Origin of the sequence: Bacillus sp. FSL P4-0248, from assembly GCF_038593305.1 — a bacterium.
Taxonomy (GTDB): Bacteria; Bacillota; Bacilli; order Bacillales; family Bacillaceae; genus Bacillus; species Bacillus safensis.
The window spans coordinates 1,899,648-2,358,210 of the sequence record NZ_CP151983.1 but is presented as its reverse complement, the minus strand read 5'-3'; the positions used below and the strand labels follow the sequence as shown (position 1 = coordinate 2,358,210).

Here is a 458,563-nt window from a genome sequence, read left to right as displayed (position 1 = left end):
AGTGGAATCAGCTCTTCGAAAAGGCATTGTGAAAAACCATACAGCGACACACCTTCTGCATCAGGCGCTGAAAGATGTATTAGGCAGCCACGTGAACCAAGCAGGGTCATTGGTGAATGAAAACAGACTTCGCTTTGATTTCTCTCACTTTGGACAAGTGACGAAAGAAGAATTGTCTCAGATTGAAAAAATCGTGAACGAAAAGATTTGGGAAGGTATCTCAGTTGCTATTGATCTGAAACCAATTGCTGAAGCAAAAGAAATGGGTGCAATGGCGCTCTTTGGCGAGAAGTATGGCGATATTGTCCGTGTTGTCCAAGTGGGCGATTACAGCATCGAGCTATGCGGCGGCTGTCACGTGCAGAACACTGCGGAAATCGGTTTGTTTAAAATCGCTTCTGAGTCGGGTATTGGTGCTGGAACACGTCGTATTGAAGCTGTGACTGGAAAAGGTGCTTATGAAGAATTAAATGACCAGCTGGCGATTTTAGAGCAGGCAGCAAGCGAGCTGAAGTCAAATACGAAGGATGTACCAAAACGGATTGCTTCATTACAGGCAGATTTAAAAGAGGTTCAAAGAGAAAACGAATCTCTCCTTGCGAAATTAAGCCAAGCAGAAGCAGGCTCTATTTTAGAGAAAGTGACAGAAGTTGGCGGAGTGAAAGTATTAACTGAAAAAGTAAATGCTAAAGACATGAACCATTTAAGAACAATGGTTGATGACTTAAAAGCTAAATTAGGATCAGCTGTCATCGTCCTGGGAGCCGTTCAAAACGGAAAAGTAAACATTTCAGCAGGAGTAACAAAAGACGTGATCGAAAAAGGTCTTCATGCAGGAAAGCTTGTGAAGCAGGCAGCTGAAATCTGCGGCGGAGGCGGAGGCGGACGTCCAGACATGGCACAAGCAGGCGGAAAACAACCAGAAAAGCTTGAAGAAGCACTGGCAACTGTCGAAGAATCTGTCAAATCCGTTTTATAATCAGGCGATGTAGTGTAGAATAATGGTATTAGATGAGCGGTTAGAAAAAAGCTTGCTAGTAGAATGTTGGAAGAGAGGTGCAAGAAGCAGTGAGTTCATTTGATAAGACAATGAAGTTTAACTTCTCTGATGATTCAGCTGAAACCAATGTGAATGAAGTGCTCATTACAGTTCATGACGCACTCCAAGAAAAAGGATACAACCCGATCAATCAAATTGTCGGATACTTGCTGTCAGGCGACCCTGCTTATATTCCAAGACATCAGGATGCACGCAACCTAATTCGTAAACTAGAACGAGACGAATTAATTGAGGAATTGGTTAAATCGTACTTAGAGACACATAAAGAGGCGTAAAACATGAGAATTCTGGGCTTAGATTTAGGCACGAAAACCCTTGGTGTTGCGATCAGTGATGAAATGGGATGGACAGCGCAAGGGATTGAAACAATTAAAATTGATGAAGCAGGCGGAGACTTTGGTCTCAGCCGCCTGTCTGAGATCGTTGCAGAATTTGGAGCGGATAAAATTGTACTTGGCTTTCCAAAAAATATGAACGGCACGGTCGGTCCTAGAGGCGAAGCCAGCCAATCATTTGCGAAAGTGCTAGAAAACACGTACAATGTTCCTGTTGTGCTTTGGGACGAGCGTCTGTCAACAATGGCAGCGGAAAAAATGCTCATCTCTGCAGATGTGAGCAGACAAAAGCGTAAAAAAGTCATTGATAAAATGGCGGCTGTTATGATCCTGCAAGGATATTTAGACAGCTTAAATTAAAATGAGGTGAATCAAATGGAACACGGAGAAAAGCAAATTACAATCGTTGATGATAATGGAAATGAACAGCTTTGCGAAGTACTATTTACTTTTGAAAGCGACCATTTTAACAAATCTTATGTCCTTTACTACCCAATTTCTGAGCAAGACAATGAGGAAATTGAAATTCATGCATCAAGCTTTACACCGAACGAAGACGGTGAAGATGGCGAGCTAGAGCCGATTGAAACGGATGAAGAATGGGACATGATTGAAGAAACGTTAAATACGTTCTTAGATCAAGAAGACGAAGAATAGAACAAATAAAAGGCCTGTGAACAGATCTTCTTGATCTTTCTTCACAGGTCTTTTTTTACGATCAATATGTTAACTTTATTTTATTTTATGTTGACATAATGAATTTTACCTTTTACTCTGTTTTTAACAATAAATTGAGTGAGGGGCATGGAGATTGAAAATACAAGATATGATGCAAATAGCGTTAATGACAGCGGTCATCGGGATGTTAGGCTTAATCCCGCCGATTTTACTTACATTTACACCTGTACCGATTACATTGCAAACCGCAGGTCTTTTGCTTGCTGGCGGGCTGTTAAAGCCTAAACAAGCACTAATCAGTTTATGTCTTTTTCTTTTGGTTGTGGCAGCAGGCGCACCTCTTTTGTCAGGCGGGAGAGGCGGGATAGGGGTCTTTTTTGGTCCAAGCGGTGGTTTTCTTCTTGCTTATCCTGTTGCTGCCTTCATGATCAGCTTATGGGTGAACCGGCTGAACAAAGTAACCGCACTGCGTCTTTTTGTGATCTATGCGGTTTGCAGTATTGTGATTTTGTATATGTGCGGCATCCCCTTTCAAGCCATGATGATGCATATGAAGGTCTCGCAGGCGACTTTCCTTAGTTTGATTTATCTTCCAGGTGATCTCATCAAAGCGGGAATGTGTGCTGTCTTTACGGTCAAAATCATACAGGCCATGTCATATCGAAAAAGGGATCTGCATAAAGGGAGGCGTGCAGTTTGAACAGAATAACGGAAAGCTATGCAGTACATGCAGAAATGAAACCAGATCAGATTGCCATCATAGATGAGCAAGAAAGCATTACATATCAAGATTGGTATGAACGTGTGCAGAGATCAGCACAGTGGTTACAAGGAACGGCTCATCAGCAAAAAAGAATCGCTTTTTTATTATCAAATGGTGCTTCTTTTTTGCAAATATTTGCGGGCGCTGCTTATGCAGGATGGACAGCCGTTCCGCTTGATCCGAGATGGAGTCATGAAGAATGTGTCGAAAAGCTCCTGTTAAGTGAGGCGGATCTCGCCATTATAGAGGATCGATTGATAAAGAGATTTGAACAGGGAAGCGTGGACATGCCGCTTCTTTCTTTATCTGAATGGAAGGAAAGAATGAGCCTTCTCACAGACAGTCCATATAACAGCTGCGATACCGAGAAGGATCCTGTCTTTTATATGGGATTTACGTCAGGATCAACGGGCTCACCGAAAGCCTTTATTAGGCGTCAGCAGTCTTGGATCGAGAGCTTTCAAATGACCGCCGCTTCATTTGGAATCACTCATCAAGATCATGCTCTTATATTAGGTACACTCTTATCCTCTCACTTTTTATATGGTGCCATCAGTACATTATACTTTGGCGGCACAGTGACGCTTTTAGAAAAATTTGTGCCAGTAAAAGCGAAGAAAGCCTTAGAGACAGGTGATATCACCGTGATGTATACTGTCCCGACAATGACAGAAACGTTACTGCAAATCGATGCTTTTAGAGAAGACAATCCGCTTCTTGTCATGTCATCGGGAGCAGATTGGAGCATCTCTTCAAAAGAACAGCTCGTGACCAACTATCCACATGTTACTTTTTTTGATTTTTATGGCACATCAGAGTTAAGTTTTGTCTCTTATTTGTCTTCAAATGACTTTATGCAAAAACCTTCTTCTGTTGGACGGCCTTTCTTCTCCATTCAAGTAGAAGTAAGGCGGCCCGATCAATCTGTCTGTCAGCCAAATGAAACAGGGAGAATTTATGTAAAGAGCCCAATGACGTTTTCAGGATACTTGCATGAGCAGAAACCGCCGGAGGAGTGGCTGACAGTTTACGATATGGGATGGCTGGATGAAGACGGTTATCTGTATATGAGCGGTCGTGAGAATGGCATGATTGTCTATGGAGGACTAAATATTTTCCCAGAGGAAATTGAGCGTGTGCTAAATGAACAGCCAGGGGTCAAACGGTCGATTGTGGTTGGCGTTCCTGACCCATATTGGGGTGAAATCCCTGTTGCCATATTGGAGCAAGTGCCGCAAATAAAGGCGGTTCGACAAGCTGTTAAAGAAAAGCTGGCGGCATACAAGGTACCAAAAAAATGGCTTGTGATTGATCAAATGATTGAAACATCCGGCGGAAAAATAGCCCGCGCGAGCATGAAAAAGTGGGCGGAGGAGCAATTGTCATGCAAGCAGTGATCGTAGAAGCAAAACGAACACCCTTCGGTGACAAAAATGGGATGCTGAAAAATTATCGCCCAGAGCAATTAGCCGTACCCCTTATTCGGCATTTGTCTCAGATGAGGACGCCGGATGACGTCATATTAGGCAATGTCGTCGGAGGCGGTGGAAATATGGCCCGTCTGTCCTCATTAGAAGCAGGTCTTCCTTTACACGTTCCCGGTATGACAATTGACAGGCAGTGTGCCTCGGGTCTTGAAGCGATCCGAACAGCTTGCGTCATGGTTCAATCGGGGGAGGGCACGATGTATATCGCTGGCGGGACTGAGAGCATTTCCAGATCACCAATGAAAGAGAGAGCCCGCTTTTCACCGGAGCGGATAGGAGATCCGCATATGGGAGAAGCAGCTGAGCTGACCGCGTCGGCATTTTCTGTCACGAGAAAAGAACAAGATGACTATGCCCTTTTAAGCTGGGAAAGAAGTTTAGCAGCATTCACACATGGTACATATTCAGAAGAAATCGTTTCGATTGACGGGATGAACATAGATGAAGCGACTGCTAAAATAAGACCGATGGCAAAGCTGATCAAGCGGGCAAAGCCTGTATTTTTACCGGGAAAAGGAACTGTGACCGCCGCCAATAGCTGTAAGGAAGCAGACGGAGCAGCCGCCGTCGCTGTGATGGAAAGATCGCTAGCGGAAGCAAGTGGATATAAGGTGATGCTACGGTATGCCGGAAGTGCTGTGACAGCGATACATCCTCATTTTCCAGCTGCTTCACCAATTGATGCGATCAAGAAGCTTTTACATCAAGAGAACATCAAGGCAGAGGAAGTGGCGCTATTTGAAATCAATGAAGCGTTTGCGCTGAAAGCTGCACTTATTGCCCGGACGCTGGGGATACCATATGACCGGATCAATAGAAGAGGCGGTGCACTTTGCCTTGGGCATCCTTACAGCGCGTCAGGAGCTGCTATGATGGTGAGATTATTTTATGAAGGGCGCACCTTACCGAATGGAAGCTATGTCATGGCTGCTATTGGAAGCGGTGGCGGCGTTGGTTTAGCCGTTTTGTGGCAAGTTCTGTCATGACATGCATAAGCAAGGAATTGCCGAACTCCGTCGAATCATGTACTATAAAAGCTAGATGTGAGGAGGGCCATGCATGTTTTCAGAACAAAAGAAACGACCATTCTTCAAAAGAAAAATGGGGATCGTCCTGTTATCTGTCCTTGCTGTCATCATCATTGCAGCATTATCAGGCTTTTTATATGTTAAATCAGCACTCGGACCGGTCGATCAAAAAAGTAAACAAACCATTAATATTCATATTCCAAATGGGACATCTGTCCGCGAAATTGCGGGCATTTTAAAAGAAAATGGGCTCATTTCGAATGACGCGATTTTTACTTATTATGCAAAATACAAAAAGGCGTCCGGCTTTAAAGCGGGATATTTTCATTTAAAACAAACAATGGACGCAGACACGCTGATCAAAAAGCTGACATCTGGCGGGACAGATTACGCCTTTCAGCTTGTGATTCCAGAGGGAAGACAGCTGTCTGATATTGCAGCCATTATTGCAAATCAGACGAATTTTTCAGCGAAGGAAGTTGAAGCGAAGCTGGATGATCCTGATTTTATTCAAACACTAATGAAAAAATATCCGAAAACCGTGACATCACAGGTGAATGGAAAACAGGTGAAACATCCGTTGGAGGGTTATTTATTCCCTGCTACGTATCCATTTTATCGTGAGGATGAATCGCTCGAAACGATCATTGAAACGATGATTAAACAAACAGATCAATACGTGAAAACGTATGAAAAAGACATGAAAAAGAGAAACATGTCCATACATGATGTGTTAACGATGGCATCACTGATTGAAATGGAAGCAACAGAAAAGACAGATCGGGCAAAAATCTCAAGTGTATTCTATAACCGGTTGAAAAAGGACATGCCGCTTCAAACTGATCCAACCGTTCTTTATGCACTTGGTGAGCATAAATCCCGCGTGTATTACAAAGACCTAAAAGTAAAATCGCCTTATAACACGTATAACAATAAAGGGCTGCCGCCTGGACCTATTGCAAATGCAGGTGAATCTTCTTGGAAAGCCGCACTGCATCCAGAGAAAACGGATTACGTTTACTTCCTTGCGAAGAAAAATGGAGAGGTCGTATTTACGAAAACGTTAAATGAGCATAATAAAGCAAAAGCGAAATACATCACAGGCAGCAATTAATGTACAAGTGAATCGAAAAAGACTGTAGACAATACGAGATTGCCTGCAGTTTTTTTCGTTGGAATCTCCATTTTATAGGTTCGCAATTGCCACTTCTTTGTGGTAAAATATATCGGGTTGTTTTTACTTAGATGAACGAAAGATTGACGAGAAAGAGAGCTGCAATAGGCAGGACTCTTCTTTTTCAGGTCATGAAGGAGCTAGACAGATAATGACTATCGAAGATGATCGAATAAATGATTATATTGAACATTTAATTCACCCAAGTCCTGATGCAATCGCTCAATTAGAGATCTATGCAAAAGAGCATCATGTGCCAATTATGGAAAAGGTGAGCATTGAGCTTTTACTGCAGCTGCTTTCGATGAAAAAGCCGAAAAAAATTCTTGAGGTTGGGACAGCAATTGGCTATTCCGCCATTCGAATGGCAACAGCTCTGCCAGATGCTGAGATTTATACGATTGAGCGCAATGCAAAGCGCTATGAAGAAGCAACACGGAATATTGAGGAATTAAAGTTAAAAGAAAGAATACACGTGTTTTTTGGTGATGCGATGGAATCGGCTAAAACGGTCCAAACGATGGCGCCCTATGATGTGATCTTTATTGATGCTGCAAAAGGGCAGTACAAGCGTTTCTTTGAATTGTTTGAACCGATGCTCGCTCATGACGGAATGATTATTACAGACAATGTCTTATTTAAAGGCTTAGTGGCAACGAATTATGAAGAAGAAATTGAAGATAAACGAAAAAAACAATTAATTGGAAAAATTGATCGATACAATCAATGGCTCATGTCAAACCCTGATTTCCAAACGTGCATTATTCCAGTTGGAGACGGGATCGCCATTAGTACAAAAAGAGGTGACCAATCATGAAGAAACCAGAATTGCTTGTGACGCCAAGCAGCGTGTCAGACGTACTGCCATTAATTGAGGCAGGAGCTGATGCATTCTTAATAGGCGAACAAACATACGGTATTCGTCTTGCAGGTGAGTTTTCAAGAGAAGATGTGAAACAAACGGTAGAGCTTGCACATGCCCATCACAAAAAAGTGTATGTGGCGATGAATGCGATTTTTCATAATGACCGCGTGCAGCTGCTTGGAGATTATTTAATCTTTCTCGATTCATTAAACGTGGACGGCGTCGTTTTTGGAGACCCGGCCGTGATCATGGCCGCAAAGGAAACAGGGGTGAACCTGAACCTTCACTGGAGTACAGAAACGACTGGAACCAACTATTACACTTGTAACTATTGGGGCAGAAAAGGCGCATCGCGTGCTGTTCTTGCTAAAGAGCTGAATATGGACAGTGTGATCGACATCAAAGAAAATGCTGAGGTGGAGATTGAAATTCAAGTTCATGGCATGACATGTATGTTTCAATCAAAACGTACGCTCATCGGCAACTACTTTGAATACCAGGGCAAACAAATGGACGTCGTAGGCAGAAATATGGAGGAAGGGCTATTCCTGCATGACCAAGAGCGTCAAAACAAATACCCTATTTTCGAGGATGCAAACGGGACACATATTATGAGTCCAAATGATGTGTGTATGATTGACGAATTAGAAGAGTTTGTTGACGCAGGCATTGACTCATTTAAAATTGACGGAATTTTAAAGTCACTTTCTTATATGACAGAGGTGACATCACTTTATAGAAAAGCAATTGATTTACTAACGACTGACAAAGACGCGTATGAAGATCAGAAAGAAGACTGGGTGAAGCGGATTGAAGAGATTCAACCAGTGAATCGTTCGATTGATACAGGGTTCTTCTTTAAAGAAACGGTTTATTAAGATAAGAGGAGGCAGAGGAAATGGCATTATTGAAAGATGGTATTTCTGAAATGATTGATGGGAAACGTGTCATTACAAAAAAACCAGAACTGCTTGCACCCGCAGGAAACTTGGAAAAGCTGAAAATTGCTGTACATTACGGAGCTGACGCTGTTTTTATTGGCGGGAAAGAATTTGGACTTCGCTCAAATGCAGATAACTTTTCAATTGAAGAAATGGCAGAAGGTGTCGCATTTGCAAACAAATATGGTGCACGCATTTATGTGACAACAAATATCTTCGCTCACAATGAAAACATGGACGGGCTGGAGGAATACCTTCAAGGGATCGAAAGCGCTGGAGTAGCAGGCATTATTGTAGCTGATCCACTAATCATTGAAACATGTAAACGTGTTGCACCGAAGCTTGAAGTCCATTTAAGCACACAGCAATCTCTTTCAAATTGGAAAGCTGTTCAGTTTTGGAAGGAAGAAGGGCTTGAGCGTGTGGTGCTCGCACGTGAAACTAGTGCGCTAGAAATTAGAGAAATGAAAGAAAAGGTCGATATTGAAATCGAAACATTCATTCACGGTGCGATGTGTATCGCATACTCTGGCCGCTGCGTGCTCAGTAACCATATGACGGCAAGAGATTCTAACCGCGGAGGCTGCTGCCAGTCCTGCCGCTGGGATTATGATCTTTATAAACTAGAAGGTTCTGAGGAAGCGCCTTTATTTGGTGAGGAAGATGCGCCATTTGCAATGAGTCCAAAAGATTTGAAGCTTGTTGAATCCATTCCTCAAATGATCGAAATGGGAATTGACAGCTTAAAAATCGAAGGACGGATGAAATCCATTCATTATGTTGCCACTGTTGTAAGTGTATATCGCAAAGTCATTGATGCGTATTGTGCTGATCCAGACAATTTTGTCATTCAGCAGGAATGGTTAGATGAATTAGATAAATGTGCAAACCGTGACACAGCACCAGCCTTTTTCGAAGGCGTACCAGGAACGGATGAACAAATGTTTGGCATCCATGGGAAGAAAACGACATTTGATTTCGCAGGTCTTGTGCTTCATTATGATGAAAATGAACAAATCGTGACATTGCAGCAGCGTAACTTCTTTAAGCAAGGCGACGAAGTCGAATTCTTCGGACCAGAAATTGAGAATTTCACATGCAAAATTGAAACGATTTGGGATGAAAAAGGAAATGAACTAGATGCTGCTCGTCATCCGCTGCAAATCGTCAAATTCAAGCTTGATCAAAAAGTATACCCTAGCAACATGATGAGAAAGGGGAAATAACAGCCACATGAGGAGTAAACCAGTTGTCATTGGTATTGCTGGCGGCTCGGGTTCAGGTAAAACGAGCGTCACCAATTCGATCTATGAAAAATTTAAAGGACATTCCATCCTCATGCTTCAGCAAGACTTATATTACAAAAATCAAAGTCATATGCCATTTGAAGAACGCCTGCTCACGAACTATGATCATCCGCTTGCATTCGACAATGACCTGATGTTTGAGCATTTGGAACAGCTCTTAAGGTATGAATCCATTGAAAAACCAATATATGATTTTAAACTAAACACACGTTCAGAAGAGACGGTTCATGTTGAGCCGAAGGATGTCATTATCGTTGAAGGTATCTTTGCGCTCGAAGACGAACGTTTGAGAGATTTAATGGATATTAAACTGTATGTTGATACAGATGCAGACCTTCGCATCATCCGCCGTATTTTACGCGATACGAAGGAAAGAGGCCGGTCGATCGATTCTGTGATTGAACAATATGTATCTGTTGTCAGACCGATGCATAATCAATTCATTGAACCAACGAAACGATACGCCGATATCATCATCCCAGAAGGCGGCCAAAACCATGTGGCGATAGACTTAATGGTGACAAAAATTCAAACGATTCTTCAAAACCGAGCAGAGTAAATGGTGGAGAAGAAAAAGACCTTTACAGTGTAAAGGTCTTTTCAGCATCATATTAATAAACAGTCACGAAAACTTGTCCTAAGACAGACGTCCCTTTATAAAGAGTGATAGTGGCTTTGCCAGGTGAATGAGCGGTCACTATTCCATTAGAGCTAACAGAAGCTACACTCTGTTTATCTGTCCAATAACGTGTAGCTGCAGAATTATAGACCGAGTATTGCTCACCAACTCTTAAAGATACACTGTAATCTTGAATCGAAATCACATCTAAAGTTTGAAATCCAGAAGAGCTGCTATTGACTGTGAAATCCGCTGTTTCTTTGGCGGAAGCCATGCCCATTAGTGAAAAAGATAAGGTAGAGATGGATAGAACAGAAACAATTGTTTTCTTCATGTTCATTTAAAACACTCCCTAGCATGTATTTGGTCTTGCATTGATAAAATTCAATAAAAACCAAATATTTCCTTGTTAATATTTGTTAATTATGTGTGAACATTTATTAAAGCAGCATTCTCGGAAAAAATCTTAAGGGTTTGATATGATAAGAAAACAATGAAGAAAAGAAGAGATGGAGAAATCACTACCACATAGCGAAAGAATGAAGTTGAAAAAGTATATTAAAAAAACGACAAACAAATCATCACAAATTTTCAAACAATTCTTGATCAAAATGCAATTTTGTAATAATATAGCATAGACATATCGTACACTGACCATATTATGTATTGGAAGATGGAGAATGGATAAGCTATTCTTCTACATATGATCGAAATGGCCGAACGAGGTACAGGAGCTTCCTGTGCCTTTCCACAGTTTGTGCGATTTTAGACCGCTGCGAGTGGTCCTGTCTAATAAAAGGCATAATAGTTGCATCTAAAAGGGACGCCATGTAAGATGGACTTTTACGAATATGGTACAGAAGGAATGAGGGCCTGAACATGTCCTCATTCTTGTATATTTCAGTCGTCACTCACGTGCAGAAAGTTTGTATGATGAGGATTAATAGAAGGAGTGAATGATTCATGGCACAAGAGAAAGTATTTCCAATGACAGAAGAAGGAAAACGTAAATTAGAAGAAGAGCTTGAATATTTGAAAACGGTTAAACGTAAAGAGGTTGTAGAGCGTATTAAAATCGCTAGAAGTTTTGGAGACCTCTCTGAAAACTCGGAATATGATTCTGCTAAAGAAGAGCAGGCGTTTGTAGAAGGCCGTATTACAACGCTTGATAATATGATTCGTAATGCTAAAATTATCGAAGATGAAGGAAACTCAAATGTGGTTTCACTTGGTAAAACGGTGACATTCGTTGAATTACCAGACGGGGAAGAAGAGTCTTACACAATTGTTGGAAGTGCAGAAGCTGATCCGTTCGAAGGCAAGATTTCAAACGATTCACCTATTGCAAAAAGCCTTTTAGGTAAACAAGTAGACGACAAAGTAACCGTTCAAACACCTGGCGGAGAAATGTTCGTCCAAATTGTAAAAATTTCTTAATCACGTTTATCAGGTAAACACCTCGTCCACAATAGGGACGAGGTGTTTTTATGCGCAAAAAAAGAAGAATTCAATGGACAGGTGCGATTATTTTTATACTATTGCTCGGTCTTCTGATGAGACTGGCAGAAATTCAGCTGTTCTTTACAGAATCGTTTTCAAAGCTTGATATCAATTTAATACAAGAAAGTGTCAAACAGCGAACAGAAGAAGTCGTTATTTCAGACGGGCGCGGTGAGTTTTTAGATCGAAACGGCCAAGCACTTCTTACAAAAGAACAGCCTGCGGTTATCTTATTTCCTTTCCTGCAATATGATCTTCCACGCTTACAGCAAACCGCCTCTATTCTTGAGATGGAAGAGGATGAACTCAAAAAACAGTTAACAGAAACGAAAAAACCTCTCATTTTAAAAGATGACATCACGAAAAAAAAGCTGAAAGACATCAATGATATGAAATATTCAGGTGTGTACGGCGTATATATGAAAGAGAAGGACAAAAAAAGACTTGCCCTCCACACACTAGGCTTCACAAGCGAAAATCCAGAACTATTGAGAAAGCGTTATCCTGACAAAAAAGAGCTTTCCATACGTACTGAAATCGGCACATTTGGGCTGGAAAGCACCTTTGACGAATTTCTATTACCCGAGCAAGACACAAAATTGTTATATCATGTGGATGGAAGGGGAAACCCTTTGTTCGGTATGGACGTCAAATATACAGCAGAAGCTCATTCCTTTTATCCACTTCAGGTACAGACAACGATAGATGAAGACATGCAGGCTGAAATGGAGAAGGTGCTCAAAGAACAAGGCGTTGAAAAAGGCGGTGCCGTTCTGCTCGACATTGAAAAAAGCAGTGTACTCGCGATGGCGAGTACCCCAAATGTCACAAGTAAAAACCGGCATGAGGCAAGAAATTACATGCTGACAGCGATTGCACCAGGCTCTGTCTTTAAAACGGCTGTACTTGCCGCAGCTATCGAAAAAAACCTTGACCAGCCACAAACCATGTATGACTGTCGAAAGAATTTATATGGAGAGCCTGAAGGAAAACAGGAAGTGCTGAATCTGACGGACAGTTTCTCTGAGAGCTGCAATTATACCTTTGCGACACTTGCTGAAAGGCTCATTCAAACAGATGATCAAATCATCGAAAAGACGGCTGCAAAGCTTGGACTCATAGATCGAGCTGGCTGGGAAGGGGATGTCTATCATAAGCAGCACTTCAAACAGTTTGATCGTGAAGAAACAGGCAGTGTGTGGGGAGATAAAAGAGACAAGCATGTCAAAAAAGCTATTGCACAAACCGCGATAGGACAAAAAAATGTCAAAACGACGCCTCTGCAAATCGCGAATATGATGGCTACGATCGCAAGAGGAGGAGAACGAAAAGAAGTGAAAATCGCAGAAAAAGTGCTGTATCAAAACGGAACAACCATGCTGTCCTTTCAAAACAAACGGCCTGAAGGGGGCAGCATAGACCGCTATACAGCTCAAAAGCTGCAAAAATTCTTAAGGCAGGTGGTGACCTCTGACAAGGGAACCGGAAGAAGGTTTCAAGATTTGCCATACGATGTAGCGGGAAAATCAGGTACTGCCCAAACCGGCAGTCAAGACAAAAAGGGGAATCCGCTTTATCATAAGTGGTTTGCTGGATACTTTCCGGTAGAAAAACCAAAATACGCCCTTGTCGTTGTTCACCTAGATGAGACAAGTGGCCGGGCTAAGACAAATGATGCGTTTTATGATATTGTAAAAAAGGTCAATGAAATTGAAAAGAAACAGACATAGAACATCCCTTCATGACATGTTAGAATAGTAACGACTTAGGGAACAGAGGCAAAGGAGTGCAGAGATTTTGAGTAGAAATTCTCGATTTGAACATCGTGATAAGCGCAGAAAGGCAAATATGGTGCTTAACATATTAATTGGTATCGTTGTGGTGCTTATTTTGGTTGTCGCATCGAGTTTGTTAATTTTTAATAAGCCGAAAGATCCTGATGTAGCGGATGCGCCATCAAAAACGGCACCTGCAACAAGTGAAAATAAACAAAACTCACAAGAAGATGTGAAAGATCCAAAGAAAGACACATCCGATGATTCAGATGCAAAAAAAGATGATTCATCTGATCAAGACGACGAAACGAAGAAGACAGATGATGAAGAAAAACCTAATAAAGATGCGTTAAAAGACGCCAAAGAAACAGATGGCGGCAAAACGAGTGATGTAGACAAAACATACGAAAATGATGACTGGGAGCCTGTAGGAACAGAGCAATCCGGTTCACATACAGCAACCTATGATTCCAGCTCAAAAGACTGGAAAGAAATGATCAAAGCCATGTCCTATGCGACAGGAATTTCAGAAGATCAAATGACCGTTCTTTGGTTAGGAAATAACGGAGGTCCTCAAGATGCAAAAGGAACTATCCGTGATAAATCAACAGGTGAACGCTACCGCGTGGAAATTACGTGGGTAGATGAAAAAGGCTGGAAACCTGTGAAGGTTGAAAAATTAAGATAAACACGAAAAAAGATAGCAGATTGTTGACAAAGGGCTAAAATGATGTTTATTTTAGCCCTTTGTCTTCTTTTCAGCGTGATAGAAAACCTTTGCAGTCTAGGAAGGACGAGTACTGGAGCGGAGCGAATTTGACATTCGTGAGCACCGGCACGCAGAACTGACAACGAATGCGAGGGTTTGTCTATACGCTGAGATAGCAGATATGCTATCTTTTTTGTTTAGACATTCGCTTTAAAATGAACAACTGCTGTATACAAAATCCGCTCATCGATCACAGTCGTTTGATGACTGACAGAATGAACAGTCAGCAGAATCGCCTGATTATGTTCAATTTGTTTTTGGATCTTTTGTTCAAGTTCTTTTAAAGATGTTGCTTCAAAAAATTCTATTTTATCCTTTAAAAAATCCAGCTGAAAATCCATTTGATTCACCTCTCTATACTCTTCATTCATCTTAATCTCTCTCCTTCAGAAGGGCAAATGTTTTTCTGTCTCTCCCAGTATTTTTTAGTAGGAAAGAAACAGAAGTTGTGGTAGGATAGGAACTGTTCGACGGAATAAAACATACTATACGCATAGGAATAAATAGATAAAGTGGAGGGAAAGAAAATGGGACGTGAATTTCTTTCTTTATTTGATCATTGGGCTGACTCTTATGACGACACGGTAAGTGGTCATGACGAGCAGTATAAAGAAGTGTTTCGCCGGTATCCGGCTATTTTAAAAGAGATTGTCCGCCTTTCAGGCCAAAATGTTCTTGAGTTTGGAAGCGGTACGGGGAATCTAACAGCGCTGCTCCTTGCAGCTGATAAAAACGTGTTTGGTGTTGAACCATCAGATGCCATGAAGAAAGCGGCTCTTCAAAAAGGACTGCCAGATCTATTTCATGATGGGGATTTTTTATCATTTCCAGCGCCGCCTTTTGAGCCAGATACGATCGTCAGTTCATATGCATTCCACCATTTAACGGATGAAGAAAAAAAACAAGCCATTCACACCTATAGCAACATCCTTCACTCAGATGGTAAAATAGTTTTTGCTGATACAATGTTTCAAAATCAAGCAGCACATCAAGCTCAGATCGACAAAGCGAGAGCCGCAGGGTTCGATCAGCTTGCAGAGGATTTAGAAACGGAATATTATCCATCCATTGATGTGTTAAAGCAAATCTTTGAAGAAGAAGGTTTTAGCACGTCCTTTCATCAAATGAATGATTTTGTTTGGATCGTAGAAGCGAAGAAAAGGGAATGAAAGGATGTTTTTGATTTGAAAATCGCAGTTATAGGTGCAATGGAAGAAGAAGTGACGATTTTAAGAGATCAACTAAAAAATGCTACACAAGAAAACATTGCTGGGTGTGAATTTACAACAGGTGTTTATGAAGATAAAGAAGTGATTTTATTAAAATCAGGGATTGGAAAAGTAAATGCAGCGGTCAGCACAACATTACTGCTTGACCGCTTTCAGCCAGATTATGTGATCAATACAGGATCTGCTGGCGGTTTTCACCACTCATTAAATGTAGGTGATATTGTCATCTCTACTGATGTGAGACATCATGATGTAGATGTGACCATCTTTGATTACGAATATGGACAAGTGCCGGGACTTCCAGCTGCTTTCATTGCAGATGAAAAGCTTGTGAAGCTGGCAGAAGAATCTGCTTTAGAAATTGATCATATTCAAGTGGCAAAAGGAACGATTGCAACAGGAGATTCGTTTATGAATGATCCGGATCGTGTAGCGTTTGTGAGAGAGAAGTTTCCAGAGCTATATGCGGTGGAAATGGAAGCCGCAGCCGTTGCACAGGTCTGCCAGCTCTTTGGTACGCCATTTGTTGTCGTTCGTGCGCTATCAGATATAGCAGGGAAAGAATCCAACATCTCCTTTGATCAATTCCTTGAGCAAGCAGCGATTCACTCAACCGACCTTGTCTTGCGTATGATAAAGCAAACACAATAAAAGAAGGGGTTTCCCCCTTCTTTTCCATGCAAAGGAAGGGAATCATATGGCTGTCATAAAGGATATTACTGAATTAATTGGCCGCACACCGCTTTTAAAGCTGTCAGGGATTGGCGTCCCAGAAGGCGTTGAGGTGTATGCAAAGCTTGAGATGATGAATCCAGGTGGAAGTATTAAGGATCGTTTAGGTGACATGCTCATCAGAGAAGCATTAGCATCTGGCAAACTGCGTCCAGGCGGAACTATTATTGAAGCAACTGCTGGAAACACAGGAATTGGGCTTGCCCTAAGTGCAAGAAAGCATCAATTGCAGACCATTTTTTGTGTACCAGAACATTTTAGTCAAGAAAAACAACAACTGATGAAGGCGCTCGGTGCAGAGATTATTCATACGCCGAGAAAAGAAGGCATGAAAGGTGCGATTGATCGAGCCCTTGAATTAGAGGCAAGCCTTGACAATGCCTATTGTGTTTTACAATTTAAAAACCAAGTAAATCCATTGACTTACTACAGAACGCTCGGTCCCGAATTATGGTCCGACTTAAAAGGGAATATCGATGTATTCGTGGCGGGAGCAGGATCTGGCGGAACTTTTCAAGGTTGTGCCGCCTATTTTAAAGAGCAGAATCAGTCGTTAAAAACAGTGGTTGTGGAGCCTGAAGGATCAATTTTAAATGGAGGGGACCCGGGTCCGCATAGAACGGAAGGAATTGGCCTTGAATTTATCCCAGATTATATGGAGCAGGCTTTATTTGATGAGATTTACACTGTCAGTGATGATGATGCGTTTCAAATGGTGAAAGAAGCAGCTGAAAAAGAAGGTATTCTCATCGGCAGCTCTTCTGGTTCCGCTTTATATGCCGCTTTAGAGGAAGCAAAGAAAGCAGCACCTGGGACAGTCATTGTCACCATTTTTCCTGACAGCAGTGAGCGATATTTAAGTAAAGGAATTTATGAGGGAGGAAAATAGCATGAAACCAAAAACAATGATGATTCACAGCGGAACAACGGGTGATGAAAGAACAGGCGCCGTGTCTGTGCCGATTTACCAAGTAAGTACTTATAAGCAGCCGAAAGCAGGCGAACATACGGGGTATGAATACTCCAGAACAGCAAATCCAACAAGAACTGCCCTGGAAACAGTCATTCGTGATCTTGAAGGAGGAGCAAGCGGCTACGCATTTGGTTCAGGGATGGCAGCCATTACGGCTGTGATGATGCTGTTTAACAGCGGAGATCATATTGTGCTGACAGATGACGTGTACGGCGGAACCTACCGCGTCATCACAAAGGTGCTAAACCGCATTGGCATTACTGCAACCTTTGTTGACACAAGTGATCCTGAAGCAGTGAAAAAAGCCATTTTACCTGAAACAAAAGCCGTTTACATTGAATCGCCAACCAATCCTTTACTCAAAATGACAGATCTAAAAGCCATCGGCGAATTGACAAAGGAAGCCAACATCTTGATGATTGTCGACAATACATTTTTCACACCGTATTTCCAAAAGCCGATTGAATATGGCGCAGACATTGTCTTGCACAGTGCGACTAAGTATTTAGGCGGCCATAGTGATGTTGTAGGCGGGCTTGTCGTCACAGCGACGAAAGAGCTTGGAGAAGAACTGCACTTTGTTCAAAACTCGACAGGCGGAATTCTTGGACCGCAGGATTCATGGCTTCTCATGAGAGGGATGAAAACGCTTGGACTACGAATGGAAGCACATCAACAAAATGCACAGAAAATCGCTGAGTTTTTAAAGCAACATGCAGCCGTCACACGTGTTTATTATCCAGGTCTTGATACTCACCCTGGACATGAACTTGCGAAAACACAAGCATCCGGCTTCGGCGGCATGATCTCTTTTGATATTGGAAAAGAAGAACATGTCGATGTATTTTTAAGCCAGCTTAAGCTGTTTACAATCGCAGAAAGCCTTGGAGCGGTTGAAAGCTTAATTTCTGTCCCTGCCCGGATGACCCATGCGTCCATTCCAAAAGACCGCCGGGAGGAGCTTGGCATCACAGATGGTTTAATTCGTATTTCCGTCGGAATTGAAGATGTGGATGATTTACTACATGATATCAAGCAAGGACTAAGCGCACTGGCGAATGGATAGATTTACATGCTCCTCGCTTTCTCTCACTATGTTAAGCTATGAATAGACATTGATAACTGGAAGGTGAAACAAGTGAAGAAAAAGTGGAGTGATTTAGTGACAGATTACAAGCAGTACGCTTTTATTTTGCTTGCTGTCAGCACCTTTTTATATATTGGTACGATCTTACCGAACCAGCACATCGAAGCATCTCCAAAAATGCTGATGATGGGAATAGATTGTGTTTTCTTATTAGCAGCTTTTGTTTGTGTTAAACGCGCGATTTTCTTTCAAAAGAAACTGCAAGAATTAGATGAAGATTAATTCGAAAGCCTCCTCATTTGCCTGAGGAGGCTTTTTTTATTGTATTGGATAATCAGACAAGAATAACTGTAGAAATTTAGTCAAAAACACAAAAATCACCTATATGACTAAAAACAGGTTTACAAAATGGTGCTTGCTGGATATACTTACAAAGTAATTAAAAAAAAACGTAAAGGAGGCTGAAGAATATGTTATTCGTATCTACTTGTGATCAATTCAACCAACAATTTCATCATGTCATCAGCCTGTGGAAGAGTTCGTGTCCTTCCTTTGCCTTATACGGTGCACGCTTCAAAACTGTTTAAGTAAACGAGGATTTCACACGTATCATCCATTGCAGGTTGGAAGACACTGTCTTTTGATCTGCATTTTTGTGTGCCCGCAGGTCAACTGATAAAGAAGATCTGCGGGCTATTTCGCGTGCTGCGAACTGAAGGGAGGTGAGCGTATATGACAATCCATTTATTTTTTATTACTTTGACGATTAAGCGGAAATACAAGGACATTGAGACCGTTCTTTACGAACAAGAAGTCGAAACAATTTATGAAGAAATGAAACAGAAACAACTAAAGTATATGAACTAAAACAGGAAATGAAAAATGTGAAAAGGAGGAGATTGACATGTTTATGATGCTAGCCATGCTTGATTGTTATACGATGGAGAAGGACCAGGTTTAGACACGCTCCACATTGATCACCTGCACATATGATACCGTAAAAGGTGATTGTGAGGTGATCAATGAATGTCGATGTCACCATATATGAGATTTCCGTCTGTGGGGCACGGGTATGCATCTATTCCGCATTCCTTAAAGCACGGATACGGCAATCCATACCGCATGCAAAGAGAGCAAGAGGAAATGCTCAGACGTTATATGTATCAGTACCGGACTTATTGGTATTAAAGAAAAGGAGCAGGAAACCATGACGTTTCCTGCTCCTTTTACGTTAGCAAATCCAGCTTGCACCAATGATGATCAACAAAATGAACAGTACAACAAGCAATGCGAATCCGCCTGCAAAACCGCCACCGTAGCCACCGCAGTAGCCTCCAGAATAACCGCCAAAGCCCATAATCTAGCACCACCTTTATCTAATCAAGATACATTTATAAATTATGCAGCTCATGCAGAAAACGAAATCAATCTGAGCACAAATAATGAAAACGCCTATTCAAGTTAAAAAATAATTTTCACTTTCTGCGAAACATTTTCTGAAAAGGAGCGTCTTATAAAAGACAAATAAATTAGGACTAGGTCTTAATTTTTGTTAGGTGAGAGCCGATATGAAAAGTAAGAAAATTTGTAAATAGTTTATTTACTGGTGAAAAGCAGGTGTTAACATTGATTCAAAGCTGGATTGGAAAACAAATGAGGGAACCAAAAGGCTTGTTCTCAAAATGGGTTGCCCGCTATATGGAAAAAAATCATCATAATATCAATGAATGGACGCTTCAACTCTTAAATATACAAGAAAATGACCGAATTTTAGAAATTGGGACTGGAAGAGGCATCACCTTATCAAAGGTAGCTGAAAAACTTGACCGCGGAAAAGTATATGGAGTGGATGCCTCTCGTCATATGATTAAATATGCAAAAAGAAAACATAAGAAGCTTGCGGAACAGGACAAAGCCGTTATTACGCTTGGTAAGGCTGAGCAATTACCTTTTGAAGACAGATCATTCAATAAATTATTTACGGTGCAGACGATCTATTACTTGAAGGATATTGAGCAAGTCATGAAGGAAGTGTACCGCGTCCTTCAAGTGGATGGAGAAGTATTTTTATCCTTCCAAAAGCAGGAGCTGATCAACGAACAAAAACGGTCAACATCTTTTTCATCGTACAGTGAAGAAGAGATCAGCCGTCTGTTTTCAGCATATCACTTTAGAGAAGTCTCGGTTTATCACTATGATACATACATTTGTATCAAAGCCTTAAAATGATGAAAATATTTCCCAGGTAATGAACAAGCACTCAAAAAAGAGGCTCTTTGTCAGAGGAGCCTCTTTGCCTGCAATCGAATGTAAAAATAAAAAAAGGCTCTTCTTATGAAGAGCCTTTTGTATGTGATATAGGCGCCAGCCAGGTGTGTAAGGAATGATAGTATATATAAGGAATTTGTTTGTCGATTAAGGATACCTGTCTGGCTTATTTCTTATATCGACACCGTTCTGCAAAAGTTTAGCTTTTTTTTCAATATTTTCTTTTTTATTTCGCTGGAAGACACATTTTTCTTTCTCACATAGACATGTGCCTCCTTCTTTTTCACATAATGTGCTGTTTGAAGAAGGAAATTGCTTAAGAAATAGAGAAAATTGTAGAGACTTCATTTTTAAACAAAAGGGAGGAATGAAATCATGTCGGGAAACAAAGGTGTCGTTTATAAAGGAGCAGGAAAAGTAGCAGTTGAGGATATTGGATACCCTGATTTGGTCTTAAAAGACGGCCCGGGTGTACCTAAAGCCAATGTGGGGCGCAAATGTGAGCATGGCGTCATTTTAAAAGTAGTGACGACGAATATTTGCGGAAGTGATCAGCACATGGTGAGAGGGCGTACGACTGCACCTGAAGGGCTTGTCCTTGGTCATGAAATTACAGGTGAAGTCGTGGAAGTTGGGCGAGATGTGGAGTTTATTCAAAAAGGGGACCTCGTGTCCGTTCCGTTTAATATTGCCTGCGGACGCTGCGTCATGTGTAAGGAACAAAAAACCCATGTGTGCTTAAATGTAAACCCGGACCGCCCAGGCTCTGCCTATGGATATGTAGATATGGGCGGATGGGTTGGCGGCCAATCCGAGTATGTCATGGTTCCATATGCAGATTTTCAGCTGCTCAAATTTCCAGACAAAGATCAAGCGATGGAAAAAATACTTGATCTCACGATGCTTTCCGATATTTTCCCGACAGGTTTTCATGGTGCTTATACGGCTGGAGTAAAGCCTGGTTCGACCGTATATATTGCAGGTGCTGGGCCGGTAGGTCTTGCAGCAGCACATTCGGCTCAGCTTCTTGGCGCATCTGCTGTGATTGTTGGAGATCTGAATGAGCAAAGACTGGAACAGGCAAGAAGCTTCGGCTGTGAGACGATCAATCTACGAAAACATGATCGAATCGGCGAACAAATCACGAATATTTTAGGGGAGCCAGAAGTTGATTGTGCCGTCGATTGTGTCGGCTTTGAAGCTTCAGGTCATGGAGACCAGGGAGAAGCACCAGCAACTGTTTTAAATACGATTATGGATATTACCAAAGTTGGCGGCAAGCTTGGAATTCCAGGGCTTTATGTCACAGAAGATCCAGGAGCAGTGGATGCCGATGCAAAAGTCGGTTCTCTGAAAGTGCGAATTGGACTTGGCTGGGCGAAAGCTCATACCTTTGTGACAGGTCAAACCCCTGTTATGCAATATCATCGCAGTCTAATGAAATCCATTTTAAGCGGCAGAGCACAGATCGCTAAAGCCGTCAATGCGACCGTCATTGACCTTGATCAAGCCCCTAAAGGATATAGTGACTTTGATTCGGGTGTGGCGAAGAAATTTGTCATTGACCCGCACGGGATGCTTTCTCGATAATTTTTAACATGAAAGGAGCCGCTCAATAAAATGGGACGGCTCTTTATTGTGGAAAATCACATAGACTATACAAATCCATTTCAAAGGGGAGGAATTAGATGAATTCAGATCAAGCCAAAAGAAGGGTTGTAGAACAATTTGGGAGAAATGCAGAAAAGTATGTGACGAGTCAAACTCATGCAAAGGGAGCAGACCTGGATCTAATCGTTGAATGGACAGCTCCAAAAGAAAGCTGGATCGTCCTCGATATAGCAACTGGTGGCGGGCATACCGCAAAAGCATTGGCTCCATATGTGAATCAAGTATTTGCGACGGATTTAACGAAAGAGATGCTTTCTCATACATCACTTCATTTAAAAGCGTATCCCCAAATTTTTTATGTAGTAGCGGATGCAGAAAGCCTTCCTTTTTTAGATGGCACATTTGATGTGGTCACATGCCGAATTGCAGCACACCATTTCCCGCACCCTCAACAGTTTGCCAAAGAGGCATCTCGCGTATTAAAGCCAAATGGTCTGTTTTTCTTTATTGATAATGTTTCGCCAAATGATGAAGAGCTTGCACTATTTATCAATGAGCTGGAAAGATTGAGAGACCCAAGTCATGTGTCCTGTCTATCTACAGAACAATGGCGGGAATTGTTTTATAAAGAGGGAATAAAAGAAGTAAGATCAATGGAACGAAAAAAACGTTACCCTTTTCAAGAATGGGTCAAGCGAACAACGAAAACTTTAAAGGAAGAAGAGATCGTTACAAAATACATGTTAGATGCTAACGAGAAAATAAAGCAATATTATAGATTGAACATGACAGAGGATCAGATAGAATCAATAGAGGTGGATGACTGGATTGTTCTTTTCAGGAAAGGGTAAAAGTAAATCATTCATACGAGTCATTGAAAGAAATTAATCATATGCTACATTTTAAAGGGAAAACCGTCATCATCACAGGCGCAGCCAATGGTATTGGTTTCTCGATAAATGTTTAACAATAAAGAGCCGCTCCATAAATGGGACGGCTCTTTATTGTGGAATTCACATTGAATATACAATACATATCAACGAAAGAGATACTTTCTAAGGTTTCTTCATAAGGTCCTTGATGATAAATAATCTCATAGAACCCAGCTGGTTTCATTCTTGCTGACGGTCATATAGGCGACAAATAGGCAACTCACATCTCCAGACTCCTCATTTAAGTCATCTCCTTTTGCATACACAATACCGTATTTTAATCCCAAGTTTTTTAAAAAAATGGCGTAGATTGCTCGTAAAGTTTCTCCGTTGGTACCGACCAACCTATTTTCTCGTCGCTTTACATAAGAGGTTTAGCTGATAATTATTTCTGCGAATATATTTTTTATTTCTTTCTTTACTCTAGAGTTACTCCATACCTTACACTATTTCTTGTGAACTTAACATGACCTAACATTCGACTACTACGAACTTGGCTTGGTAAATGGTTGGGTTTTTCAATGAAATGGAGTAATAAGGCGGAAGGTTGGATTCGAAAATACGGAGTCTAGGCCATTATAGTGAGCTATTTTTAACAGTTGGTCGAATATTTTAATCAGTTTAAAAGAAAGGGTTTTTTAGAAATGACAAAACTAAATCAACAAATGACGTTAGCACCTGTACCGCAGGACGAGCTAGCAGCATTTAAGGCAGAATTACTAGAGGCATTTACGAAAGGGTTACAAGATCGTTTTACAGATGCGGAAGATCCGGCAGAAATGGGACCAATCCCGTCTGAGGAAGATTTCAATCATTCACTTACTGCTAAAGAATCGGTTGTACGTCAACTTTTACTAAACGCCGAAAGAATTGGTGGTGTCGTATTGAAAATGAATAACGAAACCCAGCGAAACGAAGTGGACTTCCTGTATACAAGGGCAAATGCACATGGCAAAGGTCTTGGAACTAAAATGTGGGAAGCGATAGAAGCAGCGTTCCCAGAGACGAAGGTTTGGGAGCTGCACACACCATATTTTGAAAAGCGTAATATTCATTTTTACGTGAATAAATGCGGCTTTAAAATTGTTGAGTTTTATCACCAAGGCAACCCAGGACCTAATGTTGAAGGCAAAGAGCCGGAATCGGATGAAGAGTATGAGTTTTTCCGTTTTGAAAAGGTCATGACGAAAGTGAGCAGTGAATCATAATGCAAGGGAAAATCTCACAGCTTTGGATTTTGATGAAGCGCAGTCAAATGGCGAATAGTCAATTAGTTCTCTTATTTTTTATAAGTATCGTAGAGGTGGCAGCAGGACTTGCTGTGCCACTACTCACAATGAAGCTTATTAACCAAATTTCAGATACTGGTTTTGCATTAACGTCACTCTTACCAGTCATTGGTGTTTTAATTGTACAGGCGATGCTTAGTGCGGTTACATTTTATATGATGCGTCGTTTAGGTGAAGGAATTGTCGCGAATTTACGAACAGAAGTATGGGCGCATATGCTGCATTTACGATTAACATATTACGATGCACATGAATCTGGCGAAACGATGAGTCGAATTACGCAGGATACAAACGTCGTAAAGGAGTTTGTAACGGAAAAGCTCGTATCGTTTGTATCGGGGCTTTTCGCGATACTCGGTGCAATCGTTGTTTTACTATGGATTGACTGGAAAATGACGCTGCTGCTACTGATCGCCGTACCACTCACAATTTTTGTGACGTATCCGCTAGGGGAAAAAATGTACGCGATTTCGAAAGCCAATCAAGATGAGTTGGCAGGATTTGGCGGACGATTAGGGAGAATTTTAACAAACATTCGCCTTGTGAAAGCTTCGCAAACAGAGCAGCAAGAGCTAGCAGGCGGAGAAAAGCAAATTCAGCAGCTGTACAAGTACGGATTAAAAGAAGCAAAAATTGTTGCGATTCTTTCACCACTTATGACGCTGCTCATGATGGTTGTGATCATTGCGATTTTTGGGTATGGCGGTTCACAGGTTGCTTCAGGTGCCATTAGTTCTGGCGAGCTTGTGGCAATCATGATTTATTTAGTACAAATTATTATGCCATTTACACAAATGGCGACATTCTTTACTGATTTACAAAAAACACTTGGCGCAACAGAGCGTATTGTCGAGGCTCTAGATGAGAAGCGTGAAGTCCAAGACGGTAAACCGGTAACTGCTGCGTCACAGCCGATTCTTTTTGAAAATGTGTCGTTTAAGTACAACGAAAAGTACGTGTTAAAAGGTATGACGTTTACGTTAAAGCCAAATGAAACAACGGCCTTTGTCAGCCGAAGTGGTGGCGGGAAAACGACCATGTTCTCCCTTATTGAACGTTTTTATGACGTGTCATCAGGTGCGATATTGTATGGCAAAGAAAACATTGAGCAATTTAATTTAACAGAGTGGCGTGGGCTGTTTGGCTATGTAAGTCAAAATGCACCGTTATTAAACGGAACGATTCGTGACAACGTCATGTACGGGACGAATGGAGCAAGTGAACAAGAGGTACTTGCCGCATTAAAAGCAGCCTATGCCTATGATTTTGTCATGCAGCTGGATAAACGCCTCGATACAGAGGTTGGTGAAGGAGGTATTAAGCTTTCGGGTGGTCAAAAACAGCGTATTGCGATAGCTCGTGCGATTTTACGAAATCCGAGAATCCTATTACTTGATGAGGCGACATCGAACTTAGATAACGAATCAGAGCGTGAAGTGCAGCTTGCTCTTCAAGCGTTAACGAAAAACCGGATGACCATCATTATCGCCCATCGGTTATCCACGATTACAAGTGCAGACCAAATCCTTGTCTTTGAAGACGGACGCTTGTCAGGTCAAGGCACACATGAAGAATTACAAAAAACTCATCCGTATTATCAACAGCTTTGGCAAAATGGTCGTTTAACTGAAGATTAAACGAAAATGTTTCGAGTCAGTTGCTTTTGTTATTCTTTGAAAGTAAAGACGTTAAAAAAACGAATGAAATGGAAATGGGACAAGAACAACATCCTACTTCCTAAATCTTAATCATTTTATATATTCAATTAGACTCTAAATAACAACAAATCAAGAGATGGACGACCTTTGATTTCGCTATAATACGTTTTTACTTTATCTACGATAAATGAAAAATCAATTACTGCTCAATTTTACGAAGCAGGTGATCCTCTTTGATCAGTTGATCTAGTCATACAAATTCAGCTTTGTGCCGAGATTCCTCAAAATGATATGATAGACGACAACATCTCATGGAGAAAGGATTGGATGAATGATGAATTTTCAACATAAAACCGTCATCATCACAGGCGCAGCCAATGGTATTGGTGAAGCGGTCGCCTGCGGTTATGCAAAAGAAGGGGCGCGTGTGGTGCTTGCGGATATAGATGAAGAGAAGGGGAAGCGTTTGGAGGAGCAGCTGAGAAAAGAGTCCTTTGAAGTTTATTTCATTAAAACAGATGTGAAACAGGAGAAGGATATTCAGCGCTTAATGTCGTTTGCGGCGGAGCACTGCAAAACAATTGATATTCTCATTAATAATGCCGGCGTCATGTGCACTGCATCGCCTTATGAGTTAACGGTCGATGAGTGGGATCATGTGCTGCATACAAATGTAAGAGGGACTTTTTTATGCGCTAGAGAAGCAGCACGTTATATCAAAGAGAATCCAAACGGCGGTTCTATTGTGAACATTTCATCTACCCGTGCGACCATGTCAGAGCCTCATACAGAAGCATATGCTGCATCAAAAGGCGGCATTTCCGCACTTACTCATGCCTTGGCAGTTTCTTTTAGTCAGGATCACATTACGGTAAATAGCATTTCACCTGGATGGATTGAAACGAAAGATGAGAAAAGTCTTCGAGAAATTGACCATCAGCAGCATCCTTCCAATCGAGTCGGCACGCCAAAGGATATTGTGAAAGCCTGTTTTTATTTAACAGATGAAGACAATCAATTTGTGAACGGCACAGATTTGGTTGTTGATGGCGGCATGACTAGGAAAATGATTTATGCGGATTAACATGAAAAAAACATTGACGCTTTGATCGGGGCGCAGTACAATATGTAACAATTCAGCTGAAGATCGTGATGAAAAAAAGACACAGCGCAAATAGAGAAGAGTACATCATAGCTGCCCCACACAGAGAACTCCGTGAAGCTGAGAAGGAGCTGGGGAGCATGATGGAACCAAGCCTCTTAGCTCTGCACCGGATTCCTTCGGATGGTGGTGCAGCGAACTTCTCCCGTTACAGAGAAGGGTGAATAATCACCCGCTAAGGTTCATCTGGCAACAGATGAATGAACTGAGGTGGCAACGCGGAGTAAATCTCGTCCTCAAGACAGACATGTCTTGGAGGCGGGATTTTTTTTATGACAAATAGGGGGGACAATGATGAAAAAACATTGGCGGGATATGAGTATTTTACTTGGAGCCATCGGGATTGCGAACATAGGAGAATGGATTTATATGATTGCCCTCCATCTTCTTATTTTTCAAGAAACGGGCTCTGTACTTGCTGTAACAGCAGTTTATTTGCTAAGACCGGCTGCTGCTCTTTTGACCAATAGCTGGTCCGGCAGTTTGGTTGACAGGCTGAATCAGCGGAATGTGATGATCAGTTTAGATATTACCCGTGCTCTGCTCATTGCATGCATCCCTTTTGCCTTATTTTCAGGACATCTGCTCATTCTGTATGTCATGGTGTTTTTCATACAGATGGCACAAGCGATGTTTCATCCAGCGTCGATGGTGTATATGACAGGACTAATCCCGGCGGATAACCGAAAACGGTTTAATGCCATTCGCTCTTTATTACAATCCGGTGGATTTTTACTTGGGCCCGCAGCAGCAGGTCTGCTCTTTCTCATTGGGACTCCTGTTCTTTCAATTTATGTAAATGCCATCTGCCTGTTGATATCTGCTCTGTTAACGATGTGTTTACCGAATTTGCTCAAAACAGATGCTGCCCAAAAGCGGTTTTCCCTTTCAATGTTAAAAGAGGATGCAAAGCTTGTTCTGCGTTTTAGTCTGACGTCACGCCAAATCATGACGGTATATTTATTATTTAGTGCCGCAATATCGGTCCTTCCTACGGCCATAGACTCACTTGAAACAGCCTTTGCAAAAGAAGTATTGATGCTGACTGATACACAATATGGCCTTCTTGTCAGTATAGCTGGAGCGGGTATTATCGCAGGGGCAAGTCTTAATTCGGTCATTGTCGAAAGGCTGTCAGTTTCGCTGATGCTTGGAATCGGCAGTTTGTTTGTGGCGTTTGGCTATCTTATTTATGCATTTTCCAGCAGTCTAGTTGCAGCCGCCGGTGGATTTTTTATATTAGCCTTCTTTTTAGCATTTGCGAATACAGGTTTTATGACGTTCTATCAAACAAATATCCCCGTAGAGGTGATGGGGAGGGTAGCCAGCTTTTATGCTTTGGTTGAAGCCATTCTGACGATGACCATGACAGGAATATTCGGCGGACTCGCTCATATTCTATCGATCAGAATTTCCGTCATCATCGGGTGTCTATGTATGCTTCTTATCTGTCTATTGCTATGTTTTGTCATCTTTCGTCCATTGACTGCCAAAAAAATAGTGCATCCTACTTAGAAAATTAAAAAAATTATGTTATCATTATTTAAGTAAGTTAATTAAATTGATGAGAAAAGGAGTCTTACAAATGAAAGCACTACGCTGGCACGATCAAAAGGACATTCGACTAGAGGAAATTGATGAACCAACAGTTGCTCCAGGAAAAGTGAAACTGAAAGTAAAATGGTGCGGCATTTGCGGTAGTGATTTACATGAATATTTAGGCGGACCGATCTTCATTCCTGTGAATGAACCTCATCCACTTACAAAAGAAAAAGCACCCGTTACACTGGGACACGAGTTCTCTGGTGAAGTTGTTGAAGTAGGAGAAGGCGTGAGCAATTACAAAGTAGGCGACCGAGTGGTTGTTGAACCTATTTTTGCAACTCACGGACATCAAGGTGCTTATAACTTAGATGAAAACATGGGCTTTTTAGGGCTTGCCGGAGGCGGCGGTGGATTCTCTGAATATGTATCAGTCGATGAAGAATTACTTCATTTATTACCAGACGAAATCTCATATGAGCAAGGCGCGCTTGTCGAGCCTTCTGCAGTTGCTTTATATGCGGTTCGTTCTAGTAAAGTACAAGCTGGGGATACAGCGGCTGTGTTTGGCTGCGGACCAATCGGTTTACTTGTCATTGAAGCATTAAAAGCAGCTGGTGCTACTGATATTTATGCAGTTGAATTATCAAAAGAGCGCCAAGTGAAAGCAAAAGAGCTTGGAGCGATCATTGTTGATCCATCTCAGTATGAAGATGTTGTTCAAGAAATTGCTCGCCGTACAAACGGTGGCGTCGATGTTTCTTTTGAAGTGACAGGTGTACCTGTTGTATTGAAGCAAGCAATCCAATCAACTAGAATTTCAGGAGAAACAGTGATTGTAAGCATTTGGGAAAAAGGCGCGGAAATTATGCCGAATGACATTGTCATTAAAGAACGTACAGTAAAAGGAATTATCGGCTACAGAGACGTATTCCCATCTGTATTAAACTTAATGAGAAAAGGCTATTTCTCTGCAGACACACTCGTCACGAAAAAAATCAAGCTGGACGATGTGATCGAGGATGGCTTCCATGCATTAATCAATGAAAAAGATCAAGTGAAAATTTTAGTCAGTGCTGAATAAGTAAGATAAAAAAGAGGATGGCATAAGCCATTCTCTTTTTTATGTATTCATATCATTTTCATAAAGAGAGCTGCGGTTGAATAGTGATAATTGAAAAGATGTTTAATGATAAGGGAGATGACATCATGTTTTATCACATCAAAGAATTGCAATATGAAGCAAAGCCCTCAAAGCCTGATCCGGTGTATGCAAAGAAATTACAAGAAGTATTAGGCGGTCAATATGGTGAAATCAGCGTGATGATGCAATATTTATTTCAAGGCTTTAATTGCCGGGCAGATCAAAAATATAGGGATTTATTATTTGACGTGGGAACAGAGGAAATTGGTCATGTCGAAATGCTGGCAACGATGATTGCGCGTTTACTTGATAATGCACCAGTTAAGGAACAAGAAGAGGCGTACCAAAGTGATCCTGCACTTGCAGCTGTCATGGGCGGAATGAACCCGCAGCATGCGATTGTTGCAGGTTTAGGGGCAATGGCAGCGGATAGTCAAGGATACCCGTGGAATGCCAAATACATCATTTCAAGCGGAAATTTAATGGCGGATTTCAGAGCCAATTTAAATGCAGAGGCCCAGGGCCGCCTTCAGGTCACAAGACTTTACGAAATGACAGATGACCGCGGCGTCAAAGATATGCTCTCCTTCCTCATTGCTCGTGATACATACCATCAAAATATGTGGCTTGCCGCAATTAAAGAATTAGAAGAGCGAGAAGGGGATGTCGTCGTACCAACCACCTTCCCTCGTTCACTAGAAAAACAGCAAGTATCCTATGACTTGTTTAACTTCTCAAGAGGGGAAGAAAGTAAGCAAGGCAGATGGGCACATGGCCGCAGCATGGATGGAAAAGGAGAGTTCAGATATATTTCTGCACCTGTCGTATTCGGCTCTGCACCAAAGCTCAAACCCGCACCAAAAGAACTATTTAACACACCAAAAAAGGGTGAATAAAAAAGTCGATCAGGTTTTTGGGCCTGATCGACTTTTTAACGTCCGAGAGTTCTTCCGTATACACTGACACGTTTCTCTAATAATGCAAAGGCTAATTCAAAGACAATGCTCAGCAGCCAATAGATCAAAGCAGAGACGAGATAAGTTTCTAAAAACTGATAGCCGTCATTTGCAATGATCCGGGAAATACCCATGATTTCGAGTACCCCAATTGTAAACGCAAGAGATGTCGCTTTTAATAACTGAACGAGCTGATTGCCTAGGTTTGGTAAGGCCACAACAAATGCCTGCGGCAAAATAATGCGTATCATCGCCTGACGTGTGGTCATGCCTACAATTTTTGCCGCTTCAAGCTGCCCTTTGTCTACTGCCAGAAGTGCACTTCGGACCACCTCTGTTAAATGAGCGGCTGAATGCAGGCTGAAGGTAATAAGAGCCACAGCTAAAGGGGAGACCATATCTGGATGAAAGGTCAGTCCGAATGTGCCGCTCATACTGGTTAGAAGAAAAGGGAGCCCATAAAAGAAAGCGAACAGTTGAACAATAAGCGGCGTTCCTCTAAAAAAGGAGACGTATAGCGTAACGAGCTGTCTGAGTACAGGGATGCGAAAGAGGCGAATGAAAGCAAAAACAGATCCGATCACAAGACTCACAGCCATGGAAACAAGAGCAATTAATAATGTGAAAGGAACACCTTTTAGAATATGTGGTACTTGGTCAATCGCAAATGGAATATCAATGGTTTGCATCAAATCGCCTCCTTAACGTGACAGACTGGTACGGCCTTTTACAAATTTCTTTTCAAGCAGCATGGTGACTAGTTCAATGCTCATACAAATGAGCCAGTACACAATCGCTATGATCACATACACTTCAAACATGCCTATTCCATAGTTATTTCCTAAGATGATCTTCACCTGTCCCATAATATCGATGAGTCCGATCGTAAAGGCAATCGCCGTGTCTTTCACAAGATCAATGGTGTAATTTCCGAGGTTTGGCAGGGCAATGAGAAAGGCCTGCGGGATAATGATCCTGATCAAGGCCTGTGTATCTGTCATCCCCACAATGTAGGCGGCTTCCAGCTGATCCTTCCCAACAGACGAATACGCACTGCGAAAAACTTCAGATAAATAAGCCCCCGTATGTAAAGAGAACGTCATCATCACAAATAACACACGATCCCAATGATTGATTTGAATTCCTGCTACAAGTAAAAGCTGAGGAAGCCCAAAATAAATCAAGAATAACTGAACAATTAATGGCGTACTTCGTGTAAAAGATAAATAGATAACAGCCAATTGCTTCAGCACTGGGATTTGTTTTATACGAATGCATGCAAATAAGAGCCCTATTATGATGGCGAAAAACAATGACACCGCAATAATGAGAAAAGTGAGTGGCAGGCGTTCAAGCACCTGTAAAAAAATTCGCAGCCAATCTCCAGCTGTAAACGTCATGACGCTTCCTTCCTTTCTTCATATTGATAGCCTTGCTCTGAGATGTAGTCAATATCTTGAAAGAAATCAACCCCAAACCACTTTTTCGCAAGCTTAGGTAGTGTTCCATCATCAATCATCTCTTGTGTGACCCGGTCCAAATCTGCTGCAAGCTGCTTCTCACTCGGCTGTAAGACAAGATAAATCGGCTCCTTTGACACAATGCCGCCAACTTTGACCTTTAGGTTGAGATGCTTTTGTATGGTATCGAAGGTCGAAATATTCATAAAAGCCGCATCAGACCGTCCGCTTTCAACGCGCTTTAAGTTGAGTTCATTTGAAGGGCTTTCAATGGTTGTCAGCGGAATATCTGGATCATATACTTCATTATATTGATTTAATATGGAACGCAATCCGCCGCTGGGACTGACAGGAGCTAGCTTTTTTGATGTCATATCATCAAGCGATTGAATATCCCGGTTTGATTCATTCACAATTAATCCTGTCATCGAATAGCCGTATGGAACTTGAGGGTAAAGAAACCGTTTTTCGCGTTCAGGGTTACTGAAAAACCAATTAGCTGCCATTTCAAACTTCCCTGCGCCAACACCAATTAAATTGGATTCTTCCTCGCCAAAGATGTAATCAAAATGTATGTGTGGAAGTCTTTTTTCCACTTCATTTAAATAATCAATGTTATAGCCAATCGGTTCGTTTCGGTCATTTGTGGCTAAAAAGGGTGGATTGACCTCTGCACTCAGTGCGACTTTCACAATTTGTTTTCCATCATCTGTTGTTGTTTTCACACTGCTGCAGCCAATCAGGGAGAGGAGAATCAGAAGGACACCAGCTGTCATGAATGCTGTCTTTTGCTTCATATGTCTTCCTCCGATCCTTGCCACATTCCGCGATGAATCCTAGATAAAAATTGTTTCGTTCGTTCATGCTGAGGCTTCATGAGGACGTCTTCTGGGGAGCCTTTTTCAACGATTTCCCCATCTGCCATAAAGATCACGGTATCCGCTACGTCCTTTGCAAACGAAATTTCATGCGTCACAATGACCATCGTCATCCCTTGGCTCGCAATATCTTTGATCATTTCAAGGATTTCTCCGACCATCTCTGGGTCAAGTGCGGACGTTGGTTCATCAAACAAAAGCACCGCAGGATTCATCGCAAGAGCGCGGGCAATTCCAATCCGCTGCTGCTGACCGCCAGATAATTCACTCGGAAATGCATCCTTTTTATGAAGCAGTCCAATCCGCGCTAAAAATTGCTCTCCAACCTTTTCAGCTTCTTTTTTAGACATGTTTTGGGACACAATCAATCCCTCTGTAATATTTTCAAGTGCTCGTTTATTTTGAAACAAGTGATAATGCTGAAATACCATGGAAGATTGCTGCCTTAGTTTTAAAAGATCTTTTTTATGATATCGTTCAAATTGAATCGTGGCTTCTCCAACAGTCAGCTCTCCTTTGTCTGGAATGTCGAGGCTGTTTAAACTGCGGAGAAGTGTTGTTTTTCCTGATCCGCTCGGTCCAATAATTGCGACCACTTCACCTTCTTGTACGGTGAAATCAATGCCTTTTAACACATGGGTCTGCCCATAAGATTTATGTAGATTAGTAGCTGAGATCATAAAAGCATCACGTTCCTTTGACAGATGTACTTAATATTGATAAAATTTAACACATTAAATCCTATAAGTAAAGTGTGTTTTATTCATTCCGATTGGAAAAATGAGATATCATAGATTGTGAGAAACAGAGGAGTTGGATACGTTTTGTCTAAAGCATTATTTGTCGATACCGATTTTCAAAAAACATGGCTTAATCAGCTGGAATCTCTTCGTGAAACGATTGAACAAAACGCAAAAAAACATGATGAAGGCGCTTATTTTCCTAAACAGAATATCGAATCATTAGTAAACATGGGATATACAGCCCTGTCTCTTCCCGCTGAATATGGAGGCGGGGGTCAATCTGTAACAGATATGGTTCTATTTCAAGAAACGCTTGGCAGCATGGACGGAGCGACTGCCTTATCGATTGGCTGGCACCAAGGAGTTGTTGGTGAAATTTATGAAAAGAAACTATGGAATGAGAAGCAGCTGCAATTCTTTGCGGAAGAAGTGAAGAAGGGCGCCCTTGTCAACCGCGCTGTAAGTGAGGCGCAGACAGGCAGCCCAACAAGAGGCGGCAAGCCTGGGACAACAGCGATGAAATCAGGTGATCGCTGGGTGATCAATGGACGTAAAATTTTCACAACAATGTCACCAGCTCTCACATACTTTTTAGTCGGTGTATGGATCGAAGAAAAAGAGGCGATGGGATTCTTCTTAATTCACCGTGACACAGAAGGTGTTTCTATAGAAGAAACATGGGATGTTGTCGGCATGAGAGGAACAGAAAGCCATGATTTAATCTTAGATCAAGTTGTGGTATCAGATGATATGCTTGTTGAAGTGCAAAAAGGACCTCGGGGCGGTACGTTAAACCCTTGGATCGCCCATATTCCTTCCTGCTATTTAGGAATTGCACAAGCGGCAAGAGACTATGCTGTACAGTATGCCATCACACATTCACCGAACAGTATCAGCGGAACGATTAGTGACCTGCCGAATGTCCAAACACTGATTGGCGAAATTGATTTACTACTAAAGCAAGCACGCCACGTCATCTATTCAACGACAACATTGTATGAAAAGCCTGAGAAAAGAGAGCTGTTAATCAATGAATTCGGTGCTGTGAAGCATACAGTCGTTAATCATAGTCTGCAAGTGGTCGATAAATCCATGCGTTTAGTCGGTGCGAAAAGCTTGAGCCTTGGCTGTCCGCTTCAGCGTTACTATCGAGATATCCGGGCTGGGCTCCATAACCCGCCAATGGATGATATGACGATTTCAAAAATCGCGAAGCAGGCCATTGAAGAGAAAAAAAGAAAGCTAATATGATCAAAAAGCCGGATGAAACCGGCTTTTTTTATTTGGCAGAAAAGAGGACAAGCGTACCTTATGTCTCATCACTCAGGCATGCTACAATCGATACAAATCATAGGGAAAAGGAGCGGTTTTTTTGAAGAAAAAGCATATGAAATGGCTGTTTTGCACCATCATGCTGATGGCATTTTGTATCGGCCAGCCTTCATCAAGTGAGGGAACATCTCCAGCGTGGTCAGTAGATGAATTCATGAAAGACCGAGAAGGCACATTTGTCATCCAAGAAGTAAAAGAAAAATCGCCATGGGTGTATAACCAAAAAAGAGCGAACAAGCGCTTTGCCCCACAATCGACATTTAAAGTGGCAAATGCCCTCATCGGGCTCCAAACAGGCGCAGTGAGAGATGAATACGACATCAAATATTGGGACGGAGTAAAAAGAGAAATTGATAACTGGAATAAGGATCATACACTGGGCTCTGGTATGAGAGATTCAGTCGTCTGGTACTATCAAGCCATGGCACGTGACATCGGAGAAGAACGCATGAGTCATTGGGTGAAAGCCATTCATTATGGGAACGAAGACATATCAGGAGGAATCGATCAATTTTGGTTAAGCAGTTCGTTGAAAATTTCTCCAGTAGAACAAGTCCATTTCCTCAAACAGCTATATGAAGAAAGTCTTCCATTTGACCTGTCTGTCATGAGAACCGTCAAACGAATGATGATCCAAGAAGAAGAGAAACATGCCACCCTATACGGAAAAACAGGCTCCGGCTCAGGCATCGGCTGGTACGCAGGCTTCATCAAACATGAAAACAAAACCTACATCTTCGCCACAAATATCGAAGGCACCGGGCTAGAAGCAAAAGAAATCACCTATCGTATTTTGAAAAAATATCATTTGATGGAAGCATCCGTTTAGGGTGCTTTTTTATATATAAAAGGGGATATTTTGATAAGATGATGATATATGGGTTAGTTTTAGGAAAATGATAGTGATATCACATGAGAAGGAGGCTTTTTGCTTGAACCAGCCTGAGCACTTATTTGTTCGTTCAGAAAAAGAATTCAGGTTCTATCAGAATTTAGTGGATCATGTATTTGATCAAAATAAAGGGCTGCCACAGCAAGTCTTCCGTAAGAATTTTGATTGTTTTTTGTTTCAAGAGTTTGATTGGGCATTAAGTGATGATATTTTACCAACAATCAAGGAGTTATCAAATTCAACACGTGATAGAGAATTTTTGACCGCAATCCTTAAGCCAGATCCAGTTGATTACTATTTGAAGGAGTTTGGTTATTATCATTGGCTGAAAGCGAGTGTGAACATTTCAGGTGAGGATTATGTAAATGCACTATGGATGCACCCAAAAGGTTCTATAGCGGATAATATAATTACGAACTCAAACATAGTGGTTTGGTTATCCCGTTCTTTGCAGTGGGCGATTTGGGCAGATAGAGATATGGAAATTTGTATAATAGGTATGGTATCAAAAAAAGAGTGTCCCCAAAATATTTTATTAGAAGAAGGATGGAAACCACTGGATCATCCTGATTTAGCAAGTTGGTTAGAACTGTTATTGAAGGATCAAAAAACATTCAATGAATATTTCAGTCAATTGCTATCAAATTATCCGTAATGGTACTTGTGGTTTAAATTAGGAAGTATCAATTACTAATGATAGACAAAGAAATGATTATCAGTAATGTCTATATATAAAAGGAGCATAAGGCCATGAACATCAGCCAAGATAAAACAGCATTAATCAATGATTTGAAGCAGCGCTATCAATATTGTTTTCATTCCACTTATCCAGAAGATATCGTATTTTTTGAGGAGGAAACTGGTATGTGGTCCGATGATTTTTATGAATTTTTCACTCTTGTGACAGGCAGCTTAAGTTATGTGATCGATCATAAACGAATTCCAAAAAAACAGTTAAACGTGCTGCGTCAGTCATTTGAAGAGCAATACCCTCAAATCAAATCATTTCAACACGTCCTTGAATCGTATCCTTTATTACATTCCTATGTCCAGTACCATGAAGAAACAAGAAAACGAATCATTGCATTTATACAATAACCTCTTGGAGGATAAACTATGACATGGTTTTTAGATGAAAAATCCAGAATCTAATTCTTGATTTCGATGTCAACCCTCTAGAGCAAATCAATGAATTTCACCACTTTAAGGAGTATAATGAATCTTACGACTTGATCAATTGTATTGCTCTGCACATCCCATATGAATTTAGTTTCGTGCTAGTTTATCTACATATCTGCTGAAACTCGTGCTTCCCCATCCCAAACATAGAAAGGTGCAATGACATTGAATCGATTCATGAAATGGCTCTTATTTGCGGCGGTCATCGCTGGTTTATTGGTATGCGCATTCTTTGTGTTCCGTTTCAACCAGCCTAAGCCGACAACCAATATCCATTATGCAGACACACAAAACAAACAGCAAACACTCGATATGTATATGCCAAAGGGCAAAGATGAATACAAAAAGAAGAAGCATCCTGTGATAATCTATCTCCATGGCGGCGGCTGGACAGGCGGCGATAAGAATAGAGTCGCTTCAAAGGCTGATTATTTTACAGGTCAAGGGTATGTGTTTGTTTCAATGAATTACAGGCTTCACCCTGATGCCAACTATGAGCAGATGGCAGATGATACGGCAAACGCCATTAAATGGGTAAAGGATCATGCGGATGAATATCAAATTGATTCATCAAAAATCAATGTCATGGGTCACTCAGCGGGCGGTCATTTGACGGCGCTGGTTGCCACAGATTCGACCTACTTAAAACGTGTGGGGCTGTCGCCAAAAGCGATTAATTCCATCGTGATTTTAGATGGGCCGTTAAACCTCAATCAATTTATACAAGCCATCCCATCGTACAAAAAAGTCTTTGGCAAACAAGAGAAAAATTGGACAAAGGCATCACCTGTCACTTATATGAATCAAGCGAATGTACCTCCTGTCTATTTGGTCACGGGCTGGGAAAATCCTGAGGTGTACCGATTTGCAGAAAAACTAAATCATGATAAAGGCTCTCGGTTTGTTTTTCGGGTTCATACGTTAAGCCATAGTGATCTGAACAAATGGTTTGGATCAGACAGAGCGCCAAAAGAAGCACAAAAAATGACAGAGGCTGTGATGGCTTTTGTCAAAAAACAAAATCAATAACGAAGACCGTATGCTTGGGCAATTCATTTTGCCGCAGTATATGATAAAGCGTAAATGGTTTGAAATTAAAGGAGTGTATGTTGTTGTCATCACGAATGGAAAATAAAGTATTCAATTGCGAAAAAGAGCTGACGCTGAATATTATCGGCGGTAAGTGGAAAATGCTGATTTTATGGCACCTTGGCAGAGAAGGGACAAAACGTTTTGGTGAGTTAAAGTCGTTAATGCCTGGGATTACGCAAAGAATGCTTGTCAATCAGCTAAGAGAATTAGAGGAAGATCACATTGTGCACCGGGAGGTTTATCCTGTCGTCCCGCCAAAGGTTGAGTATTCTCTCACAGAACTAGGAGAAAGCTTAATGCCGATTTTAGAGGCGATGTATGATTGGGGAAAACAGTATCTCGACAGTAATTTTTTAAAAGATGATAAATAGAAAGATGACCGATTGTAGGCAAAGGGCTAAAATAACTTTATTTTAGCCCTTTGTCTTTACGCTGAGATACTGGCCAAAAGACAGTATCTTTTTTGTAACCATATGCGGAAAAGTATAGTATGTAAAAAAAAAGTGCGTACTTGGATTGCGTCCATCCTGTTGTTATACTCATTTCATCGTTCAAGATGCATCATCCGCGGAGCTCTTGAAGATGAGATGAAAAACGGGAGTGAAAGTTGATGAAATTACAATTAGCATTAGATTTAGTGAATATACCAGAGGCAATTGAGCTGATCAAAGAAGTAGAAGCATCCATTGATGTGGTCGAAATTGGGACACCTGTTGTGATTAACGAAGGGCTTCGTGCTGTAAAAGAAGTCAAGCAGGCTTTTCCGAATTTACGTGTACTCGCTGATCTGAAAATTATGGATGCTGCCGGCTATGAAGTGCAGCAGGCCTCCGAAGCAGGAGCAGATATCGTCACCATTCTTGCAGCGGCAGAAGATATGTCCATTCAAGGAGCGGTGAAAGAAGCAAAAGCAAGAGGAAAACAAATTTTAGTTGATATGATTGGCATCAAAGATATCGCAGGCCGTGCAAAAGAGCTGGATGCGCTTGGAGTCGATTATATTTGTGTGCATACAGGCTATGACCTGCAAGCGGTTGGTCAAAACTCATTTGCTGACCTTATGACAATTAAACAAGTCGTCAAGCAGGCAAAAACAGCGATTGCAGGCGGAATTAAGCTTGATACGTTACCTGAAGTCGTGAAATTAAACCCTGATTTAATCATTGTCGGCGGCGGTATCGCAAGCCAGGACAATAAAGCAGAAGTAGCGGCACAAATGAAGCAGCTGATCGCACAATCATGAAGACCAGCGACTATGTGAAGGCCATTTTAAATGAGCTTTCTGAGCATTCGCCAGCCATTCAAGACGAACAAGCAGAGCGCCTGGTCACAAGTATTTTATCTGCACAAAAAGTCTTTGTGGCAGGTGCAGGCAGGTCTGGTTTGATGGGAAAATCGTTTGCGATGAGACTTACGCATATTGGCGTCAAGGCTTATGTCATTGGAGAAACGAATACGCCTTCCTTTACAGAAGAGGATCTCTTGATTGTGGGGAGCGGCTCTGGTCGCACAGAGTCTTTGCTTGTCCTTGCAAAAAAGGCAAAAGCAATTGGCGGAAAAGTGGCAGCTTTCACGCTTTCAACTGAGTCACCAATAGCTGATCTAGCAGATGAAATCATCTTATTGTCAGGTGCACCAAAGGATCAACAGGAAGGAAGTCATCATACCATTCAGCCAATGGGTTCACTATTTGAGCAGCTGCTTCTTTTGACATACGATGCGGTCATTTTGCGGTTAATGGAAATGAAAGAGCTCGATACACATACAATGTACGGTCACCATGCAAATTTAGAATAGTCATTTTCAACGCCTTTCCTTTCTTAAAAGGAGAGGCTTTTTCATTTCAATCAAGCCCAGAATCTTGACATAACCGATTTGATGTAACTATAATAGTTACATCGTTAAAGAAAAAGTGCAAGCACGGAAGGAAGATGAAAATGAAAGTACAAATTTGGTCAGATATCGCCTGTCCTTTTTGTTATATAGGAAAAAAACAGCTGGAAACAGCGCTAGAACAATTCCCAGAGAAGGACCAGGTAGAGATCGAGTTTAAAAGCTTTGAGCTTGATCCCCACGCACCTGCTCAAGTCGATCATGACGTTCATGATATGCTCGTCAAAAAATATGGCATGAGCCGCAGCCAGGCCATGGCGATGAATGAGCAGGTGAAGCAGGCCGGCAAAGAGAAAGGAATCGATTTTCAATTTGATGCGCTCGTGTTGACCAACACCTTTGATGCTCATCGATTGGCACAATATGCTGGTCAAATGGGGAAAGGCGATTTCGTCATGGGAGAACTGTTTCAAGCGTATTTTACAAATGGAAAGCATGTTGGTGATCGTCAAACCCTTTTACAAATTGCAGAAAAAGCAGGTCTTGATGAGAAGGAAGTACAGCAAGTTTTGGGCAGCGAAGCATTTACCGATCATGTCCGAAAAGATGAACAAGAAGCGAGACAGCTTGGTATCAATGCTGTTCCGTTTTTCTTGATCAATGACAAGTATTCAGTTGCAGGTGCGCAGCCGGCCGATACGTTCCTGCGCGCACTTGAAACAGCTTGGACAGAGGAAGCAGCTCAAGCAGAGAAAGCGTCTGCCAATTCATTTGAAGCAGCATGTGCAGATGGCGTATGTGCGGTGCCTACCCCTAAAGAAGAAGCGTAATAGGCAAGTTCCCTATCTTTCTAAAAGATGGGGATTTTTTCTTGTTTTAATATAAAGGTTGCTTTATACTTAAGTTATCTTAATTATGAAGGTGATAAAAGTGACATCCAAAACAGCTATGATTCAAGAGCTAAACAATATCGAAGCCCGCATCCATCAAAAGCTCCGATTAGAGTTTGAAGAATTATTTGTAGATGAGTTAACCGATAAGCAGCATATTGTACTGAATTTTATTGAGCAGAAAGGGGGAAGTTCTCCTATTCAAATTGCCCAGCAATTAGGCATCACTCAAAGTGCAGTGAGTCAATTGTTAAACACGCTTGAAAAAAAAGAATGGATTCGCCGCAGCATTAACCCGAATAACCGGAGGGAATTGCATGTTGAACTTTCTGAGAAGGCAAAAACGTACCTTGAGAATATGCGTAAGGTAGAGCTTGCGATTATTGAAAAATATTATTCAGCATTATCCTTCGATGAGATCTCCACATTGACATCGATTTATGAAAAGCTTGATCAATTGATCCCACATCAAAACGAAGAGAAAGGATGAGAATGAATGACGCTCAAACAAGAAGTACAGAGAATCGCTTCCTCTTATACAGAGAAAAAGAAGGAGGCGCTGCTTGTGATCGGACTGATTCATCAAGGGGAAACGCATGTCTTTCATTTCGGGGATCACCCTATACAAAAGCGAGTGCAGCCAGAGGATGTCATTTTTGAGATTGGCTCGATTTCAAAAGTCTTTACGACAAGTATATTGGCAAGCATGATGCAAAAAGGGCAGATGAAACTCGATAATTCGATTTCTCTGTATTGTCCTCACATTCGAAAGAATCACCCCATTCAAATAGAGCAGCTGGCAACCCATACGTCTGGTCTTCCTCCGCATCGTCTTCTTAAAGATTTGCAGCTATGCTTCCTTCCTAAAGTGAGAAGAGATATGTTCTGTCAGTATTCACTCGATGAATTAATGAAACTGTTAAATTCGAAAAAGTGGAATCAGCCAAAAAGCTTTCCATCTCGTTATTCCAATGTGGGTATGGGTCTGCTTGGTTTAATCATGGGCTGGTCTCGTCACAAAACATATGAACAGCTATTGATGGAATATATCGTGGATGAGCTTCATCTATCAAGTACCTTTATTACGATTAAGGATAATGTAGAAGCAAAGATGATCTTAGGGCATCGGGAAAATGGAAAAGAGGTTCCGCCGCTTCATATGCTTGACTATCAAGGAGCTGGCGCTATTCGCTCGACCATCACAGATTTATTGTCATTTCTCTCTAGCCATCTACACGCAGATGCGGATTCTTTTTGGAAAATCACGCATGAACCAAGACGGGATATGGGCAGGAACATGTCAATGGGACTCGGCTGGGTCATCGATGACACAGGACTCATTTGCCATAATGGGGCGACGTCTGGATTCTCCAGTTTCATGGGCTTCCGCCCGCATTCAAAAACAGGCGTGGTCGTTTTATCCAACTACCGTAATCGAATCACGCAAGACTCTCCCGATCGTATAGCGTATGATCTGCTGGATATGCTGGAATCTAAAATAAAATGAGCCACTTGGAGTAGGGGCTCATTTTATTCGTTTGATCGTTTCACCTGGAACCAATTCAGGCTCGTAAAACGTTTGATCAGGGAGATTCTTTTTTCCTTGTACTTTTTTAATCATCCAGTCTGCTGCATCACGGCCCATTTGCTCCTGAGGATGGGTCAGTGTTGTCAGCTTCACATGGGCATTTTTCTGGGCGATATATGAATTATCCTGTCCAATAATCGAGAGATCATCTGGAATGGACAGCCCGATTTCGCTGCATACATTGGCTACTTCTAAACCCACCTCATCGTTATAGCAAACAAGGGCAGTCAGCTCATGCCTGTGCGCCATCAGGAATGTGGAAATTTGCTCCCCTAAATGCTGCTTCGATTCTGTATCGAAAAAAAGCACATGCTCAGGCAGGAAATTAAGCTTCGCTTCACCTAGCGCCTGAATATAGCCCTTCATCCGATATTTTCCCTGTAAATCATCTGTTTTTGAAATAAGCCCAATTTGCTGATGTCCAGAGGTGATCAGCTCTTTTGTGGCTAAATAGCTGGACTTCACATCATCCAAACAGAGAAAAGGAACCTCTAACTGCTCATAATAGGCATTGATCATAATGAGCGGTACATCCTGTTCTTTAAAGGATAAATAGTACGAGATGTTTGGGTTATATAAATTGCTTTTCGTCGGCTCGACGATAAGTCCGTCCACACCAAACGACAGCATCATTTCAAGCGCTTTTTTCTCCTGCTCAACATCGTTATTTGTACTTGCCAGTAACAAGGAATAGTTCTCTTCGTTTAAACGGCTTTCAATGCCTCGAATGATAGAAGGAAAAATGTAATCGGATATGTATGTTGTAATGACACCAATCGTTTTCATATGTGCATGTCCCGCAGGTTTTGTTTGATATTGATTGGTCACAAATGTGCCTGAACCTTTTTCGCTGCGCAAAAATCCTTCGCTGGACAATTCCAAAATGGCTTTTCGAACTGTATGTCTGCTCACTTGATACATGTCTTGCAGGCTTGATTCGGTTGGAATACGCTCCCCGATCCGATAATCCCCTGTGAGTATTTTGCTTTTTATATCATCAATAATGATCTGGTACTTCTTTTTCATCGTTTCACTTCTTTCTCAGTTGATCATCTACTCGGATTGAGAAGAAATTGTATGGACATATTTTAACATGGTTGTCGGATCAAAAACAGGCGCTTCCCTTTTCTGTTATGACCCCTTCAGAAAAAATGAAAGTTTTTGCCGCATTATGTATGTACAACTATATTTATTATTGACATATGTACGTACAAATATTATATTGTGATTGTACCAGAGAATCAATGAATCTAGAAAAAGAAAATTGAAACCGCTATCAAAAATGGGGGTGAACGTAGAGTGGATCACAAAGAGACGGCCAAAGCCTTGAAAGAAGGACGGACATCTTTAGGCATTGAATTTGGTTCAACACGAATTAAAGCGATTTTAATAGATGAGGAATTTCAGCCAATTGCACAAGGTGCATATGAATGGGAAAGTTTTCTCCAAGATGGAATATGGACGTACAACTTAATTGATATCATTACAGGTCTGCAAGTGGCGTATCGAGAGATGAAAGAACAGGCCGAGCAAAAGTATGGTGTGACCATTCAAACCATTGGCTCAATCGGGGTATCAGCGATGATGCATGGCTATGTGGCATGTGATCATACAGGAGAGGTTCTCGTTCCGTTCCGAACATGGCGGAACGGAACGACCATCGAGGCGAGTCAAAAGCTGACAGACGTATTTCAATTTCATATTCCAGAAAGATGGAGCATTGCCCATTTGTATCAAGCGGTATTAGAAGATGAAAAACATCTATCCCGATTAGAATATATGACCACTTTGTCAGGATATATTCACTGGCTGTTAACCGGAAAGCAGGCCATTGGTATTGGCGATGCGTCAGGGATGTTCCCAATTGACGAACAAACGAAGGACTACAATGAAGAAATGCTCCAGCAATTTGAAGCATTGATTGCAGAAAAAGGCTATCCGTGGAAGCTTCGTCATCTTCTGCCGCGTGTTTATTTAGCAGGTGAGGAGGCTGGCGTGTTAACGGCAGCAGGAGCAGCCATTTTGGATCAAGGAAAACATTTGCAGCCAGGCATTCCATTTTGCCCGCCGGAAGGTGACGCTGGAACGGGAATGGTGGCGACAAACAGTGTAGAAAGACGGACCGGGAATATTTCTGTTGGGACGTCGGTTTTTGCCATGATTGTGCTGGAGCAGGATCTAAAAGGTGTGTATCCAGAAGTGGATCTTGTCACGACGCCGGATGGACTGCCAGTTGCCATGGTTCATGCGAATAACTGTACAAGTGACCTAAACGCTTGGATGAATATATTCAGAGAGGCATTTGAAGCACTTGGCCTGCAAGTGGAGTCAGAAAGGTTATACGAATCCTTATTGCAGCAAGCTTTAAAAGCAGATCGAGATGGCGGCGGACTCTTAAGCTATGGCTATTACTCTGGTGAAAATATTACGAGACTGCCAGAAGGAAGACCTCTTTTTGTCAGGTCTCCTGAAAGCCGCTTTAACCTCGCTAATTTCATGCGAACCCATTTGTTCTCTGCTTTTGGTGCTATGAAAATAGGTATGGACCGGTTAAAGGAACAGGAACATGTAGTGATCGACCGCTTACTAGGGCATGGGGGATTATTTAAAACACCGCTCGTTGGACAAAAAATGGTTGCCGCAGCACTGAATACACCTGTATCAGTCGTTTCAACAGCCGGAGAAGGCGGTGCGTTTGGGATGGCTGTCCTTGCTTCGTATATGGTCCATCAGCAGCAGCAAACATTGGCTGAATTTCTCACCCATCGCGTATTTGCCCATACATCAGAAGAACTCATGGAGCCCGATCCACTCGATGTCAAAGGCTTTAACGAATTTTTAAAGCGCTATCAAAATGGTCTTGCGATTGAAGAAGCAGCGGTAGCGCATCTCATGCCAAAGAAAGGAGTGACGACGGTATGCTAGATCGCTTAAAAGAAGAAGTGTATCAAGCAAATTTAGATTTGCCAAAATACGGACTTGTGAAATTTACATGGGGCAATGTCAGTGCATGTGATCGTGACAGTGGTTTGTTTGTGATTAAGCCGAGCGGCATAGCGTATGACCAACTATCAGCAAAAGATATGGTCGTGGTGAACTTTGATGGTGAAGTGGTGGAAGGAGAATTGAGCCCTTCGTCAGATACAGCTACACATGCAGTTCTTTACAAACACTTTGAGGAAATTGGCGGCATTTCACATAGCCATTCCATGTGGGCAACCGTTTGGGCGCAGGCAGGACTTGATTTACCAGCAATGGGCACAACACATGCCGATACATTTTACGGCGCCGTTCCGTGCGCTCGTTTTCTAACAGAAGAAGAAATCAATCGGGGTTATGAGGTAGAAACGGGCAAGCTGATCATCGAAACGTTTGAGAAAAGAAACCTAGATGTGATGGCGGTGCCGGGTGTATTGCTTCAAGGGCATGGTCCATTTACATGGGGGAAGGATGCTAAAAGTGCGGTCACAAACAGTGTGATTTTAGATGAAGTCGCCAAGATGAATCTTTTTGCCAAGCAATTGAACGAATTTGCTGAGCCATTGCCGCAGCGAATTTTAGATAAACATTACTTAAGAAAACATGGAAAGCATGCGTATTACGGACAAAAACCTTCAAGATAAAGAAACGAGGGATATTTATGTTAACAAGCCTGAAAAAAGAGTTTTGGTTTATCGTTGGGTCACAGCATTTATATGGTGATGAAGCACTGAAAAAAGTAAAAGCAGATGCACAAAAGATGACGGATGCTTTAAATGAGAGCGGTTTACTTCCTTATCCAGTGATCTTGCAGGACCTGGCTGTCAGTGCCGATCAAATCACAAAGCTTATGAAAGAGGTCAATTATCGCGATGAAGTTGTCGGTGTGATGACGTGGATGCATACATTTTCTCCAGCAAAAATGTGGATACGCGGCACCAGCCTTTTGCAAAAGCCTCTTTTGCATCTTGCTACACAATATTATGAAAAGATTCCGTGGGACACGATCGACATGGACTATATGAATCTCCATCAATCCGCACATGGAGACAGAGAATATGGCTATATTAATGCACGTTTAAATAAACAAAACCAAATTGTGACCGGTCATTGGTCTAAGCCGGAAGTGCAGCAGCAAATTGCGGATTGGATGGACGTTGCAGCTGCCTATCATGAGAGCTTTCACATCAAAGTAGCCCGGTTTGGCGACAACATGCGGCATGTAGCCGTGACAGAAGGCGATAAAATCGAAGCGCAGATTCAATTAGGATGGACCGTTGACTACTTTGGAATAGGCGATCTCGTCGAATATGTAAATGCAGTAGAAGACGAAGAGGTAGATGCATTATTTGCTGAGTATTTAACGCAATATGATGTGAATTATGGAACGTATTCAGTTGAAGAGTGGGAAAAAAGTGTCAAGGTGCAGGCGCGATATGAGATCGCCATCAAACGTTTCTTAGATGAAGGCGGCTATAATGCCTTTACAACAAACTTTGAAGATTTACATGGGATGAAGCAGCTGCCTGGACTTGCGGTACAGCGGCTGATGGCAAAGGGATACGGCTTTGCTGGAGAAGGCGATTGGAAAACGGCCGCACTGGACCGCTTATTAAAGGTGATGAGCCATCATCAATCCACTGGTTTTATGGAGGACTACACATATGAAATGACGTCTGGAGAGGAAGCAGTGCTGCAATCTCATATGCTGGAAGTAGATCCAGCGCTCGCCCATACAAAACCTGTCATTGTCGTGTCTCCACTTGGGATCGGAAACCGGGAGGATCCAGCACGTCTTGTGTTTGATGGAAAAGCAGGCGAGGGTGTCGTTGTCTCTATAGCGGATTTTGGAACACATTTCAAATGGCTCATACAAGAAGTCGAAGCCTTTGAGCCAGAGGAAGCAGCACCTCATTTACCAGTTGCGCGTGTATTGTGGAAAATCAAACCGAATTTTCAGGATGGCGTCAAAGCATGGATTAAAGAAGGCGGGGGCCATCATACAGTCGTGTCTCTCAATTTAAAGGTTGATCAAATTGTTCACTTTGCAAAGCTAGTCAATGCAGAATATGTGGTTTTATAGAAGGGGGAAAGGTCTTCTACTGGTTACAGTAGAAGCACCGGGTGAAATGAAAGCGGTTAATTAAGTGAGGGGGTCATCCACTTGGAGAAAAAAGTGTCAAGCAAATTTATCTTCTTTTTCGGGTCCTTTGCAGGCATCTTATTTGGATATGATATTGGTATTATTGCAGGGGCGGAAGGACATATTCAGGAAGAATTTCAGCTCAGCCCATTATGGCTTGGAATCGTTGTCTCTTCATTAATGGGCGGGGCCATCATTGGCTCCATCTTAAGCGGTCTCTTAGGGGATAAATTTGGCCGCAGAAAACTCATTTTGGTCTCATCCGTGATCTTTTTTGTCGGGGCGATCGGATCAGCTGTCGCACCAGAAGAGATTTCACTCACCATCGCTCGAATCTTTTTAGGGACAGCTGTAGGAACAGCTTCATCTTTGGTTCCTGCTTACATGTCTGAAATCGCTCCTGCTAAAATCCGCGGGAAATTATCTGGGCTCAATCAGCTCATGATTGTAACTGGTCTATTGCTCAGCTATATTGTTGCATTTGTGTTTGAGCCCATCCCAGACAGCTGGCGCTGGATGCTGGGAAGTGCCGCTTTATTTGCGATCGTGCTTTATATTGGTATGCTGAAGCTTCCTGAATCTCCGAGATATTTGATTAAACACGGCATGGCTCATAAAGCACGGGAAGTATTAGGATCACTGCGTTCTTCTCGTGAAGAAATCGAATCAGAAATGCAGGAAATTTTAGAAGTCGCCAAAGAAGAACGCTCGGGGATTCGTGAATTGTTTCAAAAGAAATTCAGAATGGCTCTTTTCATTGGGGTTGGAATGGCAACCCTTCAGCAAATTCAAGGCGCGAACTCCATTGTCTATTATGCAACGAGTATCGCTCGGAATGTAGGGCTTGCACCTCAGGTTGCCGCAGGTTTTACAGTCATTGTCGGTGTCATTTTTGTCGTCACGACCGTGATCTTTTTACAATTTGTTGACCGCTTCGACCGCCGAACGATTCTCACCGTAGGAGGATCGGGCATGGCTCTTTCTTTCTTTGCTCCCGCCGCATTAGGGGCACTTGGCGTCAGTGAAGGAATTTTAAACTGGGTAACATTGATTTCACTTTGCTGCTTTATTTTGTGCTATGCCTTCTCGTGGGCACCGATCACTTGGATCATCATCGGCGAAATCTTCCCGCTTTCTGTCAGAGGCATTGGAGCAGGTATCTCTTCTGCCTTTAACTGGACCGGATCGTTAGCAGTTGGACTCGTTTTCCCTATTTTGGCTGATCAATTCAGCTTTGGGGTCATTTTCTCCTCATTCGGAGTCATCTGCTTAATCGGGCTGTTATTCACCCGATTTGTGCTAGTCGAGACAAAGGGAAGAAGCTTAGAGCAAATCGAAACCGATATGGCAGCTCGTGTATAAATAAAGAAAACCATCTATCCCATGTGGGTAGATGGTTTTTTACTCAAGTGTCTGTTTAAGCTCATCTGGCAGTAAATCAATCAATTGATCATAGGAAGACAAATCCAGCACTTCAAGCAGCGCGTAATATTTCGCATAGATTTCACTCAGCTGATCAGGATGGTTTGTTTGATATTGATTCAGATGTAATTGAGTTAGTTCAAGTGCAATGTCTAGCTTGTTTCGTTCGAATGGCTGTGTCGTGTTGATCATATCGTTCACCTCTTATTTGATAATGAGTGGAAAAAATGCATTGAATAAAAAGAGCTGATGTTTTGTTTTCATGGATGGCCTGTCTTCGTAAGATATCATTTGTATAATATGTTAAAATTGTCCTTTTGTAAAGAAAGAGAAAAATAGATAGAAAGTGGATTTTTTTAAAAATAGACATGCATCTAATCACGAAAGGTGCCTCTGACATACGATAGAGTGTAAGTGAAAGACAACTTGAAGGGGTGTTAAGATGAGCCGAAATCGATTAGATGATTTCTTCTTTGGACCTCGCAGAGGAAACCAAGGAGGAGAAGAAACGGTTGTTTTCCCCACACGTCAAATTGTCAACACAAGAACGAATGAACAAACGATCAGAAAAATCCATCCAACGCATATTAAAAACATCAATAAAAACATTAAAAGAATCGAAAACTACTATCCGGTCACTGAATCGACTCACAACGAGTACATTGTAGAAGAATACGATTGCGGCAGTGATATCAAAAACCCTTGCTGCCGTCCGGTGAAGCGCTGTAAGTGGTAATGAAGGGGGCATCCTTTTAAAGGATGCCTTTTGTATGTCTAATGCTCCATTTCATTTAATTGTCCTTGATCCAGCTGAAAGAAACGATTTCCTAATTCTGAATAAAGGTAGCGCTGATGGCTTGTAAATAAAACACATCGATGTGAGAATTCTTTTTTTAATAAAGAAATCGATTGTATTTGAGAGGCTTCATCAAGAGAGGTAAAAGGCTCATCAAGAATAATCAGCTCTGGAGATCTTGCCAGCATACAATTTAAAAAAAGTTTATATCTCATGCCCAAAGAATACTGTTTGACAGGCATCTTTAGGGCATGAGTTAAATCAAATGCATCACAAAGCGATAGAAAGGTCTCTTTGTATAAAACCTTTTCCGACTTTTTCATTTTCCATAAAGACTGGATAAGCTCCATATGCTCGAAACCAGTGAGCGCATCATAAACTAAAGGTTTATCTGGAATGTACGCTACTAGATTTTTATATTGAGCCATTCCAGGGTGATGCTGCTCGTTAAGTAAAATCGTTTCTGATGCTGAAGGAAGCAGACCTGCGATGATCTTTAAAAGTGTCGATTTACCGCTGCCGTTCTTTCCAATAATACAAGCTCGATCACTTTCTTTCAGATCAAATGACACATGATCGAGAAGGGGAGAAGTCTCTTCTGTTGTTTCATAGCGAAAAGATAGCTGAGACACTTGAAGTTTAGCCATTGATGAATCCTCCAATAACAAATGCAGTCGTCACAAGCATATACAAGATCACAGTTGCTAAGGCAGCTTTTTTTGATCCTTCAGCATAGTAAATAATTCCATCATAAAGGATGCGTAAAAGATATAAGTTGAATAAGAAGGAAACTATTTGAATCAAGAGAAAATAGTTATCTAATTGTAACACCATCACACAATAGATCGCTGCACTATTCACTAATAAAAGAAATGCATTATAAACCAAAATAACAAGATACATTTTGCGTAAAATAAAAGCTTTATGAAAAAAATACATATAAATAGAAGTTAGAACAGTACTGAGAAAATTTAAAATGAAATAAAGCGGGATTGTCAGCAAAAAGATAAAAATAATGCTGGCAAGTTGTTTCCCAGTGGATAAAGGTTTATCTACTAACAAATCAATAATAAAAAATGTTAAAAAGACAGTCGACACAAATAATGATAGTAAGACGAGGCCTACAATGGTTTTAATCGATTGATTTTGATTGAAAAATTGCTTAGGTCGTAGAAGTAGCTCCATGGAACCACATTCTCCTTTCTTCTATGGTAGATGTACATGGCTAACGTATTGCTCTAAAAGAGATGCTATGAATAAAAGAACGGCTGCTGCAAAAATCAATTGAAGCACAGTTAGGGTCAGTTTTTTTAATTCAATCGTTTCTCCTTTTATAAATCGATAAAGATAAATAAAAGGATAAGAGCTGACGATTGAGAACAGAATTAATCCAAGAACTTCTACAAAAGCATGAGGCAGTAATCCTGTAAATAGCTGCTGCGCTTCGTGATTGACAATCAAATACTGAACGAGTTTGCCGATAATGTAGCCGTTGTAAAAAAGAATGCCTGCAGACATGATGCCGCCTGTAAAAGCTCCAATGCCTAATATTGCCATTCCAACTTGTAAATTGTTTAAGAAAATAGATAGAAAAAACATCTCTTCATCCTTTTTAAGATAAGGAATCTGATCATAAGGAAGAAGGCTTCCGATTAGCACAGCTGCAATAAAGATAGCAGCGTAGAGGTAACCGAGGCGTAGAATCAGTCTATTCTCCGATATAAAACATCTTATTTTTTTCAACATATTCAATCCCTTTATAGATGGTCTTTCGGCATAACACCCAGCAAATTACTGAAACGATCACAAAATATAAAGCAAACAGAACGCTTATGAGACTTGTAGAATGCTGCAAAATAGGTAGAAAAGAGGTCAAGATCATATAGTACATGAAAGGCAACACGAGAAAATTCCTTGCAAAGGCCTGTCCTTTATCGATAACTTCTATTTCTTCATTGGTTGTCCCTATTTCATGCTCGTGAATAAAATTGAATTTCGTTGTGAATGGAAACAAATACAGCTGAATCAATGGGAAAATGAAAAAGCCAATTCCCAATGCTACCAATTGAATGAGCATCTGAACATCAAAAAGGTGATATACACTCATGATTGATAGATTAATGAACAGTAGAAAGAGTGACGGTATGGAAAATAAACAATAAAATAACTGGATTTTTGATAAGAAAAACTGCATAAGAGATGTTTGAGAAAGCTCATAGAGCCAAATATTCTTTTTTTCAGCACTCAAAGAAAATATAGAAGGGGTCAGCATTCTCATTTCATATGTTTGATTAGCTAAAATCATCACATTTAATGTGAATAATAGCTGAATTTGCAAGGCTTGATGATCAATAAGCGAGATCAAGCCGGTCATAATCCCGACATAGAAGAAGGCTTCATATGACATGAACATATAATTAAAAAACTCTTTAGACAGCAGCCATCTTTTTTCTTTTAACACCTTAAGGTCTTTTTGAATCAACATATTCTTTTGAAACAGCGAGCCCTGAATTTTATCAAGTGCTTGAAAGTACCAATAAAATAAATCTTTAAAATGTTTTGAGTTTTGATCATGCTCTTTTCCAGTCGGAATCCAGCGAACAGGGGTCTTCATGACGAGTGTTGCCGCTAATATCACCACGAAAAATGTGACGGGTGAAGTAAAAAGCTCTAGAAATTGTAGAAATACCGAATCCTGTGAAAATAAAGCATGATGGATTTGTTGAAGATTATTCTGATATAAAGACATCAAGTTGTTTGAAAGTGTAATCCAAAACGCATCTTCTGCAAGCGAAGAAATTGATTGAAAAAGTTGTCGGAAAGTGTAATAAAAAGGGAAAACAATGTTTGATATTAGAACTCTTCCACATAAGAAAAAAAGTAAAGAGATGCTTGTGAAAAAAAGAACACGGATGATCCCAATTTTTTTTACGACAATGTTATAGATGTAAGCACCAAATATCTTATTGCTGACGATAAAAAGTAAGAAGCCTGTCAATATAACATTGAGATGCTTCAACCAGAATATCCAGTCATGTGTTTGAGCAATGAAATATTGAAAGAGAAAATAGATCAAATAAGTACTCAAGCTCGTAAATAGAAGCCATACCAACTCAGAAAACAAAAGCGTTTGAAAAAGGTGTCTCGCGGATATAGGTGCAAGCTGTATCAACTCTTCAAAAGGAAGAATATGTGTTCTTCTATAAGATTCAATTCCTTTGACAATAGAGAAAAGGAACAAAAATATCACAAAAGCACTTTCCCATTCTATTTGATAGACCGGGGAGTAAAGATATGAAGAAATAACGAATACAATCAGGCATCCGAATAAAATATCAAGGATGCAAGAAAATAATATGTATTGTTTAGAAGTAAACGATTTGAAAAATGGAACCCTGCGTATTATAAACTGAGCTAGATTTGAATATTGTTGTTTCATTCTAATTGATAGAAGTAGTGATAATAATGGATATAACATCTTCTCACCTGCATAAAAATTTAAATAGAAGGAGAACAAAGTCTCCTTCTATTGGGTCATAAAATTGAATTACCAAGCAATAACAGCTTTACGGCCTTTTTTCTTAATTTCGTTTTTAAGGTACTGGCGAATTGTCTCTTTACCAGCCGCTGCAATGAGAGAAAGACCACCTGATCCTACAGCAGTTAAAATGGAGATAATTGTTGTAACAGCCCCGCCCGCTTCAACCACGTTCAGAACAACTGCTGCAACACTGCCTGGAATACCAAATTCTTTTGCTAGATCAGCAACGGGCAGTATTTGTAGCGAGAAGGAAAAAAGAGCTAGCATAAGGAATCCTACTGCTAAAGCACCAAAAAGAACATGTAGTTTGATTTCGTTTTTTGTTTCTGTCATATCAAATTCCTCCCTTTTTTGTATTTTTATTACTATTATATCTTAAGCTATCTTTTAGTTCATCGCAATCCTTTTTTTTCATTTTTTTCATGAATTAGTTATAGATTAATATAAATAAAGTGAAAAGATAAGTGAGAAAAGAATCGTTTTTGCTAGAATAAAACACGTAAACATGATCGGAAATACCTTGTTTTTACAGATGGGGAAGCGACTCTAATTTGCATATAGGTAAGAGATATGTGCAGAGGGGCCAATATCCTTTGATCAAAATCTCCTTTCAAGATAAAATTAGAAGTATCCATCATTTCTTTTGGAGGCGATTTTCTGAATATTCGATTGTTAACACCAGATGATGCTGAAGAATATGCAGCACTCAGATTAGAAGCACTGCAATTAAATCCAGAGGGTTTTGCGATGAGCTATGAGGAAGAGCCAATCAATATAGAGGATAAATATAAAGTGCGTTTTGCTTCGTCGAAATCTATGTGGACTTTTGGAGCTTTTCATCAAGGGCAGCTTGTGGGGGCAGTCACGCTCATCCAAGAAACCTTGCAGAAGTTAAAGCACCGAGCGAATCTGACTGCGATGTATGTAACACCTAGTGCACGCGGAAAAGGAGCAGGCCAGTCCTTGATGACAAAAGCTCTTTCCTTCGCGCGAGAACAGGAGGATATCGAGCAAATGTATTTATCAGTGGTGACAACTAATCACTCAGCCAAACGCCTCTATCGCTCCGTTGGATTTGAGTCGTACGCTGTCGAAGAAAAAGCGCTAAAATGGACTGATACATATGCAGATGAGGAAAAAATGGTTTTATTTTTATCATAGTCTGGAGGAGATAGAAGTGGATCAACAGGCCATGCGTATCATATTAGCAGCAGGACCCAATAGTGAGCTGGAATCTTTTGCCCTGCGTGCAGCACTTGAAAACTTCGGCGTGAAAGTCGATATGCATTGGATTGGAAGACCGAATGATCTGATTCATGTGTTATCTGGTAGAGTTAGAGGAGAAATAGATTACCTTCTTTTATCGTTTCACGGTGAAGAAGGAGCATTTATCATGCCTGAATTAGGGGAAGATGTTTACGAAGATGAGGAGCCTAGAGATACTGCCTTTGGAGCGGATGAAATCAAGCGGTATGCCTCCTTAGAAGGAGTTCATGTCATCTCTACAGGCTGCACACTAGGAGAGAAAAATTTAGCAGATGCTTTTTTAGAGGCAGGGGCTACATCTTATTCGGCGCCGGACGATTACATTGATGGGAATGCAGCATTTATCTTTGTGCTGACCATGCTGTACGAGCTTATTAACAATACAAAGACAGTCAGAGCGGCATTTGATCGAGCGCGTTCCATTGATGAAGAAACGAAATTATTTCAACTATATATGCAAAAGTAATCAAAGGACTGAGAAATCAAGTCCTTTTTTTATTCCTCTCTAAAAATGTGTCGTAAATGTGACAAATGTGTGATTTGCAAACTAAAAAGGGGGCATGCAAAGTCTATCCTACAAACACACGTCATTCAGGCATGACGGCATCACGAGAGGAGAATCATTGTGTCAATTAAATGGAAAGTCAGTCTCGTCCTATGCGGACTTGCGATGATCATCGGAATCGCTGCGTTTTATCATAATCAGCAGGCAAGCGGGACAGAGAAGAAGAAGGTAGAACCAGATGCGAGCTATAAAGAAGTTGAAATTGTGGCCCTCGTGAATGACGGGAGATACTTGAGATATGCTGTGAACTATCCTGTGTTTCATCAAAAAAAGCTAGATCAAGAGATGAAAAGATTTGCAGAAACAGCGCTCGATAAATTCAAAACATCGTTTAGTGAAGCAAGTGATGTCGATGAAGATCATCGATACGAATTAAACATAGATTATGAGATTACTCATTATGCCAAACAAACTGCTGCGATCAAATTCAATACATATGAATGGAAAGGCGGAGTAAAAGGCGCACATGAAACGAAGATATTCAATTTTGATTTCAAGAAACAGCAGTTTTTATCAATAGATGATCTATTTTTATCAAAGAAAAAAAGTCTGCAAAAACTGTCTCAAATGACATTTGAGGAGTTAAAAAAAGATCGCTCTCTTGCGGAAAATGAGCATTTGCTTAAACAAGGAACATCTCCTGAGGCAGAGCATTATCAGTATTTTGCTATCAAAGATCGTTTTATTGAATTCTACTTCCCAGCAGGGCAAATTGCACCAGACAAAAAAGGTCCTCAAGTGCTGGCGATTAAAAAAACACTGCTTAAAGGAATGTTAAAGCCAGAATACATCAATAAAGAAAAGAACAAAAACGAGAAAAAAGAACCGATCGCAAAAAGAAAGATCGTAAAACTGCCAAAACAGGGAGGATTCAACCCAAATCAAAAAGCCATTGCCCTTACATTTGATGATGGACCAAATCCATCAACGACATCAAAAATCTTAACAGCTTTAAAAGAAAACAAAGGACGCGCGACATTTTTTGTACTAGGAAGCAGGGTTCAATATTATCCCGATATGCTAGGTGAAATCAGAAAAGGTGGAAATGAAATCGGAAATCATTCCTATAACCACCCTTTACTCACAAGACTGCCATTAAAACAAGCCATCAAACAAGTAGAAGATACGCAGCAAATCATTGAAAAAGCAGGCGGGTTCACACCGACTCACTTTAGACCGCCATATGGTGGAACAAACGGGCAGATCAACGCGGCTGTCAACATGAAAGTCACACTTTGGGATGTAGATCCTGAAGACTGGAAATATCGAAACAGCCAATACGTCGCCAACTACATTCTTACCCATGCGTCTAGTGGAGAAACCGTCTTAATGCACGACATCTATGACACTTCTGCCAATGCGGCTGTCACGATCATCAAGGAATTGACCAAACAAGGATATCAATTACTAACAGTATCGGAGCTTGAGCAGTGGAAGGAAGCACGGGCGAAAAAGGTGAATTGAATACGTAAAAAAGATGCGAGTCTTAATGGATTCGCATCTTTTTTAAAGCCAATTATGAGAATGAAGGGAAAATATGTTAAAGTGATTGTAGAAAGGGAGGGCTTCGAATGGTGTTGATGAGGTTGATCAGCATATATATGCTGACAGCGTTTAGCTTGGGATTTGTTATAAACTATGTACCTGGTTTGATGCTGCCCATCTATATTCTTGCGATGATTGGGCTCATTTTATGTCTCGCTCATATTGCGTTTCATTATATTCGGCGAATCAGAAATATGTTATTTGATGAGTAACGGGAAGATTTCTCCTATGGCAAAAACCTCCTGCTAGATGCGAGAGGTTTTATTTTTTCGGTTTTTACTGTTCTAACAGTCGGATGATTTTCTCGTTGGACGCTTTGATTTGTCTCAAAAGAGAAACGATATTTCCTGTAAATCCCACAAGTCCAACAAGTAAAATGATGATCATCCACATGCTCTGTCCTCCAATCGCTGACTACTAATACAGTATAATAAGAATGTCTAAAATGAACAGTTCGTGTCATATATCCGGCAATTGATTTGAATGGAGAATGTTGAGGGGGATTTATTTGAATCGAGTAGACGTGGTTTCAGCTATTATTTATGATGAGGAAGAAAATCTATTAACAGTCAAGAATGTAAAGGGATATTGGGAACTTCCAGGCGGTGCTGTGGAAAAAGGTGAACACCTGCAGCAGGCTGTCATCCGTGAAGTAAAAGAAGAGACAGGGTATGTTGTCAAAGTAAATGAACTTCATTCGGTTCGAGAAGCGTTCTTTCAAGATAAAAAACATCATGCGCTTATCATTACGTTCTTTGCGGGAATCACCGGAGGAGAGATGAACATTCTAGATCCGGATCAGGATATTGAAGAAGTAAAATGGGTCAGTACTCAAACCTTTCAAAAGCTAAACCCAAAGCTATCTCACATGCTAAAATTAAACCAGCAAACACAAGCTTTTTATGATTTTGAGGGGAATAGAACAATTGGTTAAATCCAAATTGATATAGGCATGAAGGAGCGATATTGATGTTTTTATACTACGGGCCTACAGAAGCTCCAGTAGAAAATCCGGGAGAAGAATTCATGAAAAAGATCTTCTTTCAGGAGGGTGAAGAGTATTGGAAACAAGGTAACGGGGAATCTTCCATTGAGATAGAGGAAGATTGGGAATGCGAGACTCTAGTTTTCTTTTATACTGAGCCGTATGGATTCTTTATCATCAGATATCCAGATTGTTTAGTCCCTTTTCAAAAGGTAGAAAAGATCGAAACGATCGAGCATTTCATAGCAGGATCACCATTGCATGTGCCATCGTGCAGCTATGTCGACCGCAATCAGGCATATCAAATCATTCAACATTTTTTGATGACAAAAAAGGTACCTGACTCTGTTGAATGGGTCGAGTTGAGGAATATTGAGTTTCAGCATGAAGTGAAAAGTTAGGGGAGTAAGGTGAAAGTGTGTACAAATGAAAGAATACATAGTTTAGATGAGAGTATGCATTTACATGTAGGATATGATGAACAAGGTTGTGATTATGAAGGCGTGTTTTTTAAGAGTTTAGAAACAGGAAGATGGTTATTGTTTTTTTGATGAGAAAAGTTACGGGTTAACGTTTTCAACGGAATATGAGAAGTGGGATGATGTAGGTAATAATTTTTTGAACATTTTTCAAAAGAAACAATATAGTGGCATAAAGTTTAAACAGTACTTAGTTATTACTCGGGTATTATTTTTAATTTGTAGTGAAATTTATGTTTAATAGGCTCTTTTCTCTTAACAAGTATGAAAAAAGGTACTAATGTGGAAAAAAGTTCATAATACAAGTTAAAAACAGATCAAGCAAGGTCTGTTTTTAACTAGAAGTTCCTTTATTTTTCAAGTCCCATATTGAAATAGTTGTAAATCACATCTTTATTTTCTGATTTTAAGAAAAGGTTAGGTGTGTCACCTGTAATCTTTAGTTTTTTCTTCATTTCTTTTTCTGAGCTCTTCATCAAGTCGCAATGAGCGTTCAGTTGCTTTTATCCTGTCTTGATCGTTAAGAAATAAATTTAATCTGTTTATTGTTGTTTCAAATTTTTGTTTTTCGACAGCTTCTTGTTCAGTTAATTCATAGTATTTCTTAGCATCTCTTGAGAAGATAATATACATTATTAATAAAAATCGAAATGCACTAAGAAACATCATTAACAACAAATTTAAAAGAACCACAATCCCAATCCAATAAGATATTAACAATGAAGAAAATAATGTAACAAAAATATAAGTAAATGCAAGGAGAAAAGCATTTCTAATATATTTGATTAATTTTAAAAAGTTATCTTCAGTTAAAATTTTTATTGTTGAGTCTAATCTAAAGGCTCTAAGCAAGGTGAAAATTGTGAAATAAAGACCTATAAAGATAGCTGCGATTGATACAAGTGTCCCTTCTTTAGGGAATATGATATTTTTTAATATTTCAATTAATGATTCAAAATGATCATTAAAGAACATTTTCACAGTTGTTATAGATAAGTTTAAAATTATTATTGGAAGGAGGACAATAAATTTTTCAAAGAAACTTAATAGTGATTTATATGTCATTAATTGTTCTGCTCCTCTACAATAAATTAAAGCCTCTCTTTATTTTCATGCTATTTCACAATTACAGTTGTGTCTATAACTAGTGAAGGTAATTTTTCAACGACAATTAAACTATTTTGGAATCTAGTGTACCTACCTTCACCAGGCCTACCATGATCGTAAAACTCTTGTTGAATATTATCACCGATTATCTCCCATGAAGTCCCTTCAGGTTCTATACTTCTTTTAAGAACTCCTGCATTTTTCAAGTCTAATTCATATAGGGAGTTTAATTGATTACTAAAATATCTGACCTTTACTGATTCATAAAGGTCGCTATCTAAATCTAAAAGATTTATAAAATCAATAATACCTTGGGAATCTAATCTGTTTGATTTTTTTCTGCCGCTTCCAAAGGTGATTTTTGCAATATTACCTCCCACCTTTTCTTGTATTCTAAGAGTATCTCTGAACAAGTTACCTAAAACAGAATCGGGTACAGTATTTATAAAGAATCGATTCCTTTGGTGGGTAGATAAATTTAATTTAAATTCAACTTGTCTGATATCATTTGAATCTCTTACATCTTCTATACCAATATTCGGTTCAACTTCAACCAAGGTTACTCCCCATTCGTTATTTTCTTGTTTCGGAAGGAATGTAGATAAATAATTCTCAATATTTTTTGGTTTTGCACCGTAATGATTATATTCACATATAAATAATTTATTTGTATATTGAAATACAGCAGTGGTTTTTTCAATTACGTCATCTGCAATTTCATCCATCCTATCACTTCGTTTACTTCCTAAATACGGTTTTTGTCCATCTCTATAATGTGCGAAGCAGACAACGCGATCATTTACATCATTATAGTTTTGAGTTGGGATTTTCATTTGAATTAATGAGAAACCAGTATTTTTAATTTCTTTATATTTCTGTGGTGCATGTAATGTGAAAATCCCGTCTAAAATTTCGAAGAATGGAATTGTAGTTTTTTGGCCGTTGAAAGTAATGTATGCATTGTAAAATTGTAAATTCATCTCAATTAACCCCTTAATTTTTAGGTTAATTGTAACATTGTTAGTTAAATATGGGTACTACTGTTAATCAAATTGAAAGTTGTAGAGGTTATATTCAAAAGACCAGCTATTATGCGAACAATATTATAATGATCAATCTGAGAAAATTTGAGGTTTTCAACATAAGGGTTAAGAATACAATATTTCTAAAGAATAGCTTGAGTTTCCTTCAATTCTCCAATATTGAGACAAAAATAAGCGATTTGTTTCATATCTCAATCAATTTATCGGTATGAGATATTTAATAGATGGAGCACAGCAGGATGTGTAATGCTATTTAAATTTAAATGAGCTAATCCAACTCTCTAAGTGTGTTATATTTCTTTATGAAAAGCGTTTCAATTCGATAACTTTTAAATCTATTATAGAACTAATGTTCTCATTTTGGAAGGGTGAAAAAATCTTTAAGAAAGTTTATTTTATACAAGCGCGTGATTAGAGGGAATTCTAGATTCTCCATTTTGTCAGCCCCGCTTTAATTGAAAAATTATTATAGTTGATCACATAGATTGGTGTAATATAACTGCTTCAAAATGTATTTATCTTAAATTTTTACATTATGATGAATATCCTCATTTTTCAAAGGGTTATGAGAGAAGAGCAGTACAGTCCTGAAAAAAATCAAACATAGAGTTTTGGAGGTGGTAACGAGATAGGCTAAAGAAAGAGTTCGTATTACACGTTTAAATTTTTAAGAACTCTGAATCTCTGAGTGCTGTTTTTATATCTTTATTCCTATTTCATGACAAACCCTGTGTTGGTAAAATTGACCTTGTCAATGAATAGGAAGGAGTGAATTGGTAAGATACTTGATGCAAAAGCACTAACAAGTGCAATGGACACAAGGGCAAAACACTATCAGGAACTCCGTGAACAAATGTTAGATTTAAAAAAGGCATTACAAGGTGTTGCCAACCTAGGTGATGATTTTACTGGGAAAGGTGCCGATAACATTAAAAGCTTTTATAAAGAGCTCGCCGGAAATGTAGACATGTTTATCAGCTTCATAGATAAGCAAAAAGCCTTTCATGAAGGTGTTTCTGGGACACTTGATGATACGAGCTTTGGCGGCGATACCTTTGTAGAAGAACACTTTTTAGACAACGCAGTACATATGGGCATCAAGAATGCCAAAAGCATTGTAAAGGATCAAAAAAAGGCACTCAAAACGATTTTTCAAGACATTGATGACCTTATTTCCCTAGAGGTATTTGATAGTCAAACTTTTGATGAAAAAATAGAAGATGCGGAAGATGAACGAAAAAAGACGGTCAAAGATCTAAGCGAGCTTGATCAAAATTTAAAAGATGAATATGCTTTGTCAGAGACGGAGCAGCAAGCTACAATGGCATTGTATGCTGAAATGATGAATGCGACAAATGACGGAAAAGCGATTTCGCCTATGAATTTTGATAAGAAAGCGTATCAAAATAGCGACATTTACAAGGCAAAGAGCGATATTGAGAAGCAAACTTCTGAATATCTGAAAATCAAAAAAGAACAAGAAGAAGCCCGCAAGATCGCAAAGGAACAAGAAGCCCTCGCCAACCGTCCTTGGTATGAAAAAGCCCTCGATTATGGTGGAAACATCGTGAATGAACTGACCGGTGTGAACGATGCAAAACGTGCCGCAACAGGCATTGATCCAATCACAGGTGAGGAACTCACGGCAGGACAGAGAGTCGCGGCAGGCGGCATGGCAGCGGCTGGCTACATCCCTATCGTTGGCTGGGCAGGCCGCATTTTCAAAGGCGGGAAAGCAGTCTATAAAACCACCCAAGCCACATCAGCCGCAGTCAGAGCAGTCGACATTTACAAGACATCACAAAAATCCTTTGACGCCCTGAAAACATCTCAAAAAGGATTATATGGCCTCACCGCCACCAACGGCTTCAGCGAAGCAATCACAGGCCGCGATATGTTTGGAAACAAGATCTCAAAAGAACAGCAGGAAGCAAGTATGAACGCGGCGCTTGGAATGCTTTTGCCGTTTGGGGCGAAAGGGTTTAATGGCAGAATGGGAATTAATCAGAAAAGCACCCACCTTAATCAAGCAAGCGTAGGAAAGTCTGATTTAGATCGTTTACGGAAGAAGTGGAATGTTCCAGAAACTCAAACTGTTGCTGTAGGAAAAACAGATGTCAGAGGTTTGGAACGTAGCGTGTTCGAAGGTGGGTCACCAAAAGTTAGGAAAGAAGGAGGTCTTCCTTCATTAGATGAAGTTTATCCTGATCGGAAAATTAAGGCACCATATAAAAGATCAGTTAGAGGGCACGCTCAATTTATGGATCATGCAGAAGAAGGCGTAATAGCAGAATTTGAGGATGCAGTTAAAAAGGCAGGACTTAAACCAGAAGAGATAAAAGGTATACTAAATATCCATCAATCCAATCCAAATGGAGTTTGTAATAAATGTACAAAAGGTTTGTTTGATCGAGTTCCAAGTGAGGAAAGAGGAATATTCAAGCAACTGACAGATCACTATCCTGAATTGAAAATAAAAGTAACAACAGAACGAGATCCAAGTGTCCCACATCCAAGAGATACTTTATCTTTTGATGTTAAAAATGGTGTTACAGAAAATGTTGTTAAAATGAAAAAATAGGAAAGAGGCTATAGAATGGATTTTATAAATGACCTTAGTGAAGAAGCTAAAGTTGCTCTAGGATTAGCAATAGCTGAAAAAATGTATACATTCATAGATAAAGAAGATGATGGTTACCACATAGGAGAAAAAGCTTTAGATGATTGCTGGAAATGGCTTTCTGGGAAAGAGTTAAGTGCAGATGATTTATGTAATTATATAGATAGTGAAGATTATATGGATGTAGCCGAGTTCGCTAATAAAGAAAAAGATGAACAAAAACAATATGGCTGGTATTCAGTACTAGATGCAGTTTCTTACACAGCGTATCAAGCGTATAGACGAGAAAATAAAAAATTTGTTCCTCAAGTGCTAGAGGTAATAGACGATGAAACATTAATTGTAATGTGGGAAAATGCAATTGAGTCAAAAATGATTGATATGGCTGAATTAAATACCTTGAGAAAATATTTAGTTGATCATTATCCTAGCAAAGATCAAGATAATAACAAACTATATTTAATTAGCAAAGAGGACATCGCAGTCAAGAGACAGTAGCTTAGTGCCGAAAAAAACAGACCTCACGAGGTCTGTTTTTGTTAGAAGTTAGGGAAATTTATTTTCACTTCCCCTTCTCCCGTTTCCGTTTTTCCTTCTCCGCCCGGTAAAACTCATGAAACATCTTCATCAGCGCGCGCTTCTCAATACGGGATACATAGCTCCGCGATATCCCAAGCTCCTTGGCTATTTCCCGCTGCGTTTTTTCTTTCTTTAAATCAAGGCCGAACCTGCCGACGATGACTTCTTTTTCTCGGCCGTCGAGAATGTCGATATACTCTTTTACTTTTTCAAGCTCCATGTTGAGCTGAATGGTATCAATTACATCTTCATTTTCGGATTTTAAGACATCAATTAATGAAATTTCGTTGCCTTCTTTATCCTGACCGATGGGGTCATGCAAGGAGACGTCTTTTTTCGTTTTTTTGAGTGCGCGTAAGTGCATGAGAATTTCATTCTCAATACACCGCGCCGCATACGTTGCCAGCTTTGTTCCTTTTCCAGAAGAATAGCTTTCGATGGCTTTAATGAGTCCGATCGTCCCGATGGAGATGAGGTCTTCAGCGTCTTCCCCGGTATTTTCAAATTTCTTTACAATATGGGCGACGAGCCGAAGGTTATGTTCAATCAGCATGTTTCTTGCGTGTTCATCGCCCTGTGCCATGAGGGCTAAGTATTTTTTTTCATCATCTCCCGAAAGGGGCTGTGGAAAGGCATTGTTTTTGACATAGGACACTAAAAACACCAATTCTTTGACCATCAATCCCATCGCTGTAAATACTCCTGCCACGATTTTCACCTCCACCATGTTTAGGCCGCTGCCTATATCCTCAAATGTATGTGAAGGGGGGATTGTCTGTGTCTGTACGATGAAAAAATCATGTTTTTCGAAAAATGTTCGTCTCTTTTTACAGCTCCTCTCATATGTTTGCGGTTTCTTTGCGGTGCTTGGCGGTCAAGAAGCGTGCTAAAATATGTAATATTAGACCGAAAAGGAAGGGGTTTTTTCGGAACATGGGGAAGGTTCTATCTTCACATGTAGGTATGAAAATTAATGAATGGTATCGAATGATACGGCAGTTCAGTGTTCCAGATGCGGAAATCTTGAAAGCGGAAGTTGAAGCGGAAATTGAACAGATGGAAGAGGACCAGCATTTACTGATTTATTATCAGCTCATGTGTTTTCGGCACCAAATCATGCTTGACTATATACACCCTTCAAAATATCAACCTTTCTCAGTATCTAATCTAGTCGATAAAATCGAAAACTCCAATCATGAGTTATCTGATATGCTGCATTATTACCATGCATTTTTTCGTGGCATGCATGAATTTAGTCAAAAAGAATATTTAGAAGCCGTCAAATATTATCGAGTCGCAGAAAAGCAGCTGTCCATGGTATTTGATGATATTGAGCAGGCAGAGTTTCATTTTAAAGTGGCAGAAGCCTACTATATCATGAAACAAACACATGTCTCCATGCACCATATTTTAAAGGCGCTGGAAATATACGATCAGCATGATGCGTATACCATTCGCATCATTCAATGTCTCTTTGTCATCTCAGGAAATTATCAAGATTTAAAACGAAAAGACCGGGCACTGCCTCATTTAAAAAAGGCAAAACAGCTCGCATCTCAAATTGATCACCCGCGCATATACAGTTCAGCGCTCTATAATTTAGGAAAATGTTATGGTGAGCTTGGCTATAGAGAGGAAGCGGAACGATATTTAACGGAATCTGCTGATCTTGCCCGCAAAGAGCTGCTTCCAACGCTTCCGCATACGCTCTATACGCTGGCGAAGCTGCTTTTTAGACAGAATGAACAGGCGGATGCCCTGCGCATATTAGAAGATGGGAAATTGGCTGCAAAGAAGCATGAAGACCAGCTGTTCTGTCATATGTTTGAGTACCTGGATGCTCTATATGTTCAGGAAATCAATGAAGACCAACTGCAAAAAACCATTGATTATTTGGAAAAACTTAGCCTATACTCTTATATAGAGGATATCTCACTAGAAATTGCGACAGCCTTAGAAGCCTCTCAACAATACAAGAAGTCCAACCAGTATTATCAGAAATTATTATGGGCTCAAAATCAAATCCAAGAAGGAGAGTGTCTGTATGAATTCTAAGCAACGTTCGACAGTTGAAGAGAGAAACCAAACGTGAAACAAAGAGCGGGCCAATTATGGCCGGCTTTTTTTATTTGAAAAAAAAGCGGATATGAGCATGAATTGATGAGAAAGCGGGCAATTTATCGGTAATGATGTTCGGTGGAGGAGGCGGTCGAATGAGAGGGCTGCATATCTTGATGTGTATATGGCTGCTATGTGCTTTTATTCCTAATAAAATAGAGGCACGTACATTAAAACGAGTCGATCTTGAAAAAACGGGACGTGCCTTTTGGGACATGAGAGCGGAACGGAAAAAGATTGCGATCACCTTTGATGATGGTCCTCATCCAGTGTATACAAATCAAATATTGGATGTGCTGAAGGAGCATCAAGTGAATGCAAGCTTTTTTGTGATAGGGAGCCGAATTCATACATATCCAATGATCGCAGAACGGATTGTGGACGAGGGGAATGAACTCGGCAATCATACGATGAATCATACGTATTTTGACCTTTTGTCGTCAAAGGAGATCAAGCGGGAATTAAAAGAATCAGCGGCTCATATCGCTTCACTCCAGCCTGGCGGTCCCTTATTATTTCGCCCTCCTGGTGGACGCTTAACAATGAAATCATTCCGCATTCTATCAAAGCAAGGGTATGATGTGGTCATGTGGTCCTTTACGCAAGATCCGAAGGACTGGTCAAGACCAGGCGCACGTAAAATTGCAAGCCGAATCATTGATCATATTCAAGGCGGCGATATCATCCTTTTACATGATGGCGGAGGAAATCGCAAGCAAACGGTAGAAGCATTGAAACAAGTGATTCCTGAGTTGAAGAAGAGGGGCTATGAATTTGTAAAAGTAAGTGAACTGCTGCACCATGACAAAGCATATATGCCTGTTCAGCTGCAATAGGAAGCATTCGTCAAAAACATTCATTCATTGAAACCAAAAGTCTTGTCGTTTACTATATGAAGAGGGCTTTTGGAGGTGAATGTTGTGAAGAAATATGTTTTCCTTTTTATCCTACTATGTGTTGCTGCTGGGTGCGCAAAGCCAGTACAAGAAAGCGTCATTGCATTTGGTGACAGCAATACAAGAGGATCAAACTGGGACTTTCGAGATTATCCAACATCTGAAAAATGGGTGAATCTCATGAAAAACGTCGAGCGCGGCCAAATTCAAGTGAAGAATGCAGGCATTGGCGGGCAGACGACTGAAGACGCGAAACTTCGCTTTGAGCAGGATATTTTAAAACAGAAACCAACTTACGTCCTCATCATGTTCGGCACGAATGATGCGGCGATTTTAGACGGGAAACATCCCCGAGTGACGAAAAAACGGTTTAAAGAAAATTTAATCTACTTTGTTTCTGAAAGTAGAAAAGAAGGCATAACCCCGATTCTCATGACCTGTGTGCCTGTTGTAGAAGGCGGGAAAAAGGGCTTGTATTATTACTCTAGATATAAGTCATCTTATTTTGCCGGGAGAGGCGGGGCAAGAGCCTGGCAAAACTCTTATAATGATATCACCAGAGAAGTAGCGAAGGATGAGCAGGTGCCGCTTGTCGACAACTGGAAAGCTTTCATCCGAGAAGCTGGAGAAGATAGTGATCATGCCCTGATTCAGTCAGGTTTAATCGACCCTTCTGGCAATCATATGACACCAAAAGGGGCGAGAATTATTTATAACGAAATCAAAGAGCGTGATGTCATCAAACATTTTTAAATGATGGCCATCTGCCTAAACAAGACCATCCATCCAGCATAGTCTAACAGTATATCTTCCTAGAAGGAGGTAACTGATATGTGGGGATGTCCTTATCCTTACCCTGCGTGTTCGCCTTATCCAGCACAAGGAGCAGGAATCGGTTACGCTTTTCTTGTTGTGTTCCTTGTGGTCATTTTAGTCGTAGGCGGAGGGTTATGGTTTTGGAATGAACAGCCTTGCAATTAAGACACCTCTTCTTTCATCAGAAGGGGTGTTTTTTACGGAAAATAGTAGTAAGCCTATAGCGCAAGTGATATAATATCAGTCACCTGAGTTTAAAAAAGGAGAGTGCTCGGGAGGCATGGTTCCTGTGATATGGAATTAAGAGGAAACAGAGAGCATATGCCCGAGCGAACGTCTTTTCATTTCTGTCTCAATTAATTCAATGAAGTCGCGATTTAAGTTCATTTCATTTGCTTTATAATACGATTCTATAAGTAAATCATCTGACAGCTTTTTCATACTAGAAACCCATATGATGGGAAAAACACCTCCCCTGAAAAAGTTGGCATAAAATTTGAGGAAAAGACATATCATCATAGGTTGATCGACTGTCTTTGAAGTACCTTTAATCTACCATGAATGGGAAACAAGAACAATCGTTCTGTTATCCACATGGTTAAGTGGATAACTTGTGGGTAGAGTGTTTATAATTGAATGAAAGCGTGATGGAATATAGGTGGATAATGTGTGTAAAATTATCCACACCTGTTGAAGGTCCTCATCATATGTCGAAAACTTTTTCATTGTATTCGATAGACAGACAAATTGTGATTTGATTCGACACAATCGCTGAAAACCAATGGAAGAAAGGGTGCAAATTGTGCTAAAGAAGTATTTCTTACCGGATGAATTTGTGAAAAGTATTTTCCACATTTCACCGCAAAAATTAAAAGAACGAAATGTAAAAGGAATTATTACCGATCTAGATAACACACTAGTAGAATGGGACCGTCCAAGTGCGACACCGCGCTTAATTGAATGGTTTCAAGAAATGAAAGATCACGGGATACAAGTGACGATTGTATCGAACAATAATGAAAAAAGGGTCAAGCTTTTTTCTGAACCGGTTCATATTCCGTTTATTTATAAAGCGAGAAAGCCTATGGGAAGAGCCTTTAATAAGGCAGTCGCTGATATGCAGTTGAAAAAAGAAGATGTGGTTGTCATTGGAGATCAGCTCATGACAGATGTTCTTGGCGGGAATCGTCATGGCTTCCATACGATTTTGGTCGTTCCTGTTGCTGCCTCGGACGGATTTTTCACAAAGTTTAACAGGCAGATTGAACGCAGAATTTTAGGAGCCTTAAAGCGTAAGGGCCACATTCAGTGGGAGGAAGAGTAATAATGGAAAAGGTTGTTTGTATTGGCTGCGGTGTAGCCATTCAGACGGAAGATAAAGATCAATTAGGATATGCGCCGGCAGCATCTCTATTGAAAGAAGATGTGATCTGTCAGCGCTGTTTTAGGTTAAAGAACTACAATGAGATTCAAGATGTTTCTTTAACAGAGGACGACTTTTTAAATATATTGCACAGCATTGGAGAGACAGATTCTCTCATTGTGAAGGTCGTTGATATTTTTGACTTTAACGGAAGCTGGATCAATGGGCTGAACCGTATTGTCGGCGGTAATCCGATTTTACTTGTCGGCAACAAAGTGGATATTTTACCGAAATCCGTGAAAAAAGATCGTCTGATTCATTGGATGAAACGGGAAGCAAAGGAAAACGGATTAAACCCTATCGATGTTTTCTTGATCAGTGCAAGCAGAGGCCAGGGCGTACCTGAGGTGATGGAAGCGATCGATCATTACCGCGAGGGAAGAAATGTCTATGTTGTCGGCTGTACGAATGTTGGAAAATCAACATTTATCAATCGAATCATCAAAGAAGTATCTGGCGAAGAGAACGTTATTACTACATCCCAATATCCAGGTACTACACTTGATGCGATTGAAATTCCGCTTGATGACGGGTCTGCTTTATTTGATACGCCGGGCATCATCAACCGCCATCAAATGGCGCACTATGTCAGCAAAAATGACTTGAAGATTTTAACGCCGAAAAAAGAATTGAAACCGAGAACGTTCCAATTAAATGAAGCACAAACGCTTTATTTTGGCGGACTGGCTCGATTTGATTACGTAAAAGGCGGCAGAACATCATTTGTCTGCTATATGCCAAATGAGCTGAACATTCACCGTACAAAGCTGGAGAATGCAGATGATTTATATGAAAAACATGCAGGGGAACTCTTGTCACCGCCATCAAAAGAGGGAATGGAAGATTTCCCGCCGCTCGTTCCGCATACCTTTACCATTGATCAGCCAAAAATGGACATCGTCTTTTCAGGTTTAGGCTGGGTCACTGCAAATGATGCGGGCAAGCAAATCAAAGTTTATGCGCCAAAAGGCGTTCATGTGTTTATGAGACGTTCGTTAATTTAAATGTTCAAAGGGGGAGAGACCTTGAAACCTTTATACGGAGTAATCGGTAACCCTGTTGGCCACTCAATGTCTCCGGATATTCATAATGCAGCATTAAAGGATACTGGAATTGATGGACATTATCATGGCTTTCAAGTAGAAAGTGATGACCTGAAAGATGCGATTAGCGGCATGAAAGCGTTAGGAATCAGCGGCATTAACGTCACTGTTCCTCACAAGGTAGAAATCATGCAGTACCTCGACAAAATTGATGTGACAGCTGAACGCCTCGGTGCCGTCAATACGGTGAGGCTCGAAGGGGGTCAGCTCGTTGGGTACAATACAGATGGAGAAGGCTTTCTTCATTCATTGCTTGAAGCCTTGGATCAGCCGCTATCAGAGCTGTCATTTCTCTTGATTGGTGCTGGCGGAGCGGCAAGAGCGATTTATACGACAATTGCTCAGTATGCACCGAAGAGCTTTGATATTACGAACCGCACCATTGAAAAAGCTGAAGCTTTAATTGAAAGTGCAGAGGGGAAAATCACATCTCAAGCAATCACATTAAATGCAGCGGAAGAGCGGCTTGGGGAATATGATGTCATCATCCATACGACCTCGATCGGCATGTATCCGAATGTTGAAGAAACCCCGATTTCTTTAGCGAACGCAAAAAAAACAGCGGTCGTTTGTGATATTGTGTATAATCCAATAGAAACAAAACTGCTCAGTGAAGCAGCAGGTTTAGGCTTGAAAACAGTGGATGGGGTTGGCATGTTTGTTGGACAAGCAGTAAGAGCCTTTGAACTGTGGACAGGCATTACGCCTGACGCCGGAAAAATGAAGTCAATTGTCATAGAGAAATTAGGAGGAACACCATGTTAAAAGGTAAGCAAAAACGTTTTTTACGTGCACAAGCACATCATTTATCACCTATTTTTCAAGTTGGAAAAGGCGGGGTAAATGACAATATGGTCAAGCAAATTTCCGAGGCGCTTGAAGCAAGAGAACTGTTAAAGGTCAGCGTATTGCAAAATTGCGACGAGGACAAAACGGAAGTTGCGAAAGCACTTGTAAAAGGTGCAAAGGCTGAGCTCGTTCAAACGATCGGAAATGTGATTGTCCTTTACAAAGAATCTAAGGAAAATAAACAAATTAAGCTGCCGTAAAGGTGGATGCGATATGAAAAAAATAGGGTTGTTCGGCGGTACGTTTGATCCTCCCCATAACGGGCATTTGCTGATGGCAAGTGAGGTGCGGATTCAAGTGGGGCTTGATGAAATTTGGTTTATCCCAAACCATATGCCTCCTCATAAAACTGGACGGAAACGAGCAGATAGTTATCACCGGATAAAAATGGTGGAGGCGGCGATTCAGTCAAATCCATATTTTCGGCTCGAGCTCATTGAAATGGAGCGGGAGGGTCCGTCTTATACGGTAGATACAGTCGATCTGTTAAAGAAGCGTCATCCAGAAGATCAGTTCTTTTTTATGATAGGAGCGGACATGGTCGAGTATTTGCCAAAATGGCATCGGATCGATGATTTGCTTCAAATGATCACCTTTATTGGGATGAAAAGGCCGGGTTACGTTGGAAGTACGGGATATCCTGTTTTATTTGCAGATGTTCCAGCTTTTGATGTATCATCGACATTGATTAGGCAGCGAATAGAGCAGGGTAACCCTGTCGATTATTTGATTCCGAAAGCTGTTGAGCGTTATATAAAGGAGCATCATTTATATGAATCGTGAAGAAGCATTGAACTGTGTCAAAGAGCAGTTAACAGAGCATAGATATACACATACACTCGGAGTCATGGAGACAGCCATTTCATTAGCGGAACGGTTCGGTGCAGATGTGAAAAAAGCAGAGATCGCCGCTATTTTTCATGATTATGCGAAATTTAGACCAAAAGAAGAAATGAAGGGGATTATCCAAAAAGAACAGATGAACCCTTTATTGCTTGAATATTCGCCCGAGCTTTGGCACGCCCCGGTTGGTGCCTATTTGGTCAAAAAAGAAGCTGGAATTGATGATCAAGATGTGTTAACAGCTATTGAATTTCATACTTCCGGCAGACCAGACATGACCTTACTTGAAAAAGTCATTTATGTCGCAGATTATATTGAACCAGGACGTCATTTCCCTGGTGTCGAAGAAGTAAGGGAGTTAGCAGAACATGATCTAGATCGTGCACTGATCCAATCATTAAAAAACACCATCAGTTTTCTAATGAAAAAGAATCAGCCAGTCTTTCCAGATACGCTTGCTACTTACAACTCGCTTGTGCATAAGAAGAACTAAGGAGGAATTTTGGATGGATTCATCATCAATTTTAAACGTCGCAGCAGGAGCATGCGATGATAAACGGGCTGAGGATATTATTGCCCTTAATATGCAAGGAATCTCACTTGTTGCAGATTATTTTCTCATTTGTCACGGGAATTCTGATAAACAAGTGCAAGCCATTGCAAGAGAAGTAAAACATCTTGCAGAGGAAAGCGGAATCGAAGTGAAGAAGATGGAAGGCTTTGATGAAGCAAGATGGGTATTGATTGACCTAGGTGATGTCATTGCCCATGTGTTCCACAAAGAAGAAAGAGGATACTACAATCTAGAAAAGCTATGGGGAGATGCGCCGAGAGAAACCCTTTCACTTGGCATTAACTCATGATTTATCAAGGGTTTGCAGGTGTGTATGACGAGCTCATGACACATGCACCTTATGATGAATGGGTTCAGTGGATCCAGCAGTATATGAAGCCGAATGCTGCCATCATCGATGTAGGCTGTGGAACTGGAGAGATTTCTCTTCGGTTAGCTGAAAAGGGCCACAAGGTCACAGGAATTGACCTCAGTGAAGAAATGCTGGCCTTCGCGCAGCAAAAAGCGCAGGCGAAAAAGCAGTCGATTCAATTTTTACATCAAGATATGAGAGAGGTTACGGGCTTTGAACAAGCCTTCCAGGCAGCTGTTATTTGCTGTGATTCCTTGAATTACTTAAAAAACGAAAATGACGTCAAAAAAACCTTTAAAAACATGTTTCAGCTTTTAGAGGCAGATGGGGTTTTACTTTTTGATGTTCATACGCCTTATAAAATGGAAGAGGTATTCCCGGGTTCGACTTATGCAGATCAAGATGAAGAGATCAGCTATATTTGGCAGAGTGATAAAGGGGATGACATGTATTCGGTCATTCATGATTTAAGCTTTTTTGTAAAAGACGGAGACATGTATCAGCGTTATGATGAGACACATGAACAGCGCACATTTCCATTTGAAACATATGCAGCGTTCCTTGAGTCCGCTGGCTTTGAACAAATAGAAGTGACTGCTGATTTTACAAATGAAGCCCCCGGTGAATTCGCCGAAAGGTATTTCATCTCAGCTAAGAAACCAAAAACCATCGTTTAATAGAACGATGGTTTTTTAAAACCCTTTTTTCGCTTGTTGCAAAGATGATTAATTTCTGCGATCATCAGTGAACACGCTTGGCGGATATTGAAGCGCAACCGCCTCTAGATCTTCATCGAATTTTTCATGGGTGTTTTGAAAGAGACGGTGAAACATATCTTGCACACCTGCTTCAAGTGCTTTAATGCCTTCACCAGTGACGCCGCCTTTCACACATACTTTGTCTTGCAGTGTCGGAAGGGTATAGACTCTTTTTTCAATCAAACGGCCAAGACCAACAAGCATATCCTCTGATAAGGTGGTGGCTTCTTCTTTAGAAATATCCGTTTCTTCTACGGCTGCTTCAATCATTTTCTGAACGAGAAAACTGATAAAAGCAGGTCCGCAGCTGACAATATCGGAAGCCGCTCTTGTAATTGAATGATGGATCTCGATAGGTGTTGAAATGCACGAAGCTAACTGTCTTAACGCAGTTTTCGTCGCGGCATTGCATGATGAACCAAAAGTTAAAAGTGATGCGCCTGATAAAGCACGGTTTGTAATGCTTGGAATCAGCCTGGCTGTTTGACAAGGAACGATATCCTGAAGCTGTTCAGGATGAACCGGACTTGTAATGATGACAATGGTTTGCTGCTCCGTTAAAAGAGGGCTCAGCTCTTTTAAAAGTGGATAAATATCAAGTGGTTTGACACAAACAAAAATGAAATCTTTATTCGTGACAGCCCCTGAAAGCTGTTTCGTTACTTCAAGCTCTGGATGGTTCTTTTTTATATTGAACGCTTTTTCAATGGTTCGGTTTGTAATAGTAATCGATGAGGGATTGACTGTCTTTGATTCAATAAATGCCTCAGTAAGTATGGTACCCATGTTTCCTGTACCGATTAACCCTATATTCAAACGTTCTCCCTCCTTAGACGCATTGGATCTGTTATCTTCTAAACAGTATGTTGAGCAGTAGAAAAATATGATTGAAAGAAGCGTGAGTAAGTGAAACGACTCATTTCATTAAAAAAATACAGTCTTTATATCGCCGCTGGACTCATAGTCGTGATCATCTTCAGTTTCTTCTTTTTTACTGGAAAAGGAGAGGGCAACAGAGAGCCAAGTGTATCGAAGGAAAATAAAGACATACAAGTCACATTAGAAGACAAACAAGAAAAGACAGAAAAAGAGCCATCGACGATTTTTGTAGAGGTCAAAGGAGCTGTAAGGAAGCCAGGTGTTTATACGTTTCAATCTGATGCTCGGGTAGAGGAAGCGATTCAAAGGGCAGGAGGCTTTACCAGCAAAGCAGACTCGATTGAAATCAACCAAGCAGCTAAATTAGAGGATAGTATGATGATTTATGTTCGGAAGCAGGGGGAAGCGGAAAGAGAGACGCAAACAGCATCAGCTGACGCATCAACGGGCGTTGAAAAGAGTGAAGGTGTGAATGTCAATCAGGCCGATGCAGCCGAATTGCAAACCATTAACGGCATAGGACCAGCTAAAGCCGAAGCTATAATAATGTATAGAGAGGAACACGGAGAATTTCAACAAATTGAAGACTTGCGGAACATTTCAGGTTTTGGGGAAAAGACGATTGAACGGCTGAAAAGTCAATTGACCGTGAAGTAGAATTGACGTTAGAGAAGAAAGGCATGTACACTTAATATCAACCATCATTCTGGAGGGATCAGCTCGTGGAAAGAATTTCATGGAATCAATATTTTATGGCACAAAGCCATTTGCTTGCTTTACGAAGCACCTGTGAGCGGTTAGCTGTTGGGGCGACCATCGTAAGGGACAAGCGCATCATTGCAGGGGGGTATAATGGCTCCATTGCCGGTGATGTTCATTGTGCGGATGTAGGGTGCTATGTCATTGATCATCACTGTGTTCGCACCATCCATGCGGAAATGAATGCTATTTTACAATGTGCCAAATTTGGTGCACCTACAGCTGATGCTGAAATATATGTCACACATTTTCCTTGTTTACAGTGCTGTAAAGCCATCATTCAAGCGGGCATACGAACAGTGTACTATGCAAAGGATTATAAAAATCATCCATATGCGATTGATTTATTCGAGCAGGCGGGTGTTCAAACAGAGCAAGTTGAATTAGATGAAATGATCATCGACTTAAAAAATCAAGAAAAATTGGCCTTTGTTGCAGATTTAATTGGGAAGCTGAGTGAATCAGGACTTAGCGAAACAGAAATTCGCGATATGCATGAGAAGGCGAATCAATTATTTACTTCCTATGTTTAAATATTTGCCGTTTGGGGCAATTTCAGCAGCTGTTGGAATTGCTCTGGCTGCATATCATCTTCATATGTATTTCCTTCTCTTTCTTCTCATCATATTACTTCTCAGCCTACTGAAAAATATGCCTCAGCTCTTTTTAATGGTCAGCCTATGCGGTGCTGTCTATATACTCATTTTTATGATTCATGAGTCTCTTGAAACGGATCAACCCGTACTAGAAAAATTCCTATCTGGTTCCGTTGTGATTGAAAGTATTCCGAAAACAGATGGCAATCGTTTTTCAGCGACTGTTTCAACAGACCATGAACAACTAGCCACTTTTTATACAATTCAAACAGAGCGTGAAAAAGAGGCATTAAAAGAGGTAGAACCTGGTATGAGCTGTCACATGACAGGTGATGTTCGTCCAGCAAAGCAAGCAACCATTCCTAACGGGTTTCAATACGATCAATTTTTAAAATCAAAAGGCATTGACGCCATTTTTCTGCCACAGTCGATCAAAAACTGTACAAAAAAAGACGGGTCTTCCTATTTTCTTCAAGTGATAAGGCAAAAAGGTTTGAAATTTTTAGAAGATCATGTGCCTAAACACTCTGTTGGCATTGTACAGGCACTAATTTTTGGCGATCGTGAGTTGATAGAACCTGACACATTAAGAGATTATCAAATGCTCGGCATTATTCATTTACTAGCGATCTCAGGATTGCATGTGCAAACGCTTCTTGCATGTTTATTTTGGTGTCTCCTTCGTGCAGGCGTGACAAGAGAGACAGCACGTATTCTTCTCTTATGTTTTCTTCCAATTTATGCTTGTTTGACAGGTGCTGCACCATCTGTTTTAAGAGCTTGCCTCATGGCAGGAATCTATTTAGTGATGACTAGTCTGCCAAAAGAAATGAAACAGCCTTCTGCTGTGGTATTAAGTGCAACGTTTTTACTCTTATTAGCGGTTCATCCTCTTTATTTATTTGATATCGGATTTCAGCTTTCATTCGCGGTCACGTTTTTTATTTTGTTATCGACTAGGATTTTATCAAAAGCAAAAAGTTCAGTCATGCAATTATTCCTGATTTCCTTTATTGCACAGCTTGCTTCACTTCCTGTTCTTTTATATCATTTTCATCAATTCTCTTTACTGAGCGTACCTTTGAACATGATATTTGTTCCTTTATATACGACGGTCGTTATGCCGCTGTCCTTACTCTTTTTTATTCTCACTATCATTTATCTTCCGCTTGGACAAACATTGTTTCAGCTGCTTGATTCGGTGATTCAGCTTAGTCATCAATTGTCAGCCTATATGGCTGTTTTTGATGAATTCAACTTGATTTTTATGAAGTCTGCTTGGTGGCATATTCTGCTTGAGGTGAGCGCCTTAATTGTTCTGTTATTTGTGATGGAGAGCAAAACTTCTGTGAAATCCTATGCACTGCCGATCCTTTTTCTTATTGGTGTCTTGAGTGCACACTATTTCACCCCGAATTTTCTCGAAAAAGGGGAAGTGACAATGCTGGATGTAGGACAGGGGGATAGTTTGTTTATTCAGCTGCCCTATCGAAAGGGGCACCTGCTTGTGGATACAGGAGGCAGACTTTCTTTTGAAGAAGAACCGTGGAAAAAAAGACGTAAGGTGTCTACGATCGGTGATCAAACGCTGATCCCGTTTCTGCATTCTAAAGGGATAGCAAAACTTGATGTTCTTATTCTCACACATGCGGATCAAGACCATATGGGAGAAGCAGCTCGTTTAATCAAGCGAAATAAAGTAAAGCGGCTGGCTATTCCAAAAGGCTTTGCACGGAGTCCAGAGGATGCGGAGCTGTTAAAAGAAGCAGCTGATCAAGGGATCATGATTGATGAATTAGAGAGAGGAGATCAGCTTCAGATTGGAGAGCAAATATTTCAGGTCCTTCATCCATCGCGTGATCGGGTAACAACTAAGAATAATGATTCACTCGTTTTGACATTTACTCTAGGCGGGAAGCGGTTTATGCTCACTGGAGATCTTGAACAAGAAGGGGAGCGAGACATGATAGAAGCCTTTCCTCATCTGCGGGCAGATATCTTAAAGGTTGGACATCACGGGAGTAAAGGGTCAACAAGCGAAGAATGGCTTCAGCATCTCAAGCCCTCACATGCACTCATTTCAGCAGGTGAACGCAATCGTTATCAGCATCCACATCAGGAAGTATTGAAAAAATTAAAGGATCAACAAATGAAAGTGTATCGGACAGATATCGATGGGAGCGTGACGTATGAATTTCTCGATGAGCAAGGAACGTTTTACACTCATCCTCCATATGATATCTTACAAAATCAATAAAAAAACTGCCAAAACGGCAGTCATGTAACCTTCATGAAGTTAAGATCCAACGAGGTGTATAATGGTTGCCAAAATAAACATTGAGGCGAAAAATCCGAATGTGACGATAAAACCAACGGCTGAGTCGGTCACATCATTCCGCTTGCTTTGAACATTTTTTTCAAATTCATTCATTTTCATCCCTCCTGGCTAATTTTAGTATACTTGAACTCATTTGGAATTGCTAGAAGGTAAAGTAACCGTTTTCCATTTTATGATCATTTTATGAATATCGTCTGACAGCAGGCTGACCCGGGAGCTTGCGCCGGACGTTTACTATAAATGAGGAGGCGGCACTTTCAGCTTCCTCTTTACTAATGTCTTCACACACTTTAGGATAGAGGAGGAAGTGAAAGAGAGGGAGTCAATTGATGGTCTTTGATGTATGGAATAATTTAAAACGAGGGGATATCCATCCCGTTTATTGCTTATATGGGAAAGAAACATATTTACTGCAAGAAACCGCTGCTAAATTGAGACAAGCTGTAGTAGAGGAAGAAACGAAGGATTTTAATTACTCCGTCTTCGATATGGAAGAAGTGCCGCTTGAACAGGCTGTGACGGATGCAGAAACATTTCCGTTTATGGGAGAAAGACGTCTCGTCGTGATCAAGAATCCTTATTTTCTTACTGCTGAAAAGAAAAAGGAAAAGATTGAGCATGAGCTTTCTGTATTAGAAGCTTATTTAGAAAAGCCAGCGCCCTATACCATTCTCGTGTTATTGGCACCATATGAAAAGCTGGATGAGCGTAAGAAAATCACCAAATTGCTAAAAAAGAAAGCTGCTGTCGTTGAGGCGAAAGAGTTAAACCCAAAAGAAACAACTGATTTCACCATCACACTGGTGAAGACAGAAGGAAAGACGATTACATCCGAAGCGGCTGAGCAGCTTGTGATGCTATGCGGCGGAAGTCTCTCCTCTCTATTCCAAGAGGTTCGAAAGCTAAGTACATATATTGGAGAGCGGGAAGAAATTGAGTTAGCAGATGTCAATCAGCTCGTTGCAAGAAGCTTAGAGCAAAATATTTTCGAGCTGATTAATCAAATCGTAAACAGACGCCGCTCTGAGGCCATGCAGATGTTTTATGACCTGCTGAAGCAAAATGAGGAACCCATTAAAATATTAGCACTCATTTCAACTCAATTTCGATTGATTTTGCAGACGAAGTACTTCGCTCAGCAAGGCTATGGACAAAAACAAATTGCTTCAAATCTAAAAGTCCATCCGTTTCGGGTCAAACTTGCGATGGATCAGGCAAGACTGTTTTCAGAAGAAGAGCTCAAGCAGATCGTCAAAGAGCTTTCAACGATTGATTATGAAATGAAAACCGGTAAAAAGGACAAGCAGCTGCTGTTAGAATTGTTCCTGCTTCGTTTGTTAGGCGCTTGAACATAAAAAAACGACCTTCTAAAAAGAGGGTCGTTTTTGTTTAGATGTATAATTGCCAGTCTGTCCTTAAGGCTGTGCCGGTCAGGACGGACGTACAGTTAAACAGGTGCCTCATCACTGAGGCGTTGCAAGCATTATGCAGAAAGTCCGTTTACTTGTTTAGCAAGTCTTGATTTGTAACGCGCAGCTGCGTTTTTGTGTACAAGACCAGTTTTAACGGCTTTGTCAATGCGTTTTGCAGCAGAAGCAAGAGCAGCTTTTGCTTGCTCAGCATCGTTGTTAGCTACAGAAACTTCAACTTGTTTAATCGCAGTACGCATCGCAGACTTGATTGTTACGTTATGTGCACGGCGTTCGTTATTCGTTTTTGTACGTTTGATCGCTGATTTAATATTTGGCATGTGTTTCACCTCCTAAGATACAACCTAAACACAATTGTCTTAAGGTTAAATCTTCACAATAGAACAAATTGTATTCTATCAAACACACCTTTAGAATGCAATATAAATGTAAAGTATTTTTCATTGATGACGTACTCGAATGTTTCTTTCAAGAGATGGAAAGACTACTGTTAATTACTTGGTGGAAGGAGTCTTTTTATGGAGAAACAGAAACTTGATTTAAGCGTTTATCAAATCCGGACAGACCTCGCTGTTGAAACAAAAGAGATACTAGAACAAGAGAACAATCCGAATGTCGTCAAAAAGGACGGGATCCAAGGGATTGTCGAAAAGGAAAAAGATGAGCAGGGCATCCGCATACGCACTGTAGAAATCACGAAAGAAGGGGAGGCGCTGACCGGCAAAAAGGCAGGGACATACTTGACGTTTGAGGCGCAAGGTATTCGAGAGAAAGACTCTGAGATGCAAGAAAAAGTCGTCGAAGTCTTTGCACGTCATTTTGCTCAGTTTTTAAAAGACCGAGGCATTCAGGCTGATGCGAGCTGCCTTGTAGTAGGGCTGGGAAACTGGAATGTCACGCCAGATGCACTAGGGCCTCTCACAGTTGAAAACCTGCTTGTGACCCGCCATCTCTTTGAATTGCAGCCGGAAAATGTTCAGGAAGGCTATCGCCCGGTTTCTTCTTTGTCACCTGGTGTGATGGGACTGACCGGTATTGAAACAAGTGACATTATCCAAGGTGTGATTGAGCGGTCTAAGCCTGATTTTGTCATCGCGGTCGATGCCCTTGCTGCTCGTGCGGTGGAACGAGTGAATACAACCATTCAAATTTCTGATACAGGTATCCATCCCGGTTCTGGTGTAGGGAATAAGCGAAAAGAATTAAGCAAAGAAACATTGGGAATTCCAGTGATTGCGATTGGCGTTCCGACAGTGGTGGATGCAGTAACCATTGCAAGTGACACAATTGATTATGTCTTAAAGCATTTTGGTAGAGAACTAAAAGATGATAGACCATCCCGCTCTCTTGTGCCAGCTGGTTTGACATTCGGGAAGAAAAAAGTGCTTAAAGAAGAGGACTTGCCAGATGAAGAAACGCGTCAATCATTCTTAGGCATCGTAGGAACCCTTCCTGAAGAAGAGAAAAGGCAGCTGATCCACGAAGTGCTTGCGCCCCTGGGTCAAAATTTAATGGTCACGCCTAAGGAAGTCGATACATTCATTGATGATATGGCAAACGTACTTGCCAACGGATTAAACACAGCGCTTCATCAAAAAATCACTCAAGATAACATGGGTTCATATAATCATTAATCGGTTCTACTTTCTCTAGCTCGCTCATAGTGTAATTACTAGAAAGCGTGCTGGAGGGAGTAAATCATGAAAAAAAGACCCCGCCGTCCTCGACAGTTGGTCGTTGCGATTAATGGAACGAAAGTAGTAAAAAGCATCTTCTTATTTATTGCCTCTCTTGTTGTGGTGTTTGTGATATCAGGGGCTTTGACCTCTTTAAAACCCGAGCTGAGGCCGCAAGCCTCGTTATATGGTGTAGCAGATGAGCTCTCTGGCGCATTTTTTGCCACATTAATGGGCATGGAAAACCAATATTTCGCCTCAGCAGTTCCAGAAGCTCAAAAAGGATTTCATTTCTCTGGGCTGTCACTGAAGCTTGCAACCAGTATTAATTTAGAAGACCCGCGCAGTTTCCTAGGAAGAGAACTCCCAGGCTTTGAACATTTTGATACAAAAATCATCTTAGCGGGTGAAGGAACAGATTATACCAACATGCCAATGGAATCACCGCCGCCTAGTGAAGTAATCCAAGATGAAAAAGAAGCAAATCTGGCTGAGCTGGACAAGCTCGATGATGATACGCCGAAAAAGCCTGCCAAAGAACCTGACCGGTCAACAGGAAAACGAAAAGCTGTGTACATTTACCACACACATAATACGGAATCATATTTACCATTTTTAAAAGGAGAAACGAATCCAAATAATGCACGGCACTCAAAAGTGAATGTCACCCTTGTCGGCGACATGTTTGGAAAGGCGCTTGATCAGCAAGGAATCGGCAATACAGTCGACAAAACGGAAATTGAAAAAAGACTGTTAAAAAAAGGATTAAAGTATCCGCAGTCTTATAATGAATCAAGATTGGTCGTGAAAGAAGCCTTAGCGAAAAATGATGACCTCGATTATTTAATTGATATTCACCGGGACTCAAGAAGAAAGAAAGATACGACTGTCGAAATCAAAGGGAAAAAATATGCGAGAATTGCGTTTGTTGTTGGGAAGAAGAATCAAAGCTATGAGAAAAACTTAAAGCTTGCGACAGAGTTCCACCATTTGATGGAGAAAAAATATAAAGGTCTTAGTGTCGGTGTGTTTGCCAAAGGAGAAATTGGCGATAATGGAATCTATAATCAAGATTTATCCGACAAAGCCCTTCTTTTAGAATTTGGTGGAGTAGATAATAATATGGAAGAATTGAGAAATGCATCCAATGCAGCAGCTGATGTATTCAGCGACATTTTCTGGGACGCGGAAAAGGTTGACGGCAAAGCAAAGGATGAGAAAAAACGCTCTTAAGGTGGTGACGGATATGGGCTCATTTATTGGAAAAACCATTATTTTAGGATTGGTCTTGCTGTTTGGTGTCTTTTTAGGAATGCAGCAAGCGAATAATGGCATGCTGCAAATGAAGGGCTACCATGATCCGCAATTAAAAGGAGCTTTCTCCATTCAAATGAACGACAATGAAGAGAAGGAAGCTTCTATCTTAGGAACGGCTGTTACAGAAAAGGATCTTGCCGAAAAACAAAAACAGCTGGAGGAAATAGAGGGCTTTAATGCCTTTTCCAAGGCAGGAAAAGCCCTGTCTGATGGCATGACACATGCAGCCCGTTCTCTTTATGATTGGGTGAATGGGAAATAAACGAATTTCATGAGATATCACCCTTTTGATCAAAGCCGCTGACCAATAAGCGGCTTTTCTTGATTTCGATTGAATCTTTACAGCCCTATTGATATAATCTAACCTAGCGCAACCCGCGTTTTATAGTAGGAGTGATAGATTGTGACAGATAAAGAAAAACGATTAGAGCGGCAATCAAGAATTCGAAATTTCTCCATTATCGCCCATATTGACCATGGGAAATCCACATTGGCGGACCGTATTTTGGAAAAAACAGCGGCGATTACGCAGCGAGAAATGAAAGAACAATTGCTTGATTCCATGGATTTAGAGCGTGAACGCGGCATAACGATTAAATTAAACTCTGTCCAGCTGAAGTATAAGGCGAAGGATGGAGAAGAATATATCATGCACCTGATTGATACACCAGGGCATGTCGACTTCACCTATGAGGTATCTCGAAGCCTAGCTGCCTGTGAGGGTGCGATTCTCGTAGTAGATGCAGCACAAGGAATTGAAGCACAGACACTTGCGAACGTTTATTTAGCTCTTGATAACAACTTAGAAATTCTTCCGATTATCAACAAAATCGATCTGCCAAGTGCAGAGCCTGAGCGTGTAAGAGAAGAAATTGAAGATGTCATCGGGTTGGATGCGTCTGAAGCTGTTCTCACCTCTGCTAAGGCGGGTATTGGAATCGAGGATATTTTAGAACAAATCGTTGAAAAGGTGCCGGCTCCCGCTGGAGATCCAGAAGCACCACTTCAAGCCCTTATTTTTGATTCTCTTTACGATGCGTATCGCGGCGTTATTGCGTACATACGAATTGTCGAAGGAACCGTCAGACCTGGTCAGAAAATTAAAATGATGGCGACGGGGAAAGAATTTGAAGTACTTGAAGTTGGCGTTTTCACACCAAAAGCCATGCCAACAGACGAACTCACCGTTGGAGATGTTGGCTACTTAACCGCTGCGATTAAAAATGTCGGTGATACACGTGTAGGGGATACGATCACAAGCGCGGAAAACCCTGCGAAAGAAGCACTTCCAGGATACAGAAAGCTAAACCCAATGGTATACTGCGGACTTTATCCAATTGATACAGCGAAATACAATGACTTACGTGAAGCGTTAGAAAAGCTTGAATTAAATGATTCTTCACTTCAATATGAGGCAGAGACATCCCAAGCACTTGGCTTCGGTTTCCGCTGCGGCTTCCTTGGAATGCTTCATATGGAAATCATCCAAGAACGGATTGAACGTGAATTTAAAATTGATCTGATTACGACAGCGCCAAGTGTTATTTATGATGTATATATGACAGATGGAGAAAAAATCGTCGTAGATAACCCATCCAATCTGCCTGATCCGCAAAAGATTGAGCGAATTGAAGAACCGTATGTAAAAGCAACAATGATGGTGCCGAATGACTATGTAGGCTCTGTGATGGAGCTTTGCCAAGGAAAGCGCGGGAATTTCATTGATATGCAGTATCTTGATGCGAACCGCGTGAGCATTGTGTACGAAATTCCTTTGGCAGAGATCGTATACGAATTCTTTGATCAGCTAAAGTCCAACACAAAAGGCTATGCGTCCTTTGATTATGAGCTGATTGGCTATCGTCCTTCGACGCTGGTGAAGATGGATATCATGCTGAATGGCGAAAAAATCGATGCCCTTTCCTTTATTGTTCACCGCGATTATGCATATGAACGAGGCAAGATCATCGTAGAAAAGTTAAAAGAATTGATTCCACGCCAGCACTTTGAAGTACCGGTTCAAGCAGCAATCGGTCAAAAAATCGTTGCTCGTTCCACCATTAAAGCGATGCGTAAAAACGTACTTGCTAAATGTTATGGTGGAGACATTTCCCGGAAAAGAAAGCTTCTTGAGAAGCAAAAAGAAGGGAAAAAGCGCATGAAGCAAGTGGGCTCTGTTGAAGTCCCGCAAGAAGCATTTATGGCTGTGCTGAAGATGGACGACAGCATACCAAAAAAATAACATCCTCAAGGCTGCCTGCTTTACAATGTCTGCCTTGACGTTTATAGTCGATAACAAACAAAGACGCCGCAGCGATAAACTGCGGCTCTTTACCTGTAAAGAAGGTGTCATCAAATGAAAGCAGCATACATTCACATTCCATTTTGTGAGCATATTTGCCACTATTGTGATTTCAATAAATTTTTCATCAAAACGCAGCCAGTCGACGAATACTTAGCGGCTCTTGAGAAAGAGATGCAGCACACGATCGAGCAAAAAGGCGAGCAGGAACTAAAGACAATTTTTATTGGCGGGGGAACCCCGACATCACTGACTGTCAGTCAGCTAGACAAGCTCATGAACAGCATTCACAGCGTATTGAAGCCGACAAAAAATCTGATTGAATTTGCAGTAGAAGCAAACCCAGATGAATTATCGCTTGAGAAACTGCATGTGCTTAAAGCAGCCGGCGTGAATCGTCTGAGCTTTGGCGTTCAAACTTTTGAAGACGATTTGCTCAAGAAAATTGGACGAGTTCATCAAAAGAAGGATGTCCTTACATCCTTTGAGCGAGCTAGAGCGGTTGGATTTGACAATATTAGCCTCGATCTCATGTTTGGCTTGCCGCATCAAGAAAAGCATCATGTGATGAATTCACTTGAGACGGCTTTCTCGCTGGGGGCAGAGCATTATTCGGTTTACTCACTCATCGTCGAGCCGAAAACCGTTTTTTATAACTTAATGCAAAAAGGAAAACTTCATTTACCGCCACAAGAACGTGAGGCTGAAATGTATGAGCTTGTGATGGATGAAATGGAGCGCCATGGATTAAAGCAGTACGAAATTAGCAATTACGCCAAACCTGGCTTTGAAAGCCAGCATAACCTGACCTATTGGAGCAATGAAGATTACTTCGGTTTTGGTGCAGGCGCACACGGGTATGTAGATGGCATCCGAAATGTGAACGCAGGGCCGGTGAAACATTATTTGGAGCTGATTGACCAAACAGGGTTCCCGTATAAGGAAACACATCAGGTCACAAAAGCAGAGCAAATAGAAGAAGAAATGTTTTTAGGTCTTCGAAAAATCGAAGGGGTGAAAAGCGCTGATTTCCAAGCAAAATATGGTGCTGCACCAGAAGCACTTTTTTCCACTGTTCTTGAAGATTTAGAAGAAAAAGGCCTCATTGTAAAAGATGACAAGGGGATACGTTTAACAAGAAAAGGAAAATTGTTAGGCAATGAAGTATTTCAAGCGTTTCTCGGTGAGTTATAATTGACATTTTAATTTGAGTTTGGTAATTTTGTTTATACAATTAGCACTCGTTGAAAGAGAGTGCTAACAGGGGTGATGATGATGTTAACAAATCGTCAGCTTTTGATTCTGCAAGTCATCATTAATGACTTTATTCGTTCGGCGCAGCCAGTTGGATCAAGGACTCTTTCTAAAAAAGAAGACATTACATTCAGCTCTGCGACGATTAGAAACGAAATGGCTGATTTGGAGGAACTTGGTTTTATTGAAAAGACCCATTCTTCATCAGGAAGAATTCCTTCCGAAAAAGGATATCGTTATTATGTAGATCATTTGCTCTCTCCGCGAAAACTGTCGTCTAAAGAGCTTGTGCTCATCCAGTCGGCCTTTCAGGAGAAAATTTTTGAGCTGGAAAAGACAGTTCAAAAATCGGCGGAAATTTTATCAGATCTCACAAACTATACATCGATTGTGCTTGGTCCAAAGCTAAGTGAAAATCGATTAAAGCAAATTCAGCTTGTCCCTGTTCAGCCAAACAAAGCAGTGGCGATCATGATTACAGACAGCGGACATGTTGAAAACAAAACCATTACCTTCTCTGAGCATCTCGATGTCTCCGATATTGAGAAGCTGATGAATATTTTAAACAGCCGCCTAGCCGGAGTCCCGATGGATCAGCTGAAGGACAGAATGTATAAAGAAGTTGTGATGCTTCTTCGTACGCATTTAAAAGATTATGATCATATTTTAGATGCGCTCGGCAATACATTTACATCGACTCAAAATGAATCAAAACTTTTCTTTGGCGGGAAGATTAATATGTTGAATCAGCCGGAGTTTCATGACATTGACCGCATCCGCTCACTCATGATGCTTATTGAGCAAAAGAATGATGTCATGCAGCTGTTTCATCCAAATCAGCAAGGAATCACCATTAAAATCGGTTCAGAAAACAATTTGGAAGCGATGGAGAACTGTAGCCTAATCACAGCTACTTATTCGATTGATCAAAAATCACTCGGCTCCATTGCCGTCATTGGTCCAACCCGTATGGATTATGGGCGGGTTGTCAGTCTCTTGCATCATGTATCAAAAGACTTGTCAAACGCACTTTCCAATTTGTATGATGAGTAGGGTGATAAAAGATAGGGGCACAGCCCCTTCGTATTTTTGAATCTTTTGAGGGAGGTGAACACAATGTCAGAAGAAAAACAGACACCTGAGCAAGAAGCAGAGGTTGAAGCACAAGAAGAAGCAGTTCAAGCAGATACTGAGGAAGTAACAAATGATGAACAGTCTGCCTTCCAAGAAAAAATCGATGAATTGCAGCAGCTTCTAGATGAAAAAGAAAACAAAATTCTGCGTGTTCAAGCAGATTTTGAAAACTATAAACGCCGTGCTCGAACTGAAGTGGAGACCGTGCAAAAATATCGTTCTCAACATGTTGTCAGTGATCTTCTCCCAGCTCTTGATAACTTTGAAAGAGCGCTTGGAATTGATCCAGACAATGAGCAGACGAAAAGTTTGTTAGAAGGAATGCAAATGGTTTACCGCCAGCTGGTAGAAGCGTTGAAAAATGAAGGCGTAGAACCAATTGAAGCTGTCGGCAAAGAGTTCGATCCAAACCTTCATCAAGCCGTCATGCAAGTTGAAGATGAAAACTACGATTCAAATATCGTTGTAGAAGAATTGCAAAAGGGCTATAAACTCAAAGACCGAGTTATTCGTCCATCAATGGTAAAAGTAAATCAATAACTACATAATGGGAGGTCATCGAATATGAGTAAAATCATTGGGATTGACTTAGGAACAACAAACTCATGTGTTGCAGTACTTGAAGGCGGCGAGCCAAAAGTCATTGCTAACGCTGAAGGAGCACGTACAACACCATCTGTTGTCGCTTTTAAAAACGGAGAGCGCCAAGTGGGTGAAGTAGCAAAACGTCAATCAATTACAAACCCGAACACGATCATGTCTGTTAAAAGACATATGGGTACTGATTATAAAGTAGAAGTTGAAGGCAAGAACTACACGCCGCAGGAAATCTCTGCGATTATTCTTCAGCATCTTAAATCATACGCTGAAGGCTATCTTGGCGAAGAAGTAACAAAAGCTGTTATCACAGTTCCTGCTTACTTCAACGATGCAGAACGTCAAGCAACGAAAGATGCTGGTAAAATTGCTGGTCTTGAAGTAGAACGTATCATCAACGAACCAACAGCAGCTGCACTTGCATATGGTTTAGATAAAACAGAAGAAGATCAAACGATTCTTGTATACGACCTTGGCGGCGGTACATTTGACGTATCGATCCTTGAGCTTGGAGACGGCGTCTTTGAAGTGCGCTCAACTGCTGGGGACAACCGTCTAGGTGGAGACGATTTTGACCAAGTCATCATTGATCACCTAGTGGCTGAATTCAAAAAAGAAAATGGCATTGATCTTTCTAAAGATAAAATGGCGCTTCAGCGTTTAAAAGATGCTGCTGAAAAAGCGAAAAAAGATCTTTCTGGTGTATCTTCTACACAAATCTCACTGCCATTTATCACAGCTGGAGAAGCAGGTCCTCTTCACCTTGAATTAACGTTAACGCGTGCTAAATTTGAAGAGCTTTCTGCAGATCTTGTAGAGCGTACAATGACACCTGTACGTCAATCACTGAAAGATGCTGGTTTATCTGCTAGTGAGATTGATAAAGTCATCCTTGTTGGTGGATCAACTCGTATTCCTGCAGTACAAGAAGCAATCAAAAAAGAAACAGGCAAAGAGCCTCATAAAGGTGTAAACCCTGATGAAGTAGTTGCACTTGGTGCAGCCATCCAAGGTGGAGTGATCACAGGAGATGTCAAAGACGTTGTTCTTCTTGACGTAACACCACTTTCTTTAGGAATTGAAACAATGGGCGGCGTATTCACGAAGCTGATTGAACGCAATACAACAATTCCAACAAGTAAATCTCAAGTATTCTCAACAGCTGCTGACAACCAAACAGCTGTAGATATCCATGTCCTGCAAGGTGAGCGCCCAATGGCTGCAGATAACAAAACATTAGGCCGCTTCCAATTGACTGATATCCCGCCGGCACCACGCGGCGTACCGCAAATCGAAGTATCTTTTGATATCGATAAAAACGGTATTGTCAACGTACGTGCGAAAGATATGGGTACAGGCAAAGAGCAAAACATCACAATCAAATCTTCTTCAGGTCTTTCTGATGATGAGATCGAAAAAATGGTCAAAGAAGCAGAAGAAAATGCTGAAGCAGATGCGAAGAAAAAAGAAGAAATCGAAGTGCGCAACGAAGCAGATCAATTAGTGTTCACAACTGAAAAAACATTAAAAGATCTAGAAGGCAAAATCGATGAAGAGCAAGTGAAAAAAGCAAATGACGCGAAAGATGCGCTAAAAGCTGCGATCGAAAAAGGCGAGTTTGAAGACATCAAAGCGAAAAAAGATGAGCTGCAAACAATCGTTCAAGAATTAACGACAAAGCTCTATGAAGAAGCTGCAAAACAAGCACAAGCTCAGCAAGAAGGCGCTGAAGGTGCTCAAAAAGCAGATGACAATGTAGTGGATGCAGAATACGAAGAAGTAAACGACGATCAAGAGAAAAAATAATCACCTTTACTTTTGAAAAGGACTGCTGAAACGTACTCGTCAGAAAGTCAAAGTCAGGATCTCTTGGCTTTGACTTTTTTTCTTTTCAACGATGAAAGGAATTGAAAAAGGTTAAATCAAAATGATACAATCGTATTTATGTGAGAAAATCGGGAGTGTGAAGAGATGAGTAAGCGTGATTACTATGAAGTGCTTGGCGTAAGTAAGAGCGCCTCAAAGGACGAAATCAAAAAGGCATACCGCAAGCTTTCAAAAAAGTATCACCCTGATATTAATAAAGAAGCTGGCTCAGATGAGAAATTCAAAGAAGTAAAAGAAGCCTATGAAACCCTTTCTGATGATCAAAAACGTTCGCATTATGACCAGTTCGGTCATACCGATCCAAACCAAGGCTTTGGCGGCGGCGGTTTTGGCGGAGGAGGAGACTTTGGCGGCTTCGGCGGCTTTGATGACATCTTCTCTAGTATTTTTGGCGGCGGAGCCAGAAGAAGAGATCCAAATGCACCGCGCCAAGGAGCGGACCTGCAATATACAATGACGCTTTCGTTTGAAGAAGCGGCATTTGGAAAAGAAGCAACCATTGAAATCCCTCGTGAAGAATCTTGCGAGACATGTCATGGATCAGGTGCAAAGCCTGGTACGCAGGCAAAAACCTGTTCACATTGCGGCGGTTCTGGTCAATTAAATGTTGAGCAATCCACTCCGTTTGGTAAAGTGGTCAACCGCAGAGTATGTAACTACTGCAGCGGAACAGGGAAACAAATTGATCATAAATGTTCAACATGCGGCGGCTCTGGCAAAGTGCGTAAGCGTAAGAAAATTAACGTGACGATCCCTGCAGGTGTTGATGATGGCCAGCAGCTCAGAGTGTCTGGGCAAGGTGAACCAGGCGTAAATGGAGGACCTCCAGGCGATCTATTCGTTGTATTCCATGTGCGTGCGCATGAATTCTTCGAACGTGATGGAGATGACATTTACTGCGAGATGCCGCTTACCTTTGCGCAGGCTGCATTAGGTGACGAAATTGAAGTGCCGACATTACACGGAAAAGTAAAATTAAAAGTTCCTGCTGGCACTCAAACTGGCACGAAGTTTAGACTCAAAGGAAAAGGTGTGAAAAATGTACGCGGCTACGGCCAAGGCGATCAGCATATCGTTGTACGTGTCGTCACACCGACAAATTTAACAGACAATCAAAAAGATATCATTAGAAAATTTGCTGAAGTGAGCGGAAATAAACCAGACGAACAAGAAATGAGCTTTTTCGATAAGGTAAAACGCGCATTTAAAGGCGAGTAAGACGGATAAGGAGTTGGTAGTATTGAAGTGGTCAGAAATTAGCGTCCATACAACAAATGAAGCGGTGGAACCGATCACCAATATTTTGCATGAAGCAGGTGCAAGTGGTGTCGTGATTGAGGACCCGCTTGATTTAGTCAAGGAACGTGAAAATGTATACGGTGAGATCTACCAGCTCGATCCGAATGACTATCCAGATGAAGGTGTCATTGTGAAAGCCTATCTTCCAATGAACAGCTTTTTGATGGAAACGGTAGATGAGATCAAAGAAGCCATCAACAACCTTCTTCTATACGATATTGACCTTGGGCGCAATACACTGTCAATTTGTGAAGTAAATGAAGAAGAATGGGCAACCGCATGGAAGAAATACTATCATCCTGTGAAAATCTCTGAAAAATTCACCATCGTTCCAACGTGGGAAGAATATACACCAGTTCATTCTGATGAACTGATTATTGAAATGGACCCTGGAATGGCATTTGGAACAGGTACGCATCCAACAACCGTCCTTTGCATTCAGGCGCTTGAGCGCTACGTGAAGGAAAACGATACGGTGATTGATGTTGGAACAGGCTCTGGAATTCTAAGTGTGGCAGCAGCGATGCTTGGTGCAAAGGACATTCAAGCCTTTGATCTCGACACCGTTGCGGTAGAAAGTGCGAAGCAAAACATCGAATTAAATGGTGTAAGTAACCAAGTGACGGTCAAACAAAACAATTTGCTTGATGGAATTTCAGGTGAGCGTGATGTGATTGTCGCCAACATTCTGGCAGAAGTGATTTTGCGCTTTACAGATCAAGCCTATGACCTATTGAAGAAAGATGGCTATTTCATTACATCAGGCATCATTGGACAAAAGAAATTACAGGTCAAAACAGCATTAGAAGAGGCGGGTTTTGACATTGTTGAAGTGCTGTCAATGGAAGATTGGGTCAGCATTATAGCGAAAAAATAAAGCGAGTAGGTGTCAGGACACGTATGCAACGATATTTTATCGACCTCACGAAAGAAGAAGTGACGTTAAAGGGAGCCATCGTTATAAAAGGTGAAGATGTACATCATCTTTCCAATGTCATGCGGATGAAAGCAGGGCAGGAAATCCTTTGTTTAACAACAGACGGCTTTGAAGCGCTCAGTAAAATTGATACAATAACAAAGGAAGAAGTGATTTGTCACCTTGAAAGCTGGACAAATCAAGACAGAGAACTTCCGATTAGGGTGACGATTGCAAGCGGTCTTCCAAAAGGAGATAAGCTTGAGCTCATTATCCAAAAAGGCACAGAGCTTGGCGCAAGTGCTTTTATCCCGTTTCAAGCTGCTCGTTCTATTACAAAGCTTGACCAAAAAAAGTCCCATAAAAAACGAGAGCGCTGGGAGAAAATCGCGAAAGAAGCAGCCGAGCAGTCCTACCGGAATATCATTCCCCGTGTTTATTCAGTATCAACGTTTAAAGAGCTGACGCAATTAGCTGGTGAATTCGATAAATGTGTCGTTGCATACGAAGAATCATCGAAAGAAGGAGAGCAAAGCCGCTTTCAAACTGTGCTTCAACAGATGAAAGGCGGACAAACCTTGCTAGTGGTTTTTGGCCCTGAAGGCGGTTTGGCAGAAAAGGAGATTGAAGAGCTTGAAACGCTTGGTGCAGTCATTTGCGGGCTTGGACCACGCATTTTAAGAACAGAAACTGCTCCTTTATATGCGCTTTCTGCTATATCTTATCAAACAGAGTTATTAAGAGGTGAATCATGATGGGAACAGTAGCGTTCCATACACTTGGCTGTAAGGTCAATCACTATGAAACTGAAGCGATCTGGCAGCTGTTTAAAGAAGCTGGCTATGAAAGAAAAGAGTATGAATCAAAAGCAGACGTATATGTCATTAATACATGTACGGTTACGAATACAGGCGATAAGAAAAGCCGCCAAGTCATTAGAAGAGCCATTCGTCATAATCCGGATGGTGTCATTTGTGTAACAGGCTGCTATGCGCAAACGTCTCCAGCAGAAATCATGGCGATTCCTGGTGTTGATATTGTGGTTGGAACACAGGACAGACATAAATTACTAGGGTATATTGAAGAATACCGCAGAGAAAGACAGCCGATCAACGGGGTTGGCAATATCATGAAAGCACGTGTATTTGAAGAACTTGATGTTCCTGCCTTTACAGACAGAACGCGCGCTTCATTAAAAATCCAAGAAGGCTGTAACAATTTCTGTACCTTCTGCATTATTCCTTGGGCGCGCGGCCTTCTTCGTTCTCGTGATCCAGAAGAGGTCATCAATCAAGCGCAGCAGCTTGTTGATGCGGGCTATAAAGAAATTGTGCTGACAGGTATTCACACAGGCGGATACGGAGAAGACTTAAAGGATTATAACTTTGCAAAGCTTCTGAGAGAATTAGATGAACGTGTTATTGGCTTAAAACGAATCCGTATTTCATCTATTGAAGCAAGTCAAATTACAGATGAAGTGATTGAAGTGCTTGATCAGTCAGATAAAATTGTCAGACACTTACACATCCCGCTTCAATCTGGCTCAAATACTGTGCTGAAAAGAATGCGCCGTAAATATACGATGGAATTCTTTGCAGAGCGTTTAACAAAGCTGAAAAAAGCATTGCCGGGACTTGCTGTCACCTCTGACGTGATCGTTGGATTCCCTGGGGAAACAGAAGAAGAGTTCTTGGAAACGTACAATTTTGTCAAAGATCATCAATTCTCTGAGCTGCACGTATTCCCTTACAGCAAACGTACAGGTACCCCGGCTGCAAGAATGGAAGATCAAGTGGATGAGAATGTGAAAAACGAACGTGTCCACCGTTTGATCGCTCTTTCTGACCAGCTTGCGAAAGAGTATGCATCAGCATACGAAGGTGATGTGCTAGAGATTATTCCGGAAGAATCCTTCAAAGAACAAGAAGGAAACCACAATCTTTATGTTGGTTATACCGATAACTACATGAAAGCTGTTTTTGAAGGGACAGAGGACATGATCGGCCGTCTGGTCAAAGTGAAAATTACGAAAGCGGGCTATCCTTATAACGAAGGACAATTCGTTCGCATCAGCGATGATGTGCAGCCAGACAAAGTGAGAATGACCTCATAATAGATAAAAAAACCGGCAGCCAAAAGAGCAAGCCGGTTTTTTTATTTTGACTGATTCGGCATGAGACACAAGATCAATCCGTGAAAAGGGCGAATGAACGGAAAGAAGAGGAGAGAGCTTGCCACATTAAACAGCAGGCTGAAATGCGCAATCTGCTGGGCAGGAGAGCTTGCGAGAAGGGCAACAACCTCTGTGGTCAGAGCGAGAAACGGCAGGCATAAAAGAACCCCAAGCACATTAAACACGACGTGTGCATAAGCCGTTTGACGTGCTGCGTAGCCGCCGGATATCGCAGCCATCACAGCCGTAATACATGTCCCAATATTGGACCCCAACACAAAGCTGATGCCTTCCTGAAGTGCCACAGTTCCTTCATTCATAAATCCCATTAAAATACCGATACAGACTGAGCTCGAATGAACAATTGCTGTGAAAATGGTACCCGAAAGCAGCGCTGTCCAGTCTGAATGCTGCATCATTTCAAGAAAACGCAATGTCTCAGGCTGGCTTGTCATCATCCCTGCAATTTTTGAAAAGCCTTGTATGCAAAAAAAGATCATCCCGAGCCCAAATAAACTTTTTCCTGCATGTCTAAAAGATGTCCTGCCAAAAAGAATGCATACAAGACCGGCTATGATCAAAACCCACATGAATACGTCCATTTTAATGGCGATAAATTCTGTCGTAAACGTTGAGCCGATATTGGTTCCAAGAATCATTGGGATTGATTTTTTAAAAGAGAGAATGCCAGTACTGACAAAGCCGATGACGATGACCATAAAAGCAGAACTGCTTTGTAGAACCCCTGTAAACACAATGCTGACCAAGAATGCTTTGACCGGGTGATCTGTAAAGAGAAGAAGTGATTTCTCAATACGAGACGACGCAAGCGCCATTAATCCTTTTCTCAGCAAACCCATTGACCATAAAAAAATGAAAATAAGTGCACAAAAATAAATGATCGCCATCATAGAAAAGTCCTCCTCTTACCAATGAATATATGGACTTGTCTACCTGCTCATGACGAAAATATATTTCCAAATCACTTAGTTGACCTCACACTAGGCTTATATTATAATGTCTAGGTACATGTTTTGCATGTATATCTTTTTTTAATGCAGTCGATTGGTGTATTCGGAGGGAGGGAAAGAGAATGTCAAAAACGGTCGTTAGAAAAAACGAATCGCTTGAAGATGCTCTTCGTCGCTTTAAACGCAGTGTATCCAAAACTGGAACATTGCAAGAAGCAAGAAAGCGTGAATTTTATGAAAAGCCTAGCGTAAAGCGTAAGAAAAAGTCTGAAGCTGCTAGAAAACGTAAATTCTAAAGAGGGTGGATTTTATGAGTCTTCTTGAGCAATTAAATTCTGATATGAAGCTTATGATGAAAAACCGTGAGAAAGACAAGCTTGTTGTCATTCGTATGGTAAAGGCTTCGCTGCAAAATGAAGCAATTAAGCTTAAGAAAGACAGTTTGACCGGCGATGAGGAACTAACCGTCCTTTCCCGCGAGATTAAGCAACGTAAAGACTCCCTCCGTGAATTTTCGAAAGCTAATCGCTTAGATTTAGTAGATAAAGTTCAAAAAGAGATTGACATATTAGACGTTTATTTACCTGAACAGCTTTCTGAAGAAGAACTGCAAACGATCGTGAAAGAAACGGTCGCTGAAACAGGTGCTTCCTCGAAGGCTGACATGGGTAAAGTCATGAGCGCTATTATGCCAAAAGTAAAAGGTAAAGCTGATGGAGCTGTCATTAACAGACTTGTCAGCGAGCAGCTGTCTCAATAAAAAGTATCCTTCTATTGTTAGAAGGATACTTTTTTTATGCCCTCGTGATTCTGTCATATAAAAATGAAACCTATGATACATTTGTAACGTATGTAAAGGAACGGTAAAATGAAGAAAGAGAGGAGGGATCACCAAATAGATGAAAAAAATAAAAATTTCTATTGCTCTCTTCAGTTGTTTTATAATATGCTTGTTATTAGGGGTTCAATTGACCGCGAAATCAGCAGATCAGAAAGTTCATGTTATCCCAATTGAAGATACAGTAGAAAAAGGACTTTCTAAATTCATTGAACGATCGTTTGAGCAGGCAAAGTCGGAACGGGCGAAGCATATTATTCTCGACATCAATACACCAGGTGGTGCAGTTGATGCAGCGCTTGAGATCGCAGATACGATTCGTGCTTCCGATATCCCAGTGACAGCGTTTGTCAATCATAGAGCGCTTTCAGCCGGGGCCTTCATCGCGCTAAATGCCGATCAAATTTATATGACCCCGAATGGAAAAATGGGGGCTGCTGCGATCATTGATGGAGAAGGCAATGCTGCCGATCAAAAATCTGAATCTCTATGGCTTGCTGAAATGAGTGATGCTGCCGAAAAGCAGGGGCGTGATCCAAAGTATGCTCTTGCCATGGCAGATGTAGATATAGACGCAAAAGAAGCCGGTGCACCAAAAGGAGAATTGCTCACCTTCAATACAGACCGTGCGCTTCAATTCGGGTATGCAGAAGGGGAAGCAAAAAATATGGATGACTTGCTTCAGAAGCTGAAATTACAAGACGCTTCTGTTCAATACGATGAAGTGAGCTTTGCTGAAAAGGTTGCGCGTTTTCTTACGCACCCAATTGTCATTCCAATCCTTTTATCCATTGCAAGCTTAGGGTTAGTTGTTGAGCTCTATTCTCCTGGCTTTGGGGTCCCGGGCACCATGGGAGTGACAGCGCTTCTTCTATTCTTTTATGGTCATCTCGTGGCAGGTTTTGCAGGATATGAGACGTTGTTCCTGTTTTTAGCAGGGATTGCACTCATCATTCTGGAATTGTTTTTGCCAGGGGGAATCGTAGGTGTCATTGGACTGATCTGTGTCGTTGTCAGCTTATTTTTAGCAGCTGGAAGCTTTACAGAAATGGCGATTTCCATCTTGATTGCCACTGCTGTTTCAACTATAGCAGTTATTTTATTGACAAAGGTGTTGGGGAAACGTATGAAATTCTTTAAAAAGTTCATTTTAACCGATTCAACCAATAAGGAAAGCGGTTATGTCTCAAATGAAACAAGAGAGGATCTTGTTGGACAAATCGCAGTGACAGCCACTGCACTTCGTCCATCTGGTACGATCGTACTTGGAGATGAGCGCATTGATGTTGTGTCAGAAGGTGCATTTATCGATAAAGATGAACAAGTAAAAATTGTGAAAGCGGAAGGCTCACGCATTGTCGTGAGGAAAGTATAGATATACTGATTTTAGAGGAGGAATAAAATGGATCCATCTACTTTACTATTATTTGTGATTATCGCAGCAGGTTTGATTGTTCTATCGATCTTTTTCACCTTTGTACCGGTGATGCTGTGGATTTCTGCCCTAGCGGCTGGCGTAAAAGTGAGCATTTTTACACTTGTCGGAATGAGACTGCGCCGAGTGATTCCAAACCGAGTGGTCAACCCGCTCATCAAAGCACATAAAGCAGGTCTTGATGTGACGATTAACCAGCTGGAGAGCCACTATCTTGCAGGTGGTAACGTGGACAGAGTTGTGAACGCATTAATTGCAGCTCAACGCGCGAATATCGAATTGAACTTTGCCCGCTGTGCAGCCATCGACCTAGCAGGCCGTGATGTACTTGAAGCAGTTCAAATGAGTGTAAACCCTAAAGTCATTGAAACACCATTTATCTCTGGTGTTGCGATGGACGGGATTGAAGTCAAAGCAAAAGCACGTATTACAGTTCGTGCAAACATCGACCGACTTGTCGGTGGTGCAGGGGAAGAAACAATTATTGCCCGTGTAGGTGAAGGGATTGTCTCTACAATCGGTTCATCAGATAATCATAAAAAGGTTCTTGAGAACCCTGATATGATTTCTCAAACGGTTCTTGGTAAAGGATTAGATTCAGGTACTGCATTTGAAATTCTCTCAATTGATATCGCAGATGTTGATATCGGTAAGAACATCGGGGCGATCCTGCAAACAGACCAAGCAGAAGCAGACAAAAACATTGCACAGGCGAAAGCAGAAGAACGCCGCGCAATGGCTGTTGCACAAGAACAAGAGATGCGTGCGAAAGTTGAAGAAATGCGCGCGAAAGTCGTAGAAGCAGAGGCTGAAGTACCACTTGCAATGGCTGAAGCATTACGTGAAGGCAATATTGGTGTTATGGACTACATGAACATTAAGAATATCGATGCTGATACGGATATGAGAGATTCATTTGGCAAAATGACAAAAGGTCCATCTGATAATGAAAACAAATAAGCATCCTCTCACGCTTTAAGGAGGGAGCCCATTGGACATTCTATTTGAAAATCCGCTACTAATTGCGATTATCATCGGTATCATCTCTGCCGTCTTTGGGAAGATCGGCAAACAAGAGGAGAACGAAGAGCAGAATCAGCAAAAGAAGCCCGCTCCTCAGCGTAAGCAGGTGCCCCAAAAGCAAACAAAGCAAACAAGTCCAGATCCAGTCGTGACGGATCAGCTGGACGATTTCGGCGATGTACATGATCATGGCGGGATGAAGAAAAAAACTTCTCCGTCCTTACAAGATCGCTATACGGCTACACTTGCCGAAATGGAAGAAAGAAAAAACGAGCTGAACAAAGAGTTCCAATCGCTTGAAAGAGAGCTGACAAGGCCAAAGGCTGCATCTGCTGAAATGAGGCCAAAATTCATTGAGAAGCTGAACCAAGATACAATTGTTCAAGGAATGATCCTTGGAGAAGTATTTGGAGAGCCGCGCGCGAAAAAGCCGCACAGAACGATGAAACGGCCATATAAAAGATAAAGAAGAAAGCCCCCTTTATGAAAAAGGGGGCTTTTTTTGCCTGATGGCATTTTTTCTTAAAGAAAATGCTGAAACAGCTGTTTTACGGGATTCATTAGCATGATATGAACCCCTGAGGAATAGGATGATATAGAGGCTTTCTCATCAGTCTCACCATCTTTCAGTTTGATCTCATACACATGAGGTGGGAAGGGGTTCTTATTGAATGGGAAAAAGAAAAAATCGACTTAAAGCATGGCTGACAAGAACACTTGAAATCCCTCCAGACGTGATGATGGATCTTCCACGTATTACGATGGTTGGCAGACTCCACATTTACATAGAGAACCATAAAGGGCTTTTGCTTTTCAGTGATCAAGAGGTAAGGCTGATGCTCAAACAGGGACAATGCATTATTTCAGGGAAAGATTTTGTGATTAAAACGATTTTGCCAGAAGAGATTTTATTGGAAGGGAAAATCGATGAGGTCCGTTATATTGATTCTTAACTGACGGAGGGGAGAAGCGTGAAGAATAAATGGTTCGCCTATTTTATTGGCAGAGTGGAAGTGGAGATCAAAGGAAATGGCATTGAGCGGCTCATTAATGAGTGCACGAGGCAGGGGATCACAATGTTTCAAGTGAGCCGCCGTCAAGACAGCGTGCGCTTATTTATTCGCTTATCAGATGTACATGCCTTCAGAAAGGTACGCAGACATCATGACGTGACATGTTCATTTCATCAAAAAAAGGGCTTTCCATTTCTACTCCTATGGTCAAGGAAGAATATCGGATTTACCCTTGGGATTGTATGCTTTTTAGTGACGATATTGGCGCTTTCAAACATGGTATGGAAAATCGATATTAAAGGAGCCAATCCAGAAACTGAACATCAAATGAGAAAGCATTTAGACGACATTGGGGTGCAAAAAGGACGTTTTCAGTTTCTAATGGGAACACCTGAAAAAATTCAAAAATCCCTGACAACCAATATTCAAAGCATCACATGGGTCGGCGTAGAACTAAACGGAACAACCTTTCAAATGAAAGTTGTGGAAAAAAATGAACCTGAAAAAGAAAAATACACGAGTCCTCAGCATATCGTCGCCAAGAAAAAGGCTGTCATCACGAGAATGTATGTAGAAAAAGGGGAGCCGCTTGCCGCGGTTGATGAACATGTAAAGAAAGGACAGATGCTTGTCTCTGGACTCATTGGCAGCGAAGATCAGCAAAAAACGGTAGGAGCCAAAGCGAAAATCTATGGTGAAACGTGGTATCGTTCAGAAGTTTCTGTCCCTCTTCGAACATCTTTTGACGTTTTTACGGGTAAAATGAAGACAAAGCACAAACTCTCCGCATTTGGAGGCTCACTGCCATTTTGGGGCTTTTCTTTTAAAAAGGATGATTTTAAGCAGCCAAAAACAGAAACAGAAGTTCATCCGCTTCATTTCTTAAACATGCAGCTCCCATTCTCTTATGAAAAGGAAATTACACGCGAAAGTGAGAAAATAAATCGCGAATACACAAATAAAGAAGCGGTTCAAGCAGGGATTAAAATGGGTAAAAAAGAATTAGAAGAGAAGCTAGGTCAAACAGGAGAGGTGAAAAGTGAAAAAGTTTTGCACGAGACAACAGGGAATGGTAAAGTTAAGTTAATCATCCTTTACCAAGTAATAGAAGATATTGTTCAACCAACACCTATTGTTCAGGGAGACTAGAGAATGACAGAACATTTACTTGAGATTCAACAAAAATTGGATAGCCCAAACGAAGCGATTGCTTTATTTGGCAATCAAGATGCTTATCTGAAACTAATGGAAAACGAGCTGAACGTCTCCATTATTACACGTGGAGAAAAAGTGTATGTTTCTGGTGAGGAAGCATCGAGAGATACAGTAAGCCGTTTGATCACATCTCTTTTACATCTCATCCGTAAAGGAATTGAGATATCTGAACGGGATGTCGTCTATGCCATTAAAATGGCGCAAAAAAACAAGCTGAATTATTTTGAAAATATGTATGAAGATGAAATTACGAAAAATGCCAAAGGAAAGTCGATCAGGGTGAAAACAATCGGCCAGCGTGAATATGCTGCGGCGATGAAAAAAGATGACCTGGTCTTTGGAATTGGACCTGCTGGTACAGGGAAGACGTATTTGGCAGTCGTCAATGCGGTACATTCGCTGAAAAATGGACATGTGAAACGGATAATCCTGACAAGACCAGCTGTTGAAGCAGGAGAGAGTCTTGGCTTTTTACCAGGCGATCTAAAGGAAAAAGTAGATCCTTATTTAAGACCACTATATGATGCCCTGCATGATGTGCTTGGCAGTGATCATACGGAACGACTGATCGAGCGCGGCGTGATTGAAATAGCGCCCCTTGCCTATATGAGAGGCCGGACGCTTGATGATGCATTTGTGATTTTAGATGAAGCGCAGAATACAACACCCGCCCAAATGAAAATGTTTTTGACGAGACTTGGGTTTGGCTCTAAAATGGTCATTACAGGAGATATTACACAGATTGATCTGCCAAAGGGCATGCAGTCAGGTCTTGCAGCTGCAAAGGACATGCTTGCAGAGATCAGGGGCATCTCATTTATTGAATTAGACCAGACAGATGTGGTCAGACACCCGCTTGTGGCGAAGATCATTGGCGCATACGAAAAGCAAAAATGAACTGAGTGACCCGATCGTCTTCATCGGGTCATTTTGTTTCGATCGTGGTTTAAAGTAAAAAAGGAGGTACTTTCCTTGAGAAAGAATCAAAAAGGCAGTAAGCGCAAAAGACTGCTGTCTAAAAAAGAACCTCAGAAAATGGAGCGCTCACGTTATTTAAATGTTTTGCTGTACGCTGGTTTAGCAGCCATTTTATTCGTGGTGCTCTTCTTCCATGTAAAGCCTGAATCGCTCGACTTAGATTTATTTTCAGTGAGCGAACAGACCATCTATTCTCCGTCAACCGTTGATGATCAAGAAGCGACAGAAGAAAAGAAACAAGAAGCAACAGATCAGGTAGAAGATCAATATACGCTCAAAAAAGCGTATTCTGATAATCGCGTAGACCTCATCTCATCCCTCTTTGAAGCCATTAAAGAAGAGAAGAAAGCAGCTGATGATAAAGAGAACGCGCCATCAGATCAAGAAATGGTCAAGCGTGTCAAAGAAAAGCTCACAACAGATATGCAGGAAGCTGTTTCGGATCAATCCATCAAAGCACTGCTCCAAGCAAGTGATGAAAATCTCTCATTTACTAAGGATTCCATCATCACAGTGGTGAATTCACTGATGAGTAAAGAAATCACAGCAGCGAAATTACAAGATGAGAAAAAACAAGTCAAAACAGAGCTTAAAAACAATTCGATTCCATCAAAATACTTAAATGCGGCGAAAGAAATCGGTGAATTTGCGATCATTCCAAACTATGTATTTGACCCAGTGGCAACAGAGAAGAAAAGACAGGAAGCGGCTGACAATATTCAGCCTGTGCAAATTAAGCAGGGGCAAATCTTAGTTGAAGAAGGAGAGCTCATTGACCGGGAAGTTTATCGCAAATTAGAACTCACGGGTCTGTTAAACAGCTCAAATTTATTTAAGCCTGTAAGTGGTCTTCTCATATTAATTGGACTTTTCTTAGCAGCGATTGTTCATTCCCTTGAATCGAGGAAAAAATCGCTTGTCCATAAGAATAAGTCGTTACTGCTTTACTCGCTTATTTTCACGATTATATTAATTATCATGGAAGTGTTCAGCCTCTTCCAGGAAACGAAGTATACGACGATAGGCTATGTCGTGCCAGTGGCACTTGGCACGATGCTGATCAAGCTGCTTATTAATGAGCGGCTGGCGATCTTCTCCGGTCTTGTATTTGCTCTTTGCGGCAGTATGATGTTTAATCAAGGAGTAACCGGCGTCTTTAACTATGTGATCTGCGCTTATTATCTGATGAGCGGGATGGCGGGTATTTTATTTTTAAGAAAACATAATGCAAGATCAAAAATATTGCAGGCTGGGCTTTTGGTTGCTTTGGTGAATGTACTTGTGGTTTTATCCATTACACTCATCCAAAACTCTTCACCATCAGGGCTTGAAATCGGTGTGAACCTCATGATGGCGATTGTGTCAGGGTTTGCATCATCTATCTTGGTCATTGGGTTAATGCCTGTTTTTGAGAGCATGTTTGGTATTCTTTCCACAATGAAACTGATTGAATTATCCAATCCAAATCATCCGCTGCTCAAAAAGATTTTAACCGAGACACCAGGTACATATCATCATAGTGTTATGGTGGCGAATTTAGCGGATGCTGCATGTGAAGCAGTCGGCGCAAATGGTCTTTTAGCAAGGGTCGGTGCTTATTATCATGACATTGGGAAAACGAAAAGACCGCAGTACTTTATCGAAAACCAAATGAACATTGATAATCCGCATGACAAGCTTTCTCCTCAGCTGAGTAAAAATATTATTATTGCCCATACGACAGATGGCGCTGATATGCTGAGAGAAAAGAAGTTTCCTGAAGAACTTGTCGACATTGCCGAACAGCATCACGGGAAGTCTCTTTTAAAGTTCTTTTACTATAAGGCGAAAGAGCGTGATGATCAGGTGACAGAAGAAGAATTCCGTTACCCTGGTCCAAAGCCGCAATCAAAAGAAGCAGCGATTATTTCTGTGGCTGACAGCGTTGAAGCGGCGGTTCGTTCGATGCATAATCCAAATCCAGAGCGGATTGAAAAGCTTGTCAAAGGCATTATTTCAGATAAAATGCAGGACGGGCAATTTAGTGAATGTGACCTCACATTTAAAGAATTAAATATTATCAGCCAAACGATTTGTACAACATTAAAGGGGATTTTCCATTCTCGGATTGAATATCCAGATGCCCCGAAGCAGAAGGTGAAGTAAATGACATTGTTAATCGATTTAATAGATGAAACAGGACAAGTATCAAAAGAGCAGCTTGAAGAAGTGGAAAAGCTTCTTCAGTTTGCTGCAGACGAACTTGAGGTCAAGGATCAAGCGGAAGTATCAGTGACGATTGTTTCGAATGAAGAGATTCATCAAATCAATAAAGAATACCGCGGAAAAGACGCACCAACGGATGTGATCTCCTTTGCACTTGAGGAAGAAGGAGAAGGGGAGATTGAAATCATTGGAGCAGATGATATCCCGCCTGTACTTGGTGACATTATCATTAGTGTGGATCGAACGAAAGAGCAGGCAGAGGAATATGGACATTCCTTTATGAGAGAGCTTGGATTCTTAACGATTCATGGCTTCCTCCATTTGCTCGGGTACGATCATATGACAGAGGAAGATGAAAAAGAAATGTTCGCCAAACAGACAAAAATCTTGGATGATTATGGCCTTTCGAGATCATCGTAAGAAAAGAAGGCCGCTCGCCCGTTTTTTTCGGAGTTTTTACTATGCATTTAGAGGAATATGGCGAACTTTCTTGAATGAACGGAATTTTCGATTTCACACAGTCGCAGCCATCATCGTGGTGATCTGCGGCTTTTGGTTCCGCATTGACCCATTTGAATGGCTGATCGTTCTTCTTCTTTGCGGGGGGATGTTTGCGCTTGAACTTGTCAATACAGCCATTGAACATACAGTGGATCTGATGACAGAAGAAAGGCACCCGCTTGCAGAGAGAGCGAAGGACGCTGCGGCAGGCGCTGTTTGCGTTTACGCCGCGATTTCGGTTATGATTGGGTTGATCATCTTCTTACCGAAGATCATGCAATAGAACAATATTACTATTTATTAACATTTTTAGAAATGGGCGTGAAAATGTCACGTGAATTATGTAAAATATAAATGTGACAGTGGTACCATTTCTTCTGAAAGTGGGAACTAGGAATGAACAAACAAGAGTTGATTTCAGAAGCAATCAAAGCAAGAGATTTTGCATATGTACCCTATTCTAAATTCAAAGTCGGTGCAGCATTACTGTCGAATGATGGAAAAGTGTATGGCGGCTGCAACATTGAAAATGCAGCATATGGTATGTGTAATTGTGCGGAAAGAACAGCACTTTTTAAAGCCTATTCAGAAGGCATTACATCTTTTCAAATGTTAGCAGTGGTGGCTGATACAGACCGTCCTGTTTCGCCGTGCGGCGCATGCAGACAGGTCATTTCAGAGCTATGTGCACCTGATATGCCAGTGATTCTAACGAACTTAAAAGGACATATATACGAAACAACAGTAAACGAACTATTGCCAGGCGCATTTTCACCGGAGGATTTAAATGACTAACGAAAGCTTCAAATCAGGATTTGTATCAATTATTGGAAGACCCAATGTAGGGAAATCAACTTTTCTTAATCGTGTCATTGGACAAAAGATCGCCATCATGAGCGATAAGCCCCAAACGACGCGAAACAAAGTGCAAGGTGTTCTGACAACAAACACATCACAAACGATCTTTATCGATACACCGGGTATTCATAAACCTAAGCATAAGCTTGGTGATTTTATGATGAGGGTGGCTCAAAATACACTGAAGGAAGTCGACCTGATCTTGTTTATGATTAACGCACAGGAAGGCTATGGCAAAGGTGATGAATTCATCATTGAACGACTAAAGCAAACATCTACACCGGTGTTCCTAGTCGTTAATAAAATTGACCAAATTCATCCAGATGAACTGTTCCTTTTAATTGATGAATACCGCACACGTTACCCATTCAAGGAAATTGTGCCAATTTCAGCACTTGAAGGAAACAATATCGACACGCTTCTTCAGCAGATTGAAGGTTATCTTCCAGAGGGCCCTCAATTTTATCCGGCAGATCAAGTAACAGATCATCCAGAACGGTTTATTATTTCTGAATTAATTCGTGAAAAAGTGCTGCATTTAACGAGAGAAGAGATTCCGCACAGTATTGCGGTTGCGATTGAATCGATTAAGCCAGATGAAAATGGCAAGATCCATGTCGCGGCGACCATTGTCGTAGAACGTGATTCGCAAAAAGGGATCGTCATTGGTAAACGTGGCAGCTTGTTAAAAGAAGTGGGACAAAAAGCGCGCAGAGATATTGAAGCACTTCTAGGCTCAAAAGTGTATTTAGAGCTTTGGGTCAAAGTTCAGAAGGACTGGCGTAATAAATCCACTCACCTGCGTGATTTTGGATTTAGAGAAGACGAATATTAAAAAATCGCTGCATTTGTCAGCAAATCTGACAATGGTGCGGTTCGATTAGTAAAAATTGTTTATCATGAAATGGAGGTAGCCTGGTCAAGATAAAATTAATATGTTGGATGTAGCGTTGCTGCTTCTAATAAAGAAAGGTGGGGTTTTTATGTTGAATTTTACATGGAACGTATTTTCACAAACAGGAAGCGTTGACACGTATCTGCTTTTCAAAGAGTTAGAAAAGGAGAACCTGGAAAGACCCGATGTACTTGAAGAAGAGATAGCACGATTTGATTTTCCAATCTTATAATTCTTGACCCCCTCCAATGCTCGGAGTGTAGACAAATGCTCATTAAAAGTGAAGGAATCGTCCTTAGAACAACAGATTATGGCGAAACAAACAAAATTGTCACGCTGCTCACTAGAGAACATGGAAAAATTGGCGTGATGGCAAGAGGCGCTAAAAAATCAAACAGCCGCCTGTCAGCTATAAGCCAGCCGTTTTTATACGGCACCTTTCTCATCCAATCATCAACAGGACTTGGAACGCTCCAGCAAGGCGAAATGATTGAAAGTATGCGGGCCATTCGGGAAGACTTATTTCTGACCGCATATGCCGCATATATGACGGAATTGATGGATAAAGGGACAGAAGAAAAAAAGCCAAACCCTTATTTGTTTGAGCTTCTGCTTCAATCTCTGCGTCATCTCAACGAAGGTACAGATGCTGATATTATTTTATTTATCGTAGAGGTCAAAATGTTATCAGTGATGGGGATGAAGCCTGAACTTGATCAATGTGTGCACTGTGGTCAAAAAGAAGGGCAGTTCCATTTCTCAATAAGAGATAACGGCTTCATTTGCCAAAATTGTTTTTCGAAAGATCCATATAAACTGCCCTTATCCCCCGCAGCTGCAAGGCTGCTCCGTTTGTTTCATTATTTTGATTTATCAAGGCTTGGTCAGGTTGATGTGAAACAGCAGACGAAACAAGAAATTCGTCAAGTGCTTGATCACTACTATGACGAATATTCCGGCCTCTATTTAAAATCAAAAAAATTCATGAATCAGATGGAATCCATGAAAAAGCTAATGGGCGGGGAAAACAAAAGTTGACATCTCCCATGACTTTTTGTAAGATCATCTAAGATAAAATATGTTGCATTGACAGAAAGAAGTACTTACGTAAAATCCATAAAAGCGACCTTAGGGCGGTGTGAGCTAAGGATGGAGGCGTAACGAAAGGCATTCTTGAGCAACGTAAAACAAAGCGGCTGGGTGCTACTACACCAGCAAATAGGGTGGAACCGCGGGAAAAACTCTCGTCCCTATGTTTGCAAGAACCTTGCGAGCATAGAGACGGGAGTTTTTGTGTTCTCTTACAAGGTTCTCATCCCACCCGCCATACATAGCGGTTGGTCTAGAAAAGATGGAGGTGCGATCATTGAATATTCAAGACATGATTTTGACGCTGCAAAAGCATTGGTCAAATGAAGGCTGCGTATTAATGCAGGCGTATGACACAGAAAAAGGTGCCGGAACGATGAGTCCATACACGTTCCTCAGAAGCATCGGCCCAGAGCCGTGGAAAGTAGCTTATGTAGAGCCTTCAAGACGCCCGGCTGATGGCAGATATGGAGAAAACCCAAATAGATTGTATCAGCATCACCAATTTCAAGTGATCATTAAGCCATCACCTGACAATATTCAAGAGCTATATCTTGAATCATTGAAGGCACTTGGCATTGACCCGCTGAAACATGATATTCGTTTTGTGGAAGATAACTGGGAAAATCCATCTCTTGGTTGTGCAGGACTTGGCTGGGAAGTATGGCTTGATGGGATGGAAATTACGCAGTTCACGTATTTCCAACAAGTCGGCGGCTTAGAATGTAAGCCCGTTTCTGTTGAAATCACATACGGTATTGAACGTCTTGCTTCTTACATCCAGGACAAAGAAAATGTCTTCGATCTTGAATGGACAGACGGATTTACGGTCAGAGATTTATTCTTAATGGCTGAATATGAGCACTCTGTTTATACATTTGAAACATCTAATACTGACATGCTGTTCGAGCTATTTACAACCTATGAGAAAGAAGCACATAGCCAAATGGACAAAGGGCTTGTTCACCCGGCATACGATTATGTCCTCAAATGCTCTCATACGTTTAACCTGCTCGATGCAAAGGGTGCTATTTCTGTGACTGAGCGAACTGGTTATATCGGAAGAGTGCGTCAGTTAGCAAGAAAAGTAGCCAAAACCTATTATGAAGAACGCGAAAAACTGGGATTCCCTATGCTAAAAGAGGAGGCGGCTTCTCATGAATAAACAAGATGTATTACTTGAAATCGGCTTAGAAGAGATGCCGGCTCGTTTCATGCCAGAGAGCACAAAGCAGCTGGGTGAGAAAGTAAAAGCATGGTTTGAAACGCAAAATATTTCATTCGAAGAGACTGCTTTATTTAACTCACCTAGACGTCTTGCTGTACTTGTGAAAGGTGTCGCAGAAAAACAAGAAGACATCAAAGAAGAAGCAAAAGGCCCGGCTAAAAAGATTGCCCAAGATGCTGAAGGCAATTGGACAAAAGCAGCTGAAGGCTTTGCAAGAGGACAAGGTGCTTCAACAGATGATCTCTATTTCAAAGAGATCAAAGGAGTGGATTATGTCCATGTCCAAAAGTTTCAAGAAGGAAAGCAAGTCAAAGACCTTCTGCCAGCGTTAGGTGAAATCGCCGCTTCATTAAGTTTTCCAAAGAACATGAGATGGGGAAGCGAGGATTTACGCTATATCCGTCCGATTAAATGGATTGTTTGTTTATTTGGAGAAGAGATTGTACCTGTTGAAATTGCTGGGGTGAAAAGCGGCCGGGAGACTAGAGGACACCGTTTCCTTGGAACGACAGCCAGCATTGACACACCTGCTTCCTATGAACAAACATTGCGCGATCAATTTGTGATTGCAGACTCAGAGAAAAGAAAACAATTCATTACTGAACAGCTAGATGCGCTATCTTTAGAAAAAGGCTGGGTCATTCCTGTTGATCCTGAACTTCTAGAAGAAGTGAACGATCTTGTAGAATATCCAACTGTGCTGTCTGGTTCCTTTGAAGAAGAGTTTCTTGCATTGCCGGAAGAAGTATTGGTGACGACAATGAAAGAGCATCAGCGCTACTTCCCTGTGAAAAATGAGCAAGGGGAATTATTGCCGCACTTTATTACAGTCAGAAATGGAAACAGTGAGGCGCTCGAAAATGTCGCAAGAGGGAATGAAAAAGTACTTCGTGCGCGTTTATCAGATGCTGCATTCTTCTATAAAGAAGACGAAAAACTAGTGATTGAAGACAATATTAAAAAGCTTGATAAAGTGGTATTCCATGAGAAACTTGGAACAATCGGCGACAAGCTGAAGAGAGTGACAGACATTGCAACTCGTCTAGCGGCGCATGTCGGAGCAGATGACGAAACCACTAAACGTGTGGCGAGAGCAGCAAGTATTTCGAAGTTTGACCTTGTGACTCAAATGGTCTATGAATTCCCAGAATTACAAGGAATCATGGGTGAGAAATATGCAAGAGCTCTTGGTGAACATGAAGAAGTAGCAAGAAGCATCAACGAGCACTATATGCCGCGCTTTGCTGGTGACGAGGCGCCGTCCACTTTGATTGGTGCGATTGTGGCAGTAGCAGATAAGCTTGATTCTATTTGTTCATTCTTCTCAATTGATGTGATCCCAACGGGTTCTCAAGACCCTTATGGACTTAGAAGACAAGCGAGCGGTATCGTTCAAATCCTGCTTGACCGTCATTGGAATATTTCATTTAAAGAGCTGTTAGCCCTTGCTCAAGTAAAGGCAGAACATGAAGCTGCTCTGATTGAATTTTTAACGCATCGTTTAAAATATGTTCTTCAAGCAGAGCATATCCGCCATGATGTTGTTGATGCAGTGCTGGATGTTGAAAATATTGAGCCATATGCAGTCGTCAAAAAAGCAGCTGTTCTTGAAGAGAGTGTGAAACAAGAAAGCTTCAAAGAAACGGCTGAAGCATTGGGTCGCGTCATTTCAATCAGTAAAAAAGGGGAAGACGCAGAGATTCAGCCTGAACTGTTTGAAAATGAACATGAGCAAAAGCTGTTTGAGGCGTATCAGCAAGTAGAGAAAGCTGTAAAGGAACATGTAGCAGCAGGACAATACAGCTTGGCACTTGAGGCGCTGGATACGTTAAAAACACCGATTGTTCATTATTTCGATCATACAATGGTTCATGCGGATGATGAAAAACTGAAGCGAAATCGTTTGGCGCAAATGGTCAAACTAGCCAAAGTCATTCAATCATTTGCGAATATGAACAATTTAATTGTAAAATAAATACCTAAGAACGGTTGCCTTTTCCGAAGGGCAATCGTTTTTTACTCATTTAATTCAAGGTTTTTGAGTGGATTTTTGTTTCATTCGGACAAAGATGCGCTATAATATGATGAGTTATGAAAATGATATACATAAAATAAAGATTTCGCTCTCTCTATTTAAAGGTGGTGAGTACAATCGAGTTAAATAAACGGCAAGAGCAGATTTTACAGATTGTCAAAGAGAATGGTCCGATCACTGGAGAGCATATCGCCGATCGGCTGAACTTAACAAGGGCGACCCTCAGACCGGATTTAGCCATTTTAACAATGTCAGGCTTTTTAGAAGCAAGACCAAGGGTCGGCTACTTTTTCACAGGAAAAACAGGCACGCAGCTTCTCGCAGATAAGCTGAAAAAACTTCAAGTGAAAGACTTTCAATCCATTCCAGTGGTAATACATGAGAATGTTTCGGTTTATGATGCGATTTGTACGATGTTTTTAGAGGATGTGGGCACATTATTCGTTGTGGACGATCACTCTATTTTAACAGGCGTGTTATCCAGAAAAGACCTCCTTCGCGCAAGTATAGGGAAACAGGAGCTTCCATCTATCCCTGTCCATATTATTATGACAAGAATGCCGAACATCACCGTTTGCCGCAAGGAAGATTTCATTATGGATGTGGCGAAGCACTTGATTGAAAAGCAAATAGATGCACTTCCTGTGATAAAAGATACGGATAAAGGCTTTGAAGTGGTCGGAAGAATTACGAAAACAAATATGACGAAAATACTTGTCAGCTTATCGGAGAACGAAATAATCTAATGACAGAAGACTGCGAGGGGATGTTATGAGTAATCGCGTAATTTTTGTGGTATCAGATTCAGTTGGAGAAACGGCAGAGCTCGTGGTCAAAGCGGCACTTAGCCAATTTGATGGCGGCTCATCAGACCATTCAAATATTAGAAGAATCCCGTATGTAGAGGATGTTGGTACGATTAAAGAAGTCATTTCACTGGCGAAAGCAGATAATGGGATCGTCTGCTTTACTCTTGTTGTGCCAGAAATGCGCCAATTCTTAATCGAGGAAGCAGAAGCCAACGGTGTCGTTTATTATGACATCATCGGTCCGCTCATTGATAAAATGGAAACGGCATATGGAAATGAAGCGAAACATGAGCCGGGTCGTGTACGTCAATTAGATGAGGACTATTTTAAAAAGGTAGAAGCCATCGAGTTCGCTGTGAAATACGATGACGGCAGAGACCCTAGAGGTATTCTAAAGGCTGATATTGTGCTCATTGGTGTATCACGCACGTCCAAGACACCATTATCTCAATATTTGGCACATAAGCGGCTGAAGGTAGCGAACGTTCCAATTGTACCTGAAGTTGATCCGCCAGAAGAGTTATTTTCAGTTGATCCGAAGAAATGTATCGGTTTAAAAATTAGTCCAGACAAACTAAATCATATTCGCAAAGAGCGTTTAAAATCTCTTGGTTTAAATGATCGCGCTATTTATGCGAACATTGAGCGGATTAAAGAGGAACTAGAGTATTTTGAAAAAGTGGTTGACCGCATTAACTGTCAAGTCGTTGATGTATCGAATAAAGCAGTTGAGGAAACGGCAAATGTCATTCATCAAATGCTGACCAAAAGAGGTTCCGAATAAACTCAGGATGCTCCTCCTGGGTTTTTCCTATGGTGGGAAACGGGTAAACAAAAACAATGGCATATTTGCTGCATTTGTATTATAATAAAAAATTGTGATAAAATGATTGATTTTAGGTTTAAGTTAAGTCAAGAACGAATAAACTAATATTGGCAGAAGTCAAGTGATTCTGAACATAACTTTTCGACAAAATGAGTTTTACTGTTGATTGCTTTATGGGGGAAAAGTATGGTCTTTTTGCTTCTCTAAAGCAGGAATAAGGTGGAGGGATGGAGAATTAGTCACCTGAATGAACGTAAAAAAGAGAGGACGATTTATGTCGATGCAGATGCTTGTCCTGTAAAAGACGAAATCCTTTCTGTCGCATCTCAATTTCAAGTGCCAGTGACATTCATTGCTTCATATGAGCATTTTCAAACCAAAAGATCCCCACTTGAAGATTGGCGGTTTGTAGATACACATAAGGAAGCAGCGGATTTAGTCATTGCAAACTCAGCTGCCGCACATGATATTGTCGTCACCCAAGATATTGGTCTTGCCTCCTTACTGCTTCCGAGACAGGTCATTGTTCTGTCTGAAAGAGGACGAATGTACACAAACGAAACAATTGATTTTGATTTGGAACGCAGGCATGTTTCTAGCAAACAGCGAAGAAAAGGTGTATACGGAAAAGGTCCCAAAAAGCTTTTAGAAGAGGATAAGAAGCGATTTATGGCGCAACTACAAAAAATCCTGTCGAATCATGAAGGATTTTTAAATTAAAAGGCGAATAATGTACGACGGAGTGTTATTAGGATGAGCAAACGTATACCAGATGAACTTTTGGAGCAGATCCAAAAAAACGCAGACATTGTCGAAGTGATTGGAGAATACGTACAGCTTAGAAAGCAAGGTCGAAATTACTTCGGTCTTTGTCCATTCCATGGTGAAAATACTCCTTCATTCTCTGTTTCAGCAGATAAGCAAATCTTCCATTGTTTCGGCTGTGGTGCAGGAGGCAATGTGTTTTCTTTCCTCAGACAAATGGAAGGCTACTCATTTATTGAAGCCGTTTCACATGTGGCTGATAAGTACCATATTGATCTGCCTGATCAGGTAGCGAATGCTCAGATGAGTTCCTCTCAGCAAGAGGACACTGCAGATCATAAAATGATTGAGGCCCATGAGCTTCTTAAGAAATTTTACCACCATTTGCTGGTAAATACAAAGGAAGGTCAAAACGCACTCGATTATTTACGGTCCAGAGGCTTTACGGATGAAACAATTGCCAAGTTTGAGATCGGATATGCTCTTGATTCTTGGGATTTCGTGACCAAGTTTTTAGAAAAACGAGGATTTGATCCTGTGATGATGGAGAAGGCTGGTCTTTTGATTCAACGTGAAAACGGCACAGGCTTTTTTGACCGCTTTAGAGATCGTGTCATGTTTCCCATTCATGATCATCATGGAACGGTCATCGCTTTTTCCGGAAGATCGCTTGGTGATCAGCAGCCTAAATATATGAATAGTCCTGAAACGCCGCTTTTTCATAAAAGTAAGCTGCTTTATCACTTTCATGACGCACGTATGCATATTCGCAAACGCGAACGGGCGGTTCTTTTTGAAGGATTTGCAGACGTCATCTCAGCTGTTACATCAGGTGTCGGTGAAAGTGTTGCAACAATGGGTACGTCTCTTACAGAAGAGCACGTAAAGCTTCTCAGGCGGAACGTAGAAGAGATCATCCTTTGCTATGACTCTGATACGGCCGGATACGAAGCGACCATGAAAGCATCAGATTTGCTTGGAAAAAGAGGATGTAAAGTTCGCGTTGCCATGATACCAGATGGACTTGATCCAGATGATTACATTCGTAAATATGGCGGCGAGAAATTTAGGAATGACATCATAGATGCAAGTGTGACATTAATGACGTTTAAGATGAATTTTTTCCGAAGAGGAAAAAACTTATCAGATGAAGGAGACCGTCTTACTTATATGAAGCAGGTTCTCCGAGAAATCAGCCGGTTAAACGGCTCTTTGGAGCAAGAGATTTACATGAAACAGCTTGCTGGGGAGTTTTCGATCTCACTTGATTCATTAAAAGAACAACTGGAGCTGTTTGAAAAACAGCAGCGGCAAGAAACCAAAAGCACGCAGGAAGAAAACGGGCTTGAAAAACGGCGTGCACATCTGTCAACACAAGTGAGAAGAAAGCGTCTGCGGCCGGCATATGAAAATGCAGAGCGAATGCTGCTTGCTCATATGTTAAAAAGCGATGACGTGATCCGCAAAGTACTTGACAGAATCGGGATTGAATTTAATATAGATTCGCACAGGGCGCTGGCAACGTACATTTATGCCTTGTATGAAGAAGGCAAAGAACCAACGCCGCAGCACCTGATGAACCGGATAGAAGATGATGTCATGAATCAGTTGTTGACGGATATATTGATGATTCAAGTCGGAGACGAGCTAAGTGAAGCTGAATTAAGTGATTATGTAAAAAAAGTGTTGAATCATCGGAATTTGTCAATGATAAAGGAAAAAGAACTAGAACGTGCAGAAGCGGAGAGGCAAAAAGATTTCTTCAAAGCGGCAACACTTGCAAAAGAAATTATTCAGTTGAACCGTTCGCTGAAGTAATACGTCTATTATTAATGACAGGACTTACGGCTGGCAATGAATCCTTTACGGGAGGAGCATAAGACCGCAAGCATCTTGCCTTCATCATTATTTATTTTATTTCCTATTTGCTTCGTCATCTGTTTGATAGAGAGAGAAAAGCAGGGCGGAAGTAAATCGCAAGTTACTTTAGAATTCGTTGCAAGCTTTGGAAGGAGGGATCCATAATGGCTGATAAACAAGCCCACGAAACCGAAACTGAATTAACCTTTGAACAGGTGAGAGATAAGCTCACTGAAACGGGTAAAAAACGGGGCGTTTTAACATACGAAGAAATTGCAGAGCGTATGTCTAGCTTTGAAATTGAATCAGACCAAATGGATGAATACTATGAATACTTAGGCGAACAGGGTGTAGAGCTCATTAGTGAAAACGAAGAGACAGAAGACCCAAATGTTCAGCAGCTGGCTAAAGCAGAAGAAGAATTTGACCTGAATGATTTAAGCGTACCACCAGGTGTCAAAATCAATGATCCTGTTCGTATGTACTTAAAAGAAATCGGACGCGTCAATTTGTTATCTGCTAAAGAAGAAATTACGTATGCTCAAAAGATCGAAGAGGGCGATGAGGAATCAAAAAGAAGATTAGCGGAAGCGAACCTTCGTCTCGTTGTCAGCATTGCGAAACGCTATGTCGGTCGTGGTATGCTGTTCCTTGACTTGATTCAAGAAGGAAACATGGGTCTGATGAAGGCGGTTGAGAAGTTTGATTACCGCAAAGGATATAAATTCTCAACATATGCGACTTGGTGGATTAGACAGGCGATCACACGTGCGATTGCCGATCAGGCGAGAACAATCCGGATTCCGGTTCATATGGTGGAAACGATTAATAAATTGATCCGTGTTCAAAGACAGCTTCTGCAAGACCTAGGCAGAGAACCAACGCCTGAGGAAATTGCTGAAGACATGGATTTAACTCCAGAAAAGGTAAGAGAGATTCTTAAAATTGCGCAAGAGCCTGTATCTTTAGAAACACCTATTGGTGAAGAAGATGACTCGCATCTTGGTGATTTTATCGAAGACCAAGAGGCGACATCTCCATCTGACCACGCTGCGTATGAACTCTTAAAAGAGCAGCTTGAAGATGTATTAGACACGCTGACGGACCGTGAAGAAAATGTGCTAAGACTACGTTTCGGACTAGACGACGGAAGAACTCGCACGTTAGAAGAGGTTGGAAAGGTGTTCGGCGTAACAAGAGAGCGTATCAGACAAATTGAAGCGAAAGCTCTTCGTAAATTAAGACACCCAAGCAGAAGTAAACGATTAAAAGACTTCTTAGAGTAGAAACCGGACGGATCTTGAAAGAGATCCGTTCTTTCTTATCAAAAATGAAAACGCTTTTTTCAATCTGATTATATTTTACTGAATAACAAATGAATTTGCAACGTTCTTAGAGAAAAGATGTATAAAAAATACATCTAAATGTGCTGAAGGCTTCATTTCTCATCTTGAATCATTTTTGTCTAATCTGTGAACTTGACCAAAGTTTTGTATCATAATTCGTTTACTTTTTGTAAAATTAAAGTAGAATTAGAATTGTTTGCATAGTCTCAAAGGGGTTTTCACAAAGGGGAGGATGAAAGAAATGAAACGGAATCCACTTATACCATTTTTATTGATTGCCATTTTAGGTATTGGACTCACTTTTTTCTTATCAATGAAGGGGCTGAAAGATGAAGAAAAAATTGCCTCTGGGGGCAAAGAGCAAAAGCAAGAAGAGACAGCAAATGCAACGCCGGAAGAATTGTATAAGCAGAACTGTCTAAGCTGTCACGGGGAAAACTATGAAGGCGGCGCAGGTCCTGCATTAAAAGGTGTTGGAGACAAGCTTGAAGTAGCTGACATCAAGAAGAAAATCCAAGAAGGCGGCAACGGGATGCCAGGCGGGCTGATTCCAAATGAAAAGCTCGATGAAATGGCGGAATGGGTGTCTAAAATTAAATAATCTTACACAAAAAGCTCTTTTTCAAAAGAAGAGCTTTTTTCATTTGAAAACGACTTTTAAAAAGTCCATAATTTATATAAGATAGACAAGTATGAACATTAAAGAAAAGTAGTGATACGTATGAATGAAATGAATTTATCGAAACGATTAAAAAAAGTCGCAGACTTTTTACCAGATGAGGCAGTCTTCGCTGATATCGGCTCAGATCATGCCTATTTGCCATGCTATGCGATCCTGCATCAAAAAGCAGTGAAAGCCATTGCTGGTGAAATTACCGATGGACCGCTTCAATCGGCGCAGCAGCAAGTACATAGACTTGAATTAGATGAAGAAATTTCGGTCAGAAAAGGAAATGGCCTTGAAGTCATTGAAAAAGGCGAAGTGAATGCAGTGACGATTGCAGGTATGGGCGGGGCACTCATCGCAAGCATTCTAAATGAAGGAAGGCATAAGCTCGCAGGCCATGAGAGGCTCATTCTTCAGCCGAATATCCATGCCCATCATATTCGTTTATGGCTTTATCAAGAGGGGTATGAATTGATAGATGAAGTCATTTTAGAAGAGGACGGCAAAATATACGAAATCATCATTGCAGAAAAAGGCGATAAAGATAAAGCCTATGAAGGAATGTCACTTGAAGCAGGCATGCTGGTTGGACCGTTTCTTGCGAAAGAGCAAAATGACGTCTTCCGGCGCAAGTGGATGCAAGAGCTTCAGCATATGGAGAAGATAGAAAGTCAAATTCAGCAGGCGGCGCGGACAGAAGAAAATAAAGAACGCCTTGAAGAGCTGAATGCGAAAATAAAGATGCTAAAGGAGGTTTTGACTGTTGGCTAAAACAGTAAACGGGCATGAAATCATCCAATTGTTTGAACAATTTTCACCAAAGGCATACGCCATGGAAGGGGATAAAATTGGTCTTCAGATTGGGACTTTAAATAAAAAAGTAACCAATGTGATGATTACCTTGGATGTATTAGAGAATGTAGTAGATGAGGCGATCGAGCGAAAAGTGGATCTTATTATTGCCCACCATCCGCCGATTTTCCGTCCATTAAAACATGTAGCGACGGATCAGCCGGCTGGACGTATCATTGAAAAATGCATCAAACATGATATTGCGGTATATGTGGCACATACGAATTTAGACGTAGCTGATGGCGGAGTCAATGACCTGCTTGCTGAGGCCTTAGAGCTTGAAGAAACAAGAGTGTTAGTGCCGACATACGAAGATCCAATCAAACAGCTTGCTCTGTATGTCCCAGTGGAATTTGAAGAGGCCATCCGGACAGCTTTAGGAAATGCGGGCGCCGGCCATATCGGCAACTACAGCCATTGTGCGTTTTCAAATGAAGGGACAGGCAGCTTTCTGCCATCAGAAGAAGCTGAGCCGTTTATTGGTGAGTCGGGTCAATTAGAATTTGTGAAAGAAGTGCGGATTGAAACCATTTTCCCAGCAAGTATAGAAAAACAAGTGATTCGCGAAATGATCAAAGCACATCCTTATGAAGAAGTCGCCTATAGTGTACACACGACAGACCTTCCTCCTATTCAAAAAGGTCTTGGCCGTATTGGAGAGCTAAATGAGCCAATGACACTGAGAGATTTCACACAATTTGTGAAAACGAAGCTGGATGTGAATGGTGCTCGTTTTGTAGGAGACCAAAACGCTGTTGTGAAAAAAGTGGCGGTGCTTGGCGGAGACGGAAATAAATACATCCATCAAGCGAAAAGAATGGGTGCAGATGTGTATGTGACAGGAGACCTTTATTTCCATGTTGCGCACGATGCCATGATGCTAGGGCTGAACATTGTGGACCCGGGGCATTATGCTGAAAAAATTATGAAAGAGGGCGTAAAGGCGAAGCTTCAATCGCTGTGTGCGGATAAAAAATATAACGTACAGCTCTTTGTTTCTGAATCAAACACAAACCCATTTCAATTTATGTAAACAAAAAACGTCAGAGCGGATATGCTCTGACGTTTTCTTATTTCTTTGTTTTGACGCGAGGTAAAATTTTAGAAAGGGGAACAGTCCGTTCAATCTTCCAGGTCGTTTCATCATCTGGTTCATAGTTTTCTAAGAAACGAATGACTTCCTTTGTAATAGGTGTTGGTGTTGAAGCACCAGCAGTAACGGCAACGGTTTTGACGCCCTGCAGCCACTCCAGCTTGAGTTCACTTAAGTCGCCAATACGGTAAGCCTGCGTTCCGGCAATCTCCATTGACACTTGTGCGAGACGGTTAGAGTTATTACTTTTTGGATCGCCGACAACAATGGTTAAATCGGCTTGGCCAGCTTGCTGCGATACAGCTTCCTGACGCACCTGTGTCGCAAGGCAAATTTCTTGATGATACTCGACGTGAGGGTATTTCTCTTTAATCAGCTCCATCAGGTCGTGGACATCCCATTGCGACATCGTCGTTTGGTTCGTGATAAGCAGTTTTTCTGATGTTAAATCGAGTGCCTCAATGTCGGCTTCTGTTTCGACAAGGTGTACCTTGTCAGGGGCTACTCCGACAGCTCCTTCTGGCTCAGGATGACCCTTTTTCCCAATATAAATAATGTCATAGCCATCGGCTGTTTTCTCTGAAATGAGTTCGTGAGTTTTCGTTACATCTGGACAGGTCGCATCAATGGTGACAAGGCCTTTTTCTTCTGCGATTTGACGAACCTCAGGAGAAACGCCGTGAGCCGTGAAAATGACTGTTCCGCTTTCAACCTGCTTTAAAATGTCTAAGCGGTTTGGTCCGTCCAGTGTGTAAATACCATCTTCCTCGAAGGCATCAGTGACATGTTTGTTGTGCACAATCATACCTAATATATAAATTGGGCGTGGCAAGTTCTTATCAAGTGCGGCATTTTTAGCAATGACCATTGCATCCACAACGCCATAGCAATAGCCACGCGGCGATATTTTAATTACATTCATTTATTCGTCCTCCTGTAGGGAAGTGCTGCTAGAGAAGAACAATATAAAAAGCCGTAAAAAACGGCTTTTTATCATTCTCTTGCTTCCATTATAGCCAAAGTAAGCGTATATATCAAAGATTGTTATACGCAGTGAACACTTCGCCGTTAAAAGATCACTAGACATATAGTTTTGGAACAGAGCTGCCAGATCTTTTTTTCGGTTTTGCTTGAGGAGCAGGTGATGTGTGAGGTGCTGTTTTTTTGACGAGGATGTCTTCTGGTTCTTTATTTTTTTCTATTTCGTCAGTTTGTGCTTCTTCCTCGGGCACTTCTGTTTCTGCGCTGGTCTCCGCTGATTCTGCATCAGCATCATTTGCACTTTCTTCATCATCATCCGCACTGCCAAGCTGGCTGTACAGTTTAATCATCGCCGGCAAATTTCTCACTAAAGGACCGTATTGCTGAATCATTGGCGTAAATTGCTGCGCCATCCCGAGCACTTTTTGAACATTTCCTAACATGCTTGAGAGGGTTGCAGGATTTGTGAAGCTCTGGATTCCTTGTAATCCCGCACCACCTCCAGAGACTCCAGCTCCTCCTGCGCCAGGAAGAAATTTAGAGAGCATGCCTTTAATTCCTGCTCCGCCGCCTAGTGCACGGCTCTCACCTCCTGGAATACCGCCCATCCCGGGTAAACCGCCTCCCTGTACAGACGGGGAGCGAGGCATCATTTGCTGAAATGGATTGCCCTGCCCTTGAAAAGGCTGCTGGATAGGAGGCTGCTGCCCTCTTTGAAACATTCCGGGCTGTCCGCCATTTCCAAGGTGCCGGCGTGAGGGACGGCGCGGCTGAAAATCGCCCATAGGCCTTTGCCCTAACATACTTGTACCTCCCTTACTGCATTCTCTTTCTCTTCATAGGTTATGCAAGGAAGCACTAATTGGTTTCCTGTAGGAAAAGCGGACATGGTTTTTTTACTGAAAATCAGCTATAATGAGGAGATGAGCAAAAAGGCATTGCCTTAAGGAGTGAAAACATGAAAGAAACGAAATTTACGACATATGAATTAAAGCCTTTTATTATAGATGCTATTCATGAACTAGGCTTTTATGAGCCGACTGATATTCAAAAAAGAATCATCCCTGCTGTTTTAAAAGGAGAAAGCGTGATTGGCCAGTCACAAACCGGAACAGGAAAAACTCATGCCTACTTACTGCCGCTGATTCATTCAATTGATCCAAGCAAAGAACAGGTACAAGTAGTGATTACTGCACCTACAAGAGAATTAGCCAATCAAATTTTCAAAGAAGCTCAAACGATTTTAAAGAATGCTTCTCCAGAAGAAGAGATCAAAGCAAAGCTTTACATTGGCGGAACGGACAAGCAGAAATCAATTCAAAAGCTAAAAAACCAGCCGCATTTGGTTGTCGGTACACCTGGACGTATTGCTGACCTCATTCATGAGCAGGCGCTGAATGTTTATAAAGCGACCTCTCTTGTTATTGATGAAGCTGATTTAATGCTGGATATGGGATTTTTAGAAGATGTGGACCGTATTGGTGCACAAATGCCAGAACAGCTGCAAATGCTTGTGTTCTCTGCAACCATTCCAGAAAAACTAAAGCCTTTCTTGAAGAAATATATGGACAATCCAAAGTATGCGCATGTTGAACCAAGACGGATTACAGCTGAAAACATTCAGCATATTTTAGTTCCGTCTAAACAGCGTGATAAATTAAAATTGCTCCATGAAATGGTGACGAATGTACAGCCTTATTTAGGAATCATTTTTGCCAATACAAAAACAACTGTTGATGAAATCGCATCGTTCCTACAAGAAAAAGGAATGAAAATCGGTGTGCTCCATGGCGGATTAACGCCGCGCGAACGTAAAAAAGTCATGAAACAAATTGAAGATTTGGAGTTCACTTATATTGTGGCATCTGATCTTGCAGCTCGCGGGATTGACATCAAAGGCGTCAGCCACGTGATTAACTATGAACTTCCATCTGATCTTGATTTTTATGTGCACCGTGTTGGAAGAACAGCTCGTGCGGGTTCTTCTGGAATTGCCATGACCATTTATGAGCTGGCTGATGAGGATGCACTCATTCAAATTGAGAAAATGGGCGTTGTGTTTGAAAACAAAACCATTGTTCATGGCGAATGGCGAGATGCAGATGACCGTCTGAAGCGTCAAAGACGTAAAAAAGCCCCGAATGAAATTGAAGAAAAAGCAAAACGTCTTGTGAGAAAACCGAAAGCCGTCAAACCTGGATATAAAAAGAAAATGACACGTGAGATGGATAAAATCAAAAGACAGGAACGTAGAAAGTCAAAGCGTAATGGAAAGTAGGGGGAAACATTGTTAAAGATTGGTTCACATGTATCCATGAGCGGAAAACATATGCTTCTTGCAGCGAGTGAGGAAGCTGCCTCTTATGGTTCGAATACGTTTATGATTTATACAGGTGCACCGCAAAATACGCGCCGCAAAAAAATTGAAGACCTGAATATTGAAGCTGGACAAGCGCATATGAAAGAGCATGGCATGACGGATATCGTCGTGCATGCTCCGTATATTATCAATATTGGAAATACAGTGAATCCAGCGACATTTGAGCTTGGTGTAGACTTTCTTCGATCTGAGATTGAGCGTACAAAAGCGCTGGGAGCAAGACAAATTGTTCTCCACCCGGGTGCGCATGTCGGAGCAGGGGCAGAAGCAGGGATTCAAAAAATCATTGAAGGTTTAAACGAAGTCATTGTAAAAGGTCAAGAGGTTCAAATTGCACTTGAAACAATGGCAGGAAAAGGATCAGAGTGCGGAAGAAGCTTTGAAGAGCTTGCCCAAATTATCGACGGAGTGACACATAACGAAGCTCTTTCTGTCTGCTTTGATACGTGTCACACGCATGATGCTGGTTACCCGATTGTGAGTGACTTTGATGGTGTATTAGAAGAATTTGACCGAATCGTCGGTATTGACCGAATCAAAGTTCTTCATATTAATGACAGTAAAAACGTACAAGGCGCAAGAAAAGACCGACATGAAAATATCGGTTTTGGTGAAATTGGTTTCGATGCACTGAGCTATATTGTGCATCATCCGCAGCTTCAAGATGTGCCGAAAATTCTAGAAACGCCTTATGTAGGTGAAGATAAAAAGAACAAAAAACCACCTTACAAATTCGAAATTGCGATGCTGAAAGAAAAGCAATTTGATGAAGGCTTACTAGATAAAATTACGGGTCAGTAAAAAAGGATGCAACATGTTGAGGTGCCGCTAAATGCGGCCCTTTTTTGCTTAACTTGTAAACTGGTTAAACAAATCATTCACAGTCTGTGCTGTCTGTTTAGAAGTAATCGCTTCCACTTGCTTAAGAAGCCGGTTACGCTCTGAGTCATTAAAAATATTGATGTTTTTCCCGTTCATGAGTTTGGCAACCTCAGCAGCTTGATGAGACGTTAAACTGACGCCGTACTGTTTCGCATACCTTAACAGATCGTTTGCTGTGATCTGATTGAGCCGCTGCAGGACAATTTTTTGAATTAAAATCAATTCCATTCCTCCCCTCTGTAACAATGTATGGGCGAAAACGGAAAATGTGCAAAAAATTTTATTTTATTCTGTGAAATGATAAAATAGTAAAGTGAATAAAATGTTCATTGAAAATTTAACATGTGTAGAAGGGAGAACGTATGGCAAATAGTAAACAGCATAGAAAGGAATCAGTGCCTCATTTTATTTTGAGAATTTTTCTGATTCTAGTAGGAGCTGCATGTGCAGCAGTCAGCATTGAATTATTTTTAGTGCCAAACAATATTATTGATGGAGGCATCATCGGCATTTCGCTTATTTTGGATTATCTCTTTACAGATAACCCGTTTATAAATTTTGCGACGATTGTTGTCATTTTAAATATTCCATTTATGATATCAGGATACAAGCATATTGGGAAAACCTTTCTGATTTCCACTGTGATTGGGATTGTCAGCTTAGCCGTGATTGAATCTTCACTTCATCATGTGGAGGCATTTACAACACAGCCGATCTTAGCCACTGTATTTGGAGGGCTATTACTTGGATTTGGTGTTGGACTTGTCATCCGTAATGGAGGTTCAATGGATGGAACAGAGATCTTGGGAATTCTTCTGACGAAAAAAATTCCTTTCTCCGTCGGTGAGTTTGTCATGATCGTCAATGTGTTCATTTTCATTTGGGCAGGCTTTGTATTCGGACCAGAGCAGGCTATGTATTCTGTCATGACATATTATTTGGCAATGAAAACAATTGATGCTGTTATTCAAGGGCTTGATGAAACAAAAGCTGTGATTATCGTATCAGACTATTATGATGAAATTTCAGATGCGATTCTGCATCGACTCGGCAGGGGAACGACAAAGCTGAGAGGAAAAGGCGGCTATACAGATGAAGAAAAAGATGTCATCTACGCCGTTGTCACAAGGCTTGAAATTACAAAGCTGAAATCCATTGTATTTGAAATTGATGATCAAGCATTTATCACGATTATGGATACGCATGAAACAAAAGGCGGTAAGTTCAAAACAGCCATTCATTAGCTTTTATTTTACTTTTTTATCTTTCTTTTATATAATGAAATGTATGTATGGACAGAGAAAATGGCAAAAGCCATTTTCTTTTTGTTGTATAAATCGTAATCATTCTTTTTATATTGATTAAAGGTGGAAAGATTCATGGCAAAGCCAATTATTGAAATGAAGGACATTTCGTACTCGTATGGACAGCGAAATGTCATTGATCACATTCATTTAACAGTAGAGGAAGGAAACTTTCTAGCACTTGTTGGACCGAATGGTTCTGGTAAAACAACCTTATTAAAATGCCTGCTTGGGCTCATTAAACCGCAGCAAGGTGAATTAAAGCTATTTGGCACGCCTGTTTCAAAATTTAGAGACTGGGATCAAATTGGATTTGTTTCTCAAAAGGCGAATAGCTTTAATACGGGTTTCCCTGCTTCTGTATATGAGGTCGTCGCAAGCGGACTGACCGCGAAAATTGGTTTGTTTAAACGAATGAGCAAGCAGGATAAATGGCAAGTAGAAGATGCCATTCGCTCAGTTGGCATACAAGATTTAAAGCATCAAAACATCGGTGAGCTTTCTGGCGGACAGCAGCAGCGTGCATTTATTGCCCGTGCGCTTGTCAGCCAGCCGAAGCTGCTCATTTTGGATGAGCCCACGGTTGGAGTAGACCAGCGGACAGTAGAAGGCTTTTATCAGCTGCTCGAAACATTAAACAAAGAAAAAGGAATGTCTTTAATTCTCGTCACACACGACGTTGGCACCGTTTCTGATAAAGTCACCCATGTGGCTTGTTTAAATCAGACACTGCATTTCCACGGGGATGCAGAAGCGTTTGATTCAATGGATGATCAGGCGCTATCGCAATTTTACGGGCATGACATTCAAGTGATTCATCACGACCATCACCATCATGGGGGACATGAATAATGCTATTTCCATTTTTTCATTATGAATTTTTACAAAATGCGTTTATCGCAGGTATACTGATTGGTTTTATTGCGCCCTTACTTGGTGTATTTATTGTCGTAAGAAGGCTCTCGCTTATTGCAGATGCCCTCAGTCACGTATCACTTGCCGGTATTGCCGCAAGTCTATTTCTTGATAAAAAGTTTGGCCTTTTGACAGGGGTAAGCCCGCTCTACTTAGGGATGGCTTTTTCTGTTGCGGGTTCATTGTTTATTGAACGCCTGCGCTCAGTGTATAAGCATTATCAGGAGCTTGCCATTCCTATTATTTTATCAGGGGGTATTGGGATCTCCGTCATCTTCATTTCACTAGCGAATGGCTTTAATACAGATTTGTTTAGTTATTTATTCGGAAGTGTCAGTGCGGTTTCAAGACTTGATCTTTGGATTATTGTAGGGATCTCACTCGTTGTTGTGTTAGTTGTTGTGCTTTTATATAAAGAATTGTTTCTGCTTTCTTTTGATGAAGAGCATGCAAAGGCTTCTGGTATTTCAGCAAAATGGATTCATTTTATTTTTATCTTAGTCGTTGCACTTGTCATTGCGGCATCGATGCGTATCGTCGGTACACTGCTTGTGTCGGCGCTCATGACGCTTCCTGTTGCGGCAAGTATCCGCATTGCCAAAGGATTCAAACAGGCAATTTTCCTTTCGATCTTATTTGGTGAATTGTCTGTATTGGCCGGATTGATTTTAAGCTATTATCTTGATTTAGCGCCAGGCGGAACCATTGTGATGCTGTCTATCTTGATTTTAATCGGGTGTATTAGTATTGGGAAATTCAGAAGGGGGAATCAACATGAACGTACAAGAAGCGCTTGATTTATTAAAGGAAAAAGGCTACAAATATACAAGCAAACGTGAAGACATGCTTCAATTGTTTTCTGATTCTGATAAATACTTGACGGCTAAAAATGTGCTGACGGCACTAAGTGAAGACTACCCTGGTCTCAGCTTTGATACGATTTATCGAAACTTGTCACTATATGAAGACCTTGGAATATTAGAAACAACAGAATTGTCAGGGGAGAAACTATTCCGTTTTAAATGTTCATTTTCCCATCATCACCATCACTTTATTTGTCTTACATGCGGGAAAACAAAAGAGATCGATGCCTGCCCTATGGACAAGCTCGACGCCGATTTAGAGGATTATCATATTAGCGGACATAAATTTGAAATATATGGAACATGTCCTTCCTGCGAACCGAAGGAAGTTCACTCATGAGAAAGCCAGCCCTGGAGCTGGCTTTTTTGTTTTCTCTTTTGAAAACGTTTTACAAAGGGAGGCTGTTTCATTAAAATGAGATCAAGGTACTACATTTTGAAGTAAAGGGAGGGGTAAAAGTGGCCTATTATGTCGTGTTTGATGTAGGCGGGACCAGAACGAAACATGGATTAATGGACCAGGATGGAAAGCTGGTCTCTAGCGGTGACTATCAGACGAACTGCCGACAGCTTGAACCGTTTTTAGAAGCCATGGCAGATGTGGTCAAGGAATATCAAAGGATGACGAATGTCAGCGGTATCGCCATCAGTCTACCAGGCTTTGTGGACAGTGAATCAGGTTATACAGAATTTGCAGGCGCCATCATCGCCTTAAATGGTCAAAATGTAAAAGCACTTTTAGAAGAGAAAACGTCTCTTCGTGTAGAAGTGGAAAATGATGCGAACTGTGCAGCTCTCGCAGAAAAATACAGCGGTCATGCGAAAGATTGTGACAGCTTTATTTGTATGACAATTGGCACGGGTGTCGGCGGGGGTATTTTTGCTAATGGTCAGCTTGTCCGCGGTGCATCCTTCCGCGGTGGTGAATTTGGCATGATGCTGACAGAGACGGAAAATGGCCAGTTTACAACTCTTAACAGCAGCGCTTCAACGGCTGGATTAATTCGGAGCTATAAAGAAAAGCAAGGAATACCGCAAAGTACTCAAATAGACGGTCAAGAAATTTTTGAAAAGGCGAAGCATGATCCGGCCATTGAGAAGCTGTTGGATCAATGGTACAAGCGAATAGCCATAGGCGTTTACAATGTAGCGACTGTTCTTAACCCAGAGAAAATCCTCATTGGCGGAGGCGTAAGTGCAAGACCAGATTTATTACAAAACATTGAAAAACATTTACATACACTGCATGCATGGAAGAACATTCAGGTGAAGCTGGAAACTTGCTGCTACTTAAATCAGGCAGGCATGAAGGGGGCACTTTACCATTTCCTCATGAAAGAAGGGCAGCTTGCTCCATTAAAAAAGCCGATACATTAAATGTATCGGCTTCAGCGTGTAGACAAATCCTCGTGTTTGTTCCGCTTCGGTGCTCGCTCAGTTACATTAATAAGCAGTTTGCAGACGCTGCTCGTATTGTTTGATCCACTTAGATGCTTCCTGCCAGTTGTTTACGCGTATAATTCTATCGTCGATCGGCATCTGGTTATAAGGGGAGTTAAAAAGGATAACCGGGATGTCAGCCTCTTTTGCAATCATTGTGGCATTGCCATGATGGTCTTCAAAAAATACATCAATTTTGTGCTTTTGCACGGCTTCCAGCTTATGATGACCGCCAACCAGCTCAATAGCATCATAGTGTACGTCATGTTCTTGAAACCACTTGTAGGTGATATCCGAATGCTGCTGCCTTCTTGCGGTAATATAAATCAGTCTGTGCTGCAGCTTCATTTCGTCGAGGATCTCTTTTGCACCCTCAGCAGGCTCTGCCTGTTTATAAATAAGAGGCTCGTGCTGATCCATCCAGCCCCAAAATTCTTCTTGAGAAATCTTTAAAAGCTTCGTCAAATCATACTCTGTCATATCTTCTAGTGTCATGGCACATTGGAACGACTCATTTAAGTAGGGAACAAAGGTGTCCTGCGCCGTCACTGTACCATCAATATCAATTCCTAAACGTAACATGCCCACACTCCTCATTTTTATACTCTTAAAGTGTAACATAATCAATTCACAATTCCAGCAAGTTTTAGCAATCATGAAACAGACATTTTTGCTCATACTAAAAAAGCTCCTTTCTATTAACCAAAAGGGGGAATTGATCATGGAAAGAGACGAGGATTTCAGAAGAAATGATCGTGAAATCGACACACACTTTAGTAATGATGATGGCTATTTAGAGGAAACAGCTGCTGAAATTGCAGAGCCATATCAAGCTTCAAGAGATCGAGAAGATAGACGAGGACGTGACCAAGCAGGTGACGATTCAGGCAGTAAAGGGATAGGCTATACAGCACTCGCGATTGCGATTATCTCATTATTTGTCTTGCCGGTGCTATTAGGGGTAGCGGCAATCGTCGTTGGTTATATTGCACGAAGAAAAGGAGCACATGCGCTTGGCGCGTGGTCAATTGGGATCGGAATTGTTTCCGTCATCCTAGGCATATTTATCACCCCGTTCTTTTAACAAGAACAGAAAAACGCCTGACTATGACGTCAGGCGTTTTTTGTTAGGCATTCGCTTGTTTTTCTTTTTCAGCTTCCATTTTCGCATAATGTTCTTCAGCGATTTTATCAATTTCTTTTTTCAGTTCTTCGACCATTGTTTCTTCCGGTACTTTACGAACAATTTCACCTTTACGGAACAATAAGCCTTCGCCTCTAGCGCCTGCGATTCCGATGTCCGCTTCACGCGCTTCACCTGGACCGTTAACAGCGCAGCCGAGAACAGCTACTTTAATCGGTGCTTTAATTTTAGAAATATATTCTTCGACTTCATTTGCAATGCTGATGAGGTCAATTTCAATTCGTCCACAAGTTGGGCAGGAGATCAGTGTTGCTGCATTTGATGCAAGACCAAATGATTTCAACAATTCACGTGCTACTTTTACTTCTTCAACTGGGTCAGCACTTAATGAAATGCGGAGTGTGTTCCCAATTCCCATATTCAAAATAGCGCCAAGTCCAGCTGCACTTTTGACTGTACCTGCAAATAACGTACCTGATTCTGTAATCCCAAGGTGAAGAGGATAATCAAAGGCTTTAGCCGCTTTTTCGTATGCTTCAATTGCAAGGTTTACATCAGATGCTTTCATACTGACGATGATGTCATGAAAGTCTAGGTCTTCTAAAATTTTAATGTGATGCAGTGCACTTTCGACCATACCATCTGCTGTTGGGTAGCCGTATTTATCAAGAATTTTTTTCTCTAATGAACCAGCGTTTACGCCAATACGGATTGGAATGCCTTTTTCTTTTGCTGCTTTGACAACCGCTTCGACTTTTTCTCTTCTTCCGATGTTTCCTGGATTGATTCGGATTTTGTCTGCGCCTGCTTCAATCGCTTTCAGGGCAAGCTTATAGTCAAAATGAATATCCACAACAAGCGGGATGTTAATTTGCTTTTTAATGTCCGCAATTGCATTTGCTGCACGCTCATCTGGACATGCGACACGCACGATTTGACAGCCTGCCTCTTCTAAACGTTTAATTTCAGCGACTGTCGCTTCGACATCATGTGTTTTGGTTGTTGCCATACTTTGAATGACAACCTCATTATTTCCACCTATAGTTAAAGGTCCCACTTTGACGGGACGCGTTTTAGTACGATGTGTGACTTCACTCACTTGTCAATCGCTCCTTAGTGTACAAGCAATCCTTTGCCGTGTACGTCGTGTTTTACAGTTCATATTGTAACAGTCTCTTTGTATGAATGACAAGGAATTAACGTTTTATCTCTTGTAGACAGGAAACTTATATGTGCTGCCTGCTCTGATTTCGTTCGCTTTAACACCTTGATTCAGCTCCTCGAAATCTTTAATGACGTCATCAAGCGGCTTGCTTGTATGTACGATGGAGAGGACCGTTTCACCTTGTTTTACAGTGACGTTCTTATATGTCTTTTTCTCAGCTGTTTGAAGGGCACTTGCTGGGACAGCTGGGTTTTCCTCAACAGGAATGGTTCCATTTTTTAAATCAAAAAAGATAATAAAGAGGACAAACAAACTGATTAGTAAAAAAAGAATTCGCCGCATTTTACTCACCGCTTTTAAGAGTTTACTTCAGTCTATGCATGTCCTGAAATGATAGAACCAAAAAGAGGAGAAAAGCTGGAAAGGATGGTTCTAGTTAGTCCTAGTATGTCTTGTAATAAAAACTTCTTGGGTCGTTGGTGTAGTAAATAGGAGAGCAACCTCATATGGCCAGTATGATAAAATAATAATGGGGGGATTTTATGAAGAAGGTTAGTCAGCATATATATGTGAGAACACTAACAGAAAATGATGCAGAATCACTGTTAACATTAGAGCTTGAGAACCGCTCATATTTTCAGGAATTTACACCTTTGGTCAAAGATGATTTCTTCACGTTAACTCGCCAAATTGAGCGAATTCAGCGGAGTAGGCAAAAAAGTGCACAAGATGAATCTAACATGCACGGTATTTTCTTAAATGAAACCGATGCCTTAATTGGGACGATCTCATTAAGTTCTGTCGTAAGAGGTCCGATAGAAGGAGCTTGGCTCGGGTATGTACTCGATCAAAGGCAGGGCGGAAATGGATATATGACAGAAGCCATTCGTTTAATCATTGACTATGCCTTTTTTGAGTTGAATCTCCATCGTATTGAGGCTGGAGTAAAGCCGAGTAATAAGGGTTCCATTCGTGTACTTGAAAAGACAGGTTTTGAAAATGAGGGACTAAATCGTAAAAAAGTAAAGATTAATGGAGTGTGGGAGGATCACTATTTATTTGCGATCATCCATCCAGATGAGTCCTAGCATGAACATACATAAAAAGCTCCTCCGAGCCGGGGGAGCTTTCATTGTGTAGACAAATCCTTGTTGGATGGATCATTTACTTTTTTTTGCAGGTATTTCTTTCACAACAAGATATAAGAAGATAAAGTTAATGACCCAATTTAATAAAAATGAGTTTGCAACAGGCGTGTTTAATGCACTCATAATGGCGAAAAAGACCGTTGTTAAAGTGAGTGAATAAGCGGAGAGCTTCCAAAGCATTTGGAAAGACAGCTCTTTTTGCTGCATTCGTTTAATAAATGTACCAAGCATCGCAAGGAATGTTGCGCTGATAAACATGAGAGCCGCAGTTGATAAATATAGTAGTACACAGATGACAGGGATGATAATCGCTTGGTTCTGATTTGTGACCCGTGCGAGTTCATCTTTTGTCAGCGTTCCACCAAGGAGCTGATATGGAATATCTGTCATTTGCCCATCAATGGCAATCACTGCTTTTTCCTTTAATAAAGCGATGGCCGTTTGCTTTGATTCTAGCTCACTTGCTTTTATTTTTTCAGCAGGATCAAAGATGATCGTGATGCCGTTTTCTTCTTTTTCTATTGGTGCACTTTGATCCGCTTGAAGTTTTCCTTTTTCGATTGAAAAGTCGGGTAAATCTTTTTTGATCACATGCTGAAATCCTGACATCGCATTCGAGATCTCTTGGCTCATATGATACCCCTGAGGAACTGCTGCGATGATTGAAAGGATAAAAATGAATAAAATTGCTTTACCGATCCCTGTAAAGCGTGCTTTAGCAATATCTTTTGGTGAATAAATTCCTTTTAACAATAGATTAAATACGTTCAATACCCATTCACTTCCTACATTCTTTTCTATTTCTCATATTGTATCAATGTCTATCCATCAAGTACAAGTATGGCCTTCATCACTGGTTAAGATAGAAGGAATGAGGCATAATGTATACAGCATATAAAAGGAGGCGGCAGGGTCTTGGACATTTTGTATTGGATACTGATTGGCTGTGCATTTATCATTGCGTTTGTTGGACTGGTTTATCCAATTATCCCGAGTGTAGTCTTTATGGTTCTCGGATTTATTCTATATGGTTTCTTCTTTAGCTTCGAGCCGCTTACACTGACGTTCTGGCTTATTCAAGCCATGTTTACTGCCGTCTTATTTGCGGCAGATTATGTCTCAAACCTGATTGGGGTAAAGCGCTTTGGCGGCAGCAAGGCAGCTATTTGGGGAAGCACCATTGGGTTATTAGCTGGTCCTTTTGTGATACCAATTGCAGGAATTATTATTGGTCCATTTCTCGGGAGTGTCATTGCAGAGCTCCTTGTTCATCAAAAAGATCTGAAGACGAGTGTGAAAGTCGGATTAGGCTCATTAATTGGATTTGTATCAGGTGTTTTTGCAAAAGGATTGATTCAAGCGCTGATGCTTGGCATCTTTTTATTTTATGTCCTTCGCTAAGTTGAAAAAGGGTGTTTAAAACTTTTTCAAAAGGGCTAAATACAAAATAAACACTGAAATGTTTCAGAACATGAGCAATAACGTTGAAACAAGCTGTTTCTTTTGATACTCTTTGAGTAGGGTGAATTGCTGACTTACAAAGGAAGCATTTCAGTACATACATTTTAAGGAGGAATTTAACCATGGCTTTTAAACTTCCAGAATTACCATATGCTTACGATGCATTAGAACCACATATCGACAAGGAAACAATGACGATTCACCACACTAAACACCACAACACATATGTAACAAATTTAAACAAAGCAATCGAAGGTGTATCAGCTCTTGAAGATCAATCAATTGAAGAGCTAGTGGCTAACTTAAACTCAGTGCCTGAAAACATTCGTACTGCTGTACGTAACAATGGCGGAGGACATGCGAACCACTCATTATTCTGGACGCTTCTTTCACCAAACGGTGGCGGCGCACCAACTGGTGAACTTGCAGATGCGATCGAAAAAGAACTAGGTGGATTTGAAAAATTCAAATCTGATTTCGCTGCAGCAGCTGCAGGACGCTTTGGTTCTGGTTGGGCATGGCTTGTTGTGAACAATGGAAAACTTGAAATCACAAGCACGCCAAACCAAGATTCTCCTTTAACTGTAGGAAAAACGCCAATTCTAGGACTAGACGTTTGGGAGCATGCTTACTACCTAAACTACCAAAACCGTCGTCCTGATTACATTTCAGCATTCTGGAATGTTGTGAACTGGGATGAAGTAGCTCGCCTTTACAGCGAAGCTAAATAAATCATTTGATTTGAAAAGACCTGCTCTTTAGAGAAGCAGGTCTTTTTATATTTTCCCTCCTTTTTTTACATATCTGCCTTTTGATGAGACAGACTATTGTGTAGAAAAGGAGAATGAATGGTATGAGCAGATTAAAGAAAATGTTCGGGGACATGGATGTTACAAAAGATTTATTGCTCCTCCTCACGATTGGCGGGTTATACGCACTTGCCATTGCGCTTTCGAATACGTTTGTAAATGTGTACTTATGGAAACAGTCCGGGAAATTCACAGATCTTGCGATTTATAATTTGGCCATTGTTGTGCTTCAGCCCATTACATTTTTATTCGCTGGCCGGCTCGCAAAAAAAATAGACCGGGCGTTTGTCCTTCGTTTCGGTGTCATCTTTTTAGCCGCTTTTTATTTAATTGTCTTAATGGCAGGAGAACAAGCGGCCGCACGGCTAGTTTTATTGGGAAGTGTCCTTGGGATCGGCTATGGTTTTTACTGGCTTGCTTTTAACGTACTCACCTTTGAGATCACTGAGCCTGAAACAAGAGATTTCTTTAATGGATTTCTTGGGGTGCTTTCCTCAACTGCCGGCATGATTGGTCCGCTCATTGCGGGAATTGTCATTTCTCAGTTAACGGATGATACAGGCTACACCGTCATTTTCACATTATCGCTCTTTTTGTTTTCACTAGCGGTTGTGATGAGCTTTTTCCTCAAAAGAAGGCAGTCAAAAGGCAAATTTATGATCAAACAAATTTGGAAAGAACGTCATGCAGATGAGAATTGGCGTAGGATTACAACAGCTCACTTTTTTCAAGGGCTTCGTGAAGGGGTCTTTGTCTTCTTAATCAGTGTCTTTGTGTTTATTGCAACAAACAGTGAGCTTGCTCTCGGGACGTTTGGTTTAGTGAATTCAGGTGTTGCCTTTTTTACTTATTTCTTCGCTACACGTTTGATTAAGAAAAAGTGGCGAAAGAAGGCCATCATGCTTGGCGGGCTGATTTTATACGGCGCCTTGTTTTTAATCGTTTTCCACTTGTCCTATGTATCACTTCTGATGTATGCGGTAGCCATTGCAATAGGATATCCGCTCCTGCTTGTTCCTTATGTATCCTTAACATATGATGTCATCGGCCATGCAAGGTACGCCAGAAAGGCCCGAATTGAATATATTGTGGTCAGAGAGCTATTTTTAAATGCCGGCCGTATTTGTTCGATTGTTTTGTTCCTGCTGTCTGTCACCTTACTAGGTGATGAGCTCGGAATCCCTGCATCACTTGTTGTGCTCGGAGCGGGGCACACCCTCATTTATTACTTTGTAAAAGATATTCATTTGAAAGAAAAAACAGCTGATATGAAAGAGGCTGACGGTCAAAAGCCAGTTTCTCAAACGAACCTTATTAAGGGAGAAAGGTAAAATTTCTTACCAATGGAACATCAAATTTCTAGATAAATGATAGAAAAACCGCTAAAATGATGATGGCACCTTTTATACACAAAAAGGGGTGCCATTTCTTTCTTGATAGAAAAGGTGATGTGATGAGAAACAAGAAAAACAAAAAAGACGCGAAGGAAGGGCGCAAAACACTTCCGATCCGGCTGAATTTATTATTTTTAGCTGCCTTTATTATTTTTACCGGCGTTGTCGTTAGACTCGGGTTTGTGCAAATTGTCAATGGAGAAGATTATAAAAAGCAGGCAGAAAAACAAGAGGATGTGAATGTCAGCTCATCTGCTCCGCGCGGAAAAATTTATGATCGAAACTACAATACGATTGTCAGCAATAAAGCGCTGAATGCCATTACATATACGAGAACCTCGACGACTTCACAAGAAGAGCGGCTCAAAGTGGCATCAAAATTAGCGGATATGATTCATGTGAGTACGAAAAAAATCACAGATCGTGACAAAAAAGATTTCTGGATCTTAACGCATCCGAATGAAGCGAAAAAGCTTGTTCAAAAAGAATCAGAATTAAAGGGTGACGATAAGGTCTCTGATGATAAACTATATGAGCTTCAGCTAAAACGCATCACAGACAAGGAATTAAATCAACTGACGAAAAAAGATTTACAAGTGCTTGCCATTAAAAGGCAGATGGATGGAGGCTATGCACTTACGCCTCAATTTATTAAAAATGAAGATGTAAAGCCAAGCGAAATTGCTTACGTCTCTGAGCATTTGGACGAGCTGCCAGGTGTTGATGTGACGACAGACTGGTCACGCAGCTACCCGTATAAAGGACTGCTCCGCAGTATGCTCGGCAGTGTGTCTTCGAGTGATGAAGGTCTTCCGCAGTCACTTCTTGAGCATTATCTATCACTCGGCTACAGCCGAAATGACCGTGTAGGAAAAAGCTATCTCGAATATCAATATGAAGATGTCCTGCAGGGCCAAAAGGAAAAAGAACAGAGTACAACTGATAAACAGGGCAATGTCACAAGCTCTAAAGTGTTAACAGAAGGTAAGAGCGGGAAAGACCTTGTGCTTACAATTGATATTCAGCTGCAAAAAGCAGTTGAAAAAATTATTGAAAAGAACTTGAGAAGTGCGAAACAAAGAGGGGGAACTGAGCTTCTTGATCGCGCATTTGTTGTCATGATGGACCCGAGAAATGGAGAGGTTCTCTCTGTTGCGGGTAAGCAGATTTCTAACAAAAACGGAAAATACAAATTCGATGACTACTCATTAGGAACGATGACATCCTCATATGCGATGGGATCAGCCGTAAAAGGGGCAACTGTACTGACTGGATATAAAACAGGCGCTATTCATATTGGAAGTACCCAATACGATGAACCTCTCTATATCGCCCAGTCGCCGCCAAAGAAATCCTATCAAAATATGGGACTCATTAATGATTTAACTGCACTAGAGCGTTCATCAAACGTATATATGTTCAAAACCGCAATCGCCATTGGGAAAAGCGAATATCGTAAGAATCAGGCGCTCCCAATTGATCCGAAAGCATTTGATACGTTCCGCTACAATTTCAGTAAATTTGGTCTTGGCGTCAAAACAGGTATTGACCTGCCAAACGAAGCAACAGGCTACAGAGGAACGTCTACACAATCGGGGCTCTTACTTGACTATGCGATTGGACAGTATGATACGTTTACACCGCTGCAAATGGCGCAATACGTTTCAACCATTGCAAACGGCGGGTATCGTTTACGTCCGCAGCTTGTCAAAGAAGTGAGAGAGCCAGACCCGCAGCGCGGTATTGGAGCTGTGACGGAATCCGTCAAACCGGATGTATTGAATAAGCTAGACATGACAAGTGATGAAATTAAGCGTGTCCAGCAAGGCTTCAAGCTTGTGATGCAGAACCCAAGAGGGACAGCCTATTCAAACTTTGGCAACAAAAAGTATAATCCAGCTGGCAAAACAGGAACCGCTCAATCATTCTATGACGGTCCAATTAAAAGCAAGCGCGGTACACCGACGTATAACACAACTCTTGTTGCGTATGCGCCTGCTGATAATCCAGAAGTGGCTATTTCCGTTGTCGTGCCATGGGTGTATCAAGACTACAACCAGCGCTATCCAATTACAAATGATATTGGTGAACAAGTATTAGATAAGTACTTTGAACTGAAATCAAAACAGGAAAGCAATGATACACAGGCGAAAAACAAAAACAAAATTGAAAATGAAGCAGAAACAAATAACTAGACCTTTCATAGGTAAAAACGCTCACTTTTTGTGGGCGTTTTTTTACGTTTTCTTCAAAAATTCCGATATAAATTGACAAAATTCATAAAAAACGCCGCAATTTCTCTACAAAACTTCGACATTTACAAAACCTTAACATTCCATTTAAACGAAATTAATAAAGAACCTTTAATGTATTACTCGTAGGACAAATTATTCAGGGGGTATTCTTGAAATGAAAAAGAACAAATTATGGCTGCTTACTTTCCTTACTATCGCATTGTTAGCATTCGTCACAGCATGCGGAAACAGCAGCTCAAGCGGAGATTCAAAAGACAGTAAAGGAAATGCTTCAAACAAAGATGAGGCATCAGGTTCCATTACCATCTCAGGATCATCTGCGATGCAGCCTTTAGTTCTTGCGGCAGCAGAAAAATTCATGGATAAACATCCAAAAGCCGATATTCAAGTACAAGCCGGCGGTTCAGGAACAGGACTTTCTCAAGTTTCAGAAGGATCTGTACAGATTGGTAACTCAGATGTATTCGCTGAAGAGAAAGACGGAGTCGACGCAAAAGCTTTAAAAGACCACAAAGTAGCAGTTGTTGGAATGGCCGCAGCTGTAAACCCTGAAGTGGGTGTCAAAGACATCACAAAGGACGAATTGAAAAAAATCTTCACTGGTAAAATCAAAAACTGGAAAGAGCTTGGCGGGAAAGACCAAAAAATCACGCTTGTTAACAGACCTGATTCTTCAGGAACACGTGCAACATTTGTGAAATATGCACTTGATGGTGCAACACCTGCAGAAGGAATCACAGAAGATTCTTCAAACACAGTGAAAAAGCTGATTGCAGAAACACCAGGTGCGATTGGATACCTAGCATTCTCTTATTTAACAGATGACAAAATTACACCGCTTAGCATTGATGGTGTGAAACCAGAAGAAAGCAATGTAGAAAGCGGTAAATATACAATTTGGGCATACGAGCACTCTTATACAAAAGGTGAGCCGGAAGGTCTAGCAAAACAATTCTTAGATTACCTTATGAGTGACGAAGTACAAAAAGAAATCGTCAAAGACCAAGGCTACATCTCAGTCTCTAATATGAAAGTAGAAAGAGACGCAACAGGCAAACAATCGGATAAGTAAGAGGTCTTGAATTGCTGATGAAGGAAAAGTGGAGCATTTCACTTTTCCTTTTATGACATTCATAGGAGTGTAGAAAAAGATGAAGCAGATAGAACATACAGAAGCGAGCGATCGGCTGATCAGCTCGAAGAAAAATAGGCAAATGGATGAAGTAAGAGGAAGTATTTTGGTGAAATTCTGCGCATTCTTAATGATTGCAGTATCCATCGCCATCACAATATTCCTTGGCATTAAGGGTTTACAATCTTTCATCGTAAATGGTGTAAGCCCAATTGAGTTCTTAACCAGTATCAATTGGAACCCAACAGCAGAAAACCCGGAGTACGGCGCATTTCCTTTTATATTTGGATCGATCGCCGTCACGCTTCTATCGGCACTTATTGCAGCGCCGCTAGGCATCGCAGGAGCGATCTTTATGACAGAAATTGCACCTGCATGGGGCCGGAAAATTCTCCAGCCAGTCATTGAATTGCTTGTAGGGATTCCATCCGTTGTTTACGGATTCATAGGTCTTACAGTATTGGTGCCGTTTATCGGACATTTCAAGTCAAGCGGCTCAGGGCATAGCGTGTTAGCAGGAACGATTGTCCTGTCTATTATGATTCTGCCAACCGTTACATCTATTGCAACTGATGCAATGGCTTCACTTCCAAAAAGCTTACGTGAGGGATCCTATGCACTTGGCGCTACAAGATGGCAAACGATTAGACGTGTGCTTGTACCGGCAGCTCTTCCAACATTAATGACAGCAGTCGTTCTTGGAATGGCAAGAGCATTTGGTGAAGCCCTTGCTGTACAGATGGTCATTGGAAACACGCGTAATTTACCAGAGAGCATTATGGATACAGCTGGTACATTAACAACCATTATTACGTTAAACATGGGTCACACAACGTATGGAAGTGTTGAAAACAATACACTTTGGTCAATGGGTCTTGTCCTTCTAGTTGTATCGTTTATGTTCATACTCATTATCAGATACTTGTCGTCTAGGAGGAAGATTTAATGAATAGCAAAATGACCGATCGTTTTGCCACGTTTGTTTTTGGATTATGTGCCGCCATTATTACGGCGATCCTAGTTGGTTTGTTTTCTTATATCATCTTCAACGGTGCAAAAGAATTAAATTTTGACTTTTTGACAACCCGCTCAAGTGCAATTGGCTCTGGCGGCGGTATTAGGGATCAGCTGTTTAACTCGTTTTACATTTTGTTTATAACAATGCTGATCACAGTACCACTTGGTGTCGGCGGTGGAGTGTACATGGCTGAATATGCGCCTCAAAACAAAGTCACTGATTTTATTCGCACATGTATTGAAGTGTTGTCTTCACTTCCTTCTATTGTCATTGGTATGTTTGGTTTACTCATGTTTGTCAATTTAACAGGCTGGGGCTATACGATCATCGGAGGAGCTCTTGCGCTCACGGTGTTTAACTTGCCAGTGATGGTCAGGGTGACAGAAGACGCGCTTCGCTCTGTACCGAAGGATCAAAAGGAAGCATCACTTGCGCTCGGTGTGACGAAATGGCATACAGTGAAGACAGTCCTGATTCCAGGTGCGATTCCTTCTATTATTACCGGTGCGATTTTAGCATCAGGAAGAGTCTTTGGGGAGGCAGCAGCGCTTCTTTTCACAGCAGGTCTCACCACACCGCGTCTTGATTTTACAAACTGGAGTCCATTTTCTGATACGTCACCGCTGAATATTTTTAGACCGGCAGAAACATTAGCCGTTCATATATGGAACGTCAATACACAAGGAATCATTCCAGATGCAGAGGCCATTGCAAATGGTGCATCAGCCGTACTTGTGCTTTCAGTTTTAGTATTTAACTTAGCAGCTAGATGGCTTGGTTCATTTATTCATAAAAAGCTTACGTCAAAATAATGTGAGAGAGGTGTGAAGGGGATATGGTTCAAATGCTAGCAGAAAAAAAAGAGATTGCAGCAAAAAAGGCTCCACTTCAAGCGGAACAGATTTTACAGGTGCAGGATTTAAGCATTTATTATGGTGAAAAAAGAGCGGTCAATCACATTTCATTTGAAATTGAGAAGAACGCAATTACCGCATTAATCGGCCCATCGGGCTGCGGGAAATCAACCTTTTTACGCAGCATTAACCGCATGAACGACTTGATCCCAGGTGCGAGAAGTGAAGGTGCGATCATGTACGAAGGACTCAATATTTTGGATGACCGCATTAATGTGGTGAATTTAAGAAGAGAAATCGGCATGGTTTTCCAAAAACCAAACCCATTTCCTAAATCGATCTACAATAACATTACCCATGCGTTAAAGTATGCGGGTGAAAAAAGAAAATCAGTACTTGATGATGCAGTAGAGGAAAGCTTAACAAAAGCAGCGCTGTGGGATGAAGTCAAAGATCGTCTGCACCGCTCGGCTTTGTCATTATCCGGCGGTCAGCAGCAGCGCCTTTGTATTGCGCGTACACTTGCGATGAAGCCCAGCGTTCTTTTGTTAGATGAACCCGCTTCTGCCCTAGACCCAATCTCAAATGCAAAAATTGAAGAGCTATTATCAGAGTTGAAAAATGATTATTCGATCGTCATTGTGACACACAACATGCAGCAAGCGTTACGTGTATCTGATCATACGGCCTTTTTCCTGAACGGTGATCTAGTAGAATATGATGCCACTGAACGTATCTTTACACGTCCTGCGCAGCAAAAAACAGAAGACTATATCAATGGTCGATTTGGATAAGGCGGGTGGATTTTGATGAATGCAGTAGCAACTGAAACAGCAAAAAAAGAAGTGTTTCGTGTGAATGATATGAACCTTTGGTACGGACAACATCACGCACTGAAGCATATTGATTTAGACATTAAAGAGCATGAAGTCACAGCAATTATCGGTCCGTCAGGCTGCGGAAAGTCAACGTTTATCAAGACCTTAAATCTTATGGTCAAAACAGTGCCAGGTGTGAAAATCACCGGAGATATGATGTATAACGGCGACAATATTTTAAAAGGCCGCGTTGATCTAGTGGAACTGCGTAAAAACGTCGGGATGGTCTTTCAAAAAGGAAACCCATTCCCTCAGTCTATCTTTGATAATGTCGTCTACGGACCAAGAATTCATGGCGTGAAGAGCAAGCAGCAATTGAAAGAAATCGCTGAAAAAGCGCTTCGTGATGTTGCCCTTTGGGATGAAGTGAAAGATCGATTAAATGCACCAGCTTTAGGTCTTTCCGGCGGTCAGCAGCAGCGTCTTTGTATCGCAAGAGCTATTGCTACAAGCCCAAACATTTTACTAATGGATGAACCAACATCAGCGCTTGATCCTGTCTCAACATTAAAGATTGAAGAATTGATTATGAAATTAAAAGAGAAATACACGATTGCCATTGTGACGCATAACATGCAGCAAGCGGCGAGGGTATCAGATAGAACAGCCTTCTTTTTAATGGGAGAGCTTGTTGAGGTCAATGATACGAATGTGATGTTCTCAGAGCCAAATGATCAAAGAACAAATGATTATATATCTGGTCGATTTGGATAATAAAACCCCCTGGAGGTCAGCGCCGCCAGGGGGTATTGTTGTTATTTTGTTAAGGCTTTGACGATTTGTTTGAACGTCATCCCTGTTTTTAAATTGAACTTGCCTGCACGAATTTCTTTATGGTAGCCGGCGTCAATCACGTAATCATTGAAATCTTTAGACGAGTTGATGATTCCGTCCTTTTCAAGCATGTCTGAAACATCACTTGTGCTCATCCCGTTTTTAATAACAAATTTGACCGATTTGCCTTTAGGTTTGTCCGATGTTTCTTTATCATTTTTAGAATCGCCGTCTTCATTTGCTTTCAGTGCTTTTTCTTTATAATCAAGAAGCTGCTGATATGTTTCACGGCTGACAGAGACTTCTTTTTTAGAGTCTAAATAGTTTTTCACATCGGTGTCTGTTACTTTCGCTGCGAGCGTTTCTTTTGTGGTTGTATCAGCCGCCGCTTCATCTTTTCCAGTGAGGAAAAAAACGATCGCCAGAACACCAGTTGCAAGAATCATACCTGCCGCAAACGTTTGGATGCTTTTTTTCGTCATACAAGCACCTTCTCATTGTCTTTAATGATCATGTTGACCTCATCTACAGATACATGCTCAGCGCGCGCAATGGCCTCAGGAGACATGCCATTTTGATGCTTTGAAATGATTTGTCTTGCGATAGATGGATCAATTTCTGAATGTTTGCGGACGACAATGTTTGTTTCAAGCAATTCTTCTTCAAGAACCTTCATTTTCTTTTTCAGTTTATAGATTTCTTGCATTGCAGATAGTTGAAGTGTTTCAAGTTCCTGCTCGACTTCTTTAATCGGCTCTCTTTGAAAATATGAGAATGCGATCAGTACGATACTGACAACAAGCAATCCGATAATTGCAATTTCCATGTTTCATCACCTTTTATTCATATTTTAATGCTGAAAGCCATAAAAGGCTTTCATGATTGTTTCAGACAGTTTTCGACCCTTCTTTTTTATACCATAAAAAAGCTAGTTTCAAAAGGAATTGCTGAAAAAATCACCTTTTTTTCATCTTTTTTCTTTTTATATGAAAAACGAGTATGAAAATCTTGCTCGCTGTCAAAATAAAAGAGGGTTTCTCATGTATACAGTACGACAAAGATTGAGGTTTTATAGGGGAGCAGGCTATTTTTCATGAAATGACCGTACGATATGGATCAGAACGCGGATGGATTGCACTGAAAATCAAATTGGTGAAAAAACATTCTAGCATTCCTAAGCTAGAAGTGGTATTATAGTTAGGTCTGAATGTGAATTGATTTTAGTTTGGAGGGAAAAACATGCGCGTAAATATTACTCTAGCTTGCACTGAATGCGGTGAGCGTAACTATATTACTAAAAAGAATAAGCGAAACAATCCAGATCGCGTTGAATTCAAAAAGTATTGCTCACGTGATAAAAAACAAACTTTACATCGTGAAACAAAGTAAGCAGCAGGGAATTTTCCTGCTGTTTTTTTATGATGGGAGATGATCTTTGTGAAAAAGGAACTTCGCCTTCAAACATTAGCTAAGCTGGACCAGATGAGTGCCGAAGAATTCAAGCGAAGCACCGCTTTACTTCATGAGCGCTTGTTTCAACTGCCAGCATGGAAACAAGCGAATACGGTTGCACTTACCATGTCTAGAGGAAAAGAGGTACCGACAATGCCTCTCATTGAAAAAGCATGGCGGGAGGGGAAAACAGTATGTGTACCCACCTGTTTTCCAGAAACAAAAGAGATGACGTTTTATGAATATACACCAGAAACGAAAATGATCTCCCGCTACTTTGGGCTATTGGAGCCAGATCCTCTGACGTCGGCCGCTGCATCTAAAGAATCTATCGATTTGATCATTGTGCCTGGTGTGTGCTTCGATCGAAAAGGCTACCGTATCGGATATGGGGGCGGCTATTATGACCGCTACTTAGCTGACTATCACGGCGAAACGCTTGCCCTTTGTTTGACAGTACAGCAAACCGAGCATATTCCGGCTGAAACGCACGACATCCCGGTCTCAATCATGGTCAGTGAGAAAGGTACCATATTTCCAAAATAAAGTCCGCTGCTTATACAGATGAACGGGCTTTTTGTGTTGAGCGAAGGTGCTCGCTTATGATCAAAAGTCACATACACGATAGCGATCAACATTCTTCATTAAAAGGCATTTTAGCTGACGAGGGATATGTTTTGAAAAAATTTCGTGGAAAGAAAAGATACTTCCGTAATATGTGGGAGGAAGTGAATACTTGTGACTTAAAACTTGATCGTGATTCATGGTTTGATTTTTGGCATACGCACCTTGATTTTTTTGGAGTCGGGGAAAATAGCTTAAAAATAAGAAGAGAGCATATCAAAGCTCATATCGTTTTATATCATAGGCGGCTAAAACAGCTTGAAAGCTTTGAAAAGCCATACCAAACTTGGATTTGTATTCACGAACATGACCTTGGTTTAGACGCTGTATATGTTCATACACCAAATCCATACGGCAGTTACTTCCCGCACAAGGTGGAGGAGTTAGAGCGGGATTGTAGGCTGCCTCAATTTGACGTTTCTTATGATCAATCAGAGTGCGGAGAGGTCTATTATATTCAATCAAAAGAACAAGGGATTAGATTGTAAAGGCCTGCTTATGAAAGGAACCTTTTAAGCGATAAAAACGATGGTTCATGCATAAACAAATCCTATTTAAGCCACGATACGAACATAGGAGGGAATATGATGAATAAAATGATTTGGAGCATTGTGTTCACACTGTTTGCATTCGTTCTCGTGCAAAATCGTTATCGGCTCATGAATTTGGTTTTAGGCCAAAATCAAGTCCGGCACTTTTTGATTAAATGGCTGATGAAAATCCCATATTTTCGGACGAAATTTATTCGCCAAGCATTCTAATCCCGCAAAAGTCGGGATTTTTTTGTTTAGAAATGCGGATAAGAACGATTCTTGCTATAATAATGTAAAAAATGGAGCGCGAATGTATGAATGTCATAGATAGTTTATTTTGGCGAGTTGTTGATGAACTAAGACAAAAAGGATACGAGATGATTCAAAGTCCGTACCCAGAAGATGAAATATTTTTTGAAGCACCACGAAACTCAGGTTATGATCTCATCCGTCTATATAGAAAAGATGTGAATTTCAAGCAGGAGATCGTTCGAGATATCGAGGAGCAAACATATCGGATCAATCAGCTGAGAGAAGCTATGCGTAAACGATCTCTTCATCTCCTGCAGCTGCAATTTACAACTGATGTTCCAGTAGATGATTGGGAAGACCTAAACGGTCAGCCGCAAAAAGAGAATAAGGTGACAGTTACTCCTGTGTTACTCAATGCAGACACGCTTCAAAACGATGTAAACGAACTGCAAAAATGGCTGAATACATCGCTTGCAGTAAATGTAGAAGAAGCGAAGAGAGACACAGCTGAGGATGCCATGCAGCTGAAAAGGAACGTGCTTCAGGCATTTGATGATCAGGAAAAGCAGCGAGAACGAGAACGGGCCGTGTTTCAAAATGGCAGACCCATTTTTACCTACTTGCTGATCGCTGTCCAAGTGGTGATGTTTCTTTTACTTGAGCTGTCAGGCGGAAGTACCAATACCGCAACTTTAACAGCATTTGGTGCTAAAAATAATGTGCTGATCTTAGAGGGTGAATGGTGGCGCCTGATGACACCAATGTTTTTACATATTGGCTTGACGCACTTACTCTTTAATACTTTTGCTCTTTGGTCCGTTGGAGCGGCTGTTGAGAGAATTTATGGGTCGGGAAGATTTTTGCTCATCTATTTCATTTCCGGCATTTTTGGCTCCATAGCGAGCTTTGTGTTTAATACGGCAATTGCAGCCGGCGCATCTGGCGCGATCTTTGGCTGCTTAGGCGCACTGTTATATTTAGCCATCTCAAATCGAAAGCTTTTCTTTCGGACGATGGGGACAAATATTATTGTCATTATCCTCATTAACCTAGGAATAGGCTTCACTGTATCAGGTATTGATAACGCAGGGCATCTTGGCGGCCTGGTTGGCGGTTTTTTCACCGCATTAGCAGTCCGTCTGCCTAAACAGGTGCAGCCTGTCAAAATGCTTCTTGCGAGTGCTGCTTTGCTCTTTATTGGCGGTTTTGGATTGTATACAGGGTTTCATTCTGACGATCAAAAGGAAGCAGCGGCAGCAAGCGAAGCAGCGAGTTTATTTGATGAGAAAAAGTACAGCGAAGCAAGTGAACGACTAGAGGAATATGTGCACGATAAAGATGCATCAGCTGAGGCACTTCATATCTATGCACTATCGGAAGCGCAGCAGGGCCGACTTGATAAGGCTATTCAATTTTTACAAAAGTCGCTTGAAAAAGATCCAGATGATCCAAATAAACTGTATCATTTATCGCTTTTATACGTAGAAAAAGGAGAGACAGCGAAAGCAGAGGATCTATTAGCGAAAGCGTTAAAACAAGATCCTCAAAATGATCAATTTTTAAAGCTGAAACAATATATAGAAAATAGTCAAACACGTTGAATGACTTGACTGAAAGCGCATTTATGAATACGCTTATCCTAACTGTTAATGAGAAGAAATGGTGGAAACAATGAAAACGTTATATGATGTACAGCAGCTGCTCATGAGATTTGGAAATTATGTGTATTTCGGAGATCGTGAAGTAGAATTAGAATTTATGGCAGACGAATTGAAGGAAATGTATACATCAGGCATCATTGACCGGACCGAATGGTCAAACGCAATGACGATTCTTCAAATGGAGCTAGCCAAATTAAATCGAAAAACAATGTGAAGGTGGAGGGCATATGACAGGGGATTGGTTTGTAGGTATTGATCTTGGCGGTACGACAATTAAGCTTGCGTTCATTAATCTATATGGTGAAATTCAGCATAAGTGGGAGATTCCTACGGATAAATCCGGGCAGACGATCACAGTCGATATTGCCAAATCAATTGACCATAAACTGGTTGAGATCAGTATGCCGAAATCAGCACTTATTGGGATCGGAATGGGTGCACCTGGACCTGTAGATAAAGTATCTGGCATCGTCTATAAAACAACGAATCTGGGCTGGACAAACTACCCCTTGAAAGATCACCTAGAGGCAGAGACGGGACTTCCATCTGTCATTGAAAATGATGCGAATATTGCTGCACTCGGTGAAATGTGGAAGGGTGCAGGCGATGGCGCAAAAAATATCCTGATGGTCACACTTGGAACAGGGGTTGGCGGCGGCATCATCGTCAACGGTGAAGTCGTTCAAGGGGAAACAGGAGCTGGCGGAGAAATTGGCCATATTTGTGCCGTTCCATTTCAAGGTGCACCGTGTAACTGCGGAAGAACAGGCTGTATTGAAACGATCGCATCTGCAACTGGCATCGTCCGGATTGCAAAGGATAAATTAGAAACCGAGCAGCATACATCTTCACTTGGCAAGCTCGCTTCGCTATCGGCAAAGAATGTATTTGAAGCGGCAGAAAACGGAGATGATCTTGCAATGCGTGTCGTAGAAGAAGTGACGACACATCTTGGACTTGTCCTAGCGAATCTTGCTAGTGCTTTAAACCCAACAAAAATTGTGATTGGCGGCGGTGTTTCAAAAGCAGGTGAGCTTCTTCGCAGTAAAGTAGAGCGCATTGTGAAACAACATGCTTTCCCGCCTTGCGCTGACGATGTTGAAGTGGTAATTGCATCACTCGGAAACGATGCGGGTGTTATCGGCGGGGCATGGATGGCAAAAACCAAATGGCTGTCTTGAACAAAAAAGTCATAATGATGTCATTTTTATTAAAAAAAGCGATAGATAGGCATGAAATTGGATGTTTAGCATATTCATAAGTTTGTCATGAGGAAAAAGACATTGATTTTCCATCATATACAGGATAAGATATACTTTAGTTATTTTTCTAGAAGCACCAATAATTAGGGTATATCCAGAGCCTGGGTGCGCGCTTAGCATAAGGAGGTTACAATGCGAAAGAATAGATTAAAGGCGATTTCATTTTTACTGATTGCGACATTGCTGATGTGGGTCAAAACCTATGTTATCTATAAATCTAGCTTCAATATTAAAATTGAAAATTTCATGCAGGAGTTTATCCTGTTTATTAATCCGCTTAGCTTTCTCTTGTTTATCTTCGGTATCGGTTTATTTTTTAAAGAAAAAAACCGCAATCGATATATCATCGTGACAAGCTTTATCCTAACATTCGTTTTGTTAGCCAACATTGTGTTTTATCGATTCTATAGTGATTTTCTAACCATCCCCGTCCTATTTCAAACAAACAATATGGGTGACCTCGGGTCAAGTATTACCTCTTTAATTGAACCAGTCGATTTACTGATGTTTGTTGATATCATCATTTTAATTTGGCTCTATAAAAAACAGCCTTCCTTTAGAACAGATGTCACAATTTCACGAAAAGAACGAGCGGCCTATTACTTATTTGTGGCAGCTACATTCTTCTTTAACCTTGGTTTAGCTGAAACAGAACGACCAGAACTCCTTACTCGCTCATTTGACCGTGAGATGCTGGTGAAAAATATCAGCTTATATAACTTCCATATTTATGACGGGGTATTGCAATCGAAGCAGTCCGCCCAACGAGCTCTTGCTGACAGTAATAGCTTAACTGAAATTGAAAACTATGTAAGCGCAAATCAAACGGACCGTAATGAAAAGACATTTGGTCAAGCAAAAGGACGAAATGTCATTCTTGTATCACTTGAATCTACACAGAGTTTCGTGATCAATGAAAAATTAAACGGGAAAGAAATTACTCCGTTTTTAAACAAATTGATCAAGAAGAGCTATAACTTTACTAATTTTTATCACCAAACAGGTCAAGGGAAAACATCTGATTCAGAGTTTATTGTAGATAATTCTCTTTATCCACTTGGAAGAGGGGCTGTGTTCTTCACAAATCCAAGTAATGAGTTTACAGCGACACCTGAGCTGTTAAAGGATGAGGGCTACCACTCTTCTGTTATTCATGCGAATAACAAAAGCTTCTGGAACCGTGACCTTATCTACGATAGCTTTGGCTACGATAAGTTCTTTGATATTAAATCATTTGATGTGAATGAAGAAAACTCAGTTGGCTGGGGACTGAAAGATGGTCCGTTCTTTGAGCAGTCCGCTGAATTAATGAAATCGATCCCGCAGCCTTTCTATACGAGATTGATTACATTAACGAACCATTTCCCTTTTGATTTAGATGAAGAAGATAAGCTCATTGATGAATATGATTCAAAGAGCAAAACGCTGAACAAGTACTTCCCTACAGTGCGTTATCAAGATGAAGCCCTTAAGCTTTTCTTTAAAAAGATGAAGGAAGCTGGGTTATACGATAACTCCATTTTTGTTTTGTATGGGGATCACTACGGAATTTCTGAAAACCATAACGAAGCCATGGGACAATTTTTAAATAAAGAGATTACGCCATTTGAAGAAGTACAGCTTCAAAAAGTCCCGTTTGTTGTACACATTCCAGGGGTGACAGATCAACATCCAAAAGAAATTGATACGGTAGGCGGTCAGGTCGATATCCGCCCAACTGTACTCAATCTTCTAGGGATTGATACAAGTAAACAAATTCAATTTGGTCATGACCTTTTATCGAAAGATAAGAATGACTTTACAGTACTCCGTGATGGAAGCTTTATTACGAAAGACAGCATTTTTACAGATGGTGTTTGCTACAATAAAGAAACAGGCGAGCCAGCAGATGATAAAAACGTGTGTCAGTCTTATGAAGAGAAGGCGAAGCAGGAGCTTCAGTTCTCTGATCAAATCATCTACGGGGATCTCCTTAGATTTTATGATCGAAACAGCCCGGACCATTCACCATCCAAAAAAGAAGGTGAAACGGAGCTGAAAAAGGCGTCCTAATAGATGAAAAAACCTCTGCTATTTTTAGAAGCAGGGGTTTTCTTTTTTTGCCTTCCGGCTCATATAGTATGAGAGGAGGGATGTAAATGAAGACAACGTCGTTTGGAAAAATTGAATGGCAGCTGGATGAAGCAGGGAGGGATGCTGTGGCAAAGCAGCTTGGCATAGGAAAAGCGGCTTTTCATTTATCAAATCAAACAAGCACTGATGAGCTTCTTTTACCAGGATATAGACTTCCAGAAGGAGTCCATGTATTTGATTCGATAGGTGATGTGCAGAGATTTATTGCACCTTACAGACTGCAGCAATCCGATGATTGGATCAATGGAACATTTGAATATGATAGCGCTCGATTAGAAGAAGAGCTGAGCCGCTTGAAAGCTGTATTTCCTTTTCTTCATATCAGCGTCATTGGCCATTCAGTGCTTGATACACCTATTTATGAGATCCGAACAGAGCCTGTTCAGCATTTACATTCTATTCATCTCAATGCCTCATTTCATGCAAATGAATGGATCACGACGTCTGTTTTATTAAAATGGTTGAAATCGCTTTGCTTAGCAGCGTCTGACCCAGTGCAGGCAAGACATTATGAAGCGGTTCATATCCTGCAGACCACCGCTTTATCCATCGTGCCAATGGTCAATCCAGATGGAGTCGATTTGGTACGTAATGGACCGGAGTCACTAGGTCTTCATCGTGAAGAATTCACACTGCTAAACGAGGGATATTCCGATTACCGGGAATGGAAAGCAAATATTCGAGGGGTGGATTTAAACAATCAATTCCCAGCTTATTGGGAGATCGAGTACTATCGTCATCAGTCGAAGGCACCGTCCTACCGGGATTATCCTGGGCGTGAGCCATTAACAGAACCAGAAGCGAAAGCGATGGCCAATCTTGCGTTGCGAAAACGATTTGACCGGCTGATCGCCCTTCATACACAAGGAGAAGAGATCTATTGGGGGTTTCTTGGCCATGAGCCAGCCAGCTCAAAAGAAACGGTCAAACGATTCGAACTAGTGAGCGGCTACAAACCGATCCAATATCTCGACAGCTATGCAGGCTATCGCGATTGGTTTATTTATCAATTTCATAATGAGGGCTATACAGTCGAGCTTGGTCTAGGGAAAAATCCTCTTTCCATGGTTCAATTTGATTCGATCTATGAAAAAACAAAGCGGCTTTTGTGGGAAGCGTGTAAGTGTTAAAAGCACCTGTCTGGTGCTTTTTCATATTTTGAGAAAATCAATTGCTTATGGTCAATAAAAACAATGTTGAAGTAATTGACGAAGGCCTCCTTGTAAGCTATGGTGAAAGATATGGATGTAAAAAAAAGGATATGATTTAGGGAGATGTCGACTATTGAGTGCTCAAAGCCTGTGGAAAAGAAATTTTACTTATTTATTTGTTTCTAAAATGTGCAAAATTACGGCTGATAGTTTATCTTTCAACACCATCTTGTGGCTTTTAGTACTAGGAGGGAAAGGGGCCATAGGGACAGCTTTTTTTATTGCAGTCAGCTTTGTTCCTCAAGCGATTGTTGGGCCATTTATTACGCCTATGATGAAGCCGCATCAATTGAAGTTTTGGATGTGTTTTGCTGATTTAACACGAGGAGCGATTATCCTTGTGATCGTGGTTAGTTACTTTTATGGTTTCACCCCATTAGCACTCATCATTGGCTGTATGCTGCTGCATTCGGCGACAGGAGGCTCCTATGAACCGGCATCTGTATCGATTATTCCAAAGTTTGTCCATGAGGACCTCATACAAAAAGCGAATGCAACCATCCAATCAGCAAGTCATGTAGTAAGACTTGTGACGGTCACGATTTGTGGTGTCATGATTGCATTTGCAGGCGTAGGTTATACAATGCTTGTGATCATTCCTCTTTACCTTTTGTCCGCTTTATTGGTGTTCATGATTTCATATCAAACAGACGTCATCATCGATAAAGCCAAAAAAGGATTATCTTACGGCAAAAGATTAATTCGAGGTTTTTCACTTGTTAGAAGCCACCATATTTTGTTTCCATTAGCGATTTTTTGTGTCTGCTCAAACTTTGCTGCGGCACCATGGGAAGCATTGTCTGTTATTTATTTAACAGAAGACTTACATAGTGGACCGGTCGTCTATTCATTCATCAAAGTCACAACTGCACTAGGCGCATTTTTGATGGGGTTTGTTTTGACAAAGATAAAAGTGAATCGGTATGGATTGCTGTTTATAGGCGCTGGGATCGTTGATGGAATCGCCTTCTTCATCACAGGTATGAACGCATTGTTGCCTCTTGTGTTTATATCAGCTTTTGCTTTAGGAGCAGCAATTAGTGCAGTTAACGTACCCGAACATACGATGATTCAATTGTCAGTAAAGGCAGAGGATCAGCCGCAAGTGTATGCGATCATCAACATGATTTCCTACTTAATGATTCCGTTAGGCGCCCTCCTTGGCGGCTATATGGCAACAATATTTGGATCTGGGTATGTCATTGCGGCCGGCGGCATCATTGAAGCTGTTTCAGGTATATGCCTGCTTCTGTTTACAAAGATCGGGAAGGTAGAGAGAGCGGATTTGACGATAGAACGAGACAAACCTGCCGTAAACGCAACGTAAGCATGGCATGATTGAATGAGGATAGGTTACAATGAGGACGAGAAAACATGAGAATTTAATGGAAAGGGGAAAAATTATGGCTATAGCAGACGTCACCATCATTCCGATAGGCACTGAAACACCAAGTGTCAGTGCTTATGTAGCAGATGTACAAAGAATTTTAGAAGGCTTTCAACAAGAAGGGAAAATCAAATATCAATTAACACCGATGAATACGTTAATTGAAGGCGAATTATCCGTTTTATTTGAGGTCATTCAGCGCATTCATGAAGCCCCTTTTGAAAAGGGATTGCACCGAGTAGCGACCAATATTCGCATCGATGACAGACGGGATCAAACCACAACACTTACAAGCAAATTAGAAAGCGTGAATAAGCATTTAAATCAATAAAAAAGCCTGCTATAAGCAGGCTTTTAATGTGCAGTTGGATAACCGCTATAGATGATGGTCATGACAGTGAACCATCCAAAAACCAAAAATGTAGCGCCTGCAAAAGCGATGGCAAGTACGTTCACTTTTTTTAGTGAGCGATAGATGCCGAGCGCAGCTAAAATCGTGACTAGACCAAAAATAATGACGAGCATCATATGAAAGTCCCCCTTTGTCATCAATCCCCTTGATTTCCTTTCTTTTCATTTTAACCGTTTTCATAAAGCTTGTCGAGTAGATTCCAGTTGACGATTGTTTGAATTTTTATTGAATAGCCTTCATAATAAAAAAGAATGAATAAAGTAGGTGATGAAAATGAATTGGAGAAAAATGCCACTAGGCTATGTACAAGCGAACGCATATATTTGGAAAAATGAACAGGGAGAATGCTTAATTTTTGATCCAGGCGGTGAAGCGCAAAAACTGATTTCCTATGTAAAAGAAAAACAGCTTACACCGCTTGCTGTCTTATTGACACATGCTCATTTTGATCATATTGGCGCGGCAGATGAGGTGCGCGAAGAGTGGGGAGTGCCGCTGTATGTACACGAAAATGAAAAAGAATGGCTCACGAACGCTGAATTAAACGGTTCAGCTCGATTGATTGGGAATGGAATTACGGTCAAAGAAGCTGAAAAATTGATTACGTCAGAAGGAACGCTTCAAATTGGGTCGTTTACATTAGAAATGTTCCATACACCAGGGCATTCACCAGGCAGTGTGTCTTACTATTCGGCGGAAGAGGGCTTTGTTATTTCTGGTGACACGCTATTTGAAGGCGGCATCGGGAGAACAGATTTAGTAGGCGGCAGTCAGGAAGTGCTGCTACAATCAATCCATCAAAAATTATTGTCATTGCCAGAATCAACTCTTGTTTTAAGCGGACATGGCGGGGAAACGACTGTGCTGACGGAGCAGGAGCAAAATCCGTTTATTAATGGATTTTCTCTTTAAACGTATGAAAAAAAGCATCTCTTTTTATAGAGATGCTTTTTTCAATTAATGTCCGGTACCGGGAACCATGATGAAAATCGAATAATATGTAAATCCGGCAAAGAAAATCGTCAAGTACGCTCCGAAAATGTAAATATACATTCTTTCGGATAAATTCAAGTAGGATAAAAATACAAAAAGAACGGTTTGACCGAAGAATAGCAGCGATGCATCTTTCATATGTCCTAAATAGAACATGACAGCAAAAATACCCGTCCAAAAGCCAAGCACGCGGAACATGCGATTCATTTCTTTCCCTCCCCATAAAAACCCCTTTGATTCATATTATAGCTGATCATCACTTGTTATGTAAACATTTACATTTTTGACATCATGTGAACAATTTATTTTGAATGCAGAAAAAATTTTTTTGAAAAAATGATGAAAAAGTGTTTATGCCGAAAAACATGAGGGTACTTACTCCATAAGAGAAAAGGTTAACGACCTAAGGAGGAAGACTAATGAGTGACATTACTTTTTATTCATACCCGAGCTGCACGTCTTGCCGCAAAACAAAACATTGGTTAAAGGCGAATCAAATTGATTTTAAAGAGCGTCACCTTTTCAGAGAAACGCCAACACTAGATGAATTAAAAAAGATTCTTTCTTTAACAACAGAGGGAATGGATGAAATTTTAGCCACACGAAGTCAGGCTTTTAAAAGCTTAAATTTAAATATTAATGACTTAAAAGTAAACGAGGTCTTACAGCTTCTCATTGAAAAACCAAAGCTGCTCCGGAGACCAATCATCATTGATGGGAATAAATTAGTGGTCGGCTATAATCCCGGAGAACTTATGAAAATATCAAAGAAGAAAGCGATTCATCAATCGGTATCCTAATAAAAAACGAAGATCAGCTGAAACAAGCTTCAGCCGTCTTCGTTTTTGTGCTGAACTGGGCTAGCTGGGTTCGAACCAACGATCACGGAGTCAAAGTCCATTGCCTTACCACTTGGCTATAGCCCAATATCAAACGTGTAATGTTATTGTTCACCATCTGCGGTCATTTATACATAAAAGTTGTATGTCACGAGTTTTAGTGAAAAAGGAGCGAAAGAAATAAATGAAAAATGAAAAATCAAAGCAATTATACGAATTTATCCTAAAAGAAGCCCCTGTCATGACCGAAGAATGGCTAAAAACAAGAACAGAAGAAGGCTCATTATATTCTAAACATGCTTCAGAGGAAACGGAAAAGAAGCTGAAGGAACAGAACACAGCGTTTATTCAAACCATTGCAGCCACGCTTGTGACACTGTCTGACAAAGTAGAAAACCATTTGAAAAAGTGGTCTGTTGATATTGCACGTGATCGAGCAGTGCACGAGGTGCCGTTATATGAAATCATTGGACAGTTTAAGATTTTCCGCCACATTTTCTGTTCGAGAATTGAGACATTCACCCAAGAAACAGAGCTTGAAGTGACGCTGCAAGATGTGTGTCAGTGGAATCAGCACTTTCACGCCACATTTGATGACATGATTGAGCGTTTATCAGAAGAATATGACCGCGTGACACTTAGTCAGCTGAATGCACAAAGAGAGATGATTCAAGAGCTAAGTGCCCCAGTTATTCCAGTATCAAAGGAAATTGGGATTTTGCCGCTGATTGGGGAAATCGATACGTACCGGGCCAAAATCATTCTGGAGTCCGTACTAGAACAGGCTTCAAGACTGCGTCTAACACACTTATTTATTGATATTTCTGGTGTTCCCGTTGTTGATACGATGGTGGCTTATCAGCTGTTTAAAGTGGTCGATAGTGCGAAGCTGCTAGGAATTGAGACGATTATTTCAGGCATCCGCCCAGAGATCGCTCAAACTGTAGTGAAACTCGGCATTGATTTCTCAAAAGTAAATACTGAGCATAGCCTTGCAAAAGCGTTAGAAAAAAGAGGATTTCGTATCTTTGAAGAGCAGCCGCAAGAAGCCACATCATGACCAAAAAACCTGTACTTGTAAAAGTCAGGTTTTTTTATATGCTCTTTTCTAAAAAATGATGTAATGCATCGTGAGTTGAGGGTTTTCATCATTGTTTAGTCATTAAAATCATAAATTGCTCTTTTGTCATTCACGTTCCGCCATTCTACAATGTGATCAGAGAAAGGAGTGATCCACTTGTATGGGATTGAATATTTAAGGCAAGAGCTGCTAGAAGAAGCATGCCGCATGAGGGCTTCTGATGTGCATATTGTGCCAAAAGAAAAGGAAGCTTCGGTGTCATTTCGTGTTGATTCAGATTTAATCCAGCAGCGAACCATTGATAAAAAAAGCGGAGAGAGGCTTATTGCACATTTTAAGTTTTTATCTTCTATGGATATCGGGGAAAAAAGGAGGCCGCAAAATGGCTCACTAGCTGTGATGCTAAGAAACGGTCAAGTGTTTATTCGGATGTCTACCTTGCCGACAGTGAATGATGAGAGCTTAGTGATTAGAATTTTACCGCAGGATCATGTTCCGAAAATAAAACATCTATCATTATTTCCGAAAGCCTCAGCCAGATTATTATCCTTTTTAAACCACTCGCATGGACTCATTTTATTTACTGGGCCAACAAATTCAGGGAAAACAACAACACTATATTCATTGATTCAGTTTGCAAAAAAGAATTTTAACCGAAATATTATTACCCTTGAAGATCCTGTCGAAACAAGGAATGAAGAAGTGCTGCAGGTTCAAGTGAATGAAAAAGCCGGCATCACGTATGCCGCTGGATTACGCGCTATTTTAAGACATGATCCAGATGTGATTGTGCTAGGAGAAATAAGAGATGCTGAAACGGCCAGAACGGCGATTAGAGCAGCACTGACAGGCCATTTAGTATTGAGTACGCTCCATGCAAAAAATGCAAAAGGAGCCCTTTACCGCATGCTTGAATTTGGTGTGACGATGAATGAACTTGAACAAACAATGGTTGCGATTGCTGCCCAGCGATTAATCGAGCTCACCTGTCCTTTTTGCGGAGAAAGATGTCAGCTTTACTGTAAATTAAATCGACCGATCAGACGAACAAATGTATTTGAGCTGCTGTTCGGAAAAGAGCTTGGTGAGTGTATCAAGGAGGCTAAAGGAGAATATGCTCACTCGTCATATGAAACACTGCAAAGATTAATTCGTAAAGGAGTGGCACTCGGCTATTTATCAAAAAACACTTACCATCGCTGGGTTTATGAAGAAGCGAGCCTCTAAAGTATGGTCTAAAAAGGATCAAGCTGAATGCCTATCAAAACTGGCTCAATTAATTCAGGCTGGATATACATTGATTGAGGCATTAGTGATGGTGAATATCCAGTTATCAAAAGAACAGCGGCAGCAATTAAAACTAGGTATTCAGTGGCTGCACGAAGGCGAGCCTTTTTATGTAGTGCTGGAGAGACTCCATTTTCAGAGGGAAGTCATCGCTATACTATGTTTTTCTGAGAAGCATGGCAGTCTAGCCCGTGCTTTAGAACAAAGCGCCCGTTTTTTAGAGAAAAAAATCAAACAGTTAGACACGTTTAAACGTATGTTACGTTACCCGCTTTTCCTCATCTTCACGGTTTTGGTCGTGCTGGTACTCGTTCAGCAAATGATCATTCCTCAATTTTCTGTTTTGTACTCATCGATGGATACCCGCATGTCTTGGCTGATTCAAGGGATGTTCGGACTATTTCAATTCCTTCATGCTTTTCTGCTCATCACTAGTTGTCTGTGTATCTGTCTTATTGGATATTATGCTGTTTTTTTTAGGAAAAAGTCGACCCTTGAGAAATTGAGGGTGATGAGTAAGCTGCCTTATTTATATAAAGGGATGCAGCTGATGCATACGTACCTTTTTTCTCTTCAGCTCAGCGGACTGCTTCAGGCTGGGTTATCGATGTACGAAGGTTTGCAAGCTTTTAAACAGCAAAGCTACCTGCCTTTTCTTCAAGAAATAGGTGAACAAATGATGGAAGAGTTAAGAAAAGGAGAAAGCATGGCCCATCAAGTAAGCGTGTCTCCTTTTTTCGAAAAACATTTTGCAGCCATTATCAAACATGGTGAAGCCAGCGGAATGCTTGCGAGAGAAATGTACACGTACAGCCAATTTCTATTAGAGAATGCAGAGCTAAAAATTGAAAAATGGATTTCTTGGCTGCAGCCAGTTATTTATGGGATAACAGCACTTCTTATACTCATCGTGTATTTATCTATTCTTTTACCAATGTATCAACTAATGGAGCAAGTGTAAGAAGGAGGACAGAGACATGAATGATAAAGGATTTACCCTGTTAGAAATGTTAATAGTCATGCTTGTAATATCCATTCTTTTACTCATTACCATACCGAATATTACACGTCATCACCAAGCTATTCAGGCAAAGGGCTGTGAAGGGCTTAAATCAATGGTCAGCACACAAGTGATGGCATATGAATTGGAGCATGATGGGAAGACGCCATCTTTAGCTGAATTAGAAAAAGAAGGTTATGTCAAAAAAGGATTAACTTGTCCTAATGGAAAAGCGATTGTCATTCAAAACGGCAACGTGAAGCATGAATAAATTATTTTTACATGAGAAGGGTTTTACCCTGTTTGAACAGCTGATGATCTTACTTGTTTTATCGATTGTATTGTCGATCATGGGAGGGAAAATCCCTAATATAATAGAAAACGCTGAAGCAAAAAGGCAAGTAAACATCATGAAACAAGATCTTCAATTGGCATCATATACTGCATTTATCAAAAAAACACGTGTGCATGTTGAGATCCATCCGCCGCATGTATCTTATCAGGTAATAGATCAAAAGAGTAACGAAGTCATTGCTTCTTATCAGCATAAAAAGGGCAGCATCAAAACTTCTACATTCTCGCAAGGTATCTATTTTAATGCAAAGGGACATCCAAGCAGTGGTGGATCTCTCATTGTCGAATTTGGCAGTCAATCGTATAAACTGACGATTTATTTAGGAAGCGGGCGAATTCATGTTCAAAAACAATAGAGGATTTAGTACGTTTGAGACGCTGTTTGCCTGTCATCTCTTTCTATTTGCTGCCCTAGTGCTCATGCCAGCCTATGAAAAACTCATGATGGGGAAAAAGGAAGTGAGAGCCAAGCTTGAAGCTTATCAGGTTTTACATGAACAGATGAATGAAGCGTTCATAAATGGGACAACATCTTCCATCAAAAAGAAGAGAGGCGAGATCACATATGTTTTCAATTGGCGTAAACAGAAGGGATGTGTTTCATACAAAGTACAAAAAAAAGAGACCATATGCTTTCGGCATGTGGAGCGATGACAAAGCTTTTACCCTTTTACAAGCTTTGTGGCAGCTGCAGCTATTTCTATTTCTTTCTTTTGGCTGTGGGCTGATCTTTTCAGCAGCTGAGAAAGCTCGTCCATTTGAAGACATCAATCGATTTTCCCAAATGGAATGGAAACAGACTGTCCTGCAATTAGATGAGGAATTAAGTCGTGCAGAAGCTGTCAAATCAGTGAAAGGAGGAAAAGTGTTAGAGTATATTTCTGATCAAGGGCGAGTGGTAACAATTGAGCCATACCAAGAAATGCTTCGAAAACGAACGGATCAGGCTGGACATCTTCCTTTATTGCACAAGGTGAAACAATTTCACGTGAGAACGAGTCAGCATAGAGCGATTCTAAAAGTCACAGATGGATCTGGTAAAGTGTATGAAGCCGTTTTTTTCACATATAAAGGAGTGGTTCGTAAATCGTGAAAAGGGAGGAAGGGTTTATCTATCCGCATGTACTTGCGGCGATTTTATTTTTTCTCTTGATCCTAGGGGCGATAACGATGGGGTTTCAAAAAGAACTGAAAAGTGCAGAGCTTACGATTTCTTTTTATAAAAAACAGCAGCTTTTTAGGGTGGGTGTGAGTGAAGCTGCCAGCACAGTAGAACGTATTTGTGCGGAACAGAAAACCCATATTGATACTGAAGAAGGCCGTGTGACATTGAAGCGGATGAAATGCGATCTTAAGAAAAAACTTGTCCTTGTTTTGGTGAAGGTGAAAACAAAAGATGGTTTATCCGATGAGCGTGAACTGATGCTGGATTGGAAGACCGGTGAAATCATGAGATGGGCAAATCCTGATTAGCCAGTGTATAAAATCATCCTCTTCCTGGTAAGACTTGAAGGAAGAAGAGGTGAAAGTGCTTGAAAACAAATGACTATGTAAAATATATGACGCAGGAAATCATTAAATATATGAATACACCACGTGACGAACGGAAGGAACACAAACAAGAAAAAATAGAAACGAAACCGCCGTTTTCACAGCGTTTATTTGGGGTTCTGCCGTTTGGCTTATCCATGATGCTTAAAAAACGCCAGCGCCATCAACGAAAGTAAAAAGCCGCCCAGCAGGCGGTTTTTCTATGCCGTTTTAGCTGTATTCCTCCACAACAATCACTTTATTCACCTTGTTTGAGTAAGGATTATAGGAAATGGTGACAAACACCCCAAATTCCTTTGTATGGTCTTTTAAGGTAATATGATACTGCTTCACAGATTCCTTATCGCGGTGGCGGTCCCATACTTTTTGTTTAAATAATACTTGCGTTAGCGGGTATCTTTTTTTTGCTTCTTTGACTGCCCGCGTTTCCCATTGATCTGCGGCGGCAGTCAAACCTCTCGCATCAACGGGTTTGAACTCTAGCATCATAGGACTCAGCAGTAAACTGAGCATGATTATGATTTTTCCATATTGCACTTAACATCACCTCACCTCTTCATATCCTGACCAAATCCTACATTTTTATGTAAGTTTTAAGAAGTACAAATGTCACACAAAAAAATATTGAATATGGTGAAAAAATGAGAAAATGGGAGAATTTTCTCGTAATGGTTCTTGTTTAAGAACAAAATGGACTAATTTGACGTTTTGGGTTTTATAGGTATTTCCTTATACTGTATATAATCGTTCTTTTTAAAGAACATAAGTTCAAGGAGTTGAAGGAATGAATGAAACAGTCGCTCTTTGTACTCTTTTGTGCCATTTGTTTGATTTTGACGTCTTCCATCATGACACCAACAAATGCTTCTTTTAACGATGTCGAGCACAAAAACTTTGTCATGAAAACATGTGAAAATTTTGAACAGACAGATCAGCATTGTCAGCCTAAAAAATGGGATGAAAGTCAATTGGAGCTTATCGATCAAACGATGATCGAAGGAACAGTCTGCGCACCTCAAAAACTGAGCATGACACTAAAAAATAGTGGACAGCCTATTGCGTACTCTGAATGGAAGTGGGAATTACATAAAATAGGAAATGATCAGAAGCCATTACAAGATGGTCATATTCTTGAAAAGGGCTCCATAAAGTCCCTGTTGTCGCAAGAAACAGCGACTGTCACGTCAGATAAAGCAAAAACAAATGGAAGCTATGCATTTAAAATCTATTATCCTAAAGGGTTTGGCGCATCTGATCAGGCGTACTTTTGGTCTAAACCGATGGTGCTCTCAAAGTGTCAAGAAAAGGCGTCCTGAATGGAGCTGTCTTTTAAAGTGAAAAAATGATAGGCGAAGGGGAGAAGGGGTTATGAAAAAATGGATGAAGATGTCTGGGAGTATTCTTTATGTGATGGTGTTCACGGTAATGATAGCCTCTATTATTGTCGTGTTGTCATCAAGAACAACAGGAGGAGAACCTCAGATCTTCGGTTATCAATTGAAGCAAGTATTATCAGGTTCGATGGAACCAGAATTTTCAGCTGGGTCACTGATTGTCGTAAAACAGGTCGCCTCACCTGAGACGCTCAAAAAAGGAGATATTATTACGTTTCAAACAAAGCAGGATCAGTCCTTTGTGACCCACCGAATTGTTGGGGTGAAGGGAAAGGGTGCATATAAAGCGTTTGAGACGAAGGGTGACAACAATATGTATCAGGACGGCACGCTGGTAAAAGCGGATCAGGTAACTGCGCAGTATATGGGAGTGAACATTCCTTATGCGGGTAAGCTTCTTTCGTATGCAGGGACATCTGCTGGAACTGCTTTACTCCTTATCATACCAGGTGTCATGCTGCTCGTTTATTCAACCATTCATTTTGTGGGCGCAGCGAAACATCGTAGACACACGGCTGATGTACATATGAAAGAGGAACAAGCTTAAATTGTTTGTAACCTTATCAGGTTTCAATAAAACAATAAATTAGGGGGTTTATTATTCATGGCAATGAAGAAATCAATTCGTTTAGGTGTATTATCAGGGGCTTTAGGTCTTGCATTAATTGGCGGGGGAACATGGGCGGCGTTTAATGATATTGAAAAGGCAAACGCGGTCTACTCGACAGGAGAGCTGGATTTATCTGCTAAAGAGAACTCCGGCGCCATCAACCTTGCGAACTTAAAACCTGGTGATCGGATCAAGAAAGAATTTCATTTTGATAATAAGGGATCATTAGCGATAAACCAAGTGCTGATGAGTCTTGATTATAGCCAGTTTACAGATGGATCTTCCGCGAAGAATGGCGGTAAAAATACAGCTGAAGAATTTCTCAGCCAGTTTCAGGTGAGTGTTCTTACGGTTGGAGCCGAAGGTGGAAATGGTTATCCGAAAAATATTATTTTAGACCATGCAAACCTGCTTGACTTGCATCAATTAACGTCAAAACAGGATCAGACCGCATTTGAAAAGCTTCGTCATGCCGTCGATGAGAAGTTTTTACATGAAAGTGGGAAAATTAATGTAGCAACTGTTGATGGAACAGTGGCTCCAGAGTATGACGGCATTCCAAAGAATCCGTTTGATTACGATAAAGTGGAAATGATCATTGAATTTATCAATGACCAGACGAAGGATAAAGCTGGTCACTATATCCAAAATAAATACCAAGGCGATGCGATTCAAATTGATCTTTCCTTCGAAGCGACTCAGTGGAATGGTTTAACGATCAATCCAAAAAAGCATACGGATGAAAAAGGCTACGTGAAAGAAAACGAAAAAGCACACAGCGAAGATAAAAAATAAAGCCAGTCTTTAGGCTGATATCAAGGTCTGCATAGCAATTGGAGGAGTATGCGCTAAAACGTGCGCTTTACTCCTCTTCTTGCTTTTTTCTCCAGATTTGATAATCTAAAAATTCACGAAATTGCTTTTTCGAAACCCCTGATGTCATTGCATCTCGAACTAGTTTTTCCCATTCACTATCTAATTGACCATCGTATTCGGTTTCATCTTTTTCGTTTAAAAGTGTATGAACCGAGACGTCCAGAACAGCGGAGACTTTTTCAAGAAATTGAATGGAGGGGTTTGTTTGCAAGTTTCTTTCTATTGAGCTTAAATAAGACTTCGCTACCCCAGCCTTTTCGGCCAGTTCTGATAGTGAGTAGCCTTTTTCATTGCGGTATTGTTTAATACGCTGGCCAATCAATGTCATCACCTTCCTTTCGATATTATAGCACATTCAGAAAGGTTTGATAGAATGACTTCTTACCAGAGGGGGAGACTCAGAGGACTTTTCATTTGATTTGAGGAAATGACGGACTTCTTCAACTGTTAGTCCTGCCTTGCGAGCTTCGCGTAATAATTGAATCCATTCACTGTCTAATTTGTTCGTTTTCTTTTCCATACAAATACCCTCCTAAAATACTGAATCATGTATTTCAGGCACTTAACGCATGAAATGGAAAGACATAGGTGGTAAGACCTCATAGATTGCTTGCGTCATGTTTCCGCCCAATACAAACAGACAAACTTAGCTTTAGACTGATCGAAAATTGTATGTCACATAAAAGGGGAGGGGGACCATGAGTCAACCTCCTCTTTTTTGCTGTAAGTAAAAAAGTCCGCCATTTTCAATCGTAAGACTGATTTTTGGTTCATATAAAGTTTTAAGTGCTTGTCTTTCTATTTCATATTCTACAGATGTGTCTGAAGTCCCTTCATAAAATTGGTTTAAAAGTTCGGAGTCTTCCTTCCATTTTTGAACGGCTCGCACTGCCCAGTCATCTGGCTCTTCATGGGCATAACGCTCCATGAGGCTGTAGAGCCGTTTGATTCCGCTTTCTGGCTTAATCATTGTACTCATCGTAAAGCAATAATCGGGAATTTGAGATGACAGCTCACGAGCTTCCAGCTTCTCTTGAAATTGTTCAATGACTTCTCCGCGAATGAGATGAAGGCCTAATGATAAAAGCTTATCCTTCTTCCGGTCTGCCAGATAAGAGATTTTTACATTGAGACCAAGCCATGGCTCAAGGGCGATCTGGTTGTTCGTGAGCGGGCTGACTCGTTCATAAAGCCGGATAAAACGGCCCTGCTCTTTGACCGCCTCAAATATTTGAAATAACCGTGGGGAGCCGAAATGGATAAATTCACCACTGGTCGTATCACCCGCTTTTTTTTGATCTGTGATGAATGTCAATTGCCGCGGTTCAGGTACACCGCCAGTTTTTTCAAGCCAGTGCCAATAAAAAGGACGGTTCATAATTAATTTATCCATTTCGATTGTCAGCTGTACGGTCATATGTCCTGCACTTTCTTCTAATATGCTGCATTGATTCGCCTTGAAAAAACGGAGAAGAAAGGTGTGAATGTCATGCTGCTCCATTGATCAACTCTCCTTTATGAGCCCTGCTGTCTTTTTTCTAAAAGTGGTGTTTGTGCTTCAGTTAAATAAGAAGCAAACTGGGTTAATTTCTTTTTCATGTCTCCGCCTGATTCATGCTGGAAGAGGATTTGATGCAACTTTGTTTCGACATCTTCAATATCAATTCTCGTTAAAATATCATCTAAATCGCCTATGACGTTTTCAAACAGCTGAATTTTCTCATATAAAAGCTTTAAAATATGCTCTTCAACTGTTCCGTTTGTTGACATATTGTAAATGTGCACATCCCGCTCTTGGCCAAGGCGGTGGATACGTCCAATTCTCTGTTCTAAACGCATCGGGTTCCACGGGAGGTCGTAGTTGATGATTTGGTTACAAAACTGAAGGTTGATCCCTTCGCCGCCAGCTTCTGTCGCAATTAACACTTGCGCCCGTTCTCTGAATAAATCTTTCATCCAATCTTTTTTGCCCCGCTTAAAGCCGCCCCGAAATGGCACAGAGCTGATGCCATTTTGCTGTAAAAACCACTGTAAATAAATTTGTGTGGCGCGGTATTCGGTGAAAATAATGACCTTCTCATTTAACTGCTGAATGAGTTTGACCACTTCAAGCGCCTTTGAGTTTTGCTCCACTTGATTGATTTTCTCCATGATTTGCGTTATAGCAGAAGATCCGAGAATATGCTTTTCTTCTTCCTGCATTTTTTTAATCGTCATATAAACTGCTTCACGGCTTGAACAGCATTCTCGTTCCAAGGTCATAATGGAAAACATATGCTTTGTATAAGACGGATTCTCTTTCAGCTTGCAGATTTCATCATACAATGCTTGTTCTGTCGGAGAGAAATCAATGGAAATCGTTTTGACATGCCGTTTTGTCCACTCGATGCCTGTGTCTTGTCTTCGGTTTCGAATCATCACTTTATTGACGAGCTGTTTTAATCGGTCATGGTCTTCAAGCTGCAAGTCCTTTTTGGCAAAGAGATCTTTAAATTGATGTTCATTTCCTAGGTGGCCTGGCTTCAGAAGGGAAACGAGATTAAATATTTCTCCGATCCGGTTTTGAATAGGTGTCGCTGTCAGCAGCAGGCAGAACTTCTTATTCAGGTTTCTCACAAATTCATAGTTTTTCGTTTTATTGTTTTTCAGTTTGTGTGCTTCATCGATAATGACCATATCGTAGGCAATCGATAAAATTGTGTCTCGATGCGGCTGTCTTTTGGCTGTGTCAATGGAGGAAACGACAACGTCACACTGCTCCCACACATAGCTCTTTTTTTGTTCAACAGCATCAATATAAAATTTCGTCCGCAGCTCCTGTACCCACTGAGACACAAGGGAGGCGGGAACGAGAATGAGAATCTTTTTGGCAAGTCCACGAATCATGTATTCTTTGATAATGAGTCCTGCTTCTACGGTTTTTCCAAGTCCCACTTCATCTGCTAGAATGGCTTTCCCATTCATTTCTTCTACGACTCTTCTGGCTACTTCGAGCTGGTGCTTTAAAGGTGTGAATGCAGGCAGGTGCGCGGGAGCTTGCAGCCCCTCGAATGAATCAATGGCTGTGACTTTTTGAACCTGCGTCGCTAAACGATACATGTCCCAGTTCGCCCAGGGGCCGTCTGCTGAAAGCCGCTGCTGAAATTCATTTGCCCATTCCTGATCAAAAATCGTTTGAATATTCAATGTGGTCGCCTGCCTTTCTTTCTACTAGGGTCTGATAAAATTGTTCTGTTTTTAAACGCTTCATTTTTTAAGAGGTCTCTAAAAGACTAGATATATGAATAAAAGCGAACGATATCGAAAGGTTGTTTTAAAAATGTTAATGATTTTTCTGTTGCTCTTCATCCATTTCTAATGGTAGGATGTTGATAAGTGATCTAGAAAATAAGTCACCCATTTTGATAGTATGTCCAATAAATGTGAAAAATATGAGCGGATGATGGTATGGGGAGAGACTTGGCGGTTATTTTGCACTGGCAGGCGCCGAAGGAGCAAGCTGAATGATTCAGTGAATCTCTCAGGCAAAAGTACTCTTACCGGACGCAACTCTGGAGAGTGTTTGCTTAAGGGTTTTAGCAAACCACCAAAGGGGAAAACGCACAAGGATATTGTGCTGTAAACTTTCAGGTGCAAGGACAGAGACTTCTTTTTGATAAAAGGGAGCGCTCTGTCCTTTTTTGCTGTGATTTTTTTCTGAAAATTCAGCTTGCATTTGCACTGTAAGAAAAAAGGGGGAAACGATTGATGTTGAAACGAACACCGCTTTTTCATGCGTATGAAACGTTTGGCGCAAAAACCATTGACTTCGGGGGCTGGGAATTACCTGTCCAATTTTCTTCCATTAAAGAAGAACATGAAGCTGTTCGAACAAAAGCAGGGCTTTTTGATGTGTCTCACATGGGTGAGGTGGACGTCAAAGGTCAAGATGCCCTTCCATTTTTACAAAGGTTATTAACCAATGATGTGTCTAAGCTGACTGACGGTAAGGCACTATATACAGCGATGTGTTATGAAGATGGCGGAACGGTAGATGACCTGCTCGTCTACCAAAAAGAAAAGAATCACTATTTACTTGTCATCAATGCATCAAATATCGATAAAGACGTGGATTGGCTATTGAAGCATGAAGAGAAGGATGATGTATTGATCAAAAATATTTCTGATCAAACCGCCTTGCTAGCGCTTCAAGGACCTCTTGCAGCTGACATCATCAAAGAGGTGGCAGATGAAGAGGTGACATCGCTTAAGCCATTTACGTTTTTATCAAAAGCTGAGGTCGCAAATAAAGAAGTGCTCGTTTCCAGAACAGGCTACACAGGTGAAGACGGCTTTGAAATCTACTGCCAGTCAGAAGATGCGGTCCACCTTTGGTCAGCTTTATTAGAAGCGGGGCAGCCAAAAGGACTCATTCCATGCGGACTCGGTGCACGTGACACCTTGAGATTTGAAGCAAGACTTCCGCTTTACGGCCAGGAGCTGACAAAGGATATCTCTCCATTAGAAGGCGGCATTGGTTTTGCTGTCAAAACGGATAAAGAAGCTGATTTTATCGGAAAAGCTGCACTTAAAAAACAAAAAGAAGAGGGACTGAAACGAAAGCTTGTCGGCATTGAAATGATCGATAAAGGGATACCGCGTACAGATTATCCAGTCTTTTCAGGAGAAAAGCAGGTTGGGATTGTGACAACGGGCACTCAATCCCCAACATTAAAGAAAAATGTCGGGCTTGCTTTGATCGAAACCTCAGTGGCAGAGCTTGGGGCAGAGGTGGAAGTACAAGTTCGCAAAAAACGTCTAAAAGCCAAAATCGTCGCAACACCATTTTATAAAAGAGCCAAATAACGAGGGGGAATAGAGGATGAAGCACAGGTATTTGCCGCAAACAGAGCAAGATCAAAAAGAAATGCTGGATGTCATCGGCGTTCAGTCGATTGATGAGCTTTTTTCAGATATCCCAGAGAAAGTTAGATTCAAAGGAGCATACAACATCAAAGAAGCCGCATCTGAAACAGCGCTTGTCAGGGAATTATCCCGACTAGCTGCAAAGAATAAGGATACAGTTTCCTATGCATCGTTTCTTGGTGCAGGTGTATATGATCATTACCAGCCTGTCATTGTCGATCATGTGATCTCACGCTCTGAATTTTATACAGCGTATACACCGTATCAGCCGGAGATTTCGCAAGGTGAATTGCAAGCGATCTTTGAATTTCAAACAATGATTGCTGAGCTGACGGGTATGGATCTTGCCAACTCCTCGATGTATGATGGCGGGACGGCACTTGCTGAAGCGGCAATGCTCGCTGCGGGACATACAAAGAAGAAAAAAGTGGTTGTTTCTGAAACGGTTCACCCTGAATCAAGAGCGGTGCTGAAAACATACGCCAAAGGACAAAACATTGAAGTTGTTGAAGTGCCTGCGAAAAAAGGGCAGACAGATCTAGCTGCATTGGAAAAGACGGTCTGCGATGATACAGCAGCAGTTCTCGTGCAATATCCAAACTTTTTTGGTGTAGTCGAGCCGTTAAAAGACATTGAACCCATTGCACATAAAGGAAAAAGCCTGTTCATTGTCTCTAGCAATCCCCTCGCACTCGGACTATTGACGCCTCCTGGAAAACTCGGGGCAGATATTGTCGTTGGTGATGCGCAGCCGTTCGGCATCCCGGCTGCATTTGGCGGACCTCACTGCGGATATTTCGCCGTGACGAAAAAGTTGATGAGAAAAGTGCCAGGTCGTTTAGTCGGGCAGACAGAAGATGAAAATGGTGTTCGTGGATTTGTCCTGACCCTTCAAGCGCGTGAACAGCACATTCGAAGAGATAAAGCGACATCAAATATTTGCTCAAACCAAGCATTAAATGCATTAGCTGCTTCTGTTGCCATGACGGCACTAGGGAAAACAGGCATAAAAGATATCGCCTATCAAAACGTGCAAAAAGCCCATTATGCCAAGACGCAGGCAGAAAAATATGGACTGCAGGCGGATGTAGAAGGAGCTCATTTCAATGAATTTGTGATCAAGTTACAGGAGCCTGTGAAAGAAGCCAATAAACGATTGCTTGAAAAAGGAATCATCGGCGGCTACGACTTGGGGCTAGACTACCCAGAGCTTCAGCAGCACATGCTTGTAGCCGTGACAGAGCTAAGAACAAAAGAAGAAATTGATACGTTTATCAAGGAATTGGGGGATCGCCATGAATAAACAAGATCAGCCGCTTATTTTTGAATTATCTAAAGAAGGAAGAATTGGGTACAGCCTGCCTGATTTAGATGTACCTGAACAGGAGATCCCGTCTTTATTTGATGAGACGTACATCCGTGATGAGGATGCTGAGCTTCCTGAAGTATCTGAGCTTGATATTATGCGTCATTATACAGCATTATCAAGACGCAATCATGGGGTTGATTCCGGATTTTATCCTCTTGGCTCATGCACGATGAAATATAATCCAAAGATTAATGAAAAGGTTGCACGGCTTGCAGGGTTCTCACAGGTTCATCCGCTACAAGAGGCAGACACTGTGCAAGGTGCATTAGAATTACTATACGATTTAGGTGAACATCTTGAAGAAATTACGGGAATGGACGCTGTGACATTACAGCCTGCGGCAGGAGCACATGGCGAGTGGACGGGACTCATGATGATCCGTGCGTATCATGAAGCAAGGGGAGATCATCAGCGTACAAAAGTCATTGTGCCTGATTCTGCTCATGGAACGAACCCGGCATCTGCGACAGTCGCTGGATTTGAAACCATTACCGTCGCATCTGACGAAAACGGGCTTGTTGATTTAGAAGATTTACGCCGCGTTGTTAATGAAGAAACAGCTGCTTTAATGCTTACAAACCCGAATACACTAGGCCTCTTTGAAGAAAATATTTTAGAAATGGCTGAAATCGTTCACGGAGCGGGCGGTAAGCTTTATTATGACGGAGCCAACTTGAACGCTGTTTTAAGCAGAGCAAGACCAGGAGATATGGGATTTGATGTTGTCCACTTAAATCTTCATAAAACCTTTACAGGCCCGCACGGAGGCGGAGGTCCTGGCTCAGGTCCTGTTGGCGTTAAAAAGGAATTAATTCCTTATTTGCCAAAGCCAGTGCTTGTGAAGAAGGAAGGCCGTTTTTACTTTGATCATGACCGTCCAGAATCAATTGGGCGCGTGAAGCCATTCTATGGCAACTTTGGCATTAACGTCAGAGCTTATGCGTACATCCGCTCTATGGGGCCAGACGGTTTAAAGGCTGTAACCGATAATGCCGTGTTAAATGCGAACTATATGATGCGCCGCTTAAGTGCTCATTATGATTTGCCGTTTGATCGTCACTGTAAGCATGAATTTGTCCTTTCAGGTAAACGTCAGAAAAAATTAGGTGTGCGGACACTGGATATTGCCAAACGATTACTTGATTTCGGCTACCATCCGCCAACGATCTACTTCCCGCTCAATGTAGAGGAATGTATCATGATTGAACCGACTGAAACAGAATCAAAAGAAACACTTGATGCATTCATCGAAGCAATGATTCAGATAGCGAAAGAAGCAGAAGAGAATCCTGAAGTGGTGCAGGAAGCGCCTCATACAACGGTTGTCAAACGTATGGATGAAACAAAGGCCGCACGGAATCCAGTTCTCGTTTTTGAAAGAAAATAAAGAAAAAAGACTCAGGGGGAATCATGCTCCCAGAGTCTTTTTAGTTAGTTCTTCGTTTTAATGCGGCCGCCCCATTTTTTAAAACCGCCTTTTAAATTATAAATCTCACGGCAGCCGTTTTTACGTAAAGTTTGAGCTGCTTTTCCGCTTCTAAAATTATTTTGACAATAGAGATAAACAGGCTTGTCAGGACGTATTTCATTTTTGCGCTGCTTTAGCTGGGAAAGGGGGATATTTCTTGCCCCTAAAATATGTCCGCCTTCAAACTCATTTGGCTCTCTCACATCAATGAGCTGGGCTTTGCGGTAACCTTTAATAAATTCTTCTTCCGTCAGCGTTTTCATAATGCGCTGCTGATAAATGTAGCTGCCGATGGAATAAAGAACGAAAAGTCCACAAAGTGAGAGGACGATATAGTTGAATATTGACAATACAACTCGACTCCTTCTTGAGCATCAGCACAGTAGCCTGTCTGATGGTACGTTTTAGACAAATACTATTATAGTAAAGCATAAGAAACTTGTCATCATAAATGGTAAGAATTATTTTCAATTCCGTCCCTATTTGATAGACTGATGAAGAGAGAAAACCGGTGGTCACCACCATCATCTAACATTGACTACGTAAAAGAGAAGGGATTTTATATGCAAAAAGAGAAATGGTGTTTCATTGATTCAGGAAACCAAGACCCTGCCTTTAACATGGCAATGGACGAAGCCTTGCTTTATTGGCATAGCGAGAAGCTCATCCCGCCTGTTATCCGCTTTTATGGATGGGATCCGGCGACATTATCTGTTGGGTATTTTCAGAACGTTGAAAAAGAAATCAACCTAGAAGCCGTCAAGCGATATGGTCTTGGATTTGTCCGCAGACCAACCGGAGGACGGGGAGTACTTCATGACCAGGAGCTGACCTACAGCGTGATTGTGTCAGAGGAACATCCAGAAATGCCAGCGACGGTGACAGAGGCGTACCGCGTTATTTCAGAAGGCATTTTAGAGGGCTTTAAAGAGCTGGGACTCGATGCGTATTTTGCCATTCCTCGTACAGATAAAGAAAAGGAAAGCTTAAAGAACCCAAGATCATCTGTATGCTTTGATGCCCCTTCTTGGTACGAGCTTGTTGTAGAAGGCAGAAAGGTAGCGGGCAGTGCTCAGACGAGACAAAAAGGTGTCATTCTCCAGCATGGATCTATTTTAATTGACCTTGATGAGGACAAATTGTTCGATTTGTTCCTTTATCCAAACGACCGGGTGAGAGAGCGGATGCAGCGAAGCTTTAAAAACAAAGCGGTTGCCATCAATGAAATCTCAGACCGAACATGTACAATAGACGATGCGCGTGCTGCGTTTAAAAGAGGGTTTGAAAAAGGATTAAATATTGAGCTTGAACCTTATGAGCTGACAGATGAAGAATTAGCGTTTGTCCATCATCTCGCCAAAACGAAATATGCCTCAGATGATTGGAATTACAAGCGTTAAGCCGATGGACACTCCTTGTTTTTTAATGAACGATGGTGTAGAATTGGGTTGATTATTAAGTAAAGGTGCATTATGGAGGGGTTTTATGACTACACCTAGTATGGAAGATTACATTGAACAAATTTATATGCTGATAGAAGATAAAGGATATGCCAGAGTCTCTGATATTGCAGAAGCACTCGCTGTCCATCCCTCCTCTGTAACAAAAATGGTTCAGAAGCTAGATAAAGATGAATACCTCATTTATGAGAAGTATCGTGGTCTAATTTTAACCCCGAAAGGCAAAAAAATTGGAAAACGTCTCGTATACAGACATGAACTGCTAGAGCAATTTTTAAGAATCATTGGTGTAGATGAAGAGAAAATTTATGATGATGTAGAAGGCATTGAACATCATCTCAGCTGGAACAGCATTGACCGCATCGGCGATCTCGTTCAATTTTTTGAAGAAAACGATGAGCGATCTGTTCAGCTGAAAGCGATTCAAAAGAAAAACGAACAAACAAATCAAGAATCTTAATCAAAAAGGACACCCTCAGCATGGGTGTCCTTTTTGATTAAAGTTCTAATTGAAAGCAAAAGCTCCTACACTATTATTAGCGTGAAATCAAAGGGGGCTCCTTGATGAAGATAGATGGTGTGTTCTCAGGTGGAGGCATTAAGGGGGCAGCGCTTGCAGGTGCCTATGAAGCGCTTGAAGCGAGAGGATTTCAATTTGTCCGTCTTGCTGGTACAAGTGCTGGAGCAATCATTGCTTCACTCATCGCAGCAGGTTTTACAAGCCAGGAAATTCGAACGCTTTTAGATGAAATGGATGAGCATCAATTGCTTGATAGGAGATGTCAATTCATCCCGTTTAAAATGCTCAGGTGGGTATCCATTTACTGGCGTCTCGGTCTTTATAAAGGAGACCGGCTGGAAAAATGGCTGACCGATGTGCTAAAACGAAAAGGGGTCACCGTGTTTGGAGACCTCAAAAAAGATTCACTGAAAATCGTTGCGTCCGATTTAACGAATGGAAAAATCCTCGTGCTGCCAGACGACCTTCCTTCATATGGCTTAAATCCAGAGCGGTTTTCCGTGGCGAGGGCTATTCGAATGAGCTGCAGCCTGCCGTATTTTTTCGAACCTGTCAAACTGAAGTCTTCAAAAGGCATTTGTACCATTGTAGATGGAGGAGTGCTGAGCAATTTTCCAATTTGGCTGTTTGCTGAAGAGAAAAAAAGACCGTTCGTCGGTGTCACATTAACGCCAAACGAAAAAGAACGCCCTCAACACTCCATCCGCAATGCGTTTGAACTGTTTGGCGCTCTTTTTGAAACGATGCGTGGTGCTCATGACGAAAGACATATCGCCACAAAACACGAACGTCATATTATTTTTATTCCTGTAGAACACGTCATTGCCACTGATTTTCAACTCATGACAGAAAAGAAAAAGGCGCTCGTCGATCTAGGCAGACAGAAGGCCGAGCAATTTTTAAAAAGCTGGACATTTTAAAATAAGGCGCGATTCTTCTTTTTGTTTTTCTTGCCTTCAATCACAGTCAAATGTGTTTGGCTTTTCTTTTTGAGAAGGACGGGCTTAGACTTGTGGTCAGTCGGCACGCTTCGCAGATGAGTGACCCGATTTTTCATCTGGCTTTTCGTTTTTGGCTTAGGCTGCTGGTAGCGACGTTTTGATTGTTTGACTGCTTTACGATAAAGATTTCCCTCTGTTCCAGTTCTTCGATTCATCAGCCATCTAAATAGGAAAAATAGAGCCGCTCCAACGATCACAACAGACAGCAGCATGGTAAAAAGTCTGCCTGGGTTCGTTGTGAGTAAGTACACAAACCCCAAAACACCTAAAGCGAAAATAATGGTAAAAGCAGGATGTACTCGGCGATTCATAACTGTCCACCTCCGAAGGAATTTACCGGATTTATAAGTTAGATCACTTGATGAGCAGAATCTGACGCTTGTTTCAGTGACGCTTCCTCTAAACGAAGAAGTTCATTAAAACTTGCAATGGCTACCTCGACTTGATCGTCAGAAGGTTCTTTTGTTGTGAGCAATTGCAGCCAAAGGCCAGGATAGCCAAGCACTTTAAGCACAGGCACTTCTCGGAGTTTGTTCGTGAGCTGAAGCACTTCAAATGAAATGCCCAGAACAACCGGAATAAGTGCCAAGCGGTTCAGAACTCTCACCCATAAAGGATCTGTCGGTACGAGTAAATAGACGAACATCCCGACAATGACAGTGAATAAAATAAAGCTGCTGCCGCATCGATAATGCAGGCGGGATTGCTTTTGGACATTTTCCACTGTGATGTCAAGGTTCTGTTCATAGCAGTTTATGACTTTATGTTCTGCCCCATGATATTGAAATACTCTTTTAATTAAAGGGGTCATGGAAATAAAGTAAATATAGCCTAATAAAAGGATCAATTTGAAGAATGTTTCCACTGCGATTTGTGCGAAATTCCCTGAAAAAATGGGGCGCACAAGCTCTGCTAAAAAGACAGGTACCAGGGTAAAGACAAATTTACTAAAGAGTAGAGAGAGAACTCCGATCACAGCAATGCCGAAGATCATGGATAATTTCGAGCCTTTTTGTTCTTTTTCAAGAGTATGATCTTCAGAAGGATCTAAGTCATATCGCTCACTGGAGAAGTTTAAGTGCTTACTGCCGTTTGCGCTTGCTTCAACAAGTGCAGCAACACCCCTGACAAAGGGAATTTTCTTGAGAAAGGCGGTTCGTTTATTGGAGGTCCGGGGAAGCTTCAAAAACTCAATGGACTGGTCCTTTCGCCGAATCGCTGTCACATAGTTCTTCTTACCACCGAACATGACACCTTCGACAACTGCCTGCCCTCCATAAGCTGGAGGTTTTGTTTGATTGGACATATTTCATCAACCTGCCTGTTTCCTGTAATTTACATGCATTTCCTTATACCTTTATTGTACAGGAAATGAGGGGAAATCACTAGCTCACAGGTCGATTATCTACTAGAATTCTATCTACCTCTTTTTAGCCAGTATACCCTGTTTTAAAAATTTTACACTCACGCATGGAAATCCTTTTTTTTCATGACATTTTGGACATACTACTTGCTGGAGGTGTTCACAAATGAAACGTGATGAAAAGAAAAACCAAGAAGAAAAAAATCAGTCCGTGCAAACGACTTCACTTGTGGCAAGAGCGGCTGCTACAGGCTTTGTCGGCGGTGTTTTTTGGGGCTTTATCGGGTTTCTGACCCATGTGTTTCATTTTTCAGAGGTGAGTCCCAATATGCTGCTTCAGCCATTTGTGCTTGGAGAATGGAAAAAGGGAGGACTTGGTACTTTTATCAGTATTGTGCTGTTAGGAATTTTATCGATTGGAGCCGCCTTTATTTATTTTGGGCTTTTAAAAAGGATCAAAGGCTTTTGGATGGGTTTAGTATATGGCGGGCTTTTATGGCTGCTCGTTTTTTACGTATTTAATCCCATTTTCCCAGATGTAAAGCAAGTACAAGAGTTGCAGCAAAGCACCATTGTCACGACATTTTGCCTATATATTTTATACGGCATGTTTATCGGGTACAGCATTTCGTTTGAATATAATGAATTGACGAGTCAGAAGCTTGCGAGGGCACTCGGGAAAAAGACAGAATAAAGTGTAAATCACCTATTCATATGATAAAATATTTTTGGAAACGAAAGGTTTCTAAGGAAAAAGAAACAGATCTCGATATAGATTGAATTAGGGTGAAGGAGTGGTCATATGCCTCATTTTCTTGTACTAAATGGACCCAATTTAAATAGGCTTGGCAAAAGAGAGCCTGCTGTTTATGGAAGTAAGACGCTGACAGATTTAGAGACGGATTTGTTCCAGTTTGCAGAACGAGCAAACATCCAATTAACGTTCTTTCAATCAAATCACGAAGGGGATTTGATTGATGCGCTCCATGAAGCAGAAGATCAGTACGATGGTGTCGTGTTTAACCCGGGTGCATTTACCCACTACAGCTATGCGCTGAGAGATGCCATTGCAAGTATTTCTTTATCAGTCATTGAAGTACATATCTCAAATGTTCATAAGAGAGAGGAATTCCGTCATCATTCTGTACTTGCTCCAGTATGCCAAGGGCAAATCGTTGGGCTTGGCTTAGAAGGGTATAAATTGGCGATTCGTTATTTAGTCAGTGAAGGGGGAGCAGTATCATGAAACTTGAAAAACTAAGAACACTTTTAAGTGAATTAGAGATCGATGGCCTTGTCATTACAAGCAGTTTTAATTTACAGTATATGACCAGTTTTACCGGATCAGCCGGTCTTGCTGTCGTTTCAAAGGACCGGGCAGCTTTTATCACGGACTTCCGCTATACAGAGCAAGCGAAGGACCAAGTCAAAGGCTATGACATCATTGAACATAAAGGAAACATTGTGGAAACGGCTGCTCAAACGGCAAAGGAATTTGGAGTGAAACGCCTTGGGTTCGAACAAAACCATATGACATTTGCCACGTACCAGCAGTACGCAGCCAAAGCAGGCGGTATAGAGCTTGTTCCAGTCTCTGAATCAGTTGAAAAGTTGCGCTTGATTAAGTCTAGTGAAGAGATTAAGATATTAGAGGAAGCTGCGAAGATTGCAGATCACGCCTTTGATCATATTCTCACTTACATCAAGCCGGGCCTGACGGAAATTGCTGTCATGAACGAGCTTGAATTTTTCATGAGAAAAGAAGGTGCTGAAGGATCTTCATTCGATATGATAGTGGCCTCAGGTGTTCGTTCAAGCCTGCCTCACGGAAGAGCGAGTGAAAAGGTGATTGAATCTGGTGATTTAGTGACACTCGATTTCGGTGCTTACTATAAAGGCTATTGTTCTGATATGACAAGAACGATTGCTGTCGGAACACCAAGCGACAAGCTAAAGGAAATTTATCATATCGTATTAGAAGCAGAAAACGCTGGTGTGGATAGAATCAAGCCAGGCTTAACAGGAAAAGAAGCTGATCGCATCACACGAGACATCATTGAAAAGTATGGCTATGGTCAATACTTCGGGCATTCAACCGGACACGGGCTAGGTATGGAAGTACATGAAGCGCCAGGCCTTTCCTCACGATCAGAGGTCGTCTTAGAAGAGGGAATGGTCGTCACAGTTGAGCCGGGGATTTACTTGCCAGATGTCGGCGGCGTGAGAATTGAGGATGATATTGTCCTGACAGCTGAAGGCAATAAACGATTGACCCACTCACCGAAAGAACTTATCATATTATGATGGTGAAATGTAGGAGGATGACAAAATGATTTCAGTAAACGATTTTCGTACTGGCCTGACAATTGAAGTGGACGGCGGTATTTGGCGAGTAGTGGATTTTCAGCACGTAAAACCAGGGAAAGGCGCAGCGTTTGTTCGTTCGAAACTGCGTAACCTGCGTACAGGTGCCATTCAAGAAAAAACATTCCGCGCAGGCGAAAAAGTAGCGAAAGCTCAAATCGAAACAAAAACAATGCAATACTTGTATGCAAATGGCGATCAGCATGTCTTCATGGATACAAGTTCTTATGAGCAGCTTGAACTAAGTGAAGCACAAATTAAAGATGAGCTGAAATATTTGCTTGAAAATATGTCTGTTCAAATCGTGATGTACGGTGCTGAAACTCTTGGAGTAGAACTTCCAAACACAGTAGAACTAGAAGTAGTAGAAACAGAGCCTGGTATTAAAGGTGACACAACATCAGGTGGCTCAAAACCTGCAAAAACTGAAACTGGTTTAATCGTCAACGTTCCTTTCTTTGTGAACCAAGGAGATAAACTAGTGATTAATACATCTGACGGCTCATACGTTTCAAGAGCGTAATGAACGAAAAAAGACTGTAAACCTCGTGTTTACAGTCTTTTTTTATTGGAAGAATGATTCCTCAAGGCAGGCCTTCTCTCAATTCTCTCATTCATCTCTCTTCCTTCCTGAAAAACAAGACTACTTCCAGCTGGTCAAGCATATAGTGTAAAAAAAGCTGGAGGTTCTATATGAAACAATTTCTCCCAGGTCTACACCCGTCAGTCGCTGCAATGGCAGGCATGAGATTCTTATCCGCCGCCATTGAACTGACGGCAGCCATCCTTATTTTAATCACAAATGATGTACGGAAAGCGGTAGTCATCAATAGTATATTGGCAATCATCGGGCCGCTCATTTTTATTATCACGATGACGATTGGAATCTATCAAATTGCCGGGCAGCTATCCTATGCAAAGCTCGTGTTCATTTTCATTGGTGTCGTGTTTATTCTTGTTGGGATCTATAAGTGAAACGGCTTGGCATAATTAACGGCTCACATCATACATTTTAGAGAAGAAAAAAAGGAGGGGAATTCGTTGCGGAGTTTGTTGGATATTCTCCCGCACTCGATTGGACAAGAACTCAGGCTGCTGAAAGAGGCAGAATGGGCGCAAATAGAAGAAATCCGCATTCGCACGGATCGTCCTATTGAATTAATGCAGGGAGGAAAACCACGTTTCCTTTCTTATCACACCACCTGGGAAGATGCGTCTCAGCTATTAGGCAGGCTGAGCAATTACAGCATGTACACACTTGAGGAAGAGCTAAAACAGGGCTATATCACCATATCTGGCGGACACCGGGTGGGACTTGCAGGAAAGGTGATCGTTGAAAACGGATTTGTCAAAGGGTTAAGAGATATCTCTTCATTTAATATCCGCATTGCCAAAGAAAAAATCGGAATTGCGCTTCCTTTTCTTCCTTATTTATATGAAGAGCATTGGCACAATACACTCATCATTGGTCCCCCGCAAACGGGAAAAACCACATTGCTCCGGGATATAGCACGTCTTGCTAGTACAGGCACAAAAACCATTCCTCCTAGAAAAACAGGCATTATTGATGAGCGTTCTGAAATCGCTGGATGTATCAGAGGGGTGCCGCAGCACCATTTTGGCCACCGGATTGATGTACTCGATGCGTGTCCAAAGGCTGAAGGGTTGATGATGATGATTCGGTCTATGAGCCCAGAGGTCATGATTGTCGATGAAATCGGAAAAAGTGAGGATGTAGAGGCACTTTTAGAATCGATTCATGCCGGAGTCAGCATCATCGTCTCAGCTCATGGCTATTCACTTGAAGATGTATATAAACGACCTTCATTTAAACCGTTATGGGAGCTTCGTGTGTTTGAACGATATGTTGAATTAAATCGAAACAATGGGCCTGGCACGATCGGGCGGATGTACGGCGGGGACGGCCAAGAGATGAAATGGAGGCGGGGAGTGGACGTATGTTAAAGCTCATTGGCGCTATTTTCATTGTCGCGGCCACGACATGGGGAGGATTCGAGTTTGCCAAACGATATAGCGACAGACCTAAACAAATTCGGCAGCTGCGGTTTGCTCTCCAGTCTCTTGAAGCTGAAATTATGTATGGTCAAACCCCTTTAGCACGGGCGGCAGAGCAAATTGCAGCGCAGGTAGGTCCACCTGTGAATCAGCTGTTTGAACAATTTGCAGAAAAGCTGAAAGTGGGGACCTTTTCTGCACGTCATGCATGGAACGAAAGTCTTGAGGATGTTTGGAAAAAAACCGTATTGAAAAAAGGCGAATATGAGGCGCTGAAACACTTTGGAGAAACACTTGGCCAGCATGATGTCACTTCTCAGCAAAAGTATATCAGGCTTGCTTTAGGTCATTTGGAATCAGAGGAGAAAGAAGCTGAAATCGCCCAAGCGAAAAATGAAAAAATGGTCAGAAGCCTCGGATTTTTAAGCGGATTACTACTGATTCTTTTATTGATGTGAGAGGAAGGGAGTCGAGAGCATGGGCGTTGATGTAAACGTCATTTTTCAAATTGCCGGAGTAGGCATCGTCGTGGCCTTTCTCCATACGATTTTAGACCAAATGGGGAAGAAAGAGTACGCTCAATGGGTGACGCTGCTTGGGTTTATCTACATTTTGTTTATGGTGGCAACCATTGTAGACGATTTGTTTAAAAAGATTAAAGCCGTATTTCTATTTCAAGGATAGGGGAGGGCTTACAAATCGAAATCATACAAATTGTTGGACTTGGTTTAATCGCTACTTTTTTAGCATTAATCGTCAAAGAACAAAAGCCAACCTTCGCCTTTATGCTTGTTGTGTTTACCGGATGTGTCATTTTTCTTTATTTAATTGATCAAATCTATGCCATTATCTCGATGATTGAAAAAATTGCAGCAAGTGCCGGCGTCAATATGAAGTATGTTGAAACCATATTGAAGATCATTGGCATTGCCTATATTGCGGAATTTGGCGCTCAGCTGACGAAGGATGCTGGACAAGGCGCCATTGCATCCAAAATAGAGCTAGGCGGCAAGATTCTCATCTTGGTGATGGCAGTCCCAATTTTAACAGTCATCATTGAGACGATCTTAGGAATGATCCCGTCCATGACGTAAATGAAAAGAGGTGATGACAATGAAACAGGTGACCGCTGTAATGGGATTGATGCTTTTCTTTTGGCTGATTGCTCCGCATGCAGGGGCAGAAGAAAAAGAACCTTTATCTAATGAACAGCCAGCAGCACAGGAAGTGGCGAATGGACAGGCTGATGCACTTGAGCTTCATTCCATCAGTGACTTTTGGGAAACCATTTTGGACGAGTATGGCGGCTTTTTGCCAGAAAGCCAAAAGGGCACAGTGAAGGAAATGATTGACGGCGATAAAGAGCTGTCTCCCCAAACATGGCTGAAAGCCTTTGTACATTATCTGTTTCACGAGGTCATTGCAAACGGAAAGCTCCTAGGTACTCTGATTTTACTCACCATCTTTTGTTCGCTTTTGCAGCTTTTACAAAATGCATTTGAACAAAGCACCGTCAGCAAAGTCGCATATGCTCTTGTTTATATGGTGCTGATTATTATTGCACTCAACAGCTTTCATGTGGCGATTTCCTATGCCACAGAAGCCATTCAAACGATGACCAGTTTTATTCTTGCTCTTATTCCTCTTTTACTAGCGCTTATTGCTTCATCAGGCGGGCTTGTCTCAGCCGGATTCTTTCATCCCGTTATTTTATTTTTAATGAACACGAGCGGTGTTTTCATTCAGTATGTCGTTCTCCCGCTCATCTTTTTATCTGCAATATTGAGCATTATCAGTACGCTGACCGAACAATACAAGGTCACCCAGCTTGCCCAGCTGTTAAGAAATGTGGCAATTGGCGGGCTTGCCGTTTTTTTAACCGTTTTTCTCGGCGTCATTTCCGTTCAGGGTGCATCTGCGGCCGTTACGGATGGAATCGCTCTTCGTACAGCCAAATTCATTACCGGAAACTTCATCCCTGTCCTAGGCAGAATGTTTACAGATGCGACCGATACCGTGATCAGCGCCTCTGTTTTACTCAAAAATACAGTCGGACTAGTTGGGGTTGCCATTTTGATTTCAATTGCCGCTTTCCCGGCGATTAAAGTACTTTCGTTAGCCCTTATCTATAAGCTTGCTGCTGCCATCCTTCAGCCGTTAGGGGGCGGACCCATCATCAGCTGTCTTGATGTCATTTCAAAAAGTGTGCTGTATATATTTGCCGCACTTGCTGTTGTGTCGCTCATGTTCTTTTTAAGCATTACCGTCATCATCACTGCGGGTAACCTGACCATGATGATGAAGTAAGGAGGGGACACCTTTTGAGTTTTCTCACGGAATGGATCACAAGTATTATTCTCTTTATCTTATTTGCGATTGTTATTGATCTTCTGCTTCCCAATTCGAGCATGCAAAAGTATGCAAAAATGGTCGTCAGCCTGCTGCTCATCGTGGTCATGCTTAATCCGATTTTTGCTTTATTTCGAGCGGATCCTGACCAAATTTTTTCAGAATTGATGAAAGGGAAGGAAGAAGCGCAGTCAGAAGAAATAAAAAATCAGATGAATTTAGAAAAAAAAGAAATACAAGCCTCTCAGCGTGCATATATTTTAAAGCAAATGGCTGTCCAACTAGAAAAAAGCGCAAAGGAGCCACTGGAGAAGGAGAGCTATGAAATGAAACACGTAGAAGTGCTGGCTGATGAGGAGCATCTGGATCAGAATATGGAGGCGGATCAATTTCGCATCAAAGCAGTTCTTTCCCCGCTCACAGGTGATGCTGTAGAAACGGTGGCAAAGGTGGACATTGATCTCTCCAAGCAAAAGGAGGAAAGCGCTGGATCTTCTAGCAAAGAGATCACGAGGGTGAAAGAGACACTTGCTGATGTTTGGAATACGAGTCCTGAGCACATCGCGCTGAACATTGAGGGAGGTGACGCAGCAGATCATGAATAACAAGGACTGGAAACAAAAGCTGAAATCATTCTTCCAGCCGCCTGAAAAAGGTGAAGGGAAACCCAAATTAACGAAGCACCATTACTTGCTGCTTGTATTCATTATCGGCGTATCTTTCATGTTAGTCAGTCAGATCTTGTCACCGCCATCAAGCAAACAACAAGCTGCGGTTCCTGCTTCTAAAAAAACATCCTCAGAAGAGCAAGAGGTATTCAAACCGGCGTCCTCAGGTAAACCAAAGAATTCAATTGAGGACGTGGAGAGAGAATACGAAAATCAGCTGAAAGAAATTTTAGAGACCATCATCGGCGTTGAGGATGTATCAATCGTGGTCAATGTAGATGCAACGTCTTTAAAAGTGTTTGAAAAAAACAAATCCAATAAAAGTACAACGACCGAGGAAACAGATAAAGAAGGCGGCGTGCGAAGTGTCACCGATCAAACAAAGGAAGAAGAAGTCGTCATCATTAAAAATGGCAATGAAGAAACACCAGTCGTTGTTCAAACGAAAAAACCAGAAATCCGAGGTGTCCTCGTTGTTGCTCAAGGAGTAGACAACGTTCAAATAAAGAAAACCATCATTGAAGCGGTTACACGAGTGCTTGATGTACCGAGCCATAGAGTGGCTGTTGCCCCTAAAAAAATCAAGGAGGATTCGGAATGATGTTAAAAAAACAAACGGTTTGGCTATTAACGATGCTAAGTTTAGTTGTCGTATTAAGTGTGTACTATATCATGTCTCCACAGGGTGAAAATGCAGTGACAGTAGAAGATACGAAATCAAAAGGCACTGAAGAGAAAAAGGTTGAAACAGAAAAAGGGACGGATAAAGGAACGGAAAAAGGTGCTGATAAGAAATCCACTGACAAAGAAACAAACGGCAAACAAGAGGATATCGAAACAAGCGGTGAAGAAGGAAAGGCTGTGTCAGAGCAAACAGACGATGAGCTTTTTACAACATACAGACTAGAGCTTGAAGATAAACGAAGCAAGCAGCGCGAAGAATACAACGAAATTGTCTCCAGTGACGATGCAACAGCCCAAGAAAAAAGTGAAGCATACGATCAAATGACAGCGCTCAGTGAAGCAGAAGGAACTGAGCGTCAGCTTGAGACCTTGATCAAAACAAAAGGCTATAAAGACGCGCTCGTAAGTGCTGAAGGAGATAAAGTGAGTATCACGGTTCGTTCTGATAAAAAATCAAAATCTCAAGCGGCCGATATTATTGATATGGTCACAAAAGAAATGAGAGGTCTTGATAACGTAGCTGTCACTTTTGAGCCCACTAATCAATAAAAAAGAACTGGCGCCCTTTGCGGAAAAGGGCGTTTTTTGATGCGGCTTGACGCCCTCTCCAAGGTGCTTACGCGAGGCGCTTCGCCACAATAGTAGTTGAATTCATCGAAATCCTCCTGTAAGATGGTTATAGTATGTACTTTTAGTACTAGCCTATAATAAAAAGATAAATCCATACATAGGGGTGCAAATCCATGTTAAAAATCGAAGAAATTCATGAACTGATTAAATTAATTGACGACTCTACTATCGATGAGTTTACGTACGAAAACGAAGGTGCAAAAATCAAACTGAAGAAAAATAAAGAAGTCGTTCAGCAAGTTGCGGCACAAGCACCAGTGGCTCCTGTCCAAGCAGCTCCAGCTCAACAAGCTCCTACAGCACAAGCTCCAGCTCAGACCGAAGCCCCTGCACAAGAGGCAGCTGCGTCTGAAAATCTGCATAAAATCACATCCCCAATGGTTGGCACATTTTATGCTTCCTCTTCACCAGAAGCAGATCCATACGTGACAACAGGTTCCAAGGTGAAGGAAAACACTGTTGTATGTATCGTGGAAGCGATGAAACTGTTTAATGAAATCGAAGCAGAAGTAAAAGGTGAAATCGTCGAAGTATTAGCTGAAAACGGTCAGCTTGTAGAATTCGGACAACCCCTCTTTCTAGTGAAAGCAGAGTAAGGAGTACGATCATGATTAAAAAGCTATTAATTGCAAACAGAGGAGAAATCGCAGTTAGAATTATCCGCGCTTGTAAAGAGCTTGGAATTGAAACTGTTGCGGTATTTTCTGAAGCGGATCGTGATGCGCTGCATGTACAAATGGCTGATGAAGCATATTGCATCGGACCGACTGCTTCTAAAGATAGTTATTTAAATGTCACAAATATTGTCAGCGTAGCAAAATTAACAGGAACAGATGCCATCCATCCAGGATACGGCTTTTTAGCAGAAAATGCAGACTTTGCAGAGCTTTGCGAGGAATGTAATGTGATCTTTGTTGGACCAACTGCGTCAGCGATTTCCAAAATGGGAACGAAAGATGTCGCGCGAGAAACAATGAAGAATGCAGGCGTTCCGATCGTCCCTGGTTCTCAAGGAATTGTAAAAGATCTTGATGATGCTGTTTCAACAGCAGCTAGTATTGGGTATCCTGTGATTATTAAAGCAACTGCAGGCGGAGGCGGTAAAGGAATCCGCGTGGCTCGTACAGAAGAAGAGCTTATTAACGGAGTCACCATCACGCAGCAGGAAGCGGCGCAAAACTTTGGGAACCCTGGTGTCTATTTAGAAAAGTTCATTGAAGACTTTAGACATGTGGAAATTCAAGTGCTTGCAGATCAGCATGGCAACACGATTCATTTAGGAGAGCGTGATTGCTCGATCCAAAGAAGAATGCAAAAGCTTCTTGAAGAAACGCCATCACCAGCACTAAATGCAGACATCCGTGAGCAAATGGGTGAAGCAGCCGTAAAAGCAGCAGAAGCTGTTGAATATACAGGTGCTGGAACAGTCGAATTCATTTATGATTATAATGAAGAGAAGTTCTACTTCATGGAAATGAATACTCGTATTCAAGTAGAGCATCCTGTGACAGAAATGGTCACAGGTGTAGACTTGATCAAAGAACAGATCAAGGTTGCATCAGGTGAGAAGCTTTCACTTACACAAGAGGATGTCGTATATGAAGGCTGGGCGATCGAATGCCGCATCAATGCAGAGAACCCAGAGAAAAACTTCATGCCTTCAGCTGGTGAAATTAAAATGTATCTTCCGCCAGGCGGTTTAGGTGTACGAGTTGATTCTGCCGCTTATCCGGGCTATGTGATTCCGCCATATTATGACAGCATGATTGCCAAAGTGATCACATATGGTAAGACAAGAGAAGAAGCGATTGCAAAAATGAAACGTGCGCTTCAAGAATTCGTCATTGAAGGAGTCTACACAACGATTCCATTCCACCTTAGATTGCTCGAGCATGAAACATTTGTGAGCGGTAACTTTAATACGAAGTTTTTAGAAACATACCAAATCATGAAATAATCACAGCTTTCGGAGGTGAATGATCGTGTCAGAAAACAATTTGCTTGAAATGAACCTTGATGAAGATCAATTGGGAAAAGTGCAAATTGCACCAGAAGTGATTGAAGTCATTGCTGGGATCGCCGCTTCAGAAGTCGAAGGCATTGCCGAAATGCGCGGCAATTTCGCTGCTGATGTAGCAGAACGCTTTGGTAAGAAAAATCACCGTAAAGGTGTAAAAGTTGATGTCTCTGATGAAGGCATCACAATCGATGTGTATTGTGTGGTTGAATTTGGCCTATCCATTCCAAAGGTATCCACTGCTGTACAAGAAAATATCCGTCAAACCCTTTTGAACATGACTGCCTTAACAATTAATGAAATTAACATTCATGTCGTTGGCATTCAATTTGATACAAAAGCACCTGAGGCTGAAGTAGATCAAGAAATGTAAAAAAGGGTTCAAGTAAAACCAAGGAGGCATTGCCTCTTTGGTTTTTTAAAGCCCATTTTTGAGTAATTTCCGAATATTGATAACGTCACACGTTGATTGATTCGTTTTTCGTCACAGCTCGCATGGATCTTGGTGCGACCACGGTCAAAATATGTTATGATCTCTGTATGGCTTAACGACAAGCGGATAAAGTGGTTAAAGGAGTAAATAATGAAAAGAAGAACTGCAAGAGAAAAGGCGCTACAAACATTATTTCAAATTGATGTGAGCAATATTGATCCGAAAGAGGCCATTACACATGCGCTGGATGAACAAGAATCAGATCCTTTTTTCGAGGAACTGGTTTTCGGTGTGCTTGAACAAAAGGACAAGCTTGATGACATGATCTCACAGCATCTAGTGAATTGGAAACTCGACCGTATTGCAAACGTAGACAGAGCCATTTTAAGGCTGTCTGTGTACGAGATGGTGTATCAAGAAGACATCCCAGTTAGTGTCTCAATGAATGAAGCGATTGAACTCGCCAAATTATTCGGCGATGATAAAGCACCGAAATTTGTAAATGGTGTACTTTCGAACATTAAAAACGACCTAAAGCAGCAATAGGAGGATTCGACATGACAGCAACAATCATCGATGGGAAAGAAACAGCAAAAGAAAAACGTGAACAATTAGCAAAAGAAGTAGAAGAGCTAAAACAAAAAGGAGTCACACCTGGTCTTGCCGTTATTCTAATCGGTGATGATCCGGCCTCACTTTCTTACGTACGCGGGAAGAAAAAAGCAGCAGAAGCAATGGGCATGCACTTTCAGCTTGATCATTTAGATGCTTCTTTAACAGAAGAAGAATTGCTTCAACTGATTGATCAGTACAATGCGAACGATCAATTCCACGGGATTCTTGTTCAACTTCCACTGCCAAAACATATTTCTGAAAAAGCCGTCATTGAACGTATTTCACCTGAGAAAGATGTAGATGGTTTCCATCCATTAAATATCGGGAAAATGCTGCTTGGAGAAGATACATTCCTACCTTGTACACCAGCAGGCATTGTTGAATTACTGAACAAAACGGGTGTCAGTCTTTCTGGAAAAGAAGTGGTTGTTGTAGGGCGCAGCAATATTGTCGGCAAACCAGTTGGACAATTGCTGTTAAATGAAAATGCAACGGTTACTTACTGCCATTCAAGAACGGCGAATATTTCAGAACATACGTTAAAAGCGGACATTTTAGTTGTTGCCGTCGGTCGAGCAAACTTTATTAAAGCTGACCAAATCAAAGAAGGCGCAATTGTCATCGATGTAGGAGTCAATCGTTTAGATACTGGGAAGCTTGTTGGGGATGTTGATTTTGAAGAAGCGAAAGAAAAAGCTTCTTATATCACACCAGTCCCTGGCGGAGTCGGTCCAATGACGATTACCATGCTTGCACACAATACGGTTAAATCAGCAAAACGTACATTAGCATAAGCTTTATCCATTCATCCACCTGCATGCTGCCGGTGGATGAATGTGCGTTTTTGAAGAGGAGGAATACGTCATGAGTGAAAAAGCCTTTGTGACGGTCACAGCCCTTACAAAATACATAAAAAGAAAATTTGATGTTGATCCGCATTTAGAAGATATTTGGATCAAAGGTGAGTTATCCAATGTGAAGATTCATTCAAGAGGTCATGTGTACTTCACCTTAAAAGACGAAAACGCACGCATGCAAGCTGTCATGTTTCAGCGTTCCGCAGCAAAGCTGCCTTTTTCACCAAAGAGCGGAATGAAAGTATTTGTACGCGGCGGGATTCAAGTCTATGAACCAAGCGGCAACTATCAATTATATGCAAAAGAAATGCAGCCTGATGGTGTTGGTGCTCTTCATCTCGCTTATGAAGAGCTGAAGAAAAAGCTGGCAAGTGAAGGCTTATTTGATGCGCGCTATAAAAAATCAATTCCTGAATATCCAGAGGTTGTTGGTGTCATTACATCACCAACAGGAGCGGCTGTTCGAGATGTCATCACAACGATTAACCGGCGCTATCAGCAGGCGAAAATCATTGTGCTTCCGGCGCTTGTTCAAGGTGAAAATGCCATTCGTTCAATCGTAGAGCGGATCAAGGAAGCAAATGAAAAACAGCTCTGTGATGTCTTGATTGTCGGAAGAGGAGGCGGTTCGATCGAAGAACTTTGGGCCTTTAATGAAGAAGCTGTCGCAAGAGCGATCTTCGCATCAGACATTCCAATCATTTCTGCAGTAGGGCACGAAACGGACTTTACGATCAGTGATTTCACTGCAGACATGAGAGCACCCACACCAACAGGAGCAGCCGAGCTCGCTGTTCCAAGCACAGCCGATTTAATAGAACGAATCAAATCCATCGATATTCGGCTTACAAGGGCCGTAAAGAATCGAACTTCACAAGCGAAAGACCGTCTTGTGGCGCTGCAATCCTCTTATGCCTTCCGTTTTCCAAAACGTTTGCAGGAGCAAAAAGAGCAGCAATTCGATTTGGTATTTGACCGTTTTCAAAAACAGCTGACGAGACAAATTGAACAAAAACGCAGTCAACTAGACCGCCAGACATACAGGCTGAAGCCGCTTCATCCAAAAGAGCAGCTGCTTCAGGCGAAAAAACGCCACGCCAATGAAACAGAACAGCTCATCCGCAGCATGAATGTGCAAATGAAAACAATTCATTCGCAGTTCCAATCTGTTCTTGGTAAACTAAATGCATTAAATCCACTTCAAGTGATGGAAAGAGGCTATAGTTTAGCTTATAAAGACGATGAACTGATTAAAAGTGTAAACCAAGTCGATACGAAAGATCAGCTGGCTATCACCATGAAGGATGGACGTCTGATTTGTGAGGTTATTGAGAAGGAGGGGCAATCATCATGACAGAATCAAATAAACAAAAAGAAGAACAAATGACATTTGAAGAAGCGATGAAAGGTCTTGAGGAGATCGTTGGAAAGCTCGAAGAAGGAGATGTACCACTTGAGCAAGCCATTCATTATTTTCAAGAAGGCATGACACTTTCAAAGCTTTGTCATGAAAAATTACAGCACGTTGAAAAGCAGATGGATTTCATTTTAAAAGAGGACGGTGAGCTGGCTCCTTTCTCGGTGAAGGAGGCAGATGCTGGTGACAAGTAATTTGCAGGATTTTTTAACAACACGAAAACAGGCCATTGAAGAGTATTTATTTACATATGTTCAGGAATTGATGATTCCAGAAGAACTAAAATCTTCGATGCTTTACTCTCTTGAAGCTGGAGGGAAAAGACTTCGCCCTGTTCTCGTTCTTGCTTTATTACATGCCTACGGAAAAAACGAAGAAGATGGCATACCGGTTGGCTGTGCTGTAGAAATGATTCATACGTATTCATTGATACATGACGACCTGCCTTGCATGGACGATGATGACCTTCGCAGAGGAAAGCCGACCAACCATAAAGTATACGGGGAAGCAACCGCGGTTCTCGCTGGTGATGCACTTTTAACGGAAAGCTTCCGCCTGATTACATCGCAGCTATCTAGCAGCGTCTCTCCTGACCAAAAGCTCAGAATCGTAGATGAGCTTGTGCGGTCAGCAGGTGCACTAGGAATGGTAGGCGGTCAATTTGATGACATGGAAGCAGAGCAAAAACAAGTCCCGCTTGCTGAACTAGAATCCATTCATGCCCGGAAAACAGGAAAGCTTCTCACATTCAGCGTCACAGCAGGTGCAATGCTGGCAGGAGCATCAGATGACGATATCGAAAAACTAAGAGAGTTCAGCTATCATATTGGCATTGCTTTTCAAATCCGTGATGACATTTTAGACCTCGAAGGTAGCGAAGAAAAAATAGGAAAACGGGTCGGCTCTGATACAGCGAATGAAAAGTCGACATATCCTTCTTTATTAACGCTTTCAGGAGCAAAAGAAAAGCTGCACGAGCACATCACACGTGCAAAAGAAATTGTCTCAAATCTTGAATTAGAGCAGCAATTGCTGCATGAGTTATGTGATCTGATCGCCTCAAGAGATCATTAAAAACAGCCTAGATTTGAGGGTCTTCGAGCAATTGTGGTAAACTGTAAACAGTTTAACATGATGAGACAACTCTTATTCCCGCTTGGTTTTCATAGGAATAAGGCATTATATATGTAGATAGAAATTTTGTTGAAAGCGAGTTGATCCTGATTGGATCTTTTATCAATAAAAAATCCAACGTTTCTAAAAGGAATGTCAAATGCAGAATTAGAGGAGCTTAGTGCTGACATTCGCATGTTTTTAATTGAGTCCTTGGCTAACTCTGGCGGGCATATCGGTCCGAACCTGGGTGTCGTTGAACTCACGGTTGCCCTTCATAAAGTATTTGACAGCCCGAAAGACAAATTCCTTTGGGATGTTGGACATCAGTCTTATGTTCACAAGCTGTTAACTGGAAGAGGGGCGGAGTTTGATACACTTCGTCAATATAAAGGACTTTGCGGTTTTCCTAAACGAAATGAAAGTGAGCATGATGTTTGGGAAACAGGCCACAGCTCAACCTCATTATCTGGCGCGATGGGGATGGCGGCGGCGCGGGATATTAAAGGGACAGATGAATATATCCTGCCGATTATCGGAGACGGTGCATTAACCGGAGGTATGGCGCTTGAAGCTCTGAATCATATCGGTGATGAAAAGAAAGATATGATCGTCATCTTAAACGATAATGAAATGAGTATTGCACCAAACGTCGGTGCAATTCACACCATGCTTGGCAGACTGCGCACAGCAGGCAAGTACCAATGGGTAAAGGACGAGCTCGAGTATTTATTTAAGCGGATCCCAGCTGTAGGCGGAAAGCTTGCTGCCACAGCAGAGCGTATTAAAGACAGCCTCAAGTATTTACTAGTGTCTGGCATGTTTTTTGAGGAAATGGGATTCACTTACTTAGGTCCTGTTGATGGACATTCTTATGAAGATCTTTTTGAAAATCTTGAATATGCAAAGAAAACAAAAGGTCCTGTCCTGCTGCATGTCATCACGAAAAAAGGAAAAGGCTATCAGCCGGCAGAATCCGATAAAATTGGGACATGGCACGGCACAGGTCCATACAAAATTGATACAGGTGATTTTGTAAAACCAGCAGCAGCTGCACCGTCATGGAGTGGTCTTGTCAGTGAAACAGTCAGAAAGCTGGCGCGGAAAGATGAGCGAATTGTGGCCATCACGCCTGCGATGCCTGTTGGCTCAAAACTTGAAGGCTTTGCAAAGGAATTTCCTGAGCGAATGTTTGATGTAGGGATCGCTGAGCAGCATGCAGCCACAATGGCAGCTGGGCTTGCGACGCAGGATATGAAGCCATTTTTAGCGATTTATTCAACGTTCCTGCAAAGAGCTTATGATCAAGTGCTGCATGATATTTGCCGCCAAAACCTTAATGTTTTTATCGGAATTGACCGTGCGGGTCTTGTCGGTGCTGATGGAGAAACGCATCAAGGTGTGTTTGATATTGCCTTCATGCGTCATATGCCGAATATGGTGCTCATGATGCCGAAGGATGAAAATGAAGGCCAGCACATGGTCAATACAGCCATTCAGTATGATGACGGTCCTATTGCCATGCGTTTCCCGCGCGGAAATGGGCTTGGTGTGAAAATGGATGAACAGCTCAAAACCATTCCGATTGGATCTTGGGAGGTTCTTCGCCCAGGGAAGGATGCCGTCATCTTAACATTCGGTACGACGATTAAAATGGCGCTGCAAGCAGCTGAGGAACTTCAAAAAGAAGGGAAATCAATTCGTGTCGTCAACGCTCGGTTTATTAAGCCGCTTGATGAAGCGATGATAAACGACATTCTTTCTGAAGGGATTCCGATTTTAACGATTGAAGAAGCCGTGCTCCAAGGCGGGTTTGGCAGCAGCGTATTAGAATATCTACACGACAAGAAAGCATCACATATCAAAGTAGAACGCATGGGTATCCCAGATCAATTTATTGAGCATGGAAGTGTTGATGCCCTGCTTGAAGAAATTGGACTGACGAAAGCACATGTTGCTGAGACTTTACGTGACCTGCTTCCAGCAGCACCAAGAAAAGGAATTGGATCATGACATCAAAGAAAGAACGACTTGACGTTTTATTAGTCGAACAAGGACTAATGGAAACAAGAGAGAAAGCAAAGCGTGCCATCATGGCAGGGATCGTTTACTCAAATGAAAACCGTTTGGATAAACCAGGAGAGAAAATTGCTCGTGATACACCGCTCACAGTGAAAGGGAATCCTCTCAAATACGTAAGCCGCGGCGGGTTAAAGCTCGAAAAAGCGCTCAAAGAATTTGACCTGACAGTTAAAGGGAAATTGCTGATTGATATTGGCTCATCCACAGGCGGATTTACAGATTGTGCTCTTCAAAATGGAGCAGTCAAATCATATGCTGTAGACGTTGGCTACAATCAGCTTGCGTGGAAATTAAGGCAGGATGACAGGGTCATCGTCATGGAGCGCACCAATTTCCGCCATTCCGTCCCAGCTGATTTTACTGAAGGGTTGCCAGAAGTGGCATCGATTGATGTATCTTTTATCTCACTCAAACTCATTCTGCCGGCTTTAAAGCATATTCTTGTGCCGGGTGGTGACTGTATTGCGCTCGTCAAGCCTCAATTTGAAGCAGGCAGAGAGCTTGTTGGGAAAAAAGGCATCGTGCGTGAGCCCTCTGTCCACCTTGGTGTACTAGAAGAGATGAATCAATTTGCTGCAAAAGAAGGTTATGATGTAAAGGATGTATCATTTTCGCCTATCACTGGTGGAGATGGAAATATTGAATTTCTGCTTCATTTAGTGCTTCATCCTGATCAAGAAGAAAATGCGGCACTTCCTGCTTCACAACTTGAGAAGGTCGTGAAGGAAGCCCATTCTGTATTGAAAGAAAAGAAAAACAGCCCTGAGCCGGCTGACACATGAAATCATTGAAACAAAAGGAATAATAGCTCGCTATTATTCCTTTTTACATGGTCAAAAGACAAGAATTGGCCGTATCTCACGTAATGCTTGTTTTTTGAACTGTGCATCATATAACATAGAACGTAAAGACAAACTGAGAATAAAACGCCTAGGGGGGTCAAATATGAATAAAGGTCAAAGGCATATTAAAATTAGAGAAATCATTGCGAGCCAAGAAATCGAAACACAAGATGAATTGGTCGATATTTTGAAAGCCGATGGATATAACATCACACAAGCGACCGTTTCTAGAGATATTAAAGAATTACATTTAGTGAAAGTTCCGACGAACAATGGAACATATAAATACAGTCTTCCTGCGGATCAGCGGTTTAATCCGCTGTCAAAGCTGAAGCGGTCCCTAATGGATGCATTTATTAAAATGGATGCTGCCAGTCATTTAATTGTTCTTAAAACAATGCCGGGTAATGCTCAGGCGATTGGTGCTTTAATGGATAATTTAGATTGGGAAGAAATTATGGGAACGATTTGCGGGGATGATACCATTTTAATCATTTGCCGCACCCCAGATGATACAGAGACAGTTTCGAGCAAAATTTTAGAGCTTCTATAAAGAATCAGGTTTACTAAAAGAGGTGTCAAATGAGTGTTAGCAGAACTAACCATTAAAAACTTTGCAATCATTGAAGAGTTAACGGTTTCATTTGAAAAAGGACTAACGGTTCTAACGGGGGAAACAGGTGCCGGAAAATCCATCATGATTGACGCTGTCTCACTTCTCGTGGGAGGAAGAGGTTCCTCTGAATTTGTCCGCTACGGTGAAAAAAAAGCAGAGCTGGAAGGGCTTTTTCTTGTACCAGCCGATCATCCTGTATTTGCTCTATGCGAAGAGCAGGGAATTGACGCATCAGATGAAATGATGATCCTCCGCCGTGATATTAACAACAGCGGGAAAAGCATTTGCCGGATTAATGGAAAGCTTGTCACCATCTCACTTTTACGGGAAGTAGGACGGCTTTTGCTTGATATACATGGACAGCACGATAACCAGCTGCTCATGGAAGATGAAAATCATCTGCATTTGCTCGATCAATTTGGAGCAGAAGAAATTGCACCGGCTCTCTTGCAGTATCAAGAAGCATATGATCAATATATGAAGACGGCTCAAAAGCTCAGGCAGCTGTCTGAGAATGAGCAGGAAATGGTGCACCGCTTAGATTTACTGCAATTTCAGCTAGAGGAGATTGAGGCGGCACAATTAGAGCTGGGGGAAGATGAGAGGCTTCAGGAAGAGCGACATCAAATCAGCAACTACGAAAAAATCTATTCTTCACTCCAAAACGCGTACAACGCTTTGCGTAATGAGCAAGGAGGACTAGATTGGGTTGGTATGTCCTCAAGCGAGCTTGAGCAGGTGTCTGAAATCAACGATGATTTGAAAAAGTTATCTGAACAAGTGTCGAACTCCTACTACTTATTAGAGGATTCAACTTTCCAAATGCGAAGCATGCTGGATCAATTAGAATTTGATCCGGCTCGTCTTGATTTTATTGAGTCCAGGCTGAATGAAATGAAGCAGTTAAAACGAAAATACGGCACAACCGTTGAGGAAATTTTGGAGTATGCGGCGAAGATTGAAGAAGAAATAGATCAAATCCAAAATCGAGACAGCCATCTGCAGACGCTCAAAAATAAATTAGATGCGATGAGCCGTGATGCTCTGCTGGAAGCACTTAACGTTTCGGAGCTGCGTAAAAAATGGGCCAAAAAGCTAGCAAAGCAAATTCAAACAGAGCTCAAGGATTTGTATATGGAGAAGTCATCATTTGACACAGCTTTTTCTGTTCGATATGCGCCATTTGGCAGCACTGATTGTCCGCTATTAGACGGAAAACCTGTCCAGCTCAGGAAAAATGGAATCGACCAAGCACAATTTGTCATTTCTACAAATACAGGCGAACCGATGAAATCTTTATCGAAAGTAGCCTCAGGTGGAGAAATTTCACGTGTCATGCTCGCTGTGAAGAGTATTTTCTCAGCTAAACAAGACGTCACATCCATTATTTTCGATGAAGTTGATACAGGTGTCAGCGGCAGAGTGGCACAAGCCATTGCTGAGAAAATTTACAAAGTTGCGTCTGGATCACAAGTGCTCTGTATTACACACCTGCCTCAAGTAGCCGCAATGGCTGACACGCATCTCTTCATTTCTAAACGCTCGAAAGCGGGCAGAACACTGACGAGTGTCAAACCATTAAGTCATGAAGAAAAAGTGAGTGAAATTGGCCGGATGATTGCCGGTGTGGAAGTGACTGAGCTGACAAAACAGCACGCAAAAGAACTATTGCACCAAGCAAATGATGTCAAAACAACAGGGTAGCTGAATCATCAGCTGCCTTTTTTTATGTTGTGTAAAAGCCGGCGTATATACCCATAAAATCGTCTTTTTCTTTTATCAATTTATCCAATCATTTTCTAAAGCTGCCGGTTATAAATCCTCTCGAAGAAGGCAAAAGTAAAGATGTAGCCAAAACATGAGTGTTCTGGTGTGGGTAAGGAGCGAGGAGAGTGAAAAATGAATGCCCGAAAAGATGAGAAAAGCCATTGGTGTGATTCTCCTTGTTTCTTTAATAAGTACAGGGTTTATGAGCATAGTGAAGGAGTACATCAGCATTCCAACAAATGTTGCTGTATTTGAAAAACAAAAGCACTCAATTGACACATCGATTGAAGCGTCAGCCAATGCTTCTTCACCAGCCTTTAGCCTTTCAGAGAAAAAGAATCAGCTGGATATTACAGGACAAAAGGCGGGAAAAGCCGAAATTGTTTATGATTTTAAAGGATTTCCTATTAAGAAAACAAAAGTTGACGTTCTCCCTGAATTAAAAGTCATTCCTGGAGGACAATCCATTGGCGTCAAGCTCCACTCTGTAGGAGTTCTCGTTGTAGGTTTTCATCAAATCACAACAGCAGACGGCAAAAAATCACCAGGTGAAGCCGCAGGCATTCAATCAGGGGATATGATCATTGAAATCAATGGTCAAAAAATGGAGAAAATGAATGACCTCACCCCATTTATTCAGAAAGCAGGGAAAACGGGTGAAACGCTTCGTTTGCTCATAAAGAGAGATCATAAAACCTTTCAAACAACATTAACACCCGCAAAAGATGCTAGTGAAGGCATCTATCGAATTGGTCTTTACATTCGTGATTCTGCAGCAGGAATCGGCACGATGACCTTTTTTGAACCTTCATCTAAAAAATATGGTGCCCTTGGGCATGTGATTTCTGACATGGATACAAAAAAACCAATTGTTGTCGACAATGGTGAAATTGTTAGATCAACCGTGACATCGATTGAAAAAGGCACAGGAGGCAATCCTGGAGAAAAATTGGCGAGATTCTCTTCCGAAAGAAAAACAATAGGAGATATCTCCCGCAACAGCCCTTTTGGTATCTTTGGTACGTTAACCGAAAAGCTTGAAAATCATGTAGCAGATAAACCACTTCCAGTCGCTTTATCTAATGAAGTAAAAGAAGGCCCAGCAGAAATTTTAACCGTTGTGGATCATGATAAAGTGGAGAAGTTTAATATTAAAATTGTCAGCACAACACCGCAGAAATTCCCAGCAACTAAAGGAATGGTATTAAAGGTAACAGATGAGCGGCTCTTAAGCAAAACGGGCGGAATCGTCCAAGGAATGAGCGGAAGCCCCATCATCCAAAATGGCAAAGTCATTGGAGCTGTCACACACGTATTCGTCAATGATCCGACTAGCGGGTACGGCGTACACATTGAATGGATGCTGTCAGAAGCAGGAATCGACCTTTATCAAAAAAACAAAAAAGCAAGCTGATCATCAAACTGCCGCGAATTTTCCGGCAGTTTTTTTCTACCCTTTCTTTCTCTTCCATCATGTTATAAAATAAGGAAAAAGAGATTTTTCGACAAAATGGAAAAAAGCTTGTTGTCAAATTGCAATAATCGTCGATTCGTTAAGAAAAACGTAGAAAAAGCTAGATAATGCTCTATTATTCGGAAAATTAAAGTTTTTTAAAGGGGATAGCATGGTTTTGTCGAATTGAACACTCAGAAGAGAAATGCAAAAGACTAAAGGAATCGACATTGGGGAGGAAAGAACGTGGAGAAAATTAAAGTGTGTGTAGCTGATGACAATCGAGAGCTTGTTGGCCTTTTGACAGAGTACATTGAGGGACAGGAAGATATGGAAGTACTTGGCGTGGCGTATAATGGTCAGGAATGCCTGACATTATTTAAAGATAAAGAGCCCGACGTTCTCCTCTTAGACATTATTATGCCTCATTTAGACGGTCTTGCTGTACTAGAACGCCTCCGTGAAAACAATGAAATGACAAAACAGCCAAGTGTGATTATGCTAACGGCATTTGGACAAGAAGATGTCACGAAAAAAGCAGTTGATTTGGGCGCATCCTATTTCATTTTAAAGCCATTTGATATGGAAAACCTAGTAGGTCATATTCGTCAAGTCAGTGGAAACGGCACACAAGTTACCCATCGCTCTTCATCAATCCAAAACAGTGTTCTTCGTAACAAACCTGAACCGAAACGTAAAAACTTAGATGCGAGCATTACGACCATTATTCATGAGATTGGCGTGCCCGCTCATATTAAAGGCTATTTATACTTAAGAGAAGCGATTTCTATGGTGTACAATGACATTGAGCTTCTCGGAAGCATTACTAAAGTGTTGTACCCAGACATTGCAAAGAAATTTAACACGACTGCCAGCAGGGTAGAACGAGCGATTCGTCATGCCATTGAAGTCGCTTGGAGCAGAGGAAACATTGATTCCATTTCCTCACTCTTTGGTTATACTGTCAGCATGTCAAAAGCGAAACCAACCAATTCAGAATTTATTGCCATGGTAGCTGATCGTTTGCGATTAGAGCATAGAGCAAGCTAGTATCTTTTTCATGAAAAAACGTTTCTTCATTGAGACGTTTTTTTATTTTGAAAGATGTTGTCAAAAATTGGTTAGGTTGATAAAATCATCTTAATATTTAAATTGGACAAACGGGCTGCTTTATTTTCAGAATAAAATGAAAAATAAAGCATGAAAAAAATAAAAAAGACATAAAGTAGTGGTAATCAGCTGCGCCAATTGATCATGAAGTCTTCAAAATAGAAGAAGAAAACGCTCATTCGTAAGAAAAAGGATGAGAGGAAAAGGTCTCATGGATTTGGTAATTAAAGCAAACGAGATCGAAAGTTCTATTTCTATTGACCTGATTGGTTGGCGTTTTAAAGTCACTGGCTTCTTAGAGATTGTGCCATTTGAACTGAATATTCCCATTGTCGAATTTAATAATTTTCACATTCTTTTACTATGCTATAATAATGAAAAGAAGAGGGTGAGGTTATGGGAAAGCTGAAAATCCACTCTGCTGAGGTAGCGAACGAAATTAGCAAGTGGACGAGGGTCATTTCTCAGAATGACTTAGAAAAATCTGCTGTCTATAAAGAGAAAATTCAGAATTTGCTAAAAAATACAGATGAAGACCGTGAAGTTCTCCTTTATTATCAGCTTGTTGACGGCAGACATGAAATGTTACTTGGAAATATTGAAAAAGCCAATCAAATTATGAAAAGTGTCGGAACGCTCGATGAGAAGGCAGATGACATTATTAATTTTTATTTTTACTTTTACAAAGGCCAATATGCTGCATATGTGAAAAAGTATGATGAAGCCATTAGCTTTTACAAAATTGCAGAACAGCGGCTAAAACGTGTGAATGAAGACCTGGAAGTAGGAACTTTTCACCATAAGGTTGCTTCGATCTATTACGAACTGAAACAAAATTTCATATCCATTAATCATATTAAAAAAGCCATCGATACGTTCAAAGCGCATGAAGAATACACAGCGCAGGCGATTGACAGCTTAATTTTACATGCAAGTAATTGTATTGATTTGTTCCAATTCGATGAAGCAGAGAAAAAGTATAAAGAAGCACTTGAGAAAAGTAAGCGCATTAACAATGAAGTGCTCATTGGGAAATGCTATCACAATTTAGCGGTTCTTTATTATGCAAAGCATGATTATGAAAAAAGCGCACATTATGCCAAAAAAGGGATGGGCATTCAAATTCACCGTGACAATAGCCATTATTACATCCAATCTTTATATGTTCTGGCCAATGCCTTGGTTCATTTAGGAGATCAAGAGGCGAGGGAATATATTAAAGAGGGTATTTTGTATAGTTGTGATATCCAAAATAATGAATATATAGTAAAATTTGAAATTTTGGATTTGATGTGCGAGAATAGTGGGGCAGCAGACGTATTCTCAGAAAAATTAGACTACATAGAAAAAAATAGATTATATGTGGAGCTTGAGGATTTGTCTGAACAAATATCGAAATACTTCAAGGAACGAAATGATTATCAAAATGCCATTCGTTTTCTTGAAAAGAAATTCGATGCACAAATACTTCAAAAGAAAGTGGAGGTTATCTTATGAAAAAGTTGTTGTTAGGTGTAACCGTTGTTACAGCAGTCGCAGTTGTTTCTTCCCTTTTTGCTCTTGACGCAGAGACGACAGAGCAAGCCATCAGAGCGATTACGTGATCGAATTTATCTGTCAACCTCTTCGTATGAATCAGAAGAGGTTTTTTTATGCGCTCAAAACTGGAAAAACGAAAAAAGACACGTCATAATGAAAGGAAGTATCATATTTAGAGGTGACCTATGACGAAAATTTTTGCACACAGAGGCTTTAAAGGCATTTATCCTGAAAACACCATGATAGCTTTCGAGCATGCACTTCTTTCGGGAGCTGACGGAATTGAGCTGGATGTTCAGCTGACGAAAGACGGAAGACTTGCTGTCATTCACGATGAGAAACTGAACAGAACAACGAACATGAAAGGTTTAGTAAAAGACCATACATATGAAGAATTAAAAGCAGGAGATGCGAGTCATTCTTTCTACGAAGAAACCGGTGCTGTATCCATTCCTCTTTTAGAGGAAGTATTAGAGCTAGTGACGCAGCAATCATCACTCATCATCAATATTGAACTGAAAAACTCCATTTATCGATATCCGGGTATCGAAGAGAAAGTAAAAAAGCAAATCGAGCATTTTCAAATAGAAGATCGTGTACTTGTTTCATCGTTTCATCACGGCAGTTTAGCTCTTTTTCACAAACTGATGCCGCATGTTGAACTAGCTGTTCTGACAATGGATGTGATCCATCAGCCGGAGATGTATATAAAAACAGTACCAGCAAGAGGCTACCATCCTAATATAAAGGGTGCCGGCGTGACCAAAGAGGTGGTGTCAGCACTCCATGCCGCTCAGCAAGTGATCAGGCCGTTTACAGTAAATAGTGAAAAGCAAATGAAAAACATGTTTTCCTTAGGTGTCGATGGCATCTTCACTGATTTTCCTGATCGAGCCGTGAAAATAAGAGAAGAAATGAAATAAAGACCTGCTCTAAATCAGCGGGTCTTTTTTCACGTTTTATCTCTGCTTAAAGCGAGCAGTCACTTTATTTCGTTTACGGTCTCTATATAAAATAAAGCCAGCCACTACATAAAGACCACCCCCTAAAAATAACAACCCTGCAATTCCTTGCAGCCATAAATATGGAAATGGTGCAATGATGATGCCGAAAACAGTGTCACGCAGCAGCTTAATCCCAAGTGCTGCAAGCGCGCCAGGTATTAAAATAATCACTAGTGCAAGTATTCTCCCCATCAAATGTCCCCTTAAACGTCATTTACTTCCATTGTCTAATTCAAAAAATATTTTGTCAAGAAAGGAAAACGTGGTAATATAAGAGTTGTGCAATTTTTTGCAACGGAAAAATATGGTGTGCAAATTTTTTCATATAAAGGGGTAACGGGATGCAGAGAGTCTTGATTGTCGGTGCAGGACAAGGTGGATCAGCATTGCTTGAAACATTGCTGAAAACAAATACGATTCAAATCATTGCGATCGCCGACCTTGATCTTGAGGCACCGGGGATGGTAGAAGCGAAAAAGAATGGAATTGAGACGACAACGGATTGGAAAGAATACATAAAAGATGACATTGATATCATCATTGAAACAACAGGCAGTTCAGCAGTGCTGAAAGAACTGATTGAAAAAAAGCCAGAGCACGCAGTCATTGTTCCAAGTTCAATGGCTTACGTCATATCAGAATTAATGTCAGAAAAACAGCAGCTGATTCAAATATTAAAGGAACAAACCTATAAGCATGACCGCATTTTTAATGCAACGAATGACGGGATGATTTTTATAAACATGGATGAAGAAGTCGTCCTGTTTAATCGATCAGCGGCCAAAATGGTTGGATGCTCGCAAAAAGATGCGATTGGCCGTCATATACGAGAAGTGATCCCAAATACAAAGCTTCCCGACATTTTAAGATCGAGAGAGCCAGAATTTAATCAAAAACAATTTCTGAATCAGCAAATACAAATTGTGACAACGCGTTTGCCAATTATTGATGACGCGGGGAGAATGCTAGGTGCTTTATCCATTTTTAAAGATATTACAGATGCCGTTGAGCTTGCGGAGGAAGTGACCAATCTTAAAGAAGTACGAACGATGCTGGAGGCGATCATTCAATCGTCGGATGAAGCCATATCGGTTGTTGATGAGCAGGGAAAAGGGATCTTAATCAACCGGGCATACACGAAAATGACTGGATTAACAGATAAAGAAGTTGTGGGGAAACCAGCAGGTGCAGATATTTCTGAAGGAGAAAGCATGCATTTGAAGGTACTGGAAACAAGGAGACCAGTTCGAGGCGTCAGAATGAAAGTCGGACCGAATAAAAAAGATGTGATTGTCAACGTAGCGCCAGTCATCGTTGATGGCATTTTAAAAGGCAGTGTCGGGGTCATTCATGACGTATCAGAAATTCAATCACTCACGAATGAATTAAATAAAGCAAGGCAGCTCATCCGGACACTTGAAGCAAAGTACACTTTTGAAGACATCATTGGAGAAAGTGAGCAAATGCTTGTGGCACTTGAGCAGGCAAAGCTAGGCGCGAAAACGCCAGCCACGATTTTACTCAGGGGAGAATCAGGTACTGGAAAAGAGCTGTTTGCGCACGCCATTCACAATGAAAGTGACCGAAAATATAATCGCTTTGTACGGGTCAACTGTGCGGCCTTATCTGAGACCCTTTTAGAGTCAGAGCTTTTTGGCTATGAAGAAGGAGCGTTCTCTGGTGCAAGGCGGGGCGGGAAAAAAGGGCTGTTTGAAGAGGCAAACCAAGGCAGCATTTTTTTAGATGAAATTGGTGAAATGACGCCAAGTACACAGGCGAAACTGCTTCGTGTGATGCAGGAGAAAGAAATTGTAAGAGTAGGCGGAACAAAGGCCATACCAGTCGATGTTCGTGTGATCACGGCGACAAATGTCAATATTGAAAAAGCGATGGCGGAAGGAAAGTTCAGAGAAGATTTATATTATCGAATGAACAGATACCCGATCTCCATCCCGCCTCTAAGGCAGCGTCTTGAGGATATTGACTCGTTAAGCAAACGTCTCATCCAAAAGATCAATTTAGACTATGGACGGAACGTGAGCGGGTTAACGGAACAGGCACTCAAAAGACTGCGATCATATAAGTGGCCTGGAAACGTAAGAGAGCTTGAAAATGTACTTGGACGAGCCATGATCTTTTTGAACCCGCAAGAAGAGTGGATTGATGAAGGGCATATTTCTTTCATGGAGTCAGAAGATCAGGAAGAAAAAGAGCAGCAGGAACTGGCTGTCAGTCAATTTGAGGGAGAGACGCTTTCTGATGCTGTTGAGGCATTTGAAGCGCAGCTGATTAAACAAACCCTTGAAAAGCATCAATTCAATCGCACGAAAACAGCGAAAACGTTAGGGATCAGCATTCGGAACCTTTACTATAAAATGGATAAATATCAACTTGCAAAAGATAGCATGCAATAAAATGCATGTAACCTGCAAAAGATTGCACGAATGTCATGCAAATTGCCTCATTTTCACTGCATTTCAAACTGGCACGGAACTTGCATATAAAACATGAACCGAGCACAAGGAAAGGTGGGCATATATGAAGCTTGACGATCTGATTATGAAAGCCGCCCAGCTGCAGAATAAAACGGCGGCTGTGGCTCATGCAGAAGACGAAGAAGTGCTTCATGCCATCAAGATGGCAATTAAGCGAAAGGTCGCTCGCTTTCTCCTGGTTGGGAACAAACGCAACCTGAAGGAGCTAGTGAAGCAGCATGAAATCAATGAGGACTGGATAGATATTATTCATTCAGATACTCCCGAAGAATCGGCCAAAATTGCCGTGCAGGCAGTGAGCGAGAAGCATGCAGATATTTTGATGAAGGGGCATGTCCCGACAGCCGTTCTTTTAAAAGCGGTACTGAATAAAGAATATGGGCTCAGGACAGCGAGTGTCCTATCACATGTCGCGGCATTTGAAGTGCCGGGCTTTGACCGCTTTATTTATGTCACAGATTCTGCGATGAACATCGCGCCCGATTTAAATATGCTGAAAGAGATTACGATCAATTCTGTTCAAGTAGCAAAAGCTGTCGGAAACGACATGCCGAAGGTTGCAGTATTGTCTGCGGTGGAGGTCGTAAATCCGGCAATGGATTCAACTTTGACTGCGGCAAGTCTTGCACAAATGAATCGGCGGGGGCAAATTTCTGGCTGCCTGATTGATGGGCCTCTTGCTTTAGACAATGCCATTTCTCAAACGGCAGCTTCTCATAAAAATATTACGAGTGATGTAGCCGGCCATGCAGATATTTTGCTTGTGCCAACAATTGAGGCAGGGAACATTCTTTATAAATCTCTCATCTACTTTGCACATGCAAAGGTGGGAGCTGTGGTGGCAGGAGCGAAGGCGCCGATTGCTTTAACAAGCCGATCTGATTCAGCCGAAAGTAAGCTTTATTCAATTGCGCTTGCCATCTGTACATCAAATTAAGCGGAAGTAATAGGAGGAATAACACGATGGAACTTTTTAAATATATGGAACGATACGATTATGAACAGCTTGTATTTTGTCAGGATGAGCAGTCTGGCTTAAAAGCGATTATTGCGATTCATGATACAACACTTGGGCCGGCACTAGGCGGAACGAGAATGTGGACGTATGAAAACGAAGAAGCAGCCATTGAGGATGCACTGCGTCTAGCAAGAGGAATGACTTATAAAAACGCGGCAGCAGGACTTAATCTTGGTGGCGGAAAAACGGTCATCATCGGCGATCCGAGAAAAGACAAAAATGAAGAAATGTTCCGTGCATTTGGACGTTACATTCAAGGGCTGAATGGCCGCTATATTACGGCAGAAGATGTCGGTACAACGGTAGAAGACATGGATCTCATTCATGAAGAAACCGATTTTGTCACAGGGATTTCTCCTGCATTTGGTTCTTCTGGAAATCCGTCTCCCGTCACTGCTTACGGTGTATACAAAGGGATGAAAGCCGCTGCCAAAGCTGCATTTGGGACCGATTCATTAGAAGGAAAAACAATTGCCGTCCAAGGTGTTGGAAATGTCGCTTACAACCTGTGTAAACATCTGCATGAAGAAGGCGCGCAGCTCATTGTCACAGATATCAACAAAGACTCTGTCAAGCGAGCTGTTGAAGACTTCGGCGCAAAAGCAGTCGACCCTGACGATATTTATGATCAAGCATGTGATATTTATGCACCGTGCGCACTTGGTGCAACCATTAACGATGTGACCATTCCTAAGTTAAAAGCAAAGGTGATTGCAGGTGCTGCAAATAACCAGCTAAGAGAAACGCATCACGGTGACCTTATCCATGAAATGGGGATTGTATATGCTCCTGATTATGTGATCAATGCAGGCGGTGTGATTAACGTTGCTGATGAGCTTTATGGCTATAATGCAGATCGTGCGATGAAAAAAGTCGAAGGCATTTATCAAAATATTGAACGTGTAATTGAAATTTCAAACCGTGATGCCATTCCAACTTATAAAGCGGCAGACCGATTGGCTGAAGAGAGAATTGAAAGAATGCGCAAATCAAGAAGTCAATTCTTGCAAAATGGTCAACATATTTTAAGCCGTCGCTAAATTGAAGAATGAGTTGAAACGGAGGTTTTGTTTTTGCTGACAAAAGAATGGCGTATTCTCACGATTAATCCTGGCTCTACTTCAACAAAAATCGGTGTGTTTCATAATGAACGTTCTATTTTTGAAACGACACTAAGACATACAGATGAGGAATTAAAGCAGTTTCCTCATATCATTGATCAATTTTCATTCCGTAAAGAAACCATTTTGAAAACACTGCATGAACAGGGGATGAACATCTCAAAGTTTGATGCAGTTTGCGCGCGCGGCGGCCTCCTTCGTCCGATTGAAGGAGGCACATATGAAGTCAATGAGCAAATGGTGGAAGACCTAAAAGAAGGATATGCCGGCCAGCACGCATCCAATCTTGGTGGAATCATCGCGAGAGAAATTGCACTTGGCCTGAATATCCCAGCCTTTATTGTCGATCCAGTTGTAGTGGATGAACTAAAACCAATTGCTCGTATTTCAGGGCTGCCAACGATTGAAAGAAAAAGCATCTTTCATGCATTAAATCAAAAAGCGGTCGCAAGAAAAACAGCGGCTTCTTTTGGAAAAAGTTACGAAGATTTGAACATGATTATTACTCATATGGGCGGCGGTATCACCATTGGTGTTCATGAAAAAGGAAAAGTCATCGATGTGAATAACGGTCTGCATGGCGAAGGTCCTTTCAGCCCAGAGCGTGCGGGAACCTTGCCGACAGGTGATCTTGTGAATCTTTGTTTTTCGGGGGAGTATACCCAAGAAGAAATGCTCAAACGCATTATTGGTGAAGGCGGGCTTGCGGGCTATCTTGGCACGACAGACGCTGTGAAAGTGGAACGCATGATTGAAGCGGGTGATGAGCGGGCGGCGCTCATTTATGAAGCAATGTGCTATCAGATTGCCAAGGAAATTGGTGCGGCTAGCGCTGTCTTAAAAGGAGCAGTTGACGTCATTGTATTAACAGGCGGACTTGCGTACAGCAAACAAATTACGTCAAGTATTCGCGGCTATATTGACTGGATTTCAGATGTTGTGGTGTTTCCAGGTGAAAATGAGCTGCAATCGTTAGCAGAAGGTGCGCTTCGTATTTTAAAAGAAGAAGAATCACCGAAAGAATACCCAAATGATCAACAGGAAAAGAAAGGAGTGACAAGTCATGGCAACTGAATATGACCTCGTCATTCTTGGTGGAGGCACAGGCGGCTATGTAGCGGCCATCCGTGCCTCACAGCTTGGATTGAAAACAGCAGTTGTAGAAAAAGAAAAGCTCGGCGGAACATGTCTTCATAAAGGCTGCATCCCGTCTAAAGCGCTGCTCAGAAGTGCAGAAGTTTATCAAACCGTCAAACGCGCAGCTGATTTTGGTGTTGAGGCAGGAGGCGTTGCCTTACAATTTGCCAATGTGCAGAAAAGAAAAACAGAGATCGTCGAAAAACTAGCAGGCGGCGTCAAACATTTAATGAAACAAGGAAAAATTGATGTATATGAAGGGATCGGCCGTATTCTTGGCCCATCTATCTTTTCGCCAATGCCAGGAACGATCTCCGTAGAAATGGCAAATGGAGAGGAAAATGAAATGCTCATTCCAAAGCAGGTTATCATCGCGACAGGATCAAGACCGCGTGTGCTGCCAGGGCTTGAAGCAGATGGAACACACATCCTCACTTCAGATGATGCACTTGAACTGCCAGAGCTTCCGCAGTCGATGCTGATTGTGGGGGGCGGAGTGATCGGAATCGAGTGGGCTTCCATGCTCAATGATTTTGGTGTGAACGTCACTGTGATTGAATTTGCAGACCGCATTTTGCCAACAGAGGATCATGACATTTCTAAAGAAATGGAAAAGCTATTATCTAAAAAAGGCATCACTTTTGTGACAAATGCGAAGGTACTGCCAGATAGCGTAGAAAAGCAGGGAAATCTCGTGACAATTCAAGCAGAAAAGGATGGAGACATGCAGACGTTTGAAGCGGAAAAACTCCTTCTTTCAGTCGGCAGAGTACCTAATATCGAAGGCATAGGTCTTGAAAACACGGACATCCAAACCGAAAAACAAGGCATTGTCGTGAATGAACATTATCAAACGAAAGAATCGCATATTTACGCAATAGGAGATGTCATCGGCGGGCTTCAGCTGGCACATGTGGCTTCTCACGAAGGTATGATTGCTGTTGAACATATGGCTGGGAAAGATCCAAAGCCGCTCGATGAAACGCTCGTATCTAAATGTGTTTACTCTCACCCAGAAACCGCTAGTGTTGGACTCACTGAACAGGCGGCAAAAGAGCAGGGCTTTGAAGTCAAAATAGGGAAATTTCCATTTATGGCGATTGGAAAAGCGCTTGTGTACGGGGAGTCTGATGGATTCGTCAAAATCATTGCCGATCAAAAGACAGATGATATTTTAGGAATTCATATGATTGGTCCTCATGTAACAGATATGATATCTGAAGCTGGATTAGCCAAAGTACTTGATGCAACCCCGTGGGAAGTGGGGCAGACGATACACCCGCATCCGACCTTATCAGAGGCGATTGGCGAGGCAGCCCTTGCTGTTGACGGGAAGGCGATCCATTTTTAATCAAGGAGGGAAACATGATGAGTAACATGCGTCATCAGGAATTAGGATTATCAGATGAACAAGCAATTGATATATACAGAACAATGCTTCTAGCAAGAAAAATCGATGAACGGATGTGGCTTTTAAACCGTTCCGGGAAAATTCCATTCGTCATTTCTTGTCAAGGGCAGGAAGCGCAGCAAGTCGGCGCTGCATTTGCTCTTAATAGAGAAGAAGATTACGTCTTACCTTACTATCGTGATATGGGGGTTGTCCTTGCTTTTGGGATGACAGCAAAAGATTTAATGATGTCTGGTTTCGCAAAACAAGACGATCCAAACTCAGGCGGAAGACAAATGCCAGGGCATTTTGGGCAAAGAGCAAATCGAATAGTGACTGGGTCCTCACCTGTCACAACGCAGGTTCCTCACGCGGTGGGAATTGCCCTTGCTGGACGATTAGAGCAGAAAAACTTTGTCAGCTTTGTTACGTTCGGTGAAGGCTCATCAAACCAAGGTGATTTCCATGAAGGCGCAAACTTTGCTGCTGTGCATAAACTGCCTGTTATTTTCATGTGTGAAAACAATAAGTATGCGATTTCCGTGCCATATGACAAACAAGTAGCCTGTGAACGCATTTCAGATCGTGCGGTTGGATATGGGATGCCTGGCGTAACTGTTGATGGAAATGATCCGCTTGAAGTATATGCCGCTGTCAAAGAAGCGAGAGACCGTGCGGCTAGAGGTGAAGGTCCGACATTGATTGAAACAATCTCTTACCGTTTAACTGCGCATTCAAGTGATGACGATGATTCAAGCTATCGAGAAAAAGAAGAAGTGCTCGAAGCAAGAAAGAAAGATCCGCTCATCCAATATGAAACGTATTTAATCGAAGGAAAGGTCATGACTTCTGAAATGAAAGAAGAGATGACAAAAGAAATTATGCAAATCGTAAACGAAGCTACTGATGAAGCGGAAAACGCAGCTTATGCTGAGGCAGAAAGCGCACTTCGTTACGTGTATGCGGAGTAAGGGGGAAGAAAAATGCCTGTTATGTCATATATAGACGCCATTACACTGGCGATGAAAGAAGAAATGGAGCGAGATCCGAAAGTGTTTGTGCTCGGAGAGGATGTCGGGAAAAAAGGCGGCGTATTTAAAGCGACAGCGGGTCTTTACGAGCAATTTGGAGAAGCGCGCGTCATGGATACACCTCTTGCAGAATCAGCCATTGCGGGTGTAGGTATTGGGGCAGCGATGTATGGAATGCGCCCAATTGCAGAAATGCAATTTGCGGATTTTATTATGCCTGCAATCAACCAAATCATTTCAGAGGCTGCAAAAATTAGATACCGATCAAATAATGATTGGAGCTGTCCAATGGTCATCCGCGCACCTTACGGGGGCGGAGTACACGGGGCACTTTATCATTCACAATCGGTCGAAGCTATTTTTGCTAACCAGCCTGGTTTGAAGATTGTGATGCCTTCTACACCTTATGATGTCAAAGGTCTTTTAAAGGCTGCAGTGCGTGATCCAGATCCTGTATTGTTCTTTGAACATAAACGTGCATACCGCCTGATTAAAGGAGAAGTGCCTGAAGAGGATTACACTCTTCCGATTGGAAAAGCAGATGTGAAGCGTGAAGGCGATGATATCACGGTCATTACATATGGCCTTTGTGTCCATTTTGCGCTGCAAGCAGCAGACCGCCTTGCAAAAGACGGCATTTCCGCTCATATTCTCGATTTGAGAACAGTGTACCCGCTTGATCAGGAAGCGATTATAGAAGCGGCTTCTAAAACAGGGAAAGTGCTTCTATTAACGGAAGATACAAAAGAAGGCAGCATCATGAGTGAGGTTGCGGCGATCATTTCGGAGCATTGCTTATTTGATTTAGACGCACCAATCAAACGCCTCGCAGGACCAGATATTCCGGCAATGCCTTATGCGCCGACAATGGAGAAATTCTTCATGGTCAACCCGGATAAGGTAGAAGCTGAAATGAGAGAGCTGGCGGCGTTTTAAGAAAGAGGAGGGTTTCAAAGTGGCAATTGAACAAATGAAAATGCCTCAGCTAGGTGAAAGTGTAACAGAAGGAACCATTAGCAAATGGCTCGTTTCACCTGGCGATCATGTGAATAAATACGATCCGATTGCGGAAGTCATGACGGATAAAGTGAACGCAGAAGTCCCGTCATCTTTTACAGGAACGATTACAAAGCTATCGGCTGAGGAAGGCGAAACGCTGCAAGTAGGAGAAGTGTTCTGTGAAATTGAAGTCGAAGGAAGCGAGCAGCAGAGCGTGAAAGAAGAAGAAGCACCTGAGCAAAGTGAAGCGCCTGAAGCAGATCAAACAAATGAGAATCAAAGTCAAAAGAAACGTTATTCTCCAGCCGTTCTTCGTTTAGCAGATGAGCATGGCATTGATTTAGCGGCTGTTCAAGGTACGGGAGCAGGCGGGCGAATTACTAGAAAAGATTTGCTGCAGCTTATTGAAAACGGCGGCGTCAAAGAGAAGACAGCACCTGTCAATGAACTTGCCGTTCAACCGGAGCCTGCGCAGTCATCTAAAGCAAAAGCGGCGCCTGCTGTCCCTTCTATGCCTGGTGATGTTGAGCTGCCAGTCACGCCGATCCGTCAGGCAATTGCCGCCAATATGCTGAGAAGCAAACATGAAATTCCGCATGCATGGACAATGATGGAAGTCGATGTGACAAATCTAGTGACAAGAAGAAATCAGCTGAAGGATCAGTTTAAAGCAAAAGAAGGCTTTAACTTGACGTTCTTTGCGTTTTTTGTCAAAGCAGTGGCTCAGGCCTTAAAGGAATTCCCTGAAATGAACAGTATGTGGGCCGGAGATAAGATTGTGCAGAAGAAAGCAATCAATGTTTCGATTGCTGTCGCTACAGATGAAGCGCTTTTTGTTCCAGTCATTAAGGATGCGGATGAAAAGACCATTAAGGGCATTGCCAAAGAAATTCATGAGCTTGCGTTTAAGGTGAGACAAGGAACGCTCAAGCAAAGTGATATGGAAGGCGGTACTTTCACTGTCAACAACACGGGATCATTTGGTTCGGTACAATCTATGGGAATCATTAATTATCCGCAAGCGGCGATTTTACAAGTAGAATCGATCGTGAAGCGTCCAATGATCGTAAACGGAATGATTGCGGCAAGAGACATGGTCAATCTTTGTCTCTCATTAGATCACAGAGTACTAGATGGTCTTGTATGCGGCAGATTTCTTCAACGAATTAAACAAATCCTTGAAGGCATCGACGAGCAGACATCTGTTTATTAAAACATTATTTTCCCCCTCCCGGCATGAGAGGGGGATTTCCACATCTAGGAGAAAGGAGCGATGATATGTCTGGACTAGATTTTTTTGCTTTTCTCACGATTGGTCTCATGTTTATCACAGCGATTGCCTTCGCTTTTCTGCGATACATTTCTAAATCACGCAATCATCCTGAACGATTACTGCTTATCATATCGATCGTTTCAATCATTCAAATCGTGTACTGTCTGCTGATTGTCGGCGGGTTTAAAGGAGCAGCCAATAGCTTTTTAGGAATATCACTTCTCGCCGGGACGCTGCTCGGATATGCACTTGAATATTTATACAGACGCTATATCAAAAAAACGCCCGAATCAAAATGATATCGGGCGTTTTTTTATTCTGCTGGAACAATAAAGGTCAAATGATGTTTTAACACTTCTAAAGAAGAGGGGGCCGTCATATAAACCTCACCATCTGTATCAGCATCCATTTCCTCTTTTGTGTGGATACGAATACTGGACGCTTGAATGAGAGACAGATCGCCGGTGAAATCCTCCAGCTCTTCACGGTTCATTGAGAAGATTTCTTTTAAAGCAGAGAAACTCGTATTTCTGCAAATTAAAATTTCAGCTTTTCCATCATCAATGGCTGCATGAGGCAAATCAATTTTATTTGTACCGATAAAATGTCCATTCATGACAAGAACGATGACAGCTTCCTCTTCCCAGCTTTCCTCTTCGGTCTCAATGCGTACGTGAAAAGGATCTGTTTGCTGCAGGGTGCGCAGGGCACTTGTGAAGTAGCTGATTTTGCCAAGTACGGCTTTTTCCTTGTCGTTAATGTTGTTGGACGTGTCTGCGATCAGCCCAATTCCCCAAAAGTTTAACACGTATCGATCTTCTGCTTTGATTAAGTCGACCTTTTTCTCTTTGCCGTCTACAATCATTTGAGCGGCTTTTTGCATTTGTTGAGGAATACCTAGTGTTCTAGAAAAATCATTGCATGTCCCGCCTGGTAATATCGCTACAGCGGGCCTTTTTTCTAAACCGCCTATGCCGTTCATGCATTCATGCACGGTACCGTCTCCGCCTAATATGATGAGCAATTCCACCGTCTCATCAATATGACGGCAGAAATCATAAGCATCATTTGGCTGTTTTGTTGGTTTCAAAATGAGTTCATCAATATGTAGAGAAAGAAGAGGCACTGTTTGACCGAGTGTTTTTTCCATGTTTTTTTGTCCAGCATTTCCATTATAAATGAGCATCGCTTTTTTGAATTGTGCCATCACGCAGTTCTCCCTTTCATCTCTTTATCATCACTTTTCCCCAATTTGACAGCTCATAAACGAGGTTCGGAAAAAGAGGCGGCGGATAAGACAACACATTTGCCCGCAGGCGTTTTCCTTGATATGATGGAGTTAAAATGGTTATGGTACGCAAAAGGAGTGGACGGACATGAATATTGATTTTAATTTATTTATGAATGATATTGTAAAACAAGCGAGAGAAGAAATTAAGCAGGCAGGCTACACTGAGCTCACGTCAGCTGAAGAAGTAGACGAAGCACTGACTAAAAAAGGGACGGCACTTGTCATGGTGAATTCAGTATGCGGCTGTGCAGGCGGTATTGCAAGACCAGCTGCCGGCTATTCTGTTCATTACGATAAGCGTCCAGATCAATTGCTGACAGTGTTTGCTGGGCAGGACAAAGAGGCAACAGCAAGAGCTCGTGAATACTTTGAAGGCTTCCCGCCATCTTCACCATCCTTTGCTTTATTAAAAGATGGAAAAATTATCAAAATGGTCGAGCGTCATGAAATTGAAGGGCATGAGCCAATGGAAGTCGTGTCAAAACTACAAGCCGCTTTTGATGAGCATTGCGAAGAAATCTAACATATGACGTTTGAATGAATAAATATAAAGCAGTCCGGTCTTTAGATCGGTCTGCTTTTTGTTTTATAAGACAATAGAATCAAAATAATTTTAGCAAAATACTATTGCATCTTAAAAAGAAAGTGTTTAAAATACATTATAGTGAATAAATATTCAAATCAATACATGATTTTAAATACTGGGAGGCATCATCATATGAAAAAGTGGTTATTATTACTTATGACAGCTGGTCTTGCAGCTGCACTCGCAGCATGCGGAACTTCTTCTAATAATTCAAACGCATCAGGAGATGACAAGACACTCGTGATGGCAACATCAGCAGATTATCCGCCATTTGAATCAAAAGACGGAGATAAAATTGTCGGTTTTGATGTAGATCTTGCAACAGCACTAGCGAAAAAGAACGGCTACAAGCTAGAAATTCAAGATATGGACTTTGCTAGCCTTGTATCAGCCCTCAAAACAAACAAAGCTGATATTGTCCTTGCAGGAATGACACCTACAGAAAAACGTAAAAAGCAAGTTGATTTCTCTGATGTTTATTACAATGCTAAAAACTTGGTTGTATCAAAGAAATCTAGCGGTATTAAGGCAGAGAAAGATTTAAAAGACAAAACAGTCGGCGTTCAATTAGGTTCTATTCAACAGGATGAAGCAAATGGACTGCAAAAGAAATATAATCTAACAGTTGAAGACCGTAATAAAATTTCTGATATCATTCAAGAGATTAAAGCAGGCCGTTTTGATGCAGCCATAATTGAAGATAAAGTAGCTGCTGGTTACTTGAAAAAGGAAAAAGACTTCCAAGCATTTGGATTGAACAGCTCAAACGAAGGTTCAGCCATTGCATTCAAGAAAAATAGCGACTTAACAGCGAAATTCAATAAATCATTAAATGAAATGAAAGATAATGGCGAACTTGATAAATTAATTAAAAAATGGTTTGCTGATGAAAAGTAAGTCAGGAAAAAGGATCAGCGTCATTCAAGAAAATCAAGTAGAAAAGCGCTGAAAAGTTCAACTCATGTTGAACTTTTTTCCTGTTTTGTATGAAGGCAGAAAAAAGGAGAATGTCATGTTTGATTTTAAAGATGTAATACCTCAGATGCCCTTTATTCTAGAAGGACTTAAGGTCACGCTTTCTATAGTATTGGTGTCCCTTTTACTTGGATTTATCTTAGGAATTTTATTAACGCTTTGTAAAATTAGTGTGTTTAAACCGCTCATTTGGCTTGCAGATTTTTATACGTCAATTTTCCGAGGCACACCACTTGTGCTTCAATTGCTCATTATTTATTTTGGTCTGCCTCAGCTTCTTGGGTTTCAAATCGACCAATACTGGGCTGCTGTAGCGGCATTTTCACTCAACTCGGCGGCATACGTATCTGAAATTATTCGTGCGGGTATTAATGCCATTGATAAAGGTCAAAAAGAAGCGGCCGTTGCTTTAGGCATCCCTTATGCTAAAATGATGAAGGACTTATTGCTTCCACAGGCGTTTAAAAATATTTCACCTGCACTTGTGAATGAGACGATTACACTGACAAAAGAATCAGCGATTGTAACAGTCATCGGACTGGGGGATGTCATGAGACGAGCCTATCAAGCAGGGGCCGTTACGTATAATTATCTTGAACCGCTTATTTTTGCGGGTCTTATCTATTATGTCATCGTGCTTGTTCTCACCTTTGTCGGCAAATCGGTGGAAAGGAAGTTAAAATCAAATGATTAAAATAGAGAAACTCACAAAATCTTTTGGTAAAAATGAAGTTTTAAAGGGGATCGACACCACCATTAAAGAAGGGGAAGTTGTTGCGGTCATTGGACCATCTGGTTCAGGAAAATCGACGTTCCTTCGCTGCATCAATTTACTTGAAAAGCCGACTTCTGGTGTCATTACGATTAAGGACACCGAAATCACCAACCCAAAAACGAATGCACTAAAAGTGCGTGAGAACATCGGAATGGTATTTCAGCATTTCCATCTGTTCCCGCATAAAACGGTGCTGGAAAATATCACGTATGCGCCAATGAATGTGAAGAATCAATCGAAGGAAGACAGCATCAAACAAGCTGAAGACCTGCTCAAAAAGGTAGGGCTTTTAGAGAAAAAAGATGATTTCCCGAACCGTTTGTCCGGCGGTCAAAAGCAGCGTGTGGCGATTGCGCGTGCGCTTGCGATGACACCAGACATTATGCTGTTTGACGAACCAACGTCAGCCCTAGATCCAGAAATGGTCAAGGAAGTATTAGAGGTCATGAAAGAGCTGGCTCAATCTGGAATGACACTCGTCATCGTCACACATGAAATGGGCTTTGCAAAAGAAGTGGCTGACCGCGTGATCTTTATGGATGATGGGAAAATTGTAGAGGATGCAAACCCTGTACAATTTTTTGAATCACCGTCTTCACAGCGTGCGCAAGACTTCTTACAAAAAATATTATAAAGAAAAAGAGAAGGAGACTTAACATCTCCTTCTTTTTTTGATTATAATGGGGAAAGTAAAAAAAGTTCATCATTTCACAAAAGTGAATGGAAACAAGACAGAAAAGAGTGAATCACATCATGTTTAAAATCGGCTACCGAACGCTGAAAACAGCATTAGGAACAGCGATCGCTATTTATATTGCACAATTGTTTGGCTTGCAAAATTATTCTGCTGCCGGGATTATTACGATCCTGTGTATTCAGGTGACAAAGAAAAGATCCCTGTTAGCATCGGGAGCCCGCTTTGCAGCTTGCAGTCTTGCCATTTTATTTTCTTATTTATTTTTCGATCTGATTGGGTATCATCCTTTTGTGATCGGTTTGATGCTGCTTGTCTTTATTCCGACAACGGTTCTGCTTCGAATTAAAGAAGGGATTGTCACAAGTTCAGTCATTATCCTCCATTTATACATGTCTGGCGGGATTACCCTGCATCTCATTTGGAATGAACTGCTGCTGATTACCATTGGTGTTGGGGTAGCGCTGATTATGAACCTCTATATGCCAAGTGTTGATAAAAAGCTCAAACGCTACAGCGAACAGATTGAAGCCAACTTTGCTAAAATCTTTGAGGAAATCGAGCAATACTTAATGACAGGGAAACAAGACTGGACAGGAAAAGAAATACCAGAGACACATCAATTGATCAAAGAAGCGAAAGCTCTTGCATATCGTGATGTTGAAAACCATGTATTAAGACATGAAAACCTGTATTACCATTACTTCAACATGAGACAAAAGCAATTTGAAATCATTGAGCGTGTGTTGCCTAAAATTACGTCGATTTCCGTCACAACGGAGCATGGACAAATCATTGCAGAATACATTAGAGACTTACGCGAACATATTCACCCAGGGAACACAGCGCATAAGTTTTTAAGACGTCTCATTGATATGAAAGAAGAGTTCGATGCACTTCCGCTCCCGCAAACACGAGAAGAATTTGAGGCAAGAGCGGCACTCTTTCATTTCCTTGGTGAAATGGAACAATATTTAGTACTGAAAAGCTATTTTAAAGGGATGAAAGAATAGAGACGCATGAGTTCCTCCTTCATTGGTCAATCTAATGAAAAAGGAGGAGCCTATGCGTCTTTTATTTTATACCGTACTGACCATGTCCCTTTCACCAATCTGGCCGCTTGGACAAAACCCGCTGCCAGGTGACCCATTTGTCATTATTAATAAACAAACAAATGAACTTGCCTTTATTGATCAAGGGAAAATTCAAAAAGTATATCCTGCCTCTACAGGAAAAACAGCAGATTTAACGCCAGAAGGTGAATTTACGATTATGATCAAAGCGAAAGATCCCTATTACAGAAGAAAAAATATTGAAGGCGGTGCGAAGAATAATCCTCTTGGGCGAAGATGGATTGGATTCGATGCACGAGGAACAGATGGCAGAACCTACGGAATTCACGGAACGAGTGATGAAACTTCGATTGGGAAATTTATCACAGCAGGCTGTGTAAGGCTTCATAATCAAGATGTAGAGCGATTGTTTGATCAGCTTCCAATTGGTACAAAGGTATGGATTACAACCTCAAGCGATTCCTTTGAAAAGCTTGCCAAAGACAAACAGGCCATTCGTTGATATCGCGAATCACCTGCTTGTCTGCTTTTATTCAAACCTTATAAAAAGGCTGCTGCTCCTGCTAAAAGTGAAGAAACTAACAGCAGGCTAATCATAAGCAATACCATAAATTTCATGAATTTTTGAGACATATCGCACCCCTATAACCGAAGATTTTTGCGACAAGCGCACTTGTCTTTATTTTATCTGGTTTTTTCATATGCGACAAGTGATCAGCAAAGGAAGTGAACGGATGAACCAAATCGATCATATTGCCATTGCCGTCTTTTCTATTAAAGAAACATCTCAAACGCTTCATCAGCTATTTAACTGGCATTTTTCAGACATACAAGAGATTCCTGAGCAGGAGATTAAAGCGTCCTTCGCTTTACTTGATGATCTGCACATTGAATTAATTGAGCCCATCTCAGCCCGCAGTAAACTACATACCTTTTTAACAAAAAGAGGAGAGGGGCTCCATCATATTGCGTTAAAGTCAGATGACATTCAAATGGATCTTAGCCGTCTCGATCACCTTGGCGTGCAGCTTCTCCAAAAAACAGCACAGATGGGCGCCGGCGGAAAGCAGATTGCATTTATTTCACCTAAAGAAACGTCAGGTGTGTTATTTGAATTGTGCGGGTCCTTGAAAGGAGAGAAACATAGCGATGAATGAATCGTTCAATGACTTGTCCGAATGGCGGAAGAAAGCGTTAATGGGCGGCGGCGAAAAACGAGCAGCAGCTCACAGAAGCAAAGGAAAGCTGACGGTTCGAGAGCGACTGCAGGAACTTCTTGACGAGGGCAGCTTGATGGAAATTCAGTCATTTGCAACAGGCGGTCTGTCAGAGCATGTTGGTGACGGCGTCGTCATTGGCACGGGACTCATTCACGGTAAGCCCGTTTGTGTTTATGCACAAGATGCAACCGTATATGGGGGCTCATTAGGCGAAATGCATGCCAAAAAAATTACCTCTTTAATGGATCTGGCAGCTAAGAATCAGATGCCGGTCATCGGTCTAAAAGACTCAGGTGGTGCGAGAATTCAAGAGGGTGTGGTATCATTAGAAGGATACGGACAGATTTTTAAACGGAATGTGCTGTACTCTGGTCTAATCCCGCAAATATCTGTTATTTTAGGTTCATGTGCTGGAGGTGCAGTCTATTCTCCTGCATTGACTGATTTTGTCTTCATGACAGACCAAACAGCTCATATGTTTTTAACTGGTCCGAAAGTAATAGAAAAGGCAACAGGAGAAACGGTCTGTCCTGACCGTCTTGGCGGTGCAAGTGTTCAGCATCAGACAAGCGGAAATGTGCACTATACTGGGGAAGATGAGAAGGAAGTGTTAAAAGCGGTTCGAACTCTTTTAACGTACATACCAACGAAACAGCAGGCTCTCATGCAGGCTGAAGCACGAAAGCAAGATACCGCTGATCCAGGCAGCATTTTGCCAAAGGATCCATCCCGCACCTATGATGTCAAACAAGTGGTGACAGCGATAACCGATCCAGACTCATTCTTTGAAACGCAGCCTTGTTTCTCAAAAAATATTGTCACTGGTTTTGCCAGACTACAAGGAGCTTCCATTGGTGTTGTTGCCAATCAGCCAAAGGTGCTGGCAGGCAGCCTTGATCTTGACGCGGCCGATAAAGCGGCCAGGTTTATTCGATTTTGCGATGCATTTCATATTCCGATCTTAACTCTTGTGGACGTTCCTGGTTTTTTACCAGGGGAGAAAGCCGAGCATGCGGGAATTATCCGCCACGGTGCAAAGCTTTTATATGCGTACGCTGAAGCAACCGTTCCAAAAATCACTGTGATTTTAAGAAAGGCGTTTGGCGGTGCATATGTCGCGATGAATAGCAAGGGCTTAGGCGCTGACTTTGTTTATGCATGGCCAGAGGCCGAAATTGATGTCATGGGGAAAACGTTCGCAGATGAAATCGTTCATCCTGCTTCGCGCGAGACTGAGAACAAACCAAGTGTATGGAAAGCGGCTCAGGCAGGTCTGATAGACGATATTTTCATGCCGGCTGAAACGAGAGAGCGATTGATCCGCTCATTTGATGTGCTTCGCAGTAAGGAAGAAGATAGACCGTTAAAAAAGCATGGCAACATGCCGCTATAAGAGGAGGAGCATCATTATGATCAATGAAAAACGCTTACTAGATGAATTTTTAGAATTAGTTCAGATTGATTCAGAAACAAAACACGAAGAGAAAATTGTTGAAGTCCTAAAAGAAAAATTCTCGCAGCTTGGTCTAAAAGTGGTTGAAGACGATTCAAAAGCGGTAACAGGCCACGGCGCAGGCAACCTTGTCTGCACATTAGAAGGAAATCAAGAGGCAGATACGATTTATTTCACTTCTCATATGGATACAGTTGTACCGGGGAATGGCGTAAAACCAGTCATTGAGGACGGCTATGTGAAAACAGATGGAACAACGATTCTTGGCGCTGACGATAAAACAGGACTTGCTGCTATGTTTGAGGCGATCCGCGTGCTGAAAGAGAAAAATTTACCGCATGGAACAATTGAATTTGTGATCACAGCAGGTGAAGAATCAGGACTTGTTGGAGCAAAAGCGTTAGATCCGAATTTGATGACAGCGAAATACGGCTATGCCCTTGATTCAGATGGCAAGGTTGGTACGATTATCGTAGCTGCACCAACACAGGCAAAAGTACGCGCAACGATTTACGGAAAAACTGCTCACGCAGGTGTCGCGCCAGAAAAAGGTGTGTCTGCGATTACCATTGCATCAAAAGCAATTGCCAGCATGCCGCTTGGCCGGATTGATGAAGAAACAACGGCGAATATCGGCCGTTTTGAAGGCGGAACACAAACGAATATTGTGTGCGATCAAGTCGATATTTTGGCGGAAGCACGCTCTTTAGAACCAGCAAAAATGGAAGCTCAAGTAGCGAAGATGAAAGAAGCCTTTGAAAAAACCGCTAAAGAAATGGGCGGAAGTGCCGATGTACAAATTGACATCATGTATCCAGGCTTCAAATTCTCACACGGCGATCAAGTCGTAGAAGTGGCGAAAAAAGCGGCAGCAAAAATTGGCCGTCCTTCAGAACTGCAGACGAGCGGCGGAGGCAGTGATGCAAACGTCATTGCAGGCAACGGCGTCCCAACTGTCAACCTAGCTGTTGGATATGAAGATATTCATACGAAAAATGAGAAAATGCCGATTGAAGAATTAGTCAAAACAGCTGAAATGGTTCTCGCCATTATCGAAGAAACGACAAATCCATCGTAAAGGCAGGAGACTCTGTGAGCACGCAAAAGATTATTATTTTTCAGGTGGGACAAGAGGAGTTTGGCATCAGTGTAGAGCATATTCGTTCGATTGAAAAGGTCCCTTACTTACAAGAAGTATCGAATCTTCCAAAAGAAATTAAAGGCCTGATGTCATTAAGAGGAGAGGTCATTCCTGTCAGTGATACAGGCGTGATGCTTCACGGAAAGCCTCTTGATGTGAACGAGCAGTCAAAGGTGCTGTTATTTGAAGTTAACGATCAAATGATTGGCTGTCTTGTCTCAGATGCAAAAGATATCATCGATATCGAGCAGAGCGAGATCAAGCCATTTCATATGAACACGAAGGCCTCTGAATATTTCTTCGGCGTTGTGGAGAGAGAAAACAAAATGATTTTACAAGTGGACCCAAATAAGTTCCTTGGGAAAATTGAGGACCTCGATCAATTGCCAGACCGGTTGAAAGAAGAGTTGGCATAATGAAAAGCCCCTTATCTAAAGATAAGGGGTTTATTTTTATTCAGCAGCTGGTTTGGCTTGTTCGTTAGCCGCAGCTTTCGTTTTTGATTTTTGGTACATGACATTTAAAATAATCGTTTGAATCGTGAGTAGTAGTCCGCTTGTCATCCAGTATAAAGGAAGAGCAGCGGGTGCATTAATTGAAAGAAACAGCATCATGATTGGGAAAATCATGCCCATTACTTTCGCTTGCTTCAGCGCAGCCTCTGTCTGGGTGCCTGATTGCTTTGCATATTTTTGCGTGACATAAAATTGCAAGAAATACATAGCCCCTGCAAAGACTGCCACCAATAAATCGGTTTGTCCTAAGTTAAACCATAAGAACGTATGAGTTGCGATCTCAGGTGTTGAGCGGATCGCTGAGTAAAAGCCAAGAACAATTGGAATTTGAATCAGCATAGGCAGACAGCCCATTGCCAGCGGGTTCACATTGTTCTCTTTATATACTTTCATCATTTCCATTTGCAGTTCTTTTTGTTTTTCAGGATCTTTCGTTTTCTTCAATTTGCTTTGTATTTGGTCAATCTGAGGTTTCACCAGTGCCATTTTTTCCTGCATGACTCTTTGCTTCTTAAATTGATTCGCAAAAAGCGGGAAAATCAGCAGGCGGACAATCAAGGTGACGAACATAATGGATAAACCATAATCATCATGGAAAAAGTTCGCAAGCCAAATGATCAGCTCAGAAAAAGGCTGAACAAAATAATGATGGAAAAACCCATCAGAGCTCGTATTCGTTTGCGCACTCGCTGCAAATGCAGGTGACGCAATCATCATCAAACATAAAGTCGTAAAAACAGTCAATAAACGTTTCAATTCGTTTCCTCCTCATGATTAAAAAATTTAATTAGTGAGAGGAAGCGAATGGTCTTCATCATCATTAGATGATCTTTTCATTCGAATGACTTTACTAATCCAAGTTGTAATGCGATCATATATGATAAACAGAAAGTCTGTTCGATTCAAGCAAGATGCGTCCAACTCTTCCAAACGATGTCCACCAAGGTGTTCGTTCATACGGCAGTCTTTTAGTAAAAACGCAATGCCGATGGCCGTCAGCGCTGGAAGAATAATCGTAAAGAATTCAACAAGGAAAAAGACTTCATTGAATGTATCAATAATCATGATTATCACATCCATTTCATTACTCACAGTGTACTATACACATGGTTAAATGTCTAACAGAACCACGTGTTTTCTCTATTAAATAAAATTCCTTATTTTGTATAAAATAGTAAATGTCATCCAAACTTCATATTTCCTATCCTATAATGAGGGGGATGAAAAGAAATGGAGGTTTTGAATATGACAAGTATTTACCCAAAGTTTCGAGCAGCTGCGGTACAAGCAGCACCTGTCTACTTAAATTTGGAAGCAACCGTTGAGAAATCATGTGAACTGATCGACGAGGCAGCTTCAAATGGTGCAAAGCTTGTGGCATTCCCAGAAGCATTTTTACCTGGTTATCCTTGGTTTGCTTTTATTGGTCATCCAGAATACACAAGAAAGTTCTATCATGAATTATATAAAAATGCAGTTGAAATCCCTAGCTTAGCCATTCAAAAAATCAGTGAGGCAGCAAAAAGAAATGAAACGTACGTTTGTATATCATGCAGTGAAAAAGATGGCGGATCTCTCTATTTAGCTCAGCTTTGGTTTAATCCGAATGGGGATTTAATTGGAAAACATCGGAAAATGAGAGCTTCTGTAGCAGAAAGACTCATTTGGGGGGACGGAAGTGGAAGTATGATGCCGGTGTTTCAAACTGACATTGGAAACCTTGGCGGATTAATGTGCTGGGAGCATCAAGTTCCACTTGATCTTATGGCGATGAATGCCCAAAATGAGCAGGTACATGTAGCCTCTTGGCCAGGTTATTTTGACGATGAAATTTCAAGCAGATATTATGCCATCGCGACACAGACATTTGTGCTGATGACTTCATCTATATATACGGAAGAAATGAAAGAGATGATTTGCTTAACGCAGGAGCAAAGAGATTACTTTGAAACATTTAAGAGCGGGCATACGTGCATTTACGGGCCGGATGGGGAACCGATCAGTGATATGGTTCCAGCTGAAACGGAAGGAATTGCTTACGCTGAAATTGATGTAGAAAGAGTCATTGATTACAAGTATTATATTGATCCGGCTGGACACTACTCCAATCAAAGTTTGAGTATGAATTTTAATCAACAGCCCACTTCGGTTGTGAAACAATTATATCCTCAAAAAAATGAAGTATTCACATATGAGGACATTCAATATCAACATGGTATACTTGAAGAAAAAGTGTAAATGAACGTGAAACCTAGCGCGCAGACAAACCCTCGCATTCGGTGTCAGTCCTGCGCTCCGATGCTCGTCCTTCCTAGGGCTGCCAAGGTTTTTGATCACGCTGAAAAGAAGACAAAGGGCTAAAATCAAGATCATTTTAACCCTTTGTCAACAATCTGGAACCTTCTCTTTTTTAGAGAAGGTTTTTTTGAGGAAAGATGAAATAAATCAATGTATAATTGAGCATAAAAGGGATCCATCATGTTTGATATATGAGGAAACAGCTGATCAAAATACAGGTAGACAAGAAAATGGGGTTATGCCAATGTCAAATATTATTTTTCATATAGACATGAATGCTTTTTATGCCAATGTAGAAATGGCGTATGATCCTTCTTTGCGGGGGAAACCTTTAGCCATCAGCGGAAATGCAAAAGAGCGTAAAGGGATTGTTGTGACGTGCAGCTACGAGGCAAGAGCACTAGGTGTGAAGCCCCCGATGCCCTTATGGGAGGCGAAGCGGCTATGTCCGGGACTCATTGTCCGCACACCGAACTTTGACCGATACCGCAGCTCCTCACAAGAGATGTTTACAATACTAAGAGAATACAGTGATTTAGTCGAACCTGTATCGATTGATGAGGGCTATATTGATTTAACGCATACACCATATGCCGAGCATGCGGTAAAAACGGCTCATGATATTCAAACAAGGCTTGTAGAGGAGCTGATGCTACCTTCAAGTATCGGCATTGCACCGAATAAATTTTTAGCGAAAATGGCGTCTAATTGGAAAAAGCCAATGGGCATCACCATATTGCGTAAACGAGATGTTCCGAACATGCTCTGGCCGCTCCCTGCTGGTGATATGCACGGGGTTGGACAAAAAACGGCAGATAAATTAAAAAAAATCGGAATTCATACCATTGAAGACTTAGCGAAAGCGAATGAGTATACGCTAAAAGAATTGCTTGGCATTAATGGACCGAGATTAAAGCAAAAGGCGAATGGTGAACATGACGGCATCGTGGATCCAGAAAGAATATACGAATTTAAATCCGTCGGCAATTCATCCACTCTGCCTCATGATTCGGATGATTCAGATGAACTTGTCACGTTAATTGATAAGCTGTCACAATCTGTGAGTGCAAGGTTAAGGAGAAAAGAAGTAATGGCAAATCGTCTGCTCATCATGATTCGGTATGCAAGCTGGAAAAATATCACGCGAAGTGTCATGCTTACGAATCCAACGGATCGAAAGGAAGATATATTTGAAGCGGCAAAGCAGTTATTCCTTAAACATTGGAATGACCAGCCAGTGAGGCTCTTAGGTGTGACGGGGACAGACCTTGTCGAACGAAAAGCAGCAGTTAAACAGCTTGATTTATTTTCATATACAGAAGATGCAAAAGAAGAGCCTCTCCAAACCATTTTAGATGGACTGAAAGAAAAATATGGAAAGTCATTGGTGCAAAGAGGGATCACCATTAAGGAAAAAGAGAGCAAAACAAGCGGGACAAGTTTTAATAAAGATTTTTTTCAGGACGAAAGAGGAAATGACTAGCCTGAAAACTTGATAAAAGAGGTGATGTTGTGGTAATTTCAAAGGGTACATCATTTCAGCAGTAATCAATATAGTGTGTTAGAAGGGACGTCAGAATTATGTCAAAACAACAAATCGGTGTGGTTGGACTAGCCGTTATGGGGAAAAACCTTGCCCTCAATATTGAAAGCCGCGGTTTCTCCGTATCCGTTTATAACAGATCTAGCAGCAAAACAGAAGAGTTTCTTCAAGAAGCAGAAGGAAAAAACGTTGTTGGCACATACAGCATCGAAGAATTTGTTCAGTCGCTTGAAACACCGCGTAAAATTCTTTTAATGGTAAAAGCTGGTGCAGCAACAGATGCAACCATTCAATCATTACTTCCTCACCTAGAGAAAGGTGACATTTTAATTGATGGTGGAAATACATATTACAAGGATACACAAAGACGTAACCAAGAGCTTGCAGAGAGTGGTATTCACTTCATTGGTACAGGTGTTTCTGGCGGTGAAGAAGGCGCGCTAAAAGGCCCTTCCATCATGCCAGGCGGTCAAAAAGAAGCGCATGAGCTAGTGAAACCAATCTTAGAAGCGATCTCTGCGAAAGTAGATGGCGAGCCTTGTACAACGTATATCGGCCCAGATGGAGCAGGACATTATGTCAAAATGGTTCATAACGGTATCGAGTACGGAGATATGCAATTGATCTCTGAATCATACTTTATCTTGAAGCATGTTGCTGGTTTGTCAGCAGCGGAGCTTCATGAAGTATTCTCAGAGTGGAATAAAGGCGAGCTTGACAGCTATTTAATCGAAATTACAGCTGACATTTTCACAAAAGTGGATGAAGAAACAAACCAGCCGCTTGTGGATGTGATCTTAGATAAAGCTGGTCAAAAAGGAACTGGAAAATGGACAAGCAAAAGCTCACTTGATCTAGGTGTCCCGCTTCCAATCATTACTGAGTCTGTTTTTGCGCGCTACATTTCTGCAATGAAAGATGAGCGTGTGGAAGCAAGTCAATTGATCGAAGGTCCTGAGCCAGCGCAATCAGCTGAGAATAAACAAGAGCTGATCGAAGCGGTTAGAAAAGCCCTATTCATGAGTAAAATCTGCTCTTACGCACAAGGCTTTGCGCAAATGAAAGCAGCGTCTGATGAATATAACTGGGATTTAAAATACGGTGAAATTGCGATGATCTTCCGCGGCGGATGTATCATTCGTGCAGCCTTCTTACAACAAATTAAAGAAGCATATGACCGTAATCCTGAACTGAAAAACCTATTGCTTGATCCATACTTTAAGGATATTGCTCAAAACTATCAATCATCACTTCGTAAAGTCATTTCACTTGCAGTGGAACAAGGAGTTCCTGTTCCTTCATTCTCAAGTGCACTTGCTTACTTTGATAGCTATCGCACAGCTGTCCTTCCAGCGAATTTAATTCAAGCACAGCGTGACTATTTCGGTGCACATACTTATGAGCGCACAGATAAAGAAGGCGTATTCCATACTGAATGGATGAAATAAATAGAGAACGACTGAAAAACCTTACCTTTGGTAAGGTTTTTTTGTTTGTATCTTTTCGGCTAAAAATGTGAAAAAGAGGGATGCTATGTAAAAAAGACAAGAAAGTAGGGATAGAAGTGGGCATTTTATATGCACTTCTCCCAGCGATATTTTGGGGAAGTATTGTTCTCATCAGTGTCAAACTAGGCGGGAATGCGTATCAGCAAACCCTCGGCATTACGCTCGGCGCATTTTTATTTTCGATTGCAGCGTTTTTCATCAAAATGCCAGAGCTGACACCGCTTATTTTTGCGGTTTCCGTCATTTCAGGCATCTTCTGGAGTATTGGACAAATGAATCAGCTTTCAAGTGTTGCTTTTCTCGGTGTATCTAAAGCGGTTCCTTTATCAACGGGCATGCAGCTTGTGAGCACAACGCTATTTGGTGTCATGGTCTTCAAAGAATGGCAGACGATGACGGTCATACTCATTGGTTCTTGCGCCATTTTACTGATCATTGCAGGTGTTGTGATGACATCGCTCGGTCAAAAAAAGAATGGCGGCGGGGATGGCAGAGGCAATTTTAAAAAAGGGATCATTATTCTGCTCATCTCAACCGTTGGCTACGTCGGATATGTCGTTATTTTAAGATGGTTTGATATTGATGGCTGGTCTGCACTTGTCCCGCAATCCGTCGGCATGCTGCTTTCATCCTTAGCGATTAGTTTAAAGCAGGACCCATTTAGTAAATATACGTTTAGAAATATCATTGCCGGTCTTGTTTGGTCAACAGGAAATCTTGGTCTGCTTTTGGCCATTCCATTAATCGGCGTAGCCGTAAGCTTTTCGATGTCACAAACAGGGATTGTTATCTCAACACTAGGCGGCATTTACTTATTAAAAGAGAAAGCATCTAGAACAAGCTTTGTCATTGCAGGCTGCTTGATGATTATTGCAGGCGGTGTACTGCTAGGCTTTACAAAATAGGAGGTTACACGAATGTATCCAGATTTAGAAGGAAAAACAGTTCTGATAACAGGTGCAGGTACAGGGATTGGTCAAGCGATGGCCCGCCGATTTGGACAAGAAAAAGCCAATGTGGTGATCAATTACTTCTCCGATAAAGAAAATCCGGATGAAACCATTGCAGATATTCAAAAACATGGCGGACAGGCTGTGAAAATCAAGGGAGACGTATCAAAGGAAGAGGATATGCAGGCGATGATTGATAAAGCTGTTGATACATTTGGCAGTCTTGATGTGATGATCAATAACGCAGGCATTGAAAATGAAGTACCCTCTACAGAAATGACGCTGGATAATTGGAACAAAGTAATGTCTACCAATTTAACAGGCATGTTTCTAGGGTGCCGTGATGCACTGAAGTATATGACAGACCATGGGATAGAAGGCTCGATCATTAATATGTCGTCGGTTCATCAGCAAATTCCTTGGCCTCATTTTGTCCATTATGCAGCTAGTAAAGGAGGCGCAAAGCTTTTGACAGAAACATTGGCGCTTGAATATGCCCCTAAAAAAATCCGTGTAAACAGTATTGCACCAGGCGCCATTGATACCCCGATTAATGCGGAGAAATTCGATGATCCAGCATTGAAAAAAGGCGTGATTGAGCTGATTCCAATCGGTTATATTGGAAAGCCGGAAGAAGTGGCAGCATGTGCTGTCTGGCTGGCATCAAAAGAGGCGAGCTATGTCACAGGCCTGACGTTATATGTAGACGGCGGCATGACAAAGTATCCTGGGTTCCAGGCAGGAAAAGGATAAGACAATGAAGACAAATCAGCGTGTAGACAAACCCTCGCATTCGGTGTCAGGTCTGCGCTCCGGTGCTCACGAATGTCAAATTCGCTCCGCACCTGTGCTCGTCCTTCCTAGGGCTGCAAAGGTTTTCTATCAGGCTGAAAAGAAGACAAAGGGCTAAAATCAAGCATTTTAGCCCTTTGTCAACAATCTGAACGAGCGTAAAATAAGCTCTTTTTTATATTAAATACAGACAAATGAAATTTAATGTCTAGACATTTAAAAATAAAATTATATAATATTAATTGGAAGCGCTTTTATTACAACAATGGGGTGAGAGAAATGAAACGTATTTTATTAGCATGCAGTTCGGGAATGTCTACGAGTTTACTAGTGACAAAGATGAAAGCACATGCCGATTCAATCGGGGACGAAGCAGAAATTTGGGCAGTTGGTCAAGATCAAGCAAAAAAAGAAATGGCGAATGCAGATGTTGTGTTAATCGGACCGCAAATGAGCTTTTTAAAAGGAGACCTTCAAAAAGAAGCAACAAAATACGGGATTGAGGTAGAGGTCATTGATATGCAGGCATACGGGCTTGCCGATGGACAAAAAGCGTATGAACAGGCACTTACATTGATGGGGGAATCTTAAAGGATGGAAAAGAAAACACTCGAAGGGCTCACGGAGGAACAAGTGAGCTTTCAATTGATCTTACACAGCGGGAATGCACGCAGCAAATTGCTTCAGGCTCTTAAACAATATCGAGAAGGTCTAGAAGAAGAAGCTTTTGGTCTTATGAAAGAAGCGGAAGAAGATTTACGGCTTGCACATGACATCCATTTTCAACTCGTGCAGAAAGAGGCAGGCGGAGAAAGGGCATCCTTTTCCTTACTGCTCATGCATGCTGAAGATCACTTAATGTCGACCATTACCATCAAGGAGCTTGTGGGAGAGCTCCTGCCGATATTCCAATCGCTTAAACAATAAAGGGTGTAAACAAGGGGGGAAACCAATGTTTGATAAAATAAGTGCCATTTTGGTTCCGATTGCTGGGAGATTGAACAACAACCGCTATTTAGGCGTTTTACGTGATGCCTTTATGCTTGCGTTCCCGCTCACCATCTTTGGTTCCATTATGGTTGTGCTGATGAATTTGCCATTTTTAGATAAAATCATGAGTAAAACCGTACTGGAAGGCGTCCAGTCTGCACTGAATATCGCACCGAGTGCGACCATCAGCATTATGAGTGTGTTTGTTGTATTTGGGATCGGCTACTATTTATCAAAAAGCTATGATGTAGAAGCTGTCTTTGGCGGCGTGATTGCTTTAGCCTCTTTCTTGCTTCTAACTCCATTTTTACTAGAACAAGAAGGCGGTGCAACGATTGCAGGCGTTATCCCAGTTGATCGTTTAGGTGCAAAGGGGATGTTCCTAGGAATGATCACAGGCTTTTTGTCTGCTGAAATTTATCGTTATTTTGTCCAGAAGAAATTTGTGATCAATATGCCGCAAGGGGTTCCGCCAGCTGTTTCCAAGTCTTTTGCTGCACTGATCCCGGCTACTTTGACACTTACAACCTTTTTATTTATTAATATCATCATTACACAAGGCTTCAAAACAAATATGCATGATTTGATTTATCATGCCATTCAGGCGCCGCTTGTCGGTCTTGGAAGCGGTATTATTCCGACGTTGATCGCTGTTTTCTTTATACAAATTCTTTGGTTCTTTGGGCTCCATGGCCAAATTATTATCAACTCTGTCATGGATCCGATTTGGAATACATTGTCCATACAAAACCTAGAAAGCTATACAAAAACAGGTGAGGTTCCTAATATCATCAGCAAGCAGTTTATTGAAATTTATACGGTTGGAATGGGTGGAACCGGTATGACGCTTGCTGTTGTGTTTACGATTTTAATTTTCCTGAAAAGTAAGCAATTAAAACAAGTAGCCAAGCTTGGCTTAGGACCAGGATTATTTAACGTCAATGAACCGATTATCTTCGGTTTACCGATTGTCATGAATCCGCTTATTCTCATTCCGTGGATTTTGGCGCCAATGGTCATTACATGTATTACTTATTTTGCGATGGCATCAGGCATTGTACCGCCGCCGACAGGCGTGAATATCCCATGGACAGTACCGATCTTTATTAGCGGAATGATGGCAACAAATTCATTAGCGGGCGGTCTGCTTCAGCTGTTTAACCTAATGATTGTGTTTGTCATTTGGTTCCCGTTCCTGAAGTTTATTGACCGTATGAATGTGAAAAATGAAAAAATAACGACAACAGAAAAAACGAAGGCAGCAAATATCAAAGGCGAAGGAGACTCAATACATGTCGATGGAAACTAACAAGCAATCATATACATTCCCAGAAGGTTTCTGGTGGGGATCTTCTGCTTCTGCGACGCAAACAGAAGGGAGCGTCCCCGGCGATGGAAAGGGACCGAACATTTGGGATCATTGGTTTGAACAAGAGCCGACTCGTTTTTTTGATGGCGTAGGGCCGAACGTGACATCCCAATTTTATCGAAAATATAAAGAGGATATCCGTCTCATGAAAGAAATTGGCCACAATTCATTTCGGCTGTCGATTTCATGGTCACGCCTCTTACCTGAAGGAACAGGTGCCGTCAATGAAGAAGCGGTGTCTTTTTACAATGATGTGATCAATGAACTGATTGCACATGATATCGAGCCATTTGTGAACCTATACCATTTCGATATGCCAATGGCGCTTCAGGAGAAGGGCGGCTGGGTGAACAGACAGGTGGTCGACGACTATGTCAGCTATGCGGCATTATGCTTCCAATTATTTGGTGACCGGGTGAAAAAATGGTTTACCCATAACGAACCGATTGTGCCTGTAGAAGGCGGATATATGTATAGCTTTCATTATCCAAACGAAGTCGATTTCCAAAAGGCTGTACAGGTCGGTTTTCATGAACTTTTATCAAATGCGAAGGCGATTGCGGCTTATAAAAAGCTGCAGCAAGGCGGTAAGATTGGCATCATCCTAAACCTGACTCCTTCGTACCCGCGAAGCCAGCATCCGCGCGATGTAGAAGCAGCAGAGATGGCCGATGCTTTCTTTAACCGTTCCTTCTTAGATCCTGCGGTGAAGGGGCATTTCCCGGAAAAGCTAGTAGAAGTCTTAAAAAAAGAAGGCTTTATGCCAAGTATGGAAGAAGGGGACCTTGAGCTCATTCGAGAGAATACGATTGATCTTCTTGGCATCAACTATTATCAGCCAAGAAGAGTGAAAGCGAAAGAGCATATGCCGCACCCTCAAGCACCATTTATGCCGAACCATTATTTTGATTCTTTTGAGATGCCGGGAAGAAAAATGAATGTGTATCGAGGCTGGGAAATCTATGAAAAGGGCATTTATGACATATTGAAAAAAGTCCAAACAGACTATGATAATATTGAATGTTTTATTTCTGAAAATGGCATGGGTGTCGAAGGAGAAGAGCGGTTTAAGGATGAAGAAGGAATGATTCATGACGATTACCGCATTGACTTTATTTCTGAGCATCTCAAATGGGTTCATCGAGCCATTCAAGAAGGAAGCAATGTGAAAGGCTATCATCTATGGACCTTTATGGACAACTGGTCCTGGTCGAATGCATATAAAAATCGTTATGGATTTGTCTCAGTCGATCTTCAAAAAGACGGGAAACGAACGATTAAGAAAAGCGGATACTGGTTTCAATCCGTTTCAAAGAATAACGGTTTTTAATCAAAATACTTGCTCTTTCCTTGAAAAGAGCAGGTATTTTTCTTATGTGACGGGAAGTGGATGAAACAAAAATGGCTGGCACCTTTTAAGCTCACATCCCTTAGTGTAAAATGAGAGGAAGGCTAAAAAACGCCATATTTCCATCTAGAATAAAGCGCTATGAAAAAACAAGTCAGTTGGTGGTGTGAGATGAAGAAGTATGAACTCATTTCAGAAGAAATCAGAAAACGAATAGGAACAGCATATTATCCAGAAGATCAACCCATTCCAGATGAGAACTCGCTTGCCGCCGAATTTCAATGCAGCAGAATGACAATGAAACGTGCGCTCGATCTTCTCGTTGCAGAAGGTCTGCTCTTTAGAAAAAGAGGCCACGGTACATTTATTGTAAAGGCAGCGCTCAATCAAGGGGCAATCAATGTATCAGGCCATGAAAATAAAGGGTTCACAAAAGTCATGGCAGATAAAAACGTCACGACTCAAATCATTCATTTTGATGTCCATTTTCCAAGCGAAGAGGTGGCAGCCCATCTATCTATTGACTCAACCACACCTATTTATGATATCATCCGGCTCCGTCTTGTGGATGAAGAGCCTTATGTATTAGAAAAAACGTTTATGCCTGTTAATCTCATTAAGGGCATAGATGAAGAAGTTCTACTGGGTTCTATCTATGGCTACATTTCAAATCAGCTTCATCTAAAAATAGCAGGAGCGCACAAGAAAATTAGAGCGGCTAAATCAGATCAGCTGGATCAGCAGTATTTAGGGTGTGACCCCACAGATCCTGTGCTTGAAGTCGAGCAGGTTGCTTATTTAAACGCAGGGCAGCCGTTTGAATATTCATTTAGCCATCATCGCTATGATAAATTTGACTTTTCAACGGTTGAAATAACGAAAACAGGACGTTAAAAAAAGAGCAGAACCCCCAAGGGAGACTGCTCTTTTTTCATATGATTTTATATATTCCACCAATGGTATCCATCTTTTTCTAGAAGCTCATCAGCTTCTTTCGGTCCCATAGAACCAGCAGGATAGTTTGGTTTTAATGTTTTGCTTTCTGCCCATTTCTCAGAAATCGGATCAACAAAGTTCCAAGAAAGTGCCACTTCATCCCAGTGAGCAAAGTTTGTCGCATCGCCTAGCAAGCAGTCATGAATCAGCTTTTCATATGCTTCTGGTGTATTCATGATGTCGTTATAGTTTGTTTGGTAGTCGAGCTTAATCGGTTTCGCATATGTGCCGCCATCCAGCTTGCGAGCATTTAAGTGAAGGGTGATGCCTTCATCTGGCTGAATATGAATGACGAGTAAGTTTGGATGCATGGCATTTCCGTTTCCATAGTACAGGTTCATGGGAATGTCTTTAAATTGAACCACGATTTGAGTAGATTTCTTTTCTAACCGTTTTCCTGTCCGAATGTAAAATGGCACCCCGGCCCATCTAAAGTTATCAATCAGCAGTTTCCCTGCCACAAATGTTTCTGTGTTTGAGTTCGGGTCAACATTTTGCTCTTCCAGATAAGAAGGAACGACATTGCCATTCATCGTACCAGTATCATACTGACCGCGGACAAAGAATTGATCGACCTCATCTTTAGAGAAAGGACGAAGAGCGCGCAGTGCTTTCCGTTTTTCGCTGCGGATTTCCTCTGTATTCAGTTTAATTGGCGGCTCCATTGCTAAAAGGGCAACCATTTGAAGCATATGGTTTTGGACCATATCTCTTAGTGCACCAGAATTTTCGTAATATCGAGCCCGGTCTTCAACCCCTAAGGATTCACTGGATGTAATTTGAATGTTTGAAATATAGCGGTTTGTCCAAAGTGGTTCAAAGATGGCATTTGCAAAGCGAATGACTTCAATGTTTTGAACCATTTGTTTACCAAGGTAGTGGTCAATACGATAAATTTGATCTTCTGTGAATGCATCACGAATTTCTTCATTTAATGTCTTGGCACTTGGCAGATCGTGCCCAAATGGCTTTTCAATGACAAGTCGTGACCAGCCGGTTGTTTCTGATACGCCCTCACTCTTTAGGAACTTCGCAATCGTTCCGAAAAATTCCGGTGCCATAGCTAAATAGAACATGCGGTTATTTGGAATACTGTACGTATCTTCAAGGCCTGTTAAAAGCGTGTTTAGCGATTGATAGGAAGCAGGGCTTGATACGTCAAAATCGTGATAATAGAAATGTGAAATGAATTCCTCTGTTTTCGCTTCTGCATCATCAGAAGAAACAGATTCCTTTACCACAGCTCTGAGGTCCTCATGAGACCACGGGCGGCGTCCAACTCCGACAACAGCGAATTGATCACCTAGCTTTCCGCTTTGGTAAAGTCTATGTATAGAAGGGTAGAGCTTGCGTTTGGCAAGGTCTCCTGTTGCGCCAAAAATGACAATGACTGCTTTAGGGTTGTTAGTTTCTGTATTCACGAGAAGTACCTCACTTTATTCGTAGCATTGTTGTAAAAACCGAGAATGTATGTACATTTTCTTTATTTTAAAGCTTCATTGTTCGTAAAGCAAACATTTGATTCGACTTTTTCTGCTCTCGTTTCACTTTTTTCAATAATTCCGCTGAATTCACATTTACCTTGTCTTCATGTATTCTAAATGAATGAAGATATTGTATACCGGCTTTAGGAGGAAAAGTAATGGAACTGCTCTTTTTAGGAACAGGTGCAGGCATACCTGCAAAAACAAGAAACGTCACTTGCACAGCGCTCAAGCTTTTAGAAGAAAGAAATGCAGTGTGGCTTTTTGATTGCGGAGAAGCGACGCAGCATCAAATCTTACATACAGCGATTAAACCGAGAAAGATCGAGAAAATATTTATCACACATATGCACGGTGATCATGTATATGGCCTTCCGGGACTCCTTGGCAGCAGATCCTTTCAAGGCGGGGAGGATGAATTGACGATCTATGGACCAAAGGGCATCAAGGCCTTTGTGAATGCAGCACTTTCAGCTACACAAACGCATTTGACATATCCGCTGCATATCATAGAAATAGACGAAGGGATCGTCTTTGAAGATGATACCTTTCAAGTAGAAGCAAGAAGAGTCTCTCACGGGATTCCAGCTTACGGCTATCGGGTTGTGGAAAGAGATATGCCTGGTTCATTAAAAGCCGAAGACCTAAAAGAAATCGGTGTAAAACCTGGACCTTTGTATCAGAAGTTGAAAAATGGGGAAACCGTGACACTCGAAGATGGAAGAACCATTGATGGAACCGATTATTTGGAACCCCCTAAAAAAGGGAGAATCGTTGCATTTTCAGGAGATACCCGTTTGTGCGAGAATATAACAAGGCTTGCCAAAAATGCGGATGTGTTAGTCCATGAAGCAACATTCGGTAAAGAAGATGCAGATTTAGCCTACAATTATTATCACAGTACAACAGAACAAGCAGCGAAAACAGCACAGGAAGCAGGCGCAAAAAGGCTCATTTTGACCCATATAAGTGCACGTTACCAAGGAGAAGAGGCACTGAAACAACTGTTGAAAGAAGCCCGCGATATATTCCCGCTGACAGAAGCTGCACATGATTTCTCTTCTTTCCCCATTGAACGCACCCTGTAAAAATTGGATGAATCGTCAAAAAAAGTTGTGTGATTTTTTTGATATTTATGATGACGCTCTTTTTCAGGTAGTGGTAAAATGGTGAAGAAAAAACAAATGACGAATTAAACTATGAAGAATACGGGAGGCACAATCAAAGATGAGCGGTTTTACAGCATTAAGTGAAGCAGAATTGAATGACCTATATGTGGCACTACAAAATGAGTATGAAACTTACAAAAGTAAGAACTTGCACTTAGACATGTCTAGAGGGAAGCCTTCACCAAAACAGCTCGATTTGTCTATGGGCATGCTCGATGTTGTGACATCAAAGGATGCAATGACAGCTGAAGATGGCACAGATGTGCGAAACTATGGCGGCTTGACAGGCCTTCCTGAAACGAAGACATTTTTTGCAGAAGTACTCAATTTAAAGCCAGAACAAATCATCATCGGCGGTAATTCTAGCCTGAATATGATGCATGATACCATTGCACGTGCGATGACTCACGGCGTATGTGACAGCAAAACACCTTGGGGAGAGCTGCCAAAGGTAAAATTCCTTGCACCAAGCCCAGGGTATGACCGTCATTTTGCCATTTGTGAGCTATTTAACATAGAGATGATCACGGTCGATATGAAGGCTGATGGACCTGATATGGATCAAGTAGAAAAATTGGTCGCAGAAGATGAAGCGATTAAAGGCATTTGGTGTGTACCGAAATATAGCAATCCAGACGGCATTACGTATTCAGATGAAGTCGTTGACCGCCTAGCTTCAATGAAAACAAAAGCAGACGACTTCCGCATTTTTTGGGATGATGCATATGCAGTCCACCATCTAACGGATACACCTGATACGTTAAAAGATATTTTTCAAGCAATTGAAGAGGCAGGATACCCGAACCGTGTGTTTATGTTTGCGTCTACGTCTAAAATTACATTCCCAGGCTCAGGTGTTGCACTGATGGCGTCTAGCCCTGACAATGTGAGCTTCACTCAAAAGCAATTATCGATTCAAACGATCGGACCAGACAAAATCAATCAACTAAGACATCTTCGTTTCTTCCAAAATCCAGAAGGTTTGAAGGAACATATGAAAAAGCATGCGGCGATCATTAAGCCAAAATTTGACCTCGTTCTTTCCATTCTTGACGAAAAACTTGGCGGGAAAGACATCGCTGAATGGCACAAGCCAAATGGCGGATATTTCATTAGTTTAAATACACTTGATCATTGTGCAAAAGCTGTTGTGCAAAAAGCAAAAGAAGCAGGTGTCACAATGACAGGTGCAGGTGCAACATATCCATATGGAAAAGATCCGCTTGATCGCAACATTCGCATTGCACCAACATTCCCGGCTCTTGAAGAACTAGAGCAAGCGATTGACATCTTTACATTATGTGTTCAGCTTGTCAGCATTGAAAAGCTGCTTTCTGAAAAAAGTCAATCTGCTCCAACGGCATAAATAGAAGAAACTCCTTGACTCATAACGGGTCAAGGAGTTTTTTATTTTAATTAGCAGTTTGGTAATAGGAGACAGGTTGTTTGGCTGCGCACCATACATCATAGATAGCAAGCTGTACAATATGCGGTTCATCATGATGAATATAGTGCGAGCTGTTTTGCGCCTGAATCCATCCGCTTTGGGATGACAAAGACAGCATGCGTTTATGAAGTCTGAGCCAAGCTTCATGAGCTGGGTGAAACAATCGGCTCTTACCTGATGAAATGACAAGAAGCGGCATCATTCCAAAATGAGTTTGCTCCTCTTTCATTGTGCTTAACATTTGCTGAAAGTCCTCATGCGTACATTCTGCTGTAAACTGCGCCATATATGAAGTGCGTTCTTCCTTTGATAAAAGCGGCAGGATCATCTGCTCTTGCTCCTCGCTTGCTGGGTCTAACAGCACCATGCCAATGACATCATCTCCTCTGCGGCTTGCCCATAACCGGCTGACAAGAGAGCCAAATGAGTGAGCGACAATAAGAAATGGCGGCTGAATATTGGCTTCTTTCAGCAGCGCATCTAAATCATCAGCGAGGTCATGCAAGGTTCTTCCTTCACCGCTCTCACTGCTCTTTCCATTTCCTAAACGGTCGTATAAGAAAACCCCAAGCTCTGGGTCAATATCACGTGCCATATTCGACCACGTATCACTAGAAATGCCGTAGCCTGCTTCAAAGATAATCGTGGCTTGCCTTTTGCCTTGACGATGTTTTGTATAAAAGTGGTGTCCATCTATATGATACATTTTTTCAATCATTACCGAATTCATTCTTCCATCTCCTCTAAGCAGTTCTTTAGCTAAAAGACGGCACAAAAGGCAGATATGTTTCTCTTAAAAACAAAAAAGATGCCTATTTCGAAAAATAGACACCTTTTTTCCTAAGAGCTTTTACCAAGCGCGATCATATTGACGCGGGCTTTCGATGGATGTAAGGAGTTCTTGAGCAGCTGTTTTTGGGAAGTATGGATCCCGTAAAAACTCTCTGCCAATAAAGATCAAATCCGCACGCTGATTTTGTAAAATCTCCTCTGCCTGTACACCAGATGTGATGAGACCGACAGCAGCTGTTTGAATGCCGGCACCTTCTTTTATTTTCTCTGCGAATGTGACTTGGTAGCCGGGGAATGTATTGATTTTCGCCTGTACGACAGCACCTGAGCTGACATCGATTAAGTCGACACCTTGCTCTTTGAGCCAAGTGGCAATCCCGATATAATCTGCAATATCAAGTCCTTTTGTCGTGTAATCAGAAGCCGACACACGGACAAATAAAGGTCCGTCCCATACGGTATTGACTGCATCTACGACTTCTCTTAAGAAACGATAACGGTTCTCTGGTGAACCGCCATAGTCGTCTGTTCGGTGGTTCGCCAGCGGTGAAAGAAATTCATTGATCAAATAGCCATGTGCACCATGAATTTCAATGATGTCAAAACCCGCTTTTTTTGCCCGTACAGCTGCATCCTGAAACGCCTGAACGGTATCTTTGATTTGGTCAACAGACATCTCGACAGGGGTTTTAGATGTTTCATCAAATGGGATGCTTGATGGTGCAAGAATGTCTCCATCAAGTTCAGCCTTACGTCCTGCATGGGCTAGCTGGATGGCTGTCTTCGTTCCGTATGCTTTGATTTGTTCGTTTAATGAAGCGAAACCTTCAATGTGCTCATCGCTCCAAATCCCGAGGTCTTGATCACTAATTCTTCCCTCGGGAGATACAGCACTGGCTTCCACCATGATGAGACCAGCCTGACCTTGTGCACGGGAAATATAATGTGTGAAGTGGAAAGGCTGTAATTTCCCATCACGGTCATAGGATGAATACATACACATCGGGGACATCACGATGCGGTTTTTCAGTGTAACACCTTTTAATGTCCAAGGTGAAAAGAGTTTTGTTTCCAAATACCTTCGCCTCCTCATGGAATTGTATAGCCGATTATAACAGCCATTCAAACTTTCGTCATAAAAGGTGCTCAAAGAATATAGCTTTTATACACGTTTTTGTATAATGGAGAGATAGAGACATCAAAGGGGGAGAACGGATGAAATGGCAAACAGAGAGTGAACGAAAGGAGCTCCTGACAGCTCTTATGCAGTATGAAAGTATATCAGGTACAACAGGAGAAGTCGCGTTAGCGGAATATTTATATTATTTGCTGAGGGAGCGGCCTTATTTTGAGCAGAACCCTGATCATTTGGCTTTGCATCCGATGAAAGATGGCCGGTATTATTTAACGGCACTTGTGAAGCGAAGTACGCTGCAGCGTACCGTGCTGCTTCTTAGTCACTTTGATGTAGTCGATACAGAAGATTACGGCGAATTTCAAAACATGGCATGCAAGCCTGAAGAGTTAATGACTTCCTTTTCGCAAAAAAGTGAGCTTCTTCCAAAGAGGGCAAGAGAGGACCTTGCTTCAGGCGACTGGCTGTTTGGAAGAGGGGCCATGGATATGAAAGCAGGTCTCACCGTACAGCTTTCTATGCTGGAAAGAGCGATGACAGAAACATTTGATGGAAATGTCCTGCTCGTCACAGTTCCTGATGAGGAAGTAAATTCACAAGGAATGCTTGAGGCTGTGCCGAAATTAAAAGAGCTTAAAGAAAAACATGATCTTGACTATACCGCGTGTTTAAACAGTGAGCCGATGTTTGAAAAGTATCCAGGGGATGAACATCATTATATGTATACAGGCAGTATAGGAAAGGTATTAGCCGGATTTTTCTGTAAAGGGATCGAAACGCATGTAGGAGAGCCTTTCTCAGGCTTAAATGCGAATTGTATGGTATCTGAACTAAACCGGCTGTTAGAGCTCAATAGTGACTATTGTGAGGAAGCAGATGGTGAAGTAACGCCGCCTCCAACGAACTTAATGCAAAAGGACTTGAAAGAAGCCTATTCCGTTCAAACACCTCACACAGCCGTATCTTTATTTAATGTGCTCATGATGAAACGTTCAAGTGAAGAACTGCACGGACTTCTCTATGAAACTGCGAAACAAGCAGCAGACCAAATCGAGGCAAATCTTCGGCAGAAAACAGCTGACTTTCAGCGCTTTAAACACTTTACACCAATAGACACTCAGGTGACGGTTCTCACATATCACGAGCTGTATCAAAAAGCCGCAGATCGCTCTGGTGAACAGGAAGTCGAGCGCATTGTCAACTATGCATTCGCCAACCGAGGTGAACTTGGAGATCGTGATTTTTCAACGAAAATTGTCTCGGAGCTGACGACACTATGTAAGGAAGAAGGACCGCTGATTGTTCTATTTTATAGTCCGCCATTTTACCCTTCGGTGTCCTCAACAGAAGATACGCATATTCAGAAGACATTCAAGAAGATTCAAAAAGAGGCAAAAGAGGTATATGGACTTGAAGTAGAGGAAGTGAAATATTTCCCGGGATTGTCTGATTTAAGTTACTTACAGCTCGAAAAGCAGGAAGTAGGTCATTATACAACCAATATGCCGCTTTACCAAAAAGGCTATTCTTTACCGCAAGGAGAAAAGGAAGCCCTTTACGTTCCAGTCATCAACGTAGGTCCACTAGGAAAGGACCCGCACAAATGGACAGAGCGGCTGCACGTCCCGTTCTCTTTTGGCATTTTGCCAGAATTACTAGAATCAACGATTCATGCTTTATTAGAGAAAAGTAAGTAGATGTAATGAAGAGCCCTATCTTAATGATAGGGCTTTTGGTTGTGAATGTTCAGTCTATATTTTCATGGTTATACCAAAAGTTTCATACGTAAATTGTATATAAAACAATAGTCCTTACAAAAAATAGTGAAAATGATTGAAATATTCAGAAAAGTCTATTATAATCAATTATGTAATTAAGTTACAATTTATCTAATTAAAAGGAGGTGATGAAAATGAAGCGTAACGAGTGGATTGCAATCTAATGAATAGAATCAATACTTACTGAAAAGAGTGTTTCGCAGAGAAGTGATTTTTTTAGCTTCTCTGTGAATTTGTATGTGGGATAAAAATAGACGAGAGTTGGGTGAGAGAATTGTCAAATATGAAAAGTTATTATGATGAGCATCCGTCTTTATGGAATTTTCTTTATCCTTTTTTTGGCCAAGCGAGCCAAGAAGGAGCACAATCTCGTGTGACAGAATTCATTCAGAAAGAACGAACATTTCAAAAAGGGAAAAACGCTTTATATTTACATATCCCTTTCTGCGATACGATCTGTTCGTTTTGTCCTTTTATTAAATCTACGAAATATGAGCCCATTATCGGAAAGTATATAGATGCTTTAATCAATGAGATGCGTATCTTATCCCAATCCCCTAATATCCAAAAAATGACGTTTGATGTGGTGTTCGTTGGTGGAGGTACTCCTTCCATAATGCCCCCAGAACTAATCTATCGACTTTCGACCGCTATAAAAGAAAATTTCTCATTATCTGCTGATTATGAATGGACATTTGAATGTGAAGCAAAAACAGCTACACCAGAAAGAGTGGCTGCTATGGCTGAAGGTGGAGCCAACAGAGGGAGCTTTGGTGTCCAAACATTAAATGAATACTATCGGAAAATGTTCAACTTAACGGCTAGTTTTGATCAAATCTCTCAGACTGTGGACTTAATGAAACGTCATTTCCAATCTTATAACATTGATTTGCTTTATCAGCTGCCTGGACAAACGAAAGAAGAGATGATAGAGGACATAAATGGAGTGATGTCATTAGGAAGCACAAGTATTGATACGTATCCACTAGAATATATTGCTTGTTCGAAGGGATGGTTATCAAAAATTAACAAAGGCAAGGTGCCAATGCCGCCAAATCCTAAAGAAAAATTTGAGTTTAGTGATACATTATATCGTCATTTAAAAAAGAATGGCTGGCATCAAAATTATGTGTATACGTTTATGGCTCCAGAGCATCAGAATAAACGTTTTCAATATGGCGAAGTGATTTACGGGGGATATGAAGATCAATATATTGGTTTGGGAACAGGAGCGATCTCCTACATGCAAGGCATGATATGGTCAAATGAAGGAAATACGCAAAAGTATATCGAAAGCCTGACGAATCAAGAATTACCTATTGTTAAATCTAGAGAATATCATGCTTTTGATAGAAGACTCGTCTTCTTCCCTAAAACAATGAAAATAGAAAAAACGCATCTCAATCGAATGCCAAAGCGTGAGGAAATCTATCGTAAACTACAACTGCTCATAATGAAAGGAGTAGTTGAAGAAGCGGAGCAATATTTTGTAATCAAAGAAGAAGCGAAGCCATGGTATCCGGCGATCTTAGTTGATCTTATACCAGAAAAAGAGAGAGAAAATTATGATCAAGCCGTGGAGTTTATGCAAAAAGAGTTAGGCTGGTACGAGTCGACTGAGGTGCTCCTCTAATGATTTCAAAGAAAGAAACGACATCGCTATTCAAAGATCAAAATTTTGTCTGTTTCTTTATTGGGCAAAACTTATCTGCTTTTGGAGATTGGTTTAGAACGATAGCGACGATTGGTTTAATTTATGAACTTACTGGGAAAGCGACCCATCTAAGCATTCTATTTATTTGTTCCATGCTCCCTCTCATTTTAACATCCATGCTTTTGAGCCCAATTATAGATAAGTTTTCTTACAAAAAAGTTGTGATATTCGCAGATGTGGCACGTTTTATCATTGGACTGGGGTTTGTTTTAGTTGTCACAATGAATGTTACACCGTTTATCCTTTATTTATTATTAGCGTTAAATGGTGCTTTCTCTGGTATATATCTGCCTGCTCGTTCATCTATGATACCTGAAATCCTTGATAAGGAGCAGCTTTCTAAGGGGAATAGTATACTGGCGACATCTTTTAGCGCATCGATGCTCATTGCGACAGGATTAGGCGGGTTGGTGACAGAAATTTGGTCAATTTCCACAATTTATTTAGTAGATGCGCTGACATTTTTATTATCAGCTATGCTGTTAATTCCAATTAAAGCGAAAGAAGCGTCTGAAAAAAAAGAGTATGTGTCATATGTTCAAAGTTTTAAAGAAGGAATTAAAGAAATCAAGGGATCACCCAAAATTCAAAGCGCCATATGGATATTGATGTCAAGAGAGTTTGCTTTAAGCATCGTTTATGTTTTATTTAGTCTGTATATTTTAGAAGTGGCAAGAGAAGGGAATTTTGGCTTGGGGCTTGGTCATACAATTAGTGGACTAGGGCAAATTATCGGTGGACTTACACTTGCATCGTACTTCAAAAAAGTGAAATTCTCCTTTCAATTTTATAAAAGGTGGTCTACATTAGCGGTTATATTGCTTGCGATATTACATGCATTGTCGTATCAACAAACGACTTTTATTGGATTTTTGATTGTTGTTTTATTAGCCAATCTATTATATAGCCCAATCGAAGTTTTGTATTCTACTAATATTATGACATATGCAAGCAGTCATTTAAGAGCCCGTGTGTTTTCAGCAGGTCTTGCATTATCACGCATATTTTATATTAGTGGGTTTATCCTCATGGCATTTATCGGAGATTTGATTCCTATACATGTCATCGCTATAGGGATGGCAGGGCTTGTGATAGTAGCAGGTTTGATGAACAGCTTACTGCTACTAAAAGGAAAGCATCAAGATAAATCAAAAGTAGAAATGCATTCACTGTAAAGGAGACGTTGATTGCGTAATGGAAACTGGGAAATTAACAAAAACAGACATCATCACATCGCTTCAGGAAAGTATGAGTGAACTAGAGAAGATAGTGAAGGCTTGTGATGATTACACACTGGATCAATCTTTGGGGGAGGGGAAGTGGTCAATTAAGCAGCTCGCCGGGCATTTGTATGACACAGAAGAAGTCTGGTCAGAGCGGATAGAGCAAGCGATATCAGATGATCACACGCCCTTTCAATCGTATGATCCTGAAATATACGTGAAAGAAAGAGCGTATGAATGGTATAACGCTGACGATATCAAAGCATTGATCAAACGGATGAAAGAGAGAAGAAACAACACGCTTCGGCTATTAGAAAAAGATATTTGGGAACAATCAGGCCTGCATCCGGAAGAAGGAGTGATGACCGTCCAAATATTAGCTGAAACCATCGCTTTACATGAACAACATCATCTGGATCAAATCAAAGCCATCATGTCAATGAGTGAATCATCTACATGAGGAGGTGCTAAAGTGAAGCATCAAGAATTATTAGTTGATGTGAATTTTTATCAGGCACGTGATTCTTTATTAGAACAAGCTATTTCTAGTAAAGAACAGAAAGAACCGAAGTGTGAATCACGCAATTCACACCCAGTGGCCAGCGAGAAAAAATAGAGGGTCATATGTGAAAAAGCACCTGTCATCAAAACAGGTGCTTTTCAATTTCATTTATACGTGCTTGCTGAAAACATTTCGTTTAATTCTGCTGCGCGTTTAGTGGCTGTTTTGACACAATCGACAACGGCTTCTTCAAATTGATAGGCAGCCAGTGTGTTCAGGCCGGCTTCTGTTGTACCGCCTTCACTTGTAATTTCTTTGCGCAGTTGGGCAGGCTCTTTTCCGCTGTCTTGAAGCATATTGGCGGCGCCTGCAATCATTTGGCAAATGAGTAATTTCGCAGTTGCTTGGTCCATTCCAAGTTCCGAAGCTCCTCGCTCCATTCCTTCAATCAAATGATAAATGAAGGCTGGGCCGCTGCCTGCGATGGCTGTCACAGCATTTAGCTGCGATTCATCTAATACTGTGACATGCCCGATTGTTTCAAACAGCTCGACGGCTTTTTTCTTTTGCCCCTCTGTCACTTCATGACTTACGGCAATACCTGTTGCTGACTGCTGAATCGCCGCTGATGTATTTGGCATCGCACGAACGACTGCTGTCTTTCCGCCAGCATAGTGTTGAATCGTTTCAATGGAAATACCAGCTAAAATAGAAATGATCAGCTGTCCATGTAAATGAGGCTGAACTTCAGAAATTCCGCTTTCTGCATCCTTCGGTTTTAAGGCAAAAACGAGAATATCCGTTTCTTCATAAATAAAGGACCGAGCGAAATCCGTTTTGACCCCATAACGTACCTGTAATTCTTCTAATCGTTTTTCATTCGTTTTGTTTGTAACAATGATATCTTCATTCGACATCATTCCGCTTTTTAATAAACCTTTGATCATAGACTCTGCCATTGAGCCTGCACCGATAAATCCAATTTTACTCATAAGCTGCTCCTCCTTGTAGAAAATAAAAAAACCTCTCGCCTGAAAAGGACGAAAGGTTTTTCGCGGTACCACCCTCAATTAGCATGCAAACCTGCATACTCAGCTCTAGTCCCTTAACGCGGGAAACGTTTAGGTTTGCCTAACAGCTCAAAGGGCAGGTTCAGCAAATAAGAGGATGGTGAAGTCTTTCAGCCGGCGGACCTCACTCTCTTGCATCGTTATTTTGCTTACTAATCCTTATCATCGCGCATCATATATTTGTTGTTCATTATGCAACGATGGACAAGTTTATGTCAATAGGGCAGTTTAAAAAATTGCCCATCTAAACCGCATGACAGTCTGCCTTTTGCAAGATACAATGAAGTATGAAGGCTTAAGTACCCACAATCATGAGTCAAAAAGCAGGAGATGACGTATAAAAGTGAAAGAAAACATCATTCAATTATCCATCCCAACGCCGTTTGCCGTTGGGGATGTGCATGCATATGTATTAAAAGGAGAGGCCGTCACCTTAGTAGATTGCGGTCCGATGACAGAAGAGGCAGAGCATGCTTTTGTCACGCAATTAAAGGAACATCGTTTATCGATAGACGATATTGATCAAGTGGTGCTGACCCATCATCATGCAGATCATGTCGGTCTGTTAAATCTGATGAAACCTCATGTCCGTGTGATCGGACACCAGCTAAATGAGCCGTATATTAGTCAGGATCCAGTCTTTAAGCAGCGCCAAGTGGACTTTATGATTCCTTTTTTTCAGCAGTTAGGTGTCCCGCTTCGGCAAAATGAGTGTGAAAAAATGGTGAAGCAATCTTATACATATTCTTGTACTTCACATGTAGATGAGATCATAAAAGAAGGTGATCGTTTAAGCGGGCATGAACATTTCTTTGTGATGGAAACACCCGGACACGCACAATCTCATCTTTCTTTTTTAGATGAAAGAACGGGGAATTTTATTGGCGGCGACCTGCTTTTGACAACCATTTCTTCAAATCCGTTAATGGAAGCACCGTATGAAGGCGAGGAACGTCAAAAATCACTGCTTCAATATAAAGCATCACTCAATCGGTTATTGCGTCTGCCAATCAAGACGATTTATCCAGGACACGGTCAGCTCATCACGTCCCACCATGAATTGATTGAAGAAAGATTTAAGAAACAAGAGAAACGAGCAAATACGATGTATCAGCTGCTTAAACAAAAAGAAATGACGGCCTTTCATCTTTGCCGCAAGCTATTTCCTGTGATGTATGAAGAGGCCTTGTTTTTAACGATGTCTGAGACAGTCGGTCAGCTGGATGTGCTCTTAGAGGCTGGGCAAATTGAAGAAATGCAAAAAGACGGAATCGTCTATTACAGAGCAAACTAAGGAGTGAAACGCATGGGGCGATTGACAGGAAAAAGGGTTTGGATTACTGGCGCATCTGGGGGCATTGGTGAAAAAATGGCGTACTTGGCAGCAGAAGAAGGCGCAGAGATCATTATTTCAGCAAGACGAGTGGAAAAGCTTACTAGTGTGAAAGAGAAAATTATGAGTGCTGGCGGGGTGTGTCACATCGCTCAGCTTGATGTCAGCCAGCTTGAGGACATTGATCGCGCGTATGAAGAAGTGGGGCCGGTCGATATTTTGGTCAACAATGCCGGCTTTGGCGTATTCGATCTCGTCGAAGATGCCTCCATAGAGGAAATGGTGTCGATGTTTGAGGTGAATGTGTTTGGCTTAATCGCCTGCACGAAAAAGGTCATCCCTGAGATGAAACAAAGAGGGCAGGGACATATTATCAATATCGCATCCCAGGCAGGAAAGATTGCAACTCCCAAATCAGCTATTTATTCCGCATCAAAGCATGCCGTTCTTGGATTTTCAAACAGCCTCAGAATGGAGCTGGCAGACTCAGGCATTCACGTGACGACAGTCAACCCAGGACCAATTGCCACAGACTTCTTTACCATCGCTGACCGCAGCGGTGAATATGTGAAGAACGTTGATTTTATGATGCTGAGTGCGGACAAGGTGGCAGGGAAGGTCGTATCTGCCATGATGACGAAAAAGAGAGAGATTAATCTGCCCGGCTGGATGAACGCTGGCAGCAAATTGTATCAGTTATTCCCATTTTTATTTGAAAAAGCAGCAAGAAAAGCGATGATGAAAAAGTAACAAAAAAGAAACCGGTTTTGAACTGGTTTCTTTTTTTGAGGTAAGGCTTCATTGTGACACTTTCTATATCCGTCTTGCCGCTTGCTGAAGCGGGTCCCATACACTGTTAAAAGGCGGTGCATAGCTAATATCTAAATCTTCAAGATCTGTTATGGTCAGCTCTTGGTAAAGGGCAGCCGCCACGATATCAATCCGTTTATCTACACCGTTTCTGCCGATGATTTGGGCACCAAGCAAGGTACGGTCATCGCTTCTGTAAATCAGTTTCACTTTCATTTTCTGCGCTTCTGGGTAATACTTCGCGTGATCTGTACTATCAATGGTGATGACGGAGAAAGGAATGTCTGCCTCTTTTGCTTCTTTTTCTGATAAGCCTGTTCGTCCCGCTGTCACGTCCATAAATTTCATGACGGCTGTTCCAGTCACGCCTTGAAATGCCCGGTTTGTTCCTGTCATATGAAATCCTGCGATTCTCCCTTGTTTATTCGCAGTTGTGCCAAGCGGAATATAATCCAGTGATTTTTTGATGCGGTGGTAGGTCGCCGCGCAATCACCGGCAGCATAAATGTCTTTTATATTGGTTTGCATGTATTGATTTACTGCAATAGCGCCATTTTGAAGGCGCTTGATTCCGGTATGATGTAAAAAGGAGGTTTGCGGAGTGACGCCGATGGCCATGATGACCATAGCTGTTTGAATGGTTTGTTTGTCTGTGATAACAGCTGTGACATGTGACTTGCCTTCTAATTGCTGTACCGTTTCTCCGAGCGATACGTGAATGCCCTTGGCGTCAGCCTCTTCTTTAAGGTGTTTTGCCATATCGGAGTCAAAGCCCGGGCCGAGTGCTGCTCCCCGCTGAATGATATGTACGTTTTTTCCGAGCGCTTTTAAATTTTCAGCCATTTCAAGGCCGATATATCCACCGCCAATGATCGTGACATGTGTGACGTCCTTTTTTAAATGGTCTAAAATGGACAGCGCATGCGGGATGGTTTTTAATACGTGTACGCCTTCTAATGGCTGGCTGTCTAAATCCAGTGTGACAGGGCTTGCTCCTGTCGCAATTAAGAGGCGGTCATAGCTTTCTGTAAAGGGTTCTTTTGTTTTCGTATGATGACCCGACACTGTTTTTTGCTCTGGGTCAATAGAGGTCACTTCGTGTAAGCATCTGGCGTCAATTCCATATTTCTCTCGAAAGGTTTCGGCACTGCGTGCGATCAGCTTTCTGTGATGATCAATGAGACCGCCGATCAAATAGGGGAGTCCGCACTGTCCATATGAGAAAATCTCTCCTTTTTCAAAAGCAACAATGTGTGCATCTGGATCCTCTCTATATATTTGCATAGCGCAGCTCATTCCTGCTGCGTCTCCGCCAATCATCACATATTTCATTTGGTTTGCTCCCTTCTATCTATCGTACTGAATACTCTTATTTACCCTCATATTCCTTTTTTTAATGCTTTTTTTTTGCAAAAGAAGTAAACTTTCGTTGAAAAATAAAGACAGCGCCTTCATTTTAAGCTACAATCGGATTATCGTCTTTTTGGGTTACGAGTTTAGTGAAGATTGGTGGGAAAGACTTTGAGTGACACGAGACTAGATTTTAATACGCTATACACGCGCCATACGAGAGAGGCTTGGGCAGCTCTTGGAGAATATATGCCGGTATCTGTTTCAGAAGAGGAAGCGAGAGCGCTGCAAGGGTTAAATGACTATTTATCGCTGGAAGAAGTTCGAGATATTTACATACCGCTTATTCGTTTTTTGACATTACATGTCTTTGCAGAAAAACAAAAAAACCAGCATGTGAATGCCTTTTTAAACTACCCGCACCATGCCAAAATTCCCTTTTTAATTGGAATTGCTGGAAGTGTAGCTGTCGGGAAAAGCACAACGGCTCGTATCATTGAAACGCTTTTATCGAGGCTTGGAGATGGGCTGAAGGTGAGTCTTGTGACAACAGATGGCTTTTTATATCCTCAAAAAGAATTAAAGGATCGAGGGCTGATGGAAAAGAAGGGCTTCCCGGAAAGCTATGATGTCAAAGCCCTGCTGTCTTTTTTGAATGAATTAAAATCAGGTAAACAAACTGTGCATGCCCCGGTATATTCGCATCTGACCTATGACCGGCTAGAAGGGGTGTATGAAACAGTAGAGGATGCGGATATTGTCATTATTGAAGGAATCAATGTGCTCCAATCACCAGCGCTGGATGATCTGAAGGATGAACCGCGTGTGTTTGTATCAGATTTCTTTGATTTTTCGATTTATGTAGACGCCGCTGAAACGCAAATTCAATCATGGTATAAAGAACGATTTCGTTTGCTCAGGGAAACAGCCTTCCAAGACCCTGAATCCTTCTTTCATCAATATAAAGATTTGACGGATGAAGAGGCAGATCAAATGGCAAGCACGATTTGGAATACCGTGAACCGCCCAAATTTATACCAAAATATTTTACCGACAAAATATCGAGCTGATCTCATTTTGAAAAAAGGGGATCAGCACAAGGTGGAAGAGATCGCCATCCGCCGGGTATAAAGAAAAAACCGCTCAAACGAGAGAGCGGTTTTTTTAATGATCTCCACTTACTTTAACAGCTATGGCTGCTGCCGATCGCTTTTTTAGACGGTAATATCCAATGAGTAAAAATGGAACGCCTGCGATGGTGATCATTGACAAGACCGTAAAAATGGAGAGGGGATGGGCTGCGCCAAAATAGTCAATGCACAGTCCACCGACAAATGGTCCGATGACGCTGCCGAGCTGAGAAAATCCCATCGCCCCAAAGTACGATCCCTTCACTTCAGGCTTTGCAATATTGTCTACAAAAAGATCCATCATCGCAAACAGCAGAACCTCCCCAATCGTAAACACGACAATGATGAAAGCAAGCATGCCGAGACTCTGTGAAAAAGCAATGGCAAACAAACTGCCGGCAAGAAGAATATTCCCGGTGGTCAGCGACAAAATGGTGGAGTAGCGCTTCGCAATCATGATGAGCGGATATTGTACAACAATGACAACCACTGCATTTAAAGATAAAAGATATCCAAACAGTTTAGGACCATCCTCAATCATAGGTGACGCTGATAAGTATTGAGGCAGCGTTGAGCTTAAATGCGAATACCCGAACGAACATAAGGTAACACCGATGAGGATGATGCTAAAGACCGTATCTTTTTGGATAATGGAAAGGGCTTTTTTGACGCTGATTTGTTTCGTACTTTCTGGAGCAGCAACTGGATGCTTCTGAAATTGCCAGGCCAGTGTTAATCCATATAACAAATAAATGAAGGCAGCGACAAGAAATGGAAATGTTGTTTTCGATGATCCTAGATATAAGCCAAGCAGCGGGCCGAAGATCACCCCGATATTAATGGCCGTATACCGTAAATTAAAAACAAACAACCGAATACTTGATGGGGTGACATCGGATAAGAGTGCCTTAGACGTCGGTTCAAACAGTGCCCGGCACAGTCCATTTAAAGCGTTCATGAGAAAGAAGACCCAAATGGCATCTGCAAACGCAAAGCCAACAAAGACAAGTGTCCAGCCGAAGATGGATAGAAGCATGACCTTTTTCCTGCCGATTCGGTCAGAAACATAGCCGCCGTAAAAACTCGCCACGATCCCAATAAGGGAGCTGACGGCAATGATTAACCCAGCTGAAGAAGCTGAAGCCCCTTTGACTTGTGTCAAATAAACGGCCAAAAAAGGAATGCTCATGGACGTCGCCATTCGGCCGAATATGGTGCCGATGATGATCGTCCAACTAAGTGGATGTAAAGTACGTAAGTTATTTTTCATGCTGTTTCTCCCCTGAGTGTTAAGATGTTCCAATCATACATGAAAAATTGTGCAAATTAAATACACAATTTGATGGAGGAGACATCCGCCATAGGACAGAGGAGCCCCAAATAGCTCGCAAATTTGGAGAGCATGTTTTTTTCTGCCGATGCTTCTATGTCTTTTAGATCTTCTGATTCGTATGGTCACTTAAAGACCATTTAATCAAGATCAATCGCGACAATTTGCTGCAAGGACAGGTGGAGAACATCTTCATCATTGACGATTTTTATGCGCCGGGTTTCATAATGAATGGCTTTCACCCAGCCCCAAAACTGCTGTTTCATACCTGCTGCAGCATATGTCACGCAAATCGCTTGATCCTCTGTAATCGACTGTGTGATCAAAAAATTCATTTCCTCTAGCTGATCAGTGCTCAGCGGAGGAGGCGTGTATTCTTTTTTCTTTCGTTTTTGAGCAAGCAGCTGTTCACGGTGCTCTGGGAGCATCATTCGGCTTGATTCCCACATGATGTTGTATCCAGGTGTTAATTTATTGGGATTCATGGCTTTTCGCCTCCGTTATTTGTAATGTCCACCAATTTTTTCGGCGCGGTGATACGCCTGCCCTGCGCTTGTTAGTGACGAGGCGTGCAAGAGTGCAGCAGGTCCATACTTCATATGGATGGCATCAAATACTTTGCTGAGTCTGTCTTTTTTTAAATGGTGATCAAATAAACTCAGCTGATATTGGCTGTCAGGCTGCAGCTGCGAGAGAGTAATACCTACACTGCGAATGGGCTGGCCGTCCCAGTGCTGCTGGCATAGCTGAATAGCTGCTTCTGCAATATCTGTCCCGTACTGTGTGGGTGAATGGAGCTTGATTTGTCGATGAAATCCAGTCGGATGAGAAAAATCAGCGCCTCTTACGCCAACAGACACCGTTTGCCCAACATAATGCTTAAAGCGCGCACGTCTTGCCACTTCTTCACTCAATTCAAGAAGGGCGACTTTGATGTCCTCAAAGGACGCATAATCATGGGGAAGGGTCATATGATGCCCAACCGCTTTTTGCTGATCATGTGTGTGAAGAGTGACCGGGGAAGGGTCGTGTCCTAAAGCAGTTCGCTGCAGAAGCTCCCCGTTGATTCCCCAGCGTTTTTTTAGCCGGTCTAACGGATAAGTAGCAAGCGTCCCAATGGTACTGATGCCCATTCGTTTTAAATGGTGCTCCATTCGTTTGCCGACGCCAAATAGTTTTCCAACCGGAAGCGGCCATAAATCAGCCGCAACCCGGTCTGCACGAAGTTCATAGATGCCAGATGTGTTTTTTTTAGCAAAATGGTCACAGGCCATTTTAGCGAGCACTTTATTAGGACCAATACCAACACGTGCGTAAATGCCCGTCTGGTTCATAATGGTCGTTTGTATATTTTGAGCGATCTCGCGGGGTGAACCGAGTAGTGTCACACTCCCCGTAATATCGAGAAACTGTTCATCAATTGAATAGGGTTCGACAAGATCTGTGTATTGTTCCAGCAGTTCTGTCATCATGACAGAGACATCAAGGTAGCGCTGCATACGTGGACGTACAACGACGGCTTCAGGGCATTTCTCCTTTGCTTCCCATAATCTTGATGCATTTTGTACGCCCCGTTTTTTAGCGAGCGGGCAGGCCGCAAGTACGACCCCGCTCCGCCGCTCGGGATCTCCTGAAACGATGAGCGGCACATCCTTCAAATGGGGAGCCTCCACTTTTTCGACTGACGCATAAAACGACTGCATATCCACAAGCAGAATGGCTCGTTCATTCATGATTTTCACCTCTTAGAACGTATGTTCTGTATACATTTTAACCGCCAGAAGGTGAAATTGATACTGGTAAATCATTCAAAGAGAAGAGTGTAAATCCATACAAAAAAGACGAAGTGTCTCCACTTCGTCTCATCTGGGTAAAATGAGTCATTTTAAGCATGTGCCAAGTTGTTGGATGTTTGGAGCGGCTCAGAACGCAAACGATAGGCCGTTAGTTTTTTCTTAGGCTTATGGGTAAACTGCCGCACCACATCCACGTGGTCATCGTAATGATACAGATAAAGGGTTACATCATGCTTGCCAAGCTTTGTTTGCATGGTAAGCGGCGCCGGTCCTTCCTGTGGATGAAGAAAACGCTCTTCGTCACCAGGGTAAATATAGTAGCGTTCAATAAAGATCGCATCATTAAAATGTTGAATAATTTCAGATGTTTGCTGATCATCGAGTGGACGTCCTTGAAACGTCATCGTTGTTTGATCACTTGTTACTTTTGCATGCACCGCATAACGACTAAAAAGGCGTTCAACAACACCCGAAGGCAGCGAAGTGACAAGCAGCTTTAAAAGACTAAACACAACAAGTGAAGTAACAATCCAAACCAATATCATCATCTCCAATAAACGTTTGTTCCATTTCCTATATGATCCATCTTAACATAACAAAAGAATAAAACTTTCGCACAAAAAGTGAACTTTTTGAAATAAGTGTGAAGATTTAAAAGGAGATGACAGCGAAAGAACGAAGAACCAACAAAGCTGAAAGGAAAAAAGGCTGATACATCACCTTTACAAACAATTGATCAGACAGGTAGACTATTGAAACAGTTGATTTTTTGTGAAAAAAGAGCGGTACAGCTAAAAATGAAAAGGGGCGAGGTCATCATGATACGTCAAGTAAAACCGTCAGATTTTTATGCGGTCACATCCGTCATTCAAAGCTGGTGGGGAGGCAGAGATTTGCGCGCAAAATTGCCAAAGCTATTTTTCGAACATTTTCAGCAAACAAGTTTTGTTGTTGTTGAAAAAGGTGAACTGATCGGCTTTTTAGTCGGTTTTTTATCGCAATCACATTCAGATGAAGCGTATATTCACTTTGTCGGGGTACATCCAGACCACCGGAAATTAAAGATTGGTAAAATTCTCTATCAAGCGTTTTATGAAGCGGCTGAAAAGGAAGGAAGAACGACGATTAAGGCCATCACAGCTCCTGTCAATAAAGTCTCGATTGCTTACCATACAAAGCTCGGTTTTCAGATAGAAAAGGGAGATAAAACAGTGGATGGCATTTCAGTTTTTTCAGATTACGACGGCATTCATGAAGACCGGGTGCTATTTGTGAAAAAGCTGGAGGCGAAAGCATGATCATCAGACTGGATCAAAAAAATAAAGAAATAGCAAAAGAGCTGTTACATATACAATTAGCCGCATATCAGCGGGAGGCAGAACAAATTGGCTATCAAGATTTACCGCCCTTAAAAGAAACGGTTAAAGACATAATAGAAACAGATGAGATTTTCATAGGATTTGAAAAAGAGGGGCATTTGTTAGGGATCGCTTCATATGAACTGCATGACGATCGGATCATCCTCAGCCGGTTAGCTGTGCACCCACATCATGTCAATCAAGGAATCGGGACAGCGCTCCTGCAATCCATTATCCAGCATCAAAAAACAATCGAGCTCACAACAGCAGAGGCAAATACACCAGCAATCAAGCTTTATGAAAAATTAGGGTTTAAACAGAAGGCCCGTTTGCAGGTGGAAAACAATCTGATGTTAACAAAGATGGAACGTTTGATGCTTCGAAAGGTGGAAGTGATTGAATACCAATCGAGCTGGCCAAAACAATTTCAAGATGAGCATGACAAGCTGAAAAAGATAGTTGGCGACAACTGGGTATATGGCCACCATATTGGCAGTACGTCAGTCATAGGAATGGCGGCTAAGCCAATTATTGATATCTTGCTAGAGGTGAAGCATATCAGCAGCTTAGATGAGTGTAACCATCTGTTTCGCCAGCTTGGATATGAACCGCTCGGAGAAAATGGACTCAAGGGAAGACGTTTTTTTAGAAAAGGCGGCTTGAACCGAACACATCACGTTCACGCCTATGAAGCCGGACATGATGATGTAAAAAGGCATTTGGTGTTCCGAGATTATTTAAAAGCTGCACCTGACCGTGCCAAAGTCTATGCAGATAAAAAGCGTCAATTGGCAAAAGCCTATCCTGAAGATATGGCAAGTTATATCAAAGGAAAAGATGAGCTCATTAAAGAAATTGAACAAGAAGCGTACAATTGGTCAGACCAGTTAAAGACAAATGATCAGACATAAGAGCTGACAGGGCGTGAACATGTTTAATTGATGACTGATATGTTACAATGTAACAATCAACGAAAAAAGGATGTTCGGCATGTATATTCATATAACAGAACCAGCAGCAGCGTTCCTTACAAAACAACAAGCAGGGCATGAAACAAAAGAACTGCTCCTTCGATATGATTCAGATGGGTGCGGCTGTGCGGTAAGCGGTGTCCCAATGATTTGGCTCACAGGCGAAAGAACAGGCGAATGGGAAGAACTCAAGCATAATCAGCTCTTTAAGCTGTACATACACACAGCACAAAAGGTCTTTTTTGACGAGGAAATGACGATTGATTTTAACGAAAAAGCCAACACACTCATGTTGAAAAGTCCTCAACAAATACTCAGCCCGAGAATGGGTATACTTGTAAAGTAAGGTGGAAATGTAGTGGATCAAAAGCTAAAAGCAATACAAAATACGGCAAAAAATAAAACATGGGTGTCGTTTTTAAATAACAATCATCCCTATAGCCTTTTGCACTGGTCAATAGGTGGAATGGATTCGGTGAAAAAGGACGTTTGGCTTCTTCAAGATGAAGTCACATTTGAAACAGAAGAATTTCCAACGCTCGATTTAGCTGTCAATTGGATCAAAGAGAATATGGACCAAGTAACAGATGTATTATAAAAGCCCTTTTTCGAAAGGGTTTTTTTCGTGCGTTCATCATCTCATCACACCGTATGGCTGTCTAATCCGGAAAATGAGCTTTTGAGAACGGAAAAACCCGTTTTTCAACAAACAATTCGACAAAATGAGCAAGCTGGAAATAAAAAAATAATGGCTGTAAATGCCGAAAAATAGGCATTTGCAGCGTTTATTGCGGGATACCGAAAACTTTGCGAAAAATGACTTTTCATATTTCTTCCATTCGAGGAAATGTGATAGAATACAACATGTATCGTATATGAGAAGGGAGGTGCTAAAGTGAATTGAAGCTCAAGCTGTCATCGCCTCAGGTTGGAATCAAAATAAACGAATGGTATAGGCAGATTTGCGGATTTCATGTGATGAAAGCAGAGAAGCTGAAGGCGGAGATCGAGCAGGAAATCCTGGAGATGGAGCAGGATCAAAACTTATTATTGTTTTACCAGCTGATGGATTTTCGCCACAAGGTGATGCTTGAATATTTTGAACCGGCAAAGAAAGCCTCGAATGATGAAGAGATTAAGAATTTGCTAGAAACGATTGAACATTCACAAACGAAATTAACGGATATGCTTGAATACTATGTTCATTTTTTCACAGGAATGTTTGAATTTGAACAGAGAAACTATTTAAGTGCCATTGCTTATTACCGCTCAGCAGAAAAAAAGCTCAATCTCATATCAGATGATATAGAAAGAGCAGAATTTTACTTTAAATTAGCAGAAATTTACTACCACATGAAACAAACCCACTTTTCGATGCACTATGCCTTGCAAGCGTTAGATACGTATTCTGCCTACAGAACGTACACGCTGAGAATCATCCACTGTGAATTTGTCATTGGTGCAAACTATGATGATTTGAAATGCTATGAACATGCATTGCCCTACTTTAAAAATGCTCTAAAGCGAGCACGCTCAATTGGAAACCCTCGAGTCATAGGTTCGGCCCTTTTCAACTTAGGTAACTGTTATTATCAAATGAACGATCTTGCGGAAGCAAGGCGTTATCTGAAAGACTCTATTGAAGTGTTTGAAAAGGAGAATTTAACCCATCTTAATCGCTCTCTAGACCCACTATTTATGCTGACACAAATCCTGTTTAAACAAAAACAAATAGAAGAGTCATTAACCCTCTATCAACAAGGTATTATGAAGGCCTGTGAATTAGAAGATGAAATTTACATCTGCAAATTTCAATTCTTAAAAGCATTGTACGTTGATGCAGACATAACAATCATAGACGATACATTAGACCTGCTCGAGGACAAGCGCTTATACCCAGATATTGAGGAATTGGCACTTGATGCGGCTCATTATTACAATGAGCTTGGACTGTTTGAAGTATCTACCCGGTTTTACGAAAGGAAAATTCAAGCCATATCAAAAATCCAAAATGGGGGTCATTTATATGAAAACGAGTTTGATAGTTCTTTTATTGGCAGCAACTGCAGGATTATCGGTCATGAGTCAGCAGCAATCGGAAGAGAGCCATATGGAGCTTGCGGGCAGACACCATACAACAGTGGTGACTATCGCATAAGTTAGCTCAAAAAGAGGGGACGAACTGCTGTTCATTCTCCTCTTTTATTTTCATTCAATTCAAATCTTTGAAGAAATGCTTGAATTTCTTGCTCATAAGCTTCCTTATTTTCGCTAAAAGACATTGCATGCGCACCGTGTGGCGCAATAAATAACTGTTTGTCACCCTTTTTTCGAGTATATAACTGCTGACTTTGCTCACAGGGGATATAGTCGTCATGGCGGCTATGAATAAAAAGTACAGGTTCTTTCACCTGATCGATCACATCAAGAGGGGAAACTTGCCGGATGCGGTATCCGTCCCGCCATTTTAACACTTGATCACTTAGTGGAAGAATCCATTTTCCTGAAAGGCGAAAATCTGTTTTTAATCGATAAAGAAGCTGGTCCTCAAAAGAAGCAAAAGGGCAGTCTGCTATGTAAAAATTGGCGTTTGCTTCCGGCTTTGCAGCATATAACAAGGTCGTGACTGCACCCATTGATTCTCCGTGTATCCCAATGATGGCACTTTCTCCGAGTTTTTGTCTGAGCCACTTTACGATCTTTGCTAGATCTTCTTTTTCATAATATCCATAACTTGTGGTTTTCCCGCCGCTCATTCCATGTCTTCTATGATCATAAAGCATCACATTCCATCCGAGCTTTTGGAATAATTTCATATACTTAACGGAGTTAATCAAACTGACTGTAACACCGTGGCAAAGGACGATTGTTCGTGTTGTATGGGGATACGGCACAAAATAGCCATGGAGATCATAACCAAATGCTGAAGGAATACACACTTTCTCTTTTTTAAGCTGTTGAAATTCCTCGTGTTGATAATGGCCTCCATCTGATTCTCGTTTGATGAGCTCTTCATCCGTTAATTTTCGAATATACATCATTTTATTGGTGAAAAAAATACCGATTGCAGCGAGTGGACATAATATGAAGGCAAATATAGCGATCCATTTCTTCATCTAGCCGATTCTTCCTTTCTGGGTTTTTTTCTATGAAGATCATACCACATCTTGGGAGATTGGCGTGCCTCTTGCTCAGAAAATAAAACGGATGATACACTAAGTCAAAAGGAGAGAGGCACAATGAAAAAGACCAAACAAGATCAAGCGAAATTAAAGGATGGCATAAACGATGATGTCAAACAGCAGCTTCTTCAAATGAAGCAGAACCTTGCCGTCGAGACAGAAAAAAGAGAAGAACAAAAACGACAAGACCTCCTTCGGCAGCAGAAAGAAAAAGAAAAAAACAAAAGTTTTTCAGAGCTGCTAGATGAAAGCCATTTAGACTGGAGAAAGTATAAAAGCTAAAAAAGAGGGCGATGATGCTCTCTTTTTTTCTTAAGATAGATCCACAGCAGAAACATAGAAGTGTTTAAAAAGAAAAGCACTTCTTCCCCCTTCACATCGCTTCATTTCAGAATCGTGACAGTATGATATTTACAGTCAAACGAAACGAAATCCCATAACTTATGTTTAAGATAGAAGTAAAAAGGTGAGTATTGAATTATTTAAATTCCTTTTTATTGAAAATATGGTTATTAAGACCCTTTTGATAGAGGATCATTCTCCTTATAATGAAGGTGTATTACAAAATTTGGTAATGGAGATGATTCACATGAAATTGAGAAAAACAATGGCTGGAGTCGCTTTATCTTTAGGATTGCTTTTACCTGTTTCTGGACAAGCTCTTGCAACAAATGATTTAACGAATGCTGATTTGAGTACAAAGGCTACTTCAATTGTAGATTGTTCTGTAACCCCTTTTAAAGGCGCAAGTAATCGACTATGTATGTATTCAGATAATGGTTCTTTTGCAAATAGTTTCAGTCGCTTTGGTACTACATTTTATCTTAAAGGAAAATCTGGAAATTATGCATATTATGAAAGTGCAAGATAAGGACAACGGGGCTTTTAGCCCCTCCTCATTTTTAATAGAGAAACACTAGCATCATACATACGCTAAAATAAAAAGATTGTAGAAAAACATGAGTTCTTCTACAATCTGAGAGATCACATCATGTGATCTTTTTTGTTATTTGAACCGATGCGTTTCATACACAGATGGTTTTGTATAGTAAGTTAATGCTTTGACTTCTTGGTCACTTAATGAACGTGCATTTGCTGCTGCTATATTTTCTTTTAACTGATCCACTGAGCTTGCACCAAATACAACGGAACTGACCGCAGAATGTTTCAGTATATACTGAATGGACAGTTCAGTGAGTGATAGGTCATAAGCGACTTTCTTTAAAGAAGGAATGATCTGCTGAAGCTCTTCAAATGAATATTGAAGATAGCCGTTTTTTTGAATCGCTGCACTTGCTTGAGAAAGTGGCTTTTCAGTTAATAATCCTTTCGTTAAAGGACCTCTTGCGACGACACTAATGCTTTGTTCTTCAAGTAGAGAGAACCATTCTTCTGGGCGGCGGTCGAGTAAACTATATTGCATCATCACGCTTACGATATTGGACTTTTTGGCATATTCTTTAATGACATTTGGACGGATAGATGAAATGCCATAATAGCGAATTACGCCTTCCTCTACCAATTCTTCAAAAGCCTCAATCGTTTCATCAATGGGGTCATCAATCGTGCCTCCGTGCAATTGATATAAATCAATATAATCTGTTTGAAGCCGCTTGAGGCTTTGTTTTACTGCTTCCTTTATGTACGCTTTTGAAGGGTCCCAGTCCCAGCCTGGTTTGCCTTTTTCAAAGCGGTTGCCGCCTTTTGTCGCCAAAATCAAATCCTGCCGTCTGTTTTTAATGGCTTCCCCGACAATTTCCTCATTTGTCCCAAAATCATATAAATCGGCTGTATCCAGATAGTTAATTCCGAGATCAATGGCCTCATCTAATAAAGAGAGCGCTTTTTCTTTTTCAGTCCCAAGAGACATGCATCCTAGTGCCGCCTCGCTCACTAAGAGATCTGAGGTGCCAATTCGTCTTTTTTTCAATTCCATCACACTCCTATCCCTTCACATTAAGTGAAAAAAATCAGGAATTCAAGCTAGGTGATTTCAAATGGCGCATTGAAGCAAGCGTTTCGCTTTTCGCTTCTCTTAAATCATCTATGTTAAAATAAATGAAGTAAAAAGTGAAAGTAGAACGAGGAGCTGACAAAATTGAAGGACTTTGAAGAAAAAACATTATCGTCGAAAGAATTATACAACGGAAAAATCATTGATTTGGTTCTTGAAGATGTAGAATTGCCTAACGGAAAACAAGGCAAACGCGAAATCATTAAACATCCTGGTGCAGTAGCCGTCATTGCACGTACAGCCGAAAATAAAATCATCTTGGTCAAACAATACCGTAAAGCACTAGAGAGAGCCATCGTTGAAATTCCAGCCGGAAAACTAGAAAAAGGGGAAGAGCCGGCACATACAGCATTAAGAGAATTAGAAGAAGAAACAGGATATACAACCCAGCAGCTTCAAAAGCTGACGGCCTTTTATACATCACCTGGTTTTGCAGATGAAATTGTTCACATCTATCTAGCAGACCAGCTAGTTCCGCTTGAAGAAAAAAGAGAGCTGGATGAAGATGAATTTGTCGAAGTAATGGAAGTTTCATTAGAAGAAGCTCTGCACCTCATTGAAAAGCAGCATATTTATGATGCAAAAACAGCCTATGCCATTCAGTACTTACAACTGCAAGAGGTACTTGAGTCAACAAAATGAAGGAATTTTTTGCAGACATCCATATCCATATTGGCAGAACAAGAACAGGCAGAGCTGTCAAAATTACAGGTGCAAGGTCACTGACAATTGATCAAATTCTTATTGAAGCAGCAGAAAGTAAAGGGATGGGGATGATTGGTGTGATTGATGCACAATCTCCAGAAGTCCTAGAAGAATTAATAGAAGGTGTAGAGGAAGGCAGGTACACGGAACTAAATGACGGCGGTTTATCATTTGGACAGACAGTGCTGCTTTTAGGCAGTGAATTAGAAATCAATGATGACCATTCAAAGGGTCCGATTCATGTGCTGGCATTTATGCCCACACTACACAAAATGTCTGAGTTTTCCGCATGGCTTTCGCTTCATATGAAAAATGTGCATTTGAGTTCACAGCGCCTCTATGTTGATGGGAAAACACTTCAGCGCAAGGTTAAGGAGCTGGGAGGATTGTTTATTCCTGCTCATATATTCACGCCTCATAAAAGTCTATACGGCAAAGGGGTCAACACTTCTTTAACTGAAGTATTTGATCCTGACCTTATTGATGCTGTTGAGCTTGGTCTTAGCTGTGATACGTCAATGGCGTCCCAGCTGAGTGAGCTGAACCGGTATCCTTTTTTAACGAATTCAGATGCTCATTCTTTAGGAAAAATCGCGCGGGAATATACAAAAATCAAAATGGATCATGCCTCTTTTGCCGAATTCAAGCTAGCTCTTGAAGAAAAAGATGGCAGAGCCGTCACAGGAAATTATGGACTTGCTCCGCGGCTTGGGAAGTATTATCATACGACCTGCGAGAAATGCGGGGTTAGACCTCACGCACCAGATCAAGAAGAGTGCCATGTATGCGGACATACACGGATGACAAAAGGAGTAAGTGAACGTTTAAAAGAGCTTGCTGACCAAGAAAGTGAAAAAGGAACGAGACCTCCTTATGTTCATCAGCTCCCGCTTCAGTTTATTCCGGGTGTTGGACCTAAAACGCTGGAGAAGCTTAAAGCCGTGTTTCACACAGAGATGAATATTCTACATCAAGCAACAGAACAAGAACTAAAAGCCGTTCTGCCAGAAAAGACAGCGGGCTACATCATCAAAGCAAGGAAGGGCGAAGTCGGACTGATCGCTGGTGGAGGCGGAGTGTACGGTAAGGTGGATATCAATCATGAGTCACATTAAATGGACATGTCAAACGTTTGAACAATTGTCAAAAGAGGATCTTTACTTGATTCTTATGGAAAGAGTCAACGTGTTTGTTGTAGAACAAACATGCCCTTACCCTGAAATTGATCACCGGGACCAAGATGCGCTTCATCTCATCGCAAAAGAGAACGGCACGATTGTGGCTTATTGCCGAATTTTCCAAAACGGGATCATGTACAAGGAGGCGTCCATCGGCCGCGTGCTTGTGACGCAGGCCGGGCGGAAAAAAGGCTATGGAAAGCTGCTGCTCATCAAGGCTTTGGAAAAGCTTAGTGAACTAGGTGAAACAAGTGTCAAAATACAGGCGCAAGCCTACCTGAAGTCATTTTACGAATCATTTGGTTTCAAGGCTGTCTCAGATGTTTATGATGAAGATGGGATTCCGCATCTTGATATGGTGAAAACAGAAAGATAGACGTTTTTACGTCTATCTTTTTTATGTAACATCGTGTATCATAACGTCAACGAAAGGGGTTTTGCCAAATGGGAAAAAGCAAAGCAAAGAAAAAACGAGAGCATATCCAAAGGCAGCAGAGCCGTAATCCAGAACTGTCGAGAGGAAACATGCCGCATTTTAGCACACACGAAAGGAAGACAAAAACAAAACAGGAAGCCTTGCAGCATATGATGAAGAAACATAAAGGACGAAATGCTTATGATCACTATCAAGAGGATCATAAGCATTTTTATTTTGCTTTTTTGTGACAACTAGATCAAATAAATGGAAAAAATTAAAAAATAGGACAAACGGTCGTTTCTTTTTGTCTAAATATGTAGTTAAATGACAAAAAGAAACGAAAGGGAGAGTGAGTATCGTGAACGTCAAGTCATTTGGAGCAGGGCTTTGTATGGCAAGTGTGCTTGTGACATCCGTCATGTTTGGCGCGTCAGATATTTCTGCAAAGGAGCAAACAAAAAAAGAGTACATGATCGGCTTTTCTTCTTCCGTTCAAGACAAAACACAAAAACAGCTTGTAGAAGAAGCTGGCGGGCATGTGAAAGAATCAATAGAGCAAATAGATATGATGAAAGTGTCGCTGAATGAGACTTCGAAAAAGAAACTGAATGAAGCAAAAGAAGTGACCTTTATCGAGGAAGACCAAAAAGCAAAAACAAGCGCTCAAACGATTCCATACGGCATCAAAAGCATCAAAGCACAAAAGGTACATAAACATGGATACGCTGGACAGAATGTCAAAGTAGCCGTTCTTGACAGCGGCATCGACGGCAAACATGAGGATTTACATGTCACCGGCGGCGTGAGCTTTGTACCGGCAGAGTCTGATCCGTTTGTTGATCCGCATAAACATGGAACGCATGTGGCAGGCACAATTGCAGCATTAGATAATAAGGTAGGTGTCGTGGGTGTTGCACCAAAAGCTTCTATCTATGCTGTCAAGGTGGCAGATGAAAATGGTGACGGCTACTATAGCTGGATCATAAAAGGGATTGAATGGGCCATTGAGAATGACATGGATGTCATCAATATTAGTATGGGGGGAGCAAGTGAATCTGAGGCGCTGAAAGAAGCGGTAGATCGAGCGTATGATAAAGGGATTCTCATTGTGGCTTCTGCAGGGAATGAAGGAAGCTATGGCTCTCTCAATACGATTGACTATCCGGCTAAATACAGTTTCGTGATGGCGGTTGCCTCTGTAGACCAAAAAAAGCAAAGAGCTTTTGATTCATCTGTTGGCGAAGAACTGGAAGTCTCAGCACCAGGCGTTTCAACGCTGAGCACCATTCCTCATAACGAATATGGCTACATGAGCGGAACGTCAATGGCATCACCGCATGTAGCGGGCGCTGCGGCTGTCATTCTATCAAAACATCCGAATCTGACAAACGATGAAGTACGCGAGAGACTGTCAAAAACGGCGACAAAGCTTGGAGAACCTTTTTATTACGGTGCCGGGCTTGTGAACGTACAAAAAGCCGCACGATAAATGAAAAAGAGAAAGCAGTGAGCAGGCTGCTTTCTCTTTTTTCTTTCAATAAAACTGTCATGTTTCGTAATCTCTCTCATAGAATCTAGTAACCTTACTATTTGGGAGGAAGACACATGCGGAAAAAGTCTTGGAAGGAGCATCTTCTTCAGCACGTAAAAGATCATCTCTCGATTTATTTATTTGTCTCTGTACTCTTTTTAATGGGTGTGATCTTCGGGGCGATTATTGTCAATAGCATGACATTCAGCCAGAAAGAGGATTTATTCTATTATTTAAATCAATTTTTTGGTCAACTGACGAATGAGAAAGCAGCTGAATCAAAAGAAATGTTTCTACAAAGCTTCCTGCATCATATGAAATATTTAGGCCTTATGTGGATTCTGGGAATCTCCATCGTTGGTCTGCCGCTTATCTTTCTCATGATCTTTTTAAAAGGAATTGTTGTTGGGTTTACTGTTGGTTTTCTCGTGAATCAAATGGGGCTGAGTGGATTTTTTCTCTCGTTTGTATCGGTGCTTCCGCAAAACATTTTGCTCATTCCAGCCTATTTAGTGATTGGCACTTGTGCGATTGCGTTTTCCATCCGTCTCATTGGACAGCTCTTCATGAAAAAAACCATCAGTCAAGCACCCGTCCAGTGGTTTGGCCGGTATGCATCTGTTCTGCTGATGATTTTAGCGCTTGCTGCACTGTCGTCTTTTTTTGAATCGTACATATCATTCATGCTGATGAAAAAGCTGGCAGGTGTTCTTTTATAATTGTTATTAATTAATAATCAATTTATTTATCAATTTAAAATGATTATAGTTGGCTCTCAGCACATCATTTGATATAATGATCAAGTAATGTGGCGTAGGAGGGAAAGTCAATGGAAAATAGGATTGATCGAATTAAGAAGCAGCTTCATTCTTCCAGCTACAAGCTCACGCCACAGCGTGAAGCCACAGTAAGAGTACTGCTTGAGAATGAAGAAGACCATTTAAGTGCAGAAGATGTATACCTCCTCGTAAAAGAGAAGTCTCCTGAAATTGGTCTTGCTACTGTTTATCGGACGTTAGAATTGCTCACTGAACTGAAAGTTGTTGATAAAATTAACTTTGGAGACGGCGTTTCGCGATATGATCTTCGCAAAGAAGGAGCCGCTCACTTCCATCATCATCTTGTCTGCATGGAATGCGGAACAGTCGATGAGATAGAAGATGATTTATTAGAAGATGTCGAAGAGATTATTGAACGTGACTGGAAATTTAAAATTAAGGATCATAGATTGACATTCCATGGTATTTGCCACCGGTGTCATGATGATGAATCCGGCAAATAATCCGAATTGGAACCTTTTCATTTAAGATGAAGAGGTTTTTTGCATTTTCGCTGTATATTCCTTGTCCCACCTGGCATATGCTGAAGTAATGAGAAGGTGAGAAAGGACTTGAAGTTTATGCGAAAATGGCTCAAAACAACAGGTGAAGTGATCAAAGTATTTATCTTGTTCACTGGTTTTACCGTCCTGTTCTATTATGCTATGATATGGATAAATTCAGAATATGAAAGCTACCATCGTTATGATAAACCAGAGGGTGCAGCAATTAAAGTGATGGAAATGGATCAGCCGAATCAAGACAACTGGCAAGACCGATTGATTTATTTTTATCAAAACGGGGAGTAGAAATCATTGAACGATCAATTATCCGACTTTATTCATTTTATGACAGTAGAGAGAGGACTCTCTGAAAATACCATTGTTTCTTATAAAAGAGATTTACAGAACTACTTGTCTTTTTTAATGACACATGAACAGCTGACGGATATTAGCGATGTCACGCGTCTGCATATCATTCATTATTTAAAGCAGCTAAAAGAGGAAGGGAAATCGAGTAAAACGTCTGTACGGCATCTATCATCGATCCGTTCCTTTCATCAATTTCTGCTTCGGGAAAAAGTGACAACGGATGACCCGTCATGGAACATTGAAACGCAAAAAACAGAGCGGACTTTACCGAAAGTTCTATCATTAGGAGAGGTCGAAAAGCTGCTTGATACACCAAATCAAAACACTCCCTTTGACTACCGAGACAAAGCAATGCTTGAGCTCTTATATGCAACGGGCATTCGCGTCAGTGAAATGCTGGATCTGACCCTTGCGGATGTTCACCTCACAATGGGCTTTATCCGCTGTTTTGGAAAAGGAAGAAAAGAGCGAATTGTGCCAATTGGTGAAGCTGCTGCAAGCGCGATTGAAGAATATATCGAAAAGGGAAGAAGCAAGCTGTTAAAAAAACAGCCGTCCGATGCCCTATTTCTCAATCATCATGGAAAAAAAATGTCGCGTCAAGGCTTCTGGAAGAACTTGAAAAAACGAGCCATCGAAGCAGGGATTCAAAAGGAACTGACGCCTCATACGCTCAGACATTCATTTGCTACACACCTGCTTGAAAACGGTGCGGACTTAAGAGCTGTACAGGAAATGCTCGGACATGCCGATATCTCGACAACACAAATTTATACACATGTGACGAAAACAAGACTGAAAGATGTGTATCACAAATTCCATCCAAGGGCATAAGTAAAGCATGACACAGTGAACGGGTGTCATGCTTTTTTATGTTTACACCGTTTATGGTTGTCAACTGGCTTGTAAACGGTTTATACTTGAGATGTCTGACCTCTCTCTGTTTGAAAGGTCAAAAGACAAGAATATTGAAGGAGGCGCTTTTTAATGCCTGATTATCAGTATAAACGCATTTTCCTCGTCGTAATGGATTCAGTAGGGATTGGGGAAGCACCAGATGCTGCTGATTTTAATGATGTAGGTGCAGATACACTTGGACATATTGCTGAAAAAATGAACGGGCTTCATATGCCGAATATGGCGAAGCTTGGGCTGAGTCATATTAAAGAAATCAAAGGAATTCCAGCGGATGAAAAACCGCTTGCGTATTATGGAAAAATGCAAGAAGCATCAAACGGTAAAGACACAATGACAGGACACTGGGAAATCATGGGTCTTTACATAGACACACCGTTCAAAGTCTTTCCAGAAGGATTCCCAGATGAACTATTAAATGAACTAAAAGAAAAAACAGGCCGAGGTATTATTGGAAATAAACCTGCGTCTGGTACGGAAATTTTAGATGAGCTTGGCGAAGAGCACATGAAAACAGGCGATTTAATTGTTTATACATCTGCGGATTCTGTGCTGCAAATTGCTGCGCACGAAGAAGTTGTGCCATTAGATGAGCTTTACCGTATTTGTGAAATTGCCCGTGAACTCACATTAGATGAAAAATATATGGTTGGCCGGATTATCGCTCGTCCGTTTGTCGGAGAGCCTGGCGCATTTGTTAGAACGCCAAACCGTCATGACTATGCGTTAAAACCATTTGACCGTACAGTCATGAATGAACTGAAAGATGATGGACTCGATGTCATTGCGATCGGAAAAATCTCTGATATTTATGACGGCGAGGGTATCACATCATCTCTTAGAACAAAATCAAACATGGATGGAATGGACAAGCTGGTCGATACACTTAAAACAGACTTTACAGGACTAAGCTTTTTAAACCTTGTTGATTTTGACGCTCTTTACGGACATAGAAGAGATCCAGAGGGTTATGGAAAAGCACTAGAGGAATTTGATGCACGTCTTCCTGAAGTGTTTGACCTGTTGAAAGAGGATGACCTTCTTGTGATCACAGCAGATCATGGTAATGACCCAGTTCATCACGGAACAGATCATACAAGAGAATATGTTCCGCTCATTGCTTACAGCAAAAAGCATCAGGAAGCAAATGAACTGCCAACAGCAAAAACGTTTGCTGATCTTGGGGCAACCGTTGCAGATAATTTCAAGACAACGATGCCAAAATACGGAACAAGCTTTTTATCTAAACTCAAATAGGGGGAGATTTCGTGGGAGCACAGTTTTCAGAAGCGGCGGCATACATTAAACAAGCATCGACATATGTACCAACAGTTGGGCTCATTTTAGGATCAGGACTTGGCATTTTAGCAGATGAGATTGAAAATCCAATCAAAATAAAATATGAAGATATTCCTGGATTCCCTGTTTCAACAGTAGAGGGACATGCAGGACAGCTCGTGATCGGAACGCTGAAAGGCACTGTCGTTTGCGCTATGCAAGGACGTTTTCATTTCTATGAAGGATATGATATGAAGCAAGTGACGTTTCCTGTCCGTGTGATGAAAGAAATTGGCATTGACACATGCATTGTCACAAATGCAGCCGGCGGTGTGAATACGTCATTCCGCCCAGGAGATCTCATGCTGATCACAGATCATATCAATATGATGGGAACCAATCCATTAATTGGCCCAAATGACAGTCAAGGCGTTCGCTTCCCTGATATGTCTGCACCGTACGATAAAGAACTGCTGGCACTTGCAGAAGAAACAGCCCAGCGTTTAGGTATATCTGTACAGCAAGGGGTTTATGCAGGGATGACAGGGCCTTCATATGAAACACCTGCTGAAGTTCGTTTCCTAAGAACACTTGGAGCAGATGCGGTCGGAATGTCGACTGTTCCAGAAGTCATTGTTGCGCGTCATGCAGGAATCAAAGTACTTGGCATTTCATGCATTTCCAATGCGGCATCTGGTATTTTGGATCAGCCGCTGTCTCATGATGAAGTGATCGAAGTAACGGAAAAAGTGAAAGCAAGTTTTCTTGATTTAGTAAAAGACATTGTCAAACAACTTTCATAGCATGTGTCCAGAAGCCTTCTGCTACCCAAGCAGAAGGCTTTTTTTATTTGCAATCATACGATCTCTGAATAAAACAGCCTATATGAGGAAAAAATAGAAAGGATTACGATAATGGAGGTCTGCCACTTGAAACGTCATATATGTGCATTGTTTATTTTAATGATCCTTATCTCAATGGTTTCACCATCAGCGATAGCAAAAGAAAAGATTGAAAAACCAGGAGAAAAACAAACATCAGAATTGGCACACGAAGCCAAATCAGCGATCTTAATAGAACGAGACACGGGAAAGGTGCTTTACAATAAAAACAGCGATGAAAAGCTTGCACCCGCAAGTATGACCAAAATCATGACGATGCTTCTCATCATGGAAGCCATTGATCAGGGTAAACTAAAAATGACAGACAAGGTCAGAACGAGCGACTATGCAGCGTCCATGGGAGGCTCACAAATCTTCCTTGAACCAGGAGAAGAAATGACCGTGAAAGAAATGCTGAAAGGCATTGCGATTGCGTCAGGAAATGATGCTTCAGTTGCCATGGCAGAGCATATTGCAGGATCTGAAGAACAGTTCGTTGAGCAGATGAACAAAAGGGCGAAAGAGCTTGGCCTCACCTCAACGGTCTTTCAAAACCCAACAGGACTTCCTGAAAAAGACCATTACAGCACAGCTCACGATATGGCAAAAATGGCAAAAGAGCTGTTGAAATATGAACAAATCACCAAATTCACAGGTGTCTACGAAGACTATTTACGGCAAAACACAGATAAAAAATTCTGGCTTGTCAACACAAACCGTCTGATTAAATTTTATCCAGGGGTCGATGGGGTAAAAACCGGTTTTACAGGTGAAGCGAAATACTGTTTAACTGCATCTGCTAAAAAAGGCAACATGCGCGTCATTGCGGTTGTCTTTGGCGCAAGCACTCCGAAAGACAGAAATGCTCAGGTAGTCAAAATGTTAGATTACGCATTTAGTCAATATACGACTCATCCGCTTTACAAAAGAGGGCAAGATGTGGCGGAGGTCAAAGTGAGCAAAGGGAAAAAGAAAAACATTCAGCTCGTTACTTCTGAACCGATATCCCTTTTAACGAAAAAAGGCGAAAATGTGGATCAGATCAAAAAAGAAATCAAATTGTCTCATGATGTCAAAGCTCCATTTTCAAAAGGAACGGAACTTGGTACGATCGTCTTGAAAAAAGACGGAAAAGTGCTGCATGAAAGCCCTGTAGAAGCAAAAGAAGGAATGGAAAAGGCAGGCGTTTGGACTTTCTTCAAACGAGCAATGGCTGATTTTGTGAAATGGAAATAAAAGGCGAAAGGCTGCTGTAATTGGCAGTCTTTTTGCTATGAGAAAAGAAAAGAACATCTAAATGTGACGAATGGTCACTAGTTTTGTCATGGTGAAGGATTTACTTCATATAAAAGAGAAACATTCTTTATCCGAAATTAGAGCAAGGAGGAATAAAAAAATGAGCCTTGGTATTGATTTTCAAGTAAAAGAGAGCGTACTTTGCATTCGGTTAACAGGAGAGCTCGATCATCACTCCGCAGAAACATTGAGACAAAAGGTGACGAATTATTTGGAAACAGAGGACATTCGCCACATTGTGCTGAATCTGGCTGATTTATCGTTTATGGACAGCTCTGGACTCGGAGTGATTTTAGGAAGATATAAAGAAATTAAGCAGCTTGGCGGGGAAATGGTCGTCTGTGCCATCTCGCCAGCGGTGAACCGGTTATTTGATATGTCTGGTTTGTTTAAAATCATTCGGATGGAGCCTTCTGAGCAAACGGCTTTGCAAACATTGGGGGTGGCATCATGAGAAATGAAATGAACCTGACTTTTTCGGCATTAAGCCAGAATGAATCGTTTGCAAGGGTGACAGTCGCGGCGTTTATCGCTCAGCTTGACCCGACTTTAGATGAATTAACAGAAATCAAGACCGTTGTATCTGAGGCAGTGACAAACTCCATCATCCATGGCTATGATGGGAATCCAGATGGAAAGGTGCATATCCATGTCACGCTAGATGACCATGTCGTTTATCTTACCATTCGTGACGAAGGTATGGGTATTACAGATCTTGAGGAAGCAAGACAGCCGCTTTTTACAACAAAACCAGACTTAGAGCGCTCTGGAATGGGCTTTACCATCATGGAGAATTTTATGGATGATGTCATGGTGGACTCATCACCAGAAATGGGCACGACCATCCGTTTAACAAAGCATCTATCAAAAAGCAAAGCGCTTTGTAATTAAAGGAGCTGCTCATATGGATGTGGAGGTAAAAAAGCAAGCTAAAAAAGCCCAGCTGTCAAATGATGAAGTCAAAGAGCTCATCAAAAAAAGCCAAGACGGTGATCAGCAAGCAAGAGACCTCCTCGTAGAAAAAAACATGCGTCTTGTTTGGTCCGTTGTTCAGCGCTTTTTAAATAGGGGATATGAACCAGATGATCTGTTTCAGATTGGCTGTATTGGACTGCTGAAATCTGTTGATAAATTTGATTTGTCATATGATGTAAAGTTTTCAACGTACGCCGTTCCCATGATCATTGGTGAGATTCAGCGATTCATTCGGGATGATGGAACGGTCAAAGTCAGCCGGTCACTAAAGGAACTCGGAAATAAAATTCGGCGGGCAAGGGATGAATTGTCTAAGTCTCATGGAAGAATGCCGACCGTTCAGGAAATTGCTGAATATCTTGATATCACACCAGAGGATGTCGTCCTCGCCCAAGAAGCGGTGCGCTCCCCATCATCCATTCATGAAACGGTGTATGAAAATGATGGGGATCCGATTACATTGCTTGATCAAATTGCTGATCATTCTGAGGAAAGATGGTTTGACAAAATCGCACTGAAAGAAGCGATCAAGGAATTAGAAGAACGGGAAAAACTCATTGTGTATTTAAGGTATTATAAAGATCAGACACAATCTGAGGTTGCAGAAAGACTTGGCATTTCACAAGTACAAGTCTCACGGCTTGAAAAGAAAATTTTAAAACAAATCCAAATGCAAATGGATCAAAAAGACAGCTAGCCAATTCGGCTGGCTTTTTTTGTGTGGTAATTACCGGTAAATCAAGTTCTATCAGTATGAGAACCATTTTTCACCACATACTATTTTTAACCCATCGTATAGGAAGTGACTTGGATGGACGGACAAATCTTTATTCGGCTGCGCCATCGAATCAAAACTGGTATTGATCAGCTCATTTATTTAGAGGATATCGCCCAAATCACTGGTGATGAGTTTGCTGTGCAAAAGCTTAGCAAAATGCCGGTGTATCATGTCAGCAAAAAGGATCGTCACATCGCCGTACTTGATATCATGCATGTCGTCAAAACGATCAAAAAAACGTGGCCGGATATCGACATTCAAACCGTCGGCGGCTCTGAAGCTATTGTTGAAATTGATACAGGCAAACGCCAGCTTTCTCCCGTTTTATTTGTGTTTGTATGGCTCTTATTATTTGTCGGAGCGGCCCTTGCCATTATGAATTTCCACGAGGATGTCAGTATGCGGCTCGTTCATATCCGTCTATATGAAATGATCACTGGAAAAACGGTTGAGCATCCGTATTTATTACAAATTCCATATAGCTTTGGACTCGGCTTTGGCATGATTTTGTTTTTCAATCATGTATTTAAAAAGCGTTTAAATGAAGAACCAAGTCCGCTCGAGGTGGAAATGTTTAAATATCAGCTTGATCTCGATCATTACGTCGCACTCAACGAAAATAAAGAAACATTGAAAGATATCCATGATCGGTAAATGGCTGTTTGTCGTACTCGTTGGACTTGGCGGCGGTTTAACGGTCGGAGCAGGATTTGTGGCATTTCTTACAGTGCTTGGCATCATTCCCCGCTTAATGCAATTAACCAAAACGCAGCGCTTCATACAAGGGTACGAGGCGGCTGTCATTAGCGGTGCAGTCGTTGGCGGCTGGGCCACCTTAAGTCAAATACATCTGCATTTAACCAAATGGCTGGCACTGCCGGTCGGTCTTTTATCAGGTATCTTTGTCGGCATGCTTGCAGCTGCACTCACTGAAGTATTAAATGTACTTCCTATATTAACGAAAAGAATTGGAATGGACGGGAAAATTGTTTTGCTGCTCATGGCCATCGTCTTAGGAAAGGTATTTGGTTCACTATTTCATTGGCTTATTTATATTTAAGAAATTGGAGGGAACAACACGTGTCGAGTTTAAAAGAGAACTATCCATCTAAGGTAAAAACGTATCAGCCCAAACCTCCTTATGTCATCAACTGCATCAAGGCGTTTTTAGTTGGCGGCTTAATCTGTCTGATAGGTGAGGGGTTGCAAAATTTCTATATCCATTTTTTTGATTTTAACGAAAAGACAGCAGGGAATCCGACGGTGGCAACCCTCATTTTAATTTCTTCTCTATTAACGGGTATCGGTATTTACGATAGAATCGGCCAGTTTGCTGGAGCCGGATCGGCCGTACCAGTGACAGGTTTTGCTAACAGTATGACAAGTGCTGCCCTTGAGCATAAAAGTGAAGGGCTTGTTTTAGGTGTTGCCACAAATATGTTTAAACTCGCTGGGAACGTCATTGTGTTTGGTGTCGTTTCCGCATATGTCGTAGGGATCATTCGATACGTCTTTGAAAAGATGTTTTCGTAGGAGGAATGAAAGGTGAAACTAACAGGTAAACAATCTTGGGTATTTGAGCACAAGCTTTATGTCAATGCAGAAGGAACTGCTGCAGGACCGAAAGAAAAAGAAGGCCCGATTGGCCATTTAATTGATAAAACGTACGATGAAATGCACTGTGATCAAAAGAATTGGGAAATGGCTGAAAGGAAGCTCATGGATGATGCGATATCAACCGCTTTATCAAAAGCAAATTTGCAAAAAAGCGATATTGACCTGTTGCTGGCTGGAGATTTACTCAATCAGAACGTCACTGCAAACTATGTGGCAAGAGAGCTGAAGATCCCGTTTCTTTGCTTGTTTGGGGCATGCTCGACTTCAATGGAATCGGTTGCCATTGCGTCAGCGCTCATTGATGGCGGTTTTGCAAATAGAGCCATTGCAGCGACAAGCAGCCATAATGCGACGGCAGAACGCCAATTTCGTAATCCGACAGAATACGGCGGACAAAAGCCCGATACAGCAACAAGTACAGTGACAGGAAGCGGAGCCGTTATTATCAGCCAAGAAATCTCTGACATTCAAATTACAAGCGCAACAGTAGGCAGGGTCATGGATCTTGGCATTACAGATCCATTTGATATGGGATCGGCCATGGCACCGGCAGCGGCAGACACCATCAAGCAGCATTTAGAAGACTTAGGAAGAACAGTAGATGATTACGATCTGATTTTAACTGGTGATTTATCAGGCATTGGTTCACCGATCTTAAAGGATCTTCTGAAAGAAGACGGCATTCAGCTTGGGCGAAAGCACGATGATTGCGGTTTAATTATCTATACACCCGACCAAAACGTATTCGCTGGAGGCAGCGGCTGTGCTTGTTCAGCTATTGTGACATTTAGTCATATTTTTCAAGAAATGAAAGCAGGGAATTTGCAAAGAGTACTTGTTGTGGCAACCGGGGCGTTACTCAGCCCGATGATGGTTCAGCAAAAAGAGACCATTCCAACCATTGCGCACGGTGTCGTATTTGAGCGTGCAGGAGGAGAGAGCTAATGGATTATCTTATCGCTTTTGTGGCAGGCGGACTTATTTGCGTCATTGGCCAGCTTTTACTAGACGTACTTAAACTCACGCCTGCACATGTCATGACTACTTTTGTTGTAGCGGGTACCATTTTAGATGGATTCGGTATTTATGATAAATTTATTGAATTTGCAGGTGCGGGTGCAACCGTACCAATCGTCAGCTTTGGTCATAGCTTGCTTCATGGGGCAATGCATCAGGCAGATGTACATGGATTCATCGGCATCGGTATCGGTATTTTTGAATTAACCTCTGCTGGAATATCAGCTGCGATTTTATTCTCATTTATTGTCGCACTTATCTTTAAACCGAAAGGATAACCGAATATGGGGCAAAGACGGAAAGTCATTTTAGTGACAGACGGAGATATATATGCTGCCAAAACCATAGAGCTTGCTGCTAAAAACGTCGGCGGACGATGTATTTCCAGTTCAAAAGGAAATCCAAGCAAACGGACAGGACCTGAACTTGTTCAGATGATTTTAAAAACGCCGTATGATCCAGTCTTTGTGATGTTTGATGATTCTGGTCTGACAGGTGAAGGAACAGGGGAGACGGCGATGAAACATGTGGCGCGCCACCCTGAAATCGAAGTTATTGGTGCGATCGCAGTTGCATCCAAGACGCATCAAGCAGAATGGACAAAGGTTCATGTCTCGATTGACCGGGAAGGTGAACTGACAGAATATGGTGTCGACAAACACGGTCTTCCCGAAATGGAGCCCCATAAAATGAGCGGGGATACAGTGTATTGCCTTGACTCCCTCAACCTTCCGTTAGTTGTCGGGATTGGAGATATTGGCAAGATGGGACGAAAAGATGATCTGAGCAAGGGATCTCCAATCACGATGAAAGCAGTGGAATTAATACTAGAAAGGAGTGGTTACCATGAAGAAAGACAAGGTAAACGTGTACCGAGACCCGAAGAAAAATGAAGATTACTTCAAGGAAAATGTCGGGATGGGTCTCAGCTTTGACCTTGGTGTTCGGAAAATTTATATACACGATCAGGAAATCCAGCTTTACTATGTAAACGGATTGTGTGATACACAGTATGTCATCTACTTATTAAAAGAGCTAATCGAAATCAATGACAACGAACCTGAATCAGATGATCTTGCACATGTAGTCGAGAACCGCCTTGTCAATCAGCAGGTGTCCAAGGTAGAAACGCTGGATGAAGCAGTGGATCAAGTACTGTCTGGGCTTGTAGCAGTCGTTGTAGAAGGTGAAAACTACGCCTTTATCATTGATGTTAGAAGCTATCCTGGCAGAATGCCTGAGGAGCCGGATACAGAAAAGGTGGTCCGGGGAGCAAGGGACGGCTTTGTTGAAAACATTATTGTAAACACAGCGCTGATTCGAAGAAGAGTACGGGATGAAAAGCTGCGATACAAAATGCTCAAAGTAGGCGAACGTTCAAAAGCGGATGTCTGTGTTTGCTATATTGAAGATATTGCAGACCCTGACTTAGTAGATATTATAGAAAAAGAAGTATCAGGAATCAAAGTCGATGGGCTGACGATGTCTGATAAAACGATTGAAGAATTTATTATTAAGCAAGGATATAATCCCTTTCCGCTAGTGCGTTACACCGAGCGTCCAGATGTCGCCGCTAACCACATATTAGAAGGGCATGTCATCATCATTACGGATACATCCCCTAGTGTCATCATTACACCAACCACTATTTTTCACCACGTTCAGCATGCAGAAGAATACCGCCAGGCACCTGCCGTTGGTACATTCTTAAGATGGGTACGCTTTTTAGGCATTTTATGTTCTACCTTTCTTTTGCCGATTTGGTTTCTTTTTATCCTCGAACCAAATCTCCTGCCAGACAATTTAAGCTATATTGGATTTAACAAACCTTCTCATATCCCTGTGATTCTCCAAGTATTTCTTGCTGATTTCGGGGTGGAATTTTTAAGGATGGCTGCGATTCATACGCCAACCGCATTGTCGACCGCCATGGGGCTGATCGCGGCTGTTTTAATTGGACAAATCGCCATTGATGTTGGTTTATTTACACCAGAGGTCATCTTATACGTCTCGTTGGCGGCGATCGGTACCTTTACAACGCCAAGCTATGAGCTGAGTGTCGCCAATAAGATTGTAAGGCTCATCATCCTAGCACTAGTAGCGATCTTTAAGCTGAATGGACTCATCATTGGTTTTACGTTGTTAATCATTTATTTAACATCCATTCGTTCATTGCAGACGCCTTATATGTGGCCGTTCATCCCTTTTAATGGAAAGGCTTTGTGGCAAGTGCTAATTCGGACGTCTGTTCCTGGCTCAAAAGTAAGGCCGAGCATCGTTCACCCTCAAAACAGATCAAAAATTCCGCCAAATTCTTAACGCTCATTGAAAGTGGCTAAAGATTGTGATATTGTATTTTTAACTTTGAGACACGGCAAAAGGCAGCTCACGCAGCTGCCTTTTTTCAGCCGAAGCGGAGAAAGAGGGAATGACATTGTATTTACACGGCACTTGCAGACAAAATGAACTCGGTCATTTAGAAATTGGTGGTGTTGATGCCGTTTCTTTAGCTGAAACGTATGGGACACCACTTTATGTATATGATGTGGCTTTAATACGGGAGCGCGCAAAAAGCTTTCAAAAAGCGTTTATAGAAGAAGAATTAACGGCGCAGGTAGCATATGCGAGTAAAGCATTTTCCTCCATCGCCATGTTTCAGCTTGCCAAAGAAGAAGGATTATCTCTTGATGTCGTATCAGGCGGTGAGCTTCACACAGCCATTTGCGCTGGATTCCCAGTAGAAAAAATTCATTTCCATGGCAATAATAAAAGCAGAGAAGAATTAAAAATGGCTTTAGAGCATGGGATCGGCTGTATTGTTGTGGATAATTTCTATGAAATGAAGCTCATTGAACAGCTTGGTCAAGAGCTGTCAAAAAAAGTCAAAGTATTGCTCCGCATCACGCCTGGTGTCGAAGCGCATACGCATGATTACATTACGACAGGTCAAGAGGATTCAAAATTTGGCTTTGATCTTCACAATGGACAAGCAGATGAAGCGGTGAAACAAGTGCTTGGATCAGAAGTCATCGAGCTTTTAGGAGTCCATTGTCATATCGGTTCACAAATTTTTGATACGGCTGGTTTTGTCCTTGCAGCAGATAAAATCTTTTTGAAGCTGGATGAATGGAGAGAATCGTTTGGTTTTATTTCTACAGTATTAAACTTAGGCGGCGGTTTTGGGATTCGTTATACAGAAGAGGATGAACCACTTCCTGCAACAGAATATGTCGAGAAAATTATCCAAGCTGTGAAAGAGAACGTTGCCCGCTATGAGTTTGATATGCCAGAGATTTGGATAGAACCAGGCCGTTCTCTTGTAGGAGATGCAGGGACGACTCTTTATACGATCGGATCATCAAAACATGTACCTGGCATCCGCGATTATGTGGCGATAGATGGCGGAATGAGTGATAACATTCGTCCAGCTTTATATCAAGCGAAATATGAAGCCGCAAGTGCCAACAAAATGAGCCAAACGCATGATCAAACGGTTTCAATTGCCGGTAAATGCTGTGAAAGTGGAGATATGCTCATTTGGGATATCGATCTGCCAGAATTATCACAAGGGGATTTATTAGCTGTCTTTTGTACCGGAGCTTACGGCTATAGTATGTCAAACAACTATAACCGTATCCCGCGCCCAGCTGTTGTGTTTGTAGAAGACGGGGAAGCGCAGCTTGTGGTTGAGCGTGAAACATATGAGGACATTGTCAAACTTGATTTACCGTATCAATCAAAAGTGAAATCATCTACTTAAAAAAGCCGCCTGGTGTTCAGGCAGCTTTTTTTCATGAATTATTTTCCTCCAGTGAATACAGAAACGATCGCGTTCCAAATGGAGACAAAGAAATCCCAAATCTTTTGAAGAAAGTTTTTCCCTTCATCCGATTCTATGAATTTAGTAATCTTGTCTTTTGCTTTATCAATTTGAGATCCTACTTGATTCCAATCGATATTGATGTTTTTCATTTTATCAAATAGCGAGACAAGCTGATCTTTTTGATCCTGCGTCAGATTTAAGTTCAAATCAGAAGCAGCCTGATCCACTTTTTCTTCTACTTCTTTTGTGGTTTTAGGAACACCATTTTTTGCAATGTCATCTTTGATTTTTGCAATAAGGGCAGAAGCGTTGTCTTTTCCGATAGAGTCACCCAATTTAGAAGTTGTCACAAGCTCTTCGTTTGCCACCTGCTTCACATCTTCTGGAATGGCTTTGTCGCTTGACACCTCATACGCTTTTAGTAAGCCCGTCAGTGCGGCTGTACCAGATACTTCAAATGGAGCAGTCACGACAACCTTGGCATCTTTGACACCTGCTGTCATTAAAGCATTTAAATACATCTCATCTGTAATGGTCTTGATGTTGTGTGTATCCACAGTCAGACCAGTACCTGATTTTTCAATGGTGATCGATGAAGATGATAATGCTCTCGTCCCGATAGAAGAACGAGGGATATACTTTCCTAAATATTCGTGCTCTTCTTTATTGGTTACTTCAATTTTTGTCGCATTTTCAGGTGGGTTCAACTCGTCAAGCACCTTCTGGCGATCAGCCGGTGTTAGGTCTTGCCCGAGTGTGACGATGACATCGCCGACAGCTGCATCCGCTAAGCTGACTTTTGGCGCACCAATTAGGAAAAGGAGCGCTGCCATCATACCAAGCATCATTTTTTTAAACATGTTGACCTCCTTCAAGTCGAAAGCGTTCCTCTTTCAAGAGAAACTCATCTTTTGAGTACACGTGATGAAGTGCACTCCATCATATAGACGTAACAAATTGGCTCGACGTTTCAATTTTCTTTTTAAGATGTGTTCCTTTTCCAATAAATGAAGACATGTCATTTAGTCAGATATCATTTTATTAGGAAAAAAGAATCAAGCAACCCTATTTTATCAATCATCAGTTAAGAGGTAAATGACAATCGAAGAGCAGGGGATGTTTAACATCACCGAAAATGTGCTATAATGAGCGTTGTTTAACCTGAAAGGAGAATGTGAAAAATGGCGAAAAAAGGATACATACAATTAACGAATGGAAAGAAAATTGAGTTTGAACTTTACCCAGAGGCTGCTCCAGGTACAGTAGCAAACTTTGAAAAATTAGCGAATGAAGGCTTCTACGATGGATTGAAATTCCACCGTGTGATTCCAGGTTTCGTCAGCCAAGGCGGCGACCCAAACGGTAATGGAACGGGTGGTCCTGGTTACACAATTAAATGTGAAACAGAAGGAAATCCACATCAGCACGAAAGAGGTTCATTATCAATGGCGCATGCTGGTAAAGACACAGGCGGCAGCCAATTCTTTATCGTACATGACCCGCAGCCGCACTTAAACGGTGTTCACACTGTTTTTGGCAAGGTAACATCTGGTATCGAGGCTGTACTTGATATGGAGCAAGGCCAAGGCATGGAAAAAGTTGAAGTTGTAGATGCTTAATCTAAAACACCGCTTAATCGCGGTGTTTCAGCGTGTAGACAAACCCTTGCATTCGGTGTCAGGTCTGCGCTCCGGTACTCACGAATGTTAAATTCGCTCCGTTCCAGTGCTCGCCCTTCCTAGACTTCAAAGGTTTTCAAACACGCTGAAAAGAAGACAAAGGGCTAAAATCAAGTTCATTTTAGCCCTTTGTCAACAATAAAAGACACCGCTTAATCGCGGTGTTTTTTTATTTTGTTTCTGATTCTACCGTGATTTGTTTCGTTATGCGGTAGGTGATGAGCCAATACAAAATGGCTAAAGCGCTGATAGAGGCACCAAAAAGACATACTCCGCTCCAGCCATAGGCTGCGTATATGCTGGTTGAAACAATTGAACCGGTCGCACTTCCGATGGAGTAAAAAATCATGTAAGCGGCAGTAAGCCGGCTTCTCGCCTCAGGCCGTACTGTAAAAATCATACTCTGATTGGTCACATGTACTGCCTGCACAGATAGGTCAAGAATAATAATGCCAATGACTAATGCAATAAGTGAATATTCAGTCAAACTGATGAAAAACCATGAAATGAATAAGAGGACAAGGGCTATACCGGTTGTGAACTGTCCAAAACCTCGATCAGCAAGGCTGCCAGCCCGAGCAGCTCCTAACGCTCCGGCTGCCCCAGCAAGACCAAATGCGCCAATAGCAGTATGTGAAAGAGAGTATGGCGCTGTACTGAGAGGCAGCACGAGTGAAGTCCATAACGTACCAAAGACAATAAAAATCAGAAGAGCCAGAATCCCACGGATGCGGAGAATTCGTTCTTGTATAAACAATGTAAACATTGAACGAAGCAGATCAGCATAGGATAATGATTCTCTTTTGCTGTTATCATGCGGGAGCACTCGGAACAATACGCCAGTCAGGATAAGCATGATGACGGTAGAAACAAGATAAACAAACCTCCAGCCAGCAAAATCGGTTAATACACCGGCAAAGGTCCGGGCGAGAAGAATACCGATTACAATTCCACTTTGCACCAAGCCGACTATACGGCCGCGCTCTTCTGGAGCAGCCCAACTTGCTGCAAACGCAACGAGTACCTGAGTGACTACAGCGAGCAGTCCGACCACTGCTAATCCTAGAAATAGGACGGCGATGATAGGAGCAATGCCGACTAGAATGAGGGCAAGCACAGATAAAAGCATCTGACCAATGATGAGCCGGCGTCGATTCAACAGATCACCAAGTGGTACTATCAGTAGCAGCCCCGCTGCATAACAAAGCTGAGTAATCGTAATGACAATACCGATGGATGAATACGTGATACCGAACTCGTCTGCCAGTGAATCTAGTAACGGTTGTGCGAAGTATATGTTTGCAACAGCCATCCCGCACGATGCTGCAAAAAGTAGTGCCATATAGTGAGTCATTTTTGATCCAGGCTTTATTCGAAAATGAGCCGTTTTCATATCAGGATGATCTCTTGGAGTCATTTTATCTTTAACCATTCATTACATCCCTTCTTTTTTGTACTAAAAAGTATAATATACTAATCGGTATAAAATGATTCCTGTTAAGGATAACCAACAAAATGTTTTAAAGTCAAGATTTATTCCAGTTATTCTATGTTAATCTTGAAAGCAGAAAGGTAGTTTGACAATTTTACGTGAATAAAATAAAATTATAATGTACTGATTGGTAATGTTATCATGAAATGATTTTATTGTTGAAAAGAGGAATTGATGATGGTTCGACAGCGTGAGTTTGATGAGGAAAAAGCGTTGGATGATGCAATGGTGCTTTTTTGGGAAAAGGGATATAGAGCTACAACGTTAAGCGATTTGACTGCAAAAATGGGAATACAGCGGCCAAGCTTATACTCAGCCTTTGGAGATAAAGAGGAGTTATTTGAGGCTGCCTTACGCAAATATACAAAGCAGCATGCAGCCCGTATTCGAACAAAACTTCAAAACAATCAATCTGTAAAGGAAGCATTTCATACATTATTTACAGATGTAGTGGAAGAGGAATATAGGGATGGCCCGAGTAAAGGCTGTTTTTGCATTAATACGATAGTGGAACTTGCTCCACACGAAGAGAAATTTGAAATTCTGACAAGAGAGCATCAGATGTATCTTTCGGTCATATTTGAAGAAAAGATTGTGCAAGGTATTCGCTCGGGTGAGCTTGAAAGCAGCTTGAATGCTAAAGCCTTAGCACAGACAATGGTAGTTTCTTTCATCGGGCTTACCGTCCTCATGAAGTCACGTCCAGAGCGTTCATTCGTAGATCATTCTGTAGCGACGATCCTATCCATTTTAAAATAAAATGGACAACACGCTATGACAGCTTCCGTGAAAAAATCATACAGCATAGTGAAAGCGTATTTGATCCATTACATCAAAATACGCTTTTTCTTATAGGGCAGTCATGCACAGAATATGTTTTTATGATATGATAAGAGAACAAACATTCGTATTCGCGCGGGCTCCAGCACATCCAGAATGCAAATGTAGAAAGCGAAAAGAAAGAAGGGGAGACTTTGAAACCACTCACAAAAGAAGAGAGAAATCAAATGACGATGGCTATTCAGCGTTATTTTGCCGAAGAACGAGAAGAAGAGATTGGTGAATTAGCAGCCATTAATATACTAGAATTTATCACAAAAAACCTTGGAAGCTACTACTATAATCAAGGGGTTCGCGACAGCCGCAGCATCGCTGTTCAGCGGTCACAATTGTTAGAGGAAGACTTATTCGCACTCGAAAAAAGAATATAATGAAAAGCTTGCAGTATGGTGTGTTACGAACTAATAAATAGGAAAAAGACCCCCTTAATAAAGAACGCATATTCGTATCATATGTAATGATTAAGAGGTGGAACCAAAGGGCCATCTGAATCGTTATATAAGTAACCATTAATGAAAATCAGCTTTTTTGGTTTTATTTCAATAAAAGAAGGAATAAAACATACAAATAGGCGAAGTGCAGATGATGGAGGTTCTAAATATGGGGAAAATTAAATTAAAAATTGCGATCTTATTTGTTTTACTGCTTTGTTTAGGCGCAGGTTATTTATACATGAATGGCATGAAAATTGAAGATGTGCCAACAGCTATTGGCGAAAGCTTAACAAATAATGATAAAGATTACACCATCTACGAATATACCATTACGAAAATTGATGGAGATGAATATTACGGTCAAGCGAAGAATGGCACAAAAATCATTTTTAATGGTAAGAAATTTGAAGATGATGTGGCCGATCTGAAAAAAGGAGATCGTATTAAAGCCTACTTTAGTAATGAAAAAAGAATAGATGGGCTGATAAAAGTTGTAAAAGTCGTCAATTAACATGTCTCCTTTCCTATAAGGAGGCTTTTTTTGTGAAGAAATCTTGATTGTTGCATTTGACAACAAGGATCGCTATAATAGCCCCTAAGGACAGCTAAATATCGATTGTATCCTTCGGGGCAGGGTGAAAATCCCGACCGACGGTAATAAAGCAAATGCTTTACAGCCCGTGACCCGTTAATTTATTAACGGTTGATTCAGTGAAAAGCTGAAGCCGACAGTGAAAGTCTGGATGGGAGAAGGATAAAGAAAGCTATGAACGAAAAATATTTGTTGATCATAGTCTTATTTCTGATGCAAAAAAACCACAGCCCCGGAATTTTTTCCGGGGCTTTCTGTATGATTTTGTCGTTAATAGACTGCATGCAGTGTTTATTAGGTGATCCCTCATCTACCTTGTATGGACCATAAAAAGCGACGAAGGTGCTCAATCGATCACATGTCCCTAACATCGCTTTTTTTAAAAGTGAGAAATACAAATGAAACGAAAGGGAGGATCACATGTTTACGGGGATAATTGAAGAAGTTGGCACCGTTCAGTCATTAAGTAAAAAGTCAGCAGATGCCATGGAAATTGTCATTACATGCAGCCGTGTGCTGGAAGATGTTCACCTCGGAGACAGTATCGCCATTAATGGAGTATGTCTCACAGTCACTAGCTTCACAAAAGAACAGTTCGCGGCAGATGTGATGCCAGAGACGGTCAAAGCCACATCGCTGGATCAGCTGACAAAAGGCAGTCCAGTAAATTTAGAGCGAGCCATGTCCTCAAATGGACGATTTGGCGGCCACTTTGTCTCAGGCCATGTTGATGGAACGGCTGTCATTACCCGGATAGAAAAGAAGAGTAATGCCATTTACTATGATTTAAAGATGAACAAGACCCTCACAGATATGCTCACCCAAAAGGGTTCGATCGCAATAGATGGTGTCAGCTTGACCATTTTCGATTTGCGAGATTCACATGTCACAGTCTCTATTATTCCTCACACGCTTGAAGGAACTATTTTCCCGACTAAATCTATGGGGGATATCGTGAATATAGAGTGTGACATGATCGGTAAATACATTTATCGCTTTTTAACAAAAGAGCAGAGCGAAAAACAGCCATCTCGATTGACCCCATCATTTCTAAAAGAGCACGGATTCTAGGAGGCGATTGTATGTATCATTCCGTTGATGAGGCAGTAAATGCCCTTAAACAAGGAGAAATCATTATCGTAGTGGATGATGAAGACAGAGAAAATGAAGGAGACTTTGTGGCACTTGCTGAGCATGCCACACCTGAGGTGATTAACTTCATGGCTTTACATGGAAGAGGCCTCATTTGTACGCCAGTCGATGCGTCGATCGCAAAACACCTGAATCTGCATCCAATGGTTGAACATAATACGGATGCACACCATACAGCATTTACAGTAAGCATCGACCATGTGACAACGACAACTGGTATTAGTGCTTTTGAGCGCTCCACGACCATGCTGGCCATGTTAAATAAAGACGCAAAACCAGACGAATTTGCCCGTCCAGGTCATGTTTTTCCGCTTATTGCAAAAGAGGGCGGCGTACTAGAAAGACCGGGTCATACAGAGGCGGCGGTTGATCTTGCTAAACTGGCAGGCTCAGAGCCAGCGGGTGTCATATGTGAAATTATGAATGCAGATGGATCAATGGCGCGCGTCCCTGAACTAAAGGAGATCCAAAAACAGCATGATTTAAAGATGCTGACAATCGAAGCATTACAGACATATTTAAACAACAATCGAACAGCCGCTATTGAAACAAAATAAAAATCACAAAAAAGGATGATCAACATATGAATACAATACAAGGTCATGTAGTAGCAGAAGGACTAAAATTTGCAATCGTTGTAGCGAGATTCAATGATTTTATTACAAGTAAACTGTTAGATGGAGCAGAAGATACATTACTCAGACACGGAGCAAATGGTGATGATATCGATGTTGTGTGGGTACCAGGCGCTTTTGAAATCCCGTACATGGCAAAAAAATTAGCAGAAACCAAAAAATATGATGCAGTCATCACACTTGGAACCGTGATCAGAGGCGCAACGACTCACTATGATTACGTTTGTAATGAAGCTGCTAAAGGAATTGCTCAGAGTGCTATGTCAACAGGGGTACCGATTATCTTTGGTGTACTCACAACAGAATCTATTGAACAAGCCATTGAAAGAGCTGGTACAAAAGCAGGAAATAAAGGCAGCGAATCGGCTGCTGCTGCTATTGAAATGGCGAATCTCAATCGAACGTTCTCTTAATTTAGTGAAAAAGAGTTTAAAAACGGTATAAAAATGTTTATAATGTGTGATGAGCAAATGAATCATAAGACATTTGCTGGAAATTAGGATAATTTGAATATTGAGGGGTATATATGTTAATTCGTTACAAGAGGTCTTTTGAAAAAATTGCCATGGGACTTCTGTCCTTTATGCCGGGTGAGAAAGACGTCAAACAGCTTCAGCAGACGATGAAGTCATATGAAATGGATGAAGATCGGCAGCTGTTCCTATGGAAAGATGGCGAGGATATTGTAGGTGCTATTGGTGTGCTCAAAACAGACGACCAAGTACAAATTGAGCATATTAGTGTGAATCCATCCCATCGTGATCAAGGAATCGGCAAGGAAATGGTTTTAGCCGTGGAAGAAATATTTAAAACCAAAACACTCATTCCAAATGAATTAACGCAAGGCTTCTTTCATAAGTGTCACAGCGAATCAAATTAAATATCACACATGTAAAAGCAGAGGCTACAGTCCTCTGCTTTTTTTACGTTCAATCTGCTTTTTTCGTTCCAGCAAAACTTCTGTCCGGTCACGGAGTCTATGTTTTTCGATTAAAAATGTATGGGATAAGTTGCTCTCCTGTCCAAAGAGCAGTCCTTCTTTTTGGGCCATTTCTTGGCATAAAGAAAGAAGTGCTTCATCTTTGATCGGCAGCATCACACTCTCATAGGGCATATCTTCATCCATTTTCTTTTTCAGCGTTCTCAGAAGCATCAGAAATGCCTCATCATCCAGACCGAGATTCGATAATACTGAACGGTTTGCTTCTAACAAATGAAGACTGTTAGAAATGAGCCGTTTTGCTCCTTTTCCATTTCCCCGTCTTTGATGATACAAGGCAACAGCGAGCTGAATGAGCCCGACCCAATATTCTTTGCGCTGCTCAGGGGGATCTTCTTTCCAATATTCCTCTAGAATTTCATGACACTCAAAATAATCTCTTGTCGTATGAAATTCGTGTAAAAAAGCCACGTACGCTTCAGGATACACAGCGGTCATCTCCTTTTCCACTCTCAGTCTAACATATCGAAAAGAAAAGAAGAAAGAGCGTCCCTTTAGTGAAAAGGACGCTCTGTTTCTTTAATAAACCCAAGCCGCGCCAACGATGATCAGCAAGATGAAAAGCACGACAATAAGCGCGAATCCTCCGCCGAAGTTATAGCCATCTCCCATAATGATACGGCCTCCTTTTTCATCAGTTCTGATTACAATGGTATTCTATGTATAAATGCCCTTATTGGTATGGGCGGATCCACTGTTTTTCTTGATTTGCCTAAGGCATTATGGCCGAAATTATATTGGACGAGAGCTTTATCCTGTCTTATACTAAAGGTTAGCCGGTGAAACGGTACTTAGAAGACAGTAGAAATGGTGAGAAAAAGATGCTGGAATATCAGGTGAAAATAGATTCGTTCGAGGGTCCTTTGGACTTGCTTTTGCATTTAATTAACCGGTTGGAAATTGATATTTATGATATTCCCGTCGCTAAAATTACGGAGCAGTATTTATTATATGTCCACACGATGAGGGAGCTTGAGCTCGATGTTGCGAGCGAATATTTGGTCATGGCTGCAACCCTCCTGAGTATTAAAAGCAGAATGCTTCTTCCGAAACAAGAGGAAGAGCTGTTTGATGAAGACCTGCTCGAAGAGGAAGAAGACCCTCGAGAAGAGCTGATTGGCAAATTGATTGAATACCGCAAGTATAAAAATGCAGCACAAGAACTAAAGGAACGCGAAGAAGAAAGGCAAAATGCCTTTACAAAACCACCGAGTGATTTAAGCGAATTTGCAAAAGAATCAGAAGCGAAGGACACAAATTTACACGTAACGGTGTATGATATGTTAGGTGCGTTCCAAAAGGTATTAAATCGAAAGAAAATAACGAAACCAGCACCATCAAGGATTACAAGACAAGAAATCCCGATTGAAGACAAAATGAATGAGATTATGAACCATTTAAGAAAAACAAAAAAGCGGACCAATTTCATGACTCTATTTCAGCATGATCAAAAGGAGCACCTTGTCGTGACGTTTCTTGCTGTTCTCGAATTGATGAAAAGTCATCAAATCATGTTAGAGCAGGAAGGGAACTTTGAAGACATTTATATCATAGGGAGTGAAACGATTCATGACGCTTGATATCGTGAATTGGAAAGCCATCTTAGAAGCGCTGCTGTATGCAGCAGGTGACGAAGGCTTAACAAGAAAACAGCTCATGTCTGTTCTTGAAGTAGATGAGTCGGTATTACTCGACATTATGTCTTCCGTAAAGGAAGAATATCAAAAACAAGAACGAGGGATTGAGCTCATTGAATATGCAGATTCATATATGCTGCTGACGAAAAAAGAATACAGCATGTATTTAAAAAAATTAGTCGAGACACCATCCAAGGGTTTGTCGCAGGCAGCGCTGGAGGTGCTTGCCATTGTTTCTTATAAACAGCCGATTACACGCAGTGAGGTAGAGGAGATTAGAGGAGTCAAATCAGAGCGGGTACTTCATAGCTTAGTAGCCAAAGCACTGCTCTGTGAAGTAGGACGTGCCGATGGTCCGGGACGAGCGATTCTTTATGGGACAACCCCTACCTTTTTAGAGCAATTTGGCTTAAAAGCCTTAGATGAATTACCGCCGCTTCCAGAAAATGTGGAAGCAGACGGGGTACAAGAAGAGGCTGATCTATTTTTTGAAAACTTCAATCAAACATTTGAAGACATAAAATAGTTCAAAAGAAGGAAAAATGTATGATAAAATATAAAAAAGATTTTAGGTCTAAAATCTTTTGATGACAGATAAAATGGTGACAAAGCCATGAGGGGAAGGTAAACACGAAACAAATGGCACATATGAATGTAAAGGCTCAAGTTGATCAAGCAGGCGTCTTTTTATCAAAGGTTGCAATTGAAATGAATGGTTTTCTGAACGAAGCCACCTTATCAAGCTTGAAACGATTAAACCCCGAAGCGGAAGCCTATTATTGTGACATATTGAGTACATTACGGAAGCTTGCAGTGTACAGCGAGGATGCAGCAGCAGTTTGCAGGAAAATGGGCCAGCAGCAGACATTCCCGCAGCAGGCCGCACAGCAGATGCTTCACCGTATTTATCATCAATGCATTGAAGAATTTTTCACGCCAAAAAAGGATACATGGTATGAAGACAGCCGATCGGCCTATACAGGAAAAAGCAGCATTGTCTTTCACCATGAAGTATCCGCTGATATGAAACAATTATTTTCTTCATTAGAAAAAGACTTTTTAGCGATGAGAGAAGAGCTGGAATATACGGCATCTCATCAGCAAGTGAAAATGGTATAAGCAACTTGAAGAAGCGCCTCTACATGTAGAGGCGCTTTTTTTTATGGACGAGGCATCATAACTTTTTCAGCTGAGCATACACTTGTACAAAACGGACAAGGACGTGAATGAACATGCCCTATTTAAAAATTGGAACAGCAGTCCTTCTTCTATTTACACTCTTACTGCCTTTTTCTTCACATGCCAAAGCAGACATTTCATTATCAGTGAGTGCAAGAAGCGCCATTTTAATAGATGGACAGTCAGGCAGAGTCCTATTTGGAAAGGACGAGCACGAAAAAAGAAGAATCGCCAGTATTACAAAAATCATGACGGCTGTATTAGCCATTGAATCAGGAAAAATGAAAGATACCGTTAAAGTATCAAAACGTGCGATTGGGGCAGAGGGGTCATCCATTTATTTAAAGGAAGGGCAGAAGGTGAGCTTAGAAGATTTGACATACGGGCTCATGCTGCGTTCTGGAAATGATGCAGCTGTTGCCATTGCAGAGCATGTTGGCGGCAGCTTAGAAGGCTTTATTTTTATGATGAATCAAAAGGCGGCTGAACTAGGAATGGAGAATACAAATTTTCAAAATCCGCACGGACTCGATGATCATAAAAATCATTATTCATCAGCCTATGACATGGCGATCCTAACAAAATACGCAATGAAGCATAAACAATATCAAAAAATTGCCGGTACAACTTTCTATAAAGCGAAGACAATGGAAGGCTATTGGAAAAATAAAAACAAGCTGCTCACCGGTTTATACGAATATTCCACTGGAGGGAAAACAGGATATACAAAGCTTGCAAAACGAACACTTGTCTCCACCGCTGCAAAAGGTGATGCCGAGCTGATCGCTGTGACCATTAATGCGCCGGACGACTGGAAGGATCATATCTCTATGTTTGAATATGCATTTGATCACTATAAAACGTATGTGCTTGCTGAAAAAGGAAGGCTTGCTTCGTTAAAAGGGACCTTTTACGAAAAAAAAGCGTTTATCAAGCGTGATGTGGACTATTTTTTAAATGAAGATGAAAAAAAACTTGTGAAAATTGAAACGGAAATGCTCGCTCCAAAAAAGAAATGGAAAAAAAACGCCGAAACCATCCCAGATGTTGTCGGAAAAATGACGATTTTATTAGATGGACAGGTGATCGAGCAATTACCGATCTTTTATGAAAATAAACGAAACCGCATGCCTCAAAAAAGTTTCCAAGAAATGTTTAAGTCTGTCTTTCAGACATCTATAGGCGGATCTTCATGGTCAATCTAATTTGGGTATTTCTCACTGTCATCGGTCTTGTCTATGCGATGTTTAATGGAACGATGCAGGAAGTGAACGAGGCTGTATTTAAAGGCTCAAAAGAAGCGGTTACTATTTCAATTGGTTTGATTAGTGTCCTCGTTTTTTGGCTCGGGCTTATGAAGATTGCCGAAGAGGCAGGGCTGTTAAATTTCTTTAGTAAATTGTGCCGGCCCTTTATTTCAAAGCTATTCCCGGATATTCCGCCTAATCATCCTGCAATGGGGTATATTTTGTCCAATCTCATGGCGAATTTCTTTGGTCTCGGGAATGCCGCTACACCGCTTGGAATTAAGGCGATGGAGCAGATGAAATCATTAAACGGCGGGAAAAATGAAGCAAGCCGTTCTATGATTACATTTCTAGCGGTCAACACATCCTCTATCACACTTGTGCCAACAACCGTCATTGCAATAAGAATGACCTATGGGGCAGATCAGCCAACAGACATTGTAGGGCCAACCATTTTAGCAACACTCATTTCAGGAATCGGTGCAATTATCATCGATCGTTATTTCCACTATCGCAGAAGCAGGCGGGGGTGATCTTGTGGCATTTATTAACTGGCTGTCACTTGCTTTGATACCACTGATCATCGCAGGAATTTTGATTGCTGGAACCATTAAAAAGGTACCAACCTATGAAACATTTGTGGAGGGAGGAAAAGAGGGCATTCAAATTGCCTTTTCAATCATTCCCTATTTAGTCGGTATGCTTGTAGCCATTACGATATTCCGTGCGTCAGGTGCGCTTGATTTTGTTATGGGACTATTAAAACCAGTCTTTACAGCGATTGGTTTCCCGCCAGAAGTGGTGCCGCTTGCGTTTATTCGTCCGATATCAGGAACGGCTGCACTTGGAATGACATCAGACTTGATAGCGACGTATGGCCCAGATTCTTTTATTGGCCAGCTTGCAGCTGTCATGCAAGGGTCAACAGACACCACCCTTTACATTTTAACGGTCTATTTTGGAGCAGTCGGTATTAAAAAAATGGGAGATGCGCTGAAAGTAGGTTTGTTAGCAGATCTCATTGGTGTCATTGCATCTGTCATTATCGTCAGTTTGTTATTTAGCGGCGCCTAATCAGGCGCTTTTTTGTATTTCATGGATGGAAAATCGCTTTTTAGCTGAAATTAGACAGACGAAACGCTTATTTTTCCACGAATGCTTGTTTGTTTTAAGTCAAGCAAGTAAGATAGTACATGAGGTGAAAGACAAATGGAACGTTTACAGAAAGTAATTGCACATGCCGGCGTCGCTTCAAGACGAAAGGCTGAAGAATTAATTAAAGAAGGACGAGTTACCGTTAATGGTCAAACAGTGACAGAGCTCGGAGTGAAGGTGGGCTCTTCAGATAAAATTGAAGTCAATGGATTAAAGCTTGAAAGAGAAGAACCGGTTTACTTTATGCTTTATAAACCGCGCGGCGTCATTTCGGCTGCCGAGGATGATAAAGGACGCAAGGTCGTCACAGATTTCTTTGATGATGTCCCGCAGCGTCTTTATCCAATCGGCCGGTTAGATTATGATACGAGCGGTTTGATTTTGATTACAAATGATGGGGAATTTGCACATAAGCTCATGCACCCGAAATACGAAATTGATAAAACGTATGCAGCGAAGCTAAAAGGCATTCCTTCAAAGGAACTGCTTAGAAAGCTAGAAAAAGGGATCATGTTAGATCATAAAAAAACAGCACCTGCTCGTGCGAAAATGCTTTCTATTGATAAACGAAAGCAAACTTGTATTGTTCAATTAACCATTCACGAAGGCAGAAACAGACAGGTGCGCCGCATGTTTGAAGCGATTGGACATGATGTGTTAAAGCTAAAAAGGGAGCAATATTCGTTCCTTCATATTGAAGGTATGAGACCAGGAGACCGCAGAGAATTGTCTCCGCATGAAGTAAAGCGCCTGAGAGCAATTGCCGATCATGGGAAAAGCGCTTTTTAATTTTCACATAAACTTCAAAAAATGAAGAAGCATCAAAAGAAGGAGAATGCTATAATTTACCTGAATGTCTATGGGGAAGGGGTACTTCAGATGAAAAAAAGACGGTTTTTCATACGGACGGGCATTCTCCTCGTGATGCTTGCGGCACTATGTTATACAATGTATAACTCAGTATTTGCCAAACAGGATCGAGTCAAAGAAGGATCTATTGCGCCAAACTTTGTCCTTCAATCTGTCGATGGGGATCGGATTGAGTTAAAGGACTTAAAAGGCAAAGGTGTCTTTCTTAATTTTTGGGGTACATGGTGTGGACCGTGTAAACAAGAATTTCCTTATATGGCGAATCAATATGAAGTGTTCAAGGATCGCGGTGTGGAAATTGTTGCAGTCAATGTTGCGGAATCCAAGATTGCCGTGAAAAATTTTATGGAATCCTATGGCGTGAATTTTCCTGTTGCCATGGACAAAGATCGTCAAGTGACAGAGGCATATGATATTACGCCGCTGCCAACCACATTTTTAATCAATCCTGAAGGCAAGGTAATCAAAGTCATAAAGGGAACGATGACAGAACGTAATGTCTATGAATATATGAATTTGATTAAACCAAAGGGGTCATAGAATGAAAGAGGTAAAGTGCGAGTGTGGACATATTAATCCAATCGGTACTGTTCTATGTGAATCATGCGGGAATCCCATTGCGGCTAAAGAGAAAAACTCTTCAAAGCTGCTTGATATGAGATATGACGGCAGTGCAAGACGCTCGCAAACATACAACAAAACGATTGTTGATAAAGTATGGAACTTTTTTTCTTCCGTTAAAGTGGGTGTGTGGCTGATTGTCATTACACTGCTCGCTTCTTCGCTTGGAACGATTTTTCCGCAGGAGCGATTTATTCCGCCAGGTGCATCTGCTTCCACGTATTATGAAGAGCAATATGGATCGTTTGGCAAGCTGTATTACACACTTGGATTCCATGATCTTTATAATTCTTGGTGGTTTTTAGCTCTTGTCGCATCAATCGGAATCTCCCTTGTCATTTGCAGTCTCGACCGCGTTATTCCTCTTTATCGAGCACTCAAAAACCAAGGGGTTATCAAAAAAGAAGGCTTTATGAGAAGACAGCGTCTGTTTAGCGAGACAGACAAAACATTAGATCAGCATACATATGAAGGCATCATAAGAGCAATGAAACAAAAGCGTTACCGCGTGCGAGAAGAAAATGGGCATATTTTAGCCGAAAAAGGACGTTTTTCACGCTGGGGACCTTACGTCAATCACATTGGACTAATCATCTTTCTCATTGGAGCGATGCTCCGGTTTGTCCCGGGCATGTACGTGGATGAAACGCTTTGGGTCAGAGAAGGGGAAACTGCACCAATTCCAGGTACGGATGGTCAATACTTCTTGAAAAATAATGCGTTTTCAATTGATCGCTATGAAACTGGAAATGAAAAAGAAGTGTTTGAGAATGCCATTGAAAAAGCTGGCGATGGTCAAGTGGTGAAAAGCTATAAAACGGATGCCATTTTATACAAACGTGAAGGAGAAGTTGTATTTGGTGAAAAGCCCAAGCTGAAGCAGGTAACAGAACACGATATCAAAGTAAATGAACCGCTCAAGTTTGACAATTTCTCATTATATCAAGTGGATTTTAAACAAAATGAACTCGATCAAATGGTCTTTCAGCTGATTCGTAAAGATACAGAAAAATCTTTCGGTACAGTGAAGATTAATCTGCTGGAGCCTAAGTCAGAATATGATCTTGGTAGCGGTTACAAAGTCAAGGTGATGAGCTATCTGCCTGATTTTTATTTTGACGATGATGGAACGCCAAGTACGAAAACAAGGAATCCGAATAATCCTGCTTTCGTGTTTGAAATGATTTCTCCTGAAAAACCTAAAGGTGAAAAAAGCTTTGTCGCCATTCAAGAGACAGTAGAGGGTTCTGATAACAATCTATATAAAATGAAGTTTGATCGGGTCGAAACGAAAAACGTCACAGGGTTAACAGTGAGAAAGGATTTAACACTTGGCGTGCTCATAGTAGGCGGAATCATCTTCATGATCGGTGTCGTGCAGGGGATGTATTGGCAGCATAGAAGAATCTGGCTGTCGGCAAAGGATGGAAAAGTATTGGTGGCAGGACATACAAACAAAAACTGGTTCGGCTTAAAGTCCGATCTTGGTGTGTTACTGCACGGCAGTGGCATCAAACAGCCAGTTGATCAAAAAGAACTGCCTGATACAACAAGTATCAGCAAAAGCAAGGGGGAAGGATTAGATGGCGGCAGTCAGTGAAAATCTGTTATTTGCAGCTTTTCTATTTTATTTAGCGGCAGTTCCTTTTTTTGGTGGTGCCATTAAGGGAAAAAAGAAAGAAGAAGGACCGCGCAGAAATAAGGCGGCACTCATTGGCATTACGCTTACCATCATCGGTTTTTTGAGCCAGTTGGGCTATTTTATTTCAAGATGGATCGCATCTGGTCATGCACCTGTCAGTAATTTGTTTGAGTTCACAACGGCTTTTGGCATGATGCTGGTGCTTGCATTCATCATTTTATATTTTGTGTATCAAGTGTCTGTACTTGGTTTATTTACACTTCCAATCGCTTTATTGATTATTGCCTATGCAAGTATGTTCCCATCAGATATTTCACCGCTGATTCCTTCACTTCAAAGTAATTGGCTTTATATTCACGTGACAACAGCAGCACTTGGCCAAGCCATTTTAGCCATCAGCTTTGTGGCAGGTGTCATCTTTCTACTAAAGCATGTGGATCAAACAAAGCCAGGGAAGAAGACGTTTGGTTTAGAGCTTGTCATGTTTATGATTGTGGTCACACTTGCATTTATCGCTGTTACGTCTATCTTTAGAATGACAGGATATGAAGCAACATTTAATTGGATTGATAAAAATAAAGAAAAAAGTGAGATGGTCTATGAGCTCCCAGCTCTTGTCGGACCTCATAAAGGGGAGCTTGTGACGGAAGATCGTTTGGAACCGTTTGTTGAGCTGCCGCCTGTTTTTTCAGGTAGAAAGGTCAATACGGTGTTATGGTCATTTGGCGTAGGGCTGATCATATACGGACTCATTCGATTGATCATTCGCAAACGGCTGAGCGCACTGCTTCAACCGCTAGTGAAACAGGTGAACCTAGATTTAGTTGATGAAATTGGGTATAGGGCTGTTTCGATTGGTTTCCCTGTATTTGCGTTAGGCGGGCTGATCTTTGCCATGATCTGGGCGCAAATTGCATGGACTAGGTTTTGGGGCTGGGACCCGAAGGAAGTATGGGCATTGATTACGTTTCTCTTTTATGCTGCCTATCTTCATCTTCGCTTGTCGCGAGGCTGGCATGGTGAAAAGTCCGCATGGCTTGCTGTGATCGGCTTCGCCATTATTATGTTTAATCTCATCTTTGTCAACCTTGTCATTGCGGGGCTTCATTCTTACGCATAATCACAAGGAAAAGCCAACTTTTATGATTCAATTCGGCTTTTTGTTAAAATGAATGTAACAACGGAGAAAGCAGGAGGACTGTCTAATGGAACACACAACTCAAACGAAAATATTAGTCGTAGATGATGAGGCAAGAATTCGCCGCCTTTTAAAAATGTATTTAGAACGTGAAAATTATGAAATCGATGAAGCGGAAAATGGAGATGAGGCGATTCAAAAAGGGCTTCAAACCGATTACGACCTCATTTTGCTCGATTTAATGATGCCTGGTACAGATGGAATCGAAGTGTGTAATCAAATTCGAGACAAAAAAGCGACTCCAATCATTATGCTGACCGCAAAAGGAGAAGAAGCCAACCGCGTTCAAGGATTTGAGGCAGGAACGGATGACTACATCGTCAAACCTTTCAGCCCGCGTGAAGTGGTTTTACGTGTAAAGGCATTGCTCAGAAGATCGTCTCAAACGTCTTATTTGAATACTGGGACAACAACAAAGGATGTTCTTGTGTTTTCTCATCTTTCTATTGACCATGATGCACATAGAGTGACGGCTGATGGCAAAGAAGTCAGCCTCACGCCGAAGGAATATGAGCTTTTATATTTCCTTGCAAAAACACCAGATAAGGTCTATGACAGAGAAAAGCTGCTAAAAGAAGTATGGCAATATGAATTCTTTGGAGACTTACGAACAGTTGATACTCATGTCAAACGACTTCGTGAAAAACTGAATAAAGTGTCACCAGAAGCAGCGAAAAAAATCGTAACTGTATGGGGTGTCGGGTACAAATTTGAGGTCGGCGCTGAATGAAACTGTGGAAAAGTGTTGTAGGAAAGCTATGGTTAACCATTCTTTTCCTCGTCTTGATCGTTTTATCTATTTTAACTGTGCTTCTTTTAGAGTTCATTGAGAATTATCATGTAGAAGAAGCAAAATCTGATTTAACACAAATGGCAAACAAAGTAGCGGTCATTTTAGAAAGCCATGAGGATCAATCGCTTGCGAGGTCGATTACATCAGAACTCGCTGACAAATTGACGAGTATTGCGATCATCCAAGAGGACGGGCTAGAGTGGTATTCGTCTGAAAAAGACGGGAAGCTTCCTGCGATTACAAAGAAACAAATTGAAGCGGACAACGATTTAAATCAAGCACTGAAAGATCGTAAAAAAATCAGTAAACGTGCAGAACCTGATGCAGGCAATCGAAAAGATGAACGGATTGTAGTCGGTGTTCCATACGAGGCGAACGGAAAAAAAGGCATGGTCTTTCTTTCTCAATCACTCCTCGCTGTAGAACAAACAACGAAACATACGACACGCTACATTTTTTTAGCCGCCGGAATTGCGATTGTACTGACCACTATATTCGCTTTCTTCTTGTCAACACGTGTCACCTATCCTCTCAGAAAGATGAGAGAGGGTGCACAAGATTTGGCGAAAGGGAAATTTGATACAAAGATTCCTATTTTAACGCAAGATGAAATTGGAGAACTGGCAATCGCCTTTAATCAAATGGGGAAGCAGCTTAAATTCCATATCACAGCCTTAAATCAAGAAAAAGAACATTTATCTAATATTTTAAGCAGTATGGCTGATGGCGTCATCACCATCAATATTGATGGAACGATTTTGATGACAAATCCTCCTGCAGAACGATTTTTGCAGGCATGGTATTACGAGCAAAATATGAAGATCAAGGATGGAGATGAACTGCCGCCAGAAGCGCGCGAGCTATTTCATACAGCTGTCAGCACAGAAAAAGAGCAAATGATCGAAGTTACGCTGCAAGGGCGTACATGGGTTCTTCTCATGTCTCCGCTGTATAATCAGCAGGATGTCAGGGGAGCAGTTGCAGTCCTTCGTGATATGACGGAGGAACGAAGACTTGATAAACTGAGGAAAGACTTCATTGCCAATGTCAGTCATGAACTTCGTACACCAATTGCCATGCTGCAAGGGTACAGTGAGGCAATTGTAGATGATATTGCGGGATCAGAAGAGGAAAAGAAAGAGATTGCGCAAATTATCTATGATGAATCACTTCGAATGGGACGTCTTGTGAATGACCTTCTAGATCTAGCGAGAATGGAAGCAGGTCATATTACACTGAATCTTGAATCAACAGATACGGAAGAGCTGACAGAGAAGATCTACCGTAAGTTTCTCGGGATTGCGAAAGAAAAACAAATCGACCTTACGTATGATATTCAAGTGGATGAACCGCACTTTGTATTCGATCCAGATAAGATTGAGCAAGTGTTTACGAATCTCATTGATAATGCTATTCGTCATACACCAGAAGGCGGCGAGGTTCACTTCTCGGTTCAATCGGTGGAAAACGGACTGAAAATGGATGTAAAAGATTCGGGGAGTGGAATTCCGGAAGAGGATCTGCCCTTTATTTTCGAACGCTTTTATAAAGCCGATAAAGCAAGGACGAGAGGGCGTTCTGGTACTGGACTTGGCCTTGCGATTGTGAAGAACATCATCGAGGCGCATCAAGGCTCTATACATGCTCACAGCAAAGCGGGGGCAGGTACACACTTCACATTCTATATTCCGAGAAAAAAGCAGGAACTCGTCTAATCTTGACGAAGAATCTTGTTACATGAGAAACACTTCTTTTCGTAAAGAAAATGAAGTGTTTTTTCTATTTTAAAATTTTTAAGGAGAAGTTAAACAAAAAGCCCTTTCCAAACTGTCGAACTTGTAATATATTTGTCATAAAGTTGTAATGTAACGTTTTATAAGAGTCACTCGACAAAAATAAGTGAACGGAGGGGTTTCCTATGCATGAAACCTTTCAAAAAATATATGATTCGTACCATCAAGATTTGTACCAGTTTTTATTTTATATGGTTAAAGATAAAAATCAGGCAGAGGATCTCGTACAGGAGGTTTACATTCGGGTACTTCACTCATATAAAACTTTTGAAGGAAGAAGCAGCGAGAAAACATGGCTGTTTTCAATTGCAAGGCATGTGGCGATTGACTGGTTTCGCAAGCAGCAAACCATTAGACAACGGGTACTCGGCACGTTTGATTGGGATAAGCAGGATGTAAAAGACCCAGACTTGCTCCCAGACGAACTGGCTGTACAGGATGAAAATACTAAAGAAATTTATGCCGCGCTTGATCACTGCACGATTGATCAAAGAGCTGTCATCATTTTAAGGTTTATCCAGGGCTACTCAATCATGGAGACGGCAAAGGCGCTAAAGTTCTCGGAAAGCAAAGTCAAAACAACGCAGCACCGAGGCCTGAAAGTGCTCCGAAAACATATGGAGCTTTTGAAGGAGGAGCTAGTGAATGAAAACGAACAGGTCCGATTGGAGCGAAGAACGAATCAAGGTGTTACTAAGTCAGCTTCCAAAGGTGGAGGACAACCGTTCATCTAAGCAGATATACCAGCAGGTGCTGATGGCAAGCGGGAAGAAAAAGAAAAGTGTCAAATGGATCGGTCCAGCGGTGGCAACCGTTGTGGTTTTATTTATGGCGTTTTTAATTTCTCCTCATTTATTTCAGCCGGCTGCTCAAGAACAGCATAAACAGATAAAAATGGACTCAAGTGCTGACAAAGGACAGGCAAATGCCACATTAGAGCCCGTCAAACAGGCAAATGGTACCACACACGTTGTTTCTCATGAAGACAAGCAAAAGTATATGACGGTTGCATACATAGATGAATCGACGTCTCAAGTGGTTCCCATTAGTATTGAAAAAGAGAATGAACATGACCATTTGCAGGAAATGATGAACACATATGAACAGGTGCAGCTGCCTGAAATGACAAAGCCACTTCAATCTTATCTTGAGATGGTGGACCTTCGTGAAAATGGGAATACACTTGTTTTTCAGTTAAAAAATGATTTGTCCCTTGATACGATAAAGGAAGCCAATCGATTTAAAGATATGGTAAAAGAAACGCTCAAATGGAGCAGGTATAAACAAGTGGAAGTCAAATCAGTCAAAGGCTCTCATCTTCAATTAGGGGCTAGCAGCATTGGCGCAATATCAATTGATAAACAAACGAAGAAAGCTTATTACGTGTTAGAGAATAAGAGCGGGACTTTTTTGGTGCCCTCCAAAACACATTATTCTTCTTATGAAGAAGCTGTAGAGGCCATGAAACGCACGAGTGATTCTGGACTTGAACCATTAATTAAAGAAGAACCCATTAAAGAAGTGACATCAAAAGGTAAGCATGTAACCATCGCGTTTGGAGCATCAGCACAATTATCGGACTCAATTGATCATACTCTACTCATTGAAGGTCTGCTGCTCACAGCGAAAGATTTTGGTTTTACAGATGTCACCATTCAATATGCAGGAACAGATCAAGTAGGACCATATGAATTAAATGAACCAATAGAGGTACCGGCTCTGCCGAATCCAGTTGTCATAAAAGATCGTTAAAGGACGCAAGCATTTCATTGCGTTCTTTTTTGATGTATAGAAAAGGGTCTTCTTGCTGTATACTAAGCTGTCATGAAAAGAACCTCAAAGAAGGGGAGTCACTGATGAAAAGGTATTGCTTCATAGGTGCCAGCTGTTTTTTGCTCTTGATCTTAGCGCCATTTGCCCATGCGCAGAAGACAAACGAATGGGTGGAACCAGTGAAAGGAGAAGTCACTGACTTGTTTGGGACAAGGGGCGGCTCGCATAAGGGATTAGATATAGCTGCGCCAGAAGGAGAATCCATTTTTGCTGCAAGTGAAGGTGTGGTCACCCGTTCGTATGTATCGGCTACATATGGAGAAGTTGTATTTATTCAGCATCCAAATGGATACGAAACCGTCTATGCTCATTTACACGAGCGTTTTGTGAAAAAGGGTGACCATGTACAAGCGGGACAGCCGATTGGCATAATTGGCAACACAGGAGCCTCCAGAGGCACTCATTTGCATTTTGAAGTACATCGTGGCAATTGGTCAGTCAGCAAAAAGGATGCGGTAGATCCGCTCAAAATGATTGCTGTGGAACGTTTTCAAGAGCCGGCTCTTCATGTAAATGGACATGAAAAAAATACATATGTCATTAAACAAGGGGATACCCTTTGGTCGATAGCAAAGGCGAATGAAATGACTGTGGAACAGTTGAAAAAGATCAATGAGCTGACGACTCATCTCATTCGAACAGGAGACCGTTTAATGGTTTCAACAAAATAAACCTCATGCAAAGCATGAGGTTTATCACTGTTTTTTATAGGTCAATCAGGCGGACTGAAAGAATATCCTGCACTTCAGTTAATTTTTTCACAATTTCGTCCTCTAGATGCTTGTCGAAAGAAAGCATCATAATGGCTTCGCCGCCTTTTTCTTTACGTCCCACCTGCATTGTGGCGATGTTGACATCATGGTCGCCTAAAATCTGTCCAACCTTTCCAATCACACCAGGTGCATCTGTATGCTGGATATAGACAAGGTGTCCATCTGGATAAAAATCAATATTAAAACCATTAATAGAAACAACGCGCTCCCCTAGATGCGGGATGTAAGTCGCTTTTAGAGTAAAGGTTGAAAGATCACCTTTGACTTCAATGGAAATACTGTTTTCGTAACCAGATTCGCTGGAAGAAATTTTTTCACTAAAGCTAATGCCTCGTTCTTTTGCGACCATTCCAGCATTTACTTCATTCACAGTCGAATCAACACGCTCTTTTAAAAAGCCTGACAGAAGACTCTTTGTGATAAAGGATGTTTCGAGTTTTGAAATAGAGCCTTCATAAGAAATGCCTACTTCTTTTACAGGTTCTCTCATTGATTGAGAGACAAGACGTCCAAGTTTTCCTGCAAATTGATGATAAGGCTGAATCTTTTTGAACTCGTCTTTTGTCATCGCTGGTAGATTAATAGATGACATGACAGGAAGACCTTTTGCAAATTGAAGGACTTCTTCAGATACTTGCGCCGCTACATTTAATTGTGCTTCTTTTGTAGAGGCACCAAGATGCGGAGTTGCAATGACATGTGGATGATCCACAAGCGGATTATCAGTTGGCGGTTCTACCTCGAATACATCGAGTGCAGCTCCTGCGACATGGCCGCTTTCAAGAGCTTCAAGAAGGTCAGCCTCGTCAATAATACCGCCGCGCGCACAGTTTACAAGGCGAACACCTTTTTTCGTTTTTGCAATCGTTTCTTTATTGAGAAGTCCTCTTGTTTCTTTTGTTAATGGCGTATGTACAGTAATAATATCTGATACTTCGAGTACTTCATCAAGTGATTTCGCATTGACGCCAATTTTTTCTGCACGTTCCTTTGTGAGAAATGGGTCAAACACGTTGACTGTCATGCCAAATGCTCTCGCACGCTGGGCGATTTCACTTCCGATTCTGCCTAAGCCGACAATCCCAAGAGATTTTCCGTAAAGCTCAGCACCAACATATGCACCTCTGTTCCATTCTTTTGATTTGACAGAAATGTTGGCTTGCGGAATATGACGCATAAGTGATGAAATCATAGCGAACGTATGCTCAGCTGTCGAGATCGTATTACCGTTTGGTGCATTGATCACAATGACGCCGTGTTTGGTCGCTTCATCAATGTCAATATTGTCTACTCCCACACCTGCACGGCCGACAATTTTTAATGAAGTCATTTTTTCATAAAGCTCTTTCGTTACTTTCGTGGCACTTCTGACAAGTAAGGCATCAAACGTGTGTAATTCATCTTCTGCTTCTGCTACATTTTTTTGGACAATTTCAACAAAATCTGATTCTAAAAGTGGTAGAAGACCATCATTGCTCATCTTATCTGAGACTAATACTCGAAACATCGTAAGATTTCCTCCTAAAATAAACGTCATAAATATCTGATAATTTACCATATTCCTTTTCACTGTGTCAATCAAATTAAAGCAGTAAAGTGAAAAAGAAAACACGAACATTTCTTTGTGTCTTTATAAAGAATGAACACCTTTAAACAAAAGATAACCAATTTTTGCGCATTTGTCATTATAATTTTTGTGTTTTTTACGATTTCTTAAAACTGATGAATTTGCTCAGGATTTTTATCTGTACAAATGCTCATATATCATATATAATGATGTCGAATTGAATAATGATCAATCTTCGGGGCAGGGTGTAATTCCCTACCGGCGGTGATGAGCATAGTCTCTAAGCCCGCGAGCCTTTTTGGCAGGATTCGGTGTGATTCCGAAGCCGACAGTATAGTCTGGATGGGAGAAGATGGAGGTTCATAAACGTTGAAAACATTGATGTTCACACGTTTATTTGTCTAGCCCAATTTCCCCGCTCCTGTTTTCAAGGGCGGTTTTTTTGTGGCTAAAATGGAACAATCCTCTTTTCGAAAGATTTGATCGAAAAGGAGAGAGAATATTGAATCAAAGTAAAGTAAAGCGTTTAGTTGTTACCAGTATGCTCAGCAGTATTTCGTTTGTGTTAATTTTATTGGATTTTCCTTTCCCGGGTCTTCCAGCGTATTTGAAAATTGATTTTAGTGATATCCCGGCAATTATTGCGATTTTAATTTATGGACCGGGTGCAGGGATTGCTGTTGAGGCATTAAAAAATGTACTGCATTACCTCATTCAAGGCAGTATGTCCGGCGTTCCAGTTGGGCAAGTTGCGAACTTCATTGCAGGCACACTATTTATCTTGCCAGTCGCCTTTATGTTTAAAAAAATCAAATCAGCAAAAGGGATGGCATGGTCTATGATCACGGGTACATTGCTTATGACTGTGATGATGAGTATTTTAAATTACTTCTTATTCCTGCCAGCTTACACATGGTTCTTAAACGCGCCAGAACTATCCGATCATGCGCTCAAGACGACCATTACAGCAGGGATCTTACCATTTAACTTTATTAAAGGAATCATCATTACCATCGTGTTTAGCCTCATTTTTGTGAAAATGCGTCCATGGTTTGAAAATAAACGCCGACTTCAAAATAGTTAATATAAAAAAAGCCCCTGCATAAGGGGCTTTTATACTATTCATGCTTAAGCGGGTCACCATCGAAAGATTCGTCCGCAACTTTGATTGAATCTGTTGGACATCCTTCAAATGCATCAAGCATATCTTCTTCAAGTACTTCTGGAACTTCTACAGTCCCTTGGTTGTCATCAAGCGTAACAAATGCAATGCCTTCATCATCATAATCATAAATGTCTGGAGCAGCTGCACCGCATGCGCCGCAAGCAATACATGTGTCTTTGTCTACAATTGTATATTTTGCCATGTTAAAAAAATACCTCCCAGATTGTTCGATGGAACAAATGGTCTAACCTTTTTAGTTTCACCGATAAAAAACAATTTCCTCAAACCTTATTGTAATGATTTTAATTTCACATTTCAACTGTAAAGTGATTGAGAATGCTTATCACATAAGGGTTTGTTCATAACTTTCCCCCACAAATTGAGTTTAAACATTTCTTCTTCTATGAAATCTGTTAAAATAAAGGGAGAAAATATTCGAATTTTGTCAGGAAGACAGGTGCTTTGGCGAATGACTCTTCATTACTTGGATGTCATGTTAATGGACAGCGTACATAAATTGAACGGCGAACGCTCCATAAGTGCTGTCTACCATCTTTTTAAAGGAAAGAAATCATCACAAACCATACAGGATGCCAGTTTGTTTCAGCTTTCAAAGTACTTCGGCTGTTACCCGGGGTTTACGAGGGATCAGCTGAATCGCTCTGCTATAAAGCTTGACGAAAAGCACTACATCGTAAAAACAGGGGAGACATTCACTGTTACAAATGCAGGACAGCGTATGCTAAGCCAGTATTTTTCAGAAAAACCGATGCCCGCTTATTTTCATGGTGCCAAATATCATGATAAAGCAAAGGTGCTATGGATGAGACTCTCTTTACTTGTACAAGTGCTGTCTCACCATCTGGCTGGATCGCATCAATATGTTCCAATACAAAGAGATGTATCTGTACAAAGCTGGACGAAATCCTTCTTAAAACAGCATCACGAGAAGAATAAGCTTTCGGAAGAGCTGCATCATGAACTAGACAAGCTCCTTTCCCGTATAAGTGATCAAGAGGCGCTGATTTTTGTTTACTCATTGACGTCAAATGAAAGAATTGGGCGTACGTATCAGCAAATGGCAGAGTGGCTAAAAGAAGATGTGTGGTATGTGTACCTGCTTTTTTGGAATGTCCTCCATTATTTTATTCATGCTGCCCAAAAAGGTGAAGCGCAGGTCATGCAGCAGCTCGTAGGTGACCTTGAATTCAAACGCGTGCTAACAACCTCTACCCATAAAACGCTCGAGCTTGTGCAAAAAGGCTATGATATTGATCAGATTGCTCATATTCGATCATTAAAAAAGGCAACGATCGAAGACCATATTGTCGAACTGTCCATACATGAACCGAGCTTCTCAATAGAGCCGTATGTGAGCGAAGAAGAGCAGCAGGCCATTCATGCAGTAGCCAGGGAGCTTCAAACAAATAAAATGAAGCTGATTAAAGAAAAACTCGAACATCCATTTACTTATTTTCAAATAAGATTGGCTCTGACAAGGATGGTGAAAGCAAATGGATAAGCTTCATCAGACGCTCATGCGATATTTTGGTTACGACTCATTTAAAGCAGGTCAAGAGGACATTATTCAAAGTGTACTGAATCAGAAAGATACGGTTGCCATGCTGCCTACTGGCGGAGGGAAGTCCATCTGCTATCAAATTCCCGGCTATATGACTGAAGGATTAGTTCTCATTATTTCGCCGCTGTTATCGCTTATGGAGGACCAAGTCGAACGAATGAAAATGCGCGGAGAAAAACGAGTGGCGGCACTGAACAGCACATTATCTTTTCAGGAGAGACGGCATATCATTCGGCATTTGCCATCATATAAATTTTTATTCGTCGCGCCTGAGGCATTAATGTCAGAGGTGCTGCTAGAACAGCTCAAATCGATGCATATTGGTCTGTTCGTCGTCGATGAAGCCCATTGTATATCCGAATGGGGGCATGATTTCCGTCCGGAATATTCCAAGCTGGGAGAATGGAGAGAAGCATTAGGTCATCCTGTTGCCTTAGCACTGACGGCAACAGCAACGAAACAAACACTTAAAGATACCGTGCAAACGTTAAGATTGCAGCATCCAGACTTTCATATCCATTCTGTCAACCGGCCAAACATCGCATTAGTCAAAGAAGCGCACGAAACGAAAGAAGCAAAAGAGAAACGGGCCATTGAGCTTGTGGAATTCCTGCAAGGCCCTGGCCTGATTTATTGCCCGACCCGGCAAATGACAGAAGATATGGCGCTCATAATGAAACAAAAAACCCATCAGCGTGTAGAGTATTACCATGGCGGAATGGATGCAGGAGACCGCATGCTTATTCAGCAGCAATTTATCAGCGGACAGCTTGACCTCATTTGTTGTACAAGTGCTTTTGGAATGGGAATTGACAAAGCAGATATACGATTTGTTATTCATATGAGCCCGCCTCAGTCAATTGAAGCATTTATGCAGGAAATTGGAAGAGCAGGACGGGACGGGAAAAACAGTGTGAGCATTCTTTTATATACAGAAGAGGACGCGGATATTCAACAGCATTTAATACAAGCAGAGGGCTTTGATGATCCAGAAATTGATTTTTTCTTAGCCAGGCTGACACAAATGCAGACAAATGATGAAAAGAAACTACGTGAACAATTGATGGAATCAGGGCTTCAGGAGACACGTGCAAGAATGCTGATCCATTATTACAGGATGTATCAGTCTGACGAGCCTCGTGTGCTCCTGATGAAACTGAAAGAGAAATTGCAGGACAGACAAACTGAAAAACTGAGAAAAGTGTGGCAATTTAAGGAGCGGATCACAGATCATAGCTGCTTTAGACAATCTCTGTTATCATACTTTTACGAACAGCTTGATCAAACGGAGAGCGCATCCTCTGGCTGCTGCTGCTCTTCTTGCGGACTTGACCTGTCTGATTATGAAAAAAAAGATCAACCATTGGAGCTGAATGAAATGAAACACTGGAAGACCGTGCTGGATCGTATGTTTCATCAAAAGAGGCGCAGCATTGATTGAACAACATCGCCGAATCATCGAAAAATTAACCGATCGACAAGTTGTAGAACAGCTGTATTTCACGCAGCTGCTGATGCTGATCATTTCTTTTTTACTAGGTATATTTATGTTCGATCATTGGACAGATTTTACATCCCTTTGGGAGATCCAAGATGCGCGGATACTGACTTATGGAATTGGCGGCGCTGCGGTTGTGATCATTGTGGATGCGATTGTTATGAAGGTGTTTCCTGCTCATATGTATGATGATGGCGGATTAAATGAAAAAATGTTCAAAAATCGCAGCATCCCGCATATTGTTTGGTTAACACTGCTCATCGCCTTTTCAGAGGAAATTCTATTCCGAGGGATCGTCCAGCAGCAATTTGGATTGGAAATTGCCAGTATTGTGTTTGCGCTCCTTCACTTTCGCTACTTATCAAAAATACTCTTGTTTATCCTTGTGGTTTCAATTAGTATTTTTTTAGGACTTTTATACGAGTGGACTGGGAATTTATTTGTTCCTGTCATGACCCATTTTGTCATTGACTTAGTCTTTGCTTGTCAAATTCGTTTGAAATATAGGGGGAGGGATGAACATGGAAGAAATGTCGAGAATGAAGAGAAAGAAGGAGCAGCTGACAAACATCCATGACGATGATGCAGAGAAAATTTTTGAAGAAGAAGTGCAGCCTTCAGATGACTCTCACTTTCCTACACGAGAAGATTTCCATGAATATAAAAAACAGCGCACGAAAAAGGTGCGTAATCCATTGTTTACAACACTTGCTATTATCTTTCCTATTATCGTCGTCACAGTGTTCTTCCTTCTGATCTACTACACGTCAAAGGAAATCAACCATAATAATAATCAAGATGTATATAATATTGATTCTACATCAAGTGCTGACACAGACCCAGTCCCGTCAGCACTTGTCGAAACGAAAAATGACTCAAGCGTTGATAAAGCGAATGCGTCTGATGATGAGAAGCAAAAGAAAGAGAAAGAAAAACAGCGGTCGAAAGAAAAAGCTGAACAGCAGAAAAAAGAAAAAGCTGCTAAAGAGAAAGAAGAGCGTGAACAAGCAGCGAAAGAAAAAGAACGCGCGAGAGCCGAAGCTGCCAAAAAGCGTGAACAGCAGCAGCTAGCCTTGCAAAAGCAACAGGAAGAGAAAAAACGAAAAGAGGCCGAAGAGAAAAAGAAGCAGGAAGAAAAGCCAGTTCGTGTCGTGCAGCACACCGTTGGTCCAGAGGAAAACCTGTATCGAATTTCAATGAAGTATTACAAAAACCGTTCGGGTGAAGAGAAAATTAGAGCCTATAATCATTTGAAAGGTAACAGCGTGTATAGTGGTCAAGTGCTGAATATTCCACTAGAAAACTAATCACCTGACATGAATGAAGAAGCACGCACATACATATGTAGAAAAAAGGGACAGGGTGTATGTGATGACATTGCACGCAATCAGCCGATATATGGATCAGCCGACACAGAAAATGATGGAAACATTGATCAAAAGAAAGCATAAATATGAGGGCTTTGCCAAGCAGTGCAAAAGATGGCAATGGACAGCCCTTCTATCGCTGGCCATTCTTTTGTTTTATTTTGTGATCACGGCAAATGCGGGAGGCGGCTCGCTTCAGCCGGAAGCCATGATTGCAACACTGCTTGGTCATGAAGTTTTTCTGTTTTGGATCATGGCTGAAGTCTTTGCTTTTTACGCCTCTTATTACTATAAGAAAAAAGAAGAAAAGGCTGAGGATGAATATCATCGGCTTCGATGTGAAATTATACAAAAAAGCACAGATTTATGGCCGCAATCAAATCAGTGGAAAGAGCGCGAGACGGTTTTTCACTATATGCAGAAGCAATACGACATTAATCTCTATTATGAAAGTAAATAAATGAGAAAAAAAGACGTTTAACAGTTGAAACGTCTTTTTTCATTCAAGCGTCTTATGAAAGAAAGATATGTAAGGGAGCCATTTGTGATGAAATATGCCATCGGATTTACTGCCGCCATTGCGGCTGTTACAACAGGTGTGTGTGTAACGGCAAAAATGGTGAAAACGGCAAAACAAAACAACATCAAAAAGCATTACTTTACAATAGAAGCACTTCAATCAGACCGGCCTGCTGTCATTTTCTTTATTTCTGATACACACAGACGTCTCATCAGTGACACTTTATTAGCAGAAATCAGACAGGAAGAGCCAGATGTGATTATGATTGGCGGAGATTTAGCTGAAAAAGGTGTACCCTATGCAAGGATTGAAGAAAATGTGAAACGTTTATCAAGAATTGCGCCGGTTTATTTTGTTTGGGGAAATAATGATCATGAGCTGCACCAGCAAAGGTTTAAAGAGATTCTTCATGCATACGATGTCACGACTTTGCAAAATGAAACGGCTGTATGGAATTTTGAAGGGCAGCGAATCAAAATTGGAGGAATTGATGATATTCGGCTTGAAAAAGCAGATTATGAAGCGATACGGCCTGAGTTTGTGAAAGATGATGTCAATATTCTCTTATCACACAATCCAGATGTACATCATTTGATGAGTGAAGAAGAAGGAATCGATCTTGTCCTGAGCGGTCATACGCATGGGGGACAGATCCGAATTGGGAAATTTGGACCGTATGAAAAAGGAAGAACAGGCCAGGTCAAAGGTGCGTTCTTTCTCATTAGTAATGGCTACGGAACAACAAAAATTCCCTTGCGTCTCGGAGCAGAACCAGAAACCCATCTGATCTATTTAATGCCTCTAAAAACGCGTTAACTTGCGGCACCCTCAATATTTTCCATAATAGTCACCGTAAGCGTAGCTTCGTGCTTGTCTTCCGTCTTGACACAGTGTAAACTGAATACAAAATTAAGAACCTATGACTCATCATCTCATATACTACAGTATGATGTGTGTTTAGAAGAGGCAGGAGGGAACGTTATGCGACTGGAGCGTCTGAATTATAATAAAATCAAAATTTTTCTCACACTAGATGACCTGACAGACCGAGGTCTTACGAAAGAAGACCTTTGGAAAGATTCGTTCAAAGTCCATCAGCTGTTTAAAGACATGATGAACGAAGCGAATCAGGAGCTCGGTTTTGAAGCGAATGGACCGATTGCTGTTGAAGTATTTTCTCTTCAGGCGCAGGGGATGGTCGTCATTGTCACAAAGAGTCAGCAGGAAGATGCTGATGATGAGTTTGATGAAGATTACATTGAGATGCAAGTCAAGCTCGACGAGAGTAAGCATGTGCTCTATCAATTTGCCTCGTTTGAAGATGTGATTCAACTGTCCCATAGTTTAAGTCGTATTGGACTTTTAGGGGGTACAGTTTACCATTATGAAGGTCAATATTACCTCAGCCTGGATGATGTTGGAGAATTATCTGCTGATACAGTCATTTCGATTTTAGCAGAGTTTGGTTCACCTACGACACTCACCATTCACCGGCTAAAAGAATATGGAAAAGTGATCATGCAAGAAGATGCTGTGAAAACGATTCAAATGTATTTTTAATCACTTTTTTCTATTATATTTAATACTGTTGTGATGAAACAACAGTATTTTTTTATATCCTTTTTTATATTTATAAACGCTGATATTTTATTTTGATAAAAAACGCTTTTTACCTTTGCTTTACCAGTACGAAGGTGTATACTATTGCTTGAAAGGGAGCAGTAGATCATGAAAGATTTCTAGGGGGTTTATTTTAATGGCAGCCGATCAAAACGCCGCTCATAACGCAGAAGATAAGCTAGATGTTTTAAAGTCAACTCAAACCGTCATACATAAAGCGCTAGACAAATTAGGGTATCCGCAGGAAGTGTATGAATTGCTGAAGGAGCCAATTCGTCTATTAACGGTCAAAATTCCAGTACGTATGGATGATGGATCGGTGAAAATTTTCACTGGTTACCGCGCACAGCACAATGATGCTGTCGGTCCAACAAAAGGCGGAATCCGTTTCCACCCGAACGTTACGGAAAAAGAAGTAAAAGCGCTTTCAATTTGGATGAGTTTAAAATGTGGAATTGTGGATCTTCCTTATGGCGGAGGAAAAGGCGGTATTATCTGTGATCCAAGAGAAATGTCATTCAGAGAGCTTGAAAAACTAAGCCGCGGCTATGTTCGCGCCATCAGTCAAATCGTTGGACCAACAAAAGATGTTCCAGCACCAGACGTGTTTACGAACTCTCAAATTATGGCATGGATGATGGATGAATATTCTAGAATTGATGAATTTAACTCGCCAGGATTTATTACAGGAAAACCAATTGTTCTTGGAGGATCACACGGACGTGATACTGCAACAGCAAAAGGTGTGACGATCTGCATCAAAGAAGCGGCGAAGAAAAAAGGAATTGACATTAACGGGGCTCGTGTTGTCGTACAGGGATTCGGAAATGCAGGAAGCTACTTAGCTAAATTCATGTATGATGCTGGAGCAAAAATCGTAGGAATTTCAGATGCGTACGGCGGATTATACGATGAAGATGGTCTAGACATTGACTACTTGCTTGACCGACGTGACAGCTTTGGAACCGTCACTAAACTATTTAACGATACAATTACAAACCAAGAGCTGCTTGAGCTGGATTGTGATATCTTAGTACCTGCAGCCATTGAAAACCAAATCACAGAAGATAATGCGGCAAACATTAAAGCCAAAATTGTCGTAGAAGCAGCAAATGGCCCAACGACACTGGAAGGAACCAAAATTCTTTCAGATCGTGGTGTACTGCTTGTTCCAGACGTACTTGCGAGTGCGGGTGGTGTAACTGTTTCTTACTTTGAATGGGTTCAGAATAACCAAGGGTTCTACTGGACAGAAGAAGAAGTTGAAACTCGTTTAGAAGATATGATGGTGAAATCATTTAATAATATTTATGAAATGGCGCAAAACCGCCGAATTGATATGCGTCTTGCTGCATATATGGTCGGTGTACGTAAAATGGCTGAAGCTTCTCGATTCAGAGGCTGGATTTAAGCGGCTGATTTGCATCGCGCCTTAAAATCTCCTATCCTTAAATAGGAGATTTTTTTATGGAATGGAACAAAGAATCAAACAGCCCAGCAATTGTTATTGCAGTGAAATGACAGGAGTGGAACAAATGAAACAAGAAAAAGCGATCATAATAGGAGGCGGCCCATGCGGGTTATCAGCTGCCATTGCATTCAAGCAAATTGGGATTGATGCACTTGTGATTGAAAAGGGGAATGTCGTGAACAGTATTTATCATTACCCAACACATCAAACCTTTTTTAGTACAAGTGAAAAGCTTGAAATCGGTGATGTTGCTTTTATTACTGAAAACCGTAAGCCCGTTCGTATTCAGGCGCTTTCCTATTACCGAGAGGTCGTCAGACGAAAAAAACTGCGTGTGCATGCTTTTGAAAAAGTAAACGCCGTGACGAAACAAGATGGCCGTTTTACGGTGAATACATCAAAAGACGACTATGCATGTGATTACGTCGTCATTGCGACTGGCTACTATGATCATCCAAACTATATGAACGTCAAAGGAGAAGACCTTCCCCACGTATATCACTATTTTAAAGAAGGACATCCATATTTTGATAAAGATGTGACGGTGATCGGCGGGAAGAACTCCAGTGTTGATGCTGCGTTAGAACTTGTGAAATGCGGAAGCAGAGTCACTGTGCTGTATAGAGGAACCGAATATTCATCCAGCATCAAGCCTTGGATTTTACCAGAGTTTGAAGCGCTTGTCCGTAATGGAACGATTCGAATGGAGTTTGGTGCGCAGGTGAAAGAAATCACAGAAGAAGATGTGATCTTCACAAACCAGCAAAATCAAACGGATCGAGTGAAAAGTGACTATGTATTTGCCATGACTGGCTATCACCCAGATCATTCTTTCTTAGAAAAAATGGGTGTCACGATTGACCAAGAATCAGGCCGTCCAGCATTTGATGAAGAGACGATGGAAACGAATGTTGAAGGCATTTTCATTGCAGGAGTCATTGCAGCTGGAAATAATGCCAATGAAATTTTTATCGAAAATGGAAGATTTCATGGCGGACTCATTGCAGAAGAAATCAAAAAAAGAATTAACGGATAAAAAAAGAACTGAATCCTTCAAAGGGGTTCGGTTCTTTTTTTTATAAATTGGGATTATATAGAAAGGTATTTTTAGAAAAATGGGCCCGAGTCATATAAAAAAAGGGTAAATCATGGTACGATAATGAAGGATAATGTAGGGAAAGAGGTCTGGTTATGATCGCAATCATCTCAGCAGGTTTAGCTCCCGGCATCGCACTTTTAAGTTATTTTTATTTGAAAGATCAGTACGACAATGAGCCGGTTCACATGGTCATCAGATCTTTTATGCTAGGTGTCATACTTGTGTTTCCAACCATGTTTATTCAATATGTCCTTCAAGAGGAAAATATTGCAACAAATCCTATCTTGATTTCATTTGTGACGTCGGGCTTTTTAGAGGAATCATTAAAATGGTTTATTTTAATGGTCAGCGTTTATGCACATGCCCAGTTTGACGAACACTATGACGGAATTGTGTATGGAACGAGTGTCTCACTTGGTTTTGCAACACTTGAAAATATCCTTTACTTAGTCGGCCACGGGGTCGAATATGCGTTTACCCGTGCTTTATTACCTGTATCAAGTCACGCATTATTTGGTGTTGTGATGGGATTTTATATCGGAAAAGCCCGCTTCTCTGATAAAAAAGAGCAGCGCAAATGGCTGATCCTTTCTTTAACGCTCCCTGTGCTGTTTCACGGCCTGTATGATTTCATTCTATTAGGGATGAAAAACTGGGGATATATCATGGTGCCGTTCATGATTTTTTTATGGTGGTTTGGTTTAAGGAAAGCAAAAAAAGCCCGTGCGGTAAAAATGGTGCAAATTTAATTTGGAAAACGTCCTATTTGTTTATAGGGCGTTTTTTTGTCTTTTCCATCCAATTCTCTCCTGTGTTGAATGTATAAAAATAGGGATCGGAAGAAACATATATTCAAACATCAAAAGTACAGGAGGATCAAATATGGATAAAGCTCGTTTCATGAAACAAATTGTTCTTATCTTCTCAATCGTTCTTCTTGCGTCTTCACTTTTGACAGCCAGTAAAAGTGAAGCATTCACCGGCCAAGTCATCCAGCGCGGGGCAACAGGAGAAGATGTAGTCGAGCTGCAAGCGCGGCTCCAATACAATGGGTTTTACAATGGCAAAATCGATGGCGTCTATGGCTGGGGGACGTACTGGGCCGTTCGCAACTTTCAAAACCAATTTGGCATGAAGAAGGTCGATGGACTTGTAGGTGAGAAAACAAAAAACTTATTAGTTCAAAAGACGAAATACTACAAAGAGTTTGTTCAAAAACAGCTGCAGCAAGGGAACCAGTTTACCCATTATGGCGGAAAGCCTCTTGATCAGCAAACAAAGGCTCCTGCGCAAAAAAGCTCGCAAAAAAAGACAGCCCAAGGTACAAAAGAAAATCAAAAAAGTCAAAGTGGATCATCTGGGAAGTCCGGCAATCAGTCAGGCAGTCAGCAGGGAAATCAAACACCAAAACAAACAGCAGCCAACATGCCTGGTGGTTTTTCTAGTAATGACATTCAGCTCTTGTCGCAAGCTGTTTACAGTGAAGCAAGAGGTGAGCCGTATGAAGGACAGGTGGCCATCGCGTCCGTTATCTTAAACCGCTTGAACAATCCGACCTTTCCAAATACGATCGCAGGAGTCATTTTTGAACCGCTTGCGTTTACTGCTGTAGCAGATGGGCAATTTTATATGACGCCAGATGAAACGGCAAAAAAAGCTGTATTTGATGCAATCAATGGCTGGGATCCATCTGAGAGCGCCATCTATTACTTTAATCCTGATACAGCAACAAGTCCATGGATTTGGGGAAGACCACAAATTAAACGAATCGGGAAACATATATTCTGCGAATAAAAAGGGGTGTAAATAAATGATCAGAGGAATATTGATTGCTATTTTAGGAATTGCTGTCATCTCAACAGGTTACTGGGGCTATAAAGAACATCAAGAAAAAGACGCCGTCCTGCTTCATGCTGAGAACAACTACCAAAGAGCCTTCCACGATTTAACGTATCAGGTGGATCAGCTGCATGACAAACTGGGCGCAACACTTGCGATGAACAGCCAAACATCCATCTCACCAGCACTTGCAGATGTATGGAGAATGTCATCAGAAGCGCATAACAATGTCAGCCAGCTCCCGCTTACATTGATGCCTTTTAATAAAACGGAAGAATTTCTGGCGAATGTCGGAGACTTTAGCTACAAATCATCAGTCAAATCTTTATCAGATGAACCATTAAATAAAGATACACACAAAACCATTACAGCTCTATATAATCAAGCGTCAGATATCCAAAACGAACTTAGACAAGTGCAGCACCTCGTACTTAATAAAAACTTAAAATGGATGGATGTTGAAATGGCGCTCGCTGACGGCGATCGAAAGAACGACAACACCATCATTGACGGGCTGAAAACAGTCGAGAGAAATGCAGATGCATTTGCAGATGTCGATCTTGGGCCTACAAATGTGTCCACAGAAAAAGAAACACAAGGATACAATCATTTAAAAGGCGATAAGATTTCAAAAAAAGAAGCGATCCGCATTGCACAGCAATTCACACCTGACCATAATCAACATTTTAAAGTGAGAAAAAGCGGCAGCAAAACCAATCGCGACGTGTACAGCTTATCGATGTCTGATCCAGACAGCCATGCAAACTTTTATTTAGACTTAACTGAAAAAGGAGGACACCCAGTTTACCTTCTTCAGAATCGTGACGTGAAAAAACAGAAAATCAGTTTAAATGATGCATCAGAAAAAGCACTCAGCTTTTTAAAGAAGCAAGGGTTTGATACAGAATCGTTCCATTTAGATGAAAGTGCACAATTTGATAATATCGGTGTATTTACCTATGTTCCTCTTCAGAAAAATGTTCTGCTTTATCCAGATAGCATACGCATGAAAGTCGCATTGGACGATGGTGAGGTTGTTGGGTTTTCAGCGAAGGATTATTTAACGAATCATAAAACACGTGACATTAAATCACCTAAAATCTCGCAAAAAGAAGCGAAGAAAACATTAAATCAGCATGTAAAGATCGAAGATACTCATTTAGCGATTGTGCAAAATGATATGTCAGAGGAAGTTCTGTGCTATGAGTTCCTCGGAACGATAAAAAACGATACGTATCGCATGTTCATTAATGCAGATACTGGAAAAGAAGAACGAGTAGATAAACTAAAAAACGCAGAACCTATATATAAAGACCTATAGAAAAGGAAACAAGGAAAAGGCTAATAAGTCTTTTCCTTTTGTTTTAGACATGGTTTAATATAGGAGAGGATACGATTTCACAGATGAAAAGAGTGATGAGGAATGTTACAAATAGGGGATGCAATCACAATTGAATATGTCAATGAGAACAAAGAAGTGAAAACAGCAAAATCGAAGGTTTTGGAAAATAATAACGATGATATTTGCATTAATTATCCAGCTGATAAAGAAACGGGACGCACCATCTACTTAAACCAGCAAACAGAAATCACCGTCTTCTTTTTTGACGAAGACCAAATTCCATACAAATGTACAAGCGAAGTCATCGGAAAGAGAAAAGAAGATATCCCGATGATTGTTATTTCCATTCCGCCAAAAGAAAAAATGATTCGGCTTCAGCGAAGAGAATATCTGAGAGTGGATACGATGGTCAAAGCCACCATTATGCAAACGGATGAAGAGGCCTTTGAAACGTTTATTGTGAATATGAGTGCTGGCGGCGTAGCAATTTCTGTTCCTGAGGGCGTGTCATTGAAAGAATATGGAGAAGTGGTCACAGAGTTTGAACTTCCCCTAAAAGAGCCCGTGAAAATAAAAGCGGTTGCAGAGATGAATCGAGTATATCAAGATGAACAGTCTGGCAAAACAAGAGCGATCATGGAGTTTTCAGAGATCACAAATGATCACCAGCAGCACATCATGAAATACTGCTTCCAGCAGCAGCTTTTAACACGTGTGAAAAAAGCATAAGAATAAAGGGTGTAAAAAGCTTCCATACTAGAGAGGGAAGAATCTAGCGTGGAGGCTTTTTGTATGAAGACAATGGAAAGATGGTTATTGAAAGTGGTGCTCATTCAGCTTGTTTTATTGCTAACTGTTCAGATTACACTTCATTTGACGAAAGGAGAGCTTTTTTTGTCAAAAGTCGTGCAGTATGAGGGTGTGAATAACATGAGTATTGAAGAATGGATTGAAACGTTTAAGCAGAAGGATTGATAGAAAATTCCCCCGTTTGAGCGGTGATCGTGTTACAATTCATAAGGGAGATTCAATCAAGGAGAGGTATTATGAAAAAGAAATTATCTATTGCAATTGACGGTCCTGCAGCAGCAGGCAAAAGCACTGTGGCAAAAATTGTCGCAGCCAAAAAATCATATATTTATATTGATACAGGTGCTATGTACCGCGCGATTACACTTGCGGCACTCAATCAAGGTGTAGACCTTGAAGACGAACAGGCACTTGATTCATTACTGAAAAAAACGGTCATTGAACTAGTAACAACAGACGAGGGTCAAAAAGTCCATCTAAACAATACGGATGTCACAGAGGATATTCGCACAGACCGCGTAAGCAACCAGGTATCGGTTGTTGCAAAGCACAGAGCTGTTCGGGAAGAAATGGTCCGCAGGCAGCAAGAGCTTGGCAAACGAGGCGGCGTCGTTATGGACGGAAGAGACATAGGTACTCATGTACTTCCAGATGCTGAAGTGAAAATTTTCTTGCTTGCATCAGTAGAAGAAAGAGCAAAACGCCGCTTTGAAGAGAATCAGAAAAAAGGCTACGATGTCAATTACGATCAGTTGATCGAAGAGATTGCAAGACGCGATAAGCTTGATTCTGAGCGCGAAGTTTCACCTTTGAAGAAAGCGGATGACGCCATTGAAATTGACACCACTTCCCTTTCTATTCAAGAGGTGGCAGGGAAAATTTTAGATGCAGCAGACCGCGTGGAGAAACAGTAAGAAATTTTAGAAAACTTTTATAAGTTAGAGGTTTATCTCTTGACAAACAAGATCTTTTATTAGAAGTTTATACTAATACTATTTTTATTGATCATTCAAGCAATTATATTGATTTGAATGTTTCTATAATACATATTCGGCTGGCAATCATCATGCTTAAGACACATATTCGCCCAGTCGTTTTAACTAAGCTGTGTAGGTTTGGACCAAGGAGGTTATCGAAATGACAGAGGAAATGAATCAAATCGATGTTCAGGTACCAGAGGTTGGAGATGTAGTGAAAGGGATTGTTTCTAAAGTTGAGGACAAGCATGTCAATGTAGATATCGTCAATGTGAAACAACCTGGTATCATCCCAATCAGTGAATTATCAAGTCTTCACGTTGAAAAAGCATCAGATGTCGTGAAAGATGGCGACGAGTTAGAGCTTAAAGTAACAAAGGTCGAAGACGATGCTTTGATTTTATCTAAACGTGCTGTTGATGCAGACCGCGCTTGGGAAGACCTAGAGAAAAAGTTTGAAACAAAAGAAGTATTTGAAGCTGAAGTAAAAGACGTTGTAAAAGGTGGTCTTGTCGTTGACATTGGTGTGCGCGGATTTATTCCTGCATCTCTTGTAGAAGCACACTATGTAGAAGACTTCACAGATTACAAAGGGAAAACACTCTCACTAGTCGTGGTAGAACTTGACCGCGAAAAAAATCGCGTGATTCTCTCGCACCGTGCAGTCGTTGAGCAAGAGCAATTAGACAAAAAGCAAGACTTCCTGCAAAAGCTTGAAGTAGGCAGTGTGATTGATGGTAAAGTGCAGCGGCTTACTGATTTTGGTGCATTTGTTGACATTGGCGGCATTGACGGATTAGTTCACATTTCTCAACTATCCCATGCGCATGTTGAAAAGCCATCTGACGTAGTAGAAGAAGGACAGGAAGTCAAGGTCAAAGTACTTGCTGTTGATCGTGATAACGAACGTATCTCACTATCTATTAAAGAAACATTACCAGGACCTTGGAGCCAAATTGGTGAAAAGGTAAAACAAGGTGATGTGCTTGAAGGAACCGTTCAACGTCTTGTGAGCTTTGGTGCATTTGTTGAAATTCTGCCAGGTGTAGAAGGACTTGTGCATATTTCCCAAATCTCTCATAAACATATCGGCACGCCGCAAGAAGTCCTTGAAGAAGGGCAGACTGTGAAAGTGAAAGTGCTTGATGTGAATGAAGACGAAGAGCGCATCTCACTAAGCATCCGTGATTTAGAAGAAAATCCTGAAAAACAAATCGAAGAGGATTATCGTCAATATCAGGCGAAAGAAGAAAACACAAGCGGATTCCAGCTTGGTGATCTGATCGGCGATAAACTCAATAAACTAAAATAATTTGGTGATCAAAATTGACGCGAGCAGAAAGAAAGAAGCAGCATATTGAGCATGCGTTGTCCACTGGCCAGCATGCAGCAACAGGTTTAGATGATGTTTCCTTCGTTCACGCCAGTTTACCAGATCTTGCGACATCACAAATTGATACACAAACGACAATTGGCGGACTGACTTTCGGTTCGCCAATTTTTATCAATGCAATGACTGGCGGAGGCGGAGAGTCCACCTATGAGATCAACCGCTCTTTATCGATCGCAGCGAAGGAGACCAATATCCCAGTAGCAGTTGGATCACAAATGGCTGCACTGAAAGATAAAGAAGAAAGACGAACATATGAAGTCGTTCGTAAAGTCAATCCGGATGGAATTGTCTTTGCGAATTTAGGCAGTGAAGCGACAATGAAGCAAGCTCAAGAAGCAGTCAACATGCTCGAGGCAAATATGCTCCAAATTCATCTGAATGTCATCCAAGAGATTGTCATGCCTGAAGGCGATCGCGATTTCAGAGGGGCGCTTGAGCGGATTGCAGCGATCGTTGAATCTGTTGGTGTGCCTGTTGTTGTAAAAGAAGTCGGGTTTGGCATGAGCAAGGAGACGGCAGGAAAGTTATTTCATGCTGGGGTTGCAGCCGTTGATGTAGGCGGATTTGGTGGAACGAACTTCTCCAAGATTGAAAATCTCCGACGCCAAAAAGCACTTCGTTATTTTGATCAATGGGGAATTCCAACTGCAGCGAGTCTTGCTGAAGTACATACAGCCTTTCAGAATCAAACGATTTTAGCCTCCGGAGGTATTCAAGATGCTCTTGATGTAACCAAATCAATGGCTCTTGGCGCATCTGCTGCTGGTCTAGCTGGATTTTTCTTGAAATCATTGACCAGTGGAGGAGAAAGCGGCCTCATCGCAGATATCATGGAACTTCAAGAAGATATCAAGATGATGATGACAGTGCTTGGAGTGAAGACGATTGAAGAACTGAGACAGGCTCAAGTTGTGATCTCAGGGGAAACAAGTCATTGGCTCAAAGAAAGAGGCGTTGACACAACGTACTATAGTCAGAGAGGCATGTGATATCACATGCCTCAGCGCGTAGACAAACCCTCGCATTCGGTGTCAGTCCTGCGTGCCGGTGCTCACGAATGCCAAATTCGCTCCGCCCCGGTACTCGCCCTTCCTAGGGCTGCAAAGGTTTTCTATCACGCTGAAAAGAAGACAAAGATCCAAAATAAAGAACATTTTAGCCCTTTGTCAATAAATCTAAGGCATGTGATTATCACATGCCTTTTTTTATTGATTTCTTTTTCGAGCGCTTTCTGGACCTTCTAATGCTGTTGCACCTTTATGATGAATGGATTGATCGCGGTCAGATTCCACTCTTTTTGACGCCTTTAAACGTTTTTCCTGTCTATCTTTTCCCATCATGTATCCCTCCTCAATCATTAGGGTGTCACCTCTTGTTTATTTCATACAGAGCCGGTAACGATCCGCATGTTTAAAAATTGGAGATTTTCCCATAATGTAATTGAGGTGATGAGGCGTTGGAGGCTTTGTACTATTATTGGTCTATATGGTTCGTTTGGATTATGGTGACATTTATCATGGAAAAAAGTTTGTGGCGCAGCGTGCTGGGCATCTGTGTACTTGTCCATATTATATTCAGTCATATCATGATATCCGTTTTAGATATGAGCATCAATGCGGGATTCTTGATGACTTTTTTATATGCATGTGCTGCTTTCGTCATATATAGGCCTAGTTACCGAATTTTGAGAATCATGCAATTGGGCTCGATGGTGAGCGCGTATGCCTTTTTTATGATATTTGCATTATATGACCCTGTTTGGTTCACGATAATAAAGGTGGATTGGGTCGTATTTGCCCTGCTGATCTTAATGTGTATGACATATGGACAGCCGTTAACGGAAAGAATCACCTTATGGATGATGTCAGTATGTCTCGGCGAAGCCCTTTATGCGCTGACGATTCACCGCCTCACATCATCAATTGTCCTAGGGGATCTCTCTTTTCTTTCCTTCGTTGTACAAGGAGCGGTCTTCCTATTAGGTGTCGATCAGCTTGAAAAGCTCTTAAACGCCCGTTCATCAAGAAAATCAGTAAAAGGGGCTGCAAAATCAACATGACAGACTATACGTTTCCTGTGATTATTGGTGTCATCTTTGGGATGGCGGCCAGACTTTACATGTTAAGAACGGATTACCGGCAATACCCGACGTATATTCATGGACAAGTGATTCACATTGCACTTGGTTTTATTGCGTCAGGATTAGGTGCGATCATTATGCCTGCACTAATTCAGGAGGAATTTACAGCGATTACCTTTCTCACTTTGGCAGCCACACAATTTCGAGATGTCCGAAATATGGAAAGAAATACGTTAACCCAAATGGATTCGTATGAGCTTGTCTCACGAGGCAGTACATATATAGAAGGCATTGCCATTGCCTTTGAAAGTCGAAATTATATTGCCATTCTCACTGCACTTATTACAACGACAGCCTGTATTTTCTTCTCGCTTGTTGTTGGAACAGTAGTCGGTATTCTTTGTTTTTTCATGGCAAAGCTATTAATGTCAGGCAGTCAATTAAAGGATATCGTCAGCATTCAAAAAGGGGAACTTCGCTTTGATGGGGCAGGGCTTTATGTGAATGATATATACATTATGAATATCGGGCTGCCTGAAAAGCAAAAGCTCATTTTAGAGCATGGGATGGGCTTTATTTTGACGCCGAAAAATTTCAACTCTGCTACAACGATTGCTAACCTTGGACAGCGGCAAGCCATTTTATTTGATTTATCGAACGTGCTTGGCGTGTACCGCGATTCTGGTGAACCATCGCTCTGTCCGCTAGCAAAACGTGATCTGGATACCGGTACACTTGGTGTGTTCATTTTACCGCAATGGCAGCGTGAAGATTTGGCTGTACGTGTATTAGAAGAGGTGCCTATTTTAGAAAATGCCATAAGAATGCCGACAGATTTCATTAAAAAGAAAGTGAGGTAATAGGGCATGGCGAACACCATTGAACAATTTATATTGGCTGTGGCAACAACTAATAAAGAGCGGGTCATTGGCGGAACAGCGGTTTTTTTCTGTGAAAATAAAGAAGAGCTCGACATGTATGCCATGAATTTAGAGGCCATTTTAGATGGAATTGCACACGGCATTGGAGAAGATCTTTACTTGATTGTCAAACATTTTTAAGTTATTCATTGTGGTCTGATTAAAAATTGATATAATATATAAGTTGAACCCTTCATGTTTGAAGGGTTTATTTCATAAATCTGAATGAAAATTATAAATCCCGGTTGAAACATGATGATGAACATATTGAATCGCGGCTGGATTGAAAGGAAGGGTACTATGGGTAAACCTGTCGTAGCCATTGTTGGAAGGCCCAACGTTGGAAAATCTACAATTTTTAATCGAATCGCAGGCGAAAGAATATCGATTGTAGAAGACACACCTGGTGTAACAAGAGATCGAATCTATAGCTCTGCTGAATGGTTAAATTATGACTTTAATTTAATAGATACTGGTGGAATTGATATTGGAGATGAGCCATTCTTGGCGCAAATTCGCCATCAGGCAGAAATCGCAATGGATGAAGCGGATGTCATTATCTTTATGGTGAATGGCCGAGATGGCGTGACATCTGCGGATGAAGAAGTCGCAAAAATTTTATATCGTACGAAAAAGCCAGTTGTACTTGCTGTCAATAAACTGGACAACCCTGAAATGAGAAGCGATGTGTATGACTTTTATGCACTCGGATTTGGCGAGCCGTTTCCGATTTCTGGAACGCACGGATTAGGTCTTGGTGATCTGCTTGATGCAGTGGCAGAACACTTTAAGAACTTACCGGATACGCAATATGCTGAAGAAGTTGTTCAGTTTTGCTTAATTGGCCGCCCGAATGTAGGGAAATCTTCTTTAGTGAATGCGATGCTCGGAGAAGACCGCGTCATTGTCAGCAACATTGCTGGTACAACAAGAGATGCTGTCGATACGATGTTTACGTACAATCAGCGTGACTTTGTCATTGTCGATACAGCAGGTATGAGGAAAAAAGGGAAAGTATATGAAACAACAGAGAAATACAGTGTACTTCGTGCATTAAAAGCCATTGACCGCTCTGATGTTGTCGCTGTTGTACTTGACGGCGAGGAAGGCATTATTGAGCAGGATAAACGAATTGCGGGCTATGCACACGAAGCTGGTAAAGCTGTTGTCATCATTGTGAACAAATGGGATGCTGTTGAAAAAGATGAGCGCACGATGAAGGAATTTGAGCAAAACATCCGCGAGCATTTTCAGTTCCTTGATTATGCACCTGTCTTGTTTATGTCTGCTCTTACGAAAAAGAGAATTCATACATTAATGCCGTCTATTATCACAGCAAGCGAAAACCATGCAATGCGCGTTCAAACCAATATTTTAAATGATATCATCATGGATGCGGTGGCGATGAATCCAACGCCGACCCATAACGGACAGCGCCTAAAGATTTACTATGCAACACAGGTGGCCATTAAGCCTCCGTCCTTCGTTGTGTTTGTCAACGATCCAGAGCTTATGCACTTTTCTTATGAGCGTTTCCTAGAAAACCGCATTCGAGATGCATTTGGTTTTGAAGGAACACCGATTAAAATATTTGCGAGAGCGAGAAAATAAAAAGGGTGAGCAGGATGAAGAAAATTTCAGTACTTGGAGCAGGCAGCTGGGGAACAGCTCTTGCGCTTGTATTAGCTGATAATCATCATGATGTACACATGTGGGGACATAGACAAGAGCTCATAGATCAAATCAATGAGAAACATGAAAATCATGATTACTTGCCAAATGTCGAACTGCCAGCGTCTATTCAGGCGACAACCGATATGAAGCAGGCTTTAGAGGGGACAGAGGCGGTTATTGTCGCTGTGCCAACAAAGGCCATTCGTGAGGTATTGAAGCAGGCAAATGAGCTGATCTCATCGAAGGTGCCATTTGTCCATGTCAGTAAGGGAATTGAACCAGATACACTTCTTAGAATTTCTCAAATGATTGAACAAGAAGTTCCATCTGAGAAAAGAGAGGCTGTCGTTGTCCTATCAGGGCCGAGTCATGCAGAAGAAGTAGGTCTGCGTCATCCGACAACTGTCACTGTCTCGTCAGAAAACATTGAAGCAGCTCAATTTGTTCAAGATTTGTTCATGAACAATCATTTTAGAGTGTACACCAACCCTGATGTGATTGGGGTGGAAATTGGCGGCGCATTGAAAAATATCATTGCTCTTGCGGCTGGTATCACAGACGGACTTGGATATGGTGACAATGCAAAAGCGGCGCTTATCACTAGAGGACTTGCTGAAATCGCACGTCTTGGCACGAAAATGGGAGGGAATCCCCTTACATTTGCCGGATTAACAGGCGTTGGTGATTTGATCGTGACATGTACAAGTGTTCATTCGCGTAACTGGCGCTGCGGGAATTTACTCGGTAAAGGATACAAGCTCGAAGAAGTGCTTGAAAAAATGGGCATGGTTGTCGAAGGCGTCCGCACAACAAAAGGCGCTTATCAGCTCTCAAAAGAATACAAGGTCAGCATGCCGATTACAGAGGCTCTTTACGGCGTCCTGTTTGAAGGGAAAAAGGTTGACGATGCTGTAGAATCGTTGATGGCACGTGTGAAAACACATGAGATGGAAGACCTTGTGAACATGTTTGAAAACCAAACAAAATAAAAGGAAAGACTGAACTTAGGCATGTAGAGGATGCAAGAAGGGGAAGACTTGCATAACATAGCAATGAAGTTTGAATAGAGCTTTGCCTCTACAGAATGAGGAAAATAGTCGATCCAATGACTGAAGCAGAGTCCCCCTCTTTGCTTCAGTTTTTTTATGCGCTTTTTTCTGAATGATTGGAAAAATGATTGATATTTACCTTATTTTTGGTTTAAAATGAAATATAAACGCTTACAATTCGTTCGTTTTGAAGGGGGACAGGCACGATGAGTTTTGCTTTAATCAAGATGTGGTTTGCGCTTGGTTCAATGGGGCTCATGTTTTTAGCCGTAGTAACCATTTATTTCAGCAGGTTTAAGCTGAAAAGCAAATTTCTTAAAATAACGGCCTCGACCGTTGCGTACAGCTTGATGCTGATATCAGGTATCATTGTGTTTTTAGTTGTCATTAGCGGACCGGTTAATGAATAAAGAAAAAGGAAGAATGTGATGATCAAAGCAAAAGTCAGTGTCACGCTGTTAGCACTTATTTTATTAACAGGATGTCTGTATCCAGAGAATCGCAAAGCTGAGAACCGGGTGCCATACGAAGAGCAGCTGCAAAGTGTACAGACAGCGATTGAGGAATTTCAAAAAGCAACAAATGGTCTTCTGCCTATAGAAACAAAAGAAGCAGACACGCCGGTTTATCAGAAATATGTCATCGACTTTAAGCGCTTGTCACCAAGATATTTACACGATGTACCGTCTACATCTTATGAAGGCGGGGGCGAATATATTTATGTCCTCACAGACGTCGAAAAGAAACCCACTGTGAAACTGCTTGATGTCAAAATGACGCAGACCATCAATGAATTACGGCTTAGAATCAAGGTGTATCAAGATGAACATACATATCCGCCATACGGCAAAGTCGTATCAGCCAATTTATATACGTTAAATGAAAAAAAACTAGGATTAAAATCGCCGCCTGCGGTGATAAGTCCTGTGACAGGGAATTCCCTCCCATTACTGATTTCATCAAACGGTGACATCTATGTGGACTACCGCAGTGATTTTGCTCATATTTTGAAGAATACGAAGCAAAAGCTGAAACCAGGTGAAAACATTCAGGATGTATATTGGCAGGAAACCCCGTTTGTACCCGCGTTTTCTGTCCCATATACCATCAACAAAAAAGGTGAGCCTGCCTTTTTAGAAAAAAAGACGTCATAAACAAGAATGAACCTTTTTCCTCTGCATATAAATGAGGAGAAAGGTTTTTTTATGGCTAAACTTACTCTCAAAACAAAAAGGTGTCATATTCAAATAGGACAACGTCATACACATATATTGTCCAGACACCTTTCAAGCACAGTTTGATTGAAGAATAGAGTATTTCATTTGAAAACGAGGATAGCAAGTCCGGGAGGGGATCACTTGGAAAAAGTCGATATTTTCAAGGATATCGCTGAACGAACAGGAGGCGATATATATTTAGGAGTCGTTGGCGCTGTTCGTACAGGGAAATCTACGTTTATTAAAAAGTTTATGGAGCTCGTGGTGCTCCCGAATATCAATAATGAGGCAGATCGTGCAAGAGCACAGGATGAATTGCCGCAAAGCGCAGCAGGAAAAACCATTATGACCACAGAGCCAAAATTTGTACCGAATCAAGCCGCATCAATTCACGTGAGTGATGGCCTTGATGTCAACATCAGACTTGTCGATTGTGTGGGATATACTGTCCCTGGTGCGCGCGGGTATGAAGATGAAAATGGCCCAAGAATGATCAATACGCCGTGGTATGAAGAGCCAATCCCGTTTCATGAAGCAGCGGAAATTGGTACACGCAAGGTCATTCAAGAGCATTCAACAATAGGTGTAGTGATTACAACAGATGGTTCCATTGGAGAAATTCCAAGACATGATTATATTGAATCTGAAGAACGTGTGATTGATGAACTCAAAGAGGTTGGAAAGCCGTTTATTATGGTCATCAACTCTGTGAGGCCATATCATCCTGAAACAGAAGCGCTCCGGCAGGAACTTAGCCAAAAGTATGATATTCCAGTACTCGCCATGAGCGTAGAAAGTATGAGAGAGCAAGACGTACTCAGCGTTCTTCGTGAAGCATTATATGAATTCCCAGTCCTAGAGGTGAATGTGAACCTGCCAAGCTGGGTGATGGTGCTAAAAGAAGATCACTGGCTGAGAGAAAGCTATCAGGATTCAGTAAAGGAAACTGTAAAGGATATTAAAAGATTAAGAGATGTCGACCGTGTCGTTGGTCAATTCAGTGAATTTGATTTTATCGAAAGAGCGGGTTTAGCAGGAATTGAAATGGGTCAGGGGATTGCAGAGATTGACCTGTATGCGCCAGATGATCTATATGATCATATTTTAAAAGAAGTGGTTGGTGTAGAAATTAGAGGAAAAGACCATCTTCTAGAGCTGATGCAAGATTTTGCTCATGCTAAGACAGAATATGATCAAGTATCAGACGCATTGAAAATGGTGAAGCAGACTGGTTACGGGATTGCAGCGCCAGCGTTGTCCGATATGAGTTTAGATGAGCCAGAAATCATTAGGCAGGGATCAAGATTCGGTGTGAGATTAAAAGCGGTCGCTCCATCTATTCATATGATCAAAGTAGATGTAGAGAGTGAATTTGCACCGATTATCGGAACAGAAAAACAAAGTGAAGAGCTCGTCCGCTACTTAATGCAAGATTTTGAAGATGATCCGCTTTCGATTTGGAATTCAGATATATTTGGCCGCTCCCTCAGCTCCCTTGTCAGAGAAGGCATTCAAGCGAAGCTGTCTCTTATGCCGGAAAACGCAAGATATAAGCTGAAGGAAACGCTTGAAAGAATCATTAACGAAGGATCAGGCGGTTTGATCGCGATTATTTTATAGCAAGTGAGACCTCTCATTGATGGGGTCTTTTTTTTGCGTGTAGAATGAGTCATAAAAAGACAATTGTATAAAGATTAGTCAGATTCAGGCTGAAATTAGGAATATTCGTTCGCAAAAGTGCCCTTAATCCTTGACGAATAAGGATTCTTCCCTTTAAAATGCTTGATATGGTATTTCATATGTGTTAATCTACTTACAGAAAATCTTCACTTTGTTGGACAAACATTCCTTCAAAGAGATGTTTTCTAATGAAAAGCCATGTATAACGCTTTCTAGACGCTCTTTTTTCTGAAAAAGGGTATAGAAAGAAGATGAATTGTGAAGAAATGATAACAATCTACTGAATGCATATTTTTGGGAGGAGGTGAAAGGCATGAACAAGACAGAACTTATTAACGCGGTTGCTGAAGCAAGCGAGTTATCTAAAAAAGACGCGACAAAAGCAGTTGATTCTGTTTTTGATACAATTTTAGATGCACTTAAAAATGGTGACAAAATCCAACTTATTGGTTTTGGTAACTTTGAAGTACGTGAGCGTTCAGCTCGTAAAGGACGTAACCCACAAACTGGTGCAGAGATCGAAATCCCTGCAAGCAAAGTACCTGCTTTCAAACCAGGTAAAGCACTTAAAGACGCGGTGGCAGGTAAATAATCGTTATGTGTAATGATCCTGTTGAAGGAGTTATACATATACAGTTTCACACTGGTCTAGAAAAGCCCCTTTCATAAGGGGCTTTTCCTTTTGAATCAAAAGGTTCGTTTAGAACGCTCTCCTTTGCTTTTAGGATCTGAAGTGTGCTAGAATCTGAATGAAATGTAATCGCCTTTGGAGGATATAATACATGAGTGAAATAAATAAAGAATTAATCGAACACGCAGTACGCGATATATTAAAAGCAATCGGAGAAGATCCGGATCGTGAAGGACTTCTTGATACCCCAAAACGAGTTGCAAAAATGTATGAAGAAGTGTTCTCGGGATTAAATGAAGATCCAAAAGAACATTTTAAAACCATTTTTGGCGAAGACCACGAAGAACTCGTCCTTGTAAAAGATATTGCTTTCCATTCAATGTGTGAACACCACCTTGTGCCTTTCTACGGGAAAGCCCATGTCGCTTATATTCCGCGCGGAGGAAAAGTAACGGGACTTAGTAAGCTGGCAAGAGCTGTAGAAGCCGTGGCAAAACGCCCGCAGCTTCAGGAACGCATTACATCAACGATTGCAGATAGTATGGTGGAAACACTTAATCCGCATGGCGTGATGATTGTCGTTGAAGCAGAGCATATGTGTATGACGATGCGCGGAGTGAAAAAGCCAGGCGCTAAAACAGTGACCTCAGCCGTCCGCGGCACATTTGCAAATGATGCAGCCGCAAGAGCAGAAGTGCTTTCCTTTATTAAAAACGACTAATTCAATAGATGGAAGGTGAACAAAATGAGTGAAAATAAAGCATCTGATTTTGTGGTGATTAAAGCCATTGATAATGGTGTAAACGTCATCGGCCTAACAAGAGGCTCTGATACAAGATTTCACCATTCCGAGAAACTCGATAAAGGTGAAGTGATCATTGCACAATTTACTGAGCATACGTCAGCGATCAAAGTAAGAGGCGATGCTGTCATTCAAACAAGCTTCGGCGAAATTCAAAGCGAAGCAAAGAAATAAAGAACTTGTAGCACTTGATAGCATAAAAGTGAGAGCTGATATGGTATAATAAATCTCTATACAATGTGCAGGTCTACATATGAAACTGTAATTTTTGGGACAAGGGTGATATCTTTGCAAGACATCTACGGAATTTTATCTAATCTAAATATAAAATTAAATAAAAAGCTTTCTCATCCTTATTTGGCGAAGCATTTACGCGCACCACTCATCGATGAAGATAAGCTCCTTCTTTTTCATGCAATGTTTGAAGAAGCTCAAATTGATGCAGAGAAAAAAGAAAATTATATTTTAACGGCGATGCTTGTGCAAATTGCCCTTGATACCCATGACGAAGTCACAACTGCTGCAGCCATCAAGCAAGACGAATTCAAAAATCGTCAGCTGACCATCCTGGCAGGAGACTATTTCAGTGGTCTCTATTATTCTCTTCTCTCTGACATGAAAGACATTTATATGATCCGCACGCTCGCTACGGCGATCAAAGAGATCAATGAACATAAAATTAGACTGTATGACCGGTCCATTCAAGATGCAGCGCACTTTTACAAAAGTGTAGCTACAGTTGAATCTGCGCTTTTCCAAAGGATTTCTGAGCACTTTCAATTAACGCATTGGAATGAGATTGCAAGTCGTTTTCTTGTTTATAAACGCTTCATGAAACAAGCAGAAAATGACAAACATTTAAAACTTTTTTTGAACGATCGTTATACGGACGCCTATTCATGTTTTGACAATTTTGAGAATGAAGGCTATGAAAAGGCCAAACGACCGATCAAGGAGCATCTTGTGTCATCTCCGGTCGTTCAAAAAGAGCTATTAAATCGCTTGGATCATATGAAAAATGAGCCTGCGTACCATCAGAAAGTGGAAGAAGGGTAAGTCATGCAGCAATCAAAAGAACAGCGAGTACACGGTGTATTTGAAAAAATTTATAAAAACTACGATCAAATGAACTCTGTCATCAGCTTTAAACAGCATAAGAAATGGCGCGATAAAACAATGAAACTTATGAATGTGCAAAAAGGCTCTAAAGCATTAGATGTATGCTGCGGAACAGCCGATTGGACAATTGCGCTTGCAGATGCTGTTGGAGAAAAAGGTGAGGTCAAAGGCCTTGATTTTAGCAAAAATATGCTGAGTGTTGGAGAAACGAAGGTGAAGACTGGGGGCTACAAACAAATTGAATTGCTTCATGGCAATGCGATGGAGCTTCCTTTTGAGGACAACTCATTTGATTATGTCACCATCGGTTTTGGACTTAGAAACGTTCCTGATTATTTAACGGTGCTAAAGGAAATGACAAGAGTAGTGAAGCCTGGCGGAATGGTTGTCTGTCTTGAGACATCACAGCCTGAGATGATCGGTTTTAAACAGGGCTACTACATCTATTTCAAATACATTATGCCGCTCTTTGGTAAACTGTTTGCCAAAAGTTATCAGGAGTATTCATGGCTTCAAGAATCAGCCAAAACGTTCCCTGGCATGAAAGAGCTGGCGGCTCTGTTTGAAGAGGCCGGGTTGTCTGATGTCTCGTATCATCCATTTACAGGCGGTGTAGCAGCAACACATATCGGAAAGAAGCTTTGAATAAACGATATTTGGGTGAAGATAATGAAACTAAAAGCAATGATCTCTTTTTTAAATCATGATATCGATATAATTGAAAAAGAGCTTGAACAAACCGTTCGCTCTGATTATGCATTATTAAGTGAAGCAGGTCTTCATTTGCTGCAAGCGGGCGGAAAACGAATCCGCCCCGTTTTTGTTCTCCTTTCAGGCATGTTTGGTGACTATGACATTAATAAAATTAAATATGTTGCCGTTGCCCTTGAGCTGATTCATATGGCATCACTTGTTCACGATGATGTCATTGATGATGCAGAGCTGAGAAGAGGCAAACCAACCATAAAGGCAAAATGGGATAACAGAATTGCCATGTACACAGGGGATTATATGTTTGCGAGATCACTTGAATACATGACAAAAATCAATCACCCAATGGCACATGAAATTTTGTCAAAAATGGTTGTTGAGCTTTGTCTTGGTGAGATAGAGCAAGTGAAAGATAAATATAATATGGATCAAAACCTGCGTACATATTTAAGAAGAATCAAACGAAAAACAGCCTTGCTTATTGCAGGCAGCTGTCAATTAGGCGCCATTGCAGCAGGAACAGATGAAAAAACACATAAAGCCCTCTATTGGTTTGGATACTATGTCGGCATGTCCTATCAAATCATTGATGATGTCCTTGATTTCACATCAACTGAAGAAGAGCTGGGCAAGCCTGTCGGAGGAGACCTTTTACAAGGGAATGTCACACTCCCAGTCTTATATGCACTGAAAAATCCGACACTAGAAGGCCAATTGAAGCTGATCAATAGTGAAACGACGGAGAAGCAGCTGAAGCCTGTCATTGAAAGCCTCAAACAAACAGATGCGATTGACCGCTCGATTAGAGTGAGTGAAATGTATTTGAAAAAAGCTTTTGAACAGCTCGACAAACTTCCTCGAGGACGAGCGAGAACGTCCCTCGCCTCCATTGCAAAATATATTGGGAAACGAAAATTCTAATCAACGTGATGTTGATTGGTTTTTTTGTGAAATTTTTTGTCAAAAATTGATTATTATAAAAAAAAATGATACGATCACTTTGTAACAATGTAAGCCTATACATACATAACGACGGGGTGGAAAACGTATATGGACAAAACATTTCTTATGGTCAAACCTGATGGTGTGGAAAGACAATTAATCGGTGACATTGTGTCAAGATTCGAAAAAAAGGGGCTTCAGCTTGTTGGTGCAAAACTAATGAGTATACCAAAGGAAGTAGCAGAAACACATTACGGAGAGCATAAAGAAAAACCATTTTTCGGGGAATTGGTTGACTTTATTACGTCAGGACCTGTATTTGCAATGGTATGGCAAGGTGAACAGGTAGTAGACGTAACAAGACAGATTATCGGCAAAACAAATCCAAAGGAAGCGCTTCCAGGAACAATAAGAGGAGATTATGGATTGACTGTTGGGAAAAACATTATCCATGGGTCTGACTCACCAGAAAGTGCTGAAAGAGAAATTAACTTATTCTTCAAACAAGAAGAACTCACAAGCTGGGATCAAACCATCTCAAGCTGGATTTATTAAGATTCAAGCCAAGGTGTTCATCTAATGGGCACTTTGGCTTTTTTTTATATTGAACTTTCTGCACGAAATTTCGCATGAGAAGATACAAATTTTCGATAAAAACAGCTATACTAGGACAAAGATAGATGAGACAGGAGAGGACATTGATGGATCCATATCAAGTTTTTGTTGGAAAATGGAAAAAACTAACCGGGGTTGATCTGAATTTATATAAAGAAGCACAAATGAAACGGAGATTAACATCACTTTATGATAAAAAAGGATATAAAAATTTTGAAGCATTCGCGGCCGCGCTTGAAAAGGACAGAGCATTATTAGATGAGACGATGGACCGCATGACGATAAATGTGTCAGAATTTTACCGAAACTATCAGCGCTGGGAAGTACTTGATCAAAAAATTCTGCCGCTGCTTTCGAAAAATGGCGGCACCTTAAAGATTTGGAGTGCAGCATGTTCGACAGGAGAGGAGCCATATACACTCTCCATGCTGCTGTCAAGCCATCCTCTTGTGAAAGACTTCCAAATTATTGCCACTGATATTGATGATAAAGTTCTGCAGTCAGCTCAAAAAGGCAGATATCATGAACGCTCTCTGCAAGAGGTGCCAGATCATATCAAGCAAAAATATTTCACAAAAGAAGATTCTTCATTTTACACTGTGAAGGATGAGGTTCGAAAGCATATTCAATTTAAGAAGCACAACCTTTTAGCAGATCCATATGAAAAACAGCTTGACCTCATCGTCTGCCGAAATGTACTGATTTACTTTACTGAAGAGGCAAAAGAAGAAATTTACTTAAAAATGAGCAGCAGTTTAAAACAAAATGGCGTATTATTTGTTGGTTCTACAGAGCAAATTTTTCACCCAGAAAAGTTTGGACTGACATCTGCTGATACTTTCTTTTATCAAAAGAAGGGTATGTAGCTGACTTTTTAGTAGCAAGTGTGTTATTATATTTTTACTTAAAAGCGTTAATGCGATGAAGGGAGATTGAGTCATGAGATACTTAACAGCAGGTGAATCACATGGTCCACAACTGACCACAATTATTGAAGGAGTTCCAGCGGGACTTTACATAGAGCAGGATGACATCAATTATGAATTGGCTAGAAGACAAAAAGGTCATGGCCGCGGAAGAAGAATGCAGATTGAAAAAGACCAGGCGAAAGTGTTAAGTGGTGTTCGCCACGGAAGAACATTAGGTTCCCCAATCGCACTTGTTGTTGAAAACAACGACTGGAAGCATTGGACAAAGGTGATGGGGGCAGAGCCGATCACGGAAGAAGAAGAAAGTGAAATGAAGCGTCAAATCTCCCGTCCAAGACCAGGACATGCGGATTTAAATGGGGCGATCAAATATGGACACCGTGATATGAGAAACGTATTAGAGCGCTCATCAGCCCGCGAAACAACTGTTCGAGTAGCAGCAGGCGCAGTTGCCAAACAAATCTTGGCGCATCTAGGGATTAAAGTAGCTGGCCACGTTCTTGAAATTGGCGGAGTGAAAGCAGCTCATACAGCATATGAGTCTATTGAAGATTTACAGAAGGTAACAGAAGAATCACCTGTTCGCTGCTATGACAGTGAAGCAGGTCAGAAAATGATGGATGCAATTGATGAAGCGAAGAAAAACGGCGATTCAATTGGCGGAATTGTTGAAGTCATCGTTGAAGGGATGCCGGTTGGGGTTGGCAGCTATGTTCATTACGATCGTAAATTGGACAGCAAGCTTGCGGGCGCTGTACTTAGTATCAACGCTTTTAAAGGGGTTGAATTCGGTATTGGCTTCGAGGCAGCCTCTAAAAACGGCAGTGAGGTCCATGATGAAATCATCTGGGATGAAGAAAAGGGCTATACGAGAAAAACAAATCGCCTAGGTGGTCTTGAAGGCGGAATGTCAACCGGTATGCCAATTGTCGTAAGAGGGGTTATGAAACCAATCCCAACGCTTTATAAGCCGCTTCAAAGCGTTGACATTGAAACAAAAGAACCTTTCTCTGCAAGTATTGAACGATCTGACAGCTGTGCTGTTCCTGCTGCAAGTGTTGTTGCAGAAGCAGTCGTTGCATGGGAAATTGCCAATGCAGTTGTGGAGCAGTTTGGCCTTGACCAAATCGACCGCATTAAAGAAAATGTTGAGAAAATGCGCCAGCTTCAGAGGGAATTTTAATGAAAACACTGGAAGTTAAGACGTCTTCAGCCACTTATCCTGTATTTATCGGTGATGGGATTAAACGCAATATCGTCGACTTGATAACTTCCACTGGGCATTCCTATACGAAGCTCTTAATCGTCACAGATGCAGCTGTTGATGCCATTTATGGGGATGAGATGGTTCGCTTACTTCAGCAGAAGTGGCCTGTGAACAAAGTGGTTGTGCCAAGCGGAGAGCAGTCAAAATCCTTTGCCGAATTTGAGCATATTCATACGAAAGCCATTCAATTTCAGCTTGATCGTTCCTCCTGCATCATTGCGCTGGGAGGAGGCGTGATTGGAGATTTGGCTGGCTTTGCTGCTGCCACTTATATGAGAGGCATTGATTTTATCCAAGTGCCGACGACGCTGCTGGCACATGATAGTGCAGTTGGCGGGAAAACAGGGATCAACCATCCGCTCGGTAAAAATTTAATCGGTGCGTTTCATCAGCCGAAAGCTGTGATCTATGATACTAGTATGCTTGAGACTCTCTCTCAAATTGAACGAAGATCAGGCTTTGCAGAAGTCATCAAACATGCACTGATTTCAAGTGAAGAATTTTTATCAGAACTGATGTCCATTCGTTCTTTGACGGATTTATCAAAAAGCGAGCTGGCACATATGCTGTATCAAGGCATTCAAGTCAAAGCGTCAATCGTTCAAGAAGATGAAAAAGAACAAGGTGTGCGTGCATTTTTGAATTTAGGCCATACACTAGGGCATGCCATTGAAGCAGAGTATGGATATGGCGCCATCACGCACGGAGATGCCATTGCAATCGGCATGCAGTTTGCGCTGTATGTGAGCGAAAAGCAGCTGGGGCTCAGCCTTAATCGTTTGGAACTAAAAGAGTGGATGAAAGAGCTCGGTTTCCCGGTCAATGTCACAAAAGATATTTCCACGAAAACATTTGTTGACCGGATGATTGGTGATAAAAAAGCAAGAGGCGGCAGTGTTCAATTTGTTTTATTAAAACAGGTTGGAGACGTCACCTTACAGTCTTTCACAAAAGATGAGCTGCACTACTGGCTCGAAGAATGGAAACGGGAGGAGGGATGTCTATGATGTTTCGCGGGATACGTGGGGCTACAACTGTGATAGAAGATACAGAAACAGAAGTGTTAAATAAAACGAAACAGCTGCTAGAAGCGATCATTTCAAGAAACCAAGTAGATCCAGAACGTGTCGTGCAGATCTTGATTTCAGCTACACAAGATATTCACTCCGTTTTTCCGGCAAAAGCACTTCGTCAATTTGAAGGATGGACATATGTACCGGTTACTTGTATGCAGGAACTGGACATTGATGGCGGTTTAAAGCAATGTATTCGTGTCTTAATGACTGTCCAGACAGATACAAAGCAGGAAGACATACAGCATGTATACTTGGAAGAAGCTGTGACGCTTCGCCCTGATTTACAGTTGACAAAAAACAAGGAATTATAATACGATATGAACAGCCGAAGTTTACACACAGGTGTAAACGGCATTGCAAGCTTAGAGAAGATGAGAATGAGACTAGGGTAGTTGAGATGAGTAGAGTTGAGCAGAGATACGATACTTCTATTTAATCATACTGCCTAAAAGAGTAACCCTCTTTTAGGCTTATTTTGTATACTCATACAAACCCTCTATATGTCCCCTCATTCTCCTTAATCCCATTTAAGGAGTGTGCTTATGAATTCCCAATCAAACCTGACTCAATTTTTAAAGGATAGTGAGTCCTACAAAACGATCCCAATTGTTGAAACCATTACAGTCGATACGCTCTCACCGATTCAAATTGTTGAAAAACTCAAACAAGATATTGTGTATTTGCTAGAAAGCAAAGATGAGTCTTCCAGCTGGTCGAGATATTCCTTCATTGGATTGCATCCGTTTTTAACCTTACATGATGACCAAAACAAATACGTTGCACGTGATGCTGCGGGGCAGGAAGTCATGCAAAAGCAAGAGCTGAAAAAACTGCTGGATTGGATGAAAGAGCAATATCAAATCAAAACGCCAGATATTGATATCCCATTTACAGGCGGGGCTGTTGGGTACTTAAGCTACGATCTAATCCCAAACATTGAACCTTCTGTCAGGCCTCACCGCAGCGCATCGACGACAGAAAATTGCACATTATTTGTCTGCCAAACGATGATTGCTTTTGATCATGAAACAAATCATGTTCATTTTATCCAGTACACCCAGCTAACCGGACATGAAACAGAAGACGAAAAAATACGCGCTTACAAAGAAAATCAAAAACAGCTTGAACAGATGATTCACAAGCTTCATTCAAAGGTTGATATGAAAGAACTGATTTTATCAGGGAATATGAATGAGCCGCCGTCCTTTGAACATGTGACGTCAACCTATGAAAAAGCGCAATTTCTAAAAGATGTTGAAAAAATAAAAGAATACATTCGAGCGGGTGACATTTTTCAAGGCGTACTCTCGCAGCGCTTTGATATCCCTGTGTCAGTGAGTTCATTTGAATTATACCGCGTGCTTCGGATTGTGAATCCATCTCCTTATATGTATTTTATGAAATTAAAAGACCGTGATTTAGTCGGTAGCTCGCCAGAACGATTAATCCATGCCAAAAATGGGCATTTAGAAATTCATCCTATTGCTGGCACAAGAAAACGAGGAAGAACGATAGAAGAGGATGCTGAGCTAGCAAAAGAGCTGCTTGAAGATGAAAAGGAAAAAGCCGAGCATTACATGTTAGTGGATCTTGCCAGAAACGATGTTGGCCGTGTGGCAGAATACGGCAGTGTATCCGTACCTACCTTTACAAAAGTAGTGAATTTTTCACATGTCATGCACATCATCTCCATTGTGACAGGAAAGCTAAAGCGGGATACACATCCAGTCGATGCGCTCATGTCCGCATTCCCTGCAGGCACATTAACAGGTGCCCCGAAAATAAGAGCGATGCAATTATTAAATGAAATGGAGCCTGAGCCAAGAGAAACGTATGGCGGCTGTATTGCCTATATTGGATTCGACGGCAATATCGACTCCTGTATTACCATTCGTACGATGAGCGTCAAAAATCAGACCGCTTCTATACAAGCAGGCGCCGGCATTGTGGCTGATTCTGTCCCAGAAAATGAATGGGAAGAGACTTGTAACAAGGCAGGAGCACTTTTGAAAGCCATTCAGCTTGCGGAACATATTTTCTCAGAAAAGGAGAGTGTGCAGGATGAATCACCGACTATCAGCTCTTGTTAATGGAGGCTTTCTATCAGAAAATGAAGCAATTAAACTCATGCATGATATGATGAGCGGCTTTTTAACAGATGCCGAAGTCGCTGCTAGTCTCTCGATTTTAGCGCATAGGGGAGAAACCGCTGAAGAAATGACGGGTTTTGTGAAAGCCATGCGGCAAAATGCAGCACCAATGGAACGATCGCTTGATGTTGTTGACACTTGCGGCACAGGAGGCGATGGACTCTCCACCTTTAATATATCAACTGCCGCCGCCATTGTCGCTTCCGCTGCTGGAGCCAAAATCGCCAAACACGGAAATCGATCAGTTTCTTCTAAAAGCGGGAGTGCCGATGTACTTGAGTGTCTTGGGATTCATATTCAATCCACACCAGAAGAAACAAGAAGACAAATACAAGAGAAAAACATGGGATTTTTATTTGCCCCATTGTATCATTCATCTATGAAACAAGTAGCCGCAGTCCGCAAGCAGCTCGGCTTCCGGACGGTATTTAATCTATTAGGCCCGCTTTGCCACCCAATGCAAGCCAAAAAGCAAATCATCGGCGTTTACTCAAAGGAAAAGGCGAAGTTAATGGCAAAAGCCCTTGCGCCGTTAGAGCCAGAACATGTGCTGTTTGTTTGCGGAGAAGATGGGCTGGATGAATTAACGATTACAGCAAATTCATATGTGATTGAACTCAAAAAAGATGTCATGACAGAATATACACTTAATCCAGAAGACTTTGGGCTGCAAAAAGGATATTTATCAGATATTCAGGTCCAATCACCGGAAGAGAGTGCTAAATTGATTCAGAATATATTGAATCATCAAACAGGAGGGGCGCCGCTTCATATTACAGCCCTGAATGCTGGAGCGGCTTTATATGTCGCAGGAAAGTCAGAAAGCCTCATGGCCGGAACATTAAAAGCGATTGAAACGATTAAAAACGGCGCAGCCAAAGAACAATTGGCTCGTTTAAAACAAAAAACGAGAGAGGAAGAGATCTATGCTTAATCAAATCATTTCCCGCAAAAAAGAACATATCCAAACATTGCAGTTACCAGTGGATGGACACTTTGAAAGACGATCATTTAAAGAAGCACTCATGAATCCTCATCGCTCAATTGGTCTCATTGCGGAGGTGAAAAAGGCGTCTCCTTCCAAAGGAATCATTCAACCGAATTTTGATCCTTTACAAACAGCAAAAGCTTACGAAAAATCAAATGCTGATTGCTTATCTGTTTTAACGGATGAACCGTTCTTTCAAGGAAAAAACGAATACTTATCCCTCATTAAAAAACACGTAGATCGTCCAATTTTAAGAAAAGATTTCATCATTGATTCCATACAAGTAGAAGAGTCAAGACGTATAGGGGCAGATGCCATTTTATTAATTGGAGAAGTTCTTGAGCCGCAAAAGCTGCACGAGCTCTATGCTGAAGCGAAAGAGAAAGGCCTAGATGTCCTTGTCGAAGTACATGCAGCAGATACACTGGAAAATATTTTGAAGTTGTTTACCCCTGAAATCATTGGAGTGAACAACCGGAATTTAAATACATTTACAACAACAGTTGAACAAACAAAAGAGATCGCACCCCTCGTTCCAAACGATGTCTTACTAGTGAGTGAGAGCGGTATTCAAACATTTGATGATCTGACCTTTGTGAAGGAACATGGAGCGGGTGCAGTTCTTGTAGGAGAATCATTAATGAGAGAACAATCACAAGAAAAAGCCGTTCAAACATTGTTTGGAGAATGAACAGGATGAAGCCTTACTTAAAATATTGCGGAGCAGTATCACAAGAAGATGTGGAATGTATTGCGCAATCTCACGCAGATGCCATTGGATTTATTTTTGCTCCAAGTAAAAGACAAGTCCAGCCAGCTCAAGTGAAACAATGGCTCATTCAAACAAAGTGTGAGAAAAAAATTACCGGTGTATTTGTAAATGAAAAGATCGAAAAAGTATGTGACATCACAAAACATATACCTTTAGATATCGTACAGCTTCATGGAGATGAAACGAAGGATGACGCAAAAAAAATCAAACAACAAACAGGGGCTGTCGTTTGGAAAGTGTTCCACCACGAATCCAATATCACAAACACGCTGGAAAAAATGACGGCATTTGCACCTGTTGTCGATGGCTTTCTCATTGATGCGAAAGTAAAAGGGATGAGAGGCGGCTCTGGAACAGCTTTTGCTTGGGAGGCGGTGCCTGCATACGTTAAGCATGCAAAACGGCTTGAGAAAACTTGCATAATTGCAGGCGGTATCACACCAGAAACGGTAGCAGAGCTCCTTGCCTATGGTCCAGAAGCGCTCGATCTTTCAAGCGGAATAGAAGAAAACGGGAAGAAAAGCAGCGCTAAGATCGAAGCGCTCGAAGAAAGGATGTTAAATGATGTACGCATATCCAAATGAGATTGGCAGATACGGAGAATTCGGAGGGAAATTTGTCCCGGAAACGCTCATGCAGCCACTTGCAGAAATCGAGCAGGCATTTCGTGAATTAAAAGAGGACCCTGCTTTTCAAACAGAATATGTATCACTACTTCGAAACTATTCAGGCAGACCAACTGCGCTTACATATGCTGAACAATTATCAGCATACCTCGGCGGCGCAAAGATCTATTTAAAAAGGGAAGATTTAAACCACACGGGTGCTCATAAAATTAACAATGCGCTTGGTCAGGCCCTGCTTGCGAAAAAAATGGGGAAATCAAACATCATCGCGGAAACAGGCGCGGGCCAGCACGGAGTAGCTGCTGCAACGGTGGCCGCAAAGTTCGGGTTATCCTGCACGGTATTTATGGGAAAAGAAGATGTGGAAAGACAATCACTCAATGTCTTTCGGATGAAGCTGCTTGGCGCTGAAGTCATACCTGTCACAAGCGGGAATGGCACACTAAAAGATGCAACCAACGAAGCTATCCGCTATTGGGTTCAGCACTGCAGTGATCATTTTTACATGATTGGCTCCGTTGTAGGCCCTCATCCGTATCCTCAAATCGTCAGTGAGTTCCAGCGGATGATTGGTGATGAAGCAAAAGAGCAGCTGCTTGAAAAAGAAGGAAGGCTTCCTCATAAAGTCATTGCCTGTGTTGGCGGCGGAAGTAATGCCATTGGAATGTACCGGGCATTCTTAGATGAAGAGGTAGATATCATTGGTGTAGAGGCAGCTGGAAAAGGAATCGATACGCCGCTCCATGCTGCAACCATCACGAAAGGAACCAAAGGTGTGATCCACGGGTCTTTGACATACTTAATCCAAGACGAATTTGGCCAAATTATTGAGCCATATTCGATTTCCGCTGGTTTAGATTATCCGGGAATTGGACCAGAGCACGCATATTTACATGCGAGCGGGCGGGTTCAATATGTGAGTGCAACAGATCAAGAAGCACTAGATGCCCTAAAACTGCTGACTGAAAAAGAAGGAATACTTCCAGCAATTGAAACTGCACATGCGTTAGCCAAGGCGTTTGAGGTAAGCAAGACGATGAATGAAGATGAAATTGTTCTTGTCTGCCTGTCAGGAAGAGGCGATAAGGATGTGCATACATTAATGAACGTGCTTGAAAGTGAGGGAAAAACAAAATGATCACGTTTCAATTAGAGCAAGGTGAAAAATTATTTATCCCATTTATCACAGCGGGAGATCCGTCAGAAGACATTACGATTGATTTAGCTGTCTCTCTTCAAGCAGCCGGTGCACATGCGATTGAACTCGGTGTTCCTTATTCCGATCCATTAGCAGACGGTCCTGTCATTCAAAGAGCCTCCAAAAGAGCTCTAAATCATGGCATGAATATCGTAAAAGCGATAGAATTAGCAGGGAAGATGAAAAAAAACGGAGTAAAAATTCCTGTAATTCTATTTACGTATTATAATCCTGTGTTACAATTAGACACAGAATACTTTTTCGCTTTACTGCGCAAAAATCATATTTCGGGACTCTTAACACCCGACTTGCCGTTTGAAGAGAGCAGCGAGCTGCAAAAGAACTGTCAAACACATGGCATTTCATATATTTCACTCGTTGCACCAACAAGCAAGGAACGATTAGTAAACATTGTAGAGCAGGCAGAAGGTTTTGTGTATTGTGTTTCATCTCTTGGTGTAACAGGTGTCAGGCAATCCTTTGACGCGTCAATTACAGATTTTATTCAACAAGTGAAACAGCTGAGTCACATACCGGTTGCTGTCGGTTTTGGCATCTCAACAAGAGAGCAGGTAGACTCAATGAATAAACTGAGTGACGGTGTTGTTGTCGGAAGTGCACTTGTGAAAAAAATTGAAGAGCTTCAAGAACAATTGCTGGCAAGTGATACACGTCAAGAGGCTTTAAGAGAATTTGAAACATATGCAAAAACATTTAGTCCCCTCTATTCATTCAAATGAGGTGAAACATTTTGCAAATCAAAGATCAATTAAAACAGCTAAAACCGTATCAACCTGGGAAACCAATTGAAGAGGTCAAAAAAGAATATCAATTAGACAAAATTGTGAAATTGGCTTCAAATGAAAACCCTTTTGGATATTCTGTACATGCAAGAGAGGCAATACAAGCCGAGCTCGAACATCTAGCGATTTATCCTGATGGATACAGCGCAAGTTTAAGAACGGAGATTGCTGAGTTTCTTCAAGTAAGTGAAAAACAATTAATTTTCGGGAATGGCTCAGATGAACTTGTGCAAATTATTGCGAGAGCATTCCTTGACCAACATACAAATACCGTCATCCCATCTCCATCGTTTCCGCAATACCGTCACAATGCAGTGATTGAAAAGGCGGAAATTCGAGAAGTGCCTCTTTTAAAAGGAGGAGCTCACGATCTGAAGGGTATGCTGGATGCGATCGATGAAAACACGAAGGTTGTCTGGGTATGTAATCCAAATAACCCGACAGGAAATCATTTGTCAGAATCTGAGATTGTGGCGTTTTTAGATGAAGTGCCAGCTCACGTGCTTGTTGTACTAGATGAAGCGTATTTTGAATACGTTCGTGCGGAAGATTTTCCAAACAGTTTATCTTTATTACACAATTATCAAAATGTCATTGTACTTCGAACGTTTTCTAAAGCATATGGACTTGCAGCGCTTCGAGTAGGCTACGGAATTGCATCAGAAGAGCTGATTACTGCCATTGAACCAGCGAGAGAGCCGTTTAATACCAGCCGTATCGCTCAGGCAGCTGCTCGTGCAGCGATCAAAGATCAAGATTTCATACAATCATGCAGACAGAAAAACGAAGCAGGTCTCAAGCAATATCAAGATTTTGCTGACCGTTTTGGACTATATATCTATCCATCTCAAACAAACTTTGTGCTGATTGATTTTAAAAGAGATGCCGATGAATTGTTCAATGCATTATTGAAAAAAGGTTACATTGTTCGTTCCGGTAAAGCACTTGGTTTTCCGACTTCTTTACGTATTACCGTCGGAACAAAAGAGCAAAATGAAGACATTCTAAGCACACTTGCCGATTTACTGCAAGGCATTCGTGCGTAGCATAACCAGAAAGTCATATCCTAAGGCAGGATATGGCTTTCATTGTACCAACCTCAATACATATAAGCTGTTGAAATAGGTTGTTTAATTTTCGCGAAAAATCAGGTGATGAATATGAATGATGCAAACGAAACAATATTAATCGCTGGACTCGGTTTAATTGGGGGATCCATTGCACTCTCAATTAAAAAAGAGCATCCTCATAAAAAAATTGTAGGATTTGATGTTTCCAAAGAGCAAATGGTTGCTGCAACAAAGCTGGGAATTATTGATGCAACAGCTGATTCGTTTTTGGCTGGTTTAGAAGAATCTTCGACCATTATTTTGGCAACTCCTGTCCAGCAAACAATAAAGATGCTTAGTGATATTGCAGACTCTGGAATTGAAAGAGAGCTCACAATCACTGATGTCGGCAGCACAAAGCAAAAGGTCGTCCATTTTGCTGAAAAAGTGCTGCCTGAGCAGTACCAATTTATTGGCGGACATCCAATGGCAGGCTCTCATAAGTCAGGTGTTATTGCAGCGAAAGACTTTTTATTTGAAAATGCGTTCTATATTTTAACGCCTGCAAAGGAAACAAAACGTCAAGCTGTTGATCGGTTGATGGATTTGTTAAAGGGGACACATGCTCATTTCATCGAAATGACACCAGAAGAACATGATGCTGTGACAAGTGTTATCAGCCATTTCCCTCATATTGTTGCAGCCAGCCTTGTGCATCAAGCACATCATTTTGAAGAACAATTCCCACTTGTTAAACGGTTTGCTGCTGGAGGCTTTCGTGATATCACACGAATTGCTTCAAGCAATCCTGCAATGTGGAGGGATATCCTGCTGCACAATAAACACAAGATTTTAGACCGATTCCATGAATGGAAAAAAGAGATTAACCGCATTGAAACCTTCGTAGAGCAAGAAGATGCTGAAGGATTGTTCTCTTATTTTCAAGATGCTAAGGAATATCGCGATGGACTTCCTCTAAGGAAAAAAGGAGCCATTCCTGCTTTTTATGATCTGTATGTCGATGTTCCGGATCACCCTGGGGTCATATCGGAGATTACAGGGCATCTAGCAAGTGAAAACATTAGTATTACAAATATCCGTATTATTGAGACGCGGGAAGACATTAATGGGATTTTACGCATTAGTTTTCAAACAGATGACGACCGCAAGCGTGCAGAAATCTGTATAAAAAATAGAGCGAATTACGATACATTTTATGCTGACTGAGGTGACAAACATGAAAATTCATAAAAATGCTCCTATGAATGGAGAAATTCATATCCCAGGTGATAAATCTATTTCACATAGATCAGTGATGTTTGGCGCAATTGCTGATGGGACCACAGTAGTGAAAAACTTTCTTCCTGGAGCTGACTGTTTAAGTACGATTGATTGCTTTAGAAAGATGGGCGTTGAAATTGAACAAAAAGGGACAGATGTTGTCATTCATGGTAAAGGACTGAAAGAGCTCAAGGAGCCGTCTGACATTCTTGATGTTGGCAATTCTGGTACAACCATTCGATTAATGATGGGAATATTAGCTGGTTGTGAGTTTCACAGTACACTAATTGGTGATGAGAGTATTGCCAAAAGACCAATGAGGCGGGTGACGGGTCCGCTTAAACAACTAGGAGCCAAAATAGACGGCAGAGCAAATGGCGAGTTTACACCACTCTCTATTCGTGGCGGTCATTTAAAAGGAATCTCTTATGAGTCTCCAGTGGCAAGTGCACAAATTAAGTCGGCTGTCCTTTTAGCTGGACTTCAAGCAGAGGGAACAACGACTTTAACTGAACCTCATAAATCAAGAGATCATACAGAAAGAATGCTCTCTATGTTTGGTGTAAAACTAGATGAAGATGAACAAAGTGTTTCCATTGAAGGCGGCCAAACATTAACAGCAACAGATATATTTGTTCCAGGAGACATCTCTTCAGCTGCATTTTTCCTTGTAGCTGGATCAATCGTTCCTAACAGCCGGATTGTCTTAAAAAATGTCGGGTTAAACAAAACAAGAACAGGTATTATTGATGTGCTGAAACTTATGGGTGCAAACCTTGAGATCAATGAAGTAGATGCCAAAGGCGGAGAACCGTATGGTGATTTAACGATTTCTACTTCATCATTAAAAGGGATTGAAATTTCTGGTGACATGATTTCAAGACTCATCGATGAAATTCCGATTATTGCGCTTCTTGCGACCCAAGCAGAAGGAACAACGATAATTAAAGATGCTGCTGAGTTAAAAGTTAAAGAAACCAATCGAATTGATACAGTCGTATCAGAACTTAAAAAACTCGGTGCTGATATTGAAGCAACAGATGATGGTATGAAGATTCATGGTAAAACTACGCTTCAAGGCGGGGCAGTCGTCTCAAGCTACGGAGATCACCGTATCGGTATGATGCTGGGAATTGCCGCATGTGTGACAAAGCAAGCAATTGAGATTGAAGATACAGATGCTGTTCGTGTCTCATACCCGAATTTCTTTGAACACATTGAATATTTAACGAAAACAGTCTGAGGCGGTCCTCAGGCTTTTTCTTTCCTTTTACATATTTGTCAGAAATATAGCATAGCTTGTCTCAAGGTGAAACCTTGAAAAAAAACATTTTGTCCGATAAAAATAGTGTCTGCAGTTTACAAATCATCAGTTTCGTATAGGATGAAATGAAAAACAGTCTTTAAAACACAAAAATGGGTTCATTTTAAAAGAGCAACATATTTGCTGGATGTGTACCTGTCGATTATGATATGAAGTAACAATAGTTTAGGTTTTTGGAAACAGAAAGGAACGGTTTGATTTGAATAGTTCATTACAAGAAGCCATAAAATTAGTTGAGGCGGGTGAGACTGAAAAAGGACTCCAAACACTTGCTCAAGCAGAGAAGCATTTGCATGATGAAGAAAAGGCGCAAGCGGCTCAATTATATTATGATTGGGGAGATATCGATAAAGCACGGAATCTCATCAGTGATTTACATGATTTATATCCAGAGGAAACAGGTTTAACGTGTTTTTATGCAGAGCTGTTGATTGACTCTGATGAAGAAGAGAAGGCGATTGCAGTATTAGAAACGATTCCTGAAGATGATGATGCGTACCCAGAGAGTTTATTGTTAATGGCAGATTTGTATCAAATGCAAGGACTATTTGAAGTCAGTGAACAAAAGCTTTTAAAAGCGAAAGAGCTACTTCCGAATGAAGCCATCATTGATTTTGCATTAGGTGAGTTGTATTTTTCTCAAGGTCTTTCAAAGAAAGCGGCCGATTATTTCTACAAAGTGGCAGATCAACAGCATGAGGTTGGCGGTGTCAATGTGTATCAGCGGCTCGCTGAATCGCTCAGCACAGCTGGAGAATTTGAGGATGCACTTGAATGGTACGAAAAGGCAGTAAAAAATCAAGCAGACCCGAATACTCTTTTTGGCTACGGATTTACAGCAATGAGGGCTGGCAGAACGAAAACAGCCATTCAGCAGCTTACAGAACTGAAAGATATTGATCCGTCCTATTCGTCACTTTATATGCCTTTAGCGAAAAGTTATGAGGAAGAAGGACTATATCACGAGGCTTTAGAGGTAGTAAAAGAGGGTATTAAAGTTGATGAGTATAACAAAGAATTATATTTATATGGCGCCAAGATTGATTTGAAAAATGGGGATTCAGAAGATGCGAAAAAACTGCTTCAAGAAGCACTTGCTCTCGATCCGGGTTATATTGAAGCAGTTCAAACATTGCTGGCGATCTATTTAAATGAAGAGCTGTTTGATGAAATTCTGGATGTTATTAAAGAGGTTAAAAGCTTTGGGGAAGATGATCCAAAATGGAATTGGTATGCTGCATCTGCTTCTGTCGGGCGAGAAGAATACAAAGAAGCTGCCGAGTATTTCAAGCTTGCCCTGCCTGATTTTGATGAGGAGCGTGACTTTTTATATGAATACGCTTCGTTCCTTTTAGAAGAGGGCAGACAAAAAGAAGCATTGCCGTTATTACGCAAAGTTCTAGAGAAAGATGGCACGAATGAAGAAATTGAAGAAACGATTTTAAGAATTGAAGACGAAATTTCCTTATAGTTTGCAGGAATGAAGAACTGGTTTGTTGAATAATTCATGTATAGCAATTTAATTTACGATAGAGGAGGGAATAACATGCAGACCCCTGTTTCTGTCAATGAAAAAAAGGAATTTATCCGGTGGTTCTTAAACCATTATCAGCTAAAGCGAAGAGAATGTGTTTGGATATTAAATTATTTAATGAGTCACGACTCTTTGATGGAAAAGGTTCATTTTGTAGAGCAAGCAGAATTTTGCCCAAGGGGAATCATCATGTCAACACACTGTGTGGATGAAGTTCCCTTTAGATTTTATAAAGAAAACATTATGACGACAGATGCTGAAAAGTCATTTCATGATATTCGTTTGAATAAACAGCAGGATTTGTTTATTCAATTGAATTTCCGTTCTGCTTATCGTTCGCCGGAATATGCAGCTGTTCTTGAAACAAATCCTCATATTCCAAAGGATCTTTATGAGAACGAAAAAGATAAGGATCTTGCTGAAAAAGTGCTTGAGCACTCAATCGCAACTTTCCAAAAAGAACGGCTCATGAAAGAGATAGATGAAGCACTTGACCGTCATGATCAAGAAACATTTAATAAGCTGGCAAAAGAATTAAGCCTATTGTCATAAACTGAACGAATAAGCCTTGCCCTATACAGGCAGGGCTTATGTCATGAAAGAGGGGAATTTGATGAGATTTCAATCAGAGGACGCGGATCGCTTTTTGCAATCTAAAGCTTACATTGATACCGCTGTCATTCCATTAGTTGGGATTGATGCGGATCAAATGAAACAAACCGTGTCTTTAGGAGAGTTTACTATTCTTGTAGCAGATGAACTTGAAAGACAGTTAAAAGGGCGGGTTTTTCTTTTTCCGCCACATACATATTTGGAAGTAAGTGACCGGAAACAAGAAGACATACTCACAATGAAGCAGTCGCTCAACGATCATTTTCAGCATGTCGTATTGATCACATCTGATCACCAGTGGAAAGAGCATACTGAGATCAGTGAATCGCTATTTTTGCTCAAGCCGGTTCCGCTGGAGCATTTGAAGGTTGAATTAAAGCAAAAAGTGATTCAAGACAGTGTAGAACAAATTTTGAACTTTTTGTTACAAAAATGGAACCCTTCATAAAAACCCTTACATTTGCATTGTACATAGCTTTTTAGGATGTTGACCTTGTGAATAGATTGATATATTATGAGGGTGTCCTAGTTTTATGAAATTTTTTCTAATTCAGTTATAAAGTAGCTGACGACCTGAGGGGGGGAGAAAAAAATGAGCGAGAAGAGACATGGAGTGTCCAGGCGTCAATTTTTGAATTACACGTTGACCGGCGTGGGGGGATTTATGGCCGCTGGAATGCTCATGCCTATGGTTCGCTTTGCGCTTGACCCTGTGCTAAAAGGAACAGAGGATCAGGATATGGTTCAAGTTGTCAGTGTAGATGAACTGACAAAGGAACCGAAGCGCTTTGACTTTAAAATTGATCAAGTAGATGCATGGTACGAGTCAAAGGAATCTAGGTCAGCATGGGTGTACAAAGAAGGGGATGAAATTGTCGCTTTATCGCCAATCTGTAAACATTTAGGATGTACAGTGAACTGGAACAGTGATCCGAAAAATCCAAACAAATTTTTCTGCCCGTGCCATTATGGGCTGTACGACAAGGATGGTACAAACGTACCCGGAACTCCACCGCTTGCACCGCTTGACCATTATAAGCAGCAAGTGAAGGACGGATACCTCTATCTTGGAAAAGCTGTGCCGAAAGGGGAAGGGTAACGATGCTTAACAAGATTTACGATTGGGTAGATGAGCGGCTGGACATTACACCAATATGGAGAGATATTGCAGATCACGAGGTGCCAGAGCACGTCAATCCAGCACATCATTTCTCCGCTTTTGTGTATTGTTTTGGCGGTTTAACGTTTTTTGTGACAGTCATTCAAGTCCTTTCGGGCATGTTTTTAACGATGTATTACGTGCCGGATATTAAAAATGCCTGGGAATCTGTCTATTATTTGCAAAATGAAGTGGCATTTGGCCAGATTGTCAGAGGGATGCACCACTGGGGTGCGAGTTTAGTTATTGTGATGATGTTTTTACATACGCTAAGGGTCTTTTTCCAAGGGGCGTATAAAAAGCCTAGAGAGCTGAACTGGATTGTTGGTGTGCTCATTTTCTTTGTGATGCTTGGACTTGGTTTTACAGGTTATCTTTTACCATGGGATATGAAGGCGCTGTTTGCGACGAAGGTTGGTCTTCAAATAGCAGAAGCAACACCTTTCATTGGTAAAGAGATCAAAACGCTGCTTGCAGGTCATCCTGACATTGTAGGGGCACAAACGCTGACGAGATTTTTCGCTATCCATGTCTTTTTCTTGCCAGCGGCATTATTTGGGCTGATGGCTGCCCACTTTATTATGATTCGTAAGCAAGGAATTTCTGGACCGCTTTAAAATGCTGCGTTTGATGAATGTTCAATGAGGAGGGGATGACTTTGCATAGGGGAAAAGGGATGAAGTTTGTCGGAGATTCCAGAATACCGGCAGAAAGAAAACCTAACATACCTAAAGACTATTCCGAATATCCGGGAAAAACAGAAGCCTTTTGGCCGAACTTTCTTTTAAAGGAATGGCTTGTAGGTGCCGTTTTTTTAATTGGATTTCTTGTCCTAACTGTTGTTCATGCGCCTCCGCTTGAGCGGATGGCTGATCCAACAGATACTGGCTATATTCCGCTGCCAGACTGGTATTTCCTATTTTTGTACCAGTTATTAAAATATGAATTTGCTGCAGGAAACTTCACTGTCGTCGGCGCGATGATTATGCCTGGAATTGCGTTTGGTGCACTTTTGCTCGCACCATTTCTTGATTCAGGTCCAGAACGCAGACCGTATAGAAGACCAATTGCAGTCGGGATGATGATTCTTGCAGTCGGCGCAGCAACATATTTAACGTGGGAGTCTGTTGCAACTCATGATTGGGAAGCAGCGGCAAAACAAGGTGAGATTAAGAAAGAAGCAGAGATTGATACTTCAGCTGAAGAGTATAAAATTTATCAAGAGCAGACATGTATCTCCTGCCACGGGGATAACATGCAGGGCGGAGCAGCTGGACCGTCACTCGTTGACAACGGTCTCTCGCCTGAGGAGATCGCTAAAATCGCTGTAGAAGGTAAAGGCAACATGCCGAAGGGTGTTTTTAAAGGCAGTGATGAAGAACTCGAGAAGCTCTCTAAATATTTATCTGAGGTCAAATCAAAATAATTCAGTTGTTTAAATGCAAGTACAAGGATATACTCAAAAGAGAAAAAGCTGGCGCTGTCAGCTTTTTTCTGATTTTAACAGATCGTGAGTGAAGAGACATATGAGATGGATTCAATATTTGCTAGCGACGCGCTACATGCTTGTGCTGGTGCTTATGATCAATTTCCTTGGCACTGTGTACGGCTACTATTGGTATATTCCGCAGCTCGTAGAGACACCGGCTGTCTTTTTAGCTTTTGTACCAGACAGTCCAACGGCCAGCTTTTTCTTTTTATTTGTATTACTTGCGTTTTTGATGAAACGAAATGCTCCTTATTTTGAAGCACTTGCTCTTGTGACCTTGATTAAATATGGGCTATGGGCGGTAGGAATGAATATCTTTGTGCTTTTATCTGTTGATGATTTTCCGTGGGAAGGATACATGCTGATTGGGTCTCACTTTGCGATGGCGGTTCAGGCTGTATTGTTTGCGCCATATTATCGTTTTCAAATGCGTCATCTCGTGGTAGCAGGCATTTGGATCTTACATAATGATGTAATTGATTATGTATTTGGTATGATGCCCCGTTATTCTATGCTGTCTGCTTACTCAAACGAGATCGGCTACGTGACGTTTTGGCTAAGTATTGCGGTTCTTCTTGTTTCGTATTATCTCGTTCTATCGAAAAAATCGGTTAAGCTTGAACTCCCTTAACAATGTTGGTCTAACCTTGTCCTTTTCTTCATACGCTGTAAGGAGAAGGGCTAGGAGGGACTTGCATGAAACGAAAGCCAATCGCGATGATTCTATTATTTTTTCTCGTATTACAGCCAGCAGTTGCCAAAGGTGAGGAAACAGCTGCTAACACGCTGCAAGAATTAACGGAACTATCAGATTCCATCTTTCAATTAACGAGACAAGCTAAATATGATGAGGCGTTACAAGTCGTATTGTATGTTGAAAAGACATTTAAAGCTGAGAATTGGCGTGGAACTTTGACGAATACGCAGATTCGGCAAATTACACTTGGCTATCAAGATATGATAAAAGGGCTGCCGCAGGAAGAATTGAATGAGCGTGAAAAGCTTCGTTATGCCTCTCAATTTAGAATGCTGCTTGATGCGATCCAGTCGGATTCTGAGCCTCTTTGGGGTTCGCTGGAGAAGCCCATTATGGGGTCTTTTCCTACTTTGAAAAAAGAAGTAAAAGATCCAGAATCGACGACATTTTATGAAACTTGGAATGAGCTGGTTTCTTTATACGATATGATCTATCCAAGTTTAACCATTGATATTTCGCCTGAAAAGCTCCAGACGATTAAGCAGCACATGGAAGTGATTGAGCAAGGTGAGTTTTTAAAAGCATCAAGTGGGACAAAGCTTGAACGTCTCACGAAGCTGGAAGAGGATTTATCGAGTGTGTTTGCTCACGTCGATGAAGATGAAGCTGATCCATCGCTTTTATGGGTCATCCTAACAACCGGGAGTATCATTTTATTAACGTTAACGTATGTTGGATTTCGGAAATATCGTGCCGAAAAAGAAAAGAAACAAAAACGTCAGGCTGATTATCCTAAATCATAAAAAAAGAAGCCCAAAACTGGTGCTTCTTTTTTAATGCGGATTGAGCGGCTTTTTGTGTTCATCTAATGTAAAGCCTTCACCGAGTACATCATGCACGTCACTGACAGATACGAACGCATGAGGATCGACTGAGGTCACGACGCTTTTAAGGTGGACAAGCTCGTTTTTCGGAACGACGCAATAAAGGACGTTGCGCTCCTGCTTCGTATAGGAACCGACCCCTTTTAAGATGGTGACACCGCGCTCCATTTCATCCGTGATTTTCTTTTGAATGATGTCATCTTTTTCAGAGATAATCATGGCGCCTTTGGCAGCGTAAGCGCCTTCCTGCATGAAGTCAATGACCTTCGCAGCAACAAACACTGCGACCAGTGTATACATCGCTTCTTTATAATTTAAGTAGGTCAGAGAGATGGTAATGACGCATGCGTCGAAGATGAACATCGTTCGTCCCATGGCCACCTGATAATGCTTGTTGATCAGCCTTGCAATGATGTCCACACCGCCTGTTGTACCGCCGAATTTAAAGATGATCCCGAGGCCTGTTCCGATAAATACACCTGCAAAGAGGGCGGCTAAGGCTAAATCGTGCTGGAGAGGCATATGTATTTGAAAGCGCTGGAAGATGGCAAGAAAGACAGAAAGACTCACTGTTCCTACAATTGTATAAGTAAACATCGTTCTGCCAAGCATTTTCCAGCCTATAAAAAAGATCGGAATGTTTAAGACAAGGTTTGAAATAGATGGGTCAATGTGAAATAGAAAATATAAAAGCAGTGTAATACCTGTAAATCCGCCTTCCGCCAAATTGTTCTGCATATTAAAATGAACAAGACCGAAAGAAAAAATCGCAGATCCTATTAAAATAAATACGATATTTTTAAGACGAATTTCTTTTAGCAAGAGACCACTCCTTTTTTTGCTTAGACAGCGATAATATTATATGGTATGGGAGAGAAACAAGCAAACTGAGTCTTAAACATTTGTCAAATATTTATGATTTCGCTAACATGTAAGAGATGGATAGGAGGATGAGCTTCATGACGAAAGAAAAAACGCTGCGTCACGTGCAGCAAGAAGTAGATGATTACATAGGACAATTTAAAGAAGGCTATTTCAGCCCGCTTGCGATGATGGCCCGCCTGACAGAAGAATTAGGGGAGCTGGCAAGAGAGGTTAACCATTACTATGGAGAAAAGCCGAAAAAAACAACGGAAACAGAAAAAAGCATGGAAGAAGAAATTGGCGATGTTTTGTTTGTGTTAACATGCCTCGCTAATTCACTTGATATTTCACTAGAAGAAGCACATGATCGTGTGATGCATAAATTCAATACAAGAGATAAAGACCGCTGGACGAAAAAAGAAGGGAAGTAGAGACGATGACAAACGAAACCATCAAAGTAGTAATCGCTGGAGCAAGAGGAAGAATGGGGATAGAGGCTGTGAAGCTGGCGGAAGAAACAGGCCATTTTGAGCTGGTGGCCGCACTTGATCACACGCATGAAGGAAAAAAATTATCTGATGTGATTCATACGACATCTAATGCACCGATTTATACGGATATTGATGTGTGTCTTTCAGAAACAGCACCAGATGTATTAATTGATCTGACAACACCTGAAATCGGGAAAGTACATACAAAAAAAGCACTTGAACATGGCGTGCGTCCAGTCGTAGGAACAACTGGATTTTCAGAAGATGACCTAAAAGAGCTTCAGCAATTAACAGAAGAAAAGGGCATAGGCTGTATTATTGCACCAAACTTTGCTGTCGGTGCGGTCTTAATGATGAAATTTGCCAAAATGGCCGCGAATTATTTCCCTGACGTTGAAATCATTGAGCTTCACCACGATAAAAAACTAGATGCCCCAAGCGGTACGGGCTTAAAAACGGCTGAAATGATTGCAGAAGTAAGAGAAAGCAAAAAGCAGGGACATCCAGAAGAGAAAGAATTGATCGAAGGGGCACGAGGAGCCGATTATGATGGTATCCGTCTGCACAGCGTGAGACTTCCTGGTATGATTGCACATCAAGAAGTGCTGTTTGGAATGGACGGACAGACGCTCACCATTCGTCATGATTCTTATAACCGTGCATCCTTTATGTCAGGCGTGAAGCTTTCAGTAGAGCAGGTCATGCACATTGATCAGCTCGTTTATGGTTTAGAAAATATCATCGACTAATAAGGAGTGGATTCCTGATGAACATTGCTTTAATCGCTCATGATAGGAAAAAAAGTGACATGATTCAGTTTGCCACCGCGTATCGTGATATTTTGGCAGATCATACACTTTACGCAACAGGGACAACAGGTTTGAGAGTGAAAGAAGCGACGGGGCTTCCCATTCATCGTTTCCAATCAGGACCACTTGGGGGAGATCAGCAGATCGGTGCTTTAATTGCTGATAATGCAATGGATCTTGTGCTCTTTTTTAGAGACCCGTTAACTGCGCAGCCGCATGAACCGGATGTATCTGCACTCATCCGGCTTTGCGATGTGTATACCATTCCATTAGCCACCAATATGGGAACTGCTGAAATTTTAGTCAGGAATTTAAATAAAGGTACGTTTGATTTTCGAGATGTAGCAAAAAACGGAGGAACAAATGAAACGACTTGATATCCTTGCATTCGGTGCCCATAGCGATGATGTAGAGATCGGAATGGGAGGAACGATTGCAAAATACGTAAAAAAAGGGGCGCGCGTCGGGATTTGCGACTTGACCCAGGCCGAATTATCTTCAAATGGAACAGTCGAGAGCCGCAAAGAAGAAGCAAAAGCCGCCGCCGCTATTTTAGGTGTCAGAGCGAGAATCCAGCTTACACTGCCAGATAGAGGGCTTTATCTAAACGACGAAGCGATGAAGGAAATTGCGGGCGTGATTCGAACATACAAACCGAAACTGATTTTCGCTCCGTACCACCAAGATCGGCATCCAGATCATGGCCATGCGGGCTCACTTGTAGAAGAGGCCGCTTTTTCTGCAGGTATACATAAATTTGAAGATTCATACAAGCAGCCAGCGCATAAAATAAGCCAAATGTATTATTACATGATTAATGGGCACCATCGTCCAGATTTTGTGATCGATATTTCTGAGGAAATGCACCAAAAAATTGATAGCTTGCACGCGTATAAAAGCCAATTTGTTAAATCGGCAAACTCAGTAGAGACACCTCTTGTGAACGGTTATATTGATTTTGTCAAAATGAGAGAGTCTATGTATGGAAGAGAAGTCAACAAAGCTTATGCAGAAGGGTTTATCACAAAGAAACCACTTTTGATAGACGATGACTTACTTGGGGGGTAATTATGAAAAAACTGAAGATCGGAATTACTTGTTATCCAAGTGTCGGCGGCTCAGGCATTATCGCCACGGAGCTTGGAAAACGTTTAGCTGAAAAAGGGCACGATGTTCATTTCATTACCTCTAGCATTCCGTTTAGGCTTAATAAAGTATATCCGAATATTTATTTTCATGAGGTGGATGTGAATCAATATGCAGTTTTTCAATATCCGCCTTATGACCTTGCGCTGGCAAGTAAATTGGCAGAAGTCGCAAAACGAGAAAAGCTTGATATTATTCATGCGCATTATGCGGTTCCGCACGCTGTCTGTGCGTTTCTAGCCAAACAAATGACTGGACACTCTGTGAAAGTCGTTACGACGCTTCATGGAACGGATATTACGGTTTTAGGCTATGATCCATCATTAAAAGAAGTGATCCGGTTCGCCATCGAATCATCGGACCGCGTAACAGCGGTGTCGCATTCATTAGCTGCGCAGACGTACGATCTCATCAAACCAGATAAAAAAATTGATACGATTCATAATTTTGTTGATGAACGGGTGTATTTGCGTGAAGATCACGATTTGTTAAAGACACATTATGGTCTTTTACCGAACGAAAAGGTCATCATCCATGTATCAAACTTTCGAAAGGTGAAACGGGTGCATGATGTGATTCATGTGTTTCAAAAGATTTCTGAACAGGTGCAGGCAAAGCTGCTGCTCATTGGTGATGGCCCTGAGAAATCGGTTGTATGTGAACTCGTGAAAAAATTAGGACTGACAGACCGCGTATTGTTTTTAGGCAAGCAAGAGAAGGTTGAGGAGCTTTATTCAATAAGTGATTTGAAGCTGCTTCTTTCGGAGAAGGAGAGCTTTGGGCTTGTGCTTCTTGAGGCAATGGCATGCGGTGTCCCTTGTATCGGTACGGATGTCGGCGGTATTCCAGAGGTCATTACACATGGAGAAACAGGGTTTCTTGTCCCGCTCGGCGATATAGATGGAGCAGCAAAGCACGCAGTGTCACTGCTGAAAGACGAAGCGCTTCATGAAAAAGTGTCAGCGGCAGCACAGTCTAGTGTTCAGGCTCATTTCTCCTCTGATAAGATTGTGAGTGAATATGAGAAGCTTTACCTAGAATTGATCGAAGGTGATGATGAAGATGAATGAACCATTCACACATGCGATCCCTATATTACATACACTGCACGAACATGGGCATCAGGCTTACTTTGTCGGCGGAGCGGTGAGAGATGTTCTATTAGGACGGGAAATCGGCGATATCGATATTGCGACAGATGCAACACCTGATAAGGTTGAGTCCTTATTTGAAAAAACAGTAGATGTCGGTAAGGAGCATGGCACTGTCATTGTGTTGCATGATGGTGTCAGCTATGAGGTCACGACGTTTCGAACGGAATCAGAATATGAAGATTTTCGCAGACCGAAAGAAGTGGCGTTTATCACGTCGCTTAAGGAAGATCTTTTAAGAAGAGATTTAACGATTAATGCGATGGCCATGGATATAAATGGGGAAATTATTGATCATGTAGGTGGAAAACAGGATATTAAGCGGAAACGAATTCAAACCGTAGGAGATCCTGCGTGCCGCTTTCAAGAAGATGCGCTTCGCATGATGAGAGCTGTCCGTTTTTTAAGCCAGCTTGGCTTTGAACTCGCTGATGAAACGGCTGAAGCTATGAAAAAGGATAAGCATCTGCTTGCCAACATATCAGTTGAGCGCAAAAAGATTGAAATGGAGAAGCTTTTAAAAGGCCGTCATTGTGAGAAGGCCATTCAAGTACTCATTTCAACCAAATTATATGAAGAATTGCCAGGTCTCAAAGAGGAGCGTCTTCATGAATCCTTTCAAGCCTTTCCATATTACTTACTGGATGGACTAGAAGAGGTATGGGGGGCTTTCATCCATTTGCTCGGCCTAGATGAAGCGGAGGCTGCGGCCTTCTTAAAAGAATGGAAGCTGTCAACAAAGCTTTTGAAAGACGCAGTAGCTATTAGTCAATACGTTGATTGTGACTGGGATGCGGAAACCATGTTTGAAGCTGGTGAACACGTGCTCTTATCTAGTTTGAAGATTACACAGCTAAAACATGAGCGCCGCATTTTCTTTGATGAACTGGAGTCAGCGAAGCGTTCTTATGATGCACTTCCGATTAAAAAGCTCCAAGACCTCGCTGTTTCAGGAAAAGATTTAATGGCCTTTCGGCAAAAGCCGTCTGGGAAATGGATTGCAGAGGAGCTTGATTTTGTGAAAAAAGCCGTTTTGCAAAACCGTTTAGAAAACCGAAAAGAAGCCATAGAGGAGTGGCTTAAAGCATGCGATCCGCAATTAGAAAACGATTAATTGAACTATTTACAGAATCCAGTCAGGATTTTGTCTCAAGTCAGCAGATTTGTGATGAGCTTGGCTGCTCCCGAACAGCTGTGTGGAAGCATATGGAGGACTTGCGAAAAGAGGGGTATGAGGTAGAAGCAGTTAGAAGAAAAGGATACCGTCTGCTTCGTAAACCGGACAAAATTAGTGAGGACGAAATTCTGTTTGGTCTGGAAACAGAGAGCTTCGGCAGGCATATTTACTTTCAGAAAGAAGTCGCTTCCACTCAGCTGATTGCCCATGATCTTATCAATGAAGGTGCGCCCCACGGCACAATCGTTGTCAGCGATCATCAGACAAACGGAAAAGGGCGTCTTCAAAGAACGTGGCATTCACCAAATGGGACAGGCATTTGGATGAGTCTTATTCTCCGGCCTGAGATCCCGCTGCATAAAGCGCCGCAAATGACGCTTTTGGCATCTGTAGCCATCGCAGAAGCGATTGCGCAGCAAACAGGACTCAATCCATCTATTAAATGGCCAAACGATATTTTGTTGAATGGAAAAAAGGTCGTTGGCATTCTGACTGAATTAAAAGCAGAAGCTGACCAGGTTCATGCGGTCATCATTGGGCCGGGCATTAATGTGAACCAAACAGTTGATGACTTCCCGGATGAACTAAAGGATGTCGCCACAAGTCTGCGAATGGAACTGAATGAAAAAGTGGATCGGGCTGCACTCATACAACAGATGATGTCCACTTTTGAAAAAAGGTATGACGATTACATGAAGCAAGGATTTGCGCCGATTAAACAATTATGGGAATCGTTTGCGATGACGATCGGTCAACATATTGTTGCCCGCACCGTCAATGGGAAATATACGGGGAAGGCGCTTGGCATCAATGAAGAAGGTGTTTTATTGCTTGAAACGGAGGACGGTATCCAAAAAATCTACTCCGCAGACATTGAGATCAAGTCAACTTGAGTGGAACACCCGGCACATTTTTGATATACTTCGTGTGGGCAGTATCTGCAAAGAACTGTACCTGTTAGGAAGAAAAATTCGATAAATTTCTGCCTTGATCCTAAGGGACTTGGACAGAGGGATGATTCGCCGCACATGAGAAATCAAAGCATGTGATGTGAGGCTAGCCATCTCCTCTCCAGAATGAGGAGGAACAAATGAAGACAAAGCTAGATTTTTTCAAAATGAAAGAACAAAACGAACCTATTGTGATGCTGACCGCATACGACTATCCAGCTGCAAAGCAAGCGGAAAAAGCGGAAGTCGACATGATCTTAGTTGGTGATTCACTTGGGATGGTTGTACTTGGACTAGATTCCACAGTTCAAGTCACGATGGATGATATGATCCATCACACAAAAGCAGTGAAAAGAGGCGCAAAAGACACATTTGTTGTGACTGATATGCCATTTATGTCTTACCATTATTCGTTAGAAGAAACAATGAAAAATGCAGCACGCATCATGCAAGAAAGCGGTGCCGATGCCTTAAAGCTAGAAGGCGGAGATGGAGTATTTGAATCCATTCAAGCTTTAACAAGAGGCGGAATTCCTGTCGTCAGTCATTTAGGCCTCACACCTCAATCAGTTGGTGTACTTGGCGGGTATAAAGTGCAAGGAAAAGACCACGAAAGTGCTCAAAAATTGATTGAAGACAGCTTGAAATGTGAGGAAGCCGGAGCGATCGCACTTGTGCTGGAATGCGTACCTGGCGAACTGACAAAACGAATTACCGACATGCTGAAGATTCCTGTGATCGGAATTGGTGCAGGAGCTGAGGCAGACGGACAAGTTCTCGTTTACCATGATGTGGTAGGATACGGGGTGTCTAGAACACCTAAGTTTGTGAAACAATACGCGCAAATTGATACTGTTTTAGAAGAAGCGCTCATTCAATATACAAAAGAAGTAAAAGCACGCACATTTCCAGAGGACATGCATACGTTTCATATCAAAGAAGAAGTCCTTGATGGCTTATATGGGGGAATCAAAAAATGAACGTTGTCACCCATATTCACGAGCTAAAAGAATTGATCAAGCAGCATCAAGAAAAGCAGCATTCCATCGGCTTTGTTCCTACGATGGGCTTTCTTCATGAAGGACATCTGACGCTTGCGAAAGAGGCAAGAGGTCAAAATGACATTGTCGTGATGAGTATTTTTGTCAATCCTTTGCAATTTGGACCAAATGAAGACTTTGAATCCTATCCGAGGGATATGGAAAGAGACAAGCGTCTTGCAGAACAAGCAGGGGTGGATATTTTATTTACACCTGATGTGAAGGAAATGTACCAAAATGAACCATCTATTACGATGACGGTTCAAAAGCGGACGGATGTCTTATGCGGAAAAAAACGCCCAGGACATTTTGACGGCGTTGTCACTGTGCTCACAAAGCTGTTTCATCTTGTGTCACCAACAAATGTCTACTTTGGACTAAAGGATGCACAGCAAGTCGCTGTGATCGATGCGATGATCAAGGATTTCTTCTTTGATCTTCACCTTGTATCTGTACCGACAGTCAGAGAAGAAGACGGTTTAGCGAAAAGCTCAAGGAATGTGTACTTGTCAGAAAAAGAAAGACAAGAAGCACCCGCTTTATACCGCGCATTAAAAAAAGGCCGGTCAGCTGTTGAAAAAGGTGAACGTGATGTCAGTCGTGTATACCAGCTGATTGAAGAGGAACTTGTTCAGACGTGCGGAGAAATTGATTATATTGAGATCTACTCATATCCAGAACTTGAGCCGCTTGAGCAGTTAACAGGTCAAGTCATTATGGCGATTGCGGTGAAATTTTCACGGGCAAGACTGATTGATAATGTGATTTTCCATGTTCCTGAAAGCGGTGAAAAACATGTATAGAACCTTTATGACATCTAAGCTTCATAAAGCAACGGTAACAGAAGCAAACTTACATTATGTGGGAAGTATTACAATTGACGAAGATTTACTTGATGCGGCAGGTATGATGGCAAATGAAAAAGTACAAATTGTCAACAATCATAATGGCGCAAGACTTGAAACATATATTATTCCCGGCGAAAGAAAGAGCGGTGTTATTTGTCTAAATGGGGCGGCGGCGAGACTCGTTCAGCCAGGGGATGAAGTCATTATTATCGCTTATGGGATGCTGTCAGAAGAAGAAGCAAAGACACATACACCAAAAGTGGTCGTGTTAAATAAACAAAATCAAATTGAACAAATGATTGGGCAAGAGCCTGCGAGAACGATTTTATAACGCAAGCTCCATGGAAACAGAACAGTTTCAGAAGAGAGGCTGTTCTGTTTCATCTATTTTGTCCAGAGTGTGTTTCACTTCAGGGTGAAACGAGGAATTGAGGTGTCCATTTTATGACCGATCAAAGGTTTGTTGTCGTTGATATTGAAACCACCGGAAATTCACCTAAAAAGGGTGATAAAATCATTCAAATAGCTGCGGTGGTCATTGAAAATGGACAAATTGTCGAACGGTATTCAAAATATGTGAACCCGGGAAAAGCAATCCCTGGATTTATTGAACAGCTGACAGGCATTCAGCAGCACATGGTTGATGATGCGGTGTTTTTTGAGGATATTGCCCAAGAGGTGTATGATCTCATACAGGGTGCTTATTTTGTTGCGCACAATGTTCATTTTGACTTGAATTTTTTAAATGATGAACTAAAAGCATGCGGGAAAAATGAGCTGGATGTGCTAGCAATTGATACAGTTGAGATCTCTAGAATTCTTTATCCTGAGCTTGAAGGTTATAAGCTCACTGAATTAAGTGAAGAGCTCATGCTTCCACATGACCACCCGCATAGGGCGGATAGTGATGCGGAAGTTACTGCCATGTTATTTTTAACTTTATTACATCAATTAAAACATACACCGAAAATCGTGCTGAAGCAGCTGCGCAGATTATCCTCTTATCTCCTAAGTGATATAGGACTTTTAATTCAGCAGCTTGAAACAAGTCATGCTAGCCGGGAAGATTCTTTGGTGGAAGTCGGCTCTTTTGCTGTAAAAGATGTCACCAATTCTATCAGTAGGGCGACACATTCAGTAGGTGAAGATGATGAACAGCTGTTTGAGGAAATCAAAAAGAAGCTTCCGCAAACGGTAGAAGGCTATGAGGTAAGAGAAGGCCAGCTTACAATGATGAATAAAGTGAGAGATGTGTTTCATGAAAGAGCCTATGCATTAATTGAGGCGGCACCGGGTATTGGGAAAACGCTCGCTTACCTCATCCCAGCTGCTCTAGAAGCGAGTAAATCAGGAAAACCTGTCATTATTAGTACATATTCCATACTTTTGCAGCAGCAAATGCTTCAGCGTGATGTGCCTATGTTGAATCAATTGCTCCCGTTTGAGCCTGCTGCCTGTGTATTTAAAGGTCGGGCGCATTATATTTGTTTAGATAAGTTTGAGCATGTGCTTCATGAGGAAGATGATAACTATGATGTCGTCTTAACGAAGGCGCAAATTTTAATGTGGCTCCTTGTAACAGAAACAGGTGATTTATCTGAACTGAATTTACCGTCAGGAGCTGCCAATATAAAAGACCGCATTTCCTGTGTGCATATGCCGTTTACATCGAAAAAGCGCCGTTTTAAAGAGTATTGCTTTTATGAGCGCGCTAAAAAAAGGGCAAAAACAGCTGATTTAATTTTAACGAATCATCGTCTGCTCTTATCACAAACGGAGGCATCGTCTATCTTTCAGCATGCTGACGTATATGTGATAGACGAAGCCCATCAATTTGAGAAAACAGCCAATGAAACCCTAGGGGATAGTGCGTCTTATATCCAGCTTCACGCGAAGTTAACACAGCTTGGCTCCTTGCAAGGCGGATTGTTAAAGAAACTGAAAAAGAGATTTCATCATGCAGGGTTACAGACAGACACCTTTATTGAAATGGATGAGTATCTCAATCAGCTTCAAATGGAAAGTGACGCTTTCTTTAGCACCGTCCATTCATTTGTGAAAAGGACAAAACCAAAAGCCGACATCAATCGTCTCATTCATAGAGTACGTCATCATTCAAAGCATGCTCAGTGGAAACGGATTAAAGAAACGGCAAGTAAGCTTTGTTCCTTGTTAATTGCTTGTGAGAAGCTGTATGAACAGCAAAAAAATGAGCTTCTTCAAAAAAGTGATCAGCTGACAGAACACTTTGCCTTTGAAGCAGAGGAATACGACCAAGTCATGTCGTTTATGCATACTTTTTGCAGTACACTGTACCGGTTTATCTTTGAACCGAAAAACGATGAAACGGTTTGGATTGAAATTGATGCAAAAGGTGCCAAAAACGCTGTCTTTATGCATGCACAGCCGTTAGATACTGGGGAGCTTTTGGCTGACCGTTTCTTTATGAACAAAAAGAGTGTTGTCCTCACATCAGGGACGCTTACCATTAATCACCGTTTTGATTATTGCTTGGAACGGTTTGGCCTGCAAGATTTTTACCCTCATCTTGTGCAAATTGATTCACCTTTCGAACTTGAAAAACAGCTTAAGGTCATTGTTCCAGCAGACATGCCACCGATTACAAACCGTGATGAACGAGATTATGTAAAGCAGGCTGCGCAATATATTAAGGTCATGGAAAAGCAGCAGCATGCAAAAATATTGGTTTTGTTTAATTCACATGAGATGTTAAAAGCAGTCTATGAAGAGCTAAAAACAGAAGGGATGCAGTCAGCCCTTTTTGCTCAAGGTTTGACGGGCGGAAGCCCCGTAAAATTAACGAAAATGTTCAAATTAGCAAAACAAGCCATTTTACTTGGTACGGGTAGTTTTTGGGAAGGTGTTGATTTTCCGGGCGCAGAGCTGACAACAGTCATCATGGCACGTCTTCCGTTCAGGCCGCCTGATTCTCCGCTTATTGAAGCCAAATGTGATGCAGCAAAAAAACAAGGGAAAAATCCGTTTAAAGCCGTCGCTTTACCAGAAGCTGTGTTAACCTTTAAGCAAGGAGCTGGACGCTTGCTGCGTTCTGAAAAAGACATAGGCACATTGCTGATTTTAGACCGCCGAGTGAAAACCGCTTCATATGGAAAACTATTTTTAGAATCACTCCCTCATGCGCCGGTTCACGAGATGTCAAAAGAGTCACTTGAGGCGTATATAGAAAACCTTAACAACGAAAAGCCGCTGTTATAAGCGGCCTTTAGCTGGTGTGGGTTTGGAGTTAATTTATCGTAACGGCTTTTTGTGTTCCGTTGTAAAAATAGTATCGGTTCCCGTGCAGAAAAGTATGACTAACAATATTTACGTACCGAGGAGGAATTAGAAGTGGAAAGTAAAATAGAGGTACTTTCAACTGTTCAAATTAAGCATTCAGAAGACCTGTACAAAATCGTTGACTTATTGAACAGAACGCTTAAAAGAGAAGATCTTATGTTTGGATTAGCATTAGATCAAGAAGATCAAAATCAAGCGGTATTTACGATATACCGCACATAGGGGAAGCTTGACATGAAAAAAATAGTCTGGATTATTTCATCTGTAGTGGCTCTCGTTCTGCTTATTGGCACCATCAGCTTTACGTGGATTTATCAAATTGCCATGGGACAAAGAGAACAAGGGCATGAAGCAGCGATCGAACGAGCAAAAGAACAAGCAAATATCGTACAAGTGGAGCAAGTGGAAACCTTTGTCGGGAAAGAAAAACAATTTATTGTTGAAGGGAAAAACAAACAGAATGAAACGACCTACGTTTGGGTTCCTGCCAGCAAAAAAGAAAAAGTGATCGCAAAAAAAGCAAAAGAAGGCATTACCTCGAATCAAGCAGTACAAGCCGTTCAAAAGGAGAACACGGTCTCTAAGCTAAAAGAAGTCAAATTAGCGAGAGAAGGTGACGTACTTCTTTGGGAAGTGACATACTTAAATGAGAACAATCAATATAGCTTCAGCTATGTCGACTTCTCGACAGGACACGTGGAAAAAAATTTAACACCGTAGTTTCTCCTGTCTTGCGTTGACCATGCTGATTTAGAACGGTTATAATAAAATGTATGAAAAAAGATTCACACCTGCCAAATAGGTGAGTTTCTTTCTGGTTTTGGAGGGAATTATGTTGAAAACAACGATTAATCAAGTGTTTAAACACGTCGATCAAGAAGTAACCATCGGCGCATGGATTGCCAATAAACGTTCAAGCGGAAAAATTGCATTTTTGCAGCTGCGTGACGGGACAGGCTTTATTCAAGGAGTCGTAGTAAAAGCAGAAGTGGAAGAGGAAGTCTTTAAGCTTGCGAAATCAGTCACTCAAGAAACATCTGTCTATGTAACAGGTCAAGTGACAAAAGATGAGCGTTCACCGCTAGGTTTTGAATTGCAAGTGAAATCCATTGAAGTGATTCATGAAGCGACAGATTATCCAATTACACCAAAAGAGCATGGAACAGAATTCTTAATGGATCACCGTCATTTATGGCTTCGTTCTAAAAAACAGCATGCCATTATGAAAATCCGTAACGAAATTATTCGTGCTACATATGAATACTTCCATCAAGAAGGTTTCGTGAAAGTAGATCCGCCAATTTTAACTGGAAGTGCACCTGAAGGCACAACGGAACTGTTTGCTACGAAATATTTTGATGAAGATGCATACCTTTCTCAAAGTGGCCAGCTTTACATGGAAGCTGCAGCAATGGCACTCGGAAAAGTATTCTCATTTGGCCCAACATTTAGAGCTGAAAAATCTAAAACGAAACGTCATTTAATTGAGTTTTGGATGATCGAGCCGGAGATGGCTTTTGTCGAATTCAATGAAAACCTTGAGTATCAAGAAAATTATGTGTCTCATGTTGTTCAAAGTGTACTTGAAAACTGTAAAGTGGAGCTGCATACACTAGGCCGTGATACAGCGAAATTAGAAAACATCAAAGCACCATTCCCGCGCATCACTTACGATGAAGCGATTAAATTCTTGCAGGAAAAAGGATTTGATGATATCGAATGGGGAGATGACTTCGGAGCGCCTCACGAAACAGCGATCGCCGAAAGCTATGATAAACCAGTGTTTATCACTCATTACCCAACATCATTAAAACCGTTTTATATGCAGCCAGCACCGGATCGTGAAGATGTTGTCCTTTGTGCAGACTTGATTGCACCAGAAGGCTACGGAGAGATTATTGGCGGTTCTGAGCGTGTTCATGATTTAGAGCTTCTTGAAGCAAGATTGAAAGAACATGGGCTTGATCAGGAAACTTACAAATGGTATACAGAATTAAGACAATATGGTTCTGTGCCGCATTCAGGTTTTGGTCTTGGACTTGAACGTACAGTTGCTTGGATTAGCGGAGCGCCGCATGTGCGTGAAACCATTCCTTTCCCAAGATTATTAAACCGTTTATACCCTTAAGACGTGAAAGCCTCCAACAAATGGAGGCTTTTTCAAACGTTTTTTAGAGGGGCACGTGAAATAAAACGTGATATACTTAAAATGAAGAGGTGTATCCGATGAATAGACAGCAATTTATTAATATGCAGCAAATGGGGTCGACAAGTTTGCCTAATTTGCTGATTGCTCATTATGAGCAGTTAGGACTGAATGAATCACAGATGATGGTGATGCTTAAAATTAAAATGAATGAAGAACAAGGCGTTTTCTTCCAAACATTTGAAGAGCTTTCTCAAGGCATGACCATTTCAGCGGAAGAGTGTGCGTATATGGTTCAGCATCTCATTCAAAAAGGATTTATCTCGATTCAGCCATTTGAAGACAGGTCTGGTATTCAGCATGACCGCTATTCAGTAGAACCTTTATGGGGCGTGCTATATGACTTTTTAGAAGCAAAACAGGCGAAAGAAGCGCAAAAACATCATGTGCAGGCTGAAAAATCTTTATATGCTTTATTTGAAGATGAATTCGGCAGACCGCTGTCTCCTCTTGAAGGAGAAACACTTTCGATCTGGATGGATCAAGACCATCATGATACTGAGATGATTCGGCTAGCGCTAAGAGAAGCCGTTTTATCAGGGAAATTAAATTTCCGTTATATTGATCGAATTTTATTTGAGTGGAAAAAGAAAGGGCTGAAAACAGCGGAAGAAGCAAAAGAGCATAGCCAGCATTTCCGGTCTCAGCAGAAAACGCCGCCTTCAAAAGAAGAGACGTCCACCTATAAACGACAAGTTCCTTTTTATAATTGGCTGGAACAATAACCAATAAAGGAGAAGGCATGTTAACAAAAAAACAAATCAATGAGTGTTTAGATATTATAGGAGATATGTTTCCAGAGGCTGAGTGTGAGCTTGTTCATGACAATCCATTTGAGCTTGTGATTGCTGTTGCACTCTCTGCTCAATGTACAGACGTGCTTGTAAACAAGGTCACCAAAACGCTTTTTCAAAAATATAAAACACCAGAAGACTATTTAAGTGTACCGCTTGAAGAACTGCAGCAAGATATTCGCTCGATTGGTCTTTATCGAAATAAGGCTAAAAACATTCAAAAGTTGAGCAAAATGCTGATTGAAGAATATGGCGGTGAAGTACCAAAGGACCGGGATGAGCTTGTTAAGCTTCCTGGGGTTGGCCGGAAAACAGCAAATGTCGTCGTTTCGGTCGCTTTTGGTGTACCGGCAATAGCAGTAGATACACACGTAGAACGAGTCAGTAAACGTCTAGGCATCTGCCGCTGGAAAGATTCTGTGCTTGAAGTAGAGCAAACCTTGATGAAAAAGGTGCCAAAAGAAGATTGGTCTGTGACGCATCACCGTCTGATCTTTTTTGGGAGATATCATTGTAAGGCGCAGCGGCCGCAGTGCGAATCGTGTCCGCTTCTTGATATGTGCAGAGAAGGGCAGAAGAGGCTGAAAAAAGGATTGGTGAAGCTGGCATGAGCGGGGCAGCTGTTTTCACCTCATATGTCGAAAAGCTAAAAGAAAAAAAGGTAGAGATTAAAGGTGATCGAGTAGATATACTGAGGGCCAATCCGCTCGCATATGATCTATCTTCAGAACCTTTAACAGACGAGTTTCCATGGCAGGAAACGGAAGAATTTGTTCCTGTGATGTTTGAGCTGTGGGACGAATTAAAAGAAAAAATGCTTCCTCGTTTCCAAACAAGAAAATCCCGCTGTGAAGAAGATGATATGCTGCAAGGAATCGTCAGTATGATTGCGATGTTTTACTGGATCAAAGGGGAGAGTGTCCAAACGTTTGAATGGGAACATATCAAGCAAGAGACATTTCCTGTTGCTCCGATTAATTGGACGGAACGTTTAGAGTTTATTTTGCTAAAACCAACTCAATATCATTGCTTTATTCAATTGGACGAGCTATACACGGAATTAAAAAAGCAGTATGGAAAATATGAAGCACTTAAAAAAATCAAACAGCAGCGTTAAAAAAAGCACTTGCCATAGGAGGCAAGTGCTTTTTCATTATTCATCTTCTTTTCGAGAAGTAGCATTTGATTGCGAATTGGAACTTTGAGAGTTGGCTTTCTCATCATCTTTCTTTTTATCTTTATTATCAGTTTGCGAGTTGCTGTTCCCATTTGTACTGTCTGAGCCATTATCTGAAGAACCATTATTTCCGTTTTCTGTATTTCCACCTTGGTCCTGATCCTTATCCTTATCTTGATCTTTTTTGTCATCAGGCTTTTGCTCATCAGTGCCAGGGGGCTGATTTTTGTTATCGTCTGTTTGGTCTGTCTGCTCGTCGTCAGGCTGCTGCGGTTCTTCTTCTTCTTTATTCTCATCATCCGCTTTTTCTTCCTCATCTGCGTCATCCTTAATGGTGAGGAAGGTAGATGCCGCTTTACTCGTGACATCATCTACAGTGGCTGTCACTTGGAATTTATATGTGGAGCCAGGCTTCACATCAGAGATGACCGCTTCTTTAGCAGAGCTGTTTTGAATCTCTTTATAGCCGCCATTATCAACCGCTTGCTTGACATTAAATGTAGCATCAGCGTCGTCAGAATAGCCCCAAGTCAGTGTGATGGATTTTTTCTCTTCATCATACACCGCTTTTAAATCAGAAGGCTTATCGGCTTCTTTTTTCTCGTATGTGTCAGAGACTTTTGTTGGTACCGTTCCTTTAACAAAGTATTCTGTTGTCTTCTTGTCACTTGGTGTATTTGGTCCGGCTAATTTTGCTGGATCGGATCCTTTTTCAACCGTAGCTTCAACGACACTGTCTGGTTTTTCAAATGAGCCGCTTCCATCATCAATTTGAGAAATCAATCGCTGGAAGACGATTTTGGCAACACGCTGCTCGTAATCATTCAGCCATATCTTTCCGTCTGCATCTTTTGAATTACCGATTCCAGTCCAAACGGCTGCTGTATATTGCGGCGTATAACCGACAAACCATGAATCTTTTGCACCGCCAGAAGGGATATTGTGTTTATTAATAACATCTTGTGTGAAGTTCGTTGTACCTGTTTTACCAGCTACTTGAACGTTCGGTACTTGTGCAAGTGTACCAGTACCAGATTGGACAGCAGTTTTCAGCATATCTGTAATCATAAATGCTGTGTAATCACTCATTGCTGCTTTTGAGTCCGGCGTAAGGTCAAGCTTTGTCCCGTCATTAAATTCAACAGATGTAACAGCGTGCGGTTCATTATAGTATCCGTTATTACCGAATGCACTAAATGCACCTGCCATTTTTAATGAAGACACACCATCTTCAAATCCACCGATGGAATAAGATTCTGGAATATCAGAAGGTAAGTCCATGCCTAAATTATTAGCAAATTGAGCGGCATTGGCTGAACCAGCTTCTTGGAATGCTTTAAGTGCAGGGATGTTACGCGATTGTGCCAAAGCACTTCTCATCGACATTTTACCTAAATGTCTTCTGTCAAAGTTATTAATCGGTGTACCATCTGAGTACGTATACGGCGCATCATCAATTTGCTGATATGTTGACCATTTTTTGTTTTCAATGACTGGGCCGTAATCTAAGATCGGTTTAATTGTGGACCCTGGCTGGCGTTTTGCATCCGTCGCATAGTTAAAGCCGCCGGCTGGTACATCACGTCCACCGCCAATGGCGCGAATTTCACCATTTTTCGTATCAAGCAGGGTCACACCCGCCTGCATCCCTTTCGTAAATCCAACTGAATCTCCATTGATGATATCATCTAAGTGATCCTGTGCTTTTCGATCAAGTGATGTATAGATTTTTAATCCATCAGTTGATGCATCCACTTTGGCTTTTTTCTGTACTTCTTCCATCACTTCTTCAATGTAGGCAGAGTACTTACTAGAGTTTTGGCTCTTATATTTACTAGCTGAAACAACTGTCTTACTGACAGGGGTTGCTTTTGCAGCGTCATATTCTTTTTCAGAAATATAGCCTTGTTTTTTCATAAGGCTTAAAACAATATTACGGCGTTTTTCCGCTGCCTCGGGATGTTTCACCGGGTTATAGGCAGAAGGACTCTGCGGCATACCTGCAAGTGTGGCAGCCTGTGCAACGGTTAGTTTATTTAAATCTGTGACTCCGAAAAATTGTTCAGCTGCTTTCCCCACACCATAAGCATAAGGAGAGAAGAAAATGCGGTTTAAATACATTTCTAAAATTTCATCTTTAGAGTATTTTTGCTCAAGCTGAATCGAGAGCCATACTTCCTGTACTTTCCGTTTTAACGTCTTTTGATTGCTTAGGAGGGAGTTTTTCACAACCTGCTGTGTAATTGTACTTCCGCCTTCAGCACCAAAGCCGTCCTCAACGTTTGCGACAAGTGCACCGCCGATACGGATTGGATCAATCCCGTGGTGCTTATAAAAACGTGCATCTTCAGTCGCAATAAACGCGTCTTTTACCACATCGGGTATATCTTTTATCGAGACATACGTTCTTTTTTCTGCACCAACTTCTGCAAACACTTTCTTGTCTTTATCATAAAGCTTTGAAGAGTATGGTGTTTTAAGCTTACTATCATCAATAGAAGGAGCGCTTGATGCAAAAACGGCAAAAGTTGTGATTCCGGCAACTAAACAAAGTAGACCGATCACGAGTAAAGATAAAAATATTTTTTTAAATAGACCTGCTTTCTTTTTGCCTTTTTTGTTCTTTTGCTTCTTATTGTTTTCTTGACTTGCTTTACGTCGCTGTTCACGACTTGTAAATTGATCAGACATCACATCTCAACCTTTCGTGTTAAACCTTTTTCGAACGTAATTGCTGCTTGCTTTCATCCGAAAAATGAAGTGTCTCCACTACTTTAATATAATCAATTCTTGGCGAATATCCAAGTGTCATTATGTGGCCAGCTTCCATTAATTCTTCTTTGCTAATGGATTTACGGCCGTTTTTTTTCTGCCGCTCCCAGAAGAAAAAGAGATCTGAAGCGGGCAAATAATAAACGGAGCCAAAAGCGGATATAATAACGAAACAAATGCCGCCTTGCTTTTCAACCTGTTTCATATGCTCAATTTGATGGTCGTGGAAATTTTTGAGCGGAAACGAGGTAGTGCTTTTGGTTTCCTTTGCTTCAAAATCGATATAGCGGCCTTTGTAAACCCCGTTATAGTCTGTTGTGGATGATTGTTTAAAATAGGCTTCTTTAATGACAGCAGCACTTCTTTTTGGGTAATCCACATTCACAATTTGAACTGGGGTAGGCTTTTTATGAATGACTGCGATCCCGTTGACCAAATAGTATTGGTTCGTTTCATTTAAATCAGCCTCAAGCGTCATCCCGCGGTTACTATAAGAGGATTCGCCGCTGATTCTTTTTTTTGTCCCAATTTGTTGAATGGGCTGATACGATTTTCCGTTTGGATACCGAATCATCAAGTTTCAGCCTCCTTTTAATGCATTTTGTATTGGAGAGATCACCATGTTGTCCCAAGAAGAGCATATCATCACTCAGCAAATTTTGCGTGAAACGAAAGCAAAAAATAAAGACAACCTGACGAGGACAAATGCCTACAAGCGCTTTTATGACCGGCATCCAGAGATGAAATGGTCGCTGCTCGCTTCCTTTGTCTCGAGAAATGCTGGGTGGTCCATGACGGATTTAAAAGGCGAGCTCTTCCATCCAGGTTTAACGGATCAGCAGGGGCACCTTTTTTTCACAGCATATGAAAGAGCGAATTGGCTGATCTTTTCGGATGCTTACCCTCAGCTTCTTTTGTACGAATGGTCTAAGCGATGCAGTAAACCTTTGTTTCATCTGCTTCCTTATTTCTCCGTGTCTCGGTTTATGAGCGCTGAGTGGGAACGCTTCTGGCTAAAGCGTGACACAGAGCGTCTGCTTTATGCACTCATCATAAATGAACAATATACTATACAATCTCCTATTATACAAAATCCTCTTCTGAAAAAGAATGTTTTTCACTCGATTCAATATCTTTTCAGCGAGTGGGGACATTTCCAAACCGTTGTTTTTCCAACGGTGGACGGGCATTTGTACGGCTTAACCATACGGAAGTTTTCCAATGTAAAGGATCGCATTACATTAGGTAAAAAATTAGCGAAACTATTATTTCGAGCCGATTTGTTTTCGGATTTTTATCATTTTTTGCATACCGTTCCGCATACGGGGTCTCGGTTTGATTTTGAACCTTTTTTAGGGATCGCTAGAAGGTCAACACCTTTTCTTCGGACGGTTTATCCGGTGATGACACATTCATTAGACGATCAAAGGGAAGATTGGTTTCAAAAGAAATTGAGTCCATCTTTATTTGAGGCAGAGCCGCTGCCAAAGCAGATTGAGCTGACCGACTGGTATTTTCATAAAAAAAGACAGCTTCGTTTTCTTTTCTCATTAGAGCACTATTTTTTGCATAAATAAAAAGCAGGGGGTGCCTGCTTTTTTTACGTAGATGGACGATTAGGACCGCCGAGCTTTTTATCCAGCTGATCTGGACTGTTTTCTTTCCCTTTTGGCTTTTGCTCTTTTGGTGCTGGCTGCTTTTTCATGAAATCTACCTCCTTTTGTCTTTAGAATTTACACAATCGGACGCAATCATACAAAGAAGGACAAGCATCTGTCGAAAAGGAAGAAATAGCGCTTATCTACACTTAGATTGGCGATTTGCTTCTAGTTTTGTCATGTGTGAAGGAGGGTGAGAAAGAAAAGAGAATGTAACGAGAGACGATAAAGGAGGAATCTGATGATGAGCGAATTTGTATCAAAAGAATCCATTATGCAGTTGTTAGAGGAAATCGAGCGAAAAATTGATGCGGTAGAGGAAGAGCTGTCTCTTGCTGTGAAGCAGACGAAACGTGCAGCGATAGAAGAGCAAGAACAAATCATTGACCGGCTTGAATCAGAAGTAAAGGACTGTGAAGTGAAGCTTCATGCAGCCGAGTATAAACTGGCAGCAAGACCGGCATATCACGCCGGATAGCCTTTCTATTTGAGCAATAGGTAAACGTTTGATAGGATGGTTCATAGAGGTGAACACTTTGGATAATCAAACATTACTTGAACATACACAAAACTTGAGAATATGGATCGAAGAAGCGTATGAGCAGTACCAAAAGGGAAAGGCTGAAGAGGAGTACCCATCGTATGATTTTTATACGGATATTCAGCCGGCCGTTGTTACATTTGATCAGAAAATGGAGGAGTGGCTCACCGCTGCCATCTCGTTTATTGAGCAGGCCAAACCTAGATATTTACACCAAGAACAGCTTGAAGCCGTAAAAGAAAATGGAAAAGAGGTTGTCCTGCAATCTTATTTTGGTAAACAGCACGCACCCCGTGTAAAAAATTTAGTTGAGTCAGTGGTTTACACTCTGAACCTTTTAATAGAAGAAATCAAAAAGCGCAGCTAAAGAATGATGCTGCGTTTTTCTTATGGCTTCTTTAGGCACATCTTCTGCTCTTGGTCATAATATATGAGTGACATCAATATGTGTTGAGAGCGAGAGGAGCGAGATAGATGTTCCCTTATTCAAACCAGCAGCCTTATGAATTCAATCAATTCAAGCAAAGGCCTTTTCCGTATCCAGAGATGCAGCAGCAGCCTCCGCAGCCTCCAGACTATTTCATGCCGCCGTATCAAGGTGGAGGGGGAATGAATCAGGCACCATCTACTGTTTATCAGCCGCCTTATGGATACCAAGAAAACGTGCCGCCTTTACAGCCGCCTGAAGCGATGAATCCACCCCAAATGCAGCAGCCTCCAGGCATGATGCCCATGCAGCCGCCTATGAACCCTTATCCATTGCCAAGGCCGCAAAAACAGCAGCCATCTCAATTTAAAAGTGTGCTGTCACAATTCAAAAAGACGAATGGGCAATACGATTTTAACAAAATGTTTGATACAGCTGGCCAAATGATGAGTACAATGAATCAAGTAGGCTCATTGGCGAAAGGATTTACAAGCATTTTTAAAGCATAGCTAAAACCCAATAGATTGATCTATTGGGTTGTTTGCTTTGGCGCAGACACATGAAGCGATTGATCTTTCCACACACTCTTCATTTTCGTTTCATCTATTTTTGCCGGCATTAAAATGGTTTTGGTAAAGCTTGAATACGAAGAAGTCGTATCTGTTTTGATTTTTTCCTGTACTGATAAGTGTAAATATTGGGCTTTTACTTCTAGCGCAATGTCTCCTTCGACAAAATGGTCTGGAAATTGAATCTCGATATACACATTCTGTTCATCCTCTGTCACACCGGTCGTAATGGATGCAAGTGAATGCGATGTGGTCATGAGTGCCTCTGCACTATTTAATATCTCGTGAAACGGGGAGGATGCAAAAAATTGTTCAATCGCTTCATATAGCATATCTTCATTTGCCAGCATTTCATGTTTTTTTTCGCCTTCATGTTTCATCTGAATCACCTCTCATCTACAGCCTATGCAGAGGGGGCTCAGGCGGTTATCAATTGATGAGAGGAAAAAATTATGATTAAATAGTGTTGAATGAAGCAAGGTGTATGGGCGTAAAGTTTCATGCACGAAATAGATTTAAGAAGCAAAGCTTGAAGGGAGCAAATTGACATTGCTGAAAAAATTATTCGGTTTCGGAAAAAACCAAGATGATGTAAAGGAAGAAGTCATTTATTCTCCAGTTGATGGAGAGTTAATGGATATGACTGATGTACCAGATCCCGTCTTTTCTCAAAAGATGATGGGAGACGGCGTAGCAGTAAAACCAAAAAGTGGGACGATTGTGTCTCCAGTAGAGGGTGAAATCATTCAGCTCTTCCATACAAAACATGCAATTGGCATTCGAACACTCTCGGGGCTTGAGCTTCTGATTCATATCGGACTTGAAACAGTTGGGTTAAATGGTGAAGGATTTGAAGCCCACATGAAAGAAGGGGATAAAGTGAAAATCGGTGATCCTCTTATTACATGTGATTTAGAACTGATTGAAGAGAAAGCATCAAGTACAGTGACACCGATTGTGATTATGAATGGTGACCTTATCGAACGACTTGATAAAGAACCAAAAGGCTCTGTAGAAAAGCAGATGTCCAAGCTCTTTACAGTGAAAATGAAATAATCCATGAATAGAAAAAACTACCCACTGATAGGGTAGTTTTTTATTGTGCTGAGGACATTAATCCTCCATCGGAACCCAGCCTTGACTTGCTTCCATGACAGACCACAATCCTTCTGGAATGAGATACTTGTCTTTTTGGCTGCGTTTAATGACGGTTTCAATCTCTTGTTCTCTGCCTTCTTTAATCTTCTTAGCCCAATCTGGGTCGACGATCAGCTCTCGTGCGACAGCGATGAGAGGAATCCCTTGATTGTAAGCATGGAGTGCATCTTCAGCTGTAATGACACTGCCTACTCCAATAAGCGGAAGAGCATCGCCGCAGCGTTCTTTTAGCAGTTCCATACGAGTTTTATTAGAATCTGCGCCTCGTCTTGCTTTAGAGCCAATCTCCATTAAAGAGATATGCAAATAATCGAGGCTTTTTGTTTTGAGAACATCCACTAATGTAAACGTCTCTGTCATTGTTAAACCAGGTGTTTCTGGTTCTTCAGGAGATAACCGGTATCCAAAGATAAACGGTTTAGCCGCATGTTCTTTGATGGCCTCTTTAACTGCATCTACAACAGCAATAGGGAAAGCTAGACGTTTTTCTTCATTTCCTCCCCATTGATCTGTACGCTGATTGCTATGCGGTGAGTAAAATTGTTGTAATAAATAACCGTTTGCCCCGTGAATTTCCACGCCGTCAAACCCTGCTTGAACCGCTCGTCTTGCTGCTTCTTTAAAGGAGTCGATAATTTGCGTAATTTCCTCTTCTTTTAAAGCGCGTGCAATTTGTTTTCCATCTTTGAACACATCACTTGGCGCAACCACATCACCGTTTGGAACTAAATGAGGGAGAGCCTGAGAGCCGCCGTGATGAATTTGAATGATGGCTTTTGTTCCTTTTGCCTGGATAGCTGAAGCCAGTTTTTTCAGGCCAGGGATATCTTCATCTCTTGCGATAGAAGGCTGTCCTTCAAATGCCTTCCCATCTGGAGTCACATTCGCACATGCAGTAATCACCATGCCCATTTCACTTGATCTAGCTGTAATGAAGTCAATTTCGTCTTTTGAAATGGTGCCGTCGTCATGAGAACCGAAGTGTGTCATTGGAGCAACGACTAACCGGCCATCAATAGAAGCGCCTCCTGGAAACGTAAATGGTTCAAATAAAGGCTTAAATTCGTTTTTCAATCTGATCATCTTCTTCCTTGATAAAATCATTTCACTTTAGAAGTGTAATAGATATTGTTACAACAGTTCAAAGTATTTGCTCATAAGTCCGCATCAAAAAATTGCCGCCTAGTCATGCAAACAAATATTCGGTACACTAGAATGAGAGGTGGACGCAATATGAAAAAGAAAACAATGAACGAACTGATAGAAGAATTAAAGAAAGACGAACAGGTAGAGCATTGGCATGAAATTGAAGCAAAGCCTGCACAGACCTCTCCCGTTCCTGAAAGAGTGGACGACAGGCTAAAAAAGGCGCTTGAAAAACGAGGCGTGAAAGAGCTGTACATTCATCAAAAGGAAGCCTTTGAACGAGTAATGGATGGTGAGCATGTAGTAACGGTTACACCAACAGCTTCAGGTAAAACGCTTTGCTACAATCTGCCTGTTCTTCAGTCGATCGCAGAAGACCAGACAAACCGCTCTCTTTATTTATTCCCAACAAAAGCGCTCGCGCAGGATCAAAAGAGTGAACTTAACGAGATCATCCACGAGATGGATGTTCCGATTCATAGTGAAACATATGACGGGGATACCTCCCCAGCCATTCGGCAGCGAGTCAGACAAGCAGGACATATTGTCATCACAAACCCAGATATGCTGCATTCAGCTATTTTGCCTCATCATACGAAATGGGTCAGCTTGTTTGAGAATTTGAAGTATATTGTCATTGATGAACTTCATACATATCGAGGTGTGTTTGGCAGTCATGTGGCCAATGTGATTCGAAGATTAAAGCGAATTTGTGCATTTTATGGAAGTGATCCGATTTTCATTTGTACTTCCGCAACGATTGCGAATCCAAAAGAGCTGGCGCAGCAGCTCACAGGGAGCAAAGTGCATCTTATTGAACGAAACGGAGCGCCTAGCGGTAAAAAGAATTTTGTGTTTTATAACCCGCCAGTGGTGAATAAACCATTAAATATTAGACAAAGCGCTGCCACTGTCGTCAACCAATTGGCTAAAACATTTTTAAAAGAAAAAATTCAAACGATCGTTTTTGCTAGAAGCAGGGTACGAGTAGAAGTGATTTTAAGTCATATTCAAGAGCTTGTGAAAAAAGAAATCGGTCCAAAATCGATTCGCGGGTATCGCGGAGGCTATTTGCCAAAAGAGCGGCGCATGATTGAAAAGGGGTTAAGAGAAGGAGACATTCTAGGTGTCGTCAGCACGAACGCACTAGAATTAGGGGTAGATATAGGTCAGCTAAAGGTATGCATTATGACGGGGTATCCTGGCAGTGTAGCGAGTACATGGCAGCAGGCAGGACGTGCTGGAAGGCGTCATGAGGAGGCGCTTATTATCATGGTGGCAAGCTCCTCACCCCTTGATCAATATATTGTCAGACACCCTGAATATTTCTTTAATAGACCGCCTGAAGCAGCCAGAATCAATCCTGAAAATCTCATTATTTTAGTGGATCATCTAAAATGTGCTTCCTACGAGCTGCCATTTCGGACGGATGAACAGTTTGGCGGCATGGAAGTAGAAGACATTTTGCAATACTTACATGAGGAAGGGGTTCTTCATTTTAGCGGGAACCGGTATTATTGGTCGGATCAATCGTTCCCAGCGCATGGGATCAGCCTGAGATCTGCAAGCCAGGAAAATGTGGTGATTGTGGATCAATCCGACGTAGCGAATGTCCGGATTATTGGAGAGATGGATCGATTCAGTGCAATGACTTTGCTGCATGATGAAGCAATTTATTTACATGAAGGGGTTCAATATCAAGTAGAAAAGCTAGATTACGAGCATTTGAAGGCTTATGTGAAACAAGTGGATGTAGAATACTATACAGATGCTAATTTAGCTGTTCAGCTCAAGGTGCTTGAAATCGATCAGACGACAGAGAAAGAAGCGGTATCTGTTCACTACGGTGATGTGACTGTCAACGCAATGCCTACGATATTTAAGAAAATCCGTCTGAGTACTGGTGAAAATATCGGGTCTGGACCGATTCACTTACCGGAAGAAGAAATTCATACGAGTGCGGCTTGGTTTGAATTACACGAGGCAGAGCGGAGATTTGAAGAGAAGACACTTGAACAGCTCCTGCTTGGCATCGCAAATGTTCTTCAGCACATTGTACCTGCTTTTGTGATGTGTGACCGCTCAGATATTCATGTTGTTTCACAAATTAAAGCGGCACATACCGGTAAACCGACAGTCTTTTTATATGACCACTACCCTGGCGGAATCGGCTTAAGCAAAGAAGTCCAAGCTCGTTTCGATGAAATAGCAGGTGCAGCCATTCAGCTGATAGAGCGGTGCCGCTGTGAGAACGGCTGTCCATCCTGCATTGGCATGGAAATGAAAGAGGTGAGCGGAAAAAGCAGCATTGTTGAATTGGTGTCTGCATTTTAAGAGGAAGGAGGAAGATACCTACTCATGTCTTTAAAAGGGAAATTAAATCGAATGAAGAAGCACCTATCGCACAACCAGCCAAACGAAAAACGGCAAAAAGCAGTGGAAGGGCAGCCTCAGCCTGTGACGGCCGAAAACATTCCATTTTTAAAGGAATGGGAGAAATTAGGTGCAGCTCCTTATCACTTTGAGGATTCCTTTTGTCTCATTCGAGAAGTCACCTATTCATTAGATGATAAGCATGGACTCTACTCGTTTGCGGAACTGCCAAAGATCATCGAGGCATGGAACAAAAGCAGCATCCAGCATTCTCTATCGGCTAAAGGTTACAAGCCGCATGAACTGTTTTTCTTCGATACAGAAACAACTGGATTATCTGGCGGAACGGGAAATATGATTTTCTTGCTAGGACATGCGCGGGTTTTTGCTGACAAAGTAGTGGTGAAACAGCACCTGCTCACAAATCCGGGAAATGAAGCGGCTCTTTATAAAAGCTTTCTCGATGAAGTGAACGTAGAATCACTCGTTACATATAATGGAAAATCATTCGATTGGCCGCAAGTGAAAACGAGACATACTTTGTTGCGAGATCAAATCCCTGCGCTTCCAGAGTTTGGCCACTTTGATCTTCTGCATGGATCAAGACGATTGTGGAAGCATAAATATGAACGAATGGCGCTGTCTGTGGTTGAAAAAGAAGAGCTGCACGTCCACCGGGAAGGCGACACACCGGGTTTTTTAGCACCGATGATCTATTTTCACTTTTTAAAGGAACAAAAACCGAAGCTCATCGAAGGAATTTTGACTCATAATGAATTAGACGTCCTTTCGTTAATCAGCCTTTACATCCATCTATCCAAAAAAATTCTATCTATGGATGCGGTAAAGGAGCATGATGAGAAATACGCGCTGGCTAGGTGGCATCTTGCGCATCGTGATGTACAGGAAGCTACGAAGCATTTGCGGGAATTAACAGGTGCTGATTTTGAACATGCCAATCAGGCGGCATTTGATCTCTCATTACAATATAAACGGCTAAACGAGTGGGATGAAGCAGTTCGAATTTGGGAAACATTATTTGAATCAAGTGATGTCCATTTGGCATTAAAAGCAGGTATAGAGCTTGCGAAGTGTAAAGAGCATCGCCAAAAAGATGCAAAGTCAGCTCTTTCCATCACAGAATCTTTATTATCTTTCTCATCGTTAAGCGAGCGAGACACAAAAGAGCTTGAGAAGCGAAAAAAACGGCTATTGAGAAAAGCTGGGCAATGAAATATTATTACCCGGGAAAGCGCAAAAAATGACAACGTTCGGCTCTCGGCCGAAAATAAAAATTGTTTAGCACTTTTATTGTAGAAAGTCCGCGAATCCTGTAAAATAACGTTAGATATTGAATGAGGAGCGTATAGCATGTATAAGGGTCTTTTCTACTTGTTTTTTCTTGTTGTCATTTTGGTCGCTTTTGTGTTTTCAAACTATAAAGATATTTTTCTTGCCAACTTTTAAAATAGGTTAATGCATTAGTACATGTACACCTCTTAATTCATACATTGTTAATGTAAGAAAATAAAGGAGAGGGGAATGCTACATGTACCATCATCATCATTGCCATCCGAATGTTACACAGCCAATTGTTCATCCGACGAATCATTGCTGTACACACAGCGAGTCAACAACAATTGTGCCGCATATCCACCCGCAGCATGTGACAAATGTTCACCACCATAATTTCAAACATGTTCACTACTTCCCGCATACGTTTTCTCAGGTGGACCCGACAACACATCAACACTTTAACTGCGGTGGACCTTGCTGTAACAGATAAAGTGAATGGGACTTTTATAAGTCCCATTTTTTAAAAGCAGGTGAAATAATGAAAATTATTGCTGTCACAGGGTACAAGCCCTTTGAGCTTGGGATATTCAAACAAGACGAGCCTGCACTTCAATACATAAAAGCGGAGCTTCAAAAAAGGCTGACAGCCCTTATCGAAGAAGGTCTGGAATGGGTGCTCATATCAGGCCAGCTTGGGGCAGAAATTTGGACAGCCGAAGTGGTGTTTGAGCTTCAAGAGGAATATCCAGCGTTAAAACTTGCAGTCATTACGCCATTTTATGAACAGGAAGAGCGCTGGAATGAACAAAACAAAGAGTTGTATGAAGGAATTCTTGCACAGGCCGATTTTGTAGAAAGTGTCACGCATAGACCGTACGAAAGTCCGGCACAATTTAAACAAAAGAATCGCTTTTTTATTGAAAAAACAGATGGTCTTCTCGTCTTATATGATCCCGAGCATGAGGGATCGCCGAAGTATATGATCAGGGAGGCGGAAGCCTATACCGATTACCCCATTATGTACATCACGATGGATGATCTAAGAGCGCAGGTTGAGGCGGAAGATCCGTTTTTTGATTAAAAGCAAGAGAAAATTTGACAACGTCACGTATTTCTGAAAAAATATACTATGAATTCACGATATGAGGTGAAAAAGATGCTTGCTGATAAAGTAAAGCTTTCTGCGAAAGAAATTTTAGAAAAAGAATTTAAAACAGGTGTCAGAGGGTACAAACAAGAAGAAGTCGATAAATTTTTAGATATGGTCATTAAAGACTATGAGACATTCAACCAAGAAATCGAAAAACTTCAACAAGAAAACCTCCACTTGTCAAAACAGCTTGAAGAAGCTGTTGAACAAGGGAAAAGACAGCCTGCACAGTCTAATACAACAAACTTTGATATTTTAAAAAGACTATCGAACCTTGAAAAACACGTTTTCGGCAGCAAACTTTATGATTGAGTCTTGCTGAAAAAGCTTGTGTCAGATGTCATTGTCGTTTATAATAACGCTTATTGATTAACGTTCGGGTAATCGCTGTAATGCTATTTAGGGCATTGCAGAGGAAAGTCCATGCTCGCACGGTGCTGAGATGCCCGTAGTGTTCGTGCCTGGCGAAAAAATAAGCCAGGGCAGCCTGGGAAAGGCTGACGGCAGGAAAAATGCCTACGTCCTTTTTAGGATATGGCAAAGTATCCTTGAAAGTGCCACAGTGACGAAGTCTCACTAGAAATGGTGAGAGTGGAACGCGGTAAACCCCTCGAGCGAGAAACCCAAACTTGGTAGGGGAACTTTCTCAAAGGAACCAAACGGAGAGAAGGACAGAGAATTCTGTAGATAGATGATTACCACCTGAGTACGAGGCATTTGCCGTTTGCAGTACGATGGAACAAAACATGGCTTACAGAACGTTAAATCCGTTATCATAAACATGATGAAACAAAGCTCTCCTATTTCAACATATGGAGAGCTTTTATCTTGAATACATAAAAGGACGAGAAAACAGGTGATAAATCAATGAAAACCTATACACTCATCGCAACAGCTCCAATGGGAATTGAAGCAATTGTTGCAAAAGAAGTAAGAGACCTTGGCTATGAGTGCACAGTCGACAACGGAAAAGTGATTTTCAAGGGGGATGCTCTTGCGATTTGCCGTGCAAACCTTTGGCTGCGTACAGCAGACCGGATCAAGGTACAAGTTGCTGAATTTTCGGCAAAAACATTTGATGAGCTTTTTGAACAAACGAAAGCGATTGACTGGGCCGCTTTTTTACCAAAAAACAGTACGTTTCCTGTCATCGGGAAATCTGTGAAATCTCAGCTTGCCAGTGTGCCTGACTGCCAGCGCATCGTCAAAAAAGCCATCGCTCAAAAGCTTAAATCCTCCTACAACATTCAGTCTGAATGGCTTGAAGAGACGGGACCTGAATATAAAATCGAGATCGCTCTTTTAAAAGATAAAGCTGTTCTTACGCTTGATACATCTGGTGTAGGTCTTCATAAACGCGGATACCGCATGGATCAAGGCGGAGCACCTATTAAAGAAACGCTTGCTGCTGCGCTCGTCTTATTAACGAACTGGACACCTGACCGTCCGTTTGTTGATCCTTTCTGCGGATCAGGAACAATCGCCATAGAAGCAGCGATGATAGGACAAAACATTGCCCCAGGATTTAACCGGGATTTTGCGTCTGAATCATGGGAATGGATCGGTGAAGACGTATGGAACAAAGCGCGTGTGGAAGTTGAAGAAAAAGCAAACTATGATCAGCCGCTCCGCATTATCGCAAGTGACATCGACCATCGTATGGTGGACATCGCAAAAATGAATGCAGAAGAAGCAGGACTGAGTGAACTGATTGAGTTCAAACAAATGCAAGTAAAAGACTTTCAAACAAAAGAAGAGTACGGTGTGATTGTTGGAAATCCTCCTTATGGTGAACGACTGAGTGATAAACCAGCTGTTGAAAAAATGTATCAAGGAATGGGTGAAGCGTTTAAGAACCTAGATACATGGTCCATTTACATCTTAACGTCACACGAAAAATTCGAAGAGTGCTTCGGAAGAAAAGCGACGAAAAAGAGAAAGCTGTTTAATGGATTTATTAAAACAGACTATTATCAATATTGGGGAAAACGCCCGCCTAGAAAGCAACCAACCGAATCGTAATAAATGGCCGCACCGAAAAAAGGTGCGGCTTTTTTATGATGAAAAGGTATAACTCCTCGCGTGGCGGAATAAACTGAACTTGATTTTAAAAAAAGAGGTGTCTTCATGATTCATTATGATCAAATTCAGTTAATCCAAAAAGCACTCAATTCGACTGCTCAAGAAATAGAAGGGCATGAAGGTGGACAATCTGCTCAGCTTACGGCAGCCATCGAAGATTTGGCGCTGGCTCAGGCATACATAGAACGTTCTGAGCATGCATTTTTAATGAAGGAAAGCTATCAACATCGCCTGCGCTCATAAAAAAAGATTGTTTTTCCCCAGCGTAAATGGTACTATTGAATGTCTGAATGATTCAAAAGTTGGGGGTTGAAGCAGGTGACAGCATCTCGTTTGCCTTTTTCATTATCAAAAGAACACAATTTTTACGAAGAACTGGGCAACTGGATTGGTGATGTGTTTTATGACATTTTGCCAGAAAAGGGCTTTGATCTTCGAGATGAACAAATATTTATGGCTTTTCAACTAGAAAGAGCCTTTAAAGAAAAAAGTGTGATGTTTGCCGAAGCTGGGGTAGGCACAGGCAAAACTATCGTCTATCTATTATTTGCCGTCACATATGCAAGGTATACAGGGAAGCCTGCGATTATTGCATGTGCAGACGAAACGTTAATTGAACAGCTCGTTAAACAAGAAGGTGATATCTATAAAATTGCCAATCACCTTGATATTCAAATAGATGCGAGATTAAGTAAATCGCATGATCAATATTTATGCTTAAAGAAGCTGGAGAAAACGATGCAGCGTGAAGATGATGAAAAGTGGCTCGATATTTATGAATCACTGCCTTCATTTGTTCATGAATCACATGGCATGCAAACCTTTTATCCGTATGGCGATCGAAAAGAGTATCCGGAGTTATCAAATGATGAATGGTCACGAATTGGCTATGACTCGTTTCAGGACTGTCTGACGTGCGATATGCGTCATCGCTGTGGTTTGAATTTATCAAGAGATCATTACCGGAAAGCGACAGACCTCATCATCTGTTCACATGATTTTTACATGGAGCATGTGTGGACGAAGGAATCCCGGAAACGTGAGGGCCAGCTTCCGCTGCTTCCTGAGCATAGCTCCGTCGTATTTGATGAGGGACATCTTCTCGAGTTTGCCGCACAAAAAGCGTTAACGTACCGAGTGAAGCAATCAACGCTCGAAACATTTTTGGAACGTCTTTTGCAAAACGACATACGCGAAGAATTTGCAGAGCTTGTTGAAGATGCACTTGCAACAAACGATGAGTTCTTTTATCTCTTAAAAACACATGCCAAAGAAGTCAAAGGCTCGCACCGGCTTGAAATTGGGCGTGTCGATGAGGTGAAGCGTTCTGCAAGTGAATTGTGTGACTTGCTTGAAAAAATCGGAGAAGCGCTCGTGTTTGAATCTGAGATGTATACGATCGATCAATACGAATTATCTGTTGTGGAAGAATACATTGAACAAATGGCGTATTCTTTATCGCTTTATCAAAAAAATGCCATTAGCTGGCTGGAAAAACAGGAATTAGATACAACATTTGTTGTGATGCCAAAGACGGTTGCAGAGGTGCTTGGCGAAAAAGTATTCTCGCAAAAAAGACCATATATTTTCTCTTCCGCTACATTGTCTGAGAATCAATCCTTTGATTATTTAGCTGAAAGTCTTGGGATTAAAGATTACTTATCAATGAGTGTCGCTTCGCCGTATGATTACGATGAACAAATGAAGATTTATTTCCATGGAATTCAGCAGCTCGCTGAGCAAGAGGCAAAAGCACAGCAAGTGATCACTCAGCTGAAAGAAAATGGAGGACGATCTCTGATTCTCTTCCCTTCATTTGATGAACTTCATTTCTTTAGAAAACAGCTTGAAGCAGCAAATGAATCACTGCCGTTTGACGTATATTTTGAGGGAGACGAGGAAATCAGCACGATTGTTCAAAAGTTCCAAGCAGATGAAACATCCGTGTTATGCTCTGTTCATCTGTGGGAAGGGCTTGATATTCCAGGTCAATCATTAACGAATGTGATCATCTGGGGACTTCCTTATCCGCCGCATGATCCGGTATTTGAAGCGAAACGGAATGAAGCAAAGGATGCACATGCTGAAGTTGACCTTCCGTATATGCTGCTTCGCTTACGCCAAGGTATCGGAAGACTGATCCGGACAAGCCAAGACGCAGGAAGCATTCATATTTACTTTGATCGTAAAGAAGATACTAAGCTTCAAAGTAAAATTGAATCCGTCCTGCCAGTGAAGCCCATCATCACATCTTAAATAGCTGAAAACTTGCAAATGAGGAGGATACCACGGTGTATCCTCCTTTTTCATTGACAAAAGAACATTCATTGAAGTAGCCTTGAAACGTACATACATATTTTATTGATTGGGGGAACAAACGCATGAGTCTTGAAGCAACTGAGAAAGCGTTTTATCAATTACTAGGGAAAATCGCCCATTATACAGAGGCGCTCCATTTACTTTACTGGGACTCTAGAACACAAGCACCTAAAAAAAGTGCGGATTTTAGAGCTGAAACGATCGGTCAATTATCAAGTGATATTTTTAATATGAAGACTTCTGACGAAATGAGAGATCTTCTTCACGCATTAAACAAACATCGAGATGAGCTGTCAAAAGATACACAGAAGGCGCTCGAATTATCACAAAAAGAGTATGATGAAAACAGTAAAATTCCGAAAGAAGAATTTAAAGAATACTCGATTTTACAATCAAAAGCGGAGCATGTTTGGGTAGAAGCAAGGGAGAAATCAGACTTTTCACTCTTTGCACCATACTTAAAACAGCTTATTGACTTTAACAAGCGTTTCATCCAATATTGGGGCGTGAAAAAAACGCCTTATGATGTGCTGCTCAATAACTATGAGCCAGATATGACGGTTGAACAGCTTGATCAAAAGTTTGGTGCACTTCGTGACGCTATTGTTCCTCTTGTGAAAAAAATCGAAGCCTCACCTAATAAGCCGGATACTTCATTTTTATCGAAAAGCTTCCCAATCGATAAACAAAAGGAATTGAGTCTCTTTTTCTTAAAAGAATTAGGATATGACTTTGACGCAGGCCGCCTGGATACAACAATTCATCCATTTGCTGTAACGTTAAGCAGAGGCGATGTACGTGTGACGACCCGTTATGATGAGCATGATTTTCGAATGGCGATCTTTGGAACGATTCATGAATGTGGTCATGCGATCTATGAGCAAAACATTGATGAAGCACTGAGCGGAACACTTTTATGTGATGGGACTTCGATGGGAATCCATGAATCACAGTCTCTTTTCTTTGAGAACTTTATCGGCAGACACGAAGATTTCTGGAAAACGTATTATCAAAAGCTGCAAGAAGCTTCTCCTGAGCAATTTAAAGATGTTTCTTTAGAAGACTTTGTGCATGCAGTGAATGAATCGAAGCCGACTTACATTCGAATTGAAGCCGATGAACTGACGTATCCGCTTCACATTATCATCCGCTATGAAATTGAGAAAGCGATTTTCAATGAAGAAGTAGCAGTTGAAGATCTGCCTGCACTTTGGAATGAAAAATATCAAGCGTATCTTGGCATTACGCCTCCTAATGATGCACTCGGTATCTTGCAGGATGTTCACTGGTCTGATGGAAGCTTTGGATATTTCCCTTCATATGCTCTTGGTTATATGTATGCAGCGCAATTAAAGCAGCAAATGATTAAAGATTTACCAAATTTTGATGAGCTTATTCAAACTGGGTCTTTTGCACCGATAAAAGAATGGCTGACGGAACATGTTCACCAGCATGGTAAACGGAAAAAGCCATCTGAAATCATTCAAGATGCAACAGGCGAAGAATTAAATGTTCAATATTTAATCGACTACTTAACGGATAAATATACGAAACTGTATTTATCATAAAAGAAGGGCACCCTTTCATGAGAGGGGTGCTTTTTTGATGCTTGAATATTCTAAAAACGAACATTTTGTTCTGATCTATTATTTAAGTTCGGTATTTTTCTAGAAAAGTGCTTTCCAAGCGTCTGAAATCTTGTTATAATTTGAACACTATAACACTCATATAATCGCGTGATGATGGCACGCAAGTTTCTACCGGACACCGATACGGTCCGACTATGAGTGAGCAAAATGAAACAGCTCTTGTTTGAGCTGAAGATCCATTGATCGTTTTCGCATTGCTTGCTCCTCATGGACAGCAATGCTTTTTTTATGCCAAAAATTGAATGTTTGCCAATTATGCTAGGGGGAAGAATGATGGAATTGTTACGTCAAAAAATTGAGAACGAAGGAATCGTTCTGTCAAATCAAGTGTTAAAAGTAGATGCTTTTTTAAATCACCAAATTGATCCTGTGTTAATGCATGAGATCGGGCAAGAGTTTGCTAGATTATTTAAGCACGATGGCATTACAAAAATCATCACAATCGAATCTTCTGGCATCGCACCTGCTGTGATGGCTGGGCTTGCTCTTCAAGTACCTGTTGTGTTTGCAAGAAAACGTCAATCACTCACATTAACGGATAACCTGTTAACAGCCAGTGTGTACTCTTTTACGAAAAAAGTAGAAAGCACGATTGCTGTCTCAAATACGCATCTTAGTGAAAATGATTGTGTGTTAATCATCGATGACTTTTTAGCGAATGGTGAAGCTGCGAAAGGACTTGCTGCGATTGCAAAGCAGGCGAAGGCAAAAGTAGCCGGATTTGGCATTGTCATCGAAAAATCATTCCAGCCTGGAAGAAATGCGCTTGTGCAAATGGGCTACCGCGTTGAGTCCCTCGCACGTATTGAATCACTTGAGGAAGGGAAAGTCACGTTTGTACGGGAGATACAATTATGAGTACCGCTAAAAAAGTCAAAACGCTCTCACTGGGTATTCAGCATGTACTGGCGATGTATGCCGGTGCTGTTCTTGTGCCGCTCATTGTTGGAGATGCGCTCGGGCTCACGCCTGCACAGCTGACTTACTTAATCTCTGCGGATATTTTCATGTGCGGGGCTGCCACATTGCTTCAAGTATGGAAAAACCGCTTCTTTGGGATCGGTCTGCCTGTCGTATTAGGCTGTACATTTACTGCGGTTTCTCCTATGATTGCGATTGGCTCTAAGTATGGCATTTCGTCTATCTATGGAAGTATTATCGCTTCTGGGTGTATCGTCATTCTTCTTTCTTTTTTCTTTGGGAAGCTTGTGAAATTTTTCCCGCCTGTTGTCACAGGTTCTGTCGTCACTATTATTGGTATCACCCTCATTCCTGTAGCGATGAATAATATGGCAGGAGGAGAAGGAAGTGCGGATTATGGTTCTTTTGAAAATCTAGGGCTCGCTTTCCTTGTGCTGTTTATCATTGTACTGCTCTATCGGTTCACGAAAGGGTTTATGAAGGCGATCGCCATTTTAATCGGTATTCTTCTTGGGACAGCAGTTGCTGCGTTTATGGGGAAAGTGGAGACAGCTGAGGTGGCAAAAGCCCAGGTTTTCCGCATGATTGAGCCATTTTATTTTGGCATGCCGACCTTTGAATTTGCACCGATCATGACCATGACGTTAGTTGCGATTGTGTCATTAGTCGAATCAACAGGCGTTTATTTCGCACTAGGTGATTTAACAAACCGGTCATTAAAAGAGAAGGATTTGGCTAAAGGCTATCGGGCAGAGGGGATTGCTGTGTTATTAGGCGGAATCTTTAATGCTTTTCCATACACAGCCTACTCGCAAAACGTTGGATTGATCCAGTTAACAGGAGTCAAGAAAAACCAAGTCATTGTTGTAACAGGAGCATTGCTCATGTTATTTGGTCTTTTTCCTAAGATCGCTGCCTTTACGACGATTATTCCAAAGTCAGTCCTTGGCGGTGCAATGGTTGCCATGTTTGGCATGGTCATTGCATACGGTATTAAAATGCTCTCGCGCGTGGACTTTGCAAAGCAGGAGAACTTGCTGATCGTCGCTTGCTCCGTGGGAATCGGCTTAGGAGTTACTGTCGTACCGCAAATGTTTGAGCATCTGCCAGATTCGATTAAATTATTAACAAGTAACGGCATTGTGGCCGGAAGCTTTACCGCTATTTTGCTTCATATTATTTATCACATGATTCCTTTTAAAAAAGAAGCCGGGCATGACCTGGTAGAAGAACCTAAGCAATCTGTTATGTAACCCCCTCTCTTGGAGAGGGGGTTCAGATTATGGACAAAGAGCTAAAATGACCTTTTATTTTAGCTCTTTGTCTTCTTTTTAGCTTGATAAAAAACCTTTGAAGTCCTAGGATCCTAGGAAGGAGCGTGTGAGGGTTTGTCTACAAGCTGAAAGCCCGCATCTTTTGGATACGGGCTTTTTGTGATTAGCGCTATTAATGTTGTACCGGCGGCATTGTTTCGTTAATGACTGCAAATGTATAGCCCCTTGCTTTTAGCTGTATAATCAGGCTATCTAAATAGTTTGTGGTAGAGGGTTGATCATGCATTAATATAACTTTTGGTTCCCATGGTTTATTTTTCTCAAACATTTGCAATTGATTCAATACCTCTGGAACATATTGTGAGTTTTTATATCTCCAGTCAAGACTATCAATCGTCCAGTCCCAGTAAATAAAGCCATTTTGGTTTAAACGTACTTTTTGATGATATGTTAAATTTGGAACACTGCCAAAGGGGGTTCTTACAAGACGGCTGTAGACGCCTGTAACAGAGGCAAGAATACGCTGAGCTTCTCTCATTTCATTTGCGGGAGACTCGCTGTTCTGATAAAAGAGGTTTATATCATGCGTCATGCCATGAAGACCTAATTGATGTCCTTCTTGATAAAGTCTTTTCACAGCTGATTGGTGTGCTTGGATTTGCGGTCCAAGCATGAAGAACGTCGCCTTCACGTGATGTGCTTTTAATACATTTAACAGCTGATTTGATGTAGCAGAAGGACCATCATCAAATGTTAAAAAGACCGTTTTATTCGTTGCCTCTTGGTTTGGATTGGTCTTAAAATGTGTATCCAATGTTCTTGTAGACTGATCTTTTGCTTTCAGACTGATGCTTGTGTCACGGAAGTCACTGCTGGCAGCATTTTTTGCTTGCCCATTGGTCGCCTGCAAATGGGGTTTAGACATATCCCAGATAAAAAAGAGAAACAGTGTAAGAAGCACTAAACCAATTACCTTTGAGAGAAGTATCGTGTTGTAGGGTGTCTTTTTTTTGGAAACCTTTTTCATTACAATCACTCCAGTCAATTAAATTTTGAGCCGAACCATGTTGTAGATTCTTTCTTTTTTCACTGTTTTTCCTGGTACTCATATTGATTAAATATATAGTGGAAAAAATCCTTTTTATATAGAAAATTCAAATGAATTAGAAATTTATGGTTGTTACTTTGTGTTGATCAGCAAAAAAGTTGACCCATTCATTTCATTCTGAATAATGATCGAAACGTTAATATTTATACGCTAAGATAGCAGCGGATTTGACCATTAATTCGAAGCGAAAGGGAGATTCCGTATGAAAGTGTTGTATAAGTAAAGGGGGGTTCTAGGGTCTGAACACTTCTCTTTTAGAGGTGTTTTTTTGCATAAAAAAAGCAGGTTCGCTTGGCTTAGAACGAACCTGTGAAGGAGGAAAACTACATCATGTTTTCACCTATATTATCCAATATTTATCAATTGTCGTCAAGACAAAAAGTTAGCCGGAGGAAAATATTTTGACTGAATTGTGACGTTTTGGCATGTATATCCTTTTTTCGATAGGGGATATTAATCGAAAAAAGAGGTGAAGCCGATGGCGTACATTCTTTCTGTTGGAACGAGTCTGCCAAAACATCATGTGGATCAGAAAAAGGCGGCTGATTTTGCTAGATCCCAATTTAAACGATCGTTTAAAGATATCGACCGGCTGCTGAGAGCTTTTCAAAACGGAGAAATCGAGAGCAGACAGTTTGTGCAGCCAATTGAATGGTATCAGACGCACCACTCTTTTGAGGAGAAAAACAATCTCTATTTGGAAAAAGCATTGGCTCATGCAAAAGAAGCAGTCATACACTGTCTTCATGAGAAGGCGTTCCTGAAAAAACCGATTCCGTTTGAAGAGATCGATGCATTGTTTTTTATTTCAAGCACCGGACTTTCGACACCAAGTCTTGATGCAAAACTAATGAACGTTCTTCCTTTTTCGCCTTATACGAAACGAGTGCCGATCTGGGGGTTAGGGTGCGGGGGCGGAGCGGCAGGGGTGTCCCGGGCTTACGAATACATACGGGCATTTCCAGAAGCAAAGGTGCTGGTTGTCGCCTGTGAACTGTGCAGTTTAACCTTTCAGCCGCAAGATCAATCAAAAAGCAATTTAATCGGGACATCTTTGTTCGGAGACGGGACAGCAGCGGTACTCTTAACTGGAGAAAAAGGTGTATCTGAATACGCCGATCTAAAAACAGTTCCTAGAGTGATTGGTACACAATCCGTCACAATGAAAGAGTCTGAGGATGTGATGGGCTGGGAATTTACAAGTGACGGCTTTCGGGTTATTTTCTCCCGTGACATTCCTTCCATTATTTCAGGCTGGTTAAAAGAGCAAGTCGATCAATTTTTAGAGCAGCAAGGGTATTCGGCAGAAGACCTATCAGTTTTTCTTGCCCATCCTGGAGGAAAAAAAGTGATTGATGCCTATATTGAAAGTCTATCCTTACAAGAGGATCAGCTTTTTTCATCAAAAGAAGTACTTAAACAACACGGGAATATGTCCTCTGCCACAGTTTTGTATGTGATCAAACATTATCTTGAACATCAATCCGCTGAAGCGGGAGATATGGGTCTTTGCGGAGCGCTTGGTCCGGGCTTTTCCTCAGAGCTGCTGCTCATGAAATGGGAGGAGGTCTTATCATGATCATTTGGCTCGTCATCGGTTTCTTCGTTTGTCAGCGGCTTATTGAAATGCTTGTGGCTAAAAGAAATGAAAAGAAAGTAAAAGCGATCGGTGCCATTGAATTTGGTGCAAGTCATTATCCTTATATGGTCGCTATGCATGCGGGCTTTTTTGTCTCACTTATGGTTGAGGTATGGGGGTTAAACAGGCCGCCGTCGCCCTATTTTCTTGTGGTGCTCATTTTTCTGCTGGCCGCACAGTTGATTCGATACTGGGCATTATGTTCTCTTGGGACGTATTGGAATACAAAGATTTTAGTTGTACCAAATGCGATGATGGTGAAAAAAGGACCTTATCGCTGGTTAAAGCATCCTAACTATGTCGTGGTGGCGATTGAGCTTTTGCTGATCCCGCTTTTGTTTAATGCTTATTTTACCGCCATTTTGTTCACATGTTTAAATGCATGGATGATGGCTGTGAGAATTCAAACAGAAGAGAAAGCGCTCAATCAGTATTTGTTAAATTAATATTGAAAATCATTATCAATTGTGATACACTTTCATTAATGATAAGCATTCTCAATCACGAAGGATGGACGGTGATCACATGACAATGGTTTTCTTACTCGGTACGGTCTGTGTATACAGCCTATTAATTGGCTTCGTATTAAAAGGTGTTTCTAAAAAATCTGCTTCCTGATCGCAGTCAATTGCGACTGATCGGGAAGCAGATTTTTTTTATTTCCTCAGATCAGAAGAAAAATCTCTTCATTTTGTGTAAAATGGTATCACATACATAACTGACTTTTCTAAAAACAAAGGGGTTTATCGTCATGGAAGACTTGTCTATTCGAGATTCGCTCGTTCAAACTACAGGTGCTTTATATCAAAGCCTTCTTAAAAGGGATGATCATGAACGCGCAGCCAAACTTGCATCGATTATCAAAAAGGAAGCAGAAGAAGAAGTGTATATCGCATTTACCGGCCACTATTCAGCTGGAAAGTCATCTCTTGTGAATCATCTGCTTCATGATCACATCCTGCCAACGAGTCCAATTCCAACAAGTGCCAACTTGGTCGTCGTGAGGAAAGGGAAGAGTGAAGTAAAGCTTCACACCTCAGATGGCCGCTTTGCAAAAATGAGCGGTTCTTATGATAAAGAAGCAGTTCAGCGTTTTTGTAAGGATGGAGAACAGATTGAAATGGTGGAAATTAGCGGGGACTATAGAGGACTGGAAGAAAAGGTAGCAGTGATTGATACGCCCGGAATTGATTCAACGGATCATGCTCACTTTTTATCTGCTGCGTCTATTCTTCATCAAGCAGATGCTCTTTTTTATGTCGTTCATTACAACCATGTTCATTCTGAGGAAAACATTCGTTTCATTCGCTCCATTAAAGAGAAAGTGCCAAATCTTTATTTCATCGTCAATCAAGTCGATCGACATGATGAGCATGAGACAGCATTTGAAGACTACAAAAATCAAGTAGTTGATATGCTTCAAAAAGAAGGCATTGAAGAAGAACATCTATACTTTACATCTGTAACCGATGAATCGCATCCAAGAAACGAAATGATTCGTTTAATCGAGAAACTGCAAGAATTACAAACATTGCCGAAAGCATCGCTTCGCGCCTATACCGAGCAGAAAATAGAGCATGTTTTAAAAGAACATATTGACTCATTAAAAGAAGAGCTGCAGGAAGAGGATCTGGATTTACAGCTTCAAGAAAAAAGAAAAGAAGTGAAGGAACTTGAAGCGAGAAGCAGCTTCATTGAAAATGGAGCAAAACAGTTAGAAGATGAAGTGTCTTCTGAAGTCGAGAACATTTTAAAAAATGCAAATCTAACCCCATTTAAAATGAGGGAGCTCGCAAGTGATTATATTGAATCGAAAGCACCTGGCTTTAAGGTAGGTCTGCTGTTCGCTAAAAATAAAACCGAGCAGGAAAAAGAAAAGCGGGCGAACGAGTTCTTAGCAGATGTCAAAGCAAGAATGAAAGCAGAAGTAGACTGGCATATTGCTGAGCTGCTCAAAAAAGAAGTCAAGAAACATCAGCTTGGTGAAGAGCTATTAAATCAAGTGATGGCATTTGAAACACCTGTAGAAGAATCACTGCTTGAAAACGTGATCCATCACGGTGCGACATTTTCAAATGAATACGTTTTGCAATATGCAAAAGATGCGGGTGAAGCACTGAAAAGACAGACGAAACAGAAAGCAATACCATTGATTGAACAAATGACCGAGATACTGAAAACCCAGCTCATGAATGAAGAGGGAAAGCACCAAGAAAAATGGACCCAGGCAGCTCAGGAGCTTCAAGCGCTGGAGCAATACATGGAAAAAAATGATCAAATCAGAAAAGATATTGAACATATATGGGATATATGGAAAAACGGAACAAATGAGCAGATCGAAGAAGATTGGTTTTATGTGAAAAAACACCGGATGCAGCATGACGAGCTAAATCAGCATCAAACATCAACTCATACCGAAGAAAGCGAAAAAGAAAATCAGCAGCAGACAGAGCTTGATCAAATGCGACAATCACAGCATATCCCGACAGCGCAGTCGATTGACCAGTTTGAGCAGCTTTCTCAAATTTTAATGCCATTAAACGCGCTTGGGTCTCAAAGAAAGTCCTTTGAAAAACGAACAAAGCGGCTGCAAGCGAAGGAATTTACACTCGCCTTATTCGGTGCTTTTAGTTCGGGGAAATCTTCGTTTGCCAATGCCCTTGTTGGGAGAAAGGTGCTGCCATCATCTCCTACACCAACGACGGCCACGATCAATAAGCTGACGCGGCCGACAGAAGACCATCCTCATGAAAGTGTGAAAGTAGTGTTCAAAACCGAGCAGGAAATATTAGAGGAGCTCGATCAAATTCTCGGTTATTCTATAACAGAAGAAAAGGGAGATACGTTTCAAGCGAAACTCGAGCGGACGCTGAAAAAAAGAGAGCTTGAACAGGATCACCGCATCATTGTTGACCATTTTTTAAACGCTCATGAAAAGTTCCGTGATTCGATTCAAAAACAAACGCCGCTCAATGTCACCCTGCAAGAATTAAAGCCATATGTGGCTGAAGAGGCTGTTTCTTGTGTGGTGAAGGAAGTGACGGTCTATTTAAGTACACCTTTAACAGATAAAGGACTGACGATTGTTGATACACCAGGCGCCAGCAGTATGAATAAACGTCACACAGAGATTGCCTTTCAATATATGAAGGATGCTGATGCCCTTCTTTATTTAACTTACTACCAGCATTCTTTCTCAAAAGCAGACCGGTCATTTTTACGTAAACTCGGGCTTGTAAAAGATTCATTTAGCATGGATAAAATGTTTTTTATTATCAATGCAGCTGACCTCGCAAAGGATCAAACAGAGCTTGAAACCGTCTTTGACTATGTGAAAAATGAGCTCACAAAAGAAGGCATTCGGCATCCAAACCTTCATCACGTATCGAGTAAGGAAGAGATCGAAGGAAAGGGACAGTCGCCTTATAACCAGTATGCACAGCTTAGAACACAGCTCGACTATTTTATTGAGGAAGAATTAACGAAAGATGCGATTGAGCTTCTGTATTTTGAAGCCAGTACATTATGTAGAACAGTTGACAAGCTGCATGAGACGCTGCATCAGTCGGAAGATGAAAAGCAAGCAGAAAAGAAAAAGATAAACACATCCTATGAAGCGATCGTTGATCAAATGAGTCATATTAAACGATCTAAGCTAGTGACAGAAAGTGTGAAAAAGGACTTGCACGAACAGCTTTACCACATTGTTCAGCGCTTGTCACTATATGCAAATGATCTGTTAAAGACAGCCTTTTATCCTGGAATATCTCAAGGGGACTTCAGGCAGGAGTTGAAAAAAGCGCTTGAACAGGCGCTAAAGGATTATGAATTTGAATTTGTACAAGAGCTAAAGGCGCTTGATATTCGAATGGAATCGTTTATCACTCAATATTTCAAAGAGGAGTGGGAGAAAGGATTGCAGGCCGCGTGTGCAGAAGATCCTTACTTTTCTCTCCGGCTGTCGCCGCCAGATGAGAAAAATGCCGCGCTGAAACAAATTGAAGTGGAAGCGGACCTGACGCCGTTTGAGCCGCTCTTAAAGAAGCAAAAATCAGCGAAAGCTTTCTTTGAACAGAACGGGAAGGCAGCGTTTATAGAATCGATTCGAGATGTTCTTTTCCAGTTAACGACGAAATGGGCAGATAAAGAAAAAGAAGAACTACAGAGCAGATACGATATGATGGTGAAGACTTTTACTGAAAGATATGAAACAGAAGCGCTCAAGCAGCTGAGTGAACAAAAACAAACATTTATCATGAGCTTAACGACAGATGCGAAAGAGCAGGCGATGATAGAACAAGTATACAAGCAAACAAATGAATGGAAGAACCAGTTGAAAACCATTTGATTCATGATAGACTATATAAAAAAGAAAGCAGTTGATAAAAAATGACGAGCGTACACGAAGAAATTTCCGCACATTCACAAAAACAGAATGCTCATATCAAATCGTTTCTTGCGCTTGAGCAGAAAAGAGAGCAGGCAATAGAGACTGCTGTTTTGAAGTGTGAGCAAAACGAGCCATTTACAACTGACGAGATCAATGAAATTACTTCGAAGATGAATGAGCTTGCACGAGGCGGAATTGTTCCGCTGCGTAAGCATGTCACGATTGATATGGTCAGGGAGTATGTCGAACGAAAACAGAAGTAAAGAGTAACTTTCTCTTTTTTGGTCATCTTAACAAGTGAACCGAGAAAGGGGAATGATGATGGAAAAAAAACAGCATGCAAAAAAGCAGGATGAGCGTCACCCTAAACAAAAAGAGATGCCGTCCTACGCAGAAGCAGAATCGAAAAAAATGCAATACGGTCAAAAGTAATCCCCAGGTGCCACTTCTTTTCCAAAAGAAGAAGGCGCCTTTTTTATGTCGAATTCTATGTTCTATGATAGAATAGGAGTATTGTTTTGAAAAAGGGAGTTTATAAGAATGAATAAACACGTATTGCTTGTTGATGGCATGGCGCTTCTATTCAGATCGTTTTATGCAACGGCTGTCCATCGAAATTTTATGATAAATGATCACGGTGTCCCGACGAATGGAGTAAATGGCTATTTGAAGCATTTATTAACCGCTGTTCAAACATTTGAGCCAACCCATATTGTTTGCTGCTGGGATATGGGAAGCCAAACATACCGAAATGAATTGTTTCAAGATTATAAAGCAAATCGAGGAGAGGCACCTGTCGAGCTCATTCCGCAATTCGATTTAGCAAAGGAAGCGACAGAAGAACTAGGAATTGTAAACGTTGGTATAAAGGGCTTTGAGGCAGATGATTGTATTGGCACGCTGGCGGCAGTCTATCAGAATGAAGCACGTGTGACTGTCCTAACTGGGGACAGAGATTTGCTGCAAATATTGAATGAACAAGTGACGGTTGCTCTAATGCAAAAAGGAATTGGGAACTATAAACATTATACTAAAGCTTTATTTGAAGAGGAAATGGGCATCTCTCCAAAGGCGCTGATCGATATGAAAGCACTTATGGGGGATTCAAGTGATAATTACCCAGGCGTCAAAGGAATCGGAGAAAAAACAGCATTAAAATTTATTCAAACATATCAAACCATTGACGGATTATTAGAAAATGTTCATGAACTAACGGCTGCCCAGCAAAAGAAAATGCAAGCAGGATTAGAAGATTTGAAGCTTTCCCGTTTATTGGCAGAGATCAAATGTGATGTCCCGCTGAGCTGTCCAATTGATGAGACGAAGGTGAACATCAATCAAGAACGGGCTGCTGCCATGCTGCGATACCATCAAATCAAAGGAATTGAACCGATGGTGAATCGGTTAAGTAAAATAGAGATCAGCTAAGCTGATCCCTACATTCATCTTTTTGTATTGCTTTTCTTCGCTCTATTTTCGAGCTGAGATAGTGGCTGCTTATCTTTTGTTTGCGCATCACCTTGAGGCGTTGTCCCATTTGTGACACGACCTTTATTTTCTTTATCCAATCAGTATCACCTCATACATTAGCATAACCGAAAAAAAGCGATTCATCCTTTAGAAAGGTGAATCGCTTTTCTAGCGAGCTGATCAGCTACATGATTTTCCTTGCTTGGAATCCACTTAATGAAAAATAAATCAAACTGGCTTTGAAGCTCGATCATCTCTTTTATAAAATGCTGAAAGGCTGGATTTTTAGCAAATCCTGCATTGGCTGCACGGTCAACTACCTGTGAATCTGTTCGAAACGAAACGGATCGCAGTCCTTTTTCTACGCAGATTTTCATCCCTTCAATGAGAGCGGAAAATTCTGCTTCGTGATTGCTCATTGATCCAAGAGGAATCGAGAAAGATTCTGCCTTTCCATCATATTTAATGAAAATGCCGATGCCAGAAGGACCCGGATTACCTGCGCTAGCACCATCAATGTATATTTCAGCTGGCAATTTATTTCACCCTTTCATCAAGCGGAACCATTTTTTTCGCTGCATACGCGTATGGTGTCGCAATCGCGGCGACGATAAATTTAATCACATAAGTCGTGATGAAGATTTCGATCCATACATGAAATGGATAGGTGCCAAGAAAGGCAATTGTTGTGAAGATCAGTGTATCAAGCAGCTGGCTGATCATCGTACTTCCAGCGTTGCGCACCCAGAGCGCACCATCGGAAGGAAATATCCGGCGAATAAACGAATATACATAAACATCTAACATTTGACTGATGATATAAGCAGCAAGACTGCCAAGTGCGACCCTTGGCATAAAGCCAAAAATGGTTTCCAGGGATGTTTGAGAAATGTCGGATGGAGCGGGATGGAAAAGTAAAGCCTCCTGCATGACAACGGTTAGTGTTAAAAGAGTGGCAAAACCAATCCAGACAGCTTTTCTCGCTTCATTTTGTCCATATTTTTCATTCAATACGTCCGTTGCAAAAAACACACTGCCATATAAAATGTTTCCAAGTGTTGCCGTTAAGCCAAACAATTCAACGGTTTTGACCACTTGTAAATTTGCAGCCACCGTCGCAAAGCCAATCCAGACGAAAAGGCCCATCTTGCCAAATCCTTTATAAAATAGAAGAACAATGATAAAATTAATGATCGCAAATAAGATCCAAATACCTTCATTAAACAAGTGACATGAACTTCCTTTCTCATTGTGAAATGTAACTTTTTGATTATAGCATAACGAACGTTTACCTTAAAAGCACGGGAAGGCGATGTGATCAATGAAATTAAGAGCACACTATACAATGAAAGTGAAATCGATTGGGTCCATTGCTTTTTTCCAAGAAGATTGGATGGAGCTAAAAGAGGCCTTGATTTTAGCCAAACATATCGACAAAAAAGAACCACAGTCACTCCTATCATTTGAAGATGAAAAAGGGGCGATGTGGTCTATTAAAGAACTTGAAAAGCTAAATGAAGAACTAAAGCTTGAACCTGATCAGCTTCAGGTCTATTTTGATGCAAGTTTTCACAAAGAAACAGGCGACTCTGGTCTTGGGGTTGTCGTTTACTATAAGCTCGGAGAAGATGCTTATCGTTTGAGAAAAAATCAGCCCTTCCAAGGAATCACCAATAATGAAGCAGAGTATGCAGCTTTATTTGAGGCTGTCAAAGCTTTAAAAGACCTTGGAGCAAGCAGAAATTCTGTCACGATTAGAGGCGATTCACTTGTTGTCATGAATCAGTTAAAAGGAGAATGGCCTTGTTATGATGATATACATAACAAATGGCTCGACCGGATTGAAGCGGCTTTAAAGGAGCTGAGGCTTACGCCAACATATGAAGTCATCGATCGTAAACAAAATGCAGAAGCGGATCAGCTTGCAAGGCAGATGCTTGCAGACGTTCCAATTGAAAGTAAATTGAAATTAGAAGCAGACGGAGCTGAATAATGTGGATAAAAAAACAGCAGTACAAGAATTGACGGATCTCCAAGACACGTATTGTTCAGATTGTTTGATTAAGAAGCACTTTCGAAAAGAATATGGAAAAAAATACGCCCACTCCTTTTGTATTCAGCAATGCACAGTAGGAGAGAAAATAAAAGAATACGGACAGACGCTGCTTAAAAAGTAAGCGGCTGCCGCCCCGGTTTTCCCTGCTCAAACATCCGCTCATGAAAAAAAACGGATAGAATGTGTAAAAAGAGAACATATTCTGAAAAATGAGCCGATATAACTATAGAAAGTTTTGGTTGAGTTACTTTTTGACTAAGTGACGGATAATAGAGGAAAAGGGGAAGGCCGGCATGGATAATAAGGATTTCGAAACGGTATTACATCGAACATTTCAAGAGGTATACAGCGATCTAGAGCAGCTAGTAGATGTAGCAAAGAAGGGAAGACCTTTTCTCGAAAAAGATATTTCTGAAATTGAACAACGACTGAAGCAAAATATTTTAGCAATTGAAATTCAGCTGAAAATCAAATAAGAGAGGCATATGCCTCTCTTTATTTTGTCGTTTCATCATTGATTTAGTTGATTAGATTTTTGTTACGTTTGCAGCTTGAGGTCCACGATTACCTTCAACGATTTCAAAAGAAACTTCTTGTCCTTCTTCTAAAGACTTGTAGCCGTCACCTTCGATAGCTGTGAAGTGAACGAATACATCGTCTCCGCCTTCAACTTCAATGAAGCCGAAACCTTTTTCATTATTGAACCATTTTACTTTACCGTTTTGCATATTGCTTTTTCCTCCTAGTACTGTAGCACACCTTTTGGCATACTAAAAAAAATTTTCATCACCTAACGACTTTGCAGTTGTTAAATGATGGTTCCACTATACACCATCAAAAGTAAAGCGTCAAGCAGGCGAGCCAAATTTTGAGCAGAATGTTTGATTTTTTTGTTTTTTTGGTGAATAACAATGAAATATAAAACGTTTTCGGAACCTCACGTGCAGCTTGTCCGTATATAAAAAAAATACAAAAAGAGGTGCAATCATGAATCGTTATACACTTGAAGAATTTGTTCAGAATACGCAGCAAGAAGATAAAGGAGAAGGGGTCTTCGAACTTGAAACACCAAGACTTTTAGAAATTAATTTGACTGACACGATTTGGGCAAAAACGGGTTCCATGGTTTCCTATCGAGGGAAAATCAAATTTGAACGTGAAGGTGTTTTTGAGCACGGCGTCTCCAAGATGTTCAAAAAAATGCTTTCAGGAGAAGGCACCTCACTAATGAAGGCGACAGGTGATGGGAAATTATATGTGGCAGATCAAGGTAAAAAAATCTCGATTCTTCGTTTGGCTCAAGGAGAATCCATTTTTGTGAATGGAAACGACCTGCTTGCGTTTGAACCATCTGTCCGCTGGGATATCAAATTGATGAAAAAAGTGTCTGGTATGCTTGCAGGCGGATTATTTAATGTCAAATTAGAAGGGGCAGGCTTAGTTGCAATCACAAGTCATTATGAGCCGCTGACACTCATTGTTCAGCCGGGTGATTCTGTTTATACAGATCCGAATGCGACTGTTGCGTGGTCAGGGGATTTAAAAACTGAATTTGTGACAGATGTTTCCTTTAAAACGTTTATTGGCAGGGGAAGCGGAGAGTCCATTCAAATGAAGTTTACCGGAAGCGGCTTTGTTGTCGTTCAGCCGTTTGAAGAAGTATACACAACAAATGGAAATCAAGGGTGAGGAAAAAGGTGTCCGTCAATGACGGACACCTTTTTATGATAATGCGCGAGCATATGTTTTGTTATTCATGATGAGATCTGACTGCTCAACGATATCTTCCAAAATGGTTTGAGAAGATTGTTTTAAGTGCAGTTTTTTCATGTTTTGTTTCATTGTTTCTAATTTTTCTTCGTCCTGCAGCAAGTTGGTCACAGATTCTAAAATGTCTTCATGTCGGTTAATGACAATGGCAGCGCCATAATCCTCAAAGAAAAGAGCATTTTCCTTTTCTTGTCCAGGGACAGGCTTATAAAGAATGACCGGGACACCGATTGCAGTTGCTTCTGTTAAAGTAATGCCGCCTGGTTTTGTAATCATACAATCTGTTACTCTGAACAATTCATCAATTTGTTCCACATATCCAAGCGCCTTCAATTGATCTGGGTGTGCTTGTTCAAGAACGCTAAGCGATTGTTTCAGCGCGGCGTTCTTTCCGCATACAACAACAATTTGTACTTCACTGTCGAGAAGCAGCGCCTCACATAATTCCTTCACATTTTTTAGTACACCGTGAGCACCGGCCATGATGAGAAGAACTTTTTTATCTGATGATAATCCATATTTCTTATAGATCATCGATTTTGGCACGTCTGCTTCAAACTGTGGTCTAATAGGAATACCTGTCACCTTGACATCGCTTGGATGTGTGCCGATTTCCACTAATTTTTGTTTCACATAATCGGTTGCAACATAGTATCGGTCGATGTTTTCATGTACCCAAATCTTATGGAGACAAAAATCTGTCATGACATTAAAAGTCGGAATCACTTTACCGGTTTTGTTTCGGTATTCTGGTACAACAATCATCGGGAATGTAATAATGATGATGTCCGGATTGTGTAACTGAATTAATTCATCGAGACGCTTATTTCCCATCTTTAAATAAATGTTAAATTTGCGTTTATTGTAAATTTTATCTACACCGTAATAAAACAAGCGATAAAATTGTTTCCCAATGGAAAAGCTCTTCAAGTATAAATATTGAGTCACTTCTGACACAATGGGATTCGATTCTTGATACAAATTAGAAACTACAACATGTTCAAACCCTTGGGATTTGCATTCATCATACAGTGTTTTTGCTACCTGCATATGTCCATTTCCATAATTTGCGGTCAAGATTAATATTTTTTTATTGGTATTCAAGAATATTCACCTCAAATGTAATCAACAACAACAAAACTTCGTACGAAAACTATTAATCTCATAGGTCTACATATACATAAAGATAACATATAAACAGTTAGAGCATATCATTCGTTACGAAAGAATTAAACTAATTTTAAAAAACAAAAAGATTCAATTGATAATGGAAGACAGAGCCATTTGTATTTTAACACATTTTGACGATTTATCATCAGACCACAGTCTATTTTATTCCCAAACGTATGGTGTTTCTTGATAAACATAATAATTTAGCCAATTCATAAACAATAAGGTTGCATGGGCTTTCCAGCGATTTACTGGGATTAATGTGTCACCATCTTCTATAAAATAGTGGACAGGTTTTTGGACTGTATCATGTTTCAACAAATCTCTTTCATATTCCTGCATCAATGTATCTGTATCATATTCAGGATGTCCAGTTAAAAATACTTGTTTATCATCATCTGAAACAATTAAACAAACACCCGCTTCTTCAGACATACTCAAGACTTTCAAATTCGGCGTGTTTTTTAATTGTTCTGTATTAATATCTGTATGCCTAGAATGTGGGACATAGTATACTTCATCAAAACCTCTGACTAATCTTTCTTTTTTCTCTTTAACAATATGCTCAAATACACCAAATTTTTTCTCGGGAAGCTTGATTTTTTCAATCCCGTAATGGTGATATAAACCTGCCTGTGCACCCCAGCAAATATGAAGGGTAGACGTTACATTGGTTTTACTCCAGTCCAAAATGTCCTGCAGCTCTTTCCAATAAGAAACTTCTTCAAAAGGTAAGTGCTCAATCGGTGCGCCAGTGATGATCATTCCATCAAATTTTTTATGGCGGATCGATTCAAAGGTCGTATAAAATTCATCTAGATGCTCTCTCGACGTATTCTTCGGTGTATGTGTACTTGGAATCAAAAACGTGAAGTACACTTGTAAAGGAGAATTTCCGAGCATTCTCAGCAGCTGCGTTTCAGTTTGTATTTTTTTTGGCATTAAATTTAAGATCACGATATTCAAAGGACGGATATCTTGCTTGAATGCCCTTGTCTCATCCATGACGAAAATATTTTCGCTCTCTAGTATTTGTTTTGCCGGCAGATGAACTGGTATGTTAATAGGCAACTCGCCACCCCCTGAACCAAAGCTAATTTCACTTCATTATAGGAACTTTCTGGCGATATTTCAATGTTTCAATTATGTTACAATGAAAAATAAAGCAAAAAAGAATGCTGTTTTTGTAAAAAAAGGAGGCCATTTTGTTATGATCACAAAGCATTTATCTGATATTGACATTGCCCAAAAGGCTAAGCTGAGACCGATTCAAGACATCGCAGCAAAGCTGCAAATACATGACGAAGAATTAGAATGCTATGGTTTCACAAAAGCGAAAATATCTTTGACTATTTTTGACCGTTTAAAGAAACAAAAAGAAGGACACGTGATTCTTGTCACTTCAATTAACCCTACGCCAGCAGGTGAGGGGAAATCCACGGTAACAGTCGGCCTTGGTCAAGCCTTCGAAAAAATTGGCAAAAAAGCGATCATTGCGATGCGTGAGCCATCATTAGGTCCTACAATGGGAATTAAAGGCGGTGCAGCGGGCGGAGGATATTCACAGGTGCTGCCAATGGAAGAAATCAATCTTCATTTCACAGGGGATTTTCATGCCATTACATCTGCACATAACGCCTTATCTGCATTTATTGATAACCATATCCATCACGGAAATGAACTCGGCATCGACACTCGGCGCATTGTGTGGAAGCGGGTGCTTGATTTAAACGATCGTGCATTAAGACAGGTCGTTGTCGGACTTGGCGGTCAGTTAAATGGGTATCCTAGAGAAGACGGATTTGATATTACAGTGGCTTCCGAAATGATGGCGATCCTCTGTTTAGCAGAAGACTTAAACGACTTAAAAAAACGTCTTTCTTCTATTGTTGTTGCCTATAATCAAGAAGGCGAGCCAGTCACAGTGGGAGCACTTGGATATGAAGGTGTTCTGACGTTACTTTTAAAAGATGCACTCAAACCGAACCTTGTTCAAACGATTGAAGGAACCCCAGCCCTTGTCCATGGCGGTCCTTTTGCTAATATTGCACATGGATGCAATAGTTTAATTGCAACCAAAATGGCAGCAAAATTAGCTGATTATGTCGTAACAGAAGCAGGATTCGGAGCAGATCTTGGAGCAGAAAAATTCCTCCACATTAAAACAAGAGCTGGTGATTTCAAACCTGGTGCAGTTGTCATTGTGGCGACAGTGAGAGCATTAAAGATGCATGGCGGAATGAAGAAAACCGAACTTAAGGAAGAGAATGCACACGCCGTATTAGAAGGTATACATAATTTAGAAAAGCATATTGAAACCGTGCAAGCTTTTGGTCTTCCATATATTGTGGCGGTAAACCGGTTTATAACGGATACAAAAGAAGAGATTCAAGCGATAGAAGATTGGTGCGGCAAACATGGCCATCCAGTCAAAGCCGTGAATGTATGGGAAGAAGGAGGCGAAGGCGGGACAGCTCTTGCCGAGGAACTAGCAGCACTCATTGAAAAGAAAAAGAACAACTTTACCTATTTGTATGAAGAGAACGATTCCATCGAAGAAAAGTTATCTAAAGTGGCCAAAGTGGTTTACGGGGCAGATGGGGTCACGCTCACAACTAAAGCAAGAAAGCAGCTGGCTGCCATTGAGGAAAACGGCTGGGCTCATTTGCCGGTTTGTATGGCAAAAACACAATATTCTCTTTCAGATGATCCAGCTTTAATCGGCAGACCTAAAGGCTTTACCATTACGATTCGAGAGTTAAAGCCGTCTGTAGGAGCAGGGTTTATTGTAGCCTTAACCGGAAGCATTTTAACAATGCCTGGCTTACCTAAAAAACCTGCGGCTCTCGAAATGGATTTATTAGAAGACGGCAGTGTGACAGGACTCTTTTAAACGGGAGCATAAAAAGCGATTTTCTAAAAGAAGCATGTTACGATAGGAAAAAGTGAATCCTAGGAGGCTATGAGATGTCAATTTATGATATTCAGGTCAAGACCATTAACGGTCAGGAACAATCGATGGCAGATTATAAAGGAAAAGTGCTCATTATTGTAAATACAGCAAGCAAATGTGGGCTGACTCCTCAATTTAAACAATTACAAGAGTTATATGATCAATATCATGAAAAGGGCCTTGAAATTTTAGGATTTCCGTGTAACCAATTTATGAACCAAGAGCCAGAAGGAGAAGAAGCCATTCAAGAATTCTGTTCTTTGAATTATGGAGTGACCTTCCCTATGTTTGCGAAAGTAGATGTCAATGGCGAAGAGGCGCACCCGCTGTTCAAGCATTTAACAAGTCAAGCGAAAGGTGTGCTTGGGACAAAAACAGTGAAATGGAATTTCACAAAATTTATCGTGGACCAAGACGGAGAAGTTATTGAACGATTCTCGCCGAAAACACCACCAAAAGAATTAGAAAGCTCAATCATCGCTCTGCTCAACAAATAAGATGCTGACAGTCATGCAGCGAAAACAATTGGAGGCAGCTGCCTCCTTTGTTTCAGACAGGCTGAAGGATGAACCGACTGGACACGATGCGGCTCATGTTGCTCGTGTGCGCCAGCTTGCCGTCCGTATTGCAAATCAGGAAGGCGGCTCTCTATTTATCATCGAGATGGCAGCGATTGTACATGATGTCATTGATGAAAAGCTGTCAAGTGAATGGAAGGTCACTGAAAAGCAGCTTGTGAACCAGCTCCTTTTGTGGGAATTGGACACGCGGGATGTCCGCTATATCATGGACATCATTACAACGATGTCTTTTCGTCATCGGCATAAGCAGTTTAGGCCAATGACGTTAGAGGGGGCCATTGTTCAAGATGCCGATAGGCTGGATGCGATAGGAGCAAGCGGTATCGCTAGAGTGTTTACGTATGCTGGCGCAACAGGTGAGCCCCATTATACAGAGGACATGCAGCAGGGCTCTGTGCTAAAGCATATGGAAGAAAAACTGCTCAAATTAAAAGACTTGATGAACACTCATGCAGGAAAGCAGCTTGCTGATGAGCGGCATGAATTGATGAGTTTATTTATCAAGAAGTGGAAAGAAGAATGCGGCCTTACAGATGAGTAGGGTCTTTATGTGTGTAAGGAGGATATATCAATGAAAATAACAGCTATAGAACCAACGCCAAGTCCGAATACCATGAAGGTAATTTTGACAGAAGCACTTGCCGGCGGTAAAAGCAACAACTACAAAAAGGATCAAAAAGACGAAGCGCCAGAAATGATCAAGCGTATTTTAAGCATTGAAGGTGTAAAAGGGGTTTATCATGTTGCAGATTTCTTAGCGGTTGAGCGAAATGCAAAGTTTGACTGGCAGGGTATTTTACAACAGGTTAGAGAAGCCTTTGGACATGAAACAGAAGGTCTTCAGGAAGGATCGCAGTCAGGCGATGACACATTTGGTGAAGTGAAAGTGTTTGTCCAAATGTTTAATGGGATTCCAATGCAGGTCAAACTGTCAGACGGTGAAAGAGAAGAGCGGTTTGGCATGCCTGAACGTTTTCAAGCAGCCATTTTAAAGCTTAGAAGCAGCTCAGACAATGTCGTGTTTGAACGTGTATGGAAAGAACACGGCGTTCGTTTTGGAGAATTTGCTGATATCGGTCAGGAAGTCACAGAGGAGCTGCAAGCAGCCTATGATGATGAGCGTTTAGCCCGCTTAACAGAGGCAGTGAAAGAAGGGCAGGAAGCTGTAGATAGACAGGTGAACCGAAAGGCATATGATGTAACAGAAGACATGCTGCAAGAGGAAGATTGGAAAAAACGTTTTGCCCATTTAGAGCAAATGCAGCCAGAGCTAAAGGATATACCTGTTTTAATGAAAGCAATGGAGGATCCCAAAACGTCTATTCGCAGACAAGCCGTTGTGAATGCTGGCATGATTGAAGATCCTGCCATTCTGCCTATTTTATATAAAGGGCTCGAAGACAAAACAGTGACGGTCCGCAGAACGGCTGGTGACTGTATTTCTGACCTTGGTGACCCGAGTGCTATCGAAGCCATGATCGCAGCATTAAAGGACCCGAGTAAGCTCGTCCGCTGGCGTGCAGCTATGTTTCTTTATGAAGAAGGGGACGAAACGGCACTTGAAGCATTAAAAGAAGCAGAGCAAGACCCTGAGTTTGAAGTCAGTCTTCAAGTGAAAATGGCGATTGAGCGCATTGAGCATGGAGAAGAAGCAAAAGGCTCTGTATGGAAGCAAATGATAGAAAGTAGAAAGAATGCAGCAGAATGATGAGAAAGATGAACAAGCTGCCAATGAAAAGCAGCTTGTTTTTCTAAAAATGATAGACAGAAAAATTTTTTTAGAAAAATTATTTTGAATATTGTTGAAATATGCGAAAAAACTCTATATAGTAGTACCAATATAGAATATTGGAGGTCAGATTTTATGACACGAACCTTGCTGAGCGCTTGCTTCAGCAGCCATGTTAGTCATCGGTCATTCATAGGTGGCTAAATAAACAGAAAATTTGTAAAATAAAATCAACTCAAAATCATGCAGTCAACAAGACTTGTAGTATAGGAGGCTTTATAAACAGATGGCAGAACTACGCAGTAACATGATTAAACAAGGAATCGACAGAGCACCTCACCGAAGCTTACTAAGAGCGGCGGGGGTAAAGGATGAGGATTTCGGCAAGCCATTTATTGCCGTATGTAATTCCTATATTGATATTGTCCCAGGACATGTCCATCTTCAGGAATTCGGGAAGATTGTGAAGGAAGCCATTCGTGAAGCTGGCGGAGTGCCATTTGAATTCAATACGATTGGCGTCGATGATGGAATTGCCATGGGTCATATCGGGATGAGATATTCATTGCCAAGCCGTGAAATCATTGCGGACTCTGTAGAAACCGTTGTATCTGCTCATTGGTTTGATGGAATGGTTTGTATTCCTAACTGCGATAAAATCACACCAGGAATGATGATGGCAGCGATGCGCGTGAATATCCCGACTGTCTTTGTGAGCGGGGGACCGATGGAAGCGGGTAGAACAAGTGACGGCAGAAAAATTTCTCTTTCTTCTGTGTTTGAAGGCGTTGGTGCATACCAGTCAGGTAAAATCAATGAAGAGGAGTTAAATGAATTAGAGCAGTTTGGCTGTCCAACCTGCGGATCTTGTTCAGGTATGTTTACAGCTAACTCAATGAACTGTTTAGCGGAAGCACTCGGGATCGCTCTTCCTGGAAATGGAACGATTTTGGCGACATCACCAGAACGAAGAGAATTTGCGAAGAAGTCTGCCAAACAACTCATGGAGCTCATCAAAAAAGATATTAAACCACGGGATATTGTCACTGAAAAAGCAATTGATAATGCATTTGCATTAGATATGGCTCTTGGTGGTTCAACCAATACCGTTCTTCACACATTGGCAATTGCGAATGAAGCAGGTGTTGAATATTCACTTGAACGTATCAATGAAGTAGCAGAACGTGTGCCTCATTTATCAAAACTTGCTCCAGCTTCAGACGTTTATATTGAGGATTTACATGAAGCAGGCGGTGTTACAGCGGCACTAAATGAATTGTCTAAAAAAGAAGGAGCTCTTCATTTAGATACAATGACTGTCACTGCGAAAACGCTTGGCGAGAACATTGCGGGGCATGAGGTAAAAGATTATAACGTCATTTATCCAATTGACAAGCCATTTACTGAAAAAGGCGGCTTAGCCGTTTTATTTGGAAACCTTGCGCCAGATGGAGCCATCATTAAAACGGGCGGGGTACAAGACGGGATCACACGCCACGAGGGGCCTGCGATCGTATTTGAATCCCAGGAAGAAGCCCTTGAAGGTATCATTAATAGAAAAGTAGAAGCGGGACATGTTGTCATCATTCGCTACGAAGGACCTAAAGGCGGACCTGGCATGCCTGAAATGCTTGCACCTACTTCACAAATCGTCGGCATGGGACTTGGACCAAAGGTTGCTTTAATTACAGACGGACGTTTTTCCGGCGCTTCTCGCGGATTGTCTATTGGGCACGTCTCTCCAGAGGCAGCTGAGGGCGGCCCGCTTGCATTTGTTGAAAATGGTGACCATGTCGTTGTCGATATCGAACAGCGCATTTTAAGCGTAGATGTTCTAGAGGAAGAATGGGAAAGAAGAAAAGCAAACTGGAAAGGCTTTGAGCCAAAAGTGAAAACGGGTTATCTTGCTAGATATTCAAAACTTGTGACATCAGCCAATACAGGCGGAATCATGAAAATTTAATCTGATATCGAACATTTGAAAATTGGCTCTCTCTATAGTATCCTTTATTCACAACATAAGGATTATAGAGGGGGCTTTTTTATGTCAATGGCATATGAAGAATACATGCGCCAGCTCGTTGTACCGATGCGTCAAGAGCTGACAAGTGCAGGATTTCAAGAACTAACAACGGAAGAAGAAGTAGAACAAACGATGCAAGAAGCAGAAGGAACGACATTTGTAGTTGTTAATTCTGTATGCGGGTGCGCTGCCGGCTTAGCACGCCCAGCTGCTACTCAAGCTGTGATGAAGGCAGAAAAAACTCCAGATCGAATTGTCACAGTTTTTGCTGGTCAGGACAGGGAAGCAACGGCAAAAATGAGAGAATACTTCACAGGCGAAGAGCCATCGTCTCCATCTATGGCACTTTTAAAAGGAAATGAACTCGTTCATTTTATTCCGCGTGACGAGATTGAAGGTCATGAAATGGAAGACATCATGAACAACGTCTTATCTGCATTTGAAAAACATTGCTAATACACATGTTGAAATGTCCTGTGATCAAGTCAGGGCATTTTTTCTTGATCATGATGGAGGAACCGAATGCTTATCACAACAAGCTTTAGAGCAAATGAACAAACAATTGAAACAGCAAAAGCCCTTGCAGAGGATTTACATGGTGAGTATGTAGAAAGGCGCAAACAATCCGTCAAGCAGCTTGCGATGAAACGAGGAGATGTCCTTGTTGTGGGGAAAGAAAGATTTGAATGGTATCAGCCAAATGGTGAAAAGTTCTTCTTCCATCCAAGCTCAGCGATGTTCAGGGTGAAGCGGCTCATGCGCGGGGAAAAGGATCCTTTAATCGAAGCCACGCAGCTTCAGCCGGGCGATTCCTTTTTAGATTGTACGCTTGGCCTAGGATCAGATGCCATTACAGCAAGCCTGCGAGTAGGTGCGAATGGAAGGGTCGTCGGTATCGAAAAGAATCCGATGACAGCATTGCTAGTGCGAGAAGGACTAAACACATGGGAGACAGGGGTAAGAGAGGCAGATGAAGCGATGAACCGGATATCTGTTGTAAGTGGAGACAGTATCGAGCAGCTAAAAAAGCTCTCTGATGAATCATTTGATGTCGTCTATTTTGATCCGATGTTTGAGGAGACGATTCAAGAGTCTGCAAGTATCGCACCGCTCCGTCATGCGGCAGAGCACCACTTTGACCACGAAACAGCCGTCCAAGAAGCGCTGAGAGTGGCGAGAAAAAGAGTGGTTTTAAAAGATCATTGGAAAAGCACCCGATTTCTAGCAGACTCCTATCAATTTCACGTTTTAAAACGAAAAACAGCCCAATTTCATTATGGATATATTGAGAAAGAAAAAAGCCCTCGCTAAAGGTTCAGGTGTGCAGACAATTCTTTTTAATTCCTTGTCAATCATCTAAAAAAGCCCTTATTCAGGGCTTTTAATCTGTAATCTCCATATAGACAAAATAAAATAATGTCAGCAAGGAAGCCGTAATAAAAAAACCTTCAAGCATACCCATTCCTCCCAAATTTTAGTCGTCATTACTGCCATTGTAAACGTTTTATTATGAAAAAGAAAGTCTCAAATCGGTGACCAAATTGAATGACTGAAAATTCATTATATGCTAGAATAGCAGTATGATAACTTATGGAAGGAATTAGATATCATGAAGATGTGGATGAGAAAAACGCTTGTTGCGCTCTTTACGATTGCAACTTTTGGTTTAGTCTCTCCTCCGTCGGCTTTGATGACAGACAAGCCCTCTGAACTTTCTTCATCTGATAAAACGCCTTATACAGCTGTTTATGATACATCAGATGAAATGCGCAGCTGGGAACTAACGCAAGAGGAAAGCAAAGAACAGTTAGATCCCTTTGAGCAATATAAGCAAGAGGTGCTGTCAAGTGCAGAAAATCAATCCTTTCTCAAATTTGGCCGTAAAATCACACCTGTCATTGAGGACGAGTACAGAGAAGAGATTCAGCCGAAGATTGAACAAGTGTTAACTGACTATTTAACAAATTTCAAAGATGACGAAAAATTTCAAGATGTTGTTTTAACTGATCAGCCTTCAAGCGGAAATGGCGAAAAAATCTTCCACATTTACAACCGCAAGACCGGAGAAGATTTGCTCCGTTTTCATGTCAGAAGAGATCAGCCGCCTCACAGCGGATATTGGTTTAACTTTCATTACCATACAGCAGAAGATGGATTCCAGACGCATCACGAACTCGGTAATATTTACTGGGACAAAAACACCCCGCCGAGCTGGATGAGCCACTAGAAGGAGATGTCATGCCAATTGAAAAAATATACAATGAACGAAATGGTGCAGATTACAAAACAAATGTTAAACGATCGCGGAGTGAAAATTGAAGATATCGCACACATTGTGCTGAAGCTCCAAGAAAAATATCATCCAAACCTTCCACTTAGTGTCTGTATTGAAAATGTTGAAAAAGTGCTGAATAAAAGAGAAATTGTCCATGCAGTTTTAACAGGACTTGCCCTTGATCAGCTGGCAGAAAAAAAGCTCTTGCCAGAACCTTTACAGCACTTAGTTGAAACAGATGAGCCGCTATATGGAATTGATGAGATTATTCCGCTTTCCATTGTCAATGTATATGGATCAATCGGTTTGACCAACTTCGGTTATTTAGATAAAGAGAAATTTGGTATTATTCGTGAATTAGATGAAGGCCGTCCAGGTGAAGTGCATACTTTCCTTGATGACCTAGTCGCTGCACTTGCCGCAGCAGCTGCAAGCCGCATTGCTCACTCACACCAAGATATTAAGGATGAAGAGCAGGAACGAGTGAATCAAGCATAAAAAGAAAAACATGTCTGCTCATCATGCAGGCATGTTTTTTTGGTTTCAAGAAAAGCCGAAATAAGGTAAACTACAACAAGAACATAAATAAAGGATGAAAAAAATGAAACAATACAAAGAGTTATGCCGTCATGTATTACAGCACGGGGATGAAAAAGGTGACAGAACGGGTACAGGTACAATCAGCACGTTCGGTTACCAGATGAGATTTGATTTACAGGAAGGATTTCCTCTTTTAACCACAAAGAAATTACACCTGAAATCGATCATTCATGAGTTGCTTTGGTTTTTAAAAGGTGATACAAATGTCAAATATCTTCAAGAAAATGGTGTCCGCATTTGGAACGAATGGGCAGATGAAAATGGAGAGCTGGGCCGTGTATACGGTGCACAGTGGAGATCATGGGCGAGCGGAGACGGCGAGACAGTGGATCAGATCACAAAGCTGATTCATGATATTGAGCACAACCCGAATTCAAGACGACTGATCGTCAGCGCTTGGAACCCGGGGGAAATTGATCAAATGGCGCTGCCTCCTTGTCATTGTCTATTTCAATTTTACGTATCAAACGGGAAGCTTTCCTGCCAGCTATATCAAAGATCGGCAGATATCTTTTTAGGCGTGCCATTTAATATTGCTTCATATGCCCTTCTAACGATGATGATTGCCAAAGTCACAAATCTTGAGCCAGGAGAGTTTATTCACACACTCGGAGATGCTCATATTTATCAAAATCATCTTCCACAGGTGAAAATGCAGCTAGAGCGCGAGGAACGCACGCTTCCTACGCTTCGTATTACAAGAGATGTAAAGAGCATTTTTGATTTTACGTTTGATGATTTTGTGCTTGAGAACTATGATCCGCATCCGCATATAAAAGGAGAAGTCAGTGTATGATTTCCATGATTGCGGCGACAGGAGAAGACAGAGTCATTGGTCAAGATAATCAAATGCCTTGGCATTTACCAGCAGATTTAGCGTATTTTAAAAAAGTCACAGGCGGTCACACGATTGTCATGGGCAGAAAAACCTTTGAATCCATTGGACGAGCGCTGCCTAACCGCCGAAATATTGTGCTGACCACAAGTTCTTCTTTTAAAGCAGAAGGATGCGAGGTTGTTCATTCAATTGCTGATATTTTGGCAATTGGGGAAAGTGAGACAGAGTTATTTATCATTGGCGGGTCTAAGCTGTATGAAGAAATGATGCCATATGCTGATCGTCTCTATATCACGCACATTCACCATGCGTTTGAAGGAGACCGCTATTTCCCGTATTACAATGAAGATGAATGGACGATTGTATCACGCGAAAAAGGCCATCGTGACGAAAAGAACCCCTACAATTATGAATTTGTCGTATATGACAAAAAAGGATAAGTGAGTAGGAGGAGTACGGTTGTTTCGTTATTGGTTTTTAACGATTTATGTTGTTGTATCCTTTTTAAAAAGTATGAGGCATTTGTACGATCATGAATTAACGGATCCACGCATTTCCTATACGAAACGAATGCATCTCATTCATGAGCATGCAAAAAGGTTTTCCCGGGGATGTATTGATCAATCAGGATCAGTCATGACCATTCATCAGCAAAAGAAGCTGCCAGATGGCCCGGTTATTTATGTCACAAAAGAGCTGAATTCAGTCACGACGACATTATTGATTGGCCACCTTGAGAAGCCATTTGCTTTCATGGCAAAACCGAAGCTCTTTCGGTATCCGATTTTAAAACAATGGCTCAAAAAAATGGCGGTTATCCATCAGAATCAAACGGATGAGGTCTTATTAGAAGAAGCAAAGGAAAGAATCGTGTCTGGGCAGAGTCTATTGCTTTCAGAAGCGTATCGTCATATTGCAGAGGCGCTTGCTGAAGAATACGATTGTCCGCTTGTACCAATTGAAACTAGCGGAACGGATCGTCTTTTAACTGGGAAGATCGTGAAAAGACTGCGTCCTGTTAATGTCGATATTCATATTAAAGCTCCTGTCATGATCAGTGATTACGCACAAAAACGTGCATAGAAAAAACCAGCATCCGAATAGTGGATGCTGGTTTTTTCATTCTATGCAGCAGGAATGTTTACGCAATAGAATAAAATACAGAAGAACATCGATGCGCTGCCGCCAAGAACAAAGCTGTGCCAAATCGCATGATGATAGGGAATTTTCCGCCAAATATAAAAGATGGTTCCGACTGAATATAATATGCCGCCTAACAGTAAGAGGCCAAATCCTGCACCTGTTAATTGGATATAAAGCGGTTTGATGGCGATGATGATCATCCAGCCCATTAATAAATAGACAAGGGTAGATACGATAATAAAGCGTTTGACGAAAAAGATTTTAAAGACAATCCCACCAGCAGCAAGCGCCCATACAATGGCAAGGAGCGTATAGCCGAGTGCACCTTTTAGTGGTCCAAGTAAAAAGGGTGTATATGTACCAGCAATCAATACATAAATAGCCGAGTGGTCGAGGATTTCAAAAATATCTTTTGTTTTTTTGTGCCGAATGCTATGAAGCAGGGTTGAGCTTAAATAAAGCAGCAGCATGGATGCACCAAATATCGAAAAGCTGATAATGTCTGTGACAGTGCCGTATTGAACAGCGAATAAGACGAGAAACACAATGGCTGGGATGGATAAAATAACACCAATGCCATGTGTAATGGCGTTTGCAATTTCTTCTTTTACAGTAAACAATGGATGTCCTCCTTTTATTGAACCGGTATATAACCATCAAGCGACTTCAGGAATGAAAGACCTTCAAGTGTAATCTTCGTTCCGGCCCTGCCTTTTCCTTTCGTCACGTATGCTTTTTTCTCAAGATCATCTAAGCGGTTTCGCACCTGCTGAGGGGTCAGCGGGATATCTCCTTGTTTGCTTAATTCAGATAAGATGCGCCTGCTGGCTGCTTCTCCTTTTTCATTGAGAGATTTAATGGCTTCCAGCAAGAAAACAAATTCTTGTTTTTCCATTAGTGTAAGCTGGTGTTCTTCCTTTTTACCTTTCACGGCTGAGGGAAGAGGTGCTAACACAAAGGGCGGTAAATGATGTAAAAATACCGTGTGGCCCTCGAGTATGGACGCAGCGTAATGAACAATATTTTTGAGTTCTTGGACATTTCCTTCAAATGGATACTGCTGCAAGGCTTCCCAAACACTTGGATCAATATCAGGTGCCATGTTCAGCTTTTGAAAGAAAGCATTTGTTAACACAGGAATATCTGTTTTTCGTTCGGCTAAAGCTGGAAGGGCCAAATGAAGAACATTCAGACGATAAAACAGCTCGGGTAAAAAGGTAGAAGAAACCCTGAGTGCCTCTATTGATAAAGACGAAGAAGCGATTACTTTTGTTGCAGGTGACGTTTCTAGAAAGTGAATGACCTGGTGCTGCATAGAAATACTTAATGCACCGATTTCATCTAAATAAAGAATTTGATTGTTTTTTTCTATGAAGGCTTTCTGTAAGGTTTCTTCATTCAAGATGGGGCAATACATGTGTGTCAGTGATGCGTGTGGAACAGATACGTTCGCCATTTCTTGGGCGAATAGCGTTTTGCCTGTACCGATGTCTCCTGTTATCAAGACCGGCTGTTCGTTTTTCGAAAATTGTTTTGCCAGATGAATTGCATGCTTGATATCTTGATGATCACCATAGATAGATGCGAATGATTGAGTGGCCATTGGGTGATTCCTTTCTTTGTGGTTCTAATTGGTTCAATTGTAACACCCAATTAAAACAAATGTACAGGAAAACGAAAAAGTTTATAAAATTTATGATGGATCCATGATCTATTGGTTTATTTTTTGAATATTCATGTTATAATGACAAATTAAATAAGGTTAAAGAGAAAGGATCTTGTACATGAAACCGTTGCTCAAAGAAAATACGCTAATTCAAGTGAAAGACATCTTAAAAGCCCATCAAAATTTGAAGGATGTAGTCATTCATACACCACTTCAAAAAAATGAGCGACTTTCTGAACGATATGAATGCAATGTCTACTTAAAAAGAGAGGATCTTCAAGTAGTTCGTTCCTTTAAATTAAGAGGCGCTTTTAATAAAATGAGCCAGCTTCCAAAAGATAAACTAGAAAATGGCATTGTCTGTGCAAGTGCAGGAAATCACGCACAGGGTGTTGCCTATTCTTGTAAATATTTAGGCATCCACGGGAAAATCTTTATGCCTGCTACGACGCCAAGGCAAAAAGTATCACAAGTGGAGCTGTTCGGAAAAGAATATGTTGAAATTATCTTAACCGGAGATACGTTTGATGATTCGTATCATGAAGCCGTAAAATGCGGAGATGAAGAGAAGCGCGAATTTATCCATCCGTTTGATGATCTGGATGTGATGGCAGGACAAGGAACGACTGCTGTCGAAATCTTAAATGATATCGAAGTGGAGCCTCACTTTTTATTTGCAAGTGTCGGAGGTGGAGGTCTGTTATCTGGTGTTGGTACATATATCAAAAATATCTCACCAGAAACCGAAATCATTGCAGTCGAACCGCTTGGCGCAGCTTCACTGCATGCCTCGCATGAGAAGGGCGAGGTTGTGACACTTGATTCGATTGATAAGTTTGTAGACGGAGCAGCGGTTCAGCGGATTGGCGAAAAGACGTTTACATCGCTTCAGTCTGTTGTCGATAAAATCAGTCTTGTACCCGAAGGGAAAGTGTGTACAACGATTTTAGAGCTGTATAATCAATGTGCGATTGTAGCAGAACCGGCAGGCGCATTGCCAATCGCAGCATTAGATGCTCATCGTGAGGAGATCAAAGGGAAAAATGTTGTCTGTATTGTCAGTGGAGGAAATAATGACATCGGCAGAATGCAGGAAATCAAAGAACGCTCGATGATCTATGAAGGGCTTCAACATTACTTTATTGTCAATTTTCCGCAAAGAGCAGGAGCGCTTCGGGAATTTTTAGATGAAGTGTTAGGGCCAAATGATGATATCTCACGCTTTGAATATACGAAAAAGAATAACCGAAGCAAAGGTCCTGCGCTAGTCGGCATCGAATTGAAAGAAAGAGATGACTATGCAGCGCTGATTGAGCGGATGGATAGAAAAGGCTTTCACTATGTTGAAGTGAATAAAGATCAAGATTTATTCCACCTATTTATTTAGGCTTAACAGATAATTGGAAAAGAGGATTGATCGTTTGTGCTGCTCAAAACAATATGTTTTAGACGGATGGATGGAGCTCAGATCAAGGTAACAGAAGTCCCTGTTCTAAAGGGAGATGAGACGTATCGTTTCATGCTCACCTTTAGACTTGAAGCTTTCTTGAAAAAAGTCTATGTATCTAAAGGAAAGAGAACTGTGTACTCTTTCAGAGAGGATGTGAAACGTAACGTCAAGTGGAGCACATATGAACAGATCTATCAGGAGCCTACACTGAAACACAATGCGTAAGCAGGAATCTTTGTCAAAAGGGGTAAGCAGCCATTTTGAAGTGGCCGCTGCTCAGTTTGGCAAGGATTTTTTTCTTGACAAGAAGAAAATGTGACAATTTCAAAAACGTTAGGTCAGTTGTTTTCAAGTGTGCAGGAAATAAGGTAATATCATAAGTAAAGACTAAGACAGCAAGGATGAGACGATAGTGAAACAAATTAAAATTGTAACAGATTCAACTGTGGACCTTCCGCAAGAAAAAATCAATGATCTTTCCATTCACGTGATTCCGCTCAATATCTCCATTTCTGGAGTTGATTATATTGACCGGGTGAATATACAGCCAGATGAATTTATTGAGAAAATGGAGGCCGCTGAGGAACTGCCGAAAACGTCTCAACCTGCGATCGGTCAATTCGTCGAATTATATGAAAAGCTGACGGCAGATGGAAGCGAAGTGATCAGTATCCATTTAACTGGTGGTATGAGCGGTACTGTTCAAACTGCTGAAAGCGCTTCGAAAATGGTAGATGGAAATATCACGGTGATTGATTCGCATTTTATTTCCTATGGATTAGGATTTCAAGTCATCAAAGCAGCAGAACTAGCCAAAAAGGGTGCAAGCCGTGAAGATATTATCACAGAATTAGATAAAATCCGTCATCAAACAAAGCTATATGTCACGATCGATACATTAGAAAATCTCGTCAAAGGCGGCAGAATTGGAAGAGGAAAGGCGCTCATCGGCTCACTTCTTCACATCAAACCTATTGCCAGCTTGACAGACGGGGTATATACGCCAGAAGCGAATGTGAGAAGCTACTCTGCGCTTGTCCGCCATCTGACAAAACAGTATGTACAGGCGGTGAAGGGAAAAACAGTTCAAGCCATTGGGATCGCACATGCAGATGCATTAGAACTCGCTGAAAAGCTAAAAAAAGCGCTGCTTGATCACACACCTGAAGCACTGATTGACATCGCCTACACAACACCGATTATTTCGTGTCATACCGGAAAGGGTGCAATAGGCTTTACTTTTTATACCGATTGATAGAAAAAGGGGATGGACATATCATGTATAGAAAAAGGGGAGCCTTACTTGGTGCGCTTATGATGGTAAGCGTGCTTCTTTTAGTCTCATGTTCAAATGGACAAATCAAGGATGCTTTAAATTATCAAATAGAGCCGTTTGAGTTTGAAAACCAAGATGGCCAAAAGGTGTCATTGGATGATTTGAAGGGGAAAGTATGGGTAGCTGATTTTATTTTCACAAGCTGTGAAACGATTTGTCCGCCGATGACTGCTCATATGACAGAGCTGCAAAAACGGTTAAAAGAAGAAAAATTGGATGCGCATATCATTTCCTTTAGCGTGGACCCAGAGGTCGATTCACCGAAAAAGCTAAAGGAATTTGCAAAAGCCTATCCATTGTCCTTTAAAAATTGGGATTTTCTCACTGGGTATTCACAGTCAGAAATTGAAAAATTCGCAATGAAAAGCTTTAAAACCATTGTAAAAAAACCTGAAGATGAAGACCAAGTGATTCATCAGTCCCTGTTTTTTCTTGTCAATCAAGATGGGAAAGTGATGAAAAACTATGATGGGGTGCAAAACACACCTTATGATGACATCATCAAGGACATCAAAACGCTGAACCGAAGCTAGCATAAGGATGTTCAAATGGGCGAAAACATGATACACTTTTTTAATCAGAAAAAGGAGGGACATCATCGTTTGAAGGCTCGTTTGATTTTGATTGTGATGTCTCTAGCTTTTGTTCTTTCTGCATGTTCCGCGCAAGAGGCTGGCATAAAGGATAAACTAGAAGACACACCAAAAGTAAAAGAACATATTACCATCGCAGCGGTTGGAGATTCCTTAACAGAAGGAATCGGAGATCAAGATAAAAAAGGCTATGCAGGCATAACCCGTGACAAGATAGAAGCAGTGGACGGCGTGCAGTCTGTCACATTAAAAAACTATGCCATTAAAGGCAGTAGAACAGTAGATTTATTAAAAAGATTAAAAGAAAAAAAGGTGCAGGACGGACTGAAAGACGCTGACTATATTTTCTTTACGATCGGCGGGAATGATCTCATGCATGTTGTCCGTCAAAATGTGCTTAATTTGACGTTTGCTCCTTTTCAAAAAGAGCAGGGTCCTTTTGAAGAGCGCTTTAAAACCATTCTTGCTCAACTGAGAGAACAGAATGACCATGCGAAAATCATGTATGTCAGCATGTACAATCCTTTTAAATTCAGTTTGTCTGAGCTGCGAGATATTGATGAAGTCGTTCAAGACTGGAATGCCGCTGCCAAAAAGGAACTCAAAAAAGACGGCAATGCGGATATGATCAATGTAGCAGATTTATTTGAAGAAGGTTCTGATGAAAAATTACTGGCAGAAGATGATTTCCACCCAAACCAAAAGGGGTACTCTCTTATGGCAAATCGTTTATTCTCCGAAGTGAAAAAAGAAGGACTGCCGAAGGAATAGGGTGAAACAGATGAAAAAATGGAAAAGCTTATTTTTTATTTTACTTGCAATCAATCTATTGATTGTGATTGGCTGCGGTATTTTGATGCTGCTGCCAGGCGGTCAATTCGCTTCAACCAAAGAAGTGAAAAGCGAATATGCTTTTAATATATCCAGCTCAAAGGAATCACTCACCAGCTTTGTGAATGATTATTTGAAAAATCAAGGATCAAATGATATGCCAGACTTTCATGTAGCAATCGATCAAGATGTGAAAGTAACAGGCGCAATTAAAGCTTTCTCTTCAACGATTGATGCAAACATCTCATTTACGCCAACTGTTGAAGATAATGGTGATGTGCTTTTGAAAGTGGATGACTTTTCAATTGGACAATTGAGCATTCCGATTAGTTTTGTTTTAAGCTACATGGGTCAGTTCTATGAGCTGCCAGAGTTCGTTCATGTAAAACCGGATCAAAAAACGGTTGAAGTGCGTCTTTCAGAAATGCCGCTGACGAATGATATGTATGTGAAAGCAAATAAAATTGATCTGCAGAACGATGAAATTGAATTCTCATATTATCATCCAAAGCAATAGAACGTGTGAGTCAGGAGTGAAATCATGAAGCGAGTCTATCAATATTTTAGTTTACTGTCGTTTTTATTTGCTGCGTACTTTGGCATAACAGCTGCCAATGCTTTAAAAGCAGAAAATATTGATCAGTTTTACTTAAATATTGCCTACTGTGCATTATTTCTAGGCACGATGATTCTTGCTTTTGATTTTCAAAAGCAAGAAAAAGCTGAAGATGTCTCGTAAGGAGCCTTTTCCACTTTAGGAAAGGCTCTTTTTTATAATTGCCGAGACAAGACCACCTTTGCCATAAGTTCAGGATCTCCGTTAGCAAAACCATGAAGCAGAATCAGGTATGCACGCTTTGTTTGCAGATGAACTTTTGGGATATCAAGCAGTACACTTTGAGTGCCGGCGGCTTTCAATTCAAAATGATATTTGTTCGGGGAGAAATGATGAATGTGGGTGCTGTTTACATAATCAAGCTCCTTCGATATAACCCCATGGTCTCGTTCGTATATATCTATAGAAGGAAGGTCCGGAGACAGCTGTACAAATGTAAGTGCTGACAGGTCTTCTTGTTTGATCAAAGTAGCCTGCTGCTCAGTCAAGAGTGCAAAGCCTGCTCGGGCACCTGTGATACATAATGTGTAGACCTCGCCGCTCTTAAATCGAATGCGGGAATGAAGAATTCTCTCATTTGTAGCCAGTTTGAACACTTCTATTTCATACATTCCCTCATCCCACTCCATATAAGCGGTCAAATGGCTGTAAGGCATTGGTTTCATTATCTGCTTCCGGTTCACATAAACAGCGAGCTCACTGAGATCTGGTGCAGCGTGAAATAATCGAATAAAGGCTTTTGATGAAGGGCTGCTTTGAAGATGCTCGTAGGTGTCAGCGAATGGCCGATATGGAAAGTCATGATAAAAGAGCTGCTGCATGTCATCAATCCCTTCTTTCTCATGCAATGGTGTTTTTTGTAGCGTATGCATGAAAAAGACGATCTGTATAGGCAAAAGAAGCATAGAAAAAAGCCTGACGTTTTCCGTCAGGCCGGCATGTTAAGAAGGAGAAGAATATTGATGATATTCAGCTAGTTTAATGAACGTTTTTTCATCCTCAATTAAACCACAAACACCGCACTGGACTTTCATTTGAGGACCTTGATAGCTCAAGTGAAAAGGAGACAGCTGTTCTCCTTCGTATCTTTCAACAACTGCTCCTGTTGCTGGATCAAGCTTTACAGGTTCTGAAAGCTGCTCAATGAGATTAAAGCGCGTTCTGTTTGTTTTACAGTTTGGACAAAGATAAGGGCTTGTCATGGTTTGTTCCACCTCTTTTTATCCGTAGCATGTCCTGAGCGCTAAAATCTATGCTTAATCCTTTTGACTTTTATCCAGCTTTTTAAATAATTTGATCATTGTTTTTAGTTCTTCGTCATCAAATGATTCAAATCGCTCCATAAAGTATTCGGTTTTCTTTTTCTCAAAATGCTCAGTAATTTCCTTACCCTTATCGGTTAAGTGGATTTTGATGATGCGGCGGTCCTCTTTTGAGCGGATACGGGTGATCCAGCCTTTTTCTACGAGTGTGTCAGTCACAGCGGTAATATGACTTGCTGACACTCCAAGAATGGAAGCGAATTCCGTTACTTTTTTTGCACCTTGCTCACGGAGCAGATTTAAAATAAGAAATTCATTCCGAGATAATTCGTTTTCGAGCAGGCTGTTAATTTCATAACGGATCTGCTTAAATACGGTTCTCAGTAAAGTGTCCATTTCGTACATCATTTGTTTTCTTTGTTCCAATCATTAAACCCCCATTATATTTTAAAGATACGACAGAATGCTTTCTTTTATTTTAGGTAGACAAGTCGTATCATTTTCATTATTTTTTATCATGTTATAATATGATGATACCATTTTTTAAATGAAGGGGGCACTAATATGTCTGAAAAACAAGAATTAGCCACATTTGCAGGAGGCTGCTTCTGGTGTATGGTTAAACCTTTTGATGAACAGCCGGGCATTATCAAAGTTGAATCAGGGTATACTGGCGGACATACAGTGAATCCGACCTATGAGGAAGTATGTACAAATACAACGGGACATAGAGAAGCGGTTCAAATCACGTTTGATCCTGACGTGTTCCCGTATGAGAAGCTGCTAGAGCTGTATTGGCAGCAAATAGACCCAACAGACGATGGGGGGCAATTTGGCGATAGAGGGGAATCTTACCGTACAGGTATTTATGTTCATCATGACGAGCAGCGAAAGCTAGCAGAAGCATCGAAAGAGCAGCTGAGCCAAAGCGGGATTTTCAAAAAGCCAATCGTTACAGAAATTTTAGACGCAGGTCCTTTTTATCCAGCTGAGGAATATCATCAGCATTATTATAAGAAAAACAAAATGCACTACGAACGATATCATGTCGGTTCGGGCAGAGCCGGTTTTATTGAGTCCCATTGGAGTGATAAATAATGGCAAATGAAAAAGAAAAGCGTATAAAAGAATTAAACCGCATGCAGTACGAAGTCACGCAAAATAATGGCACGGAGCCGCCATTTCAAAATGAATTTTGGGATCATAAAGAAGAAGGTATCTATGTGGATATCATTTCAGGAAAGCCGCTTTTTTCTTCTTTAGATAAGTTTGATGCCCACTGCGGATGGCCAAGTTTTACAAAACCGCTTGAAGAGGAAGAAGTAGCAGAGAAGGTTGATACGAGTCATGGAATGGTGCGGACAGAGGTTCGCAGTAAAACAGCTGATTCTCATCTAGGTCATGTTTTCCCTGATGGCCCAGGGCCAAACGGTCTTCGGTATTGTATTAACTCAGCCGCTTTAAAGTTTATCCCAAAGGATGATCTTGAAAAAGAAGGCTACGGGGATTTGAAACATCTATTTGATTGATCCATTTAAAAATCGTCACATGGAAAGCAGCTGCTTCCGTGTGACGATTTTTTATTTTTTATGATGTGTATGATGTAATTGTTCGATGATGTGGAACAGCTTTTCTTTTGTAATGAGCGGTGCTTCTTTTGAGGTGTAATTCGTTAAGTCGACTTTTTGAAAGGCAGGGTGCAAATGTGGTCTTGGTAAAATGGCATAAAATTGTTCATGTTCAAACAGTGCATCTGCTTCGTGCGGGAATGTGAGCTCCTCGTGAAGCTTTTCGCCAGGTCTTTTTCCGACTACAAGAACATCTGGAGATTGAGCATTGATTTGAGCGGCATATTCGTGAAACGCTTTTAAAAGATCGGCAAGCTGTAAGGACTCCATCTTGAGAATGAAGGTTTCGCCGCCTTTCATCATAATTGCTGCTTGAAGTGTGAGGGAAACAGCCTCTTCAATAGACATAAAAAAACGTGTCATATGAGGATCAGTCACGGTCAAAGGTTTTTCATTTAATAGCTGCTGGAGCATGATCGGAATAACGGAACCTCTAGATCCAAGCACATTGCCAAAGCGTACAGAGCAAAACCTGGTTTTTTGATTCGGAATACTTTCGTTTGCTTGGAAAAATAGTTTTTCTGAAATCAATTTTGTTGCACCCATGGCATTCGTCGGAGAAACCGCTTTGTCAGTTGAAATGTTGACGACATGACTCACTTCATGTTCGAGGGCGGCTTCAATGACGTGCTGTCCGCCGATGATATTCGTTTGAACGGCTTCGAACGGATTATCTTCACAAGTGGGTACTTGTTTTAAGGCCGCTGCATGGAAAATGATATCCACACCCTTGACGAGCTGTCTCACGCGGCTTGCATCCCGGACATCTCCTAAAGCGAATACGACTTCTGGATGTTCTGCGTACTCATTTTTCATCATGTATTGTTTGCTGTCATCTTTACTGAAGACGATTATCTTCTTTGGAGAGCAACTTGTTAATTTATTCACGATTTGCCGGCCGATTGACCCCGTACCGCCTGTAACCAATATCGTTTTGTCACGAAAAAAGGTCTTCAAAGTCGTTTCTATCTGTTTGGACATATCTAATCCCCCAACTCTCATTTCTCTACTTTGCATCATATGTGAAAGAGCGGCATTCGTTTGAGGAAAAGAACCACTTCATGCATAAATTAGGTGAACAAATTATAACCATCTGCTAGTCGTCTTAATAGAATATGGAGAGATAAGAGATCAACTAGAAAAACGAGAGACCTGAATACTTCAGTACTGCGGTCAGCTCGGGAAGAAAATGGTAAGGGAGCTGTGCGCGAGGGGAGAAGAGAAGACATGTATAGGGGAAATCGTATTTTAGCTATGATACCTGCATTTAGAAGTCACGACGGCCAGCATGATGAACACATACGCATATTGGCAGAGAGGCCGCTTATCTATTGGACCATTCAGCCGTTACTGCAAATGATTGAATTAGATGAAGTCATCGTCTCCTCAGAGGATGTCAATACGCAAATCATTTCATCTCACTACGGAGCAAATGTGATTGAACTGCCAAGCACACATGTGACAGAACAAACGCCGTCACTGTTAGCTGTGAAGCATGCGCTTGCTTATTTAGAGCGGGAGGGAAAAACCTTTGATATTGTGCTGTATCTGCATCCATCGTCTCCTCTAAGACAGCCGGCAGATATCGAGAAGTGCTTGCAGCTTTTAGTGGAAGGGGGATATGACTGCACCGCATCTTTTACAGAGGCGTTAGAAAACCCAAATGAAACTTGGACACTGCATGAAAACAATGAAGCTACTTTATATAAGGACAATCATTACTTTTTCATGCCAAAGCATGAGCAGCCATATACGTATGGCCGGCTAAATGGTGCGGTATATGCTTTTCATGCTCATTATGCAAAAGAATGCATTCATTCCTTTTTAGAAGGATCTGTCGGAGCTTATATGATGGATCGCACGCGGTCGCTTGTGGTGAAACAGGAGGCAGACCGGAAAGAGGCAGAGAAAATCTTATTAGCTCACCGAGATGCGGAAGATCATGCATAAGCTGGCATTCAACGAGAAAAAGCGCCCAGTTATAGGGCGCTTTTTACAATGTCATAAAGCCTTTGTGGCATCGTATCAAATGTATTCCAGCGAACGGCTTGCTCGTAGTTGTTCAGTGCGGCCGTCTTTCTTTCACCTGCATTTGATCCATAGTATTCAACCTGTTCTATCAAATCGTCCTCATCTTTGTAAAAAGCAAAGCTTGAAAAAGCAGGCGGCGGAGGTAGATCCGTCAATTGAAAACTCCCAGTTGCAGCAATGTCAAATGCTCTGTTATTGAGGCTCATATTTTGAATCATGGCTTTGTTTTTGTTATACGCAAATTGAGCCGGCCTATGCGGATTCAGGACAATCGCTGTCTGCTGATAAATGTCCGCCATTTGCTGAGGACTCAGCCAATTCGTTATGAGTGTGAAATCACGATAATGTCTCCGTGATTTGTTTAAGTGACGGTGCCATTCCTTACCTGCAACGAGAATACGCCATTTGTTTTGCTGCAAGAGTGTATCGATGGCTTTGATGCGGTTGGGATAAGGGTAGCCAATGAGTGCAATGTCATACGTGCACATCTCTTCTGGCGATTCATTTTTCTGAAAGACACGTGTATTTGCCGGAATGGGAAAGTAGTGCGTATGATCAGCGCCTAATTGTTTATAAAATGGCAAAATCCCTTCATCAATCGTTAATATAAGCTGAGCTTCATGTGCGCAAGCAGCTGACACATCTGTATAAAAGGGATCTTCTGTCATCCAAAGAACAATCGGGATTTTTTCTTGTTTGAATTGATGAAGCACATCTTTCGGAACATGATCACCGATCATCATCAAAACAAAATCCGGAGAAAATGTCCGGATTTTGTGCATGTTCGTGGGTAGAGATTCTCTATCAATCTTTACACATGAAAAGGGGGAATCAATGAAGCTTTCTTCTACCCATTGATCAAACATGTGATAGATTCCGCCGTAGCCAGAACTGATATAAAGAAGCTTCATGATGATCCTCTCACATTAAGAAGTGAATGTAACACTTTCAACTTTATCTACATCTAATAGAGTCGTTGCTGAGCCTGTAGGTGTGACAGAGCTTTCTTGTGTAACAAATACAACACCTGTTGAAGCATCGAATGATACAAATTGAACTGGCCCAATTAAATCTCCTGAGTCAGTGACAATGCTAATGACTGTTCCTGGTGCAAGTCTTGCAAAGATCCATCTTGCTGGCTGAGATACATCGAGTGTTGTAGCAGAATCTGAAGGTGATGCCTCAGCTGCCACTTCACTTAATAAATCGTTCAATTTTTCTTCCATTTGAACTCCTCCTTCTTCGAGATTAGCTGTTAATGCATGAGTAATTGGTTTGAAAAACACTTTCAATAGTTCCTTTTTTAATTCAGCACGCTTTTCGCTCATTTTTTCCCCATCCTTTCTTCATCAATTCAAACTCACCCCTATGTATATGCCGTTCTTTTTTTTTGGCATAAGCAGAACGCTGATTCCTGATCTTTTTTTCATTTAATTACTTCACACATTTTTAAAAATGTTTTCAAATGCTGAGGCTAAATGAAGTGACGCTCATACTCTAGTAAAGATTAAATGTGAAGAGAGAGGGATTATGAATGGAATTTGAACAATTATTAGATGGTTGGAACGAAGAATTACTAGAGTCGGAAGGAGTGCTTGAAATCATCTTGATTTTACTTCTTCTTCGTCTTTTAGAAGAAAGTGGGGAAGAGAATGTGTCAGACATCAAAGAATTACTTCGTCCATGGCTTGAGCTTGGCATTCCAGTGCCGCGTGTTCATTTGGTCAATGGAGATGTACTTCAAAACGTGGTTGTCGTGCAATTGTTTGATACAGTTGCAGTCTTTAAAAACGCGACAAATCAGCTAAGAGTGAGTGTTCCTTATGTGAACATTGTCAGCTGGGGGGCTTTTTAATCTAATCAAAAAGGATAATGATCATGAAAGTATCGGTGATTTTAACAAGCTACAATAAACCAGATTTCATTGATCGTGTGCTAAAGAGTATGGTAGATCAAACGTATCCGCATTGGGAGCTTTTGATTATGGATGATGGTTCAGAAGAGGGCACCATTCAAAAGATCCAGCCCTATTTAAGTGATGAACGCATTCAGCTGTATTCGCACACAGTTCATCCAGCAAAACGGCTGTTAACCGCACGATATGCGACGCTTATTAATGAAGCATTAACCCGTATAACAGGTGAGCTCATTTGTTATTTAACCGATGATACCATGTACCATCAAGATCGTTTGCTTAAAATGGTGGATGTTTTTCGGTCGAAGCCTCACATAGATATTGTGTATTCCTCGCAGCGGGTCGTGCATGTTGATCAGCATTTAGTGGAAACGATGAGTTTTATTCGAGAAGCAGATCAAATCTTAGAGCATGCGTCCTTTCAAGTGGACCATTGTTCGGTCATGCACAGAAGCTGCTTGCTTCCACTGATCTATGAAAAATACGGACAATATTGGGATGATGAGCCAAAGCACTGGCATCATGCAGATTCTGTATTTTGGATGAGGCTGAATCATTTCGCTGCGTTTTTTCCATTAAAAGATGTACTGGATACAACGTATAAAACGCCCCATTCCTTTCATCATCTGTTTTCGAGTATGCCGTATGATTTAATTGACGGAACGGTCATTGAAAAAGAAGGAGATTATTATCAAATCGCAGACGGGAAACTTCATGGAATTGAAAAACGCTGGATCAATGAAAAGAACAGGCGTGCGATCCGTGTTCCGCTGTTATGTGAGATGAAATATGAAATGAAAGAGAAGCTGGCAGTACCCAATTATACAGTCGTTACCGCAGATAATGGGAAAACATTCTTTTATATTGAAGATCAGAAAAAAAGACGGTTTGCTTCAAAACGTGACGTGCAATATTTTCAGTTTCACCCTAAGGAGATCTATACGATTTCAAATGATCAGCTTCAGGCATTTGAGGATGGCAGCATAATTCAGGCTTCTCCAGTTTTCAGTCCGCCAAACAGGCGCCTGTTTAAATGGAAACAAGATGTTTATTTACTTGTGCATTATGCCTTTTGCCGTATTGATCCTGAGGTCGTGAAGCGATTTGCTTTTTATCATCAGCCGATTAAGCTGTACCCATCCCAATTTGCGTTTTTTCAGGAAGGAAAGCCGATTGTGCCGCTGTATAGGGAATCGCTGCAAGAATTCGATATGTCTCTTTATCAAACATCCGGACGAAAGCACTCCTCATAAGAGGGGTGCTTTTTTCGCAATGATTGCAGGAAGTAGAAAGGAAAAAGCGAAACATGAAAAGGACAGGAACCTTTAAGAAATGATCAAGCCGCTGAAAACTTGGCAATTGATGCCGGTTTTTTGGCACTGAAAGTGAGGGGGAAAGAATGGGGAAGGTTGTCGAAAGAGCAGATTGGTTTGAATTGATTTTAGAAGCTATTGATGAAGCCATTCACGTTGTAGATGATCGAGGGATGACGATTTTTTACAATCATAATGCCGCTAAGTTTGACTCTTTACAAAAAGAAGAGGTGATTGGCAAGTACATCCTTGATGTGTATCCCTCTTTAACTGAAAAAACAAGTACGCTCATGCATGTGTTGCGAACAGGAAAGCCCATTTATCATTCGCTGCAAACCTATTTGAATAAAAATGGAGAAAGGATTGAAACAGTGAACACGACATTGCCTATTATCGAAGATAACGAGTTAATAGGCGCGGTCGAAGTCGCAAAAGATGTATCAAAGCTGTCGGCTCTTTCCAATCGGTTAGGGCAAAAAAAGCGGACACAAGACGCGGCTGAGGCCGTACAAATGCATGATTTTGCTTCATTTTTAACAAATGATCCGCTTTTAAAAGAAATGCTTGAAAGGGCAAAAAAAGCAGCTGCTTATCCATCATCAGTTGTTGTCTACGGGGAAACAGGGACAGGAAAAGAAGTGCTCGTTCAAGCCATTGTCCATGAATCTGACCGGAAAAATCAAGTGTTCATTCCGCAAAACTGCGCAGCACTCCCAGAATCATTACTTGAAAGTTTATTGTTCGGATCTGTCAAAGGGAGCTATACGGGCGCGCTTGATCGCAAGGGACTTTTCGAATTAGCTGATGGGGGCACACTTTTTCTTGATGAGCTGCAAGAGATGCCGCTCACGCTGCAGACGAAATTATTACGTGTGTTAGAGGATGGCGTTGTCCGCCGCATCGGTGACGCAAAATCCATTCAAGTGGATGTTCGGCTCATTACTGCGCTCAATATGGACCCATTCGAAGCAGTGAAAAAGCAAATTTTAAGAGAAGATTTATTTTATAGACTGCATGTATCATCTTTTCATATCCCGCCGCTTCGTGAAAGAAAGCAAGATATCACGCTGCTATCCCGCTACTTCATTCAAACCTATCATCAGCAGTTTTCAAAAAACGTTACACGCCTTTCTGAAGAAACGGAACGATTGTTTATGGCGCACCACTGGCCTGGGAATGTTAGAGAATTAAAACATACGATAGAGCATGCCGTGTTGATGATGCCAAAGGAAGCGGAAGAGATCATCCCTCTATACCTTCCGGCTCATTTACGTGAGCAAAAGCTGGAAAAAGAAACATCTGAATCCTCCTTAAAAAATCAAGTGTCTTCATTTGAACAAACATTGATTCAAGAAGCTTTACATCAGCATAATGGAAATATTAAAAAAACCGCCGCTGCTTTAAAAATTCCTCGACAAACGCTGCAATATAAATTAAAGAAATATGCAGATGCCGAAATATAGGCACAACATCCAATTGAATATGACGGGTAAAAGCTCCTTTTGTAAAGAATAGGGGCATTTTCCCATGTTGGCACATAACTTGCATAGTATAAAGTGAATGCTGATAGGGGGAATGGATATGAATCAGAAATTGTATGAACCGGCACGTCACTGGAAGGACATTGAGCTTTGGAAGGATGTACCTGAGGAAAAGTGGAACGACTGGATTTGGCAGCTGACGCATACTGTGAAAACGCTTGAGGATTTAGAAAAAATCGTAAACTTAACAGAAGAGGAACGAGAAGGGGTGAAGATTTCCACTAAAACCATTCCACTCAACATTACACCCTACTATGCCTCACTGATGAATCCAGACGATCCAAGATGTCCAATACGTATGCAATCTGTGCCAATTGCAGAAGAGCTTCATAAAACAAAATATGATCTGGAAGACCCGCTGCATGAAGATGAGGACTCACCTGTCCCGGGGCTCACGCACCGATATCCAGATCGTGTACTGTTTCTTGTGACAAATCAGTGCTCCATGTACTGCCGTTATTGTACGAGAAGACGTTTTTCCGGCCAGATTGGTATGGGTGTGCCGAAAAAGCAGTTAGATGCTGCAATTGGATATATTAGAGAAACACCTGAGGTGCGGGACGTGTTAATTTCTGGCGGAGATGGGCTGTTAATCAATGATCAAGTGCTTGAATACATTTTGAAAAACTTACGGGATATTCCGCACGTTGAGATCATTCGGATTGGAACCCGCGCGCCGGTTGTCTTTCCGCAGCGTATTACAGATGAGCTGTGCGAGATTTTGAAAAAATATCACCCAGTTTGGCTGAACACCCATTTCAATACAAGTATTGAAATCACAAAAGAAGCAAAAGAAGCGTGCGAACGTCTTGTGAATGCCGGTGTTCCTGTAGGGAATCAGGCCGTCATCCTTGCAGGTATTAATGACAGTGTGCCGATTATGAAGAAGCTGATGCACGATCTTGTGAAGATTCGGGTCAGACCATATTATATTTATCAATGTGATTTATCTGAGGGCATTGGCCACTTTAGAACGCCGGTATCAAAAGGGCTTGAAATCATTGAAGGCTTAAGAGGACATACGAGTGGTTATGCAGTACCAAGCTTTGTAGTAGATGCGCCAGGAGGCGGAGGGAAAATTGCTTTACAGCCAAATTATTTATTATCGCAAAGCCCTGACAAAGTCGTCCTTCGTAACTTTGAAGGTGTCATCACCTCTTATCCAGAACCAGAGCATTACGTCGCAGGCCAGGCAGATGCGTATTTTAATGAAATTTATGAAGAGAAACAAGAACCGGCAATTGGTATTACCGCACTATTAGAGGATGAAGCGAGATCGTTTACGCCTGAGAATTTAAGCCGAATGAAACGTAGAGAAGCATATGAGACAAATCCTGAGCACGACACACTTAAAAACAAACGTGAAAAACGAGATGAATTAAAAGAGAAGAAATATCAAGCGCAGCTCAAAAAAGAACAAACCGTAAAGGAGGAGAAATAGCCTTGCTGACATGTGATTGGTGTGAGGAAAACAAAGCAAATGCGGAGCAGACAACAGTCTATTGGGAACTGATCACGGGCACACAATCAATTGAAATCATCGAAACGCCGTCCATTTCCTGCACGCACTGCGGGATGACCTATCAAAAGGATGAGACGGTCAAAGAGATTGAAGATCAATTAATTTTAGTGGATCAGACAAAACTTCCAGAAAAAATCTCCTATGAAGAATTAATGAGCATGGAGCGGTTATTAAAGCGAAATTACTTTGACTTTTCATCATAAGTTGTACCTCCGCCTATACAAGTCATCAAATTGCTGTATAATATAACAACAAAATAGTGTGTCGCGGAGGGAAAAACAGGTGAAGTCGTTTTACCATTATTTAATGAAGTTCAGACATCCAAAACCGAAAGATGAAATCAGTCATTTCGCAAATGCTGCGTACGAGGATCACAGCTTTCCTAAAGCTTCCACAGATTATCATGAGCTGTGCGCTTATTTAGAATTAAATGGTGATTATTTAAGCTCAATGACAACATTTGACGAAGCGTTTGAGCAATACGAAGTAGAAGTCAAAAAAAAATAACACACAACCGCTTATCCGGATGGAGAAGCGGTTTTTTCATGAGAAATAAAATGGCGTTTTGCATGGTGTGGTTGCCCATGCAGAATTCCTTGCGCCGGCATACGATACGTTAAGACCAAAAGTCGGGCAAGGGGGAGACAGAATGAAGGCGAAAGCACCAAAATATCAAGTAGGGGATATTGTCGTCGTTGTCATGTACGGCACAGTCGGAACGATTACAAAAGTCCATCAAATTGACCAGCACTATTTATATGAGGTCAATCATAATGAGGTGCTTTATTTTGAAACATCACTTCAGCTTTACGATGAGTATAGCGGAGTGATTGTCGATACAGAAAAGCTGGACATTGAATATGAGTTCCTCATTGGCGATGTTGTATATGTAAAAGATTACGGAAAAGAGCTGTTTAAAATCATCGGTCATCGGACTGAAATTTGGCGCTACCTTGAAGATGGCTGGGAAGATGTCATTTACGAACTCACGAGGCTGAAAGACGGAGAGTGGCTGGAAACAGAAGAGGAAGATTTAACGCTTGTCCTAAGAAAATATGAGATGGACCAGTTTGTTCATCAGCTTCTTTTTGTGCATTACGTCGGAGAAACCTCAAAAGAGTTAGAAGAAGATATGGTCCAAACGGCTCTATTGCAGCTGGAAGAGAAACAAGAAAGCGAATCTTCACTTGAATTTCTGGCTGTATCTATAGTGGATGAGCTTCTTGATATTTATAACGATTATAAAATTCTCTATGAATTTTTCAAAGATTCAGAATATAAGGATATGATGGATTTTATTTTGGAAAGTTTACACGAACATTTTGGTTAAAAAAAGACTTGTCCTAACACGAATAAAAAATAAGGCACACAGAAAAATGCAATCACATAAAACCATCCCCTCAAGATACGGCCCATCACCTGATCAAAAGTTTCTCCATCTAATATGCTTAACCATTTCATTGCCTCAAGCCCCTTTTCTTTTTGTTTACTGCATTTATATGTATGGAATGAGCCATTATGACAAACTGTAATAAAAAACAGCCGGCGTTCATACATCATAAAAAAGGAGGCGGAATGCAATGAAAGAAGCAGATTTGGTGATTGATACAGAGGAAATTGCGGAGTTCTTCTACGTGGAGCTGATCAAAAGAGGGTACATACCTGCTGAGCTTGAAACATTTGAGCTGGCTGACATTACATTTGAATATATGCTGAAAAAAGCAATGATAGTTGAAGAAGAGGCGTGGTAGGTACTATACTTTGAAGAGATTCTGAAGAGAGAGGGAGGGGAATCTTTCGCGTGTACATCCTATATCTTTTCATTTTATTTGGCGCCATTGCTGCGCTCATGGTATCTGGGGCTTTTCAAGATTTGGACAACCAGATCATCTTATGGTTTGAAAGCATCAGACTCCCTTTTTTAAATGATGTCATGCTGGCTTTGACGGACTTAGGCATCAGCGCGCTGCTCGTTCCAATCATGCTCATTTTTAGTGTGGTCTTGTTTATGTATAAGCGCTACTACTCTATCATGATGCTTTTTCTACTATATCTCACAGAAAAAACAATCAATCATGAATTAAAGGGGCTGTTTGCTAGAGAGCGTCCGGCCTTTGATCACCTTGTAGGTGAAACGTATTACAGCTTTCCGAGCGGACATTCGATGAATGCAGCCACAATCTACCCTTTTATGGCTTATCTATTAGTTGAAATGATCCCATGGCTGAAAGAAAGACAAAAAATCGTCTATTTGATCACAGGGCTTTGCGTTCTGGCCATTGGCATCAGCCGGATGTATATCGGGGTGCATTATTTGACAGATGTTGCAGGAGGCTTTGCGATAGGACTCGCTTTATTTCTCATTTGTAAAAAGATTGACGAAAGATTGCCTGTCATTCGACAAAAATAGAAGAAGGAAATTGACAGATCCCAGCCAATTTTATATAAAAGGGGAGGGATTTGAATGCAATTGACGTTGAGATTTTTTCAAAAGAAACCTTCAGCATTTCACTTAACCATTTATCAGACACCTGAATATGGCGCTGCAAGCGGGCATCTGCCTGTGTACCGGACAAAGATTGGCGGCAGAACACACCTTGATGTACTGGAAAAAGCATTCTCGACATTTAATGTACATGATACAGTCCCTAATGATTACAATGCGCGGTTTATCACAACAGGTGATATTGTTGTGATTGATGATAAGAAAAAGGGGAAGTGCTATTATCAGCTCTCTCCGGCAGGGTGGAAACGCAGTGAACGAATGATGACGATAAGTTAAATAGATGATTGATGATGCCAGCTTGAGATTCAGCTGGTATTTTCTTTTTTTAGCTCAATCGTTTATAATAAATAGGATAAAATACATAGTAAACGTAAGTGGAGGCTAAAAAATGAGTGTACATATTGGAGCAGAAAAAGGACAAATTGCAGAAACGGTATTGCTGCCAGGCGATCCGCTGCGTGCGAAATATATTGCAGATACATATTTAGAAGATGTTGAGTGCTATAACGAAGTGCGCGGAATGTATGGTTATACTGGAACCTATAAAGGAAAACGTGTTTCTGTACAGGGCACTGGGATGGGCGTACCGTCTATTTCGATTTATGTGAATGAACTCATTCAAAGCTATGATGTTCAAAACTTAATTCGCGTTGGATCTTGCGGAGCCATCAAAAGAGATGTCAATGTACGTGACGTCATTTTAGCCCAGACATCATCAACAGATTCACAAATGAATCGTGTGGCATTTGGACCGATTGATTATGCGCCATGCGCTGATTTTGGCCTGCTCAAGAAAGCCTACGACACGGCAGAAGCAAAAAATGTCGCTGTACGTGTCGGAAATGTATTTACAGCAGACCAATTTTACAATGAAAAACCACTTGAGCTCATGGCTCAATATGGTATCCTAGCGATCGAAATGGAGACAACCGCTCTTTATTCTCTTGCAGCAAAATTTGATCGAAAAGCGTTATCAATTTTGACTGTGAGTGATCACGTTCTAACAGGAGAAGAAACAACAGCTGAAGAGCGTCAAACAACGTTTGATGAAATGATCTTAATTGCGCTAGACTCCGTTTTATAATAGTATAAAGGGTGTGCTACAATGTAGCGCATCTTTATTTTTTTAGAAGAGCAAAAGGAAGGTATGTCATGAAGAAAAGCTACAAAATACTCTCAATCGCATCGATTCTTGGTTTGACAGCCGCGCTATCAGGCTGCCAGTTGCTGGATCAAAAAAGCGGTACATCTGACTCAAACAAAACAAACGAACAAAAAAACGCAGCAAGTTCATCTCCCCAGCACAACTCAAACGATAAGGCAGATTCATCGAATCAAGAGCTGACGTTAAAGAGTGAATATTTCAATGACATCAAGGTTGTGAGCGGTCTGAAAACCATTCAAAATCCTGAAAATGTGCTAGCACTTGTCAACAAAGAATATGCATTACCAGGAACCTATAAACCTTCTGATCTCGTTGTACCAAAAGTAGAATTCTCTTTTTCGGAAGATATTGAAAAGCGATATATCCGCAAAGAAGCAGCGGAAGCGCTTGAGAAGTTATTCAAAGGTGCAAAAAAGGAAAACTTCGAGCTTGCTGCAGTATCTGGCTATCGCTCCTATGACCGTCAAAAAGTCATTTTTGATAGTGAGGTCAAATTAAAAGGCAAAGAAAAAGCACAAGAAGCAGTCGCTTTACCAGGCGAAAGTGAACATCAAACAGGTTTAGCCATGGACATTTCCTCAAAAAGTGCCGGTTTTGAGATCTCTGAAAAGTTTGGTGAAACACCAGATGGCAAATGGGTGGCTAAAAACGCCTATAAATATGGCTTTATCATCCGTTATCCAAAAGGAAAAGAAGACATTACGAAATACGAATATGAGCCGTGGCATCTGCGCTATGTGGGAAAAGAAGCCGCAAAAGCGATGCATGATCATGATTTAACATTTGAAGAATACATGAACAAAGTAAAGAAAATCTAAACAAGTTAAAGGCCTCCCAGCTATTCGGGAGGCCTTCTCTTATTCTTCTTTTAAAAAAAGAACAATCCTGCTAATGCGAAGCCGGTAATGAAACCGAGGCCGATGCCATACGCTGCACCCCAGCCATAATATCCGCCCCAATAGCCAAAGCCAAAGCCTCCGCGAGACCCGCCGACTGGACGAATATAAACTTTACGGTTTGTCACACGCTCAATGCGTCCGACGTGTACTCTGCCATTACGGTCAGTGATTCTAGCGACTTTCCCCATGTGCTGCTGACAAAGCTTGTAGTAGCGCTCCATGTTTTTCCTCCTTATGACAAACTCTTTTCACTCTTATCCTATGCGAGAGACTTCATAGAGTTTGGACAAAACATATAGGAGATTCGCTCATTTTATACGGTACATTCAAATAGAATGTGACTTAGCTGCTTTCGGTGTGCTTGAATGAGATCGTAGTGTGTTTGCAGCGTTTCGTAAAGAGAAGGGGGTATGTGTTCAGATAATTCCATCTCTGTCGGCTCCTCCTGCCCCATATGTTCATCGAATGAGAGAATCTGAATGTCACGGAAGCCCGCTTCGGTTAACTGCTCCTTCCATTCTTCAAGCGACAAGAGCGAGTGGAAGCCGTAAAAATTCCGAACCACTGCAAGCTCTTCAGGCGTAAGAGGGGCTTTTAACACAGCTTCATTTGCAATCAGTTGACTGCCAGGAGAAAGCACACGTTTGATTTCAGCTAGTGCATCACGAAGTTTGGTAAAGCTTAAAACAGATTCACTGATGAGTAGAGAGAACGCTTGATCTGGAAAGGGCAGCTGCTCAATGGATGCCTCTAAAGCACGGATCGGCAGTTCCTCCCGTTTGAATCGCAGGTTCGCCTTTTCAATCATCAATGGATGCGTATCAATGGCCTCCACCTGATAACCTATATTTCCTAAATAGGCGGCGGTCTGTCCTGTACCGCATCCAGCGTCAAGTATTCGTGCATGAGGCGGCAGTTTTATATGCTCAATCATCGTTTTTGTTAACTCAATTCCGCCAGGATGGGCACTTGATACGCCAAAATAAGCAAGCATTTCTACATAATCACTCATATAATCCCTTCTTTCCTTATCCTGTTCCTCTCTAAAGATTATGCAATAGAGGGGCAAATGGCTTATCTTTTCAAATAGAAGTTGATCCTTTGGTTGACGGATGAAGCATCGTCCTTGATAATAATGAAAGGAGATAAAGGTGGTGTTTTTTTGAAAAAACAAATGAAGTTCGTGGTAGCCATTCTGGTGACTGCTGCACTGTCCTCAGCGATTACATTTGTGATCACAAAACAAGGTGCTGTCAGCGTCTCAGGAGACGAGAAGTTTAGTAAACTCATGGCTGCGTATACGAAGGTAAAGGATGAGTATTACGAAAAAACGGATGATCAAAAACTAGTAGATGGTGCGATCCAAGGAATGATTGCATCACTTGATGATCCATACTCTACATATATGGATCAGGAGGAAGCCGAAGGATTTAACAATACCATTTCTTCTTCATTTGAAGGAATTGGTGCACAAGTAGAAGAGAAGGATGGACAAATTTTAATTGTCGCGCCGATTAAAGGCTCTCCTGCTGAAAAAGCTGGTTTGAAACCTCATGATCATATTTTAAAAGTGGATGGAAAAAGCACCAAAGGAATGTCAGTCAATAAAGCAGTCTCTCTCATTAGAGGGAAAAAAGGAACGGATGTTAAGCTGCATCTCAATCGTCAAGGAGTCGGTAATGTAGATGTGACCATCACAAGAGACACGATTCCGCTTGAAACGGTGTATGCAAAACTCACAAAAGACAAAATAGGAGAAATCCAAATTACGTCCTTTGCTGAAACCACATCGAAAGAGCTGGATAAAGCAATTGATGACCTCGAGAAAAAAGGGGCAAAAGGTTTTGTCATTGACCTGAGAGATAATCCAGGCGGTATCATGACAGAAGCCATTGAAATGAGCAATGACTTTATTGATAAAGGAAAAGTCATCATGCAGGTTGAAGAAAAAGGGAAGAAACAAGTGTACAAGGCTGAAAAAGAACGCAAAGTCCATCAGCCGGCAGTTGTCCTTGTAAATGGAGGATCAGCCAGCGCTGCTGAAATCATGGCGGCGGCTCTGCACCAATCTTCAGGCATTCAAATTGTGGGTGAAAAGACGTTTGGCAAAGGAACTGTTCAAAATGCGCAAAACTATAATGATGGTTCTAGTGTCAAGTTAACCATTGCAAAATGGCTGACACCAGACGGTTCTTGGATCCACAAAAAAGGTATCGAACCACAGGTCAAAGCAGCTCTTCCGAGTTATGCAAAGCTGCCTTACTTAAGCCCGAAAAAATCATATGAGCTAAATGACAATGGAGATGAAGTCAAAGCAGCTCAAAAAATGTTCCAAGCGCTTGGCTACAAAGCAAAAGCAAACGGTGAGTACGATCAAGCATTCCAGTCTATCGTCAAAAGCTTCCAAACAGACAACGATCTCAAATCAGACGGTATTCTGACAGGAGATACAACGACCGTTCTGATGACAAAGATCCAAGATAAGCTAAAGAACAACGATACACAAATGAAAAAAGCCATTGAAGTCTTGAAAAAAGAGATGAAATAAAAAAAGCAGTCCTCATCAGGGGACTGCTTTTTCTTATCCTTACACTTCGTTTGTGAGCGCTTCTGTTTTTTCATGATCCTTTTCAAATAGATCATTCATGACAGAATTGGATGTGACCTTGTTTTGGAAGAATGGATTCAAAATCAAGATGACGACGACGTTTGCTAGTAACCCAAGAAAACCTTCATAAAGGCCGAACGTGACTTGTGAGATATTCGCTGTAAAGGTAACGATGATTCCAATGACTAACCCGGCAATCGTTGCTTCTCTCGATTGTTTTTTCCAGAATAAGCTGATGGCAATAGCTGGGAAGATTTGAACCATTCCTGAAACACCAATGAGCTGAAGCGTGACAAGTGCAGTTGGGAACAGCATCCCGAACAAAAGAGCGAGCCCGATGACGATAAACACCATCGAACGTGTAATGATGGTCAATCTTTTAGGTGACACATTCGGATGAATTAAGTCACGGTATAAATTATTGGCAAATAAATTTGATGCGCCAATGGCCATGATGGAGCATGGAATGAGGGAAGCCAGTGCAATCGTTGAATAAGCGAGCCCCTGCATCACGCCGCCATATGATGTTTGAATTAAATGAAGAAGAGCAAATCTTGGATTTGTATCTTCTGGTAAGACTAAAAAAGCAATAAATCCAAGGAAGATGACCAAAATCAATACAATATTATAAAGAGGCAAAAACATACTGTTTTTACGGATGGCATCTGCGCTTTTGGCTGTAAAAACCCCAGTTGCTGCGTGTGCCCACATAAACAAAGCAAGAGCAGAAACGCCTGAAGCAGTAATAAACCATAAAATGCCTTTAGGACCGCCTTCAGGGATCGTTAGAAGCTGAGGTGCTTCTTTGGCTAACGTATTCATCATCGGTGTCCAGCCGTTAAAATGAATGATCGGCAGTGAAACGACCATAAACAGCATGATCACCCAAACGAGAATATCTTTAATAATGGCTGTATATGTAGGACCTTTAATACCACTGAAAAATGTATAAAGTGCGACTAAAATAAATGAAATAATAACAACTGCATTCACATTAATATAACTAGTTCCAGCGACAGTTAACGTATCTTGAATCCCGCTCAGCTGAAGACAAATATAAGGAATCAGCATAAGTACTCCAACAATCGCAATCAAACTGGATAACAGCTTGCTGTCAAACCGCTCACGTGCATAATCGGCAAGTGTTGTAAGGTTGTGATTTTTCGCAACAGTCCATAGTTTCGGTAAAAAGAAATAAGCAATAAAATAAGCTAGGACGGAATAAGGAATAGCGAAAAAAGCGACGCTTCCAGCTGTATAAGCTGTACTTGTAAGCCCTAAAAAGGTATAAGCTGTATATAAGTCTGCGCCAACGAGGAACCAGACGAGCAGTCCGCCAAATTTTCTTCCGCCGACAGACCATTCTTCTACTGACTGTCTTGATGATTTGTCACGACCAGCGGCAAATCCGATGACCACGACGATGAGAATAATACTTGCAGTAATCAATAAAGCTGTTAAATTTCCTTGCATTAGTCAGTTCCTCCATTTGAATGTTGCATCTTATAAATGATAAATGTGCAAATTGGTGTGAGTACAATCCATAGCAAGAGCCAGAAGTGGAAAAAGGGCAGGCCGATGACAAATGGATGAATGCGATTTGCAAAAGGCAGCAATGCGAGCTGTCCGATGAATGGAATCGCGATAAGTAGTGCCAGCATCAATTTTTTGTTCATGATTTCCTCCTGAATATTTTGTAATTTCATAATAATAGCAGTTGTCAGATTAGATCACAAGACCATTTTCAGAAAAAACAATCATTTTGGTGAATATCATACTAATATAACGCTTTCATTCTTGTCAAAGGAGAAAGAGTGAAGATGTAAAGAGGGGGAAGGTGAAAGAAAGTATGTAGAAATAATATTTAAAGCAAATAAAAAAGCCCCAGCATAAAGGCTGAGGCTTTTCCAATTTTTAAAGGAAATCAGATACTTTTTCGATGTCGAAACGATTGCTTTTATGAGCTTCTTTCGCTGCTTTACCAACTGAAATCAGCATAACCGGCTCGTAGCGGCCGCTTACATTGAATTCTTTGATGTACGCGTCTTTACTGAAACCACCCATTGCACATGTATCATAGCCCATTGCTTTTGCCGCAATCATTAATTGCATAGCAGCTAATGAAGCATTTGAATACGCTGCTTCGCGTGCATATTGCTCGCTTTGGTATGCGCCATTGATTTGAGTCATCAATGTTTCTTTAATGTCTTCAGTAATGAAGCCTTGTTCTGCCAGTTCACTGTAGATTTTTTCGCCATTTTGGTTAGCTTCAAGGTCACCTAGAACTGCAATAACAGCTGATGCCTGTGATACTTGCTTTTGGTTGTAAGCGATTGGAAGTAATTTTGCTTTTGCTTCAGCACTATGGAAAACAGTGAAATGCCAATGCTGAAGGTTCCAAGCAGATGGTGCTTTTGTTGTGATTTCAAGAAGCTCTGTTAACTCTTCTTTTGTCATTTCATGAGAAGTATCATACTCTTTTACTGAAGCTCTTTGTTTTAAGATATCAATTGTTTTTTGATCGGTCGCCATATGGATATTTCCTCCCGTTTTTGCAAATAATATGATACAATAACTAAAAAGTGAGAAACTTACTTATTGTAACTAGAGATATTTTAAATTGTACACCGTTAGTTTGTCAAACAATCATGAAAAGAAAGGCTGAAATTTATGGAATTTCAATTATGTCCACACATTCAGCAAGCTTTTTTACTCCTAGGCAAAAGGTGGAACGGTCTCATTATACATGTATTGCTTGATGGACCAAAGCGTTTTAAAGACCTCACAGACACGATCCCGTCGATCAGTCAAAAAATGCTCGCAGAGCGTTTAAAAGAGCTCGAGCAAGAAGGGATTATAGAGCGGACCGTCCTGCCTGAGACGCCTGTCAAAGTCATTTACAGTTTAACTGAAAAAGGGAATGCGTTACATGATGTGTTTCATGAGGTATCTCGGTGGGCAGGGGAGTATACAGACTCTCACGGGAAAAAGGAGCAAGCCTAGTTTCAGGTTTGCCCAAACATTTTGACTCCTGATGAATATGCTGATGTTAGGCACATGACAAAGGAGGAGAAATGCATGTACCCTCATACTCCGTATTTTCGAGGCGGCGCCCCTGGCATTCCGCCATATGAATCCAGAGTCCCTTTGTTTTTTGGTTTTGGCGCTCCTTTAGTCGGCGGACTGCTTGGCGGATTTCTAGGAAGTGCGATTTTTAATTATCCCCGTCCATATTACCCGCCGCCACCACCGCCTGCTCCACCACCTTATGGCGGCGGATATCCACCATATTATTAAGAAAAAAGAGTAAGCCTGCTTCCGTTCTTAAAGCAGGCTTTTTATAATGGAATATCAATTTCAGAAATTCCTGGATCATCATGCTTTAAAAACATAATTTCCAATATACCATCTTGATACGACGCCTTCGTTCCTTTTCGTTTCACAGCAGCAGGGAGGACGACTTTCTTCTGCGTCCCTTCTTCAGGAAAATGATCAATAAACAGCAGATTGGCTGTATGTTTGATTTTGACTTTTTCTGTGTTCGGACGAGCAATTTCAATTTTGACAAACACATGATCAGTCGTCTCGAACACTTCGACTTCTGGCTCTTTTTCTTTTTCGACATCAGTTTCTCTCGTTTTTTGTTTTTGAGAAAGGGGGTCCTGAAATGGGAACTGAGCAGGATAATTGGAGCCGAATACACTTTCCATGACTTGATTGACATACTGCTCAACGTCTTTAGGATCTGAATTCTTTAAGGCTTCTTTTGAGTACTGCTTTTGAAAAGGGAATAATCGGTTCCAGTCGAACATGCGAATCATCCTTTCTAAATGCCCTGAATTAGTATATGCCCATTCGCCTGCGTGCGTGCTATAATATACGTTAGATTTAGAAAGGGATGGTTACATTGAACGAACAGCAATCAAAAGGTGTTCTCTACACGGCAGCATCTTTTACACTCTGGGGTTTATTCCCGTTATATTGGAAGCTGATGGAACATATTTCGTCAGGCGAAATTTTAGCACACAGAATTTTATGGTCATTTGTGTTTATGTGCGGTATTCTTTTGTATTTAAAACAAGTCCGCCCAGCGATGCAGACAGTAAAGGGTCTCATACTGGATGGTAAAGCATTTTTTTCATTACTTTTATCTGCTATTTTAATTTCAGTCAACTGGTATGTCTACATTTGGGCAGTCAATCATGGTCTTATGCTAGAAGCAAGTTTAGGGTATTATATTAATCCGCTTGTATCCGTTCTATTAGGGATTATTTTCTTAAAAGAACGACTAAATAAATGGCAAACCATTGCCATTCTTATTGCCGCATTTGGGGTGATCCTTTCAACAGTTCAATACGGGTCATTTCCTGTCGTTGCTTTCTTATTAGCCCTTAGCTTCGGCTTTTATGGTTTGATCAAAAAAAGGATGAGCTTCACGAGCGCGATTGGTTTGACGATTGAAACGCTGCTTCTCGCACCGGCTGCACTTGTGTACTTATTATTTTTCTTAAAAGAACCTGTGGTGACTATGAATCCTAACAGCTTCGGGTCGCTCGGTCTCTTATTTTTTGCAGGCGTTTTTACAGCCGTGCCGCTTCTTTTATTCTCAGAAGGCGCAAAAAGAATTCCACTTTATCAAGTGGGCATTTTGCAATACATTGCACCGACAATTACGCTGTTTTTAGGGCTGTTTGTCTATCACGAACACTTATCCGCAGCTAAAATTGTGACGTTCCTTTGTATTTGGGTGGCGATTTTACTGTTTACCACCTCTCAATTACGCATGAAAAAAACAGCGAATTCTCATTAAGCCAAACGAGCAGTTTGCTTTTTTTTGCAGGCGGATCATGTCATAATAAGTTGTTAACAAAACTGTAGAGGTGATCATATGTCGTCAGCTCATGAGCTTGCAGCCGCCTATCAATCTTTATGGAAAAATCGTCAGCTTGATGTTGATGATATGTCTTCTTTACACGAGGCCATATGTGATGATTTACTCGATGCACGAACACATCCGCGGGCGAGGAAATCCTTACACCAAAAGTATGTGCTTGCTGTGGAGAGAATTTTAGAAAGTGAGCTTAAGCATGATCATCAGCTGCAGCTGATCAGCTTACATACGAAAGAGCTGCGAGAATTAATTCAAAATGAAGGAAGGAACCACTCATGAAACCAATTCAAACGGAAGATGTCACAACACATCTTGAATCGTTTTTAAATCGTCCAGTCTTCGTTCATCTTGAAACGACAACTGGTTCTTATTCAGCTCATGTAAATGAACAAAATATGACGGTTGTGGCGTATATCCGCAACGCGAAAGTCGTCTATTCACAGGCGAAAATAAAAGGACAAGGTCCATACCGTGTTGGAATGAAAACAGAAGATGGCTGGATTTACGCAGAAGGATTAACCGATTATGTGTTTGATGACCAAGGCCGCCTGCTATTAGCTGGACACTTGCCAGACGGCAAACTAGCGATCTCATTACAAATTAGTGAAACACCATTTCAGGTGTAGAAGAAAGGGTGACAAGTCATGAACGAACATGTACTAGTGATGCTGCCTCACCCCGATGATGAATCCTTTGGGGTGGCTGGTCTCATTGCACAAAGCAGAAAACGCGGAATTCCCGTCACATATGCATGCGGGACACTTGGGGAAATGGGCAGAAATATGGGAAGCCCAACATATGCTAACCGTGAAACACTTCCTGAATTAAGAAAACAGGAATTAATCAATGCCTGCAAAGAAATGGATATCACTGACTTACGTATGCTTGGACTGCGTGATAAAACATTGGAATTTGAAGACGACGAGTATTTGGCAGATGTGATGGAAACCATCATTGATGAAGTCAAACCGACACTCATTGTGACGTTTTATCCAGGACACGGTGTACACCCTGATCATGATGCGACAGGTGAAGCTGTGATTCGTGCTCTATACCGCAAGAAAAAAGAAGACCGTCCTGTCACATACTGCATGGCCATTACGAAAAATAGAGAAGAAGTGCTTGGACATGCGGATATTGTGATTGATATTACAGATGTGGCAGATATCAAATTAAATGCACTGAGAGCGCATAGAACGCAAACAGAGGGCATGCTGAGAGAGCTTGAACAAAAGCTAAAAAACAAAGAACCAGTCGTCCAAAAATGGTTTGATGAAGAAATTTTCTGGACGTATCATTGGAATGATTAATCAAAAAAGCAGCTGATCTATGTCAGCTGCTTTTTTGTGTTGTATTTAGTGATTCGATACATGGCTGAGTTGACGTTTTTGAATCAATTTAAGACGGATAAAGAGGACGATGGCGCCTGCGGCAAGCCCGGCAATCAGTCCGATCCAATAACCAAACGCCCCAAAGGAGGTATATGTGCCAATGAGATAACCGGCAGGAAGACCGATGACCCAGTAAGAGACAAAAGCAGCAATGAGCGTATAATTCACATCTTTATAGCCGCGCAGAGCCCCTTGAATGGGTGCAGCAATCGCATCTGACAGCTGGAAAAAGATCGCGTAAATCAAAAAGTGCTGTGTCATTTGTAAAACAGCTGATTCAGCTGTATATAAACCAGCGATCTCTGGTCTGAATAGCAAGATGAGGGCCGCCGTACATAATGAGAATAATACCGCCGTTCCAATGCCGATATAGCTGTAGCTTTGCGCGTCTTGATACCTCTTAGCCCCCGCTTCAAACCCAACAACGATCGTTAACGCCATTGAGATGCTAAGCGGTAAAATATAAAGAATAGAAGCAAAGTTCATCGCTGCTTGGTGACTGGCGATTGTAATGGTATCAAAGTGACCCATTAATAGCGTCACTGCTGCAAAGATACTCGTTTCAAAAAAGATCGCAAACCCGATAGGAAGGCCAATTTTCAGTATTTGCCCTATACGGGAGATATTCATTCGAGGCAGTTTTTGAAACAAACGAAATGAGGCAAATGGTTCTGCTTTAATGACAATACAAATACTCATGATGAAAATCGCCCAATACGTCATTGCAGATGCAAGACCGGCACCCGCACCTCCAAGCTTTGGAAAGCCCAAATTCCCAAAAATAAATACGTAATTTAAAACAAAGTTAATAGGAAGTGCTGTGAGCGTGATGAACATCGTCACACGTGTTTTCCCTAATGCATCAATAAATGACCGTAGCACCGAATAACCAAATAGCGGGAGGATGCCAAAAGCAAGAAAGCTGAGAAAATGCCGGGCAATATCCTCTACAGAGTGCTCGAGTCCAAGTCCTCCTAGTATGTAAGGAACGCTAATCGTACCAATCACAATCACAGCGATACTTAAAAGAAAGGACAAATAGATCGCCTGAAAGACAGCCCGGGGAACATCTTCTTTATGCCCAGCGCCCATCAGCTGAGCCACAATCGGAGTAACGGCCATCAAAATCCCGGCAAGTCCCGTATAAACAGGTGTCCAAATACTAGAACCGATCGCAACACCCGCAAGGTCTTCTGCACTCACTTTTCCAGACATCACCGTATCTAAAAAGGTAATAAGCGAAAGACCTGCTTGGGTAATTAAAATCGGAATCAAAATGGTTAAAAATAGTGTCAGCTTTGCTCGAATGCTATTCGTTTCTCTCATTATAAGTTCCTCTCTGAACAGAAATAACGAGAGGAATTATACCACGCTATGTAAAAAAATCAATTCTCCGTCGGATTATTTTTCTTAGATGGCTTCGTTTTTTTAAACATTTGGGCATAAATAAAAGAAAGACTGACAACACCTAAAATGCTGCAAGCATATTGGATGATTTTCTGAATGGTCATATTAAGCTCACCTCCATACAAATAGAATGTGCACAATTTGCTATTTTATAACAACAAGCGAAAGAAGGAGGGAAAAGGTCAGATGATCCATCGGACGAACGAAGAAGTGATATTTAAAGCCGGTATGAGAACACATTTGATGAACATTATGAAGGATGCAAGTGACATCATTGATTCTCTTGATGAAACAGAGCAGTGTTTACTTTGTGATCTCGAAGCATTGCATGATCAGTTTAATGAAATGCATGCAGAGGCCTCGTCGTTTTATTTACAAGCGTATATGGAAGAATTCACACCAGGATTTGCTCAATTTTCTTTAGCCATTGAGAATTTATCAAAACAAAAGCATGGAGCACTCATTGTGATTCAAAGACGCGATGAGGTTGAGGATTTTATTCAAAAAGGGACAAACCTTCATGCGAAAATTAGTGCTTCCTTAATAGAAAGCATTTTCTATCCGGGAAATCCACTGCATGACGGTGCACTTTTAGTCAAAGAAAATACACTTGTCTCTGCTGCAAATGTGCTGCCGCTTACATCAAAAAAAGTGAGTCCTTCGCTTGGCACAAGGCACAGGGCAGCGATCGGACTCTCTGGTATGACCGATGCACTTGTTCTTGTCGTGTCAGAAGAAACGGGAAAAATGTCGTTTGCGAAAGAAGGCGTGCTTTACCCGCTTACCGTAAAAGATCCGGAAATAAGAAAATAATAACGAACGCTGCATTCTTCATTAGGAAGGATGCTTTTTTATTTGCGGAGAAAAATCAGCCAATTAAGTAAAAAGTCATTTGATACAGAAAAATTTGTCATGTAGAATAGAACTATGAAACTAGCAGCGTGCTTGTTTTGACAAATTTCTAAACGTCAACTTAAAAATTCCTTAAAAAATGTTTATAAATACAACAAACAGCCGATAGAAACGATATGGCTTTGTTTTAGCATTTTGAGTTGGCTGCTTTAGCCTATTTGTTATTGCCCAACGTCTTCATGTCGAGTAATATAATAGAAATAAAGATAAAATAGTGCAAGAGAAGCAGAACCATTAAATGCTAAACTCAAAACTAGTACATAAGTCTTATTGAACAAAATCATGAAAGGCGGAGATTCCTCTATGAAGAAAAAAGTAGTAACCGGCCTCACAGTTTCAGCGATCGCTGGCTCAGCTGTGTTTGCTGCACCGGCAGAAGCACAGACGATCAAGGTGAAAAGCGGTGACTCACTTTGGAAGATTGCCGAACAGTACAATACAAGTATTTCGGAGCTTCAATCTCTTAATCAATTAAAAACGACAATGATTTTTGCAGGACAAAGCTTGAAAATTCCTGGCGAAAAAAGCAAGAAATCCAGTTCATCAACAGGGTCAAAAGCAACGAAATCAAGTGCTTCAAAGACTTCCAGCTATACTGTAAAGCTTGGCGATTCTTTATGGCTGATTGCAAAAAATCATAAAATGTCAGTTGCGAGCTTAAAAAGCCTAAACAGCTTAAACAGCGACCTGATTCGTCCTGGTCAAAAGCTAAAGGTATCTGGCAGCACGAAGACGAGCGGAAACCAGTCATCAAATTCAAACTCATCTTCAAATTCCAGCTCAAGCAATAAGACAACGAATTCAAATAGTTCATCATCAAGTACATACAAGGTTAAATTAGGGGATTCACTTTGGAAAATTGCGAATTCGCTAAATATGTCGATTGGTGAAATCAAAACATTGAACGGATTAAAATCTGATATGATTTATCCGAATCAAGTATTGAAAGTAAAAGGGACGGCTGCATCAAAACCAAGTCAGCCGAAACCTACTAAACCAAGCAATTCAAACAGTAACCAGTCTTCTAGCGGGAAAACAACATCTTATACTGTAAAATCAGGTGATTCGTTATGGAAAATTGCGAATCAATTCAAAGTACAGGTTCAATCAATCCGCACAGCCAACAACTTAAAAAGTGATGTGCTTAGAATTGGACAAGTATTAAAAATCAATGGTGCAGCTTCCGGTTCAACTGGATCGAATGGTTCTACGTCTAACGGTTCAACAAAGCCAGTCGACAATAACAAAAATGATGTACCAATGAATGCAAAGATCACGACAATGATTCAAGAGGGGAAAAAGCTGACAGGCGTTCCTTACAGATGGGGCGGTAATACACCAGCAGGATTTGACTGCAGCGGCTTTGTTTACTATCTCATTAACAAAGTTTCATCTGTATCCAGATTAAGCACAGCTGGCTACTGGAATATGATGACTCCTGTAAGCACACCACAAGTTGGAGATTTTGTTTATTTTACAACGTACAAAGCAGGCCCTTCTCATATGGGACTATACCTTGGCGGAGGAGATTTCCTTCATGCAAGTGACAATGGAGTAGGAATTTCGAACTTAAGCAACCCATATTGGAAAAAAGCCTACTTAGGTGCAAAACGTTTCTTCTAAAAAAAGCCGATTTTCGGCTTTTTTTGTTTGCCTGCTGCTGTGATTGTCCATACTGATAACAAAAGGGGGCAGTCATAAATGAAAAAGTCAGTGTGGATGATCATGATATGTTTGATCTTTACCGCATCAGCATGTCATGCACCGCCGAAAAAAGAAACGACCGAAGAAACAAGCGAAGTTTCAGCACCTAAACAAGCACCAGTCACGACGCCACTCATAAACGAAAGCGGGCAAAAAATAGGAAGCATTGAAATAAGAGAGTCCTCAGAAAATGGGCTGGATCTGCATGTGAAAGCGAAAGGGCTGCCACCAGGTCCTCACGGTTTTCATATTCATGAAACAGGAATATGTGAAACGCCAGATTTTGAAACGGCAGGAGCTCACTTTAATCCAACCCATAGAGAGCATGGTTTTGACAATCCAAAGGGGCACCATGCTGGAGATATGCCTAATTTAGAGGTGGGAGCAGATGGACAAATTGATGTTGTCGTGAATGTACCAGATGTGATGTTAAAGGGAGGCCCGAATCAATTAATCGATCAAAATGGGCGAAGCTTTATCATTCATGCAGAAGCAGATGATTACTTAAGTAACCCTTCTGGTAACTCAGGAAAACGTATCGCTTGCGGAGCGATAACAAAAGAAATGGCAAAATAACAGAAGTCTAACCTTTATGTATTGAGTGCATAAAGGTTTTTTTAGTATACTTGGTGAGGAAAATGATCGAAGAGAGGAATTAATCATACATGTTTAACGAACAATCACTCCCAGAAGAAATTCAAGCAATGATTAAAGCAAAAGCAAAAGTGCTGGAAGAAGAATTTCGTCCACTTATTGGAACAGGCGGCTATGAATCACAGGATACTTCTATCATTCAAGATGCCATGATTGCATTAGCACTAGGAAAAAACGTTCTTTTAAAGGGACCGACCGGCTCAGGTAAAACAAAACTAGCAGAAACATTATCCGCTTTCTTTCAGCAGCCGATGCACAGTGTGAACTGCTCGGTTGATCTTGATGCTGAAAGCTTGATTGGCTATAAAACCATCCACAATGATGGTCAGGTGGCTTCGATTGAATTCATTGAAGGACCTGTGACAAAAGCAATGAAAAAAGGCCATCTTTTATATATTGATGAAATCAACATGGCGAAGCCAGAAACACTGCCTATTTTAAATGGTGTACTCGATTACAGAAAAATGATGACAAACCCATTTACAGGTGAGGTTGTTAAAGCAGAAGAAGGCTTTGGGGTCATTGCGGCAATCAATGAAGGATATGTCGGCACAGTGCCTCTAAATGAAGCGTTAAAAAACCGTTTTGTGGTCATTGACGTTCCATATATCGGCGGCGGTATCCTGAAAGATGTACTGCAATCTCAATCTGTTTTAAAGGATGAGCGGTTAATTGATCAATTCGTTCAGCTCTCATCAGACCTTATTACACAAGCTCATAACGGACAGGTGAGTGAAGAAGCAGCATCCATCCGCGCGCTTCTAGATACTTGTGATCTTGCGCAATACATCCCGCCGCTTCGTGCCGTTGAACGAGGCATTGTTGAAAAGCTGGAAGATGACCGGGAAAAAGCAGCGGTAAGAAATATCGCCCAAACATTATTCGAGTGAGGTTCTAACTTTTGAAATTCATCAAATTTAATGACAGCAGAATCGATTCATTTTTATTTATGGAATTAACGGATTTAGCCAAAACGTTAGCAAAAAGTGATGATGTCGAGCTTGAATACGGTGTGCAGTCCTACTATGAACCGTTTGAAAAGAAAATTTTCATCAGTCATTTTTGGGATGATCGTAAACAAGAAGATATGCTAGCAGGGCTGAAAAGTGATGTGTTCCTTCGTGCAGTAGGCACGGTTTATAGTGATCTTACGGTATTTCAGGAGATCATTCGCTTTGCTCATACATTATCCATTCCTGATGTATGTAAACAATTGTTTATGCTGTTTGAAGATATCCGGATTGAAGAGCGGATTAAGCATGACCGCCCAGGAACAAAAAAGGTATTTAAACGAAGAAGAGAGCTGTACCGGCGTCACTTTAAGACACAATTAACGATTAACCAAGAACGAAGTATTTTAACAGATGCACTCTTTTGTGCGATTTATCTGAAGCTGACAGCTGATTCTCCGCTCGAAGAGATTCCGCCTCTTCATGAGCAGATCAACCCGATGATTCCGTTTATTGAGTCAAGTCTTGAACGTGTATATGATGCGGGTTCAACTGCAGACATCGCAGCTATTGTCAAAGAATTGATGGAAGGGTTCGATGAACTGCTTGAAAAGGATATGCTGAATACGTACTTTTTCTTCCCTGAATTGGACTATGAACAAGCGGCAAAAGAACCGCTGTTCCATGACTTAAAAAGAAAACCTACATTAAGTGAGGACATCAAAGTCGACCGAGAAAAAGAAGGCGATGAAGACATTCACCAAGAGTATATGGAAGTGTGGCATCGAGAAACCGAAGCGCCATCCAAAAGCTTCCTTCAATTTGATTTAGAGCACGGCGGTAAAAGTGATCTTGGTAAGGATGCGGCAAGAGAAGGTGATGACGGAGATCAGGCACTCGGTACTGTCCAAGGCTCTGCAAAGCAAACACACCGAAAAGATTATTCAAAGCTTGAAGCGCTGGAAGAGGCTGAAGGTGAAGAAAGCGGAGCAGATGGTCATGAGAATGGAAAAGAAAACAAATATGCGTTTCCAGTCATGATTTCACCAGATCCTCCTAAGCCAGAACAAATCGATGCCTACAAGCAGCATGCGAAGGAAATTGAGCCTTATCAGAAACGCTTAAAACAAATGATCCAAAAAACACTTGAACATAAAAAATCATGGCCTAAAACAGACCTTCATGCAGGACGTCTCAGTAAAAAGCTGATTCGCTACTTTACAGAGTCTAACCCGCGTCTTTTCTATAAAAAACAGGCACCGTCTTCTCAGATTGATGCTGTTTTCACCTTATTAGTAGACTGTTCAGCGAGCATGTTTGACAAGATGGATGAGACGAAAAAAGGCATTGTTCTCTTTCATGAAGCGTTAAAATCCGTGCAAGTCCCACATCAAATTGTTGGGTTTTGGGAAGATACAAACGACGCAACAGAAACAAGTCAGCCAAACTACTTCAACACAGTTGTGTCGTTCAAAGATTCTCTATTTGACGCAGGGCCTTCTATTATGTCTCTTGAGCCAGAAGAGGATAACCGGGATGGCTATGCGATCCGCCAAATGACAAAGATGATTTTAAAGCGAAGAGAAGAGCAAAAGTTTCTGATTGTCTTTTCAGACGGAGAGCCAGCTGCGTTCAGCTACGAACAAAATGGGATTGTCGATACACATGAAGCAGTTCTTGAAGCGAGGAAAAAGGGCATTGAGGTGATCAATGTGTTTTTATCCAATTCGCCGATAGAAGAAGCACAGATGAAAACCATTCAAGATATGTATGGCAAGTTCAGCATTTTTGTACCAGATGTCGATACATTGCCAGATGTTTTATATCCATTACTGAAGAAACTGCTGCATAAAAGCATTGGGGCATAAGGTTTTGCCCCTTTCTTCAAATTATTTTTCGGAATGATTTAAATTTTTTGTTTTTCTGTGAATTTTTTATCTTTAATTGAACAAAGAATGTAGAAAGTAATCCAAAACAGTGGTAGAATATTATTGGAAGCGTTTTATTACATAAATTTGGTCATTGTGTTCTGGAAGTTATATCGAGATAGTGTTCAATCACTTGATGATCAAAGTTGGGGGTAGTGTTCAAAATGTTTCAAAATGATGTGAAACAACCGTTGAGTTGGGAAGAATTTCATGGTCCGAACCTCGGCTATGTGCTCGAGCTCTACGATCAGTATGTCCAGGATCCTACTAGTGTTGATGAAGATCTAAGAGGCATATTTGATGAACTTGGTGCACCACCGAGTGAAATGAAGGAGGAAATTGGGAAAAAAGAAAATAGCGTAGTTACTTCTGAACAAATCCAAAAGATAGCATCAGTCGTTAAACTGGCAGAAGACATCAGAACGTATGGCCATTTAAATGCTTCCGTCAATCCTCTTCGCAAAGAAAAGGAATTACAAGAGCTGTTTCCTTTAAAGGAGTACGGTTTAACAGAAGAAGATGTCAAGAATATTCCGATATCTATTATTAGTCCGGATGCACCAAAACACATTTCAAACGGCATAGAAGCCATTAACCATTTGAGAAATACGTATAAACGTACCATTTCATTTGAGTTTGATCACGTGCATGACTTCGAAGAGCGAAACTGGCTCTCAAAATCAATTGAATCTGGTGAACTATTTAAGAAAAAACCAGCAGATAAATTAGTTTCTGTTTTCAAGAGATTAACAGAAGTTGAGCAGTTCGAGCAGTTTCTTCATAAAACATTTGTTGGGCAAAAGCGCTTCTCTATAGAAGGTTTAGACGCACTTGTCCCAGTACTTGATGAAATTATTTCAGAGTCTGTTACACAAGGGACTTCAAATATTAACATTGGAATGGCACACAGAGGCCGTTTAAATGTATTAGCACATGTGTTAGGAAAGCCATATGAGATCATTTTCTCAGAATTCCAGCATGCGCCAAATAAAGAGCTCGTTCCATCAGAAGGCTCTATTGGCATCAGCTACGGATGGACAGGGGATGTTAAGTACCATCTTGGAGCTGACCGTCAAATCAAAGACGAAGATACAAAGAGTGCGAGAGTTACGCTTGCTAATAACCCAAGTCACTTGGAGTTCATTGATCCAATCATTGAAGGAAGCACGCGTGCCGCTCAGGAATCACGTACTCAAAAAGGCTATCCAGTTCAAGACGTTGAAAAAGCGTTAGCCATCTTAATTCATGGGGATGCAGCATTCCCTGGAGAAGGAATTGTGGCAGAAACATTAAATTTAAGCCAACTTGTAGGCTATCAAGTAGGCGGAACCATCCATATTATTGCCAACAATATGATCGGGTTTACAACAGAAAGCAATGAATCCCGCTCGACGAAATATGCGAGTGACCTTGCAAAAGGATTTGAGATCCCTATTGTTCACGTCAATGCAGATGATCCAGAAGCGTGTTTAGCGGCTGTTCAGCTGGCTGTAGAATACCGCAAACGCTTCAAGAAGGATTTCCTTATTGACTTGATCGGTTACCGCAGATACGGTCATAACGAAATGGATGAGCCTTCTACAACTCAGCCAATGCTGTACGATGCGGTCAGAAAGCACAAAACGGTCAAGAATATCTTTGCAGATAAACTTGTCTCAGAAGGTCTTTTGACAAAAGAGCAGCGTGAAGAAATCGAGCAGGCTGTGACAGCAAAAATAGAAGAAGCTTATAAAAAGGTGCCTTCAAAGAAAGAGCATACGATTCAAGAAATCGAACTGCCAGAGCCTGTATCAAACGGCTTCCCAGCAGTTGATACATCAGTAGAATTTGATGTACTCAGAAAGCTGAATGAAGAATTGATCAGCTGGCCGAATGATTTCCAAGTATTTGGTAAGCTGAAGCGGATCCTTGAAAAACGTGCAAAAGTGTTTACAGATGACCGTAAAGTAGAATGGTCACTTGGGGAAGCACTCGCATTTGCATCTATATTAAAAGACGGTACGCCAATTCGAATGACCGGACAGGATTCAGAGCGTGGTACTTTTGCTCAAAGAAACCTTGTTCTTCACGACAGTCAAACGGGAGATGAATTTATTGCTCTTCATGAACTAAGTGATGCGAATGCATCGTTTACAGTCCATAACAGTCCACTGTCAGAAGGCTCAGTCATCGGGTTTGAATATGGTTATAATGTCTATTCTCCTGAAACGTTAGTGATTTGGGAAGCTCAATTCGGAGACTTCGCAAATGCGGCTCAAGTGTATTTCGATCAATTTATCTCAGCTGGCCGTGCAAAATGGGGACAAAAATCAGGTTTAGTCATGCTGCTGCCGCATGGATATGAAGGACAAGGTCCTGAGCATTCAAGTGGAAGAACAGAACGCTTCCTGCAATCAGCTGCTGAGAATAACTGGACAGTTGCGAACCTGACTAGTGCAGCGCAATATTTCCATATTCTTAGAAGACAGGCGAAAATGCTGCTTCGTGAAGAGATTCGTCCGCTTGTCATTATGACACCGAAGAGTCTGCTTCGTAACCCGAACACATTGTCTGAAGTCCAAGAATTAACAGATGGACAGTTCCGTCCAGTTCTTGAACAGCCGGGTCTTGTACATGATCACGAAAAAGTATCGCGTCTCGTGCTATCTAGCGGGAAGGTATCCATTGATATTAGTGATCGTTTTACTCAAATGGAAGAGCCGAAAGATTGGCTTCACGTTGCAAGAGTGGAACAGCTATATCCGTTCCCAGCCAAAGATATTAAAGGAATTTTAACAAAGCTGACAAACTTAGAAGAAATCGTATGGGTGCAAGAAGAACCGCAAAATATGGGAGCTTGGGGATACATTGAGCCATATTTACGTGAAATTGCACCTGAAAAAGTAAAAGTACGTTACATCGGCCGAAGAAGACGTTCAAGTACGGCTGAGGGTGATCCAACTGTGCATAAAAAAGAACAAGAACGAATTGTATCTGATAGCTTGACTCGCAAAAACTAAGGGGGAAATGAAAAATGGCGGAAATTAAAGTACCTGAATTAGCGGAATCAATCTCGGAAGGAACGATTGCTCAATGGCTAAAGCAGCCGGGCGATTATGTGGAGCAGGGGGAGTACCTGCTGGAACTTGAAACAGATAAAGTCAATGTCGAACTGACTGCTGAAGAATCTGGTGTATTAAAAGAAGTACTGAAAGATTCTGGTGACACTGTACAAGTTGGAGAGGTCATCGGAACGATTGCAGCAGGTGAAGCTGGCGGAAGCGAGTCCGCAGCTCCAGCACCTGAGCAAGCTTCTGCACCAGCTTCGAAAGAAGAACCGGCAGCTGCTCAAAAAGAAGAAGCAGTGAAAGAAGAGCCGAAAGCTGGTAATGGCAGAACTATCGCTTCTCCTGCAGCTAGAAAATTAGCGAGAGAGAAGGGGTTAGACTTATCTGAGATTCCAACCGTAGATCCGCTGGGCAGGGTACGAAAGCAGGATGTCGCTTCTTATCAAAAGAATGAAGCACCTGCAAGTGCACCGAAAGCCGCGCCAAAAGCAAATGCTGCGGTGCAAACTGAACAAACAGGAAAGCCTATTGAACGTGAAAGAATGTCACGCCGCAGACAAACAATTGCAAAACGTTTAGTTGAAGTTCAACAAACGGCTGCGATGCTGACGACATTTAATGAAGTCGATATGACAGCTGTGATGGATTTAAGAAAGCGTCGTAAAGATGCCTTCCTAGAACAAAATGATGTCAAGCTTGGCTTCATGTCCTTCTTTACAAAAGCAGTTGTAGCAGCACTGAAGAAATATCCGCTGCTTAACGCAGAAATTCAAGGTGATGAGCTTGTCTTGAAGAAATTCTATGACATCGGCATCGCTGTTGCTGCAAACGAAGGACTTGTCGTACCGGTTGTCCGTGATGCAGACAGATTGTCATTTGCGGGGATTGAAAAAGAAATTGGTCATCTTGCGAAAAAAGCAAGAGATAACAAATTGTCTCTTAATGAGTTACAAGGTGGATCATTCACGATCACAAACGGCGGAACATTTGGTTCTCTGCTATCAACTCCGATTTTAAACAGTCCGCAAGTTGGAATTTTAGGGATGCATAAAATTCAGCTTCGTCCTGTGGCGATTGATGAAGAACGTTTTGAGAACCGTCCGATGATGTATTTAGCTCTTTCTTATGACCACCGTATTGTCGATGGTAAAGAAGCAGTTGGATTCCTCGTTACGATTAAAAATCTGCTTGAAGATCCTGAGCAGCTATTACTTGAAGGTTAATCTTCAATTATAAAAAGCTAGCACCTGTTAAGGTGCTAGCTTTTTTTCTTTTCACTGTCATGTTGTCCTCGTTTTGACCAATACGTCGCAAGCCAGGAACCAGATAAATTATGCCACACACTAAAAATTGCACTTGGTACGGCTGCGAGCGGTGAGAAGTGTGCTGTTGCTAGCGCTGCACCGAGCCCGGAGTTTTGCATGCCTACTTCGATCGAGATCGCTCTACGAGAAGGAATATCCATTCTGCACCACTTTGCGATCAGGTAACCAAATAAGAGACCAAGTCCATTATGTAATATAACAACGGCAAATATCAGTAATCCAGATTGAAGAATCTGCTCTTTATTTGCACTGACAACCGCTGCAATGATCAACACAATTCCAGCAACAGATACAAGCGGCAATGCTTGAACTGCATAGTTTACTTGTTTTTTGAAAAATACCTTAACGATAACACCTAGGATAATAGGAATTAGCACAACTTGGACAATGGACAAAAATAATGCCTCCGGTGATACAGGTAACCATGATCTTGCAAAAATATAGATAAAGAGAGGCGTTAAAAAGGGAGCAAGAAGGGTCGATATAGTTGTGACCGCTACGGATAATGCCATATTGCCTTTTGCCAAGAAGGTCATGACATTGGATGCTGTACCGCCCGGGCAGCAGCCCACAAGAATAACGCCTACAGCAATTTCAGATGGCAGCCGTAATCCGTAAGCTAATAGAAAGGCGATCAGCGGCATGAGTGTGTAC

516 protein-coding genes, 1 tRNA gene, 1 other RNA gene, 2 pseudogenes, 4 riboswitches and 1 other annotated feature (2 of these 525 only partly in view) are annotated in these 458,563 nt (G+C 41.3%); of the genes and pseudogenes, 425 read left to right on the top strand and 95 right to left on the bottom strand.

Going from position 1 to position 458,563, the window contains the following annotated elements:
• The 12 genes from alaS to udk form a co-directional block, all read left to right on the top strand.
• Positions 1–979 carry the 3' portion of an alanine--tRNA ligase gene (gene alaS / locus NST65_RS12080; RefSeq protein WP_061109407.1) on the top strand. The gene continues 1,658 nt to the left of window position 1, outside the view, so 979 of the gene's 2,637 nt are visible here — the last part of the coding sequence; the start codon falls outside the window, past its left edge; its stop codon occupies positions 977–979.
• 89 nt (positions 980–1,068) lie between these two features.
• Positions 1,069–1,335, top strand: coding sequence for an IreB family regulatory phosphoprotein (locus tag NST65_RS12075; protein ID WP_008358522.1), 267 nt, complete (start codon positions 1,069–1,071; stop codon positions 1,333–1,335).
• Positions 1,336–1,338: 3 nt separating this feature from the next.
• A complete protein-coding gene (gene ruvX, locus NST65_RS12070) occupies positions 1,339–1,755 on the top strand; it encodes a Holliday junction resolvase RuvX (RefSeq protein WP_024427871.1) in 417 nt (138 codons plus the stop codon).
• A 15-nt stretch (positions 1,756–1,770) separates the two neighbouring features.
• Positions 1,771–2,052, top strand: a complete 282-nt coding sequence (locus NST65_RS12065; protein ID WP_024423112.1) for a DUF1292 domain-containing protein — start codon at positions 1,771–1,773, stop codon at positions 2,050–2,052.
• A 154-nt stretch (positions 2,053–2,206) separates the two neighbouring features.
• Complete coding sequence (locus NST65_RS12060; protein WP_111926405.1) at positions 2,207–2,773, top strand: biotin transporter BioY; 567 nt, start codon at positions 2,207–2,209, stop codon at positions 2,771–2,773.
• Positions 2,770–4,233, top strand: coding sequence for an acyl-CoA synthetase (locus tag NST65_RS12055; RefSeq protein WP_101676829.1), 1,464 nt, complete (start codon positions 2,770–2,772; stop codon positions 4,231–4,233). Before NST65_RS12060 ends, NST65_RS12055 begins: the two co-directional genes overlap by 4 nt.
• The gene (locus tag NST65_RS12050; RefSeq protein ID WP_111926407.1) at positions 4,221–5,309 is read left to right on the top strand and encodes an acetyl-CoA C-acyltransferase; all 1,089 of its coding nucleotides are present in this window, start codon (positions 4,221–4,223) and stop codon (positions 5,307–5,309) included. Before NST65_RS12055 ends, NST65_RS12050 begins: the two co-directional genes overlap by 13 nt.
• A 73-nt stretch (positions 5,310–5,382) precedes the next feature.
• Positions 5,383–6,465 carry an endolytic transglycosylase MltG gene (mltG, locus tag NST65_RS12045; protein WP_065214590.1) on the top strand — a complete coding sequence of 361 codons (1,083 nt, stop codon included), beginning with the start codon at positions 5,383–5,385 and terminating at the stop codon, positions 6,463–6,465.
• 211 nt (positions 6,466–6,676) lie between these two features.
• Complete coding sequence (locus NST65_RS12040) at positions 6,677–7,342, top strand: O-methyltransferase (protein ID WP_039180249.1); 666 nt, start codon at positions 6,677–6,679, stop codon at positions 7,340–7,342.
• Positions 7,339–8,268: a peptidase U32 family protein gene (locus tag NST65_RS12035; RefSeq protein WP_111926409.1), complete on the top strand. Its 930-nt coding sequence runs from the start codon at positions 7,339–7,341 to the stop codon at positions 8,266–8,268. The genes NST65_RS12040 and NST65_RS12035 overlap by 4 nt, the downstream gene beginning before the upstream one ends.
• Before the next feature lie 20 nt (positions 8,269–8,288).
• Complete coding sequence (locus tag NST65_RS12030) at positions 8,289–9,557, top strand: U32 family peptidase (RefSeq protein ID WP_111926411.1); 1,269 nt, start codon at positions 8,289–8,291, stop codon at positions 9,555–9,557.
• A gap of 7 nt (positions 9,558–9,564) precedes the next feature.
• Positions 9,565–10,197: a uridine kinase gene (gene udk / locus NST65_RS12025; RefSeq protein ID WP_024423106.1), complete on the top strand. Its 633-nt coding sequence runs from the start codon at positions 9,565–9,567 to the stop codon at positions 10,195–10,197.
• Between the two features lie 52 nt (positions 10,198–10,249).
• On the opposite strand, the gene NST65_RS12020 is transcribed toward udk, so the two are convergent.
• Positions 10,250–10,597: an Ig-like domain-containing protein gene (locus tag NST65_RS12020; protein ID WP_034279955.1), complete on the bottom strand. Its 348-nt coding sequence runs from the start codon at positions 10,595–10,597 to the stop codon at positions 10,250–10,252.
• A 623-nt stretch (positions 10,598–11,220) separates the two neighbouring features.
• Here NST65_RS12020 and greA point away from each other — a divergent pair.
• The 3 genes from greA (at position 11,221) to NST65_RS12005 (ending at position 14,220) form a co-directional block, all read left to right on the top strand.
• Complete coding sequence (gene greA / locus NST65_RS12015) at positions 11,221–11,694, top strand: transcription elongation factor GreA (RefSeq protein WP_008358505.1); 474 nt, start codon at positions 11,221–11,223, stop codon at positions 11,692–11,694.
• Positions 11,695–11,744: 50 nt separating this feature from the next.
• Positions 11,745–13,487 (top strand): penicillin-binding protein 2, encoded by a 1,743-nt coding sequence (locus tag NST65_RS12010; RefSeq protein ID WP_111926413.1) that lies wholly within the window; start codon positions 11,745–11,747, stop codon positions 13,485–13,487.
• 67 nt (positions 13,488–13,554) lie between these two features.
• Positions 13,555–14,220 carry a YrrS family protein gene (locus tag NST65_RS12005; protein ID WP_025092411.1) on the top strand — a complete coding sequence of 222 codons (666 nt, stop codon included), beginning with the start codon at positions 13,555–13,557 and terminating at the stop codon, positions 14,218–14,220.
• 218 nt (positions 14,221–14,438) lie between these two features.
• Here the strand turns inward: NST65_RS12005 and NST65_RS12000 are convergent, their stop codons facing one another.
• On the bottom strand, positions 14,439–14,642 hold the full coding sequence (locus tag NST65_RS12000; RefSeq protein ID WP_024423103.1) for a YrzA family protein: 204 nt from the start codon (positions 14,640–14,642) through the stop codon (positions 14,439–14,441).
• A gap of 186 nt (positions 14,643–14,828) precedes the next feature.
• Here NST65_RS12000 and NST65_RS11995 point away from each other — a divergent pair, with 186 nt between their 5' ends.
• The 7 genes from NST65_RS11995 to NST65_RS11965 all read left to right on the top strand — a co-directional run bounded on the left by NST65_RS11995 (position 14,829) and on the right by NST65_RS11965 (position 19,510).
• Complete coding sequence (locus tag NST65_RS11995; protein WP_024423102.1) at positions 14,829–15,470, top strand: class I SAM-dependent methyltransferase; 642 nt, start codon at positions 14,829–14,831, stop codon at positions 15,468–15,470.
• Between the two features lie 15 nt (positions 15,471–15,485).
• Entirely contained in the window at positions 15,486–16,181 is a 696-nt protein-coding gene (gene mtnN / locus NST65_RS11990) for a 5'-methylthioadenosine/S-adenosylhomocysteine nucleosidase (RefSeq protein ID WP_024423101.1), read from the top strand.
• 46 nt (positions 16,182–16,227) lie between these two features.
• A complete protein-coding gene (locus NST65_RS11985) occupies positions 16,228–17,151 on the top strand; it encodes a cysteine synthase family protein (protein WP_041118087.1) in 924 nt (307 codons plus the stop codon).
• 1 nt (position 17,152) lies between these two features.
• Complete coding sequence (locus NST65_RS11980) at positions 17,153–18,301, top strand: bifunctional cystathionine gamma-lyase/homocysteine desulfhydrase (RefSeq protein ID WP_024423100.1); 1,149 nt, start codon at positions 17,153–17,155, stop codon at positions 18,299–18,301.
• A gap of 72 nt (positions 18,302–18,373) precedes the next feature.
• Positions 18,374–18,604: a YrhC family protein gene (locus tag NST65_RS11975; protein ID WP_034279976.1), complete on the top strand. Its 231-nt coding sequence runs from the start codon at positions 18,374–18,376 to the stop codon at positions 18,602–18,604.
• A 450-nt stretch (positions 18,605–19,054) separates the two neighbouring features.
• Positions 19,055–19,189: a YrzI family small protein gene (locus NST65_RS11970; protein WP_065214597.1), complete on the top strand. Its 135-nt coding sequence runs from the start codon at positions 19,055–19,057 to the stop codon at positions 19,187–19,189.
• Between the two features lie 165 nt (positions 19,190–19,354).
• Positions 19,355–19,510 carry a hypothetical protein gene (locus NST65_RS11965; protein WP_223251019.1) on the top strand — a complete coding sequence of 52 codons (156 nt, stop codon included), beginning with the start codon at positions 19,355–19,357 and terminating at the stop codon, positions 19,508–19,510.
• A 43-nt stretch (positions 19,511–19,553) separates the two neighbouring features.
• On the opposite strand, the pseudogene NST65_RS11960 reads toward NST65_RS11965, so the two are convergent.
• A pseudogene (locus NST65_RS11960) lies at positions 19,554–19,628 on the bottom strand (YjcZ family sporulation protein); the annotation flags it as partial.
• Positions 19,629–19,948: 320 nt separating this feature from the next.
• Between NST65_RS11960 and NST65_RS11955 the strand changes: the two are divergent.
• The 9 genes from NST65_RS11955 (at position 19,949) to NST65_RS11915 (ending at position 30,824) form a co-directional block, all read left to right on the top strand.
• The gene (locus tag NST65_RS11955) at positions 19,949–20,551 is read left to right on the top strand and encodes a class I SAM-dependent methyltransferase (RefSeq protein WP_034279979.1); all 603 of its coding nucleotides are present in this window, start codon (positions 19,949–19,951) and stop codon (positions 20,549–20,551) included.
• 414 nt (positions 20,552–20,965) lie between these two features.
• Positions 20,966–22,180 (top strand): formaldehyde dehydrogenase, glutathione-independent, encoded by a 1,215-nt coding sequence (gene fdhA, locus NST65_RS11950; protein WP_024423097.1) that lies wholly within the window; start codon positions 20,966–20,968, stop codon positions 22,178–22,180.
• Positions 22,181–22,278: 98 nt separating this feature from the next.
• The gene (locus NST65_RS11945) at positions 22,279–23,052 is read left to right on the top strand and encodes a class I SAM-dependent methyltransferase (protein ID WP_046311880.1); all 774 of its coding nucleotides are present in this window, start codon (positions 22,279–22,281) and stop codon (positions 23,050–23,052) included.
• 725 nt (positions 23,053–23,777) lie between these two features.
• Positions 23,778–24,341, top strand: a complete 564-nt coding sequence (locus NST65_RS11940) for a GNAT family N-acetyltransferase (protein ID WP_046311876.1) — start codon at positions 23,778–23,780, stop codon at positions 24,339–24,341.
• Positions 24,341–26,059, top strand: coding sequence for an ABC transporter ATP-binding protein (locus tag NST65_RS11935; RefSeq protein WP_046311874.1), 1,719 nt, complete (start codon positions 24,341–24,343; stop codon positions 26,057–26,059). The genes NST65_RS11940 and NST65_RS11935 overlap by 1 nt, the downstream gene beginning before the upstream one ends.
• A 355-nt stretch (positions 26,060–26,414) precedes the next feature.
• Positions 26,415–27,164: an SDR family oxidoreductase gene (locus NST65_RS11930; RefSeq protein ID WP_111926593.1), complete on the top strand. Its 750-nt coding sequence runs from the start codon at positions 26,415–26,417 to the stop codon at positions 27,162–27,164.
• Positions 27,165–27,536: 372 nt separating this feature from the next.
• Positions 27,537–28,757 carry an MFS transporter gene (locus tag NST65_RS11925; protein WP_111926417.1) on the top strand — a complete coding sequence of 407 codons (1,221 nt, stop codon included), beginning with the start codon at positions 27,537–27,539 and terminating at the stop codon, positions 28,755–28,757.
• A gap of 70 nt (positions 28,758–28,827) precedes the next feature.
• The gene (locus NST65_RS11920) at positions 28,828–29,868 is read left to right on the top strand and encodes a 2,3-butanediol dehydrogenase (protein ID WP_024427903.1); all 1,041 of its coding nucleotides are present in this window, start codon (positions 28,828–28,830) and stop codon (positions 29,866–29,868) included.
• A 125-nt stretch (positions 29,869–29,993) separates the two neighbouring features.
• Complete coding sequence (locus tag NST65_RS11915; protein ID WP_024427904.1) at positions 29,994–30,824, top strand: manganese catalase family protein; 831 nt, start codon at positions 29,994–29,996, stop codon at positions 30,822–30,824.
• Positions 30,825–30,859: 35 nt separating this feature from the next.
• On the opposite strand, the gene NST65_RS11910 is transcribed toward NST65_RS11915, so the two are convergent.
• From NST65_RS11910 to NST65_RS11895, 4 genes are read right to left on the bottom strand one after another with little or no spacing between them, the layout of a single operon-like run.
• Complete coding sequence (locus tag NST65_RS11910; RefSeq protein WP_034279995.1) at positions 30,860–31,573, bottom strand: amino acid ABC transporter permease; 714 nt, start codon at positions 31,571–31,573, stop codon at positions 30,860–30,862.
• Between the two features lie 12 nt (positions 31,574–31,585).
• Positions 31,586–32,284: an amino acid ABC transporter permease gene (locus NST65_RS11905; protein WP_025092844.1), complete on the bottom strand. Its 699-nt coding sequence runs from the start codon at positions 32,282–32,284 to the stop codon at positions 31,586–31,588.
• Positions 32,281–33,141, bottom strand: coding sequence for an amino acid ABC transporter substrate-binding protein (locus NST65_RS11900; RefSeq protein WP_111926419.1), 861 nt, complete (start codon positions 33,139–33,141; stop codon positions 32,281–32,283). Before NST65_RS11900 ends, NST65_RS11905 begins: the two co-directional genes overlap by 4 nt.
• Complete coding sequence (locus tag NST65_RS11895; RefSeq protein ID WP_024427908.1) at positions 33,138–33,902, bottom strand: amino acid ABC transporter ATP-binding protein; 765 nt, start codon at positions 33,900–33,902, stop codon at positions 33,138–33,140. The genes NST65_RS11900 and NST65_RS11895 overlap by 4 nt, the downstream gene beginning before the upstream one ends.
• A 144-nt stretch (positions 33,903–34,046) precedes the next feature.
• Here NST65_RS11895 and NST65_RS11890 point away from each other — a divergent pair, with 144 nt between their 5' ends.
• The 11 genes from NST65_RS11890 (at position 34,047) to NST65_RS11840 (ending at position 42,690) form a co-directional block, all read left to right on the top strand.
• Positions 34,047–35,216, top strand: coding sequence for an acyl-CoA dehydrogenase family protein (locus tag NST65_RS11890; RefSeq protein ID WP_111926421.1), 1,170 nt, complete (start codon positions 34,047–34,049; stop codon positions 35,214–35,216).
• Between the two features lie 121 nt (positions 35,217–35,337).
• The gene (gene blaBPU, locus NST65_RS11885) at positions 35,338–36,126 is read left to right on the top strand and encodes a BPU family class D beta-lactamase (protein ID WP_101676961.1); all 789 of its coding nucleotides are present in this window, start codon (positions 35,338–35,340) and stop codon (positions 36,124–36,126) included.
• A 103-nt stretch (positions 36,127–36,229) separates the two neighbouring features.
• The gene (locus NST65_RS11880) at positions 36,230–36,844 is read left to right on the top strand and encodes a hypothetical protein (RefSeq protein WP_061109393.1); all 615 of its coding nucleotides are present in this window, start codon (positions 36,230–36,232) and stop codon (positions 36,842–36,844) included.
• 95 nt (positions 36,845–36,939) lie between these two features.
• Positions 36,940–37,287, top strand: coding sequence for a YxiJ family protein (locus tag NST65_RS11875; RefSeq protein WP_046311866.1), 348 nt, complete (start codon positions 36,940–36,942; stop codon positions 37,285–37,287).
• Between the two features lie 240 nt (positions 37,288–37,527).
• On the top strand, positions 37,528–38,397 hold the full coding sequence (locus tag NST65_RS11870) for an alpha/beta hydrolase (protein ID WP_034280011.1): 870 nt from the start codon (positions 37,528–37,530) through the stop codon (positions 38,395–38,397).
• A gap of 77 nt (positions 38,398–38,474) precedes the next feature.
• Positions 38,475–38,831, top strand: coding sequence for a winged helix-turn-helix transcriptional regulator (locus NST65_RS11865; protein WP_029708013.1), 357 nt, complete (start codon positions 38,475–38,477; stop codon positions 38,829–38,831).
• A 239-nt stretch (positions 38,832–39,070) separates the two neighbouring features.
• Positions 39,071–39,703 carry a 3-hexulose-6-phosphate synthase gene (hxlA, locus tag NST65_RS11860; protein ID WP_024423080.1) on the top strand — a complete coding sequence of 211 codons (633 nt, stop codon included), beginning with the start codon at positions 39,071–39,073 and terminating at the stop codon, positions 39,701–39,703.
• Positions 39,700–40,257, top strand: coding sequence for a 6-phospho-3-hexuloisomerase (gene hxlB, locus NST65_RS11855; protein WP_046311863.1), 558 nt, complete (start codon positions 39,700–39,702; stop codon positions 40,255–40,257). The genes hxlA and hxlB overlap by 4 nt, the downstream gene beginning before the upstream one ends.
• Before the next feature lie 140 nt (positions 40,258–40,397).
• A complete protein-coding gene (locus tag NST65_RS11850) occupies positions 40,398–41,123 on the top strand; it encodes a DsbA family oxidoreductase (protein WP_046311861.1) in 726 nt (241 codons plus the stop codon).
• Positions 41,124–41,223: 100 nt separating this feature from the next.
• Positions 41,224–41,673 (top strand): MarR family transcriptional regulator, encoded by a 450-nt coding sequence (locus NST65_RS11845; protein WP_052470354.1) that lies wholly within the window; start codon positions 41,224–41,226, stop codon positions 41,671–41,673.
• A gap of 6 nt (positions 41,674–41,679) precedes the next feature.
• On the top strand, positions 41,680–42,690 hold the full coding sequence (locus tag NST65_RS11840; RefSeq protein WP_046311857.1) for a serine hydrolase: 1,011 nt from the start codon (positions 41,680–41,682) through the stop codon (positions 42,688–42,690).
• Positions 42,691–42,708: 18 nt separating this feature from the next.
• On the opposite strand, the gene NST65_RS11835 is transcribed toward NST65_RS11840, so the two are convergent.
• Positions 42,709–43,797, bottom strand: coding sequence for a GntR family transcriptional regulator (locus NST65_RS11835; protein ID WP_025092855.1), 1,089 nt, complete (start codon positions 43,795–43,797; stop codon positions 42,709–42,711).
• 273 nt (positions 43,798–44,070) lie between these two features.
• Here NST65_RS11835 and NST65_RS11830 point away from each other — a divergent pair, with 273 nt between their 5' ends.
• From NST65_RS11830 to NST65_RS11815, 4 genes are all read left to right on the top strand, one after another.
• On the top strand, positions 44,071–45,696 hold the full coding sequence (locus NST65_RS11830; protein ID WP_111926423.1) for an FGGY-family carbohydrate kinase: 1,626 nt from the start codon (positions 44,071–44,073) through the stop codon (positions 45,694–45,696).
• Positions 45,690–46,394: an L-ribulose-5-phosphate 4-epimerase gene (locus NST65_RS11825; protein ID WP_041118053.1), complete on the top strand. Its 705-nt coding sequence runs from the start codon at positions 45,690–45,692 to the stop codon at positions 46,392–46,394. Before NST65_RS11830 ends, NST65_RS11825 begins: the two co-directional genes overlap by 7 nt.
• Before the next feature lie 17 nt (positions 46,395–46,411).
• The gene (gene araA / locus NST65_RS11820) at positions 46,412–47,833 is read left to right on the top strand and encodes an L-arabinose isomerase (protein WP_111926425.1); all 1,422 of its coding nucleotides are present in this window, start codon (positions 46,412–46,414) and stop codon (positions 47,831–47,833) included.
• An 81-nt stretch (positions 47,834–47,914) separates the two neighbouring features.
• A complete protein-coding gene (locus tag NST65_RS11815) occupies positions 47,915–49,255 on the top strand; it encodes a sugar porter family MFS transporter (RefSeq protein WP_034280034.1) in 1,341 nt (446 codons plus the stop codon).
• 39 nt (positions 49,256–49,294) lie between these two features.
• Here NST65_RS11815 and NST65_RS11810 read toward each other — a convergent pair whose 3' ends face one another.
• On the bottom strand, positions 49,295–49,507 hold the full coding sequence (locus NST65_RS11810) for a hypothetical protein (protein WP_024423072.1): 213 nt from the start codon (positions 49,505–49,507) through the stop codon (positions 49,295–49,297).
• A gap of 250 nt (positions 49,508–49,757) precedes the next feature.
• On the opposite strand from NST65_RS11810, the gene NST65_RS11805 reads away from it, so the two are divergent.
• Positions 49,758–50,051, top strand: a complete 294-nt coding sequence (locus tag NST65_RS11805) for a CotD family spore coat protein (RefSeq protein WP_111926427.1) — start codon at positions 49,758–49,760, stop codon at positions 50,049–50,051.
• A gap of 38 nt (positions 50,052–50,089) precedes the next feature.
• On the opposite strand, the gene NST65_RS11800 is transcribed toward NST65_RS11805, so the two are convergent.
• From NST65_RS11800 to NST65_RS11780, 5 genes are all read right to left on the bottom strand, one after another.
• Complete coding sequence (locus tag NST65_RS11800) at positions 50,090–50,758, bottom strand: ABC transporter ATP-binding protein (protein WP_024427923.1); 669 nt, start codon at positions 50,756–50,758, stop codon at positions 50,090–50,092.
• A complete protein-coding gene (locus NST65_RS11795; protein WP_044332175.1) occupies positions 50,751–51,296 on the bottom strand; it encodes a hypothetical protein in 546 nt (181 codons plus the stop codon). The genes NST65_RS11800 and NST65_RS11795 overlap by 8 nt, the downstream gene beginning before the upstream one ends.
• Before the next feature lie 21 nt (positions 51,297–51,317).
• Entirely contained in the window at positions 51,318–51,857 is a 540-nt protein-coding gene (locus NST65_RS11790; protein WP_226014623.1) for a stage II sporulation protein M, read from the bottom strand.
• Positions 51,820–52,725, bottom strand: coding sequence for a hypothetical protein (locus NST65_RS11785; protein ID WP_232624190.1), 906 nt, complete (start codon positions 52,723–52,725; stop codon positions 51,820–51,822). Before NST65_RS11785 ends, NST65_RS11790 begins: the two co-directional genes overlap by 38 nt.
• 933 nt (positions 52,726–53,658) lie before the next feature.
• Positions 53,659–53,985 (bottom strand): uberolysin/carnocyclin family circular bacteriocin, encoded by a 327-nt coding sequence (locus NST65_RS11780; RefSeq protein ID WP_024427926.1) that lies wholly within the window; start codon positions 53,983–53,985, stop codon positions 53,659–53,661.
• Positions 53,986–54,321: 336 nt separating this feature from the next.
• Between NST65_RS11780 and NST65_RS11775 the strand changes: the two genes are divergently transcribed.
• The 6 genes from NST65_RS11775 (at position 54,322) to NST65_RS11750 (ending at position 58,414) form a co-directional block, all read left to right on the top strand.
• Positions 54,322–54,813, top strand: a complete 492-nt coding sequence (locus tag NST65_RS11775) for a GNAT family N-acetyltransferase (protein WP_034622811.1) — start codon at positions 54,322–54,324, stop codon at positions 54,811–54,813.
• 16 nt (positions 54,814–54,829) lie between these two features.
• The gene (locus NST65_RS11770; RefSeq protein WP_024427928.1) at positions 54,830–55,384 is read left to right on the top strand and encodes a hypothetical protein; all 555 of its coding nucleotides are present in this window, start codon (positions 54,830–54,832) and stop codon (positions 55,382–55,384) included.
• Positions 55,385–55,543: 159 nt separating this feature from the next.
• Positions 55,544–56,947: a polysaccharide deacetylase family protein gene (locus NST65_RS11765; RefSeq protein ID WP_342488849.1), complete on the top strand. Its 1,404-nt coding sequence runs from the start codon at positions 55,544–55,546 to the stop codon at positions 56,945–56,947.
• Between the two features lie 107 nt (positions 56,948–57,054).
• Positions 57,055–57,240 (top strand): hypothetical protein, encoded by a 186-nt coding sequence (locus NST65_RS11760; RefSeq protein ID WP_024427930.1) that lies wholly within the window; start codon positions 57,055–57,057, stop codon positions 57,238–57,240.
• 296 nt (positions 57,241–57,536) lie between these two features.
• Entirely contained in the window at positions 57,537–57,962 is a 426-nt protein-coding gene (locus NST65_RS11755; RefSeq protein ID WP_111926431.1) for an NUDIX hydrolase, read from the top strand.
• 35 nt (positions 57,963–57,997) lie between these two features.
• The gene (locus NST65_RS11750) at positions 57,998–58,414 is read left to right on the top strand and encodes a hypothetical protein (protein WP_065214613.1); all 417 of its coding nucleotides are present in this window, start codon (positions 57,998–58,000) and stop codon (positions 58,412–58,414) included.
• Positions 58,415–58,918: 504 nt separating this feature from the next.
• Here the strand turns inward: NST65_RS11750 and NST65_RS11745 are convergent.
• Both NST65_RS11745 and NST65_RS11740 read right to left on the bottom strand, forming a co-directional pair.
• Positions 58,919–59,557 (bottom strand): hypothetical protein, encoded by a 639-nt coding sequence (locus NST65_RS11745; protein WP_065214614.1) that lies wholly within the window; start codon positions 59,555–59,557, stop codon positions 58,919–58,921.
• A gap of 50 nt (positions 59,558–59,607) precedes the next feature.
• The gene (locus NST65_RS11740) at positions 59,608–60,579 is read right to left on the bottom strand and encodes a DUF6731 family protein (protein WP_065214615.1); all 972 of its coding nucleotides are present in this window, start codon (positions 60,577–60,579) and stop codon (positions 59,608–59,610) included.
• Between the two features lie 835 nt (positions 60,580–61,414).
• Here NST65_RS11740 and NST65_RS11735 point away from each other — a divergent pair.
• On the top strand, positions 61,415–63,223 hold the full coding sequence (locus NST65_RS11735) for a T7SS effector LXG polymorphic toxin (RefSeq protein ID WP_081279472.1): 1,809 nt from the start codon (positions 61,415–61,417) through the stop codon (positions 63,221–63,223).
• Positions 63,224–63,238: 15 nt separating this feature from the next.
• Positions 63,239–63,760 carry an Imm6 family immunity protein gene (locus tag NST65_RS11730; RefSeq protein WP_065214616.1) on the top strand — a complete coding sequence of 174 codons (522 nt, stop codon included), beginning with the start codon at positions 63,239–63,241 and terminating at the stop codon, positions 63,758–63,760.
• A 64-nt stretch (positions 63,761–63,824) separates the two neighbouring features.
• Here the strand turns inward: NST65_RS11730 and sigK are convergent, their stop codons facing one another.
• Entirely contained in the window at positions 63,825–64,553 is a 729-nt protein-coding gene (sigK, locus tag NST65_RS11725; protein WP_034738387.1) for an RNA polymerase sporulation sigma factor SigK, read from the bottom strand.
• A gap of 221 nt (positions 64,554–64,774) precedes the next feature.
• On the opposite strand from sigK, the gene NST65_RS11720 reads away from it, so the two are divergent.
• The 4 genes from NST65_RS11720 to NST65_RS11705 all read left to right on the top strand — a co-directional run bounded on the left by NST65_RS11720 (position 64,775) and on the right by NST65_RS11705 (position 67,836).
• Entirely contained in the window at positions 64,775–65,896 is a 1,122-nt protein-coding gene (locus tag NST65_RS11720; RefSeq protein ID WP_024427938.1) for a tetratricopeptide repeat protein, read from the top strand.
• Positions 65,897–66,054: 158 nt separating this feature from the next.
• The gene (locus NST65_RS11715) at positions 66,055–66,795 is read left to right on the top strand and encodes a polysaccharide deacetylase family protein (RefSeq protein WP_111926433.1); all 741 of its coding nucleotides are present in this window, start codon (positions 66,055–66,057) and stop codon (positions 66,793–66,795) included.
• A gap of 84 nt (positions 66,796–66,879) precedes the next feature.
• Positions 66,880–67,608 (top strand): GDSL-type esterase/lipase family protein, encoded by a 729-nt coding sequence (locus NST65_RS11710; protein ID WP_034280072.1) that lies wholly within the window; start codon positions 66,880–66,882, stop codon positions 67,606–67,608.
• A 78-nt stretch (positions 67,609–67,686) separates the two neighbouring features.
• On the top strand, positions 67,687–67,836 hold the full coding sequence (locus tag NST65_RS11705) for a hypothetical protein (protein WP_162842499.1): 150 nt from the start codon (positions 67,687–67,689) through the stop codon (positions 67,834–67,836).
• A gap of 135 nt (positions 67,837–67,971) precedes the next feature.
• Here the strand turns inward: NST65_RS11705 and NST65_RS11700 are convergent, their stop codons facing one another.
• Positions 67,972–68,112 carry a sporulation histidine kinase inhibitor Sda gene (locus NST65_RS11700; RefSeq protein ID WP_003217327.1) on the bottom strand — a complete coding sequence of 47 codons (141 nt, stop codon included), beginning with the start codon at positions 68,110–68,112 and terminating at the stop codon, positions 67,972–67,974.
• 361 nt (positions 68,113–68,473) lie between these two features.
• On the opposite strand from NST65_RS11700, the gene NST65_RS11695 reads away from it, so the two are divergent.
• The 8 genes from NST65_RS11695 to NST65_RS11660 are packed head-to-tail and all read left to right on the top strand — an operon-like array spanning position 68,474 to position 73,492.
• Entirely contained in the window at positions 68,474–68,995 is a 522-nt protein-coding gene (locus NST65_RS11695; protein WP_008356191.1) for a YqeG family HAD IIIA-type phosphatase, read from the top strand.
• Between the two features lie 2 nt (positions 68,996–68,997).
• Positions 68,998–70,098 carry a ribosome biogenesis GTPase YqeH gene (gene yqeH / locus NST65_RS11690; RefSeq protein WP_025092936.1) on the top strand — a complete coding sequence of 367 codons (1,101 nt, stop codon included), beginning with the start codon at positions 68,998–69,000 and terminating at the stop codon, positions 70,096–70,098.
• A 21-nt stretch (positions 70,099–70,119) separates the two neighbouring features.
• Positions 70,120–70,962 (top strand): shikimate dehydrogenase, encoded by an 843-nt coding sequence (aroE, locus tag NST65_RS11685; protein WP_111926435.1) that lies wholly within the window; start codon positions 70,120–70,122, stop codon positions 70,960–70,962.
• A complete protein-coding gene (yhbY, locus tag NST65_RS11680) occupies positions 70,956–71,246 on the top strand; it encodes a ribosome assembly RNA-binding protein YhbY (protein ID WP_008342507.1) in 291 nt (96 codons plus the stop codon). Before aroE ends, yhbY begins: the two co-directional genes overlap by 7 nt.
• A gap of 13 nt (positions 71,247–71,259) precedes the next feature.
• On the top strand, positions 71,260–71,829 hold the full coding sequence (locus NST65_RS11675; RefSeq protein ID WP_070326485.1) for a nicotinate-nucleotide adenylyltransferase: 570 nt from the start codon (positions 71,260–71,262) through the stop codon (positions 71,827–71,829).
• Complete coding sequence (gene yqeK / locus NST65_RS11670; RefSeq protein WP_111926437.1) at positions 71,819–72,382, top strand: bis(5'-nucleosyl)-tetraphosphatase (symmetrical) YqeK; 564 nt, start codon at positions 71,819–71,821, stop codon at positions 72,380–72,382. The genes NST65_RS11675 and yqeK overlap by 11 nt, the downstream gene beginning before the upstream one ends.
• A 13-nt stretch (positions 72,383–72,395) precedes the next feature.
• Positions 72,396–72,752, top strand: coding sequence for a ribosome silencing factor (gene rsfS / locus NST65_RS11665; protein WP_003217467.1), 357 nt, complete (start codon positions 72,396–72,398; stop codon positions 72,750–72,752).
• Positions 72,749–73,492, top strand: a complete 744-nt coding sequence (locus tag NST65_RS11660; protein WP_041106941.1) for a class I SAM-dependent methyltransferase — start codon at positions 72,749–72,751, stop codon at positions 73,490–73,492. Before rsfS ends, NST65_RS11660 begins: the two co-directional genes overlap by 4 nt.
• Before the next feature lie 48 nt (positions 73,493–73,540).
• Here NST65_RS11660 and comER read toward each other — a convergent pair whose 3' ends face one another.
• The gene (gene comER, locus NST65_RS11655) at positions 73,541–74,389 is read right to left on the bottom strand and encodes a late competence protein ComER (RefSeq protein ID WP_111926439.1); all 849 of its coding nucleotides are present in this window, start codon (positions 74,387–74,389) and stop codon (positions 73,541–73,543) included.
• A 90-nt stretch (positions 74,390–74,479) separates the two neighbouring features.
• Between comER and NST65_RS11650 the strand changes: the two genes are divergently transcribed.
• From NST65_RS11650 to NST65_RS11640, 3 genes are all read left to right on the top strand, one after another.
• Positions 74,480–75,109, top strand: a complete 630-nt coding sequence (locus NST65_RS11650) for a helix-hairpin-helix domain-containing protein (RefSeq protein ID WP_111926441.1) — start codon at positions 74,480–74,482, stop codon at positions 75,107–75,109.
• A 65-nt stretch (positions 75,110–75,174) separates the two neighbouring features.
• Complete coding sequence (locus tag NST65_RS11645; RefSeq protein WP_024423045.1) at positions 75,175–75,744, top strand: ComE operon protein 2; 570 nt, start codon at positions 75,175–75,177, stop codon at positions 75,742–75,744.
• Positions 75,737–78,064 (top strand): DNA internalization-related competence protein ComEC/Rec2, encoded by a 2,328-nt coding sequence (locus NST65_RS11640; protein WP_111926443.1) that lies wholly within the window; start codon positions 75,737–75,739, stop codon positions 78,062–78,064. Before NST65_RS11645 ends, NST65_RS11640 begins: the two co-directional genes overlap by 8 nt.
• Before the next feature lie 39 nt (positions 78,065–78,103).
• Here NST65_RS11640 and NST65_RS11635 read toward each other — a convergent pair whose 3' ends face one another.
• Entirely contained in the window at positions 78,104–78,238 is a 135-nt protein-coding gene (locus NST65_RS11635; protein ID WP_012010638.1) for a YqzM family protein, read from the bottom strand.
• Between the two features lie 236 nt (positions 78,239–78,474).
• Between NST65_RS11635 and holA the strand changes: the two genes are divergently transcribed.
• The gene (gene holA, locus NST65_RS11630) at positions 78,475–79,494 is read left to right on the top strand and encodes a DNA polymerase III subunit delta (protein WP_034280095.1); all 1,020 of its coding nucleotides are present in this window, start codon (positions 78,475–78,477) and stop codon (positions 79,492–79,494) included.
• A 134-nt stretch (positions 79,495–79,628) separates the two neighbouring features.
• On the opposite strand, the gene rpsT is transcribed toward holA, so the two are convergent.
• The gene (rpsT, locus tag NST65_RS11625) at positions 79,629–79,895 is read right to left on the bottom strand and encodes a 30S ribosomal protein S20 (RefSeq protein ID WP_024423042.1); all 267 of its coding nucleotides are present in this window, start codon (positions 79,893–79,895) and stop codon (positions 79,629–79,631) included.
• 198 nt (positions 79,896–80,093) lie between these two features.
• Between rpsT and gpr the strand changes: the two genes are divergently transcribed.
• The 12 genes from gpr to mtaB all read left to right on the top strand — a co-directional run bounded on the left by gpr (position 80,094) and on the right by mtaB (position 94,070).
• Entirely contained in the window at positions 80,094–81,209 is a 1,116-nt protein-coding gene (gpr, locus tag NST65_RS11620; RefSeq protein ID WP_111926445.1) for a GPR endopeptidase, read from the top strand.
• Between the two features lie 66 nt (positions 81,210–81,275).
• On the top strand, positions 81,276–82,484 hold the full coding sequence (locus NST65_RS11615) for a stage II sporulation protein P (RefSeq protein WP_046311822.1): 1,209 nt from the start codon (positions 81,276–81,278) through the stop codon (positions 82,482–82,484).
• A gap of 13 nt (positions 82,485–82,497) precedes the next feature.
• On the top strand, positions 82,498–82,830 hold the full coding sequence (locus NST65_RS11610; RefSeq protein ID WP_024423039.1) for a YqxA family protein: 333 nt from the start codon (positions 82,498–82,500) through the stop codon (positions 82,828–82,830).
• A gap of 141 nt (positions 82,831–82,971) precedes the next feature.
• On the top strand, positions 82,972–84,810 hold the full coding sequence (gene lepA, locus NST65_RS11605) for a translation elongation factor 4 (protein WP_111926447.1): 1,839 nt from the start codon (positions 82,972–82,974) through the stop codon (positions 84,808–84,810).
• 114 nt (positions 84,811–84,924) lie between these two features.
• Positions 84,925–86,064 carry a radical SAM family heme chaperone HemW gene (hemW, locus tag NST65_RS11600; protein ID WP_024423037.1) on the top strand — a complete coding sequence of 380 codons (1,140 nt, stop codon included), beginning with the start codon at positions 84,925–84,927 and terminating at the stop codon, positions 86,062–86,064.
• Positions 86,065–86,145: 81 nt separating this feature from the next.
• Positions 86,146–87,177: a heat-inducible transcriptional repressor HrcA gene (gene hrcA, locus NST65_RS11595; RefSeq protein WP_003217350.1), complete on the top strand. Its 1,032-nt coding sequence runs from the start codon at positions 86,146–86,148 to the stop codon at positions 87,175–87,177.
• Positions 87,178–87,240: 63 nt separating this feature from the next.
• Complete coding sequence (gene grpE, locus NST65_RS11590) at positions 87,241–87,798, top strand: nucleotide exchange factor GrpE (protein ID WP_024423035.1); 558 nt, start codon at positions 87,241–87,243, stop codon at positions 87,796–87,798.
• Positions 87,799–87,822: 24 nt separating this feature from the next.
• A complete protein-coding gene (gene dnaK / locus NST65_RS11585) occupies positions 87,823–89,661 on the top strand; it encodes a molecular chaperone DnaK (protein WP_041086261.1) in 1,839 nt (612 codons plus the stop codon).
• A gap of 165 nt (positions 89,662–89,826) precedes the next feature.
• Complete coding sequence (gene dnaJ / locus NST65_RS11580; RefSeq protein ID WP_024427952.1) at positions 89,827–90,960, top strand: molecular chaperone DnaJ; 1,134 nt, start codon at positions 89,827–89,829, stop codon at positions 90,958–90,960.
• Positions 90,961–90,982: 22 nt separating this feature from the next.
• Complete coding sequence (gene prmA / locus NST65_RS11575; protein ID WP_046311816.1) at positions 90,983–91,918, top strand: 50S ribosomal protein L11 methyltransferase; 936 nt, start codon at positions 90,983–90,985, stop codon at positions 91,916–91,918.
• Positions 91,919–91,941: 23 nt separating this feature from the next.
• Positions 91,942–92,712 carry a 16S rRNA (uracil(1498)-N(3))-methyltransferase gene (locus tag NST65_RS11570; RefSeq protein WP_024427953.1) on the top strand — a complete coding sequence of 257 codons (771 nt, stop codon included), beginning with the start codon at positions 91,942–91,944 and terminating at the stop codon, positions 92,710–92,712.
• Positions 92,712–94,070 carry a tRNA (N(6)-L-threonylcarbamoyladenosine(37)-C(2))-methylthiotransferase MtaB gene (gene mtaB, locus NST65_RS11565; protein ID WP_111926449.1) on the top strand — a complete coding sequence of 453 codons (1,359 nt, stop codon included), beginning with the start codon at positions 92,712–92,714 and terminating at the stop codon, positions 94,068–94,070. The genes NST65_RS11570 and mtaB overlap by 1 nt, the downstream gene beginning before the upstream one ends.
• Before the next feature lie 41 nt (positions 94,071–94,111).
• On the opposite strand, the gene NST65_RS11560 is transcribed toward mtaB, so the two are convergent.
• Positions 94,112–95,041 (bottom strand): Na/Pi symporter, encoded by a 930-nt coding sequence (locus tag NST65_RS11560; RefSeq protein ID WP_111926451.1) that lies wholly within the window; start codon positions 95,039–95,041, stop codon positions 94,112–94,114.
• Positions 95,042–95,223: 182 nt separating this feature from the next.
• On the opposite strand from NST65_RS11560, the gene rpsU reads away from it, so the two are divergent.
• The 25 genes from rpsU (at position 95,224) to NST65_RS11435 (ending at position 118,572) form a co-directional block, all read left to right on the top strand.
• A complete protein-coding gene (gene rpsU, locus NST65_RS11555) occupies positions 95,224–95,397 on the top strand; it encodes a 30S ribosomal protein S21 (RefSeq protein ID WP_003152957.1) in 174 nt (57 codons plus the stop codon).
• 14 nt (positions 95,398–95,411) lie between these two features.
• Entirely contained in the window at positions 95,412–95,861 is a 450-nt protein-coding gene (locus tag NST65_RS11550; RefSeq protein WP_034280115.1) for a GatB/YqeY domain-containing protein, read from the top strand.
• 139 nt (positions 95,862–96,000) lie between these two features.
• A complete protein-coding gene (locus NST65_RS11545) occupies positions 96,001–97,314 on the top strand; it encodes a nodulation protein NfeD (protein WP_034280117.1) in 1,314 nt (437 codons plus the stop codon).
• Between the two features lie 27 nt (positions 97,315–97,341).
• The gene (gene floA, locus NST65_RS11540; RefSeq protein ID WP_024423026.1) at positions 97,342–98,334 is read left to right on the top strand and encodes a flotillin-like protein FloA; all 993 of its coding nucleotides are present in this window, start codon (positions 97,342–97,344) and stop codon (positions 98,332–98,334) included.
• 31 nt (positions 98,335–98,365) lie between these two features.
• Entirely contained in the window at positions 98,366–98,863 is a 498-nt protein-coding gene (locus NST65_RS11535; RefSeq protein WP_070326493.1) for a hypothetical protein, read from the top strand.
• A gap of 205 nt (positions 98,864–99,068) precedes the next feature.
• Positions 99,069–99,350 (top strand): sporulation protein YqfC, encoded by a 282-nt coding sequence (yqfC, locus tag NST65_RS11530; RefSeq protein WP_012010618.1) that lies wholly within the window; start codon positions 99,069–99,071, stop codon positions 99,348–99,350.
• Positions 99,351–99,368: 18 nt separating this feature from the next.
• Entirely contained in the window at positions 99,369–100,559 is a 1,191-nt protein-coding gene (yqfD, locus tag NST65_RS11525; RefSeq protein WP_041118008.1) for a sporulation protein YqfD, read from the top strand.
• A gap of 3 nt (positions 100,560–100,562) precedes the next feature.
• Entirely contained in the window at positions 100,563–101,522 is a 960-nt protein-coding gene (locus NST65_RS11520; protein WP_046311804.1) for a PhoH family protein, read from the top strand.
• A gap of 138 nt (positions 101,523–101,660) precedes the next feature.
• Positions 101,661–103,748 (top strand): HD family phosphohydrolase, encoded by a 2,088-nt coding sequence (locus NST65_RS11515; RefSeq protein ID WP_170825875.1) that lies wholly within the window; start codon positions 101,661–101,663, stop codon positions 103,746–103,748.
• Positions 103,749–104,228: an rRNA maturation RNase YbeY gene (gene ybeY, locus NST65_RS11510; protein ID WP_024423021.1), complete on the top strand. Its 480-nt coding sequence runs from the start codon at positions 103,749–103,751 to the stop codon at positions 104,226–104,228. It begins immediately after the preceding gene.
• Positions 104,206–104,592: a diacylglycerol kinase family protein gene (locus NST65_RS11505; protein ID WP_024423020.1), complete on the top strand. Its 387-nt coding sequence runs from the start codon at positions 104,206–104,208 to the stop codon at positions 104,590–104,592. Before ybeY ends, NST65_RS11505 begins: the two co-directional genes overlap by 23 nt.
• A 113-nt stretch (positions 104,593–104,705) precedes the next feature.
• Entirely contained in the window at positions 104,706–105,104 is a 399-nt protein-coding gene (locus tag NST65_RS11500; protein WP_008356263.1) for a cytidine deaminase, read from the top strand.
• Positions 105,097–106,002, top strand: a complete 906-nt coding sequence (gene era / locus NST65_RS11495; RefSeq protein ID WP_007501305.1) for a GTPase Era — start codon at positions 105,097–105,099, stop codon at positions 106,000–106,002. Before NST65_RS11500 ends, era begins: the two co-directional genes overlap by 8 nt.
• Before the next feature lie 148 nt (positions 106,003–106,150).
• The gene (locus NST65_RS11490; protein ID WP_003217288.1) at positions 106,151–106,294 is read left to right on the top strand and encodes a YqzL family protein; all 144 of its coding nucleotides are present in this window, start codon (positions 106,151–106,153) and stop codon (positions 106,292–106,294) included.
• Positions 106,295–106,329: 35 nt separating this feature from the next.
• Complete coding sequence (recO, locus tag NST65_RS11485; protein WP_034280128.1) at positions 106,330–107,100, top strand: DNA repair protein RecO; 771 nt, start codon at positions 106,330–106,332, stop codon at positions 107,098–107,100.
• Positions 107,101–107,428: 328 nt separating this feature from the next.
• The gene (glyQ, locus tag NST65_RS11480) at positions 107,429–108,316 is read left to right on the top strand and encodes a glycine--tRNA ligase subunit alpha (protein ID WP_012010611.1); all 888 of its coding nucleotides are present in this window, start codon (positions 107,429–107,431) and stop codon (positions 108,314–108,316) included.
• Positions 108,309–110,354, top strand: a complete 2,046-nt coding sequence (gene glyS / locus NST65_RS11475; RefSeq protein ID WP_065214625.1) for a glycine--tRNA ligase subunit beta — start codon at positions 108,309–108,311, stop codon at positions 110,352–110,354. The genes glyQ and glyS overlap by 8 nt, the downstream gene beginning before the upstream one ends.
• A gap of 167 nt (positions 110,355–110,521) precedes the next feature.
• Entirely contained in the window at positions 110,522–111,160 is a 639-nt protein-coding gene (locus tag NST65_RS11470) for a helix-turn-helix transcriptional regulator (RefSeq protein WP_024423017.1), read from the top strand.
• Between the two features lie 25 nt (positions 111,161–111,185).
• Positions 111,186–112,007 carry a pyruvate, water dikinase regulatory protein gene (locus NST65_RS11465; protein WP_008342399.1) on the top strand — a complete coding sequence of 274 codons (822 nt, stop codon included), beginning with the start codon at positions 111,186–111,188 and terminating at the stop codon, positions 112,005–112,007.
• A gap of 261 nt (positions 112,008–112,268) precedes the next feature.
• A complete protein-coding gene (locus tag NST65_RS11460; RefSeq protein WP_024423016.1) occupies positions 112,269–112,769 on the top strand; it encodes a YaiI/YqxD family protein in 501 nt (166 codons plus the stop codon).
• Between the two features lie 33 nt (positions 112,770–112,802).
• Complete coding sequence (gene dnaG / locus NST65_RS11455) at positions 112,803–114,632, top strand: DNA primase (RefSeq protein ID WP_024423015.1); 1,830 nt, start codon at positions 112,803–112,805, stop codon at positions 114,630–114,632.
• Between the two features lie 206 nt (positions 114,633–114,838).
• Positions 114,839–115,960 carry an RNA polymerase sigma factor RpoD gene (rpoD, locus tag NST65_RS11450; protein WP_008342392.1) on the top strand — a complete coding sequence of 374 codons (1,122 nt, stop codon included), beginning with the start codon at positions 114,839–114,841 and terminating at the stop codon, positions 115,958–115,960.
• A gap of 301 nt (positions 115,961–116,261) precedes the next feature.
• A complete protein-coding gene (cccA, locus tag NST65_RS11445; protein WP_034280134.1) occupies positions 116,262–116,621 on the top strand; it encodes a cytochrome c550 in 360 nt (119 codons plus the stop codon).
• A gap of 120 nt (positions 116,622–116,741) precedes the next feature.
• Positions 116,742–117,458 (top strand): tRNA (adenine(22)-N(1))-methyltransferase TrmK, encoded by a 717-nt coding sequence (locus tag NST65_RS11440; protein ID WP_041118000.1) that lies wholly within the window; start codon positions 116,742–116,744, stop codon positions 117,456–117,458.
• Complete coding sequence (locus tag NST65_RS11435) at positions 117,451–118,572, top strand: Nif3-like dinuclear metal center hexameric protein (protein ID WP_342488829.1); 1,122 nt, start codon at positions 117,451–117,453, stop codon at positions 118,570–118,572. Before NST65_RS11440 ends, NST65_RS11435 begins: the two co-directional genes overlap by 8 nt.
• Before the next feature lie 37 nt (positions 118,573–118,609).
• Here the strand turns inward: NST65_RS11435 and NST65_RS11430 are convergent, their stop codons facing one another.
• Positions 118,610–119,554 carry a 4-hydroxy-3-methylbut-2-enyl diphosphate reductase gene (locus NST65_RS11430; RefSeq protein ID WP_034280141.1) on the bottom strand — a complete coding sequence of 315 codons (945 nt, stop codon included), beginning with the start codon at positions 119,552–119,554 and terminating at the stop codon, positions 118,610–118,612.
• Positions 119,555–119,711: 157 nt separating this feature from the next.
• Positions 119,712–120,416, bottom strand: a complete 705-nt coding sequence (vrrA, locus tag NST65_RS11425) for a VrrA/YqfQ family protein (RefSeq protein WP_041117998.1) — start codon at positions 120,414–120,416, stop codon at positions 119,712–119,714.
• A 155-nt stretch (positions 120,417–120,571) separates the two neighbouring features.
• On the opposite strand from vrrA, the gene NST65_RS11420 reads away from it, so the two are divergent.
• Together NST65_RS11420 and NST65_RS11415 are read left to right on the top strand one after the other, a co-directional pair.
• Complete coding sequence (locus NST65_RS11420; protein ID WP_024423009.1) at positions 120,572–121,891, top strand: DEAD/DEAH box helicase; 1,320 nt, start codon at positions 120,572–120,574, stop codon at positions 121,889–121,891.
• Between the two features lie 9 nt (positions 121,892–121,900).
• Positions 121,901–122,794, top strand: coding sequence for a deoxyribonuclease IV (locus NST65_RS11415; protein WP_041117997.1), 894 nt, complete (start codon positions 121,901–121,903; stop codon positions 122,792–122,794).
• A gap of 48 nt (positions 122,795–122,842) precedes the next feature.
• Here the strand turns inward: NST65_RS11415 and NST65_RS11410 are convergent, their stop codons facing one another.
• A complete protein-coding gene (locus tag NST65_RS11410) occupies positions 122,843–123,097 on the bottom strand; it encodes a DUF2624 domain-containing protein (protein ID WP_024423008.1) in 255 nt (84 codons plus the stop codon).
• Between the two features lie 140 nt (positions 123,098–123,237).
• On the opposite strand from NST65_RS11410, the gene NST65_RS11405 reads away from it, so the two are divergent.
• The 5 genes from NST65_RS11405 (at position 123,238) to NST65_RS11385 (ending at position 127,334) form a co-directional block, all read left to right on the top strand.
• A complete protein-coding gene (locus NST65_RS11405) occupies positions 123,238–124,119 on the top strand; it encodes a YitT family protein (protein WP_024427967.1) in 882 nt (293 codons plus the stop codon).
• Positions 124,120–124,254: 135 nt separating this feature from the next.
• Positions 124,255–125,031, top strand: a complete 777-nt coding sequence (locus NST65_RS11400) for a metal ABC transporter ATP-binding protein (RefSeq protein ID WP_024423006.1) — start codon at positions 124,255–124,257, stop codon at positions 125,029–125,031.
• Positions 125,031–125,891, top strand: a complete 861-nt coding sequence (locus tag NST65_RS11395; RefSeq protein WP_034280150.1) for a metal ABC transporter permease — start codon at positions 125,031–125,033, stop codon at positions 125,889–125,891. The genes NST65_RS11400 and NST65_RS11395 overlap by 1 nt, the downstream gene beginning before the upstream one ends.
• A complete protein-coding gene (locus NST65_RS11390) occupies positions 125,869–126,297 on the top strand; it encodes a Fur family transcriptional regulator (RefSeq protein ID WP_003217433.1) in 429 nt (142 codons plus the stop codon). The genes NST65_RS11395 and NST65_RS11390 overlap by 23 nt, the downstream gene beginning before the upstream one ends.
• Before the next feature lie 119 nt (positions 126,298–126,416).
• On the top strand, positions 126,417–127,334 hold the full coding sequence (locus tag NST65_RS11385; RefSeq protein ID WP_098676952.1) for an ROK family protein: 918 nt from the start codon (positions 126,417–126,419) through the stop codon (positions 127,332–127,334).
• A 66-nt stretch (positions 127,335–127,400) separates the two neighbouring features.
• Here NST65_RS11385 and NST65_RS11380 read toward each other — a convergent pair whose 3' ends face one another.
• A complete protein-coding gene (locus tag NST65_RS11380) occupies positions 127,401–127,979 on the bottom strand; it encodes a nucleotidase (RefSeq protein WP_034280154.1) in 579 nt (192 codons plus the stop codon).
• A gap of 139 nt (positions 127,980–128,118) precedes the next feature.
• Here NST65_RS11380 and NST65_RS11375 point away from each other — a divergent pair, with 139 nt between their 5' ends.
• On the top strand, positions 128,119–128,481 hold the full coding sequence (locus tag NST65_RS11375) for a DUF308 domain-containing protein (RefSeq protein ID WP_024423002.1): 363 nt from the start codon (positions 128,119–128,121) through the stop codon (positions 128,479–128,481).
• Between the two features lie 43 nt (positions 128,482–128,524).
• On the opposite strand, the gene ispG is transcribed toward NST65_RS11375, so the two are convergent.
• Positions 128,525–129,640: a flavodoxin-dependent (E)-4-hydroxy-3-methylbut-2-enyl-diphosphate synthase gene (gene ispG / locus NST65_RS11370; protein ID WP_024423001.1), complete on the bottom strand. Its 1,116-nt coding sequence runs from the start codon at positions 129,638–129,640 to the stop codon at positions 128,525–128,527.
• A 105-nt stretch (positions 129,641–129,745) separates the two neighbouring features.
• Positions 129,746–130,048, bottom strand: a complete 303-nt coding sequence (locus tag NST65_RS11365; protein WP_039180007.1) for a hypothetical protein — start codon at positions 130,046–130,048, stop codon at positions 129,746–129,748.
• Between the two features lie 200 nt (positions 130,049–130,248).
• Between NST65_RS11365 and NST65_RS11360 the strand changes: the two genes are divergently transcribed.
• On the top strand, positions 130,249–130,794 hold the full coding sequence (locus NST65_RS11360; protein ID WP_098677416.1) for a GNAT family protein: 546 nt from the start codon (positions 130,249–130,251) through the stop codon (positions 130,792–130,794).
• A 72-nt stretch (positions 130,795–130,866) separates the two neighbouring features.
• Here NST65_RS11360 and NST65_RS11355 read toward each other — a convergent pair whose 3' ends face one another.
• The gene (locus NST65_RS11355) at positions 130,867–131,625 is read right to left on the bottom strand and encodes a DUF1189 domain-containing protein (protein ID WP_041117993.1); all 759 of its coding nucleotides are present in this window, start codon (positions 131,623–131,625) and stop codon (positions 130,867–130,869) included.
• Positions 131,626–131,769: 144 nt separating this feature from the next.
• Here NST65_RS11355 and NST65_RS11350 point away from each other — a divergent pair, with 144 nt between their 5' ends.
• The 9 genes from NST65_RS11350 to pstB (NST65_RS11310) all read left to right on the top strand — a co-directional run bounded on the left by NST65_RS11350 (position 131,770) and on the right by pstB (NST65_RS11310) (position 141,369).
• Complete coding sequence (locus NST65_RS11350) at positions 131,770–132,255, top strand: DUF456 domain-containing protein (protein WP_024427974.1); 486 nt, start codon at positions 131,770–131,772, stop codon at positions 132,253–132,255.
• 182 nt (positions 132,256–132,437) lie between these two features.
• Entirely contained in the window at positions 132,438–133,046 is a 609-nt protein-coding gene (gene sodA / locus NST65_RS11345; RefSeq protein ID WP_098677417.1) for a superoxide dismutase SodA, read from the top strand.
• A 122-nt stretch (positions 133,047–133,168) separates the two neighbouring features.
• Complete coding sequence (locus NST65_RS11340; protein ID WP_034280166.1) at positions 133,169–134,455, top strand: MFS transporter; 1,287 nt, start codon at positions 133,169–133,171, stop codon at positions 134,453–134,455.
• A gap of 122 nt (positions 134,456–134,577) precedes the next feature.
• Positions 134,578–136,713 (top strand): penicillin-binding protein 2, encoded by a 2,136-nt coding sequence (locus NST65_RS11335; RefSeq protein WP_034280763.1) that lies wholly within the window; start codon positions 134,578–134,580, stop codon positions 136,711–136,713.
• A gap of 214 nt (positions 136,714–136,927) precedes the next feature.
• Positions 136,928–137,845 carry a phosphate ABC transporter substrate-binding protein gene (locus NST65_RS11330; RefSeq protein ID WP_024422995.1) on the top strand — a complete coding sequence of 306 codons (918 nt, stop codon included), beginning with the start codon at positions 136,928–136,930 and terminating at the stop codon, positions 137,843–137,845.
• Positions 137,846–137,924: 79 nt separating this feature from the next.
• Positions 137,925–138,851: a phosphate ABC transporter permease subunit PstC gene (gene pstC, locus NST65_RS11325; RefSeq protein ID WP_024422994.1), complete on the top strand. Its 927-nt coding sequence runs from the start codon at positions 137,925–137,927 to the stop codon at positions 138,849–138,851.
• Complete coding sequence (pstA, locus tag NST65_RS11320) at positions 138,851–139,735, top strand: phosphate ABC transporter permease PstA (protein WP_025092964.1); 885 nt, start codon at positions 138,851–138,853, stop codon at positions 139,733–139,735. Before pstC ends, pstA begins: the two co-directional genes overlap by 1 nt.
• A gap of 32 nt (positions 139,736–139,767) precedes the next feature.
• On the top strand, positions 139,768–140,571 hold the full coding sequence (gene pstB, locus NST65_RS11315; protein WP_170825867.1) for a phosphate ABC transporter ATP-binding protein PstB: 804 nt from the start codon (positions 139,768–139,770) through the stop codon (positions 140,569–140,571).
• A 15-nt stretch (positions 140,572–140,586) separates the two neighbouring features.
• Positions 140,587–141,369 (top strand): phosphate ABC transporter ATP-binding protein PstB, encoded by a 783-nt coding sequence (pstB, locus tag NST65_RS11310; RefSeq protein ID WP_098677419.1) that lies wholly within the window; start codon positions 140,587–140,589, stop codon positions 141,367–141,369.
• A gap of 41 nt (positions 141,370–141,410) precedes the next feature.
• Here pstB (NST65_RS11310) and NST65_RS11305 read toward each other — a convergent pair whose 3' ends face one another.
• Together NST65_RS11305 and NST65_RS11300 are read right to left on the bottom strand one after the other, a co-directional pair.
• The gene (locus NST65_RS11305; RefSeq protein ID WP_024422990.1) at positions 141,411–141,911 is read right to left on the bottom strand and encodes an endolytic transglycosylase MltG; all 501 of its coding nucleotides are present in this window, start codon (positions 141,909–141,911) and stop codon (positions 141,411–141,413) included.
• Entirely contained in the window at positions 141,908–142,255 is a 348-nt protein-coding gene (locus NST65_RS11300; RefSeq protein WP_024422989.1) for a hypothetical protein, read from the bottom strand. Before NST65_RS11300 ends, NST65_RS11305 begins: the two co-directional genes overlap by 4 nt.
• A 413-nt stretch (positions 142,256–142,668) precedes the next feature.
• Between NST65_RS11300 and rpmG the strand changes: the two genes are divergently transcribed.
• From rpmG to NST65_RS11245, 11 genes are all read left to right on the top strand, one after another.
• Positions 142,669–142,818, top strand: a complete 150-nt coding sequence (gene rpmG / locus NST65_RS11295) for a 50S ribosomal protein L33 (protein WP_008360061.1) — start codon at positions 142,669–142,671, stop codon at positions 142,816–142,818.
• Between the two features lie 48 nt (positions 142,819–142,866).
• Positions 142,867–143,427, top strand: a complete 561-nt coding sequence (locus NST65_RS11290; protein ID WP_125586586.1) for a 5-formyltetrahydrofolate cyclo-ligase — start codon at positions 142,867–142,869, stop codon at positions 143,425–143,427.
• A 56-nt stretch (positions 143,428–143,483) separates the two neighbouring features.
• On the top strand, positions 143,484–143,993 hold the full coding sequence (locus NST65_RS11285) for a hypothetical protein (protein WP_254001365.1): 510 nt from the start codon (positions 143,484–143,486) through the stop codon (positions 143,991–143,993).
• Between the two features lie 99 nt (positions 143,994–144,092).
• A complete protein-coding gene (locus NST65_RS11280; RefSeq protein ID WP_162176177.1) occupies positions 144,093–144,266 on the top strand; it encodes a hypothetical protein in 174 nt (57 codons plus the stop codon).
• 86 nt (positions 144,267–144,352) lie between these two features.
• Entirely contained in the window at positions 144,353–145,891 is a 1,539-nt protein-coding gene (locus NST65_RS11275; protein ID WP_111926455.1) for a rhomboid family intramembrane serine protease, read from the top strand.
• Between the two features lie 70 nt (positions 145,892–145,961).
• Positions 145,962–146,165, top strand: coding sequence for a YqgQ family protein (locus NST65_RS11270; RefSeq protein WP_008342322.1), 204 nt, complete (start codon positions 145,962–145,964; stop codon positions 146,163–146,165).
• A 13-nt stretch (positions 146,166–146,178) separates the two neighbouring features.
• Entirely contained in the window at positions 146,179–147,132 is a 954-nt protein-coding gene (locus tag NST65_RS11265) for an ROK family glucokinase (RefSeq protein WP_025092968.1), read from the top strand.
• Positions 147,133–147,345: 213 nt separating this feature from the next.
• Complete coding sequence (locus tag NST65_RS11260) at positions 147,346–149,265, top strand: LTA synthase family protein (RefSeq protein WP_046311768.1); 1,920 nt, start codon at positions 147,346–147,348, stop codon at positions 149,263–149,265.
• An 86-nt stretch (positions 149,266–149,351) separates the two neighbouring features.
• Positions 149,352–150,476 (top strand): M14 family metallocarboxypeptidase, encoded by a 1,125-nt coding sequence (locus NST65_RS11255; RefSeq protein ID WP_111926457.1) that lies wholly within the window; start codon positions 149,352–149,354, stop codon positions 150,474–150,476.
• A 154-nt stretch (positions 150,477–150,630) separates the two neighbouring features.
• Complete coding sequence (locus NST65_RS11250; protein WP_111926459.1) at positions 150,631–151,884, top strand: MFS transporter; 1,254 nt, start codon at positions 150,631–150,633, stop codon at positions 151,882–151,884.
• Between the two features lie 76 nt (positions 151,885–151,960).
• Positions 151,961–152,275, top strand: a complete 315-nt coding sequence (locus tag NST65_RS11245) for an MTH1187 family thiamine-binding protein (protein ID WP_024427984.1) — start codon at positions 151,961–151,963, stop codon at positions 152,273–152,275.
• 23 nt (positions 152,276–152,298) lie between these two features.
• Here NST65_RS11245 and NST65_RS11240 read toward each other — a convergent pair whose 3' ends face one another.
• Positions 152,299–152,472, bottom strand: a complete 174-nt coding sequence (locus NST65_RS11240) for a DUF2759 domain-containing protein (RefSeq protein ID WP_003217333.1) — start codon at positions 152,470–152,472, stop codon at positions 152,299–152,301.
• A gap of 157 nt (positions 152,473–152,629) precedes the next feature.
• Here NST65_RS11240 and NST65_RS11235 point away from each other — a divergent pair, with 157 nt between their 5' ends.
• Entirely contained in the window at positions 152,630–153,268 is a 639-nt protein-coding gene (locus tag NST65_RS11235; protein ID WP_111926461.1) for an MBL fold metallo-hydrolase, read from the top strand.
• 45 nt (positions 153,269–153,313) lie between these two features.
• Here the strand turns inward: NST65_RS11235 and NST65_RS11230 are convergent, their stop codons facing one another.
• Entirely contained in the window at positions 153,314–153,556 is a 243-nt protein-coding gene (locus tag NST65_RS11230; protein ID WP_003217440.1) for a DUF2626 domain-containing protein, read from the bottom strand.
• A 212-nt stretch (positions 153,557–153,768) separates the two neighbouring features.
• Between NST65_RS11230 and NST65_RS11225 the strand changes: the two genes are divergently transcribed.
• The gene (locus NST65_RS11225; RefSeq protein ID WP_007501232.1) at positions 153,769–154,149 is read left to right on the top strand and encodes a Spx/MgsR family RNA polymerase-binding regulatory protein; all 381 of its coding nucleotides are present in this window, start codon (positions 153,769–153,771) and stop codon (positions 154,147–154,149) included.
• A gap of 55 nt (positions 154,150–154,204) precedes the next feature.
• Here NST65_RS11225 and NST65_RS11220 read toward each other — a convergent pair.
• Positions 154,205–154,275 (bottom strand) — tRNA-Gln (locus NST65_RS11220).
• 97 nt (positions 154,276–154,372) lie between these two features.
• Here NST65_RS11220 and NST65_RS11215 point away from each other — a divergent pair.
• From NST65_RS11215 to NST65_RS11175, 9 genes are all read left to right on the top strand, one after another.
• The gene (locus NST65_RS11215; protein ID WP_024422979.1) at positions 154,373–155,248 is read left to right on the top strand and encodes an STAS domain-containing protein; all 876 of its coding nucleotides are present in this window, start codon (positions 154,373–154,375) and stop codon (positions 155,246–155,248) included.
• A 177-nt stretch (positions 155,249–155,425) separates the two neighbouring features.
• Positions 155,426–156,496, top strand: coding sequence for a competence type IV pilus ATPase ComGA (gene comGA / locus NST65_RS11210; protein ID WP_041117979.1), 1,071 nt, complete (start codon positions 155,426–155,428; stop codon positions 156,494–156,496).
• Complete coding sequence (comGB, locus tag NST65_RS11205) at positions 156,477–157,517, top strand: competence type IV pilus assembly protein ComGB (protein ID WP_111926463.1); 1,041 nt, start codon at positions 156,477–156,479, stop codon at positions 157,515–157,517. Before comGA ends, comGB begins: the two co-directional genes overlap by 20 nt.
• A gap of 16 nt (positions 157,518–157,533) precedes the next feature.
• The gene (gene comGC / locus NST65_RS11200; protein ID WP_024422977.1) at positions 157,534–157,827 is read left to right on the top strand and encodes a competence type IV pilus major pilin ComGC; all 294 of its coding nucleotides are present in this window, start codon (positions 157,534–157,536) and stop codon (positions 157,825–157,827) included.
• Complete coding sequence (comGD, locus tag NST65_RS11195) at positions 157,820–158,266, top strand: competence type IV pilus minor pilin ComGD (RefSeq protein WP_046311754.1); 447 nt, start codon at positions 157,820–157,822, stop codon at positions 158,264–158,266. The genes comGC and comGD overlap by 8 nt, the downstream gene beginning before the upstream one ends.
• A complete protein-coding gene (gene comGE / locus NST65_RS11190; RefSeq protein WP_041106865.1) occupies positions 158,250–158,564 on the top strand; it encodes a competence type IV pilus minor pilin ComGE in 315 nt (104 codons plus the stop codon). The genes comGD and comGE overlap by 17 nt, the downstream gene beginning before the upstream one ends.
• Positions 158,476–159,003, top strand: coding sequence for a competence type IV pilus minor pilin ComGF (gene comGF / locus NST65_RS11185; protein WP_259407219.1), 528 nt, complete (start codon positions 158,476–158,478; stop codon positions 159,001–159,003). Before comGE ends, comGF begins: the two co-directional genes overlap by 89 nt.
• On the top strand, positions 159,000–159,383 hold the full coding sequence (gene comGG / locus NST65_RS11180; RefSeq protein ID WP_041117969.1) for a competence type IV pilus minor pilin ComGG: 384 nt from the start codon (positions 159,000–159,002) through the stop codon (positions 159,381–159,383). Before comGF ends, comGG begins: the two co-directional genes overlap by 4 nt.
• A 59-nt stretch (positions 159,384–159,442) precedes the next feature.
• Positions 159,443–159,637, top strand: a complete 195-nt coding sequence (locus NST65_RS11175) for a YqzE family protein (protein WP_046311750.1) — start codon at positions 159,443–159,445, stop codon at positions 159,635–159,637.
• A 34-nt stretch (positions 159,638–159,671) separates the two neighbouring features.
• On the opposite strand, the gene NST65_RS11170 is transcribed toward NST65_RS11175, so the two are convergent.
• Positions 159,672–159,950 carry a DUF3889 domain-containing protein gene (locus tag NST65_RS11170; protein ID WP_061109527.1) on the bottom strand — a complete coding sequence of 93 codons (279 nt, stop codon included), beginning with the start codon at positions 159,948–159,950 and terminating at the stop codon, positions 159,672–159,674.
• A gap of 299 nt (positions 159,951–160,249) precedes the next feature.
• Here NST65_RS11170 and tapA point away from each other — a divergent pair, with 299 nt between their 5' ends.
• Genes tapA through NST65_RS11155 form a run of 3 tightly spaced genes read left to right on the top strand, consistent with a single transcriptional unit; the run spans position 160,250 to position 162,260 of the window.
• Positions 160,250–160,777, top strand: coding sequence for an amyloid fiber anchoring/assembly protein TapA (tapA, locus tag NST65_RS11165; protein ID WP_065214636.1), 528 nt, complete (start codon positions 160,250–160,252; stop codon positions 160,775–160,777).
• 52 nt (positions 160,778–160,829) lie between these two features.
• On the top strand, positions 160,830–161,402 hold the full coding sequence (locus tag NST65_RS11160) for a signal peptidase I (RefSeq protein WP_034280218.1): 573 nt from the start codon (positions 160,830–160,832) through the stop codon (positions 161,400–161,402).
• Between the two features lie 57 nt (positions 161,403–161,459).
• Positions 161,460–162,260, top strand: a complete 801-nt coding sequence (locus NST65_RS11155) for a TasA family protein (protein WP_034280222.1) — start codon at positions 161,460–161,462, stop codon at positions 162,258–162,260.
• Between the two features lie 67 nt (positions 162,261–162,327).
• On the opposite strand, the gene sinR is transcribed toward NST65_RS11155, so the two are convergent.
• The 4 genes from sinR to NST65_RS11135 all read right to left on the bottom strand — a co-directional run bounded on the left by sinR (position 162,328) and on the right by NST65_RS11135 (position 165,527).
• A complete protein-coding gene (gene sinR, locus NST65_RS11150; RefSeq protein WP_024422969.1) occupies positions 162,328–162,663 on the bottom strand; it encodes a transcriptional regulator SinR in 336 nt (111 codons plus the stop codon).
• 33 nt (positions 162,664–162,696) lie between these two features.
• Positions 162,697–162,861: an anti-repressor SinI family protein gene (locus NST65_RS11145; protein WP_075623492.1), complete on the bottom strand. Its 165-nt coding sequence runs from the start codon at positions 162,859–162,861 to the stop codon at positions 162,697–162,699.
• A 183-nt stretch (positions 162,862–163,044) separates the two neighbouring features.
• A complete protein-coding gene (locus tag NST65_RS11140; RefSeq protein WP_034280228.1) occupies positions 163,045–163,842 on the bottom strand; it encodes a YqhG family protein in 798 nt (265 codons plus the stop codon).
• 14 nt (positions 163,843–163,856) lie between these two features.
• A complete protein-coding gene (locus NST65_RS11135) occupies positions 163,857–165,527 on the bottom strand; it encodes an SNF2-related protein (RefSeq protein WP_034280230.1) in 1,671 nt (556 codons plus the stop codon).
• 253 nt (positions 165,528–165,780) lie between these two features.
• Positions 165,781–165,887: riboswitch (glycine riboswitch) on the top strand.
• Between the two features lie 201 nt (positions 165,888–166,088).
• Here NST65_RS11135 and gcvT point away from each other — a divergent pair.
• Genes gcvT through gcvPB form a run of 3 tightly spaced genes read left to right on the top strand, consistent with a single transcriptional unit; the run spans position 166,089 to position 170,002 of the window.
• Positions 166,089–167,186 carry a glycine cleavage system aminomethyltransferase GcvT gene (gene gcvT, locus NST65_RS11130; RefSeq protein WP_101676874.1) on the top strand — a complete coding sequence of 366 codons (1,098 nt, stop codon included), beginning with the start codon at positions 166,089–166,091 and terminating at the stop codon, positions 167,184–167,186.
• Positions 167,187–167,202: 16 nt separating this feature from the next.
• On the top strand, positions 167,203–168,549 hold the full coding sequence (gcvPA, locus tag NST65_RS11125; RefSeq protein WP_046311742.1) for an aminomethyl-transferring glycine dehydrogenase subunit GcvPA: 1,347 nt from the start codon (positions 167,203–167,205) through the stop codon (positions 168,547–168,549).
• Positions 168,542–170,002, top strand: a complete 1,461-nt coding sequence (gene gcvPB / locus NST65_RS11120) for an aminomethyl-transferring glycine dehydrogenase subunit GcvPB (RefSeq protein WP_041106844.1) — start codon at positions 168,542–168,544, stop codon at positions 170,000–170,002. Before gcvPA ends, gcvPB begins: the two co-directional genes overlap by 8 nt.
• 44 nt (positions 170,003–170,046) lie before the next feature.
• On the opposite strand, the gene NST65_RS11115 is transcribed toward gcvPB, so the two are convergent.
• On the bottom strand, positions 170,047–170,427 hold the full coding sequence (locus tag NST65_RS11115) for a rhodanese-like domain-containing protein (protein WP_024422963.1): 381 nt from the start codon (positions 170,425–170,427) through the stop codon (positions 170,047–170,049).
• Positions 170,428–170,646: 219 nt separating this feature from the next.
• Here NST65_RS11115 and NST65_RS11110 point away from each other — a divergent pair, with 219 nt between their 5' ends.
• From NST65_RS11110 to NST65_RS11100, 3 genes are all read left to right on the top strand, one after another.
• Positions 170,647–171,483, top strand: coding sequence for a biotin/lipoate A/B protein ligase family protein (locus NST65_RS11110; protein WP_034280239.1), 837 nt, complete (start codon positions 170,647–170,649; stop codon positions 171,481–171,483).
• An 85-nt stretch (positions 171,484–171,568) separates the two neighbouring features.
• Positions 171,569–172,003: a transcriptional regulator MntR gene (gene mntR, locus NST65_RS11105; RefSeq protein WP_024422961.1), complete on the top strand. Its 435-nt coding sequence runs from the start codon at positions 171,569–171,571 to the stop codon at positions 172,001–172,003.
• Between the two features lie 104 nt (positions 172,004–172,107).
• Positions 172,108–172,983: a patatin-like phospholipase family protein gene (locus NST65_RS11100; RefSeq protein ID WP_024422960.1), complete on the top strand. Its 876-nt coding sequence runs from the start codon at positions 172,108–172,110 to the stop codon at positions 172,981–172,983.
• Here NST65_RS11100 and NST65_RS11095 read toward each other — a convergent pair.
• Both NST65_RS11095 and NST65_RS11090 read right to left on the bottom strand, forming a co-directional pair.
• On the bottom strand, positions 172,980–173,375 hold the full coding sequence (locus tag NST65_RS11095; RefSeq protein ID WP_034280242.1) for an SA1362 family protein: 396 nt from the start codon (positions 173,373–173,375) through the stop codon (positions 172,980–172,982). The genes NST65_RS11100 and NST65_RS11095 overlap by 4 nt on opposite strands.
• A 38-nt stretch (positions 173,376–173,413) precedes the next feature.
• Entirely contained in the window at positions 173,414–174,370 is a 957-nt protein-coding gene (locus NST65_RS11090) for a DUF1385 domain-containing protein (RefSeq protein WP_041117957.1), read from the bottom strand.
• 223 nt (positions 174,371–174,593) lie between these two features.
• Here NST65_RS11090 and NST65_RS11085 point away from each other — a divergent pair, with 223 nt between their 5' ends.
• The 30 genes from NST65_RS11085 to NST65_RS10940 all read left to right on the top strand — a co-directional run bounded on the left by NST65_RS11085 (position 174,594) and on the right by NST65_RS10940 (position 199,922).
• Positions 174,594–175,121: a YqhR family membrane protein gene (locus tag NST65_RS11085; RefSeq protein ID WP_101676877.1), complete on the top strand. Its 528-nt coding sequence runs from the start codon at positions 174,594–174,596 to the stop codon at positions 175,119–175,121.
• A 108-nt stretch (positions 175,122–175,229) separates the two neighbouring features.
• Positions 175,230–175,673, top strand: a complete 444-nt coding sequence (gene aroQ, locus NST65_RS11080; protein ID WP_034280247.1) for a type II 3-dehydroquinate dehydratase — start codon at positions 175,230–175,232, stop codon at positions 175,671–175,673.
• Complete coding sequence (locus NST65_RS11075) at positions 175,670–176,731, top strand: Xaa-Pro peptidase family protein (RefSeq protein WP_111926465.1); 1,062 nt, start codon at positions 175,670–175,672, stop codon at positions 176,729–176,731. The genes aroQ and NST65_RS11075 overlap by 4 nt, the downstream gene beginning before the upstream one ends.
• 25 nt (positions 176,732–176,756) lie before the next feature.
• Positions 176,757–177,314, top strand: coding sequence for an elongation factor P (gene efp, locus NST65_RS11070; RefSeq protein ID WP_024422954.1), 558 nt, complete (start codon positions 176,757–176,759; stop codon positions 177,312–177,314).
• 170 nt (positions 177,315–177,484) lie between these two features.
• Complete coding sequence (locus NST65_RS11065; RefSeq protein ID WP_024422953.1) at positions 177,485–177,766, top strand: YqhV family protein; 282 nt, start codon at positions 177,485–177,487, stop codon at positions 177,764–177,766.
• A 66-nt stretch (positions 177,767–177,832) separates the two neighbouring features.
• Entirely contained in the window at positions 177,833–178,756 is a 924-nt protein-coding gene (spoIIIAA, locus tag NST65_RS11060) for a stage III sporulation protein AA (RefSeq protein ID WP_342488816.1), read from the top strand.
• Positions 178,750–179,265 carry a stage III sporulation protein SpoIIIAB gene (spoIIIAB, locus tag NST65_RS11055; RefSeq protein ID WP_046311733.1) on the top strand — a complete coding sequence of 172 codons (516 nt, stop codon included), beginning with the start codon at positions 178,750–178,752 and terminating at the stop codon, positions 179,263–179,265. The genes spoIIIAA and spoIIIAB overlap by 7 nt, the downstream gene beginning before the upstream one ends.
• Before the next feature lie 19 nt (positions 179,266–179,284).
• Positions 179,285–179,491, top strand: coding sequence for a stage III sporulation protein AC (spoIIIAC, locus tag NST65_RS11050; protein ID WP_003153142.1), 207 nt, complete (start codon positions 179,285–179,287; stop codon positions 179,489–179,491).
• The gene (spoIIIAD, locus tag NST65_RS11045) at positions 179,488–179,901 is read left to right on the top strand and encodes a stage III sporulation protein AD (RefSeq protein WP_087978339.1); all 414 of its coding nucleotides are present in this window, start codon (positions 179,488–179,490) and stop codon (positions 179,899–179,901) included. Before spoIIIAC ends, spoIIIAD begins: the two co-directional genes overlap by 4 nt.
• Positions 179,902–179,920: 19 nt before the next feature.
• The gene (gene spoIIIAE / locus NST65_RS11040; RefSeq protein ID WP_061109344.1) at positions 179,921–181,114 is read left to right on the top strand and encodes a stage III sporulation protein AE; all 1,194 of its coding nucleotides are present in this window, start codon (positions 179,921–179,923) and stop codon (positions 181,112–181,114) included.
• Between the two features lie 14 nt (positions 181,115–181,128).
• Entirely contained in the window at positions 181,129–181,761 is a 633-nt protein-coding gene (spoIIIAF, locus tag NST65_RS11035; protein ID WP_034280256.1) for a stage III sporulation protein AF, read from the top strand.
• Positions 181,754–182,425, top strand: a complete 672-nt coding sequence (gene spoIIIAG / locus NST65_RS11030; protein ID WP_034280258.1) for a stage III sporulation protein AG — start codon at positions 181,754–181,756, stop codon at positions 182,423–182,425. The genes spoIIIAF and spoIIIAG overlap by 8 nt, the downstream gene beginning before the upstream one ends.
• Positions 182,425–183,057, top strand: coding sequence for a SpoIIIAH-like family protein (locus tag NST65_RS11025; RefSeq protein ID WP_034280770.1), 633 nt, complete (start codon positions 182,425–182,427; stop codon positions 183,055–183,057). The genes spoIIIAG and NST65_RS11025 overlap by 1 nt, the downstream gene beginning before the upstream one ends.
• A gap of 194 nt (positions 183,058–183,251) precedes the next feature.
• A complete protein-coding gene (gene accB / locus NST65_RS11020) occupies positions 183,252–183,734 on the top strand; it encodes an acetyl-CoA carboxylase biotin carboxyl carrier protein (RefSeq protein WP_034280261.1) in 483 nt (160 codons plus the stop codon).
• Positions 183,735–183,745: 11 nt separating this feature from the next.
• Entirely contained in the window at positions 183,746–185,095 is a 1,350-nt protein-coding gene (gene accC / locus NST65_RS11015; RefSeq protein ID WP_024422945.1) for an acetyl-CoA carboxylase biotin carboxylase subunit, read from the top strand.
• Between the two features lie 25 nt (positions 185,096–185,120).
• Positions 185,121–185,528: an Asp23/Gls24 family envelope stress response protein gene (locus tag NST65_RS11010; protein ID WP_034280262.1), complete on the top strand. Its 408-nt coding sequence runs from the start codon at positions 185,121–185,123 to the stop codon at positions 185,526–185,528.
• A gap of 210 nt (positions 185,529–185,738) precedes the next feature.
• Entirely contained in the window at positions 185,739–186,134 is a 396-nt protein-coding gene (gene nusB, locus NST65_RS11005) for a transcription antitermination factor NusB (RefSeq protein WP_012010530.1), read from the top strand.
• Positions 186,135–186,145: 11 nt separating this feature from the next.
• Entirely contained in the window at positions 186,146–186,997 is an 852-nt protein-coding gene (gene folD / locus NST65_RS11000) for a bifunctional methylenetetrahydrofolate dehydrogenase/methenyltetrahydrofolate cyclohydrolase FolD (RefSeq protein ID WP_024422943.1), read from the top strand.
• A gap of 70 nt (positions 186,998–187,067) precedes the next feature.
• A complete protein-coding gene (gene xseA / locus NST65_RS10995) occupies positions 187,068–188,414 on the top strand; it encodes an exodeoxyribonuclease VII large subunit (RefSeq protein ID WP_065214641.1) in 1,347 nt (448 codons plus the stop codon).
• Positions 188,411–188,671, top strand: coding sequence for an exodeoxyribonuclease VII small subunit (locus NST65_RS10990; RefSeq protein ID WP_003215880.1), 261 nt, complete (start codon positions 188,411–188,413; stop codon positions 188,669–188,671). Before xseA ends, NST65_RS10990 begins: the two co-directional genes overlap by 4 nt.
• Complete coding sequence (locus NST65_RS10985; RefSeq protein ID WP_065214642.1) at positions 188,661–189,551, top strand: polyprenyl synthetase family protein; 891 nt, start codon at positions 188,661–188,663, stop codon at positions 189,549–189,551. The genes NST65_RS10990 and NST65_RS10985 overlap by 11 nt, the downstream gene beginning before the upstream one ends.
• 150 nt (positions 189,552–189,701) lie before the next feature.
• The gene (gene dxs / locus NST65_RS10980) at positions 189,702–191,603 is read left to right on the top strand and encodes a 1-deoxy-D-xylulose-5-phosphate synthase (protein WP_041117945.1); all 1,902 of its coding nucleotides are present in this window, start codon (positions 189,702–189,704) and stop codon (positions 191,601–191,603) included.
• On the top strand, positions 191,600–192,454 hold the full coding sequence (locus tag NST65_RS10975) for a TlyA family RNA methyltransferase (RefSeq protein WP_041117943.1): 855 nt from the start codon (positions 191,600–191,602) through the stop codon (positions 192,452–192,454). The genes dxs and NST65_RS10975 overlap by 4 nt, the downstream gene beginning before the upstream one ends.
• 163 nt (positions 192,455–192,617) lie before the next feature.
• Positions 192,618–193,067: a transcriptional regulator ArgR gene (argR, locus tag NST65_RS10970; RefSeq protein ID WP_024422938.1), complete on the top strand. Its 450-nt coding sequence runs from the start codon at positions 192,618–192,620 to the stop codon at positions 193,065–193,067.
• Positions 193,068–193,100: 33 nt separating this feature from the next.
• A complete protein-coding gene (gene recN / locus NST65_RS10965; protein ID WP_111926471.1) occupies positions 193,101–194,834 on the top strand; it encodes a DNA repair protein RecN in 1,734 nt (577 codons plus the stop codon).
• A gap of 199 nt (positions 194,835–195,033) precedes the next feature.
• Entirely contained in the window at positions 195,034–196,311 is a 1,278-nt protein-coding gene (gene spoIVB / locus NST65_RS10960) for a SpoIVB peptidase (RefSeq protein WP_034280268.1), read from the top strand.
• Positions 196,312–196,596: 285 nt separating this feature from the next.
• Positions 196,597–197,400 (top strand): sporulation transcription factor Spo0A, encoded by an 804-nt coding sequence (gene spo0A, locus NST65_RS10955; protein ID WP_024422935.1) that lies wholly within the window; start codon positions 196,597–196,599, stop codon positions 197,398–197,400.
• A gap of 271 nt (positions 197,401–197,671) precedes the next feature.
• Positions 197,672–197,869 carry a hypothetical protein gene (locus tag NST65_RS10950; RefSeq protein WP_024422934.1) on the top strand — a complete coding sequence of 66 codons (198 nt, stop codon included), beginning with the start codon at positions 197,672–197,674 and terminating at the stop codon, positions 197,867–197,869.
• Entirely contained in the window at positions 197,857–198,957 is a 1,101-nt protein-coding gene (locus tag NST65_RS10945; RefSeq protein ID WP_024422933.1) for a Rap family tetratricopeptide repeat protein, read from the top strand. The genes NST65_RS10950 and NST65_RS10945 overlap by 13 nt, the downstream gene beginning before the upstream one ends.
• 227 nt (positions 198,958–199,184) lie before the next feature.
• Positions 199,185–199,922, top strand: coding sequence for a glycerophosphodiester phosphodiesterase (locus NST65_RS10940; protein WP_041117937.1), 738 nt, complete (start codon positions 199,185–199,187; stop codon positions 199,920–199,922).
• Between the two features lie 36 nt (positions 199,923–199,958).
• Here NST65_RS10940 and NST65_RS10935 read toward each other — a convergent pair whose 3' ends face one another.
• A complete protein-coding gene (locus NST65_RS10935; RefSeq protein WP_024422931.1) occupies positions 199,959–200,195 on the bottom strand; it encodes a DUF2627 domain-containing protein in 237 nt (78 codons plus the stop codon).
• A gap of 149 nt (positions 200,196–200,344) precedes the next feature.
• Between NST65_RS10935 and NST65_RS10930 the strand changes: the two genes are divergently transcribed.
• The 9 genes from NST65_RS10930 to NST65_RS10890 all read left to right on the top strand — a co-directional run bounded on the left by NST65_RS10930 (position 200,345) and on the right by NST65_RS10890 (position 210,766).
• Complete coding sequence (locus NST65_RS10930) at positions 200,345–202,417, top strand: sigma-54-dependent Fis family transcriptional regulator (protein WP_034280272.1); 2,073 nt, start codon at positions 200,345–200,347, stop codon at positions 202,415–202,417.
• A gap of 124 nt (positions 202,418–202,541) precedes the next feature.
• Positions 202,542–203,435, top strand: coding sequence for a phosphate butyryltransferase (gene yqiS, locus NST65_RS10925; RefSeq protein WP_041117935.1), 894 nt, complete (start codon positions 202,542–202,544; stop codon positions 203,433–203,435).
• 26 nt (positions 203,436–203,461) lie between these two features.
• Positions 203,462–204,556 (top strand): branched-chain amino acid dehydrogenase, encoded by a 1,095-nt coding sequence (gene bcd, locus NST65_RS10920; protein WP_003215658.1) that lies wholly within the window; start codon positions 203,462–203,464, stop codon positions 204,554–204,556.
• A 27-nt stretch (positions 204,557–204,583) separates the two neighbouring features.
• Positions 204,584–205,711 carry a butyrate kinase gene (gene buk, locus NST65_RS10915; protein WP_029708028.1) on the top strand — a complete coding sequence of 376 codons (1,128 nt, stop codon included), beginning with the start codon at positions 204,584–204,586 and terminating at the stop codon, positions 205,709–205,711.
• Positions 205,701–207,125: a dihydrolipoyl dehydrogenase gene (gene lpdA, locus NST65_RS10910; protein ID WP_046311722.1), complete on the top strand. Its 1,425-nt coding sequence runs from the start codon at positions 205,701–205,703 to the stop codon at positions 207,123–207,125. Before buk ends, lpdA begins: the two co-directional genes overlap by 11 nt.
• 17 nt (positions 207,126–207,142) lie before the next feature.
• Positions 207,143–208,135: a thiamine pyrophosphate-dependent dehydrogenase E1 component subunit alpha gene (locus tag NST65_RS10905; RefSeq protein ID WP_034280276.1), complete on the top strand. Its 993-nt coding sequence runs from the start codon at positions 207,143–207,145 to the stop codon at positions 208,133–208,135.
• A gap of 12 nt (positions 208,136–208,147) precedes the next feature.
• A complete protein-coding gene (locus NST65_RS10900; protein ID WP_024422925.1) occupies positions 208,148–209,131 on the top strand; it encodes an alpha-ketoacid dehydrogenase subunit beta in 984 nt (327 codons plus the stop codon).
• Between the two features lie 19 nt (positions 209,132–209,150).
• Positions 209,151–210,407 (top strand): dihydrolipoamide acetyltransferase family protein, encoded by a 1,257-nt coding sequence (locus tag NST65_RS10895; protein ID WP_046311720.1) that lies wholly within the window; start codon positions 209,151–209,153, stop codon positions 210,405–210,407.
• A gap of 65 nt (positions 210,408–210,472) precedes the next feature.
• Entirely contained in the window at positions 210,473–210,766 is a 294-nt protein-coding gene (locus NST65_RS10890; RefSeq protein ID WP_024428019.1) for a YesK-like family protein, read from the top strand.
• Between the two features lie 14 nt (positions 210,767–210,780).
• Here the strand turns inward: NST65_RS10890 and NST65_RS10885 are convergent, their stop codons facing one another.
• Positions 210,781–211,674 (bottom strand): YegS/Rv2252/BmrU family lipid kinase, encoded by an 894-nt coding sequence (locus NST65_RS10885; RefSeq protein WP_111926473.1) that lies wholly within the window; start codon positions 211,672–211,674, stop codon positions 210,781–210,783.
• A gap of 169 nt (positions 211,675–211,843) precedes the next feature.
• On the opposite strand from NST65_RS10885, the gene NST65_RS10880 reads away from it, so the two are divergent.
• The 6 genes from NST65_RS10880 (at position 211,844) to NST65_RS10855 (ending at position 216,363) form a co-directional block, all read left to right on the top strand.
• Entirely contained in the window at positions 211,844–212,281 is a 438-nt protein-coding gene (locus tag NST65_RS10880) for a BrxA/BrxB family bacilliredoxin (protein WP_024428021.1), read from the top strand.
• 195 nt (positions 212,282–212,476) lie between these two features.
• Positions 212,477–213,241, top strand: coding sequence for a transporter substrate-binding domain-containing protein (locus NST65_RS10875; RefSeq protein WP_041086095.1), 765 nt, complete (start codon positions 212,477–212,479; stop codon positions 213,239–213,241).
• A gap of 115 nt (positions 213,242–213,356) precedes the next feature.
• Complete coding sequence (locus NST65_RS10870; protein ID WP_046312293.1) at positions 213,357–214,013, top strand: amino acid ABC transporter permease; 657 nt, start codon at positions 213,357–213,359, stop codon at positions 214,011–214,013.
• Entirely contained in the window at positions 214,006–214,728 is a 723-nt protein-coding gene (locus NST65_RS10865) for an amino acid ABC transporter ATP-binding protein (protein ID WP_034280282.1), read from the top strand. Before NST65_RS10870 ends, NST65_RS10865 begins: the two co-directional genes overlap by 8 nt.
• 119 nt (positions 214,729–214,847) lie before the next feature.
• Positions 214,848–215,801 (top strand): aromatic acid exporter family protein, encoded by a 954-nt coding sequence (locus tag NST65_RS10860; protein ID WP_046311717.1) that lies wholly within the window; start codon positions 214,848–214,850, stop codon positions 215,799–215,801.
• A gap of 52 nt (positions 215,802–215,853) precedes the next feature.
• Complete coding sequence (locus NST65_RS10855; protein WP_034280283.1) at positions 215,854–216,363, top strand: L,D-transpeptidase; 510 nt, start codon at positions 215,854–215,856, stop codon at positions 216,361–216,363.
• A 38-nt stretch (positions 216,364–216,401) separates the two neighbouring features.
• Here NST65_RS10855 and prli42 read toward each other — a convergent pair whose 3' ends face one another.
• Complete coding sequence (gene prli42 / locus NST65_RS10850; RefSeq protein WP_149126490.1) at positions 216,402–216,494, bottom strand: stressosome-associated protein Prli42; 93 nt, start codon at positions 216,492–216,494, stop codon at positions 216,402–216,404.
• A 101-nt stretch (positions 216,495–216,595) separates the two neighbouring features.
• On the opposite strand from prli42, the gene mce reads away from it, so the two are divergent.
• From mce to NST65_RS10830, 4 genes are read left to right on the top strand one after another with little or no spacing between them, the layout of a single operon-like run.
• The gene (mce, locus tag NST65_RS10845; protein WP_046311715.1) at positions 216,596–217,018 is read left to right on the top strand and encodes a methylmalonyl-CoA epimerase; all 423 of its coding nucleotides are present in this window, start codon (positions 216,596–216,598) and stop codon (positions 217,016–217,018) included.
• Positions 217,011–218,474 (top strand): acyl-CoA carboxylase subunit beta, encoded by a 1,464-nt coding sequence (locus NST65_RS10840; protein WP_342488809.1) that lies wholly within the window; start codon positions 217,011–217,013, stop codon positions 218,472–218,474. Before mce ends, NST65_RS10840 begins: the two co-directional genes overlap by 8 nt.
• Positions 218,475–218,490: 16 nt before the next feature.
• Positions 218,491–219,612 carry a tripeptidase T gene (locus NST65_RS10835; protein ID WP_041117918.1) on the top strand — a complete coding sequence of 374 codons (1,122 nt, stop codon included), beginning with the start codon at positions 218,491–218,493 and terminating at the stop codon, positions 219,610–219,612.
• Between the two features lie 14 nt (positions 219,613–219,626).
• Positions 219,627–220,091 carry a chemotaxis protein CheW gene (locus NST65_RS10830; RefSeq protein ID WP_024422912.1) on the top strand — a complete coding sequence of 155 codons (465 nt, stop codon included), beginning with the start codon at positions 219,627–219,629 and terminating at the stop codon, positions 220,089–220,091.
• A gap of 36 nt (positions 220,092–220,127) precedes the next feature.
• On the opposite strand, the gene NST65_RS10825 is transcribed toward NST65_RS10830, so the two are convergent.
• Positions 220,128–220,907 carry a membrane protein insertase YidC gene (locus tag NST65_RS10825; RefSeq protein ID WP_046312291.1) on the bottom strand — a complete coding sequence of 260 codons (780 nt, stop codon included), beginning with the start codon at positions 220,905–220,907 and terminating at the stop codon, positions 220,128–220,130.
• A gap of 66 nt (positions 220,908–220,973) precedes the next feature.
• On the bottom strand, positions 220,974–221,255 hold the full coding sequence (locus NST65_RS10820) for a hypothetical protein (protein ID WP_024422910.1): 282 nt from the start codon (positions 221,253–221,255) through the stop codon (positions 220,974–220,976).
• Positions 221,256–221,435: 180 nt separating this feature from the next.
• Between NST65_RS10820 and NST65_RS10815 the strand changes: the two genes are divergently transcribed.
• The 10 genes from NST65_RS10815 (at position 221,436) to NST65_RS10770 (ending at position 231,882) form a co-directional block, all read left to right on the top strand.
• On the top strand, positions 221,436–222,428 hold the full coding sequence (locus NST65_RS10815) for a carbon-nitrogen hydrolase family protein (RefSeq protein ID WP_046312289.1): 993 nt from the start codon (positions 221,436–221,438) through the stop codon (positions 222,426–222,428).
• A 298-nt stretch (positions 222,429–222,726) separates the two neighbouring features.
• On the top strand, positions 222,727–223,971 hold the full coding sequence (locus tag NST65_RS10810; RefSeq protein ID WP_034280775.1) for a DNA polymerase IV: 1,245 nt from the start codon (positions 222,727–222,729) through the stop codon (positions 223,969–223,971).
• Between the two features lie 98 nt (positions 223,972–224,069).
• The gene (gndA, locus tag NST65_RS10805) at positions 224,070–225,479 is read left to right on the top strand and encodes an NADP-dependent phosphogluconate dehydrogenase (RefSeq protein WP_034280291.1); all 1,410 of its coding nucleotides are present in this window, start codon (positions 224,070–224,072) and stop codon (positions 225,477–225,479) included.
• Between the two features lie 116 nt (positions 225,480–225,595).
• Positions 225,596–226,444, top strand: coding sequence for a GRP family sugar transporter (locus NST65_RS10800; protein ID WP_034280777.1), 849 nt, complete (start codon positions 225,596–225,598; stop codon positions 226,442–226,444).
• A 12-nt stretch (positions 226,445–226,456) separates the two neighbouring features.
• Positions 226,457–227,242, top strand: coding sequence for an SDR family oxidoreductase (locus tag NST65_RS10795; RefSeq protein WP_034280292.1), 786 nt, complete (start codon positions 226,457–226,459; stop codon positions 227,240–227,242).
• 318 nt (positions 227,243–227,560) lie between these two features.
• Positions 227,561–227,872, top strand: a complete 312-nt coding sequence (locus NST65_RS10790; RefSeq protein WP_024422905.1) for a PTS sugar transporter subunit IIB — start codon at positions 227,561–227,563, stop codon at positions 227,870–227,872.
• Between the two features lie 3 nt (positions 227,873–227,875).
• Positions 227,876–228,208: a PTS lactose/cellobiose transporter subunit IIA gene (locus tag NST65_RS10785; protein WP_041109730.1), complete on the top strand. Its 333-nt coding sequence runs from the start codon at positions 227,876–227,878 to the stop codon at positions 228,206–228,208.
• 25 nt (positions 228,209–228,233) lie between these two features.
• The gene (gene celB / locus NST65_RS10780; protein WP_034280299.1) at positions 228,234–229,580 is read left to right on the top strand and encodes a PTS cellobiose transporter subunit IIC; all 1,347 of its coding nucleotides are present in this window, start codon (positions 228,234–228,236) and stop codon (positions 229,578–229,580) included.
• On the top strand, positions 229,564–230,970 hold the full coding sequence (locus NST65_RS10775) for a glycoside hydrolase family 1 protein (protein ID WP_046311709.1): 1,407 nt from the start codon (positions 229,564–229,566) through the stop codon (positions 230,968–230,970). Before celB ends, NST65_RS10775 begins: the two co-directional genes overlap by 17 nt.
• Before the next feature lie 189 nt (positions 230,971–231,159).
• On the top strand, positions 231,160–231,882 hold the full coding sequence (locus NST65_RS10770; RefSeq protein WP_041117910.1) for a GntR family transcriptional regulator: 723 nt from the start codon (positions 231,160–231,162) through the stop codon (positions 231,880–231,882).
• 47 nt (positions 231,883–231,929) lie between these two features.
• Here the strand turns inward: NST65_RS10770 and zwf are convergent, their stop codons facing one another.
• Positions 231,930–233,405: a glucose-6-phosphate dehydrogenase gene (gene zwf / locus NST65_RS10765; RefSeq protein WP_046311707.1), complete on the bottom strand. Its 1,476-nt coding sequence runs from the start codon at positions 233,403–233,405 to the stop codon at positions 231,930–231,932.
• 221 nt (positions 233,406–233,626) lie between these two features.
• Here zwf and rnz point away from each other — a divergent pair, with 221 nt between their 5' ends.
• Together rnz and NST65_RS10755 are read left to right on the top strand one after the other, a co-directional pair.
• A complete protein-coding gene (gene rnz / locus NST65_RS10760; RefSeq protein ID WP_065214652.1) occupies positions 233,627–234,556 on the top strand; it encodes a ribonuclease Z in 930 nt (309 codons plus the stop codon).
• 139 nt (positions 234,557–234,695) lie between these two features.
• Positions 234,696–236,003, top strand: a complete 1,308-nt coding sequence (locus NST65_RS10755) for an aminotransferase class I/II-fold pyridoxal phosphate-dependent enzyme (RefSeq protein WP_034280307.1) — start codon at positions 234,696–234,698, stop codon at positions 236,001–236,003.
• A 46-nt stretch (positions 236,004–236,049) separates the two neighbouring features.
• Here the strand turns inward: NST65_RS10755 and NST65_RS10750 are convergent, their stop codons facing one another.
• Together NST65_RS10750 and namA are read right to left on the bottom strand one after the other, a co-directional pair.
• Complete coding sequence (locus tag NST65_RS10750) at positions 236,050–236,814, bottom strand: alpha/beta hydrolase (RefSeq protein ID WP_046311700.1); 765 nt, start codon at positions 236,812–236,814, stop codon at positions 236,050–236,052.
• A gap of 120 nt (positions 236,815–236,934) precedes the next feature.
• Positions 236,935–237,951: an NADPH dehydrogenase NamA gene (gene namA, locus NST65_RS10745; RefSeq protein WP_111926479.1), complete on the bottom strand. Its 1,017-nt coding sequence runs from the start codon at positions 237,949–237,951 to the stop codon at positions 236,935–236,937.
• Between the two features lie 140 nt (positions 237,952–238,091).
• On the opposite strand from namA, the gene NST65_RS10740 reads away from it, so the two are divergent.
• The 5 genes from NST65_RS10740 (at position 238,092) to NST65_RS10720 (ending at position 243,342) form a co-directional block, all read left to right on the top strand.
• On the top strand, positions 238,092–239,708 hold the full coding sequence (locus NST65_RS10740; RefSeq protein ID WP_342488808.1) for a M20/M25/M40 family metallo-hydrolase: 1,617 nt from the start codon (positions 238,092–238,094) through the stop codon (positions 239,706–239,708).
• 364 nt (positions 239,709–240,072) lie between these two features.
• Positions 240,073–241,422 (top strand): radical SAM protein, encoded by a 1,350-nt coding sequence (locus tag NST65_RS10735; protein ID WP_070326522.1) that lies wholly within the window; start codon positions 240,073–240,075, stop codon positions 241,420–241,422.
• Positions 241,422–242,678 carry an MFS transporter gene (locus tag NST65_RS10730; protein WP_111926483.1) on the top strand — a complete coding sequence of 419 codons (1,257 nt, stop codon included), beginning with the start codon at positions 241,422–241,424 and terminating at the stop codon, positions 242,676–242,678. The genes NST65_RS10735 and NST65_RS10730 overlap by 1 nt, the downstream gene beginning before the upstream one ends.
• Before the next feature lie 19 nt (positions 242,679–242,697).
• The gene (locus NST65_RS10725) at positions 242,698–243,186 is read left to right on the top strand and encodes a DinB family protein (RefSeq protein ID WP_046311693.1); all 489 of its coding nucleotides are present in this window, start codon (positions 242,698–242,700) and stop codon (positions 243,184–243,186) included.
• A gap of 12 nt (positions 243,187–243,198) precedes the next feature.
• Positions 243,199–243,342: a hypothetical protein gene (locus NST65_RS10720; RefSeq protein ID WP_155267113.1), complete on the top strand. Its 144-nt coding sequence runs from the start codon at positions 243,199–243,201 to the stop codon at positions 243,340–243,342.
• 50 nt (positions 243,343–243,392) lie between these two features.
• On the opposite strand, the gene proC is transcribed toward NST65_RS10720, so the two are convergent.
• A complete protein-coding gene (gene proC, locus NST65_RS10715) occupies positions 243,393–244,220 on the bottom strand; it encodes a pyrroline-5-carboxylate reductase (protein ID WP_046311691.1) in 828 nt (275 codons plus the stop codon).
• Between the two features lie 41 nt (positions 244,221–244,261).
• Positions 244,262–244,473: a binding site (T-box leader), on the bottom strand.
• 168 nt (positions 244,474–244,641) lie between these two features.
• Here proC and NST65_RS10710 point away from each other — a divergent pair.
• Together NST65_RS10710 and NST65_RS10705 are read left to right on the top strand one after the other, a co-directional pair.
• Entirely contained in the window at positions 244,642–245,592 is a 951-nt protein-coding gene (locus tag NST65_RS10710) for an MBL fold metallo-hydrolase (RefSeq protein ID WP_111926485.1), read from the top strand.
• Between the two features lie 12 nt (positions 245,593–245,604).
• Entirely contained in the window at positions 245,605–246,381 is a 777-nt protein-coding gene (locus NST65_RS10705) for an SDR family oxidoreductase (protein WP_034280324.1), read from the top strand.
• A gap of 63 nt (positions 246,382–246,444) precedes the next feature.
• On the opposite strand, the gene NST65_RS10700 is transcribed toward NST65_RS10705, so the two are convergent.
• A complete protein-coding gene (locus NST65_RS10700) occupies positions 246,445–247,773 on the bottom strand; it encodes a CoA-disulfide reductase (RefSeq protein ID WP_342488807.1) in 1,329 nt (442 codons plus the stop codon).
• Between the two features lie 189 nt (positions 247,774–247,962).
• Between NST65_RS10700 and coaA the strand changes: the two genes are divergently transcribed.
• Positions 247,963–248,922, top strand: a complete 960-nt coding sequence (gene coaA / locus NST65_RS10695) for a type I pantothenate kinase (RefSeq protein ID WP_024428044.1) — start codon at positions 247,963–247,965, stop codon at positions 248,920–248,922.
• Positions 248,923–248,955: 33 nt separating this feature from the next.
• On the opposite strand, the gene NST65_RS10690 is transcribed toward coaA, so the two are convergent.
• The 4 genes from NST65_RS10690 to NST65_RS10675 all read right to left on the bottom strand — a co-directional run bounded on the left by NST65_RS10690 (position 248,956) and on the right by NST65_RS10675 (position 252,586).
• The gene (locus NST65_RS10690) at positions 248,956–250,191 is read right to left on the bottom strand and encodes an MFS transporter (protein ID WP_024428045.1); all 1,236 of its coding nucleotides are present in this window, start codon (positions 250,189–250,191) and stop codon (positions 248,956–248,958) included.
• A gap of 200 nt (positions 250,192–250,391) precedes the next feature.
• Positions 250,392–250,736: a YolD-like family protein gene (locus tag NST65_RS10685; RefSeq protein WP_034280328.1), complete on the bottom strand. Its 345-nt coding sequence runs from the start codon at positions 250,734–250,736 to the stop codon at positions 250,392–250,394.
• 15 nt (positions 250,737–250,751) lie between these two features.
• Positions 250,752–251,984, bottom strand: coding sequence for a DNA polymerase IV (locus tag NST65_RS10680; RefSeq protein ID WP_046311686.1), 1,233 nt, complete (start codon positions 251,982–251,984; stop codon positions 250,752–250,754).
• A 152-nt stretch (positions 251,985–252,136) separates the two neighbouring features.
• Positions 252,137–252,586, bottom strand: a complete 450-nt coding sequence (locus NST65_RS10675) for a YfmQ family protein (protein WP_024422888.1) — start codon at positions 252,584–252,586, stop codon at positions 252,137–252,139.
• Between the two features lie 279 nt (positions 252,587–252,865).
• Here NST65_RS10675 and NST65_RS10670 point away from each other — a divergent pair, with 279 nt between their 5' ends.
• From NST65_RS10670 to NST65_RS10650, 5 genes are all read left to right on the top strand, one after another.
• Positions 252,866–253,345: a GNAT family N-acetyltransferase gene (locus NST65_RS10670; protein ID WP_024428048.1), complete on the top strand. Its 480-nt coding sequence runs from the start codon at positions 252,866–252,868 to the stop codon at positions 253,343–253,345.
• Positions 253,342–254,316 (top strand): GNAT family N-acetyltransferase, encoded by a 975-nt coding sequence (locus tag NST65_RS10665; protein ID WP_034280332.1) that lies wholly within the window; start codon positions 253,342–253,344, stop codon positions 254,314–254,316. Before NST65_RS10670 ends, NST65_RS10665 begins: the two co-directional genes overlap by 4 nt.
• Before the next feature lie 79 nt (positions 254,317–254,395).
• The gene (locus tag NST65_RS10660) at positions 254,396–254,722 is read left to right on the top strand and encodes an iron-sulfur cluster biosynthesis family protein (RefSeq protein WP_024428050.1); all 327 of its coding nucleotides are present in this window, start codon (positions 254,396–254,398) and stop codon (positions 254,720–254,722) included.
• Positions 254,723–254,734: 12 nt separating this feature from the next.
• The gene (locus tag NST65_RS10655) at positions 254,735–254,974 is read left to right on the top strand and encodes a YqkC family protein (protein WP_034280334.1); all 240 of its coding nucleotides are present in this window, start codon (positions 254,735–254,737) and stop codon (positions 254,972–254,974) included.
• A gap of 302 nt (positions 254,975–255,276) precedes the next feature.
• Positions 255,277–256,539 (top strand): tetratricopeptide repeat protein, encoded by a 1,263-nt coding sequence (locus NST65_RS10650; RefSeq protein ID WP_046311682.1) that lies wholly within the window; start codon positions 255,277–255,279, stop codon positions 256,537–256,539.
• Positions 256,540–256,565: 26 nt separating this feature from the next.
• Here NST65_RS10650 and NST65_RS10645 read toward each other — a convergent pair whose 3' ends face one another.
• Positions 256,566–257,492 (bottom strand): alpha/beta hydrolase, encoded by a 927-nt coding sequence (locus NST65_RS10645; protein ID WP_046311680.1) that lies wholly within the window; start codon positions 257,490–257,492, stop codon positions 256,566–256,568.
• 123 nt (positions 257,493–257,615) lie between these two features.
• Here NST65_RS10645 and NST65_RS10640 point away from each other — a divergent pair, with 123 nt between their 5' ends.
• Both NST65_RS10640 and NST65_RS10635 read left to right on the top strand, forming a co-directional pair.
• On the top strand, positions 257,616–257,840 hold the full coding sequence (locus tag NST65_RS10640; protein WP_024422881.1) for a YqkE family protein: 225 nt from the start codon (positions 257,616–257,618) through the stop codon (positions 257,838–257,840).
• Positions 257,841–258,024: 184 nt separating this feature from the next.
• The gene (locus NST65_RS10635; RefSeq protein WP_231293918.1) at positions 258,025–258,429 is read left to right on the top strand and encodes an antimicrobial peptide LCI; all 405 of its coding nucleotides are present in this window, start codon (positions 258,025–258,027) and stop codon (positions 258,427–258,429) included.
• A 135-nt stretch (positions 258,430–258,564) separates the two neighbouring features.
• On the opposite strand, the gene NST65_RS10630 is transcribed toward NST65_RS10635, so the two are convergent.
• Positions 258,565–259,488: an aldo/keto reductase gene (locus tag NST65_RS10630; protein WP_046312285.1), complete on the bottom strand. Its 924-nt coding sequence runs from the start codon at positions 259,486–259,488 to the stop codon at positions 258,565–258,567.
• A gap of 168 nt (positions 259,489–259,656) precedes the next feature.
• Here NST65_RS10630 and NST65_RS10625 point away from each other — a divergent pair, with 168 nt between their 5' ends.
• The 23 genes from NST65_RS10625 (at position 259,657) to lysA (ending at position 277,611) form a co-directional block, all read left to right on the top strand.
• A complete protein-coding gene (locus NST65_RS10625; protein WP_065214662.1) occupies positions 259,657–260,214 on the top strand; it encodes an NUDIX hydrolase in 558 nt (185 codons plus the stop codon).
• A complete protein-coding gene (locus tag NST65_RS10620) occupies positions 260,211–261,392 on the top strand; it encodes a TIGR00375 family protein (protein ID WP_081124554.1) in 1,182 nt (393 codons plus the stop codon). Before NST65_RS10625 ends, NST65_RS10620 begins: the two co-directional genes overlap by 4 nt.
• Positions 261,379–261,831 (top strand): GNAT family N-acetyltransferase, encoded by a 453-nt coding sequence (locus tag NST65_RS10615; protein WP_034280347.1) that lies wholly within the window; start codon positions 261,379–261,381, stop codon positions 261,829–261,831. The genes NST65_RS10620 and NST65_RS10615 overlap by 14 nt, the downstream gene beginning before the upstream one ends.
• A 68-nt stretch (positions 261,832–261,899) precedes the next feature.
• Positions 261,900–262,121 carry a hypothetical protein gene (locus NST65_RS10610; protein WP_034280349.1) on the top strand — a complete coding sequence of 74 codons (222 nt, stop codon included), beginning with the start codon at positions 261,900–261,902 and terminating at the stop codon, positions 262,119–262,121.
• Between the two features lie 110 nt (positions 262,122–262,231).
• Positions 262,232–263,362: a S8 family peptidase gene (locus NST65_RS10605; RefSeq protein ID WP_111926487.1), complete on the top strand. Its 1,131-nt coding sequence runs from the start codon at positions 262,232–262,234 to the stop codon at positions 263,360–263,362.
• Between the two features lie 116 nt (positions 263,363–263,478).
• Positions 263,479–264,123, top strand: coding sequence for a stage II sporulation protein M (gene spoIIM / locus NST65_RS10600; RefSeq protein WP_024422873.1), 645 nt, complete (start codon positions 263,479–263,481; stop codon positions 264,121–264,123).
• A 110-nt stretch (positions 264,124–264,233) separates the two neighbouring features.
• A complete protein-coding gene (gene fur / locus NST65_RS10595) occupies positions 264,234–264,686 on the top strand; it encodes a ferric iron uptake transcriptional regulator (protein ID WP_003215577.1) in 453 nt (150 codons plus the stop codon).
• Positions 264,687–264,803: 117 nt separating this feature from the next.
• On the top strand, positions 264,804–265,031 hold the full coding sequence (locus tag NST65_RS10590; RefSeq protein ID WP_024428058.1) for a YqzK family protein: 228 nt from the start codon (positions 264,804–264,806) through the stop codon (positions 265,029–265,031).
• Positions 265,032–265,037: 6 nt separating this feature from the next.
• Complete coding sequence (gene xerD, locus NST65_RS10585) at positions 265,038–265,928, top strand: site-specific tyrosine recombinase XerD (RefSeq protein ID WP_111926489.1); 891 nt, start codon at positions 265,038–265,040, stop codon at positions 265,926–265,928.
• Between the two features lie 153 nt (positions 265,929–266,081).
• Entirely contained in the window at positions 266,082–267,266 is a 1,185-nt protein-coding gene (gene deoB / locus NST65_RS10580; RefSeq protein ID WP_041117869.1) for a phosphopentomutase, read from the top strand.
• Positions 267,267–267,277: 11 nt separating this feature from the next.
• Positions 267,278–268,090 carry a purine-nucleoside phosphorylase gene (locus NST65_RS10575; RefSeq protein WP_041117867.1) on the top strand — a complete coding sequence of 271 codons (813 nt, stop codon included), beginning with the start codon at positions 267,278–267,280 and terminating at the stop codon, positions 268,088–268,090.
• A 126-nt stretch (positions 268,091–268,216) separates the two neighbouring features.
• A complete protein-coding gene (locus NST65_RS10570; RefSeq protein ID WP_034280356.1) occupies positions 268,217–269,404 on the top strand; it encodes a D-alanyl-D-alanine carboxypeptidase family protein in 1,188 nt (395 codons plus the stop codon).
• Positions 269,405–269,564: 160 nt separating this feature from the next.
• Complete coding sequence (gene spoIIAA / locus NST65_RS10565) at positions 269,565–269,918, top strand: anti-sigma F factor antagonist (RefSeq protein WP_024422866.1); 354 nt, start codon at positions 269,565–269,567, stop codon at positions 269,916–269,918.
• Positions 269,915–270,355 (top strand): anti-sigma F factor, encoded by a 441-nt coding sequence (spoIIAB, locus tag NST65_RS10560; protein ID WP_024422865.1) that lies wholly within the window; start codon positions 269,915–269,917, stop codon positions 270,353–270,355. Before spoIIAA ends, spoIIAB begins: the two co-directional genes overlap by 4 nt.
• A gap of 13 nt (positions 270,356–270,368) precedes the next feature.
• The gene (gene sigF, locus NST65_RS10555; RefSeq protein ID WP_024422864.1) at positions 270,369–271,136 is read left to right on the top strand and encodes an RNA polymerase sporulation sigma factor SigF; all 768 of its coding nucleotides are present in this window, start codon (positions 270,369–270,371) and stop codon (positions 271,134–271,136) included.
• Positions 271,137–271,250: 114 nt separating this feature from the next.
• A complete protein-coding gene (locus tag NST65_RS10550; protein WP_024422863.1) occupies positions 271,251–271,871 on the top strand; it encodes a stage V sporulation protein AA in 621 nt (206 codons plus the stop codon).
• Positions 271,861–272,277, top strand: coding sequence for a stage V sporulation protein AB (locus NST65_RS10545; protein ID WP_034280358.1), 417 nt, complete (start codon positions 271,861–271,863; stop codon positions 272,275–272,277). The genes NST65_RS10550 and NST65_RS10545 overlap by 11 nt, the downstream gene beginning before the upstream one ends.
• A gap of 20 nt (positions 272,278–272,297) precedes the next feature.
• A complete protein-coding gene (gene spoVAC / locus NST65_RS10540; protein ID WP_034280360.1) occupies positions 272,298–272,750 on the top strand; it encodes a stage V sporulation protein AC in 453 nt (150 codons plus the stop codon).
• Between the two features lie 12 nt (positions 272,751–272,762).
• Positions 272,763–273,779, top strand: coding sequence for a stage V sporulation protein AD (gene spoVAD, locus NST65_RS10535; protein ID WP_034280361.1), 1,017 nt, complete (start codon positions 272,763–272,765; stop codon positions 273,777–273,779).
• Complete coding sequence (spoVAE, locus tag NST65_RS10530) at positions 273,779–274,129, top strand: stage V sporulation protein AE (protein ID WP_024422860.1); 351 nt, start codon at positions 273,779–273,781, stop codon at positions 274,127–274,129. The genes spoVAD and spoVAE overlap by 1 nt, the downstream gene beginning before the upstream one ends.
• Positions 274,130–274,135: 6 nt before the next feature.
• A complete protein-coding gene (locus tag NST65_RS10525; protein ID WP_046311665.1) occupies positions 274,136–274,744 on the top strand; it encodes a stage V sporulation protein AE in 609 nt (202 codons plus the stop codon).
• Complete coding sequence (locus NST65_RS10520) at positions 274,689–276,170, top strand: spore germination protein (protein WP_087975842.1); 1,482 nt, start codon at positions 274,689–274,691, stop codon at positions 276,168–276,170. Before NST65_RS10525 ends, NST65_RS10520 begins: the two co-directional genes overlap by 56 nt.
• 115 nt (positions 276,171–276,285) lie before the next feature.
• Positions 276,286–277,611, top strand: a complete 1,326-nt coding sequence (lysA, locus tag NST65_RS10515; protein ID WP_034280367.1) for a diaminopimelate decarboxylase — start codon at positions 276,286–276,288, stop codon at positions 277,609–277,611.
• Positions 277,612–277,649: 38 nt separating this feature from the next.
• Here the strand turns inward: lysA and NST65_RS10510 are convergent, their stop codons facing one another.
• Positions 277,650–278,534 (bottom strand): DUF1002 domain-containing protein, encoded by an 885-nt coding sequence (locus NST65_RS10510; protein WP_081124552.1) that lies wholly within the window; start codon positions 278,532–278,534, stop codon positions 277,650–277,652.
• A gap of 321 nt (positions 278,535–278,855) precedes the next feature.
• On the opposite strand from NST65_RS10510, the gene NST65_RS10505 reads away from it, so the two are divergent.
• A complete protein-coding gene (locus NST65_RS10505; protein WP_008359679.1) occupies positions 278,856–279,293 on the top strand; it encodes a peptidylprolyl isomerase in 438 nt (145 codons plus the stop codon).
• A gap of 229 nt (positions 279,294–279,522) precedes the next feature.
• Here the strand turns inward: NST65_RS10505 and NST65_RS10500 are convergent, their stop codons facing one another.
• The gene (locus NST65_RS10500; protein ID WP_231294002.1) at positions 279,523–280,746 is read right to left on the bottom strand and encodes an MFS transporter; all 1,224 of its coding nucleotides are present in this window, start codon (positions 280,744–280,746) and stop codon (positions 279,523–279,525) included.
• Between the two features lie 276 nt (positions 280,747–281,022).
• Between NST65_RS10500 and NST65_RS10495 the strand changes: the two genes are divergently transcribed.
• The 7 genes and pseudogenes from NST65_RS10495 to NST65_RS10465 all read left to right on the top strand — a co-directional run bounded on the left by NST65_RS10495 (position 281,023) and on the right by NST65_RS10465 (position 285,378).
• Positions 281,023–281,604: a TetR/AcrR family transcriptional regulator gene (locus tag NST65_RS10495; RefSeq protein WP_041117862.1), complete on the top strand. Its 582-nt coding sequence runs from the start codon at positions 281,023–281,025 to the stop codon at positions 281,602–281,604.
• A gap of 215 nt (positions 281,605–281,819) precedes the next feature.
• Entirely contained in the window at positions 281,820–282,056 is a 237-nt protein-coding gene (locus tag NST65_RS10490) for a DUF2164 domain-containing protein (protein ID WP_061109305.1), read from the top strand.
• Positions 282,057–282,285: 229 nt separating this feature from the next.
• Complete coding sequence (locus tag NST65_RS10485; RefSeq protein ID WP_008344451.1) at positions 282,286–282,630, top strand: hypothetical protein; 345 nt, start codon at positions 282,286–282,288, stop codon at positions 282,628–282,630.
• Between the two features lie 106 nt (positions 282,631–282,736).
• Positions 282,737–282,878, top strand: a riboswitch (FMN riboswitch).
• A gap of 253 nt (positions 282,879–283,131) precedes the next feature.
• Positions 283,132–283,782, top strand: coding sequence for a riboflavin synthase (gene ribE, locus NST65_RS10480; RefSeq protein WP_024422851.1), 651 nt, complete (start codon positions 283,132–283,134; stop codon positions 283,780–283,782).
• Positions 283,783–283,793: 11 nt separating this feature from the next.
• Positions 283,794–284,372 (top strand): annotated as a pseudogene (gene ribB / locus NST65_RS10475) (3,4-dihydroxy-2-butanone-4-phosphate synthase); the annotation flags it as partial.
• A 74-nt stretch (positions 284,373–284,446) separates the two neighbouring features.
• On the top strand, positions 284,447–284,911 hold the full coding sequence (gene ribE / locus NST65_RS10470; protein ID WP_029706184.1) for a 6,7-dimethyl-8-ribityllumazine synthase: 465 nt from the start codon (positions 284,447–284,449) through the stop codon (positions 284,909–284,911).
• 113 nt (positions 284,912–285,024) lie between these two features.
• Complete coding sequence (locus NST65_RS10465) at positions 285,025–285,378, top strand: GNAT family N-acetyltransferase (RefSeq protein WP_024422850.1); 354 nt, start codon at positions 285,025–285,027, stop codon at positions 285,376–285,378.
• A gap of 24 nt (positions 285,379–285,402) precedes the next feature.
• Here the strand turns inward: NST65_RS10465 and NST65_RS10460 are convergent, their stop codons facing one another.
• On the bottom strand, positions 285,403–285,927 hold the full coding sequence (locus NST65_RS10460; RefSeq protein WP_024422849.1) for a DUF309 domain-containing protein: 525 nt from the start codon (positions 285,925–285,927) through the stop codon (positions 285,403–285,405).
• A gap of 90 nt (positions 285,928–286,017) precedes the next feature.
• Positions 286,018–286,110, bottom strand: a complete 93-nt coding sequence (locus NST65_RS10455; protein WP_012010430.1) for a YjcZ family sporulation protein — start codon at positions 286,108–286,110, stop codon at positions 286,018–286,020.
• Positions 286,111–286,319: 209 nt separating this feature from the next.
• Here NST65_RS10455 and NST65_RS10450 point away from each other — a divergent pair, with 209 nt between their 5' ends.
• The 15 genes from NST65_RS10450 to NST65_RS10380 all read left to right on the top strand — a co-directional run bounded on the left by NST65_RS10450 (position 286,320) and on the right by NST65_RS10380 (position 300,137).
• Positions 286,320–287,078 (top strand): segregation/condensation protein A, encoded by a 759-nt coding sequence (locus tag NST65_RS10450; RefSeq protein ID WP_046311657.1) that lies wholly within the window; start codon positions 286,320–286,322, stop codon positions 287,076–287,078.
• Positions 287,068–287,661: an SMC-Scp complex subunit ScpB gene (gene scpB, locus NST65_RS10445; protein ID WP_024422847.1), complete on the top strand. Its 594-nt coding sequence runs from the start codon at positions 287,068–287,070 to the stop codon at positions 287,659–287,661. Before NST65_RS10450 ends, scpB begins: the two co-directional genes overlap by 11 nt.
• A gap of 113 nt (positions 287,662–287,774) precedes the next feature.
• Positions 287,775–288,254, top strand: a complete 480-nt coding sequence (locus tag NST65_RS10440) for a YpuI family protein (protein WP_034280380.1) — start codon at positions 287,775–287,777, stop codon at positions 288,252–288,254.
• 113 nt (positions 288,255–288,367) lie between these two features.
• Complete coding sequence (locus tag NST65_RS10435; protein ID WP_034280381.1) at positions 288,368–289,519, top strand: D-alanyl-D-alanine carboxypeptidase family protein; 1,152 nt, start codon at positions 288,368–288,370, stop codon at positions 289,517–289,519.
• Entirely contained in the window at positions 289,507–290,094 is a 588-nt protein-coding gene (locus NST65_RS10430) for a nucleoside recognition domain-containing protein (RefSeq protein ID WP_034280382.1), read from the top strand. Before NST65_RS10435 ends, NST65_RS10430 begins: the two co-directional genes overlap by 13 nt.
• 4 nt (positions 290,095–290,098) lie before the next feature.
• On the top strand, positions 290,099–290,635 hold the full coding sequence (locus tag NST65_RS10425) for a spore maturation protein (protein ID WP_024422843.1): 537 nt from the start codon (positions 290,099–290,101) through the stop codon (positions 290,633–290,635).
• A gap of 135 nt (positions 290,636–290,770) precedes the next feature.
• Positions 290,771–291,505 carry a 23S rRNA pseudouridine(2605) synthase RluB gene (gene rluB, locus NST65_RS10420; RefSeq protein WP_024422842.1) on the top strand — a complete coding sequence of 245 codons (735 nt, stop codon included), beginning with the start codon at positions 290,771–290,773 and terminating at the stop codon, positions 291,503–291,505.
• Positions 291,506–291,595: 90 nt separating this feature from the next.
• A complete protein-coding gene (locus tag NST65_RS10415; RefSeq protein ID WP_041085967.1) occupies positions 291,596–292,126 on the top strand; it encodes a thiol-disulfide oxidoreductase ResA in 531 nt (176 codons plus the stop codon).
• 1 nt (position 292,127) lies between these two features.
• Positions 292,128–293,807, top strand: coding sequence for a cytochrome c biogenesis protein ResB (locus tag NST65_RS10410; protein WP_034280384.1), 1,680 nt, complete (start codon positions 292,128–292,130; stop codon positions 293,805–293,807).
• Positions 293,791–294,969: a c-type cytochrome biogenesis protein CcsB gene (gene ccsB, locus NST65_RS10405; protein ID WP_024428071.1), complete on the top strand. Its 1,179-nt coding sequence runs from the start codon at positions 293,791–293,793 to the stop codon at positions 294,967–294,969. The genes NST65_RS10410 and ccsB overlap by 17 nt, the downstream gene beginning before the upstream one ends.
• Before the next feature lie 85 nt (positions 294,970–295,054).
• Positions 295,055–295,777 carry a response regulator transcription factor gene (locus NST65_RS10400; protein ID WP_003215596.1) on the top strand — a complete coding sequence of 241 codons (723 nt, stop codon included), beginning with the start codon at positions 295,055–295,057 and terminating at the stop codon, positions 295,775–295,777.
• Positions 295,774–297,555: an ATP-binding protein gene (locus NST65_RS10395; protein WP_034280386.1), complete on the top strand. Its 1,782-nt coding sequence runs from the start codon at positions 295,774–295,776 to the stop codon at positions 297,553–297,555. Before NST65_RS10400 ends, NST65_RS10395 begins: the two co-directional genes overlap by 4 nt.
• Before the next feature lie 203 nt (positions 297,556–297,758).
• Positions 297,759–298,367, top strand: a complete 609-nt coding sequence (gene sigX, locus NST65_RS10390; protein WP_024422837.1) for an RNA polymerase sigma factor SigX — start codon at positions 297,759–297,761, stop codon at positions 298,365–298,367.
• Entirely contained in the window at positions 298,279–299,385 is a 1,107-nt protein-coding gene (locus NST65_RS10385) for a sigma X negative regulator (protein ID WP_081124548.1), read from the top strand. Before sigX ends, NST65_RS10385 begins: the two co-directional genes overlap by 89 nt.
• A 104-nt stretch (positions 299,386–299,489) precedes the next feature.
• Entirely contained in the window at positions 299,490–300,137 is a 648-nt protein-coding gene (locus NST65_RS10380) for a M23 family metallopeptidase (RefSeq protein WP_061109302.1), read from the top strand.
• Between the two features lie 34 nt (positions 300,138–300,171).
• Here NST65_RS10380 and serA read toward each other — a convergent pair whose 3' ends face one another.
• The gene (gene serA, locus NST65_RS10375) at positions 300,172–301,746 is read right to left on the bottom strand and encodes a phosphoglycerate dehydrogenase (RefSeq protein WP_024422834.1); all 1,575 of its coding nucleotides are present in this window, start codon (positions 301,744–301,746) and stop codon (positions 300,172–300,174) included.
• 287 nt (positions 301,747–302,033) lie between these two features.
• Positions 302,034–302,164: riboswitch (FMN riboswitch) on the top strand.
• Positions 302,165–302,308: 144 nt separating this feature from the next.
• Between serA and NST65_RS10370 the strand changes: the two genes are divergently transcribed.
• Complete coding sequence (locus NST65_RS10370) at positions 302,309–302,890, top strand: ECF transporter S component (RefSeq protein ID WP_034280389.1); 582 nt, start codon at positions 302,309–302,311, stop codon at positions 302,888–302,890.
• Positions 302,891–302,924: 34 nt separating this feature from the next.
• Here NST65_RS10370 and NST65_RS10365 read toward each other — a convergent pair whose 3' ends face one another.
• Positions 302,925–303,173, bottom strand: a complete 249-nt coding sequence (locus NST65_RS10365) for a ferredoxin (RefSeq protein WP_008361239.1) — start codon at positions 303,171–303,173, stop codon at positions 302,925–302,927.
• A gap of 267 nt (positions 303,174–303,440) precedes the next feature.
• Between NST65_RS10365 and NST65_RS10360 the strand changes: the two genes are divergently transcribed.
• From NST65_RS10360 to fni, 17 genes are all read left to right on the top strand, one after another.
• Complete coding sequence (locus NST65_RS10360) at positions 303,441–304,493, top strand: helix-turn-helix domain-containing protein (protein ID WP_081124547.1); 1,053 nt, start codon at positions 303,441–303,443, stop codon at positions 304,491–304,493.
• The gene (locus NST65_RS10355) at positions 304,486–305,994 is read left to right on the top strand and encodes an ATP-dependent DNA helicase RecQ (protein ID WP_081124546.1); all 1,509 of its coding nucleotides are present in this window, start codon (positions 304,486–304,488) and stop codon (positions 305,992–305,994) included. The genes NST65_RS10360 and NST65_RS10355 overlap by 8 nt, the downstream gene beginning before the upstream one ends.
• Positions 305,987–306,628 (top strand): CPBP family intramembrane glutamic endopeptidase, encoded by a 642-nt coding sequence (locus NST65_RS10350; RefSeq protein ID WP_061109300.1) that lies wholly within the window; start codon positions 305,987–305,989, stop codon positions 306,626–306,628. Before NST65_RS10355 ends, NST65_RS10350 begins: the two co-directional genes overlap by 8 nt.
• Positions 306,573–307,358 (top strand): LysM peptidoglycan-binding domain-containing protein, encoded by a 786-nt coding sequence (locus tag NST65_RS10345; protein ID WP_081124545.1) that lies wholly within the window; start codon positions 306,573–306,575, stop codon positions 307,356–307,358. The genes NST65_RS10350 and NST65_RS10345 overlap by 56 nt, the downstream gene beginning before the upstream one ends.
• A 64-nt stretch (positions 307,359–307,422) precedes the next feature.
• The gene (locus NST65_RS10340; protein ID WP_025093048.1) at positions 307,423–307,878 is read left to right on the top strand and encodes a DUF2663 family protein; all 456 of its coding nucleotides are present in this window, start codon (positions 307,423–307,425) and stop codon (positions 307,876–307,878) included.
• Positions 307,879–307,965: 87 nt separating this feature from the next.
• A complete protein-coding gene (locus NST65_RS10335; protein ID WP_034280400.1) occupies positions 307,966–308,754 on the top strand; it encodes a metallophosphoesterase in 789 nt (262 codons plus the stop codon).
• Positions 308,755–308,919: 165 nt separating this feature from the next.
• Positions 308,920–309,498, top strand: coding sequence for a genetic competence negative regulator (locus NST65_RS10330; RefSeq protein WP_024428080.1), 579 nt, complete (start codon positions 308,920–308,922; stop codon positions 309,496–309,498).
• A gap of 196 nt (positions 309,499–309,694) precedes the next feature.
• Positions 309,695–310,969 carry a Glu/Leu/Phe/Val dehydrogenase gene (locus NST65_RS10325; RefSeq protein WP_007500982.1) on the top strand — a complete coding sequence of 425 codons (1,275 nt, stop codon included), beginning with the start codon at positions 309,695–309,697 and terminating at the stop codon, positions 310,967–310,969.
• A gap of 124 nt (positions 310,970–311,093) precedes the next feature.
• On the top strand, positions 311,094–312,065 hold the full coding sequence (locus NST65_RS10320; protein ID WP_034280402.1) for a YpdA family putative bacillithiol disulfide reductase: 972 nt from the start codon (positions 311,094–311,096) through the stop codon (positions 312,063–312,065).
• 155 nt (positions 312,066–312,220) lie between these two features.
• Positions 312,221–312,877 carry a glutamic-type intramembrane protease PrsW gene (gene prsW / locus NST65_RS10315; RefSeq protein WP_024422824.1) on the top strand — a complete coding sequence of 219 codons (657 nt, stop codon included), beginning with the start codon at positions 312,221–312,223 and terminating at the stop codon, positions 312,875–312,877.
• Between the two features lie 133 nt (positions 312,878–313,010).
• The gene (sleB, locus tag NST65_RS10310) at positions 313,011–313,922 is read left to right on the top strand and encodes a spore cortex-lytic enzyme (RefSeq protein ID WP_034280405.1); all 912 of its coding nucleotides are present in this window, start codon (positions 313,011–313,013) and stop codon (positions 313,920–313,922) included.
• Positions 313,923–313,938: 16 nt separating this feature from the next.
• The gene (gene ypeB, locus NST65_RS10305) at positions 313,939–315,288 is read left to right on the top strand and encodes a germination protein YpeB (protein WP_046311625.1); all 1,350 of its coding nucleotides are present in this window, start codon (positions 313,939–313,941) and stop codon (positions 315,286–315,288) included.
• 102 nt (positions 315,289–315,390) lie between these two features.
• The gene (locus tag NST65_RS10300) at positions 315,391–316,038 is read left to right on the top strand and encodes a flagellar brake domain-containing protein (RefSeq protein ID WP_081124544.1); all 648 of its coding nucleotides are present in this window, start codon (positions 315,391–315,393) and stop codon (positions 316,036–316,038) included.
• A 63-nt stretch (positions 316,039–316,101) separates the two neighbouring features.
• On the top strand, positions 316,102–316,284 hold the full coding sequence (locus NST65_RS10295) for a DUF5359 family protein (protein WP_024422820.1): 183 nt from the start codon (positions 316,102–316,104) through the stop codon (positions 316,282–316,284).
• A 71-nt stretch (positions 316,285–316,355) separates the two neighbouring features.
• Complete coding sequence (gene cmk / locus NST65_RS10290; RefSeq protein ID WP_024428083.1) at positions 316,356–317,033, top strand: (d)CMP kinase; 678 nt, start codon at positions 316,356–316,358, stop codon at positions 317,031–317,033.
• 223 nt (positions 317,034–317,256) lie between these two features.
• On the top strand, positions 317,257–318,408 hold the full coding sequence (rpsA, locus tag NST65_RS10285) for a 30S ribosomal protein S1 (RefSeq protein WP_024422818.1): 1,152 nt from the start codon (positions 317,257–317,259) through the stop codon (positions 318,406–318,408).
• A gap of 14 nt (positions 318,409–318,422) precedes the next feature.
• Positions 318,423–319,478 (top strand): type 2 isopentenyl-diphosphate Delta-isomerase, encoded by a 1,056-nt coding sequence (gene fni / locus NST65_RS10280; protein WP_065214679.1) that lies wholly within the window; start codon positions 318,423–318,425, stop codon positions 319,476–319,478.
• Positions 319,479–319,694: 216 nt separating this feature from the next.
• Here fni and NST65_RS10275 read toward each other — a convergent pair whose 3' ends face one another.
• Positions 319,695–319,826, bottom strand: coding sequence for a YpzI family protein (locus NST65_RS10275; RefSeq protein WP_064497540.1), 132 nt, complete (start codon positions 319,824–319,826; stop codon positions 319,695–319,697).
• A 179-nt stretch (positions 319,827–320,005) separates the two neighbouring features.
• Between NST65_RS10275 and NST65_RS10270 the strand changes: the two genes are divergently transcribed.
• The 36 genes from NST65_RS10270 to ypjB all read left to right on the top strand — a co-directional run bounded on the left by NST65_RS10270 (position 320,006) and on the right by ypjB (position 351,686).
• Complete coding sequence (locus NST65_RS10270) at positions 320,006–320,548, top strand: hypothetical protein (RefSeq protein ID WP_111926491.1); 543 nt, start codon at positions 320,006–320,008, stop codon at positions 320,546–320,548.
• A complete protein-coding gene (locus tag NST65_RS10265; protein WP_111926493.1) occupies positions 320,545–321,429 on the top strand; it encodes a YIEGIA family protein in 885 nt (294 codons plus the stop codon). The genes NST65_RS10270 and NST65_RS10265 overlap by 4 nt, the downstream gene beginning before the upstream one ends.
• Positions 321,430–321,435: 6 nt before the next feature.
• Positions 321,436–321,630: a hypothetical protein gene (locus tag NST65_RS10260; protein WP_008344527.1), complete on the top strand. Its 195-nt coding sequence runs from the start codon at positions 321,436–321,438 to the stop codon at positions 321,628–321,630.
• A gap of 159 nt (positions 321,631–321,789) precedes the next feature.
• Positions 321,790–323,100, top strand: coding sequence for a ribosome biogenesis GTPase Der (der, locus tag NST65_RS10255; protein WP_034280419.1), 1,311 nt, complete (start codon positions 321,790–321,792; stop codon positions 323,098–323,100).
• Positions 323,101–323,114: 14 nt separating this feature from the next.
• Positions 323,115–324,152: an NAD(P)H-dependent glycerol-3-phosphate dehydrogenase gene (locus NST65_RS10250; RefSeq protein ID WP_024428086.1), complete on the top strand. Its 1,038-nt coding sequence runs from the start codon at positions 323,115–323,117 to the stop codon at positions 324,150–324,152.
• A gap of 266 nt (positions 324,153–324,418) precedes the next feature.
• Entirely contained in the window at positions 324,419–324,622 is a 204-nt protein-coding gene (locus NST65_RS10245) for a DUF2768 domain-containing protein (RefSeq protein WP_041117835.1), read from the top strand.
• Between the two features lie 18 nt (positions 324,623–324,640).
• Complete coding sequence (locus NST65_RS10240) at positions 324,641–325,366, top strand: hypothetical protein (protein WP_041117833.1); 726 nt, start codon at positions 324,641–324,643, stop codon at positions 325,364–325,366.
• Positions 325,367–325,570: 204 nt separating this feature from the next.
• A complete protein-coding gene (spoIVA, locus tag NST65_RS10235) occupies positions 325,571–327,049 on the top strand; it encodes a stage IV sporulation protein A (RefSeq protein ID WP_008344534.1) in 1,479 nt (492 codons plus the stop codon).
• A gap of 373 nt (positions 327,050–327,422) precedes the next feature.
• Positions 327,423–327,701: a non-specific DNA-binding protein Hbs gene (gene hbs, locus NST65_RS10230; RefSeq protein WP_003215863.1), complete on the top strand. Its 279-nt coding sequence runs from the start codon at positions 327,423–327,425 to the stop codon at positions 327,699–327,701.
• 190 nt (positions 327,702–327,891) lie between these two features.
• Positions 327,892–328,461, top strand: coding sequence for a GTP cyclohydrolase I FolE (gene folE, locus NST65_RS10225; RefSeq protein WP_003215789.1), 570 nt, complete (start codon positions 327,892–327,894; stop codon positions 328,459–328,461).
• A gap of 24 nt (positions 328,462–328,485) precedes the next feature.
• Positions 328,486–328,716 carry a trp RNA-binding attenuation protein MtrB gene (gene mtrB, locus NST65_RS10220; protein ID WP_008344541.1) on the top strand — a complete coding sequence of 77 codons (231 nt, stop codon included), beginning with the start codon at positions 328,486–328,488 and terminating at the stop codon, positions 328,714–328,716.
• Positions 328,717–328,830: 114 nt separating this feature from the next.
• Positions 328,831–329,598 (top strand): heptaprenyl diphosphate synthase component 1, encoded by a 768-nt coding sequence (locus tag NST65_RS10215; protein ID WP_061109295.1) that lies wholly within the window; start codon positions 328,831–328,833, stop codon positions 329,596–329,598.
• A 3-nt stretch (positions 329,599–329,601) separates the two neighbouring features.
• Positions 329,602–330,306 carry a demethylmenaquinone methyltransferase gene (locus NST65_RS10210; protein WP_024422810.1) on the top strand — a complete coding sequence of 235 codons (705 nt, stop codon included), beginning with the start codon at positions 329,602–329,604 and terminating at the stop codon, positions 330,304–330,306.
• Positions 330,307–330,330: 24 nt separating this feature from the next.
• Positions 330,331–331,293 (top strand): heptaprenyl diphosphate synthase component II, encoded by a 963-nt coding sequence (gene hepT, locus NST65_RS10205; RefSeq protein WP_061109294.1) that lies wholly within the window; start codon positions 330,331–330,333, stop codon positions 331,291–331,293.
• A 129-nt stretch (positions 331,294–331,422) separates the two neighbouring features.
• Positions 331,423–331,869 carry a nucleoside-diphosphate kinase gene (ndk, locus tag NST65_RS10200; protein WP_024422808.1) on the top strand — a complete coding sequence of 149 codons (447 nt, stop codon included), beginning with the start codon at positions 331,423–331,425 and terminating at the stop codon, positions 331,867–331,869.
• Positions 331,870–332,015: 146 nt separating this feature from the next.
• Complete coding sequence (locus NST65_RS10195; protein WP_034280426.1) at positions 332,016–332,795, top strand: protein-glutamate O-methyltransferase CheR; 780 nt, start codon at positions 332,016–332,018, stop codon at positions 332,793–332,795.
• A 73-nt stretch (positions 332,796–332,868) separates the two neighbouring features.
• Complete coding sequence (aroC, locus tag NST65_RS10190) at positions 332,869–334,041, top strand: chorismate synthase (RefSeq protein ID WP_024422806.1); 1,173 nt, start codon at positions 332,869–332,871, stop codon at positions 334,039–334,041.
• Positions 334,041–335,132 carry a 3-dehydroquinate synthase gene (gene aroB, locus NST65_RS10185; RefSeq protein WP_065214681.1) on the top strand — a complete coding sequence of 364 codons (1,092 nt, stop codon included), beginning with the start codon at positions 334,041–334,043 and terminating at the stop codon, positions 335,130–335,132. Before aroC ends, aroB begins: the two co-directional genes overlap by 1 nt.
• Positions 335,129–335,512 (top strand): chorismate mutase, encoded by a 384-nt coding sequence (gene aroH, locus NST65_RS10180; protein WP_024422804.1) that lies wholly within the window; start codon positions 335,129–335,131, stop codon positions 335,510–335,512. The genes aroB and aroH overlap by 4 nt, the downstream gene beginning before the upstream one ends.
• 231 nt (positions 335,513–335,743) lie before the next feature.
• Positions 335,744–337,291 (top strand): anthranilate synthase component I, encoded by a 1,548-nt coding sequence (trpE, locus tag NST65_RS10175; RefSeq protein WP_065214682.1) that lies wholly within the window; start codon positions 335,744–335,746, stop codon positions 337,289–337,291.
• Positions 337,263–338,285, top strand: coding sequence for an anthranilate phosphoribosyltransferase (trpD, locus tag NST65_RS10170; protein ID WP_065214683.1), 1,023 nt, complete (start codon positions 337,263–337,265; stop codon positions 338,283–338,285). The genes trpE and trpD overlap by 29 nt, the downstream gene beginning before the upstream one ends.
• Positions 338,278–339,030 (top strand): indole-3-glycerol phosphate synthase TrpC, encoded by a 753-nt coding sequence (trpC, locus tag NST65_RS10165; RefSeq protein ID WP_065214684.1) that lies wholly within the window; start codon positions 338,278–338,280, stop codon positions 339,028–339,030. Before trpD ends, trpC begins: the two co-directional genes overlap by 8 nt.
• Positions 339,027–339,695 carry a phosphoribosylanthranilate isomerase gene (locus NST65_RS10160; protein ID WP_181566847.1) on the top strand — a complete coding sequence of 223 codons (669 nt, stop codon included), beginning with the start codon at positions 339,027–339,029 and terminating at the stop codon, positions 339,693–339,695. Before trpC ends, NST65_RS10160 begins: the two co-directional genes overlap by 4 nt.
• Positions 339,676–340,875, top strand: coding sequence for a tryptophan synthase subunit beta (gene trpB, locus NST65_RS10155; protein WP_111926497.1), 1,200 nt, complete (start codon positions 339,676–339,678; stop codon positions 340,873–340,875). Before NST65_RS10160 ends, trpB begins: the two co-directional genes overlap by 20 nt.
• Entirely contained in the window at positions 340,872–341,675 is an 804-nt protein-coding gene (gene trpA / locus NST65_RS10150) for a tryptophan synthase subunit alpha (RefSeq protein WP_065214687.1), read from the top strand. Before trpB ends, trpA begins: the two co-directional genes overlap by 4 nt.
• Positions 341,676–341,686: 11 nt before the next feature.
• Complete coding sequence (hisC, locus tag NST65_RS10145) at positions 341,687–342,784, top strand: histidinol-phosphate transaminase (protein WP_065214688.1); 1,098 nt, start codon at positions 341,687–341,689, stop codon at positions 342,782–342,784.
• Between the two features lie 114 nt (positions 342,785–342,898).
• Positions 342,899–344,014: a prephenate dehydrogenase gene (locus NST65_RS10140; RefSeq protein ID WP_065214689.1), complete on the top strand. Its 1,116-nt coding sequence runs from the start codon at positions 342,899–342,901 to the stop codon at positions 344,012–344,014.
• Between the two features lie 10 nt (positions 344,015–344,024).
• Entirely contained in the window at positions 344,025–345,311 is a 1,287-nt protein-coding gene (aroA, locus tag NST65_RS10135; protein WP_065214690.1) for a 3-phosphoshikimate 1-carboxyvinyltransferase, read from the top strand.
• Positions 345,312–345,591: 280 nt separating this feature from the next.
• Positions 345,592–346,863: a tetratricopeptide repeat protein gene (locus NST65_RS10130; RefSeq protein ID WP_111926499.1), complete on the top strand. Its 1,272-nt coding sequence runs from the start codon at positions 345,592–345,594 to the stop codon at positions 346,861–346,863.
• 75 nt (positions 346,864–346,938) lie between these two features.
• Positions 346,939–347,478: a ReoY family proteolytic degradation factor gene (locus NST65_RS10125; RefSeq protein ID WP_008344562.1), complete on the top strand. Its 540-nt coding sequence runs from the start codon at positions 346,939–346,941 to the stop codon at positions 347,476–347,478.
• A gap of 61 nt (positions 347,479–347,539) precedes the next feature.
• Positions 347,540–347,986 carry a YpiF family protein gene (locus tag NST65_RS10120; RefSeq protein ID WP_111926501.1) on the top strand — a complete coding sequence of 149 codons (447 nt, stop codon included), beginning with the start codon at positions 347,540–347,542 and terminating at the stop codon, positions 347,984–347,986.
• 144 nt (positions 347,987–348,130) lie between these two features.
• The gene (locus NST65_RS10115) at positions 348,131–348,637 is read left to right on the top strand and encodes a ubiquinol-cytochrome c reductase iron-sulfur subunit (RefSeq protein WP_007500911.1); all 507 of its coding nucleotides are present in this window, start codon (positions 348,131–348,133) and stop codon (positions 348,635–348,637) included.
• A 2-nt stretch (positions 348,638–348,639) separates the two neighbouring features.
• Positions 348,640–349,314 carry a menaquinol-cytochrome c reductase cytochrome b subunit gene (gene qcrB, locus NST65_RS10110; RefSeq protein ID WP_003215804.1) on the top strand — a complete coding sequence of 225 codons (675 nt, stop codon included), beginning with the start codon at positions 348,640–348,642 and terminating at the stop codon, positions 349,312–349,314.
• A 41-nt stretch (positions 349,315–349,355) separates the two neighbouring features.
• Positions 349,356–350,123 (top strand): menaquinol-cytochrome c reductase cytochrome b/c subunit, encoded by a 768-nt coding sequence (locus NST65_RS10105; RefSeq protein ID WP_024422792.1) that lies wholly within the window; start codon positions 349,356–349,358, stop codon positions 350,121–350,123.
• A 100-nt stretch (positions 350,124–350,223) separates the two neighbouring features.
• A complete protein-coding gene (locus NST65_RS10100) occupies positions 350,224–350,817 on the top strand; it encodes a DUF1405 domain-containing protein (RefSeq protein ID WP_024428102.1) in 594 nt (197 codons plus the stop codon).
• A gap of 65 nt (positions 350,818–350,882) precedes the next feature.
• Positions 350,883–351,686 carry a sporulation protein YpjB gene (gene ypjB / locus NST65_RS10095; RefSeq protein WP_111926503.1) on the top strand — a complete coding sequence of 268 codons (804 nt, stop codon included), beginning with the start codon at positions 350,883–350,885 and terminating at the stop codon, positions 351,684–351,686.
• 30 nt (positions 351,687–351,716) lie between these two features.
• Here ypjB and NST65_RS10090 read toward each other — a convergent pair whose 3' ends face one another.
• Positions 351,717–352,589: a YitT family protein gene (locus NST65_RS10090; protein ID WP_024422789.1), complete on the bottom strand. Its 873-nt coding sequence runs from the start codon at positions 352,587–352,589 to the stop codon at positions 351,717–351,719.
• Positions 352,590–352,726: 137 nt separating this feature from the next.
• Here NST65_RS10090 and NST65_RS10085 point away from each other — a divergent pair, with 137 nt between their 5' ends.
• From NST65_RS10085 to NST65_RS10005, 17 genes are all read left to right on the top strand, one after another.
• Entirely contained in the window at positions 352,727–353,062 is a 336-nt protein-coding gene (locus NST65_RS10085) for a nucleotide pyrophosphohydrolase (protein ID WP_024422788.1), read from the top strand.
• Between the two features lie 5 nt (positions 353,063–353,067).
• Positions 353,068–353,871, top strand: coding sequence for a 4-hydroxy-tetrahydrodipicolinate reductase (gene dapB / locus NST65_RS10080; RefSeq protein WP_034280443.1), 804 nt, complete (start codon positions 353,068–353,070; stop codon positions 353,869–353,871).
• Between the two features lie 17 nt (positions 353,872–353,888).
• Positions 353,889–354,308, top strand: coding sequence for a methylglyoxal synthase (gene mgsA, locus NST65_RS10075; protein ID WP_111926505.1), 420 nt, complete (start codon positions 353,889–353,891; stop codon positions 354,306–354,308).
• Positions 354,295–354,999, top strand: a complete 705-nt coding sequence (gene bshB1, locus NST65_RS10070; protein WP_046311596.1) for a bacillithiol biosynthesis deacetylase BshB1 — start codon at positions 354,295–354,297, stop codon at positions 354,997–354,999. The genes mgsA and bshB1 overlap by 14 nt, the downstream gene beginning before the upstream one ends.
• Before the next feature lie 2 nt (positions 355,000–355,001).
• A complete protein-coding gene (gene bshA / locus NST65_RS10065) occupies positions 355,002–356,147 on the top strand; it encodes an N-acetyl-alpha-D-glucosaminyl L-malate synthase BshA (protein ID WP_081124530.1) in 1,146 nt (381 codons plus the stop codon).
• Positions 356,140–357,342, top strand: coding sequence for a CCA tRNA nucleotidyltransferase (locus tag NST65_RS10060; RefSeq protein ID WP_111926507.1), 1,203 nt, complete (start codon positions 356,140–356,142; stop codon positions 357,340–357,342). Before bshA ends, NST65_RS10060 begins: the two co-directional genes overlap by 8 nt.
• Positions 357,315–358,298 carry a biotin--[acetyl-CoA-carboxylase] ligase gene (locus tag NST65_RS10055; RefSeq protein WP_111926509.1) on the top strand — a complete coding sequence of 328 codons (984 nt, stop codon included), beginning with the start codon at positions 357,315–357,317 and terminating at the stop codon, positions 358,296–358,298. Before NST65_RS10060 ends, NST65_RS10055 begins: the two co-directional genes overlap by 28 nt.
• Positions 358,299–358,495: 197 nt before the next feature.
• The gene (gene panB / locus NST65_RS10050; RefSeq protein WP_024422781.1) at positions 358,496–359,335 is read left to right on the top strand and encodes a 3-methyl-2-oxobutanoate hydroxymethyltransferase; all 840 of its coding nucleotides are present in this window, start codon (positions 358,496–358,498) and stop codon (positions 359,333–359,335) included.
• Entirely contained in the window at positions 359,332–360,198 is an 867-nt protein-coding gene (gene panC / locus NST65_RS10045; RefSeq protein ID WP_034280455.1) for a pantoate--beta-alanine ligase, read from the top strand. Before panB ends, panC begins: the two co-directional genes overlap by 4 nt.
• Positions 360,191–360,574, top strand: a complete 384-nt coding sequence (gene panD / locus NST65_RS10040) for an aspartate 1-decarboxylase (RefSeq protein ID WP_024422780.1) — start codon at positions 360,191–360,193, stop codon at positions 360,572–360,574. The genes panC and panD overlap by 8 nt, the downstream gene beginning before the upstream one ends.
• A gap of 113 nt (positions 360,575–360,687) precedes the next feature.
• Positions 360,688–363,480, top strand: a complete 2,793-nt coding sequence (gene dinG, locus NST65_RS10035; RefSeq protein WP_111926511.1) for an ATP-dependent DNA helicase DinG — start codon at positions 360,688–360,690, stop codon at positions 363,478–363,480.
• Positions 363,481–363,612: 132 nt separating this feature from the next.
• Positions 363,613–363,783 carry a YpmA family protein gene (locus NST65_RS10030; protein ID WP_065214698.1) on the top strand — a complete coding sequence of 57 codons (171 nt, stop codon included), beginning with the start codon at positions 363,613–363,615 and terminating at the stop codon, positions 363,781–363,783.
• A gap of 12 nt (positions 363,784–363,795) precedes the next feature.
• On the top strand, positions 363,796–364,281 hold the full coding sequence (gene tseB, locus NST65_RS10025) for a cell wall elongation/penicillin-binding protein regulator TseB (protein WP_111926513.1): 486 nt from the start codon (positions 363,796–363,798) through the stop codon (positions 364,279–364,281).
• A gap of 115 nt (positions 364,282–364,396) precedes the next feature.
• Positions 364,397–365,689: an asparagine--tRNA ligase gene (asnS, locus tag NST65_RS10020; RefSeq protein WP_087975939.1), complete on the top strand. Its 1,293-nt coding sequence runs from the start codon at positions 364,397–364,399 to the stop codon at positions 365,687–365,689.
• A 98-nt stretch (positions 365,690–365,787) separates the two neighbouring features.
• A complete protein-coding gene (locus tag NST65_RS10015) occupies positions 365,788–366,492 on the top strand; it encodes a DnaD domain-containing protein (RefSeq protein ID WP_034280461.1) in 705 nt (234 codons plus the stop codon).
• Positions 366,493–366,509: 17 nt separating this feature from the next.
• Complete coding sequence (gene nth / locus NST65_RS10010) at positions 366,510–367,172, top strand: endonuclease III (RefSeq protein ID WP_034280464.1); 663 nt, start codon at positions 366,510–366,512, stop codon at positions 367,170–367,172.
• A complete protein-coding gene (locus NST65_RS10005; RefSeq protein WP_065214700.1) occupies positions 367,169–367,678 on the top strand; it encodes a YpoC family protein in 510 nt (169 codons plus the stop codon). Before nth ends, NST65_RS10005 begins: the two co-directional genes overlap by 4 nt.
• Before the next feature lie 36 nt (positions 367,679–367,714).
• Here the strand turns inward: NST65_RS10005 and NST65_RS10000 are convergent, their stop codons facing one another.
• Together NST65_RS10000 and recU are read right to left on the bottom strand one after the other, a co-directional pair.
• Complete coding sequence (locus NST65_RS10000) at positions 367,715–370,429, bottom strand: PBP1A family penicillin-binding protein (protein WP_065214701.1); 2,715 nt, start codon at positions 370,427–370,429, stop codon at positions 367,715–367,717.
• Between the two features lie 19 nt (positions 370,430–370,448).
• Positions 370,449–371,084, bottom strand: coding sequence for a Holliday junction resolvase RecU (gene recU / locus NST65_RS09995; RefSeq protein WP_327827710.1), 636 nt, complete (start codon positions 371,082–371,084; stop codon positions 370,449–370,451).
• 46 nt (positions 371,085–371,130) lie between these two features.
• Between recU and NST65_RS09990 the strand changes: the two genes are divergently transcribed.
• Positions 371,131–372,087: a DUF2515 domain-containing protein gene (locus NST65_RS09990; protein WP_061109278.1), complete on the top strand. Its 957-nt coding sequence runs from the start codon at positions 371,131–371,133 to the stop codon at positions 372,085–372,087.
• 23 nt (positions 372,088–372,110) lie between these two features.
• On the opposite strand, the gene sspM is transcribed toward NST65_RS09990, so the two are convergent.
• Complete coding sequence (gene sspM, locus NST65_RS09985) at positions 372,111–372,215, bottom strand: acid-soluble spore protein SspM (protein WP_024422772.1); 105 nt, start codon at positions 372,213–372,215, stop codon at positions 372,111–372,113.
• A 197-nt stretch (positions 372,216–372,412) separates the two neighbouring features.
• On the opposite strand from sspM, the gene NST65_RS09980 reads away from it, so the two are divergent.
• From NST65_RS09980 to NST65_RS09970, 3 genes are all read left to right on the top strand, one after another.
• Complete coding sequence (locus NST65_RS09980; RefSeq protein WP_223251001.1) at positions 372,413–372,646, top strand: DUF5446 family protein; 234 nt, start codon at positions 372,413–372,415, stop codon at positions 372,644–372,646.
• Positions 372,647–372,695: 49 nt separating this feature from the next.
• The gene (locus NST65_RS09975; RefSeq protein WP_224426683.1) at positions 372,696–373,076 is read left to right on the top strand and encodes a YppE family protein; all 381 of its coding nucleotides are present in this window, start codon (positions 372,696–372,698) and stop codon (positions 373,074–373,076) included.
• A gap of 107 nt (positions 373,077–373,183) precedes the next feature.
• Positions 373,184–373,645, top strand: coding sequence for a YppG family protein (locus NST65_RS09970; protein ID WP_034280480.1), 462 nt, complete (start codon positions 373,184–373,186; stop codon positions 373,643–373,645).
• Between the two features lie 20 nt (positions 373,646–373,665).
• Here the strand turns inward: NST65_RS09970 and NST65_RS09965 are convergent, their stop codons facing one another.
• Positions 373,666–374,085, bottom strand: a complete 420-nt coding sequence (locus NST65_RS09965; RefSeq protein WP_034280483.1) for an Hsp20/alpha crystallin family protein — start codon at positions 374,083–374,085, stop codon at positions 373,666–373,668.
• Positions 374,086–374,254: 169 nt separating this feature from the next.
• Between NST65_RS09965 and NST65_RS09960 the strand changes: the two genes are divergently transcribed.
• On the top strand, positions 374,255–374,761 hold the full coding sequence (locus tag NST65_RS09960; protein ID WP_034280784.1) for a PTS glucose transporter subunit IIA: 507 nt from the start codon (positions 374,255–374,257) through the stop codon (positions 374,759–374,761).
• 57 nt (positions 374,762–374,818) lie between these two features.
• Here NST65_RS09960 and NST65_RS09955 read toward each other — a convergent pair whose 3' ends face one another.
• Positions 374,819–375,937 carry an NADH-dependent flavin oxidoreductase gene (locus NST65_RS09955; RefSeq protein WP_231122787.1) on the bottom strand — a complete coding sequence of 373 codons (1,119 nt, stop codon included), beginning with the start codon at positions 375,935–375,937 and terminating at the stop codon, positions 374,819–374,821.
• Between the two features lie 159 nt (positions 375,938–376,096).
• Between NST65_RS09955 and NST65_RS09950 the strand changes: the two genes are divergently transcribed.
• The 12 genes from NST65_RS09950 (at position 376,097) to pbuX (ending at position 389,052) form a co-directional block, all read left to right on the top strand.
• Entirely contained in the window at positions 376,097–378,343 is a 2,247-nt protein-coding gene (locus tag NST65_RS09950) for a DEAD/DEAH box helicase (RefSeq protein ID WP_342488800.1), read from the top strand.
• A 24-nt stretch (positions 378,344–378,367) separates the two neighbouring features.
• Positions 378,368–379,615, top strand: a complete 1,248-nt coding sequence (locus NST65_RS09945) for a ribonuclease H-like domain-containing protein (protein ID WP_176967039.1) — start codon at positions 378,368–378,370, stop codon at positions 379,613–379,615.
• 316 nt (positions 379,616–379,931) lie between these two features.
• Positions 379,932–380,168 carry a CotD family spore coat protein gene (locus NST65_RS09940; protein WP_080652975.1) on the top strand — a complete coding sequence of 79 codons (237 nt, stop codon included), beginning with the start codon at positions 379,932–379,934 and terminating at the stop codon, positions 380,166–380,168.
• A 48-nt stretch (positions 380,169–380,216) separates the two neighbouring features.
• Positions 380,217–380,759 carry a DUF1273 domain-containing protein gene (locus NST65_RS09935; RefSeq protein WP_029706022.1) on the top strand — a complete coding sequence of 181 codons (543 nt, stop codon included), beginning with the start codon at positions 380,217–380,219 and terminating at the stop codon, positions 380,757–380,759.
• A gap of 75 nt (positions 380,760–380,834) precedes the next feature.
• A complete protein-coding gene (gpsB, locus tag NST65_RS09930; RefSeq protein WP_012010336.1) occupies positions 380,835–381,140 on the top strand; it encodes a cell division regulator GpsB in 306 nt (101 codons plus the stop codon).
• A gap of 60 nt (positions 381,141–381,200) precedes the next feature.
• An RNA gene (gene rnpB / locus NST65_RS09925) (RNase P RNA component class B) lies at positions 381,201–381,587 on the top strand.
• A gap of 108 nt (positions 381,588–381,695) precedes the next feature.
• A complete protein-coding gene (locus NST65_RS09920) occupies positions 381,696–382,850 on the top strand; it encodes a class I SAM-dependent RNA methyltransferase (RefSeq protein WP_024428118.1) in 1,155 nt (384 codons plus the stop codon).
• A gap of 105 nt (positions 382,851–382,955) precedes the next feature.
• Positions 382,956–383,153 carry a hypothetical protein gene (locus NST65_RS09915; RefSeq protein WP_024428119.1) on the top strand — a complete coding sequence of 66 codons (198 nt, stop codon included), beginning with the start codon at positions 382,956–382,958 and terminating at the stop codon, positions 383,151–383,153.
• A 75-nt stretch (positions 383,154–383,228) separates the two neighbouring features.
• Positions 383,229–385,166, top strand: coding sequence for an ATP-dependent DNA helicase (locus NST65_RS09910; RefSeq protein WP_034280490.1), 1,938 nt, complete (start codon positions 383,229–383,231; stop codon positions 385,164–385,166).
• Positions 385,167–385,291: 125 nt separating this feature from the next.
• A complete protein-coding gene (locus tag NST65_RS09905) occupies positions 385,292–386,797 on the top strand; it encodes a carboxypeptidase M32 (protein ID WP_111926521.1) in 1,506 nt (501 codons plus the stop codon).
• A 136-nt stretch (positions 386,798–386,933) separates the two neighbouring features.
• Positions 386,934–387,033: riboswitch (purine riboswitch) on the top strand.
• 118 nt (positions 387,034–387,151) lie between these two features.
• Entirely contained in the window at positions 387,152–387,736 is a 585-nt protein-coding gene (xpt, locus tag NST65_RS09900; RefSeq protein ID WP_111926523.1) for a xanthine phosphoribosyltransferase, read from the top strand.
• Positions 387,733–389,052, top strand: a complete 1,320-nt coding sequence (gene pbuX / locus NST65_RS09895; protein ID WP_034280495.1) for a xanthine permease PbuX — start codon at positions 387,733–387,735, stop codon at positions 389,050–389,052. Before xpt ends, pbuX begins: the two co-directional genes overlap by 4 nt.
• 193 nt (positions 389,053–389,245) lie before the next feature.
• On the opposite strand, the gene NST65_RS09890 is transcribed toward pbuX, so the two are convergent.
• On the bottom strand, positions 389,246–390,100 hold the full coding sequence (locus NST65_RS09890; RefSeq protein ID WP_034280497.1) for a polysaccharide deacetylase family protein: 855 nt from the start codon (positions 390,098–390,100) through the stop codon (positions 389,246–389,248).
• 559 nt (positions 390,101–390,659) lie between these two features.
• Here NST65_RS09890 and NST65_RS09885 point away from each other — a divergent pair.
• The 6 genes from NST65_RS09885 to NST65_RS09860 all read left to right on the top strand — a co-directional run bounded on the left by NST65_RS09885 (position 390,660) and on the right by NST65_RS09860 (position 397,638).
• Entirely contained in the window at positions 390,660–391,760 is a 1,101-nt protein-coding gene (locus NST65_RS09885; protein ID WP_111926525.1) for a 3-oxoacyl-[acyl-carrier-protein] synthase III C-terminal domain-containing protein, read from the top strand.
• Positions 391,757–392,266 (top strand): isoprenylcysteine carboxylmethyltransferase family protein, encoded by a 510-nt coding sequence (locus tag NST65_RS09880; RefSeq protein WP_029708080.1) that lies wholly within the window; start codon positions 391,757–391,759, stop codon positions 392,264–392,266. The genes NST65_RS09885 and NST65_RS09880 overlap by 4 nt, the downstream gene beginning before the upstream one ends.
• A 64-nt stretch (positions 392,267–392,330) precedes the next feature.
• Positions 392,331–392,438, top strand: a complete 108-nt coding sequence (fbpC, locus tag NST65_RS09875; RefSeq protein ID WP_306299200.1) for a Fur-regulated basic protein FbpC — start codon at positions 392,331–392,333, stop codon at positions 392,436–392,438.
• A 133-nt stretch (positions 392,439–392,571) separates the two neighbouring features.
• Positions 392,572–396,168, top strand: coding sequence for a dynamin family protein (locus tag NST65_RS09870; protein WP_111926527.1), 3,597 nt, complete (start codon positions 392,572–392,574; stop codon positions 396,166–396,168).
• A 41-nt stretch (positions 396,169–396,209) separates the two neighbouring features.
• Entirely contained in the window at positions 396,210–396,473 is a 264-nt protein-coding gene (locus tag NST65_RS09865) for a YpbS family protein (protein WP_024422753.1), read from the top strand.
• A gap of 277 nt (positions 396,474–396,750) precedes the next feature.
• A complete protein-coding gene (locus NST65_RS09860; protein ID WP_024428128.1) occupies positions 396,751–397,638 on the top strand; it encodes a 5'-3' exonuclease in 888 nt (295 codons plus the stop codon).
• Positions 397,639–397,652: 14 nt separating this feature from the next.
• Here NST65_RS09860 and NST65_RS09855 read toward each other — a convergent pair whose 3' ends face one another.
• Genes NST65_RS09855 through NST65_RS09845 form a run of 3 tightly spaced genes read right to left on the bottom strand, consistent with a single transcriptional unit; the run spans position 397,653 to position 398,907 of the window.
• Positions 397,653–397,778 carry a hypothetical protein gene (locus NST65_RS09855; protein ID WP_003215584.1) on the bottom strand — a complete coding sequence of 42 codons (126 nt, stop codon included), beginning with the start codon at positions 397,776–397,778 and terminating at the stop codon, positions 397,653–397,655.
• 42 nt (positions 397,779–397,820) lie between these two features.
• Positions 397,821–398,216: a reverse transcriptase-like protein gene (locus NST65_RS09850; RefSeq protein ID WP_024428129.1), complete on the bottom strand. Its 396-nt coding sequence runs from the start codon at positions 398,214–398,216 to the stop codon at positions 397,821–397,823.
• Between the two features lies 1 nt (position 398,217).
• Positions 398,218–398,907, bottom strand: a complete 690-nt coding sequence (locus tag NST65_RS09845; RefSeq protein WP_024422750.1) for a queuosine precursor transporter — start codon at positions 398,905–398,907, stop codon at positions 398,218–398,220.
• Between the two features lie 94 nt (positions 398,908–399,001).
• Here NST65_RS09845 and NST65_RS09840 point away from each other — a divergent pair, with 94 nt between their 5' ends.
• The 3 genes from NST65_RS09840 to NST65_RS09830 all read left to right on the top strand — a co-directional run bounded on the left by NST65_RS09840 (position 399,002) and on the right by NST65_RS09830 (position 400,212).
• Positions 399,002–399,673 (top strand): ribonuclease H family protein, encoded by a 672-nt coding sequence (locus NST65_RS09840; protein WP_024428130.1) that lies wholly within the window; start codon positions 399,002–399,004, stop codon positions 399,671–399,673.
• A 1-nt stretch (position 399,674) separates the two neighbouring features.
• On the top strand, positions 399,675–399,857 hold the full coding sequence (locus NST65_RS09835) for a zinc-finger domain-containing protein (protein ID WP_024422748.1): 183 nt from the start codon (positions 399,675–399,677) through the stop codon (positions 399,855–399,857).
• Positions 399,858–400,029: 172 nt separating this feature from the next.
• Positions 400,030–400,212, top strand: coding sequence for a hypothetical protein (locus NST65_RS09830; protein WP_008346368.1), 183 nt, complete (start codon positions 400,030–400,032; stop codon positions 400,210–400,212).
• A 51-nt stretch (positions 400,213–400,263) separates the two neighbouring features.
• On the opposite strand, the gene cspD is transcribed toward NST65_RS09830, so the two are convergent.
• Complete coding sequence (cspD, locus tag NST65_RS09825; RefSeq protein ID WP_003215784.1) at positions 400,264–400,464, bottom strand: cold-shock protein CspD; 201 nt, start codon at positions 400,462–400,464, stop codon at positions 400,264–400,266.
• Between the two features lie 259 nt (positions 400,465–400,723).
• Between cspD and NST65_RS09820 the strand changes: the two genes are divergently transcribed.
• Positions 400,724–401,425, top strand: coding sequence for an AIM24 family protein (locus tag NST65_RS09820; protein WP_024428131.1), 702 nt, complete (start codon positions 400,724–400,726; stop codon positions 401,423–401,425).
• A gap of 33 nt (positions 401,426–401,458) precedes the next feature.
• Here NST65_RS09820 and NST65_RS09815 read toward each other — a convergent pair whose 3' ends face one another.
• Both NST65_RS09815 and metA read right to left on the bottom strand, forming a co-directional pair.
• On the bottom strand, positions 401,459–402,610 hold the full coding sequence (locus NST65_RS09815) for a diglucosyl diacylglycerol synthase (protein WP_024422744.1): 1,152 nt from the start codon (positions 402,608–402,610) through the stop codon (positions 401,459–401,461).
• Between the two features lie 228 nt (positions 402,611–402,838).
• A complete protein-coding gene (gene metA / locus NST65_RS09810) occupies positions 402,839–403,747 on the bottom strand; it encodes a homoserine O-succinyltransferase (RefSeq protein WP_024428133.1) in 909 nt (302 codons plus the stop codon).
• A 139-nt stretch (positions 403,748–403,886) separates the two neighbouring features.
• Here metA and NST65_RS09805 point away from each other — a divergent pair, with 139 nt between their 5' ends.
• From NST65_RS09805 to NST65_RS09750, 12 genes are all read left to right on the top strand, one after another.
• Positions 403,887–405,569, top strand: a complete 1,683-nt coding sequence (locus NST65_RS09805; protein ID WP_111926529.1) for a formate--tetrahydrofolate ligase — start codon at positions 403,887–403,889, stop codon at positions 405,567–405,569.
• 74 nt (positions 405,570–405,643) lie between these two features.
• Positions 405,644–406,126, top strand: coding sequence for a glutathione peroxidase (locus NST65_RS09800; protein ID WP_024428135.1), 483 nt, complete (start codon positions 405,644–405,646; stop codon positions 406,124–406,126).
• Positions 406,127–406,139: 13 nt separating this feature from the next.
• Positions 406,140–406,751: an HD domain-containing protein gene (locus NST65_RS09795; protein WP_241770693.1), complete on the top strand. Its 612-nt coding sequence runs from the start codon at positions 406,140–406,142 to the stop codon at positions 406,749–406,751.
• A gap of 30 nt (positions 406,752–406,781) precedes the next feature.
• Positions 406,782–407,918 (top strand): conserved virulence factor C family protein, encoded by a 1,137-nt coding sequence (locus tag NST65_RS09790; RefSeq protein WP_111926531.1) that lies wholly within the window; start codon positions 406,782–406,784, stop codon positions 407,916–407,918.
• Positions 407,919–408,225: 307 nt separating this feature from the next.
• Entirely contained in the window at positions 408,226–409,902 is a 1,677-nt protein-coding gene (ilvD, locus tag NST65_RS09785) for a dihydroxy-acid dehydratase (protein WP_111926533.1), read from the top strand.
• An 81-nt stretch (positions 409,903–409,983) separates the two neighbouring features.
• A complete protein-coding gene (locus tag NST65_RS09780) occupies positions 409,984–410,418 on the top strand; it encodes a BrxA/BrxB family bacilliredoxin (RefSeq protein WP_024422738.1) in 435 nt (144 codons plus the stop codon).
• 66 nt (positions 410,419–410,484) lie between these two features.
• Positions 410,485–411,273 (top strand): class I SAM-dependent methyltransferase, encoded by a 789-nt coding sequence (locus tag NST65_RS09775; protein WP_065214715.1) that lies wholly within the window; start codon positions 410,485–410,487, stop codon positions 411,271–411,273.
• Positions 411,274–411,571: 298 nt separating this feature from the next.
• The gene (locus NST65_RS09770) at positions 411,572–412,189 is read left to right on the top strand and encodes a YpjP family protein (protein ID WP_024428139.1); all 618 of its coding nucleotides are present in this window, start codon (positions 411,572–411,574) and stop codon (positions 412,187–412,189) included.
• A gap of 18 nt (positions 412,190–412,207) precedes the next feature.
• Complete coding sequence (locus NST65_RS09765) at positions 412,208–412,735, top strand: phosphatidylglycerophosphatase A (RefSeq protein WP_024428140.1); 528 nt, start codon at positions 412,208–412,210, stop codon at positions 412,733–412,735.
• Between the two features lie 103 nt (positions 412,736–412,838).
• A complete protein-coding gene (locus NST65_RS09760; RefSeq protein WP_024428141.1) occupies positions 412,839–413,633 on the top strand; it encodes a thymidylate synthase in 795 nt (264 codons plus the stop codon).
• Positions 413,630–414,115 carry a type 3 dihydrofolate reductase gene (folA, locus tag NST65_RS09755; RefSeq protein ID WP_070326563.1) on the top strand — a complete coding sequence of 162 codons (486 nt, stop codon included), beginning with the start codon at positions 413,630–413,632 and terminating at the stop codon, positions 414,113–414,115. The genes NST65_RS09760 and folA overlap by 4 nt, the downstream gene beginning before the upstream one ends.
• Before the next feature lie 19 nt (positions 414,116–414,134).
• A complete protein-coding gene (locus NST65_RS09750; RefSeq protein ID WP_070326564.1) occupies positions 414,135–414,758 on the top strand; it encodes a 1-acyl-sn-glycerol-3-phosphate acyltransferase in 624 nt (207 codons plus the stop codon).
• A 41-nt stretch (positions 414,759–414,799) separates the two neighbouring features.
• Here the strand turns inward: NST65_RS09750 and NST65_RS09745 are convergent, their stop codons facing one another.
• Positions 414,800–415,438, bottom strand: a complete 639-nt coding sequence (locus NST65_RS09745) for a hemolysin III family protein (protein WP_024428144.1) — start codon at positions 415,436–415,438, stop codon at positions 414,800–414,802.
• Positions 415,439–415,452: 14 nt separating this feature from the next.
• Positions 415,453–416,421, bottom strand: a complete 969-nt coding sequence (locus NST65_RS09740; protein ID WP_024428145.1) for a sigma 54-interacting transcriptional regulator — start codon at positions 416,419–416,421, stop codon at positions 415,453–415,455.
• 181 nt (positions 416,422–416,602) lie between these two features.
• Between NST65_RS09740 and ilvA the strand changes: the two genes are divergently transcribed.
• The 7 genes from ilvA (at position 416,603) to ypmT (ending at position 421,433) form a co-directional block, all read left to right on the top strand.
• Positions 416,603–417,871 (top strand): threonine ammonia-lyase IlvA, encoded by a 1,269-nt coding sequence (ilvA, locus tag NST65_RS09735; RefSeq protein ID WP_024428146.1) that lies wholly within the window; start codon positions 416,603–416,605, stop codon positions 417,869–417,871.
• A gap of 36 nt (positions 417,872–417,907) precedes the next feature.
• On the top strand, positions 417,908–418,159 hold the full coding sequence (locus NST65_RS09730; RefSeq protein ID WP_024428147.1) for a YpmP family protein: 252 nt from the start codon (positions 417,908–417,910) through the stop codon (positions 418,157–418,159).
• A 187-nt stretch (positions 418,160–418,346) separates the two neighbouring features.
• Positions 418,347–419,189 carry a DegV family protein gene (locus tag NST65_RS09725; RefSeq protein ID WP_111926535.1) on the top strand — a complete coding sequence of 281 codons (843 nt, stop codon included), beginning with the start codon at positions 418,347–418,349 and terminating at the stop codon, positions 419,187–419,189.
• Positions 419,190–419,248: 59 nt separating this feature from the next.
• On the top strand, positions 419,249–419,803 hold the full coding sequence (locus NST65_RS09720; RefSeq protein ID WP_029706009.1) for an SCO family protein: 555 nt from the start codon (positions 419,249–419,251) through the stop codon (positions 419,801–419,803).
• A 69-nt stretch (positions 419,804–419,872) separates the two neighbouring features.
• The gene (locus tag NST65_RS09715) at positions 419,873–420,634 is read left to right on the top strand and encodes an SGNH/GDSL hydrolase family protein (protein WP_024428150.1); all 762 of its coding nucleotides are present in this window, start codon (positions 419,873–419,875) and stop codon (positions 420,632–420,634) included.
• Between the two features lie 10 nt (positions 420,635–420,644).
• Positions 420,645–421,211, top strand: coding sequence for a YpmS family protein (locus NST65_RS09710; RefSeq protein ID WP_111926537.1), 567 nt, complete (start codon positions 420,645–420,647; stop codon positions 421,209–421,211).
• 24 nt (positions 421,212–421,235) lie between these two features.
• Positions 421,236–421,433, top strand: coding sequence for a protein YpmT (gene ypmT, locus NST65_RS09705; RefSeq protein WP_024422723.1), 198 nt, complete (start codon positions 421,236–421,238; stop codon positions 421,431–421,433).
• Between the two features lie 32 nt (positions 421,434–421,465).
• Here the strand turns inward: ypmT and NST65_RS09700 are convergent, their stop codons facing one another.
• From NST65_RS09700 to NST65_RS09690, 3 genes are all read right to left on the bottom strand, one after another.
• Entirely contained in the window at positions 421,466–422,182 is a 717-nt protein-coding gene (locus tag NST65_RS09700) for a DUF4397 domain-containing protein (protein ID WP_235046713.1), read from the bottom strand.
• A 69-nt stretch (positions 422,183–422,251) separates the two neighbouring features.
• Positions 422,252–422,512 (bottom strand): hypothetical protein, encoded by a 261-nt coding sequence (locus tag NST65_RS09695; RefSeq protein ID WP_024422721.1) that lies wholly within the window; start codon positions 422,510–422,512, stop codon positions 422,252–422,254.
• A 54-nt stretch (positions 422,513–422,566) separates the two neighbouring features.
• On the bottom strand, positions 422,567–422,998 hold the full coding sequence (locus NST65_RS09690; protein ID WP_007500780.1) for a MarR family transcriptional regulator: 432 nt from the start codon (positions 422,996–422,998) through the stop codon (positions 422,567–422,569).
• Positions 422,999–423,136: 138 nt separating this feature from the next.
• Between NST65_RS09690 and msrA the strand changes: the two genes are divergently transcribed.
• Both msrA and msrB read left to right on the top strand, forming a co-directional pair.
• On the top strand, positions 423,137–423,670 hold the full coding sequence (msrA, locus tag NST65_RS09685) for a peptide-methionine (S)-S-oxide reductase MsrA (protein ID WP_024422720.1): 534 nt from the start codon (positions 423,137–423,139) through the stop codon (positions 423,668–423,670).
• The gene (gene msrB / locus NST65_RS09680; protein WP_024422719.1) at positions 423,670–424,101 is read left to right on the top strand and encodes a peptide-methionine (R)-S-oxide reductase MsrB; all 432 of its coding nucleotides are present in this window, start codon (positions 423,670–423,672) and stop codon (positions 424,099–424,101) included. Before msrA ends, msrB begins: the two co-directional genes overlap by 1 nt.
• A gap of 51 nt (positions 424,102–424,152) precedes the next feature.
• On the opposite strand, the gene NST65_RS09675 is transcribed toward msrB, so the two are convergent.
• Complete coding sequence (locus NST65_RS09675) at positions 424,153–425,181, bottom strand: SDR family NAD(P)-dependent oxidoreductase (protein ID WP_034280530.1); 1,029 nt, start codon at positions 425,179–425,181, stop codon at positions 424,153–424,155.
• 246 nt (positions 425,182–425,427) lie between these two features.
• Here NST65_RS09675 and NST65_RS09670 point away from each other — a divergent pair, with 246 nt between their 5' ends.
• Entirely contained in the window at positions 425,428–426,150 is a 723-nt protein-coding gene (locus NST65_RS09670) for an acylneuraminate cytidylyltransferase (protein WP_046311519.1), read from the top strand.
• 29 nt (positions 426,151–426,179) lie between these two features.
• Here the strand turns inward: NST65_RS09670 and NST65_RS09665 are convergent, their stop codons facing one another.
• Together NST65_RS09665 and NST65_RS09660 are read right to left on the bottom strand one after the other, a co-directional pair.
• Positions 426,180–427,142 carry a DUF3880 domain-containing protein gene (locus NST65_RS09665; RefSeq protein ID WP_111926539.1) on the bottom strand — a complete coding sequence of 321 codons (963 nt, stop codon included), beginning with the start codon at positions 427,140–427,142 and terminating at the stop codon, positions 426,180–426,182.
• A 15-nt stretch (positions 427,143–427,157) separates the two neighbouring features.
• Entirely contained in the window at positions 427,158–427,559 is a 402-nt protein-coding gene (locus NST65_RS09660) for a hypothetical protein (RefSeq protein ID WP_024422714.1), read from the bottom strand.
• 206 nt (positions 427,560–427,765) lie between these two features.
• Between NST65_RS09660 and cgeC the strand changes: the two genes are divergently transcribed.
• The 12 genes from cgeC to NST65_RS09600 all read left to right on the top strand — a co-directional run bounded on the left by cgeC (position 427,766) and on the right by NST65_RS09600 (position 437,011).
• Positions 427,766–428,086, top strand: coding sequence for a spore maturation protein CgeC (cgeC, locus tag NST65_RS09655; RefSeq protein WP_034280536.1), 321 nt, complete (start codon positions 427,766–427,768; stop codon positions 428,084–428,086).
• 17 nt (positions 428,087–428,103) lie between these two features.
• Positions 428,104–429,399, top strand: coding sequence for a glycosyltransferase family A protein (locus tag NST65_RS09650; protein ID WP_034280538.1), 1,296 nt, complete (start codon positions 428,104–428,106; stop codon positions 429,397–429,399).
• Positions 429,400–429,545: 146 nt separating this feature from the next.
• Entirely contained in the window at positions 429,546–430,922 is a 1,377-nt protein-coding gene (locus NST65_RS09645) for a sigma-54-dependent Fis family transcriptional regulator (protein WP_046311516.1), read from the top strand.
• Positions 430,923–431,040: 118 nt separating this feature from the next.
• The gene (gene ablA / locus NST65_RS09640) at positions 431,041–432,441 is read left to right on the top strand and encodes a lysine 2,3-aminomutase (protein WP_034280543.1); all 1,401 of its coding nucleotides are present in this window, start codon (positions 431,041–431,043) and stop codon (positions 432,439–432,441) included.
• A 2-nt stretch (positions 432,442–432,443) separates the two neighbouring features.
• Positions 432,444–432,725 carry a YokU family protein gene (locus NST65_RS09635; RefSeq protein ID WP_012010281.1) on the top strand — a complete coding sequence of 94 codons (282 nt, stop codon included), beginning with the start codon at positions 432,444–432,446 and terminating at the stop codon, positions 432,723–432,725.
• Positions 432,726–432,804: 79 nt separating this feature from the next.
• Positions 432,805–433,029 carry a YozE family protein gene (locus tag NST65_RS09630; RefSeq protein ID WP_024422709.1) on the top strand — a complete coding sequence of 75 codons (225 nt, stop codon included), beginning with the start codon at positions 432,805–432,807 and terminating at the stop codon, positions 433,027–433,029.
• A gap of 142 nt (positions 433,030–433,171) precedes the next feature.
• The gene (locus NST65_RS09625) at positions 433,172–433,852 is read left to right on the top strand and encodes a hypothetical protein (protein ID WP_111926541.1); all 681 of its coding nucleotides are present in this window, start codon (positions 433,172–433,174) and stop codon (positions 433,850–433,852) included.
• A gap of 250 nt (positions 433,853–434,102) precedes the next feature.
• Positions 434,103–434,273, top strand: coding sequence for a YozD family protein (locus NST65_RS09620; RefSeq protein ID WP_065214722.1), 171 nt, complete (start codon positions 434,103–434,105; stop codon positions 434,271–434,273).
• A gap of 50 nt (positions 434,274–434,323) precedes the next feature.
• The gene (locus NST65_RS09615) at positions 434,324–434,932 is read left to right on the top strand and encodes a phosphatase PAP2 family protein (protein ID WP_065214723.1); all 609 of its coding nucleotides are present in this window, start codon (positions 434,324–434,326) and stop codon (positions 434,930–434,932) included.
• Between the two features lie 54 nt (positions 434,933–434,986).
• Positions 434,987–435,304, top strand: coding sequence for a hypothetical protein (locus tag NST65_RS09610; RefSeq protein WP_034280548.1), 318 nt, complete (start codon positions 434,987–434,989; stop codon positions 435,302–435,304).
• A gap of 112 nt (positions 435,305–435,416) precedes the next feature.
• Positions 435,417–436,112 carry a purine-nucleoside phosphorylase gene (deoD, locus tag NST65_RS09605; RefSeq protein ID WP_012010274.1) on the top strand — a complete coding sequence of 232 codons (696 nt, stop codon included), beginning with the start codon at positions 435,417–435,419 and terminating at the stop codon, positions 436,110–436,112.
• Between the two features lie 68 nt (positions 436,113–436,180).
• Entirely contained in the window at positions 436,181–437,011 is an 831-nt protein-coding gene (locus tag NST65_RS09600) for a M15 family metallopeptidase (RefSeq protein WP_046311511.1), read from the top strand.
• Between the two features lie 50 nt (positions 437,012–437,061).
• Here the strand turns inward: NST65_RS09600 and NST65_RS09595 are convergent, their stop codons facing one another.
• Together NST65_RS09595 and NST65_RS09590 are read right to left on the bottom strand one after the other, a co-directional pair.
• On the bottom strand, positions 437,062–437,313 hold the full coding sequence (locus NST65_RS09595; protein WP_024422704.1) for a hypothetical protein: 252 nt from the start codon (positions 437,311–437,313) through the stop codon (positions 437,062–437,064).
• 92 nt (positions 437,314–437,405) lie between these two features.
• Positions 437,406–438,104: a class I SAM-dependent methyltransferase gene (locus tag NST65_RS09590; protein ID WP_111926543.1), complete on the bottom strand. Its 699-nt coding sequence runs from the start codon at positions 438,102–438,104 to the stop codon at positions 437,406–437,408.
• A 150-nt stretch (positions 438,105–438,254) separates the two neighbouring features.
• Here NST65_RS09590 and NST65_RS09585 point away from each other — a divergent pair, with 150 nt between their 5' ends.
• Positions 438,255–439,640 (top strand): S41 family peptidase, encoded by a 1,386-nt coding sequence (locus NST65_RS09585; RefSeq protein ID WP_041117716.1) that lies wholly within the window; start codon positions 438,255–438,257, stop codon positions 439,638–439,640.
• A 39-nt stretch (positions 439,641–439,679) separates the two neighbouring features.
• Here the strand turns inward: NST65_RS09585 and NST65_RS09580 are convergent, their stop codons facing one another.
• The 3 genes from NST65_RS09580 to NST65_RS09570 all read right to left on the bottom strand — a co-directional run bounded on the left by NST65_RS09580 (position 439,680) and on the right by NST65_RS09570 (position 442,232).
• Positions 439,680–441,173 (bottom strand): sodium:solute symporter, encoded by a 1,494-nt coding sequence (locus tag NST65_RS09580; RefSeq protein ID WP_041117714.1) that lies wholly within the window; start codon positions 441,171–441,173, stop codon positions 439,680–439,682.
• A complete protein-coding gene (locus tag NST65_RS09575; RefSeq protein ID WP_024422700.1) occupies positions 441,173–441,376 on the bottom strand; it encodes a DUF3311 domain-containing protein in 204 nt (67 codons plus the stop codon). Before NST65_RS09575 ends, NST65_RS09580 begins: the two co-directional genes overlap by 1 nt.
• 238 nt (positions 441,377–441,614) lie before the next feature.
• Entirely contained in the window at positions 441,615–442,232 is a 618-nt protein-coding gene (locus NST65_RS09570) for a nitroreductase family protein (protein WP_041117712.1), read from the bottom strand.
• Positions 442,233–442,370: 138 nt separating this feature from the next.
• On the opposite strand from NST65_RS09570, the gene NST65_RS09565 reads away from it, so the two are divergent.
• Together NST65_RS09565 and NST65_RS09560 are read left to right on the top strand one after the other, a co-directional pair.
• On the top strand, positions 442,371–442,703 hold the full coding sequence (locus tag NST65_RS09565; RefSeq protein WP_024428324.1) for a winged helix-turn-helix transcriptional regulator: 333 nt from the start codon (positions 442,371–442,373) through the stop codon (positions 442,701–442,703).
• 75 nt (positions 442,704–442,778) lie between these two features.
• Positions 442,779–442,997 carry a hypothetical protein gene (locus NST65_RS09560; RefSeq protein WP_024422697.1) on the top strand — a complete coding sequence of 73 codons (219 nt, stop codon included), beginning with the start codon at positions 442,779–442,781 and terminating at the stop codon, positions 442,995–442,997.
• Between the two features lie 41 nt (positions 442,998–443,038).
• Here NST65_RS09560 and NST65_RS09555 read toward each other — a convergent pair whose 3' ends face one another.
• Entirely contained in the window at positions 443,039–443,512 is a 474-nt protein-coding gene (locus NST65_RS09555) for an Hsp20/alpha crystallin family protein (RefSeq protein WP_111926547.1), read from the bottom strand.
• An 86-nt stretch (positions 443,513–443,598) separates the two neighbouring features.
• On the opposite strand from NST65_RS09555, the gene rarD reads away from it, so the two are divergent.
• The 4 genes from rarD to bshB2 all read left to right on the top strand — a co-directional run bounded on the left by rarD (position 443,599) and on the right by bshB2 (position 445,901).
• Positions 443,599–444,510, top strand: a complete 912-nt coding sequence (gene rarD / locus NST65_RS09550; protein WP_029705997.1) for an EamA family transporter RarD — start codon at positions 443,599–443,601, stop codon at positions 444,508–444,510.
• Positions 444,511–444,588: 78 nt separating this feature from the next.
• Positions 444,589–444,870 carry a hypothetical protein gene (locus NST65_RS09545; protein WP_111926549.1) on the top strand — a complete coding sequence of 94 codons (282 nt, stop codon included), beginning with the start codon at positions 444,589–444,591 and terminating at the stop codon, positions 444,868–444,870.
• Positions 444,867–445,217 (top strand): YojF family protein, encoded by a 351-nt coding sequence (locus tag NST65_RS09540; protein WP_024428327.1) that lies wholly within the window; start codon positions 444,867–444,869, stop codon positions 445,215–445,217. The genes NST65_RS09545 and NST65_RS09540 overlap by 4 nt, the downstream gene beginning before the upstream one ends.
• A gap of 18 nt (positions 445,218–445,235) precedes the next feature.
• The gene (gene bshB2, locus NST65_RS09535) at positions 445,236–445,901 is read left to right on the top strand and encodes a bacillithiol biosynthesis deacetylase BshB2 (RefSeq protein ID WP_041117710.1); all 666 of its coding nucleotides are present in this window, start codon (positions 445,236–445,238) and stop codon (positions 445,899–445,901) included.
• Positions 445,902–445,946: 45 nt separating this feature from the next.
• Here bshB2 and NST65_RS09530 read toward each other — a convergent pair whose 3' ends face one another.
• The gene (locus tag NST65_RS09530; RefSeq protein WP_041117708.1) at positions 445,947–447,308 is read right to left on the bottom strand and encodes an MATE family efflux transporter; all 1,362 of its coding nucleotides are present in this window, start codon (positions 447,306–447,308) and stop codon (positions 445,947–445,949) included.
• Positions 447,309–447,367: 59 nt separating this feature from the next.
• Positions 447,368–447,493, bottom strand: coding sequence for a hypothetical protein (locus tag NST65_RS09525; RefSeq protein WP_008359993.1), 126 nt, complete (start codon positions 447,491–447,493; stop codon positions 447,368–447,370).
• Between the two features lie 82 nt (positions 447,494–447,575).
• Here NST65_RS09525 and cdaS point away from each other — a divergent pair, with 82 nt between their 5' ends.
• The 7 genes from cdaS (at position 447,576) to odhB (ending at position 457,807) form a co-directional block, all read left to right on the top strand.
• Positions 447,576–448,202 (top strand): sporulation-specific diadenylate cyclase CdaS, encoded by a 627-nt coding sequence (gene cdaS, locus NST65_RS09520; protein WP_024422691.1) that lies wholly within the window; start codon positions 447,576–447,578, stop codon positions 448,200–448,202.
• 402 nt (positions 448,203–448,604) lie between these two features.
• Entirely contained in the window at positions 448,605–449,924 is a 1,320-nt protein-coding gene (locus tag NST65_RS09515) for a peptidoglycan endopeptidase (RefSeq protein WP_041117706.1), read from the top strand.
• Between the two features lie 78 nt (positions 449,925–450,002).
• Complete coding sequence (locus NST65_RS09510; protein ID WP_034280578.1) at positions 450,003–450,581, top strand: superoxide dismutase family protein; 579 nt, start codon at positions 450,003–450,005, stop codon at positions 450,579–450,581.
• Positions 450,582–450,670: 89 nt separating this feature from the next.
• Entirely contained in the window at positions 450,671–451,549 is an 879-nt protein-coding gene (locus NST65_RS09505; protein WP_034280579.1) for a MoxR family ATPase, read from the top strand.
• 11 nt (positions 451,550–451,560) lie between these two features.
• A complete protein-coding gene (locus tag NST65_RS09500; RefSeq protein ID WP_046311478.1) occupies positions 451,561–453,477 on the top strand; it encodes a VWA domain-containing protein in 1,917 nt (638 codons plus the stop codon).
• A gap of 224 nt (positions 453,478–453,701) precedes the next feature.
• Positions 453,702–456,536: a 2-oxoglutarate dehydrogenase E1 component gene (sucA, locus tag NST65_RS09495; RefSeq protein ID WP_034280582.1), complete on the top strand. Its 2,835-nt coding sequence runs from the start codon at positions 453,702–453,704 to the stop codon at positions 456,534–456,536.
• Positions 456,537–456,550: 14 nt separating this feature from the next.
• Positions 456,551–457,807 (top strand): 2-oxoglutarate dehydrogenase complex dihydrolipoyllysine-residue succinyltransferase, encoded by a 1,257-nt coding sequence (odhB, locus tag NST65_RS09490; RefSeq protein ID WP_046311476.1) that lies wholly within the window; start codon positions 456,551–456,553, stop codon positions 457,805–457,807.
• Positions 457,808–457,842: 35 nt separating this feature from the next.
• Here odhB and NST65_RS09485 read toward each other — a convergent pair whose 3' ends face one another.
• On the bottom strand, positions 457,843–458,563 hold the 3' portion of the coding sequence (locus tag NST65_RS09485; protein ID WP_046311474.1) for a bile acid:sodium symporter family protein. The gene runs 230 nt beyond the window's last position; only the last 721 of its 951 coding nucleotides appear in the window; the start codon falls outside the window, past its right edge; the stop codon is at positions 457,843–457,845.

Excerpts from the sequence above, each read along its gene's own strand:
- ruvX (WP_024427871.1), top strand. The coding sequence starts at position 1,339 with ATGAGAATTCTGGGCTTAGATTTAGGCACGAAAACCCTTGGTGTTGCG.
- NST65_RS12065 (WP_024423112.1), top strand. The coding sequence starts at position 1,771 with ATGGAACACGGAGAAAAGCAAATTACAATCGTTGATGATAATGGAAAT.
- NST65_RS12050 (WP_111926407.1), top strand. The coding sequence starts at position 4,221 with ATGCAAGCAGTGATCGTAGAAGCAAAACGAACACCCTTCGGTGACAAA.
- mltG (WP_065214590.1), top strand. The coding sequence starts at position 5,383 with ATGTTTTCAGAACAAAAGAAACGACCATTCTTCAAAAGAAAAATGGGG.
- NST65_RS12040 (WP_039180249.1), top strand. The coding sequence starts at position 6,677 with ATGACTATCGAAGATGATCGAATAAATGATTATATTGAACATTTAATT.
- NST65_RS12035 (WP_111926409.1), top strand. The coding sequence starts at position 7,339 with ATGAAGAAACCAGAATTGCTTGTGACGCCAAGCAGCGTGTCAGACGTA.
- NST65_RS12030 (WP_111926411.1), top strand. The coding sequence starts at position 8,289 with ATGGCATTATTGAAAGATGGTATTTCTGAAATGATTGATGGGAAACGT.
- udk (WP_024423106.1), top strand. The coding sequence starts at position 9,565 with ATGAGGAGTAAACCAGTTGTCATTGGTATTGCTGGCGGCTCGGGTTCA.
- NST65_RS12020 (WP_034279955.1), bottom strand. The coding sequence starts at position 10,597 with ATGAACATGAAGAAAACAATTGTTTCTGTTCTATCCATCTCTACCTTA.
- greA (WP_008358505.1), top strand. The coding sequence starts at position 11,221 with ATGGCACAAGAGAAAGTATTTCCAATGACAGAAGAAGGAAAACGTAAA.
- NST65_RS12010 (WP_111926413.1), top strand. The coding sequence starts at position 11,745 with ATGCGCAAAAAAAGAAGAATTCAATGGACAGGTGCGATTATTTTTATA.
- NST65_RS12000 (WP_024423103.1), bottom strand. The coding sequence starts at position 14,642 with ATGGATTTTCAGCTGGATTTTTTAAAGGATAAAATAGAATTTTTTGAA.
- NST65_RS11995 (WP_024423102.1), top strand. The coding sequence starts at position 14,829 with ATGGGACGTGAATTTCTTTCTTTATTTGATCATTGGGCTGACTCTTAT.
- NST65_RS11985 (WP_041118087.1), top strand. The coding sequence starts at position 16,228 with ATGGCTGTCATAAAGGATATTACTGAATTAATTGGCCGCACACCGCTT.
- NST65_RS11980 (WP_024423100.1), top strand. The coding sequence starts at position 17,153 with ATGAAACCAAAAACAATGATGATTCACAGCGGAACAACGGGTGATGAA.
- NST65_RS11970 (WP_065214597.1), top strand. The coding sequence starts at position 19,055 with ATGACAATCCATTTATTTTTTATTACTTTGACGATTAAGCGGAAATAC.
- NST65_RS11965 (WP_223251019.1), top strand. The coding sequence starts at position 19,355 with ATGTCACCATATATGAGATTTCCGTCTGTGGGGCACGGGTATGCATCT.
- fdhA (WP_024423097.1), top strand. The coding sequence starts at position 20,966 with ATGTCGGGAAACAAAGGTGTCGTTTATAAAGGAGCAGGAAAAGTAGCA.
- NST65_RS11945 (WP_046311880.1), top strand. The coding sequence starts at position 22,279 with ATGAATTCAGATCAAGCCAAAAGAAGGGTTGTAGAACAATTTGGGAGA.
- NST65_RS11940 (WP_046311876.1), top strand. The coding sequence starts at position 23,778 with ATGACAAAACTAAATCAACAAATGACGTTAGCACCTGTACCGCAGGAC.
- NST65_RS11935 (WP_046311874.1), top strand. The coding sequence starts at position 24,341 with ATGCAAGGGAAAATCTCACAGCTTTGGATTTTGATGAAGCGCAGTCAA.
- NST65_RS11930 (WP_111926593.1), top strand. The coding sequence starts at position 26,415 with ATGAATTTTCAACATAAAACCGTCATCATCACAGGCGCAGCCAATGGT.
- NST65_RS11925 (WP_111926417.1), top strand. The coding sequence starts at position 27,537 with ATGAAAAAACATTGGCGGGATATGAGTATTTTACTTGGAGCCATCGGG.
- NST65_RS11920 (WP_024427903.1), top strand. The coding sequence starts at position 28,828 with ATGAAAGCACTACGCTGGCACGATCAAAAGGACATTCGACTAGAGGAA.
- NST65_RS11915 (WP_024427904.1), top strand. The coding sequence starts at position 29,994 with ATGTTTTATCACATCAAAGAATTGCAATATGAAGCAAAGCCCTCAAAG.
- NST65_RS11910 (WP_034279995.1), bottom strand. The coding sequence starts at position 31,573 with ATGCAAACCATTGATATTCCATTTGCGATTGACCAAGTACCACATATT.
- NST65_RS11905 (WP_025092844.1), bottom strand. The coding sequence starts at position 32,284 with ATGACGTTTACAGCTGGAGATTGGCTGCGAATTTTTTTACAGGTGCTT.
- NST65_RS11900 (WP_111926419.1), bottom strand. The coding sequence starts at position 33,141 with ATGAAGCAAAAGACAGCATTCATGACAGCTGGTGTCCTTCTGATTCTC.
- NST65_RS11895 (WP_024427908.1), bottom strand. The coding sequence starts at position 33,902 with ATGATCTCAGCTACTAATCTACATAAATCTTATGGGCAGACCCATGTG.
- NST65_RS11875 (WP_046311866.1), top strand. The coding sequence starts at position 36,940 with ATGAACATCAGCCAAGATAAAACAGCATTAATCAATGATTTGAAGCAG.
- NST65_RS11870 (WP_034280011.1), top strand. The coding sequence starts at position 37,528 with ATGACATTGAATCGATTCATGAAATGGCTCTTATTTGCGGCGGTCATC.
- NST65_RS11865 (WP_029708013.1), top strand. The coding sequence starts at position 38,475 with ATGTTGTTGTCATCACGAATGGAAAATAAAGTATTCAATTGCGAAAAA.
- hxlA (WP_024423080.1), top strand. The coding sequence starts at position 39,071 with ATGAAATTACAATTAGCATTAGATTTAGTGAATATACCAGAGGCAATT.
- hxlB (WP_046311863.1), top strand. The coding sequence starts at position 39,700 with ATGAAGACCAGCGACTATGTGAAGGCCATTTTAAATGAGCTTTCTGAG.
- NST65_RS11850 (WP_046311861.1), top strand. The coding sequence starts at position 40,398 with ATGAAAGTACAAATTTGGTCAGATATCGCCTGTCCTTTTTGTTATATA.
- NST65_RS11840 (WP_046311857.1), top strand. The coding sequence starts at position 41,680 with ATGACGCTCAAACAAGAAGTACAGAGAATCGCTTCCTCTTATACAGAG.
- NST65_RS11835 (WP_025092855.1), bottom strand. The coding sequence starts at position 43,797 with ATGAAAAAGAAGTACCAGATCATTATTGATGATATAAAAAGCAAAATA.
- NST65_RS11825 (WP_041118053.1), top strand. The coding sequence starts at position 45,690 with ATGCTAGATCGCTTAAAAGAAGAAGTGTATCAAGCAAATTTAGATTTG.
- araA (WP_111926425.1), top strand. The coding sequence starts at position 46,412 with ATGTTAACAAGCCTGAAAAAAGAGTTTTGGTTTATCGTTGGGTCACAG.
- NST65_RS11810 (WP_024423072.1), bottom strand. The coding sequence starts at position 49,507 with ATGATCAACACGACACAGCCATTCGAACGAAACAAGCTAGACATTGCA.
- NST65_RS11805 (WP_111926427.1), top strand. The coding sequence starts at position 49,758 with ATGAGCCGAAATCGATTAGATGATTTCTTCTTTGGACCTCGCAGAGGA.
- NST65_RS11800 (WP_024427923.1), bottom strand. The coding sequence starts at position 50,758 with ATGGCTAAACTTCAAGTGTCTCAGCTATCTTTTCGCTATGAAACAACA.
- NST65_RS11795 (WP_044332175.1), bottom strand. The coding sequence starts at position 51,296 with ATGGAGCTACTTCTACGACCTAAGCAATTTTTCAATCAAAATCAATCG.
- NST65_RS11790 (WP_226014623.1), bottom strand. The coding sequence starts at position 51,857 with ATGTTGAAAAAAATAAGATGTTTTATATCGGAGAATAGACTGATTCTA.
- NST65_RS11785 (WP_232624190.1), bottom strand. The coding sequence starts at position 52,725 with ATGAAGACCCCTGTTCGCTGGATTCCGACTGGAAAAGAGCATGATCAA.
- NST65_RS11780 (WP_024427926.1), bottom strand. The coding sequence starts at position 53,985 with ATGACAGAAACAAAAAACGAAATCAAACTACATGTTCTTTTTGGTGCT.
- NST65_RS11760 (WP_024427930.1), top strand. The coding sequence starts at position 57,055 with ATGGTGTTGATGAGGTTGATCAGCATATATATGCTGACAGCGTTTAGC.
- NST65_RS11750 (WP_065214613.1), top strand. The coding sequence starts at position 57,998 with ATGTTTTTATACTACGGGCCTACAGAAGCTCCAGTAGAAAATCCGGGA.
- NST65_RS11745 (WP_065214614.1), bottom strand. The coding sequence starts at position 59,557 with ATGACATATAAATCACTATTAAGTTTCTTTGAAAAATTTATTGTCCTC.
- NST65_RS11740 (WP_065214615.1), bottom strand. The coding sequence starts at position 60,579 with ATGAATTTACAATTTTACAATGCATACATTACTTTCAACGGCCAAAAA.
- NST65_RS11730 (WP_065214616.1), top strand. The coding sequence starts at position 63,239 with ATGGATTTTATAAATGACCTTAGTGAAGAAGCTAAAGTTGCTCTAGGA.
- NST65_RS11720 (WP_024427938.1), top strand. The coding sequence starts at position 64,775 with ATGGGGAAGGTTCTATCTTCACATGTAGGTATGAAAATTAATGAATGG.
- NST65_RS11715 (WP_111926433.1), top strand. The coding sequence starts at position 66,055 with ATGAGAGGGCTGCATATCTTGATGTGTATATGGCTGCTATGTGCTTTT.
- NST65_RS11705 (WP_162842499.1), top strand. The coding sequence starts at position 67,687 with ATGTGGGGATGTCCTTATCCTTACCCTGCGTGTTCGCCTTATCCAGCA.
- NST65_RS11700 (WP_003217327.1), bottom strand. The coding sequence starts at position 68,112 with ATGAAAAAGCTGTCAGATGATTTACTTATAGAATCGTATTATAAAGCA.
- yqeH (WP_025092936.1), top strand. The coding sequence starts at position 68,998 with ATGGAAAAGGTTGTTTGTATTGGCTGCGGTGTAGCCATTCAGACGGAA.
- yhbY (WP_008342507.1), top strand. The coding sequence starts at position 70,956 with ATGTTAAAAGGTAAGCAAAAACGTTTTTTACGTGCACAAGCACATCAT.
- NST65_RS11675 (WP_070326485.1), top strand. The coding sequence starts at position 71,260 with ATGAAAAAAATAGGGTTGTTCGGCGGTACGTTTGATCCTCCCCATAAC.
- yqeK (WP_111926437.1), top strand. The coding sequence starts at position 71,819 with ATGAATCGTGAAGAAGCATTGAACTGTGTCAAAGAGCAGTTAACAGAG.
- rsfS (WP_003217467.1), top strand. The coding sequence starts at position 72,396 with ATGGATTCATCATCAATTTTAAACGTCGCAGCAGGAGCATGCGATGAT.
- NST65_RS11660 (WP_041106941.1), top strand. The coding sequence starts at position 72,749 with ATGATTTATCAAGGGTTTGCAGGTGTGTATGACGAGCTCATGACACAT.
- NST65_RS11640 (WP_111926443.1), top strand. The coding sequence starts at position 75,737 with ATGTTTAAATATTTGCCGTTTGGGGCAATTTCAGCAGCTGTTGGAATT.
- NST65_RS11635 (WP_012010638.1), bottom strand. The coding sequence starts at position 78,238 with ATGAATGAATTTGAAAAAAATGTTCAAAGCAAGCGGAATGATGTGACC.
- holA (WP_034280095.1), top strand. The coding sequence starts at position 78,475 with ATGGTCTTTGATGTATGGAATAATTTAAAACGAGGGGATATCCATCCC.
- rpsT (WP_024423042.1), bottom strand. The coding sequence starts at position 79,895 with ATGCCAAATATTAAATCAGCGATCAAACGTACAAAAACGAATAACGAA.
- gpr (WP_111926445.1), top strand. The coding sequence starts at position 80,094 with ATGGAGAAACAGAAACTTGATTTAAGCGTTTATCAAATCCGGACAGAC.
- NST65_RS11615 (WP_046311822.1), top strand. The coding sequence starts at position 81,276 with ATGAAAAAAAGACCCCGCCGTCCTCGACAGTTGGTCGTTGCGATTAAT.
- NST65_RS11610 (WP_024423039.1), top strand. The coding sequence starts at position 82,498 with ATGGGCTCATTTATTGGAAAAACCATTATTTTAGGATTGGTCTTGCTG.
- hemW (WP_024423037.1), top strand. The coding sequence starts at position 84,925 with ATGAAAGCAGCATACATTCACATTCCATTTTGTGAGCATATTTGCCAC.
- hrcA (WP_003217350.1), top strand. The coding sequence starts at position 86,146 with ATGTTAACAAATCGTCAGCTTTTGATTCTGCAAGTCATCATTAATGAC.
- grpE (WP_024423035.1), top strand. The coding sequence starts at position 87,241 with ATGTCAGAAGAAAAACAGACACCTGAGCAAGAAGCAGAGGTTGAAGCA.
- dnaK (WP_041086261.1), top strand. The coding sequence starts at position 87,823 with ATGAGTAAAATCATTGGGATTGACTTAGGAACAACAAACTCATGTGTT.
- dnaJ (WP_024427952.1), top strand. The coding sequence starts at position 89,827 with ATGAGTAAGCGTGATTACTATGAAGTGCTTGGCGTAAGTAAGAGCGCC.
- NST65_RS11570 (WP_024427953.1), top strand. The coding sequence starts at position 91,942 with ATGCAACGATATTTTATCGACCTCACGAAAGAAGAAGTGACGTTAAAG.
- mtaB (WP_111926449.1), top strand. The coding sequence starts at position 92,712 with ATGGGAACAGTAGCGTTCCATACACTTGGCTGTAAGGTCAATCACTAT.
- NST65_RS11560 (WP_111926451.1), bottom strand. The coding sequence starts at position 95,041 with ATGATGGCGATCATTTATTTTTGTGCACTTATTTTCATTTTTTTATGG.
- rpsU (WP_003152957.1), top strand. The coding sequence starts at position 95,224 with ATGTCAAAAACGGTCGTTAGAAAAAACGAATCGCTTGAAGATGCTCTT.
- NST65_RS11550 (WP_034280115.1), top strand. The coding sequence starts at position 95,412 with ATGAGTCTTCTTGAGCAATTAAATTCTGATATGAAGCTTATGATGAAA.
- NST65_RS11545 (WP_034280117.1), top strand. The coding sequence starts at position 96,001 with ATGAAAAAAATAAAAATTTCTATTGCTCTCTTCAGTTGTTTTATAATA.
- floA (WP_024423026.1), top strand. The coding sequence starts at position 97,342 with ATGGATCCATCTACTTTACTATTATTTGTGATTATCGCAGCAGGTTTG.
- yqfC (WP_012010618.1), top strand. The coding sequence starts at position 99,069 with ATGGGAAAAAGAAAAAATCGACTTAAAGCATGGCTGACAAGAACACTT.
- NST65_RS11520 (WP_046311804.1), top strand. The coding sequence starts at position 100,563 with ATGACAGAACATTTACTTGAGATTCAACAAAAATTGGATAGCCCAAAC.
- NST65_RS11515 (WP_170825875.1), top strand. The coding sequence starts at position 101,661 with ATGGAGCGCTCACGTTATTTAAATGTTTTGCTGTACGCTGGTTTAGCA.
- ybeY (WP_024423021.1), top strand. The coding sequence starts at position 103,749 with ATGACATTGTTAATCGATTTAATAGATGAAACAGGACAAGTATCAAAA.
- NST65_RS11505 (WP_024423020.1), top strand. The coding sequence starts at position 104,206 with ATGGCCTTTCGAGATCATCGTAAGAAAAGAAGGCCGCTCGCCCGTTTT.
- NST65_RS11500 (WP_008356263.1), top strand. The coding sequence starts at position 104,706 with ATGAACAAACAAGAGTTGATTTCAGAAGCAATCAAAGCAAGAGATTTT.
- era (WP_007501305.1), top strand. The coding sequence starts at position 105,097 with ATGACTAACGAAAGCTTCAAATCAGGATTTGTATCAATTATTGGAAGA.
- NST65_RS11490 (WP_003217288.1), top strand. The coding sequence starts at position 106,151 with ATGTTGAATTTTACATGGAACGTATTTTCACAAACAGGAAGCGTTGAC.
- recO (WP_034280128.1), top strand. The coding sequence starts at position 106,330 with ATGCTCATTAAAAGTGAAGGAATCGTCCTTAGAACAACAGATTATGGC.
- glyS (WP_065214625.1), top strand. The coding sequence starts at position 108,309 with ATGAATAAACAAGATGTATTACTTGAAATCGGCTTAGAAGAGATGCCG.
- NST65_RS11465 (WP_008342399.1), top strand. The coding sequence starts at position 111,186 with ATGAGTAATCGCGTAATTTTTGTGGTATCAGATTCAGTTGGAGAAACG.
- dnaG (WP_024423015.1), top strand. The coding sequence starts at position 112,803 with ATGAGCAAACGTATACCAGATGAACTTTTGGAGCAGATCCAAAAAAAC.
- rpoD (WP_008342392.1), top strand. The coding sequence starts at position 114,839 with ATGGCTGATAAACAAGCCCACGAAACCGAAACTGAATTAACCTTTGAA.
- cccA (WP_034280134.1), top strand. The coding sequence starts at position 116,262 with ATGAAACGGAATCCACTTATACCATTTTTATTGATTGCCATTTTAGGT.
- NST65_RS11440 (WP_041118000.1), top strand. The coding sequence starts at position 116,742 with ATGAATGAAATGAATTTATCGAAACGATTAAAAAAAGTCGCAGACTTT.
- NST65_RS11430 (WP_034280141.1), bottom strand. The coding sequence starts at position 119,554 with ATGAATGTAATTAAAATATCGCCGCGTGGCTATTGCTATGGCGTTGTG.
- vrrA (WP_041117998.1), bottom strand. The coding sequence starts at position 120,416 with ATGTTAGGGCAAAGGCCTATGGGCGATTTTCAGCCGCGCCGTCCCTCA.
- NST65_RS11420 (WP_024423009.1), top strand. The coding sequence starts at position 120,572 with ATGAAAGAAACGAAATTTACGACATATGAATTAAAGCCTTTTATTATA.
- NST65_RS11405 (WP_024427967.1), top strand. The coding sequence starts at position 123,238 with ATGGCAAATAGTAAACAGCATAGAAAGGAATCAGTGCCTCATTTTATT.
- NST65_RS11400 (WP_024423006.1), top strand. The coding sequence starts at position 124,255 with ATGGCAAAGCCAATTATTGAAATGAAGGACATTTCGTACTCGTATGGA.
- NST65_RS11395 (WP_034280150.1), top strand. The coding sequence starts at position 125,031 with ATGCTATTTCCATTTTTTCATTATGAATTTTTACAAAATGCGTTTATC.
- NST65_RS11390 (WP_003217433.1), top strand. The coding sequence starts at position 125,869 with ATGAACGTACAAGAAGCGCTTGATTTATTAAAGGAAAAAGGCTACAAA.
- NST65_RS11380 (WP_034280154.1), bottom strand. The coding sequence starts at position 127,979 with ATGTTACGTTTAGGAATTGATATTGATGGTACAGTGACGGCGCAGGAC.
- NST65_RS11375 (WP_024423002.1), top strand. The coding sequence starts at position 128,119 with ATGGAAAGAGACGAGGATTTCAGAAGAAATGATCGTGAAATCGACACA.
- NST65_RS11365 (WP_039180007.1), bottom strand. The coding sequence starts at position 130,048 with ATGCGGCGAATTCTTTTTTTACTAATCAGTTTGTTTGTCCTCTTTATT.
- NST65_RS11360 (WP_098677416.1), top strand. The coding sequence starts at position 130,249 with ATGAAGAAGGTTAGTCAGCATATATATGTGAGAACACTAACAGAAAAT.
- sodA (WP_098677417.1), top strand. The coding sequence starts at position 132,438 with ATGGCTTTTAAACTTCCAGAATTACCATATGCTTACGATGCATTAGAA.
- NST65_RS11340 (WP_034280166.1), top strand. The coding sequence starts at position 133,169 with ATGAGCAGATTAAAGAAAATGTTCGGGGACATGGATGTTACAAAAGAT.
- NST65_RS11335 (WP_034280763.1), top strand. The coding sequence starts at position 134,578 with ATGAGAAACAAGAAAAACAAAAAAGACGCGAAGGAAGGGCGCAAAACA.
- NST65_RS11330 (WP_024422995.1), top strand. The coding sequence starts at position 136,928 with ATGAAAAAGAACAAATTATGGCTGCTTACTTTCCTTACTATCGCATTG.
- pstC (WP_024422994.1), top strand. The coding sequence starts at position 137,925 with ATGAAGCAGATAGAACATACAGAAGCGAGCGATCGGCTGATCAGCTCG.
- pstA (WP_025092964.1), top strand. The coding sequence starts at position 138,851 with ATGAATAGCAAAATGACCGATCGTTTTGCCACGTTTGTTTTTGGATTA.
- pstB (WP_170825867.1), top strand. The coding sequence starts at position 139,768 with ATGCTAGCAGAAAAAAAAGAGATTGCAGCAAAAAAGGCTCCACTTCAA.
- pstB (WP_098677419.1), top strand. The coding sequence starts at position 140,587 with ATGAATGCAGTAGCAACTGAAACAGCAAAAAAAGAAGTGTTTCGTGTG.
- NST65_RS11305 (WP_024422990.1), bottom strand. The coding sequence starts at position 141,911 with ATGACGAAAAAAAGCATCCAAACGTTTGCGGCAGGTATGATTCTTGCA.
- NST65_RS11300 (WP_024422989.1), bottom strand. The coding sequence starts at position 142,255 with ATGGAAATTGCAATTATCGGATTGCTTGTTGTCAGTATCGTACTGATC.
- rpmG (WP_008360061.1), top strand. The coding sequence starts at position 142,669 with ATGCGCGTAAATATTACTCTAGCTTGCACTGAATGCGGTGAGCGTAAC.
- NST65_RS11285 (WP_254001365.1), top strand. The coding sequence starts at position 143,484 with ATGATCAAAAGTCACATACACGATAGCGATCAACATTCTTCATTAAAA.
- NST65_RS11280 (WP_162176177.1), top strand. The coding sequence starts at position 144,093 with ATGAATAAAATGATTTGGAGCATTGTGTTCACACTGTTTGCATTCGTT.
- NST65_RS11275 (WP_111926455.1), top strand. The coding sequence starts at position 144,353 with ATGAATGTCATAGATAGTTTATTTTGGCGAGTTGTTGATGAACTAAGA.
- NST65_RS11270 (WP_008342322.1), top strand. The coding sequence starts at position 145,962 with ATGAAAACGTTATATGATGTACAGCAGCTGCTCATGAGATTTGGAAAT.
- NST65_RS11265 (WP_025092968.1), top strand. The coding sequence starts at position 146,179 with ATGACAGGGGATTGGTTTGTAGGTATTGATCTTGGCGGTACGACAATT.
- NST65_RS11260 (WP_046311768.1), top strand. The coding sequence starts at position 147,346 with ATGCGAAAGAATAGATTAAAGGCGATTTCATTTTTACTGATTGCGACA.
- NST65_RS11255 (WP_111926457.1), top strand. The coding sequence starts at position 149,352 with ATGAAGACAACGTCGTTTGGAAAAATTGAATGGCAGCTGGATGAAGCA.
- NST65_RS11245 (WP_024427984.1), top strand. The coding sequence starts at position 151,961 with ATGGCTATAGCAGACGTCACCATCATTCCGATAGGCACTGAAACACCA.
- NST65_RS11240 (WP_003217333.1), bottom strand. The coding sequence starts at position 152,472 with ATGATGCTCGTCATTATTTTTGGTCTAGTCACGATTTTAGCTGCGCTC.
- NST65_RS11235 (WP_111926461.1), top strand. The coding sequence starts at position 152,630 with ATGAATTGGAGAAAAATGCCACTAGGCTATGTACAAGCGAACGCATAT.
- NST65_RS11230 (WP_003217440.1), bottom strand. The coding sequence starts at position 153,556 with ATGAATCGCATGTTCCGCGTGCTTGGCTTTTGGACGGGTATTTTTGCT.
- NST65_RS11225 (WP_007501232.1), top strand. The coding sequence starts at position 153,769 with ATGAGTGACATTACTTTTTATTCATACCCGAGCTGCACGTCTTGCCGC.
- NST65_RS11215 (WP_024422979.1), top strand. The coding sequence starts at position 154,373 with ATGAAAAATGAAAAATCAAAGCAATTATACGAATTTATCCTAAAAGAA.
- comGB (WP_111926463.1), top strand. The coding sequence starts at position 156,477 with ATGAAGAAGCGAGCCTCTAAAGTATGGTCTAAAAAGGATCAAGCTGAA.
- comGC (WP_024422977.1), top strand. The coding sequence starts at position 157,534 with ATGAATGATAAAGGATTTACCCTGTTAGAAATGTTAATAGTCATGCTT.
- comGD (WP_046311754.1), top strand. The coding sequence starts at position 157,820 with ATGAATAAATTATTTTTACATGAGAAGGGTTTTACCCTGTTTGAACAG.
- comGE (WP_041106865.1), top strand. The coding sequence starts at position 158,250 with ATGTTCAAAAACAATAGAGGATTTAGTACGTTTGAGACGCTGTTTGCC.
- comGF (WP_259407219.1), top strand. The coding sequence starts at position 158,476 with ATGTTTTCAATTGGCGTAAACAGAAGGGATGTGTTTCATACAAAGTAC.
- NST65_RS11170 (WP_061109527.1), bottom strand. The coding sequence starts at position 159,950 with ATGATGCTAGAGTTCAAACCCGTTGATGCGAGAGGTTTGACTGCCGCC.
- tapA (WP_065214636.1), top strand. The coding sequence starts at position 160,250 with ATGAAACAGTCGCTCTTTGTACTCTTTTGTGCCATTTGTTTGATTTTG.
- NST65_RS11160 (WP_034280218.1), top strand. The coding sequence starts at position 160,830 with ATGAAAAAATGGATGAAGATGTCTGGGAGTATTCTTTATGTGATGGTG.
- NST65_RS11155 (WP_034280222.1), top strand. The coding sequence starts at position 161,460 with ATGGCAATGAAGAAATCAATTCGTTTAGGTGTATTATCAGGGGCTTTA.
- NST65_RS11145 (WP_075623492.1), bottom strand. The coding sequence starts at position 162,861 with ATGGAAAAGAAAACGAACAAATTAGACAGTGAATGGATTCAATTATTA.
- NST65_RS11140 (WP_034280228.1), bottom strand. The coding sequence starts at position 163,842 with ATGGAGCAGCATGACATTCACACCTTTCTTCTCCGTTTTTTCAAGGCG.
- gcvT (WP_101676874.1), top strand. The coding sequence starts at position 166,089 with ATGTTGAAACGAACACCGCTTTTTCATGCGTATGAAACGTTTGGCGCA.
- gcvPA (WP_046311742.1), top strand. The coding sequence starts at position 167,203 with ATGAAGCACAGGTATTTGCCGCAAACAGAGCAAGATCAAAAAGAAATG.
- gcvPB (WP_041106844.1), top strand. The coding sequence starts at position 168,542 with ATGAATAAACAAGATCAGCCGCTTATTTTTGAATTATCTAAAGAAGGA.
- NST65_RS11110 (WP_034280239.1), top strand. The coding sequence starts at position 170,647 with ATGCAAAAAGAGAAATGGTGTTTCATTGATTCAGGAAACCAAGACCCT.
- mntR (WP_024422961.1), top strand. The coding sequence starts at position 171,569 with ATGACTACACCTAGTATGGAAGATTACATTGAACAAATTTATATGCTG.
- NST65_RS11100 (WP_024422960.1), top strand. The coding sequence starts at position 172,108 with ATGAAGATAGATGGTGTGTTCTCAGGTGGAGGCATTAAGGGGGCAGCG.
- NST65_RS11095 (WP_034280242.1), bottom strand. The coding sequence starts at position 173,375 with ATGAATCGCCGAGTACATCCTGCTTTTACCATTATTTTCGCTTTAGGT.
- NST65_RS11090 (WP_041117957.1), bottom strand. The coding sequence starts at position 174,370 with ATGTCCAATCAAACAAAACCTCCAGCTTATGGAGGGCAGGCAGTTGTC.
- NST65_RS11085 (WP_101676877.1), top strand. The coding sequence starts at position 174,594 with ATGAAACGTGATGAAAAGAAAAACCAAGAAGAAAAAAATCAGTCCGTG.
- aroQ (WP_034280247.1), top strand. The coding sequence starts at position 175,230 with ATGCCTCATTTTCTTGTACTAAATGGACCCAATTTAAATAGGCTTGGC.
- NST65_RS11075 (WP_111926465.1), top strand. The coding sequence starts at position 175,670 with ATGAAACTTGAAAAACTAAGAACACTTTTAAGTGAATTAGAGATCGAT.
- efp (WP_024422954.1), top strand. The coding sequence starts at position 176,757 with ATGATTTCAGTAAACGATTTTCGTACTGGCCTGACAATTGAAGTGGAC.
- NST65_RS11065 (WP_024422953.1), top strand. The coding sequence starts at position 177,485 with ATGAAACAATTTCTCCCAGGTCTACACCCGTCAGTCGCTGCAATGGCA.
- spoIIIAB (WP_046311733.1), top strand. The coding sequence starts at position 178,750 with ATGTTAAAGCTCATTGGCGCTATTTTCATTGTCGCGGCCACGACATGG.
- spoIIIAC (WP_003153142.1), top strand. The coding sequence starts at position 179,285 with ATGGGCGTTGATGTAAACGTCATTTTTCAAATTGCCGGAGTAGGCATC.
- spoIIIAE (WP_061109344.1), top strand. The coding sequence starts at position 179,921 with ATGAAACAGGTGACCGCTGTAATGGGATTGATGCTTTTCTTTTGGCTG.
- spoIIIAG (WP_034280258.1), top strand. The coding sequence starts at position 181,754 with ATGAATAACAAGGACTGGAAACAAAAGCTGAAATCATTCTTCCAGCCG.
- NST65_RS11025 (WP_034280770.1), top strand. The coding sequence starts at position 182,425 with ATGTTAAAAAAACAAACGGTTTGGCTATTAACGATGCTAAGTTTAGTT.
- accB (WP_034280261.1), top strand. The coding sequence starts at position 183,252 with ATGTTAAAAATCGAAGAAATTCATGAACTGATTAAATTAATTGACGAC.
- accC (WP_024422945.1), top strand. The coding sequence starts at position 183,746 with ATGATTAAAAAGCTATTAATTGCAAACAGAGGAGAAATCGCAGTTAGA.
- nusB (WP_012010530.1), top strand. The coding sequence starts at position 185,739 with ATGAAAAGAAGAACTGCAAGAGAAAAGGCGCTACAAACATTATTTCAA.
- folD (WP_024422943.1), top strand. The coding sequence starts at position 186,146 with ATGACAGCAACAATCATCGATGGGAAAGAAACAGCAAAAGAAAAACGT.
- xseA (WP_065214641.1), top strand. The coding sequence starts at position 187,068 with ATGAGTGAAAAAGCCTTTGTGACGGTCACAGCCCTTACAAAATACATA.
- NST65_RS10990 (WP_003215880.1), top strand. The coding sequence starts at position 188,411 with ATGACAGAATCAAATAAACAAAAAGAAGAACAAATGACATTTGAAGAA.
- NST65_RS10975 (WP_041117943.1), top strand. The coding sequence starts at position 191,600 with ATGACATCAAAGAAAGAACGACTTGACGTTTTATTAGTCGAACAAGGA.
- argR (WP_024422938.1), top strand. The coding sequence starts at position 192,618 with ATGAATAAAGGTCAAAGGCATATTAAAATTAGAGAAATCATTGCGAGC.
- spoIVB (WP_034280268.1), top strand. The coding sequence starts at position 195,034 with ATGCCCGAAAAGATGAGAAAAGCCATTGGTGTGATTCTCCTTGTTTCT.
- NST65_RS10950 (WP_024422934.1), top strand. The coding sequence starts at position 197,672 with ATGGATTTGGTAATTAAAGCAAACGAGATCGAAAGTTCTATTTCTATT.
- NST65_RS10945 (WP_024422933.1), top strand. The coding sequence starts at position 197,857 with ATGGGAAAGCTGAAAATCCACTCTGCTGAGGTAGCGAACGAAATTAGC.
- NST65_RS10940 (WP_041117937.1), top strand. The coding sequence starts at position 199,185 with ATGACGAAAATTTTTGCACACAGAGGCTTTAAAGGCATTTATCCTGAA.
- NST65_RS10935 (WP_024422931.1), bottom strand. The coding sequence starts at position 200,195 with ATGGGGAGAATACTTGCACTAGTGATTATTTTAATACCTGGCGCGCTT.
- NST65_RS10930 (WP_034280272.1), top strand. The coding sequence starts at position 200,345 with ATGCAGAGAGTCTTGATTGTCGGTGCAGGACAAGGTGGATCAGCATTG.
- yqiS (WP_041117935.1), top strand. The coding sequence starts at position 202,542 with ATGAAGCTTGACGATCTGATTATGAAAGCCGCCCAGCTGCAGAATAAA.
- bcd (WP_003215658.1), top strand. The coding sequence starts at position 203,462 with ATGGAACTTTTTAAATATATGGAACGATACGATTATGAACAGCTTGTA.
- lpdA (WP_046311722.1), top strand. The coding sequence starts at position 205,701 with ATGGCAACTGAATATGACCTCGTCATTCTTGGTGGAGGCACAGGCGGC.
- NST65_RS10905 (WP_034280276.1), top strand. The coding sequence starts at position 207,143 with ATGAGTAACATGCGTCATCAGGAATTAGGATTATCAGATGAACAAGCA.
- NST65_RS10900 (WP_024422925.1), top strand. The coding sequence starts at position 208,148 with ATGCCTGTTATGTCATATATAGACGCCATTACACTGGCGATGAAAGAA.
- NST65_RS10890 (WP_024428019.1), top strand. The coding sequence starts at position 210,473 with ATGTCTGGACTAGATTTTTTTGCTTTTCTCACGATTGGTCTCATGTTT.
- NST65_RS10885 (WP_111926473.1), bottom strand. The coding sequence starts at position 211,674 with ATGGCACAATTCAAAAAAGCGATGCTCATTTATAATGGAAATGCTGGA.
- NST65_RS10880 (WP_024428021.1), top strand. The coding sequence starts at position 211,844 with ATGAATATTGATTTTAATTTATTTATGAATGATATTGTAAAACAAGCG.
- NST65_RS10875 (WP_041086095.1), top strand. The coding sequence starts at position 212,477 with ATGAAAAAGTGGTTATTATTACTTATGACAGCTGGTCTTGCAGCTGCA.
- NST65_RS10870 (WP_046312293.1), top strand. The coding sequence starts at position 213,357 with ATGTTTGATTTTAAAGATGTAATACCTCAGATGCCCTTTATTCTAGAA.
- NST65_RS10865 (WP_034280282.1), top strand. The coding sequence starts at position 214,006 with ATGATTAAAATAGAGAAACTCACAAAATCTTTTGGTAAAAATGAAGTT.
- NST65_RS10860 (WP_046311717.1), top strand. The coding sequence starts at position 214,848 with ATGTTTAAAATCGGCTACCGAACGCTGAAAACAGCATTAGGAACAGCG.
- NST65_RS10855 (WP_034280283.1), top strand. The coding sequence starts at position 215,854 with ATGCGTCTTTTATTTTATACCGTACTGACCATGTCCCTTTCACCAATC.
- prli42 (WP_149126490.1), bottom strand. The coding sequence starts at position 216,494 with ATGTCTCAAAAATTCATGAAATTTATGGTATTGCTTATGATTAGCCTG.
- mce (WP_046311715.1), top strand. The coding sequence starts at position 216,596 with ATGAACCAAATCGATCATATTGCCATTGCCGTCTTTTCTATTAAAGAA.
- NST65_RS10840 (WP_342488809.1), top strand. The coding sequence starts at position 217,011 with ATGAATGAATCGTTCAATGACTTGTCCGAATGGCGGAAGAAAGCGTTA.
- NST65_RS10835 (WP_041117918.1), top strand. The coding sequence starts at position 218,491 with ATGATCAATGAAAAACGCTTACTAGATGAATTTTTAGAATTAGTTCAG.
- NST65_RS10825 (WP_046312291.1), bottom strand. The coding sequence starts at position 220,907 with ATGATGATTGCGTCACCTGCATTTGCAGCGAGTGCGCAAACGAATACG.
- NST65_RS10820 (WP_024422910.1), bottom strand. The coding sequence starts at position 221,255 with ATGATTATTGATACATTCAATGAAGTCTTTTTCCTTGTTGAATTCTTT.
- NST65_RS10815 (WP_046312289.1), top strand. The coding sequence starts at position 221,436 with ATGACAAGTATTTACCCAAAGTTTCGAGCAGCTGCGGTACAAGCAGCA.
- NST65_RS10810 (WP_034280775.1), top strand. The coding sequence starts at position 222,727 with ATGCCAATGTCAAATATTATTTTTCATATAGACATGAATGCTTTTTAT.
- gndA (WP_034280291.1), top strand. The coding sequence starts at position 224,070 with ATGTCAAAACAACAAATCGGTGTGGTTGGACTAGCCGTTATGGGGAAA.
- NST65_RS10795 (WP_034280292.1), top strand. The coding sequence starts at position 226,457 with ATGTATCCAGATTTAGAAGGAAAAACAGTTCTGATAACAGGTGCAGGT.
- NST65_RS10790 (WP_024422905.1), top strand. The coding sequence starts at position 227,561 with ATGAAACGTATTTTATTAGCATGCAGTTCGGGAATGTCTACGAGTTTA.
- NST65_RS10785 (WP_041109730.1), top strand. The coding sequence starts at position 227,876 with ATGGAAAAGAAAACACTCGAAGGGCTCACGGAGGAACAAGTGAGCTTT.
- celB (WP_034280299.1), top strand. The coding sequence starts at position 228,234 with ATGTTTGATAAAATAAGTGCCATTTTGGTTCCGATTGCTGGGAGATTG.
- NST65_RS10775 (WP_046311709.1), top strand. The coding sequence starts at position 229,564 with ATGTCGATGGAAACTAACAAGCAATCATATACATTCCCAGAAGGTTTC.
- NST65_RS10770 (WP_041117910.1), top strand. The coding sequence starts at position 231,160 with ATGAAGAAGTATGAACTCATTTCAGAAGAAATCAGAAAACGAATAGGA.
- rnz (WP_065214652.1), top strand. The coding sequence starts at position 233,627 with ATGGAACTGCTCTTTTTAGGAACAGGTGCAGGCATACCTGCAAAAACA.
- NST65_RS10755 (WP_034280307.1), top strand. The coding sequence starts at position 234,696 with ATGAGCGGTTTTACAGCATTAAGTGAAGCAGAATTGAATGACCTATAT.
- NST65_RS10750 (WP_046311700.1), bottom strand. The coding sequence starts at position 236,814 with ATGAATTCGGTAATGATTGAAAAAATGTATCATATAGATGGACACCAC.
- NST65_RS10740 (WP_342488808.1), top strand. The coding sequence starts at position 238,092 with ATGAAATGGCAAACAGAGAGTGAACGAAAGGAGCTCCTGACAGCTCTT.
- NST65_RS10735 (WP_070326522.1), top strand. The coding sequence starts at position 240,073 with ATGAAAAGTTATTATGATGAGCATCCGTCTTTATGGAATTTTCTTTAT.
- NST65_RS10730 (WP_111926483.1), top strand. The coding sequence starts at position 241,422 with ATGATTTCAAAGAAAGAAACGACATCGCTATTCAAAGATCAAAATTTT.
- NST65_RS10725 (WP_046311693.1), top strand. The coding sequence starts at position 242,698 with ATGGAAACTGGGAAATTAACAAAAACAGACATCATCACATCGCTTCAG.
- proC (WP_046311691.1), bottom strand. The coding sequence starts at position 244,220 with ATGAGTAAAATTGGATTTATCGGTGCAGGCTCAATGGCAGAGTCTATG.
- NST65_RS10705 (WP_034280324.1), top strand. The coding sequence starts at position 245,605 with ATGGGGCGATTGACAGGAAAAAGGGTTTGGATTACTGGCGCATCTGGG.
- NST65_RS10700 (WP_342488807.1), bottom strand. The coding sequence starts at position 247,773 with ATGAAATATGTGATGATTGGCGGAGACGCAGCAGGAATGAGCTGCGCT.
- NST65_RS10690 (WP_024428045.1), bottom strand. The coding sequence starts at position 250,191 with ATGAAAAATAACTTACGTACTTTACATCCACTTAGTTGGACGATCATC.
- NST65_RS10685 (WP_034280328.1), bottom strand. The coding sequence starts at position 250,736 with ATGAATCCCAATAAATTAACACCTGGATACAACATCATGTGGGAATCA.
- NST65_RS10680 (WP_046311686.1), bottom strand. The coding sequence starts at position 251,984 with ATGAATGAACGAGCCATTCTGCTTGTGGATATGCAGTCGTTTTATGCG.
- NST65_RS10670 (WP_024428048.1), top strand. The coding sequence starts at position 252,866 with ATGATACGTCAAGTAAAACCGTCAGATTTTTATGCGGTCACATCCGTC.
- NST65_RS10665 (WP_034280332.1), top strand. The coding sequence starts at position 253,342 with ATGATCATCAGACTGGATCAAAAAAATAAAGAAATAGCAAAAGAGCTG.
- NST65_RS10660 (WP_024428050.1), top strand. The coding sequence starts at position 254,396 with ATGTATATTCATATAACAGAACCAGCAGCAGCGTTCCTTACAAAACAA.
- NST65_RS10645 (WP_046311680.1), bottom strand. The coding sequence starts at position 257,492 with ATGAAGAAATGGATCGCTATATTTGCCTTCATATTATGTCCACTCGCT.
- NST65_RS10640 (WP_024422881.1), top strand. The coding sequence starts at position 257,616 with ATGAAAAAGACCAAACAAGATCAAGCGAAATTAAAGGATGGCATAAAC.
- NST65_RS10620 (WP_081124554.1), top strand. The coding sequence starts at position 260,211 with ATGAAGGAATTTTTTGCAGACATCCATATCCATATTGGCAGAACAAGA.
- NST65_RS10615 (WP_034280347.1), top strand. The coding sequence starts at position 261,379 with ATGAGTCACATTAAATGGACATGTCAAACGTTTGAACAATTGTCAAAA.
- NST65_RS10610 (WP_034280349.1), top strand. The coding sequence starts at position 261,900 with ATGGGAAAAAGCAAAGCAAAGAAAAAACGAGAGCATATCCAAAGGCAG.
- spoIIM (WP_024422873.1), top strand. The coding sequence starts at position 263,479 with ATGCGGAAAAAGTCTTGGAAGGAGCATCTTCTTCAGCACGTAAAAGAT.
- fur (WP_003215577.1), top strand. The coding sequence starts at position 264,234 with ATGGAAAATAGGATTGATCGAATTAAGAAGCAGCTTCATTCTTCCAGC.
- NST65_RS10590 (WP_024428058.1), top strand. The coding sequence starts at position 264,804 with ATGCGAAAATGGCTCAAAACAACAGGTGAAGTGATCAAAGTATTTATC.
- deoB (WP_041117869.1), top strand. The coding sequence starts at position 266,082 with ATGCCTGATTATCAGTATAAACGCATTTTCCTCGTCGTAATGGATTCA.
- spoIIAA (WP_024422866.1), top strand. The coding sequence starts at position 269,565 with ATGAGCCTTGGTATTGATTTTCAAGTAAAAGAGAGCGTACTTTGCATT.
- spoIIAB (WP_024422865.1), top strand. The coding sequence starts at position 269,915 with ATGAGAAATGAAATGAACCTGACTTTTTCGGCATTAAGCCAGAATGAA.
- sigF (WP_024422864.1), top strand. The coding sequence starts at position 270,369 with ATGGATGTGGAGGTAAAAAAGCAAGCTAAAAAAGCCCAGCTGTCAAAT.
- NST65_RS10550 (WP_024422863.1), top strand. The coding sequence starts at position 271,251 with ATGGACGGACAAATCTTTATTCGGCTGCGCCATCGAATCAAAACTGGT.
- NST65_RS10545 (WP_034280358.1), top strand. The coding sequence starts at position 271,861 with ATGATCGGTAAATGGCTGTTTGTCGTACTCGTTGGACTTGGCGGCGGT.
- spoVAE (WP_024422860.1), top strand. The coding sequence starts at position 273,779 with ATGGATTATCTTATCGCTTTTGTGGCAGGCGGACTTATTTGCGTCATT.
- NST65_RS10525 (WP_046311665.1), top strand. The coding sequence starts at position 274,136 with ATGGGGCAAAGACGGAAAGTCATTTTAGTGACAGACGGAGATATATAT.
- NST65_RS10510 (WP_081124552.1), bottom strand. The coding sequence starts at position 278,534 with ATGTTTAAAAAAATGATGCTTGGTATGATGGCAGCGCTCCTTTTCCTA.
- NST65_RS10505 (WP_008359679.1), top strand. The coding sequence starts at position 278,856 with ATGGCGAAAAAAGGATACATACAATTAACGAATGGAAAGAAAATTGAG.
- NST65_RS10500 (WP_231294002.1), bottom strand. The coding sequence starts at position 280,746 with ATGAAAACGGCTCATTTTCGAATAAAGCCTGGATCAAAAATGACTCAC.
- NST65_RS10495 (WP_041117862.1), top strand. The coding sequence starts at position 281,023 with ATGGTTCGACAGCGTGAGTTTGATGAGGAAAAAGCGTTGGATGATGCA.
- NST65_RS10485 (WP_008344451.1), top strand. The coding sequence starts at position 282,286 with ATGGGGAAAATTAAATTAAAAATTGCGATCTTATTTGTTTTACTGCTT.
- ribE (WP_024422851.1), top strand. The coding sequence starts at position 283,132 with ATGTTTACGGGGATAATTGAAGAAGTTGGCACCGTTCAGTCATTAAGT.
- ribE (WP_029706184.1), top strand. The coding sequence starts at position 284,447 with ATGAATACAATACAAGGTCATGTAGTAGCAGAAGGACTAAAATTTGCA.
- NST65_RS10465 (WP_024422850.1), top strand. The coding sequence starts at position 285,025 with ATGTTAATTCGTTACAAGAGGTCTTTTGAAAAAATTGCCATGGGACTT.
- NST65_RS10455 (WP_012010430.1), bottom strand. The coding sequence starts at position 286,110 with ATGGGAGATGGCTATAACTTCGGCGGAGGATTCGCGCTTATTGTCGTG.
- NST65_RS10450 (WP_046311657.1), top strand. The coding sequence starts at position 286,320 with ATGCTGGAATATCAGGTGAAAATAGATTCGTTCGAGGGTCCTTTGGAC.
- scpB (WP_024422847.1), top strand. The coding sequence starts at position 287,068 with ATGACGCTTGATATCGTGAATTGGAAAGCCATCTTAGAAGCGCTGCTG.
- NST65_RS10440 (WP_034280380.1), top strand. The coding sequence starts at position 287,775 with ATGGCACATATGAATGTAAAGGCTCAAGTTGATCAAGCAGGCGTCTTT.
- NST65_RS10435 (WP_034280381.1), top strand. The coding sequence starts at position 288,368 with ATGCCCTATTTAAAAATTGGAACAGCAGTCCTTCTTCTATTTACACTC.
- NST65_RS10430 (WP_034280382.1), top strand. The coding sequence starts at position 289,507 with ATGGTCAATCTAATTTGGGTATTTCTCACTGTCATCGGTCTTGTCTAT.
- rluB (WP_024422842.1), top strand. The coding sequence starts at position 290,771 with ATGGAACGTTTACAGAAAGTAATTGCACATGCCGGCGTCGCTTCAAGA.
- NST65_RS10415 (WP_041085967.1), top strand. The coding sequence starts at position 291,596 with ATGAAAAAAAGACGGTTTTTCATACGGACGGGCATTCTCCTCGTGATG.
- NST65_RS10410 (WP_034280384.1), top strand. The coding sequence starts at position 292,128 with ATGAAAGAGGTAAAGTGCGAGTGTGGACATATTAATCCAATCGGTACT.
- ccsB (WP_024428071.1), top strand. The coding sequence starts at position 293,791 with ATGGCGGCAGTCAGTGAAAATCTGTTATTTGCAGCTTTTCTATTTTAT.
- NST65_RS10400 (WP_003215596.1), top strand. The coding sequence starts at position 295,055 with ATGGAACACACAACTCAAACGAAAATATTAGTCGTAGATGATGAGGCA.
- NST65_RS10395 (WP_034280386.1), top strand. The coding sequence starts at position 295,774 with ATGAAACTGTGGAAAAGTGTTGTAGGAAAGCTATGGTTAACCATTCTT.
- sigX (WP_024422837.1), top strand. The coding sequence starts at position 297,759 with ATGCATGAAACCTTTCAAAAAATATATGATTCGTACCATCAAGATTTG.
- NST65_RS10385 (WP_081124548.1), top strand. The coding sequence starts at position 298,279 with ATGAAAACGAACAGGTCCGATTGGAGCGAAGAACGAATCAAGGTGTTA.
- NST65_RS10380 (WP_061109302.1), top strand. The coding sequence starts at position 299,490 with ATGAAAAGGTATTGCTTCATAGGTGCCAGCTGTTTTTTGCTCTTGATC.
- serA (WP_024422834.1), bottom strand. The coding sequence starts at position 301,746 with ATGTTTCGAGTATTAGTCTCAGATAAGATGAGCAATGATGGTCTTCTA.
- NST65_RS10365 (WP_008361239.1), bottom strand. The coding sequence starts at position 303,173 with ATGGCAAAATATACAATTGTAGACAAAGACACATGTATTGCTTGCGGC.
- NST65_RS10360 (WP_081124547.1), top strand. The coding sequence starts at position 303,441 with ATGACTCTTCATTACTTGGATGTCATGTTAATGGACAGCGTACATAAA.
- NST65_RS10355 (WP_081124546.1), top strand. The coding sequence starts at position 304,486 with ATGGATAAGCTTCATCAGACGCTCATGCGATATTTTGGTTACGACTCA.
- NST65_RS10345 (WP_081124545.1), top strand. The coding sequence starts at position 306,573 with ATGGAAGAAATGTCGAGAATGAAGAGAAAGAAGGAGCAGCTGACAAAC.
- NST65_RS10340 (WP_025093048.1), top strand. The coding sequence starts at position 307,423 with ATGACATTGCACGCAATCAGCCGATATATGGATCAGCCGACACAGAAA.
- NST65_RS10335 (WP_034280400.1), top strand. The coding sequence starts at position 307,966 with ATGAAATATGCCATCGGATTTACTGCCGCCATTGCGGCTGTTACAACA.
- NST65_RS10330 (WP_024428080.1), top strand. The coding sequence starts at position 308,920 with ATGCGACTGGAGCGTCTGAATTATAATAAAATCAAAATTTTTCTCACA.
- NST65_RS10325 (WP_007500982.1), top strand. The coding sequence starts at position 309,695 with ATGGCAGCCGATCAAAACGCCGCTCATAACGCAGAAGATAAGCTAGAT.
- NST65_RS10320 (WP_034280402.1), top strand. The coding sequence starts at position 311,094 with ATGAAACAAGAAAAAGCGATCATAATAGGAGGCGGCCCATGCGGGTTA.
- prsW (WP_024422824.1), top strand. The coding sequence starts at position 312,221 with ATGATCGCAATCATCTCAGCAGGTTTAGCTCCCGGCATCGCACTTTTA.
- sleB (WP_034280405.1), top strand. The coding sequence starts at position 313,011 with ATGGATAAAGCTCGTTTCATGAAACAAATTGTTCTTATCTTCTCAATC.
- ypeB (WP_046311625.1), top strand. The coding sequence starts at position 313,939 with ATGATCAGAGGAATATTGATTGCTATTTTAGGAATTGCTGTCATCTCA.
- NST65_RS10300 (WP_081124544.1), top strand. The coding sequence starts at position 315,391 with ATGTTACAAATAGGGGATGCAATCACAATTGAATATGTCAATGAGAAC.
- NST65_RS10295 (WP_024422820.1), top strand. The coding sequence starts at position 316,102 with ATGAAGACAATGGAAAGATGGTTATTGAAAGTGGTGCTCATTCAGCTT.
- cmk (WP_024428083.1), top strand. The coding sequence starts at position 316,356 with ATGAAAAAGAAATTATCTATTGCAATTGACGGTCCTGCAGCAGCAGGC.
- rpsA (WP_024422818.1), top strand. The coding sequence starts at position 317,257 with ATGACAGAGGAAATGAATCAAATCGATGTTCAGGTACCAGAGGTTGGA.
- NST65_RS10275 (WP_064497540.1), bottom strand. The coding sequence starts at position 319,826 with ATGGGAAAAGATAGACAGGAAAAACGTTTAAAGGCGTCAAAAAGAGTG.
- NST65_RS10270 (WP_111926491.1), top strand. The coding sequence starts at position 320,006 with ATGGAAAAAAGTTTGTGGCGCAGCGTGCTGGGCATCTGTGTACTTGTC.
- NST65_RS10265 (WP_111926493.1), top strand. The coding sequence starts at position 320,545 with ATGACAGACTATACGTTTCCTGTGATTATTGGTGTCATCTTTGGGATG.
- NST65_RS10260 (WP_008344527.1), top strand. The coding sequence starts at position 321,436 with ATGGCGAACACCATTGAACAATTTATATTGGCTGTGGCAACAACTAAT.
- der (WP_034280419.1), top strand. The coding sequence starts at position 321,790 with ATGGGTAAACCTGTCGTAGCCATTGTTGGAAGGCCCAACGTTGGAAAA.
- NST65_RS10250 (WP_024428086.1), top strand. The coding sequence starts at position 323,115 with ATGAAGAAAATTTCAGTACTTGGAGCAGGCAGCTGGGGAACAGCTCTT.
- NST65_RS10245 (WP_041117835.1), top strand. The coding sequence starts at position 324,419 with ATGAGTTTTGCTTTAATCAAGATGTGGTTTGCGCTTGGTTCAATGGGG.
- NST65_RS10240 (WP_041117833.1), top strand. The coding sequence starts at position 324,641 with ATGATCAAAGCAAAAGTCAGTGTCACGCTGTTAGCACTTATTTTATTA.
- hbs (WP_003215863.1), top strand. The coding sequence starts at position 327,423 with ATGAACAAGACAGAACTTATTAACGCGGTTGCTGAAGCAAGCGAGTTA.
- folE (WP_003215789.1), top strand. The coding sequence starts at position 327,892 with ATGAGTGAAATAAATAAAGAATTAATCGAACACGCAGTACGCGATATA.
- mtrB (WP_008344541.1), top strand. The coding sequence starts at position 328,486 with ATGAGTGAAAATAAAGCATCTGATTTTGTGGTGATTAAAGCCATTGAT.
- NST65_RS10210 (WP_024422810.1), top strand. The coding sequence starts at position 329,602 with ATGCAGCAATCAAAAGAACAGCGAGTACACGGTGTATTTGAAAAAATT.
- hepT (WP_061109294.1), top strand. The coding sequence starts at position 330,331 with ATGAAACTAAAAGCAATGATCTCTTTTTTAAATCATGATATCGATATA.
- ndk (WP_024422808.1), top strand. The coding sequence starts at position 331,423 with ATGGACAAAACATTTCTTATGGTCAAACCTGATGGTGTGGAAAGACAA.
- NST65_RS10195 (WP_034280426.1), top strand. The coding sequence starts at position 332,016 with ATGGATCCATATCAAGTTTTTGTTGGAAAATGGAAAAAACTAACCGGG.
- aroC (WP_024422806.1), top strand. The coding sequence starts at position 332,869 with ATGAGATACTTAACAGCAGGTGAATCACATGGTCCACAACTGACCACA.
- aroB (WP_065214681.1), top strand. The coding sequence starts at position 334,041 with ATGAAAACACTGGAAGTTAAGACGTCTTCAGCCACTTATCCTGTATTT.
- aroH (WP_024422804.1), top strand. The coding sequence starts at position 335,129 with ATGATGTTTCGCGGGATACGTGGGGCTACAACTGTGATAGAAGATACA.
- trpE (WP_065214682.1), top strand. The coding sequence starts at position 335,744 with ATGAATTCCCAATCAAACCTGACTCAATTTTTAAAGGATAGTGAGTCC.
- trpD (WP_065214683.1), top strand. The coding sequence starts at position 337,263 with ATGAATCACCGACTATCAGCTCTTGTTAATGGAGGCTTTCTATCAGAA.
- trpC (WP_065214684.1), top strand. The coding sequence starts at position 338,278 with ATGCTTAATCAAATCATTTCCCGCAAAAAAGAACATATCCAAACATTG.
- NST65_RS10160 (WP_181566847.1), top strand. The coding sequence starts at position 339,027 with ATGAACAGGATGAAGCCTTACTTAAAATATTGCGGAGCAGTATCACAA.
- trpB (WP_111926497.1), top strand. The coding sequence starts at position 339,676 with ATGTACGCATATCCAAATGAGATTGGCAGATACGGAGAATTCGGAGGG.
- trpA (WP_065214687.1), top strand. The coding sequence starts at position 340,872 with ATGATCACGTTTCAATTAGAGCAAGGTGAAAAATTATTTATCCCATTT.
- NST65_RS10140 (WP_065214689.1), top strand. The coding sequence starts at position 342,899 with ATGAATGATGCAAACGAAACAATATTAATCGCTGGACTCGGTTTAATT.
- aroA (WP_065214690.1), top strand. The coding sequence starts at position 344,025 with ATGAAAATTCATAAAAATGCTCCTATGAATGGAGAAATTCATATCCCA.
- NST65_RS10125 (WP_008344562.1), top strand. The coding sequence starts at position 346,939 with ATGCAGACCCCTGTTTCTGTCAATGAAAAAAAGGAATTTATCCGGTGG.
- NST65_RS10120 (WP_111926501.1), top strand. The coding sequence starts at position 347,540 with ATGAGATTTCAATCAGAGGACGCGGATCGCTTTTTGCAATCTAAAGCT.
- NST65_RS10115 (WP_007500911.1), top strand. The coding sequence starts at position 348,131 with ATGAGCGAGAAGAGACATGGAGTGTCCAGGCGTCAATTTTTGAATTAC.
- qcrB (WP_003215804.1), top strand. The coding sequence starts at position 348,640 with ATGCTTAACAAGATTTACGATTGGGTAGATGAGCGGCTGGACATTACA.
- NST65_RS10100 (WP_024428102.1), top strand. The coding sequence starts at position 350,224 with ATGAGATGGATTCAATATTTGCTAGCGACGCGCTACATGCTTGTGCTG.
- ypjB (WP_111926503.1), top strand. The coding sequence starts at position 350,883 with ATGAAACGAAAGCCAATCGCGATGATTCTATTATTTTTTCTCGTATTA.
- NST65_RS10085 (WP_024422788.1), top strand. The coding sequence starts at position 352,727 with ATGACGAAAGAAAAAACGCTGCGTCACGTGCAGCAAGAAGTAGATGAT.
- dapB (WP_034280443.1), top strand. The coding sequence starts at position 353,068 with ATGACAAACGAAACCATCAAAGTAGTAATCGCTGGAGCAAGAGGAAGA.
- mgsA (WP_111926505.1), top strand. The coding sequence starts at position 353,889 with ATGAACATTGCTTTAATCGCTCATGATAGGAAAAAAAGTGACATGATT.
- bshB1 (WP_046311596.1), top strand. The coding sequence starts at position 354,295 with ATGAAACGACTTGATATCCTTGCATTCGGTGCCCATAGCGATGATGTA.
- bshA (WP_081124530.1), top strand. The coding sequence starts at position 355,002 with ATGAAAAAACTGAAGATCGGAATTACTTGTTATCCAAGTGTCGGCGGC.
- NST65_RS10060 (WP_111926507.1), top strand. The coding sequence starts at position 356,140 with ATGAATGAACCATTCACACATGCGATCCCTATATTACATACACTGCAC.
- NST65_RS10055 (WP_111926509.1), top strand. The coding sequence starts at position 357,315 with ATGCGATCCGCAATTAGAAAACGATTAATTGAACTATTTACAGAATCC.
- panB (WP_024422781.1), top strand. The coding sequence starts at position 358,496 with ATGAAGACAAAGCTAGATTTTTTCAAAATGAAAGAACAAAACGAACCT.
- panC (WP_034280455.1), top strand. The coding sequence starts at position 359,332 with ATGAACGTTGTCACCCATATTCACGAGCTAAAAGAATTGATCAAGCAG.
- panD (WP_024422780.1), top strand. The coding sequence starts at position 360,191 with ATGTATAGAACCTTTATGACATCTAAGCTTCATAAAGCAACGGTAACA.
- dinG (WP_111926511.1), top strand. The coding sequence starts at position 360,688 with ATGACCGATCAAAGGTTTGTTGTCGTTGATATTGAAACCACCGGAAAT.
- tseB (WP_111926513.1), top strand. The coding sequence starts at position 363,796 with ATGAAAAAAATAGTCTGGATTATTTCATCTGTAGTGGCTCTCGTTCTG.
- NST65_RS10015 (WP_034280461.1), top strand. The coding sequence starts at position 365,788 with ATGAATAGACAGCAATTTATTAATATGCAGCAAATGGGGTCGACAAGT.
- nth (WP_034280464.1), top strand. The coding sequence starts at position 366,510 with ATGTTAACAAAAAAACAAATCAATGAGTGTTTAGATATTATAGGAGAT.
- NST65_RS10005 (WP_065214700.1), top strand. The coding sequence starts at position 367,169 with ATGAGCGGGGCAGCTGTTTTCACCTCATATGTCGAAAAGCTAAAAGAA.
- NST65_RS10000 (WP_065214701.1), bottom strand. The coding sequence starts at position 370,429 with ATGTCTGATCAATTTACAAGTCGTGAACAGCGACGTAAAGCAAGTCAA.
- recU (WP_327827710.1), bottom strand. The coding sequence starts at position 371,084 with ATGATTCGGTATCCAAACGGAAAATCGTATCAGCCCATTCAACAAATT.
- NST65_RS09990 (WP_061109278.1), top strand. The coding sequence starts at position 371,131 with ATGTTGTCCCAAGAAGAGCATATCATCACTCAGCAAATTTTGCGTGAA.
- sspM (WP_024422772.1), bottom strand. The coding sequence starts at position 372,215 with ATGAAAAAGCAGCCAGCACCAAAAGAGCAAAAGCCAAAAGGGAAAGAA.
- NST65_RS09980 (WP_223251001.1), top strand. The coding sequence starts at position 372,413 with ATGAGCGAATTTGTATCAAAAGAATCCATTATGCAGTTGTTAGAGGAA.
- NST65_RS09970 (WP_034280480.1), top strand. The coding sequence starts at position 373,184 with ATGTTCCCTTATTCAAACCAGCAGCCTTATGAATTCAATCAATTCAAG.
- NST65_RS09965 (WP_034280483.1), bottom strand. The coding sequence starts at position 374,085 with ATGAAACATGAAGGCGAAAAAAAACATGAAATGCTGGCAAATGAAGAT.
- NST65_RS09950 (WP_342488800.1), top strand. The coding sequence starts at position 376,097 with ATGAAAAAGAAAACAATGAACGAACTGATAGAAGAATTAAAGAAAGAC.
- NST65_RS09945 (WP_176967039.1), top strand. The coding sequence starts at position 378,368 with ATGTCTTTAAAAGGGAAATTAAATCGAATGAAGAAGCACCTATCGCAC.
- NST65_RS09940 (WP_080652975.1), top strand. The coding sequence starts at position 379,932 with ATGTACCATCATCATCATTGCCATCCGAATGTTACACAGCCAATTGTT.
- NST65_RS09935 (WP_029706022.1), top strand. The coding sequence starts at position 380,217 with ATGAAAATTATTGCTGTCACAGGGTACAAGCCCTTTGAGCTTGGGATA.
- gpsB (WP_012010336.1), top strand. The coding sequence starts at position 380,835 with ATGCTTGCTGATAAAGTAAAGCTTTCTGCGAAAGAAATTTTAGAAAAA.
- NST65_RS09920 (WP_024428118.1), top strand. The coding sequence starts at position 381,696 with ATGAAAACCTATACACTCATCGCAACAGCTCCAATGGGAATTGAAGCA.
- NST65_RS09915 (WP_024428119.1), top strand. The coding sequence starts at position 382,956 with ATGATTCATTATGATCAAATTCAGTTAATCCAAAAAGCACTCAATTCG.
- NST65_RS09905 (WP_111926521.1), top strand. The coding sequence starts at position 385,292 with ATGAGTCTTGAAGCAACTGAGAAAGCGTTTTATCAATTACTAGGGAAA.
- xpt (WP_111926523.1), top strand. The coding sequence starts at position 387,152 with ATGGAATTGTTACGTCAAAAAATTGAGAACGAAGGAATCGTTCTGTCA.
- pbuX (WP_034280495.1), top strand. The coding sequence starts at position 387,733 with ATGAGTACCGCTAAAAAAGTCAAAACGCTCTCACTGGGTATTCAGCAT.
- NST65_RS09890 (WP_034280497.1), bottom strand. The coding sequence starts at position 390,100 with ATGAAAAAGGTTTCCAAAAAAAAGACACCCTACAACACGATACTTCTC.
- NST65_RS09885 (WP_111926525.1), top strand. The coding sequence starts at position 390,660 with ATGGCGTACATTCTTTCTGTTGGAACGAGTCTGCCAAAACATCATGTG.
- NST65_RS09880 (WP_029708080.1), top strand. The coding sequence starts at position 391,757 with ATGATCATTTGGCTCGTCATCGGTTTCTTCGTTTGTCAGCGGCTTATT.
- fbpC (WP_306299200.1), top strand. The coding sequence starts at position 392,331 with ATGGACGGTGATCACATGACAATGGTTTTCTTACTCGGTACGGTCTGT.
- NST65_RS09870 (WP_111926527.1), top strand. The coding sequence starts at position 392,572 with ATGGAAGACTTGTCTATTCGAGATTCGCTCGTTCAAACTACAGGTGCT.
- NST65_RS09865 (WP_024422753.1), top strand. The coding sequence starts at position 396,210 with ATGACGAGCGTACACGAAGAAATTTCCGCACATTCACAAAAACAGAAT.
- NST65_RS09860 (WP_024428128.1), top strand. The coding sequence starts at position 396,751 with ATGAATAAACACGTATTGCTTGTTGATGGCATGGCGCTTCTATTCAGA.
- NST65_RS09840 (WP_024428130.1), top strand. The coding sequence starts at position 399,002 with ATGAAATTAAGAGCACACTATACAATGAAAGTGAAATCGATTGGGTCC.
- NST65_RS09830 (WP_008346368.1), top strand. The coding sequence starts at position 400,030 with ATGGATAATAAGGATTTCGAAACGGTATTACATCGAACATTTCAAGAG.
- cspD (WP_003215784.1), bottom strand. The coding sequence starts at position 400,464 with ATGCAAAACGGTAAAGTAAAATGGTTCAATAATGAAAAAGGTTTCGGC.
- NST65_RS09820 (WP_024428131.1), top strand. The coding sequence starts at position 400,724 with ATGAATCGTTATACACTTGAAGAATTTGTTCAGAATACGCAGCAAGAA.
- NST65_RS09805 (WP_111926529.1), top strand. The coding sequence starts at position 403,887 with ATGATCACAAAGCATTTATCTGATATTGACATTGCCCAAAAGGCTAAG.
- NST65_RS09800 (WP_024428135.1), top strand. The coding sequence starts at position 405,644 with ATGTCAATTTATGATATTCAGGTCAAGACCATTAACGGTCAGGAACAA.
- NST65_RS09795 (WP_241770693.1), top strand. The coding sequence starts at position 406,140 with ATGCAGCGAAAACAATTGGAGGCAGCTGCCTCCTTTGTTTCAGACAGG.
- NST65_RS09790 (WP_111926531.1), top strand. The coding sequence starts at position 406,782 with ATGAAAATAACAGCTATAGAACCAACGCCAAGTCCGAATACCATGAAG.
- ilvD (WP_111926533.1), top strand. The coding sequence starts at position 408,226 with ATGGCAGAACTACGCAGTAACATGATTAAACAAGGAATCGACAGAGCA.
- NST65_RS09780 (WP_024422738.1), top strand. The coding sequence starts at position 409,984 with ATGTCAATGGCATATGAAGAATACATGCGCCAGCTCGTTGTACCGATG.
- NST65_RS09775 (WP_065214715.1), top strand. The coding sequence starts at position 410,485 with ATGCTTATCACAACAAGCTTTAGAGCAAATGAACAAACAATTGAAACA.
- NST65_RS09770 (WP_024428139.1), top strand. The coding sequence starts at position 411,572 with ATGAAGATGTGGATGAGAAAAACGCTTGTTGCGCTCTTTACGATTGCA.
- NST65_RS09760 (WP_024428141.1), top strand. The coding sequence starts at position 412,839 with ATGAAACAATACAAAGAGTTATGCCGTCATGTATTACAGCACGGGGAT.
- folA (WP_070326563.1), top strand. The coding sequence starts at position 413,630 with ATGATTTCCATGATTGCGGCGACAGGAGAAGACAGAGTCATTGGTCAA.
- NST65_RS09740 (WP_024428145.1), bottom strand. The coding sequence starts at position 416,421 with ATGGCCACTCAATCATTCGCATCTATCTATGGTGATCATCAAGATATC.
- ilvA (WP_024428146.1), top strand. The coding sequence starts at position 416,603 with ATGAAACCGTTGCTCAAAGAAAATACGCTAATTCAAGTGAAAGACATC.
- NST65_RS09720 (WP_029706009.1), top strand. The coding sequence starts at position 419,249 with ATGATGGTAAGCGTGCTTCTTTTAGTCTCATGTTCAAATGGACAAATC.
- NST65_RS09710 (WP_111926537.1), top strand. The coding sequence starts at position 420,645 with ATGAAAAAATGGAAAAGCTTATTTTTTATTTTACTTGCAATCAATCTA.
- ypmT (WP_024422723.1), top strand. The coding sequence starts at position 421,236 with ATGAAGCGAGTCTATCAATATTTTAGTTTACTGTCGTTTTTATTTGCT.
- NST65_RS09700 (WP_235046713.1), bottom strand. The coding sequence starts at position 422,182 with ATGCATACGCTACAAAAAACACCATTGCATGAGAAAGAAGGGATTGAT.
- NST65_RS09695 (WP_024422721.1), bottom strand. The coding sequence starts at position 422,512 with ATGACAAGCCCTTATCTTTGTCCAAACTGTAAAACAAACAGAACGCGC.
- msrA (WP_024422720.1), top strand. The coding sequence starts at position 423,137 with ATGTCTGAAAAACAAGAATTAGCCACATTTGCAGGAGGCTGCTTCTGG.
- msrB (WP_024422719.1), top strand. The coding sequence starts at position 423,670 with ATGGCAAATGAAAAAGAAAAGCGTATAAAAGAATTAAACCGCATGCAG.
- NST65_RS09675 (WP_034280530.1), bottom strand. The coding sequence starts at position 425,181 with ATGTCCAAACAGATAGAAACGACTTTGAAGACCTTTTTTCGTGACAAA.
- NST65_RS09670 (WP_046311519.1), top strand. The coding sequence starts at position 425,428 with ATGTATAGGGGAAATCGTATTTTAGCTATGATACCTGCATTTAGAAGT.
- NST65_RS09665 (WP_111926539.1), bottom strand. The coding sequence starts at position 427,142 with ATGAAGCTTCTTTATATCAGTTCTGGCTACGGCGGAATCTATCACATG.
- NST65_RS09660 (WP_024422714.1), bottom strand. The coding sequence starts at position 427,559 with ATGAGCGAAAAGCGTGCTGAATTAAAAAAGGAACTATTGAAAGTGTTT.
- cgeC (WP_034280536.1), top strand. The coding sequence starts at position 427,766 with ATGGAATTTGAACAATTATTAGATGGTTGGAACGAAGAATTACTAGAG.
- NST65_RS09650 (WP_034280538.1), top strand. The coding sequence starts at position 428,104 with ATGATCATGAAAGTATCGGTGATTTTAACAAGCTACAATAAACCAGAT.
- NST65_RS09645 (WP_046311516.1), top strand. The coding sequence starts at position 429,546 with ATGGGGAAGGTTGTCGAAAGAGCAGATTGGTTTGAATTGATTTTAGAA.
- ablA (WP_034280543.1), top strand. The coding sequence starts at position 431,041 with ATGAATCAGAAATTGTATGAACCGGCACGTCACTGGAAGGACATTGAG.
- NST65_RS09625 (WP_111926541.1), top strand. The coding sequence starts at position 433,172 with ATGAAGGCGAAAGCACCAAAATATCAAGTAGGGGATATTGTCGTCGTT.
- NST65_RS09620 (WP_065214722.1), top strand. The coding sequence starts at position 434,103 with ATGAAAGAAGCAGATTTGGTGATTGATACAGAGGAAATTGCGGAGTTC.
- NST65_RS09610 (WP_034280548.1), top strand. The coding sequence starts at position 434,987 with ATGCAATTGACGTTGAGATTTTTTCAAAAGAAACCTTCAGCATTTCAC.
- deoD (WP_012010274.1), top strand. The coding sequence starts at position 435,417 with ATGAGTGTACATATTGGAGCAGAAAAAGGACAAATTGCAGAAACGGTA.
- NST65_RS09600 (WP_046311511.1), top strand. The coding sequence starts at position 436,181 with ATGAAGAAAAGCTACAAAATACTCTCAATCGCATCGATTCTTGGTTTG.
- NST65_RS09595 (WP_024422704.1), bottom strand. The coding sequence starts at position 437,313 with ATGGAGCGCTACTACAAGCTTTGTCAGCAGCACATGGGGAAAGTCGCT.
- NST65_RS09590 (WP_111926543.1), bottom strand. The coding sequence starts at position 438,104 with ATGAGTGATTATGTAGAAATGCTTGCTTATTTTGGCGTATCAAGTGCC.
- NST65_RS09580 (WP_041117714.1), bottom strand. The coding sequence starts at position 441,173 with ATGCAAGGAAATTTAACAGCTTTATTGATTACTGCAAGTATTATTCTC.
- NST65_RS09575 (WP_024422700.1), bottom strand. The coding sequence starts at position 441,376 with ATGAACAAAAAATTGATGCTGGCACTACTTATCGCGATTCCATTCATC.
- NST65_RS09570 (WP_041117712.1), bottom strand. The coding sequence starts at position 442,232 with ATGGCGACCGATCAAAAAACAATTGATATCTTAAAACAAAGAGCTTCA.
- NST65_RS09565 (WP_024428324.1), top strand. The coding sequence starts at position 442,371 with ATGGAATTTCAATTATGTCCACACATTCAGCAAGCTTTTTTACTCCTA.
- NST65_RS09560 (WP_024422697.1), top strand. The coding sequence starts at position 442,779 with ATGTACCCTCATACTCCGTATTTTCGAGGCGGCGCCCCTGGCATTCCG.
- NST65_RS09555 (WP_111926547.1), bottom strand. The coding sequence starts at position 443,512 with ATGTTCGACTGGAACCGATTATTCCCTTTTCAAAAGCAGTACTCAAAA.
- rarD (WP_029705997.1), top strand. The coding sequence starts at position 443,599 with ATGGTTACATTGAACGAACAGCAATCAAAAGGTGTTCTCTACACGGCA.
- NST65_RS09545 (WP_111926549.1), top strand. The coding sequence starts at position 444,589 with ATGTCGTCAGCTCATGAGCTTGCAGCCGCCTATCAATCTTTATGGAAA.
- NST65_RS09540 (WP_024428327.1), top strand. The coding sequence starts at position 444,867 with ATGAAACCAATTCAAACGGAAGATGTCACAACACATCTTGAATCGTTT.
- bshB2 (WP_041117710.1), top strand. The coding sequence starts at position 445,236 with ATGAACGAACATGTACTAGTGATGCTGCCTCACCCCGATGATGAATCC.
- NST65_RS09530 (WP_041117708.1), bottom strand. The coding sequence starts at position 447,308 with ATGAGAGAAACGAATAGCATTCGAGCAAAGCTGACACTATTTTTAACC.
- NST65_RS09525 (WP_008359993.1), bottom strand. The coding sequence starts at position 447,493 with ATGACCATTCAGAAAATCATCCAATATGCTTGCAGCATTTTAGGTGTT.
- cdaS (WP_024422691.1), top strand. The coding sequence starts at position 447,576 with ATGATCCATCGGACGAACGAAGAAGTGATATTTAAAGCCGGTATGAGA.
- NST65_RS09515 (WP_041117706.1), top strand. The coding sequence starts at position 448,605 with ATGAAGAAAAAAGTAGTAACCGGCCTCACAGTTTCAGCGATCGCTGGC.
- NST65_RS09510 (WP_034280578.1), top strand. The coding sequence starts at position 450,003 with ATGAAAAAGTCAGTGTGGATGATCATGATATGTTTGATCTTTACCGCA.
- NST65_RS09505 (WP_034280579.1), top strand. The coding sequence starts at position 450,671 with ATGTTTAACGAACAATCACTCCCAGAAGAAATTCAAGCAATGATTAAA.
- sucA (WP_034280582.1), top strand. The coding sequence starts at position 453,702 with ATGTTTCAAAATGATGTGAAACAACCGTTGAGTTGGGAAGAATTTCAT.
- odhB (WP_046311476.1), top strand. The coding sequence starts at position 456,551 with ATGGCGGAAATTAAAGTACCTGAATTAGCGGAATCAATCTCGGAAGGA.